Origin of the sequence: Streptomyces sp. NPDC052043 (assembly GCF_044548235.1) — a bacterium.
Lineage (GTDB): Bacteria > Actinomycetota > Actinomycetes > Streptomycetales > Streptomycetaceae > Streptomyces.
The window spans coordinates 1-455125 of sequence record NZ_JBIUBT010000004.1 but is presented as its reverse complement, the minus strand read 5'-3'; the positions used below and the strand labels follow the sequence as shown (position 1 = coordinate 455125).

The window sequence follows — 455125 nt, the reverse complement described above, 5'->3', positions numbered from 1 at the left end:
CAGCCAGTGCAGCGGCAGCATCAGCACCAGCCCGATCCCGACGCCGCCGATCGCCGCGACCAGGAACTCCAGCACCCCGCCCGCCCAGGTCGCGCCCGCGCCGACCGCGGCGGCCAGCGCCACCCGGTAGGCGGTGATCGCGGTGGCGTCGTTGAGCAGGGACTCCCCCTGGAGGATCGTGGTGATCCGCGAGGGCAGCCCGACCCGGCGGGCCACCGCCGTCGCCGCGACCGCGTCCGGCGGCGCCACCACCGCGCCCAGCACCAGGGCCGCGGTCAGCGGCAGTCCCGGCACCAGCAGGTACACGGCCCAGCCGACCACGAAGGTCGCGAACAGCACGTACCCGACGGAGAGCAGCGCCACGGGCCGCAGCTGCGCACGCAGGTCGAGGTAGGAGCTCTCGATGGCGGAGGTGTGCAGCAGGGGCGGCAGCAGCAGGGGCAGGACCACGCCGGGGTCGAGGGTGTAGGCGGGGACCCCGGGGATGTAGGAGACCGCCAGTCCGGCCGCGACCAGCAGCAGGGGCGCCGGCACGGGGGTGCGCCGGGCGGCCCCGGCGACCGCGGCGCTGCCCGCCACCAGGAACAGCAGCGGCGTCACGTCCATGGTCCTCGCCCACCCATCGTTCGTAGCCCGGCGCTTTCCGCGCGGTCACTCCCACGCCCGTCGTAATCTGGCAATCATGAAACAGTGCACGCACGCCGGCGCGCTGCCGCACCCGGAGCCCGACCCCCGGAGCGACACGTGTCCGGAGTGCCTGGCGGACGGCACGCATCCGGTGCAGTTGCGGCTGTGCCTGTCCTGTGGCCACGTCGGATGCTGCGACTCCTCGCCGGGACAGCATGCGACCAAGCACCACAAGGACACCGGGCACCCGGTGATGCGGACCTTCGAACCCGGCGAGGACTGGCGGTGGTGCTTCGTGGACCACGTCCTCGTATGACCAGGACGACCAAAATGGGGGACGGTTCGACCGTCTGACGTCTGGGTACGTCAACCCGGCGCCCGCCGTTCCCATTTGGGCCCGCAGACCTCTAGCCACGGAGCGTATCCGTAGCTCTACAATGAGTGACGGCAAGGGGTCGGGGTCCCGGGACAGAAAGGCCGGGCGCGCGGTAGCGTCACCGCTGAACCATGTAGCGCGTTGTCCCGGGGGAATGCCCCCCGGCCCTGAGAGAGCTTGTACCACCTTGGAGGTGAGGGTGTCCCAGATCGCAGGCGAGCCCGCGGCGAACCAGGACTTCGTGGAGGTCCGGCTGCCGGCTGCGGGTGCCTACCTGTCGGTGCTGCGGACGGCCACGGCCGGTCTCGCGGCCCGTTTGGACTTCACCCTCGACGAGATCGAGGACCTGCGCATCGCGGTGGACGAGGCCTGCGCGATCCTGCTCCAGCAGGCCGTGCCCGGCTCGGTGCTCAGTTGCGTCTTCCGGTTGGTCGACGACTCGCTCGAGGTCACCGTCTCGGCCCCGACGACGGACGGTCACGCGCCCTCGCGGGACACGTTCGCCTGGACCGTCCTGTCCGCTCTCGCGGGCAAGGTCTCCTCCGCCGTGGACGACGACAAGACCGTGTCGATCAGCCTCTACAAACAGCGCGGCGCGGGACCCGGGCCGACGTGAGGAACGGGGACGGGCCGGTGCGGGACGAAGAGCGCGGCACACGGGAGATTCCGGCCGAGGACGGGACTCCGGCGCGCGCGGACGGGGCCGGAGCCGCGGGCGGGGCCGCCCGGGGCGGCCCGGCCGCGGCCCGGCACGCGGCGGACGGTATCGACGGCATCCCGGAGCAGGCCAGGCCGCACCCGGAGGACGAGCCGCTGGTCGCCGGCCACGGCGGTCCTCCCCCTCACGGGGACTCCCCCCGTTCGAGCGAAGGCGAGAACCCGGGGAAGGAGGCGAGGGCTCGGGGAAGGGCGACGGGCGGGACGATGAGCGAGCACGAGCGAAACTCCGAGGTCGCGGCGCGGGCCGCGCCGGTCGTGCACACCACGCGGCACGACGCTCAGGACCGCAGTGGCGCGCGTGCGATGTTCGTCGAGCTGCGCTCCCTGCAGGAGGGCAGCCCGCAGTACGCCGAGCTGCGCAACCAGCTGGTCCGCATGCACCTGCCGCTCGTCGAGCACCTCGCGCGCCGCTTCCGCAACCGCGGCGAGCCGCTGGACGACCTCACACAGGTCGCCACCATCGGCCTGATCAAGTCGGTCGACCGCTTCGACCCGGACCGCGGCGTGGAGTTCTCGACGTACGCGACTCCGACGGTCGTCGGCGAGATCAAGCGGCACTTCCGGGACAAGGGCTGGGCGGTGCGCGTGCCGCGCCGGCTCCAGGAGCTGCGCCTGGCGCTGACCACCGCGACGGCCGAGCTGTCCCAGCTGCACGGCCGCTCCCCGACGGTGCACGAGCTCGCCGAGAAGCTCGCCATCTCCGAGGAGGAGGTCCTGGAGGGCCTGGAGTCGGCCAACGCCTACTCCACGCTGTCCCTGGACGTCCCCGACACGGACGACGAGTCCCCGGCGGTCGCGGACACCCTCGGCGCCGAGGACGAGGCGCTGGAGGGCGTGGAGTACCGGGAGTCGCTGAAGCCGCTGTTGGAGGACCTCCCGCCGCGCGAGAAGCGGATCCTGCTGCTGCGCTTCTTCGGCAACATGACCCAGTCGCAGATCGCGCAGGAGGTCGGCATCTCCCAGATGCACGTCTCCCGGCTGCTGGCCCGCACTCTGGCCCAGCTGCGGGAGAAGCTGCTGGTGGAGGAGTAACAGGAGTAAGCGGGAGTAAGAGGGGAGCAGGGTCGCGGGGACCGGGACGGCCGGGGCGGAGGCCGGCCGTTGCCGGCTACCGCTGCCCGGTCTCCCCGGCCCGGCCAGGGCCCTTGATGCCGAGGGCCGTGGTCGTCTCCGGGTTGACGAGCAGCACCAGCGCCGTGACGGCCACCACGGCGAGCGCGATGCCGGCCGGGATGGCCGTGCCGTCGGACCGCAGCAGGGTGTAGGCGACGGGCAGCGCCATGATCTGCGTGATGACCGCCGGTCCCCGGCTCCAGCCGCGGCACAGCAGCAGTCCGCGGGCGGCGAGCAGCGGCAGCAGCGCGAGCACGAGCACCGTGACACCGCCGGTGACGCCGGTCCACCGGTCGCCCTCGTGGCCGGTCAGGGCGGCGACGAGCATCCAGATCCCGCCGACCACCAGCACGAGCCCTTCCAGCGCGGCCAGGGCCGCCGCGTACGTCAGCCGCCGCGGGCGCGGACCCGGGGCGTCCGTGCCGTCCGTGGTCCTGGGGGTGTTGCGCTCACTGCTCACCCCAGCAGGGTAGCCCGCGCGGCCCGGACCGCCGTGTGGCAGGCTCACGGCCCGCTCTCTTACCCGATCCCTACCTCGGGGTGGGGCGAGTACTGCCCGGTAGGTACGCTGCACCTCATGCGTGCACTTCTCGTGGTCAATCCGGCGGCTACCACCACAAGCGCACGTACGCGCGACGTCCTGATCCACGCGCTCGCCAGCGAGATGAAGCTGGACGCGGTCACCACCGAGTACCGCGGCCACGCCCGCGACCTGGGCCGGCAGGCCGCGGACAGCGACGACATCGACATGGTGGTGGCCCTCGGCGGCGACGGCACGGTCAACGAGGTCGTCAACGGCCTGCTGCACCGCGGCCCGGATCCCGCGCGCCTGCCGCGCCTCGCGGTGGTGCCCGGCGGTTCCACCAATGTCTTCGCCCGCGCCCTGGGCCTGCCCAACGACGCCGTGGAGGCCACCGGCGCGATCCTGGACGCCCTGCGCCGGGGCAGCGAGCGCACGGTCGGACTGGGACTGGCCTCGGGCACGCCCGGCACCGACGACGCGGCGGTCCCGGAGCGCTGGTTCACCTTCAACGCCGGGCTCGGCTTCGACGCCGGCGTGGTCGGCCGGGTGGAGCAGCATCGCGAGCGCGGCAAGAAGTCCACGCACGCCCTGTACGTACGGCAGGTGGTCCGCCAGTTCCTCGGGGAGCAGAGCCGCCGGCGCGGGACGATCACCCTGGCGCGGCCCGGGGAGGACCCGCTCACCGAGCTGGTGGTGGCCATAGTCTCGAACACCTCGCCGTGGACGTATCTCGGCAATCGCCCGATGTACACGTCACCTAAGGCCTCGTTCGATACCGGGCTCGACGTGCTCGGTCTCAGCCGCCTGTCCACCGCCGCGGTTGCCCGGTATGGCACCCAGTTGCTCACTTCGTCCCCCGAGCGCGGCCCGCGGGGCAGGCACGCCGCCTCCCTGCACGATCTGAGCCGCTTCACCTTGCATTCGAAGGTCCCGCTCCCCCTCCAGATGGACGGTGACCACCTGGGGCTGCGAAAGAGCGTGACGTTCACAGGCGTTCGCCGTGCACTGCGTGTGATTGTGTGAGTAGAAGGGCCCAAAGTCCTTTCACTCGAACGTTTAGGCAAGGATCCACCCCATGGAAGTACGGCTGTGACCTAGTCGACACCGAGGAATCAAAAAAAACTTTCCGGAAGGGGTTGTATCCGCCGCCGAGGTTTGCGAGTCTCTACGTGGCGATCGGGACGGCCCACCACACAGGCCCCAGAGATCACCGGAACCCCTCTTCAAATCACAGGACCACGCCAGGGAACCTGGCAGTCGGCCCTTCCCTTGTTGAGGGATTCGTGAAAGCGTTCACATTCACAAGCAACCGCACGTCACACCAAGAGAGGTAGCAGCCATGGACTGGCGTCACAACGCCGTTTGCCGCGAGGAAGACCCCGAGCTGTTCTTCCCCATCGGCAACACCGGTCCTGCGCTGCTGCAGATCGAGGAAGCCAAGGCCGTCTGCCGTCGCTGCCCGGTTATGGAGCAGTGCCTGCAGTGGGCGCTCGAGTCCGGTCAGGACTCCGGCGTCTGGGGTGGTCTCAGCGAGGACGAGCGCCGCGCAATGAAGCGCCGTGCCGCCCGCAACCGGGCTCGTCAGGCCTCCGCCTGACCACAGCCACCCCGCTGACAGCCTGAGCTTGGCGGCGCGTACAGCGAGTACGCATCTCCCGCCCCCGAGCCGCAGCGCGCAGTACCCCCGATGCGCACACAGGACGCAACGAGCGACTGGCCTCGGACCGAGTTTCGGTCCGAGGCTCTTTGCTGTGCGGGCCGCCTGTGTCGCCGCGCGGGCTACTTGTCCGGCTGCACCGGAATGTCGAGGATCACGCGCGTGCCGCGCTCGGGAGCCGGAACCATGTCGAAGGTGCCGCCCAACTCCCCCTCGACCAGGGTCCGTACGATCTGCAGGCCGAGGTTGCCCGAGCTGTGCGGGTCGAAGTCGCCGGGCAGGCCCACGCCGTCGTCCTGGACGGTGACGAGCAGTCGGGCCTCGCGCGAGGTGCCGCCGCGGACCGCGGAGACCTCGACCGTCCCCGTCTCGCCCTCACGGAAGCCGTGTTCCAGGGCGTTCTGAAGGACCTCGGTCAGCACCATCGACAGCGGGGTGGCGACCTCGGCGTCCAGGATCCCGAAGCGGCCGCTGCGCCGGCCGGTCACCTTGCCCGGGGAGATCTCGGCGACCATCGCCAGCACCCGGTCGGCGATCTCGTCGAACTCCACCCGCTCGTCCAGGTTCTGGGACAGTGTCTCGTGCACGATGGCGATCGACCCGACCCGGCGGACCGCCTCCTCGAGCGCCTCCCGGCCGCGTTCGGACTCGATGCGCCGGGCCTGGAGCCTGAGCAGGGCCGCCACCGTCTGGAGGTTGTTCTTGACCCGGTGGTGGATCTCCCGGATCGTCGCGTCCTTGGTGATCAACTCCCGCTCGCGGCGGCGCAGTTCGGTCACGTCCCGGAGCAGCACCAGCGAACCTATGCGCGTGCCCTTGGGTTTGAGCGGGATGGCCCGGAACTGGATCACCCCGTCCTTCGCCTCGATCTCGAACTCCCGGGGCGCCCAGCCGCTCGCCAGCTTCACCAGCGCCTCGTCCACCGGGGCCCGGGAGGGGGCGAGTTCCGCGGTGGTCTGGCCCAGGTGGTGGCCGACGAGGTCGGCGGCGAGACCGAGGCGGTGGAAGGCGGAGAGCGCGTTGGGCGAGGCGTACTGAACGATGCCGTCCGCGTCCAGCCGGATCAGGCCGTCGCCCACGCGCGGCGAGGCGTCCATGTCGACCTGCTGGTCCGGGAAGGGGAAGGAGCCGGCGGCGATCATCTGCGCCAGGTCCGAGGCGCTCTGCAGATAGGTCAGCTCCAGCCGGCTCGGGGTACGCACGGTGAGCAGGTTGGTGTTGCGCGCGATGACGCCGAGGACGCGCCCCTCCCGCCGCACCGGGATGGACTCGACGCGGACCGGGACCTCCTCGCGCCACTCGGGGTCGCCCTCCCGCACGATCCGGCCCTCGTCGAGCGCGGTGTCCAGCATCGGGCGGCGGCCGCGCGGGACGAGGTGGCCGACCATGTCGTTCTGGTAGGAGGTGGGGCCGGTGTTGGGCCGCATCTGGGCGACCGAGACGTACCGGGCGCCGTCCAGGGTGGGGACCCACAGGACCAGGTCGGCGAAGGAGAGGTCGGAGAGCAGCTGCCACTCCGAGACCAGCATGTGCAGCCACTCGAGATCGGAGTCGTCGAGCGCGGTGTGCTGGCGTACGAGTTCGTTCATGGAGGGCACGTCTGCGAGCGTACCCGGGCGTTTGTGCGGTCCCGAAACACCCGGCGGCGCCGGGCCCCGAAGACACCCGCGGGCCGCGGCGCCTGAGAGGGACCCTCAGCCCTCCCGGCACCGCAGCCCGGAGCAGTATCGGCCGTGGGCGTGCGGTCCCGGTCGGCCGAAGGATGAGGAACCGGGGCAGTCAGGGCAGAGAGCTCCGGGTCCTCGGTCCGCCTTCCTGTGCGGGGAAGACGGAGGCTCGTGCGTTCACCTGTCGTGCGCGGACGGTGCCGCGCGCGTGCGCTGTTCGAGACGTCTCACAGCATTCTGGACTAGACCACTTGGCCTGTCCATGCGCGGGACGAGGTTGTTGTTTTTTCTTCCGCGATCGACGATCGGCCGGGACGGGCCGGCCGGATCTCCCGGCGCGCTGCACGCAGCCTAGCCCGCCCGGCTCGACGGTGGGGCCGAACAGGGGGAACAGGGGAAACAGAGGGAAACAGGGGTCGGGCGCGCGGGCGGACGAGCGCGGCACACAGGGGCCCGATTCTGTTAGATTGGGCTTGGATTGGTCTAAACCACATGACCCTCGTAACCGGGTCCGTCCCCTTCAGATCCTCCTCAGATCGGCAGGCCCAGCGTGGAAGTTGTCATCGTTCCGGACGCCCGAGCGGGCGGCGAACTCATCGCCGAGGCGATGGCGCAGCTGCTCCGGCGCAAGCCCGACGCCCTGCTCGGCGTGGCCACGGGCTCCACTCCCCTGCCCGTGTACGAGGCACTGGCGGCCAAGGTGCGCTCCGGTGCCGCGGACCTCTCGCGGGCGCGGATCGCCCAGCTCGACGAGTACGTGGGGCTGCCCGCCGACCACCCCGAGTCCTACCGCTCGGTGCTGCGCCGTGAGGTGCTGGAGCCCCTCGGCATCGGGATGGACGCCTTCCTCGGGCCCGACGGCACCTCCGAGGACGTCCGCTCGGCCTGCGCGGCCTACGACCGGGCGCTGGCCGAGGCCGGCGGCGTCGACCTGCAACTGCTCGGGATCGGGACCGACGGGCACATCGGGTTCAACGAGCCGTGCTCCTCGCTCGCCTCGCGCACCCGGATCAAGACCCTGACCGAGCAGACCCGCGTCGACAACGCGCGCTTCTTCGACGGCGACGTCGAGCAGGTGCCGCACCACGTCATCACGCAGGGCATCGGGACGATCCTGGAGGCGCGGCACCTGGTGCTGCTGGCCACGGGCGAGGGCAAGGCGGACGCGGTCGCGACGACCGTCGAGGGGCCGCTGGCCGCGGTCTGCCCCGCCTCGGCGCTTCAGCTCCACCCGCACGCGACGGTCGTCGTCGACGACGCCGCCGCGTCCAAGCTGAAGCTCGCCGACTACTTCCGCCACACGTACGCCAACAAGCCGGACTGGCAGGGCATCTAGGGCCTCTCGTTGGGATCATGCCGGGCTGATCCCAACGAAGGACCCCAGCCACTCGCGCGGCCCGGTCCACGGCGAAGCCGGCCACCCCGCAGGGGGCGGCCGGCTTCGCCGTGTCGAGTGCCGCAGGACTCCGCGCAAAAGGGCGGACACCGCTCCGAGCCCTGGCCCTCCGCCCTGACCCTCCGGGGGACATCCCCGGCCGGGGACTCGGCGGCGGCCGCCGTTCACTCGCCCGTGATGACCTCCGCCGCCGCCCGGCCGCAGACGCGGGCCGCGCCGTGGGTGGCGATGTGCAGGGCGCCGCGCGGGACCGCCTGGGGGACGCCCATCTCGACGACCACCGTGTCCGGCCGCGCCGCGAGCAGGGTGTCCAGGGCGGCCGCCATCCAGGGGTGGCGGTGCTCGTCGCGGACGACGGCCACCACACGCCGGGTGCCGGCCTCCTGGAGCGCCGCGCGGCCCGCGTCCTCGCCGGCGAAGCTGCCCGTCCGGGTACCCGGCAGGAGGCGGCAGAGCTCGGCGGCCACGCCCCACGGGGTCTCGTCGCCGACCGCGATGTTGGCGACGGGGGTGAGGGCGGCGACGTAGGGCGGCTCCATGAGCGGGGTGAAGCTCTCCGCGGCGGTGACGCGCAGCGCGCGCCGGGCCGCCCGCAGCCCGACCTCCGGGTCGGCGGTGCCCCGCGTACCGGCCGGGTCCGCGGCCGCGGCGGCCCAGCGGGCGAGGGCGCGGACCCGGTCGGCCGCGTCCGCCAGCCGTTCCTCGGGCAGCTCCCCGGAGCGGACCGCGGCGACCAGGGCGTCGCGCAGGCCGGTCACGGTCTCCTCGTCGGCCAGTCCGCCGCCCACGCAGATCGCGTCGGCTCCGGCGGCGACGGCCAGGACGCTGCCGCGCCGGATGCCGTAGTGGTCCGCGATGGCCCGCATCTCCATGCCGTCGGTGACGATCAGGCCCTCGTAGCCGAGTTCGCCGCGCAGGAGGTTCGTCAGCACCTGGCGGGACAACGTTGCCGGAAGGTCCGGGTCCAGGGCCGGCACCAGGATGTGGGCGCTCATCACGGCCTTGCTGCCGGCGGCGATCGCCGCGCGGAACGGGGCCAGTTCGCGCTCCTGGAGCACCTCGGCGTCCACGTCGATGCGGGGCATCGCGTGGTGGGAGTCCACGGCGGTGTCGCCGTGTCCGGGGAAGTGCTTGGTGCAGGCGGCGACACCCGCGGCCTGGAGGCCGGTGACGTAGGCGGCGGTGTGCCGGGCGGCCAGATCGGTGGCGGCGCCGAAGGACCGTACGCCGATGACCGGGTTGCCGGGGTTGGAGTTGACGTCGGCGGAGGGCGCCCAGTTGAAGTTCACCCCGCACTCGGCAAGGCGTCTGCCGAGTTCGCGCGCGACGGCCTCGGTCAGCTCCACGTCGTCCACGGCGCCCAGCGCGTGGTTGCCGGGGAAGCTGGAGCCGGTACGCACCTCCAGGCGGGTGACGTCGCCGCCCTCCTCGTCGATGGCGACCAGGACGTCCTCGCGTTCGGCGCGCAGCTGCGCGGTGAGGGCGGCCAGTTGTTCGGGCGAGGCGATGTTCCGGCCGAACAGCCCGACCGAGGACAGACCCTCACCGAGGCGCCGGAGCAGCCAGTCGGGGGCCGTGGTCCCGGTGAAGCCGGGCTGGAGAACGGTCAGCGCGTCGCGGGTGAGTGTGTCGGTACCGCTGGCGATTGTCGTCATCGGGTGGCGTTATCCCTTCACGGCGCCCGCGGTCAGGCCGCTGACGGCCTTGCGCTGGAGGTAGACGAAGAGGATCAGGATCGGGAGGGCGAAGAGGGAGGAGGCCGCCATGGTCGCGCCCCAGTCGTCGCCGAACTGGCTCTGGAAGCTGGACAGCCACAGCGGCAGCGTCTTGGCCTCGGCGTCCTTGTTCAGCACCAGGACGAGGGCGAACTCGTTCCAGGCGGTGATGAAGCCGAACAGCGAGGTGGCCATCAGGCCCGGGGCGAGCAGCGGCAGGATGACCCGGCGGAAGGCCGTCATGCGGGAGCAGCCGTCCACCAAGGCCGCCTCCTCCAGCTCCTTGGGCACGGCGGCGACGAAGCCGCGCAGCGTCAGGATGGTGAAGGGCAGGATCATCATCGTGTAGAAGAGCGTCAGCGGCACGAGGCTGTTCAGCATCGACGCGTCCCGCACGATCATGTAGATGGCGATGATCATGACTTCCCAGGGCGCCATCTGGGCCAGCATGAAGCCGATGACGAAGCCGCGCCGCCCCCTGAAGCGCATCCGCGCCAGGGCGAAGGAGCCGGCCAGCGCGATGACCAGCGAGAAGACGACGGCGAGGACGGTGACGGTCACCGAGTTGGTGACGTACGTCGAGAAGTGCTCGACCTGCGTCGCCGTCCTGAAGTGCTCGAAGGTGAAGTCGACCGGGAACCAGACCGGGTCCTCGGAGATGATGTCGCCGGTCGGCTTGAACGCCGTGGAGAACATCCAGTACACGGGGAAGACGAAGCCGATGAACAGGACGACGGCCGTGACGTTGGGCCACACGCGGCCGAAGAGCGAGCGCTTCACAGCTCGTCCTCCTCTTGCTTGAGCACGATCCTGAGGTAGTAGGCGGTCAGGCCGAGCAGGATCAGGATGGTCAGGACGGCGATCGCCGCACCCATGCCGTAGTGCTGGTTGCCGATGCCCTCGACGTAGGCGTAGACGGGCAGGATCTCGGTGAGCCGGTCCGGGCCGCCGCTGTTGATGAGAAGGACCTGTGCGAACGCCTTGAAGACCCAGATGATCTCCAGGAACGTCGTCGCGTAGAGGAAGGGCCGCAGGAACGGCAGGGTGACCGCGGTGAAGCTCCGCCAGACGCCGGCGCCGTCGAGGGAGGCCGCCTCGTACAGCTCGGCGGGGATGGTGGTGGTCGCCGCGTACAGGTTGATCGCGACGAACGGGATGGACATCCACACGATCAGCAGGGTGATGACGAAGAACGTCGACATCTGGCTGCTGGTCCAGCTGTAGTCGGCCATCGAGTGCCAGCCGAGCTTGTCCAGCACCCAGTTGACGACGCCGAAGCGCTGGGCGAACAGCCACTGGTAGACGGTGCTGGCCGCCACGATGGGCATGGCCCAGGCCAGCACCAGGCCGATCAGCAGGGTGAACCGCATGCGCTTGCCGAGGCGGGCGAGCAGCAGGCCGACCAGCGTGCCCAGGACCATGATCAGGACGACGTTGACCGCCGTGAACAGGACCGAGCGGAGGGTGACCCGCCAGAAGTCCTCGCTGGTGAGGGTCTCCTTGTAGTTGTCGATGCCGTTCCACTCGGTGACGTGCTGGATCAGCTGCGTCATGTTGAGGTTCTGGAACGACAGCAGGAAATCCTTCAGCAGCGGCCAGCCGAGCAGCAGCACGGTGGCCGCGCAGGCGGGCAGCAGCAACAGATAGGGGGCGAACCCGCCGCTGCGCGAGGCGGCTCGCGGTGTCGGACCGCCGGATGCCCGGCCGTCCGCCTCGCGGGCGTCCAGCGGGCCGGAGGGCGGCCGTTCGGTCTGCACGGTCATGCTCGCGATCTCTCTTCTCGGCCTACGTACGTCGACCCGCGTACAGGTGCCGGGGCGGGGCGGCCGCCCGTGGTACGGCCGCCCCGCCCCGGCTCACCCGGTGCTACTGCTTCTGCGCCAGGCGCTTGTTGAACTCGCCCTCGACCTGCTTGGCGGCCTCGGCCGGGGACTTTCCGTTGAGCACGGCGGTCATGTAGGCCTTGACCGGGTTCGGGTCGTTCTCCACCGCGGCCCACTCCGGGATCAGCGGCGTGGTGCCACCGCCCGCGGCGGCCGGGGCGGCGGCCTCGGCGACGGCGTTGCCCTGGAGGTTGCTCTGCAGCGCCTCCTTGTTCGGGATGACGCCGTTCTCCTTGGCCAGCTGGCCCTCGTACTGGTCGGACAGGGCGATCTTCAGGAACTCACGGGCGAGTTCCTGCTTCTTGCTGCCCGCGGCGACGGCGAGGTTGGAGCCGCCGAGGAAGACGCCCTCGGGCTTGTCGGCCGTGGCGCCCGGGATGGTGAAGTAGCCGATCTCCTTCTCGATCTTCGGGTTGGCCTTGATCGCGATACCGGCCTCCCAGCCCATGCCGATGAAGGCGCCGACCTTGCCCTTGGCGAAGACCTCGCCCTGCTGCGGGTGGGCCTCGTCCTTGTCCTTGGGCGCCTTGGACAGGGCCTGGAACTTCTTGTAGGTCTCCATGGCCGCGGCGATCTTCGGGTCGGCCAGGTTGGAGACGTACTTGTCGCCGTCCTTCTTCACCAGGTCGCCGCCCTCGCCGATCACCAGGCCGACGAAGTGGTACCAGTTCTGGCCGGGCAGGTAGATCGGCTCGGCGCCGGTCTTGTCCCCGATCTTCTTGAGGTCGGCGTAGAACTCGTCACGGGTCTTGGGGGTGTCCTTGATCCCCGCGTCGGCCCAGAGCTTCTTGTTGTAGAGGACGACGCGGTTGGCGAAGTACCACGGGGCCGCGTACTGCTTGCCCTCGTAGACGGAGGAGTTGTTGAGGGCCTCGGTCCAGTCGGCGCCGATCGAGGACTTCAGGTCCGCGAGGTCGGCGAGGCCGCCGGTCTTGGCGTAGGCCGGGGTCTGGGTGTTGCCGATCTCGAAGACGTCCGGCGGGTTCTCCTCGGACAGGGCGGTGGTCAGCCTCTGCTGGATGCCGTCCCACTGCTGGACCTCGAACTTGACCTTCGCCTTGGTCTTGGCCTCGAAGGCCGCGGTGACGTCCTTCTGCCACTGGTCGGGGGAGGAACCGTCCATCACCCACACGGTGAGCGTCTGGCCGGCGTAGCCGTCCTTGCCGCTCTTGGCCTTGCCCCCGTCGTCGTCCTTGCCGCCCCCACACGCCGCGATGGAGACCATCATGCCCGCGATACCGATCGCGGCTACCAGCTTGCGCTTCACGCCACCCTCCTCAGGGATGCCACAAACCCCCCTGCCTCCCCGCGGTTGAGCGACATCCGAGCGTCGGCGCGTAACCGCCCGTGGGGCCGGGACCTGGACCAATGGTGTAGACCAGTAGGGGGAGCTTGGCCCAGACCAATAGGGCTGTCAAGAGTGCGCCGACCCGCTCAGGTGGTCCGTTATGGGACCGCGATATGCAGGGACCTTTCATTGTTCGTCCGGCAAAATGGACGCTCGCGTTCCACTGGACCAGTGGCGACCGTACGCCACCCGGCGGCCGCGCCGGCCGGCTGGACCACCGGCCCGGGCCGCGATGATGGACTAGACCAGCCGGAGTCACGACGGTATACAGAGGAGATCACGGAGCGTACGGGTGACCGCCCGGCACGCGAAGCCGTGCCACGATGTGAGCCGGGGCCGATGGGACGTCGGCCGCTTCGGCACCGAAGCCGGGAAGGCGGAGCATGAGCACCGACGTCAGCAGTGCGGAGAACGAGGGTGGGGCGACCGTCCGTACCGCGCGCGTGCCCAAGTACTACCGCCTGAAGAAGCACCTGCTCGACATCACCCAGACCCTGCCGCCCGGCACTCCGGTCCCGCCGGAGCGCACCCTGGCCGCCGAGTTCGACACCTCGCGCACCACGGTGCGGCAGGCGCTTCAGGAACTCGTCGTCGAGGGCCGGCTCGAGCGCATCCAGGGCAAGGGCACCTTCGTCGCCAAGCCGAAGGTCTCTCAGGCGCTGCAACTGACCTCCTACACCGAGGACATGCGTGCCCAGGGCCTGGAGCCGACCTCGCAGTTGCTGGACATCGGCTACGTCACCGCCGACGACCGCCTGGCCGAACTGCTCGACATCACCGCCGGGGGGCGGGTGCTGCGCATCGAGCGGCTGCGCATGGCCAACGCCGAGCCCATGGCCATCGAGGCCACCCACCTGTCGGCCAAGCGCTTCCCGGCACTGCGGCGCAGCCTGGTGAAGTACACCTCCCTCTACACCGCCCTCGCCGAGGTCTACGACGTCCATCTGGCCGAGGCCGAGGAGACCATCGAGACCTCGCTGGCCACTCCGCGCGAGGCGGGCCTGCTGGGCACCGACGTGGGCCTGCCGATGCTGCTGCTCTCCCGGCACTCCGTGGACCGCGAGGGGCGGCCGGTGGAGTGGGTGCGGTCGGTGTACCGCGGGGACCGCTACAAGTTCGTGGCACGGCTCAAGCGCCCGCAGGACTAAGGGCGTTGGGGGAGTAAGGATCTTGTGGCGGTTCCTCGGCGTCCTACGCACGAGGGATTCCGCACCCGTGGCACCGTGACCTAGATTGCCTGCGCACCGCACGCTCGCCGGTGATCAGCTAGGGGACGGAGTCGCCACATGTCGAATGCCCCGGAAGCCACCAGAGCGGTGGTGACGCCTTTACGGGTCGCCATCGCCCTCTGCCTCGCCGCCCCCTTCGTGGCGCTGCTGTGGGTGGGGTCGTACGCGAAGACGGACCCGGTGTTCATCGGGATCCCCTTCTTCTACTGGTACCAGATGCTGTGGGTGCTCCTCTCCGCGGCCCTGACGATGACCGCGTACCGGCTGTGGCAGCGTGACCAGCGCGCCGCCCGGGCCCCGCAGGCGGCCCGGACCGCCGACCCCGCCACGGCCGAGGACGGGGGTGCGGTGAAGTGAAGGACGGTGTCAACGGCGTCGCGCTCGGCGTCTGCGTCTTCTTCTTCCTGCTCGTCACCGTCATGGGCTTCCTGGCCGCGCGCTGGCGCCGGGCCGAGAACGAGCACAGCCTGGACGAGTGGGGCCTGGGCGGCCGGTCGTTCGGCACCTGGGTGACCTGGTTCCTGCTCGGTGGCGACCTGTACACCGCCTACACCTTCGTCGCCGTGCCGGCCGCCGTCTACGCGACGGGCGCGGCGGGCTTCTTCGCGGTGCCGTACACGATCCTGGTGTACCCGCTGATCTTCACGTTCCTGCCGCGGCTGTGGTCGGTGTCCCACCGGCACGGATACGTGACCACCTCGGACTTCGTCCGCGGCCGGTTCGGCTCCAAGAGCCTGTCGCTGGCGGTGGCGCTCACCGGCATCCTCGCGACCATGCCGTACATCGCGCTCCAGCTCGTCGGCATCCAGGCCGTGCTCGACGTGATGGGCGTCGGCGGCGGAGAGAGCACCCACTGGTTCGTGAAGGACCTGCCGCTGCTGATCGCCTTCGGTGTGCTGGCGGCGTACACCTACTCGTCGGGGCTGCGCGCGCCCGCGCTGATCGCGTTCGTGAAGGACACCCTGATCTACCTCGTGATCGCGGTGGCCATCATCTACATCCCGATCAAGCTGGGCGGCTTCTCGGAGGTGTTCGCCAAGGCGGGCCAGAAGTTCACCGAGACGGGGTCGGGCTCTCTGGTGCCGGCGGCGGCCGGCCAGTGGACCTACGCCACGCTGGCCCTGGGCTCCGCGCTCGCGCTGTTCATGTACCCGCACTCGATCACCGCGACGCTGTCCTCGCGCAGCCGGGAGGTGATCCGCCGCAACACCACGATCCTGCCGCTGTACTCGCTGATGCTGGGCCTGCTCGCGCTGCTGGGCTTCATGGCGATCGCGGCGGGCGTGCAGGTGAAGAACGGCCAGCTGGCCATTCCGCAGCTGTTCGAGAACATGTTCCCGGACTGGTTCGCGGGCGTGGCGTTCGCGGCGATCGCCATCGGCGCGCTGGTGCCGGCGGCGATCATGTCGATCGCGGCCGCGAACCTGTTCACCCGCAACATCTACAAGGACTTCCTCCGCCCGCACGCGACACCGAGGGAGGAGACCCGCGTCTCCAAGATCGTGTCGCTCCTGGTGAAGGTGGGCGCGCTGGTGTTCGTGCTGACCATGGACAAGACGGTCGCCATCAACTTCCAGCTGCTCGGCGGGATCTGGATCCTTCAGACCTTCCCGGCCCTGGTCGGCGGCCTGTTCACGCGCTGGTTCCACCGCTGGGCGCTGCTGGCGGGCTGGGCGGTCGGCATGGTCTACGGCACGGTCGCCGCCTACGGGGTCGCCTCGCCGACGCAGAAGCACTTCGGCGGCTCGGCCAAGGAGATCCCGGGCCTCGGCGAGATCGGCTACATCGGTCTGACGGCGTTCGTGCTCAACGCGGCCGTCGCGGTGGTCCTGACGTTCGTGCTGAGGGCGGTCAAGGCGCCCGAGGGCGTGGACGAGACCCGGCCGGAGGACTACACGGCGGACGCCGGCGACCCGGGTGTCGAGGCGGAGCTCCCGCCGGCCACGGCGGTGGCCCCGCAGTAGCACCGGGCACCCCGTGGGCCGCCGGAGAGAAATCCGGCGGCCCACGGCCGGGCCCGTACGGCAGACTCGGGCCCATGGACTTCGCGATCCGGCCGGTGGAACCCGGCGAGTACGGCACGCTCGGTGAGATCACCGCCCAGGCCTACCTCCAGGACGGGCTGCTGGACTTCGGCGAGAGCGACGGATATCTCGTCGAGCTGCGGAACGTGGCCAAGCGGGCGGCCGCGGCCGAGGTGCTGGTGGCGGTGGCGGACGGGAAGGTGCTCGGCGGGGTGACCTTCGTCCCCGGCGCCGGTCCCATGGCCGACCTCGCCGGCCCCGGCGAGACCGAGATACGGATGCTCGCGGTCGCGCACGCGGCGCGCGGCAGAGGAGTCGGCGAGGCCCTCGTACGGGCCTGTCTGGACCGGGCACGGGCCGTGGAGGGCTGTGTCCGCGTGGTGCTGTCCAGCCAGAGCTCCATGCGTACCGCCCACCGCGTCTACGAGCGCCTGGGCTTCGTCCGCACGCCGGGGCGGGACTGGAACCCGCTCCCGGAGCTGGACGACATCACGCTGCTCACCTACGAGTTGACATTCTGACACGCTCCGGAGTCGACGCGGCACAACATATGGGGGTGCCCGACTCACTCAGCACAAGATGTATGCTCGTGCTCACTGTCGCCGCAGGGGAATCCGGTGCGAATCCGGAACTGTCCCGCAACGGTGTACTCGTGCGCATATGCCCCATGGGCCGCCACGAGCGTCAGTCCGAGGACCTGCCGACAGCGCGCCCGGCCGTCCGGTCCGGGTGCCCTGACGTCCGGGCCTCGCGGAATGGGCTGGTGGGCGCGGCGCCGCGTGCGCTCGTGTGCTGCCCCCTGCCCTGTGCGAGTCCCCGTGCCGAGCGAGGGAGAGCTCCACGTGACCATCGCGCCAGCCGACCCGGTTTCAGTCACAGCCACGGAAACCGACGGTCCAGGTGCCGTACTGCTGCGGACCCTGACCGAGCTGACCGCCGACCTCCCCGACGCCGACCCCGGCCGGGTCGCCGCCGCCGCGCTGCGCGGCCGGTCGGCGCGGGCCGACGAGGCCGAGTTGCGTGAGCTCGCCACGGAGGCGGCCGCCGGGCTCATCTCCGAGGACCCCGCCTACTCCCGGCTGGCGGCCAGGCTGCTGACCCTCACCGTCCGCGCCGAGGCCGCCTCCCAGGGCGTCGTCTCCTTCACCGACTCGGTCGCCGTGGGCCACAGTGAGGGCCTCATCGCCGACCGGACCGCGGAGTTCGTACGCGCCCACGCCGACCGCCTGGACGCGCTGATCGACCGGGCCGCCGACGACCGCTTCGGCTACTTCGGCCTGCGCACCCTGCACAGCCGGTACCTGCTGCGGCACCCGATCACCCGCAAGGTGATCGAGACGCCCCAGCACTTCATGCTGCGGGTCGCGGCCGGTCTCGCGCAGGACGACACCGCGCGGTCCGTCGACGAGGTCGCGGCGCTCTACGGGCTGATGAGCCGCCTCGACTACCTGCCCTCCTCCCCCACGCTCTTCAACTCCGGCACGCGCCACCCCCAGATGTCGTCCTGCTACCTCCTCGACTCCCCCAAGGACGAGCTGGACTCCATCTACGAGCGCTACCTCCAGGTCGCCCGGCTGTCCAAGCACGCCGGCGGCATCGGCATCGCCTACTCCCGCATCCGCTCCCGCGGTTCGCTGATCCGCGGCACCAACGGGCACTCCAACGGCATCGTGCCGTTCCTGAAGACCCTGGACGCCTCGGTGGCCGCCGTGAACCAGGGCGGCCGGCGCAAGGGCGCCGCCGCGGTCTACCTGGAGACCTGGCACTCCGACATCGAGGAGTTCCTGGAGCTGCGCGACAACACCGGTGAGGACGCCCGCCGGACGCACAACCTCAACCTCGCGCACTGGGTCCCGGACGAGTTCATGCGCCGGGTGAACGCCGACGGGCAGTGGTCGCTGTTCTCCCCCGCGGACGTGCCGGAGCTGACCGACCTGTGGGGCGAGGAGTTCGACGCCGCGTACCGCGCCGCGGAGGCCCGGGGACTGGCCCGCAAGACCATGCCGGCCCGCGAGCTGTACGGCCGTATGATGCGCACCCTCGCGCAGACCGGCCAGGGCTGGATGACCTTCAAGGACGCCGCCAACCGCACCGCCAACCAGACGGCGCAGCCCGGTCACGTCGTCCACTCCTCCAATCTCTGCACGGAGATCCTGGAGGTCACCGACGACGGTGAGACGGCGGTGTGCAACCTGGGGTCGGTCAACCTGGGCGCGTTCGTGGCCGGCGGGGACATCGACTGGGAGCGGCTGGACGCGACCATCCGCACCGCCGTCACCTTCCTGGACCGCGTGGTCGACATCAACTTCTACCCGACCGAGCAGGCGGGCCGCTCCAACGCCCGCTGGCGGCCGGTGGGCCTGGGCGCCATGGGCCTCCAGGACGTGTTCTTCAAGCTGCGGCTGCCCTTCGACTCCCCTGAGGCCAAGGCCCTGTCCACCCGTATCGCCGAGCGGATCATGCTCGCCGCGTACGAGGCGTCGGCCGACCTCGCCGAGCGCAACGGCCCGCTGCCCGCGTGGGAGAAGACCCGTACGGCCCAGGGTGTGCTGCACCCCGACCACTACGACGTCGAGCTGACCTGGCCGGAGCGCTGGGCGGCCCTGCGCGAGCGGATCGCCGCCGTCGGCATGCGCAACTCGCTGCTGCTCGCCATCGCCCCGACCGCCACCATCGCCTCGATCGCGGGCGTGTACGAGTGCATCGAGCCGCAGGTCTCCAACCTCTTCAAGCGTGAGACGCTCTCCGGGGAGTTCCTGCAGGTCAACTCGTACCTGGTGGACGACCTGAAGGCGCTCGGCGTCTGGGACGCCCGCACCCGCGAGGCACTGCGCGACGCGAACGGCTCGGTGGCCGGCTTCGCCTGGATCCCCGAGGACGTGCGGACGCTGTACCGCACGGCGTGGGAGATCCCGCAGCGCGGTCTGATCGACATGGCCGCGGCGCGCACCGCGTTCCTGGACCAGTCCCAGTCCCTGAACCTGTTCATGGAGACGCCGACCATCGGCAAGCTCTCCTCGATGTACGCCTACGCCTGGAAGCAGGGTCTGAAGACGACGTACTACCTGCGCTCCCGCCCGGCGACCCGTATCGCCCGCGCGGCTCGGGCCCAGACTCCCGCCACCGTCCCCGTCCAGCAGGCGGCGCCGGACGCCGACGCGATCGCCTGCTCCCTTGAGAACCCCGAGTCCTGCGAGGCCTGCCAGTAATGACCAGCGAGACCAAGAACCTGCTCGACCCCGGCTTCGAACTGACGCTCCGTCCGATGCGCTACCCGGACTTCTACGAGCGCTACCGGGACGCCATCAAGAACACCTGGACGGTGGAGGAGGTCGACCTCCACTCGGACGTCGCCGACCTCGCCAAGCTGAGCCCGGCCGAGCAGCACCTGATCGGACGGCTGGTGGCCTTCTTCGCCACCGGTGACTCGATCGTGGCGAACAACCTGGTGCTGACGCTGTACAAGCACATCAACTCCCCCGAGGCGCGGCTGTACCTGTCCCGCCAGCTCTTCGAGGAGGCCGTCCACGTCCAGTTCTACCTGACGCTGCTCGACACCTACCTGCCCGATCCCGAGGACCGCGCCGCCGCCTTCGCGGCGGTGGAGAACATCCCCTCGATCCGGGAGAAGGCCGAGTTCTGCTTCCGGTGGATGGACTCGGTGGAGAAGCTGGACCGGCTGGAGACGAGGGCGGACCGCCGGCGCTTCCTGCTCAACCTCATCTGCTTCGCCGCGTGCATCGAGGGCCTGTTCTTCTACGGCGCCTTCGCCTACGTCTACTGGTTCCGCAGCCGCGGCCTGCTGCACGGTCTGGCCACCGGCACCAACTGGGTGTTCCGCGACGAGACGATGCACATGTCCTTCGCCTTCGACGTGGTGGACACCGTGCGCAAGGAGGAGCCCGACCTCTTCGACGACGAGCTCCAGCAGCAGGTCACCGACATGCTGCGGGAGGCCGTCGAGGCCGAGCTCCAGTTCGCGCGCGACCTGTGCGGTGACGGCCTCCCGGGGATGAACACCGACTCGATGCGGCAGTACCTGGAGTGCGTCGCCGACCAGCGCCTGACGCGCCTCGGCTTCGCCCCGGTGTACGGCTCCGAGAACCCCTTCTCCTTCATGGAGCTCCAGGGCGTTCAGGAGCTGACCAACTTCTTCGAGCGGCGCCCGTCGGCGTACCAGGTGGCGGTGGAGGGCACCGTCGACCTCGACGAGGACTTCTGAGCCTCGTCGGGGATCTCCCCGGCCTCCCGGTCCTCCTGGGCCTGACGGATCCGGTGGTCGGCACGTCGGTCGTGGACGATGCCGACCACCGACGGCAGGACCATGAGGACCAGGAGCCCCAGGACGAAGAGCATCGAGATCAGGCCTTGCAGCTGTGTCGTGGTCATGGACACCACTGTGGCGCCGGGTACTCCTCACCGTGAGTGGCAGGACTGCCGTACACCTTCAAAATCCTGCCACCGCGGGGGCACACTGGACCCATGCTGAAGAACGTGGCCACCGTGCTGCTGGACGGAGTGCACCCCTTCGAGCTCGGCGTGGTCTGCGAGGTGTTCGGACTGGACCGCAGCGACGAGGGGCTGCCGGTGTACGACTTCGCGGTCGTCTCCGCGGAGGGCCCGGCGCTGCGCACCCATGTCCCCGGCCTCACGGTCTCGACGCCGCACGGGCTGGACCGGCTGGAGGAGGCCGACCTGATCACGGTGCCGGCCGCCGACGCCGTCACCTCCCGCGGCTACCCGCCCGAGCTGCTGGCCGCGCTGCGCCGGGCGGTGGACCGGGGCGCGCGGGTGCTCAGCGTCTGCTCGGGCGTCTTCGTGCTGGGCGCCGCCGGCCTGCTGGACGGGCGGCGCTGCGCGGCGCACTGGAGGCACGCGGACGAACTGGCCCGGCGGTTCCCGCGGGCCGTGGTCGAGCCGGACGTGCTGTACGTGGACGCGGACCCGGTGATCACCTCGGCCGGCACCGCGTCCGGCATCGACGCCTGTCTGCACATCGTGCGCAAGGAGCAGGGCCCGGAGGTCGCCAACAGGATCGCCCGGCGGATGGTGGTGCCCCCGCACCGCGACGGCGGGCAGGCCCAGTACGTCGAGCGGCCGCTGCCGAAGTCCTCCTGCGACACGGTGGGCGAGGTGCTGGTCTGGATGGAGGAACACCTGGACCAGGAGGTCACCGTCGAGCAGCTCGCCGCCCGCGCCCACATGTCGCCGCGTACCTTCGCCCGCCGCTTCCAGCAGGAGACGGGCACCACTCCCTACCGCTGGCTCCTGCGCCAACGCGTGCTGCTGGCACAGCGGTTGCTGGAGGGGACGGACGAGACCATGGACACGATCGCGGACCGTACGGGGTTCGGGACGGCGGCGGCACTGCGGCACCAGTTCGTCCGCGCGCTGGGCACCACCCCGAACGCCTACCGGCGCGCGTTCCGGGGCCCGCGGGCCGCCTGAACGCGCGCCGCGCCGCTCACGTCACCTGAGCACCGGCCGCACCAGCATCCGCTGCGGGCGCAGCGTGATGCCGACCCGGGGCGTGCCGTTCGACCCGGGAACCTCCTCGAAGCGGAACCTCGTCGCCACCGCGGCGGTGAACAGACTCAGAAGCGCCATCGAGAAAAGGTCACTTGGGCACTTGCGGTTACCCACGCCGAACGGGCTCATGGCGCATTTCGGTACGTCCTTGGCGCGTTCGGGAAGCCGGCGGTCGGGGTCGAACTCCAGATGGTCCGGATACGAGCGCCGATCACGCTGGACGGCGTACGGGCTGTAGATGATGTCCGCCCCGGCCGGAATGCGATAGCCACCGAGTTCGGTTTCGGCCACCGCCCGCCGCGTCAATACCCATACGGCGGGCCGCAAACGCATCGTCTCCACGACGACATTGTTGGTGTGCGTGAGCCCGCGGATGTCGTCGAATCCGACTGGGCGGCCGCCGGCCACGGATTCGACCTCCGCGCGTATCCGGTCGCCGTGTTCCGAGGTTGGCCGGCAGCGACAGCCGGTACGGCGGGCCGGAGATGAGGTAGTCGGGACTGAGGGAAGGCCGGCGGATCGCGGACCGGTTTCAGACCGTGGCCGAGAAGCGGCACCCCGCCCCCGGCCACCGGTGGCTCGTGCGGCCCGGGTGCGGGGCGCCGGGTTGCGGACCGCGCCGACGCGGCGGTCATTTCCCGCCCGCCCCCTCGTCGTCGAGGTACGGGGGTGTGGCCGGGTCCTCCCAGTCGTCGACCGTGTACCGGCCGGACTCGAGGTGGAACCAGTAGATGGAACTGAACCAGTTCCGCATAGTGCCGAGGCAGGTGCGCACGGCGGCACTCAGTTCCTTTCCCTGTACCGTGCCGTCCGCCAGGCCGTCGGCGAAACGTAATCCCTCCTGCTCCGCGACCAGGAATTCGGATACGCATTCCTCGAGGCGCCCGCGCATTTCTGCGACAGCCTCCTCGAGGCTCAGCCCGTCGTGCTTGACGAGACTGATCCCGAGGTTGTGCACCTCGTCGCCCGCTATTTCCTTGGACAGTGAGCACAGATCGTTGAACCAGGCGGCGAATTCCTGACTGAGCAGCGCGGGACGCCGGTACGCGGGATTCTTCCGGACCGCGTCCGGCAGTTCACGGCCGGCACACGCCTCCAGCAGATCGGTCCAGATCCAGTGCGCGAAGGTGAACCGGCGCAGCGCGAGGTATTCCTCGACCGTGGGCACGACGTTCCCGGTGCGGTTGCGGAATTCCCGGTCGTAGGCGTCGATCACCGCGTGGAAGTGCCGCGCGAAGCGGGCGTTCCACCGTGCCGACAGGAACGAGTAGAACCGCCGCACGCTGTCCGCGAACCCCGCGACCAGGGGGTCCTCGTGGTGCAGGTGGTCCTGGGGGGAGTCCAGGACCGCGTGCATCGTGCGGCACAGCCGCTCCCAGGCGGCGGGCCGACCGTGGACGACGTCACGGTCCTGGCGGTCGTCCCAGAGGAAGAACCACGCGGCGAAGTCCGCTATCGCCTGGATCACCTCGTCGGGGGCACCGATGTAGTACCCCGCCATGAGGCCGGTGTAGCACAGGCTGTCGGCGTGTTCCTCCACCATGTCCGCCGACATGAGCCGCTTTTCCAGCAGCCAGCCGCGCGTGTTCTCGTGGAGTTGGGGCCAATACCCGTGCAACTGCCTGGGGAACCCCTCCTCGATCACCGGAAGTGCGAGCGATGGTGGGACCGTGACCACCGTCGTTGTCGCTGTGGTGCTGTATGGGAAAGCTGGCACGAACAAACCCCTCTCAGCCGCCGGTGGCGCACACCTCTTCCGTTGTGCCGGGCGCACGCCGTCGCGTATCCCCGCACCTCCATTCAGCACCACAACTGACCGTTCTGGGAATGGATTTGCCGCATTCGCCACCCCGGGATGCCGAGAATCTCCCCTTGTGTGACTGAATACGAATCACCAGGAGCGCACAAGGGATCGAAGGCATGACGGACACACGTACGGCGCCCGACCGGATGTTCCGGTCGGGCGCCGTACGCACGGGCCACTCGCGCCCCAACGGGCGGCAGGGACTCAGTCGTTGGCCACCACGGGGTAGCGCGGCTCGTTCTCGGCCATCTGCCGCAGCGCGTCCTTGCGCTCCCGCTTGGAGAGCCGGTCGATGTAGAGGTAGCCGTAGAGGTGGTCCGTCTCGTGCTGGAGGCACCGCGCGAAGTAGCCGGTGCCCCGGACCTTGATCGGGTTGCCCTTCTCGTCCTGCCCGGTGACCTCGGCGTAGTCGGGGCGGGCGAGCGGCGCGTAGGCGGTGGGCACGGACAGGCAGCCCTCGTTGCTGTCGTCCAGACGGCGCCGCTCGGCGGGCAGCTCGACCAGCTTGGGGTTGCAGACGACCCCCACGTGCCGGGCGCCCTCGTCGTCCGGGCAGTCGTAGACGAAGACCTTCAGGTCCACGCCGATCTGGTTGGCGGCCAGGCCCACGCCCTCGGCGGTGCGCTGGCTGGCGAACATGTCCGCGACCAGCTGCTGGAACTCCTCGCCGAAGTCGGTGACGTCCCTGCACTCCTTGTGCAGCACGGGGTTCCCGACGACCGTGATGGGCCGGGAGGTACCGCGCTCACACCAGGCCGCCTCGCGCTCCTCGCAGTCCTCCGAGTCGACGACGTACCCCTCGTCGTCCACGGGGAGCACGCCCGCGTGCTGCTGATCGGTGTCCTGCTGCGCCATGACCGACGTACGCCTTCCTGACAAGAACGGGGAGTGAACTCTGCTACAGGGTACGGGGCCCGGAGCCCCGACCGGGCCCGGGAGTGTCCGATATGCGACCGTGCCGCGAGGACTCGGCCGGCCCGCGCCGGGCCGACGCCCTCAACACACCTCTTCCAGGTCCCGCCAGTCCCGCGAGTCCGGGCTGTCGGCCACCCACCCGTCCAGCAGCCCGCGGACCAGGGACGCCGGAGCGGCCACTCCGCACTCCCGCTCCGGCACCCACAGCTGCCCGTCGGTGCGGTGCCCGAGCGGCCCGGGGTGCCCCGGCTCGCTGTGGTCGTGCGGGTCGAGGTGCACGCCGTCGCCCTCGTCGGACGGCATCCGCGACTCCGAGCACATCCGGCACAGCAGCCGCACGGACGACGACCAGTCCTCGGCGGCGAAGCCGGCGTCGGCGGCGAGTTGCTCCAGCGCGTCCCGGTCGGCCTCGGTGGCGGCCTCGAGCAGGACCACCCAGGTGGGCACCGGAGAGGGCGCCCACAGCTCGATCTCGTCGAAGACGGGGTAGGTGTGGCCGGCCGCGGTGGTGCGCTCCCCGTGGGGCACTCCGTCGTGCAGCACGACCTCGCCCCAGCGCCGCCCCGAGGAGGGCAGCGGGATGGACAGCACCTCGATCCGGGCCGGGTCCAGGCGTCGTCCCCAGACCACCTCGGCCTCGCCCTCGGGCGACAGCCGCACGGCCGCGCTGCCCAGCTCCATGCCCGTCGGCTCCCCGGCGGCGGCCGCGCCTCCGGGCACCTTCAGGCCGTACGCCTGCCATGCCCGCCGGGCCAGCGGCCAGTCCTGGAGGGCGGTGGCGGCGATGCCGACGTTCCACCAGTCGGGCGCGCCGGTCTCCTTCTCCAGCAGGGCCACGGCCCGCAGGCCCGCCGCCCTCGCCTGCTCCCAGTCGTGCCGGAACTTGTGCAGCAGGGCGAGGTTGAACCAGGACTCGGCCAGCCAGGGCTCCAGATCGGCGGCCCGTGTCAGCAGCGCGCCCGCGTCCTCGTACCGGCCGTCGCCGATCAGGGTGAACGCCCGGTCGGTGGCCTGCCGCCAGGAGGCGGAGGGCCGGTGCCGTCCCTTGCCGAAGATCCTCACGATTCCCGCCTGCCAGTTCCGTCGAGTGGGCCGGCTTCTGCCCCGGACACCCTCTCATTCGCATCCAACCACGTACGACTGGAGGGAGGCTCATTACCCATGGGTTACCCCTCGCCGGGAAGAACCGGAAGCGCCGGGACCTCCCACGACAGCACCCGGCCCAGCGACTCCACCACCTCGGGGGCGTACACGCCGGCCCCCGCAAGACGCAGCTCCTCCAGGGCCCTGAGCGGGCCGCCGGGCCCGGCGTCGCGCGCCTTCTCCTCGTAGGCGTTGACGGCCCGCACGATCCGCGCGGGCAGCGGCTGCCGCCGGCAGGGGTCGGCCTGCCGTTCCACCACCACCGCGACCCGGGCGCCGACCCCGGTCTGCCGCACCACGGCCCCGCCGAGCAGCGCGATCCGCCGCTGCTCCTCGGCGGGCAGTCCCGCGGTGGCCCCGGTGGGCACCGGGTCGACCAGGCTGAGCTGCCCGATGTCGTGCATCAGGGCCGCGTGCTCCAGGACGGTCAACTCCGGTTCGGTCAGGCCCAGGTCCCGGCCCACGGCCCGGCTGAGCGCGGCCACCCGCCGGGCGTGCCCGGCCGGGGTGTACCCGGCGACCTCGGTGGCCCGAGCGAGGGAGGCGATGGTCTGCCAGTAGGTCCTCCGCACGGCCGCGTACCGCCTGAGGGACAGCTGGGTGAGCAGCAGCGGCAGCGAGAACACGGGCAGCGCCCACAGTCCGGCCACGGCGACGGCGAGGGCCATGACCGCGCCGGTCGCGCACACCGCCGAGCCGATCCCGAGCAGGCCCCGCAGTTCCTCCCGCAGCAGCGGGCCGAACGGCCACCGGGTGCGGCAGTGCGCCTGCGCGGCGGCGAGCACGGCGCCGCACAGCGCGGTGAGCACCAGGAGCGCGAGCAGCAGCAGGGCGTACGCCGGACCGACCCATCCCCGGAACACCCCCTTGCCGTAGAGGGGTTGGAAGCAGACGGCGGCGAAGGCGACGGTGAGGATCCGCCGCGCCAGGTGGTCGGGCGTCCACCCGCGCCCGCGCGCGATGTGCGGCACGCCGCCCAGGAGGCAGGCGGCGAGCACCACGGCGACGACCTGGCAGGCGCCGTGGTGGCTGGGCCGGCCGGCGTCCTCGCCCAGCAGCGCGTACGACAGCGCCCCGGCGGCGCCGAGCGGCGCGGCCTCCCGCGACCCGGACCCGGTCCACCGGGTGAGCTCGCCGACGAGGACCAGCATCCCGAAGGCGAGAGCGGCGCCGCGCTCCGCGAGTCCGGTCCACAGGGTGACGGTGAGGGACAGCAGGGCGACCAGGACCGCCGAGCCGCGGATGAGGAGCAGCAGGAGGCGCCGGCTCATCGACGGGTTTCCGGCCGACCGCCCGCGGACCGCCCCGGCCCGCCACCGGCACCGCGGTCCTCGGCCGCGTACGACCCCGGCGGCAGGACGGGCTCGTCTCCCCCTCCGGGCGCCGCGGCCGAAGCGACGACGGGGGTGCCCTGCGCGCCGCCGGGAGCCGCCGACGACGGGCCCGAGTCGCCCGGGACGGCGCAAAACGGCGCCGGCGGGGCGACGGGGGTGCCGTCCTGCGCCGTGACCGCCGGGTGCCAGCCGTACCGGTCCAGGGCCCGGGCCAGCGCCGTGACCATCCGCGGGTCGAACTGCGTCCCCGCGCAGCGCTCCAGCTCCGCCAGCGCGGCGACGACCGGCCGGGCCCGCCGGTAGGACCGGGTGGACGTCATCGCGTCGAAGGCGTCCGCGACGGCCACCACCCGCGCGCTCTCCGGGATCCGGCCGCCCCTCAGCCCGTACGGGTAGCCGCTCCCGTCGAGCCGCTCGTGGTGGTGCAGGATCGCCGAGCGGGCCTCGCCCAGGAAGGAGATCCCGCGCACCATCTCGTGCCCGTACTCGGGGTGCAGCTCGATCACACGCCGCTCCTCGGCGGTCAGCGGCCCGTCCTTGCGCAGCAGCCGGGTGGGGACGCCCAGCTTGCCCACGTCATGCAGGATGCCGGCGAACCGCAGCACCTCGACCCGCTCGTCGTCCATGCCCAGCTCGCGCGCGATCAACATGGACGCCTGCCCCACGCGCTCGCTGTGCCCGCGCGTGTAGCCGTCCTTGATGTCGACGGCCTGCACCAGTGCGCGGATGGTGGCCCGGTGCGCCGACCGCTCCCGGTGGTACTGGGCGTACACCCACCCGGACACGCACATCGGCAGCAGCACGAGCAGCGCGGCGACCGGCCCGTAGGGGCTGCGCCACAGCACGGCCATCATCAGTCCCGCGAGCCCGTGCACCGCGACGGGCGCCAGCGACCGGGCGAACAGCCCCTGCCACGCCCGCCGGGCCGGAACGTGCTCGACGAGCGCGAGGACCCCGCCGTCCAGCGCCGTCAGCACCAGGCAGAAGGCGAGCACGGCGGCGCCCGCGGGGAGGAGGACGGAGGGGAAGTCGCACCCGGCGACGGCATCCCGGCCGCCCAGCGCCCCGTGCACCCGGGCGGCGGCCCAGACCGCGAGGGCGAGCTGCGCGGCCCGCCAGATCCGGCGCAGCGCCTCGGGCCGCTGTCCGGCGCGGTCGAGCAGGACGCCCGGCAGCGGGACGACCGCGGCGGCGGCCGGCGGCAGCAGGAAGGCGGCCGCGAGCAGGACGGGGTGGAAGGGCCCGGCGAAGCCGTGCCGGGCGAACCGCCCGCACCCGGCGTACACCGCGGTGAGCAGGGCGACCGGCCACCAGGGGGTGTGCGTCACCGGCAGCGGCAGCAGACAGGCCAGGGCGCCGAGGACGGCACAGGCGACATACGCACGGGCCCGCGGTGGAACCGCCTCCATGCCGCCCCCCGCCCCTCCCCGGTCATGCCTGTCCGCGGTGGGAGCGTAGGGCGCACAGTGGGGAGCCCACAGGCCGAAGACCCGGGGATTAGCGCGTTCGAGTGAAGAGCGTCCGGGCCGGCGCCCGAAGCGGGTCCGACGCGTGTGCGAGCGCCGGGTGCGCGCACAGGCGGCGCGGGGAGCCCGGCGGCGCGCCGGACGGCCCGGCGCGGCGGGTCAGGACTCCTGCGGAGTCACCGGTGCCGCGGTCACGTCGTGCTCGGGGACGGCCTGGCCGGAGCGGATGAGATCGAGCCGCCCCATGACCTTGGCACGCAGGTCGGCGGGGACGTCGTCATGTCCGCAGCACCGCTTGACCAGCTTCTTCACGGCCTGTTCCAGGCCGTACTTCTCCAGGCACGGCGAGCACTCCTCGAAGTGGTGCTCGAACTTGTCACGATCGACGTCCGGCATCTCACTGTCGAGGAACTCGTAGAGGTGGTCGAGCACCTCACTGCAGTCCGTCTCGTGCGGGTCTCCGCAGCTCATGAGCCCGAGCCTTTCGCTTCGTTCGACTCCCCGGCGCCGGCCGGGACCAGTCCGCGCTCGCGGGCGTAGTCCTCGAGCATGCCGCGCAGTTGACGACGGCCCCGGTGCAGCCGAGACATCACCGTCCCGATGGGTGTCCCCATGATGTCCGCGATCTCCTTGTACGCAAAGCCTTCCACGTCCGCGAGATAGACGGCGATGCGGAATTCCTCGGGGATCGCCTGGAGCGCTTCCTTCACGTCCGAGTCGGGCAGGTGGTCGAGCGCCTGCGACTCGGCGGAGCGCAGACCGGTCGACATGTGCGACTCGGCGCGGGCGAGCTGCCAGTCCTCGATCTCCTCGGCGGCGCTGCGCTGCGGCTCGCGCTGCTTCTTGCGGTACGAGTTGATGAAGGTGTTGGTGAGGATCCGGTACAGCCACGCCTTGAGATTGGTGCCCTCACGGAACTGGTGGAAGGACGCGTACGCCTTGGCGTAGGTCTCCTGCACCAGGTCCTCGGCGTCGGCCGGGTTGCGCGTCATGCGCAGCGCCGCCGAGTACATCTGGTCGAGGAATTCCAGCGCGTCCCGCTCGAAGCGCGCGCTGCGCTGGGCGGTCGACTCCGCGGACGCCCGCGCGCCCCGGCCCTCGGGCTGCTCCGCCTGGCCGTTGTCGGCCCCTGCGTCGGTACCGGGAACCGGACCCACCTCCTCAAGCGACGTCGTGGCACCGAATGCGGTTCCACTCGAATCGGAGGATAGACGACGACCCGTGCCTGCCGCCGCTCGAACAGGAGCGGTCCGCGCCGCGTGCAGCACCGTCCAGTCCAGGTCAGTGCGGCTGCTGCGGCTCGGGCAAACAGTCGAACCCATGCGGCGGACTCCCTCTCGTGTGACGTCGGCGCCGTGAGCGGCACTTCTGACCGCCTCAACAGCGGCGGTCCGCCGGGCATTCCCACGGGTCACCCGAGTGACGCGGTCCACTGGGCGACGCCGTCGGTGATGATCTCCAGGGCCTGGTCCTGCGTGATCGGCGCCCGCTTCGGGACGACGAAGCCGTGGTCGCCGTACGGCACCTCGACGAGCCGGTGGGGACCCTTCGGGAACTCCTCGGGCCTGCCGAACGGGTCGTTGCCGCCCTGGACGACGAGCGTGGGCACCCCCGCGCCGAGCAGTTCGTCGGCGCGGGACCTCTCGGGCCTGCCCGGCGGGTGCAGCGGGAAGCTGAGGGCGAGCACGGCGTGCGCACCGAGGTCGGCCGCCGTACGGCAGGCGACGCGCGCCCCGGCGCTCCGGCCGCCCGCGACCACCGGCAGCCCCGGCCCGGTGAGGGCGGGCCACAGCCCGCGCCAGCCGGTGTCCAGCGTCCTCGGCGCGGGCGCCACCTTCTTGCCGGCCACCCGCCAGGGCTGCTCGACCAGCGCGACGGTGACCCCGTGCCCGGGGAGCACGCGGGCCAGGGCCTGGAGGTCGCGGGCCTCGACGCCGCCCCCGGCTCCGTGGCTCACGGCGAGCACCAGGCGTGCGCCGGGGGCCCGGTGCCAGGTGATCCGCGCCGTGCCGGCCTCCGTCCCGACGGTCTCGCCCACACCGCTCACGTCACTCAGGTCGCTCACGTCGCTCACGTCACTCAGGTCGCTCACATCAGAAGAGTGTGCCCTCTTCCGGCGCCGCGAGCTCCTTGAGCAGCTCCGGTCCGTTGTTGCGGACGCTGCTGACGGCCGTGGACACCGGGTAGGCGCGCATCAGGCCCGGAGGCGGCGGGGAGAGCAGCGCGCGCAGGTCGTCGGGGTCGGTGCGGGCCGGGTCCAGCCAGGCGTCCCAGCGGTCCGGGGTCAGCATCAGCGGCATCCGGGGGTGGATGTCGGCCAGCGAACGGGGGCCCTCGGCCGGGGCGACCGCCAGCGGGGTCCGCTCCGCGTCCGTGGTGATCACCGAGCAGGTCACCCACCAGGCCCGCGGGTGGTCGTCGGGCAGGGTCCGGTCCCGCCAGAACTCGTAGAGCCCGGCCATCGCGAAGACCGAGCCGTCCGCCGGGGTCACGAAGTAGGGCTGCTTGCGCGGCCGCTTGCGCCTGCCCTCGACCTCCAGCTCCCGCTCCTGGGTGCCGGTGACCCACTCGTAGTAGCCGTCGGCGGGCACGACACAGCGCCGGGCGGCGAAGGCACGCCGGTACGACGGCTTCTCGTGCACGGTCTCCGCGCGCGCGTTGATCATCCGGGCGGCACCCTCGGGGGACTTCGACCAGGACGGCACGAGCCCCCACCTCAACTTCCGCAACTGGCGAACCGGACTGCGGTCGTCGGCGTCCTTCAAGGGGCGGTCCAGGACCACGTGGACCTCCTTGGTCGGAGCCACGTTGTAGTCGGGTTCCAGGGTCTCCTCCGGGTCCCACCGCTGGATCTCGAAGACTCCTGCGAGATCCTCGGGGCCGCGACTCGCCGCATACCGTCCGCACATACGTGCAACACTGCCAGACCCCGCACACGCACAGGGAGCCACTCGGACACATGGACAGCCTCGCCGCCACCGCGCTGCCCGATCTCTGGGACCGGCTCGTCGGCACCCAGCCCGACCCCGACCTGTGGGTGGTGATCGTCACCGCGGCCGCCGCGCTCGCCGTGGTCGTGCCGCACGGCCTGTGGCGCGTCTCGCGCAACGCGATCACCATCGCGCACGAGGGCGGGCACGGGCTGGTGGCGCTGCTCACCGGACGCACGCTGACCGGCATACGCCTGCACTCCGACACCAGCGGCCTGACCGTCAGCCGCGGTAAGCCGCACGGCGTCGGCATGATCCTCACCGCGGCCGCCGGCTACACCGCTCCCCCGCTGCTGGGCCTGGGCGGCGCGGCCCTGCTCGCCACCGGCCGGATCACTCTGCTGCTGTGGGTGGCCACGGCACTGCTGGTGGCGATGCTGGTGATGATCCGCAACGCCTACGGGGCGCTGACCGTGCTCCTCACCGGCGGCACGTTCCTGCTGGTGTCCTGGCTGACCGGCCCCCAGGTGCAGGCCGCGTTCGCGTACGCGGTGGTGTGGTTCCTGCTGCTCGGCGGGGTGCGCCCGGCCTTCGAGCTCCAGGCCAAGCGGGTGCGCGGGGGCGCCGGGGACTCGGACGCGGACCAGTTGTCGCGCCTGACGCACGTCCCGGCGGCGCTGTGGCTGTTCCTGTTCCACGCGGTGTCGCTGTGCTCGCTGATCGGCGGCGGGCGGTGGCTGCTGACGGGGTGAGGCGGTTTCTCCGAGGGCGACGACGGGGGCCGAGAAGACGCGTGACCGTGTCGGTGTGCGGCTGCGTCGCGGGGCGCGACCAGCGACTACGCGGCCGTACCCGAACCACGGCCGCCCATTAAGGTGGGGAACATGGCCCCGAACCCCGCGCACACCGCCCTCTGGCCCGCCCCGCACGCGAGCGGAGCCGTCGACGCGACGGTCCACGTGCCGGGGTCGAAGTCCGTCACCAACCGTGCCCTGGTGCTCGCCGCCCTCGCCTCCGAGCCGGGCTGGCTGCGCCGCCCGCTGCGCTCCCGCGACACGCTGCTGATGGCCGGCGCCCTGCGGGCCATGGGCGTCGGTATCGACGAGGGCGTGGGGCCGGACGGCACCGGGGAGGCCTGGCGCGTGATCCCGGCGGGGCTGCACGGCCCGGCCACGGTCGACGTCGGCAACGCCGGCACGGTGATGCGCTTCCTGCCGCCGGTCGCCGCGCTGGCCGACGGCCCCATCCGCTTCGACGGCGACCCGCGGTCGTACGAGCGCCCGCTGAATGGCGTCATCGACGCGCTGCGCGTCCTCGGCGCCCGGATCGACGACGACGGCCGCGGCGCGCTGCCGATGACCGTGCACGGCAGCGGCGCGCTGGACGGCGGCCCGGTGGAGATCGACGCCTCCTCCTCGTCCCAGTTCGTCAGCGCCCTGCTGCTGTCGGGACCGCGCTTCAACCAGGGCGTGGAGGTCCGGCACACCGGCGCGTCACTGCCGTCGCTGCCGCACATCCGGATGACGGTGGACATGCTGCGGGCGGTCGGCGCCCAGGTGGCCACCCCCGAGTCGGGCGGCGAGCCGAACGTCTGGCGGGTCACCCCGGGCGCCCTGCTCGGCCGGGACCTGACCGTGGAGCCCGACCTGTCCAACGCCCAGCCCTTCCTCGCGGCGGCGCTGGTGACCGGCGGCAAGGTCGTCGTCCCCGACTGGCCGGCCCGGACGACCCAGCCGGGTGACCGGCTGCGGCAGATCTTCACCGAGATGGGTGGTTCCTGCGAACTCACCGACTGCGGCCTGGTGTTCACCGGTTCGGGTGCCGTGCACGGCATCGACGTGGACCTCGGCGAGGTCGGCGAGCTGACCCCGGGCGTCGCGGCCGTCGCCGCGCTGGCGGACTCGCCCTCCACCCTGCGGGGCGTGGCCCATCTGCGGCTGCACGAGACCGACCGCCTGGCCGCGCTGACCAAGGAGATCAACGAGCTCGGCGGTGACGTGACCGAGACGGCCGACGGCCTGCACATCCGCCCCCGCCGCCTGCACGGCGGCGTCTTCCACACCTACGAGGACCACCGCATGGCGACCGCCGGCGCGATCATCGGCCTGGCGGTCGAGGGCGTGCAGATCGAGAACGTGGCGACGACGGCGAAGACACTGCCGGAATTCCCCGACCTCTGGGCCGGGATGCTCGGGGCGTAGGGACGCGGGGACCACACCATGCGCCGCTACGGCAAGCACACCGACGAGGACGACATCCGCAGCCGCCCCAACCGCAAGGGCAACCGGCCGCGCACGCACATCCGACCCAAGCACGAGGACGCCGCCGAGGGCATGGTCCTCACCGTCGACCGGGGACGGCTGACGTGCCTCGTCGACGACCGCCCGGTCATCGCGATGAAGGCCCGCGAACTGGGCCGCAAGGCCGCCGTGGTGGGCGACCGGGTGGCCCTGGTCGGTGACCTGTCCGGGAAGAAGGACACCCTCGCGCGCATCGTCCGCATCGAGGAGCGCGCCTCGCTCCTGCGCCGCACTGCGGACGACGACGACCCCTACGAGCGCGTGGTCGTGGCGAACGCCGACCAACTGGCCATCGTCACCGCGCTCGCCGACCCCGAGCCGCGCCCGCGGCTGATCGACCGCTGCCTGGTGGCGGCGTACGACGGCGGCCTCGACCCGCTGCTGGTCATGACCAAGTCGGACCTGGCCCCGCCGGACAAGCTCCTGGAGCTGTACGGGGATCTGGACATCCCCTACGTCGTCACCAGCCGTGCGGAGCTGGACGCCGGTGCCGCCGCGGACCGGGTGCGCGAGCACCTCGACGGGAAGGTCACCGCGTTCGTCGGCCACTCCGGCGTGGGCAAGACGACCCTCGTCAACGCGCTGGTGCCGGCGGAGCGGCGGCGGGTGACGGGACATGTGAACGCGGTGACCGGCCGGGGCCGGCACACCACCACCTCCGCGCTCGCGCTGCCGCTGGCGGACGCGGCCGGCTGGGTCGTCGACACCCCGGGCGTACGGTCGTTCGGGCTCGCGCACATCGACCCGTCCCGGGTCATCCACGCCTTCCCCGACCTGGAAGCGGGCACCGAGGGCTGCCCGCGCGCGTGCAGCCACGACGAGCCGGACTGCGCGCTGGACGCGTGGGTCGCCGAGGGGCACGCGGACCCGGCCCGGCTGTACTCGCTGCGCCGGCTGCTGGCCACGCGGGAGCGCAGGGAAGGCGACTGACCTTCGCGTTGTTTGGGTGCGGTGCGGTCCGGCAAGTGCATAATCGCACGGAGCCGGATCATGACCTGCCCCAAGCACGACCAAGCGGTCACGGCACGCGGACCCACGGGAGGACAGCACATGGCGTGGCTGCTGGTCATCGTCGCCGGGTTGCTCGAGACCGGCTTCGCCGTGTGCCTGAAGCTGTCGCACGGCTTCACCCGGCTCTGGCCGACCATCGCCTTCTGCTGCTTCGCCCTGGGCAGTTTCGGTCTGCTCACCCTCTCCCTGAGGAAGCTCGACGTGGGCCCCGCGTACGCGGTGTGGACCGGCATCGGCGCGGCGGGCACCGCGATCTACGGCATGGTCTTCCTCGGCGACCTGGTCTCCACCCTGAAACTCGTCTCGATCAGCCTGGTCATCATCGGGGTGATCGGGCTCCAGCTGTCCGGTTCCGCGCACTGACGCGGCGACGCGACGGGCCGACGGGCCGACGGGCCGACGGATCAGCCCAGTTGGCGCGGAAGCGCCCCGCGTACCAGTTCGGCGACGCTGCCCCGGCCCGGCGGCGCCGCCACGCACGACAGGGCGAGACGGATCACCAGCTCGCAGGCGCGGGCCAGTTCGGCGGTGTCCGCCCTGGGTGAGCCGGAGGCCGGGAGCAGGCTCACGGCGCGGTCGCGGACGATCGCCACGAAGTCGCCGGGCGACGGCAGCGGGCCGTCGGCCCGGCGCTGCGCCGGAACCGCGCTGGAGGACGGCACCGCCGACAGCGTCGGCGAGGGCAGCCGTTCGCTCCAGCAGCCGGTGAGCATCGCCTTCACCAGCGCGTTGTCCCGGGCCGCGGCGACGGTCCACTCGGCGGCCGCGGTGAGCCGCTCGCGCGGGTCGGTGGGGGCGGTGAGGGCCCGTTCGACCCCGGCGAGATAGCCGTCCGCCTCCCGCCGGACCAGGGCCCGCGCGCACCCCTCCTTGCTGCCGAACTCGTTGTACAGCGTCTGCCGGGAGACCCCGGCCGCCGCGGCCACGTCGACCATCCGTACCGCGGGCCACGGCCGCCGGGTCAGCGCCGTGTAGGCGGCGTCCAGCAGGGATTCCCGCGCTGCAGGCATCATCGCCTCCCTGGGGCGAGCGGCTCTGCGCCCAGGTTTGACGCCCCCGAACGCACTGTCAAGGGTCCGTGACAGCATGTGCGCGCCCCCGCGGGCCCCACAGCCCCGTCACCGCAGGTCCCACACCCCCGTCATCGCAGGTCCCACACCCCCGTCACCGCGGGCACCACAGCCCCTCGGTCGCACGGGCCGCCCCCGCCCGCGCGGCACCCTCCGCACACCGGGCCACGCCGCCCCCGTGGCCCCGTGCCGCCCCGGGCGGATACGGTGCTCGCATGCCGGACTACCTCGACGACCTGCGCCTGGCCCACGTTCTCGCGGACGCCGCCGACGCCGCGACCATGGACCGCTTCAAGGCCCTCGACCTCAAGGTCGAGACCAAGCCGGACATGACCCCGGTCAGCGAAGCGGACAAGGCGGCGGAAGAACTCATCCGCGGCCAGCTGCGACGCGCCCGCCCCCGCGACGCGGTCCTCGGCGAGGAGTACGGCATCGAGGGCACCGGCCCCCGCCGCTGGGTCGTCGACCCGATCGACGGCACCAAGAACTACGTGCGCGGCGTCCCGGTCTGGGCCACGCTCATCTCCCTGATGGAGGCGGGCGAGGGGGGCTACTGGCCCGTCGTGGGTCTCGTCTCCGCCCCCGCCCTGGGCCGCCGCTGGTGGGCCGCCAAGGGCCACGGCGCCTTCACGGGCCGCAGCCTGGCGCAGGCGAGCAGGCTCCGGGTGTCCCGCGTCTCGGAACTCCCGGACGCCTCCTTCGCGTACTCCTCGCTGAGCGGCTGGGAGGAGCAGGGCCGCCTGGACGGCTTCCTCGATCTGACCCGCGCGGTCTGGCGCACCCGTGCCTACGGCGACTTCTGGCCGTACATGATGGTCGCCGAGGGCTCGGTCGACTTCTGCGCCGAGCCGGAGTTGTCCCTGTGGGACATGGCCGCGAACGCGATCATCGTGACGGAGGCCGGCGGCACCTTCACCGGCCTCGACGGCCGCCCCGGCCCGCACAGCGGCAACGCCGCCGCGTCCAACGGACTGCTGCACGACGAGATGCTGGGGTACCTCAACCGGCGCTGACGGGCGACGCGGAACGCGTGCGCACGCCCCCGGTCGGCCGCGCACGCCCCCTTGTTGACCCCCGCTTTGCCTGAGACTCTGGGAGTTCCCCTACTTGTGAACTTGTGCGGTGCTCCCGGGGCGCCCTTCGCGCCCGGCACGCACCAGCCGGATTCCCCGAGGAGGTGGCTCCCTCCCATGCTCGTCCGCGACGCCATGAGCACGGTGGTCCTCACCATCGGTCCCGCACACACCCTCCGCCAGGCGGCGGCCCTGATGTCCGCGCGCCACGTGGGCGCCGCCGTCGTCCACGACCCCGACGCGGGCGGCATCGGCATCCTCACCGAGCGCGACGTCCTCGTCTCCGTCGGCCTGGGCCAGAACCCGGACACGGAGCGCGTGCACGCGCACACCACCACCGACGTCGTGTTCGCCGCGCCGTCCTGGACGCTGGAGGAGGCGGCCCGTGCCATGACCCACGGCGGCTTCCGGCACCTCATCGTCCTGGACCACGACGAGCCGGCGGGCATCGTCTCGGTCCGCGACATCATCCGCTGCTGGGCGCCGGTACGGCAGCACGCGGCAGCCGCCGGTGCGGCCACGGCCTGAACACACTCAATGGACTTTGTCTAACTCCAGCAAGACTCCAAAGTCACACTGATTCGGGAACTGTTTCCCCTTGCTGTTAGGCTGGTCTGTATGAGTGACCTTCTGGAACGGTTGCGCGGACGCGGATGGCGGATGACCGCGCAGCGGCGCGTGGTGGCCGAGGTCCTCGACGGCGAACACGTCCACCTGACGGCCGACGAGGTCCACGCCCGGGCTGTCGCCAAGCTGCCCGAGATCTCCCGGGCGACCGTCTACAACACGCTGGGCGAGCTGGTCTCCCTCGGCGAGGTCCTGGAAGTCGCCACGGACAAGCGCGCCAAGCGGTACGACCCCAACGCGCACGAGCCGCACCACCACCTGGTCTGCGCCGGCTGCGGCGCGATCCGGGACGTCCACCCGAGCGGCAACCCGCTGGCCGACCTGCCCGACTCGGAGCGCTTCGGCTTCACGGTCTCGGACGTGGAGGTCACCTACCGCGGACTGTGCCCGAACTGCTCGGCGGCGGCCTGACAGCGCCGGCCCACAGCCCCACTCGCACAGGAAAGACCCCCGGCACCTGACGGCGCCGGGGGTCTTTCACGATCTGGCGTTCACGAGCCGCCGTTCGCGAGCCGAAACACCGAGGGCCGGAATCCTGATCGGATTCCGGCCCTCGGCCTTCAGTAGCGGGGACAGGATTTGAACCTGCGACCTCTGGGTTATGAGCCCAGCGAGCTACCGAGCTGCTCCACCCCGCGGCGATGAATGGAACACTACGTGAACGCCGGGCCGAGAAGCAAATCGTTTACGGCGGCGACGGAGCACGACGGCAGGACCCGCGTCACGCGGACAGTTCCTCGCGCAGCGCGTCACGCAGTCGCGCGGCCCGCTGGGCGACCTCCGCCGGCCCCAGCGTCACGGCACGGTCGGCCCACCCCTGCCCCTCGGCCAGCTCCCCGCGCCGGGCGTGCACCAGGGCGAGCCGCAGCGCCGCCCGCCCGTGCCCGGCGTCGGCCGCCCGCGCCCACCACGCGGCCGCCTCGGGCTCGCTGCCCTCCCGGGCGAGCAGCAGCCCCAGGTTGAACGCGCCGTTGCGGGACCCGGACTCCGCCGCCTTCCGGTACCACCGCGCCGCCTCGACCACGTCCCCGCGCGCCGCGGCCAGCATCCCGACCCGCACCTGCGCCCGCCGGTGCCCCTGCCCGGCCGCCCGCTCGTACCACTCCTCGCACTCGGTCTTTTCCTGGATCACCGACTCACCGAGCTCGTGCGCGGGGGCCGGCGGCCGCCGGGCGTCGAGCACGGTGGCCAGCCGGAACGCCGCCTCCGCGCTCCCGCCGCCGGCCGCGCACCGCAGATGCCGCTCGGCCTCCCGCTCGTCGCCCGCCCGCAGCCGGGCGATCCCCACCTGCAGCGCCGCCTCCGTGTGCCCGGCCGCCGCCGCCCGCTCGTACCACCGCAGGGCCTGGGCGTCCTGGTCCCGCCCGGCGTGGAGGATCCCCAGGTTGAACGCGGCGTCGACGCTCCCGGCCTCCGCCGCCTTGGAGAACCACGGCTCGGCCCCGCCGGTGTCCCCGCCCTGGAGCAGCAGGACGGCCAGCGCGTTCGACGCCTCGCGGTGCCCGGCGTAGGCCGCACGCCGGTACCACTGCTCGGCCTGCGCGGTACGGCCCTGCTCGGCGCAGAGCAGCCCGAGGTTGTAGGCGCCGTTGATGTCACCCGCGTCCATCGCCGCCCGGTACCACCGCTCGGCGGTCTGCGTCTCGCCGCGCTCGGCGTGCAGCGCGCCCAGCGCGTTCGCCGCGTTGCCGTCGCCGTGCTGCGCGGCTCTGAGCCACCACAGGGCGGCGCTCTCGGCGTCACCGGCGTCCCGCAGCAGGAACCCGAGCGCGCAGGCGGCCCTGGCCTCGCCGTCCTTGGCGGAGGTCAGGTACCAGCGGCCCGCCTCCTTGAGGGCGCCACGCCGCTCCAGGATGGCGCCGAGGTGCAGGGCGGCCCGCCGGTGCCCGCGCGCGGCGGCCTGGCGATACCACTGCTCGGCCTCCGCCATCAGCCCGGCACCGTCCCCGCCGGGCTGCCTCCCGGCCCGCCGGTCCAGCGCCCGCGCCAGCCGGTACTCCGCCTCCCGGTGCCCCCGCTCGGCGGCGACCCGCAGCCAGCGCTCGGCTCCGGCGTCGCCGCGGTGCTCCAGCAGGTCGGCGAGGGCGTAGGCGCCCAGGAGGTGCCCCTGCTCGGCGGACTGGCGCAGCCAGTACTCGGCGGCGGGCTCGTCGCCGCGCTCGCGGTGGTGCCGTCCGAGCGCGTGCGCGGCCGCCGCGGATCCGGCGACGGCGGCGATACGCCACCACCCGGCGGCCTCGTCGGCGTATCCGCGCTGGTGGAGCAGGACGCCCAGGTTGTTGGCCGCGGCGCGGTCGCCGCCCGCGGTGGCGGAACGCAGATGGGGTTCGGCTCCGTCGAGATCGCCGCGGCGCAGCAGCATGGCCCCGAGGACGCTCATGGCCTCCACGTCGCCCGCCTCGGCGGCGAGGCGGCGGCGCGCCAGCTCGGCGGTCTCGTCGGCGACCGCCGCCACGGACTCGCCCCGGGCCCCGCCTCCGGTCCCCTCAGAACCGGAAGCCTGCACAAATCGCCCCGTCCCGAACAGAGTTGCCTTGTCCCCCATAACGTCCATCGTCGCACCACCTGCAACCCGGGTACATCAGTAATACCCCAGCCAGTGAGGTCACTTCAGCGTTTTGTCGACATGCCCACAGAGAGACAAGTCAAACACAGATCTCCCAACTCCCGACGGCGGCACGGCGGCTGGATACGTCGGCACATGCGTTCGCACACGGCGAAGGGCCCGGATCCGCGGTGCGGATCCGGGCCCTTGGACTCGGCGGGGAGCGATCAGCCCCCGCTCGGGCTACCGCTCGGACTGCTGTCCGGTGACGGACCGGCGCTCGCACCCGGGCTCGCGCCGCCCTTGCCGTCGCCGTTCTTGCCGCCGGCGCCGGCCTTCGCCGCCTGCGCCTGCGCGTCCTCGGCCCGCTTCAGCGCGTCCTGAAGGTCCTTCTGCGCCTGGCCGTACGCCTGCCAGTCACCGTTCTTCAGGGCGGTCTGACCGTCGTCGAAGGCCTTCTGCGCGTCCTTCAACGCCTCCTTGACCGTCGGGTTGTTCGACGGCGGCGGGGTGGTCGTCCCGCCGCTGCCGGTGCCACCGCCACCGGTGTCGGAGCCGGGTGGCTCAGGGGTCGAGCCCTCCACGCCGAAGATCTTGTCGAGCGCCTTGTCGAGCGTGTCCTCGAACGCCGTGTTACCGCCGTAGGTCACGAGGACCTTGCGCAGCAGCGGGTACTTGAGGCCGCCGCCGCGCAGGTAGACCGGCTCGACGTAGAGCAGTCCCCCGTCGAGCGGCACCGTCAGCAGGTTGCCGTACTCGACCTCCGAGTCGCCGCCCTTCAGCAGCCGGATGGACTCGGCGATGGCGGGTTCGGAGTTGAACTGGCTCTGCACCCGTTTCGGACCGTCGATCGTCTTGCCCGTGGGCAGCTTCAGGATGCTGATCTTGCCGTACCCACTCGTGTTCGCGTCGGCGTTGACCGTCATGAACGCGCTCAGGTTGTCACGGCCGTTCGGCGTCATCGTCGTCGTCAGCGAGAACGTCTGGGACGACTCACCGGGCATCTTGAGGCTCAGGTAGTACGGCGGCACCGCGTCGCCCGACTTGTTGGTCGGGTCGTTGGGGATCTGCCACACCTCGCTGCCGCTGAGGAAGGTCTGCGCGTCCGTGACGTGGTAGCGCGTGAGCAGCTCGCGCTGCACCTTGAACAGGTCCTGCGGGTACCGGATGTGGGCCATCAGCTCCGGGGAGATGTCCTTCTTCGGCTCGACCGTGCCCGGGAACGCCTTCATCCAGGTCTTCAGGACCGGGTCCTTGGTGTCCCACTGGTAGAGCTTGACCTCGCCCGTGTAGGCGTCGACGGTCGCCTTGACCGAGTTGCGGATGTAGTTGACCTGGTTCTGCTGGGCCACCACCCGCTGGTTGTTGGCGGCGGTCAGCGAGTCCAGCGTCGTGTCACCGAGGGTGGTGCGCGAGGAGTACGGGTAGCCGTTGGTGGTCGTGTAGGCGTCCACGATCCACTGGACGCGCCCGTCGACCACCGCCGGGTACGAGACCCCGTCGATCGTCAGCCACGGGGCGACCGCCTCGACGCGCTGCTTGGGCGTGCGGTTGTACAGGATGCGTGAACCGTCGCCGATCGCGCCGGAGTACAGGATCTGCGGCTCGCTGAACGCCACCGCGTACGCGGCCCGGTTCAGCGGGTTGGAGAGGCTGACGCCGCTGTTCCCCTTGTAACTGGTGGTCTTCTCACCGCTGTCGTCGGAGTAGTCGATCTCCTTCTGGGGACCGCCGACGATGGAGTAGGTGCTGGTCTTCTCGCCGTAGTAGATCCGCTGCTCGTAGCGCGGGAGGTCACCCGTGGACGGCAGGTTGTACTCGGTGAACACCGGACGGCCCTCGGAGTCGGCCTCGGTGCCCTTGGCCGCGACCACGCCGTAACCGTGGGTGTAGCGGAAGTGGTCGTTGATCCAGTTGTTCTTCGGGATCCCGGCGAGGTTCAGCTCGCGCAGGCCGATGACCGTGTCCTGGACCTTTCCGTCCTTGGTCTTGTACCGGTCGACGGCCAGGTTGGACGGGAAGCCGTAGTAGTTGCGGACCTGCTGGAGCTGCTCGAACGTCGGCGAGACGATGTTCGGGTCCATCAGCCGGTAACTGGCCGCGTCGGCGGCGCCGTCCCGCAGCTGCTTCTTGTCCTGGGTGCTGCTCGTGCCCGCGTAGTCGGTGACCTTGGAGTCGTCGATGCCGTACGCCTCACGGGTCGCCTGGAGGTTCTTCTGGACGTACGGGGCTTCCTTGGCCTGCTCGTTGGGCTCGACCTGGAACTTCTGCACGATCGCCGGGTACAGGCCGCCGATGAGGATGGCCGACAGCACCATCAGGCCGAACCCGATGACCGGCAGCTGCCAGGTGCGCCGCCACAGGGTGGCGAAGAACAGCAGCGCGCAGATGACGGCGATGCAGAACAGGATCGTCTTGGCCGGCAGATAGGCGTTGGCGTCGACGTACCTCAGGCCCGTCCAGTTGCCGGTCGCCTTGAAGTCGCTCGACTTCACCGCCAGTCCGTACCGGTCGAGCCAGTAGGCCACCGCCTTCAGCGTCACGAAGACGCCCAAGAGCACCGACAGGTGCCCGGTCGCCGCGCCCGTGGCACGCGCGCCGGGGCTGGTGACGCGCAGACCGCCGTACAGGTAGTGGGTGAGCACCGCGGCGATCAGGGACAGGATCGTCGCCGCGAAGCCGAAGCCCAACAGGAAGCGGTACCAGGGCAGGTCGAAGGCGTAGAAGGAGACGTCCAGGTGGAACTGCGAGTCCTGCTTGCCGAACGGCACGCCGTTGACCCACATCAGCCAGGTCCGCCACTCGCTCGCGGCGGAGGCACCGGCGATCAGCCCGACCAGCGCCGTGATGCCGCACAGCAGCCACTTCTTGTACGGCGCGATGCCCATCCGGTAGCGGTCCAGGCTCTGCTGCTCCATCGACATGGCGCTCAGCGGCGGCCGCAGCCGGTGTGCCAGCCAGATGTTCAGCCCGACCGCGGCCGCCATCAGCAAGCCGAAGACGAAGAACAGTCCGATCTTGGTCCACAGGGTGGTGGTGAACACGGACGAGTAGTGCACCGACCGGTACCACAGCCAGTCCGTCCAGAAGCCCGCGAACATGGCAAAGACCATGCCGAGGACGGCGAGGACGCCCAGTGTCATGAGCAGGGTCCTGGCACGCCGGGACGGGCGGCCCACTCTCATCCGCGGCCCTGTCGGGCCTCCGCCGCGGTCCGGCATCTGGAAAGCCAAGGTGTGCACCTCGAAAGTCGCTGTTGGTTGTTTCGTTGCGTCAGGCCCCCGAGTCCGCGGACCGTACGGTGGGCCCCCGGAATCGTGGGCCCACACCTATGCAACTTACTCACCGTTTACTCGGTTCCCGCTTCCGCCCAGGAACGAGGCAGGATTGTGACCATGTCCAACACTCCCATGGCAGCGAACCCGCTCACCCGGGCGGTACTCGAGATCGACGAGTACGCCTCCGGCCTCGGCTGGGACCAGCCCGCTCGCCTCTTCGCCCTCGTAGACACCGCGCGGCTGCGGTCCCAGGAGCCCGCGCTCGCGGCCCAGCTCGGCCTGGAGGACGAGCAGGAGACCTCCGGTCTCACCCCGATCGAGCAGGACGAGGTCCCGGCCGACCGGCCCCTCGACGAGTTCCTCGCCACCATCGCCTGGCCGGGAGCGGTGGCCGGCTGCGCGCTGACCGTGGAGCGCCTGATGCTGCCCCCGTCCGCCGAGGCGCAGGTCCCGCAGGGACTGGACGGGGCGAGGCTGGCGAAGTGGGTGGCCGGCCACCCCGAGCGCCAGGAGGTCCGCATGACGGTCGCGGTCCTGCGTGACGGCGCCCGGGAGTCGGCCCTGCGCCTGCGCGAGAAGGACTCCGCCACGGAGGTCCTCACGGGCGCCGACCTGGTGCCGGGGCTGGCCGAGGCCCTGGCCGCGACCTTCGAGGACTAGGGCCTTCCAAGGTCCTTCGTTTGGATCAGCCCGGCCTGATCCGAACGAGAGGCCCCAGGTCCGCCCGCCGCCCTTCGGTATCCGTCAGGCACACGGCCGGGGCGCTGCCCGTCAGCCCTTGGCCGTGCACTTCGGCAGGTCGGCGGTCCTGCCGCCGCGGATGTCCTTCAGGGCGGTGAGCGCGTCGCCGATCGTGTGCACCTTGACGAGCGTGAGCCCCGAGGGGGTGTCCTTGGCGGCGGCCGCGCAGTTCTCCGCGGGGGTGAGGAAGAACCGGGCGCCCTTGCTGCGCGCGCCGACGGTCTTCATCTCGATCCCGCCGATCGGGCCGACCGTGCCGCCGTCGTCTATCGTCCCGGTGCCGGCCACGAACTTCCCGCCGGTCAGGCTGCCCGGCGTGAGCTTGTCGTAGATGCCGAGCGCGAACATCAGCCCAGCGCTCGGGCCACCGACGTCCGCGAGCTTGATGTTGATCTCGAACGGGAACGTGTGATCGGTCCCGGCGGAGATCCCCACGATGGCCCGCTTGGCCCCCGTGTCGGCGGACTGCGCGGTGGTGATGGTGACGTCCTTGGTGACGGTCGCCGCCTTGTGCTGCTTCGCGGCGGCGGCCTGCTCCTTGGCCGGCACGATCGTGAAGACCACGTCCTGCCCCGGTTCGTGCTTGGTGACCAGCTTGGCGACGTCGGAGGGCTGCTTGACCGCCGTGCCGTCGACGGCCTTGATGACGTCGCCCGCGTGCAGCCTGCCCTGCGCCGGGGTGCCCTTGACGACCGTGGCGACGATCACCCAGGACTGCACCGGGATGTGGAGCTCCTTCAGGGCGGCGACCTTGGCGCTCTCCTGGGACTGGGTGAACTCCTCGGCGTTCTCCTGGGTCGACTGCTCCTCCGTCTTGCCGTCGGGGTAGAGCGTGTCGTGCGGGACGATCTTGCTGTCGTGTGCCAGCCAGCCGTAGACGGCCTCGACGAGGTTCATGCGGTAGTCGGCGCTGGTGACCCGGACGGTGGTCATGTTGAGGTGGCCGTCCGTCGGGTAGGTCTTCCGGCCGGAGATCTGCAGCACCGGCTCGCCGCCGTGGTTGCCCAGGGTGTTGACCGTCGGCCCCGGTGACATCTCCGAGTAGGGCGCGGGGAAGAGGACTCCCGCGCACACGAGCGCGATGAACATCAGGGTGGAGGCGAGCATCGTCGCGGTGCGGCGTGGCATGACTCGACAGTACGGGACGGCTCTGTCAGCGCACCGTCAGGGCGGGACCCTCACGTACTGGAGTGGGACCTCTCCATGGCCTCGCGGAAACGGGCGTAACCGTCGAGTTCGGGACCGTCGCTGCGCGCCTTGCGGGTCCGGTTCGCCCAGCTCCCCCACAGTCCGGCGCCTATCGCAGCCATAAACGGAATCAGCAACCAGGCGAGCGCCGCCATGCCGACCTCCCAACCCCACGTGAGCGACCGCAACTGACTGATCAGCAGATTAACCATCCGCACTGACAACGCTCACGCCAGGGGTCCGGTTACGCAACCGGAATTGCGGTAACGGGGGTCGTGATCGACACGGCGGACGGCCCTAGGCGCCGACCCATTCCTCGGTGCCGTCCGAGAACCGCTGGTGCTTCCAGATCGGCACCTCGTGCTTGAGGTCGTCGATCAGCGTCCGGCAGGCCTCGAAGGCCTCGCCCCGGTGCGGACACGACACCCCGACGACGACCGCGAGGTCCCCCACCCTCAGGTCTCCCACGCGGTGCACGGCCGCCAGCGCCCGGACCGGGTACCCGGCGGCGACCTTCTCGGCGACCCTGCGCAGCTCCGCCTCCGCGCCGGGATGGCAGGAATACCCGAGCGCGTCGACATCGGCGCCCCCGTCGTGGTTCCGCACGGTGCCCACGAACAGCGCGGTCCCACCGGCGGCATCGTCCCCGAGCGCCTTGAACACCTCGTCCAGGGAGAGAGGGGTCTCCCGCACGCCGATCAGCTTGACGGGGTCCTCGGCGGCGTACTCGCCGGGATGATCGTTGGTGGCTGCCATGCGTCCATCGTGCCCCACACGTGACGGGACGGGGAACAGCGCGATCAGCCCGCACGCGCGCGTGCGGGTCCGAAGCCCCGTACGTCTCTCAGCGCCGGCGCGCCTTCCGGGCCCGCCGCACCACCGCCGCCGCGCCCAGCAGAGCCACCGTCGCCCCGGCGGCCCCCGCCGCCGTCGCGTCCTTGCGGCCCAGGCGCCGTCCGGCGACCGTGTGCCGCCCGGACACCTCCTCCAGCAGCGCGGCGAGGACCTCCTCGTTGGTCCAGCGCGGCCGCCACCCGGCGTCGTGCAGCCGGCTGCCGCTCACCACCCACGGGTACATCGTGTACGCCAGGTCCCCCGCCGGAGACGGCGTGAGCCCGATCCGGTGCAACCGGGCCGCCGCCCCCAGCGCGACCGCCGACGGCAGTTCCATCCGGCGGATCCCGCTGAGCTCCTCGACCTCCTCCTGCTCCAGCCACCCCTCGCACCCGACGGCCAGCTCGCCGTCGGCCTTCTCCAGCACGGCGTACTCCAGGGCGCTGCACAGGTCCTCCACGTGGCAGAACTGCCACGCGGGCCGCGATCCGGCCACCACCAGCAGTCGCGGCGACTCGAAGTACCTGGTCAGCGCGGTGTCCGTGCCGCCGACAAGGACCGCGGGCCGGACCACGGAGACGTTCAGCCCGGGGTGCGCCCGCGGCGCGCGCCGCGCCAGCCGCTCGATCTCCAGCAGGTCCCCGACCCCGGTCGCCTCGGCGGTCGCCCGCAGCTCCGCGTCCTCCGACAGCGGCAGCTCGTTGTCCGGCAGCGCCCCGTAGACCATCGCGGAGGTGCACAGCACCACGCGGTGCACCCCGGCCGCGGCCGCGGCGGTCAGCACGGTCTGCGTCCCCCGGACGTTGTACGCCGTCCGGGCGGCGGAATCGGTCTCCAGGTCGAGGTCGAGCGCCAGGTGCACCACGACGTCGGCGCCGCGCAGCCGCTCCGCGATCGCCGGATCCCGCACGTCGAGGATGTGCCACTGCGCCGCCGCGCACTCCCCGCGCCGTTCGTCGATGGCGATGACCTGCCGGACCTCGGCGGACTCGGCGAGCCGCTCGGTGAGCAGCGCGCCGACCCCGCGCGCGGCTCCGGTGACCGCGACGACAGGCCCGCGCACGGCGGGGGTGCTCTCGTGGTTTCGCGCTGCGCGAACCTGTGGATCTGGGGAACTCACCGGGCGTCTCCAGCGGTTGTCTTCACATACGGGCGCGAATGACGCGTACGTACCAGGTGGCATCCATCCTGCCGCAGGCGATGTGTCGGCGAAGCACCGAGGCCCGAACCGCCCATGGTGTCTACGCTGGGTGGTGTTGTCGGGCAGCCGCGCCGCCGGAGAGAACCGGTGGCCTTAACAGCCGAGGAACCCCGTGAGTGACACCCCATTCGGATTCGGCCTTCCGCCGGAGGAGCCGGACGACGGCGACGAGGGCAAGAAGAAGGACCAGCAGAGCGGCGGTGAGCAGGGACCGGCCAACCCGTTCGGTTTCGGACTGTCCGGGGCCGGAGGCTTTGGCGGGCCCGGCGCCGACAATCCGCTCGCAGCCATGTTCGGTTCGCTGAACCCCACCGACCTGGGCGCGGCGTTCCAGCAGCTCGGCCAGATGCTCTCCTACGAGGGCGGCCCGGTGAACTGGGACATGGCCAAGCAGATCGCCCGCCAGACGGTCTCCCAGGGCACCTCGGACGGCACCAAGGACGCCAGCGTCGGCCCCGCCGAGCGCACCGCGGTCCAGGACGCCGTCCGGCTGGCCGACCTGTGGCTGGACGACGTGACGTCCCTGCCGTCCGGCGCGGGCTCCGCGGTGGCGTGGTCCCGCGCGGAGTGGGTCGAGGCCACCCTGCCGGCCTGGAAGGAGCTCGTCGACCCGGTCGCCGAGCGGGTCGGCACCGCCATGGGCGACGTCCTGCCGGAGGAGATGCAGGCCATGGCCGGCCCGCTGATCGGCATGATGCGCTCCATGGGCGGCGCCATGTTCGGCACGCAGATCGGTCAGGCCGTCGGCGTGCTGGCCGGCGAGGTCGTCGGCTCGACCGACATCGGCCTGCCGCTCGGCCCGGCCGGCCGGGCCGCGCTGCTGCCGGTGAACATCGAGACGTTCGGCAAGGACCTGGGTGTGCCCAAGGAGGAGGTGCGGCTGTACCTCGCCCTGCGGGAGGCCGCCCACCAGCGCCTGTTCTCGCACGTGCCGTGGCTGCGCTCGCACCTGTTCGGCGCCGTCGACGGGTATGCGCGCGGGATCAAGGTCGACACCGCCAAGCTGGAGGACGTGGTCGGCCAGTTCGACCCGCAGAACCCCGAGCAGTTGCAGGACGCCCTCCAGCAGGGCATGTTCCAGCCGGAGGACACCCCGGAGCAGAAGGCCGCCCTGGCCCGCCTGGAGACCGCTCTGGCCCTCGTCGAGGGCTGGGTGGACGCCGTGGTGCACGCCGCGGCCAAGCCGCGCCTGTCGTCCGCCGACGCGCTGCGCGAGACGCTGCGCCGCCGCCGGGCCTCGGGCGGCCCGGCCGAGCAGACCTTCGCCACGCTGATCGGCCTGGAGCTGCGCCCGCGCCGGCTGCGGGACGCCTCCCGCCTGTGGGCCTCGCTCACCGACGCGCGCGGGGTGGAGGGCCGCGACGGCCTGTGGGCGCACCCGGACATGCTGCCCACCGCCGCCGACCTGGACGACCCGGACGGCTTCGTGCACCGCGAGCACATGGACTTCTCCGAGCTGGACAGGATGCTCGGCGAGGCGGCGGGCGGTTCCGCGCCGAAGCCGGACCTGCGCAAGAAGACCGAGCCCGACGAGAACAACGAGGACGGCAAGAGCGACAGGGGCCACAAGGGCGACGACGCCGAGTGAGTCTCCACGACGACGCGGTCCTCGTCCTGCGGGAGTACCGGGAGCACGAAGAGTCCGGGGAGTACGGGGACCAGAAGGAGTTGCGCCCGCTCTACCTGGAGCATCTGCGGACGCGCCCGGACGGCATGTGGAAGGCCTGCGCGGACGGGCACATCACGGCGAGCGCGATGGTGATCGACCCGGAGCGCGGCCGGGTGCTGCTGACCCTCCACAGGAAGCTGCGCATGTGGCTCCAGATGGGCGGCCACTGCGAGCCGGAGGACGCCACGCTGGCGGACGCGGCCCTGCGCGAGGCGACCGAGGAGTCGGGCATCGAGGGGCTGACTCTGCTGCCCGGCGGCCCCGTCCGCCTCGACCGACACCGCACCCCGTGTGCCTGGCACCTCGACGTCCAGTACGCCGCGCTCGCGCCGCGCGGGGCGGAGGCGGCCATCAGCGACGAGTCCCTGGACCTGCGCTGGTTCGCCTACGACGACGTGCCGGGGGTGGCGGACACGTCGGTCGTCCGCCTGCTGGAGGCGACGCGCGCCAGGCTCTGACCCCGCGAGGGGCGACGGCCGGTGGTGGTCGCCCCTCGCCTCCGGCCTCGGCCCAGCCCCGAACGTTCCCCTGGTTCTGTCCCCGCGCCCCCTGCTGTCCCATGCCGAACTGCGCGGCGAGGCCCTGCCCGACCACCGCGTTCTGCGGCGGCAGCAGCGGGTTCAGCGCGGCGGACACTCCGGCGGCTCGGGGGGCGCCTCCGGCGCTCCGTAGGGAGCGGGCTGACCGGGGGCCTGGCCGAACGGCGGCCGGTCACCGTAGCCGGGGAGCGGCGGGGGCTGCTGTGCCTGGTACTGGGCGGATGGCGGAAGCGGGGGCGGGGCCTGCTGTGCCTGGTACTGGGCGGATGGCGGAAGCGGGGGCGGGGTCTGTCCGTACGGTCGGCCGTAGGGCGGCTGCGCGTAGGGCGCGGGTGGCGGGGCGGGCGGCGGGACAGGGGCGCCGGGCGGGGTCAGGGGGGCGATGATGGTCGGCGCCGCGTGCACCGACGGCGTGGGACCCGGCGCCGGGGGCAGAGGCGGCGGGGTGGCTTCCGGAGGCAGCGGGGTGGCTCCTGGAGGCGGCGCGAAGCCGTACGCGACGGGCGGCGGCACCAAGGCGACCGGCTCCGGGGCGGGGGCCGGGGCGACCGGCTCCGGGACGGGGACCGGGGCGACCGGCTCCGGGACGGGAGCCGAGGCAGGCATCGGAGCGGGCGGCCCGGAGGGGACGGCGAACTCCGGGGGCGCGGTGGCCTGGGCGGGCGGGGCGAAGCCCGGAGCGGCTCCGGACTGCGGGTCGTGGCCCGCGGCGGGGTTCTCCTCCTCTTCCAGGACCTCCCCGCCGAAGTTCTTCAGCAGCGCCTCGAGGCCCCCGTCGAAGCCCTGGCCGACGGCCGCGAACCGCCACGCGTCCCTGACGTAGAAGTCGCCCAGCATCACGGCCCGTTCGGTGGAGAACTCCGAGCCGTCGAACGCGTACCGGGCCACCTCCTCGCCGCCCGCCACGATGCGCAGGTACCCGGAGTCGATCCGGGACATCTGCCCGGCACCGTCGATGGCGGCCGTGAACGACAGCTTCCGGATGTGCGACGGGATCTTCTCCAGCGTGACCCGGAAGGACTCCGTGTCGCCCGCCTGGGCGCCCAGCAGCTGGATGGCCTCCTCGGGGGACTTCGGCTGGTTGTAGAAGACGAAGTACCGGTCGTCCGACAGGCGTTCGTCGGCGTCCAGACCGAAGCAGCTGATGTCGACGGTCAGTCCGGGGGCCGTGATCTGCACGCCGACGTACAGATCCGTGCCCGCGGTCAGGTCACTGATCCTGGCCTTGTGGCCGCGCTGGAATTCCCTGGGCATGCCCAACGGACCGTCCCCCGTCCCGAGTGCGAGTGCGAGTGCGTCGCGCCAGGCTAACGGCAAACCCCGACACCGGCCGAAGTCGGTACGGACCCGGTACACAAGCACAGTCGGGTGGTGACGGACGCCCCCGGCGGCTCCGTCACCCGCCCTGTGAACCCGGCGGATGCGGCAGCCGCGCGGCCGCGGCCACCCCTTCCAGATAGCCCCGGGCCCGCTCGGTGCGCGGGTACGCCTCCAGCAGCCGCCAGAAGTCGGGGCCGTGTCCCGGGACGAGCAGATGGGCCAGCTCGTGCAGCAGTACGTAGTCGACGACGTACTCGGGCATCCCCTGAAGCCGGTGGGACAGCCGGATGCTGCCCTCCGCCGGGGTGCACGAGCCCCAGCGCGTGTTCTGGTTGGTGACCCAGCGGACCGAGGCGGGCCGGGCGCGGCCGTCGAAGAACTGGGCGGACAGCCGTTCGGCGCGTTCGGCCAGCTCCGTGTCGCCGAGCGTTCGCCGGCTCTCCTGGGCGGCGAGCTTGTCGAGCATGACGGTCACCCAGCGCCGCTCCTCCGCCTCGGACATCCGGGCGGGGATGAGCACGACGGTGCGACCGCCCTCGCGGTACGCGGAGACCGTCCGACGTCGCCGGGTACTCCTGCGGACCTCGATCTCGCTCGCCTCGGCGCCGTCCGGCGGCGGGCTCGTCTTGCCGCGCTGCGGCGTTCCGGCACGGTGCAGTGGGTCGGCGGACACGCCCCGACGTTACCGGGTGCGCGGCCGGGAAGTCCCGGGCCCGGAACGGGTTCCGTGCCGATCCCTCGCCGAGCGTCCGATTCATACGACTCATACGACTCGTATGACGAATACCCATCGCCTGTGGACAACTTTCGGCGCCCGCCGTCCGGGCCGGGCATGCTGGCATTCGTCGGCGACGGCTGGGACCGGCCTCACCGGCGTACGAGGACGTTTCGGCGCTTTCCTTCTTCGGGCTACGGGGGCTCGCATGCATCCGATGGTGAAACCCGCGCTCAGGCGCGGCTGGCGTGATCTCGGGACCGTGCAGTTCGGGATGACTCCCGCGCACGCGATGACCCTGGGCCCGCTGGACACGGCGACGGGCAGTTTCCTGGACCTGCTCAACGGCACGCGCGGACTGCCGCTGCTGCAGGAGGAGGCACGCCGCATGGATCTGCCCGACGGCCACGTCGACCGCCTGGTGGAGCGGCTGGCCCAGGCCGGGCTCCTGGACGACGCCCGGGGCGGCGGCGCGGCGGCCGACGCGCTGCGGGAGCGGAAGGAGGCCATGGACCGGCTGGCGCCCGATCTCGCCTCCCTCTCTTTGACCACGCGCGCACCGGGTGAGGCGATGGGGCGCCTCGCCGCCCGACGTGCGGCGCGGGTGCGGGTCCAGGGCGCGGGCCGGGTGGGCGCCGTCCTGGCGGCGCTGCTGTCCGGGGCGGGGGTCGGCGAGGTCGACGTGCGCGACGGCGGCTGTGTGGAGCCGGGGGACGTCGCCCCGGGCGGGCTGTCCGCCGAGACCGTCGGCGAGCGCCGGGACACCGCGGCGCGGCGGGCCGTGCGTGCCGCGGCCCCGGACCGTCCGGCCCGCCGCACCGCCCGGACACCGTCCGAGTCCGACGAGCGGGGATTCTCCCTGGTGGTCCTCGCCCCGAGGGACGACATCGCCGTGCACGCGCCCGATCCGTCCGCGGCCGCCGCCCTGATCGAGTCCGGCACCCCTCATCTGTACGCCGGGGTGGTGGAGGGCACGGGCGTCGTGGGCCCGCTCGTCCTGCCCGGCGAGACCGGCTGCGCCGGCTGTCTGCACCTCGGGCGCACGGACCGGGACGGGACCTGGCCGCGTCTGGTGGCACAGTGGCGCTCGGGCAGACCGCGTCATGTACGCCCGTGTGATCTGCCTCTCGCCGCGACCGTGGCCGCCCTGTCGGCCGCGCACGCGCTCGCCTTCCTCGACGGGGAGTCGCCCTCCAGCGCGGGCGCCCGCTGGGAGGTGTCCCTGCCCGGCCTGAGCTGGCGCCCACGCCCGGTGTGGCCGCATCCGTCCTGCTCGTGCGGCGCGGCCGGGGAAGCCGAGGGGGAGCAGGCCTCGGGGAACGACGAGGCACGCGCAACAATGGCTGGGCAACGGCCGTCATCGACGCCCTGCCGCCGGGCAGACGCGGCGCGGCTTGCTCGGACTTGGAGGGCGCATGTCTGATCTTCCCCGGAAGGCGGTCACCCGGACCGCCAAGCTCGCCGCGCTCCCGCTCGGATTCGCCGGGAGAGCGACCTGGGGACTCGGCAAACGGATCGTCGGCGAGTCCGCCGATCTCGTCGGTCGCGAGCTTCAGCAACGCACAGCCGACCAGTTGTTCAAGGTGCTCGGTGAGCTCAAGGGCGGGGCGATGAAGTTCGGGCAGGCGCTGTCCGTCTTCGAGTCGGCACTGCCCGAGGAGGTCGCCGGCCCCTACCGGGTCGCGCTGACCAAGCTCCAGGAGGCGGCGCCGCCGATGCCGACGCGCACGGTGCACTCCGTGCTGGAGGAGCGGCTGGGCGAGCACTGGCGCGAGCTGTTCGAGGAGTTCGAGGACAAGCCGTCCGCGGCGGCCTCGATCGGGCAGGTGCACCGGGCGGTGTGGCGCGACGGCCGCGAGGTCGCGGTCAAGGTGCAGTATCCCGGCGCCGGCGAGGCCCTCGTATCCGATCTGACCCAATTGAGCAGGTTCGCCCGCCTTCTGGGGCCGCTGGTTCCCGGCGTGGACATCAAGCCGCTGATCGCCGAGCTCAAGGACCGCGTCTCCGAGGAGCTGGACTACGGACTGGAGGCGCAGGCCCAGCAGGCTCACGCCGAGGAGTTCGCCGACGACCCGGACTTCGTCGTCCCGGCGGTGGTCCATCAGTGCGAGCAGGTCCTGGTCACCGAGTGGCTCGACGGTGTTCCGCTGTCCGAGGTGATCGCGGACGGCACCCAGGCCCAGCGCGACCGCGCCGGCCAGCTGCTGGCCCGCTTCCTGTTCTCGGGCCCGGCCCGCACGGGCCTGCTGCACGCCGACCCGCACCCCGGCAACTTCCGTCTCCTGCCCGGCGGACCGGACGGCGAGGACGACTGGCGCCTGGGTGTCCTGGACTTCGGCACCGTCGACCGCCTTCCCGGCGGCCTGCCGACGCCCATCGGCTCAGCGCTGCGCATGGCGCTGGACGGCAAGGCGGAGGCGGTCTACGAGATGCTGTCCACGGAGGGCTTCGTGAAGGAGTCCATCGAGCTGGACCCGGACGCCGTCTTCGACTACCTCCTGCCGATCATCGAACCGGCCCAGGTGGAGGAGTTCACCTTCACCCGCGGCTGGATGCGCAGCCAGGCGGCCCGGATCGCCGACCCCCGCTCCCCCGCCTACCAACTGGGCAAGCAGCTCAATCTGCCCCCGTCGTACCTGCTGATCCACCGGGTCACGCTCAGCACCATCGGTGTGCTGTGCCAGCTGGGCTCCACCGTGCGGCTTCGGGAGGAGTTGGAGGAGTGGCTGCCAGGTTTCGCCGCCCGTCCAGTAGGCGAGCAGCCGGGCGACGAGGAACCGGACGACGAGCAGGCGGCCGCCGAGGCCTGAGCACGCTGGGGGGCTACCACCAGGCGGAGTCCAGGCGCCCCTCGATCGAGCGGAGGTTCTCGCGGGAGCAGGCGTCGCAGAAGTGGCGCCGGGTGCCGCTCTCCACGGAGCAGGTCCAGGTGGGCGGCAGGCCCTCGGCCGGGGTGCCGCAGCGTGCGCACACCAGGCCGGGCCGCTCGGCGCTCGCACCGCCGCGGCCCGTGCCGCCGTACGCCGCGCCCGCGTGGTCCGTGCCCGCGTGGTCCTCGCCCGCACCTGCCGTGCCGGCGGGGTCCGCGCCTCCGGAAAGACTCGTCACCCCGCGACCATACCGCCGGGCCGCGGATCGTCGGGAACAACGCACCGCGGGGGCCGGTCCGTCCGAACGGACCGGCCCCCGCGGGCAGAGTTCCGGCCTCCCGGACCGGGAGGCCACCGCCTGGCGGCGTGGAACAGCGTTGTCAGTCAGTGCATCACTGCCATGGCGAGCGCGCGGCGGGCACGCAGCGAGGCGCGCTCGGCGCGACGCTGCATCCGGCGGGCGGTCGCCAGGCGTACGGCCTGGCGTTCCCTCTCCGCCTCGTGCAGCCGCTCGCGCATATGCGCACGAGCCAGCGCTTCTGGGATGAGTTGCATCTCTCGGTTCCTGTTCTGACGCGAGTCGTTCGCGCCGGTGGTGGTGACGTCTTCGGTCGCGGAGCCCTCGGGCTCGCTGGCGGACGGCTTCATCGGGGCCTGCTTCTGGGGGTCGTGCGTGTGGGGGCGGTCGATCGTTCCTGCGGTGTTCATGCCGTGACCGGGTTCTTGCGCGGGCGGCCACGCGGCCGCTTCCGGGCGACGACGACACCTTGGACGAACAGCTCGCCGCCCCAGACGCCCCAGGGCTCACGCCGCTCCTTGGCGCCGGCGAGGCAGGCCTCCATCAGCGGGCAGGTGCGGCAGAGGGACTTGGCGTACTCCACGTCCGCCGGCGACTCGGCGAAGAAGACCTCCGGGTCGTAGGAACGGCAGGGGACGGGCACGCCGAGGTTCTCGATGGCTTCGTCGAGCGCGGTGAGCGCGGTGAGCGGGGTCAAGGCGGGGTCCTCCGTGAGACCGGGCTTGGGGATCGTGTCGGAAGGCGGTACGGACGGGGCGTGCGCTTCGAGTTGCACGGTTCGTCTTCCTCGTCTGGTCGGGTCGGCCGGTCGGCCGGGTGTCGGCTGGCTACCGGGTTCTTCTCTTGTCCCGAGGCTCCTTCGCTCCGCTGTCCCCGTTCGGGGAAAACAGAAGGGCCGCGGATCCCGGTTGGGGTTCCGCGGCCCTGAAGGCGCCGGCCTGATCGGCGATCAGGCTGGATCACTCCAGGGGTCTGGCCCACGGAAGGCCCACATCAGGTGGTGCTGCTTCGTCTGCTCCCGGTTACCGGCACCGGCCGCCTCAACGGCATAGGCCTGCGCCTGCGCCGCTACTGCTTCCAGTGCCTTGGTCGGTCGCTCATCACGCTCACGGACGGGAAGACCCGCGAGGGACACGCAGGACGCCGGACGCGCGGCAGCAATGCCGGACAGACCGGTGCCCTGGGTAAAGGCGCCGAGCATGCACAGGGAGACGACCGAGCGATCGGTCATTTTGGCGGTGCTGATGGAGCTGGTCTTGATAGTGATCACTGGGCTCGCCTCCTCTCGGCGTCTGAGGGACTGGGGTGAGCCAGTCCGTACGGATATGCAAGTAGAACACGGAACCGGGGCCTCAGGAAGGCCACCGTTCCCGTGACCAAGAACCTATGGGGACGGACGGCGGGTGCGCAAACTATTTTTTCGACGAGTTCCCCTCAGTCCCCGGCCAGTCCCCGGCCAGTCCGCGGCCGGTACTCGGTCAGTCCTCGCTGCCTTCTTCCCCTGGCTCCCTGCCCTCACAGAGGGCGAGAACATCCGGCCCGTACCGGCGGAGCTTGCGCATCCCCACTCCGGGGATGCGCGCCAGTTCGCGCTCGTCGTCCGGGACGGTCTCGGCGATCGCCATCAGTGTCCTGTCGGTGAAGACGCAGAAGGCGGGCTGCCCGCTGCGCCCCGCCTGGACCGCCCGCCACTCGCGCAGCCGCTCGTACAGGCCCTCGTCCATGTCGGAGGGGCAGCCGTCGCAGCGCATCAGCTTCATCTCGCCGGCGTCGGTGAGCGTGCGGCCGCAGACCCGGCACCGGGCCGGGGTGCGCTGCGTGCGCCGCGGGGCGGGCGCTGTGCGCGTCCCCACGGCCGCGGTGAAGCCGCGCTCGACGCCTCCGGAGCCACCGGGTGCGGCGCGGCCCGCGGTACCGGCCGAGCCGGGGCGCAGCCCGTCGAGGAAGCGGCTGGGGCGGCGCCCGGGACGGCCGCCCGGCGAGCGGGACAGCGACCAGGACACGTGCAGCAGCTCACGGGCGCGGGTGACACCCACGTAGAGGAGGCGGCGCTCCTCCTCGATCTGTTCGTCTGTTCGGGCGTAGGTGATGGGGATCATGCCCTCGGCGACGCCGACCAGGAAGACGACGTCCCACTCCAGGCCCTTGGCCGAGTGCAGGGAGGCGAGGGTGACGCCCTGGACTGTCGGGGCGTGCTGGGCGTTCGCCCGCTCGTCGAGTTCCGTCACGAGGTCGGCGAGCGTCGCCCCCGGCCGGGCGGCGGCGAAGTCCTGGGCGAGGCTCACCAGGGCGGCCAGCGATTCCCAGCGCTCTCTGACCGCGCCGGAGCCGGCCGGCGGCTGCGGGGTCCAGCCCTCCCCCGACAACACGGCACGCACCTGTGAGGGCAGGTCGTCGGCGTCGTCGAGGAGGGAGTCGTTGCCGCCGAAGCGCGCCGCGGCGCGCAGCGCGACACTGGCCCTGCGCACCTCCGGCCGGTCGAAGAAGCGTTCCGCGCCGCGCAGCTGGTAGGGCACGCCGACGTCGGCGAGGGCCTGTTCGTAGGTCTCGGACTGGGCGTTCGTCCGGAACAGGACGGCGATCTCGCTCGCCGGGACGCCGGAGGCGATCAGGTCGTGGATGCGGCGGGCGGCCCCTTCCGCCTCGGCGGGCTCGTCGGTGTACTCGGTGTAGGCGGGCTCGGGCCCGGGGGCGCGCTGGGAGACCAGTTCCAGCCGGTGGTCGGCGGCACGGCCCCGGGCCTGGGCGAGCAGTCCGTTGGCCAGGTGGACGACCTGCGGGGTGGAGCGGTAGTCGCGGACCAGCTTGACGACGGTGGCGCCGGGATGGCGGGTGCGGAAGTCGAGCAGGTGGTCGGGGGTCGCTCCGGTGAAGGAGTAAATCGTCTGGCTGGCGTCGCCGACGACGCACAGGCTGTCGCGGTCGCCCAGCCACAGTTCCAGCAGGCGCTGCTGGAGCGGGGAGACGTCCTGGTACTCGTCGACCACGAAGTGCTGGTACTGGGCGCGGACCTGTTCGGCCACGTCGGCGCGGTCCTGGAGGACGGCGACGGTCAGCAGCAGGACGTCCTCGAAGTCGATGACCGAGCGCTCCCGCTTGAGGTCCTCGTACACCGAGTACAGCTGGGCGATCTCGGCCGGGTCGCGGGGGACGGCGCGGCCGTCCTTCGCGGCCGCGAGGGCGTAGTCGGCCGGGACGGTCTGGGTGACCTTGGACCACTCGATCTCGGCGGTGACGTCCCGCAGCTCGCCCCGGTCCAGGCGGATGCGGCAGGCGGCGGCCGCGTCCGCGACGAGCTGGATCTTGCGGTCGACGAGCCGGGGCAGGGCGCCACCGATCGCTTTCGGCCAGAAGTACTGCAACTGACGCAGGGCGGCGGAGTGGAAGGTGCGGGCCTGCACGCCGTGCGCGCCGAGCTGGCGCAGCCGGCCGCGCATCTCCCCCGCCGCACGGTTGGTGAAGGTGACGGCCAGCACACTGGAGGGCTGGAGGGCACCCGCGCGCACCCCGTAGGCGATGCGGTGGGTGATCGCCCGGGTCTTGCCCGTGCCGGCGCCCGCCAGGACGCACACCGGCCCGTGCAGAGAGGTGGCCACCTCACGCTGCTCGGGGTCGAGCCCGTCGAGCACCGCGTCGGCGGAGTCGGGGACCCGAGGGAAGAGCGGGGAGTGCGTTGCTGCTGTCACACAGCCATGCTGCCAGGTCGCCGTGGGACACATGAGCCGGTTGTCCACAGGCAGCCCCCGGCGGTCGTACTGGTCGTACCGGTCGCACTGGTGCTGCTGCGGCCGTGCCGACTCCGCGCGTCCCGTGCCGCGCGTCCCGCGGGCCGGATACCCCCGGTGGGAATGCCGGAGCGGTGGCGTACGTTCCTCCCCTGCGACGAATAACGTCCCCGAGCCGCCGAAGGAGCGCGAGAGACATGCCGGGCACTGTGACGATGTACAGCACCACGTGGTGCGGCTACTGCCGCCGGCTGAAGAGCCAGATGGACCGCGAGGGCATCGCGTACACCGAGATCAACATCGAGCAGGACCCGGATTCCGCGGCCTTCGTCGAAAAGGCCAACGGCGGAAACCAGACGGTTCCCACCGTGCAGGTGGTTCCCTCCAACGGTGGGGTCGAGGTCGTGATGACGAACCCGAGCCTCGCCCAGGTGAAGCAGGCACTCGGCGTCTGACCACATGCCGCACACGACCCCCGACCGGCCTGGCGCCGGATCGGGGGTCTTTGCATGCCCCGACCTGTACCGGGGTGAGTCGGTGGACCGCCCGGCACGGCGCAACGCACGTGTGTTCGGGCATCGTCGCGAGATGCCTGAGGCTCCCGAGAAGTTCAACGCCGCGATGACCACCTGGCAGGAATGGCAGGACGCCCCCTGGGGTCGTCTGCGGTACGCGATCGCCGAGGCGAACCTCGCCCGTCATCTCGACGACCTGGGCGACGGGCCGCTGCGGATACTCGACCTCGCCGGCGGTGACGGCGGCGACGCGATGCGTCTGGCCGCCCGCGGGCATCACGTCACCGTCGTCGACCACGCACCCGCCATGCTCGCCGCCGCGACCGAGCGAGCCTCGACGGCCGGCCTGACGGAGCTGATCACCTGTGTGCGCGCCGACGTGACCGCGCTGCCCGCCGATCTCGCCGCCGGAGCGTTCGACGTGGTCCTGTGCCACAACCTTCTCCAGTACGTGGACGACGTGCCCGGCATCCTCGCCACGGCCCTCGCCCCGCTGAAGCCCGGCGGGCTGTTCTCGATGATGGCGATCAACCGTCACTCGGCCGCCCTGAGCATCGCCGTTCGCGAGACCGACCCCGCCGCCGCGCTGGCCGCGCTCGGCACAGACCGGTCCCGGACCCAGACGTTCGACTCGGCGGTGACGCTCCACACGGCCGAGAGATCATCCCGGTCCTGCAAAGCCTCGGCTGCCAGGACGTACGGCACTACGGCATCCGCGGCTTCTGCGACTACATCACCGACGACGCGCGAAAACACGACCCGGCGTTCTACGCGGACCTTGAGCAACTGGAACTCGCCACGACCGCGCTGCCGCCCTACATGCACACAGCTCGGCTCTTCCAGCTGACGGCGCGCAAGCGGGACATCTGAGCTCGTGCGTCCCGCGGCAGACGTGGAAAGCGGCCTCCCCGGAACCCCGGGGAGGCCGCCTTCTCGTTGTTTCCGGGTTTCCGGGTTTCCGGGGTTCCGGGTTTCCGGGCCTCAGACGGCGCTCCTCGTCGGCAGCGGCTCGCCGTACCAGAGTTCGATGAGGCGGGCCGCGATGGAGATGCCGTAGGGCGGCAGGACCTCGCCGGACTCGAAGGCCGCGCGCAGTTCCTCGCGGGAGAACCAGCGGGCCTCGTGGATCTCCTCGCCGTCGACGGCGATCTCGGTCGAGGTGGCGTGCGCCATGAAGCCCAGCATGAGGCTGGAGGGGAACGGCCAGGGCTGACTGGCGACGTACTCGACCTCGCCGACGGCGACGCCCACCTCCTCGTGGACCTCGCGGCGCACCGACTGCTCGATGGACTCCCCCGGCTCGACGAAGCCGGCGAGCGTGGAGAAACGGCCCTCGGGCCAGTGCACCTGGCGGCCGAGCAGGATCCGGTCCGCGTCGTCGGTGACCGCCATGATCACGGCGGGGTCGGTGCGCGGGTAGTGCTCGGCGCCGCAGGCCGGGCAGCGGCGGATGTGCCCGGCCGCGGCGATCACGGTGCGCTCGCCGCAGCGGGAGCAGAAACGGTGCAGCCGCTGCCAGTTCTCCAGGGCCACCGCGTGCGCCAGCAGGCCAGCGTCCCGGGGGGACAGGAGCAGACCGGCCTCGCGCAGACCGGCCGGGCGGGCGGACTGGTCGATGCGGCCGGGCAGGGAGTCCTTCTGCAGGGCGAAGTAGCTGACGCCCTCCGCGTCCGTGCCGAGGAAGTAGCGGTGCGCCTCGGTGAGGGGGGCCTCGAAGGAGGGCGTCGTGACCAGTTCGGTGCGGCCGTCGGGGGTCTCGTCGATCAGGGCCTGACCGCCGGAGACCACGAAGCAGCGCGTCGAGGGGTGGCTCCATGCCGCGGCGAGCCAGGCCTCGTCGAGCCGGTGGTGGGCGGCCCGGTCGATGCCGCTGGGCGCGGTGAGCGAGATGGGACGGTCGGCGGTGTGGTCGGTCCAGGTGGTCACGGGTGCTTCCAACTCCCCCGGTGCAACGGTTGTTTCGGCGGCGGTTCAGCAGGACGTACGGCAGGAGGCGTCCGCGTCCGGCGGGGCCTGGGGGCGCGGGAGGGCCTCTCCAGTGTGCGCCCGGCACGACACCGCCCGGGCCGGCGGGCGCCCGTCAGGGCGCATCGTGCCAGTGCTCCGCGAGGTCGCCCCACAGGTACGCGCTGGTCTCGACGCCCTTGAGCAGCAGGTCGAGCTCGACCTTCTCGTTGGGCGCGTGCCAGCCGTCGGAGGGGACGGAGATGCCCAGGAAGAGAACGGGCGCGCCGAGCACCTCCTGGAGGTCGGCGGCCGGGCCCGAGCCGCCCTCGCGCGTGAAGCGGACGGGGGCGTCGAAGGCGCGGCCCATGGCGCGGACCACGGACTGCAGGGCCGGGTGGTCCAGCGGCGTCAGGCACGGGCGCGTGGCCGCGCCGAACACGATCTCCTGCCGTATCCCCGCGGGCACCTGCTCGGCGGCCCAGGCGCGGACGGCCTTCTCGATGTGGTCCGGGTCCTGGCCGGCGACCAGCCGGAACGACAGCTTGACCGTCGCCGCGGACGGGATGATCGTCTTGCTGCCGGGGCCCTGGTAGCCGCCGCCGATGCCGTTGACCTCGGCGGTGGGGCGGGCCCAGACGCGCTCCAGGGTGGTGTATCCGGCCTCGCCGTGGGCGGCGTACGACTTGGCGGTGCGCAGCCACTGCTCCTCGGCGAAGGGCAGCTCGGCGAAGAGGCGGCGCTCCCGGTCGGTGAGTTCCACGATGCCGTCGTAGAAGCCGGGGACGGCCACGCGCGCGTGCTCGTCGTGCAGGGCGGCGACCAGGCGGGCGGCGGCGGTCGCCGGGTTGGGCACCGCGCCGCCGAAGGAGCCGGAGTGGATGTCCTGGTCGGGTCCGTACAGGTGGATCTCGCACTCGGCGAGGCCACGCATCCCGGTGCACACCGTGGGGGTGTCCTCGGACCACATGCCCGTGTCGGAGACGATCACCGCGTCGGCGGCCAGGCGCTCCGCGTGCTGTTCGACGAGCTCCCGGAAGTGCGGGGAGCCGGACTCCTCCTCGCCCTCGATGAGCAGCTTGAGGTTGACGGCCGGGGCGGTGCGGCCGGTGGCGGCGAGGTGCGCGCGGACGCCGAGTGTGTGGAAGAACACCTGGCCCTTGTCGTCGGCCGCACCGCGCGCGTAGAGGCGTCCTTCGCGTACGACGGGCTCGAAGGGCTCGCTGTCCCAGCCGTCCTCACGGGCGGCGGGCTGGACGTCGTGGTGGCCGTAGACGAGGACGGTGGGGGCCTTCGGGTCGTCGGAACGCCACTCGGCGAAGACGGCGGGGGCACCCGCGGTGGACCAGACCTCGGTGGTGGTGAAACCGGTCTGCCGGAGTTTGCCGGCGAGCCAGTCGGCGCTGCGCCGTACGTCGGGCGCGTGGTCGGGCTGGGCCGACACGGACGGGATGCGCAGCCATTCGGCGAGGTCGTCGAGGAAGGCGGTGCGGTGCTGTTCGATGTACGTACGGACGGCGCTGTCCGGGGTCTGGCTCATGGCTCCGAGCCTATCGGCCCGCGGTGGCCTCCCGTTCGGGCGGTTCGTCACACCGGGACTCGGCCTGCGGCTCCTCCGTCAGCAGCCGTTCCAGCTCGGCGCGGCCCGGGAGGTCGTCGTGCCGTACCACCTCGCCGGTGCGCACGTAGACGAACGCGGCCGTGACACGGTCCAGGGGGATGCCGTGCAGTTCGGCCCAGGCCAGCCGGTACACCGCGAGCTGGAGCGGGTCCGCGGTGCGGGAGCGGTGCGTCTTCCAGTCCACGATCTCGTACGTCGCCCGCTCGCCGTCGCCCTCCTTGTAGACGGCGTCGATGCGGCCCCGGACCACCCGGCCGGCGAGGGCGAGCTGAACGGGCGCTTCGACGCGGTGGGGCGTGCGGTGGGCGTACGGGGTGCGCTCGAAGGCCTCCTTGAGGGTTTCGAGGTCGCGCTCGTCGGTGATCTCGGCGTCGTCGCCGGGCAGCTCCCCGGGTTCCAGCATGGGCAGCGTCAGTTCCTCGAAGCGCGCTTCCACCCAGGCGTGGAAGCGGGTGCCACGGCGTGCGGCCGGTTGCGGGGGGCGCGGCATGGGGCGCGCGAGCTCCCGTGCGAACCCGTCGGGGTCGGCGGCCAGATGCAGCAGTTGCGACGCGGTCAGGGTCGTCGGCAGGGGCACCTCGGTGACGGCCTGCCGGGCGCGACGGAGTTCCCCCGTCAGCGCTTCGAGGTCGCGGTCCCAGGAGGCGACCATGCGGGCCTCCTCCGGAGTGAGGTGGCTGGATCCGGGTCGGGGACCGGATCCGGGTTCGCGGTCCGGCTCGGGGTGCGTCGGGTACTCGTGTGCGGGCTCGGGCGGGGGCAGGGGCAGGGGCGCTGCATGGTCGTCGGGCGAAGGCGCCTGGTGCGGGACGGTCGGGCGGTCGCCGCTCCAGGAGTCCCAGTCGTCGGTCTCCCCCTCGATGGGGTCGCCGTCCTCGAAGGGGTCGCCGTCCCTGAAGGGAGCGTCCTGCTCGAAGGGGCTCTCGTCACCGAAGGGGTCGCCGTCCTCGACGGTGTCGTCCTCGCCGAAGAGTGACCCGTCGCCGTACGGAGGCGCGTCGTCGTACGAGGGCGCGTCGTCGTACGGAGGCGTCTCGTCCTGCGGTGGCGCGGGCCAGTCGGGGTCGTCGTGGGACGCGGGGTCGTGCGCGGCCTCCGGGTGGCCGTCCGCGCCGGTGGCCAGGTCCTCCAGGTGGGCCAGGACGATCGCGGCGGCCTCGCGGCGGCGGGTCAGGGCGGCCTCGTCCAGCGGCAGGGGCCACACCTGGTCGGCGGTGGCCCGGTGCAGGGCCGGGTTCTCCTCGTCCTCCCCGGGCTCGTCCGCCCACGCCTCGATCTCGCCGTGGCCGGCGGCGCAGTGCTCGTACAGGGCCTGAAGGAACGCGGACGGGCCGCGGCGCCGCTTCTGGCTCGGGCCCCACCAGTGGCCGGAGCCGAGGAGCAGGGAGCGGGGGCGGGTGAAGGTGACGTAGCCGAGGCGGAGCTCCTCGGTGTGCTGGTGGTCCTTCATGGCCTCGTGGAAGGCCTTCATGCCGCGCGCGTCCCAGCCGTCGATGTCCGGGAGGGTGTCGGCGTCGCCGCGCAGGGCGTGCGGCAGCACCTTGCCCTGGCTGGTCCACTTCTCCCGGCCCTGCCCGCTGGGGAAGGTGCCGGTGACCAGGCCGGGGACCGCCACGACGTCCCACTCCAGGCCCTTGGACCGGTGCGCGGTGAGCACCTTGACGGTGTTCTCGCCGCCGGGCAGCGCGTTGTCGAGGCCCTTCTCGTACTGGGCCGCGGTGCGCAGGAAGCCGAGGAAGGCCAGCAGGCTCGCCTCGCTCTCGTTCGCGGCGAAGGAGGCGGCGATGTCCAGGAAGTTCGCCAGGGTCTCGCGGCGCCGGGCGGCCAGGGCGTGCGGGGAGGCCGACAGCTCCACCTCGAGACCGGTGACGGCCAGCACACGGTGCAGCACGTCCATCAGCGGGTCGGACAGTGAACGCCGCAGGTCGCGCAGTTCGGCGGCGAGCCGGGCGAACCGCACGCGCGCGTCCGGGGAGAACGGCAGCCGGTCGTCGTCCCCGGCACCGTCCAGGGGCGTTTCGAGGAAGGTGTCGAGGGCGTCCGCGAGCGAGATCACCTCGGCCGGGTCGACGCCCTCCACGGCCTCGGCAAGCCGGCTGTCGGGGTCGTCGTCGGCGTCCACGCGCGCGTGGGCGACGAGCAGCCTCGCCCGGCGACCCAGGAGCGCCAGGTCGCGCGGGCCGATGCGCCAGCGTGGGCCGGTCAGCAGCCGGACCAGCGCGGCGTTGGCGCCGGGGTCCTGGAGGACCTCGCAGACGGCGACGAGGTCGGCGACCTCGGGCAGGTGCAGCAACCCGGACAGGCCGACCACCTCGACCGGGACGTCCTGGGCGACCAGGGCGCCCTGGATCTCGGCGAAGTCGGCTGCCGTACGGCACAGGACGGCGATCTCGCCGGGTGCCGTCCCGGTCCCCACGAGGTGAGCGATCGAGTCGGCGATCCAGTCGATCTCCTCGGCGTGGGTGGGCAGCAGGGCGCAGCGCACCAGGCCGTCACGTTCGGCGCCGGGGGCCGGGCGCAGGGCCTCCACGCCCGCGTGCATGGCGCGCAGGGGCTCGGCGAGGCCGTTGGCGAGGTCGAGGAGGCGGCCGCCGCTGCGGCGGTTCTCGCTCAGGGCCTGCCGGGTGGCTCGGCGGCCGTCGGCGTGCGCGAAGTGCTCGGGGAAGTCGTCGAGGTTGGCGACGGAGGCGCCGCGCCAGCCGTAGATCGCCTGGCAGGGGTCGCCGACGGCGGTGACGGGGTGGCCGGTGCCGTCGCCGAAGAGGCCGGCCAGCAGGATGCGCTGGGCGACGGAGGTGTCCTGGTACTCGTCGAGCAGGACGACCCGGAACTCCTCGCGCAGGACGCGGCCGACCTCCGGCAGACGGGCGAGCCGTGCGGCCAGGGCGATCTGGTCGCCGAAGTCGAGCAGGTCGCGCTCGCGTTTGGCGGCCCGGTAGCGGAGCACCAGTTCGGCCAGTTCCCGGCGGGCGGCGGCCGTCTCGGGGACCTTGCGCAGGTCGGCGTTGCTGAGCTTGGCGCCCTCCAGGGTGCGCAGCAGCCCGGTGTCCCAGGCGCGCAGGTCCTCCGGGCGTACGAGGTGTTCGGCGAGTTCGGCGTCGAGGGCCAGGAGGTCGCTCACCAGGTCCGGGAAGGAGCGGGCCAGCGCCGGGTAGGGGCCTGGGGCCTCGCGCAGCACGCGCGCGGCGAGCTGGTAGCGGGTGGCGTCGGCGAGCAGGCGGGTGGTGGGCTCGAGCCCGATGCGCAGTCCGTGGTCCTTCAGGAGACGGCCGGCGAAGGCGTGGTAGGTGGAGATCAGCGGCTCACCCGGCGGGTTGTCGGGGTCGATGGCCTCCGGGTCGGTGACGCCTGCCCTGATCAGTGCCTTGCGGACGCGTTCGGCGAGTTCGCCGGCGGCCTTGTTGGTGAAGGTCAGCCCGAGGACCTGCTCGGGGGCGACCTGTCCGGTGCCGACCAGCCACACCACGCGGGCCGCCATCACGGTCGTCTTGCCGGAGCCGGCGCCGGCCACGATCACCTGCGGGGCGGGCGGCGCGACGATGCAGGCCGTCTGCTCCGGGGTGAACGGAATCCCGAGGAGCTCCTTGAGCTGCTCGGGATCAGTGATACGGGCGGGCATCTCACAGAGGCTAGCGGCGGGCACTGACAATCCGTGCCAGACGCTCTCCGGGGGCCAGGAACCCGCAGGTCAGCACGAGTGGTGCCGTTCGTCACGCGGCTCACTCGACGATATGGCGCCCCTCCGGCCGCGCGCTGCACGCCGCCCGGAAGGAGCAGTGCGCGCAGTGCTGCCCGGCCGTCGGTGTGAACCGCTCGTCGAGGACCTTTCCGGCGGCGGTGGCCAGCAGCTCGCCGGCCCACTCCCCCGTCAGCGGTTCCTGGGTCTGCACCTTGGGCAGGCCGTCGCCGCCGTCCCGTTTGGCCGCGCCCTGGCGCAGCTGGACGAGCTCGGCGCCGCCCGGTTCGGGGCGCGCCCCGTCGAAGACCCCGTCGACGGCGCCCTCGCGGACGGCGAGCTGGTAGACGGCCAGCTGCGGATGGCGTGCCACCTCGGACCCGGTGGGCGCCTGCTTGCCGGTCTTGAAGTCGACGACGTAGGCGCGTCCCTCGCCGTCGGCCTCCACCCGGTCCATGGAGCCGCGGATGCGCACCTGGTAGCCGCCCGCCTCCAGGGTCACGTCGAAGTCGTGCTCGCCGGCGACCGGGGTACGGCCGGCGCGCTCCAGGACGTGCCAGTTCAGGAAGCGTTCCAGCGCCACGCGCGCGTGCTCCTTCTCCTGCGCCGACTTCCACGGCGCGTCGAAGGCGAGCGCGTTCCACACCGTGTCCAGGCGCTCCATGAGGACCGCGAGGTCGGCGGGACTGCGTCCGGAGGCGACCTCGTCGGCGAGGACGTGCACCACGTTGCCGAAGCCCTGGGCGGCGGTCGCGGGGGCGTCGGCCTTGACCTCGCGGCTGAGGAACCACTGGAGGGCGCAGGTGTTGGCGAGCTGGTCGAGGGCGCTGCCGGACAGCACCACGGGCTGCTCGCGGTCGCGCAGCGGCACCTTGCTCTCGGTCGGCTCGGCCATGCCCCACCAGCGGTAGGGGTGGGCCGCGGGCACCAGCGGACGGCCCTCGTCGTCGGCGAGCGCGGCCAGCCGGGCCAGCCGGTGCGCGGCGGCCTGCCGCAGGGTGGCGGAGGCACGCGGGTCGACGGTCGTGGCGCGCAGTTCGGCCACGAGTGCCGCCACCGACAGCGGGCGGCGCGGGCGGGAGGTGACGTCCCTGGGTTCGACACCGAGTTCGGCGAGGAAGCGGGAGGGCTGGTCGCCGTCGTCGGCGGGAGCCTTCACCGCGGTCACCACGAGGCGTTCACGCGCGCGCGTGGCGGCCACGTAGAACAGCCGCCGTTCCTCCGCGAGCAGCGCGCCCGGGGTGAGCGGGGCGGCGAGTCCGTCGCGGCCGATGCGGTCGGCCTCCAGCAGGGAGCCGCGGCGCCGCAGGTCCGGCCACAGGCCCTCCTGGACGCCCGCGACGACGACCAGGCGCCATTGCAGGCCCTTGGAGCGGTGCGCCGTCATCAGGCGTACCGCGTCGGGGCGTACGGCGCGGCGGGTGAGCGTGTCGGCGGCGATGTCCTCGGCCTCGATCTCGGCCAGGAAGTTCAGGGCGCCCAGGCCCCCGGTGCGTTCCTCCGCGCGGGCGGCGGTCGCGAACAGCGCGCACACGGCGTCCAGGTCCCGGTCCGCGTTGCGGCCCGCCGCGCCGCCGCGCCGGGCCGCCCGCTCCAGGCGGGAGGGCCACGGGGTGCCGTCCCACAGGTCCCACAGCGCCTCCTCGGCGGTGCCTCCGCCCGCCAGGCGCTCCCGTGCCTTCCTGAGCAGCGCGCCGAGGCGCTGGGCGCCACGCGCGTACGTGGGGTCGTGCGCGACCAGGCGCTCGGGTTCCGCCAGCGCCTGCGCGAGCAGCTGGTCCGAGGGCGGGGGCAGCGGGTTGCCTGCGGCGCGTTCCTCCTCGCGCAGCGCGCGGCCCAGACGGCGCAGGTCGGCGGCGTCCATGCCGGCCAGCGGTGAGGCGAGGAGGGTGAGCGCGGTCTCGGTGTCGAGCCAGCAGGCGTCCGCCTCCGGCTCCGCCCGCTCGGGGCCCGCCGGTCCCGCCGCTTCCTCCGAGCGACGCGCCGCCTCCGCGCTCGCCACCGCCCGCAGCGCCGTCAGCAGCGGCGCCACCGCCGGCTCGTGCCGCAGCGGCAGGTCGTCGCCGTCGACGTCCAGGGGCACGCCGGCTGCCGTCAGGGCACGGCGGAGACCGGGGAGGGAGCGGGCGCCGGCGCGCACCAGGACGGCCATCTCGCTCCACGGGACGCCGTCCTCCAGGTGCGCCCGGCGCAGGATGTCGGCGATGTTGTCCACCTCGGTGCCCGCCGTCGGGTACGTGTGGACCTCGACGCGCCCGCCGTCGCGCACCGGGGTGAGCTCCCGGTGGGCGCGGACCTTGTCGGCAGGCAGGCGGGTGAGCGGCATCCGCCGGGTCAGCAGCCGGGTCGCGGCCAGCAGAGCGGCGCCCGAGCGCCGGGAGGTGCGCAGGACCTGAACGGGTGCGGGTGTGCTGTCCGCGCGCGGGAACGTCTGCGGGAACTGCAGGATGCCGTTCACGTCCGCGCCCCGGAACGCGTAGATCGACTGGTCGGGGTCGCCGAAGGCGAGCAGGGGGCGGCCGTCCCCGGCCAGCGCGCGCAGCAGCCGTACCTGGGCGGGGTCGGTGTCCTGGTACTCGTCGACGTAGACCGCGTCGTACCGCGCGGCGAGCCGTTCGGCGACCTCGGGGCGGCGGGCGAGGAGCACCGCGCGGTGGACCAGTTCGGCGTAGTCGAGGACGCCCCGCAGGTCGAGGACGTCGAGGTACTCGGCGAGGAAGGCGGCCGCGGCCTGCCAGTCGGGACGACCGATGCGGCGGGCGAAGGCGGCCAGGGCGTCGGGGCCGAGGCCCAGTTCGCGGCTGCGGGCGAGGACCGCGCGGACCTCGTCGGCGAAGCCTCGGGTGGTCAGGCAGGCACGCAGCTCGTCCGGCCAGCGCACGTGCGCCAGGCCCAGCCGCTCCAGGTCGGCCTGGCCGGCCAGGAGCGAGCGGACGGCCACGTCCTGTTCGGGTCCGGACAGCAGCCGCAGCGGCTCGACGAACCGTTCACTGTCCTGGTGGGCGCGGACCAGGGCGTAGCAGAACGAATGGAAGGTGGTCGCCTGCGGGACGTGGGCCGCGCCGGTGCGCAGCGCCATGCGGTCGCGCAGGTCGACGGCGGCCCTGCGGCTGAACGTCAGCACCAGGATCCGCTCGGGGTCCTGGCCGCGGGCGATCCGCGCGGCCACGGACTCGACCAGCGTGGTCGTCTTGCCGGTGCCCGGGCCCGCGAGGACGAGCAGCGGACCGGTCCTGTGGTGAACCACGGAGCGCTGTGCGGCGTCCAGACGAGGGGGGTCCGGTCTGGTCGGCGGGGTACGCACCAGTCGGTAGGCGCCACGATTCCCCTGCCGCCCCCGGGGGTGCGGCAGGCGCCTGGTGGAGGAAGAGGAGCTCACGTGGTTCGCCGGTCCTGGTGGGTGTGCTGTGGTCGGTCACGGCCGCCGCGCAGCGCCGTCGTCGCGGGAGTGGACGGCCCGAGAGGGAGCGCGGTGGCCGCAGGGGTGAGGGGGACACGCGGAGCCGACGCTACGCCGCGGCCGGGCGCGGAAGGAGGGCTTCGCCTTCTTCTCCCGGTCCTCACCCGGCACCGCCGTCACGTGTGTCCCTCGCCCCACGAACGTACGGCATGCCACGGACGTCCCCCCATTCCCCCGTACGGGCCATGGGCTCCCCACAGCCCCCTCGAATGGCGGAAGCTGTCAGGTGTGACCCTGCGCACGTTCGCCGCCGTCCCACCGGGCCCGTCTCATGTCGAGGCGGGGCACGTGGCCGTCGGCCGCCCTGCCCGCCTGCTTCAGGGGTGTGCCCTCCGTGCGGTAGTGGGCGAGAGCGCGCAGTTCGTGACCCGGGAGCAGGGTCCCGTCGGCGCGTACGACCCGCCACCACGGGACGGCGCCGCCGTACAGGGCCATCACGCGGCCCACCTGGCGGGGTCCTCCCCGCTCCAGCCACTCGGCGACGTCGCCGTAGGTCATGACGCACCCGGGCGGGATCATCTCGGCGACTTCCAGGACCCGCTCGGCGTACTCGGGCAGCGCGTCGGGGTGCTCGGGGCGGCCGTCGTCCGGGGGGCTCACATCGCTCATCCGTCCCATCCTGCCGCACCCCACCGACAGCCGGCCGCGCCGCGTCCGGGGCGGGGCCCTCGCTCCCGGGCTGCGCCTCGGGCAGACTGTGCGGCCGCGCATATGCACCCTGATGCCCCTGTGTGTCGGTGGGACATGCCACCATCGTGCGGGCGGTGACCGGTGATACGAGACCAAGAAGAGGCCATGAAGCAGCAGGGCGTGCACCCCGACGACGCGGAGGGCACCTCTGGAGTTTCGTCGCACCCCGGCACCGGCGGCTCGGACGCTCGGAAGGCGGGGGGCACGGACGCTCCGAAGGCGGGCAGGAAACCCGCGGAGGAGGACGTCGTGACGCACGCCGACGAGCTCGAGGGCGACGAGCCGCTGCTCCCCGCGCGCGTGCACCGTCCCTCCGATCTGATGCGGCTGCTGGTGGGCGTGCTCGCCATCGCCGTACTGCTGGCGATCGCCGGGTTCGCGCACGGCACCACCTCGGGCCTCGAACAGGACATCAACAAGGGCACCGGTCAGGCCCCCGACCTGCTCATCAAGATCGCGGGGCTGGCGTCCAGCATCGCGATCCTGCTGGTCCCGGTGGCGTTCGCGATCGAGCGGCTGATCAAACGGGACGGGCTTCGGATCGCCGACGGCGTGCTCGCGGCCGTCCTCGCCCACGGGGTGACGCTCGCCACCGACCTGTGGGTCGCCAAGGTCGCCCCGCACTCGATCCAGGACGCGCTCACCCAGCCCTCCCCCAGCAACATCCACGCGCTCACCGACCCGGTGCACGGCTACCTCGCCCCGGTCATCGCCTACATGACGGCGGTCGGCATGTCCCGCCGACCGCGCTGGCGCGCGGTGCTGTGGATCGTGCTGCTGCTCGACGCCTTCTCGATGCTGGTCACCGGCTACACCACACCGTTCTCGATCATCCTGACGGTGCTGATCGGCTGGACCATCGCCTACGGCACCCTGTACGCGGTCGGCTCACCGAACGTCCGCCCCACGGGTCGGACCCTGGTGGCGGGGCTGCGGACCGTCGGCTTCCACCCGGTCAGTGCGGCCCGCGAGGACGCGGCGGACACCGCGGACACCGGCGATCGGGGCCGGCGCTACTTCGTCACCTTGGAGGACGGACCGCCGCTGGACGTCACGGTGGTCGACCGCGAGCAGCAGGCGCAGGGCTTCTTCTACCGCGTGTGGCGCAACCTCACGCTGCGCGGTTTCGCCACTCGCCGCAGTCTCCAGTCGCTGCGCCAGGCCCTGGAGCAGGAGGCGCTGCTCGCCTACGCGGCCATCGCGGCCGGAGCCAACGCGCCCAAGCTGATCGCGACCTCCGAGCTCGGCCCCGACGCCGTGATGCTGGTCTACGAGCACACCGGCGGGCGCACACTCGACGCGCTGGCGGACGAGGAGATCACCGACGATCTGCTGCACCACACCTGGCAGCAGGTGAAGGCGTTGCAGTCACGGCGCATCGCGCACCGCAGGCTGGCCGGTGACGCGATCCTGGTGGACCGTTCCGGCAGGGTGATCCTCACCGATCTGCGCGGCGGCGAGATCGCGGCCGGCGATCTGCTGCTGCGCATGGACATCGCCCAACTGCTGACGACGTTCGGCCTGCGGGTGGGCGCGGAGCGCTCCGTGGCCTCCGCGGTCGGCGTCCTGGGACCCGACGCGGTCGCCGACTGCCTGCCCATGCTCCAGCCCATCGCTCTGACGCGCTCCACGCGCGCGACGTTGCGCAGGCTGGCCCGGGAGCGGGCGCAGCGGGAACGCGAGGCCGTTCTGGAGGCGTCCCGGCAGGCCAAGCAGGCCCGCCTGGAACAGGCCGCGCAGACCGCGCAGGACACCGGCGGCACCGGCCCGGCCGGCTCGGAGGAGCCCGAGAAACCCGAGAAACTCGAGAAACCCGGAAAACCAGAAAGGCCGGAGAGGCCCGACAAGAAGGACAAGAAGGCCGAACGTGCCGAGGCACGGGCGGAGAAGCGGGCCATCGGCGAAGCCCTGGAGGGGGCCCGCGAAGAGGATCTGCTCACCCAGATCCGCCACCAGGTGCTGCGGATCAGGCCGCAGGCGCCGGTCGAACCGGCCCGGCTGGAGCGCGTCCGGCCCCGCACGCTGATCAGTTTCATCGCGGGTGCCATCGGCGGCTACTACCTGCTGACCCAGCTCACGCACATCGAGTTCGGCACGCTCGTCGCCCACGCCCAGTGGGGCTGGGTGATCGCGGCGGTGCTCTTCTCGGCGCTCAGCTATGTCGCGGCGGCCATGTCCCTGCTGGGCTTCGTACCGGAACGCGTCCCGTTCGTGCGGACGGTGGGGGCGCAGGTCGCCGGCTCGTTCGTGAAGATCGTGGCACCGGCCGCGGTCGGCGGCGTGGCCCTGAACACGCGCTTCCTGCAACGCGCGGGCGTGCGCCCCGGGCTCGCGGTGGCCAGTGTCGGCGCCTCGCAGTTGTTCGGGCTCGGCTGCCACATCCTGATGCTGCTGTCCTTCGGTTATCTGACCGGCACCGAGAAGACGCCGTCCCTGTCGCCGTCCCGGACGGTCATCGCGGGCCTGCTGACGGTCGCGGTGCTCGTGCTGGTGGTCACCTCGGTGCCGTTCCTGCGGAAGTTCGTCGTCACGCGCGTGCGTTCGCTGTTCGCGGGTGTCGTGCCGCGCATGCTGGACGTGCTCCAGCGGCCGCAGAAGCTCGTCACCGGCATCGGCGGCATGCTGCTGCTGACGTTCTGCTTCGTGATGTGCCTGGACGCCTCGATCCGGGCCTTCGGCGACCAGTCGACCTCGCTCAGCATCGCCAGCGTCGCCGTCGTCTTCCTCGCCGGCAACGCGCTCGGCTCGGCCGCGCCGACCCCGGGCGGCGTGGGCGCGGTCGAGGCGACCCTCACCGTCGGCCTGATCGCGGTGGGCCTGCCGAAGGAAGTGGCCGCGCCCGCGGTGCTGATGTTCCGGCTGCTGACGCTGTGGCTGCCGGTCCTGCCCGGCTGGCTGGCCTTCAACCACTTGTCCCGCAAGGGCGCTCTGTAGGCACGTCCCGCACGTACCCCGAACGGCCCGCGTCCCGCGCGGGAGGCCGTCGGCGGCGTGAGGATGGGTTCATGCACATGCGCCACGGGCTGCGCGCCGCCGCCCTGACCACGACCACCGTCCTGCTGAGCGCCCTGACGGCGGGCTGCGGCGGACTCTCCGTCGGCGGGGGGTCGACGGACCCGGGGCTGGACTGGAAGGCCTGCCCGGCGCCGTCCGCGTCGGAGGGCGCCGGGGCGGCACCCTCACCGCCGCCGGGCGGCGGCAAGTGGCAGTGCGCCACCCTGAAGGCGCCGCGGGACTGGAGCAAACCGCACGGTGACACGATCGACATCGCGCTGATCCGGGCGAAGGCGACCGGGCCCGGCAAGCGCATCGGGTCGCTGCTCTTCAACTTCGGCGGCCCCGGCGGCTCCGGCGTCGCCACGCTGCCCGCGATCGCCAAGGACTACACGAAACTGCGCACCCGTTACGACCTGGTGAGCTTCGACCCGCGCGGGGTGGGACGCAGCGCCGCTGTGAAGTGCAAGACCGACGCACAGCTCGACCAGTACTTCCAGCAGGACGCGGTACCTCAGACCGCCGCCCAGCGCGCCACGTTCGTGAACAAGATCAAGCAGTTCAACGCCACCTGCGAGCAGAACTCCGGGAAGATCCTGCCGTATGTGCGCACCACCGACGCCGCCCGCGACATGGACCTGATCCGCCAGGTACTCGGCGACGCCAAGCTCCACTACTTCGGGATCTCCTACGGCACCGAACTCGGCGGCGTGTACGCCCATCTGTTCCCCACGCACGTGGGCCGCGCCGTCTTCGACGGGGTCGTCGACCCCACCAAGACCCCCGAGCAGACCTCGCTCGGCCAGGCCAGGGGCTTCCAGCTCGCCCTCGACAACTTCGCGAAGGACTGCGTCTCGAAGAGCACCAAGTGCCCGATCGGCAGTAACGTCCGGGACGTCGAGGACCGCATCGCCGCTCTGCTGAAGAAGCTCGACGGCAGCCCGATCCCCGGCATCTTCCCCCGTCGGCTGACCCGGACCGCCGCGACCAACGGCATCGCCCAGGCCCTGTACTCCAAGGAGCTGTGGGCCCCGCTCACCGAAGGGCTCCAGCGGGCCTACGCCGGCAACGGCGAGATCCTGATGCTGCTGTCCGACGCGATGAACGGCCGCAGCCCCAACGGCCAGTACAGCAACCTCTCCGCCGCGAACACCGCCATCAACTGCGCCGACCAGAAGCAGCGGTACACCGCCGACTTCGTGGAGCAGAAGCTGCCCGAGTTCCGGGCCGCCTCACCGGTGTTCGGGGACTTCCTCGCCTGGAGCATGCTCAGTTGCACCCAGTGGGCGGTGCCGGGCGCGGCCGCCCACGCCGACGTGAGCGCGCACGGTTCGGCGCCGATCCTCGTGGTGGGCAACACCGGCGACCCGGCGACCCCGTACGGGGGCGCCAAGAGGATGGTGGAAGCACTGGGCAAGGGCGTCGGCGTCGAACTCACCTGGCAGGGCCAGGGACACGGCGCGTACGACAGCAAGAACCCGTGCGTGCAGAACGCGGTGAACAGCTATCTGCTCGACGGAAAGGTGCCACCGGCCGGAACGGTGTGCGCATAGTCGGCAGGGATCGTCCTCTCGTCGCCGACGACGGCCGCGTCCGCCCGCATCTCACCGGTAAAAGCACAGGTCAGATGGTTATCCACAGGCTCCCACGAGGGTGGTGGGATCCGCCTACCATGGCCTGAACGCTTCCCGCGGACGATCCGCGGAGAGCCTGTGAGGGGGGGAAGCACATGGCGCGTCCGACGCAGTGGGCGGCCTGGGTCGCCGCCGCGGTGCTGCTGACCGGGTGCGGCGGCGGGCCGGCCGGCCCCAGCGCGAACGACGGAAAGGCCGCTCCGGCACCGGCGCCACCGGCCGGCACGCAGTCCGCGCCCGCGCGGCTGCCCTCCTCGCTCACCTCGCAGCGGCTCGACTGGGGACGTTGCGGGGCCACGGCCGACTCCCCCGCGCCGGGAGACGAGTGGCGGTGCGCGACGCTCAAGGCCCCGCTGGACTGGTCCCGGCTGGACGGCGAGACCATCGGCCTCGCCCTCATCCGCGCGAAGGCCACCGGGGACCGCACCGGTTCCCTGTTGTTCAACTTCGGCGGCCCCGGTGGCTCGGGCGTGGCCGCGCTGCCGGCGTACGCCTCTCAGGTCACCGCCCTGCGGCAGCGGTACGACCTGGTGAGCTGGGATCCGCGCGGGACCGGCGAGAGTTCCGGCGTGCGCTGCCGCAGCGACCGGCGGATCGAGGCCGCCGAGGCGATCGATGTGACACCGGACACCGCGGCGGAGGAGCGGGCCTACTTCCAGGACGCGGCCGACTTCGGCCAGGGCTGCCGCAAGGCGGCCGGGAAGCTGCTCGCTCATGTCTCGACGACCGACACCGCCCGGGACATGGACCTGATGCGCCAAGTCCTCGGCGACGCCGAGCTCCACTACTTCGGCATGTCCTACGGCACCGAACTCGGCGGTGTCTACGCCCATCTGTTCCCGCGGGAGGTCGGGCGGATGGTGCTGGACGCGGTGGTGGACCCGACCGCGGACTCCGTGGGCCACGCGCGGAACCAGACCAGGGGCTTCCAGCGGGCGCTGGACGCCTACCTGAAGTCCACCGGGCAGGATCCCGGGCACGGTTCGCGGAAGATCGCCGACCTGCTGCGGCGACTCGACGCCAAGCCGCTGCCCACCTCCTCCGGACGGAAGCTGACGCAGAGTCTGGCGGTCACCGGCATCGCGCTGCCGCTCTACAGCAAACGCGGCTGGCCTGCTCTGACCAGTGCCCTCGCCGCGGCGGAACAGGGCGACGGCTCGGGGCTGCTGTCCCTCGCCGACGCCTACAACGACCGTGCCGACTCTGGCCACTACGGCACGACGACCCACGCCCAACGGGCCATATCGTGCCTGGACTCCAAGCAGCGGCCGACGCCGGAGCAGGCGAGGGAGCTGCTGCCCGAATTCGAGAGGATCTCGCCCGTGTTCGGCGCCTTCATGGCCTGGGACACGGCCGGCTGGTGCCATGACTGGCCGGTGTCCGGTCAGTACGACACTCCTCGGGTCAGCGCGCCGGGCGCGGCACCGATCCTGCTGATCGGCAACACGGGCGACCCGGCGACACCCTACGAGGGCGCCCGGAGGATGGCCGACGAACTCGGCAAGGGCGTCGGTGTGGAACTCACCTGGAAGGGCGAGGGCCACGGGGCCTACGGCAACGGAAGCGACTGCGTGGACTCGACGGTGAACGCGTATTTGCTGTACGGCACGGTACCCAGGGACGGCAAGGTCTGTTCATGACGACGGCGGGGCTTGAGGCAGCCAGGGCTGACCGCCACGTCGTCATCGCTCGCTTCGGCGCCGGCCGCCTGCACCTCCGCGATGGCCTGCAGCGCGGCGAGGCTGACGCTCGTGTCGGAGACCTGGCAGTACTCACGAACCGCGGCGAATTCGGCTTCGGCGCATGACGGGGAAGGCGGACAACCTCGCGATCGCAGCGAGCAGTAACGCGAGCGCGAGTGGGCAGGCTGTCCGGCGCCGGCCGACAACGGCAGAAGCCCACGGCACCGACCTGGTCGGTGCCGTGGGCTTCGTCAGTCCCGCTGGTCAGCGAGCCCCTTGATCAGAGGACGGTGATCAGTGGAGGGTGATCAGTAGACGGGCTTGTGCGGTTCGATCTGGTTGACCCAGCCGATCACGCCGCCGCCGACGTGTACGGCGTCCGCGAAGCCCGCGGACTTCAGCACGGCGAGGACTTCCGCACTGCGGACACCCGTCTTGCAGTTCAGGACGATCTTCTTGTCGTGCGGGAGGCTTTCCAGGGCGGAGCCCATGAGGAACTCGTTCTTCGGGATCAGCCGGGCGCCCGGGATGGAGACGATCTCGAACTCGTTCGGCTCGCGGACATCGATGAGTTCGAGGTTCTCACCGTCGTCGATCCACTCCTTGAGCTGCTTCGGAGTGATCGTCGAGTCGGCGGCCGCCGCCTGGGCCTCCTCGGACACGACGCCGCAGAAGGCCTCGTAGTCGATGAGCTCGGTGACGGTCGGGTTCGTGCCGCAGACCGCGCAGTCGGGGTCCTTGCGGACCTTGACCTGGCGGTACTGCATCTCCAGGGCGTCGTAGATCATCAGACGCCCGACCAGCGGCTCGCCGATGCCGGTCAGGAGCTTGATGGCCTCGTTGGCCTGGATGGAGCCGATGGACGCGCACAGCACACCCAGGACGCCGCCCTCGGCGCAGGAGGGGACCATGCCGGGGGGCGGCGGCTCCGGGTAGAGGCAGCGGTAGCAGGGGCCGTGCTCGGACCAGAAGACGGAGGCCTGGCCGTCGAAGCGGTAGATCGAACCCCACACGTACGGCTTGTTCAGCAGCACGCACGCGTCGTTGACCAGGTACCGGGTCGCGAAGTTGTCCGTGCCGTCGACGATCAGGTCGTACTGGCTGAAGATCTCCTTCACGTTGTCGGCCTCGAGCCGCTCCTGGTGAAGGACGACGTTCACGTACGGGTTGATGCCCTTGATGGAGTCGCGCGCGGACTCGGCCTTGGGGCGGCCGATGTCGGACTGGCTGTGGATGACCTGGCGCTGGAGGTTCGACTCGTCCACCTCGTCGAACTCCACGATGCCGAGCGTGCCGACGCCCGCCGCGGCCATGTACATCAGTCCCGGCGAACCCAGCCCGCCGGCACCCACAAAGAGCACCTTGGCGTTCTTCAGCCGCTTCTGCCCGGCCATCCCCACATCGGGGATGATCAGGTGGCGGGAGTACCTGCGGACCTCGTCTACGGTGAGCTCGGGAGCCGGCTCGACCAGGGGTGGCAGCGACACGGGGACTCCGTTGGTCGGTCAAACACTACGGTTGTTCTCCTGGTAACACTGCCACGGCCTTCTTCATTCCGAGACACCTCGTCCGACCCGCGAGACGATTTCGTCCCAGTAACCGGGCAGGTCCTCCCAGGGACCGGCGGTGCCGTCGCGGTCGGAGCGGTCGGTGAACCAGAGGGTCGCCGCCCCCTGCCAGCGGGCGACGCGCAGCGCCTCGTCGAGGTGGCCGCGCGGGAGGCCGTGCACGAAGTGGCAGAAGCGCTCGGGCGGGTAGTCGGCGGTCCACTCCGCTGCCTGCGACCAGCGGTAGTCGCTCCACGGGCCGCGGAAGGTCACCAACTGGTCGGCGTTCTCGGCGTAGCCGGGATGCGGGTGGGTGCCGTGGCCGAGGACGATGTGGGCATCGTCCTGCAGGTCCCGCAGCGCGCCGATCGTACGGCGGACCTCGGGCAGCCCGGCGCGCTCGGCGGGGCAACGGTCCAGCAGGAAGCCGTCGGCCCGATACCACTCGACGTACCGCCGCGCTTCGGAGACCAGCTCGGGGAAGGACCGGGCGCCGTATGCGGCGTCGAGGTGGCCGAGGACGCGGACGCCCGCGTTGCGCAGCCGCCCCGCCGCCTCCAGGCAGTGCGGGTCGGGTTGGACGCCGGGGCCGTCGGCGACGTTGAGGACGACCCAGTGCAGGGGGGTGCCGGGCCGGGTGAGTTCGCTCCACTCGGCGGGGGCGAGCAGGGGGTGGGCCCAGCCGGGGACGCCGAGTCCGGTCCGCAGTCCGGTGCTCGGGACGCTCACGGGGGTGCTGGTCAGATGCGGCATGCCGCCTCCATCCAGATGTCGGCGAGGGACTCTTCGAGGTTGATCCGGGGCCGCCAGCCGAGCCGGTCGCGGGCGGTACGCACATCGGCCTGCTGCCAGCTGCCACAGCCGTCGGGGTACGGGTACGCGACCGGGGCGGGATGGTCCGAGTCGGTCCGGGGGTGCCCGATGGCGGCCCTGAGGTGGCCGCCGGGCGGGCCGTCGAGTTCGTGGAGGGCGCCCCCGTATCCGGCGACGCGGGCGAGGGTCCCCGCGGCGTCGCGCAGCCGGACGGCGCGGCCCGAGCCGATGTTGATGACGCCCTGCGCGGCCGAGAGGGAGGCGGCGTGGACGGCGCGGGCCACGTCGCGCACGTCGACGAAGTCGCGCTGGACGCCGAGACCGCCGAGCTTGAGGTCGCTGTCGCCGGACTGCATGGCGCGGCGCATGGCCTCGGCGAGCCGACCGAGCGGTGAGCCGGCCGGGGTACCGGGTCCGGCGGGCGAGAAGACCCGGAGCACGACGGCGTCGAGGCCGGAGCCGAGAACCAGTTCGGTGGCGGCGAGTTTGCTGACGCCGTACGGGCCGCCGGGGCGGGGCACGGCGTCCTCGGCCGTGGAGGAGCCGGGCTGGCTGGGGCCGTACTCGGAGCTGCATCCGATCTGCACCAGGCGGGCGCCGCAGCCGCTGCGGCGCAGTGCCTCGCAGACGGTGGCGACGGCGACGGTGTTGTGCCGGGTGAGCTCGCGGGCGCCGCCGCGGGTGGCGCCCGCGCAGTTGACGACGACGCCGGGGTGGACCGCGTCCAGGAATCGGGTGAGCGCTCCGGGACTGCCGGCCGCGAGGTCGAAGCGGACGTCGGCGTCGTCGCCGCGCCCCAGCGCGGTGAGCTGGACGGCCGGGTCGGCGAGCAGGCGGTCGGCGACGAAACGGCCGAGGTATCCGTTGGCTCCGATCAGCAGAACCCTCATCGGGCGGCTCCCGGGGTGTGCGCTCCGGTGGCTCCGGATGCTCCGGACGCTCCGGATCGGGCGGTGGTCATCTGGTGTTCTCCTTCTAAGGGGTGGTGCGACGGGCTCCGGTGGTGGGTCGGGGGCACGTGGTGGGTCGAGGGCACGCGGTGGGTCGGGCGTCTGTGGTCGACGGCGGAACGCGGGCGGCGCCCGAGGCGGCGGCCTTACGGAGGCGCCCAGGAGTGACCTGGACCGGCCTGACGTCCCTCACGGCTGCCGCTCGGCTCGCGCATGGGCGGAGGCCCGGGTGAGCGTGCGGGTCGCGTGCAGGAGGAGGACCAGGGCGGCGGCTCCGCAGGCGAGGGCGGGAACGCCACCGGGGCCCCAGGCGGCCACGAGCGTGTCGACCGGGGTGGCGAGGGCACCGCAGCCGGGGAGGCGGGCGGTGAAGACGGTGGCCTGGACCGTCACTTCGGCCGCGGCCGCGGCGCCGAGGGCGACGGCCGGGGCGCGCGTGAAGCCGTGCGTGGTGAGGAGGCGCGCGAGCAGCAGCAGCGCGCCCAGGGTGAGGGCCTGGGCGTAGCCGGCGGGCTCGTCCAGGACCGCGCCGCACACGGCGAGCAGGGCGGCCAGCGCACCCAGGAACAGGCCGAACGTGCCGAGCAGCAGGGGCCGTACGGAAGCGGCGAACTCCTCGAGGCCACGGCTGGTGGTCACCTTGCGCCGGGCCCCCACGGAGAAGAGGTGCGCGGTCCAGGCCGCCGGTCCGCAGGCCAGGGCGAGCGCCAGCACGGGGGCGGTGGTCAGGGGCCAGGCCCCGGTCGCGGTGCCGTCGGGCAGTCCGTCGGGGCCGCCGCCGACGGCCGCGCCGAGCAGGCCGTCGCCGAGGAGGGCGTACCCGAGGAGCCAGCACGTCCTGGTGCGGATGCCGGGCGTGTGCGGGCCGTGGGGCGTGCGCCGCTCGGCGCGCAGCGGGCCGCGGCGGAGCACGGCGCGCAGGCCCAGGCCCACGGCGACGACGCCGAGCGCGGCCACGCCCAGCCGGGTCCGGCCCTCGGTCAGGCGCAGCCCGGCCACGGCGGCCGCACACAGAACGCCGGGCAGCAGGCCGAAGGCGACCGTGCCGGGGCCCAGCCGGGGTACGTCGGTGGTCTCGTGCCGCGGGGGTGGCTCGGCGTCTCGGCTGATCCGGGCGTACATCTCCTCGGCGAGTGAGAAGACGTCACGGTGGCGGAAGCGGGCGGCGGCGCGGTCGGTGACGCCGTGCGCCTCCAGGCGCGCGGCGATCTCCAAGGGATCGACGGCCCGCTCGCACAACTCGCGATGACGGTGCATCAGCGCCTTGACCGGGTCGGCCGCACCGCGCCGGGAGGGCAGGGAGGCGCTCTGGTCGGGGGCAGCCTCGCCGAAGCCGCCGCCCGGATCGCCCAGCCCGGTCGGGGCGTCGAGGTGGTCGCCGGTTCTCGGGCCGGTCATCGGGAAGCCTCCGTGGTGGTCGTGGGGGCCGCGCATCCCGTCGGTGAGCCGGTGGCCCAGCTGGGGCGCGAGCGTGCGGCGGCGTGGTCCACGGACCGGGTCCAGCGGCCCGGCACGTGGGCCTCGGCGGGCGCGGCGAACGGGAGGGGCTCACCGGTCTCGTCGAGCACGACGCGCTGGACCGGACAGTGCGAGACGACTTCCAGGTAGATGCCGTGGAAGGCCGCGATGTTCTGCTCGACGGTGAACAGTTCGAGCGCGCGAGCGCGGGCGGCGGCGCCCAGGCGGGCACGGCGCTCGGGGTCGCGCAGCAGGTTCACGCACACCTCGGCGAGCGCCCGCGGATTGCGCGGGGGTACGACCACCCCGGTGCCGCCGACGACCTCGACGACCGCGCCGACGTCCGTGGAGACCGTCGCACGGCCGCAGAGCATGGCCTCGATCAGGCCGAGCGGGAATCCTTCGACCACGCTCGACAGGACGACCACGGCGCCCGAGGCGTAGGCGTCGGCGAGGGTCGGCACCTCCGGGCCGCCGATCTCCTCGAAGGACACCGGGTTGTCCCCGACGGTGTGCGGGCCCTCGGCCTCGTCGGGGAAGAGCTGGGCGGCGAGCGCCCGGCAGTGGCCCAGGTAGGCGGCCCCGTCGGAGCCGGTTCCCGCGCTCACGATCCGCAGCCGTGCCTTCGGTTCCTGCTTGCGTACCTCCGCGAAGGCATGCAACAGGGACACCAGGTCCTTGGCGGGCCCGACCCGGCCGACCCACACGAGGGTGTCCGGGTCGGCGGCCTCCGGCGACTCCCCGGCCTCGGCGAAGGGGGCGGCGTCCATGCCGGGGTGGACGGTGCGCAGGGTGGCGCGGTCGGCGCCGCAGCGCTCCTGCCAGCGGCGGGCGTGCGCGTTGCCGTGGGTGACGACGGCGGCCCGCCGGTAGACCTCGGCGGCGAGACTGCCGTGGAAGGCGGCGAGCAGGGCCCGCACGGGCGGGGCGGTGCCGTCGGCGTCCACGGCGAGGTAGTGCGCGCGCAGGTGGACGCCGTACTCGGTGACCAGCAGGGGCACACCGGCGAAGTGGCGGGCGAGCAGCCCGGACAGGGCCGCCGTGCCGCCTGCCGTCGCATGGCAGAGGTCGGCGGCGCCGAGGCCGTCGTCCTCGTACCAGTCGAGCGACAGCGGGCCCAGCGCCTGCCGCAGGTGCGCGGCGACCGCGAGCAGATCGGGGACGCGGGCCTCGCGCGCCGCCCGCGGAGCACCGGGCGCGCGGCAGGCGCGTTCCAGCGCGCGGACGGCGGATTCCGAGCGCAGCGCGCCCGCCAGGCCACCCTCGTCGCGGGCGAGTTCGGCCAGGCCGTACAGCGCGCTGCTGAAACGGTCCGCCTCGGTTCCGGCGCCGCCCGTGCCCGCCGCCCTGCCGGGCTCGCGCAGATCGCCGACGCTCGCCGCGACCAGCGCCGACGCCAGTTCCCCGAAGCACTCGGCGAAGCGCCGGCGCGCACGGCGTCCGTACGCGGTCCCGTCGTCCTCCTCCGCCCACAGGGACGCGGTGCGGACCCGGCTGACCTGTGGCGGCAGGGGCGCCCAGCCCTCGTCCTCCTGCTGCCGGCTGCGACTGAGCGCGTAGAGGTCGAACTCGTGCCGTTCGAGCCCGCGCACGAGCCGTTCGCACCAGAGTCCGGCGTCACCGCTCACATACGGATAGCCACCCTCCGTCACCAGTCCGATGCGCACGCGTGCACCCCCGATCTCCCGTCTCCCGTGTCGGGAGCCGCCGTCGCACCGGCGGCTCGCAGCGGGACGAACGTATGCGGACATGACGGTGGCGCGATGGACGGTTGTCCATCGCGCCACCAAAAGGGGTGAACAGTCGTAACTTTCCCGTGCGGGCAGCGTTCCGTCGCGTAAGGAGATCAACCGGACACGAAACGTGACGCTGCGAACGGTCTCGCCCAGAACCGTCACGCCACTGGCCGTGGCGCCGCGGGCCGGTCCGGCCGGCCCGCGGTCACCTCCCCGGGTAGGGCCAGGAGTTGGGCAGGCAGTGGATTCCGTCGTGGTCCAGGAACTTCGTCTGCTGCTGCATGACGGGCGCCAGCGCGCCGTCCGTGTCGCAGGAGACGTGGCCGTAGCCGAGCCGGTGGCCGACCTCGTGGTTGATCAGCATCTGCCGGTAGGCGTACATCTCGTCGCCGTAGGTCTTGGAGCCCTGCGCCCACCGGTAGGCGTTGATCATCACGCGTTCGGTGGCGGCCGAGTCGCAGGAGACGTTGTCCACGGTGGTGTCCAGGCCGGACTTGGCGCACCACGTGGCGGTGGTACCCGGACTGGCGAGCGTGATGACGAAGTCGGGCCGGCCGGAGGAGACGCGCTCGAAGGTGCGGGCGCCGTTGTGGGCCCAGCTGCGGTCGTCGTTCAGCGTCTTCTGCACGGCCGCGGCGAAGAGCTCGCCGTCCAGGCCGAGACCCTGCTCCACGTCGACGCGGTAGGTGTACTTGCGCCCCGTGCCGGGCGCCTTGGCGAAGCCCGGGACCGCGTCGAACCGGCCGGAGCCCTCGAGGGTGGGGCTGAGCGGGTACCTCACGCCCATCTTCTGGTCGTACGTCAGTGCCGACACGTTCGGAGCGGCCGCCTTGCCGTCCGTGCCCGCACCCGCGGCACCGGCGGCGTCGGCGGTGTCAGGCTCCGCCCGGTCGGCGGCGGACCGGGAAAACACCCCGCTGTCGGGCTGGTCCTCGGCCACCTGCCCGGCGACGACCACGGCGAGCACGGTGGTGACGGCGGCGGCCGCGATGCCGGTGAACGCCTTCCCCTTGGTCGCGGTGGACGTGGCGGGCTCGCCGCTCGGTCGCGCGGCGCCGTCGTCCCCGCGCTCCGCCGCGTCCCGCCCGGCCGGCTCGTAGGGCGGGGCCACGGCCGGGTTCGCGGTGCGCACGTCACCTCGGGACCGGGGCGCGAAGACGTCGTCGTCCTCGCCGAAGGCGTCGAGGTAGTCCTGCCGCGGTCCGCCGGGCGATGTCCGCCGCTGCCGGGGAATGGAGGCGCGGGAACGCACGGAGTCGGCGGGAGCGGCGGAGCCCCCGGTCCCCGTCGAGCCGCCGGTCCTCGCCGAGCCCCCGATCCCCGTCGAGCTGCCGAGACCGGCGGTCGTCGGCCCCTGCGCTCCGTTCCTCTCCATGGCAGGCTCCCCCGGCCGCCCCCAGCCGCCACCGGCTTCCCGCTGCTCCGGGTGCCCACCACGAACCCGCGGAACCCCGCCGACCGGTGTGCCGTCGGCCAAACGCGGCGTGCCGTGAGCGGGCGTGCCGTAGGCGGGTGTCCCGTGACGACCCCTCAGGCCGCGCCTGGGCTCGGCGTCTCCCCGGTACGCGCGGCCGTCCCGGCCCTCCGGGCCGCCCCCGGGGCGTTCGCCGTCCGGGAGCTCCGGGCCGCTGCGGTCGTCCCGGCCGATGCTCGTGTTCGCGGTCGCGTCCTTGGGCGCGGGCCCGCGGCGGCTGTGGCGTCCCACGTCGGCCCTCAGCCCCCCGCACCCGCGCCGAAGGAGGCTCCACCGGCCTCCGAGCCGGACGCACCGCCGGCCGTCCCGGTACCGGGAGCACCGCCGCCTGTCTCCGCGCCGGAGGCACGACCTGCGGTCCCGGCCGCGGAAGTCCCACGCTCGGCTTCGGCACCGGCGGACTCGACGCCGGTCCGTTCACCACCGTCGTCCACGGCCCGGGCGCCCGCTGCCGGCCCCGTCATCGAGCCGGTCTCCAACTCTCCGGCGTCCAGCAGTAGTTCGCGAAACGCGGTGGCCACGGCCTCCGGGTACTCCATCATCGCCACATGGCCGGCGTCCGGCAGCGTGAGGAGGCGGGAGCCGCGGAAGGCGCGGGCCGCCCGCTGGGACATGCGGAAGCCGACGAGCTGGTCGCGGCCGCCGTAGACCAGCAGCGTGGGCGCGAGGACCCGCTCGGCCTGCCGCCACAGTCCCTGCTGACCGCCCAGCGTGTACGCGTCCACGATCCCGCGCGCGGAGCGCGACATCGCGTCCCAGAAGTACGGCAGCTGGAGCCGCCGCTCCATCTCCCGCACCGCGTTGCGGAACCCCTCGGGCGTCACCCGCCCCGGGTCGCCGTAGCACAGGGCCATGACCCCGCGGACCCGCTGCTCCGGCGTCCACTCCCGGGTGAGCCGGGTGAACAGGGTGGTCACGCCGGGCAGCGCGAGCAGTCCGGTCGGCAGGGCGGTGCGCTGCACCCGGAGCTCGGGCAGCGCGGGCGAGACGAGCGTGAGCGTCCGTACGAGGTCGGGCCGCAGCGCCGCGACGCGCGTGGAGACGGCGCCGCCCAGCGAGTTGCCCAGCAGGTGCACCGACCCGCGGCCGGAGGCGTCCAGGAGGCGGATCACCGCGCGCGCGTGCCCGGTGACGGAGTAGTCGCCGTCGTCCGGTGGCGGGGAGTCACCGAAGCCCGGCAGGTCGACCGCCTCGCCGTCGACGGTGCCGTCGAGCAGCGGCATCAGGGCGGACCAGTTCCGGGAGGAGCCACCGAGGCCGTGCACGTACAGCGCGGGCGGCAGTCCCTCCCGCGCGGGCGGCCGCGAGCGCACCGCCAGCGTGATCCCGGGCAGCTCGACCGAGCGCAGCCGTTCGCCCTCCTCGACCCCGACGGGCGCCACTCTGGGAAAAACGTTGGCGGGCGGCACGAAGGGCAGCTCGGTCGAAGACATGCGGGCAATGTTACGAGACGATCACGCTGTGACTCATGGGTTCGCCTGTGTCAGCCGTCACAGATCGTACGCACGCGGGACCGCCGATCGGACCGCGGATCGCATAGCGTCACCCCCGGGTGTCTCCTAGGCTCATACAGAGGGCACCCGCACATGACCCCCTGCGGCTTCCGGGAACACCCTCCGGGGACATCGCAGGGGCATGGGGCATCCGCAGGGACATTCCGCAGCATTCCGCAGGAAGGGAGCCCAGCATGGCATTCGACCCCACCGATCCCGAGACGTTCGAGGGCGACGACGCCGCGGAGATCGCCGTCGAGGCCCCGGAGGGCGACGCCGCCGAGCAGCACGCGGACGTCGCGCCGGACCGCGACGAACCCCTCACCGGGGACCCGGACCGCGCCAACGAGGCCGATCTCATCGAACAGGCGCGGGTCGTCTCCATCGACGAGGACGACTACCGGTGAGGGACGGGGGCGTACGAGGTGGCGCGTGAGGCGACGCCGGGGACGCCCGACGGGAAGGACCGCCGTTGAGCAGGAGCGTGGCTTTTTGCCCGTCTTGAACCCGCTTGAAACCTTCTATGCCGCTTTTGTCGCCGTCCGGTCCGTGAAATCCTGCGCTCGCACCGCGCACACCACGGTTACCGAAAAGTACGATGGCGGCGCGGCGCACACCGCATGTGGACGACTTTGGGAGGCGGCGTGACAGCCATCGAGCAGACAGAGGCGGCACGCCCGCGAGGCACGCGCCTGCCGCGCCGTGCCCGACGGAACCAGCTGCTGGGCGCCGCCCAGGAAGTCTTCGTGGCGCAGGGCTACCACGCGGCCGCCATGGACGACATCGCCGAGCGTGCCGGCGTCAGCAAGCCGGTGCTCTACCAGCACTTCCCGGGCAAGCTCGACCTCTACCTCGCGCTGCTGGACCAGCACTGCGAGTCGCTCATCCAGGCCGTGCGGGGCGCGCTCGCCTCGACCACCGACAACAAGCAGCGCGTGCGCGCCACGATGGACGCGTACTTCGCCTATGTCGAGGACGACGGCGGCGCCTTCCGGCTGGTCTTCGAGTCGGACCTCACGAACGAGCCGGCGGTGCGCGAGCGCGTCGACAAGGTCACCAACGAGTGCGCCGAGGCGATCTGCGACGTCATCGCGGAGGACACCGGCCTCTCCCGCGCGGAGTCGATGCTGCTGGCCTCGGGCCTCGGCGGACTCGCCCAGGTGGTGGCCCGCTCCTGGCTGCACAGCGACCGCAGCGTGCCGCGCGACCAGGCGGTCCAGCTGCTGGCGTCCCTGGCCTGGCGCGGCATCGCCGGTTTCCCGCTGCACGGCGCCGAGCAGCACCACTGAGCGGGCTGTTCGCTCCTGGCGTTCCCGGGTCGAGCGTGTTGGTCCCCTCACCGGGCTAATGTGTGCAGGTACGGCGCGGAAGGTCGCGCACTTCACTGACCGTCGGAGGGACATAGCCGTGGAGGTCAAGATCGGCGTGCAGCACGCGCCCCGCGAGATCGTTCTGGAGAGCGGTCAGAGTGCCGAGGAGGTCGAGCGGGCGGTGTCCGAGGCGCTGGCCGGGAAGTCGCAGCTGCTGACCCTCGTCGACGAGCACGGCCGCAAGGTGCTGGTCCCGGCCGACCGCCTCGCATACGTCGAGCTCGGCGAGCCGGCCCCGCGCAAGGTGGGCTTCGGCGCGCTGTAGCCGCCGCGTCGTCGAACGACGGGAGCTACGGGAACTGCACGGGAGGGGGTCCGGCGGCGGAGAGCCGCCGGGCCCCTTCCCGCGTTCTCCCACCTTCCCCCCCGCTTCTCCCGCTCCCCCGCGTTCTCCCGTGCTCCGCCTTCACGGATGGCGCACAATCCGCCCACAGGGAGGGTTGCCTTCCGCAGGTCAGGGGTATGACCGGCTAGGACCGCCAGGCACCGGCCGATCATGCCGATCGTGTGGGAGGGAACCGTCATGTTCTTGGAAGCGCTCGGCTCCGCGCTGATCGGTCTGCTGCTCGGCTGGACCGCGTTCCACCGCCTGTCCCACCGTCTGCCGTCCCGTCTCCTGGTGCAGTCGACCGGTGTCGCGGGGGCCCTCTTCGGCGGCTTCGTCACGCACAGCGCGCTGGGCTCCGGCAGCCTGCTGTCGACGCTGCTCGGCGCGGTGGTCGTGTCCGCCGCCTCGCTGTCCCTGCTGGTGCGCCCCGCGGGAAGACTGCGCCGGCGATCGGCGCCGGCCTGATCCGGCGCCGACGGCGGCGCACCCCCTGACAACGCCTCCCGGCAGGCCTACGCGGCCAGCCCCAGCGCGGCCATCCGCTTGGTGTGCGCCTCGGTGATCCGGGAGAACATCCGGCCGACCTCGGCGAGGTCGAAGCCGTCCGCGACGCCGCCGACGAGCATCGTGGACAGCGCGTCCCGGTCCGCCACGACCCGCTGGGACTGCGACAGGGCCTCGCCCATCAGCCGCCGCCCCCACAGTGCGAGCCGGCCGCCCACGCGCGGGTCCGCGTCGATCGCCGCGCGCACCTTCTCCACCGCGAAGCCGGCGTGCCCGGTGTCGTCCAGGACGGCCAGGACCAGCTCGCGCGTGTCGGAGTCCAGACGGACGGCGACCTCACGGTAGAAGTCGCTGGCGATCGAGTCGCCGACGTAGGCCTTGACGAGCCCTTCCAGCCAGTCCGAGGGCGCCGTCTGCCGGTGGAAGCCGTCGAGCGCGGCGACGAACGGCTCCATCGCGAGCGTCGGCTCCTCGCCGATCTCCGCGAGCCGGTCGCGCAGCCGCTCGAAGTGGTGGAACTCGGCCGACGCCATCTTCGCCAGCTCGGCCTTGTCCGCCAGGGTGGGCGCCAGCTTGGCGTCCTCCGCGAGCCGTTCGAACGCCGCGAGCTCTCCGTACGCGAGCGCGCCGAGCAGGTCCACGACCGCGGCGCGGTACTGCGGGTCGGCGGCGGCCGTCGCCCAGTCCTGGGCGGCGATGCCGGTGGGTTCGGCGGGCGCGTCGGAGACGTTGTCAGACTTGTCAGAGCTCGTCATGAAGCGCACAATAGCCCGCCCTCCGCGCCCGCGACGGACCCGACCGACCAGTGTGACGACGACTACGTGACCGAATCGGCCATCACGTGTACGTGATTCCGGGGTATGGTGGTAATGCGCCTGTTGCGTACGCCGACGCGTTGCGATGTGTGACGTATGACGTACACCGACAGGGCGCACGCATGAGGATGCCCGGTCGGTGGCCCGATCGGCTCCGACCCGACAGCCCTCCCTGACCGTACGGCACTGTGCGTACGACGATCGGAGGGACCTCCAAGCGGTTCGAGCGCTAGAGCGTCGGCTGTGGTCCCGTGCCACACGGCCCGCCCGCGTGGGCGACCGACGTCCCCAGCACGGTCAGACACGACCCCCGCGCTCGCCTCGCACCGCGCACACAGAAGAGGCAGCACCCTGACTACGACGTTCCGAGAGCTCGGGATCCTCCCCGAGACCGCCGAGGCCCTGGAAGCCGTCGGCATCACCACTCCCTTCCCCATCCAGGAGATGACCCTCCCCGTGGCCCTCACGGGCACGGACGTCATCGGCCAGGCCAAGACCGGCACCGGCAAGACGCTCGGCTTCGGCCTTCCGCTCCTCGAGCGCGTCACCGTCCCCGCCGACGTCGAGGCGGGCCGCGCGCAACCCGAGGCGCTCACCGACACCCCGCAGGCGCTCGTCGTCGTCCCCACGCGCGAGCTGTGCGTCCAGGTCACCAACGACCTGCTGACCGCGGGCAAGGTGCGCAACGTGCGCGTCACCGCGATCTACGGCGGCCGGGCGTACGAGCCCCAGGTGGAGGCCCTGAAGAAGGGCGTCGACGTGGTCGTCGGCACCCCGGGCCGCCTGCTGGACCTCGCCGGCCAGAAGAAGCTGAACCTGCAGCACGTCAAGAGCCTGGTGCTCGACGAGGCCGACGAGATGCTCGACCTGGGCTTCCTGCCCGACGTCGAGAAGATCATCAACATGCTGCCGGCCAGGCGGCAGACCATGCTGTTCTCGGCCACCATGCCGGGCGCGGTGATCGGCCTGGCCCGCCGCTACATGTCGCAGCCGACGCACATCCGCGCCACCGCGCCGGACGACGAAGGCGCGACGGTCGCGAACATCAAGCAGTTCGTGTTCCGGGCGCACTCGCTCGACAAGCCGGAGATGGTCGCCCGCATCCTCCAGGCCGACGGGCGCGGACTGGCGATGATCTTCTGCCGTACGAAGCGCACGGCCGCCGACATCGCCGAGCAGCTCCAGCGCCGCGGCTTCGCCTCCGGCTCGGTCCACGGCGACCTCGGCCAGGGCGCCCGCGAGCAGGCGCTGCGCGCCTTCCGCAACGGCAAGGTCGACGTGCTCGTCTGCACCGACGTCGCCGCGCGCGGCATCGACGTCGAGGGCGTCACACACGTCGTCAACTACCAGTCGCCCGAGGACGAGAAAACGTACCTGCACCGCATCGGCCGTACGGGTCGCGCGGGCGCGAAGGGTACGGCGATCACGCTCGTCGACTGGGACGACATCCCGCGCTGGCAGCTCATCAACAAGGCGCTGGACCTGGACTTCAACGACCCGGTCGAGACGTACTCCACCTCTCCGCACCTGTTCGCCGAGCTGGGCATCCCCGAGGGCACCAAGGGCGTCCTGCCGCGCTCGGAGCGCACCCGCGCCGGCCTTGCGGCGGAGGAGTTGGAGGACCTGGGCGAGACCGGCGGTCGCGGTGCACGCGGTCGCGGTGGCCGGGGCGGCCGGGGCGAGGCACGCCCGGCGGAGCGTGAGCGCTCCGCGGACCGTGAGCGCCCGGCGCGTACGCCGCGCCGCCGACGCCGCACCCGTGGCGGCGCGCCGCTGGACTCGGCACCGGCCACGCCGGTCGCGGACACGTCGGCCGACGTGCCGGTCGAGGCCACGGTCACGGAGGAGGCGTCCACCACGCGCACCCCGCGCCGTCGGCGTCGTCTGCGCGGCGGTGCGCCGGCGCAGCCGGTGACGGCCCACGAGCCGACGGCACCGTCCGGGCACGACGAACCCGTCGAGTCCGCCGAGGCCGCGATGACGACGGCCGAGGGCACCGCCCTCGACGTCGCCGACGCCACCGACGCGCCCGCGAAGTCGCGTCGCCGCCGTACCCGCAAGTCGGCGGAGCAGGCGGTCACGACGGCCCCGGCCGAGACCGGGGCCGAGGTCGCCCCGGAACCGGCGGCTTCGGCCGAGAGCACCGCCGAGGCGGCTCTGGACACGGCCGGGTCCACCGCGGACCAGCCGGAGGCCAAGCCGCGCCGCCGCACCCGTAAGGCGGCGACCGCGGCCGAGGCCGTGGCGGACACCGCCGAAGGCACCGCCGACGAGGCGGAAACCAAGCCGCGCCGACGGACCCGCAAGGCAACCGCCACCGCGGCGGAAGCCGCCGTGGACACCGCCGAGGGCACCGCCGACGAGGCGGAGACCAAGCCCCGTCGCCGCACCCGCAAGGCGACGGCCGCCGCGACCACCGCGGACGCGCCGGAAGCCGCCGTCGAAGCCAAGCCCCGCCGGACCCGCAAGGCCGCCGCGACGGTCGCCGCGGAGATCCCGCCGCAGCCGGCCGACGGGCCGGACAGCGCCGCCGAGGCCGCGGTCGACGCCGCCGAGGGTGCTGAGGCCAAGCCGCGCCGCCGCACCCGTAAGGCAGCGACCGCGCCCGAGGCCGTGGCGGACACCGCCGAAGGCACCACCGACGGGGCGGAGACCAAGCCGCGCCGACGGACCCGCAAGGCGGCCGAGACGGCCGACGCCCCCGTCACCGACGAGGCGACGGCGGCCAAGCCCCGCCGCACCCGCAAGGCAACCGCCACCGCGGACGCTGCGGAAGCCGCGGTGGACACCGCCGAGGCCAAGCCGCGCCGTACCCGCAAGGCGGTCGCGGCGACGGCGGAGGCGGAGGCCAAGCCCCGTCGCCGTACCCGCAAGGCCGCCGAGGCCCCGGCGGAGGCCGACGACACGGCCGGTGGCCCGGCCGCCGAGCCGAAGCCGCGCCGTACGCGCAAGACGGCCGCCGCCAAGGTAGCGGTGGACACCGCCGAGATCCCGGCGCAGACCACGGGGAAGACCGCCGCCGCGGTGGTGGAGTCCATAGAGGCCTGATCCGGCGCTCCAGACGCCCGTACGACCCGGCGGCCCGGCCCACTCCGTGTGGGACCGGGCCGCCGGCGTACGCGGCGGAACACGGCCGGTTCGCCGCCACCGCCCCACCGGTGAGGACTTCACCCGAACCGCCGTACCGACACCACCGAGGGCGCCGTGCCCGATAGCCTCGGCGCATGAGCAGGCCGCCTACGTTCGTCCCGCCGCCGGGGGCGCGCACCTACCGGCTGCGCACCGCGCGCGGCGAGTTCGCCGTGGTCGACGCGCCCGTCGCGGCCGGTGTCGCGCCGCGCGGCACCGCGCTGCTGCTGCCGGGTTTCACCGGGAGCAAGGAGGACTTCAACCCGCTGCACGAGCCCCTCGCGGCGCGCGGGTACCGCACGGTGGCCGTGGACGGCCGCGGGCAGTTCGAGTCGGACGGGCCGGCGGACGACGAGTCCACGTACGCGCAGGGGGAACTCGCCCGGGACGTCCTCGCTCAGGCGGGGGCGCTCGGCACGCCGCTGCATCTGCTGGGGCACTCGCTCGGCGGGCAGATCGCCCGCGCGGCCGTGCTCCTCGACCGCTCCCCCTTCGTCTCGCTCACCCTGATGGCCTCCGGTCCGGCGCAGATCTCCGTCTCCCAGCAGCAGCGCGTGAAACTGCTGCGGGACGCGCTCGGTGTGATGTCGATGGCGGAGGTCTGGGAGGTCATCCAGGCGATGGAACCGCCCGAGGAGACCGACACCGGCGCCGGACTCGACGCGGGCCTCGACGACCGCGCGGACCTGCGCCGCCGCTGGCTGTCCCACAAGCCCGCCCAACTGCTCGCGACCGGGCTCCAGTTGTGCACCGAGCCGGACCGCGTCGCCGAACTCGCCGCCCTGCCGCTGCCGTTCCACGTGCTCTCGGGCGCGCGGGACGACACCTGGCCGCTGCCGCTCCTGGACGACGCGGCCCGGCGGCTGGGCGCCCGGCGCACGGTCGTCGAGGGGGCCGAGCACTCCCCCAACTGCGATCAGCCGCTCGCCACCGCCCGCGCCCTCGCCGATTTCTGGGACACCGTCACCGCCCGGCCACAGGACCGGACGGCCGGCTAACCGGCTGGTGCCGCGACCGGAAGGGTCCATCCGCGACCGGAAAGGTCCAGCGGCCCGCGCCGCCCGCACGGCCCTAGAACTGCCCCTGGAGGTGGGCCCAGAAGCCGTCCCGCAGCGCACGTCGCAGGTCCGCCTGGCCGCGCAGGGAGTACTGGAGGAGGCCCTCGGCCTCGACCAGGAGGTCCTGGTCCACCGATCCCGGCAGATACGGGTGCCCGGGGAGAAGTTCCGCCAGGCTCTCGCGGCCGCGCGCCGCGAGCCACTTGGCGGCGATCTGCGCGCCCACGAAACGGACGTTCTCGCGGGTCGGGCGGGCGGCCTGGGCGGGGTCGTACGCGGGTGCGGTGCGCCGGGAGACGTACGGCTTGAAGAACTCGAGGTCGAGGGTGCGCTGGCTGTCGACCTCCCAGAGCAGCGGCTCCGCCTGGTTGCGGACGTCGGGGGCCTCGACGCCCCACAGGTGCACCCGGGCTCCGTAGCCCTGGGCGGCCTCCACCGCGGAGACCAGGTCCTCGTCGCCGCCGAGCAGCGCCGCGTCGCTGATGGCGCGGTGCCGGGCCAGTGACTCCAGGTCCGTCCGGATGAGGGAGTCCACGCCCTTCTGCTGGTTGTTGGCGTTGAGGTTGCCCAGGCGGACCTTGACGTCCGGCAGTTCCGCGATCGACTGCTGCTCGGCGGTGTGGATGCGGCGCCGGGCTCCGTCGTACCAGTAGACGCGCAGCAGCCGGCTGTCGGCGAAGACGGTGCGGGCCCGGTCGATGAGTGCGTCGATCAGCCCCTCGGCGTCCAGGTCGAAGGCGCGGCGGTCCTCCGTCCCGGCCACCAGGCGCCCCGCCGCCGCGTAGAGGTACCCGGCGTCGACGAAGATCGCATGGGTCGAGGGCGTCTTCGCCACCTCGGCGAGCATGCGTACCAGCAACTCGTTCGTGCGGTCGATGCGAGCGGACAGCGCCGCGAGGTCATCGTTCATCGCCCTCCATTGTCCCGGCGGTCACGCTGCGAACACAACCGGTCCCGGTCGGTCAATCGAAGCTGCCTTACCGGTCACTGGTTAGACAATCGAAAAATTTCTTTAGCGTAGGGAATGTTTGCATCGTGCAGATCGTTGTGACCGAGTGAAGCCAAGTAGTTCTCCTCAGGAGGATGACCAGACGAAGGGAGAGGCAATGCGCTTCGAAATCATGCGGCTCGACGAGGTCGACGGCACGCCCGTGGACTGCACCGTCGTGGACGCAGCCTCCGTCAACCGGATCGTTCAGCAGGCCGCCGCTGTCGGACAGCGGCTGTGGATCCGACCGGCCGAGACCACGGCCTCATAACAGACGCGGAGCACCGCAGAAGCTTCGAAGCCCCCGTACGGTCACCGTACGGGGGCTTCGCGCACGTACGGCGGCCGGGCACCCCGGACCGCGTACGCGCTCAGGCGCCCCGGATCACCTGCAGGACGCCGTTGATGATCTGCTGCACGGCGATCGCGGAGAGCATCATGCCCGCCAGTCGTGTCACCAGGACCACGCCGCCGTCCTTGATGACCCGGATGACCAACAGCGAGTACCGCATGACCAGCCACAGCACGACGTGGATCGCGAGTATGGCCGACCACACCGAGACCTGGCTCGCCACGCTGTCGGCCTTCTCCACGGCGAGGATGACGGACACGATCGCGCCGGGACCGGCCAGGAGCGGCATGCCGAGCGGGACCAGCGCGACGTTGACGTCCTTGGTCTGCTTGGGTTCGTCCGTCTTGCCGGTGAGCAGGTCGAGCGCGATCAGGAGCAGGAGCAGTCCACCGGCGATCATCAGCGCCGGGATGGACACGTGCAGGTAGCCCAGGATCTGGTTCCCGAGCACACCGAACACGGCGATGACCCCGCCGGCCACGCAGACGGCCTGGAAGGCCATCCGCTTCTGCATCTTGGCGGGTCGTCCGGCGGTCAGCGCGAGGAAGATGGGCGTGATCCCAGGGGGATCCATGATGACAAAAAGGGTGAGGAACAGGGAGCCGAAAACGGCAGCGTCGAACATCGGTGAGAGGCCTTGCGGAAGAGCGGAAGAACGGAAGAACGAAGGGTGAGGAAGTGAGGTGACGTGGGAGTGGGGGAGGCGGACCTCAGACCCCGCCGGCGCCCGGCACCGGGAACGCCCCGGTGGCCCGCCGCGTGATCTCCCCGTACACGTCGGGATGCGTCGTGAACTCACCGAGCGAGACGGTCTTGCGGCTGCCGTGGTAGTCGCTGGAGCCGGTCGTGAGCAGCCCCAGTTCGCCGGCCAGCCCGCGCAGCCGCGCACGGGCGTCGGCGTCGTGGTCCATGTGGTCGACCTCGAGGCCGTCCAGGCCGGCCGCGGCCAACTCGGCGATGCGGGACTCCGGCACCGTGCGCCCCCGCTTGGCCGCCGCCGGGTGGGCGAAGACGCACACTCCGCCCGCGCCCTTGACCAGCCGGATCGCCTCGAAGGGGTCCGTCTCGTGCTTCTCGACCCAGGCGCGGCCGCCGTCGGCCAGCCAGTCCTCGGTGAAGGCGTCGCTCACGGTGGGCACGACACCGAGCTCGACCAGCGCCGAGGCGATGTGCGGCCGCCCGACCGAGCCGTCGCCCGCGATCCGCGCGACCTGCTCCCAGGTGACCGGCACGCCCAGCGCGTCCAGCTTGGCGATCATGGCCTTGGCCCGGGGCACCCGGTCGTCGCGGACCAGTTCCCGCTCGGCGAGCAGGGCGGGCTCCGCGGGGTCGAAGAGGTAGGCCAGCATGTGCATGCTGATGCCGTCGACACGGCAGGACAGCTCGGCGCCGGTGACGAGGGTGAGCCCCTCGGGGAGCGCGGCGATCGCCTCGGCGTGTCCGCGGGTGGTGTCGTGGTCGGTCAGCGCGACGACGTCCAGGCCTGCCGCGGCGGCGTGGCGCACCAGCTCGGCCGGGGTGTCCGTGCCGTCGGACGCGCTGGAGTGGGTGTGCAGATCGACGCGCACGACACGGACTCCAGGCTCTGACGGGACGGAAGGGGACACCTCAGGATAACGGGCGCGCGAGGGTGCCGTGTCACACCCGCGAGAGCCGTGCGCCCCCTACGGGCGGAGCAGTCGCGGCGAGAGCGCCCCGCACGGGACCAAGTCGAGTTCGGCGCCCGCGTCCCGCAGATCGGCCAGCACCAGCTCGTCGTACATCAGCAGCCCGGACTGCTCGGGCCACACCACCGCCCACAGCCACAGCCCGAGCGCCTCGCCCGCGAAGACGGCACGGTCGTCCGGGGCGCCGGAGACATGCCACAGCGGGGTGGGGCGGCCGCCGGCCAGAACCTTGGCGTCGGGCGGCTTCTCCACGTCCAGATAGGTGCCGGGGTCCGGCCCTTCGATGCCGGCGTAGCGCGCGCCCAGGCCGACGCCGAGCTCCTCGGCGACCAGGATGAGTTCGCCCATGCCGCCGAGCGGCCCGGGTCCGGAACAGGCCACGGCCGTGGCACGGCCGCCGCTGCGGTCGTCCCCGGCGTGGACCACGCCGGTGAACAGCCAGCCGACCGGCAGGGGCCACGGCATCCACACCGGCACCTGGGTGCGCTGCACCACGACACCGAGGGCCTCGACGCTCGGCGGGACCACGGGCTGCACCGGATACACGGTCCCGTGCACGCCGCACTGCCAGGAGTCGCTGAAGAGTCCGGGAGCCCTGACCCGGCCACCGCACTTCGGGCAACTGGGTTCGCCCCTCATAGGGCCCCACGGTCCTACCCCGGCAGCGCCGCGTCAAGGACGATCACCCGTCCGGACCGGGGCCCGCCCGGGACCAACTAGGTGCATGTTGCATCAATTAGGGTGGCTAACTTATTATGTGTAAACAGCAACGATGGGAAGGAGCGGTATGCGCAGCAGTACAGGAGGTCACGCGGCGGGCGACCCGTTCGACGCGGGTGCGGGAAGCATCCTTCGACAGCCACGGGCGGTCTGGGCGACGGCCGGCGCGTCCGTCGTCGCCTTCATGGGCATCGGGCTCGTCGACCCGATCCTGCCCTCCATCGCCAAGGGCCTGAACGCCACCGCGAGCCAGGTCTCCCTGCTCTTCACCTCGTACTTCCTGATCACCGCCGTCGCGATGCTGGTGACCGGCTTCGTCTCCAGCCGCATCGGCGGCCGCAAGACCCTGCTGCTCGGCCTCGCCTTCGTGGTGGTCTTCGCCGGTCTCGCCGGCACCTCGGGCTCCGTCGCCCAGCTCGTCGGCTTCCGGGCCGGCTGGGGCCTCGGCAACGCGCTCTTCGTCTCCACCGCCCTCGCGGTCATCGTCGGCGCGGCGGCCGGCGGCAGCGCGGCGGCGATCCTGCTCTACGAGTCGGCGCTCGGCCTCGGCATGGCCTGCGGCCCGCTGCTCGGCGCGCTGCTCGGCAACGCCAGCTGGCGCTACCCGTTCTTCGGCACCGCGTTCCTGATGGCCGTCGGCTTCCTGTGCATCACGGCGTTCCTGAAGGAGCAGCCCAGGCCCGCCCGCAGGACCTCCCTGCTGGACCCGATCAAGGCGCTCGGCCACGGCGGCCTCGCCTCGGTGGCGGTCTCGGCGTTCTTCTACAACTACACGTTCTTCACCGTGCTGGCCTTCACGCCGTTCGTGCTGAACATGACCCCGTACAAGTCGGGTGCGGTGTTCTTCGCCTGGGGTGTGCTGCTCGCGCTGTTCTCGGTGGTGGTGGCGCCGCGCATGCAGGAGCGGTTCGGTTCGCTGAAGGTGCTCGGCGGCTCGCTGGTGCTGCTGGCCGCCGACGTGGTCGTGCTCGGCTTCGGCGACCACACCACGGCGGTCGTCTGCACCATCCTGTCCGGCGCCTTCATCGGCGTGAACAACACCGTCTACACCGAGCTGGCCCTCGGAGTGTCGGACGCCCCCCGTCCGGTGGCGAGCGCGGGCTACAACTTCGTGCGCTGGTTCGCCGCCGCCGCGGCGCCCTTCCTCGCGCCGAAGATCGCGGAGTGGACCGACATGCACGTCCCGTTCGTGGTCGCGGGGGCGACCGCGGCGCTGGGCGCGCTGGTGGTCGCCGTACGACGCAGGGCCCTCACGCTCGAGGCGGAGGAGCTCCAGCCGCGGCACGCCACCGAGGACAGCGTCACGGTCTTCGCCAACTGACACCGGCCGGCGGCCTGTTGGTGAGCTTGCTCACTCCAGCGGGACGGAACCGCGGGCGGGGTCCCGCAGGTCCGTCCCGCCGTTCAGCCAGCGCTCCCGCAGGGCCTGCGCACCGTGCACCCGCTTCCAGGCGGCCTCGTTCGGGGTCATCGGCAGCAAGGGCAGGAACCGTACGGGGTCCAGCGGCCCGTCCAGCTCCAGGTCCTCCACCAGGCCGCCCGGCTCGGCCACCAGGACCGAGGTGAAAGGCGCGCCGGGCCACAGCGGCTCACCCACGTCGAGCGAGGCGCCCGGCGCCACGACCACACCCTCGACCTGCGGGGACGCACCCAGCACCGCGAGCGGGCGGAGCACCTTGTCGGTGTCGGCGAGGCCGGCGCGTACGGAGAGGACCAGCTCCGCGCGCGGCCCCTCGACCGGGTCGGCCAGCAGCGCGGTGGGGTCGGCCATGGGCCTGGCGGACATCCCGAGGGTGGCGTACCGGACGACGTCCCCCTCGTGGAAGCGCAGCACCTCGATCCGGTCCGTGCCGAGGAAGGTGACCGCGGCGCGGGCGTCCGGTTCGCCCAGCGCGGAACGCAACCGGGCCTCGACCAGAGGAAGAACGTCAGCCATGCGGCGAGCATAGAACTCGTCAGCGACAGGCAAAGCGGCGCCTTGACACGCCGGGCTGCTGATACTCTTGGCCGGTCGTCCGGGGCAGCGCGCAGCTTGATGCCCCCCAGGTTCTCAGCCCTGGGGAGGTCGCGATCCGGCCCCGACGCCGATGGGACTCCCTTACGAGGGACCGGCCGGAGGAGGTGAGGCTGTCATGGATCGAAGTCGACCGTGCAGTAGCACCCGCTCTTCCCGCCGCTGATGTCGTCGTTCTGACTCCGGTCGGCCGCCACCTCTCGCGTTCGTGCCCCCGCGCACGTCATACGGAAGAGCACTTCGTTTCGTTTCGATCTGTCTGATCTGTCTGATCTGCCAGCGACGAAGCAAGCCACCGCGACGGTGCGGTGCTCCCCGCTTTGTGGACGTGCCAAACATCCCTGAGGCCACCACGTCCTCATTCCGGGCAGTTCCAACCGCTGTCGGCAGCCCCTCGTCGCTTGCTGCGAAGGAGCCCCGCCATGTCGATGATCCGCGACCTGCGTTCCGTGGTCCGCCCCTCCCGCACGGCCCCGCGCAAGGACGACGGCGCGTGCGGCGCCGCAGACGACTCGGCGACGCCGTCGGCCATCGTGGACTGCGCCGTCTACCGCGACGGCGCCCGTGTCCCGACCGACCGGCCGCTCACCCCGCAGGAGGCGATGCGCCAGGTGCGGCGCGACGGCGGCTTCGCGTGGATCGGGCTGCACGAGCCGAACGAGGCCGAGTTCGCCGGTATCGCCGCGGAGTTCGGGCTGCACCCGCTGGCCGTGGAGGACGCGGTCACGGCCCACCAGCGGCCCAAGCTGGAGCGCTACGACGACACGCTCTTCACGGTCTTCAAGACCATCCACTACGTGGACCACGACGAGCTCACCGCCAACAGCGAGATCGTGGAGACCGGCGAGGTGATGTGCTTCACCGGCCGGGACTTCTTCATCACCGTCCGGCACGGTGGCCAGGGCTCGCTGCGCGCGCTGCGGCACCGTCTCCAGGACGACCCCGAGCTGCTGGCCAAGGGCCCCTCCGCGGTGCTGCACGCCATCGCCGACCACGTCGTCGACGGGTACATCGCAGTCGCGGACGCGTTGCAGGAGGACGTCGACGAGGTCGAGACGGAGGTCTTCTCGCCGGGCCGTGGCGGCACCCCGCGCGGCACCGACGCCGGCCGGATCTACCAACTCAAGCGCGAGGTGCTGGCGTTCAAGCGGGCCGTGTCGCCGCTGCTGCGGCCCATGCAGCTGCTGAGCGAGCGCCCGATGCGGCTGATCGACCCGGACATCCAGAAGTACTTCCGGGACGTGGCCGACCACGTGGCCCGCGTGCAGGAGCAGGTCGTCGGCTTCGACGAGCTGCTCAACTCCATCCTCCAGGCCAATCTGGCGCAGGCGTCCGTCGCCCAGAACGAGGACATGCGGAAGATCACGGCCTGGGCCGCGATCATCGCCGTTCCGACGATGGTCTGCGGGGTGTACGGCATGAACTTCAAGTACATGCCCGAGCTGCACCTGAAGTACGGCTACCCGCTGACCGTGGCCATCACGGCCGCGATCTGCCTGGGCATCCACCGCACCCTCAAGCGCAACGGCTGGCTGTGAGCGGGCTCGTTACCCTTCTGCCATGAACAGCGAGCTGCTCGACCAGGCCCTCGTCGAGGAGGCCACGAAGAAGTCCGGCCTCATCTGGGTCAGGGGCCCCGGTGTCCCGGCCCGTGCCCTGTGGCACGTCTGGCACGAGGGCGCCGCGTGCGTGGTGGGTGACGGGCCCGGCGAGCAGCCGCTGCCCGGACTGGCCGACGGGGCCGCCGCCGAGGTGACGGTGCGCAGCAAGGACAAGGGCGGCCGTCTGGTCACCTGGGCCGCGCACGTGGTGGAGGTCGCGCCGGACACCCCGCGGTGGCAGGAGGTGGTGGCCGAACTGAAGGGGAAGCGGCTCAACGCGCCCGACGGCGAGGCCATGACGGCGCGCTGGGCCCGCGAGTGCCGGGTGCTGCGCCTGGAGCCCGCGGGGACGACCGCGCCGCTGCCGCAGGGCTCGCTGGCCGAGGCGCCGCTGCCGACACCGGCGACGACCCGCCGGCCGGTCCCGGACGGGCTGCCGCGGCTGCTGGTGAAGCGGCGGCGGCGGAAGTAGCGCCGCCCGTCCCACTCAGGACGTCGGCAGCTGCTTGCCGTAGTCGACCGTCTCGCTCTTCTCCGGCTGGGCCAGGGAGAAGTTCTTGCCCCAGTCCGAGAAGGTCAGCGTGCCCGCGTCGCCCGCGCGCACCAGGCGCAGCGGGTAGGGGGTGCCCACCAGGGAGACGTCCAGGATGCCGCCGGTGCCCTCGCCGCCGCTGATGCGTATCGTGCGGACGCCCGCCTGCTCGTGGTGCCCGTCGGTGGCCAGCGTGCCGTGCAGCGTCAGCAGGCCGTCCAGGAGGACGTCCTTGTGCGTGAAGCCGCTGAACCGCTGGTACGCGGGGTCGCCCTGCGGCACCTTCACGTACTTGCCGTCCAGTTTGTCGGCGGCCCCGGTGGCCTTGCCGCTGCTGTCGACCTGACCCCAGAACTCGGCGTTCGCCTTCAGGTACAGCTGCTCCCCGACCCGCAGCAGCCCGAAGGTCACCCCCTGCGAGGTGACCGAGCCGGAGCCGCCCTCGTCCTTCAGGCGCATGTCGAGCCGGTACGTACGGCCGTTGCTGACCACGTTCCCGGACAGATGCACGGTGTCCGCGGAGGCGGCCGCCGCCTTCGTCTTCGCCTGGATCGTGTCGGCCGGCAGTTTGCCGACCCCGTTGGTCCCCGCGTCCGGATCCTCTTCGGAACACCCCGTCAGGCCCGCGCCCGCGACGACCAGAGCACACAGCGCGCTCGTCAGCGCGGCCCGGCGGGTACGGCCCTGGGGAATCACGGTCACAGGGGGAGCGCCTTTCTGACGGGTGTCCTCAAGCGGCGTACGGCAGCGTACCGGTGCCGCGCACGCCCGGCGGACCCGGCTCTTCCGGATCCTCACCAGGGCGTATCCGAGGTGGACGGGCTAGCCTGAAGCGCACCTGAGCGGGCATTTGGGAAAAGAGACCCGGCACAGACGACACGCACCACACAGCCGCGCACAGCACCACACAGCACCACGCACCACACAGCCGCGCAAAGGAGGCGCAGCCATGGCAGCGGGCGCCCCCCGGATCTTCGTCTCGCACCTCTCCCAGGTCGCCGTCTTCGACCCGGCGGGCGACCAGGTGGGCCGCGTGCGCGATCTGGTCGTCATGCTGCGCGTCGGTCGGCGGCCGCCCCGCCTGCTCGGGCTGGTCGTCGAACTCGCCACCCGGCGCCGCATCTTCCTGCCCATGACCCGGGTGACCGGCATCGACTCGGGCCAGGTCATCACCACCGGCGTGCTCAACGTCCGACGCTTCGAGCAGCGGCCCACCGAACGTCTCGTCTTCGGCGAGCTGCTCGACCGGCGGGTGACCCTCACGGAGACCGGCGAGGAGGTCACGGTCCTGGACATGTCGGTGCGGCAGCTGCCCGCGCGCCGGGACTGGGAGGTCGACCGCGTCTTCGTCCGCAAGGGCGGAAAGGGCGGCGCGTTCCGTCGCAACCGGGGAGAGGCCCTGACCGTGGAGTGGTCCGCGGTCACCGGCTTCTCGCTGGAGGAGCAGGGGCAGGGCGCGGAGAGCCTGCTCGCCACCTTCGAGCAGCTGCGCCCCGCCGACCTGGCCAACGTGCTGCACCACCTGTCCGCCAAGCGGCGCGCCGAGGTCGCCGCCGCGCTGGACGACGACCGGCTCGCCGACGTCCTCGAAGAGCTCCCGGAGGACGACCAGATCGAGATCCTCGGCAAGCTGAAGGACGAGCGCGCGGCCGACGTGCTGGAGGCGATGGACCCGGACGACGCCGCCGACCTGCTCGCCGAGCTGCCCACGGAGGAGCGGGAGCGGCTGCTGGGGCTGATGCAGCCCGCCGACGCGGCCGACATGCGCCGGCTGATGTCGTACGAGGAGCACACCGCGGGGGGCCTGATGACGACCGAACCGGTCGTGCTGCGCCCGGACGCGACCGTCGCCGACGCCCTGGCCCGGGTCCGCAACCCCGACCTCTCCCCCGCGCTGGCCGCCCAGGTCTACGTCTGCCGCCCGCCCGACGAGACCCCGACCGGGAAGTACCTGGGCGCGGTGCACTTCCAGCGGCTGCTCCGCGACCCGCCCTACACCCTCGTGGGCTCGATCCTCGACGACGACCTGCAACCCCTCGCCCCCGACGCCACGCTGCCGGTCGTCGCCGGGTTCTTCGCGACCTACGACATGGTGGCCGCGCCCGTCGTCGACGAGTCAGGATCGCTGCTCGGCGCGGTCACCGTGGACGACGTCCTGGACCACATGCTGCCGGACGACTGGCGGGAGACGGAGTACGACCTGGACGAGGGGGCGGCGGCGCATGGCGGCTGAGCGAGAGGGCACCCGCGAGCGGCCGGTGGGGGCCACCGCCGCCGGGCGGCCGCGGGCCGGCCGCCTGGACCAGCCGCGCCCGCCCCGGCGCCGGCTGCTTCCGGAGTGGGACCCGGACGCCTTCGGGCGGCTGTCCGAGCGCATCGCGCGGTTCCTGGGCACCGGGCGGTTCATCGTCTGGATGACGGTGGTGATCGTCGTGTGGGTGCTGTGGAACGTGGTCGTGCCCCGGCATCTGCGGTTCGACGAGTACCCGTTCATCTTCCTGACCCTGGCCCTGTCCCTCCAGGCCTCCTACGCCGCCCCGCTGATCCTGCTGGCGCAGAACCGTCAGGACGACCGGGACCGGGTCAACCTCGAACAGGACCGCAAGCAGGACGAGCGGTCGATCGCCGACACCGAGTACCTGACCCGCGAGATCGCCGCGCTGCGCATGGGCCTGGGCGAGGTGGCGACCCGCGACTGGATGCGCTCGGAGCTCCAGGACCTGGTCAAGGAGCTGGAGGCACTGAGTGCCGACGGGCACGGCCGGCACGGGGTATTCCCGGCGGATCATCCGAGCACACGTGACATGGACGACCGGTGACGGGGTCCCTGGGCCGACAGGGGGCGCCGTACCATCGTCCTTATGGCTACGGAAGACGCGGTGCGCGCAGCTCTGGCGACGGTTGACGATCCCGAGATCCACCGGCCCATCACCGAGCTCGGCATGGTCAAATCGGTGGAGGTCGGCGCGGACGGAGCGGTCGCGGTCACCGTCTATCTGACGGTCTCCGGCTGCCCGATGCGCGAGACGATCACCCAGCGGGTGACCGACGCCGTCTCCCGCGTCGAGGGCGTCACCCGGGTCGACGTCACGCTCGACGTGATGAGCGACGAGCAGCGCCGCGAGCTGGCGACCGCGCTGCGCGGCGGCCAGACCGAGCGCGAGGTCCCGTTCGCCAAGCCCGGCAGCCTCACCCGCGTGTACGCGGTCGCCTCCGGCAAGGGCGGCGTCGGCAAGTCCTCGGTGACGGTGAACCTGGCGGCGGCGATGGCGGCCGACGGCCTGAAGGTGGGCGTGGTCGACGCCGACATCTACGGCCACAGCGTGCCGCGGATGCTGGGCGCGGACGGCCGCCCGACCCAGGTCGAGAACATGATCATGCCGCCGTCGGCGAACGGCGTGAAGGTCATCTCCATCGGCATGTTCACCCCGGGCAACGCGCCGGTCGTCTGGCGCGGCCCGATGCTGCACCGCGCGCTCCAGCAGTTCCTGGCGGACGTGTACTGGGGCGACCTGGACGTCCTCCTGCTGGACCTGCCGCCCGGCACCGGCGACATCGCGATCTCCGTGGCCCAGTTGGTGCCGAACGCCGAGATCCTGGTGGTGACGACGCCTCAGCAGGCGGCGGCCGAGGTGGCCGAGCGGGCGGGCTCCATCGCCGTCCAGACCCACCAGAAGATCGTCGGCGTGGTCGAGAACATGTCCGGCCTGCCCTGCCCGCACTGCGACGAGATGGTCGACGTCTTCGGCACGGGCGGCGGCCGCATGGTCGCCGAGGGCCTGACCCGCACCACCGGTGCCACGGTCCCGGTGCTCGGTTCCATCCCGATCGACGTCCGGCTGCGCGAGGGCGGCGACGAGGGCAAGCCGGTCGTGCTGACCGACCCGGACTCCCCCGCGGGCTCGGCCCTGCGGTCGATCGCCGACAAGCTCGCGGGCCGGCAGCGGGGCCTTGCGGGGCTGTCGCTGGGGATCACCCCGAAGAACAAGTTCTAGGGCCACTCGTTCGGATCAGGCCGGCTCAGGGGCTTACGGGGGCCGTCGCGGCCCGTGCAACGCCTGTTGCGCCCGTACGGTGGCAGGGGCGCCGTCCCGCGTGGACGGCGCCCCTGCATGCCGTGTGTGCCGCGTGGCGTCAGGCGTACGCGTTGATGTCCTTGATCATGGCGAAGCCGAGCCCGTACGCGCTCACGCCCCTGCCGTACGCCCCCACGTGGACCCCCTGGGAGGTCGAGCCGGCGAGCACCCAGCCGAACTCCGACTCCCGGTAGTAGAACGGCGTCGGGATGCCGTCCACGGGCAGGGAGAGCATGGACCACTCCGGTCCTGACAGGTCGTCGGCCAGCTCCCAGGCGGCCTCCGTCTGCTGCTCCAGCCAGTCGTCCCGCAGGGTGTGGTCCACCTGTCCGGGCCAGGTGAAGGACAGCAGGCCCACCGCGGCCAGCCAGGCCGCCGAGGAGACCGAGGTGGCCTCCAGCTGGCCCGTGCCGTCGGCGAGGCGCCGTACGGGCTGAGCGGCGACGGTGACGACGACCGTGAACCTCTCCTTGGGCTCGTCCGGCGCTCCGGACACGAACTCGTTGCGCACCGACGGCTCGTCGCCGTGCCCCGTCGCACCGTGCTCCACCGAACCGTCGGCCGAGGTGCCGACCTGCATCAGCCAGCGCGGCCCCGTGAAGGCCTCGTCGAGGCCGTACCAGGGAAAGGGCGCCAGCAGGTAGCCGTCGACCGTGCGCCGGGCGAAGGGGAACTGTGGTCCGCCCTCCGCGGGCGGCGCCTGCGCGCCTGCCCGACGTGTCGTCTCCATGTGCCGGAGGCCTCCTCGCTCTCGTCGAACCGGGGCGGCCCGCCCCCCTTCGGGCGTACTCGTCCGGTCCGCACAACAACTCGGCAGCATATCCATCCCGCTTCGGGCAGCCGGGAAACCGCCCGGCGCGTGGGTCGCGGGTCCAGCCGTTTCGTGCCGCGCACAGCCCTGCACGCGGCGTGAAACGCGTCACACGGGACGCGGCTCAGGTGGCGTCCATGTCGAACGGCGGACGCTCGTCCTGACCAGGGCTCTCGGGCTTCTTGGTCATGTCGATCCGGCCGCCGGCCGAGCCCGAGGAGCCCGTAGAACCCGAGGAGCTCGCGGAGGAGGATGCGGAGGACGCCGAGGAGTCGTACTCGTTGCCGTTCACCGCGTCCGTGACCTCGGCCATCTCCTTCTTCAGGTCGAAGCCGTTGCGGATCTCCTTCAGCCCCAGCTCGTCGTTGTCCAGCTGCTTGCGGATGAACGTCTTGGGGTTGAGGTCCTCGAACTCGAAGTCCTTGAATTCCGGGCCGAGTTCGTCGCGGATGTCCTGCTTGGCGCTCTCCGAGAACTCACGGATCTTCCGGATCGTGCGCGTCACGTCCTGGATGACCTTCGGGAGCTTTTCGGGACCGAAGACGAGCACGGCCACGATGATGATCGTCAGCAGCTCGAGCGGTCCTATGTCATTGAACACCTGAAGCTCCTTGCGATGTCCTCGGTCCTCGGCCCTCGGGTGGTCCGGTCTGTGTGGGGCTGTCCATGGTCCGGGCCGGATCCACGGTACCCGGCCCACGTGCCTGTCGGATACCGCCCCGAGGTGTCGGACTGCATGTACACGACGGATTTTCCGGCTCGTTCCACATGGTTTGTGTCAGTTGCTGTTCGAGGACCCGAGCACCAGGGAGACCTTCCGTGCCCTTCCGTCGCGTTCGACGGTCAACTCCAGACGGTCGCCGGGGCGATGGGCGCGGGTCTTGACGATCAGTTCCTCGCCCGAGTGGACGCGCTGGCCGTCCACCGCGGTGATGACGTCTCCGGCCGTGATGCCGGCCTTGGCGCCGGGACCTCCGGGGGTGACCGGGGGACCGCCGTCCGCGCCTTTCGCGCCGACCCTGACTCCGTCACCGGCGTAGTTCATGTCCAGGGTCACCCCGATCACCGGGTGGCTGGCCTTGCCGTGGTTGATCAGCTCCTCGGCGACGCGCCTGGCCTGGTTGACGGGGATGGCGAAGCCCAGGCCGATGGAACCGGCCTGGCCGGTCTGCGGGTCGGAGCCGGTGTCCGCGGAGCGGATGGCGGAGTTGATGCCGACGACCCGGCCGCGGGCGTCCAGGAGGGGGCCGCCGGAGTTGCCGGGGTTGATCGGGGCGTCGGTCTGGAGGGCGTCGACGTAGGACACGTCGCTGCCGTCGCCCTTCTCGCCGCCGGCCGTGATGGGGCGCTCCTTGGCGCTGATGATGCCGGAGGTGACGGTGTTGGCGAGGTCGAAGGGCGCGCCGATGGCGACGACCGGGTCGCCCACCTGCACGTTGTCGGAGTTGCCAAGGGGGATGGGGGTCAGGCCGCGCACGCCGCGGACCTGGACGACGGCGAGGTCGTAGCCGGTGTCCCGGCCGACGATCCTGGCCTTGGCGGTCTGGCCGCCGCTGAAGGTCACCGATATGTCGCCGCCGGAGGCGGCGTTCTCGACGACGTGGTTGTTGGTGAGGACGTGGCCGCGGTCGTCGAGCACGAACCCGGTGCCCGTGCCCTGCTCTCCGGAGCCGCTGACGTGCAGGGTTACCACGCTGGGCAGGGCCCGTGCGGCGATTCCGGCGACGCTGTCCGGGGCACGCCCGGCGGGCTCCTTCCCGGCCTGCGGCAACTCCACGGCACCCAGGCCGCCGTTGCGTTCGACGTACGCCCCGGCGAGCCCGCCGAGGGCTCCGGACACCAGCGCCAGCACCACGGCCCCGCCGACCAGGGCCCGGGTGACCCGCCTGTGCCGCTGCTCGACGCTGAGCACGCCGGCCCCGGTCTGCTGCAACGGCGCCGCGGCCCGACCGGCGCCCCAGGGGTCGTAGCGCCCCCAGGGGTCGGCGGAGGCAGCCCCGGCACCGGGGGCGGGGGCGGGCGAGCTGTACGCCGGATCGCCCCCGCCGGGCGCCCCCTGCGGCACGCCCGCCGGCCTGGCGTCCGCGGGAGGCGCCCCCTGCGGTGCGGCGGCCCGGGCCTGCGGAGGCGCGGGCGGGCCGGAGGGCGCGGGCTGCGAGGGAGCCGGGGCTCCCGGCGGCGTCGCCGGGGGTGCCGCACCGTAGGGCGGCTGGTCGTCGGCGGCGGGCGTGCCCTGGGGAGCGCCGGCCGGGGCGGTGGCAGGGGCCGGGCTGCCGGAGGGGAGCGCGGGCGTGCCGTGCACGGGCGTCACCGCCGGGTGCTGCACCGGCGGTGCGGGTGCCCAGGGGCCCGGCTCACCGTACGGAGGGGTGCTGTAGGGATCGGGGTCGTGCAACGGCCTGGGACGCCCGACGGTGGCGTCAACGGGCCGGTCGTCGCCGACCCCGGCATCGGAATCCCAGGCCGCGGGATCGGTGGTGTTCTCCGGCTCGGCGGGCGCCCGGAAGGGCTGGGCCAGTTCGAAGTCGCCCGTGCCGGGGGCGGCGCCGGAGGTCTGGCGGGGGCGGTCGAGTGCGTAGTCGCCGTCTGCGTCCGCTCGCGCGGGCACCGCGGCCTGTGGCTCGGCGCCCACGGACCCACCGGTTGCCGCACCCTCGGCCGGGTCGGCTCCTGGTGCGCCCTCCGGCCGCTCGTCCACAGGGACCGATCGGCTCCACCATCTCGGGCGGGCGGACTTGGTGGGCTTGCCCTCGTTCATGTTCTCCCCACAGCGGGTCGCGGCACGGCGTCCACTCCGCGCCCCGACCGGTGTCATGGGCGCGACCACTGTGGATTCAACCAGGTTCCCGGGCCGCGGCGCAGGGCCCGGTCAGCGCGCGGTGCGGAAGGAGGCGGTGGGGGAAGGCGCGGTGAGCAGGCCCGGGGTCGTGGCCCCCGGGTCGGCGGACCACGAGGTCAGGGAGATCGGCGGGGTCGCGGTGAGCGGGCGTATCAGCGGGGACATGACGGCCGCACCTGCGACCACCGGCGTGGTCAGCGGATGCATGGCGTCCGGTGGCTGCCCGCCGGGCGGCACCGCCCCCGGCAGCAGCGGTGCGGCCGGCGTCGTCGAGGCCGACTGCGCCGGGCCCGACGACCGCTGCCCCTGTGCCGACTGCTGCGGCGCGGCCGACTGGCGGCGCCGCGCGGTGTCGGAGGCCGGCGCCACGCCCGTACCCGCCGGAGTCACGTTGCTGCCGTTGCCGGAGCCGCCGCGCGCGTCCGCGACGGTGTCACCCGCCGAGCCGGTGGTCACCCCGCCCAGGGCGACGGCGGCCAGCGACACCGCCCCGGCGGCGACGAACGCGAAGCGCAGCCCGCGCGAGGCGGACCGCTCACTGTCCGGACGGCCCACGGGGTGGACCCGGAAGCCACGCTCCTGCGCGGGGGCGGCGGGATGCGGCCCGGCCGGCACGTAACCGAACTCGAACTGCTCGCCGCGCGGCACCCCGAACACCCCGGAGCCCGCGGACAGGCCTCCGGGAAGCCCTCCCCCGCCCAGCGGAGAGCCGCCGTCGCCACCGCCGCCCGTACCACCCCCGGGAAGGCCCTGGAGGCGGGCCAGGAAGCTCTCGGAGGGCGGGGGCGGGGCCACTTGCGCGAAGACGTTCTTCAGACGGCGCTGCGCGTCCACCTCCGTCTTGCACTTCGGACAGGTGGCCACGTGCGCCAGGACACGCTCACGCATGTCGTGACCGAGCTCGCCGTCCACGAGGGCGGCGAGCCGGTCTCCCAGGTGCTGTTCCGCGAGGCGCCCCGCGGGGTTCGGTCGTGATCCACTCACGCGGGAGCGCCCCCTCCTCCCAGCACGGGGACCGGGGCCACGAAGCCGCGGCGCTCGGCCCGGGCCTGCGGCGAGCGGTGCGCGAGGGCCTTGCGCAGCTGCGAACGCCCGCGGTGGATGCGGGAGCGCACCGTACCGAGCTTGACGCCCAGGGTGGCGGCGATCTCCTCGTACGACAGTCCTTCGATGTCGCACAGGACGACCGCGGCGCGGAACTCGGGCGCGAGGGTGTCCAGGGCCTGCTGGACGTCCGCGTCGAAGTGCGCGTCGTTGAAGAGCTGCTGCGGGGTGGGTTCCTTGCTGGCCAGCCGCTCGGCCGCGTCGTCGCCCAGCGCGTCGAAGCGGATGCGCTGCTTGCGGCGGACCATGTCCAGGAAGAGGTTCGTGGTGATGCGGTGCAGCCAGCCCTCGAACGTGCCCGGCGTGTAGGTCGACAGGGAGCGGAAGACGCGGACGAAGACCTCCTGGGTGAGGTCCTCGGCGTCGTGCTGGTTGCCGGTGAGGCGGTAGGCCAGGCGGTAGACGCGGCCGCTGTGCGTGCTGACGATCTCCTCCCAGGTGGGCGGAGTCCACGCCTGCCCGTCCGCGTCGGTCGAGAAGGTCGCGGTCTGGGCGGAATCGGCGGCGTGGCGCACGTCGGCAGCGGTGTCGGTCACGGATTTCGGCCTGCCCGCCGATCCGAGAAAGCGCCGCAGCACTCCTCCCCGATCCACAGGCGCAGCCGCACCTCCCCTGTCGGCTCTGGTGGTGTCCAGTGGAGCCCCTACCATAGCCACCTCGCCCGTTAGCTCCGGATAAGTAGTTTTACGAGAATTTGACACGTGCTGGCCCGGCTGGTGCGGCTGCGTCAGCACTTGCTCGGTGTCCCGATCCATCCCATACCCCCCGTCCGCACCACCGTCGCGTCCCACGTCTCTTCCTCACCCGTTCAAACGACCGGTCCCATCTGCGGGTTCCCGGCCCCAACGGATACAGTCACGCCCAGGCATCCATGGGGACAGGAGAGGGTCATTACCGGCAACCGGCAGACGAGCTGGGCGTTCGCCGACGCCTATGTCGCCGAGGACGACGCGCTGCACTGGGCCCGTGAGCGGGCCCGGGACGCGGGGTTGCGCTCGGTGTCGCCCGGCGCGGGCGCCGCGCTGCGGTTGCTGGCCGCCTCCGTGGACGCCAAGGCGGTCGCGGAGATCGGCACCGGCACCGGGGTCTCCGGGATCCACCTGCTGCACGGCATGCGTCCCGACGGGGTGCTGACCACCGTCGACCCCGAGCCGGAGCACCAGCAGTTCGCCCGCCAGGCGTTCCGGGCCGCGGGTTTCGCCGGCAACCGCGCCCGCTTCATCCCCGGTCGCGCCCTGGACGTACTGCCCCGGCTCGCCGACGCGGGGTACGACCTCGTGTTCTGCGACGGCGACCGGACGGAGTTCCCCGACTACCTCGCTGAATCGTTGCGCCTGCTGCGGCCGGGAGGCCTCGTCGCCTTCGAAGGCGTCTTCGCGCACGGGCGGACGGTGGACTCCGGACCGCAGCCGACGGAGGTCGTGCGGCTGCGGGAACTGCTGCGCACCGTGCGTGAGAGCCCCGACCTGACGCCGTCGCTGCTGCCGGTGGGAGACGGACTGCTGTGCGCCGTCAAGCGCTGAGCGCCCGCGTCATCCGCGTGTCGCACTTCCCCGCACAAACAGCGACCCCGACACCGCGTACGATGCCGGGGCAGCTCAAAGGGTATGGTCGCTTGCGCGTCAGCCGACGACCTTCTTGAGGGCGTCGCCGAGCGCGTCGGCCTCGTCAGGGGTCAGCTCGACGACGAGCCGCCCGCCGCCTTCGAGCGGAACGCGCATGACGATGCCCCGCCCCTCCTTGGTCACCTCGAGCGGGCCATCACCCGTCCGCGGCTTCATGGCCGCCATGCTCGTTCCCCTTCCTGAAACCCAGCTCATCGTCAAAGCCGACGGCCCACGAGGGGGCACGCGCACGACCCCTGCCCACAACGGCACAGGACACGCGACACCGGCATCGAACACATTGCTTCCAAGCCATTATCCCGCATCCCGGGACCCGATGACCAACATCGGTTGGCATCGCTTGAGCAACGCGCGCGAGCAAAACCACTCAATTCGGCGATGTGGCTGCGATACTGCGCCCCCACGCGTCCGTCCGCCGGCCGCGACGGCGCGGGATTTCTTTGACGCAGGTCACATGCCGGGTCCACGCCCCGGCCGGTGATCTCCGCCATGCTGTCCTCGGACCAGGACCGACCAGGACGTACCGAGCGGTACGTCGAGGCGACACCGGAGGGGATGCCCCATGGCCGACACCGTGCTCTACGAGGTGAGCGACGGACTCGCGACGATCACGCTGAACCGCCCCGAGGCGATGAACGCGCTGGACGTCGCCGCCAAGGTCGCCCTCCGGGAGGCGACCCGGGAGGCGGCGGACGACGGCGCCGTGCGCGCGGTGCTGCTGACCGCCGCCGGGGACCGGGCGTTCTGCGTGGGTCAGGACCTCAAGGAGCACATCGGGCTGCTGGCCGCCGACCGGGAGACCGGGTCCGGACAGACCATGAGCACCGTGCGGGAGCACTACAACCCGATCGTGCGGGCGCTGGCGGGGGCACGGAAGCCGGTGGTCGCCGCGGTGAACGGGGTCGCCGCCGGGGCGGGCTTCGGCTTCGCGCTCGCCGCGGACTACCGGATCGTGGCGGACACCGCGTCCTTCAACACCTCGTTCGCGGGGGTCGCGCTCACCGGGGACTCGGGCATCTCGTGGACCCTGCCGCGGGCCGTGGGCCCGGCCCGCGCCGCCGACCTGCTGCTCTTCCCGCGCCGCATCACCGCCCAGGAGGCTCACGACCTGGGCATCGCCAACCGGGTCGTGCCGGCCGCCGAGTTGCGCGCCGAGGCCGAGAAGGTGGCGCGGGCGCTGGCCGAGGGGCCGACGGTGGCGTACGCGGCGCTGAAGGAGGCGGTGGCCTACGGGTTGACGCACTCCCTGGAGGAGACCCTCCGCAAGGAGGAGGAGCTCCAGACCCGGGCGGGACAGTCCGAGGACCACGCGATCGCCGTACAGGCGTTCGTGAACAAGGAGAAGCCGACGTACCTGGGCCGCTGACGGCGGTGCGGGCCGGTGCGCCGCCCCCTGCCCGGCCGGGTCAGGGGCGGCGTGCCACGCAGTCCGCGAGGTGGTCGTCCACCAGGCCGCACGCCTGCATCAGGGCGTACGCCGTCGTCGGTCCGACGAAGCGCAGGCCGCGCTTCTTCAGGGCCTTCGACAGGGCCGTGGACTCGGGAGTGACAGCCGGGACGTCGGAGAGGGTTTTGGGCACCGGGCGGGCGGCGGGGTCGGGAGCGTGCGACCAGATGAGGGCGTCCAGCTCGCCCGGTGACCAGCCGGTGAGCTCGCGCGCGTTGGCCAGCGTCGCGTCGATCTTGGCGCGATTGCGGATGATGCCCGTGTCGGCGAGCAGCCGCTCGCGGTCGGCGTCGGTGAAGTCCGCGACCGCCGCGATCTTGAAGTCGGCGAAGGCGGCGCGGAAGCCGGCGCGGCGGCGCAGGATGGTGATCCAGGACAGGCCGGACTGGAACGCCTCCAGGGCGAGGCGTTCGAAGAGCGCGTCGTCGCCGTGGACCGGGCGGCCCCACTCCTCGTCGTGGTAGGCCACGTAATCCGCCGTGGACAGGGCCCACGGGCAGCGCAGGGCGCCGTCCGGACCGGCGACCGCGGCACCCGGCGTCATCGTGTCGTCCGTCACGGCCCCTCCTCCGGTTCGGGCTTGGCCAGGTCGACGTGGGCGGCGGCCCGTGCGCCGGCCAGCGCGGACTCCAGGTCGGCGATCCGCGCGTCGCGCTCGGCGAGTTCGGCGCCGAGACGGCCGAGGGCGTCGTCCACGTCCGCCATGCGGTAGCCCCGGGCGGTCAGCGGGAAGCGGAGGCTCTCCACGTCCGCGCGGTCCACCGGGCGGTCCGGTGGCAGCGCGTCCCGGAGCCGCTCGGGCGCCGCCTCGGGCAGCGGTCCGGTTCCCTCGCCGCCGCCCACCACCGCGAGGGTCACCGCGGCGACCACGACGGCGAGCGCGACGACCAGGAAGAAGAACATAACCATCGCTGGGTCCCCACGGAGTCTGTCGTAAGTGTCAGGGTCCGATCGTGCCATGCGAGGCTGACAGCTAGGGTCTTTCGTTTGGAACGGGCCGGATCAGGTGCGGTGCCAGGGCCCGCGAGCCCGGCCCGGTCCGAACGAGAGGCCCTAGGGTCGCAGACGGCCGAAGACCGGTACGCGGGCGGCCGAAGACCGGTACGAAGAGGAGAGGTCACAGGGGATGCTCAGGCTGGGCAGGCGCGTGTTCGACGCGCACGAGCCGGTGATCATGGCGATCGTCAACCGGACCCCGGACTCCTTCTACGACCAGGGGTCGACGTTCCGTGACGAGCCGGCCCTCGCGCGCGTGGAGCAGGCGGTCGCCGAGGGTGCCGCGATCATCGACATCGGCGGGGTGAAGGCCGGGCCGGGTGACGAGGTGACGGCCGAGGAGGAGGCCCGGCGGACGGTCGGCTTCGTGGCCGAGGTGCGGCGGCGGTTCCCGGACGTGGTGATCAGCGTCGACACCTGGCGGGCCGACGTCGGCGAGGCCGTGTGCGAGGCGGGTGCCGACCTGCTGAACGACGCGTGGGGCGGGGTCGACCCGCGGCTCGCCGAGGTCGCGGCGCGCTACGGGACCGGCCTGGTGTGCACGCACGCCGGAGGCGCGAAGCCCCGGACACGGCCGCACCGGGTGACGTACGACGACGTCATGGCCGACATCCTCCGGGTGACCGTGGGGCTGGCCGAGCGGGCGGTGGCGCTCGGCGTGCCCCGGGAGTCGGTGATGATCGATCCGGGGCACGACTTCGGCAAGAACACGCGGCACAGCCTGGAGGCGACGCGCCGCCTGGGCGAGATGACCGTGACCGGGTGGCCGGTGCTGGTGTCGCTGTCCAACAAGGACTTCGTGGGCGAGACGCTGGACAAGCCGGTGAAGGAGCGGCTCGTGGGCACGCTGGCGACGACCGCCGTCTCGGCGTGGCTGGGGGCCCAGGTGTACCGGGTGCACGAGGTGGCCGAGACCCGGCAGGTGCTGGACATGGTGGCGTCCATCGCGGGTCACCGGCCGCCGGCGGTGGCCCGGCGAGGGCTGGCGTAGGGCTCCCCCGCCCCGGCTGGGCGCGCGGTGCCCCGCGCCCGGCCGTGCGGGCCTGGGGTCTTTCGTTCGGATCAGGCCGGATCAGGGCCCGCGAGCCCGGCATGATCCATACGAGGGGCTCTAGCGGCCCGCCTCCTTCGACATCAGGGCCACCGCCTCCGCCACGTCGTCCGTGACGTGGAACAGGGTGAGGTCCGCCTGGGCCGCCTTGCCCTCGGCGATCAGGGTGTCCTGCAGCCAGTTGACCAGGCCGCCCCAGTACGCGCTGCCGAAGAGGACGATCGGGAAGCGGGTGACCTTCTGGGTCTGCACCAGGGTCAGGGCCTCGAAGAGCTCGTCCAGGGTGCCGAGGCCGCCGGGCAGGACGACGAAGCCCTGCGCGTACTTCACGAACATCATCTTGCGGACGAAGAAGTAGCGGAAGTTGAGGCCGATGTCGACGTAGGCGTTCAGACCCTGCTCGAAGGGCAGTTCGATACCCAGGCCCACCGAGACGCCGCCGGCCTCCAGCGCGCCCTTGTTCGCCGCCTCCATCGCGCCCGGGCCACCGCCCGTGATCACCGCGAAGCCCGCCTCGACCAGTCCCCGTCCGAGCCGCACCCCCGCGTCGTACTCCGGGGAGTCCACCGCCGTCCGTGCGGAGCCGAACACGCTGATGGCGGACGGGAGTTCGGCGAGCGTGCCGAAGCCCTCGATGAACTCCGACTGGATGCGCAGGACGCGCCAGGGATCCGTGTGGACCCAGTCCGAGGGGGCTCGCCCGTCCAGCAGCCGCTGGTCCGTGGTGCTCGCCTGGACCTGACCACGCCGCCGGAGCACCGGTCCCAGACGCTGCTCGTCCGGCGGCTGCTTCTTGCCCTCGGGATTGCCTGTCGGCATGTGCGCTCCCTCCGTGTGCGTGACGTTCCACCTCAGCGTAGATCCGCGGGGGTTACGGGAGGGGGACGTCGGTGTGTCCGCCGTGAAGCGCCGTACGGACGCCTGGCGGCGGCCGGACGCTCGCGGCGGGTCGGCTGCTCGTCGCGGCGGTCAGTCCGTCAGCCAGGCCCGCAGCCGCTCCTCGCCCGCGAGGATCTTGGCCGTCTCCACCCGCTCGTCGCGCTTGTGCGCCAAGTGAGGGTTGCCGGGGCCGTAGTTGACCGCGGGGATGCCCAGCGCCGAGAAGCGCGAGACGTCCGTCCAGCCGTACTTCGGGCGCGCGGTGCCGCCGACCGCCTCGATGAACGCCGCGGCGGCCGGGTGGTTCAGCCCCGGCAGGGCGCCGCCGCTGTGGTCGTCGATCACGAACTCCTCGACCCCGCAGTCCGCGAACACCTCGCGGACGTGGGCGACGGCCTCCTCCTCGGTGCGGTCCGGGGCGTAGCGGAAGTTGACCGTGACCACGCACTCGTCGGGGATGACGTTGCCCGCCACTCCGCCGGAGATCCCGACCGCGTTGAGGCCCTCGCGGTACTCCAGGCCGTCGATGACCGGATAGCGCGGCTGGTACTCGGCGAGCCGCCGCAGGATCGGCGCGGCGGCGTGGATGGCGTTGGAGCCCATCCAGCCGCGCGCCGAGTGGGCCCGCTCGCCGCTGGTCCTCAGCAGCACCCGCAGGGTGCCCTGGCAGCCGCCCTCGACCTCGCCGTCGGAGGGTTCGAGCAGCACGGCGAAGTCGCCCGCCAGCCATTCCGGGTACGCCTCGGCGACGTGCTTGAGGCCGTTCAGCTCGGCGGCGACCTCCTCGTTGTCGTAGAAGACGAAGGTCAGGTCGCGGTTGGGGGCGGGGACCGTGGCCGCGATGCGCAGCTGGACCGCCACGCCGGACTTCATGTCGCAGGTGCCGCAGCCCCACAGGACGCCGTCCTCGTCGAGCCGCGAGGGGACGTTTCCGGCGATCGGGACCGTGTCGATGTGGCCGGCCAGGATCACCCGCTGCGAGCGCCCCAGGTTCGTCCGGGCGACGACGTTGTTGCCGAGGCGGTCGACCGTCAGGTGCGGCAGGGCGCGCAGTGCGGCCTCGATCGCGTCGGCGAGCGGCTCCTCGGTGCCGCTCTCCGAGGGGAAGTCGACGAGTCGCGCGGTCAGGCGCGCCGCGTCCAGCGTGAGGTCAAGCGGGTTATCGGCCATGCGGTCGACCCTAACGCGGCGAACCGCCCGTACATCGCCGCGCATTGTCCACACCTGCCTCTCCCGCCACAGCAACCTCAGCTACCTTGTAGGCGTGCTGCACCGTCCCCCCTCTTCCAAGCGTCGTGGCCGCCTCCTCCGGTTCGGGGCGGCCGTCGTGGTCCTGCTCGGGCTCGCGGGCTACGTCTCGGTGCAGTACCTCACCGGAGGCACCGGAGGCCCGGGCTGCGAGGTCGTCTCCGGCAAGGGCGACGGCGCGTCGTACCGATTCACCCCGGAGCAGGCGGTGAACGCGGCGACGATCGCGGCCGTCGGCACCGGGCGCGGCATGCCCGAGCGGGCGGTGACCATCGCGCTGGCCACCGCGCTCCAGGAGTCCGCCCTGCGCAACATCGACTACGGCGACCGGGACTCCCTCGGCCTGTTCCAGCAGCGGCCCTCGCAGGGCTGGGGCTCGTCGGAGGAGATCATGGACCCGGCCTACTCGGCGGGGATCTTCTACGAGCACCTGAGCAAGGTCCCCGGCTACACGCGGCTGCCGCTGACCGTGGCCGCGCAGCGCGTGCAGCGCAGCGGCTTCCCGCAGGCGTACGCCAAGCACGAGCCGGACGCGACGCTGCTCGCCGCCGCGCTCACCGGACGCTCCGGGGCCACGCTGGCCTGCCAGGGCCGCCCGGGCCCCACCCGGCACAGCGGGCCCGACGTGGTGCGTGCCGCGCTCGTACGGGACTTCGGCCGGGACGTGGTGCAGGAGGCGGGCGCGGAGGTCGGCGGCGGCCCGTCGCCGACGCCCGTGCCGAGCGCGAAGGCGGGTGGGAGCGGGCGGACCGTGACGGTGCCCGTGCCCGACGACACGGCCGACGCCGGGCGCGGTGCGCGGCAGCGCGGCTGGCAGCTGGCGCACTGGGCGGTGGCCAACGCCTCCGCGCTGCACATCGAGCAGGTCTCCTACGGCGGCTGGCAGTGGACGGCCGGGATGACCGACACCCGGTGGCGGGAGACGCGGACGCGGGGGGCCGCCGGAGCGGAGCGGGCGGCGGGCTCGGTCCTCATCACCACGACCGGGCGTTAGGCGTCTCCACGACCTCAGGTGTCACCACGACCGCCGCAGGTGTCACCACGACCGCGCGCCAGTACGGGCCCTCACCCTGAGGGACCACCCCCGCCAACGGCGCCGAAACCCTTGGGAACACAGGGCGGCACGGCGTTTCACACCCCTCCGGACGGGTGCTCTTTGTCCGGTTTTCCGCGTACCCGATAATGCGACGCGTTACCAACTCTTTACGTTGGCCCGCCGCAACCTTCGCGGAGTTCGAGCGGTAGTCAGAGCGTCCGTTCACTCCGTCGAAGGAGCAACATGTCCCTCCCTCTGACCCGCCGGATCGCCCGTGCCGCGCTGCTCGTCGCCGCCGGAGCGGCCGCCGGGGTCGGTGCGGCCGGTGCCGCCGGCGCCGCCCCCGAGCTGCCGGCCACCCCGAACCTCGGTGGGCTGACCGCCCTGGACGGGGCGAGCGTCGGCACCACCGTGGACGGTGCCGCGCACCATGTCGCCGGGGTCGCGGGCGACTCCGGCGGCAAGGTCGTGCAGCAGGCAACGCCGGTGGCGCGGAAGGCGGCGGGCGAGGCGGCGGGGTCCGCCGGAGGGATCCTCGGCGGCGCCGCGCAGTCGGTGACGAAGGGCGGGCTGCCGGCGCAGTCCCTGCCGGTCTCCGAACTGCCCCTCGGCTGAGCGGCGCCGAAAGGACCGCTCAGCGGCGCTGAAGGGACCGACGGGGTCCGGGGAGGAATCCCGGACCCCGTCGGCGTGCCGTCGCCGCCGCGGCCGCCGTGGACTACCCGGCCAGGCGTTCCACCGCCGCGCGGACCCGCTCGTCCGTCGCCGTCAGCGCGACGCGCACGAAGTCCGCGCCCGCCGGACCGTAGAAGTCGCCCGGGGCGACCAGGATGCCCCGTTCGGCGAGGTGGGCGACCGTGGTCCAGCAGGACTCGTCGCGGGTGGCCCACAGGTAGAGGCTCGCCTCGCTGTGCTCGATGCGGAAGCCGTGGGAGAGCAGGGCCCGGCGCAGGGCCTCGCGGCGGGCGGCGTAGCGTTCGCGCTGCTCGCGGACGTGGGTGTCGTCGCCGAGGGCGGCCACGACCGCCGCCTGCGTCGGCGCCGAGGTCATCATGCCGCCGTGCTTGCGGATCTCCAGCAGGGGCCCAAGGACGGCCGGGTCGCCGGCCAGGAAGGCGGCGCGGTAGCCGGCCAGGTTGGAGCGCTTGGACAGCGAGTGGACCGCGACGATGCCCTCGTACGAGCCGCCGTTCACGTCCGGGTGCAGGACCGAGACCGGATCCGCCTCCCAGCCCAGCTCCAGGTAGCACTCGTCGGAGACGACCAGCACGCCGTGCTCGCGGGCCCAGGCGACGATCCTCCGCAGCTCCTCCTTGGGCAGCACCTGGCCCGTGGGGTTGGAGGGCGAGTTCAGCCACAGCAGCTTCAGACCCGCCGGGTCCAGCTCCGTGGGGCCCGGCACGCCGGCGCCCGGTGTCGCCGAGTAGACGACGTGGTCCGCGCCGGCCAGCCGGGCGCCGACCTCGTAGGTCGGGTAGGCCAGGCGCGGGTACGCGACCTTGTCGCCGGGGCCGAGGCCCAACTGGGTGGGGAGCCAGGCGACCAGTTCCTTGGAGCCGACGATCGGCAGGACGTGCCGGTGGGTGACGCCCCGTGCGCCGAGGCGGCGCTCGACCCACCCGGTGATCGCGTCACGCAGTTCGGGCGTGCCCCACACGGTCGGATAGCCCGGGGAGTCCGCGGCCGCGATCAGCGCCTTCTGGATCAGGTCGGGGACCGGGTCCACCGGGGTGCCGACCGACAGGTCGACGATGCCGTCCGGATGGGCCGCGGCCGTCTTCTTGTACGGCTCCAGCTTGTCCCAGGGAAAGGTGGGGAGCCGGTCGGAGAGTGCGGACACGGGGATCAGGCTCACTTTCTGGTCCGGAAAACGCCTCGGTCCCGTGCGGCGAGCGGAACGCTGGAGTGCGATCAGGCCGTACGGGACCGAGGCGGCGCGAAGACGGGCCGCTCTTACTGGTTCTGCGGCGGCAGCGCGGCGATGACGGGATGGTCGCGCTCGATCAGCCCCAGCTTGCTGGCGCCGCCGGGAGAGCCGAGTTCGTCGAAGAACTCGACGTTCGCCTTGTAGTAGTCCTTCCACTCCTCGGGAGTGTCGTCCTCGTAGAAGATCGCCTCGACCGGGCAGACCGGTTCGCAGGCTCCGCAGTCGACGCATTCGTCCGGGTGGATGTACAAGGACCGCTGGCCCTCGTAGATGCAGTCGACCGGGCACTCCTCGATGCACGCCTTGTCCTTGACGTCGACACAAGGCTGCGCGATGACGTAGGTCACGCTGTCGTTCCTCCTCGATAGGGCGCTGGCGGGCCTCCACAGGCTCCGCCGCCTGGCGCGCGGGAGCGCGGCGTCGTCGATGCCCGCCCCTAGTATCTCCGTTCCGGGGCATGATCCGAACAGGAGGGGTGAACAGACCTGTGGAAATATCGGCGACAGGACGCCTTGAGGTCCGTATCACCGCTGCTGACGTGGGCAAACGGGTCTCAGTACGGCGCTTGAGCGAACCTGGAGCGCGGGGTGAGAAGTTCACCGACACGGTCGGAGTTCTCACATCATGGGACCACGGCGTGCTCCAGATCACACGGAAGACCGGCGAGACCGTGCGGATCGCGGAGTCTTCCCTGGTCGCGGGCAAGGTCGTACCGGCCGCCCCGGCGCGGCGGCGGGGCCCGGCGGCCACGTACGAGGAGCTCGCGCGGGCGGCGGCGCGGGCCTGGCGACCAGTGGAGAGTGAGCGGCTGGGCGAGTGGGAGCTCAGGGCCGCCGCCGGGTTCACCCGGCGCGCCAACTCGGTGCTGCCGCTCGGCGATCCGGGGCTGCCCCTCGACGCGGCGCTGGCCGCCGTACGACGCTGGTACGGCGAGCGCGGCCTGCCCGCGTACGTCCAGACGGCCACCGGCGCCGAGGGCACACAGGAGCTGCTGTGCGCGGAGCTGGAGCGGCGGGGCTGGGTGCGTGAGGTGAGCGCCGAGCTGTGGATCGGGGCGCTCGCGCCGGTCGCCGACCGGGCCGAGGGCTCCGGGGTCGTGCTGTCCCGCACGGCCGACGAGGCGTGGCTTGCGCGGTACCAGCGCAAGGGGGTGAGCGAGGTGGCCCTGAAGGTGCTCGGCAGCGGGCCGTCGGTGTGGTTCGCGACGGTGCCCGGCGAGGGTGGTGTGCCCGCGGCGATCGGGCGGTGCGTCGTCGACGGCCGGTGGGCGTCCTTCTCCGCCGTCGAGGTGGATCCCGCGCTGCGGCGACGCGGGCTGGCCACCACCGTGCTCGCCGCGCTCGCCCGCCAGGCCCTCGACGAGGGCGCCTCGGCGGCCTGGCTCCAGGTGGAGACCGACAACGCCGCGGCGCGGGCCCTGTACGCCGGGGCGGGCTTCACCGCGCACCACGCGTACCACCACTACCGCGGCCCGGAGCCCGGGCCACAGGCCGCGCAGGACCTCGGCGCCCGTCCGTCGTAGGGACCGTGGTGAAGTCTGTGCAGTCCGCGAAGTCGTAGAGACCGTTGTGAAAGGGCACGAACCTGCCATGCGTCCCCTGCATCCGCCGTCTCCGGAACGGTCCGCCGCGGTGCGCCGGTGGTTCGGCGAGGAGGTGCGGTCCGAGCGGCCGGACCTCGCGGCGCTGTGCCTGCTGGTGGGCGCGGCGGCCGACGAAACGCTGGACGAGGCGGGCATGGACGCGGCGCAGCTGGAGCTGGACCGGCTCGCGGGGCTGCTGCCGTACCGGCCGGGCGGGCCGCGGGACTGGGCGCGGGCCCTGTGCGAACTGCTCGGCGAGCGGTACGGCTTCCACGGCTCGGCGGCGGACTACCAGCGGCTGGAGTCCTCCCTGCTGCACGAGGTGCTGGCGCGCCGGCGCGGACTGCCCATCCTGCTGTCGGTGGTGTGGATGGAGGTCGCGCGGCGGGCCGGGGCGCCGGTGTGCGGGGTCGCGCTGCCCGGGCACTTCGTCGTGGGGTTCGGGGCGGCCGGGGAGCAGGTGCTCGCGGACCCGTTCGACGGGGGCCGGGTGCTCACGGGGGCGGACGCCGAACTGCTGGTGGTCGGGGCGACGGGCGCGCCGCTGGATGCGTCGATGCTGGTGCCCGCGACGCCCCTGGAGGTCGTGTCGCGGATCCTGAACAACATACGGGCCTGGGCGGCCGTGCGGCCCGAGCGGTCGGAGGTGGCGCTGTGGGCAGTGGAGCTGTCGCTGCTGCTGCCGTCCCATCCGGCGCGGCTGCGGTACGAGCGGGCGCAGCTGCTGGTGCGGCGGGGGGACTTCGTGGGCGGGGCCCTGGAGCTTGAGGCGTACGCCGAGGTGCTGGGCGCGGTGGACGAGCCGGCGGCCGAGCAGGTACGGGAGCAGGCGCGCGCCGCACGGGCCCTGCTGAACTGACGCCGCCCCGCCCCCGCCAGGACCGCCCTGCGCCCCCGCGTGCCCGGTGGGCGCCGCTACAGCCAGCCCTTCTCCCGTGCGATGCGGACCGCCTCCGTTCTGTTGCGCACCGCCAGCTTCTGGATCGCGGTCGACAGGTAGTTGCGGACCGTGCCCTGGGACAGGTGGAGCGCGGCGGCCAGCTCGGCGTTGGTGGAGCCGTCGGACGCGGCGCGCAGGACCTCGCGCTCCCGGTCGGTCAGCGGGTTGGCGCCCTCGGCCAGCGCCGCCGCGGCCAGCGTGGGGTCGATGACCCGCTCGCCCTCGAGCACCTTCCGTACCGCCGCCGCGAGTTGTGCGGCCGGCGCGTCCTTGACCAGGAAGGCGTCCGCGCCCGCCTCCATGGCGCTGCGCAGATAGCCGGGGCGGCCGAAGGTGGTGAGCACGACCAGTTTCACCGCGGGCAGCTCCTTGTGGAGCCGGGCGGCCGCCTCGATGCCGGTGCAGCCGGGCATCTCGATGTCGAGCAGGGCCACGTCGACGCCGTGGGCGTGCGCCGCCGCGACGACCTCGTCCCCGCGTGGCACCTGGGCGACGACCTCGATGTCGTCCTCCAGGCCGAGCAGGGCGGCCAGTGCTTCGCGGACCATCGACTGGTCCTCGGCCAGGAGGACCTTGATCGTGCGGCTCATGCCGGGGATCCTATGTCCGCGGGGGAGCCGAGAGGCACCCGGGCGGCGAGCCGGAAGCCCCGCCCGACACGCCCCGCCTCCAGGTGCCCGCCCGCCTTCTCCAGGCGCTCGGCCAGGCCCGTCAGACCGTTGCCCGGACCCTTGCCGACACTGCCGGAGCCGCCCGAGCCGTTGTCCTCGACGCACAGTTCGAGGAACGGCCCGTCCAGGGTCTGGCGGCGGACCAGGTCGACGGTGCACCGGGTCGCGCCGCTGTGCCGTACGACGTTGGTGATCGCCTCGCGCAGCGCCCAGGCGAGCGCGGACTCGCTCTCCTCCAGGACGCCGTGCAGGTCGGGCTCGGCGGGCACGTCGGCGATGACGTCGGCGGCGGTCAGCGCCACCTGGGCGCCCGCCAGTTCGGCGTGCAGGCGGGGGCGCCGGTAGCCGGTGACGGCCTCGCGGACGTCCACCAGGGCCTGGCGGCTGACCTGTTCGATGTCGGCCACCTGCTGGGCCGCCCTGTCGGGGTGGTCGGGCAGCATCCGGCCGGCCAGCTCGCTCTTCAGCGTGATCAGGGAGAGCGAGTGGCCGAGCAGGTCGTGCAGGTCGCGGGCGAGCCGCAGCCGCTCCTCGTTGGCGGCGAGCTGAGCCACGGTGGCGCGGGCCTTGCGCAGGTCGATCGTGGTGCGCACGAGTTGCCGTACGCCGGTCATCGCGAAGCCGATCAGCGTCACCAGCAGGAACAGCGTCCACTCGCCCTGCGCGCCGGTGTGCTGGGCGACGAGCAGCATCACGGCCGTGGTCAGCGGGATCGTCCAGTAGGCGACCCGCAGCGGGTTCGTCGCGCCGCAGGCCACGGAGACGTACACGAACAGGCCGATCCACTGTGGGCCGAGGGTCAGGCACAGCACGACGGCGAGCACCCCGAGCGCGGCGACCAGCCAGCCGACGACGCGCCCGGAGAACGGCCGGCCCATGTTCCGGTAGACCAGCGCCAGATAGGTCCCGGTGAAGGCCGCGAGGCCCGCCCAGCCGGCCGCGGTGGCGGCGGCCGGGTGGACACCGGAGACCAGGTCCCGCACCGGCGAGCTGAGGAAGATCAGCCAGGGCAGGATCCACACCAGCTTGCGCAGTGCCTCGCCCCTGTTCCGGGGCGGTTCCCCCATGCGCATCAGCCGGTCCGCCCGTGCTTCGCCGGGCCGCGGGTCTTCCGTCATCACGCTCACGCCTTCAGCGTGTCCTTCCGGTACAGCCAGGCCGCGCCGCCCGCGAACAGGGCGAAGAAGACGACGAGGATGGCGAGGTCCTTCATGTGCGGGGCCTGGCTCTGCTCGATCGCACGCCCCAGTGCAGCGTACGCGTGCGTGGGAAGCCACTCGGCGATGTTCTGGAGCCACCGCGGGAAGGTGGTCGAGGGCATCCACAGACCACCGAGCAGGGACAGGCCGAAGTAGACGATCATCGTGATCGGGCGGACCGCGTCCCCGGTGGCGAGGTAGCCGATGGCCACGCCGAGCGCGGCGAAGACCAGGCTGCCGGCCCAGATCGCGCCGGTTAGGGCGAGCCACTGCCAGGCCTCCAGACGGACCTGCTTGACGGCGGCGGCGACCACGAAGACGAGGACGATCGACGGCAGGCTGACCACGGCCGCGGCGGCGGTCTTGGCGAGGACGTAGCCGCGCCCGGGCAGGGTGGTCAGCCGCAGCTGCCGTACCCAGCCGCTCTCGCGCTCCTTGGCGATGCGCTCGCTGTTGCCCATCAGGACGGCGGTGAGCGCGCCGAAGGAGGCCATGGAGGCCATCATGTACGTCGGTACGGTCAGGCCGGTGCCGTCGACCTCGGTGACGCCGTCCGCCTTGCCCGCGATGATCAGGAACAGGATCGAGGGGTAGAGCACCGAGAAGAAGAGGAACTTGCGGTTGCGCAGGGCGCGGGTGAGTTCCAGTCTGATGAGGCTGTTCACGACTGCTTGGCCTCCTCGGCCTCGGTGATGGCGACGAAGGCCTGCTCGAGCCCGAGCCCGGCGACTTCGAGGTTGCGGGGGTAGAGACCGAGCCCGTACAGGGCGTGCACGGTCGCGTCGGCGTCGGAGGACTGGATGCGGACGGTCTGACCGCTCACGGACATCGAGGTCAGGAAGGGCAGACCGCTCAGGGCGGCCTCGTCGATGGCGCCCTCCAGGTCGAAGGCGACCCGTCGGGCTCCCGCCTTCGCCTTGATCTCGGCGGCGGTGCCGTCGGCCAGCAGCCGTCCCCGGTGCAGCACCAGCACCCGGTCGGCGATGGCGTCGGCCTCCTCCAGGTAGTGCGTGGCGAACAGGACCGTGCGACCCTGGTCGGCCTGTTCGCGCATGGTGGCCCAGAAGGCTTGGCGAGCGGAGACGTCCATGCCCGTGGTCGGCTCGTCCAGGACGATCAGGTCGCTGTCGCCGGCGGTGGCCAGGGCGAAGCGGACGCGCTGGGCCTGGCCGCCGGAGAGCTTGTTCACCTTGCGGTCGGCGATCTGGGAGATGCCGGCCCGGGACAGTACGTCGGCGGTCCGGTACCGCTTGGGGTGCAGGTCGCAGGCGAGCCGTACCAGTTCGGCGACGGTGACGTCCTCCATCAGCCCGCCGCTCTGGAGCATGGCGCCCACGCGCCCGGCGACGATCGCCTCGCGCGGGCTGGTGCCGAAGACGCTGACGGTGCCGCTGTCGGCCTGTCTGAGGCCGAGCAGCAGGTCGAGGGTGGTCGACTTGCCGGCGCCGTTCGGGCCGAGCAGGGCGACGGTCTCGCCCGGATGCAGGGCGAGGGTCAGCCCGTCGACGGCCCGGACGTTCCCGTAGCTCTTGGTCACCTGGTCGAACCCCACCACCGTGGTGGTGCCGGCTCGCTCCGCTGTTGTCGTCATGTCCGACATGCTGGCCGACGGGCGGGGGTGCCGGGCAGTGTCGGCGGTCCTGACTGCCGGATGACAGATGTCATGGTCGCGAGGTGACAGGCGGCGTGAGACGACGAGAGGGCACCCGCCTTTCGGCCGGGTGCCCTCTGCGGGTCGTGCTCGGTCAGCTCGGGTTGGTCTCGATGACGGCGTCCCGCTTGCTCGTGCTCAGCAGGGCCTGCCGCAATGCCACGTACACGTCCTGGGGGGTGACGGCGGTCTTCTTCCCGGTGGCCCGGGTGATCTGCACGCCGTCGAAGGTCTGCCCGTAGAGCTCCTTGAGCGCCTTCAGGTCGGGGCTGTCGACGAGCTTGCCGTTCACGGCCTTCACCCTGAGGAACTTCCACAGGGAGTTCTGCGGGCTGAGCGGGATGCTGTGCGCCGCGTCGGTCTGAACGGTGACGTTGGCGGACATCGCGGGCTGCGCGAACTCCTTCATCATCCGGTCGACCTCGGCGTTGGAGACCGTCGGCTCCCGGGTGACGGTGGGCAACTGGACCGGCGCGGTCGTGCCCGTCTCCACCTGGGTGCGGTACGCCCGCTGGACCAGCCGGGTCGAGCCGTCGACCTCGATGCCCTTGCCCGGCTTGCCGTAGACGGCGACGGCCTTGCCGGACTCGAACTTGATGCCGCCCTCGGTCACCGACCCGGCGCCGCCCGAGATGCTCTCCAGGGCGACCTGGAGCTTCTCCTCGTCGACCGGCATCTGCGGCTCGACCACCCGGTGGTTGCCGAACAGCGAGCCGATCACCGACACGGGGTTGTAGTCGCTCGTCGCCGCCGCGCTGGCGGTGGCCTGGGTGTCGAACTGGAGCCCGGCCTGATCCGGCTTGAGCGTCACCGACTTGCCCTCGACCGACAGCTTCAGCGGCTGGTTCACCCGGCTGCCGAAGGCGTCGTCGAGCTTCTTGACGGCGTCGTCGCGGGTGCCGCCGCCGATGTCGACGCCGAGCACGGTGGTGCCCTTGGGCACGTCGGAGCGGTTCATCAGCAGCCCGGCGCCGTAGGCGACACCGGCCACGACGATCACGGCGCCGCAGAGCAGGACGAGCTTGCTGCGGCCCTTCTTCTTGCCCTTGGGCGCGTCGCTCGCCGCCGCGGCGCTCTGCGGGGCCGGCTCGGGCAGCCGCGGGGGCGTGTGCGCCTGCGGTCCGTTCCAGTCGGCCTCCGGCCGGAACGGCGAGTTGGGACCGGGCGGGATGACGGGCATGCCGCTGGTGACGGTGTGCCCGGAGACGTTGTCCGGCTGGGCGCCGTAACCGGGGGTGCCCGGCTCCGGGACATGCTGCTGCGGGGTGAGGACCGCGGTGTCGTCGCTCAGGCCACCGCCGGGTCGGGCCGTGTGCGCGCCGGGGGCGCCACCGGGGCGTCCCGCGCCCGCCGGGGGTCCCGCGGGCGCGCCGCCGCCCGCGGGCGGCCGCAGCGATCCGTCGCCGGTGACGGGGCCGCTCGTCGGGCCCGTGGGGCCCTGCGGGCCGCCCGGCAAACCGGGGACGCCCGGACCGCCGAGGCCGCCGGCGCCGCTCGGGCCGCCCTGGCGGTCGCTCCCGCCCTGCCCGTCCTCGGGGAAGTACGCCAGGTCGTCAGGGCGCGGCTCGTCGCCACCGGGGCGGGGGCCGCCGGAGAGCGGGCCCGCGGCGAGCGCCTCGGTGACGTCGAAGGATCCGGTGCCGCCGCCGTGGCCGGGGGCGACGGGGCCGCCGGTGGCCCCGGACAGCCCGGGGTTGCTGCTGGAGCCGGGACGGGAGCCGCCCGCGGCGCCGGGCATGTTCATGGCGCCGGTCACACCGCTCGGGCGGGACGAGCCCGGTCCTGAGGAGCCGGCGCCCGAGGGCCGGGGGACAGAGGTTCCCGGGCCGGAAGCGCCGGGGCCTGACCCGTTCGCCGCGGGTGCGCCCGAACCGCCCGGCAGCCCCGCGCCGTTGGTGGGGCCGCCGCCCTGACCGCCTTTGCCCGTCTGGGGCTTGCGGGGCGCGAACCAGTCGCTGGTCGGCTTCTCCCCCGCCGGTGCCGCCGGCTCGGCCGGCGGCTCCGCGGGGGCCGTGGGCGCCGGGTCGGCCGACGGCGGAGCCTCGCCGTCGGCGTCCTCGGCGCCGCTCCCGGATCCGTCCGAGGAGACGGGCGTACGCATGACGACCGGCGGGATCGGCCGGGATCCGGGGATGTTGATCCGGATCCGGGTCGTCAGCGTGGTCTCGGTCTTGCGTTCCTCGGGCTGTGTGGCCGAACGGCCCGCGTCGGCTCGGTCGTCGGAGACCGCCGGGATTCCGTACGGCGGGGTCCCCGAGGGGTAGGCGGCTCCGCCGCGCCCGTTGGGCCCGTTGGGCCCGGACGACGGAGTGTCAGTTTCACGACTCAAGGCAGGTTCTCCTGATTGGCTCCACCGCCCGTTACGACCTCAGTGCGGGCGGCTCGGCGGCGCGCGCACCACCATACTGGCCGCTTCGGGCCGTTATCCCGGGACCGCTGGGTAAACCCCCACCGGACCCGCACCGGCACCACGGGAAGAAGTGGTACGTCACTTGCCAAGTCGGGCGTCGTCGTCGTGCCGTTGCCGTCCCGGCGCCAGGGTGGCACAGATCACAGCGACGGCCATGCCGCCGAGCAGGAAGAGATAGGAGCCGCTGTCGGCCGCGAAGAAGAAGTCCCCTTCGGGGCGGCTGGTGGTGAGGAACAGCACGGTGACGATCCAGCCGACCGCGCCCGCCGCGGCCCCGCCCCGGCTGCGCGCGGCCCGCGCCCCGCCCAGGAACAGCCCGGCCGCGCCCGCGAGCGCGAGCAGCAGCCCGCCGGGGAACCAGGCGGCCTGCACCAGCGCACCCGCGACGGCGACCACCGCGCCGAGCAGGAAGAGCCCGAGATACGCGGCGGCCCGCCCGCCGGAGGGCGGCTTGAGGGGCTGCGTGAGCAGGGAGCCCCCTCCTTCTGAACTCATGACGCCCCACCTTCCCGGACGGCCCCCGCGAACAGCTCGATCCCGGCGAACAGGTCGGTCTCCCGCTCCCCCTCCCCGGCGCCGGGTTCCCCGCGCACCAGCTCGTAGAACTCGGTGCTGAAGACCGGCTGGGCGAGCTGGTTCGACAGGACGAAGTACGGCTCGGCCACCTCGATCTGGGTGGCGTGCGCGCGCATCGCCGCGGCCTTGGCGGCGGCGTACGCGCTGCCGTCGACCGCCGTGGTGACGTGCTCGTCGCCGACGACGCCGGGCACGTCGTCGATCGCCGCCGGCTCGTCGAACGGCAGCCCGGGCAGGTCCTCCTTCAGCTGTGCGAAGGCGGCCTCGGCGACCGGACGCAGGACGCGGTTCCAGTAGACCTTGGCGATCCGCCAGGGCTCGCCGAGGTCGGGGCGTACGGCGGGGTCGGCGGCCAGGTCGGCGGCGTGCATGGCGACACGGTGGGCCTGGATGTGGTCGGGGTGGCCGTAGCCGCCGTTGTCGTCGTAGGTGACGAGGACCTGCGGGCGCACCTCGCGGATCACGGCGACGAGGTGCTCGGCGGCGGTGTCGAGGCCGGCCTGCCACAGGCAGTCCGGGTCGTCGTTGTCGGTGAGCCCCATCATCCCGGAGTCCCGGTACCGACCGGCGCCGCCGAGCAGCCGGAAGTCCTCGACTCCGAGTTCCCGCATGGCCGCGGCCAGCTCCTGCCTCCGGTACGGCCCGAGCCCGGCCGTCCCCTCCAGATGCCGCAAGTCGTCCGGGATGACCTCGCCCCGCTCCCCGAGCGTGCAGGTCACCAGCGTCACGAGGGCGCCCTCGGCCGCGTAGCGCGCCATGGTCGCACCGTTGTTGATCGACTCGTCGTCCGGATGCGCGTGCACCAGCATCAGCCGCCGAGCGGCCCGTTCCGTCATGGGTCCAACCCTACGAGGCCACTGCCCCCACCCGGCCCGCTCCCCTCAGCGATCATCGGTCCCAGGACCGCGGTCAGCTGGTCATGGCTGGGAGTGGAGCGGAGTCGGGCCGGAGGCCCTAGCCTGGAAGCAGGTCATGGGACCGATGTACTCCGGACTCTGCGATGGCTCCACACCTGCCTCATCCACACGTGGCTCATTCCGATGGCTCCGAGGATCTCCTGCTCTCCCTCGGGCGGTTGGTCGACGTCGCCCTCAGCCAACTCGAGCTCCAGCGGGTCCGGGTGGAGCTGGCCGCCGCGCTCCAGCGCCATATGCTTCCGTGCGCCCTGCCTGATCAGGCTCCTGTCGGCCTGCGGTTCGCGGCCCGGTATGTCCCATCACAGGATGGCTTGAACGTCGGCGGTGACTGGTATGACATCTTCTCGCTCCCGGATGGCTCGCTCGTCTTCGCGATCGGGGACGTTCAGGGGCACGACATGGACGCGATCGCTCTCATGGGGCAGTTCCGGGTCGGCTTGCGCTCCGCCGCCGAGGCCACGACCGACCCGGGTGAGGTGCTGGCCCACACCAATGAGCTTCTCCTGGCGATGGACTGCTCCCGCTTCGCCACCTGTAGTTTCCTGCGCTTCGACCCGTTCACGGGCGAGCTCAGCGCCTCCCGCGCGGGCCACCTGCCAGTGGCCTGGGCCGACGCCGACGGCCGGTCCGGCGCCGCCTTCGACGAGTGCGGCCCGCCCCTCGGCGTCGTGGCCGATGCGAGGTATCCGGTGACCCGGCGCTGGCTGGCCGAAGAGGGGGTCCTGCTCCTGGTCACCGACGGGGTCGTGGAGGGGCCGTGTTTCCCGATCGAGCAGGGGATGAAGCGCGTGCTCGAACTGGTGCGTGCGGGCTGCCGAGGGGATCCTGACGTTCTGGCCGACCAGGTGCTCCAGGTGGCTGACCTCACCGGCCATCGCGACGACGCGGCCCTCCTGGTGATCCACCACGCCCGGCTGGCGGCCGCCGGGTAGCGCGTCGCGGGCTCGGGGTCGATGGTGCGCGTGGTCTGATGGCTGGCGTGGTGCGCAACGACAGGCGTCGCGGTCACATCGTGACGATCCTGCAGGTCCTCGGGGTCACCGCCGCCTACTGCGTGGCCGGCTGGCTCGGGCTGCGGGAGCAACTGGTCCGCGGGCAGGTCACGCCGCTGTGGCCGCCGACCGGTATCGCTGTTGCGGCCCTGCTCCTGCTGGGTGTCCGGGTATGGCCGGGGATTACTCTCGGCGCGCTCCTGGTCAACGCGCCACTGGGCGCGCCGCCCCTTGCAACCCTGGCGATCATCGTCGGGAACACCCTGTCACCGGTCTGTGCATCCCTGCTGCTGCGCCGGGTGGGGTTCCGCGGCACACTCGTCCGGCTGCGGGACGCGCTCGCCCTGGTCTTCCTCGGCGCCCTGGCCGGGATGCTGATCAGCGCGACGGTCGGCACTGCCGCGCTGGTGCTCACCGGCGCCGTGCCGGAAAGCGCGTTCTGGGAGACATGGTCCGTGTGGTGGGCCGGAGACGCGATGGGGGTGCTGGTATGCGCACCGGCGCTGTTCGCGCTTCGGTGGGCTCGGCCGCCCCGGCTCGCCCACGCATACGGGTGGGTGGAACTGGCGGTGCTGGTGGCGGTGGCGGTCATCCTCGCGTTCGTGGCGACGGCGAGTGTTCCCAACCTGCTCTTCCTGCTCTTCCCCTGCCTGATCTGGTCCGCGTTCCGCTTCGAACTGGCCGGTGCGGCACTGTGCGCGCTGGTGACGTGCATCGTCGTGGTGGTCAGGGCGACCTTCAGGGTCGGCCTGTTCGCGCACTTCAACCTCTTCAAAGAGATGGCCCTGCTCCAGGCGTTCAACGGGTCGGTGGCTCTGACCGCACTGCTGCTCGCGTCCGTCGTCGCAGAGCGCAACCGGGCCTACGAGGAGATCGAACGCGTCTGCGCCAGGCTTTCGGCGGGAATCGGCAGGGGCAGGACCGACGGCGGGAATGCCGAGCCGTGACAGGGCGGAGAGCCGGCGGTCGGTCCGGGCAGGGTCCGGGCAACTCCGAAAAGCAGTGGAGCCGGACGAACGTGGTCGAAACCGGCCGCTCCGTTTCCGGATCACGCCGTTAGGGCTCGGGCGTCCGGGATGCGCTCCAGGCGGGGAACCAGCTCGTGAACATGATCGACCCGGGTGCTCATCGCGCCCTCAAGCGAGCGCCTCTGAGACGGTATCGGTCGGAATGCTCAAGAATCGGCTGCCTGTGCGGTCTCGTCCTGGTAGCGGGGTAGACCATCCGTCGGGATCGTCCAGTCGCCGATGGTGACGTCCTCGCCGTAGACGAAGTCCTTGCGGGTCGCGTAGCGGGGGCCGTCCGGGGTGGAGTGGACGTCCGTGAAGACGGCACCTACGCCGGTGCGGGGGTCGAAGACGGCGTAGACCGAAACCCCGATCCGCGGGTAGTCGCGCAGCTTGCCCACCCAGTCGTTCTCCGGGTTGGAGCGGGAGACGACCTCGACGGCGGCGAGAAGCGTGCGGGGATCGAAGCTGCCGGGCACCTCCATGTCGGCCAGGGCGATCACCATCACGTCGGGGCGGCGCATGATCCCCTCGGACTCGTCTTCGACGTCCGGCTCACCCGTGTGCGCGACGATCTCCTCCGGCATCACCTTTTCGAGGCGTTTCCGAAGGTGCAGGGTGGTCAGCTCGTGCGGACCGACCGGCGCCATCATGTCGTGGACGATCCCCTTCTTGGTGATCTCGAACTTGCCCGGGAGGGTGTCGGTGTCGTCCATGGACCGAACGACGTCCCGCATGGCCCGGTAGATGTGAGAGGCGCCCTGGCGCGCATTGCCCGATGCGATGGTCATGGGACTCGCTCCTCGTCTGTGCCCAGGGGCAAGGATCGTCCCGTTCATGCTAGGCCGCTCCCATGGAAGAGGTTCGGCAGTCGCGACAGCGGCCGGGTTCGGGGGCGCGAAAGGCGCGGTCGCAGCCCTCGCAGGTCTGGAGCGGGTGCCGCACGGGCGGAGGGGCGGCCGGGGGGCGGAACGGGAGCGGCGGTGGGAGCTGGGCGGTGAGGCGGTGGGCCAGAACGGCAGCGGGCCGCCGCAGTCCCTCGGGTGGGAGATCGGCGGTCAGGGCGTGGCGTACGGCGGCGGGGCCCACCTCACGTTCCAGCCAGGCGGCGACTCCCGGCGCCAGGTGGGCCGTGTCGCAGCCGGAGAGCAGGAGGCGAGCATCGTGGCGGCGCAGGTCCGCGAGGAGGTCGGTAGCCGCCTTGAGGAGTGCAGAGGCGGGGTACGCGGGGCGGGGGACGGCGGGGAGCGGCTTGCGCGGCGCGCGCGTCTCGTGTGCCCCGCTCGTCTCGCGCGTCGCCTGCTTCTCGCACTTCTCCTGCTTCGGCGCTGCCGCCGCCGGGCGGTCCGGTGCCTCGGGCGCGGTGTCGGGATCAGATGGGGACGCTTCGGCGTGGTGATGGCGGCCTGCAGCCGGCTGGTTGCAGGAGATCGTGCGGGTGACGATACGGCCGCCGGGGGCGCGTTCACGGAGTCGGCGGAGGTAGCCGTAGGACTCCAACTCCCGCAGGGCGGCGGCGATACGGGTGGCCCCCTCAGGGAAGCGCGCAGTGAGGCTCTTGATGTCGACCCGGGCGCCCTTCGGCAGCGACTGGAGGTGCACGGCGAGTCCGATCGCGAGCAGGGAGAGCGCTCGGTGCTGGGCCAGGTGGTTGCCGATCACCGTGAAGCGGGTGGTGTGGCGGGTGTTGTCGTGGACGAGTCCGCCGGTGTGGTGGTCCCGGTTCGGGTGCTTGTCGCCCGCAATACGGGACTGGGCGCGCAGGGGCACGCTAGGGTTCTGGGTACCCATCGGGAAGCTCTTCTCTTCCTTGATGGTCAGGCCCTCGCACTGGGATTGCCGTCCCGGCGGGGGCCGTCGCATGTCTGCGGTTGTTGTGCTGCGTTGGGCTGAGCGTAGGGTCGTCGGGGACCACGAAATCCAGCTGAGCCGGGGATGTTCACCCGCCCGAGTGAGTGCGGGCCACGGGCGGGAGGGGTGGGGCTTGGCGGGATTCTTTCTCCCTCGTTCCTTTGCTTTCAGCTGTCGGCGACACCGGAACTCGTAGGGGCGCGTTCCGGTTGCGGCAGGCGCAGTTCGGCCCAGATGGTCTTGCATGGAAAGCGCTCCTCGGCGACACCCCAGCGGTCGGCAAGGGCGTCCACGAGCAGCAGGCCGCGGCCCGGCTCCACGGCCGTGTCCGGGACTTGGAGTTCCGGGCTGCGGTCACCACGCGTATCGGTGACTTCGATGCGGAGGGTGCCGCCGACCACGTGGAGCCCGAGGCGGAAGCTGCGGCCGGGGAGCCGGCCGTGGGTGGCCGCGTTCGCCGCCAGCTCGGCCACGACGTGGCTCGCCACCTCGGCCGGCAGCCCCCACTCGCGGAGCAGCCTGGCCGGCGGCATCGAGGTTCTGAAGTTCGAGGACGGTTCGATGGCGGGGCGTTCTCCAGCCGTTGCCAACGGTCGACCGGTCTCTGAAGCCAGACAGCTCCGTATTCTGGAACTCCGGTATGGCATCATCCGGGCGCAGGCCCTCACGCCACGTGAGTCGGCTGCGTTCATCGAGCAACTGCTGGGGGAGACATGATCCGCACCACCTCGTCGGGGGACGCCTCCGACCTGACGTGGTTCAAGAGCAGCTACAGCAGCAGCGAGGGCGACTCCTGCGTGGAGATCGCCACCGAGCCCAGTACGGTTCACGTCCGCGACTCGAAGTACGTCGGGGGCCCCGGCTCGCGATGAAGCCGGGGGCCTGGGCCCGCTTCGTTTCGTATGCCTCCGAAGGCTGACGACAGCGCTAGAACTTGAAGCTGCCGATCATCCCCGCGATATTCGTGGTGAGTTCGCTGATCGTGGGGGCGACCGTGGACGACGCCAGGTAGAAGCCCAAGAGCATGCACACGATCGCGTGACCCGCCTTGAGGCCCGACTTCTTGATCAACAAGAAGACGATGATCACCAGCAGCAGCACCGCCGAAATCGAGAGTGCCACGGCGGCTCACCTCCAAAGTTCCCGGGACGCGGGGGGTGTCGGGGGGTATCGGGGGTCGTCGGACTATGGGGGCAGATAGATCCACACAGGAGCAGCAGGTTCATACCCACTATGCGCGAACGATCATAACTATCCGCACGCGCGCATCGGTCGGCGCACGGCCGCACAAGGGGGCGCATGGCCAATATGGTCATGGCATGACGACCGAGCCTGTCTCCTTCCCCCGACGGCACGCGCGCACCCAGCGGTTCACGCTGGGCGCGCCGCGCGCGTTCACCGTGGCTCCCGACGCCTCCCGGGTCGCGTTCCTGCGCTCCGGATCGGGCACCGACCGGGCCAACTCCCTTTGGGTACTCGATCTTGACAGTGGTGCGGAGCGCGTCGCCGCCGACCCGCACGCCCTCCTCGGCGGCGCCGGTGAACACCTCTCGCCCGAGGAGCGGGCGCGCCGCGAACGCAGCCGCGAGGGTGGCGCGGGCATCGTCGGCTACGCCACCGACACCGCCGCGGAGTTGGCGTCTTTTGCCTTGTCAGGGCGGCTTTTCACGGCCGGGTTGCGGACCGGTACGGCGCGCGAACTGCCCGTCCACGGGCCGGTGATCGACCCCCGCCCGTCCCCCGACGGACGGCATGTCGCCTATGTCACCGCCGGCGCCGTGCGGGTGGTGGGTGCCGAGGGCGACGGTGACCGCGCGCTCGCCGAACCGGAGTCCGAGGGCGTCGTCTACGGCCTCGCGGAGTTCATCGCGGCCGAGGAGATGCACCGTTCCCGCGGCTTCTGGTGGGGGCCGGAGTCGGACCGGCTGCTCGTGGCGCGCGTGGACGACACACCGGTGCGGCGGTGGTGGATCTCCGATCCGGCGCATCCCGAACGGGAGCCCAGCCGCGTCCCGTACCCGGCCGCCGGTACCTCCAACGCGGACGTACAGTTGTTCGTGTTCGGCCTGGACGGGGCCCGCACGGAGGTCCTCTGGGACCGGTCCCGGTACCCGTATCTGGCCCATGTGCACTGGTCAGCGGCGGGAGCGCCCCTTCTCCTCGTGCAGGCGCGCGACCAGCGCAGCCAGCTGTACCTGGCCGTGGATCCGGAGTCCGGGGAGACCCGTATGGTGCACGCGGACGAAGATCCGGATTGGCTTGATCTTTTCCCCGGGGTGCCGTGCTGGTCCCCCTCCGGGCAACTGGTGCGGGTCGCCGACGAGGGGGGCGCGCGGGTGCTGGCGGTCGGCGAACGGCCGCTCACCGGCGCCCAGTTGCATGTGCGGGCCGTGCTGGACGTGTCGGACGACGACGTGCTGGTCTCCGCCTCCGCCGGCGAGGAGTCGGCCGCCCCGGAGACCGGGGAGGTGCACGTCTACCGGGTCAACGAACTCGGGGTGGAGCGCGTGAGCCAGGAGCCCGGTGTGCACACCGCGGTGCGTGCCGGGGGCGTGGCCGTCCTCGTCTCCGCCACGCTCGACCGGCCGGGCGCCCGGGTGCGGGTGGTGCGTGAGGGCCGGACGGTCGCCACCATCCGCTCGCACGCCGAAGATCCCGGTTTGGCCCCGCGCGTGACCCTCACCCAGGGGGGCGCACGCCAAATCCCGTGCGCCGTGCTTATGCCTGCGGACTACCCCCGTGACACTGCCGCCTCCGCTCCCCTGCCCGTCCTCCTCGACCCCTACGGCGGCCCGCACGGCTCCCGCGTGGTGGCCGCGCACAACGCGCACCTCACCTCGCAGTGGTTCGCCGACCAGGGCTTCGCGGTGGTCGTCGCCGACGGCCGCGGCACCCCGGGCCGCTCCCCGGCCTGGGAGAAGGCCGTCCACGACGACTTCACGGTCACCCTCGACGACCAGATCGAGGCCCTGCGGGACCTTGCCAAGACGTATCCGCTCGACCTCGACCGGGTGGCGATCCGCGGCTGGTCCTACGGCGGCTACCTGGCCGCCCTGGCCGTGCTGCGCCGCCCGGACGTCTTCCACGCGGGCATCGCGGGCGCCCCGGTCACCGACTGGCGCCTGTACGACACCCACTACACCGAGCGGTACCTGGGCGACCCGGGCCGGGCTCCGGAGGTGTACGCCCACAGTTCCCTGGTCACCGACGACGGGCTGTCCTCGCCCGCCGAGCCGCACCGGCCGCTGATGATCGTGCACGGCCTGGCCGACGACAACGTGGTGGTCGCGCACGCCCTGCGGCTGTCCTCCGCCCTGCTCGCCGCCGGGCGCCCGCACGAGGTGCTGCCGCTGTCCGGGGTCACCCACATGACTCCGCAGGAGCAGGTCGCCGAGAACCTGCTCCTGCTCCAGGTGGACTTCCTCAAGCGTTCCCTGGGGCTCGCCTGAGCACGGGCCGGGGCGGCACACGGCACGCCGCCCCGGCCCCCACCCCACAGTGCTCCGGTCACGGTGCTCTGGAGCCGCTGCCCTGCCCGTCGGTGTCCCGCTCCTTCGGCGGCACCACCTGGAGTTCCGCCGCGTAGTGGCACGCCGAGGGGTGCACCGCCGGCCCGGTGTCGTGCTGGAACTCCTCGGGCACCGCCAGCTCCGGCACCTCGAGCGTGCAGCGCTCCCGCGCCTTCCAGCAGCGGGTGCGGAAGCGGCAGCCGGAGGGGATGTTCGTCGGGGACGGCACGTCCCCCGAGAGGATGATCCGCTCCCGGCGCTCCCGGGCCCCGGGGTCCGGCACGGGCACGGCGGACAGCAGCGCCTGGGTGTAGGGGTGCGTCGGGTGGTCGTAGATCTGCTCGTCGGTGCCGATCTCGACGATCCGCCCGAGGTACATGACCCCCACCCGGTCGGAGATGTGCCGCACGATCGACAGGTCGTGCGCGATGAAGACGTAGGACAGGTCGAACTCGTCCTGCAGCCGCTCCATCAGGTTGATCACCTGGGCCTGCACCGAGACGTCGAGCGCGGAGACCGGCTCGTCGGCGACGATGATCTCGGGACGCAGGGCCAGCCCCCGTGCGATCCCGATGCGCTGACGCTGACCGCCGGAGAACTGGTGCGGATAGCGGTTGACGTACTCCGGGTTGAGGCCGACGACGTCCAGCAGTTCCTGGACCCTCCTCCTGCGGTCGCCCCTGGGCGCCACCTCGGGGTGGATCTCGTACGGCTCGCCGATGATGTCGCCCACCGTCATACGGGGGTTGAGCGAGGTGTACGGGTCCTGGAACACCATCTGGATGTTGCGGCGCACCGCCTTCAGCGCCCGGCCGGACAGCCGGGTGATGTCCTCGCCCCGGTAGCGGATCTCGCCCGCCGTGGGCCGCTCCAGGTTGCACAGCAGCTTGGCCACCGTGGACTTGCCGCAGCCGGACTCGCCCACGATGCCGAGCGTTTCGCCCCGGCCCAGGGTGAAGTCGACCCCGTCGACCGCCTTGACCGCCCCGACCTGCCTTCTGAACAGGACGCCCCGGGTGAGCGGGTAGTGCTTGACGAGCCCGGTGACCTCCAGGATCGGCTCGGCCGTTTGCTCAGCCGTCTGCTCTGCCATCCAGGCACTCCCTCCAGAAGTGGCAGGCGCTCGCGCGGCTTTCGGAGACCTCGTACAGGGGCGGTACGTCCGTCCGGCACACGTCCCGGGCCATGGGGCAGCGCGGGTGGAAGGCGCAACCGGGCGGGATCGCCTGGAGGTTGGGCGGCAGGCCCTTGATGGCGTAGAGCTCCCGGCCCTTGTGGCTCAGGCGCGGGATCGAGTCCAGCAGGCCCCTGGTGTACGGGTGGGCGGGCGCCTTGTAGATGTCGTGCACGGGCGCCGACTCGACGATCCGGCCCGCGTACATCACCGCGATCCGGTCGGCGACGTCGGCGACCACGCCCAGGTCGTGGGTGATCAGCACGAGCCCCATGCGGTACTCGCGCCGGAGTTCGGCGAGCAGGTCCATCACCTGGGCCTGGACGGTGACGTCGAGGGCGGTGGTCGGCTCGTCGGCGATGATGAGGGCGGGCTCCAGGGCCAGCGCCATGGCGATCATGATGCGCTGGCGCATGCCGCCGGAGAACTGGTGCGGATAGTCGCGCACGCGCTGCCGTGCGGCCGGGATGCGCACCCGGTCCATCAGCTCCACGGCCCTGGCGCGCGCGTCCTTGCGGGACATGCCCCGGTGCACCGTGAACATCTCGCCGAGCTGGTCGCCGACGGTCAGCACGGGGTTCAGCGCGGACAGCGCGTCCTGGAAGATCATCGCCATCTCGGCGCCCCGGATCCGCCGCCGATCCTCCTCCCTCAGCTTCAGCAGGTCCCGGCCGGCGAAGAGGATCTGCCCGCCGCTGATCCGGCCGGGCGGCACGTCGAGGATGCCCATGACCGCCTGCGCGGTCACGGACTTGCCGGAGCCCGACTCGCCGAGCACGGCGAGCGTCTCCCCGGCCTCCACCGCGAAGCCGACCCCGTTGACGGCGTGGACGACCCCGTCCCGGGTCCGGAACTCCACGTGCAGATCACGGACTTCGAGCAGCAAGGCGCCGTCACCTCAGCTTCGGGTCGAGGGCGTCGCGCACCGCGTCGCCGAGCATGATGAAGGCCAGGACCGTGATCGCCAGCGCCCCGGCGGGCCACAGCAGCGCATGCGGGGCGTTGCGGACGAAGGGCGAGGCGGCAGAGATGTCGATGCCCCAGGAGACGCTGGGCGGTTTCAGCCCGACGCCGAGGTAGGACAGGGTGGCCTCGAGGGCGATGTACGTGCCGAGCGCGATGGTGGCGACGACGATGACCGGGGCGACGGCGTTGGGCGCGATGTGCCGCAGCAGGATGCGGGAGTTGGAGGCGCCCAGGGCGCGGGCGGCCTGGACATAGTCGAGCTGTTTGGCGGTGATGACCGAGCCGCGCGCGATCCGGTAGATCTGCGGCCAGCCGAGCAGCACGATGAACCCGACGACCGGCCAGACGGTGCTGCTCGGCACGACGGACAGCAGGACGAGGCCGCCGAGGACGACGGGGATGGCGAAGAAGACGTCGGTGGTCCGGGACAGCACGGCGTCGCCGGCGCCGCCGAAGAACCCGGCGAGGCCGCCCAGCACCGAGCCGAAGAGCGCCACCCCGAGCGTGGCGCACACGCCGACCGTGACGGACGCGCGGGCCCCGTAGACGGTGCGGGTGTAGACGTCGCAGCCCTGCCCGTCGAAGCCGAAGGGGTGGCCGGGGGCGGGGCCGTCCTGGGCCCTGGGCAGGTCGCAGCTGAGCGGGTTGCCCGAGGCGATCAGGGACGGGCGGATCGCGATGACGACCAGGAAGCAGATCACCAGCGCGGAGAGCAGGAAGACGGGGTCGCGGCGCAGGTCGCGCCAGGCGTCGGACCACAGGGAGCGGGCCCGTCCGCCGGGCGGCCCCTCCGGCCCGCCCGGCACCCGCTCCAGCGTCGTCGCCTCGCTCGCCGCGAGGTCCATCGCGCCGCCCATGCCGGTTCCGGCGATGGCGCGCTCGGGCTCCTGCGACTGCTCAGGCATAGCGGATCCTCGGGTCGAGTACGGCGTACAGCAGGTCCACGAGCAGATTGGCGGCCAGGAAGACCAGGACGAGGACCGTCACGAAGCCGACGACGGTCTGGGTGTTCTGCCGCAGGATGCCCTGGTAGAGCTGGTAGCCGACGCCGTGGATGTTGAAGATGCGCTCGGTGACGATGGCGCCGCCCATCAGCGCGCCGATGTCGGTGCCGATGAAGGTGACCACGGGGATGAGGGAGTTGCGCAGCAGGTGCCGTACCACGACCCGGCGCCGGGGCAGTCCCTTGGCGACAGCGGTGCGCACGTAGTCCGCGCGCCGGTTCTCGGCGATGGAGGTACGGGTCAGCCGGGTGACGTAGGCGAGGGAGACGGAGGCGAGGACCAGGCCGGGCACGATCAGCTCGCCGAAGGCCGCCGCCGGGGACACCGAGGGTTTGATCCAGCCCCAGTGGACGCCGAACAGCAGTTGCAGCAGCAGGCCAGTGACGAAGGTGGGGACGGAGATGACGACGAGGGTGAGGACGAGGACCGAGGTGTCCACGGGCCGGCCGCGGCGCAGCCCGGTCAGCACGCCCAGGGTGATGCCGACGACGATCTCGAAGAGGATCGCGACGACGGTCAGCCGGATGGTGACGGGGAACGCCGACGCCATCAGCTCCGTGACGGGCTGTCCGTTGAACGCGGTGCCGAAGTCGCCGGTGAAGACGTTGCCCATGTAGGTCGCGTACTGCTGCCACAGCGGCTTGTCGAGGCCGAACTCCCGCCTGAGCTGGGCGGCGGTCGCGGTGTCGCAGGCGCGCTCCCCGCACAGTCCGGCGATGGGGTCGCCCATCACGTTCACCATCAGGAAGATCAGCAGGGTGGCCCCGAAGAACACCGGAATCATCTGGAGCAGCCGTCTGGCGACATGGCGTCCCATGCGGATCAGCCGACCCTGATCTCGTCGTACACGGGAACGCTGAACGGGTTGAGCGCCACGTCGTGCAGCCGGCCGGTGTAGCCGGCGCTGCCGTTCTGGTACCACAGCGGGATGGCGGCCATGGTGTCGCGTACGACGCCCTCGGCCTGCTGGAAGAGCCTGATCGCCCTGGGTCTGTCGGACTCGGCGTTGGCCTGGTCGACGAGGTGGTCGAACCGTTTGTCGGACCACTTGCCGTCGTTGGAGGAGGCGTTCGTGTAGTACAGCGGTTGCAGGAAGTTCTGGATCAGCGGGTAGTCCATCTGCCAGCCGGCCCGGAAGGGCCCGGTCATCCGGTGCTGCCCGATCTGGTTGCGGAAGTCGGCGAAGGTGCCGACCGGGTTGCCGACGCACGCCTTGTCGTTGCCGAGCACGTTGTTGATGGAGTTGCACACGGCGTCCACCCACTGCTTGTGCGAGCCCGAGTCCGCGTTGTACGTGATCCTCACCTGGCCACCGGGGAGTCCGCCGCCCTCCTGGATCAGCTTCCTGGCCGCCGCGGGGTCGTAGTCGCAGGCGTGGCCGCACAGGCCCGGCTTGTAGCCGCCGTCCGTGCCGAGGACCGGGGAGGTCCAGTCGGTGGCCGGGGTGCGGGTGCCCCGGAAGATGGTCTCGGTGATCTGCTTGCGGTTGACGGCCATGGACAGGCCCGTACGGACCTTCTGCGCCCCACTGGTGTTCCACTTCCTGTCGTAGAACGGGAAGGCCAGGGTCTGCAGGATGCCGGCCGGGCTGTTGATGTAGCGGCCGGCCAGGTCGGTGCGCACGTTCTTGAGCTGGCTGGCGGGGATGTCGTCGACGAGGTCGAGGTTGCCGGCCAGCACGTCGGTGTACGCGGTGTTGCTGTCGGTGTAGACCACCAGGGTCACGCCGTCGTTGCGGGCCTTGTCGGGACCGGGGTAGCCGTTCCACTTCCGCAGGGTCATCTGCGCGCCCTTGGTGTACGACTCGATGGAGTACGGGCCGTTGCCGACCGGCTTGTCCAGCCAGGCGGCGTGATGGGTGAAGAAGGCGCGGGGCAGCGGGGCGAAGGCGGCGTAGCCGAGGGTGTCGGGGAACGTGGAGAACTTCTGGTCGAGGGTGACGGTGAAGGTGCGCGGACCGGTGACCCTCAGCCCGGAGAGGGTGTCGGCGCTCTGCCGGCCGCTTACGGGGTGGACCTTGTCGTAGCCCTCGATGTAGCCGAAGAAGTACGCGTTCTTCTGGTTGTTCTTCAGGCTCGCGCCGTAGTTCCAGGCGTCGACGAAGGATCTGGCGGTGACCGGTTCGCCGTTGCTGAACCTCCAGCCGTCCTTGACCGTGATGGTGAAGTGCCGCGAGTCGGTGGTGTCGACGCTCTCGGCGAGCATGTTCTCGGCCTTGGCGGTCCTCGGGTCGTACCGCTTCAGCCCGCGGAAGATCATGTCGAGGACCTTGCCGCCCTGCACCTCGTTGGTGTTGGCCGGCTCCAGCGGGTTCTGCGGGTCGCCCCAGGACGCGGTCAGCGCGTTGGCGCCGGCACCGGCTCCCCCACCCCCGCAGGCGGCGAGCACGAGCACGGCCCCCATCGCCCCCGCGGCCCACCTGGCGCGCGCGACTCCACGCATGGGTGCCTCCTCGGGATGCGGTGACCTGAGACATATCAGCACACAAGCCGCATACCTGATGGTCGCCGCACCGATGGCGGTGTCACTCCACGCGGACGCGCCAACGCCGCCGCGCGCCCCCGTCAGCCCTCCGGCTCGACCTCGGAGGCCACCAGTTCCACCTCGAAGCCGTCGTCGTCGGCGAGGTAGCCCGCGTAGTGGTCGGGGCCGCCGGCGTGCGGGTAGCGGTCGGTGAAGAGCGGCGACCAGCCGTGTGCCGGCGCCTGGCTCATCAGCGCGTCGAGCCGCGCCGCGGGGCCCGCGTGGAAGGCGAGGTGGTTGAGGCCGGGGCGCTTCCGGTCGTGTGCGCCGTCGTCCCGCATCGCCGGTGACCGCTCGACCACCAGGTACGTGGGTCCCAGCCGCCAGCTGCGGCCGTGCTCCCACTCCTGGTAGGGGCTGTACCCGAGGCTGGTCAGCAGCCAGCCCCAGGAGCGGATCGCCCGGGGCAGGTCCGGGACCCAGAGTTCGACGTGGTGCAGCATTCGCCCGTCCTCTCATCCGTCGGGAAAAACGCCGGTTCCCGGCGCCTGGAAAGGCGCCGGGAACCGGGGATGTGCCGTGTGAGGGTCACGCCGCGCCGACGACGTCCTTCTCCTCGGCGAAGTGGCAGGCCGACTCGTGGGCCGCCAGGGAGTCCGAGCTCTTGAAGCGCTCGGGCACGGCGAGCAGCGGGACCTCCTCGGCGCACTTGTCCTGGGCCTTCCAGCAGCGAGTGCGGAAACGGCAGCCCGACGGCGGGTTGGCCGGGGACGGCACGTCGCCGGAGAGGATGATCCGCTCGCGGTGCTCGCGGGCCTCCGGGTCCGGCACCGGGACCGCCGACAGCAGCGCCTGGGTGTAGGGGTGCGTCGGGTGGTCGTAGATCTGCTCGTCGGTGCCGATCTCGGCCATCTTGCCGAGGTACATCACGCCCACGCGGTCCGAGATGTGCCGGACGATCGACAGGTCGTGCGCGATGAAGATGTAGGAGAGGTTGAACTCGTCCTGCAGCCGCTCCATCAGGTTGATGACCTGCGCCTGGACGGACACGTCCAGCGCCGAGACCGGCTCGTCGCAGATGATGACCTCGGGGTTGAGCGCGAGGCCGCGGGCGATGCCGATGCGCTGGCGCTGACCGCCGGAGAACTGGTGCGGGTAGCGGTTGATGTACTCCGGGTTGAGGCCGACGACGTCCAGCAGTTCCTGCACCTTGCGGCGCCGGTCGCCCTTGGGGGCCACCTCGGGGTGGATGTCGAAGGGCTCGCCGATGATGTCGCCCACCGTCATACGCGGGTTGAGCGAGGTGTACGGGTCCTGGAACACCATCTGGATGTTCCGGCGCACCGCCTTCAGCGCGCGCCCGGACAGCCGGGTGATGTCCTGGCCCTTGTAGAAGATCTCGCCGGCGGTCGCCTGCTCCAGGTTCATCAGCAGCTTGGCGACGGTGGACTTGCCGCAGCCGGACTCGCCCACGATGCCGAGGGTCTCGCCCTGGTACAGGTCGAAGGAGATCCCGTCGACCGCCTTGACCGCGCCGATCTTCTTCTTGAACAGGATGCCCTGGGTCAGCGGGAAGTGCTTGACCAGGTTGCGGACCTGGAGGATCGGCTCGCCGCGCTGGACGTGCGCGTCGAGTGCCGCGACCGCCTCCTCCTCGGAGGCCGCCTGGACGGTCTCCACCTCGGAGACGTTCGGCGTGGCGTCGTCCTTCGGCTCGTCGTCCTTCGCGAGCTTCGTGGGCTCAGCCATGGATCGTCTCCTTCCAGAAGTGGCACGCCGCGGCACGGCCCGCCAGTTCACCGCCGTCCTGCTCGGTGACCGGCAGCAGGTCCGGGATCTGCTCGCGGCAGATGTCCTGGGCCTTGGGGCAGCGCGGGTTGAACGCGCAACCGCTCGGAACACGCAGCAGGTTGGGCGGCAGACCCTTGATCGCGTACAGCTCCCGGCCCTTCTGGTCCAGGCGCGGGATCGAGTCCAGCAGACCCCTGGTGTACGGGTGTGCCGGGCGCTTGTACAGCTCGCCGACCGGTGCCTGCTCCACGATCCGGCCCGCGTACATCACGGCGATCTTGTCCGCGACGTCGGCGACGACGCCGAGGTCGTGGGTGATCAGGATCAGACCCATGTTGTACTCGCTCTGGAGCTCCGCGAGCAGGTCCATGACCTGGGCCTGGACCGTCACGTCGAGGGCCGTGGTCGGCTCGTCGGCGATGATCAGGTCCGGCTCCAGGGCCAGCGCCATGGCGATCATGATGCGCTGGCGCATACCGCCCGAGAACTGGTGCGGGTAGTCGTTCACGCGAGCCGCGGCGGCCGGGATCTTCACCCGGTCCATCAGCTCGATCGCCTTGGCCTTGGCGTCCTTCTTGGACAGGCCCTGGTGCACCCGGAACATCTCGCCGAGCTGGTAGCCGACGGTCAGCACCGGGTTCAGCGAGCTGAGCGCGTCCTGGAAGATCATGGCGATCCGACGGCCGCGGATCTTGCGGCGGTCCTCGGCGGACATCGCGAGCATGTCCTGGCCCCGGAAGAGGATCTCGCCCTGCGGGATCTTCGCCGGGGGCATGTCCAGGATGCCCATGATGGCCTGCGCGGTCACCGACTTGCCGGAGCCCGACTCACCGAGCACGGCGAGCGTCTCGCCCGCCGCCACGCTGTAGTTGACGCCGTTGACGGCCCGGACGACACCCTCACGGGTGTGGAACTCGACGTGCAGGTCGCGCACTTCGAGCAGTGGTGCGCCGTCCGCCCCGCCCTCGCGGGGCGAGGGCACGGCTTCTTCGATGGTGGTCACGTACGCCTCCCTCAGCGCGTCTTCGGGTCGAGGGCGTTACGGACCGCTTCACCGAGCATGATGAACGCCAACACCGTGATGATGAGCATGATCGACGGGTACAGCATGATGTGCTGCGCCACGCGGATCTGGTTTCCGCCGTCGGAGATGTCGTTGCCCCACGACACACCGTTCAGGCCGAGGCCCAGGTACGACAGGGTCGCCTCGGCGACGATGTAGATGCCGAGCGAGATGGTGGCGACGACGATCACCGGGGCCATCGTGTTCGGCAGGATGTGCCGGAACATGATGCGCGGGGTGCTCGCGCCCAGGGCCTTGGCGGCGTGCACGTAGTCGGACTGCTTGGTGGTGATCACCGCGCCGCGCATCACGCGGGCGATCTGCGTCCAGCCGAAGAAACTCAGCGCGCCGATGACGACCGAGATCGTGCGGTCCTGGAACGAGTTGAGCACGACCATCGTGCCGAGCAGGAACGGGATACCGAAGAACACGTCGGTCAGCCGGGAGATCACCGAGTCGACGAGTCCGCCGAAGTAGCCGGCGATCATGCCCATCAGGCCGCCCACGATCGTCACCACGAGGGTGGTGCCGAAGCCGACCGCCACCGAGGCCCGCGTGCCGTAGATGACACGGGCGTAGACGCTGCGGCCCTGCTGGTCGTAGCCCAGCCAGTCCGGGCCGAAGATGTGGCCCAGGTTCGGCTTCTGGAGGAAGTGCTTGGACAGGTCGCCCGTGGTCGGGTCGACACCGGTGAACAGCCCGGGGAAGAAGGTGATCGTCAGCAGCAGGACGATCAGCACCGCCGAGACGATGAAGATCCAGCTGCGGCGCAGGTCCTGCCAGGCGTCGCCCCACAGGCTGCGGGCCTTGTCCGGCTTCTGCTCGGGCGGCGTCACCGCGGCCGCGGCGCCGGTGGCGTCCGCCACACCGCGCTGGACATCGGTCTGGGTCACGTCAGGCATAGCGAATCCTCGGGTCAAGGACCGCGTAGAGCAGGTCGACGAGCAGGTTGGCAATGAGATACACGAGCACCAGAATGGTCACGAGACCGACGAGGGTGGTGCCCTCGCGGCGCACGATCGACTGGTAGATCGTGCCACCGATGCCCTGGATGTTGAACAGGCCCTCGGTGACGACGGCACCGCCCATCAGGGCACCGAGGTCGGCGCCGAGGTAGGTAACCACCGGGATCAGCGAGTTGCGCATGAGGTGGACGCCCACCACACGGCGCTTGGGCAGACCCTTGGCGATGGCCGTGCGGATGTAGTCGGCACGCAGGTTCTCGGCGATCGAGGTACGGGTGAGCCGGGTCACATAGGCGAGTGACGCGGTCGCCAGCACAATGGCCGGCATCAACAACTCGTTGATGTTGGTGTCGTCGTTGACGTTCGGCGGCAGCCAGCCCAGGTCGAACGCGAAGACGACCTTGAGGATGTAGCCGAGGACGAACACCGGCACGGAGATCAGCAGCAGCGTGACCAGCAGGATGATGGTGTCCGTGGCACGCCCGGCACGCAGGCCCGCGAGGGTGCCCAGGGCGAGGCCCAGGACCACCTCGATGGCGAAGGCCAGTCCGGCCAGGCGCAGGGTGACCGGGAACGCGTCGCCGAGCACGTCCGTGACGGGACGGCCGCTCGAGATCTGGGTGCCGAAGTCGGCGTGCAGGACCATGTCCCGCATGTAGTGCCAGTACTGCACCAGGATCGGCTGGTCCAGGCCGTACTCATGTTTCAGTGCGGCGATCACCTGGGGGCTTCCGCCCTTGTCACCGAACAGCCCTCGTACGGGGTCACCGGGCAGGGCGTAAACCATGAGGAAGATCAGCAGAGTTGTCCCGATGAACACCGGGATCATCTGGAGCAGTCGTCGTGCGACGTAGCGCCCCATCGTGCCTCCATGTCAGTCACAGCGGCAGCCGACGAGGCCCCTTCCGCACGCACCGCTGAACGGTACGTGCGGAAAGGGCCCCCCAGCCGCTGCCGTTCCCCGGGGTGCGGGCGCTCCGCACCCCGGGACGAACGGGCTGTTTGTCGTTACTTCTTGACCTGAACGCCGGTCAGGACCGGGTCGCCCTGCTGGTCGTACTCGACTCCGGACACCTTGTCCGAGTAGCCGGCGTTGACCTTGTAGTACCAGAGCGGGATGGACGGCATGTAGTTGACCAGGTCCTTCTCGAGGTCCTGGTACTTCTTCTCCGACTCCTCCAGGGAGCTCGCGCTGTCGGCAGCGGCGATCTCCTTGTCGACGGTCTTGTTGGAGAAGCCACCCTGGTTGCCGTCCGAGTGCGTACCGTACAGGTCACGCAGGAAGTTGGCGTTGAAGGGGTAGTCCAGCACCCAGCCCGAACGGTACAGCGACTTGACCTGCTTGTTGTCGCGCGCGTTCAGGTCGGCCTGGAAGTCGGGCTTGGAGTCGCCCACGCACTTCACACCGGTGGCGTTGGTGATGGAGTTGCAGACCGCCTCCACCCACTCCTTGTGGCCGCCGTCCGCGTTGTACTGGATGGAGATGGAGTTGCCCGGAACGCCACCGCCCTCCTTGATGAGCGCCTTGGCCTTGGCCGGGTCGTACTTGGTGACGTCGCCGGCGGCGTTCGGCGTGTAGCCGAGGACGCCCTTGGCGACCCAGCCGGTCGCGGGCTCACGCGTGCCCTGGAGCACGGTCTTGGTGATCGTGTCGCGGTCGATCGCCATCGACAGGCCCTGGATGACCTTGGGGTCGATGTCCTTCCACTGCTTGCTGTAGAAGGCCACGGCGATGGTCTGGATGGCCGAGTAGGCCTGGTCCACCGCGCGGTCGCCGAGGTCCTGCTTGTAGACCGGGAGGTCCTTCGGCGCGATCTGACGGAGCACGTCGACGTTGCCGGACTTCAGGTCCTCGTAGGCCGTCTCGAGGTTGCTGTAGTTCTTGAAGACCACACCGCCGTTCTTGGCGGCGTTCGGGCCCTTGTAGTCGTCGTACTTGGCAACCTCGATCTGCTTCTTGTGCTGCCAGCTGACGAACTTGTACGGGCCGTTGCCGATCGGGTGCTCGCCCGCGGCCTTCGGGTCCTTGTAGAAGGACTCCGGCAGCGGGTCGAAGACCTCGTAGCCGAGCTTGTACACGTAGTACGGGATCGGCTTGCTCAGCGTGATGGTGAAGGTGTGGTCGTCCACGATCTTCAGACCGGACATCTTGTCGGCCTTGGGCTTGCCCTTGGCCGGGGCGACGTCGTCGTAGCCCTTGATGTCGGAGAACCAGAAGCTGTTGGTCTGCTTGTTCGCCGGGTTCGCCGCCCAGTTCCAGGCGTTCACGTAGGACGCCGCGGTCACCGGGGTGCCGTCGTGGAACTTCCAGTCGGGCTTCAGCTTGACCGTGAAGGTCTTGTTGTCCTTGGAGTCGATCGACTCGGCATTGACGTAGACGGTCTTGCCGCTCTGGTCGTAGTCGACGAGCCCGGAGAAGAGCGACTTGATGACAATGCTGCCGTTGGACTCCATGGTGTTCGCCGGCTGCAGCGGGTTCTGCGGCTCACCCACCTCGACCGAGAACTTGCCGCTCGGGTCGACCGCGGCCTTGCTGTCGCTGCCCTTGTCGCTGCCACCGCCGCTGCCGCCACAGGCCGTCGCGCCCAGCGCCACAACCGCGGCTATCGCAACCCACTTGGCGCTCTTGGCACCACGCATGGGGCTCCTCCTCATGAGTCCATTGGTTCACCGCATGGAGGGACACCTGACGCATCACCGTCACCGGTGCCTGAAATCGTCGGGTGGCCCCCCGCGCTCGTGAGTCGTCGCCGGCTGCAGCGCATGACATCCGAGCTCTACGCGCCTAACTATCTGCCATCCGAACGGGAACGAACCACACCTTCAAGGTTTCGGTTCGATCACACCTGCCGCGTACTTCTCCCAAAATCCGGACAAAGGGTTTCGTGAAAGATCGCAGCGAAACGGACTTGTTACACAACTATCGGGCCCCGTTGTCCGCATAGCGGACAACGGGAGGGGGAAAACCGGTTGCGCCGACCGGCGGTTGAGCCCATGGCGAAGCCGCCGGTGCCGTCTCACGGGCCGCGCGAGGGCGGCCCGGGCCGGGTATTCCGGCCAGCACGGCAACGGCGAAGCTCCCACAGGGACGACCCCGAGGCCAGAACTGACGCCCCGTTATAGGGAAAACCCTGTACGGGCCCGCCGGTCGCCGACCGGCGGGAAGCCGGGCGCCCACCCGCGTACCGCCGGGTGGGCGCACTGGAGCCGAGGGCAGGCCGGCGAATCCCCGGCCATCACTCAGCCGTGCTTGGCGCGGCTGGCGGCGCGGGCACGCTCACGCTGGTCGAGGGCGACCTTGCGGATGCGGACCGCCTCCGGGGTCACCTCGACGCACTCGTCGTCGCGGCAGAACTCCAGGGACTGCTCCAGGGAGAGCTTGCGCGGCGGGACGATCGCCTCGAACGAGTCGGCCGACGACGACCGCATGTTGGTGAGCTTCTTCTCCTTGGTGATGTTGACGTCCATGTCGTCGGAGCGGGAGTTCTCACCGACGATCATGCCCTCGTACACCTCGGTGCCCGGATCCACGAAGAGCACGCCGCGCTCCTGCAGGTTGGTCATCGCGAAGGCGGTGACGGCGCCGGAGCGGTCGGCGACCAGGGAGCCGTTGTTACGGGTCTGGAGCGTGCCGAACCAGGGCTCGAAGCCCTCGTGGATGGAGTGGCCGATGCCCGTGCCGCGGGTCTGGGTCAGGAACTCGGTGCGGAAGCCGATCAGGCCCCGGGAGGGCACCACGAACTCCATGCGGACCCAGCCGGAGCCGTGGTTGGACATGTTGTCCATCCGGCCCTTGCGCACGCCCATGAGCTGGGTGACGGCGCCCATGTGCTCCTCGGGCACGTCGACCGTCATGCGCTCGACCGGCTCGTACGTCTTGCCGTCGATCTCCTTGGTGACGACCTGCGGCTTGCCGATGGTCAGCTCGAAGCCCTCGCGGCGCATCTGCTCGACCAGGATGGCCAGCGCCAGCTCGCCGCGGCCCTGGACCTCCCAGGCGTCGGGGCGTTCGGTGTCCAGCACGCGCAGCGACACGTTGCCGATCAGCTCACGGTCCAGGCGGTCCTTGACCTGGCGGGCGGTCACCTTGCGGTCCTTGACGGCCGTCTTCGCGTCGGCGCCCTTGCCGGTGCCGCCGCGGCCGACCAGCGGGGAGGTGTTGGTGCCGATGGTCATGGAGATCGCGGGCTCGTCGACCGTGATCAGCGGCAGCGCGACGGGGTTCTCGGGGTCGGCGAGGGTCTCGCCGATCATGATGTCCGGGATGCCTGCGACGGCGCAGATGTCACCGGGGCCGGCCTTCTCGGCGGGCTTGCGGGTGAGCGCCTCGGTCATCATCAGCTCGGAGATCCGCACGTTCTGCACGGAGCCGTCGCGCTTGATCCACGCGACCGTCTGTCCCTTGCGCAGCTCGCCCTGCTCCACGCGCAGCAGCGCGATACGGCCGAGGAAGTTGTCCGCGTCGAGGTTGGTGACGTGCGCCTGGAGCGGAGCGTCCTCCTCGTAGGTGGGGGCCGGGATGTGCTCCAGGATCGTGGAGAAGAAGGGCTCCAGGCTGGTGGAGTCGGCGGGAACCGTCCCGTCCTCGGGCTTGGTGAGCGAGGCGATGCCGTCCCGGCCGCAGGCGTAGACGATCGGGAACTCGATCTGGTCCTCGTCGGCGTCCAGGTCCAGGAACAGGTCGTAGGCCTCGTTGACGACCTCGTCGATACGGGAGTCGGGCCGGTCCGTCTTGTTGATGCAGAGGATCACGGGCAGACGGGCCTGGAGGGCCTTGCGCAGCACGAAGCGGGTCTGCGGCAGCGGGCCCTCGGAGGAGTCGACGAGCAGGACGACGCCGTCGACCATCGACAGGCCGCGCTCGACCTCGCCACCGAAGTCGGCGTGACCGGGGGTGTCGATGATGTTGATCGTGATGGGCTCCCCGCCGTCCTTGGGGTGGTACTTCACCGCCGTGTTCTTGGCGAGGATCGTGATGCCCTTCTCACGTTCCAGGTCGTTGGAGTCCATCATGCGGTCGTCGACCTGGTCGAGCTGGTGCGCGGCGAAGGCGCCGGCCTGCTTCAGCATGCCGTCGACGATGGTGGTCTTGCCGTGGTCGACGTGGGCGACGATGGCGACGTTGCGGATGTCGTGACGCGTAATAGACGCGGCCATATGAGGCGTACTCCCGAAGTGTGCGGACGACCTGCGCATACGTCGGTGTTACGCGGGCCCTGCCGGGCGGGACACGCCACGGCCTCACTCCATCGTACGGGCCCTTCGGGGGCGGCCGATAAAAAGGGGCGGCCGAGCGAGCGCGAGAACGCGGAGCGTGTCCGCGTGAACACAAGTCGGTCTTGTCGCACAAAGGGCGGCGACCCCCGGGGCGAGGGGCCCCGGGGGTCGCCCGGCCGTGGTGTGCGGCCGTGGATTCCCGTTCTCAGCCCTTCGGCGACGCGCCGCCCGCCCCTGCTCCCTTCTTCAGGAAGCCCATGTCCTGGTAGACGGGGGTCTCGAAGCCGAAGGCCCCGACGTTCGCGAGGTTCTTTCGGACGACCGTCAGCTGAGGGCGCTGGTAGAGGGGGATCGAGCCGGCCGCCGCCCAGATGCGGGCGTCGGCCTTGCGCAGCAGGTCGGTCTGCTCGTCCTCGTCCAGGGTGGCGACGGCCTGGTCGAAGAGCTGGTCGACCTGGTCGGTGCCGATGCGGGTGTAGTTCTGCTGGACGTTCAGGGAGCCGTCGGCGGCCGGCAGGGGCTTGGCGTAGATGGGGCGGGCATCGGTGGCCGGCCAGGCGGAGGCGGGCCAGGAGTACAGCGCGAGGTCGAACTGCCCGGAGGCGATGTGGTCCCGGAAGTAGCTCTCGTCGGACACCTTGGTGATCTCCGTGCCGATGCCGACCTTCTTGAGCATGGCGGTCACCCGGTCGGCCACCTTGCGCAGCGTGTCCGAGCCGGGGCCCGAGGGAACCACGAAGCGAAGTGTGAGCGGCTTGCCGTTCTTGGCCAGCGGCCCCGCGGCGGCGCCGGGTGCCGGCGCGGCGGTGCCCTTGGGGGCGTAGGCGCCGGGCGGGCCGCCCCGCGTGAAGTGGTCGTCGGCGTACCCCCGGCCGTCCGAGGCGAGCTGCCTGCCGCCGGGGCCGCCCTCCGCCAGGCCCGGCCCGCGCTGCTCCTGGTGGTCCCGGTCCTGCTCTCCGGGTCCGGGTGCCTTGTCGTCGGCCCCGTGGTCGACCTGGCCGCCGGTGTCCGTGCCGTCGCCGCCCCCGGCGGAGTTCTGCGAACCCTGGCCCTGACTGCCGGCCGCCTTCTCCCCCGTCTTGGGCTGCTCGGACTTCGCGGGCTTCTCGGCGGTCTTCTGCTCCTTGACCGGACCGGCCACCCAGCCCGCGTCCGCCAGCAGGTCGCGCGCCTGGGCGGCGTCCTGGTCGCCGAGGGCGTCGCTGTTGTCGGCGTAGGCCTCCTGCCCGGACAGGGCGACGTGGCTGCCGACCGGGACCGCGGGCAGGCCGAGTGGCTTCAGGACGATCTCGGCGAGTTCCTTGCGGTTCAGCGCGTGCGCCACCGCCCGCCGGACGCGCTCGTCGGCCAGGGGGCCCTCGGAGCCGTTCAGGGCGAGCTGGGTGTACGCGGGCTCCAGCGACTTGCGCACCTGGAAGTCGCGCAGCGACGCCTGCTGCCGCAGGTAGGTGGTGAGCGAGTCGCGCTGCTGCTCCAGCGCGAGGCGCTCGCGCTCGGCCGCCTGCTGGTCGGAGCCGTGCAGCACCGCCCAGGAGAGCAGCGCCCTGGCGGCGGTGCTGCTGCCGGACGAACCCGGGAAGGGGCTGCCGCCCCGGGCGCCGGAGGCCGTGATCCGCGGGACGTCGGCGGGGTCCACGTCGGCCACGTCCACGGACCCCTCGGTGAGGGCGGCGGCCCGCTTGTCGGGCGCCACCTCGTGCAGCACGAGCTCGGACAGCTTGGCCGGTCGGCCCCACCAGCGCGGGTTGCGGCCGAGGACGACGTCCTTGGCCTGGGTGTCGATCTTCTGCACGGCGAACGGTCCGGCGCTGACCGCCAGCTTTCTGCGGGCGCCGTCGTTGAAGGCGTTCGCGGTGCCCATGACGTCCTTGGGGTACAGCGGCGAGAACAGCGAACGCCAGTCGGCGTAGGGGCGGGCGAAGGTGACCTTGACCTCCCGGTCGTTGGCGCCGCGCTCGACCTTCTGGATCCGGTCGTACCCGGCGTTGCGGGCGGTCCAGTACGCCGAGTCCTTGCCGGACAGGGCGCGCCACTGGGCGTCGAAGTCGGCGGCGCCGATCGCGCGCCCGTTGCTCCAGACGGCCTTCTTGTTGAGCCGGTAGAGGACGACCTGCTTGGGCTCGGTCTCGGCCACCCGGGCGGACTCCAGGTAGTCGGGGTCGGCCTGCGGGTGGCCGTTCGCGTCGAGCCGGAACATGGCGGGCAGCACCGCCTGGGCGATGCGGGTGGTCCCCGCACCGGCGTCCGCCTGGAAGGTGTTGAGGGTCTGCGGCATCGCGTCCACGGCCCAGCGCAGCCTGCCTCCGTCGGCGATCTGGTTGCGGGCGGCGGGCGCGATGTCCTGGGCGGCCAGCGGCTTGCTGCCCTCGTCGTCCGAGCCGCAGCCGGCGAGCAGGGGGACCGCGAGTGCGCCCGCGGTCAGAAAGGCGGCCGAGCGCAGGACCGCGCGCGGGCCGACACCGTCGTAGGACATCTGTGCTACCTCCGTGGAGCCGCTCCCGCCGGTGGCACGGGTGGGGGTTTGATCCCATTTGGCGGTATTTTGGTGTTCATCAGATCTACGGCCCACTGAAAAGGAAAGGGGTCGTCAGCCGGAGGCGACACGGCGGCGCGGGCCCGCAAGGCCACTCGTTCGGCGCAGACAGCCTCCGGCGCACTCGGAGCGCGTGCGGGCGTGCGCGTGGGGTGTGCGTTCCGCCAATCGCGGCACATCCCTTCCCACCGGCAGGTGTGACGCGCAACACTCGCAGGCGCATGAATTTGCCGCCCAGGGCTGTACGCCCGTGGAAGCGAGGTCATGGCATGTCCGTGCACGACGACCTGACGTCGGTCCAGCGCGCCCTCGACGATCTGCTGCGGTCGGTGAGCCGGCTCGAGCAGCAACTCGGCGACGGGCTGGAGATACGCCGCGTGCGCACCGACGCCGACCACCTGCGCGAGAGCGTCGCCCTGATGCGCGAGGTCTCCCGGGACCAGGCCGCCCCGCAGCAGCCTCCGCTCGTCACCATCTCCGACGCGCCCTACGACATCTCCCTGTGGACGGACTCGGACGACGAGGGACTCGGCGTCCGCGACCGCCACGCCCCCTGAACCGGCTGAACCCGCGAGTGACCCGAAGGGGCTCGTCACCGGCTCCAGCAGCCCGGAGACGAGCCCGACAGGAAGGTGCGTCCCGCATTGGCCACAAGTACGGAACCCCCCGGCACACCACCCCATCCGCTCGGCGGCGGTGTCCGCTCCCCCGAGCGGGCCAGGATCACCGCCCGGCATCTGCGGACCGACCGCTGGTGGCTGGCGCCCGCCGCCACCGCGGCCGGGCTGCTCGCGTTCGTCGTGTACTCGACCTGGCGGGCCTTCGCGAACGCGCACTACTACGCGGCGCCGTACGTCTCGCCGTTCTACTCCCCGTGCCTGGCGCAGAACTGCCGGACCATGCACGCGGGCCCCAACGCCGACCTGTTCGGCAGCTGGTGGGCGATCTCCCCGGCGATCATCATCCTGATCTTCCCGCTGGGCTTCCGGCTGACCTGCTACTACTACCGCAAGGCCTACTACCGGGGCTTCTGGGCGTCCCCGCCGGCCTGCGCGGTCGCCGAGCCGCACCGCAAGTACACCGGCGAGACCCGCTTCCCGCTGATCCTGCAGAACATCCACCGGTACTTCTTCTACGCGGCGATCCTGGTCGCCGGCGTGCTGACCTACGACACCGTGCTGGCCTTCCGCGACCAGCACTACCGCTGGGGCCACATGGGCCTCGGCACCGTCGTCTTCCTCGTCAACATCGCGCTGATCTGGGCGTACACGGTCTCCTGCCACTCCTGCCGGCACATCGTGGGCGGAAAGCTCAAGCACTTCTCGAAGCATCCGGTGCGCTACCGCCTCTGGCAGTTCGTGAGCCGGCTGAACGCCCGCCACATGCAGCTGGCCTGGGCCTCGCTGTTCAGCGTGGCGCTCGCCGACTTCTACGTGTTCCTGGTCGCCTCCGGCGCCTTCGACGATCCGCGGTTCTTCTGATGAGTCCGACGAGTGAGGCCTTGTGATGTCCGTGGTGGACCGGCAGGAATGGGACGTCGTCGTGGTCGGGGCGGGCGGCGCCGGGCTGCGCGCCGCGATCGAGGCGCGCGAGCGCGGGGCGCGTACCGCGGTGATCTGCAAGTCGCTGTTCGGCAAGGCGCACACGGTGATGGCCGAGGGCGGCATCGCGGCGGCCATGGCCAACGCCAACGAGCACGACACCTGGCAGGTCCACTTCCGCGACACCCTGCGCGGCGGCAAGTTCCTCAACCAGTGGCGGATGGCCGAGCTGCACGCGCAGGAGGCGCCGCAGCGGGTGTGGGAGCTGGAGACCTGGGGCGCGCTGTTCGACCGTACGAAGGACGGCCGGATCTCGCAGCGCAACTTCGGCGGGCACGAGTACCCGCGCCTCGCGCACGTCGGCGACCGTACGGGGCTGGAGTTGATCCGCACGCTCCAGCAGAAGATCGTCTCGCTGCAGCAGGAGGACCACCGGGAGACCGGGGACTACGAGTCCCGGCTGAAGGTGTTCCAGGAGTGCACCGTCACCCGGGTCCTGAAGGACGGGAAGAAGGTCTCCGGGGTCTTCGCCTACGAGCGGGAGAGCGGCCGCTTCTTCGTGCTGGAGGCGCCCGCGGTCGTCATCGCGACCGGCGGCATCGGCAAGTCGTTCAAGGTGACGTCGAACTCGTGGGAGTACACCGGCGACGGGCACGCGCTCGCGCTGCTCGCCGGGGCGCCGCTGCTGAACATGGAGTTCGTGCAGTTCCATCCGACGGGCATGGTCTGGCCGCCGTCGGTGAAGGGCATCCTCGTCACCGAGTCGGTCCGCGGCGACGGCGGGGTGCTGCGCAACTCCGAGGACAAGCGGTTCATGTTCGACTACGTCCCCGATGTCTTCAAGGAGAAGTACGCGGAGTCGGAGGAGGAGGCGGACCGCTGGTACGAGGACCCGGACAACAACCGGCGCCCGCCGGAGCTGCTGCCCCGTGACGAGGTCGCCCGCGCGATCAACGCCGAGGTCAAGGCCGGCCGCGGCTCGCCGCACGGCGGGGTGTTCCTCGACGTCTCGACACGGATGCCGGCCGAGGTCGTCCGGCGCCGGCTGCCCTCGATGTACCACCAGTTCAAGGAGCTGGCCGACGTCGACATCACGGCGGAGCCGATGGAGGTCGGGCCGACCTGCCACTACGTCATGGGCGGCGTCGCGGTCGACTCCGACACGGCGGCGGCCCGCGGGGTGCCGGGGCTGTTCGCGGCCGGGGAGGTCGCGGGCGGTATGCACGGCTCCAACCGGCTCGGCGGCAACTCGCTGTCCGACCTGCTGGTGTTCGGGCGCCGGGCCGGGTGGCACGCCGCCGAGTACGCACAGCAGGCGGCGCCCGGACGCCCGGCCGTGGACGACACCCAGCTGGACGCGGCGGCCGCGGAGGCGCTGCGGCCGTTCTCGGCGGAGGGCGAGCGGGGCGGGGAACCGGCGGGCGGGCCGCCGGAGAATCCGTACACCCTGCACCAGGAGCTCCAGCAGACCATGAACGACCTGGTCGGCATCATCCGCCGCGAGGGCGAGATGGAGCAGGCGCTGAGGAAGCTCGCCGAGCTGCGGGTGCGGGCGCGGCGGGCCGGCGTCGAGGGGCACCGGCAGTTCAACCCCGGCTGGCACCTCGCACTCGACCTGCGGAACATGCTGCTGGTCAGCGAGTGCGTGGCACGGGCCGCGCTGGAGCGCACGGAGTCGCGCGGCGGGCACACCCGCGAGGACTGCCCGGCGATGGAGCGCGACTGGCGCCGGATCAACCTGCTGTGCCGGCTCAGCGACCCGACGGGCGGGCTGGCGGCGACGGACCCCGTGCGCGGCCAGATCACCCTCTCCCGGGAGACCACCGAACCCATTCGCCCCGACCTGCTCGCCCTCTTCGAGAAGGAGGAGCTGGTCAAGTACCTCGCCGAAGAGGAGCTGTACGAGTGAGCAGCTATGAGGCCCGCTTCAAGGTGTGGCGGGGTGACGCCCGGGGCGGCGGCCTGGAGGACTTCGCGGTCGAGGTCAACGACGGCGAGGTGGTCCTCGACATCATCCACCGGATCCAGGCCACCCAGGCACCGGATCTCGCCGTGCGCTGGAACTGCAAGGCGGGCAAGTGCGGTTCGTGCTCCGCGGAGATCAACGGGCGGCCCCGGCTGATGTGCATGACCCGCATGTCGGTCTTCGACCGCGAGGAGACGGTCAGCGTCACCCCACTGCGGACCTTCCCGGTCGTCCGTGACCTGGTGACCGACGTCGGCTACAACTACGCCAAGGCGCGCGAGGTTCCGGCGTTCGTCCCACCGGCCGGTCTCGGTCCCGGCGAGTACCGCATGTTCCAGGAGGACGTGGACCGGCCGCAGGAGTTCCGCAAGTGCATCGAGTGCTTCCTGTGCCAGGACGTGTGCCATGTCGTGCGCGACCACGAGGACAACAAGCGGGCGTACGCGGGCCCGCGCTTCCTGATGCGCGTCGCCGAACTCGACATGCACCCGCTGGACGCCGCCGCGGACACCGGCCTGGACCGAAGGCGCGCGGCCCAGGACGACCACGGGCTCGGCTACTGCAACATCACCAAGTGCTGCACGGAGGTCTGCCCCGAGGGCATCAAAATCACCGACAACGCGCTGATCCCCCTGAAGGAACGGGCGGTGGACCGCAAGTACGACCCGCTGGTGTGGCTGGGGTCGAAGATCGGACGGCGGTCGTCGTAGGCCCTGCTCCCGGGGCGGTTCATGACCGGTGCGCCCAGCCTTCCCGGTACGCGGTCCAGTCGTCCTCCGTGGCGGCGAAGTCGACGTACAGGGCGACACCGAAGCGCTCGCGGCCCGCGTCCGTGCGGGTCAGGCCGAGGCGGACGCCGCGGACGGCGGCGGGGACCGTCTCGGCGGCGGCGCGGTGGCCGAAGCGGTTGTCGTGGAAGAACGGCAGGCCCATCAGCAGATCGGTCGTGGGCGGGGTGACCTCCAGGGCGAGGGAGGTCTGCTGGGCGACGTAGCCGCCGTACAGGCTCGGCAGCGGCTGCATGGTGTCGTACGACATCACGGCGATCTGGTCGACGCGGCGGGCGACCTGGGCGAAGTACGCCTGCGACCACCACTTGGGGTGGTTGGTGAGCGTCCCCCACAGGGAGTGGAACGCGGGCAGCGGGTCGATCTGGTGGGCGGCGACGGACAGGGGGACGCCGTGGGCACGGGTGACGGCGCGCAGGTCGTCGAGGAGACCGAGGTAGTGGCGGTCGCCGGAGTGCAGCGGCTCCAGGTCGAAGTGGGCGCCGTCGAAACCGGCCGCCAGAATCTCGCGGGTGGAGGTGACCACGGCCACGCGCGTCCGGGCCCGTTCCAGTCGCATCCCGTCCGGGCTCTCGGTGGCCAGCTCGTCGCCGAGCCAGGCCTGCACACGGACGCCGGGCAGCGCGCGGTGCACGGCGGGTATCAGCCAACCGGCCCGGGGATACGACGACTTGGGCAGGGTGCCGTCGTGTTCGAGCGGACCCGCGTGCACATACAGGTCACGGATGCCGGTTCCGCGCAGCCGGCGGGCGAGGGCGGTGACGTCGGCGTCCTTCTTCCGGCCGTCCACCCAGGCATGGCCCAGCCAGATCGCGTCCTGGCCCCTGGTGTACGTCCCGTCGGCGAGGTCGCCCGAGTAGTTCACCCGGAGGGCGGTCTCGGCGGCGAGCAGCGGCAGCACCAACAGCAGGACGAGGCCGAGGGCGATCCGGCGGACCCAGCGCAGAGCCCGCCGGGTCCGCCGGGCCGGACTCGCGGCAGAGGACGCCACGTCCGCCGCGCGTCGCGCTCCGGCGCCCTCGTGCCCGACGTCGGCCCCGCCCCCCGCGCCACCGACACCACGCACACCAGCCGCACCCTCCGCACCCTCCGCACCGGGGGTCTCCTGCCCGCCGGCGGAGTCGTCAGCGTCGGCGGTTTCCCGCCCACCAACGGAGTCGTCCGTACCGGACGTGCTTCTCGTGCCGGTGGCAGCGGCCCGGTCGGGTGTGCTCTGCGCGGCGGGCGTGTTCTGCGGTCCGTCGGGGTCTTGTCCGGCGGGTCTGTTCTTCATGCTGGTTGTTCCCTCCCGTGGTGCCGTGTCCCGTGCGCACCACCAGTGCCGCAGCCCCGGTCGCGTGCCCGCTCGGGCGGTCATACGCTCCCGATGTGACGGCATCGGCGTTCCGGGCGGCCCGGCCGCGGTGCGCGGCCCGCCGCTGGTCGGGGCGGATGGCGCGCACCGTGCTGGGCGGCGTGGCGGGCCTCGTGTGGCTGGTGCTTCCGGGGATGACGATCAACAGCGCTACCGCGGTTGCGCTGCCCGGGACCGCTCCGGTGACCGCCACCGCCGCACCGCGGCAGGACCAGACGTCGCCGGGCTATCTCGCCCTGCCGCTCGTGGTGCTGGGCACGGCGTTGGTGCTCGCCGGGTACGCGTACGTCCGGCGGACCCGGCGGGCCAGGACCCGTACGACCCCCGGCGGCGGTCCCGCCCCGCCGTCCACGCCACGACGTTCGCCGCCACCGCCACCGTCCGATGAACTCGACGCGCGGTCCGCGGAGTTGATCGTCCTCGCGGACGACTGGGTGCGCACCAGCCGGGAGGAACTCGGCTTCGCCGAGGCGAGGTTCGGCGCGGCGGCCGTCGAGCCGTTCGCGCGGGCGGTGCGGGAGGCGGAGGCGGAGCTCGCCGCCGCCTGCCGGATGCGGGAGCGCTACGACCACGGTGTCCCCGAGGACGCGGCCGCCCGGCGGCAGGCGCTGGCCGGCGTGGTCGGGCGCTGCGAGGAGGCGGGACGGCTGCTGGACACGGAGGCCGCCGCGTTCGACGAACTGCGCGGCCTGGAGCGGGGGGTGGCCGAGGCGCTGGAGGTCGCGGAGGCGCGGTTCCGGGAGTTGGCGGGGCGTGCGGGGGCCGCCGCGTCGACCGTCGCCGGGCTGCGCGAACGGTACGGGCCGGCGGCCGTCGCCTCCGTCACGGGCCAGGTGGAGCAGGCCAAGGACCGGTTGGTGCTGGCCACCTCCCGGCTGAACCGGGCCCATCAGTCGGCCGACGCGGGGAACCCCCGGGCGGCCGCCTGTCACCTGCGCGTGGCCGAGGGCGCGATCGCCCAGACCGCGGTGTTCGTGCACGGCGTCGAGCGGCTGGCCGAGGAGCTGTCGGTCGCCGAGCGCCTCGTACCGGCGGCACTCAGCGGCGCGGAGGCGGATCTGGAGGCGATCCGGCGAGCGGCCGAGTCCGCCGCGGCGCAGCTGGCCGGCGGGCCGGACCGCACGGCCGCGCCGAGCCAGGACGCCGCCGGCCCGGCGGGCCCCCCGGGGCCTGCCGAGTCCCCCGAGCCGCCGCGGCCGGCACCCCGCGCGCAACCGGAGGCGGCCGCCGCCTCCGACACGGCACCCGTCCTCGTGCCGGGCGCGTCCTCGGTGGTCGTCCCGGTCGACGTCGCCGTCGGTGAGCTGCGCGCCCGGGTCACGCACGCCGACCTGGAGCTGGCCCGGGTACGCGCCGGGCCGGGCGCGGGACCGTACGACCCGCTGGACGCGCTGCGGCGGATCGTCCGGGCGACCGCGCCGGTCGGTACCCGGCGGGCCGGTGTCCTGTCGGCCGCCGAGGAACTCGTCGCCCGCAGCGCCGTCGCCGCCGCCGACGACTTCGCCGGCACGCACCGGGGCGCGGTCGGCGCCACGGCCCGCATCCGGCTGGCGGAAGCGCTGCGCCTCCTCCCGACCGACCCGCAGACCGCCGACACCCTGGCCCGCCGGGCCCGCGCCCTCGCCGAACAGGACGTACGCCTGCACGGCAACCCGTGTGCCGCCACCAGCGACCCGTCCGCCGGCGCCACCGCTGCGGTGCTCGGCGGCATCCTCCTGGCCGAGGACCCCGACGGGGGCCCGCCCGCCTGCTACGGCGGCCCGCGGACGCGGAGGCGCCGCCGCCCGGGACCGGCGTAGGCGGTGGCCGGGTCGGGCGGTCAGAACAGGCTCAGCAGCGCCTCCGCCGGGTCGGTCAGGACGTTCTCCCCGTCGGGCAGGGGGAGTTCGAACCAGACCGTCTTGCCGCGAGGCGTGCGGCGGGATCCCCAGGCGGCGCTGAGCAGGCCCACGAGCTGGAGGCCGCGGCCGCCCTCGTCGGTGTCGCGGGCGCGGCGGCGGCGTGGCTGGACGAGGCCGGAGTCCCACACCTCGCAGACCAGGGTGCGGTCGAGCAGGAGGCGGAGCCTGATCTCGCCCTCGCCGTAGCGCAGGGCGTTGGTGACCAGTTCGCTGACGAGGAGTTCGGTGGTGTCGACCAGCGGTTCGAGGCCCCAGGCGGTCAACTGGGCACGGGCGTACTCGCGGGCGCGGCCGACGCTGCGGGGTTCGCGCGGCAGGGCCCAGTCGCCGACGGACTCGGCGGGCAGGCCCTGCACACGCGCCATCAGCAGCGCGATGTCGTCCTCGCCGTGGTGGGAGCCGAGCGTGTTGAGGATGTGGTCGCAGACGTCCTCCAGGGGGCGGGAGGGGTCCGTGAGGGCTCCGACGAAGGCCTGGAGGCCCTCGTCCAGGGGGTGGTCGCGCGACTCGACCAGGCCGTCCGTGTAGAGCGCCAGCAGGGCGCCCTCGGGGAGTTCGACCTCCACCTCCTCGAAGGGCTCGCCGCCGACGCCGAGCGGCATGCCGGGCGGCACGTCCAGCATCAGCGCGGACTCGCCGGGTTCGACGAGCACCGGGGGCAGGTGGCCGGCGTTGGCGAAGGTGCACCGTCGGGTGACCGCGTCGTAGACGGCGTAGATGCAGGTCGCCAGGTACACCTCGGAGAGGTCGGCCTCGCGGGGGCGGCGGGCGGCCCGGGTGGCCTGCTGCACTCCGCCGGGCGCGCCGAGGCCGCGGGCGATCTCGTCCAACTGGGAGAGCACCTCGGCCGGTTCCAGGTCGAGCAGGGCCAGCGTGCGGACGGCCGTGCGCAGTTCGCCCATGGCGACGGCGGCGCGCAGCCCGCGGCCCATGACGTCGCCGACGACCAGCGCGGTGCGGTGGCCGGGGAGTTCGATGACGTCGAACCAGTCGCCGCCGACCTCGCTGGGCCGGCCGGTGGCGGCGCTGCCGGGCAGGTAGCGGCAGGCGATGTCGAGGCCGGAGGCCTCCGGGTCGTCGGGCGGCAGCAGCGACCGCTGCAGGATCAGCGCGCGTTCGTGCTCGCGCCGGTACAGGCGGGCGTTGTCGATGCAGACCGCGGCGCGCGCGGCGAGTTCGACGGCGAGGTCGCGGTCGCGTTGGCCGAACGGCTCGCTGCCCTTGGTGCGGGCGAACTGCGCGAGTCCCACCACCGTGTCGTGGGCGACCATCGGCACCGCCAGCGTGGTCTGCACGAGACCGCCGTCCTCGCCGGGCACGGTCGTGGGGCGGGCGGTGCGCAGGGCGTCCGCGCGGGGGGAGTTGAACGGGTAGTGGTGGACGGCGCCGAGTTCGACGTGTGCGCCGGTGCCGCCGAACGGCGCGCCGGAGACCGCGCTGGCGAAGGCGACGCGGCGCAGTTCGGCGCTGCCGTCGGCGAGCCCGGGCGGGGTCTCGTCACCGGCCAGCAGGCCCTGGTAGAGGTCGACGGTCGCCAGGTCGCAGAAGCCGGGGACCACGACGTCGAGGAGTTCGCGCGCGGTGGTCTCCAGGTCGAGGGAGTTGCCGATGCGGGCGCCGGCCTCGTTGAGGAGGGCGAGGTTGCGCCGCGCGGCGGCGGCCTCGCGGGCCGCGTCGCGGCGGGAGGTGATGTCGGTGCCGAGCCAGGCGACGCCGATGGGCCGGCCGCTGCCGCTGTGCACGCGGTAGAGGTTGACGGACCAGTGGCGGCGCTCGTCGGTTCCCGGTACGAAGCCGGAGACGTGCATGTCCGTGATGGACTGGCCGTTCTCCAGCACCCGGCGCAGGGTGGCGGTGACCCGCTCGGCCTCGCCGCGCGGCAGGTAGTCGTGCACACCCCTGCCACGGTGGTCGTCCGGCGTGCCGCCGAAGAGGGAGGCGAACCGCTCGTTGGCGCGGCGGACCCTGAGGTCGGTGTCGATCAGCAGGAAACCGAAGGGGGATTGACCGAAAATCGCCTGCGAGGCGGCGAGGTCGGTCTCGATGCGCCGCAGGGTGCGGACGTCGACGACGGTGCACACGGCGGCCCTGTCGCCCTCCGCCGTGGTGGTCGGCATCACGTAGACCTCGGCGAGCCCTTCCTCGCCGCGCCGGCCGTCCTCGTCGTCCGGGATCCGGAAGGGGACCACGCCGGTCCACTCCCGCCCGTCCAGGATCTCGGCCATCTTGCGCTGGCCGTGCTCGCGCAGGTCGGGGTCGACGAACGCCTCGATGGGGTCCGTCCCTACGGCGCGTTCGGCGGAGATGCCGAAGAGCCGCTCGGCGCGCAGGCTCCACTGGTCGACGTGTCCGTCGGGGCCGATCGAGAAGGAGGCCACCTTGATGTAGTCGTACATCGAGCCGGGCGGGCTGCTCTGCCACATCGCGTCGGCGGACGGCGCCCCGTCGGCGGCACCGCCGCCCGCAAAGCCCGTCCTCGCGCCGTCCGACGGGTCCTCGGACTCCGTGGCCTTCGCTGGTATCTCGCTCACGCGAACCGTCCCCTCCAGCTCACCGCGCCCGGCACCGGTCACCGGGGGCGGCTGCCCGCAGTATCCAGCACTACGGCGCCGCACAACACGGTGTTCACGATCACAGGACCATCCCGATGCTTTCCGGTCCGGCCTGCGACAACACCATCAGTCTTCTAACCAGGCGGGACCCGGTCGAACCCCGCTCGCGGCCAACCGACGCCCACCCGCTCGCCCGGTCACCCGCTCACCCGGGAACAGCCAGTTCGAACCAGACCGTCTTGCCGGCGTCGTGCGGCCGGGTGCCCCAGCGACGGGAGGAGGAGGCGACCAGTTGCAGACCGCGGCCGGACTCGTCGTCCGGGCGGGCCGGGCGTTCGCGGGGCGGTTCGGGCAGCGGGTCGGAGACCTCGACGAGGAGCACCTTGGGCAGGTCCGGGAGGCGCAGCAGCCGAACGCCGATGGGACCGGTGGCGTGCCGCAGGGAGTTGGTGAACAGTTCGCTCACCAGCAGGGCGGCGGTGTCACCCAGGGCGTCCAGGTCCCAGTTGCGCAGCGTGCCCCGGACGGCGGCGCGGGCCGAGCGCACCGCGCCGGGATCCGCGGGAAAGGTCCACTCGGCGATGTCACCATCGGTGTCGATCACACCGTTCACTTCCCTGGCACGCCGATCACTTCGCAGGCCGGTAAGGCCATCCAAGCCCGGTTTCACGGGACTAAAGGGCACATACCCGGTATCCAGGGGGCGGTACCGCGTACGACGGCGCGGTGTGGCACGAACGGCGTACCCGGAGTGCGTCCCGCGTCTGCCCTGCCCCCCGGGTCCTGGCGGAGCGCACGGTGACGCTCACGCCCCCGGGGCGTCGTCGGCCGGGCCGGTGCCGAGGTGGGTGAGGGTCTGCCGCACCGCGGGCACGTCCTGGTCGAGCCAGGGGACGCTCCAGATCGCGGCCGGGGTGAGCCAGCGCAGGTCGTCGTGGTCCTGGAGGGGCTTGGGGTCGGCGGAACCCGGGCGCAGGCGCGCGGTCCACACCCGAAGTTCGTACGGCGGTCGCAGGGGCCAACTGCCCGGCACCCGCTCGACCACCTCGGCCTCGACGCCGAGTTCCTCGCGCAGCTCGCGCACGAGGGCGGCCTCGGGACGCTCACCGGGCTCGACCTTGCCGCCGGGCAGTTCCCAGCGGCCGGCCAGCTCGGCGGGCGCGCTGCGGCGCGCGGCGAGCAGGCGGCCGCCGTCGAGCAGGGCGGCACCGACCACCACGATCCGTTCGCTCATGCGCCGGAGCCTACGGGAGCGGGCGGGCGCAGGGCGAAGGGGTCAGCCGTCGCCGCCCGCGCCCTGCCCGATCCGCTCGACCCAGTACAGCCGGGTGTCCGGGCCGTCGAGGCTTTCCGCGATCTTCTGGGCCTCGGCGCGGGTGGCGTACCTGCCCACGCTGTACCGATTGCCGTTGTCGTCCTTCCGGACGACGAGCCAGGGGAGGGTGATCGTGCCGTCGTTCATCGCGCCCCACTGCTCCTTCCCGCCCCGGTGTGTCCGGCTCCCGGCCCCCGCCGCGTCCCGCCCGTTGAGGAAACCGCACTCCGCATATGCCTGAGCCTACGCCCTACCTTCACGGAGCGAACACGGCTTTTCACAAAGAGGTGGGCAACCGGCCAGCGGGGGAATCGGCCGCCCGGGGCGCACGGAGACGAACGCGCCGTGCGAGGGCCCCTGGACATCCGCTCGGCGGCATGCGGCAAGCGCGGTGGCGACCTGCGAGAACGGCCGGAACACGGCACCCGGGCGGCGCCGCCCGGCAGACGGGCGGGCGGGGCCGGGAGCCCAGGGGGCGCGCACCACCCCCTGCGCCATCACCGCTCGCGGGCCGGCGTCCGCCCCGCCGCGTCCCCTACCGATCCGTCACGCCGCCCGCGTCTCCCACTTCACCGGTCTCCCACTTCACGGTCGCCTACTTCACGGTCGCCTACTTCACCGGCAGGTGGTACGCCACCCGGTAGCGGTCGGCGGGGATCACGACGTCCGCCGTCTCCACGGGGCGGCCGGAGGCGTAGAAGGTGCGCTGGACGACGACCACGACATGGCCGGGGACGCCGCCGAGGGCGTGCAGTTCCTCGGCGAGGCCCGGGCGGGCGCCGACCTCCTCGGTGACGTTGTCGACGATGACGTCGATGGCGCGCATCCGCTCGACCACGCCCATGCCGCCGAGCGGGCCCTCCTCGGGGAGCATGACCGGGGTGCGCCCGGTGAGCGCGAGCGGCTCCCAGGAGGTGGAGAGCATCATCGCCTCACCGGCGTCCCGGAACACGTACTTGGTGCGCATCACGCGGTCGCCCGGCTTGATGCCGAGCCGCTCGGCGATGGCGCCGCTCGCCTCGGCCTGGGTGCTGTTCGACTCCCAGGTGCCGCGCATCTCGGCGTCGGCCTGCTCCTGCCGGAACGGCGTGGCGCCGACGGCCAGGCGGAAGCCGGAACGGGCGACCCGGCGCGGCACGGGCCGCTCGCGCACATACGTCCCCGAACCTGAGCGGCCCTCGACCAGCCCCTCGGCCATCAGCACCTTGCGGGCCTCGAGCGCGACCGTGTCCGAGACGCCGTACTCCTCGCGGATTCTGGCCTGTGAGGGCAGCCGGGTGTGCGGGGGCAGCAGACCGTCGACGATCTTCTTGCGGAGATCATCCGCGACGCGCAGGTACGCCGGCTGCTCACCGAAAGTCACTGGCCGCTCCTATCAAGCTGTACAGACAGCAACAGCGTGGCAACCGCGGGTTGTACTTGCAAGCAAGGGCCAGAGAATCACTCGAAGTGATGACTTGCCGTGCGCGACGGCATGCCCAGCCGCTTTCTCCCCCCTACGGACACCGTCACACCTCCACGGGACGAAAAGCGGAGGCGACCCGGGCGGAACGGCTGGGCGGAACGCAACAGACAGGTCGAGCCGGAGTCATGACGGGGCGTCGGCGGACGTCGCCCTTAACCTGCGTACATGACACCTCTGCCGGACCGCTACTGCCCCACCGACGGCGTCCGTGTGCCCGGCGACTCCCTCGCCTGGCGCTGCCCTACCTGCCACGGCCCGCTCGATCTCGACTTCTCCCCCACCCCCGCGTCCCTGAAGTCCCTCACCGGACGGGTGAACTCGCTGTGGCGGTACGCGGAGACGCTGCCCATGGCGACGTCCGCGCTGTCCCTCGGCGAGGGCCGCACCCCTCTGGTGCCGCTGACGGACGAGGTCTCGGCGAAGCTGGACTTCCTGATGCCGACACTGTCGTTCAAGGACCGGGGCGCGGTGCTGCTGGCCGAACTGGCGCTGCGCGTGGGCCCGCGCCGGGTGGTCGCCGACAGCAGCGGCAACGCGGGCACGGCGATCGCCGCGTACTGCGCCCGGGCGCGGCTGCCGTGCACGGTGTACGTCCCGCTCGGCACGTCGGCGAAGAAGCTGGAGCAGATCGAGGCGCACGGGGCCCGGGTGGAGCTGGTCGACGGCGGCCGCGACGCGGCCGGCCAGGCGGCGCAGCGGGCGGCGGACGAGCCGGACACCTTCTACGCCTCGCACGTCTTCAACCCGTACTTCCTGCACGGCACCAAGACCTACGTCCACGAGCTGTGGGAGGACCTCGGCGGGCGCCTGCCGGACGTCCTGGTCCTGCCGGTGGGCAACGGCACCCTGCTGCTGGGCGCCGCGCTGGCGATCGCCGAGCTGTTCGGGGCTGGTCTGCTGGACCGGCGCCCCGCGCTGTGGGCGGTGCAGGCCCAGGCGGTGGCCCCGCTCGCCCGCGCCTGGGCGGAGGGCGCGGAGGAACTCACCGGCACGACCCCGCAGGCCCCCACCCACGCCGAGGGCATCGCCATCCCCCGCCCGCCCCGGGCCCGCCAGATCCTGCGCGCGGTACGGGACTCGGGCGGCACCTTCCTGACCGTGGCGGAGGACCGCATCCGCCACGCCCAGCTGGACCTGGCCTCCCGCGGCCTGTACGTCGAGTCGACGAGCGCGGTCTGCTGGGCGGCGGTCCGCGACGGCGCCCTCGGCGGGAAGTCGGCGGTGGTCCCCCTGTGCGGCGCGGGCCTGAAGTCGGGCCTGGCCAGGCCGTAGCACGCGGCCGCGACCCGCCCCGCTCGGTCAGGCCGCTCGGTCAGGCCGTTCCGGCCTTCGCGTGCTCGGCGAGGCGCTGCTGTTCCTCCTCGACGATGCGGCGGGCGAGGCCGACGTCGGAGATGTCGACGGCGTCCGGGGTGGCGTCGGCCAGGTCGCTGCGCCGGGCGAAGGCGTCGAACAGGCGCTCCTTGCGCGCCAGGATGCGCAGCAGCCGGTCGTCGACGCTGTCGGCGGCCAGGAGCCGGTGGACCCGGACGGCCCGAATCTGGCCCATGCGGTGGACGCGGGCCACCGCCTGGTGCTCCACGGTCGGCTTGACCTGCGGTTCGCAGAGGATCACCACGGAGGCGGCCTGGAGGTTGAGGCCGACGCCGCCCGCCTCGATCTGGGAGAGCAGCACGGCGTGTCCGGGCACCGCGGTGAAGTCGTCGGCCAGTTGCTGCCGACGGACCGCCGGGACGCTTCCGGAGATGGGCCCGAGCGTGCCCTCCCCCAGGGCCGCGCGGACGCTGTCGAGCACGTCCCTGAAGTAGGAGAACACCACCACCTTCAGTCCGTTCACGGCGGCCTCGGCGACCAGTTCCCGCAGCCGCTGGAGTTTCGCGGACGTCTCCGGATCCGTGTACGCGGCCCGGCGCATCGCCATGAAGTTCCCCTCGGCGACCGCCTCCTGGTAGGCGGCCCGGTCGGCGGGCCGGAGCTCCACCCACTCGTCGGTGTGCACCAGCGCGGGCAGTTCGGTGAGCACGTCCTCCTGGTTGCGGCGCAGGTAGGCCGGGGCCACCGAGCGGCGGAAGGCGTGCGGTCCCGCGGCGGCGTCGGTGTCGCTGACCACGGGCACGAGGTCGGGGCGGAGGTGGCGCAGCAGGGCGCGGAACTCCTCGACCCGGTTCTCCATCGGCGTACCGGTCAGGAACAGCACCCGCTCGCAGCGTTCGGTCCACGCGGCGACCGAGCGGGACCTGCGGGTGTCCGGGTTCTTGACGTAGTGGGCCTCGTCGACGACGAGCATGCCCGGCGGCGTGCCGTCCGGGGCGGGCAGGGTGTGCAGGACGTCGAAGGTGGTGACGGCGACGCCGCCGCGCTCGTGCCACTCCGCGTGGGCGTCGTGCCGCTCCGGGCCGTGCACGGTGAAGGCGCGCAGGGTGCTGCGGGCGCGTATCTCCCGGGCCCAGTTGATGAGGACGCTGGCCGGGCAGACCACCAGGAAGTGGGTGTGGCCCTCGGCCGCGAGGTGGGCCAGCGCCGCGATGGCCTGGACGGTCTTGCCCAGGCCCATCTCGTCGCCGAGCACCACCCGTTGCTGGACGAGCGCGAAGCGGGCGCCGAACTCCTGGTAGCCGCGCAGGGAGACCCTGCGGTAGGTGTCGTCGAGCCGCTGGGCGTGGACCCGTTCGGCCACCTCCGACGGGACGAACCCCTCGCTCGCCGCGGCGTCCGGACGCTGCTCGGAGACCTCGGTGAGCCGGCCGTAGTACTCCGCGGGGCGCAGCTCGAAGTCGACCCAGGCCTCCAGGTCGGGGACGGCCGGGCGGAGCAGGTCGGTGGAGGCCTGGGCGAGCAGCAGACGTACGTCGGTGGCGGCCGCGTCGGCGAGCAGGTCACCCAGTTCGGCGGCCGCGGCGAGGGCACGCTCGCGGCGCTCGCGGCCGGCCAGCGCGAGCCGAAGCCGTCCACCGGCGGGGCGGGCCGCGGGCAGCAGCTCGCCCAGCCGGGTGTCCAGCCGCTCGGCGGCGTCCAGGGCGCGGGACAGCTCGGGGCCGGCCTCGACGAGCCGGTGCAGGGCGACCACCAGGGCCGTGGTGCGGGGCTCGGGGTGGTCGACGTCGACGCGCACGGTGACGGTTCCGGCCACGGCCCGCGCGATCTGCCGGGCGGCGGCCAGCGCCCGGTCGGCGGTCTGCTCGCCCACCCCGGGCACCTGCCGCAGCGCGTACCGGCTCGTCTCGTACACCGCGCGCACGGAACCAAAGCCGGCCTCCTCCATGGCGCCCAGGCGCAGACGTCCGTCGGTGGCGTCCTTGAGCCGCGCCACGGGGATGGACTCCAGCTCGCGGCCGACGAGTTCGGCCTGCAGGGGCTCGTAGGCCGCGCGGACGGCCGCCACGGCGCCGACGTGGTCCGCGCGCAGGCTCCGCGCCGCCTCGTGCAGCCCCGCACCCTGCTCGCACCACTCACGAATCCCGCGCCCGGCCCGCGGCGGAACCTCCCCCTGCATGCCACCCCCGTCTCCTCCTACCGCACAGGCCTCCCCTTCGTGCGGTGCGCGACCATCGTGGCACGCGGCACGCCGCACCTCGATGCTGCGCGTCAGCACTCGATGACGTTGACGGCGAGGCCGCCGCGGGCGGTCTCCTTGTACTTGACCTTCATGTCGCGGCCGGTGTCCCGCATGGTCCTGATCGCCTTGTCCAGGCTGACCTTGTGGGTGCCGTCGCCGGCCAGGGCGAGCCGGGCCGCGTTGATGGCCTTGACGCTCGCGACGGCGTTGCGTTCGATGCAGGGGATCTGCACCAGACCGCCCACCGGGTCGCAGGTGAGGCCCAGATTGTGCTCGATGCCGACCTCGGCCGCGTTCTCCACCTGGGTCGGGCTGCCGCCGAGCACTTCGCACAGCGCCCCCGCCGCCATGGCGCAGGCCGATCCGACCTCGCCCTGGCAGCCGACCTCGGCGCCGGAGATGGAGGCGTTCTCCTTGAACAGGATGCCGATGGCGGCGGCGGTCAGCAGGAAGCGGACGACGCCGTCGTCGTCGGCGCCGGGCACGAAGCGCGCGTAGTAGTGGAGTACGGCGGGCACGATCCCGGCCGCCCCGTTGGTGGGCGCGGTCACGACACGGCCGCCCGAGGCGTTCTCCTCGTTGACGGCGAGGGCGAACAGGTTCACCCAGTCCATGCCCCGCAGCGGGTCCGTGCTGTCGTGGCCGGCGGCGCTCAGCTCGCGGTGGAGCGCCGGTGCGCGGCGGGGCACCTTCAGGCCGCCCGGCAGCACGCCCTCGCGGCGGCAGCCGCGGTCCACGCACGCCCGCATGACCGACCACAGGTCGAGCAGTCCGGCGCGCACCTCGGCCTCGGGACGCCACGCCTGCTCGTTGGCGAGCATCACCGCGCTGATCGTCAGGTTCTCGCGGGCGCAGATCGCGAGCAGTTCGGCACCTGAGCGGAACGGGAAGCGCACGGGCGTGGTGTCCGGCACGACGCGGTCGGCGCCGGTGGCGTCCTCGTCGACGACGAAGCCGCCGCCGACGGAGTAGGGGGTACGGGCGGCCAGTTCCCGGCCGTCGGCGGCCAGGGCCCGAAACGTCATGCCGTTGGGGTGGGCGGGCAGGGACCTGCGCCGGTGCAGCACCAGGTCCCTGTCGGCGTCGAAGCGGATCCGGTGCTTGCCGCCGAGCAGCAGGCTGCCGTTGGAGCGTACCCGCGCGACCCGGTCGTCGGAGCGGTCGGTGTCGACGGTGGCCGGGTCCTCGCCCTGAAGGCCGAGGACGACGGCCTTGTCGGAGCCGTGTCCCCGGCCGGTGGCGCCGAGCGAGCCGTACAGCTCCGCCCGGACGCCGGCCACGTCGTCCAGCAGCCCGTCCTGCTCCAGCAGCCCGGCGAAACGCCGGGCCGCCCGCATCGGCCCCACCGTGTGGGAGGAGGAGGGGCCGATGCCGACCGAGTACAGGTCGAAGACGCTGAGGGCCATCAGGGCACCTCAGCGCCCTGGTACTCGCTCATCGCGTCGATGAGCCAGCGGGCCAGGTAGTCGGCGAACGAGGACCGGGGGAAGAGCCGGTACGTCGTGTCGTCGGCCTGCCAGAGCACCACCGGAACCGGTCCGACCCGCGTGGCCACGGCCCGGCCCGGCCCGAAGGAACGCGGGTGCAGGTCCAGGGGGCAGCCCTTTTCCAGGACCGCGCGGGCCGAGGGGCCGCTCAGCTCCAGCGTGGTCCGGTTCGCCGAGACGTCGACGACCGCGCCCGGGTCCCCGGCGAGCGCGTCCAGCAGTTCGGCGGCGAGCGCCGGCCCGTCGCTCAGGGACAGCACCAGCCATTCGTCCGGGCCGAGCCACACCGTGGTGTGCGGGCCGGTCCGCGCGGTCGCGCCGCAGTGGTCCGGCAGCGGTGCGCCGAGCACCGAGCCGATGCGGCCGGCTGCCTCGGCAGCGGGGTCGACGCGCAGGCTCACCATGGTGAGGAAGGACCACTCGGTCAGCGACACGCCCCGGGCGCCCGTGACGGTGGCGGCGCGCAGCCGCTCCTGAAGGTGCGCGAGGGGGCTGCGGCGCAGCGCCGCCGGTCCCGCGTCGATCGGCTCAGCCATCTCGCTTGGTCCCTTCGGGGTCGTAGAGCACGGGTTCGGCCACCAGGACGGGCACCAGGTCGTCGCCGACCGGGGCGATCAGGGTCTCGCCGATCCGGTTGCGTCCGTCGGCGACGAGCGCGAGGGCGAACGGCCTGCCGAGCGCCTGGCTGTGGTAGCTGGAGGTGACGTGGCCGAGCATCGGCACCGGTCCGTCCTGCGGGGTGACCGGGGTGTCCGGCGCGACGATCTGGGCGCCCTCCGGCAGCCGGGTGCTGCCGTCGGTGGGCAGCAGGCCGACCAGGTGCTTGCGGTCGGTGCGGGCGGTGTCGGGACGGCTGAAGGAGCGCTTGCCGATGAAGTCCTTCCGCTGGGAGACCGCCCAGGCCATGCCCGCGTCGTGCGGGGTGACGGTCCCGTCGGTGTCCTGGCCGACGATCACGTAGCCCTTCTCGGCGCGCAGGACGTGCATGGTCTCGGTGCCGTAGGGGGTGATGCCGTACGGCTGGCCGGCCGCGTGCACCTGCTCCCAGACGGCGAGGCCGTACCACGCGGAGACGTTGATCTCGTAGGCGAGTTCGCCGGAGAAGGAGATCCGGCAGACGCGGGCGGGGACGCCGGAGGCCAGCACGGTCTCGCGGAACGCCATGAACGGGAACGCCTCGTTGGACAGGTCCAGGTCGGGGGCGAGCCGGGCGACCACCTCGCGGGACCCGGGTCCTACGACGGCGATGGTGGTCCACTGCTCGGTCACCGAGGTGCAGTGCACGTCGAGTTCGGGCCACTCGGTCTGCAGCCACTCCTCCAGCCAGTCCAGTACGCCGGCGGCGCCGCCGGTGGTGGTGGTCATGAAGTAGCGGTTCTCGTCCAGGCGCAGCGTCACGCCGTCGTCGAAGATCATGCCGTCGGGCTTGCACATCACGCCGTAGCGGGCGGAGCCGGGCTTGAGCTTCTTGAAGGCGTTGGTGTAGACGCGGTTGAGGAACTCCCCCGCGTCCTTGCCCCAGATCTCGATCTTGCCGAGGGTGGAGGCATCCATGAAGGCGACGCCCTCGCGGGCCGCGCGGCACTCGCGGGCCACCGCGGCGTCCATGTCCTCCCCCTCCCTGGGGTAGTACCACGGCCGCTTCCACTGCCCGACGTTCTCGAACTCCGCGCCGTGGGCGACGTGCCAGCTGTGGACGGACGTCGTGCGCTCGGGGTCGAACAGGTCTCCGCGCTCGCGTCCGGCGAGGGCGGCGAAGGCGATCGGGGTGTACGGCGCCCGGTAGGCGGTGGTGCCGATCTCGCCCGGGGAGGAGCCGTCGCCGAGAGCGGCGGCGATCACGCCGATCGCGTTGACGCCGGAGGTCTTTCCCTGGTCGCCCGCAGTGCCGAGCGAGGTGTACCGCTTGACGTGCTCGACGCTGCGCATGCCGGCGCCGGTGGACCGCCAGACGTCGGCGACCGTGACGTCGCGCTGGTGGTCGACGAAGTGGGTCTCCCAGGTGCCGGGACCGCCGCCGGAGCCGTCGGAGCCGTTGCCGGGGGCGGGCACCAGCCACAGCGCGCGCACCGGACCACCGCGGCGGGCGCCGTCGGCCGGCGCGGCGGGGACGGGCACCGGAAAGCCGGCGTCCGTGGCGGCCCGCGCACCGGCCCGCGCCCCTTCGGCGAGCGCGCCGTCGAGGTCGTAGGTCCCGCGGGCGGCTCCGGCGACGTGCTGGTCGCGGACCGTGGAGCCGGGGACGAAGGCGGCCAGGTCCTCGTCCCAGCGCAGCTTGCCCTGGCGCTGGCTGTGCAGGTGCACCACCGGGCTCCAGCCGCCCGAGACGGCGAGCAGGTCGCAGTCGAACGAGAGGGGCTCGCCGGTGAGTTCGCCGTCGTCGTCGAGGGCCTGGACCGTGACGCCGGTGAGCCGCCTCTCGCCCGCCGTGCCGGTCACCGCGCTGCCGGTCAGCACCTCGACACCGGTCGCCGCGGCCACCTCGGCCGCCCGCTGTGACAACCGGGGCCGCGCGTCGACGACGGCGGCGATCACGGCCCCGGCCGCGTGCAGGTCGGCCACCGTGTCGTAGGCGCTGTCGTGGGTGGTGCTCACGACGGTGCGCGTGCCCGGGACCACCGCGTAGCGGTTGACGTAGGTGCGCACGGCGGAGGCGAGCATCACGCCGGGGCGGTCGTTGCCGGCGAACACCAGTGGCCGTTCGTGGGCGCCGGTGGCCAGGACCACCTGGCGGGCCCGGATGTGCCACAGCCGCTGGCGCGAGACGCCCTCGGACGGGTCGGGGGCGCCGGCGCCGAGGTGGTCGGTGCGCCGCTGGAGGGCCAGGACGTAGTTGTCGTCGTAGGAGCCGAAGGCGGTGGTGCGGTGCAGTACGACGGCCTCGGGGGCGGCGTCGAGGGCCGCGCGTGTCTCGGCGACCCACTCCAGGGCACTGTGCGCGCCGACCGTCTCGGTGCGGCCGGACAGCAGCGAGCCGCCGGGTTCGGGCTGGTCGTCGACGAGGATCACCCGGGCGCCGGAGCCGGCCGCCGCGGCGGCGGCCGCGAGTCCGGCCGGGCCCGCGCCGACGACCAGGACGTCGGTGTGCACGTACTTCTTGTCGTAGCCGGCGGGGTCGGGGTTCGGGTCGAGCCGGCCCATCCCGGACAGGGTCTTGGCGTCCAGGCCGTCGTACAGTTCGACGGTCGTGGCGGGCAGCATGCCCTCCGAGCACGGTCCTTCGAGCTGGAGCAGGGCGTTGGACTCCTCCACGCCGGCGGAGACGATGCCGCGCGGGCGGCCCCGGTACACGGACGGGGCGACCTCGACCACGCCGCAGGCCAGCATCGCGGAGGCGACGGTGTCACCGGGGTGGCCGGTCAGCTCGTGTCCGTCGACGGTGAACCGCAGCACCGTGCCGCGGTCGACGCGGCCGCCGTGCGGCAGCCGGAATTCCTGGTCGGTCATCGGTTCCCTCCGGCCGGGTCGGCCACCTGGCGAAGCTCGTTCCGCCCGGGAAGTCCGGGACGTTCGGGAAGTCCGGGGATCTCGGGACGGGGCTCGTCGAGCCGGTAGACGGCGAGCACCTCGTAGGTGACGGTGTCGCGTACGACGTTGAACCAGCGGCGGCAGCCGGTGGAGTGCACCCACCGCTCGGCGAAGGGCCCCTTGGGGTTGTCCCGGTAGAAGACGTACTCGGCCCACTGCTCGTCGGTCAGCTCCCCGGGGGTCTCCGGGAAGGGGATGTGGGCCTGGCCGCCGTAGTGGTACTCGGTCTCGTCCCGTGGACCGCACCAGGGGCAGTTCAGCAGCAGCACGGTGTCCTCCTCTCAGTGGGCCACGGCCGCGGCGCCGTGCTCGTCGATCAGGGCGCCCGTGGTGAACCGGTCCAGGGCGAAGGGCCTGTTCAGCGCGTGCGGCTCACCGGTGGCGATGGTGTGGGCGAAGGTCCAGCCGGCGGCCGGGGTCGCCTTGAAACCACCGGTTCCCCAGCCGCAGTTGACGTAGAGGTTCTCCACCGGTGTGGTGCCGATGATCGGGGAGGCGTCCGGGGTGACGTCGACGATGCCGCCCCAGGTGCGCAGCACGTGCGCGCGGGCGAAGATCGGGAACAGCTCGACGGCGGCGGCCATCTGGTGCTCGATCACGTGGAACGAGCCGCGCTGGCCGTAGCCGTTGTACGCGTCGACGCCTGCGCCCATCACCAGCTCGCCCTTGTGCGCCTGCGAGACGTAGACGTGCACGTGGTTGGACATCACGACGGTGGGGTGCACCGGCTCGTGCAGTTCGGAGACCAGCGCCTGCAGCGGGTTCGACTGCACCGGCAGCCGGAACCCGGCCCGCTCGGCGAGGACACCGCTGTGCCCGGCGGCCGCGAGACCGACCCGGCCGGCCAGGATGCGGCCCCGGCTGGTCTCGACGCCGACGACCCGGTCGCCGTCCTTGACGAAGCCGGTGACCTCGCAGTTCTGGATGAGGTCGACGCCCATCTCGTCGGCGCGGCGGGCGAGCGCCCAGGCGACGTGGTCGTGCTTGGCGATGCCGGCGCGCGGCTGGTAGGTGCCGCCGAGCACCGGGTAGCGGGTGTCGGGCGAGGTGTTGAGGATCGGGCAGACCTTGGCGACCTCGTCGGTGTCGAGCCACTCGGCGTCGACCCCGTTGAGGCGGTTGGCGTGGACGCGGCGCACGCTCTCGCGGACGTCCTGCAGGGTGTGCGCGAGGTTGAGGACGCCGCGCTGGCTGAACAGGAAGTCGTAGTCGAGCTCCTCGGGCAGCCCTTCCCACAGCTTCAGGGCGTGCTCGTAGATGGCCGCGCTCTCGTCCCACAGGTAGTTGGACCGGATGATGGTGGTGTTGCGGGCCATGTTGCCGCCGGCCAGCCAGCCCTTCTCCAGGACGGCCACCTTGGTGATGCCGTGGACCTTGGCGAGGTAGTAGGCGGTGGCCAGGCCGTGGCCTCCGGCACCGACGACGACGACGTCGTAGGAGGGGCGCGGGTCGGGGGTGCGCCAGAGCCAGTCGGGGTGCTCCGGGAGGAGTGTGGCGGTCATCCGCGGGTTCCGTTCTGCTCGGCGGGTCCGGTCGGACCGGCGTCCGTGCGTGGACCCGCGTTCGCGCTCGGGCCGGCGGGGGCGGTCCGGCCGTCGGGGGCGGTCCCCTCGGCGTAGAGCGGGAACTTCTCGGCGAGGGCGGTGACCCGGCCGCGCAGCAGGGCGGCGCCCTCGTCGGTGAGGTCCTCCTCCTTCAGGGCGCGGGCGATGATGTCGGCGACCTCGCGGAACTCCTCCGCCCCGAAGCCCCGGGTGGCCAGGGCGGGGGTGCCGATCCGCAGGCCGGAGGAGACCATCGGCGGGCGGGGGTCGAACGGCACGGCGTTGCGGTTGACGGTGATGCCGACGCGGTGGAGCCGGTCCTCGGCCTGCTGTCCGTCCAGCGCGGAGTCGCGCAGGTCGACCAGGACCAGGTGGACTTCCGTGCCGCCGGTGAGGACGGAGATCCCGGCCTCGGCGACGTCGTCGGCGAGCAGCCGGCCGGCCAGGATCCGGGCGCCCTCCAGGGTGCGCCGCTGGCGCTCCTTGAACTCCTCGCTCGCGGCGACCTTGAAGGCGACCGCCTTCGCCGCGACGACGTGCTCCAGGGGCCCGCCCTGCTGGCCGGGGAAGACCGCGGAGTTGATCTTCTTCGCGAGTCCGGCCCGGCTGAGGATCACACCGCCGCGGGGGCCGCCGAGCGTCTTGTGGGTGGTGGTCGTCACGACGTCCGCGTACGGCACGGGGCTGGGGTGCAGTCCGGCCGCGACCAGTCCCGCGAAGTGCGCCATGTCGACCATGAGGTACGCGCCGACCTCGTCGGCGATGCGCCGGAAGGCGGCGAAGTCCAGTCGGCGGGGATAGGCCGACCAGCCGGCCACGATCAGCTTCGGCCGGTGCACGCGGGCCAGTGCGGCCACCTCGTCCATGTCGACGCGCAGGTCGGACTCGCGGACGTGGTAGAGCACGACGTGGTAGAGCCTGCCGGAGAAGTTGATCCGCATGCCGTGGGTGAGGTGGCCCCCGTGCGCCAGGTCGATCCCGAGGATCGTGTCCCCGGGATCGAGCAGAGCGGACATCGCGGCGGCGTTGGCCTGGGCGCCCGAGTGCGGCTGGACGTTGGCCGCCTCCGCGCCGAAGAGGGCCTTGACCCGGTCGATCGCGAGCTGTTCGACGACGTCGACGTGCTCGCAGCCGCCGTAGTAGCGGCGGCCGGGGTAGCCCTCGGCGTACTTGTTGGTCAGGACCGAGCCCTGGGCCTGCATCACGGCCGCCGGCGCGAAGTTCTCCGACGCGATCATCTCGAGTGTCGACTGCTGGCGCCTCAGCTCGTCGGAGACGGCGTCGGCGATCTCGGGGTCCAGCGCGGCCAGGGGGAGGGAGAGAAGGCCGCTGTCCTCCGTCGTCGACGGACTCGCTGCCATAGTGAGCACCACCTTAGTATGCGACTGCTCCTCAATTGATATATCAGTTGGTGCGGTAACGTAGGTCAGCCGACGGAACGGGTCAAGGGGGTAGCGCGATGAACCAGGCAGAGGCCTCACCGGCGCCCGCCGAGGAGACGCTCACCCTTGCCGAGCGCGCGTACCGCGACATCCGCGACCGGCTGATCATGCTGGAGATCCCGCCCGGCGCCCCGGTGAACGAGGACCTGCTCGCCCAGAGCGTCGGCTTCGGGCGCACCCCGGTGCGCGAGGCCCTCAAGCGGCTCCAGTACGAGCGGCTGATCGTGGCCTACCCGCGGCGCGGCACCTTCGCCACCGAGGTCAACATCACCGACCTCGCCCACATCTCCGAGGTGCGGCGCCGGCTGGAGCCGATGGCGGCGGCCTGCGCGGCCGAGCGCGCCACGGCCGCCGACCTCGAGGCGCTGGGCACGCTGCTGCGGCGACTGGAGGGCGAGGACACCTCCGGGCAGGGCGCGGACGCCCTGATGCGCCTCGACCTGCGGGTGCACCGCGCCATCTACGCCGCGACCCACAACCCGCACCTCGAGGACACCCTCATCCGCTACGACAACCTGGCCACCCGGATCTGGTGCCTGTTCGTGAACCGGCTGCCCGGCATGGCGGGGCACGTCGTGGAGCACGGACCGCTGCTGCGGGCCATCGCCGAGGGCGACCCCGACAAGGCCTCGGAGCTGGCGCGAAGCCATGTCGTGGGCTTCGAACGCGCGATCCGCGAAGCGATCTGAACGCGCGACCCGAGCGCGCCACCTCCCCCAGCCGCCAACCCCGGGTCGGCGGCTTGTTGCTTTTCACGCAACAGGGATGCACAGTCACGGAGGCTGCGAGTGAATCTCTTGCGGAATCTCAGGACTCGACCTACGTTGTGCAACACCGTTGCTGGATATGCAACTCCATGTTGGGGAGTCCGTTCCATGAACGACCAGCCAAGCGCCCCGGCGCGGCCCCAGCCGCCCGATCCACCCCCGCCGCTCGCCCCCTCCGCCCACGACGTGGCGGGCTCGCCCGCCGACAGCACCGCGGTACGCCGGCGGGTGGTGGCGGCCAGTTTCATCGGGAACTTCGTCGAGTGGTTCGACTACGCCGCCTACGGCTATCTGGCGGCGACCATCTCCACCGTCTTCTTTCCCGACACCGACCGCACGACGGCCCTGCTGGCGACCTTCAGCGTCTTCGCCGTCTCCTTCTTCGTCCGCCCCCTCGGCGGCTTCGTCTGGGGGCACATCGGCGACAAGGTCGGCCGGCGCAGCGCGCTCTCCCTGTCCATCGTGATCATGTCGGTGGCGACCTTCTGCGTCGCCCTGCTGCCCACGTACCACGCGGTCGGCCTGTTCGCCCCGCTGCTGCTTCTGGTGGTCCGGGTCGTCCAGGGGTTCTCCGCCTCCGGTGAGTACGCCGGCGCCTCCGCCTTCCTGGTCGAGTACGCGCCCGCCGGACGGCGCGGCCTGTACGCGTCCGTGGTCCCGGCCAGCACCGCCTCGGGACTGCTGCTCGGCTCCCTGCTCGCGGCCCTGCTCACCGGAGTCCTCTCCGAGGGCCAGATGCACACCTGGGGCTGGCGCCTGCCCTTCCTGCTCGCCGCCCCGATGGGCCTGATCGGCCGCTACATCCGGATGCGGCTGGAGGACACTCCCGCCTTCCGTGCCCTGGAGGAGCAGCAGGACGTCGCACGGACCCCGGCCAGGCGGATGCTGCGCGCCAACCGGCGCCCGCTGGTCCTCGCGATGGGCGCCACCGTGCTCAACGCGGTCGGCTTCTACATGCTGCTCAGCTACATGCCGACGTACCTGTCGGAGGAACTCCACTTCGGCACCACCGAGTCGTTCCTCGCCACCACCGTCTCCCTCACGGCGTACATCGCCTTCGTCTTCTTCACCGGCCTCGCCTCGGACCGGTTCGGCCGGAAGAAGATGCTGATCACCGCGTCCGTGCTGTTCACGCTGTGCACCGTGCCGGCGTTCATGCTGCTGGACGGGGGCGGGCTGGTGACCGTCATCGCGATCCAGGTGCTGCTCGGCGCCATGCTCACCCTCAACGACGGGACGCTGCCGAGCTTCCTCGCCGAGCAGTTCCCGACCCGGGTCCGCTACAGCGGCTTCGCCATCAGCTTCAACGTGGCGAACGCCCTCTTCGGCGGCACCGCGGCGTTCGTCGCCACGCTGCTCATCTCCTGGACCGGCAGCAGCCTGTCCCCCGCCTGGTACCTCGTCGCCGCCGCGCTGGTCTCGCTCTGGGCCGTCCTGGCCTCGAAGGAGACCTCACGCGAGCCGCTCCGCGAGCGCTGAGGACCGAGGACCGAGGACCACCAGGCCCACCCACCCCACCGCACCGCTCTCCTTCCCCAGCCGAAGGAGAGAAGCCGAACCGATGAGAACCGATGAGAACCGATGAGAAGGAGTACCCGTGTCCGCTGCCGACCTCGAGCGACTGAAGCTGATCCGCAACGGTGAGAAGGAGCGACTGACCTTCTCCGACGCCGAGATGGAGCGCCGGCTGTCGATGCTCCGCAAGGCGATGGCCGAAACGGGCGTCGACGTCGCCCTGTTCACCTCGTACCACAACATCAAGTACTACTCCGACTTCCTCTACACCTCCTTCGGCCGCCCCTACGCGCTGATCGTCACGGCCGACGACCAGATCACCGTCTCCGCCAACATCGACGCCGGCATGCCGTGGCGGCGCACCTTCGGCGACAACGTCGTCTACACCGACTGGCACCGCGACAACTACATCCACGTCATCAAGGAGACGCTCAGGGGGCGGGCCGTCACGCCGCGCCGGATCGGCGTCGAGCACGACAGCCTGCCGCTCGACACCCTGCGGAAGTTCGAAGCCGCTTTCTCCGGCGCGGAGTTCGCCGACATCGCGCAGGCCGCCATGCGGCAGCGGATGGTCAAGTCGGACGAGGAGATCGCCCTGATCAAGGAGGGCGCGCGGGTCGGCGACCTGGGCGGTGAGGCCATCCGCGCGGCCATCCACGAGGGTGTCCCGGAGTACGAGGTCGCGCTGGCGGGCACCGACGCCATGGTCCGCGAGATCGCCCGCGCGTACCCGCACACCGAGATCCGGGACACCTGGGTGTGGTTCCAGTCGGGCATCAACACCGACGGCGCCCACAACTGGCCCACCACGCGCAAGGTGGGCCGCGGCGACATCCTCAGCCTCAACTGCTTCCCAATGACCTCGGGTTACTACACCGCACTGGAACGGACCCTGTTCTACGGCGAGCCCGACGCCCGGTCCCTCCAACTGTGGGAGATCAACGTCGAGGTGCACCGGCGCGGTCTGGAACTGATCAGGCCCGGGATCAGCTGCGCGGAGATCGCCCACACGCTCAACGAGATCTACATCGGCCACGGCCTGCTGCCCCACCGCACCTTCGGCTACGGCCACTCGTTCGGCGTGCTGTCCCACTACTACGGCCGTGAGGCGGGGCTCGAACTGCGCGAGGACATCGACACCGTGCTCGAACCGAACATGGTGGTGTCCATGGAGCCGATGATCATGATGCCCGAGGGCGAGCCGGGCGCCGGTGGTTACCGTGAGCACGACATCCTGGTCGTGACCGAGAACGGTGCCGAGAACATCACCAAGTTCCCCTTCGGCCCGGAGCACAACATCCTGGGCGTCTGACCGGGAACCCGACGGCACGTGCCGAGCTCCCGCGGAACCGCCCGGGCGGTTCCGCGGGAGCTCGGCGTGTTCTCTTCTGCCTTGCTCTGCTCGTCAGTTCTGCGCGTTCGGCGCTACCCGTTGCCGGTGGCGAGCGAGGCGGGCGCCTCGATCCGTGCGATGTGCCGGATCTCCTCGACGGCTCCGGCCGTGTGGGCCGCGATCTCCCCCAGCGTGGTGATCCACATGCCGTCCAGGGCGCGCACGTCCTCGATCAGCCGCTCCAGCGCCGCCGCCCGGGAGGGGCGGCCGGAGATGAACGGGTGGTTGGTCAGGACGAAGCAGCCGTTCTCGGCGTGGTGCGCCTGCGCCTCCAGCAGCCACATCTCGTGCACCTTGCGCGGGCTCTCGATCACCCCGCTGCCCGTCCAGCCGGGGTAGAAGGCGTACTGCTCCCAGTCGTCCAGCCCCCAGTCGACCGGGATCTCGACCAGGTCGCCCGCCGTGTCGGTGCCGCGCAGCCGGTACGGGGTGTCGTCGTCGAGCAGACTGGAGTCGTACCGGAAACCGCGCTCGACGAGCAGGTCGGGGGTGTGCCAGTTCATCTCCCACCACGGGGCCCGGTAGCCGGCCGGGCGGACGCCGAGCCGCTCCAGCGCCTCCAGGCCGCGGTCGAGGTACGCGGCCTCCCGCGCCGCGTCGATGCCCTGCATCGGCTCGTGGAGATAGCCGTGGTGCGCCACCTCGTGCCCCTCGTCGACGATGCTCCGCACCATGTCCGGATAGGTGTCGGCGGTGAACCCCGGGACGAAGAACGTGGCCTTCACGTCCTGCCGCCGCAGCAGGCGCAGCAGCCTGGGCACGCCGACCCGCGGGCCGTAGGCCTGGTGGGTCATCAGCGACATCCGCGACGAGGCGGAGGGGTCGTGCGCGAGGACGCACGACTCGGCGTCGACGTCGAAGGTGAACGCGGCGGCGGCGCGGCGGCCGTCAGGCCAGGGGAAGTTCATCGTCGGTCCTCTCCGGGGCGAAAGGGAGTGCGGCGGACGAGGCCGGGCGTGCCGCACGCGGTCCGAGCACCGCGTAGACCGTCGCGCTGGTGACCCCGCCGGCCAGCCACGACAGGTCCACCCCGCCGAGGGCGGCGGCGACGGGCCCCTGGAAGACCGGGATCACCCCGTACATGAACAGCCAGGTGGCGAGGACGCCGGTGAAGAACGCGGTGTAGCCGGCCCAGTTGACGTCGGGCAGCCGCCTGGTGCCCACGGGGTCGAAGAGCCGCTCGACCTGGATCGAGCCGCGTTCGACGCGGTAGTAGTGGACGAGCATGATGCCGCCCCACGTGGACACCCAGGCCACCAGGCCGACCAGCCAGGTGTCGAGCACGGAGGCGAAGTCGGACTGGTAGACGAAGAAGACCACGGCGGCCATGGACAGCACGCCGACCACACTGCTCAGCGTGCGCCGCGGGATCCGGACGTCGAGGGCCTGGGTGGCGACGGTGAACGTGTAGATGTTCAGGATGTTGGTCGCGATGGGACCGTGCAGCACGAGCAGCAGCACGGGGATGGCGAGCGCCCCGAAGTTGTCGACGATGAGGCGGCCCGGGTCGACGGAGCCGTTCTTGGTGGCGAGGGTGGCGCCGAGCACCCCCAGCCACACCACGGGGACGAACTGCCCCAGGGTGCTGGCCAGATAGAGCCTGCCGCGGGGCATGTCCCTGCTGACGAAGCGCGAGTAGTCCGCGGCGTAGGTGAACCAGGTGATGCCCCAGCCGATGCCGATCGCGGTCATCACGCCGGTCATCGCGGCCAGTCGCGCCCCTCCGCTGAGCACGTGCCCGGGAGGACCCGCGTACGACCAGTCGATGTGGAGGAAGAACCACGCCACCACGGACATGGCCACCAGCACCACGATGGTGGGCGGCACCGTCCAGCGTTCGAAGGCGGAGATCGCACGGTAGCCGAGCCAGGAGATGCACACCTGGACCGCCATGACCACGGCCGCGACCACGATCTTCCACAGATGGTTGGACGCGTGCGGATCGACCAGGCCGATCTTGCCCAGCAGGGCCATGACCAGGTCCAGGATGATCCAGGTGTTGACCGAGCTCCAGCCGATCGCCAGGAGCGCCTGGATGGCGGCGGGCAGGTAGTTGCCGCGGCGGCCGAAGGCGGCGCGCCCCAGGACCATGCCGGTCACGCCGGTGCGCTGGCCCATGAGGACGAAGACGCCGAAGAAGGCCATGCCGATGAGGTTGCCGACGACCAGCACGGTGAGCGTGTCGGACAGGCCCAGACCGAGCTGGATGCCGAGCGCGCCCAGGACCCAGTTGATCGGGGCGATGTTGGCGCCGCACCAGATCCAGAACTGGCCGGAGACGCTGTGGGTCCGGGCCGACTCCGGGACGGGCTGCAACGCGGCCTCGACCTCGGGGACGGTGGACGGTGGCGGGGACGAGGGTGCGGAGGAAGCAGACATGGGTGGACCCCCAGGTTGAGGCGGCCTGTTCGCACACTGGGGCGGGCCGCTTGCCCCGCAATCCTGGTGGTCCCGGTCACACGGAACAAGAAACGATCTGTCATACAGTCGTCCCGCCGTGCTAAACAAATCGTCATGCTGATGTCGCTCTCGCGGGTCCTCGCCCATCCGAGCCTCGCACCGGCGCGGCCACGGGTCCTGGCCGGAGCACGGGGCCTGGAGCGGACCGTGCGCTGGCTCCACTCCAGCGAGGTCCTGGAGGTGGCGCCGCTGCTGCGCGGCGGTGAGCTGCTGCTGACCGGCGGCACCATGCTGGCCCGCGCGAGGGAGGACGAGCAGCGCGCGTACGTCCGGAGCCTGTCCGTGCGGGGAGTCGCGGGCGTCGCGATCGAGACCGGCGGCGAGCTGCCGGAGGTTCCGGCGCCGCTCGTCGAGGAGGCGGCCGCGCGGGACTTCCCGGTCGTCGAACTGCGGCGGGTGGTCCCGTTCGTGGAGGTCGCCGAGGTGATCAACGGCGCCCTGATCAACGACTCCGTGGCGCGGCTGCGTTCGGTGGACGCGCTCTCCCAGGAGCAGTCCGAGCTGCTCGCCGAGGGCGGTGGCGTACAGGAGGTGCTGGACGCGCTGGTGCGGCACACGTCGACGACGGCCGCCGTCTTCGACGCGAACGACCGGCTCATCACCGTCAGCGGCCCGGCCCGGGACCCCGGCGGCGGGCCCGCACGGGAGGAGCCGAGTCCCTTCGACGGCATGGGGACGCGGCTGACGATCCGCGGGGTCCCCGCGGCCACCCTCGTGCTCTACCCGGACGCCGACGCGGACGTCGAGACGCTGGAACTGGCGCAGGACCGGACGGTGGAGGCCCTGAAGCTGGCACTGCTGCGGTTCCGGCCGCCGGGCCCACGGGAGTTCGCCGCGAGTGAACTCGTCCGGCTGGCCGCGGCGGACGGCGCCCCTCCGCAGCGGATCCGCCGGCTGGGCGTGTCGATCGGTCTCAGCGCCGACGCGCCGGTCATCGGGGTGGCCGCCCGCGCCACCGGGCCGTCGGCCGAACTGCGCCGCCTGGACGACCTGCTGTCCCACTACGGCCGGACCGCGGTCGACGTGCCGTCCCCGCTCGCCGTGCACACCCTCCTGTCACTGCGGAACCGCGGCGGCGCCGCCGGCCTGCGGGCCCGGCTCGTCGCCGACCTCACCGAGTGGCGCTCGTCCGACCGGACGGCGATCGCGGTCGGCCCGCTGATGCCGGCCCTGGAGGACGCGGCCGTCTCGCTGGGCGCGGCGCTGGAGTGCCTGCGCCACCCCACGCGGGCGTTCCGGGCCGGGGTGGTCGACGCCACCGAACTGAGCACGGAGCGGCTGCTGCTCGACGACGAGCTGCGCATGCCGGCGGAGCGGCTCGTACGGGAACAGCTCGGGCTCCTGCTCACCCTGCGGCACGAGGAACGCGACCTCCTGCTCACCACCCTGGAGACGTATTTCGAGTCCGGCTTCAACAAGACCCGCACGGCGGCGGAACTGCATCTGCAACGCCAGTCCCTCTACGCGCGGTTGCAGCGCGCCTTCGACCTCCTGGGCGGCGACCCGACGGGCACGCCCCGGGCCCTGGCCCTGCACCTGGCGCTGCGCGTCCACCGCCACCTCGTCTGACCGCGGCCGTCGCCGGGGCCGGTGGGCCGACGGGCGGGTGGGCCGACGGGCCGGCGGGCAGGTTGTCAGTGCTTGCCGGCCCGCCGTGCGCCGGTTCAGTCGTCGGATCGCTGCTCGCGCCGTGGGCCCACGAGCCGTTCCGGGTCGCCGAGCAGGGCGAGCAGGGTCCCGTCGTCGAGCAGGTTCCGGGTGCGGATCTCCTCGACCACACCGGTTCCGTTGCGCAGCGCCGCCTGCGCCACCTCGGTCGCCCGGTGGTACCCCAGGTGCGGCACCAGCGCGGTCACCAGCCCGATCGACCGCTCGACATCCGCCCGCAGCCGGTCCCGGTCGGCGGTGATGCCGTGCACGCACCTGGTCGCCAGCAGGCGGCAGGCCGCGGTCAGTTCGGTCACGCCCTGGAACAGGCAGCGGGCGACGACCGGTTCGAAGGCGTTCAGCTGGAGCTGCCCCGCCTCGGCGGCCATCGACACCGTGACGTCGTTGCCCACCACGCAGAACGCGACCTGGTTCACCATCTCCGCGATCACCGGGTTCACCTTGCCCGGCATGATGCTCGACCCCGCCTGCACCGCGGGCAGCCGGATCTCGGCCAGGCCGGCCCGCGGCCCCGAGGACAGCAGCCGCAGGTCACTGGCCACCTTGGACAGGGTGACCGCCGTGCGTTTGAGCATCCCCGAGAACTGCACGAGCGCGCCCACGTCCTGCGTGGCCGCCACCAGATCCGCGGCGGAGACGAACGGCCGGCCGGTGAGCGCCGCCAGGTGCCGGGTGGCCAGCCGGGCGTAGCCGTCGGGGGCGTTCAGCCCGGTGCCGATCGCCGTGCCGCCCAGGTTGACCTCGAGGAGCAGGTCCCGGGCCTCGCGCAGCCGCTGCTGGTCCTCGGCCACCATGACGGCGAACGCGCCGAACTCCTGTCCCAGGGTCATCGGCACCGCGTCCTGCAACTGGGTCCGGCCCATCTTGAGGAAGTCCGCGAACTCCGCCGCCTTGGCCCGGAACGCGTCCTCGAGCAACGCCAGCGCGGCGAGCAGGTCGTCGGCCGCCTCGCAGAGCCCCACCCGCAGTGCCGTGGGGTAGGCGTCGTTGGTGCTCTGGCCGAGGTTGACGTGAGCGTGCGGGTCGAGGTGCCCGTAGTCGCCCCGGGGGCGGCCCAGGATCTCCAGGGCCCGGTTGGCGATCACCTCGTTGGCGTTCATGTTGGTCGAGGTGCCGGCCCCGCCCTGCACGACGTCGACCACGAACTCCTCGTGCAGGTCCCCCTTCCGGATCTGCTCGCAGGCCTCGACGACGGCCCGCGCCCGGGACGCGTCGAGGAGACCGAGGTCCCGGTTGGCGAGCGCGGCCGCCTGCTTGACCGCGGCGAGCGCGCTCACCAGGTGGGGGTACGACGAGATCGGCGTGCCCGACACCGGGAAGTTCTCCAGGGCGCGGGCGGTGTGGATGCCCCAGCGCACGCCGTCGGGCACGTCGAGGCGACCGATCAGGTCCCGCTCGGTGCGAAACGAGGTCGTCATGCCGCCCCGCCTTTCTGTTCGGTCATCGGGCGGCCTGCCTGCCGTCGAGCAGCCGTCCGCGCAGGTCGTCGAGGGTGGCCAGGTCGAGACAGGTCCAGGCCATGGCGAGGGCGCCGTCGAGGACCGCCCGGTCGGCGGCCGGCCCGGCGCAGTGCGCGGCGAACTCCTTCTGGTGGTTGACCGCCGGGAGCGAGTCGATGCCCAGGTACGGGTGGATGGCCGGCACCCGGTGCGAGACGTTGCCCATGTCCGTGGACGCCCGGTTCATCCGGGAGTCCGCGCTCGGTTCGGGGAACGCGCGGCCCAGCGCGGTGGCGTTGCCGACGTAGAGCGCGAGCAGGTCCTCGTCGTTGACGAAGTCGGCGTAGGGCGGGCTCTCCGGCTCGATCTCCAGCCGGCAGTCCGTCGCGAGGGCCCCGGCCTCGAAGCACCGGTGCACCCGGGTCTCGAGTTCCGCGAGGTCGGCCAGGTTCTCCGCGCGCACGTACCAGCGGCCCTCGGTCAGCTCGGGAATCGCGTTCGGGGCCTCCCCGCCGCGGGTGACGATGCCGTGCACCCGGGTCCCCGCGCCGAGCTGCTGACGCAGCAGCCCGATCGCCGTCTGGGCGACGGTGAACGCGTCCGCGGCGTTGCGCCCGTACTCGGGGTAGGCCGCCGCGTGGGAGGCCCGCCCGTGGTAGCGGATCCTGTGGTGCGCCACAGCGAAGGGCTCGGCCCGGGCGACGTCGAGCGGGCCGGGGTGGATCATCATGGCGGCGTGCACGCCGTCGAACCCGCCCCGGTCGAGCATCAGGATCTTCCCGCCGCCGCCCTCCTCGGCCGGGGTGCCGAGCACGGTGACGGTCAGCCCGGCCTCGTCCGCGAGGTCGGCCAGCAGCCCGGCGGCGCCCACTGCCGCGGCGGCGATGACGTTGTGCCCGCAGGCGTGTCCGAGGCCGGGCAGCGCGTCGTACTCGGCGCAGACCGCGACGTTGAGCGGGCCGCTGCCGATCCGGGCCCGGAACGCGGTCGGCAGCCCGCAGAACTCCGGCTCGACGGTGTAGCCGAGGCCCTCGAGCTCCTCGGCGACCCACCGCGCCGCACGGTGCTCCTCCCAGGCGACCTCGGGGTGGGCGTGCAGGCGGTGGGACAGGCGCAGCAGCTGGTCGGACAGACCGGGCAGCCGCGCCGCCGCCCGGTCCTTGAGCGTGCTCACAGGTCACCCGGTACGCCGTAGCTCGGCGCCTCGGTGGGGTTCAGCGCCCGGGACAGGTAGTCCCGCTTCTCCTTCGCCCACCGCCGCCACAGCTGTGCGAGCTCGCCCATCGGGTCGTCGTCCGCCCAGTCCACCCGCAGGTCGGTGACCGGCCAGCTCACCTCGTGCACGACGACGAGGCCCGCCGAGTGCTCCGGGCCCTCCTCGCCGCCGGCGTCCCGGCCGGCGAGCAGTCCGGCCAGCAGCCGCTCCTCGAACTCGGCACCGGCGGCCCGCTCGTAGGCGGCCAGCATGGCGTCCACCACGCCGGGGTCCGAGAGCAGGTTGCCGGCCGCGACCACACCGTCGCCCTCGACGGCGCGGTGGGTGCCCAGCGTGCCCTCGCCGGAGAACGCGGCGGTCCGCCCCCGCGCGTCCACCACCGCCAGTTGCCGGTAGCCGCTGTGCTCGTCCGAGGCGACGGCGGCCGCGACCGCGTGCCCGGGGTCCACGCCCTCCGCCAGCAGCCCCAGCAGCCGCGGCCCGAGCGCCGGGTTGGTGACGTTCTGCGAGGCGGCGGCTCCGACACCGCTGCGGACGTGAGCGCACCGCGCGGCGACCGCGGGGCTCGAAGAGGTGACGACGACACCGAACGCGCCGGTGGTCGCGTCACGGGCGATGAGGGAAAACGTCATGGGTGATCCTCCCTGTGCGGGCGCGCGGCGCGGTCAGCGCGACGCGTCGACCTTGTCGGACAGCTCGGCCGCCGCCTTGACCAGGTCCAGCGGGCCGTTGAAGTCGAAGTTGCGGTACACCGCGCCGAGTTGGGCGAACGGCGGGGACTGTGCGAACAGCTGGAACGTCAGCCGGTGCCCGGCGTAGTCGCTGTTGAGCAGGTCGCGGGCGAAGGCCAGCAGCCGGCGCCGGTCCTCGGCCACCCAGTTCTCGTTGACCGTGTAGTACTTCTCCAGCCACGGGGCGACCTCGGGGTCCGCGAACGTCGCCGCGTCCGGGGTGATGCAGATCTGGCCGCCGCACAGCTCGCGGGCGGTGTGCATCATGACCGGGAGCTGGGACAGCGCGACCACACGCCCGGTGTAGAGGAGGGACTGGTTCGGCATCAGCAGGCCGCCCGGGCTCGGCTCGGCCATCGCGATCGCGGCCGTCAGATGCGCGTTGACGCTCTCCCGGTAGCAGGCCAGCTGGGCCAGCTTCTCCTGCACGGCGGGCTGCTTCTCCAAACCCGTCTGCTTCACGTTCCACAAGGCGGCGCCGATCATCAGGTCCGCCAGATGCAGGGTGCGCTGCACGAACGGGAAGGCGCTGTAGCGGTGCAGCGTGGCGCGGATGAAGGAGGCGGCGCGGGTGTGCTGGTAGAACAGCACGTCCTCCCAGGGGATCTCGACGTCGTCGAAGATCACCAGCGACTCGACCTCGTCGACCCGGTTCGCCAGCGGGTAGTCGCTCGCCGGGGCGCGGCCCGCGAACCCGTTGCGGCAGACGAACTTCAGGCCCGGCGCGCCCATGTCCAGCACGAATCCGACGGCGTAGTCGGACATCGCGTCGTTGCCCCAGTTGGCGATCGTCGGCTTGGTGAAGGCCTGGTTGGCGTAGGCCGCGGCGGTCTCGTACTTGGCGCCGCGGACCACGATCCCGTTGTCGGTCTCCCGCACCACGTGCAGCAGCATGTCCGGGTCCTGGTCCTTGGGCGCCTTGGACCGGTCGCCCTTGGGGTCGGTGTTGGCCGAGACGTGGAACGGGTCGGCGGTGACGGCCCGGGCGATGTGCCGCCGGATGTTCTCGGAGAAGCGCGGGTCGACCTCGTTGAGCACGTCCTGGCCGTCGTAGAGGGACCACATCTCGCCGACGGTCTCGTCGCCGACGCGGGTGGCGACCCCGCCCGCGGCCCGCTGCACCAGTTCGACCGCGGCCCGCTTGTCGTGCCAGTCCTGCCGGGTGCGGGGCAGCTTGTTCGCGACCGCGTTGAGCTCACCGGTCTCGGCGTCCTGGTAGGTCATCCGGGCCTGGGTCGCCTCTTCGTGCGCCAGGTCGTGGATCCGGGCCCGGACGTCGACGATCGGCTTGAACATCGGGTGCCGGGTGACGTCGTCGACCTTCTCCCCGTCCACCCAGACCTGCCGGCCGTCCCTGATGGACTCGCGGTACTCGTCGCCTGTACGGATCATCGTGTCGTCCTTCGCTGCTGGTGGTGGACCGGACCGGACCCGGGAAAGTCCGGGAACGTCGACGGCGGGAAGGTCTCGGGCCGCGCGTACCGCCGGCCGCTGTAGACGAGCGGGGTGCCGCCGGCGGCGGTGACGTCGCGGATCGCCCCGACGTAGACGTGGTGGGTGCCGACGGTGAGCACGGTGTGCAGCTCGCAGTCGAAGGACGCGACGGCGTCCGCGAGCCGCGGCGCGCCCGACGCCGTCCGCTCCCACTCGCCGCAGGTGAAGTCCCACTTCTCCTTGCCCGGCCACGGGCGGCCGGCGAACGTGTCCGCGACGTGGTCGTGCTGCCGGCCCAGGACGCTGACCGCGAACGATCCGTGGGCCTGGATCGCCTCGTTCATCGGGCTTCGCTGGTTGACGCACACCAGGAGACTCGGGGGGGCCTCGGACACCGAACACATCGCGCTCACCGTCTGCGCGAACCGGCCCGACGGGCCGTCCGTGGCGACCACGGTGACGCCGGTGGCCGCGGCGCCCATGGCGGCCCGGAACCGGGCGGCCGGGACCGACGTGATCGTGGCCGTCTGCACATCTGCCTCGGGACTTGGCACGACTTCGCCTCCTTCGGGGAAAGTGCCGTGCTGACTTGCCGAGAAGTATGTGAGCGCGCTCTGCCATAGGACCAACAGAAGTTTTTGTGGACAGCCTTCGATTTCACTTATACGTTTCGGGGCGGCAGAGAGGACCGCGTGGCCATGCACGAGATCAGTTTTCGACAGCTCGAATACTTCGTCGCCGCCGCCGAGACGGGCAGCGTCACCGCCGCCGCCGCGAAGGTGCACCTGACCCAGTCGGCGGTCTCCACCTCGCTGGCCGAGCTGGAGGAGAACCTCGGCGTGCAGCTGTTCCTGCGGCACGCCCGCGGACTGAAGCTGACCACCCCGGGGCGGCAGGCGCTGGCGGACGCGCGGCGGCTGCTGTCCGGCGTGGACGAGCTGCGGGACTCGGCGCGCTCGGTGACGTCGTCCCTGTCGGGCAGCCTGGTCGTGGGCTGCTACAGCACGCTGGCGGCGGTGCTGCTGCCCCGTGTCATCGCCGACTTCGTGGCGAAGTACCCGGACGTGGACCTCAGCTTCATCGAGGGGTCCGACCAGTACCTCGTGAGCCAGCTGCGCGGCGTCAGCTGCGACATCGCCCTGATGTACGAGGCGGACGAGTTCAGGCTGGCGAAGGACCTGCGGATGACGGCGCTGTACGCCGCCGAGCCCTACGTGCTGCTGCCGGCCCGCCACCGGCTGGCCGCCCGGGACGAGGTCGGTGTGGCGGACCTGGCCACCGAACCGATGATCCTGTTCGACCTCCCGCCGGGCGCCACCTACTTCCTGTCCCTGTTCAAGAGCGAGGGCCTGATGCCGAACGTGCGCTACCGGGCGACCAACTTCGAGATGGTCCGCTCGCTGGTCGCCCACGGCCTCGGCTACTCGGTGCTGACCCAGCGCCCGGGCATCCCGATCAGCTACGACGGCCTGGAGATCGTCAGCAGGCCGCTGACCCCGCGACCGCCCGGACTGAACGTCGGCATCGTGCGCCTCGCCGATCTCGCGCCCAGCCGCCGTGCCGTCGCGTTCGTCGCGCAATGCGCCGAGACGCTGAGCGGAACCATCGATTCCTTCGATGACTGACTTCAAATAATTCTGTTTGTTCTAACTCCGCGTTTGCTGGCTGAATGACCTGCACTCCAGCTCAACCACTCAGCCGGACGGAGACGCAAGTCCATGTCGAACCGCGATCTCGACCTTCTCCTTCAGACATTGGCGATCGATTCCACCTGGGGCCGGGAGCGGGAACTCGCAGAGTTCATCGCCGACCAGCTACGGCAGTGGGGCGCGGACGAGGTGGGCCTGGTGGAGTCGATGCCGGGCCGGCCCAGCGTGGGGGCCCGGATCAAGGGAACGGGTGGCGGCAGGTCCCTGATCCTCAACGGCCACCTGGACACCTACGAGGTCTCCGGGGACTGGGACACCGACCCGTTCGCCCCCTACATCGCCGACGGAAAGATCTACGGTTCGGGGATCGCCGACATGAAGGCCGCGACCACGGCGTCGCTCGCGGTGATGCGCCGGGTCCTGGAATCGGGCACCCGCCCGCGCGGCGACCTGGTCTTCCAGGGGGTGTCCTGTCACTTCGAGGGCGGGGTCGGCACCCGTTCCCTGATCGACGCCGGCTTCACCGCCGACGCGGCCGTCTGCGGCGAACCGACGGACAACACCATCGGCGCGGTGCACCGCGGCGCGGCCTATCTGGAGGTCACGACCTACGGCAAGCAGGCGCACACCGCGGGCAAGCACCTGGGGCTCAACGCGATCGAGACGATGGAGCCGATCCTGGCCGCCCTGCGCGAGCTGGAGGGCACCCTGCCCTACGAGCCCCACCCGGAACTTCCCGGCGGCCCGATCCTCAATATCGGCACCATCCGGGGCGGCACCAAGCACAACCAGGTCCCCGACCGGTGCACGATCTCGCTGGACCTGCGGCTGCTGCCGTCCCAGGACCCCTACGCGGTCCGGCAGCAGGTCATCGCCATGATCGACAAGCTGAGCGCCGACGACCCCCGGATCAGGGCGACGGTCGAGTTCAGCCCCCACTGGCTCAGCGGTCCGCGCCTGCCGTACGAGATCGGCACCGAGGAGCCCATCGCCCGCACCGTGGCCGACGCGGTCCGCACCGCCGGCGGCGACCCGGTCTTCCGCGGCATCCAGTTCTGGACCGACATGGTCCCCCTCAAGCAGGCCGGTATCGACGCGGTCAACATCGGCCCGGGCACGCCCCCTTACAACTGGGCGAACGAATGGGTCGAGACGAGCAAGTACCTCGAGATCGTCGAGATCTACGCGGCCGCCGCCCACGCGTGGTGCGCCTGACCCGTGGTGTGCGCGACACGGGGTGCTCCTGACCGGAGCACCTCCCGGGACGGCTCCGGCTTACCCCTTCCCCTCGTCGTATCAGAAGAAGAACGAGGTCCACCGTGGCAACGACCAGTGATCGACCCGTTTCGACCGTTCTCCCCGAAGAACCCACCGCCCCCGGCGGCGGACTCAAGAGATCCCTGAAGAACCGGCATCTGACGATGATCGCGCTCGGCGGCATCATCGGCGCCGGGCTGTTCGTCGGCTCGGGTGCGGTGATCAACCAGACCGGTCCCGCGGCCGTGTTGAGCTACGCCGTCAGCGGCGTACTGATGATCTTCGTGATGCGGGCCATCGGCGAGATGGCCGTGCTGCGGCCGTCGGCGGGCTCGGTGGCCAACTTCGCCCGGCACGGGCTCGGCAACTGGGCCGGATTCACCATCGGCTGGCTCTACTGGTACTTCTGGGTCGTCGTGGCGGCCATCGAGGCCGTCGCCGGGGCCGGCATCCTGGGCGGCTATCTGCCCTCGGTGCCCACCTGGGCCCTGTGCCTGGGCCTGATGCTGGTGATGACGGCCATCAACCTGCTGTCGGTGAAGGCCTACGGCGAGTCGGAGTTCTGGCTCGCCTCCGTCAAGATCGCGGCGATCATCTTCTTCGCCTGCGTCGCGGTGGTCTTCCTGTTCGGCGGCACCAGTCGGCCCAGTCCGGGCCTGAGCCACCTGTTCGGCTCCGGCGGCTTCTTCCCGCTGGGCGTCACGGCCGCGGTGATCGGCAGCGTGACGGTGCTGTTCTCCATGGGCGGCGCGGAGATCGCCACGATCGCGGCCGCCGAGTCCGAGAAGCCCGCCGAGTACGCCGCCAAGGCGACGAAGCAGGTGATGTACCGGGTCTTCACCTTCTACGTGCTGTCGGTGCTGCTGATCGTGTGCATCGTGCCGTGGGACTTCTCGTTCTCCGGCAAGATCATCAAGAGCCCGTTCGCGGTCGCCCTGGACGCCGCGGGCATCCCCTACACCTCGGTCATGATGCAGGTGGTCGTGCTGACGGCGGTGCTCAGCTCGCTCAACTCCTGCCTGTACATCACCTCGCGCATGCTGCTCACCCTGGCCGAGCAGGGCGAGGCGCCGAAGTTCCTCGCCAGGGTCAACTCCCGCGGCGTGCCGGTCCGGGCGATCCTCGCCGGGACGTCGATGGGCTACCTCGCCGTGGTCGCCAACTACTTCTTCCCCGAACAGGTCTTCATCTTCCTCATCAACTCCTCCGGCGCCATCCAGCTCATCTACTACATCGTGCTGGTGGCGGCGCAGATCCGGCAGCGCAGGCGGATCGAGCGCGACGGCAGCGAGCCGATCCAGCTGAAGATGTGGCTCTTCCCGTACCTGTCCTACGTGACCATCGCGTGGATGGCCGGGGTGCTCGCGGTCATGGTCGTCATGCCGGAGACACGGCCGCAGGTGGGAATGAGCTTCCTCAGCCTGGCGGTGGTGCTGGCCGCCTACGGGTACCGGGTCCGTGCCCGGCGGCGGGCGGCGCAGACCGTCTGAGGCGACGGCGGTCCGCAGCCCGCCTCGACCGCGCCCGGCACTCCCCTGTCGGCCGGCCGAGGTGGGCTGCGGGGTGCGGACCGCGCACCGCGGGCTTGCGGGCTTGCGGGCTTGTTGCCCCATACAGACCGCCCTCCTTATGGGTTCCGCACACATGCCCTCCCGCCGTATGCCGCGCCTAAGGTGGGCCGCCGCAGTGGGACGGAGCCGTGCGAGCGCGCCGGAGAGGGCGGGGACATGCGGGACAGACGAAGCCGTACGGGCCGGTGGCGGGCGCTGCTCGCCCTGCTGACGGCGGTGGCGGCCGGACTGGTGGCCGGCGCCGGCACCGCGTCGGCCGCCGAGCCGCCGCCGTCCTACCTCACCCTGGAGGCGAGCTACGGGGCCGGCACCGTCACCAACGGCTGGGAGGGCGTGGAGCGCTACCTCGACACCACCCCCGGATTCCGCACCGAGGGCTACCCGTCCGACGGCCGCGGCGACCAGGACGGAAAGCGCGTCACCTACTTCGGCGGGGTCTCCCGCCCCTCCTCCAACCGCTTCCTGCTCTACTCGGCCCCCGGCTGGGACACCGGCAGCCGCACCACCCCGGTCCTGCTCGTGCACGGCGCCAACGACACCGCGGACCGCGCCTGGGCCAACCCGGGCGAGGCCGGCGGCTACGGCTGCGGCGCGCTGTCCTGCCCCTCCACCGGTCTGATGCAGTACCTGTCCGCGCGCGGCCACCGCGTCTTCGCCGTCGGCTTCGCGCACAAGCAGGGCGACAACCTCATGCAGGCGCAGATCGTCGGCGACGCCGTCGCCGTCATCAAGGCGAAGCTGGGCGTCGACAAGGTCGACCTCGTCGGCTGGAGCAAGGGCGAGATGTCGACCCGCGCGTACGTGTCGTCGCTGAAGCCGAGCTGGGGGCGGGCGTACGCCGGTGACGTGCGCAAGCTGATCACGGTCGGCGGTCCGAACGGCGGCTACGACTACCCGTACGCGCACGGCTGGGCGCACGACTTCTCCATCTGGCCCGAGTGCGGCGGCACGGTCAACGCGCCCTCCCCGCACACGCGGATGACCTGCTACGGCCTGTACACCGCGCACCCCGAGTTCTCGATGACGCCCTCCGGCGGCTACGACAACTACCCCGGCCAGCGGCAGATGCTGGCCCGCTGGGACGGCACGTACGGGGTCGACGGCGCCGCGCAGGACTGGTACACGACGTACTACGGCGGCCAGGGCTTCTACACCGCGGGCAACGGCATCCAGGCCGCCATCGACGCAGGATCGCTGATCAAGCCGCTGCACGACGCCGGCGTACCCGCCTCCGTCACCACCTACCTGCTGGCCGGCGGGTCCCCCACCGTCGTCGGCATCTTCAACGAGAACCGCGGGCCGAGCGACGGTGTCGTCTTCATCGCCAGCGCGCTCGACACCACCGGCGTCCGCACGGTCGGCGGCACCGCCACCATCGCCGGCGCCAACCACCTGGAACTGGGCTGGAACGGCTCGGCCGCCGCCCAGATCGCCAGTTGGCTCTCGTAACGGACCGAAGGACCAGATGACGATGACCACGAGCAGCTTCCGCACCCGCCGGGTACCCACCGACCGCCTGACCGTCCAGGTCACCGACCTCCGGGACGAGGGCGAACCGGTCGTCTTCGTACACGGCAACGTCTCCTCCTCCACCTTCTGGCACACCACCATGGCGCTGCTGCCGGACCGCTACCGCCCGATCGCGCTGGACCTGCGCGGCTTCGGCGGCACCGATCCGCTGCCCATCGACGCCACCCGCGGCGTGCGCGACCACGCCGACGACCTCGCCGCGCTGCTGACGGCCCTCGGCATCGACCGGGCGCACCTGGTGGGCTGGTCCATGGGCGGGGGCGTGATCATGCAGTACCTGTCCGACCACCCGGCCGCGGCGCGCTCCCTGACCCTGGTCAACCCCGTCTCCCCGTACGGCTTCGGCGGCACGCACGGGGTGGACGGGACCCTCAACTCCGAGGACGGTGCGGGCTCGGGCGGCGGCACCGCCAATGCGGAGTTCGTCGCGCTGCTGGCCAAGGGCGAGCGCGGCGAGGACTCCCCGGTCACGCCCCGCTCCGTCCTGGCGACCTGCTACGTCAAGCCGCCGTGGCGCCCCGAGGGCGAGCACGAGGACGCGTACGTGGACTCGATGCTCACCACGCGCATCGGCGACGACCACTACCCGGGCGACAGCGTGGCGTCCACGGCCTGGCCGGGCGTGGCCCCCGGCACCCGGGGTGTCCTCAACTGCCTCTCCCCGCTGTACTTCCGCCTCGACGAGCTGCCCCTGATCGACCCCAAGCCGCCGGTGCTGTGGGTCCGTGGCGAGGACGACGTGATCGTCTCGGACACCTCGATGTTCGACCTGGCGCACCTGGGCGCGATCGGCGCGGTGCCCGGCTGGGACGGGACCCCCGCCCAGCCGATGGTGGCGCAGACCCGCCACGTCCTGGACCGCTACGCGGCGCACGGCGGCACGGTCCGCGAGGTCGCCGTCCCGGACGCCGGGCACGGAGTGCACCTGGAGCGCCCGGAGGAGTTCGGCGAGGCCCTGCTGGGGATCCTCACCGCATGACCTCACGCACCACGGTATGCACGACCGAGCAGGGCGCCGTCCGCGGCGGTGTTTCCGTCGCCGCGGACGGCGGTGTGGCGTCCTTCCTGGGCGTGCCGTACGCCGCCCCGCCCTTCGGCCCGCGCCGCTTCCTGGCGCCGGGCCCGCCCGAGCCCTGGACGGGTGTACGCGACGCGACGGCGTACGGCCCGACGGCTCCGCACGCGCCCTACGCGCCGCCGTTCGACACCCTCATCCCGGAGAACGAGATCCCCGGCGAGGACTGCCTGAACCTCAACATCTGGACGCCCGCCCCGGAACCGGGGACCGGCCTGCCGGTGATGGTGTGGCTGCACGGCGGGGCGTTCACGAACGGATCGGGCTCGGCGTCGGGGTACGACGGCAGCGCGTTCGCCCGCGGCGGGGTCGTCTGCGTCACTCTCAACTACCGCCTGGGCTCGGACGGTTTCCTCCACCTGCCCGGTGTCCCGGACAACCGCGGACTGCTGGACCAGGTGGCCGCCCTGCGCTGGATCCGCGCCAACATCGCCTCCTTCGGCGGCGACCCCGACCGGGTGACGGTCTTCGGCGAGTCGGCGGGCGCGATGAGCATCGGCGCCCTGCTGTCCACCGGCCTGGCCCGCGGCCTGTTCCACCGGGCGATCCTCCAGAGCGGCGCCTGCCACCACTACCTGCGCCCGCCCTCGGCGACCCTGATCACGGCCCGCCTGGCGGAGAAGCTCGGCATCGAACCGACCGTGGAGTCCTTCGCCGAGGTCCCCCTGACCGACCTCCTCCCCACCCAGGCCGAACTCCGCGCGGAGGTGAGCGCCCGCCCGGACCCGGCCCTGTGGGGCGAGGCGGTACTCAACATCATGCCGTTCGAACCGGTGACGTCCGGCCTGTCCCTGCCCGGCCCCGACTGCGGAGTCGACCTCCTGATCGGCAGCAACCGCGAGGAGTACCGCCTGTTCCTGGCCCCCACGGGCCTCCTGGACAGGATCCCCGAAGCCGGCCTCCACGCCGCGACCACGGCATACGGCCTGGACCCGGCCAAGGCCCTCCCGGTCTACCGGGAGACCCACCCCAACGCCACCCCGGGCGAACTCCTCTCCGCGGTGGCGACCGACTGGTTCTACCGCATCCCCGCCCTCCGCCTGGCCGAATCCGTCCCGGGCTCCCACGTCTACGAATTCGCCTGGCGCTCCCCCCAGTTCGCCGGCCGCCTGGGCGCTTGCCACGCCCTGGACCTCCCCTTCGTCTTCAACCGCCTCGACGACCCGTCGTACACCCCGCTGACGGGCGCCCACCCGCCCCAACCTCTCGCGGACGCGATGCACAAGGCCTGGCTCGCCTTCGCGAAGACGGGCGACCCGGGCTGGCCGGCCTATGAGACAACCACCCGCACGACGATGGTCTTCACCGAGGACCCGACCCCGGAAAACGACCCACGCGGCCAGGAACGCCTGCTGTGGGAAGGCGTGCGCTAGTACTGTCGGCCGATGCACCGCAAAAATGGTAGGTGACCACAACAGGAATCGGCGGCCGATCCGCTCAGATCGGCCGCCGATGCGTTCCCAAAACTACGACAGAGGTGCGGTGAGATTACCGCGAGATGGGCCGGGCAATTACACCAAGCGGTATAGGGTCACCCAGACATTCCAGCGCTCACTGGGCTCTATTTCAGCTACTTGCACATTCACTGGACCTGTCGGTCGAGGTACCCGCAGCAGCCGTCCGGGGGGAACCCCCCTCCCCGGCCAGACGGCGTCGAAAACCACCAGGTCGCTTCCCGCGTCCCACGCCGTGATGGTTTCCCAGCGCAGGGCAGGAACAGCCCCGACAACGGTCTTGATCACATCCGAGACCGAGGTCTTCGCCATCCGCTGCACAAACAGATCTAGGCTCGGCACGTAGGTGAGCGGACCTTTGCCGGCTGCCAGCACCAAAGCCTGCGCCCCGGCGACGGAGTATGTGCCGACGATGCCGTCAGTCTGACCCGCCTGCCAGTAGTCGGTGGACTCCTCCGGATCATCTTCGTCGTCCTCGACACCCCCTTTCCACAACTCCCGCGCGGACTCTGGAAGGCACACGTACAGCCCTCCCAAAGAGTCGATCCACACCGTCTCGCTTGTCATTGAAGGATCACTTCCTACTACGCGCCTGGAGCCCACAGACCAGACGGCCTTTGGGACCAGCTAGGGCCAGCGTTCAAGAGCCCCCTCGGCACGACCAGCCCCGACGGCCTCTGCCTGTAGCCCGAAGGGTTCTGCCCTGTGAGAAGCTTCATGGCCAGATTACCCTGGCGCCTCATGCATTTATCGCAATGCGGGTAGAGCATCTGCGGGGTTCCCTCAAGCACCAGCGACGTAATCGGCTGATGATCTGGGGTCCAGTGGCCAGAGGCCCTTGGCGTCGTAGCACCGCATGAGTGACAACCGAGACGATTACCTATGTCTTGGATTTGAGCGGTTTCCGCCGCTGACATCTCGCCGAATTCCGAGACTTCCACGCCTTCTTTGGCATTAGGCCCTGGGAAGAGAAGCTCGCATTGTTGCGGGTTGCTGTTGTGAACGAGTACAGGTACGACCCCGGCCGCCACGTAGTACGTGTGCAGGTCGCCGACGGTGAGGTTGTGGACGGTCGCCCCGGGGCTCGTCCAGCGTTCGATCGCGGTGATCTGGACGTAGGTGCCGGCGCTGGTCTGGAGCCACTGGCCGGCGTGGAGGTCGGTGGCCTTGATCCATTCGCCGAGTTCGGGGACCCAGAAGGGGTGGCCGTCGGTCGCGGTGACCTGGGCCGTCTTCTTGCCCTTCTTGCCCTCGGTGGCGATGCTGACCTTGACCAGATGCTTCAGGCCCTGGCCCTTGATCTCGGCGGTGACCGTCTCGATCCGCTTCTCGCCGGTCTCCGGGTCGGTGGCGACGACCTTGTCGCCGGCCTTGACCTCCTCGATCGGCTTGGTGGAGCCGTCGGCCATCAGGACCCTGGTGCCGGGAACGAAGCTGTTGCACGTTCCGCCGCTCTCGGCCTTGCCCGAGCCGCCACTGCCGCTGGAGCCGCCGCTGTTGCGGGAGGATCCGCCCGAGCTGCCGCCCGGCTTGGAGCCGCTGCTCTTGCCGCCGCCTCCGCCGCCGCCGCCGGAGCTCGCCACCGACGACGACTTCGGAGCCGCCTTCGCCTGGGCCTGCTTCTGGACGCCGTTGCCTGTTTTCTTGGTTTGGGCCAACGCCTTGTCGGCGGTTCTCTTCGCTTGTTCGGCGGCCTTCTTCTTGGCCCGTTGCGCGGCTTCCTTCTTGGCCTTCTCGATGGCCAGTTTCTTCGCCCTCAGGGCGGCCGACTCGGCCGCCTTCGCGGCCTTCAGGACGAACTCGGCCGCCTTCTTCGCCGCGCGGAAGGACTCGATGGCCTTGATCGTGCGGTTGACGGCCTTCATCACCGCCGGGATCTTGCCGAGCTTGGCCCACGGGATCGCCTGGATGATCAGGCTGCCGCAGGACCACATGTCGCCGCCGAAGCAGGCGAGGGCGTCGTTGATGCCGATGAAGTCCTTCAGCGTCTCCCACGCCACGGACAGGATCACCGAGGTCAGCGACTTGCCCATGGTGGACTGCGCCTGGGCGACCTGCGCCGCCGACAGACCCGCGCCCGCCAGGGCCGCGGCCTTTTCGGAGGCGGACAGCGAGATGGCCAGACCCGTCGGGTCGGACATCGTCACCGGGTTGTTGTGCGCGTAGGAGTAGCCGTTGGACTGAAGGACGTCGTTCAGGTCGAGCACCGGGTCGGCGGACAGGAAGCGTCCGACCACCGGGTCGTACAGACGGGCACCCAGCGGCTGGTAGCCGGAGGCATCGTCACGGGTGGCACCCAGGAACCCGGTGTGGGTCTGCAGCTTGACGCCGACCGTGCCCGCCCCGCGCTGGTTGCCGAATGGGTCCTGCTTGCGGATCCGGACCGGCATGCCATCGGTCATGGCGACCTCGGCGTAGGTGCTGCCCTGATGGTCACCGGCCAGCGCGACCAGAACATCGGCACCCGTGCCGTTCGCGTAGCGCATGACCGCGCCGCCCGGAGCGGCGTAGGTGCGCTGGGTGTGGACCAGGACACCGCCCTGCTGCACGGTGACCTCGGCCTCGTCCAGGTACAGGGTGGCCTGCTTGCCCTTGATCGTCAGCAGCCGGGAGCCGTCGGGGCCGTAGATGTGACGGGTATCGTTCTGCGGCGCCCACACCTGCGCGGACTTCGTGCTGTCACACGCGGCCAGCACGATCGGGGTCGAGTTCGCCGAGTTGGCGTCCTTCACCGCCAGGCACAGACCCGAGGCGATGTGGGACAGCTGACCGGCGGTGTTCCGCTTGAGCTCCTGACCGGCCGAACCGTCGCACTTCTGCACCTGCACGGCCGACCCGGCCGTGTTGGCGGCCGGCTGCACACACCAGTCGTCGTGGACGTCCAGCCTGCCCCGGTCGCGGTCCGACTGCGCCGTCCCCGGAGTGGGGGTGAAGCGCCAGCTCTGCGCCAGCGTCGAGTTGCACGAGTACAACTGGATCGGCTGCCCGGCGGTCGCCAGACCGGAGCTCAGGTCCAGGCACTTGTCCGCCAGACCCACATACGGGGTCCTGCCGCCCGAGCCCTGACCGCTGATCCGGTCGACCTGGCCGTCGTACGTCCAGGTCAGGTCCTGCTTGTCGCCGTTCTGGACGGAGGTGACGGACTTGGTCTCGCCCGTCAGCTCGTACAGCCGCTCCGCCTCGGCCTTGACCTGCGCGCCCTGCGGCGTGGTGTAGGTCTTCGACACCCGGGTCAGCGTGTGCGGCTGGGTGCCGTCGGCCTTGCCGTAGGAGTAGGTGGTCGTGGCGTCCTTGGCGGTGTCGCCGGTGAGGTCCTTCTCGGTCAGCTTCTTGCGGTTGCCGACCAGGTCGTACTCGTACTCCTGCCAGTAGCCGGAGTTGTCCTTGCCCGCCGAAACGTTCAGCGTGCCGTCACTGTTCTTCGGCGCGGCGCACCCGGTCTGGTCCTTGGAGGTCCAGGCCGACTTCAGCTGACCCAGCGGGTCGTAGTTGAAGCACTGCCGCTCCGCGATCCCGTCCGAGTGCTCCCGGATCGAGGTGACGTTGCCCGCCGGGTCGTAGGTGTACGACCGGTTGGAGACGAGGTTCCCGCCGACCAGGGTCTTGTCGTCGGTCTTCTCGCGGTAGACCGACTGGTCCTGGAGCTCACCGCTCGACTCGTCGAACGAGTTCTGCGTCCACACCCGGTACGGCTGCGCGCCCAGGGTCGAGCGCAGCACCTGGCCGTACGGGGAGTAGACCGTCTCGGAGCCGTACCAGTCCTTGCCGGAGATCGACAGGGGCTGGCCGTCCTTGTTGTAGCGGACGACGAGCTTCTCGGCGGCGAGTTTTCCGACCGCCGGCAGCGAGGCCTCCTCCAGCATGCCCGTGTCGCTGTACGTGTAGCCGTACGTGTAGGAGGTCGCCAGACCCCACGTGGCGGCCAGCGTCGACGGCAGGGTCAGCGTGGTCGAGGTCGGCTGGTAGTCCTTGGTGTAGCCGTTGACCTTCTGGGTGTACGCCAGGCCGTCGGTGTAACGGGTGGCGGTGGCGGGCATGCCCTTGCCGCCGCTGACGGTGTCGTAGGTGTACTCGGCCAGCAGGGTGCCGCTCGAGTCCTTCAGGCGCTGCTGGGTCGGCCGCGACAGCTCGTCGTAGCCGTTCCAGACGGTGACGCCCCGGGCGTTGGTCGTGGTCAGCGGCCGGTCGAAGTGGTCGTACTTGGTCGTCGTGGTGCCCGTGTCCGGGTCGGTGGCGGTCTCCGTCCGGCCCCGGTGGTCGTAGGTCCACGTCCACGAGTGCGTCTTGTCGGCGGAGTTGGTCGCCGTCACGAGCTGGCCGTGGTGGTCGTACGCGTACCGCATCGACGTGAAGCCGTCGGGCGCGGCCGGGTTGAACGTGTCCACCCGGGAGGTGCGGCCGAGGGCGTCGGTGTAGACGCGGTAGGAGGAGGCTCCCTCCGGGTTGACGACCTTCGACCAGTCCTCGCCGTACTCGTAGCGGGTGGCCCGCGCCGCGACCGGCTGGGACGTGGCCTCCTTGGTCAGCGGGTCCATGACCTTGAGGACCGGCATCTCCTCGACCACCCGGCCGAGGCCGTCGTAGCTGTAGCGGGTGATGTTGGGGACGGCCGTGTCGGCGAGCGGGGCGAACAGCTCACCGAACTTGGCGTCGTGGGTCAGGTAGGCGTTGTTCGTCTGCCAGACCTCACCGGAGCTGTTGTAGAGCGTGTCGGTGATCAGGTGACCGCCGCCGTCCGCCTGCTCCTGCGTCTGCCGCTCACGGCCGAGGCCGTCGTAGAGGGTGACGGAGGTCTCGACGCGGTCCTCGTGTCCGCGCGTGTAGGTGGTGACGTACGGGGGCTTGCGATCCGGGTTCTCCGGGTCGTACGCCGGGATCGTGTAGACGGCCCTGAAGTCCGGCACGGACGAGGCCGACGGGGTGCGGCCCGGGGCCCAGGCTTCGTCGAGTCGGCCCAGCGGGTCGAACTTCGCCTCGCTCACCCGGCCGTTGGCGTCGGTCGTCTTGAGCGCGGTGGAACGGCCCGGCTCCAGCTCCTGCTTCTGGGAGTGGCCGAGGGAGTTGGTCTCGGTGACCTCGAAGACCTGCCCCGAGGACGGGGTGTAGGTGATCGTGGCGGACTTGCCGTCCGGGTCGGTCTGCCTGACCACGCGGCCGACGGCGTCGAAACCGGTGGTCCCGTCGGTCTGGAAGCCGGTGCCGGTGCCGTTCAGCGACCAGGACTCGGTGGCCAGGCCGCGGGTGGTGTCGGCGAGCGCGGCCCCGTAGGCCTGGCCGTCGTACGCGGTGCGGGTGGCGCCGCTCAGGGTGGTCAGGTCGGCGAAGTCGGCGTTGGCGCAGGTGGTCGGCGAGACCAGCACCTGCTTGGTCAGGCCGATGAGGTTCTTGCCGGTGTGGTGGACGTACTCCAGCTTGGTGCAGGACTCGTCCCCGGTCTTACCGGTGTCGCCGAGGGACTCGACCAGGGTGGGCAGACCGTGGGTCGCCTCGTAGGTGGTCTCGGTCCTGACGATCCGCTCGCGGCGGGTGTCGTCACCGGTGCCGGAGGACCTGGTGTACGCGATCTCCACGGGCTCCGTGACGCGCCAGGCGCGCAGCGGGCTCAGTCCGTCGTCGCGGTCGCGCCTGGCCAGCTCGGTGACGGCCGGGACGGTGACGCTGCGGGACAGCCAGTCGGTGTCCGCGTCGCTCGCCTTCGCGTAGCCGAGTTCCTCGGCGATCCGGCCGGCGAAGGCCTCGGAGTCCTTGGCGATCTCGGTGCCGGTGATGTCCTTCACCGAGACGTTGTCGCCCATGCCGCGGAAGTAGCGGGTGACGGACTTGGACTTCTTGCTGCCGATCGACGGCTCGTCCTCGCCCGTGATCACCGTGGTCTGCTCGAACCCGGCGAACTGCGAGTAGGTGCGCGTGGACTTCTTGGTGAACTCCGCCTCGGCGAGCTTCCAGCCGGCGTTCTTGTACGCGTACGCCGTCTTGGTGCTGAACGCACCGTCGACGTTGGGGAGTTCCTCGATGGAGTCCACCACGTACTTGTGGAACCAGTCGATGTCCTCGACTTCGGGGTCCGGGTGCCAGAACGACGGGTAGCACAGGCGGGAGTTGGACTTCAGCGCCGCCGTGTCCTTCTTGCCGGGCAGGTTGGTGCCGGTGGCGCAGTCACCGGCGGCCGGCTTGTAGGTGACGACGGTCTCGCCGCCGTACTCGTTGATGACACGGGCGACGCGCAGCCGGGAGAAGCCGGGACGCGGGTCCTTGGGTCGCATGACCCGGTTGGGCATGTCCTCCGCGTTGGACTCGAAGCGCACCGGGTTGAGGGTGACGCTCTTGTCCGTGCTGCCGAGGCGGGCGTATCCGGTCCGCTGGATCGACTCCAGCCACAGTGCCGTGTTCGGGCCGGTCTTCAGGACCGGGAAGCTCTGGGTGAGCGTGTACTTGTCCACCACCTGGCGCGCGGTGGTGTCGGTGCGCCGCTGCGCCGAGGTGGTGATCGAGACCAGGCGCTTGCGGGACCAGAACGACGGGCCCGCGTTCCAGCACTTCTTGCCGGAGTCGCACCGCAGGTCGGCCGGAGTGTCGTACCAGATGCGGTACTTGCCCGGGTCCTTGTCGGTGAAGTTGGCCTCGGTGCACTTCAGCGAGCCCTCGCCCAGGCAGCGCTCGTCGACCTGGAAGCCGATGCGGGCCGGGGCCTCCTTGGAGAAGACGCTGTCGGCGCGCTGCCCGTAGTCGATGTGGTCCAGGTAGCCGTCGCGGTCGTAGACCACCGGCGCCTTGAAGTTGAAGTTGCGGGCGTAGTAGTTCTTGTCGCGCTTCCACCACAGCGACATGGCGTTGCCGTGGACGTCCTCGACGTAGTCGAGCCCCCAGCGCCAGGCCTGGGTGCACCACGAACCGGCCCAGTCGCCGGCCTTGTAGCAGGGCTCGTCGGCGTGGTTTCCGTACACCGGGACGGTCAGGACCGAGTTGGTGACCGGGTCGCCGGTGTTCCACTTCGGCAGCTTGTGCATGCCGAAGTGGTAGCGGGTGCCGTCACGGGTGGTGACGACCCAGTACTCGCCGTCCTTGGCGCCGTTGCCGCTCTGCCGGTCCTTGGTGTCCTTGATCTGCTCGATCACGGAGCCGTCGCCGCTGGCGGTGAACCACTTGCCCTTGTCTTTGTCCCACACCAGCTCGGTCGTCATGCCGCCGAGCGACAGGGTGGCGTTGTTCGAGCCCCAGCACAGGTCGGCCGTACGGTGGGTGGCGTTGTTCGACCCGGACTTCTTCGAGTCCTCGCGGCAGTTGGCGTAGGTGCGGGTGATGGAACCCGGGTTGTAGTCCCAGCCGTCGCCGATCCAGGAGGCCTGGTTGTTGGTCGAGGAGGTGCGCCCGTCGACCGACTGCGAGGAATAGCTCAGCGCCACCCTGGGGTTGAGTCCGCCGGCGGTCTCCGGAACCTGCACCTGGTAGGCGTAGGTGAAGGCGCCGGAGGAGGCACCGGCCGACCACGAGCCCGAGGACAGCAGCGGCGTCGCGGTGAAGTCGCCGGAGGCCGACGCGCCGGTGTCCAGGGCGCCGACGACCTGCGGGCCGGAGGCGTCCACCGCCTGGAGGGCGGCGGTGCGCACGGAGGCGCCGGTCGTCTTCGAGGCCGCCTCGCCGCCGAGCAGGCCGGCGACCGGCACCGAACCGGTCAGGATCTTGCGGGTGGGCGCGTCCTTCGCGGCGGTGGAGTCGGTGGGCGCGTCCTTCGCCGGCACCACCTCCACGGTGCTGCGCAATTGTTCGGCCGTGCCGTCCGCCCGGCCCGACATGGTCTGCACGCCGCCCTCGGCGGCGCAGTCGCCGCTTTCGGGGGACGTCAGCACGCATTCGGGCAGCAGCACGAGGCCGAAGCGGTCGGCGGCCTGGGGACCGTAGAGGTCGGCGAAGCCGGTGGTGTCGACGGTGAGCGCGACCTGGGCGTCCGGTTCGGCGGTGGCCGGCGGGGTGACCTGCATGATCAGGCCGGAGACGCCGGCCTCCTGGGACGCGGCCGGCGCGGCCAGGTCGACCTTCCACTCGCCCGCGATGGCGGCCGGGTCGGTGTCCTCGGGCACGCCGAGCGCGACCGGCAGGCCGTTGGAGACCGGGACGGTGGTGCCGGGTTCGGCCTCGGCGGTCAGCGTCGCGGTGCCGCTGTTCTCCGTCCAGGGAGTGACGGCGGTCGGCGCGTAGGGGTCGACGGGGACCTCGGGTGCGGTCGTGAGGCTCTTCTCGGCCTCCTCGTCGCCTTCGATCGAGGTGCTCTCCGGCAGATCGGGCAGATGGACCTGCGCGATCGAATCCTCACGGCTCATGCCGGGGCCGGGTATCGCCCACGCCTCCGCGCTGAGGCTCGTCACCATCAGCGTCGAGGACAACAAGAGGACGGTCGCCACGCGGCCATGCCGGCGGCGCCGTCGTTGTGACTCCGTCATGGCCAGGCGCTTTTGCCCCAGCCATGACAGTGGACCTTGAGCACGCATACGCGTCGACTCCCACCCGGGCGATGCAGACAACTACGAGGTGCGGACACACCAAAGGGCACGCTCCCGTTGCCGGGCGCGTGCGTGCCCGCACTCTCTGTCATGGACGCCGCACACTTCAAGATCACTGCGAGACGGACAGAAAGCGCTGCCATGATCCGCGTCACAGGCGATGTCGCACGGAACCGCTCTCTCTGCCCACCAAGGGGGCGTTCACCGAAATCCCCCGCCTGATCGGAATATGACGGGGTGTCAAATACGACAGTTGCGACACCACCCCGACATCACCAAGAAACCTCCATCCCTTCGTCACAGATTTATAAAATCTTCATATGTAGACCACATGTGCAGAACGTGTGATCGTGTGCGCGCTCATGCCCCACGGCCTGCCGTCCGGGGCTTTCTGTGCTGCCCCATCCGCCCGGCCCACCTGGGAGTAGACCGCCGCCGTGTCCGCGCCGCCTCGTTATCTCAGCCCTTTCGTGCGCACGCGCACCCGGCTGACGCTCACGCTCGGCCTCGTCCTGGCCGCCCTGACCGCCGCTCTCCTGCCCTGGTGGCAGCCCGAGGAGCCCTCAGCACCGCAGGCCCGCAGCGCGACCGGCGCGAAACAGGCGTCGACCGCTCCTCATGACGAGGCCGCCGCCGTGGCCGAGGCCCGGCGCACCGGCAAGGAGGTGCTCGTCGACACGGCGACCACCGCCACCTCGCTGACCTGGGCGCGGCCGGACGGGCAGATGCGCACCCGGACCACCGCCCTGCCCCAGCGGGCGAAGAACGCCGAGGGGAGGTGGGCGCCGGTCGACAACCGGCTACGGCGGACGAAGGACGCCGGCGGCCTCGGTGTCCGCCCGGTCAACCCGCCGATGCCGGTGCGCTTCTCCAGTGGTACGCCGGGCGGGGCCGCGCGCGCCGACCGCTCCTTCGCCCGGCTGCCGCTGGCCGAGGGACCGGCCGCGAAGGAGACGGTGCTGGCCGAGGTGGACATCGACGGGCACACCGTCGCCTACACCTGGCCGGGCCCCCTGCCCGAGCCGGTGCTCGACGGCCCCCGGGCCCTCTACCCGGAGGTGCTGCCCGGCGTCGACCTGCTGCTCGTCGCCCGCGAGGACGGCGGCTTCGGGCAGCTGCTGATCGTCAAGACCCCGCAGGCCGCCCGGGACAAGGCGCTGGCGACGGTGTCGTACGGGCTGCGTTCGAAGACGGCCGTGTTCCAGCGCGACAAGGACGTCGAGCGCATCCTGATCCTGGACGAGGACGGCAAGGAGATCGGCTCCGTCCCGACTCCCTTCGCGTGGGACTCCAACGGCCGTGACCCCGAGCTCCCGAAGGACCGGTCCGCGCCCCGTACCTCGGTCGCGACGACCGCCGATGTGCTGAAGCTGTCCGGGCTGAGCGGCATCGAACCGGGGGCGCACCAGGCTCCGCTGCCGATGCGCCTGGCGGGCGACGGGACCGGGGCGGCCCGGCTCGACCTGCGGGTCGGCGAGACCGGTCTGTTCACCGACGAGGACGTCCGCTTCCCGGTGTTCGTCGACCCGACGCTCAACAGCGGCTGGCAGGCGTGGACGACGGCGTACAAGCCGTACCCGAACACCAGTTACTGGAACGGCACCAACTTCGGCTCCGGCACCGCCGACGCCCGCGTCGGCCACGAGTCCGACACCGGCGGCACCGGCCGCTCCTTCTGGCGGTTGGGCTACAGCACCGGCCTGAAGGGCGCGACGGTCAGTTCCGCGACCTTCAAGGTGCTCAACAACCACTCCTGGTCCTGCACCACTCGTGAGTTCCAGTTCTGGCTGACGGGGGCGATCTCCTCCGGCACCACGTGGAACAAGCAGCCCAGCTGGAGCAAGGAGTTGCAGCGCAAGTCGTTCGCGCACGGCTGGTCCTCCAGCTCCTGCCCCGACGCCTACGAGGCGTTCAACGTCAAGGCCGCCGCCCAGGAGGGCGCGGACAAGGGCTGGTCGAACATCACCTTCGGCATGCGTGCCACCACCGAGTCGGACACGCAGACCTGGCGCAAGTTCAAGGCGACCTCCGCGACGCTGGAGGTGGTCTACAACCGTCCGCCGAACGAGCCGACCAACGGCACCTCCACTCCCGGTGGCGCCTGCGTGCCGGCCCCCGGCAAGGTGACGATCGGCAAGACCAACATCGTGCTGTCGGCGACCGGCAAGGACCCCGACGGCAACCTGAGCAAGCTGCGCTTCCGCTTCTGGAAGACCGGCGGCACCGTCCCGGCCGGCACCCTGGTCACCCCGAACGCCAGTGGAACCGCCACGCTGACCATCCCCGCCACGTTCCCTCTGGAGGACAAGGCCACCTACTCGTGGGACGTGCGCTCCGAGGACTCGGGCGGCCTGGTCTCCACATACTTCCCGCCGGGAAGCGAGCCCTGCCGGATCGCCATCGACGCGACCGCTCCGCCGCAGCCCACCGTCGAGAGCACCGACTTCCCGCAGGCCACCTCCGACGGCCTGACCTGGGCGAAGGTCAAGTTCGGCGGGACCGGCTCGATGACGTTCACCTCGCAGGGCGCGACGAAGTTCCAGTGGGCCTTCGAGGGCCTGAGCTACAAGGACGCGGCGGCCACCAACGGCAAGGCCACGATCACCAACCTGAAGCCGCCGCACGCCGGTCCGACCTGGGTGAACGTCTATGCCCTCGACCAGTACGGCAACAAGAGCGCACGCTCGGACTACGCCTTCTACGTCCCGCCGCGTGACATCGAGGACGCGCCCGGTGACACCAACGGCGACGGCATCCCCGACCTGCTGATCGTCGACGCCGACGGCAAACTGATGAACTGCGTCGGAAACGAGGGCGGCGAGCTGTACGGATGCCTGGGCGCCTCGTACACCTCGGACAACAAGCTGCACCCGAAGAACCACTGGTACGACCCGGCCACCGGCAAGGCCGCGCTGATCACCCACTACGCGGACGCGTACCCGGGTGACGGCGTCACCGACCTGTTCGCGGTCACCCCGGACGGCAAGTTCTGGCTGTACCCCGGTGACGGCTACGGCAGCTTCAACGTCGACAAGCGGATCAGGATCCGCCTGCCGTCGAACGCCCCGGCGCCCTCGACCTGGACGCAGATCAAGGCCGTCGGCGACATCACCGGCGACAAGCTGCCCGACCTGGTGCTGCGGGCCGGTCCCGAGTTCTGGGCGCTGTCCGGGTACACCGGTGCGACCTTCCAGACGGCGACGCTGATGAACGTCGACGCCTGGGCCCGCCGCGACATCGTCAACGTCGCCGACATCAACGGGGACGGCACCCCCGACCTGCTGTGGCGCAACCTCGACAACGGCAACATGTACGTCCGCCACGGCAAGCCGGGTCCCACCAGCGGCAGCGTCGACCTCGTGTCGCTCAAGGTCGCCGCCAACTCTCTCAACGGGGACGTCTCGTACGGCACCAGCTGGCAGGAGACCAACGTCCGCATCGCGCTCGGCATCCCGGACGTCAACGGCGACAAGATCCCGGACATCTGGGCCGTCTTCGCCACCGACGGCCAGACGCGGATCTACTATCCGTCCCGGACGAACACGAACCCGCCCGCGAAGATCGTCCTGACCGTGGACTGGAAAGCGATCAAGTCCTTCGGCTGACGGCCTGATCCCGTTCCCCGGGGTGGGCCCCGGCGCCACGCGCGTCGGGGCCCACCCCTTTCCCCTCGTGTGGCCGAGTGGCCGAGTGACGGAGGTGGTGGAAGCCGACGACCGGTGACGGGCGGGAGGGCCGCAACACACTGCGCGAGGCGATCACAGCCGAGTTGGACCGCCTCGCGTCGGAGCCGGGCCCGGCGGGCGTCGGCATGACGCCGCCGTCCCGCCGGTAGTGGCGCCGAGCCGCCGCACAGCGGAGGCTTGATGTGCGCGAGGGCGCACGGGCGGCTGCGGGGGGACACCCGTGAGGGTCTTCCGAGGAGGTCCGATGAGCCTTGTCATTCCGTTCGACGAGTACGCCACCGATGAGTGGTACCCGGGGTTCACGCCGGCCTTCGGGCACTCGCCGTTCGTCGTCGAGCCGTTCCGGACGTTCTCCCAGCAGGACGAGAAGCGCTTCTGGTTCCTCGACTTCCACTGCCCGCGCGGGCTCACCCCGCTCGGGACGACCTGGCTGGAGGACAGCTACTCCTGGGGCACGCAACTCGCCGCCGAGCAGATGCCGCTGCCGCGCAGCCGTGGCATCACGCAGCGGATCGCCGGCACCCACGTCTACTCCGCGGCGATCTCGGTGGAGAGCCGGTACGAGATCGAGGCGCGGACCGTGCGGTCGCAGAGCCACCTGCCGGGGTTCCTGCGCACCTTCGACGCGCTGTGGAACCGGCGGGTGGCCGAGATCGAAGCGGGCTGGCGGCACTTCCAGCGCATCGACGTCGAGCGGTCCTCGCTGAGCGAGCTGGGCGCCATGCTCACCGAGGCACGCCGCTACGCCCAGCGGGCGTTCGAGATCCACTTCGAGATGATGTACCCGCTGCTGGCCAACCACCTCGGGTTCGCCGGGATGTGCGCGGAGCTGGGGATGGACCCCCGCGAGGTCGGCACGTTCCTGCAGGGCTACGACACCAAGATCATGGAGACCGACCGCGAGCTGGGCAGGCTCGCCGCGGCGGCCCGTGACGCGGGGCTGGAGTCGCTCTTCGCCACCACCGAGCCGGAGCGGCTGGCGGGCACGCTGGCCGCCGAGGGCGGTTCGGCGACGGCCTGGCTGAGCAGGCTCGGCGACTTCCTCGAGGTGTACGGCCACCGCATCGAGGGCATCTGCGACGTGGCGCTGCCGAGTTGGGCCGAGGAACCCGCACCCGTGCTCGGGATGGTCAGGGCCCTCCTGCGGGAGGGCGCCGGGCACGACTTCGGGGCCGCGCTGCGCCAGGCGCAGACCGAACGTGAGACCGCGATCGACGCGGCACGCTCGCGGCTGACCAGGCAGGAGCAGGAGGCGTTCGACGCCGGCCTCGCCTCGGTGCAGGCCGCGAACTTCCTCCGGTGGCAGGACGACCACAGCCACTACATCGACCTGCGGGTGTCGCTGCCGATGCGCCGGGCCGCCCTGGGCATCGCTCAGAAGGCCGGCGCCGACCGGCCCGACGACACGCTCTTCCTGTTCTGTCCGGAGCTGAGCGCCGTGGCCTCGGGTGAGCGTTCGTACGACGAGTTCCGCTCGATCGTCGAAGTGCGCCGCCAGTACTTCGCCCACTGGCACGAACGGCGCGCGAGCATGCCCAAGGTGCTCGGCACCGTCCCCGAAACCGTCGAGGACCCGATCCTGACCGAGATCTTCGGCCTCGACGAGCGCTTCCTGCGCGTGGTCACGGCCACCGGCCGGGCAGGGGCCGGGACCACGCTCACCGGCGTGCCCGCGGCGAAGGGACGGGCGACGGGCGTTGCCCGCGTGCTCACCGACCCCGACGCCCTGCACCGCCTGCGGCCGGGCGAGGTGCTGGTGTGCGAGTCGACCTCGCCCAACTGGACGCCGGCGTTCGCCGCGATCGCGGCCTGCGTCTGCGACAGCGGGGGCATGCTGTCGCACGCCGCGATCGTCGGCCGCGAGTACGGCGTGCCGACGGTCACCGCCTGCGGCCTGGCGACCGTGCTGGTCAAGGACGGCGACGAGGTCGAGGTGGACGGCGAACGGGGCACCGTCACCGTCGTCCGGGTGGGAGCGGCGGGTGGGAGCGGCAGGTGACGACTGACCTGGTCACCTGGCTGGACACGGCCGAGCCCGACGCCGTGACGGCCGCCGCGGGGCCGAAGATGGGATCCCTGGCCGAACTCGGCCGCGCCGGGTTCGGCGTGCCGCGCGGCTTCGCCGTCACCACCGCCGCCTACGCGTTGCACGTCGGTGCGTCCGGCCTGGACCTGCTGGCCGACCGGGTGCTGGCCGGCGTCCGCGATCCGCACCGGCAGGAGGCCGTGGAGGCCGCTTCGGCCCGGATCCGTGGGGCCTTCGAGGAGGTCGACGTCATCGAACCGGTCGCCGCGGCGGTCGTCGAGTGCTACGGCGAACTGTGCGACCGCTCGTCGCGCCCGCAGGTGCCGGCCGCGGTCCGCTCGTCGGCGACGGGTGAGGACTCCGCAAGCGCGAGCTTCGCCGGTGTCTTCGACACCCACCTCGGTGTGTCGGGCTCCGGGCGGGTGGTCGAGGCGGTGCGTTCCTGCTGGGCGAGCCTGTTCACCGGGCGGGCGATCCGCTACCGGCTCGAGCACGGCCTGAGCCATCGCCGGACCCCGATGGGCGTCGGCGTCGTCGAGTTGGTGAACGCACGCTCGTCCGGCGTGGCCTTCTCGGTGCACCCGGTCACCGGCAAGCGCGACCGGATGGTGATCGAAGCCAACTGGGGGTGGGGCGAAGCCGTCGTCCGGGGGCTGGTCACGCCCGACCGCGTCGAGGTGGGCAAGGACGACCGCCGTGTCCTGCGTCACGAGGTCGCGGCCAAGGAGTTCCTCTCGGTCCTCGACGGTCGGGCCGGTCGCGTCGCCGAGGTGCCGATGCCCGAGCGGCTGCGGAAGCGGGCCGTGCTGGACGAGGAGGAGATCGGGTGCGTCGTGGACGCCGTACTCGCGATCGAACGGCACTACGGCCATCCCGTCGATGTCGAATGGGTGATCGACAGGGACCGGGTTCCCGGCGGACAGGTCACCATCGTCCAGGCGCGGCCGATCACCGTCCAACCGCGGAGCGGGACCGTCGCCGCCTGGGATCCGGTCGCCTATGCGGCCAAGTACGCCTTCGGCTCAGGGGCCGGCCGACCCTGCCGATGACCCCGGAAGATGTCGCGGTCCGGCCCGTCGTCTTCTTCTCGGCCGCGCGCGGAGCAGGCCGCGCCGTACACCGGCGGCGCGGATACCCTGACGTTGATGAGCACGTTGTACGGCGTGCCGGAGCAGACGGCGAATCCGCCCCGAGGCGGACCGGACCCTCGCCGAGGGTTCTCGGCGCGTTCGGCACCATCGCCGAGCGGGCCGTGTTCGTCGACGCCATGCCCCACAACGTCTGCGGCACCCGGGCCGGGGGAACTCGCACCGCCCCTCTGGACGTCCGGGATCCGGTCGCCGGCTTCGACCGGCTCGCCCGCATCGCCGGCCCGCGCCGAGCCCCCGCCACGGCCTGCCCCCGACCGGGTGTGCCCGGTGGCACGCGTCACGGCCCGCTCCCGACCGGATGTGCCCGGTGGTACTCCCGCCATGAGCGGGGAGAATCCCTTGGGGAGCGAGATGAGCCGAGATGAGCCGAGATGACGCGACACCGCCGCGACGAGGACATCGAGTCGGCGGAACAGGGGTTCGTCCAGCTCCCCTGCGCCGCGGCGGTCTTCGACGCCGACCTGCGGGTGGTGCGCGCCAACGCAGAGATGCAGCGCGCGACCGCTCTCCCGGAGGACCGGATGCGCGGACTGCGGCTGCCCGAGGTCCTGTCGCACGCCGCCGGTGAGGAGACCGAGCAGGTCATGCGGGAGGTCCTGGAGACCGGTGTACGGCGGCGCGTGGAGAGCCACCTACGGGTCCCGGGCGAGACCCGTGAGCACGCCTGGTCGGTGTCCCTCGCCCCGCTGAGGGACCGGACCGGCCGGGTGCGCGGCGTCTGCCTCGCCGCACACGACATGACCGAGCACGACCACGCCCGGGAACGGCTCCTCCTGATCAACGAGGCCGGCGGCCGCATCGGCAGCACGCTGGACATCACGCGCACCGCTCAGGAGCTGGTCGACACGGCCGTACCCTGGTTCGCCGACTACGCGGCCGTCGATCTGCTCACCTTCATCGACCACGGCGACGAACCGCCCCCCGGCCCGCTGACCGGCTCGGTCACCCTGCGGCGAACGGCAGCGGGGTACTCCGGCGGTGCGTGGACGGGCAGCCTCCAGCCGGGTGACCTGGCCGACTATCCGGCGTCCTCACCGGCGGCCCTGCCCCTGGCGACCGGCCTGACCGGGATGTACGAGACGACCGACTCCGCCATCGACGGGTGGGCGGTCCACGACCCCGCCCGAGCGGCCCGGATCCGCCTGTCCGGAACCCACTCGGTGCTGGTGGTACCGCTGCGCGCCCGAGGCGTCACCCTCGGCGTGGCCCGCTTCGCCCGCAGCCATCGCCCGGAGCCGTTCGAACAGGACGACATCCTCCTGGCCGAGGAGATCACCTCTCGGGCAGCCGTCTGTGTCGACAACGCCCGCCGCTACACCCGCGAGCGGGTCACCGCGGAGACCCTGCAACGCACCCTGCTGCCGCTGAGGCTGCCCGACCAGACCGCGCTCGAGGTCGCCTCCCGCTACCTGCCCGCCACCAGTCGCGTCGGCGTGGGCGGCGACTGGTTCGACGTGATCCCGCTCTCCGGCGCGCGGGTGGCCCTGGTGGTCGGCGACGTCGTGGGGCACGGCGTCCAGGCCGCGGCCACCATGGGCCGGCTGCGCACGGCCATACGCGCCCTGGCCGACATCGACCTGCCGCCCGACGAACTGCTCACCCACCTCGACGACCTCGTCATCCGTACCTCCGCCGAAATCGAGGGCGCCGGGGGCACCGACGCCACGGCGGATGCCGCCGCCGAGGCCGCCGGGGGGCTCGGGGCCACCTGTCTGTACGCGGTCTACGACCCCGTCTCCCTGCGCTGCTCCCTCGCCCGGGCCGGCCATCCGCCGCCCGCGATCGTGGGGCCGGACGGCACCGCCGACCTCCTCGACCTGCCGGCCGGTCTCCCCCTGGGACTGGGTGGCCTGCCCTTCGAGGCCGCCGAGATCGAACTTCCCGAGGGCAGCCTTCTCGCCCTCTACACCAAGGGCCTGGTCGAAGCCCGCGACCGCGACGTCGACGAAGGGCTCACGAGGCTGCGCCAGGCACTCAGCCGGCCCGCCCCGTCCCTGGACGCCGTCTGCGACGCCGTGCTCACAGCGACCCGCCCGGAGGAGACCCGCCCCGACCGGACCGGCGCCGACATCGCCCTGCTCGTGGCCCGCACCCGCGCCATCGGCGAGTCCGATGTCGCCACCTGGAGCCTTCCCTTCGACCCCGAGGTCGTCGCGCAGGCCCGCTCCCAGACCACCGAACAGCTGGCGGCCTGGGGACTGGACCAGGCCACCTTCACCTCCGAGCTGGTGGTCAGCGAACTGGTCACCAACGCCATACGGTACGGTCGGCCGCCCGTCGAGCTGCGACTCATCCACGACCGCGACCTCATCTGCGAGGTCTCCGATGCCGGGAGCTCCTCGCCGCATCTGCGCCGCGCCCGGGTCTACGACGAGGGCGGGCGCGGTCTGATGCTCGTCGCTCAGCTCTCCCAGCAGTGGGGCACCCGCCACACCCCGCGGGGAAAGACCATCTGGGCCGACATCTCCCTCGCACCGGCCTGACCACCCGACCACCGGGGCCTGAACCGGCGAACGGAGGTCGGCTCCGGGGCCTGTCCGGCGGATCGTGCCGGACAGGCCCCGGCCCCTGGTCCCGAGGAGCCCTCAGCGCTTGAGCGTGAAGGTGAAGTCGCCGGAGAGCTTGCCGCCCAGCCGGACCGCCGAAACGAGGTTCCCCTCCGCGATCAGTCTCTCGACCTCGGCCCGCGAAAGACCGCACCCTTCGGCGACCAGTCGCACCGGCCGGACAGGGATCCGCGCCGCGAAGCGGACCGAGACGTCGATCACCTCGCGGTCCAGGTGATCCGATCCGCCGGTGTCGAGGCGCCAGGCGCCGTCCCAGTCGAGGGCGATGCGATTACGGCGCCGCAGGACCGGATCCTGGAGCAACTCGGCCGTCAGACCGGGGTCGTTGTCATGCAGCCGGTCCAGCAGCTCAGGTCGTACGGAGCGCACGTTCATCCGCTCCAGGACCGTGAGCTTCGCAGTCGCTCCGCAAGCGGTGCAGAGCACGAGAAGCCAGGCGTCGATGAGCTTGTGGTGGGCGTTGACGCGAAATTTTCTGCTTGCCCGGAAACGCTCGGACGCGCACGCGTGGCAACGGCGGAGAACGAGCGGCAGGCAGGTGGGCACGACCACCCAGTTTTTGAGCACAGAAGTACACCGGTTCCAGTGAGAAGTCCGCAGCAAAAAGCAGCGCGGCGCGGATGCGCGACGCGCGACAGATCAGCGCTTGGGAGGTCTCACAGGGTGTACAACGGCATGTCCTTGACCAGACGACTCGGTTCGGCAGCACGGTAACGGCGCACAGCGCCGCCGCTCCACTGGTTTTCAAGGGGGCTGGAACCGGCAACGGCAAGGGGCCCGCCCCCGGAAGGTCGGACCCCTCTTGACCTGCAAGTTCGCCAGGTCAGCGACGTGGTGGCACAGCGCCCGCTACACGTTGAAGCGGAACTCCACCACGTCCCCGTCGCGCATCACGTAGTCCTTGCCCTCCATGCGGGCCTTGCCTTTGGCGCGGGCGTCGGCGACCGAGCCGGCCTCCAGGAGGTCCTCGAAGGAGATGACCTCCGCCTTGATGAAGCCCTTCTGGAAGTCGGTGTGGATGACACCGGCGGCCTCGGGGGCGGTGGCGCCCTTCTTGATGGTCCAGGCGCGGGACTCCTTGGGGCCGGCCGTCAGGTAGGTCTGCAGGCCGAGGGTGTTGAAGCCGACGCGGGCGAGCGTGGCCAGGCCGGGCTCGTTCTGGCCGACGGACTGGAGGAGCTCCAGGGCCTCGTCCTCGTCCAGCTCGGCGAGGTCCGCCTCCAGCTTGGCGTTGAGGAAGATCGCCTCGGCGGGGGCGACCAGGGAGCGCTGCTCGTTCTTGAAGTCCTCGTCGACCAGTTCGTCCTCGTCGACGTTGAAGACGTACAGGAAGGGCTTGGTGGTGAGCAGGTGCAGGTCGTGCAGCAGCTCGGCACGCTCGCTGCCCTGGACGATGCCGTGCGCGAAGAGCGTGTCGCCCTTCTCCAGGATCTCCTTGGCCTCCTCGACGGCCTTGACCTTGGGAGCGACGTCCTTCTTGATCCGCGACTCCTTCTGGAGCCGGGGCAGGACCTTCTCGATGGTCTGGAGGTCGGCGAGGATCAGCTCGGTGTTGATCGTCTCGATGTCGTCCTTCGGCGAGACCTTGCCGTCGACGTGGACGACGTTCTCGTCCTTGAAGGCGCGGATGACCTGGCAGATCGCGTCCGACTCGCGGATGTTCGCGAGGAACTTGTTGCCCAGGCCCTCGCCCTCGCTGGCGCCGCGCACGATGCCGGCGATGTCGACGAAGTCGACGGTGGCCGGCAGGATCCGCTCCGACCCGAAGATCGAGGCGAGCTGGGCGAGACGACCGTCCGGCACCCCGACGACACCGACGTTCGGCTCGATCGTGGCGAACGGGTAGTTGGCCGCGAGCACGTCGTTCTTGGTCAGGGCGTTGAACAGGGTCGACTTGCCGACGTTCGGCAGACCGACGATTCCGATCGTGAGCGACACGTTGCGACTTCCCGTACGTGAGGAGACTGGAGGCCAGGCGGCCGATCCACCAGTCTACGGCGTGTCGCGGCCGGCCCCCTCGACGGTTCGAACGCTTGGCCAGGCGGCCGCGCACGGCGTGTCAGGTGGGCTATTCGCCACATAAGCAGACCTAGGTTGGTCCAGTGGAGCAGCACAAGACGCGACCCCAGCAGCACGGACCGCGACGAGGCAGGCCGCCGGTGCCCCCGGCGCGGCGCCCTCCCGCGGCACGCCCTCCCGCGGCACGGCGTCCTGCCGCACGCCCTCCCGCGGCACGGCGTCCCTGCGCTCCGGCGGTCGTTCCGGCGCCCGCGCCGCGGCGGCCGTCCGGTCCCCGGCTGACGGGTCTGGGCGCCGGGATGTTCTGCGCGGCCGCCATGTTCCTGCTGGGCGGTCTCGACCTGCTGCTCCTCGGCGGGGGCTCCACCGCGTACGGGGTGCTGTTCCTGCCGGTGTGCGCGCTGACCGCGCTGTGGGTGCGCAAGGGCGATCTGCTGACGGCGCCCATCGTGGTGCCGATCGGGTTCGCCGTGGGCCTGCTGCCCGTGATCAACGGGGACGTGGGGTTCCTCGGCAAGCTGATGAGCCTGGTGACCGCGCTCGCCACCGAGGCGCCCTGGCTGTACGCGGGGACGCTGATCGCGGGTGGGACGGCGCTGGCGCGGCGGGTGGCACTGGCGGCGCGGCGGCGGGCGGTGCGCAGGCGCTTGGCGGGCTGAGGCGCCGGGTGTACGTCGTCGGCGCCCCGCCCGGACCCGTCGGGCCCTACGACGGCCCCAACCGCCCCAACCGCCTCAGCCGTGCTCCGCCGCGTGCATCGCCGCACCGACGATCCCCGCGTTGTTCTGCAACCGGGCGGGAACGATCTCCGCCTTGATGTCCTCGATGAGGGGAAGAAACTTCTCCGACTTGCGGCTGACGCCGCCGCCGACGATGAACAGCTCCGGGCTGAAGAGCATCTCGACGTGGGCGAGGTACTTCCGCACCCGGCGCGCCCAGCGCTCCCAGCTGAGGTCGTGGTCGTCCTTGGCCTTGCTGGACGCCCGCTTCTCCGCCTCGTGGCCGTGCAGCTCCAGATGCCCGAGCTCGGTGTTGGGGACGAGGACGCCGTCGACGAAGACGGCGCTGCCGATGCCGGTGCCGAAGGTCAGCAGCACCACCGTGCCCCTGCGGCCGCGCCCGGCGCCGAAGTGCATCTCGGCGACGCCCGCCGCGTCCGCGTCGTTGACCACCGTCACCGGCAGACCGCCCAGGCGGGCGCCGAACAGGGCGCGCGCGTCGGTGTCGACCCAGCTCGTGTCGACGTTGGCCGCCGTACGGACCATGGCGCCGCCGGTGACGACGCCCGGGAAGGTCAGCCCGACCGGTCCTCTCCAGCCGAAGTGGTCGACCACTTCCTTGACCCCGTCGGCGACGGTGTCGGGGGTCGCCGGATGCGGGGTCAGCACCTTGCACCGCTCCTGGGTCAGCGCTCCCCCGTCCAGGTCCACAGGGGCACCCTTGATACCGGACCCGCCGATGTCCACACCGAAGATCTGCATGGCTCCACGTTACGACGTACGACGGACCGTCACTGCTGCGTCGTGCCGGACCCTCCGCGCTCGGCGACCAGCGCGGCCGCCTCGTCGCGCAGGTCCCGGCGGAGTTCCTTGGGCAGGGAGAAGATGATGGACTCCTCGGCCGCCTTGACGATCTCCACGTCCTCGAAGCCGCGCTGCGACAGCCATTCGAGCACCTGCTCGACCAGCACCTCCGGCACGGAGGCGCCCGAGGTCAGGCCGACCGTGGAGACGCCCTCCAGCCAGCTCTCGTCGATCTCGTCGGCGAAGTCCACGAGGTGCGCCCGGCCCGCGCCCGCGAGCTTGGCGACCTCCACCAGCCGCTTGGAGTTGGAGGAGTTGCGCGAGCCGACGACGATCACCAGGTCGGCTTCGGCGCCCATCTGCTTCACGGCGAGCTGACGGTTCTGCGTGGCGTAGCAGATGTCGTCGCTGGGCGGGGAGATGAGCTGCGGGAACTTGTCCTTGAGCGCGTCGACGGTCTCCATCGTCTCGTCGACCGACAGCGTGGTCTGCGACAGCCACACGACCCGGGAGGGGTCGCGGACCTCGACGTTCGCGACGTCCTCGGGCCCGTCGACGAGCTGGATGTGGTCGGGGGCCTCGCCGGTGGTCCCGATGACCTCCTCGTGGCCCTCGTGCCCGATCAGGAGGATGTCGTAGTCCTCGTTGGAGAACCGGACTGCCTCCTTGTGCACCTTGGTCACCAGGGGGCAGGTGGCGTCGATGGTGGCCAGCCGGCCCCGCTCGGCCTCCTCGTGGACGGTGGGGGCCACACCGTGCGCCGAGAACATCACGATGTTCCCCGGCGGCACCTCCTCCGTCTGCTCGACGAAGACGGCGCCCTTCTTCTCCAGGGTCTGCACGACGTACTTGTTGTGGACGATCTCGTGCCGGACATAGATCGGAGCCCCGTACTGTTCCAGGGCTTTCTCGACGGCGATCACGGCGCGGTCCACACCCGCGCAGTAGCCCCGGGGGGCGGCGAGCAGGACACGGCGGCCAGACGAAGCAGTCATGTCCCCATCGTAAGGCCGCCACCGCGGCCCGAAGATCGCCCCACGGCCGCCCGGCCGACGCGCGGAGCGGGCCGCCGGGCGAGGGGGTGGGGGTTGTCGGTGGGGGCGGTTACTCTCGCGGACATGGCTGTCTCCACGTCTCCGGAAGCTCCCCTGCCCGTCGGTGAGGTGTCGCGGCTGATCGGGGGGTGGATCGAGCGGCTCGGCGCGGTGTGGGTCGAGGGGCAGATCACGCAGTTGTCGCGGCGCCCGGGTGCGGGCGTGGTGTTCCTGACGCTGCGCGATCCGTCGTACGACATCTCCGTCAGCGTGACCTGCTACCGCCAGGTGTTCGACGCGATCGCCGACGTGGTCGCCGAGGGCGCGCGGGTCGTGGTGCACGCCAAACCGGAGTGGTACGCGCCGCGCGGGCAGCTGTCGCTGCGGGCCGCCGAGATCAGGCCGGTGGGCGTCGGTGAGCTGCTGGCGCGGCTGGAGCAGCTGAAGAAGACGCTCGCGGCGGAGGGACTGTTCGCGACCGAGCGGAAGAAGCCCCTGCCCTTCCTGCCCCAGCTCGTCGGGCTGGTCTGCGGCCGGGCGTCCGCCGCGGAGCGGGACGTGCTGGAGAACGCCCGGCACCGCTGGCCCGCGGTCCGCTTCGAGGTGCGCAACGTCGCCGTGCAGGGCGTCCACGCCGTCCCGCAGGTCGTGCAGGCCGTGAAGGAGCTGGACGAGACCGAGGACGTGGACGTGATCATCGTGGCGCGCGGCGGCGGCAGCGTGGAGGACCTGCTGCCGTTCTCCGACGAGCAGCTGGTGCGCGCGGTCGCCTCCTGCCGTACGCCCGTGGTGTCCGCGATCGGGCACGAGCCGGACACGCCGCTGCTCGACTACGTCGCGGACCTGCGCGCCTCCACCCCGACCGACGCCGCGAAGAAGGTCGTACCGGACGTCGGCGAGGAGTACGAGCGGGTACGGCAGCTGCGGGACCGGGCCCGCAGATGCGTGCGGGCGCTCGTCGAACGGGAGGAGCGAGGGCTCGCCCACGCGCTTGCCCGGCCCTGCATGGAGGACCCGCACCGCATGCTCGACGAGCGCGCGGACCAGATCGCGTCGGTCCTGGACCGCGGCCGGCGCACCCTGCGGCATCTGCTGGACCGCGCGGACTCGGAGCTGACGCACACGCACGCGCGGGTGGTGGCCCTCTCCCCCGCCGCGACCCTGCGGCGCGGGTACGCCGTGCTCCAGAAGGCGGACGGGCACGTGGTCCGCGACCCGGGAGAGGTGACGGCGGACGAGGCCCTGCGGGCCCGGGTCGCCGAGGGCGAGTTCACGGTTCGTGTCGACGCATAGGGTGGGCGGATGACAAGCAAGGCGGATGAGGCGCTCGGCTACGAGCAGGCACGGGACGAGCTGATCGAGGTCGTCCGGCGCCTGGAGGCGGGCGGTACGAGCCTGGAGGAGTCCCTCGCGCTGTGGGAGCGCGGCGAGGAACTGGCCAAGGTGTGCCGCCGATGGCTGGAGGGCGCCCGCGCACGCCTGGACGCTGCCCTCGCCGAGGAGGCACAAGAAGCCGAGCCGAAGCCCTCGGAGTAGACCGGACCCACGAGGGAGCAGACCGAACCCACGAGCCGGGCCAAGGCTTCGCCAGGGCCAGGGAGCCCGCCGGTCGGGGCCGGGGCCCGCTGTCAGAGCCGGGGAGACCGCCGGTCGGAGCCAAGGCCCCTGCCAGGGCCTCGCGGGCCGGCGGGCCGGGGGCAGGCCCGGCGTCAGGGGTGGACGTGGGGGGTCAGGAGGTCTTCAGGGCCCGGGCCATCGTCGTCAGCTGGTCGAAGGACGCCGTGCCCGCCACCACCGTCGTGGAGCCCTCGGTGCCCTCCAGCACCAGCGCGTCGTAGCGGCCGCCGGTGTAGCGCGTCCACGTGCGGCCGTCGATCTGCTCGGTGACCTTCGTCGCGTGCCCGCCCAGGCTGGTCGCGTCGATGAAGTCCTTGCGCTTCTGCGCGGACTGCTCGACCGCCACGTACTGACCGTCGGGACCCTGGAAGCCCAGGTGCCAGTGGTCCTTCTCCTGGGCCCGGAAGCGGACCGAGGTGGCCTTCCAGGTGTCGGGCAGGCCCTCGGGCGCCGCCACCGGGTACGACGCCGCCCGGCGTGCGGTGGTCAACTCGATGCGGTAGTCGACCCGCTGGACGTCGGGAGCCTTGCTGTCGTGCGGGACGAAGAGGTAGATGACCGCCGCCGCGACCCCGATGAGGCCCAGGGAGAGGATCATGTCCCGGACCGTCTTCTGCTTGCCGTTCGAACCTGCCACGCCTCCTATCGTCGCAGGTGCCCGGTCCGCTCATCCGTGGGGTCCCCTGCTCATTCTGTCCGTCCGGAGATAGAGTCGAGGCCAACACCCTCATCCGGCCGTCGCCGTATCAGAAAGGTGCGCTCCGATGACCGAGCATCATCATCTGCCCTCAGAGCTCGAGGTGCCCTCAGAGGCGCCCGACCGCAACATCGCCCTGGAACTCGTCCGGGTGACCGAGGCCGCGGCCATGGCCGCGGGCCGCTGGGTCGGGCGCGGTGACAAGAACGGCGCCGACGGCGCCGCCGTACGCGCCATGCGCTCCCTCGTCTCCACCGTGTCGATGAACGGCGTCGTCGTCATCGGCGAGGGCGAGAAGGACGAGGCCCCGATGCTCTTCAACGGCGAACGCGTCGGCGACGGCACCGGGCCGGAGGTCGACATCGCCGTCGACCCGATCGACGGCACCACCCTGACCGCCAAGGGCATGCCGAACGCGATCGCGGTCCTCGCCGCCACCGAGCGCGGCGCGATGTTCGACCCGTCCGCCGTGTTCTACATGGACAAGCTGGTCACCGGCCCGGAGGCGGCCGACTTCGTCGACATCGACGCCCCGGTGTCGGTGAACATCAAGCGCGTGGCCAAGGCCAAGCGGTCCACGCCCGAGGACGTCACGGTGGTCATCCTGGACCGGCCGCGGCACGAGGGCATCATCAGGGAGATCCGGGAGACGGGCGCCCGCATCAAGCTGATCTCCGACGGCGACGTGGCCGGCTCGATCCTGGCGCTGCGCGACGGCACCGGCATCGACCTGCTCCTCGGCATCGGCGGCACGCCCGAGGGCATCATCTCGGCCTGCGCCGTGAAGTGCCTGGGCGGCACGATCCAGGGCAAGCTGTGGCCGAAGGACGACGAGGAGCGGCAGCGGGCCCTCGACGCGGGGCACGACCTGGACCGCGTGCTGACCACGGACGACCTGGTCTCCGGTGAGAACGTATTCTTCGTCGCCACCGGCATCACCGACGGCGAGCTGCTGCGCGGTGTGCGCTACCGCGCCGAGACGGCGACGACCGACTCGATCGTGATGCGCTCCAAGTCCGGCACGGTCCGCCGGATCGACTCCGAGCACCGGCTGAGCAAGCTGCGGGCGTACAGCGCGATCGACTTCGACCGCGCGAAGTAGCCGCCGGTCCACGGGCCCGCCAGGGCGAGGCGATGGGGGCGCTCCCGGTGCGGAGGGGCGCCCCTTCCGCGTCAGAGCACCGGCGGGTGGGCCCTATCCCGCCGCCGCTATGCGTCCCGTGGTGCGGGCCGCCTTCTTCAGCTCCAGGTCGCGGCGGCGCCGCCGGGCCAGGACGACACGGCGCTCGGCGGCGGTCAGGCCGCCCCAGACGCCGTACGGCTCCGGCTGGAGCAGCGCGTGCTCGCGGCACTCGACCATGACCGGGCAGCGTGCGCAGACCCGCTTGGCCGCCGCCTCGCGGGACAGCCGCGCGGCGGTGGGTTCCTTGGAGGGTGCGAAGAACAGGCCCGCCTCGTCACGCCGGCACACCGCCTCGGTGTGCCAGGGCGCGTCCTGGTCCCTGTCACGCCCCGGCACCCGCCGGGCCGGAACGGCAGCTACCTGCAGCGACGAATGCGGCGGTTGCAGCACGGTCTTCTCCTGACGACGGCTTCGCGAGCGGGAGGGTCCAAGAGACGATGCAGCAAGGCCTACCCGCTGTGCGCGCGCCTATGCACTGAGTTCCCAACCGCCCGACCGTGACCACCGGCGTCCACGAACGACCACTGTTGTCACGTGTGCTTGCGCAGATGTCTGTCCACCTTGCGCTGAACCCGGTCGAGGATGTCCGCGACGAGCTTGCCCCGCTTCGGCCGCGCCTCGACGTTGCCCAGGACGGCCCAGCCGTCGACGTAGACGGCCGGAGCCTCGGGCTCCGGCGAGTCCAGGTGCACCACCTCGAAGTTGCCGAGGACGCCGCCGCCGGTGCCGCGCAGCGACACGTTCTCCGGGACGCGGACCTGCACGTCGCCGAAGACCGAGACGGCCTTGATCACGACCTGCTGGTACTCGAAGACCGCCTCGCTGAGGTCGATCTCCACGCTGCCGAAGATCGCGTACGCGTGCACCCGGCGCCCGGGGCGCCAGCGGCCGCGGCGGGTGGCCTGGCTGAACACCGCCACCACGTTCTCGTCGGCGACGGGGGGTATCGCGCCGGCCGCCGGCCGGTTCGACGCCGGGGCGTACGCGGCGGCCGCGCGGCCCTGGTGGGCGGCGGGCAGGTCCTGGATGAAGACCTCCAGCTCTCCGACCGTCTTGGCGTTCAGCACCCCCTCGACGCGCTCGGCGTGCTCGTCCGCGTTCAGACGGCCCTCGGCGAGGGCCTCGCGCAGGATGTCGGCGATACGGTCACGGTCGGCGTCCGAGGCGCGCAGTTCGGCGACGGGGGCGGCGGCCGTCCGCGGTTCGGTCTGCTTCTGAAGGTCCACGGCAGCAGCGTACCGAAACGCGATAGATCGCGACTAGGGGTGGGGGGTGACGGGCGCGTCGTGCGCCGCTCCCGACCGGGGCTGAGCGGGACCTCACAGGTTCGCTGTCGGCGCCAGGTTCTACGCTGGGGGTCGCCCGCCGGTGTCGGCGGGCAGCAGTCTGCCGAGTAAGGAATGGGCCAGATGCCGCACAGTTCCCCCGCCGCCCGCCCTGCGTTCGCGTACACCGATCTGCTCCCCCAGGGTGAGGACACCACCCCGTACCGGCTGGTGACGGCCGAGGGCGTCTCCACCGTCGAGGGGCCCGACGGGCGTACGTTCCTCAAGGTCGAGCCGGAGGCGCTGCGCAAGCTGGCCGAGGAGGCCGTCCACGACATCCAGCACTACCTGCGTCCGGACCACCTCGCCCAGCTGCGCCGCATCATCGACGACCCGGAGGCCTCGGCGAACGACAAGTTCGTCGCCCTGGACCTGCTCAAGAACGCGAACATCGCCGCGGCCGGCGTGCTGCCCATGTGCCAGGACACGGGCACGGCGATCGTCATGGGCAAGCGCGGCCAGAACGTGCTGACGGCGGGCGAGGACGAGAAGGCCCTCTCCCAGGGCATCTTCGACGCCTACACCAAGCTGAACCTGCGCTACTCGCAGATGGCTCCGCTCACCATGTGGGAGGAGAAGAACACCGGCTCCAACCTGCCCGCGCAGATCGAGCTGTACGCGACGGACGGCGGCGCGTACAAGTTCCTGTTCATGGCCAAGGGCGGCGGCTCGGCCAACAAGTCCTTCCTGTACCAGGAGACGAAGGCCGTCCTGAACGAGGCCTCCATGATGAAGTTCCTGGAGGAGAAGATCCGTTCGCTGGGCACGGCCGCGTGCCCGCCGTACCACCTGGCGATCGTGGTCGGCGGCACGAGCGCCGAGTACGCCCTGAAGACGGCGAAGTACGCCTCCGCGCACTACCTGGACAACCTGCCCACCGAGGGCTCGCCGCTCGGGAACGGCTTCCGGGACGAGGAGCTGGAGGAGAAGGTCTTCGAGCTGACGCAGAAGATCGGCATCGGCGCGCAGTTCGGCGGCAAGTACTTCTGCCACGACGTGCGCGTGGTCCGGCTGCCGCGGCACGGCGCGTCCTGCCCGGTGGCCATCGCCGTGTCCTGCTCGGCCGACCGCCAGGCGCTCGCGAAGATCACCCCCGAGGGCGTCTTCCTGGAGCAGCTGGAGAAGGACCCGGCGCGGTTCCTGCCGGAGACCACGGACGAGCACCTGGACGACTCGTCGGACGTGGTCCGCATCGACCTCAACCAGCCGATGGAGTCGATCCTCGCCGAGCTGACCAAGTACCCGGTCAAGACCCGCCTGTCGCTGACCGGCCCGCTGGTCGTGGCCCGGGACATCGCCCACGCGAAGATCAAGGAGCGGCTCGACGCGGGCGAGGAGATGCCGCAGTACCTCAAGGACCACCCGGTGTACTACGCGGGCCCGGCCAAGACCCCCGAGGGGTACGCGTCCGGCTCCTTCGGCCCGACCACGGCCGGTCGCATGGACTCCTACGTCGAGCAGTTCCAGGCGGCCGGCGGCTCCAAGGTGATGCTGGCCAAGGGCAACCGCAGCAAGCAGGTCACGGACGCCTGCGACAGCCACGGCGGCTTCTACCTCGGCTCGATCGGCGGTCCGGCGGCCCGCCTGGCCCAGGACTGCATCAAGAAGGTCGAGGTCCTGGAGTACGAGGAGCTCGGCATGGAGGCCGTCTGGAAGATCGAGGTCGAGGACTTCCCGGCGTTCATCGTCGTGGACGACAAGGGCAACGACTTCTTCCAGGACCCGGCGCCCCAGCCGACGTTCACGACGATCCCGGTCCGGGGCCCCGGCCAGGCCTGACGCGCTGCCCCACGGCTCTCCACGCGCCCCCGCCGGCTTCGGCCGGCGGGGGCGTCGCGCTCCCCCTGGGCCTCCGTGACGGCCCCCGGGACCAATCCGCTCCTTCACGATGCCAACGAGGCGGCAATGGCTCTACGCTGATGCCCTGTCACTCTTGAGGGAGCGCGTGTCATGGCCTCGGGCCGGTCCCCTCGACGTGGACCGGGCCACCCTGCGCCTGTGCATCGCCGTCCTGCAGGGCCACTCGCCGCAGGTGGCCGGGCTTTCCCCGCAGAGCCTGCGGCGGCTGGCCAAGTGGGAGGGCGGCGTGGAGCTTCTCGACGAGCTGGGCCGACTGGACGAACAGCTGCGAGCCCGTTGACGGGCCGCCCCGGGAACACCACGTGCCCCGGCGATGCTGATCCCCATGGAGGTGTCCCCAATGGCAGACGGCCAGCACGACGCAGTCGGTTACCGCACCGAGCACGACTCCATGGGCGAAGTCCAGGTCCCCGTCCACGCCAAGTGGCGTGCCCAGACGCAGCGGGCGGTGGAGAACTTCCCCATCTCCGGGCAGCGACTCGAACGCGCGCACATCGAGGCGCTGGCACGGATCAAGGGCGCCGCGGCCAAGGTGAACGCGCGGCTGGGGGTGCTCGACGAGGACGTCGCCGAGGCGATCCAGGAAGCGGCGGCCGAGGTCGCCGCGGGCAGGTGGGACGAGCACTTCCCGGTCGACGTGTTCCAGACGGGGTCCGGGACCTCGTCCAACATGAACACCAACGAGGTCATCGCCACCCTCGCCGGCGAGCGGCTGGGCCGGGACGTGCACCCCAACGACCACGTCAACGCGTCGCAGTCCTCCAACGACGTCTTCCCGTCGTCGATCCACATCGCCGCCACCGCCGCCGTCACCCGCGACCTGGTCCCCGCCCTGGACCACCTCGCGAGCACGCTGACCCGCAAGGCCGAGGAGTTCGCCGACGTCGTGAAGTCCGGGCGGACGCACCTGATGGACGCCACACCCGTGACCCTCGGTCAGGAGTTCGCCGGATACGCGGCGCAGGTACGGTACGGCGTCGAACGTCTGAACGCCTCCCTGCCCCGGCTGGCCGAGCTGCCTCTCGGCGGTACGGCGGTCGGCACGGGCATCAACACCCCGCCCGGATTCTCCGCGGCCGTGATCGAGGAGGTCGCCCGCGCCACCGGGCTGCCGCTCACCGAGGCCCGCGACCACTTCGAGGCGCAGGGGGCCAGGGACGGCATCGTCGAGACCAGCGGCCAGCTGCGGACCGTCGCGGTGGGGCTGACGAAGATCGCCAACGATCTGCGGTGGATGGCCTCCGGGCCCAGGACCGGGCTCGCCGAGATCTCCCTGCCCGACCTCCAGCCCGGCTCCTCGATCATGCCCGGCAAGGTCAACCCGGTCGTTCCCGAGGCCGTGCTCATGGTCTGCGCCCAGGTCGTCGGCAACGACGCCACCGTCGCCACCGCCGGCGCCTCCGGCAACTTCGAGCTCAACGTCATGCTCCCGGTCATCGCCAGGAACGTGCTGGAGTCGATCCGGCTGCTCGCCAACGTGTCCCGGCTGCTCGCCGACCGGACCGTGGACGGGATCGTCGCCCACCGCGCGCGGGCCCGCGAGTATGCCGAGTCCTCGCCGTCCGTGGTCACCCCGCTCAACAGGTACCTCGGCTACGAGGAGGCGGCGAAGGTCGCCAAGAGGGCGCTCGCCGAGCAGAAGACGATCCGTCAGGTCGTCGTCGAGGGCGGCTACGTCGAGCGCGGTCTGCTCACGGCCCAGCAGCTCGACCGGGCGCTGGACGTCCTGCGGATGACACACCCGTAACCACGTGGGAACCGGGCGTGAACCATGCCGTCCCGCGCCACGGAGGATGCCCGGGGCACCTAATATTTGCGCATGGCACACGACGGAGCGACCGCACACACGACGACGGGCGGTGTGACGGAGCCCTGGACCCCCGGCAGCCAGATCCTGTGGCGCTACCGGGAGAACGGCGGCGCGCGCTTCCACATCGTGCGGCCCGTGACCGTCGTACAGGACGACCCGGGCCTGCTCGCCGTGTGGATGGCACCCGGCACCGAGTGCGTCAGACCCGTGCTCGCCGACGGCACGCCCGTGCACCAGGAACCGCTCGCGTCGCGCTACACCAAGCCGCGCACCGTGCGGCGCGACCGCTGGTTCGGCACGGGCGTGCTGAAGCTGGCCCGGCCCGGTGCGCCCTGGTCGGTGTGGCTGTTCTGGGAGTCGGGCTGGCGGTTCAAGAACTGGTACGTCAACCTGGAGGAGCCGCTGGCCCGCTGGGCGGGCGGGGTCGACTCCGAGGATCACTTTCTGGACATCTCCGTTCACCCGGACCGCAGTTGGCGCTGGCTGGACGAGGACGAGTTCGCGCAGGCGCAGCGCGACGGGCTGGTGGACACCTCACTCGCCGAACGGATCCGAGCCGCGGGCCGGGAGGCGGTGGAGACCATCCGCGCCTGGCGGGCGCCGTTCTGCGAGTCCTGGCAGCAGTGGCGCCCCGACCCGGCCTGGGAGGTACCGTCACTGCCGGACGACTGGGACCGCGCCCCCACGCGCGTGGCCTCATGAGACCCTTGATGCGCCCCCGGGCGGGAAACGTAGGATCGTCCTCCGCAGCAGGCGAAGGGCCGGTACCAACTCCCGGATCACCCACCGGGTCTGATCGAACGTCACCGAGGGGCGGCAGGACGTGAGCGAGGGGTACGAGGGCAACACCCGTGCGGGCCGCGGTCGGTCCGCCGGCACAGCAACAGCCTCTGACCACGCCGGAAATCCGTTCCTGGGGCATGTATTCCGGGTATCGGGTCTTCGGCGGGACGAACTGCGCGCCCGGCGCGCAGCCCCGGACGGATGGATTCGACACGCGTGACGGAGCAGCCGACCTCCTTCGAACGCCCCCAGCCGGGCGCCGACCCCACGGACGCCCATGGGGCGCTTCTGCGTACCCCCGCCGCCCCGGGGGCCGCGGCGTTACCTCTGCAGTCCGGCCCGGCCGACGACGTCCCGCGTCCGGTCGGCGCGGCCGGCTCCGAGCACTCCCAGTCGGCGTCCGCCGAGCCCGACGCGCACCGTCCGCGCCCCGCCCCGGAGGGCATTCCCGCCCAGCCGGACGCGGCGGCCAGGGTCGCCGGGACCCCCGACGGCACCGAGCCGGGGCAGCAGAGCACCGAGGCGTCCCGCACCGCGAGCGCGCCCGGCGGTCAGGAGCGCCGGGCCGGGCGTGGCGCGGCTCCCGGAGGCCAGGAGCGCCGTACCGGGCAGGGCATGCCGCCCGGGCGGACGCTGCCGATGCGGCGGGACGGGGACCGGTTGCGGTTCGTGGGGGCCGCCACCCGGCGCATCGCCCGCGGCATGGACCTGGACGAGATCGTCCTGGGGCTGTGCCGGGCCACCGTGCCGACCTTCTCCGACGCCATCCTCGTGTATCTGCGCGAGCCGCTGCCGGTGGGCGACGAGCGGCCCGCGGGCCCGCTCGTGCTGCGGCTGCGCCGCACCGACCGGATACCGGCGGAGCGCGACACCGAGCTGGGGTTCATGCCCGCGCCGGTGCCGGAGCAGCCGGCCGAGCTGTCGGCGGTGACCAACGAGCTGTGCGAGGTTCGGCCCGGCTCCGCGCTGGGCGAGGTGCTGCGCGGCGTGCGTCCGGTGTTCACGGACACGGAGTCCGCCCACGCCGCGCTGGCGGAACTCCTCGGCGAGGACTCCGAGTTGGTCGTGCCCGACGGGCAGCGCACCATTCTCGCCCCGCTGCGCGGCCGGCGCCGGGTCATCGGCGCGGCGCTGTTCCTGCGCCGTCCGGAGCGCCACGCGTTCCAGCCCGACGACCTGCTCGTCGCCGCCCAGCTCGCCACGCACAGCGCGCTGGGCATCGACAAGGCGGTGCTGTACGGCCGTGAGGCGTACATCGCCGACGAGTTGCAGCGCACCATGCTGCCGGAGACGCTGCCCCGCCCCACCGGCGTACGGCTGGCCTCCCGCTATCTGCCCGCCGCGGAGACCGCGCGGGTCGGCGGGGACTGGTACGACGCGATCCCGCTGCCCGGCAGCCGGGTCGCCCTCGTCGTCGGCGACGTCATGGGCCACTCCATGACCTCGGCCGCGATCATGGGTCAGCTGCGCACCACCGCGCAGACCCTGGCCGGGCTCGACCTGCCGCCGCAGGAGGTGCTGCACCACCTCGACGAGCAGGCGCAGCGCCTGGGCTCGGACCGCATGGCGACCTGCCTGTACGCGGTCTACGACCCGGTCGCGCACCGCATCACCATCGCCAACGCCGGTCACCCGCCGCCGGTCCTGCTGCATCTGGGCGGCCACGCCGAGGTGCTGCGGGTGCCGCCGGGCGCGCCGATCGGTGTCGGCGGCGTCGACTTCGAGGCGGTCGAGCTGGACGCCCCGGCGGGCGCGACCCTGCTGCTGTACACCGACGGCCTGGTCGAGTCGCGACTGCGGGACGTGTGGACGGGCATAGAGCAGCTGCGCGAGAAGCTCTCGGTGACCGCGCAGCTCACCGGCCCCGACCATCCGCCGCCGCTGGAAGCGCTGTGCGACGAGGTGCTGGACATGCTCGGCCCGGGCGACCGGGACGACGACATCGCGCTCCTCGCCGCCCGGTTCGACGGCATCGCGCCGAGCGACGTGGCGTACTGGACCCTTGACCCGGAGGACGCCGCTCCCGGCCAGGCCCGCCGCCTGGCCCGCCGGGCGCTGTCCGGCTGGGGTCTGGAGGAGCTCACCGACTCCGTGGAGCTGCTGATCAGCGAGGTCGTCACCAACGCCGTGCGCTACGCCTCCCGCCCGGTCACCCTGCGCCTGCTGCGCACCGATGTGCTGCGCTGCGAGGTCGGTGACGACGTGCCGCAGTTGCCGCGTCTGCGGCAGGCCCGCGCCACGGACGAGGGCGGACGCGGACTGTACCTGGTCAACCGGCTGGCCAGGCGCTGGGGCGCGACCCGGCTGAGCACCGGCAAGGTGGTCTGGTTCGAGCTGAACCAGGGCTGAACCGGGGCTGAGCCGGGGCTGAGCCGGAACACGCGGACACGCGAAGGGGGCGCCCGGCCGGACCGGGCGCCCCCTTCGCACTGCTCACCGCATGCCGCTCACTGCTCGTTGGGGAGGAGCGGGCTGTCGCTGGCGCTGTCCGTGGGTTCCCTGCTCGTCGACGGGTCGCTCGGCGACTGCGACGGGGTCTCGCTCGGCGACTGTGACGGCGTCTCGCTGGGCGTGTCGCTGGGCGACTCGGACACCGGCGGCTCACTGATGGTGGGCGACTCCGACGGGGTCTCGCTCGGCGACTCGCTGACCGTGGGGCTCTCCGAGGGCTGGACCGCGGCACCCTGCTTGGTGTCCAGGTCGAACTTGCTGACCTCGCCCATCACGTTGAAGGTGTACTCGGCCCAGATCAGCGCGGGGAAGCCACCGCCGTTGACGCGCGGCACGCCGAGCGTCCCATACAGCGGGACGTGCTTGCCGTTCTTGGTCGGGTCCTCGCCGAACAGGCCGACCGAGGTGACCAGGTTCGGCGTGTAGCCGGTGAACCAGGCCGACCGGTTCTTGTCGGACGTGCCCGTCTTGCCCGCGACCTGCTGGCCGTCGCGCAGCGGGTTGTCCCGCACCGACACCTTCGCCGTACCGTCGTCGACCACGCCGGTCAGCACAGAGGTGACCGTGTCGGCGGCCTCGCGGCTGATGACCTGGTCGCCGATCGGGTCGGGCATCTTGACCGTACGGTCCTTCTGCTCGGCCGACTTGACGATGGTCGGGGTGACCTTCTGGCCGTGGTTGTCGAGGGTGGCGTAGATCCCGGCCATCTCCAGGGGGCTGGCGCCCATGGAGCCCAGCGTCTGGGCCGGTACGGCCTGCATGCCCTTGGTGTTCATGCCGAGCTTGCCGGCGACCTCCATCACCTTGTCCATGCCCACGTCGACGCCCATCTGCGCGAAGACGGAGTTGACGGACTGGTTCATGGCCCTCTGGACCGTGATGTCGCCGTAGTTCTGGTCGTCCTCGTTGGGCGGCCCGAAGCCGACCTTGGTGCCGTGGTCCAGGACCTGGCGGCCGCTGGTGCCGTCGTAGACGGTGTTCGCCGTGATCGGCCGGCCGTCCTGGGTCCTGGACTCCTCCTCCAGCGCCGCGGCCAGGATCACCGGCTTGAAGGTGGAGGCCGGCTGGAAGTCCTGCCGGGTCGCGTTGCTGTAGTAGTGCTTCAGGTAGTCCTCGCCGCCGTACAGGGCGACGACGTGTCCGGTCTTCGAGTCGACGGAGACGGCACCGGCCTGGACGTGCCCGTCCACCGTCCGCGCCTTCTTGTCCAGCTTGCTGGTGAGCTGGTCCTTGACCGCCTCCTCCAGCGCGGACTGCTTCTTCTTGTCGATGTTCAGGGTGATGTTCCAGCCCTGGCCTTCGACCGCCTGCTCCGCCTGGCCCTGGGTCAGGCCCTGGTCCTTCATCAGCTGCTGTTCGAGCTGCTGGTTGGCGAGCGCGATCAGGTAGCCCTTCTGGCCCTCCCGCCCGGGAGCGGGCCGGGGCTCCTTGGGGACGGGGAACTTCATGGCCTGCCGCTCGCCGGCGTTCAGCCAGTGCTGCTTGACCATGTTGTCCAGCACGTAGTTCCAGCGCTGCTGCGCGAGCCGTTTGCCGGTGTCGCTCGCGACGGCCCAGTCGTACTGGCTCGGGGCCTGCATCAGGGCGGCGAGGTACGCGCCCTGCTGGACGCTGAGCTTCTCGGCGTCGACGTGGTAGTAGGCCTGCGCGGCGGCCTGGATGCCGTATGCGCCCCGGCCGTAGTAGCTGGTGTTGATGTACCCGGCGAGGATGTCGTCCTTCGTCATCCGCTGGTCCACCTTCAACGAGATGACCAGTTCCTTCAGCTTGCGCGTGACGGTCTGGTCCTGGTTGAGGTAGAAGTTCTTGACGTACTGCTGGGTGATCGTCGAACCGCCCTGCGCACCCTTGCCGGACAGCGTGTTGAGCAGACCGCGGGCGGTGCCCTTCAGGTCGACACCGGAGTCGGTGTAGAAGGTCTTGTTCTCGGCGGCGACGAAGCAGTGCTGGACTTCCTTGGGCACCTTGGCCAGGTCCACCACTTCGCGGTTGACCTCGCCGGTACGGGCCAGGACCGTGCCGTCGCTGTACTTGTAGACGTTGCTCTGGAGCTGCGCGTCGGCGTTGCCCTCGGGTATGTCCACGACCAGGTACAGCACGATGAAGGCGCCCATGCCCAGCAGGCAGACGCCGAGGAAGGTGCCGAGGATCTTCTTCCAGGTGAACAGGCGGCGTATGCCGCCCTTCCCCTTGGCCGGCCGGGCGGCCCTGCGCGCCGCGGCCCTGCCGCCGCCCGCGGGTCCTATGCCCTCCGCCGGCATCCCGGACGAGCCCTGGGGCGCCGCGCGGCGGCCACCACCGCGCTGTCGCGCTCGTCTCTCTTCCGCTCGTCCCATGGGTCCGTACGCTCCGCTTCCGTCTCGGCTGTCACTCAGGTGCGTGGTCCGGGTCAGCTCAGAAAACTAACACCGCTGTCTATGACAAAGGCCCCCTGATCCGCCCCGTCACGGACGTGACAATCAGCACCCGCTCCCAGTGGAACCGACGTTCCACAAGCACCAAGGGTTGCCGTGACGCGGTAAAGTGATATCAGTTAGATAGACAGCATCCGGGTCCGCGACGCGGAAGAGAAGCGGCGGGCCCACGACGACCAGGGGGATCCGCCATGCCCACACAGCCACCGCGCGACGCCGCACACGACCTCGCACAGGACTCCGCGCCCGCCACGGAGCTGCCGGACATTCCCGAGATGCCCCAGCCGCGCGTGCGGGAGTTCCCGGCGCACAGCATCGGAGGCGGGCTCGCCCTCCTCCTCGGCCTCCTCGGAGTGCTGGTCGCCGTGGCCCTGCTCGCGGCCGGTGCGAGCGTCTCGGCCACCGGCGCCAAGGCCGCGTTGATCGTCGTCGCCGTCGTGGTCGGCGTCGGCGCACTGCTCGGGATGTGCGGGCTGAACATGGTCGCGCCGGGCGAGGCCCGGGTCGTCCAGCTCTTCGGACGCTACCGGGGCACGATCCGCGAGGACGGGCTGCGCTGGGTGAACCCCTTCACCTCGCGGACGAAGATCTCCACCCGGGTCCGCAACCACGAGACAGCCGTGCTCAAGGTCAACGACGCCTACGGCAACCCCATCGAACTCGCCGCGGTCGTGGTGTGGAAGGTGCGGGACACCGCGCAGGCCACCTTCGAGGTGGACGACTTCCTGGAGTTCGTCTCCGTCCAGACCGAGGCGGCCGTACGGCACATCGCCATCGAGTACCCCTACGACGCCCACGACGAGGACGGGCTGTCCCTGCGCGGGAACGCCGAGGAGATCACCGAGAAGCTCGCCGCCGAACTGCACGCGCGCGTGGAGCCGGCCGGAGTGCGGATCGTCGAGTCCCGCTTCACGCATCTTGCCTACGCCCCCGAGATCGCCTCGGCGATGCTCCAGCGGCAGCAGGCCGGGGCGGTCGTCGCGGCCCGCCGGGAGATCGTGGACGGCGCGGTCGGCATGGTCGAGGCCGCGCTCGCCCGGATCTCCGAGCAGGGGATCGTGGAACTGGACGAGGAGCGGAAGGCGGCGATGGTGTCGAACCTGATGGTGGTGCTGTGCGGGGACCGCGCACCGCAGCCCGTGCTGAACACCGGGACGCTCTACCAGTGACCGCCACCGAGGAAGGGTCCTCGCCCGGTCGCCGGCCGCGGCAGCGCAAGCAGGTGCTGCTGCGGCTGGACCCGTCGGTGTACGACGCGCTCGCACGCTGGGCCTCGGACGAACTCCGCTCGGCCAACGCGCAGATCGAGTTCCTCCTGCGCCGCGCGCTCGCGGAGGCGGGCCGGCTGCCGGGCGAGGCCGGCCCCCTCCCCCTCAGGGGCCGGCCTCCGCGCACCCCGCGACCGCCCGAGGAACCCCCGTAGCAGAACCGTGACAAACGGCTCCGACCTGCACGGTTATCCCTTCCGCAGCTCTCCATGACCCCGTGGGCACAGCGTGTATACATGGCGCGTATACACACTGTGTAGAGTTATCTGCATGTCCATCGGTCACACCCTCCTGGGGCTCCTGGAGTCCGGCCCGCGCCACGGCTACGACCTGAAGCGCACCTTCGACGCGAAATTCGGCCACGACCGGCCGCTGCACTACGGCCAGGTCTACTCGACGATGTCCCGACTGCTGAAGAACGGGCTCGTCGAGGTCGACGGGATAGAAGCGGGCGAAGGCCCCGAGCGCAAGCGGTACGCGATCACCGAGGCCGGCGTCACCGACGTGGAGCGGTGGCTCGCCACGCCGGAGAAGCCGGAGCTGTACCTCCAGTCGACGCTCTACACCAAGGTCGTCCTCGCGCTGCTCACCCACCGCGACGCCGCCGAGATCCTCGACACCCAGCGCGCCGAGCACCTGCGCAGCATGCGGATCCTGACCGAGCGCAAGCGCAAGGGGGACCTCGCCGACCAGCTCGTCTGCGACCACGCCCTGTTCCACCTCGAGGCCGACCTGCGCTGGCTGGAGCTGACCGCGGCCCGCCTCGACAAGCTCCGTGAGGCGGTGGCCCGATGATCCCTCCCGCCGGCTCCCTGCTGACCGCCGAGAATCTGCACAAGGCCTACGGCCCGACCACCGCCCTGGACGGCGCCGGGTTCTCCATCCACGCCGGCGAGGTCGTCGCCGTGATGGGCCCCTCCGGCTCCGGCAAGTCCACGCTGCTGCACTGCCTCGCCGGGATCGTCACCCCCGACTCGGGATCGATCACCTACGACGGCCGTGAGCTGTCGGCCATGAACGACGCCCAGCGCAGCGCGCTCAGGCGCTCGGAGTTCGGCTTCGTCTTCCAGTTCGGCCAGTTGGTGCCCGAGCTGACCTGCGTGGAGAACGTGGCCCTGCCGCTCAGGCTGAACGGCACCTCCCGCAAGGCCGCCGAGCGGACGGCGCTCTCCTGGATGGAGCGGCTGGAGGTCGACGACCTGCGCAAGAAGCGCCCCGGCGAGGTCTCCGGCGGTCAGGGCCAGCGCGTCGCGGTCGCGCGGGCGCTGGTCACCGACCCGCGCGTGCTGTTCGCCGACGAGCCGACCGGCGCACTGGACTCGCTCAACGGCGAGCGGGTGATGGAACTGCTCACGGAGGCCGCCCGGTCGTCCAACGCGGCGGTCGTCCTCGTCACCCACGAGGCACGGGTCGCCGCCTACTCCGACCGCGAGATCGTCGTACGCGACGGCAAGTCCCGGGACATGGAGCGCGTCGTATGAGCGTCGTGCGTCAGTGGGCCCGCGACCTGAGCATGGGGGCCAGGTTCGCGTTCACGGGAGGACGCGAGGGATGGCTCCGGGTCGTGCTCACGGCGGTCGGCGTCGGGCTCGGCGTGGCACTGCTGCTGCTCACGACCGCGATACCGAGCGCGCTGTCGGTACGGCACGAGCGGAGCGAGGCCCGCGAGGACTACACCTACATTCAGAACCCCCCGGCGAAGGCCGACGACACCCTGGTGATCGCGGACGTCGACACGACGTACCACGACAAGGAGGTGCGCGGACGGCTGGTGGAGCCCGAAGGGCCGCGGGCGCCGCTTCCCCCGGGAGTGGCCGCGTACCCGAAGCCGGGCGAGATGGTGGTCTCCCCCGCGCTCGGGGAACTGCTCGGCTCCGGCTCCGGAAGGCTGCTGCGGGAGCGGCTGCCGTACCGCGTGGCCGGCACGATCGCCGAGAGCGGACTCATCGGCTCCCGCGAACTGGCCTACTACGCGGGCGTGGAGAACCTGGCGCCACGCATCAACGGCTGGCAGGTGGCCCGGATCACCGAGTTCGGCAGTCCGCAGCGGACGGAGCGCTCGGACCCGGTGCTGCTGCTGCTCGTGATGGTCGTCTTCGTGGCACTGCTGATGCCGGTGGCCGTGTTCATCGCCGCGGCGGTGCGGTTCGGGGGCGAGCAGCGCGACCGCAGGCTGGCCGCGCTCCGGCTGGTCGGCTCCGACAGCCGGATGACCCGCCGCATCGCGGCCGGCGAGGCGATGGCGGGCTCGCTGCTCGGGCTGGTCTTCGGCACCGTCTTCTTCCTGATCGGCCGTCAGGCCGCCGGGTCCGTCGAGGTCGTCGGCATCAGCGTCTTCCCCAGCTACCTCAACCCCTCCCCCTGGCTGGCCGGGCTGGTCGCGGTCGCGGTGCCGGCCGCGGCGGTGCTGGTCACCCTGCTGGCGCTGCGCGGAGTGGTCATCGAGCCGCTGGGCGTGGTGCGCACGGCGAAGCCCGCGCGGCGCCGGCTGTGGTGGCGGCTGCTGCTTCCCGTCGTGGGACTGGGGATGCTCTACCCGATGTTCGGCCAGGGCCGCGGCAACGGGGACTTCAACCAGTACCTGGTGATCGGCGGCGTGACCCTGCTGCTGATCGGGGTGACCGCGCTGCTGCCGTGGACCGTGGAGACGGTCGTCGGCCGGCTCGGCGGCGGCGGAGTGGCCTGGCAACTGGCGGTACGGCGGCTCCAGTTGAGCAGCGGTACGGCGGCACGGCTGGTCAGCGGCATCGCGGTCGCGGTGGCCGGGGCGATCGCGCTCCAGATGCTCTTCGCCGGGGTGCAGGGCGACTACACCAAGGACTCCGGAAAGAACCTCTCCCGGGCCCAGATGGAGGTGACCGCGCCGCGGGGCATCTCGCTCACCGGGGTCGCCGAGAAGTTCTCCGCCACGAAGGGCGTGCGGAAGGCCACGGTGCTGTCCGAGGCATCGGTCGCCGACAAGTCCTCGAAGAGCGAGGAGGAGGAATCCCGCGTCTCGGCCACGGTGACGGTCGGCGACTGCGCCTCCCTGCGCGAGGTGGCGCGCCTGTCCTCCTGCCGCGACGGGGACGTCTTCGCCCTCAGCGGCGGCCAGTTCGACGCCGACACCGTGAAGCTGGTCAAGCCCGGCCGCGAGCTGTTCTTCGACCTGTCCTCAGGCATGGAGCAGGACGATGTCCCGTGGACCGTCCCGGCCACCGTGAAGCCCGCCCGCTCGGTCGAGGACCCCATGGGGGAAAGGCGCAGCGGCCTGCTGGTGACCCCGGCCGCGGCGCCCCCGATGACGGACACGACGTCCTGGGGACAGATCTACCTGTCGATCGACGAGTCGGTCCCGAACGCGTACGAGTACGTGCGCAACACGTCGGCGGCGGTCGACCCGATGACGGGCGCGCACGTGTGGGTCGCCGCCGAGCAGTCGAAGAAGTTCGCCTCCATCCGCACCGGCCTGTTCGTCGGCGCGACCTGCGTGCTGCTGCTGATCGGGGCGAGCCTGCTGGTGTCGCAGCTGGAGCAGCTGCGGGAACGGAAGAAGCTGCTGTCGGCGCTGGTCGCGTTCGGCACCCGGCGGCGCACGCTGAGCCTGTCGGTGCTGTGGCAGACGGCGGTCCCGGTCGCACTGGGCCTGCTGCTGGCCGCGGCGGTGGGGATGACGCTGGGCGCGGTGCTGCTCAAGATGACGGGCACGACGGTGGGCGTGCACTGGCCGAGCGTGCTGGCGATGACCGGCATGGGCGCGGGAGTCGTCCTCGCGGTCACCCTGCTCAGCCTTCCGCCGCTGCTGCGCCTGATGCGCCCCGAAGGCCTGCGTACGGAGTGATCACCCGGGAGTGATCACCCGGAACTGGTCGCCCAGGACCGGTCACCCGGGACTGGGCCCTCGCACCCGGGGGCCCAGTCCCGGCCGCCGTCGTCCAGCACCCGTACCGGCAGGGGGCGCAGGTCCGCGCGCAGGGCGGCGGCCAGTTGCCGGTACTCGGCGGCGCGGGCCGCGCCGGTACGCATGGCCAGGGCGATCCGGCGGGAGGGGGCCGGCTCGGCGAAGTAGCCGGTGAGGAGCTGATGGGTGCGGGAGGTCTCGACCCTGAGGGCGGTGCGGGGCAGCAGGGTGCAGCCGAGGCCGCCGGCGACGAGCTGGACGAGGGTGGACAGTCCCGCCGCGGTGGTCGTCACCGGCGCGTCCTCGCGCCCGGCCTCGCGGCAGATGTCGAGCGCCTGGTCGCGCAGGCAGTGCCCCTCGTCGAGCAGCAGCAGACGGAGCTCCTTCAGGGCCTCGCGGGGGATGCCCTCCCGGCCGCCGAGCCGGTGGCCGAGCGGGGTCACCAGAACGAAGTCCTCGTCGAACAGGGGGAGTTCGACGGTGCCTGGCATACCGAGGGGGACGGCGAGGAGCAGCAGGTCGAGGCGGCCGCCGGCGAGCCCGTCCAGCAGGCTGGCGGTCTGCTCCTCGTGGACCTGGAGGTCGAGGTCGGGGTAGCGGTCGTGGACGAGCCGCAGCACGGTGGGCAGCAGGTAGGGCGCGACGGTGGGGATGACACCGAGCCGCAGTACGCCGGTGAAGGGCGCCCGGACCGCCTCGGCCTCCTCCAGCAGGGCGCCGACCTCCCCCAGCACGGCCTTGGCCCGGACGGCGAGCCGCTCACCGGCGGGCGAGAGCAGCACCTTGCGCGTCGTACGCTCCAGCAGCGTGACACCGAGTGCCTCCTCCAGCGAGGAGACGGCACCGGAGAGGGCCGGCTGGCTCATCCCGATCGCCGCGGCGGCGTCCCGGAAGTGCAGATGGTCCGCGACGGCGGCGAAGGCGCGCAGCTGGGACAGGCTAGGCTGCCTGCGCCTTCCGAGATTACCGACGGTCACTGATAACCACCTCCGATCAACCGGACCGAGTGTAGCTATTTCTGTAATCAATGCACCGTGTGCCACCATCAGCATCGTCCAACCCATGGGAAACGCCAGCACGAACGGCGTTTCCTCGCTGCAAGGAGAGCGCGTGCTCACTGTCGGTGACAAGTTCCCCGAGTTCGAACTGACCGCCTGCGTCTCGCTGGAGAAGGGCAAGGAGTTCGAGACGATCGACCACAAGACCTACGAGGGCAAGTGGAAGGTCATCTTCGCCTGGCCCAAGGACTTCACCTTCGTGTGCCCGACCGAGATCGCCGCCTTCGGCAAGCTGAACGACGAGTTCGCCGACCGCGACGCCCAGGTCCTCGGCTTCTCCGGCGACTCCGAGTTCGTCCACCACGCCTGGCGCAAGGACCACGACGACCTGCGTGACCTGCCGTTCCCGATGATGGCGGACTCCAAGCACGAGCTGATGCGCGACCTCGGCATCGAGGGCGAGGACGGCTTCGCCAAGCGCGCGGTCTTCGTCGTCGACCAGAACAACGAGATCCAGTTCTCCATGGTGACGGCGGGCTCGGTCGGCCGTAACCCCAAGGAGGTCCTGCGGGTCCTGGACGCCCTCCAGACGGACGAGCTGTGCCCCTGCAACTGGACCAAGGGCGACGAGACCCTCGACCCGGTGGCCCTGCTGGCGGGTGAGTGACCCCATGTCCCTGGACTCCCTGAAGTCCGCCGTCCCGGACTACGCCAAGGACCTGAAGCTCAACCTGGGCTCGGTCATCGGCAACAGCGACCTGCCCGCGCAGCAGCTGTGGGGCACGGTGCTGGCCACGGCGATCGCCTCGCGCTCACCGATCGTCCTGCGTGAGCTGGAGCCGGAGGCGAAGGCGAACCTGTCGGCGGAGGCGTACACCGCGGCGAAGGCCGCGGCGGCCGTCATGGCCATGAACAACGTCTTCTACCGCACCCGCCACCTCCTGTCCGACCAGGAGTACGGCACCCTGCGGGCCGGTCTGCGGATGAACGTCATCGGCAACCCCGGCGTCGACAAGGTCGACTTCGAGCTGTGGTCCTTCGCCGTCTCCGCCATCAACGGCTGCGGGATGTGCCTCGACTCCCACGAGCAGGTCCTGCGCAAGGCCGGCGTGGACCGCGAGGTCGTCCAGGAGGCGTTCAAGATCGCCGCGGTGGTCCAGGCCGTCGCGACGACCCTGGACGCGGAAGCGGCCCTCGCGCAGTAACGCGCACCGTACGGCAAAACCCCGTCCACCCCTGAGGGTGGACGGGGTTTTGCCGTTTCAGCTCGATCCGGGACTTCCCGAGCCGGCACTTCCCGAGCCTGAACCTCCCGGGCCGGGACTCCCCGGGCCGGAGGACACGGTGGCCGGCTCGGGCACAGCCGTCTCGGGCACCGGCATCTGCCGTCGCTCCTGCTCGCGCGCATAGGCCCGCAGATACCCGACCGCCGTGTTCATCACCGCCACCAGCGGCACCGCCACCACCGCACCGCCGATCCCCGCGATCAGCCCGCCCGCGGCGACCGACAGGACCACCGCCAGCGGGTGCACCCGCACGGCGCGGCCCAGGATGAACGGTTGCAGCACATGGCCCTCGATCTGCTGCACCGCCAGCACCACCACCAGGACCATCACCGCGGTGAAGACTCCCTGGGTGACCAGCGCCACGACGACCGCCAGCGCGCCCGACATCACCGCACCCACCAGCGGGATGAAGGCGAACAGGAAGATGAAGACGGCCAGCGGCACCGCCATCGGCACATTGAGGAAGTAGATCCCAAGGCCGATGAAGATCGCGTCGATCAGCGCCACGATCACCGTGCCGCGCACGTACGCGGTCAGCGTGCGCCAGGCCCGCGGACCGGCACCGGCCACGCCCGGACGCGCCGCCGCCGGCACCAGCTTCAGCGTCCACTCCCAGATGCGCCGGCCGTCGTAGAGCAGGAACAGCGTGGAGAAGACCGTCAGCAGAATCCCGGTCAGCGCCTCCACGATCACCGTCACGCCCTGAAGGCCGGCCGAGGTGATCTGGTCCGTGTTGGCGCCGATCGCGTCCCGCAGGTTCTTCGCTATCTGGTTGATCTGCTTGTCGGTGACATGGAAGGGGCTGTCAAGGAGCCACTTGCGCAGCTGGTCGATGCCGTCCTGGATCTGGCTGGAGAGCGTGTCGATGTTCTCCATGACCTGCCAGGTCACGAACCACCCGATCAGCCCCATGATGACGAAGCCCAGGACCGCGGTGAGCGCGGTGGCCGGCCCGCGCGGCAGCCCGTACCGCCTCAGCCACGCCACCGTCGGCTGGAGCAGGGCCGTGATGAGCAACGCGGTCACGAACGCCAGCACCACCAGCTGGATGGCGCTGATGGCGCGCATCAGCACCCACACGGTGCCCGCGAGCACCAGCACCCGCCACCCTGCCTCGGCCGCCACCCGTACGCCCCACGGCACGGCCTGGACGGGATCGGGCCGGGCGGGTCCTGCGGTCACCTCCGGCAGGGGCGGGGCGACCACCACCTCGGGCTCCGGCCCAGCGTGGACGGTGTGGTCCTTCTCCACCTCGGCGCGACGCTCGTCCAACCGCTCACCCATTTCAGTGAGTCCGGCGCCGAGCCGGCCGAGCCACCCTGGCACTCGCGACATGATCCGTCCTCTTCCCCCGTCTTTCCCCACCACTCCCCCCTGGAGTCGTCCGGTCCGACCGTACAGGGCAACAGCCCCTCCCCCTAAGACGGGGAGGGGCTGCGCGGAGGTTGAGTGCGGCGGAGGTCCGGCTCAGTACCAGTGGTTGGCCTGCCAGAAGTTCCACGCGTCGCAGGGGCTGCCGTAGCGGCTGTCCATGTAGTTCAGGCCCCACTTGATCTGGGTGGCCGGGTTGGTCTGCCAGTCGGCACCCACGGAGGACATCTTGGAGCCGGGCAGCGCCTGGAACAGGCCGTACGCGCCGGAGGAGGGGTTGACCGCCCGGTAGTTCCAGCTGGACTCGTGGTTCACGATGTTGCTGAAGCACTGGAACTGGCCGGCGGGCACCATCGAGCGTGCCATCGCCTGGATCTGCCCGACGGTGTACGAGCTCTGCACCGCGAAGCTGGTGGCCTCGCGGGCCGCGGAACGGCTGGCCGCCGCCTCCTTCTCGGCACGCTCCTTGGCTTCCTTGGCCGCCTGCTCTGCGCGCTCGGCCTCCGCCTTCTTGGCGATCGCCGTCTGAGCGGCGGCCTTGCGCGCGGCCTGCTCGGCCTCCTTCTTGGCGCTCGCGTCCGCGGCGATGGCCTGTGCGTCGGCCTGCTGCGTCAGGGACGCGGTCTGCACCTGGGCCTGCTGACCAACGGGTATGTCCGCAAGAAGCGTCGCGTCGGCTGCCATCGCCTCGGCATCGTTGTTCTGCGCGGTGCTGCCCGTGGCAACGCCAACGACGCTTCCGACAGCGGTGACCGCGGTGGCAGAGGCCACTGCGAATCCCCGGACCGAGATCCGGCTCACACGGTTTCCTTCCAGCATCGCCCGCTTCGGTGACCCTGGCGGACGCAATCGTGCCCCTGGCACTGGCCTCCCAACTGCGGGGTCACGGGAGGCACGGGCCCGGTGGGCAACTCCCTCGAGGGAAGCGCCGCGTGGTGCTCGGGCGGCATACGACGACGCTATGGAGTTGGAGCGCTGCTCAAGTGCCGCCGTACCGCTGGCGGTACGGATGTGTCGTATGCGGGGCCTGACAGGAGTGAGACTCTGCCGTAATCCAACGCCGCAAGGCAATTCCGAGTTGCGTGTGAAAGCTCACACCCCATTCGGCCCAGCGAATTTCCCCGAACTCCCACAAACGCGGACGCCGCCCGGCTAGGCTCAGGCCCTTTGCCGGACGGCGCCAACTCCCGCACCACCCCTTCAAGGTGTGCGCATTCGATCAAATGTGCCCGTCCTCCAGCATTTCGGTCACAAGCGCCGCGATCTGGGACCTCTCGGACCGGGTCAGCGTCACGTGCGCGAAGAGCGGATGACCCTTCAGCTTCTCCACGACGGCGACGACACCGTCGTAGCGACCGACCCGCAGATTGTCCCGCTGCGCCACGTCATGGGTCAGAACCACCCGCGAGTTGGCCCCGATCCGGGACAGAACGGTCAGCAGGACGTTCCGCTCCAGCGACTGGGCCTCGTCCACGATCACGAACGCGTCGTGCAGCGACCGGCCGCGGATGTGGGTGAGCGGCAGCACCTCCAGCATCCCGCGCGCGGTGACCTCCTCGATGACCTCCCGGGACGTGACCGCCGACAGCGTGTCGAAGACCGCCTGCGCCCAGGGGTTCATCTTCTCCGCCTCGGTGCCCGGCAGATAGCCGAGCTCCTGCCCGCCGACGGCGTACAGCGGACGGAAGACCATCACCTTCTGGTGCTGACGGCGCTCCAGGACCGCCTCCAGACCCGCACACAGCGCCAGCGCCGACTTGCCGGTGCCGGCCCGGCCGCCCATCGACACGATCCCGACGTCCGGGTCGAGCAGCAGGTCCAGGGCGATCCGCTGCTCCGCGCTGCGCCCCTTGATGCCGAACGCCTCCCGGTCGCCCCGCACCAGGCGGACTCCGCCCTCGGGCGTGACACGGCCCAGGGCCCTGCCCCGCTCGGACTGGATCGTCAGTCCGGTGTGCACGGGCAGTTCGGACGCCTCCGGGACGTGGAGGTGCCCCTCCTCGAAGAGGATGTCCACCTGTTCACCCGGCAGAGTGAGTTCGGACATCCCGGTCCAGCCGGAGGAGTCGGTGATGGCGAGTTCCGCGCGGTACTCCTCGGCCAGCAGGCCGACGGAGGACGCCTTGATGCGCAGCGGCAGGTCCTTCGACACGACGGTGACGTCGTAGCCCTCCGCCTGGAGATTGCGGGCGACCGCGAGGATGCGCGAGTCGTTGTCCCCCAGGCGGTAGCCGGTGGGCAGCACGCTGGGATCCGAGTGGTTCAGCTCGACCCGGACCGTTCCGCCGAGGTCCCCGATCGGGATGGGGGCGTCGAGGCGGCCGTGCCGGACCCGGTAGTCGTCCAGCAGGCGCAGGGCCTGCCGGGCGAAGTAGCCGAGTTCGGGATGGTGCCGCTTGGCCTCCAGTTCCGTGACCACGACGATGGGGAGCACGACCTCGTGCTCGTCGAAGCGGGTCAGGGCGCTCGGGTCCGCCAGCAGGACGCTGGTGTCGAGAACGTAGGTGCGCCGGTCTGGCTTGTGGCGCTTTGTGCTGGTCACCACGGAAGGACGTACCCCCTCGGATGAGGTCGGGGAGCGACGAGATGGAGGCCGGGCTGCGCGGGCGGGAGCAAGCCGGCCGGTCGACGGCCCCCGCACACGGCGGGCCGAGAACCGGCCACCCACGTCTTCGTCCGTGCTGAGACCGCACGGTCGGGCTCGTACAAAGGGCCTCCCGGGCGGACGACCCGGGGCCGCCCGCTGAGATCCGACGCCCGTGGTTCGGGTGTCGACCTGTTTGCCTTATGCCCTCGAAGATGCGCCGCCATGCAAATAAGCGGAACGACGCACGAATGAACTCATCGTGAAGAGGTGACACCCGGGTGACGGAAGGGGTATGTGCTCAGCCGCCGAAGCGGCGGCCCCGGGCCGCGTAGTCGCGCAGCGCGCGCAGGAAGTCGACCTTGCGGAAGGCCGGCCAGAAGACGTCGCAGAAGTAGTACTCGGAGTGAGCCGTCTGCCAGATCATGAATCCGGACAGCCGCTGCTCCCCGCTGGTGCGGATGACCAGGTCCGGGTCGGGCTGGGCCTTGGTGTACAGGTGGCGGCCGATCATGTCGATGTCGACGGACTCGGCGAGGTCCTCCATGGAGGTGCCGTTGTCGTGGGCGTCGAGGAGCATGGAGCGCACGGCGTCGGCGATCTCCTGCCGGCCGCCGTAGCCGATGGCGACGTTGACGACTATTCCGTCGACGTGGGCGGTGCCCTCCTCGGCCTCCTTGAGGGTGGCCTGCATCACCGGCGGCAGCAGGTCCATGGTGCCGACGTGGTGGACGCGCCAGCGGCCGTCGGCGGCCAGGGTGCGCACGACGTCCTCGATGATGCCGAGGAGCGGGACGAGCTCCTCCTGGGGCCGGTCGAAGTTGTCCGTGGACAGCAGCCAGAGAGTGACGACCTTGACGTCCGTCTCGGTGCACCAGCCGAGGAACTCCTCGATCTTGTCCGCGCCGGCCCGGTGGCCCTGGGCGGTGGTGGAACCGGCGGCCTTCGCCCAGCGCCGGTTCCCGTCCATGATGACGCCGATGTGCTTGGGCACCTGAGCGGGGTCCAGGTGGCCCTCCACCCGGCGTGCGTACAGCCTGACCAGCAGGCCACGCAGCTTGTCGCGCAGGTTCACGTGTTCGTCAGCCCCTCCGTATGGATCGGACAGGCGCGGCCGGGGGCGTTCCCTGTCCGTGCGGCGGCCTGGCCCGTATGAGCGGTCCCCGGGGGCGAAGCCTACCCCCGGCAATCCAAGCGTCCCTCAACAGGGCGCGGTGCGCGCCCTGGTGCGCAGCGCGGCTCTCGCGGGTGTGCCAGGCACGACCCCCCATGGGTGTATCAGACGCGCCCCCCGCGGCTCCCAAAGAAAACGGGCCGGTCCGTGGGGGGGAGACGGACCGGCCCGAGGGGGGGTTTCCACCATAACCCTTCGTAAGGGCTACTGTGTGCCCAGACGCGACAAAATTACTCTCCGAAGTCACCCGGCGACGTATGGAGAGCGTAGGGGAGCGTCGGAATCCGCCATTCCGCACCTGGTCACGGCCGGATCGTGACGGAATCGGCGGCCCAGCGGACAGGGTCCGGCGGGAAGCGAAGAGGCTCGGCCCTTCAGGGGGCGCGCGGCGTGTTGCCCCCGCATCCCTCCCAGGGGCGACCGGGGCGCGAACGCCCGCTTGACGCCGGCGGCACCGCCCCGCACCAGTCCTCCGGGCCGGGCGGATACCGCCATCAGGGCCACGGCGCCGCGCAGCCCCCTCCACCACGCGGCACCGACCGCGCGGCTTTGCTCGCGCGAATTCCCTTGGTCTGAACTTTACGGGCGGGGGAAAGGGTGACGCGAGGGGCAGGCGGTAACGATGTGGGAACGGGCGGCCCCGACGCGCGTGTTCACCTCGCCCTGCGCGCCTCGAAGAGGTGGCGCGTGCTGTACGCCACGAACGGGCCGTGCGCCTCGATCCGTTCGTGCAGCGCCCGCAGCCGGGGCTCGTACGCCTCGACGGTGAACCCGGGGACCATCCAGACCACCTTGCGCAGGAAGTGCACGACGGCGGCGATGTCGTGGAACTCCATGCGCAGGCGTTCGGCGCGCAGGTCGACGACCTCCAGACCGGCCGCCCGCGCGTCCGCGCGCTCGCGGTCGGGGTGGCGGGCGGTGCGCGTCTCCTCCGGCTGCGGCCCGAGGAAGTACTCGACGAGTTCGAAGACGCTGCCGGGCCCGACGTGCTGCGCGAAGTACGTCCCGCCGGGCTCCAGAACGCGGGCGATCTGCGCCCAGTGCGGGCGTACGGGGTGCCGGCTGACGACGAGGTCGAAGGCGCCGTCGCCGAACGGCAGCGGAGCGCCCTGCGGGGAGTCGACGACCACGACGCCACGCGGGCCGAGCAGTGCGGTGGCCCTGGCCACGTTCGGCGGCCAGTCCTCGGTGGCGGCGAGCAGCGCGGGCCTGTGCGCGGCCCGGCCGAGCGCGAAGTCGAGGACCTCCCCGCCGCCGGTCTGCACGTCGAGCACGGCGCGGGCGCCGGCGAGCCGGGCGGCCATCGAGACGGCGTACCCCCAGGTGGGCCGCGCCTCGGTGGCCCGGCCCGCGAACCACGAGAAGTCCCACCCCTCGGTGGGAACGGCGGCTCCCTCGGCGACGAGGTCCTCGAAGGAGCGTGCGGAACGGCGCTGACGGTCTGCCATACGGGTGATCGTCCCTCACAACGGCCTCCCGCCGCCTCCGATATACGGGCGCACGGGCGCGCGCTCCCCGGCCGTGAAGCGGACGAAGCTCCCGGGGCCGGCCGCGTCAGCACTCGGGGTCGGCCGCTCGTCCCCGGCCGGCCGCCCGGAGGATCACCGTGTCAGCCTCGACCCCTGGGCGGGCGATCCCACGTGCAACCGCTCACGCCACCGCGAACGCCCCCAGCAGCAGGCCCGTCAGGGCCCCGGCGAGCATGAACGGCCCCAGCGCGACGGCCGACTTGCGGCCCGCCCGGCGCAGCACCACCAGACCGAGGCCGTAGCAGGCGCCGTAGAGCAGTCCGGCGAAGGCGCCGAGGACGAGCACCGGCCAGCCGTACCAGCCGAGGGCCGCGCCGAGCGCCAGGGCGAGTTTGACGTCGCCGAAGCCCATGCCGGCCGGGTTGACGAGGAACAGCACGAAGTACGCGGCGCCGAGGGCGAGTCCGCCGAGCAGCGCGGTGGGCCAGGAGCCCACGGCGGCGGGCAGTACGGCGGCGACGGCGAGCAGGGCGGCGGTCGCGGCGGCCAGCGGCAGCGTCAGCACGTCCGGGAGCCGGTGCACACGGTGGTCGACGAGCGCCAGCAGCACGCCGACCGGCGCGGCGAGCAGCCAGACCGCCGCCTCGGGGCGGGGCCCGGTGGCGGCGGCGAGCGCGGCGCAGACGAGCGCGGTCACGGCGGCCACGCCCCGGGTGCTCGGCCCGTACGGTCCGCACCCGACCGCCGCGTCCGTGCAGCGGGCCCGGCCCACCCAGCCCCCGAACGCGCCGGTGATCGGATGCCCGCCGGGGCACCGGGCGTTCCACGCCTCCCCGGCGCCGACCGAGAACCGGTGAACGGCCCGGGGCAGCAGCAGCCCGGTCCCCGCACCCCACAACACCGCCACGACGGTCACCAGTACGCGCACGCCCGGACCCTAGCCGCGGCGTGCGCGAGGGGCATGGGCCCGTGGACCCATGCGGGACCCACCGCCCCGCAGATACGGTCGGTCAGCAGGACACAGGACACAGGATGCACAGAACGCACAGGACGCGCAGAACGCACAGGATTCAACGGGAGGGCGGTTCGGCATGGGACGACGCTGGCGCGACGGGCGGGGCAGGCTGATCGTGCACGGCGCGGCGCCGGTGACGGTCCCCTTGGAACTGGCGACCTCCTACCGGGCCCGCACCAAGGGCCTGCTGGGCCGTGACGCCGTCGACGGCGCGATCCTGCTCTCCCCCGCGGGCAGCGTGCACACCTTCCGCATGCGCATCCCGATCGACGTCGCCTACCTCGACCGCGACCTGCGCGTCCTCACCGTCGTCACCATGCGCCCGAACCGCCTCGGCCTGCCCCGCCCGCGCTCCCGCCACGTACTGGAGGCGGAGGCCGGGGCGATGGCGGCGTGGGGGCTGCGGGCGGGGGTGCTGGTGACGGTGGAGGCGCAGGAGGAGGTGGAGGAGGAGGCGGAGTAGGGGGCGAGGCCCGGCGGCGGCATCACCACGGGACGCTCCTGGGACGGCGGCGTCACCACCAGCGCTTGCGCTCCACCTTCCCACCCACAGCCTCGTCCGCGGTGTTCGCGGTGTCTGCTGCCCGTGAGTTATCCACAGCCCCAGGCGAACCGTCCGAGCCTCAGGCGATAGTGCGGCATGACGATCAGCAGCGAACTCCTCCGACGTGTCCGCGCCACTGCCTCGCGGCAGGACTGGGTACTGACGAGCTCACAACTCAAGTCAGCCGGCGCCGATCGGAACACCGTGCGGCGAATGATCAGGTCGGGCCAGTGGGTTCCGCTGACCCGGGGCAGCTACTGGGTGGGGTGGGACGACCGGGGACCGTCATTGCGTTCCCGAGTACGCGGCACCCTCCTCACCTGCGGCCCACAGGTGGTGGCCGCAGGCATCACAGCCGGTCGCCTGTTGGGCATCGAGGGCCTCCCCAGGGACGACGGCACCCTGCACCTGGCCGCTCCACCGGGCCACGAGATCCGCAGCCGTCCAGGCGTCCGCGTCCACCGGAGCGCCGTTCCTCCCAGCGCCCGCATGACACTGCGCGGCATCCCTCTCACCACCCCGGCCCGCACCTGCGCCGACCTCCTGCTCCAACTCCCCCGCGTCGAGGCAGTGAGCGTGCTGGACTCGGCCCTCCATCTGCGCCTGCTGTCCAAGCCCGACCTCCTCACCATCCCAGCCCACCTCTCCGGCCGCCCCCATGCGCCCAGGGCCCGGACCTGGCTGGGCCTGGCCGACGCCCGAGCCGAGTCTCCCCTGGAAACCCGGGTACGTCTCATCTGCCTGGACGACGGCCTCCCCCCGCCCGTCCTCCAGTGGCACATCCCGGACCCGGAGCAAAACCGCTCCTACCGCATCGACCTGGGCTGGCCCACCCACCTGGTGGGCATCGAGACAGACGGCAAAGCCCCCCACAGCACCCCCCACGCCCTCTACCAGGACCGCTTCCGCCAAAACCGCCTGGTCACCCTCCTCCCCACCCTCACCCTCCTACGCTTCACATGGGCCGACACCCACGACCCCCCTTCCATCCTGCTCCCCCTCCGCCAGGCCCTCGGATGCCCCTGACCCCGACGAGTGCGACGCAGCGCCCACTTCGGGGACTTTGAGACAGCCCCAACGTCACAACAAGCGGGACACAGACTCCGGCGCGGGCATCCGGGCTTGGGCGGCGGCGGCGTAGGTGTGGGTGCCCTCCCTGGGCAGCACCGCCCATGTGCGGGTGCCGCCGCCGGGGTCGCGGGCGTCGCCGAAGCCCCAGTCGCCGCCGCATGCGCGGACCACGCAGGCGGGCAGGCGCAGCGCCGAGCGGCGGCGGGCGTCGCAGGCGGCGGCGAGGCGGGGGTGGGCGTGGCGCGGGTGCGCGTCGTAGAGCACCACGCGCAGGGCGTCGTCCCGGAAGCGGAGCCGGACGTACACCTCGAGCGAGGGGGTGAAACGGCAGGCGCAGGCGGAGAGTTCGCTCGCCACCTGGACGGCGGCCTCGGTCATGTCGGCGAGGCCGTGGGCCTGGAGGACCGTGCGGAGCGTCGCGCGGACGATCGCGGGCGTGCGCGGGTCTGCGGGGAGGGTGAGGCTGTAGGTGAGGGATTCGGGGGTGGGGGGTGCGGGTGGCGGGTCGGTGGGGGTGTAGGGCAGGCAGGCGGAGGTGGTGAGTACGGGCATGGCAACTCCCCTGGTTGGTAGATGGGTTGTCGCTCCGCGCGCACGGTGGCCTGTCACCCGGGCCTGGCGTGGCCTGAGTGATGCGCTTCCGTCCACAGCGAGCGTAGGCCGTATTCGACCTGTCACGGACGGTAAGAGCAGGGGGATCACAGTGTCCACCAGATTCGGGGGCAATTGCCCCCAACGTGTGATGGACCGTGGCGGTGCCCGCCGGGCAGACTGTGGGCGACCACAGCGCGAAAGAGGGCAGCATGGCCACGAGGCGTACGCCGACGGAACGTCAGAAGCGTCTGGGTTCCGAGCTGCGGAAGATGCGGCTCGCAGCGGGAGTCACCACCGAGTACGCGGCCGGCCTGCTCGGTATCGATCGGACTCGGCTGTCCAACATGGAGTCCGGCATCCGGCCCTTCTCGGCGGACCGCATTCGCACGCTGGCCTGCAACTACTCCTGCGCTGACAGCGATTACGTCGACGCGCTGGTCGCCATCGCCGAGGGCAAGGAGCGAGGCTGGTGGGAGCAGCACCGGGGGACCCTGCCCGCCGGGCTTCTGGACATCGCCGAGCTGGAGTGGCATGCCACGCGGGTGCGCACGGTGCAGTTCATGCACGTGCCCGGACTGCTACAGACCGAGGACTACGCCCGTGGCGTCTTCGGCGCCGTGCTGCCGCAGTTGAGTCGGCTCGAAATTGAGCTGCGCGTCGCCCATCGCAGAGAGCGCCAGCAGGTCTTCGAGCGACCCGATCCTCTGCCGTACAGCGCGTACGTCCATGAGGCCGCGTTGCGCATGCGGTTCGGCGGCGACGACGTGACGCGACGCCAACTGGACTGTCTGGCATCCCGCTCCGAGCAGGACGGCATCGACGTCAGGGTGATCCCGGCGAGCGTGAGTGGATTCCCGGGGGCGGGACATGCGCTGCTCTACGCCGACGGCGCGGTTCCTCAACTCGACACCGTGCAACTGGACTCTGCACATGGTCCGGAATTCACCGGCGCGGAAGCGCAGCTCACCAAGTACCGTGCCCACTTGGACTGGATGGACGACGCGGCGCTGCCTCCGGCGGATTCACGCGACGTCATCCGAACCGTCGCCCGCGAGCTGTGAGGATGCCACCGTGGCTGAGATCAACTGGGAAGACCCGTACTGCGGCGAGGGCAACAACTGCTTCCGGATAGGAACCGACACGGAAGGCAACGCCTACATCGCCGTCGCCGGGCAGGAGGACCGCCCCCTGACCGACAGCCGGGACGCCCTCCGCACCCTCATCCTGGAGATCAAGGCGGGGAGGGCCGATCACCTGCTGTAGGCCGGCGGCGCACGCCGTCAGTTCTGGTTGCGGGGGAACGTGACCTCCACTCGGCGGTTCTTCTTGCGGCCGTCCTCCGTGGAGTTGTCCGCGATGGGGTACTGCTCGGCGTAGCCGCGCACGTCGAAAGTGATGTTCGGGTCGTTCAGCTCCTGGGAGAGGACGTCCTGGACGGCGTTGGCGCGCTGCTTGGACAGGACCACGCCGTGCGCGTGGGTGCCGAGGTTGTCCGTGAAGCCGAAGACGCGGACCTGACTCGCCTTCTGCTTCTTGACCTCCTGCGCGATCGTGTCGATCCGGGCCTTCGCCTGGTTGCTCAGCTTCGCGCTGTCCTTGGCGAACAGCACCTCGGCCTGGAGGGCGAACGTCACGTCCGTGTTGGTGTCCTCACGGCGTTCTTCACCGCCCTGTTCCTCGACCACCGACTTGATGTCCAGCACCTTGGGGTCGGCGAGGGTGGCCCCCTCGGGCAGTTTGAGGTCGGGGTCGCTCGGGTCGACCTTCACGGGGGCGGAGGCGGAGGGCTCGGTGCCCGGAGGCACGCTGGGGCCACTGTCGGCGCGGGCGGCCACGGCACCGTAGAGGTTCGCGACGGTCATGACGCCGGCGGCGGTGAGGGCGACGGTGAGGCGGGTGTGGGTCATCGGGGCCTCACCCGGAGATCTGGATGGTGGCGCTGGAGAAGGTCGGCAGTTGCAGAGCGACTTCCGTGGTGTCTGCGGGCGGGGCCGGGAACTGCATGAAGACGGGGAAGGTCTGGCCTGACTTGATCGTCGTAAGCCCGATCGTCGTCAGTGGCCGTCCATCAGTGTCCCGCAGCACGTAATAGCGCTTCTTACCCTTCGCGTCCACGAGAGTGGCTCCACCAAGGGATTGACCATGCTTGATGATCTCTGTTTCGTCACCGCTCATTCGCGCCGGGATGACCGCTGACTTAGCACCGTCGTTTTTCAAGTTCCCGTTCACAGTGACGAATCCACCCGTGTCACGCTTGGCCTCGGTGACTTGCAAGAGGAGCCCGTCGGGTCCTGTCAGCTCAGCCATCGGCTCCCCTGACTGTCCCTCCTGGGCACTCGGCTCGGACCCACCACCCTTGGAGGTGGATGCCGACGTATCCGGCTTCTTGTCGTCCCCACCGCCGCAACCGGCCGCACCGAGGGCCAACCCGGCCGCCACGGTCAGCGCGACCAACCCCCTCCGGGCCTTTGCAGTGAACCGAATGCTCATCGCTCTGCTTCCTTCGTCACTCGTCGTTCGCTTGTCAGTCGACCAAATGGACGTCGAAGAGGTCCTCGGGTCGCGGCAGGTCCGTGAGATGGTGCGGATCGAGGTCCCAGTACCTGTTGTTCTCGCAGGTGAGTCGCGGGAGTACGTCCGTGTCCTCGGAATCGCCGAGGGGCGGGTCGAACGTGCACAGCGGCTTGATGACGGCGCTGGCATGCGCCCTGGAATGCTTGTCCTCGGTACCGGGGACGATGGACTTCCCTACCGACTTGTCGGTCTGGACGTACACCGTGTACCTCAACAACGACGGCCAGCAGCTGTCCACATGGGCTTCGTTCTGCTGCGCGAGCTGGTACGCACGCCAGCAGCCGTCCAGTTGCGCCGCCCTGCCGTCAAGGAGGTCTTGCCACTTGGTCGGATCGAGCACGCTGTCGACCCACTTGCCCGCGAGCTGGTCCCGGGTGTCCTGCGCCGCCGCCAGTGCCGCCGCGTCGGCCGCCGTCTGCGCCCCGTTCCGGTTGGCCGCCGCCTGGCCGACCGCCAGGTATGCGAACGCGAGAAAAAGCAGGCCCCCCACCACCGTGATGTAGATGGGGAAAGCCTGCCCTGAGTCGTCGTACCGACGAGCTTGCATCAGCCGCCGGTGACCTCGGAGATCTTCTGCGTGATGGCGTCGAGGATCGACTGACCGATACTCGTCCCCGTGATCGCCAGCACGATCGCCACCACCACCGCGATGATGCCCAGGTACTCGACCGCGGTCTGCCCCCTGTCGCCGGCGCGGCGCTGCATCGCTTCGACCGTCGTGTTCTTCCAGCCGTTCACGCGGGCCTTGGCCGACACCGCGGTCTTCAGCATCAGGTCGCTCATGGTGTTCCCCTCCGGATTTGGTCTCGGTGCCGCTTGCGACACCGGAAACGTATGCCGGAACAGCCCGTCCGCCGGAGGGTCCCCGGACCCAATCCCGGGCCCAAAGGGAGACCCAGCCCCGCTTCCCCCGTGCCGTCGCCATCACGGGTCACCCCAGTCCTCGTGTGGAACCCGGGGCCGTGCCCAGCCACTTGGCGGCGGCCTCGGCGCGGCTGGTGCTGTGCAGCTTGGCGAAGATGCGGTTGATGTGGTTCTTGACGGTCTTCTCGCTGATGAAGCAGGTGGCGGCGATCTGCTGGTTGGTCATGCCGGTCGCGATGAGGTCCATGATCTCCGCCTCCCTCGCGCTGAGTTGGAACCTCGACCTGTCGACGGCGGCCGGACGGCCACCCCCTGTCCATCCAGGCGAAGACTGTCCCACACTTGGTTGCAATCGCGAAAGATGTTGGGCGGAAATGGCTGGTTCAGGGGGCGTTGGGAAGGTGTGGTCGTGTGCAATCGCACCCGCCGCCGGCTGGTCCTGGCGCACCCGGGCCACCAGGGCGCCCGCCGCCGTGGGAGTGAAGTGGGCCCTGCCCTCCTTGATGTCGCGGACGGCGGTGACGAGTTCGTCGGCCGTGAACTCGCCGTGGACGAGGTAGCCGCCCGCGCCCAGGCGCAGCGCTTCCTGGACGATCTCCGACTCGCTGCTGTAGGTCAGCATCATGACCGGGGCGATCCGGACCAGGTGCGGCAGCGCGGACAGGCCGTCCACGCCGGGCATGCGGACGTCGAGCAGGACGACGTCGGGACGGTGCTGCTGGGCGGCCTCCCAGGCGGCGCGGCCGTCGGCGGCCTCGGCCACCACCGTGATGTCCGCGCGGCCGGAGAGCAGGGCCGTCAGGCCGGCGCGGACCACGGGGTTGTCGTCGGCCACGACGACGCGCAGGGGCGCGGCCGGTGCGGGCGGTGGGAAGCCCTCGAAGGGGTGGGGAGTCGTCTGGTCCGGCACGGCGGCGGCCTCCTCTCTGGGTCGTGGAGCAGGGATGGGTGGTCGTACGGTCATGCGGTCGGTGTCGTCAGGGCTCCCAGGGGCAGTTCGAGGCGGACCTCCGTTCCCTTGGGGTGGGTGCCGCGGCCGATACGGATACGGGCGCCGACCGAGGCTGCCCGCTCGACCATGCCGACCAGGCCGAAGTGGCCAGCGCGGCGCAGTTGTTCCAGGCTGGTGCCGGGCGGCAGGCCGCGGCCGTCGTCGTAGACGCTGATCCGCAGCAGGTCGCCGTGCACGCCCGCGCGCACCTCGACGCGGGTGGGTTCCGCGTGGCGGTGGGCGTTCTCCATCGCCTCCGAGGCGATGGTCAGGAGCTGGCGTGCCACGGCGGGCGGCACCGGCGGCACTCCGGGCTCGCCGGTCGGGCGGCAGGTGGCGGGCAGGCCGGTTCGGGAGGCGAAGTCGCGGGTGCGGGCGGTGAGTTCCACGAGTACGTCGGTGCCGTGTTCCGGGTCGTTCTCGCGGCGCAGGTCGGTCAGCAGTTCGCGTCCCTCGGCGGCCGCCCGGCGGGCCGAGCGGGCCACCAGTTCCGCCTGCTGCTTCACCAGGTCCGGATCCATGCGGTCGGCGCCCGCCGAGCCCGCCAGGCCGTCGGCGGCCATGGCCACGCCGTGCAGCGTCTTCGCCACCGAGTCGTGCATCTCGCGGGCCAGCCGGGCCCGTTCGGCGCCGACCGCCTCGGTGACGGCGAGGCGGGCCTGGACCGTGGTCAGGGCCTGGGTGGCAGCGCCGAAGCGGAGCAGCAGGTTGCGCAGGGTGACCCCGGCCGCTCCCGCGATGACGCACAGGCCGGGCAGGAGGGTGGCCTGGGCCAGGTCCGGGGACAGTTCCCTGGAGCTGGTGGAGGCGAGGAGCAGGATCAGCGACTGGAACGCGGCGAACAGGCCCGCCCCGCGCCAGCCGTAGACGAGGCCGGCCAGGAGGGGGGTGCAGACGCTGACGTAGGCCAGCGTGCTGTCCGGGCCCGCCGCGATCAGGAGGAGGGCGCCGAAGAGCATGTCCAGGGCGAGGAGCGTGGGGTGCCGCAGGAGCAGGGGGCCGAAGCGTTCCCAGTCCCTGAACAGGACGTAGGAGCCCATGAAGGTGACGACGACCGCGGCGCTGACCAGGCGGGTGGCCAGCCCGGGGGCGGCGTGGAGAAGGGCGACGGGGGCGGCGAGGGCGATCATCGCGAGGCGGAAGGCGAAGACGTGGCGGCACATCGCCTGCAGCGCGCTGATCTGCAGTCTCTCCGGATCGGGTGCCGGTGGCTCCGCAGGTTGCGTTGGGGGCACCCGGTCTTCGGCAGGGTCCGGATTGCCACCCGCACCGGCACCCTCCGTGCGGCCGTCGTCGCCGGGTGCGGGTGGCCCCTGTGGCGCCCGCGCGCCGTCGGCGGCCGACCGTCCGTGCGGCTGCTGCGGCACCGCCGGCGGCGGTGCCTCCCCGGGCGTCGCCGCCTCCGCCGGTTCCCACCCCGGCGGCAGCGCCGGCGTCACCGACGTCACCGGGATGTCCGGGGCGCCCGTGCGGACGTGGGCCGGCAGGACCGTGCCCGCCGGAGGGGTGGTGATCTCGGGGATCCTCGGGCGCCGGCGCAGCAGCCCGGTGCGTTCCTCCGTCGTCGCCATGGCCGTCGTCGCCCTCCCCTACTTGCCCGCGCCGGTGAGGGAGCCGAAGTCCACGCCCGAGCCGAGGATCAGGCCGGCGCCGAGGAGGATCATCGTGGCCGGGACCATGAACGTGGTGATCATCATGGTGGCCTTGGGGACCGCGCGGGCAGCCTTGCGGCGGGCGTTCTGCGCGTCGGTGCGGCGCATGTCCTTGGCGAGGGCCACGAGAGTGTCGACGATCGGGGCGCCCAGTTCCTCGCCCTGCTGGAGGGCGGTGACGAACATGGCGACCTGTTCGGAGTCGTTCCGGCGGCGCAGCTCCGCGAAGGCCTGGCGGCGGCTCATGCCGAGGTCCATCTGGCGCAGGGTGATGCGCAGTTCGTCCGCCCAGGGGCCCTCGTACTTGTCGGCGACGCGGTCCAGGGCCTGGCGGAAGCCGAGGCCCGCGCTCACCACGACCGCGAGCACGTCGAGGAAGTCCGGCAGCGTCCGCTCGATCACGTCCTTGCGGATGCGGATCGCCGACCAGATGCCGACCTCGGTCCAGAAGGCGCCGAAGGCGAGCAGGAGCAGGGCCACGAAGATCTGGCCCCGCAGGAGGAACACCAGTCCGCCGAGTCCCCCGAGGAAGCCGTAGACCGCGCGCCGGGCCGCGTACCGGTCGATCGTGAGACCGCCCGGGTTGCCCGCCAGGTCGATCTTGCGGCGGTACTTCGCCACCCTCTTGGGGCCCATCAGCCGCAGCACGGCGGGGGCGTAGCGCATGCCGAGGCGGTCGACGAGGGAGTCCACCGCGCCGGTGCGGGTGGAGCCCACCTCCAGGGCCAGGGCCAGGTCGCCGGGCAGGCGGGCGTCGGCGCGGTACATGCGGATGCCGGCGAAGACGCCCCAGACGCCGAGGCCCATCACGAGTGCGAGCAGCAGTGCCATCCCTCTTCCCTCCTTCCGGGAACCGGGCTAGACGTCGATGCGGGACATGCGGCGGATGAGGACGAAGCCGACGGCGTAGAGCGCGAACGCGACGATCACCGCGCCCTGGCCGATCGGGGAGGCGGTCATGCGGTCCAGGGCGCCGGCCTTGACGCCGTTCATGAGGAACAGCGCGCCGATGCCCAGTACGGGGACCGCGTAGGAGGTCATGTTGACCTGGGAGAGCTGGGTGCGGACCTCGCGGCGGGTCTCCTTGCGCTCCTCCAGGGTCTCGGTGAGGTTGCGCAGGGCGCTCACCACCTGGCCGCCGGCCCGGTTGGACAGGACCAGCGTGGTGACCAGGACGACCAGCTCCCGTGAGGGCAGCCGGTCCGTGAGCTCCGCGAGAGCGTCGTCCATCGACGCGCCGAGCGCCAGCTGGTGGGCCACCTTGGCCAGTTCCTCGCCCGCCGGGGCCTCCAGCTCCTCCGCCGCCATGCCGACCGCGGTGCGCAGGGCCAGGCCCGCCTGCGTGGCGTTGGCGAGGATGCGGGCGAGTTCGGGAAGCTGGTTGATGAACTTCTCGATCCGTTTCTGGCGCTGCCAGTTGAGGAACTGCAGCGCCGCCCAGATGCCGAGCAGGCCGGCCAGCGGGCCGAAGAAGGGGGCGAGCGAGGCCTGGCCGATCAGCCAGAGGGCGGCCACGGTGGCGAGCATGTAGACGAAGAACTCGCCCGGGGTGACGTCCAGACCGGTCGCGGCGAGCCTCAGCTCCAGCCTGCGGCCGAGTTTCGTACGGCGCAGGCGGCGGTCCAGGGCGGGGAAGCGGCGCCGCCGGCCGACCGGGACCTGACCGGTCTGGGAGAGCCGGTCGACGAGGGCCGCCCGCTGGGCCTTGCCCGAGGTGTAGGCGTGCAGGCCCGCGACGGCCAGGACGCAGGTCAGCAGGGTGACGCCGGTGGTGAGGGGGACGAGGGTGCTCAGATCCATGGGGTCGGTTCCTACCTGGCTTCTCGGGTGGCCAGCTGGTCTGCGGACTGGGCGACGCCGAGGGCCTGGGGGATGGGCTGGCTCGCCATGTAGAGGCGGTCGGCGGTGCGGCGCGGCAGCGGGTGGTACTCGAAGGCGCCGTAGATCCGGCCGTCGGCCGCCATGGGCTGTGCGGCGAAGCGGGCCACGGTGGCCAGCCGGTACGGCTCGCTGCCGTGGCTGTCGAGCAGGGCGATCTCGGTGACGCGGCGGGCGCCGTCGGCGAAACGGGTGAGCTGGACGATCACGTCGACGGCGCTGTTGATCTGGTCGTGCAGGGCGACGAAGGGGATCTCCACGTCGGACATGGAGGCGAGGGTCTGCAGGCGCATCAGCGCGTCCTCGGCGCTGTTGGCGTGCACGGTGGCGAGCGAGCCGTCGTGGCCGGTCGACATCGCCTGGAGCATGTCGAGCGACTCACCGCCGCGGACCTCACCGACGACGATGCGGTCGGGGCGCATGCGCAGCGAGTTGCGGACCAGGTCGCGGATGGTGACCCGGCCGCGGCCCTCCACGTTCGGCGGCCGGGACTCCAGCCGGATCACGTGCGCCTGCTGGAGCTGGAGTTCGGCGGAGTCCTCGATGGTGATGATGCGCTCGCCCTCGGGGATCAGGCCGGACAGGGCGTTGAGGAGGGTCGTCTTGCCGGTGCCGGTGGCTCCCGAGACGATGACGTTGAACCGCGCCTGCACCAGGCCCGCCAGCAGGTACAGCATGTGCTCGTCGAGCGAGCCGAAGCCGATCAGCTCCTGGAGGGTGAAGGAGCGCGGGAAGCGGCGGATGGTGAGGGTGGGGCCGGTGAGGGAGAGCGGCGGGATGATGACGTTGACGCGCTCGCCGGAGGGCAGGCGGGCGTCGACCATCGGATTCGACTCGTCCACACGGCGGTTGACCGTCGAGACGATCCGCTCGATGGTCTGCATCAACTGGTCGTCGGAGGCGAAGCGGAGGGGCAGTTGCTCGACCCGGCCGCCGCGCTCGACGAAGATCGCGTCGGGCCCGTTCACCATGATCTCGGTGATGGAGGCGTCCTCCAGGAGGGGTTCGAGGATGCCCAGGCCCAGGGCCTCGTCGACGACCCGGCGGATCAGCTGCGAGCGCTCCACGGTCGACAGGACCGGGCCCTCCCGGCTGATGATGTGCCCGAGCACCCGCTCGAGGCGCACCCGACGCTCGGCGGCGGCCAGCGAGCTCATCTCCGCGAGGTCGATCTCCTCGAGGAGCTTGGCCCGGTAGGAGGCGACGAGATGGCCGTCCTCTCCCCGGCTGCCTTTCTCCTCCGGGGAGTTGATGCGTGCGCGGAGGCTCATGGGTCCCGTGCTCCTCGCTCCTGGTCGGTGGTCGAGCGGTTTCAGTGGTCGAGCGGCATCGTGGCGGTCTTGTGGGCCCGGCCGAAGTTCCAGCCGGGGACGATCGAGGGGATGTCGACACCGGCGGTCACGGTGACCTCTTTGCCGCTGTACGAGGCCGGGCAGCTGGTGCCGCCCGCCAGCCAGTCGCTGACCGCGTTCGCGCAGGCCTGTTCCGCCCCCAGCCGGAGCGAGGCCGCGCGCGCCCCCGCGCGGGCGGCCGTGCCGGCCTGCTGGGCGGTGTAGGCGACCAGGCCGATCTGGATGACGGCCAGGGCGAGCAGCATCAGGATCGGGATGAACCCCAGGTACTCGATGGCCACTTGGCCCCGGTCGGGGCGGCGGCGGTCGCGGCGTGCGCGCGCGTACGGCATGTCAGTTCGTCGCCTCCTCGACGGCGCCGGCGTGACCCGTGACCGTGAAGGGGAAGTCGATCGTGCCGGGGAAGAGGACGGGCACCTTGAGGCCGACGTGCGCCCGTACGTAGCCGTTGCTCGTCTCGCAGCCCACCTCGGCCCCCCTTCGCCACGCTGCCGACAGCTTGTCCAGACCGGCCTGACGGCAGGCGGCGTCCCTGGCGCCGCGATCGGCCGCCGTGCCCGCCCGTACCGCTTCGTCGGCAGCATTCCCCGCAAGCGTGTACGTGTACCCCAGGAGCACGCACTGCCACAGCAGCACCAGCGTGATGAGGATCGTGGGGGTCATACCGAGCAACTCGACGGCGACCTGCCCGCTGTCCGAGCGCAGCCGCCCGGTCGGCGACTGTGAGCGCGGCCGCCGGCCCGGCGGCCTCTTCCCTGTGCCTGCCCGCACGTTCATCCCCCTGCCTCCCTGCGGCGCCGGAAACTCACCGACCCCCGGTCGCCCCGCAGCCGCCCGCCCTTGCGGTCGGCCTCGGGCGCCTTGACGAGCCCCAGTTCGCCGGCGAGCCCCCACAGCGCCTGTTTGACCGTGCCCTTGCTGTCCAGTTCGTGGACGCGGCCCGCGTCGACCGCGCCCTGGAGTTCCTTGAAGCCCGCGGGGATCGCCGTGCCCGCCACCGGAGTGCCGGTGATCTTCTGGATGAGCGGCGGCTGGATCTCGGTCGCCCGGGTGTGGCGGTTGACGACGACAGTCGTCTCCTCGGCCTTGCGGATCTGCAGCCGGTCCCACATCCGCACGGTCCGCTTGGCCGCGCGCACCGCGACCACGTCCGGGGTGGTCACCAGCAGGGCGGTGTCGGCCATCTCGACGGCCGCCGCGCTCGCCCCGCTCAGCTGGGCGCCGCAGTCCAGGACGACGATCTCGTAGCGGGAGCGCAGCGCGCTGACGATCTGCCGGGCGGCCCGGTCGGTGACCTCCTCGCCGCGTTCGCCCTCGCCGGGGGCGAGCAGCAGCGCGAGGCCGCTGTCGTGGCGGAAGACGGCATCGGCCAGGACGCGCGGCGAGATGTCGGTGATGGAGGCGAGGTCGACGACCGAGCGGCGGAACTGGACGTCCAGGAAGGAGGCGACGTCACCGGCCTGGAGGTCCATGTCGACCAGGGCCGTGCCGCGGCCGGACGCCTGGGCGGCGAGGGCGAGTTGTATCGCCGTGAGGGTGGCGCCCACGCCGCCCTTGGCGCCGCTGACCGCCACCACCCGGCCGCCGGCCCCGGTGAACACGTCGCCGCCGTGGCCCAGGTGCCGCCGTACGCCCACCGACCACTGGGCCACCGCCTGTACGCGGCTGACCAGTTCCTCGTAGCTCAGCGGGAGGGCGACCAGTCCCCGCGCGCCCGAGTCCATCGCGGCCGAGAACAGGACGGGACTGGCGTCGGAGGTGATGAGGATGACGCCGACCGCCGGGAAGCGCAGGGCCACTTCGCGGATGAGTTCCAGGGCCGGGACCGGGCCGATCCGCTCGTGCACCACCACGATCTCGGGCAGTTCGTCGACGGACTCGGCGGCCAGGCGCGCCAGGGTGTCGATGAGCTGGGTGGAGTCGACGACCGGGGCCACCGGCTCGGCGTCGGGGAGCTGGCTGAGCAGGGTGATGATGGAACGGGCCGCGTCGGCGTCGCCGACGGCCGGGAGGATCCTGGTGGTCATGCCTGCCGGCCTCTCACTTGTCGTTCGCGAGTTCGTAGGTCCGGTCCTTGGCCGGGACGCTGGTGTCGCTGCCGGGAGCGACCAGCGCGAGCCGGACCCGCTGGGCGAACGACTCGGCGTAGGTGATGCGCTGGGCGTCGATGGTGGACAGCGCGAAGGTGATGGGGACGGCGTCGGTGGGCTGCTGGGCCCTGTTGTCGGCGTTCGGCTGGAGCGCGGTGATCCGGCCGACGTCGAGGACCTTGGCGTTGGTCACGATGATCTTGGACTGGGCGGGATCGCCCTGCCGCTGTCCGCCGAAGGTGGCGTAGACGTTGACGGTGGCGCCCGGTGTGATCTTGCCGGCCACGCCGGTGGCCGCGTCGATCATGATGGCGACCTCCTGCTGGCCCGGTTGCAGGGCGGGCTGGTTCACGATCATGTCGTTCTGGAGCAGGGAGCCCTTGCGCAGTGTGGTGACCGCGATCTTGCCCTGGATCTGCGCGAGATCGGTGACGGCGTTCGGCGACAGCCATCGTTTGGGCATCGTGACCTTCTCGAACTGCCCCGTGCTCAGCGTCGTGTACGGCGCCACGTCGGTGCGCAGCTGGTAGGCGGCGACCTCGGGGCCGACCTTGGACTTGACGTCGCTGATGACGGAGAGCACGCCCGCGAACGCGCCGAGGGCGCAGATGACGGACAGGATCAGGAGTATCACGCCGCGGCGCTGACGGGAGTTCATGAACCGTGCAACCTCATTGGGATATCGGTCGGCGAAGTCGAGCGGAATCGAATGACGGTGGTGCCGGTGGTTCAGGGACTCACCCGGTGGGTGTCCGGTTCTCGGGGGAGGGGTGGGGTGGCCGAGCAGAAGACGCAGCGGTCTCCGATGACGTCGATGCCGCACCAGTGGCACACGCCCTGGCGCACGGAGGTGACCAGCTGGTAGAGCACCGACAGATCGGCCAGGTAGGTGCAGAACTCGATCAGTTTGCCGGTGCCCCACCAGGTGGCGGACTCGGCCGGCAGGTCGGCCTCGCGCAGCCCCAGCGCGTTCCACGCGGGGGCGAGGGTGGAGCCGACCCAGTCGGACTGGAGCTGGCCCTTGGCGAGCAGCATCCAGCTGCTGAAGTCCGGTCCGGACAGGGTGGCGTCGGGGCCGATCCGGACGAGCTGCGGCTCGGGGTGGGCGATCACGCCGAACTGGCTGCCCGGCACCCAGGACCTGGCGTGCGCCTTGAGACCGACGGGGACACGGTCGAGGCGGGCGACCGAGGCCAGAACGGCACCCGAGTGGATGTAGTGGGTGAGCAGCCGCCCGGCCGAGGCGAGCACGCCGGGGCTGAGGTCGCAGGAGGCGAGCTGGCGCAACTGGCGGGCGAGGACGGCGAGTCCGAGCGGCGGCAGGCCGGGCCGGAACAGGGCGATGCGGTCGCTCTCCAGCAGCGAGCGGACGGTGTGCAGCCGCCGCTCCACACCGCTGGGGACGGCGTCCGAGCACACCACCACGACATGCCCGTGGTGGTCGATCAGGTTCTTCATCGCGTCGAGCATCTGCTCCAGCGGCTGCCGGTCCAGGTCCTTCAGGACGACGGCGGGCACCGTCCGCTCGTCCTGCGCGGGCAGCGCCATGTCGGCGCTCGTCACAGCAATGGCAGTGGACACGCGCGGCTCCCCGTTAGACGCCTGTCGGCCCGCCGGCGGTCTTCCGGCACACCGAGTTGACTTCACTGCGTGACTACCTCAGCACTGTATCCACGCCTCTGGGGAGGGAGAACAGCGATTCCGTACCAGGTCGGCGAGTTTTTATCCCACAAGTTGCGGCAAACCGGGTCAGGTTGAGCATCCCGAGGCGACCCGAAAGCGTGGGCCGTGGACAACCCGTTGACGATGGGCCCGGGTTTGGGCCCGCGGACCCACGCCGCCCGGCCCCGTGCGCGCCTACGCTCGCCGACCTACGAGGCGCGTGCGCGGGGCGAGGGGGAATGCGGTATGGCTCGCGGGGGTGGCGGGCGGATACGCCGGAGGGTGGACGGACGCGACGGCGACCTGGGCGCAACCGCCACCGAGTACCTCGGGATGATCGTGGTCGTCGCCGCGCTGGTGCTCGGCATCTCCGCCACCGGCATCGGCCGGACCGTCTACGAGAAGATCTCCGCGGAGATCTGCAAGGTCACCGGTGGCGGCGACTGCGGCTCGGACAGCGGCCGGCCGGACGACCAGGCGCTGACCGACGCCGACTTCGAGCCCTCGCTGTGCCAGGTCTCGACGGTCAGCGACAAGGCGGGTTCCAAGGCGAAGATCCTGTTCTGGGAGATCGGCAAGGAGTACGGCTTCCAGGAGCAGCACATCAAGGCCCACACGGACGTCAACCACGACGGCAAGGTCGACGACCGGGACGAGCTGGTCTACCTCACCTTCACGGACGCGGCCTCGGTCGGCGTGCAGAAGGAGTTCACGCCCGGGGTGAAGGTGGGCAACCTCGGCACGGGCACGGTGGAGCTGGGCGCCGGGATCACCGTGACCAACGGCGACACCTGGGTGTTCGAGAGCCCCGAGGAGGCGCAGAGGTTCCGCGAGGACGTCGAGAAGCTGCAGATGTACCAGATGCGGCGCCAGTCTCCGGGCGGCGCGGAGGCCGGCATCGGCGACAGCCTCCTCTACCTCTTCGGCACCGGTCCGCTCAAGGACGAGGAGAACACCGAGAGGCGGGTGCGGGAGGCGCTGGGCGACAACCGGAGGATCACCTACGGCACGGTGAGCCTGGAGGCCTCCGCGGCGGCCGGCCTGAAGCTCTCGGCGGGCGACGAGGACCGGCTGAGCGCCGAGCTCGGCGGCAGCTTCAGATACTCCCCCGAGGTCACCTGGACCGACAACGCCTACGACAACACCAAGTCGTACACGTACGCGTCGTCCATCCAGTACGGCGTCACCGCGAGCGCCGAGGCCGGCCCGGTCAGCGGGAACGCCTCGGTCTCCCGGACGCAGACCGGCACCATCACCGTCACCTACGACAAGACCACCGGCAAGCTGACCGGCATCACCATGACCCGCACCGTGGAGCAGAGCGGCGGCGTGAGCGGCGGCGCGGGAGTCTCCGGGGACAACGGCCACTCGGGCGCGGACCGGCGCGGCGGCGGGGTGAGCGGGGAGGGCACCGCCGGCGGCACCGGCATCAAGGTCGTCACCAGCTCCCTGAGCTTCGATCCGGGGCCGGCCGGTGACCACGACCGGGCCATCGCCGAGGCGTGGCTGAGCAGCACCGACGAACAGCTGGTGACGCCGTTCCAGTACATGTTCGACGACCACGCGCCGACCCGGCGGCCGGGCGACGACGACCCCTTCGGACAGCTGATGTTCGACCGGGGAACGTCCAGCAGCATGACGTACACCGGCGAGGTGAACGCCGCCGAGTACGGCTTCGAGCTGAACCTCGGGCTGAGTCTCGGCCTGTCGGTCGGCACGGAGCAGAAGGCGGAGACGCTGACGGACGCCCGCTTCCTCGGCGCCCCGGACGGAGACCGCCGGTCCTACGTCCCCTACAGCTACTGTGCCGAGTGAGCGCGCCGACAGGAGGGCTGGTACGCCGATGAGGACTCGACTGCCGATCGCGGCTCTGCTCGCCGCCGCGGCCGCCCTCACGGGCTGCGGCAAGGGCGACGCGGGCTCCGCCTCCGTGCCGGACGGCTGGGGCACGCTGAACACGAAGGGTGTCTCCGTGTCGTATCCCGCGGGCCCCCGGGGATACGTCGAGCAGAGCTCGGCCGAGCGCAGCAGGTACAGCGCGGCGGCGGCCGTACGCGAGGAGTCCGGACGGACGGTCTCGATCATCACCGTGCAACTGGACTTCACCCGGGCCGACTCCGCCGAGCAGGCCGCCATCGCCGCGGAGGCCGGCCTCGGGCTGGGCGCGAAGGTGGCGGGCGAGAAGGACGTGAAGCTGGCGGGCACGGACCGGGCCAAGCGGATCGACTTCACCTTCGACTCGACCGGCGAGGACGGCAACCCGCCCAAGGGCACGCCGATCCGGGGCGTGATCCTGACCGGCCTGGACCCGGCCGGCCGGACGTTCGCGATCCGGATCGACGCGGCGCGGGGCACGCTGTCGTCCGCCGACCTGCGCGGGATCGTCGACTCGGTGCGGGTGCACCAGCGGTGATGCCGCTGGTGCGGTCCTGGGCGGTGGGCGTGGTGGTGCTCGTCGTCACCGAGTACGTCCAGATGACGCTGCTGTACGGGAATCTGGTCGGCCCGCGGGGCGTGGGCTCGTTCGGTGCGGCGCTGGCGCTGGTCCACCTGCCGAACCTGGTGTGCGTGGCGCTGGCGACCTGGGCGGCGGCACGGGCGCATCCGGCGCCGTGGCGGGAGCTGCCGACGCGGCACGCGGTGGCGGCGTGCGCGGTGCCGGTGGCGGCCCAGTTGCTGACGGTGTCGCTGCGCTGGGAGCGGGCGGGGCTGTCGTCACTGGCGCTCGGTATGTCGACGGGGGTGCTGCTGGCGGGGTGCGCGCTGGGCCTGCTCCTTGAACGGTGGCGGGAGGAGGGCCGACCGTAACAGGAGTGCGGGACAGGGGCGTTGACCCGGAGGCGACTTTGGTCTGGACCTCTTGACAAGGCAAATGGTCTGGACCAACTTGTACGACCAAGCGGTGGCCACCGTCCGTCCTGCCCTCCCTCTCCCCCCTACTCCCCCACCGGAGGCCCCAGTGGACCGCGTACCAGGCATGCCCAGACCCGGAGGACGACGACTGCGCCTGTGGTCGGGAGCCGTCACCGCCGCCCTCGCCCTCTGCCTGACCGGCACCGGGCAGGCGTCGGCGGCCGACGTCGACAACGTCAGGAACGGCGGCTTCGAGTCGGGCCTGAGCGGCTGGTCCTGCTCGGCCGGCAGCGGTACGACCGTCTCCTCCCCCGCGCACAGCGGCTCCGCCGCGCTGAAGGCCACACCGGACGGGCTGGACAACGCCGAGTGCTCCCAGACGGTGGCGGTCAGCCCGAACGCGACCTACACGCTGAGCGCCTGGGTGCAGGGCGGCTACACCTACCTGGGCGCGACCGGCACGGGCACGACGGACGTGTCGACGTGGACGCCGGACACGACGGGCTGGACGCGGCTGTCGACCACCTTCACCACCGGCTCCTCGACGAACTCGGTGACGGTGTACCTGCACGGCTGGTACGGGCAGGCGGCGTACTACGCCGACGACGTCTCGCTCCTCGGCCCCGACGGGGGCGGCGGCGGTGACCAGGGCGGCCAGACGGCCCCTGCGGCACCGGGCGGACTGGGGGTGACGGGCACCACGTCGTCGTCGGTGTCGCTGTCCTGGAACTCCGTCTCCGACGCGACGGGCTACAACGTCTACCGCGACGGCACGAAGGTCACCGGGGTGTCCGGCACCTCCGCGACGGTGACCGGCCTCGCGGCCTCCTCCTCGTACTCTTTCCAGGTGACGGCGACGAACGCGGCGGGCGAGTCGCCGAAGTCGGCGGCCGTGACGGGCACGACGACCTCGTCCGGCGGGAACGGCGGCGGAAACGGCACCGGCCTCCCCAAGCACGCGGTGACCGGCTACTGGCAGAACTTCAACAACGGCGCCGCGGTCCAGAAGATCTCGGACGTGCCGTCGCAGTACGACATCATCGCCGTCGCCTTCGCCGACGCCACGGGCACGCCGGGCGCGGTGAGCTTCACCCTCGACTCGGCCGGCCTGAACGGCTACACCGTCGACCAGTTCAAGGCCGACATCAAGGCCAAACAGGCCGCCGGCAAGAAGGTCATCATCTCGGTGGGCGGTGAGACGGGCACGGTGTCGGTGAGCGACTCGGCCTCCGCGACCAACTTCGCCGACTCGGTCTCCTCCCTGATGCAGGCGTACGGCTTCGACGGCGTCGACATCGACCTGGAGAACGGCCTGAACGCCACGTACATGACGCAGGCACTGCGCGCCCTGTCGGCCAAGGCGGGCTCGTCGCTGATCATCACCATGGCCCCGCAGACCCTCGACATGCAGTCCACGTCGAGCGGCTACTTCCAGACGGCGCTGAACGTCAAGGACATCCTCACGGTCGTCAACACCCAGTACTACAACAGCGGTTCCATGCTGGGCTGCGACGGCAAGGTCTACAGCCAGGGCACGGTGGACTTCCTCACCGCCCTCGCCTGCATCCAGCTGGAGGGGGGCCTGGCCCCGTCCCAGGTCGGCCTGGGCGTCCCCGCCTCCCCGCGCGGCGCCGGCAGCGGCTACGTCGACCCCTCCGTGGTGAACAACGCCCTGGACTGCCTGGCCAAGGCCACCAACTGCGGCTCCTTCACGCCGTCGAAGACCTACCCGGACCTGCGCGGCGCCATGACCTGGTCCACCAACTGGGACGCGACGGCGGGCAACGCCTGGTCCAACGCGGTGGGCCCGCACGTGCACGCGCTGCCGTAGGGCCAACAGGCCCTAGCCCCGCGGGATCCGCCCACGGCTGCCGCCGCGCCCTCCGGGAGGGCGCGGCGGCAGCCTTTTTGCGTTCCCGCCCGACCGCGCCGAACTCCCGTGAAACATTCCGGCGGGTCCACCGCATCAATGAGGTGGGGGGTGCCCCGGGGAACCGGGGCGCGGGCACCACGGGAGGGCACATGGGTCAGGGCCGGAGCGAGCGGGCCGAGGCGTACCACGAGTTCGCGGCGGCGCGCGCCGGGCACCTGTACCGGTCGGCCTGCCTCCTCACCGGCGGAGACACCCATCTCGCCGAGGACCTCGTCCAGGAGACCCTCGGCCGGGTGTACCTCCGCTGGGGCCGCGTCTCCCGCGTCGACAACCCGGCCGCGTACGCCCAGACCGTCCTCACCCGCGCGTTCCTCGCCCACCGGCGCCGCCACAGCAGCCACAGGGAACACGCCACCGATGTCCTGCCCGAGGTCCCCGAGCCGCGGACGGGTGGCGACACGCCGCTGCGGCTGACCCTCCTGGAAGCGCTCGGGCAGCTGTCCGCCAAGGACCGCGCGGTGGTCGTCCTGCGCTACTGGGAGGACCGCAGCATCGAGGAGACGGCCGCCGCCCTGGACGCCAGCTCGGCCGCCGTCCGGACCCGCTGCGTCCGTGCCCTCGCGCGGCTGCGCGCGCTGCTCGGAGACTCGCTCGCCGAGTACGCGAGCTCCTGACCCGCTCCCACCCACGACCGGATCAACGACTTTCGCGGAACCGGAGGTTCGCCATGCCTGATGCAGACCACGACCCCTTCGAGGAACGCCTCGCCGACGTCCTGCGGGACACCGGCACCGCGTTCGCAACCGACCAGCAGACGCTGGCCGCCCGCGGCGAGGCACACGGGAGGCGGCTGCGCGCGCGGCGGCGGGCCGCCGCCGTCGTGGGCGGTGCCGCCGCGGTGGCGCTCGTCGGGCTGGGCGGGCCCCTGCTCCTTCCCGGCGGCCAGGGCGACGGCGTACGGCAACGGTCCGCGGCCGGCAGCCCGTCGGTACGGGCCACCGCCCCCGCCACCGCCCCCGCCGCCGCGACCGTCATGTCCGGCGACGAGCTTCTCCGCATCCTCGAAAAGCTGCTTCCCGAGGGACGGATCAGCGGCAAGGACGGAGGCAGCAGGGACCACGAGTCCTACGCCAACCTCGTGTACGACGACGGTGACGGCGAGGCAGCCGTCGCCGTGTTCCTCAATCGTCTGCAGCCCGGGGGCCTGGAGACCCGCCAGACCACCGAGTGCCCGGACAGCATGTTCATCGTCTACGACTCCTGCACCTCCACCAAGCTCTCCGACGGCTCCGCCCTCATGCTCCTGAAGGGGTACGAGTATCCGAACAGCCGCAGTGGCACGAAGCGGTGGACCGCCGACCTCGTCACACCGGCGGGCGGGCACATCGGCATCCAGGAGTGGAACAGCGCCACGGAGAAGGACTCGCCCGTCACCCGGGAGCAACCACCCCTTGATCTCGCCCAGTTGAAGGCGCTCGCCACCGCACACGAGCTGCGCGCGGCCGCCGACGCCCAGCCCCTCGACGACCTCTCGGCGCCCGCGCCGGACCAGGGGCCGATCACCCCCGGCGGCTCGATCTCGGCGGTGCTCAGCCGTCTGGTGCCACAGGGGACCAAGATCGTCCGCAAGAGCGGTCCGGACGACGACGGCTTCGGGTACGTCGTCCTGGACGACGGCAGGGGCGCCTGTCTGGTGCAGGTCAACGTCCAGCTGGACACGGAAGGTGACCTCAATGACGAGCTGTTCGGTCCGGACGCCGAGGTCCTGCCCGACGGCACCAAGGTGGTCACGCGCCGGCAGTCCGGCGAGAAGGGCATCCCCGGGATCGTCTGGTGGAGCGTGGACACCATCCGGCCCGACGGCCGGCGCGTGGTGATCAGCGCCTTCAACTCCGGGGCGCAGAACACTCCGCCGACCCGCAAGGTGCCGGCGCTCACCATGAAGCAGCTCCAGGCGATCGCCACCGACCCGGCGTGGCACCCGCAGAACTGATCACCGACGCGGTGCCGGACCCGGGCTGCTGCCCGGGCCCGGCACCGTTGACGCCGGGATCGGCGGGGTGGCCCGATCGACGGGGCCGGGCGTCGGCGGGCTCAGGCGTCGGCAGCGGGCGTCTTGTCCGCAGCGTCCTTGTCCGCGGAGTCCTTGTCCGCGGAGTCCTTGTCCGCGCCGTCGGCCTCGTTCACCGCGTCCTTGTCCACGGCGTCGGCCTCGTCCGCCGCGTCCTCATCCGCGGGGCCGTCCTCGTCCGCCCTGCCGTCGTCGAAGTACGCGTCCAGGACCGCGTCCAGCCGCGTCTCCCACTCGGCGAAGCGTGCCCTGGCCGGGGCCTCGATCTCGATGGGGTACCAGCGCCGGTCGGGGGTGTGGACGGTGACGGTGAACCGCTTGCCGAAACGACGGGTCGCCGTCTCGACGGCGCCGATCTCGTCCCAGCGGAACTCGCACTCCTGGTCGTCCAGGCCGAGGCGTACGCCCTGGCGGTCGGCGACGATGCGGGCCCGGCGGTCGGTGGCCTCGAAGACGGGACCGTCGACGGCCTCTTCCTGCCCCTCCCCCGCCTGCCGCGCCGCGTCCCCGGCGGTCCCGGCGTCCCCGGCGGTCCCGGCGTCGTCCGCGACCGCCTGCTCGGGCTCCGGCGGCTGCTCGGCCGGCCGCGGCCGGGCATCCTCCGGTTCCGCCGTCGCAGGTGCGGTGAGCCCGGGGATGTGGGCCGGGTCGAACCCGGCACCCTTCACGGGCTCGGCCTTCAGGGGCTGGCTGCTCGAACCTATGCGCTGCTCCACAGCGGGCAGTATGGTCGACGATCCTGTGCGGGACACAGCCAGCCCCGACTTCGTTATACGAAGATGGCCAAGACGCGTCAGCCGAGCACGGCGAGCGCGTCGATCTCGATGAGCAGACCCGCGGGCAGCCCGACGTAGACGGTGGTGCGGGCGGCGGGCGGCTGGGTGAGGCCCTGCTCCTCGAAGTACGCGTTGTAGAGGTCGTTCATCTCGGCGAAGTGGTCCACGTCCGTGAGGTAGACGCGGATCATCATCACGTCGTCCCAGGTCGCTCCGCCCTCCTCCAGGATCGCCTTGACGTTGGCGAGGGTCTGGAGGGTCTGCTCGCGCAGGGTCGGACCGGCCGGCGTGGGGGGCACGCCCTCCTCGGCGGGCAGGAAGCCGACCTGGCCCGCCACCTGGAGGATGTTGCCCTTGCGCACCCCGTGGGAGAACTTCGCGGGCGGGGTGGTGTGGGTCGCGGGAATGAGGGCGATCTTGGCCGTCGTCTGGCTCATACGGGGTCCTTCACTGGGTTTCTGCCGGAGAACTCGTCGCTGACGGCGTCCGCGGTACGGCGCACCAGCGGGAGCAGGGCGAGGAGGTCCTCGGCGGTGACGACGACGTTCGGCGCGGAGACCGACATCGCGGCGGCCACCCGGCCGTCGGCACCGCGGATGGGCGCGGCGACGCAGTTGATGGACTCCTCGTGGCCGCCGAGGTCGGCGGCCCAGCCCTGTTCGCGCACCGTCGCCAGCTCCTTCAGGAAGGCGGCGGCGTTCGGTGTCGAACGGGCCGTGTACAGGGGGTAGTCGAGCCTCTGGGCGACCGCGCGCCGCTCGGCCTCGGGCAGGTCGGCGAGCAACAGCTTGGCCACGGCCGCGACGGTGATGGCGACGGGCTTGCCGATCCGGGAGTACATCCGCACCGGATAGCGGCTGTCCACCTTGTCGATGTAGAGCACCTCGTCGTCCTCGTGGACGGCCAGGTGCACGGTGTGCCCGCACTGCTCGTTCAGCCGCAGCAGGTGGGGATGGGCGATCTCGCGCACGTCGAGGCTCTCCATCGCCTCCTGGGCGAGGGCGAAGAGCCGGGCGCCGAGGCGGTAGCGCTGGTCGGACTGGCGGTGGACGAGTCCGTGCTGGTGCAGGGTGCGCAGCAGCCGCAGCGCGGTGGACTTGTGGACGCCGAGGCGGTCGGCGACCCGGCCGAGGTCGGCGGGGCCCTCCGCGAGCAACGGCAGGATGCTCAGCGCCCGGTCGACGGTCTGGCTCACGGCGCGCGCACCTCCTCCCTTCCGGGGGGGGCTGACATTGACCCGGCTTCGGCGGGATGCTAGACACCGGTAAGCATCCCACGCAACGGCCGTTGCACACACCGCAACGGCCTCGAAGGAGGCTCGATGAGCACGGAAGCGCTCGCCCGGCTGGCCGAGGAACGCGTCGACCACCGTTTCAAGGGTCTCCCGCCGGACGCGGACGGCCTGACCGTCGGCGAGCTGGCCGCCGAGCGCCGCAACCTCTTCACCGACGGCTTCACCACGCCCGTGCTGACCCTCTCCGCGGAGCGCCTGGAGCACAACCTGAAGCTGATGGAGACCTATGCGGCCCGCCACGGCCTGGTCTTCGCCCCGCACGGCAAGACCTCCATGGCCCCGCAGCTCTTCCACCGCCAACTGGAGCACGGCGCCTGGGGCATCACGCTGGCGGTGCCGCACCAGGTGCGCGTGGCCCGGGCGTTCGGCATCGGCCGGGTCTTCCTGGCCAACGAGCTGGTGGACCCGGCGGCCCTGCGCTGGGTCGCCGCCGAACTGGCCGCCGATCCGTCCTTCCGCTTCGTCTGCTACGTCGACTCCGTGCGCGGGGTGGAGCTGATGGACGCGGCGTTGAAGGGGTCCGATCACCCGGTCGACGTGGTGGTGGAACTGGCGGCCGGTGAGGGCGCGCGGACCGGTGTGCGCACGGAGGCCGAGTGCCTGGCGGTCGCCGAGGCGGTGGCGGGCGCGGACACGCTGCGCCTCGTCGGGGTCGCCGGTTACGAGGGCGAGGTGCCGCGGGCCGACCCCGAGCGGGTGCGGGCGTGGCTGACCCGGCTCGTCGGCCTGGCCGTGGACCTCGACAAGGCGGGGAGGTTCGCGGGTGCCCAGGAGATCGTGGTGAGCGCGGGCGGCAGCGCCTGGTTCGACACGGTGGCGGAGGTGTTCGCCGGGATCCCCGAACTGTCCCTGCCGGTGCTGAAGTTGCTGCGCTCGGGCGCGTACGTCTCGCACGACGACGGGCACTACCGCAGGATCACGCCCTTCAACCGCGTCCCCGAGGAGGGCACCCTGGAGCCCGCCTTCCGCCTCTGGGCGCAGGTGGTCTCCCGCCCCAGCCCCGACCAGGCCTTCGTCAACGCGGGCAAGCGGGACGCGGCCCACGACCTCGATCTGCCCGTCGCCCAGGTGGTGCGCCGGGACGGCGTCGAGCGTCCCGCGACGGGGGTCGAGGTCAGCCGCCTGTCCGACCAGCACGCGTGGCTGAGCACCGCCCCCGGGGCGGAGCTGGAGGTCGGTGACTGGGTCGGCCTTGGGCTCTCCCATCCGTGCACGTCCTTCGACAAGTGGCCGCTCATCCCGGTGGCCGAGGCGGACGGCACGGTGGTCGACTACGTCCGTACATTCTTCTAGAGGCTCCGGGAGGCGCCGCCATGGATCCGGTGGGGTTCGCCGATTTCGCCGATCTGGTCATCCGGGACGCGGACGTCGCCGACGGCACCGGAGCCCCCTCCTACCGCGCCGACGTGGCCGTGAAGGAGGGCAGGATCGTCGCGGTCGTCAAGGAGGCCGCGGCGGCCGGCTGCCAGCGCCCGCGGGCGCGGCGGGAGCTGGACGCGGAGGGCCTGGTGCTGGCCCCGGGCTTCATCGACATGCACGCCCACAGCGACCTCGCCCTGCTGCGTGACCCCGACCACAGCGCGAAGGCCGCGCAGGGCGTCACGCTGGAGGTCGTCGGGCAGGACGGGCTGTCGTACGCGCCGGTGGACGACCGCACCCTCGCCGAGGTGCGCCGGGCGATCAGCGGCTGGAACGGCGACGGCGACGACATCGACTTCACCTGGCGTTCGGTGGGCGAGTACCTGGACCGGCTCGACCACGGCTTCGGCGGCGAGGGCATCGCCGTCAACGCCGCCTACCTGGTTCCGCAGGGCACGGTCCGCGCGCTCGCCGTCGGCTGGGAGGACCGCCCGGCCACGCCCGAAGAGCTGGCCCGGATGCGGCAGTTGGTCGCCGAGGGCATGCGGCAGGGCGCGGTCGGCATGTCCTCCGGGCTGACCTACACCCCGGGGATGTACGCACAGGACGCCGAACTGGCCGAACTGTGCCGGGTGGTGGCGGCGCGCGGTGGCTACTACTGCCCGCACCACCGCAGTTACGGCGCCGGGGCCCTCGAGGCGTACGCGGAGATGGTCCGGCTCGCGCGTGAGGCGGACTGCCCGCTGCACCTGACGCACGCCACCTTGAACTTCGGCCCGAACCAGGGCCGTGCCGGCGAGCTGCTGGCCCTCCTCGACGAGGCGCTGGCCGCGGGCGCCGACATCACCCTGGACACCTACCCCTACACCCCCGGCTGCACCACCCTGGTGGCCCTGCTGCCGAGCTGGGCGGGCGAGGGCGGCCCGGGGGCGGTCCTCGGGCGGCTGGCCGACGAGGACACCGCGGAGCGGATCCGCCACCACCTGGAGGTGACCGGCTCGGACGGCTGCCACGGGGTCCCGGTGGAGTGGGAGACGGTCGAGATCTCCGGAGTCGGCGCCCCCGCGCTCGCCGAGTACGTCGGCCTGACGGTCCGGGAGGCGGCGGCCCGGCGCGGCGAGGAACCCTGGACCACCGCCCGGCGGCTGCTGCGGGAGGACCGGCTCGGCATCACGGTGCTCCAGCACGTCGGCCACGAGGAGAACGTCCGCGCGATCATGCGCCACCGCGTTCACACCGGCGGCTCCGACGGCATCCTGCAGGGCGCCAAGCCGCATCCGCGGGCCTACGGCACCTTCCCGCAGTACCTCGGCCGGTATGTGCGGGAGCTGGGCGTGCTGTCCCTGGAGGAGTGCGTCGCGCACCTCACCGGGCGCCCGGCTGCCCGGCTGCGACTGCCGGACCGGGGTGTGGTCCGCGAGGGGTACCGGGCCGACCTGGTCCTGTTCGACCCGGCCACGGTCGCGCCGGGCGCCACCTTCGAGCGGCCGCGCGCGCTGCCGACGGGGATTCCGTACGTCCTGATCGACGGCCGGTTCGTGATCGAGGACGGACGGCGCACCGGCGTCCTGGCGGGACGGGCGGTCCGCCGGACCTGAGCCGCGACCGACCGCCCGCCCGGCGCTCTTCCGGTCAGGGCTTGGGCAGGGTGCAGCCGCTCCTGGTCAGGTCGAGCTGGTTGCCGGCGCCGAAGCAGGCGGGGATCAGGTAGGTCTGCTCGGCGTAGTTGATGCCCTGGCGGACGGTGATGGCGCCGTTCGCGTCGACCTCGCACGGGTTGTTCACGGTGCAGCGGCCGCCGCTCTCGTTGCCGGTGTTGTTGACGGCGACGACCTTGCCGGTGGCGGTGTCGATGACGGGCGAGCCGGACGTGCCGCCGATCGTGTCACAGGCGGAGGTGTAGCGGACGGAGTCCTTCCAGGTCCAGCTGCCCTCCTTCAGGCGGTAGACGAACCCGTCGATGGCGCAGCTGTAGATCCGCTTCCAGTAACCGGAGACCACCTTGATGGCGGCGCCGGCGACCGGGTGGGTGTCGCTCAGGGTCAGCGCGTTGATGCCGTAGGAGCTCTTGATCTGCGCGTAGGTGCTGGTGAGCTGGTAGATCGTGACGTCCGTGTCGGTCATGGTCGAGTAGACGACCTTGTTCGCCCGGAGCGTCGCGACCTGGGTACCGGCCGAGTTGAGCAGGCCGAAGGTGCGGTTGGACGACTGACCCACGATCACCTGGCCGGGCGACGGGAAGCCCGTCTCCAGGCAGTGGCCGTTGCTGAGCACGAGCGCCGGGTCGCTGTCCGCGGAGCCGGGGAGACGGACGACCGATCCGGAGCAGTTGCTCAGCGCGACGGTGCCGGCGAAGTCGACGGCCGCCAGGGCGGGGGCGGCCGTCGCACGGTCCGTGCCGGTCACCCGGGCGGCGTGCGGCTCGGGTGCGGGCGCGGCGACCGCGGGTACCGCGCCCGCCCCGGCGATCACCAGGGCGAACAGCGCGGCGACGAGAGGCTTTCTCATGTGGGGTCCCCTCTTGCGACGGAGGCGGCCGGAGATTCTCCGGCCGCCGTACGTTGTCATGCGCATTGTGAGTGCGGAGGGGTGACGCAACAAGGGATCGGTACGGGGCCGAGGGCTTTCCCTGCCCTGCCGCGGCGGCGCGGGCCGACACGCGGATGTCTCACGTGGTGGATAACACGCGCCATCGGGCGATACCGGGCCGTAAGCTCCTGGGCATGCAGGTGATCCAGTCGACCAAGCTCGCCAACGTCTGTTACGAGATCCGGGGCCCGGTGCTCGAGGAGGCGATGCGCCTGGAGGCAGCCGGTCACCGCATCCTGAAGCTGAACACGGGCAACCCGGCGGCGTTCGGCTTCGAGTGCCCGCCGGAGATCCTGGAGGACATCCTCCGCAACGTCTCGACGGCCCACGGCTACGGCGACGCCAAGGGCCTGCTGGCCGCCCGGCGCGCGGTCGTCATGCACAACCAGACCCTCGGGATCGAGACGGACGTCGAGCACGTCTTCATCGGCAACGGCGTCTCCGAACTGATCGTGATGGCCATGCAGGGGCTGCTGGACGACGGCGACGAGGTCCTCGTGCCGGCGCCGGACTACCCCCTGTGGACGGCCGCCGTCTCCCTGTCCGGCGGCACCGCCGTCCACTACCGCTGCGACGAGCAGTCCGACTGGATGCCCGACCTCGCCGACGTGGAGCGCAAGGTCACCGACCGCACCAAGGCGATCGTCATCATCAACCCCAACAACCCCACCGGCGCGGTCTACGACCGGGCGGTGCTCAAGGGGCTGACCGACATCGCCCGCCGGCACAACCTGCTGGTCTGCTCCGACGAGATCTACGACAAGATCCTCTACGACGGCGCCACGCACACCCCGACCGCGTCGGTCGCGCCGGACCTGCTGACCCTGACGTTCAACGGCATGTCCAAGGCGTACCGGGTGGCCGGCTACCGGGTGGGCTGGATGTCCGTCTCCGGCCCCCGCGCGCACGCCGACTCCTACCTCGAGGGCCTGACGATCCTGGCGAACATGCGCCTGTGCGCGAACATGCCGGGTCAGCACGGTGTGGTGGCGGCGCTCAGCGGGCGGCAGAGCATCAACGACCTGATCCTGCCGGGCGGGCGCCTGAAGGAGCAGATGGACGTCGCCTACGAGCTGCTCACGCAGATCCCGGGTGTGACGTGCGTGCGGCCGAAGGGCGCGCTGTACCTCTTCCCGCGCCTGGACCCCGCCGTCTTCAAGATCAAGGACGATCGGCAGATGGTCCTGGACCTGCTGCGCCGCGAGAAGATCATGGTCGTGCACGGCACCGGCTTCAACTGGCCCGAGCCGGACCACTTCCGGGTCGTCACCCTTCCCTCGGTCGGCGACCTGCGGGAAGCGGTGGGGCGGATCGGGGCCTTCCTGGACGGCTACGGCCAGGCCTGACGCTCACGTTCGGTGCCCCTACGGACCGGTTCCGCGAACCGACTCAACTTTAGACGGATTCTAAGCTAGGATGCCTTCTGTCAGAGCACAGGAGGCCATCCCATGTACGAACCGCACCGCACCGGGCCTTCCGGCAGGTCCGTCCAGGGCCCGATGGCCGGCGCCACCTCCGACTTCCCCCATCGCTCCCGCGAGGAGGAGCTGGACATCCAGCTCACGGGCCATCTCGCGGCACTGCTCGCCGTCACGGACGAGCTGCGCGCGCTGGCCCCCTCCCCCGACCTGGACACCGCGGCCGAGCGGCTCGCCGAGCAGGTGGCCCGGCTGGGCGGAGGTCAGGCTCCGGGCCGCGTGTCGACGGCCGCCGCCCGCGAACCGTCGGCGCTGCACCAGCGGGCACACGCGCTCGCCGGCCGCGCGCTGGTCGTCGCCGCCTCCCGGGCGGACACCAGGGCGGCGATCCTGGCGGCCGAGCGGATGGACGCGCACGCGGCCGCACAGGGCGAGCCGCGGAAGCTGACCGCCGCCGGCTAGGGCCTGTTGCGCAACAGGCCCCAGCACCACCCGATCGGGGCCCCTCGACCGGCCCCGGTCCGCGCGCACCCGCAGCGACGCGCGGACCGGGCGCCATGAACGCGCACGTCGTCGCGCCGCCTTTCATGCGTACATTCGAGTGGTCTGTACGCCCCACCCGCCTGCCGAACGGCGACGCCGACAAGTCGGCCTCGTAACGTCGGCGCACATGACGGTGGTTCGGACTCCAGCCCGTCGGCACCGGTGGACCCGGTAGACCCGCGCTCCGGTTCCGGCCGCACGAGAAGAGCCGCCTCAGTCCGTCCTTCACTATTCCACGAAATGTGACAAAGTGAAACGTAGGCGATTGTTGGTGACGCTCGTCGGCGTGGGCGCAGTTGCCACCGGGGTGACCTCCTGGGCGATCGCGTCCCACCCGATGACCGCGACCGCCCCGGAATCCAAGGCCGTGCAGGGCCACCAGGCGCAGGAGGCGGCCGCGCTTCTGCAAGCCGGCAAACTTCAGGTGCAGTACCGCGACTTCGTCGGGGCGACCCGGACCTTCCGGCGCGTGCTGGCACTCGATCCGCGCAACAAGGTCGCCTGGTACGACCTCGGTGTCATCGCCCAGCAGGAAGGCAGGGCGGGCAGCGCCCACCAGGCCTTCGACGAGGCGCTGAAGATCGACCCGAAGTACGCCCCGGCCCTCTACAACAAAGCGGTCCTGGTGAAGCCGCACGACCCCGGCCAGGCCGTCGGACTCCTGCACCGCGCCATCGCCGCCACGCCCGGGGCCGCCACGGCCCATCTCCAACTCGGCCTGATCCTGGCCCAGAAGAACCACGATGACGAGGCCGAGGAGGAGTTCGGCCGGGCCGTCGCGGCGGACCCCTCGCTGCACTCCGCGGTCCCGGAGCAGTTCCGGGACAAGGTAAGCCCACCACCGACATCGAGTCAGGCAGGTGCCACCAGATGACGTCGACTGCGACACCGAGGTTCTCCGTCTTCACCCCCAGCCACCAGCCCCGTTTCCTCGATGAGTGCCTCACCGCCCTTCAGGCGCAGACCTGTTCGGACTGGGAGTGGATCGTCCTGCTCAACAACGGCGCCCGGTGGCGGCCCGAGCAGCACGACGACCGGATCCGTGTGGAGATCGCGGACGACGTGAGCGGCGTCGGGGCGGCCAAGCGCAGGGCCTGTGAGCTGGCCCGCGGAGAGATCCTCGTCGAACTCGACCACGACGACCTCATGGCGAAGGCCTGCCTGGCCGAGCTGGGCAAGGCGTTCGACGCGCACCCCGAGGCCGTCCTCGTCTACTCCAACACGGCGCAGATCACCGAGGACGGCAAGCGGGACAACTCCCGCTTCAACGAGGCGCACGGCTGGAAGTTCGAGGAGGTGCGGGTCGACGGCCGCAAGCTGCTCCAGGCCGTCTCCATGGAGCCCACGCCGCACAACGTCTCCTACATCTGGTACGCGCCGAACCACGTACGGGCGTTCCGCAAGGAGAGCTACGAGAAGGCCGGCGGGTACGACGCCTCCCGCACCGTGCTCGACGACCAGGACCTGATGTGCCGGCTGTTCCACGTCGGCGACTTCCACCACATCAACCGCTGCCTCTACCTCCAGCGGATGCACCCGGCGAACACCCAGCGCGACCCGGAGATCAACGCGCACATCCAGCGTGAGACGGTCGCCCTGTACGACAAGTACATCGAGGCCAACGCCCTGGCCTGGAGCGGACGTCGCGGCCTGCTCGCCCTGGACCTCGGCGCGGCCCACCGCAAGCCGCCGGGCTACCTGGGCGTGGACCAGTACCCGGGAGACGGCGTCGACATCGTCGCGACCCTGCCCGGGAAGCTGGACCTGCCCGACAACTCCGTCGGCCTGATGCGGGCGGTGGACTTCCTCGAGCACGTGCCCGCGAAGGTGCCGCTGATCAACGAGCTGTACCGGCTGCTGGCGCCCGGCGGCATGCTCCTCACCATGACGCCCAGCTCCGACGGCCGTGGCGCGTACCAGGACCCGACCCACGTGGCCTACTACAACGAGAACTCGTTCTGGTACTACACGGACAACCAGTACCGCACCTTCGTGCCCGAGATCCAGGCCAGGTTCCAGTCCTCGCGGCTGGTCACCTACTTCCCCAGCGAGTGGCACTCCCGGAACAACATCTCCTACGTCGTCGCCAACCTCATCGCGATGAAGGACGGCGCCGAGCGGTGCGGAGGACCGCTGCGGGTCTAGGACCCGCACGCACAGGCGCCCCGGCGGACCGTCAGGTCCCGCCGGGGCGCCTCTTCTTGTCCGCGGGCCTCCCGGGGTCCCCGGGCCCGCTCGGGCGTTCAGGTCCGAAGGCGTGCGAGGTTCTCGCGCGCCGCGGCGGCCAGGGCCGCGAACGACGGCTCGGCGAGGGCCGCGGTCAGCTGGTCGTCCCACCGCTCGAGGGGCGGCAGCCCGCAGCGGGCCCAGTTGTCGTGCCCGAGCACGCCGAACGCCGGACGGGCCGCCGGGCGTGGGAACTTGTCCGAGCCGACCGGGCGGATCCGCTGTGGATCGAGGCCGGCGAGGCGGAAGGTCTCCCGCGCCAGGTCGTACCACGTGGTGTGGCCGGCCGCCGTGCCGTGGTACGTGCCGGCCGGTGCCCGCCCGGACAGGGCCGCACGGCCGAGGACCGCGAGCCGCCGGGCGAGCACCCGGGACCAGGTGGGCTGGCCGTGCTGGTCGGCCACCACGTCCAGGGTCTCCCGCCGGGCGGCGAGTTCGAGCATGGTGGACACGAAGTTGCGGCCGTGCGCCCCGTAGAGCCAGGCGGTACGCACCACATAGCCGCCGTGCGGCAGCAGTTCGGCGACGGCTCGTTCGCCCGCCAGTTTGCCGCGCCCGTAGGCGTTGACGGGTGCCGTGGGCGCGTCCTCGGGGCAGGGGTCGCGGCGATCGCCCGGGAACACGTAGTCGGTGGAGACGTGCAGCAGCAGCGCGCCGGAATCCGCGCAGGCCCGGGCCAGGTGGCGTACGCCCGTGCCGTTGACGGCCGTTGCCGCCGCCTCGGACCGCTCGGCGCCGTCGACGTCCGTCCAGGCGGCGCAGTTGACGACCACACGGTGGCCCCGGACGGCGTCGCGCACGGCGGCCGGATCGGTGATGTCCAGCCGCTCCCGGCTCAGTCCGGTCACCTCGGCGTCCGGGTCGGTGGCGAGTTCGGCCAGCATCTCGTGTCCGAGCAGCCCGTGCGCACCGGTCACCAGCCATGTGGTGCTCATCGCAGCCCGGCCCTCTCCCTGAGCGGCTCCCACCAGGCGCGGTGTGCCCGGTACCAGGCCACCGTGGCGGCCAGGCCTTCGGCGAGGTCCGTCAGCGGGGCGTAGCCGAGCTGTTCGCGGATCTTGCCGTCGTCCAGCGAGTAGCGCAGGTCGTGGCCCTTGCGGTCGGCGACGTGCTCGACCCGGTCCCAGTCCGCGCCGACCGCGTCCAGCAGCAGGCCGGTGAGCTTGTGGTTGGTCAGCTCCGTGCCGCCGCCGATGTGGTAGACCTCCCCGGCCCTGCCGCCGTGCAGGACCAGGTCGATGCCCCGGCAGTGGTCGGAGACGTGCAACCAGTCGCGGACGTTGCGGCCGTCGCCGTACAGGGGGACCTTCCTCCCGTCGAGCAGGCGGGTGATGAAGAGCGGGACGACCTTCTCGGGGAACTGGTGGGGCCCGTAGTTGTTGGTGCACCGGGTGACGACCACGTCCAGGCCGTGGGTGCGGTGGTAGGTGAGGGCCAGCAGGTCGGAGCCCGCCTTGGAGGCGGAGTACGGGGAGTTCGGGGCGAGCGGGCTCTGCTCGGTCCACGATCCTTCGCCGATCGAGCCGTAGACCTCGTCGGTGGACACGTGCACGAAACGGCCGACGCGGTGGCGGTGGGCCGCGTCCAGGAGCACCTGGGTGCCCGTCACGTTGGTGCGAACGAAGGGGCCCGCCCCGTGGATCGAGCGGTCGACGTGCGACTCGGCGGCGAAATGGACCACCGCGTCCTGGCCCGCCATGACCTGGCCGACCATGTCCGGGTCGCAGATGTCGCCCGCGACGAAGGTGTACCCCGGATGGTCCGCCACCGACGCCAGGTTGGCCTCGACCCCGGAGTACGTGAGTGCGTCGAGGACGGTGATCCGCGCCGCCGGCTCGGAGGCCAACCGCCGCCGGACGTATTCCGAACCGATGAATCCGGCGCCGCCGGTCACAAGGATGCGCATGGTTCTCCGAGTGTGTCGCAGGCCGGCGTCCGGAAACCACGGGCCGGCCCGTCGAGGCTGATGGTGTCGAATGCGGCGTGACATGGCGGACGGTGCCCGCGAGGCAGAGGCCTCGGGGCACCGTCACTCCTTCCGTGGTGGGCGGGCGGCCGGCGAGCGCGCCGTACCGCGCCGCTCACCCACAGGTCACGGGCTGCAGATCGCGAAGGCCGTGACGTCGGTGCCGTCGTCGCTGGTGGCCTGCCACCCCGTGGCGGGAGAGCCGCCGACCGGCGCGCTCTGGCTCACTGCGGAGGTGGCGGAGGCGTCCTCGAAACCACCGCTGACGGCCGACTGGCCGGCGGGGCAGATGGCCGTCGGCTGCGGTCCGGCGGCCCCGGTCACGACGGTGGTGTCCATCGCACCCTGGGCGCCCTGGGCACCCTGCGGCCCTGTGTCGCCGATGTCGCCCTGCGCACCCGTCGGACCGGTCGCGCCCGTGGCACCCGTGGCACCGGTGTCACCCTGCGGACCCGTGTCTCCGGTCGCACCGATGACACCCGGGTCGCCCTGCGGTCCAGTGGCACCGGTCAGGCCGGTCGAACCGGTCTCGCCCTGCGGACGCTGCGGACCGGTGTCACCCGTCGCGCCAGGGGCACCCGGGTCACCCTGCGGACCGGTGACACCCGGGTCACCCGGCACACCCTGCGGGCCCGTGTCACCGGTCGCACCGATGTCACCCTGCGGACCCTGAACACCCGGCACACCCTGGTCACCCGGCACACCCTGCGGACCCGTGTCACCAGTCACACCGATGTCACCCTGCGGACCCGTGTCACCGGTCGCACCGATGTCACCCGGGTCGCCCTGCGGACCCGTGGCACCGGTCAGGCCGGTCGAACCGGTCTCGCCCTGCGGACCCATCGGACCGGTCGCGCCCGTGGAACCCGTGGCACCGGTGTCGCCCTGCGGACCCTGAACACCCGGCACACCCTGGTCACCCGGCACACCCTGCGGACCCATGTCACCGGTCACACCGAAGTCACCCTGCGGACCCTGAACGCCCGGCACTCCCTGCTCACCGGGCACGCCCTGCTCACCAGGAACACCCTGCGGACCCGTGTCACCGGGGACACCCTGGGAGCCCTGCGGTCCCCGGGGGCCGCCCGACGGACCCTGCGGACCCCGGGGACCGTGGGAACCGTGGTCACCCTTGTTGCCCTTGTCGCCCTTCGGGCCGCGCTTGCCTTCCTTGCCCTGCGGGCCCTGCGGACCCCGCTCGCCCCGCTGGCCCCGCGGACCACGGTCGTGGTGGCGTCCTCTGTCCGCCCACGGGTCGTTCGAACCGGTGGCCACCGCCGCGCTGCGATCGCTGGACCTCTCGATCGCGTTGGCGATGGCAGCCGTGCTCGGGGCAACGTTGAGCGCCATGGCCAGCGCGCCCGCCGAAACGAGCGTGGCCGACCTCAAACGTGAACTTCGGATCGTTCTACGGTTCAAGAGAACCTTCCTCAGGAACTGGGAGGGACCAAACCGCAAGCGCAGCGCACTCTCCGCGCTGCGTTCGCATGCGTGTCACGGGCCCTTGGCCACGGACGAGACATTGTTTACTCACGGTGAAGATAAATACGCGGAGTGAACACAGTGCTTGGTCGGGGAATCACCCGAGCAGCCTCAATACGCCCGGATTTCCCGGCGCGGATTCCCGGCTGTTCCCCGGCACCGGTTCTCCGCGCCGCTTTCGTGCGGGGCTGAATTCCGCCGGGCACACCGCCTCAGGAATTACTCACGAGGCCTCGGCGATAGACGGCGCAGTCCTCGAAGGAAGGCAGCAGACCCTGCTGCTCGGCCTCCTCCAGGGTGGGCGCCGCGGCGTCCTTTTCGGACAGGATCGGCGCCAGGCCGTCGGGCCAGGAAATGGCCAGTCGTGGGTCGAGCGGATTGATGCCATGTTCGCGTTGGGGCGCATACCCCTGCGAACACAGATATACGACCGTGGAGTCGTCCTCCACCGCCATGAAGGCGTGGCCGAGGCCCTCCGAGAGGTAGAGGCAGCCGTGTGTGGCGTCGTCGAGCCGGACCGCCTCCCATTCCCCGAAAGTCGGAGAGCCGGTACGGATGTCGACCACCACGTCGAGGATCGCGCCACTGACACAGGTGACGTACTTGGCCTGCCCCGGCGGAACCGAGGCGAAGTGAATGCCGCGGAGCGTTCCGCGGACGGAGCGCGAGCAGTTGGCCTGAGCGAGCCTGAGTCCCTGGCCGGTGGAATCCTGAAAGCTCTCGTCCTTGAACCACTCGTGGAATCGCCCTCTGCCGTCCGTGAACACCCGGGGCTCGTCCACCCAGGCCCCCTCGATGCGAAGCGGTCTCACGCACAACTCCTTTCCGACGGGGCCGTCACGCGGGCACGCCCGGCCCGGTGCGCAGCAGTTCCTCCCGGCGCACTCCGCCGCCCGGCTGGGGCATGACGACGGACCGGGGATCCTCCAGCAGACTCAGCAGATAGTGGCCGTATCCGCTCTTGAGCAGCGGCTGGGCCAGTGCGCGGAGTCGGGCGTCGTCGATCAGGCCGGCCCGCCAGGCCGCCTCCTCGACGCAGCCGATCTTGAAGCCCTGGCGTTCCTCGACCACCCGGACGTACTCCGAGGCCTGGACCATGGAGGCGAACGTCCCGGTGTCCAGCCATGCGGTGCCCCGGTCGAGCCGGACGACGTGCAGGCTCCCGGACCCCAGGTACGCGCGGTTGAGGTCGGTGATCTCCAACTCGCCGCGGGCGCTGGGCCGCAGGCTCCGGGCGATCTCGACGACCTGATGGTCGTAGAAGTACAGTCCGGGCACGGCGTACCGGGACCTGGGGTGGGCCGGCTTCTCCTCGATGGACAGCGCCCGGCCCAGTTCGTCGAACTCCACGACGCCGTAGGCCGAGGGGTTGGCCACCGGGTAGGCGAACACCCTGCCACCCGTCAGGTCCGCGTTGCGGGCCAGCCGGGTGCCGAGGCCGCTGCCGTGGAAGATGTTGTCGCCCAGGATCAGGCAGACCGGCCGGCCGCCGATGAAGTCGGCCCCCAGCAGGAAGGCCTGGGCGATCCCCTCCGGGCGCTCCTGCACCATGTACTCGAACCGCAGGCCGAGTTGGCTTCCGTCGCCGAGCAACCGGCGGAACTGCCGCTGGTCTTCCGGGGTGGTGATGATCAGAATCTCGCGGATTCCGGCCATCACCAGTGTGGAAAGCGGGTAATAGACCATGGGCTTGTCGAAGACCGGCAGGAGCTGCTTCGACACCGTGCGGGTCAGCGGCCACAGTCGCGAGCCGGTGCCCCCGGCCAACAGGATTCCGCGCATGGCATCACCATAGGCGAATTGCCCCTGAATGCGGCTTTTGGACGCGGCTTGCCGCAGGTACGCGGAGAGGCCGGGTGCGCACGCCGTTGTGCGCACCCGGCCTCCCGGGATCGTCGCCGCGGCCGGCCGGAGCGACGTTGCAGGTCAGGGCAGGTCGGTCAGCCGGCCGCGGAGCTCAGGGGCCGAAGCCCGATGCCGCGTCAGCCCAGGCGCTCGACGAGCCCGCGGTACTCGTCCCACAGCTCCTTGGGCGTGTGGTCGCCGAAGGTGTTCAGGTGCTCGGGGACCAGGGCGGCCTCCTCGCGCCAGACGTCCTTGTCGACCGTGAGCAGGAACTCCAGGTCGGACTCGGACAGTTCGAGGCCGTCGGTGTCCAGGGCCGCCCTGGTCGGCAGGACGCCGATCGGGGTCTCGACACCCTCGGCCCTGCCGTTCAGGCGCTCCACGATCCACTTCAGCACACGGCTGTTCTCGCCGAAGCCGGGCCAGACGAACTTGCCCTCGTCGTTCTTGCGGAACCAGTTGACGTAGTAGATCTTCGGCAGCTTGGACTGGTCGCCGTCACGCTGCTCGGCGGCCTTGCCGACCTCGATCCAGTGGCCCATGTAGTCGCCCATGTTGTAGCCGCAGAACGGCAGCATGGCGAACGGGTCGCGGCGCAGCTCGCCGACCTTGCCCTCGGCGGCGGCCGTCTTCTCGGAGGCGACGTTGGCACCGAGGAAGACGCCGTGGTTCCAGTCGAAGGACTCCGTCACCAGCGGCACCGCGGAGGCGCGGCGGCCGCCGAAGAGGATCGCCGAGATCGGCACGCCCTTCGGGTCCTCCCACTCCGGCGCGATGATCGGGCACTGCGCGGCGGGCGTGGTGAAGCGGGCGTTGGGGTGCGCGGCGGGCGTCTCGGACGCGGGGGTCCAGGAGTTGCCCTTCCAGTCGGTGAGGTGCGCCGGGGTCTCCTGCGTCATGCCCTCCCACCACACGTCGCCGTCGTCGGTGAGGGCGACGTTGGTGAAGACCGAGTTGCCCCACAGCGTCTTCATGGCGTTGGCGTTGGTGTGCTCGCCGGTGCCGGGCGCGACGCCGAAGAAGCCGGCCTCGGGGTTGATCGCGTACAGCCGGCCGTCCTCACCGAACCGCATCCACGCGATGTCGTCACCGATGGTCTCGACGGTCCAGCCGGAGATCGTCGGCTCCAGCATGGCGAGGTTGGTCTTGCCGCAGGCGCTCGGGAAGGCGGCGGCGACGTACTTGGCCTCACCGGTGGGCGGGGTGAGCTTGAGGATCAGCATGTGCTCGGCCAGCCAGCCCTCGTCGCGCGCCATGACGGAGGCGATGCGCAGGGCGTAGCACTTCTTGCCGAGCAGCGCGTTGCCGCCGTAGCCGGAGCCGTAGGACCAGATCTCGCGGGCCTCGGGGAAGTGCGAGATGTACTTGGTGGAGTTGCACGGCCAGGGGACGTCCTCCTGGCCCGGCTCCAGCGGGGCGCCCAGGGTGTGGACGGCCTTGACGAAGAAGCCGTCGTCACCGAGCTCGTCCAGCACCGGCTGTCCCATGCGGGTCATGGTGCGCATGGACACCGCGACGTAGGCGGAGTCGGTGATCTCGACGCCTATCGCGGACAGCGGCGAGCCCAGCGGGCCCATGCAGAACGGGACGACGTACATCGTCCGGCCCTTCATCGAGCCGCGGAAGACACCTCCCTTGCCGTCAGCCCCCTGGAAGATCTCCCGCATCTCGGCGGGCGCCTTCCAGTGGTTGGTCGGGCCGGCGTCCTCCTCCTTCTCGGAACAGATGAACGTCCGGTCCTCCACGCGGGCCACGTCGGAGGGGTCCGACGCCGCGTAGTAGGAGTTGGGGCGCTTGATCGGGTCGAGTTTCCGGAAGGTGCCCTTCCGGACGAGCTCCTCGCACAGTCGCTCGTACTCGGCCTCGGATCCGTCACACCAGACCACGCTGTCCGGCTGCGTCAGTTCGGCGATCTCATTGACCCACGAGACCAGTTCCTTGTGGTGGGTGGGGATGACGGGGGGAGCCGCGATGTCGCGCGCCACGATTGCTCCTAAATGAGGGGTTTCTTGTCTTGTCGCCCCGTGGGGGCTGCGACCCGGACGCTTCGTAGCCGCTCATCCGGTGCCGACCGCACTCATTTGATCATCCGACGAGAGTGCGCATCTGTCCAGGGGGCGTCACAGGTGAGCGGCGTGAGAAACGCCACGATGTCCGGGATTCTTTGCGTCCACGTTGGGTTCGACTGAAGGTCTTTTTGCGTTCGGCCCGGATATCGGCGCTCACCGTCCGGCACTGACACACGACTTACGGTGCCGTAGGTACGATGCGCGCATGACTGCGTCCGCCTCCGACGCGCCTCTGGACACGCCGGTCGCCGGCCGCGGTCCGATCGCGCCCGCCCCGCCGCACCCGATCAAGCCGAAGCTGCGCGGCTGGCTGCATCTCGGCATGTTCCCGGCCGTGCTCGTCGCGGGGCTCGCGCTCACCGCGCTGGCCGGCTCCACCCGCGGACGGATCGCCTGCGGGATCTACGTCCTCACCGCCTGCCTGCTGTTCGGCGTCAGCGCGCTGTACCACCGGGGCAACTGGGGGCCACGCATGGGCGGTGTGCTGCGCAGGCTCGACCACGCCAACATCTTCCTGATCATCGCGGGCACATACACGCCGCTCACCCTGCTGCTCCTGCCCGGCGCCAAGGGGCAGTGGCTGCTGTGGGGCATATGGGCCGCGGCCGCCGCCGGCATCGTCTTCCGCGTCTTCTGGGTCGGCGCCCCGCGCTGGCTCTACACCCCCTGCTACATCGCGATGGGCTGGGCGGCCGTCTTCTTCCTGCCGGACTTCCTGCGCACCGGCGGTATCGCCGTCCTGATCCTGGTCGTCGTCGGCGGGCTGCTCTACAGCGCGGGCGGCGTCGTCTACGGCATCAAGCGGCCGAACCCGTCACCGAGCTGGTTCGGCTTCCACGAGGTCTTCCACTCCTTCACGCTGGCCGCCTTCGTGGTGCACTACGTGGGGATCTCCCTGGTGGCGTACCAGCACGCCTAGCCCGCCCCCCTGTCCATCCGGTCCGTCTCCATCCGGTCCGCCCGGCCACGGCTCGCACGAGCCGTGGCCTTTTTTCATGCCCGAGAGCCCCTAGCGATTGACAGCATCTACATTTTGAGAGCTACTCTCATTTCATGGCTGCTCTCATCAATGCGGAAGACACGCGGCGTGACCCCCGCCGCTGGTGGGCCCTCGGGGCCATGGTCGCGAGCATGCTGGTGCTCGGCTTCGACATGACGATCCTCAACGTCGCCCTGCCGACCATGGCGTCGGACCTCGGCGCCACCACCGGCCAGCTGCAGTGGATGGTGGACGCCTACGTCGTCGTCTTCGCCGCGCTGATGCTCCCGGCCGGGCTGCTCGGCGACCGGTTCGGACGGCGCCTGATGCTGATCGCCGGGCTCGGCGTCTTCCTCGCGGGATCCGTGGTCGGCGCCCTGGCCGGCGGGGTGAACGAGGTGATCGCCGCCCGCGCGATCATGGGCGTCGGCGGGGCGCTGGTGATGCCGCTCGCGCTGTCCGTGCTGCCCTCGCTGTTCGGCCCGGAGGAGCGCGCCAAGGCCGTCGGCATCATCTCGGCCGCCTCCGCGCTCGGCCTGCCGCTCGGCCCGATCATCGGCGGCTGGCTGCTGAACCACTTCTGGTGGGGCTCGGTCTTCCTGATCAACGTGCCCATGGCCGGCATCGGCGCCGTGGCCTGCCTCTTCCTGCTCCCCGAGACCCGCGACCCCGCTTCTCCCAAGGTCGACGCGCTCTCCACGGTGCTCACCGCGACCGGCCTCGGCGCGCTCATCTACGCGATCATCGAGGCCCCCGACCGCGGCTGGGGCGACCCTGTCGTGGTCGCCGTGTTCGCGGCGGCGGCCGCCTTGCTGGCCGGGCTCGTGCTGCGCGAGCGCCGGGAGGCCCGCCCCATGCTCGACATGGCGCTGCTCGGCCGGCGCGGCTTCCTCTTCAACACGATCGCCGCGACCCTGGTGATGTTCATCCTGTCCGGCCTGATGTTCGCACTGCCGCCCTACCTCCAGGCCGTGCTCGGCCACGACGCCCTCGGCACCGGTGTGCGACTGCTGCCCATGATGGGCGGGCTGATGATTGCCGCGAAGGGCGCGCAGCCGGTCGTCGCCCGGTTCGGGCCGCGGGCGGTGGTCGCCGCGGGCCTGGTGGTGCTGGCCTTCGCCGCACTGCTCGGCAGCCGCACCACGGTGGACTCCGGCTACGGCTTCACCGCGCTCTGGCTGTCGATCGCCGGCATCGGCTTCGGCTTCTCCGTCGTCCCGGCCATGGACGGGGCGCTGGCCGCCCTGCCGGCCGACCGCGCGGGCAGCGGCTCCGGCCTGATGATGACGCTGCGCCAGGTCGGCGGCGCGGTCGGCATCGCCCTGCTCGGCAGCCTCCTGGCGAGCGCCTTCCGGCACCGGCTCGACGTCACCGGGCTGCCCGGCGAGGTCGCGCACACCGCCGGAAAGTCCGTGGTCGCCGCCCACCTCGTCGCTGAGAAGTCGGGCTCGGCACACCTGGCGGCCTCCGCGAACGGAGCGTACGTGCACGCCATGGGCCTGGTACTGCTGGTGTGCGGCGTCGCCTCGCTGGTGGCCGCGCTGCTGGCCGCGGTGTTCCTGCCGGGCGCCGGCACCGCCGCCGTACGGGACGAGCCGGAGCGGTGCCGGTCCGTGATCGCACCCGAACCGGATGCCGGACAATGAACTGCATGACGGCCGCACGTACCACGCCCCCCGCCGACCGCCCGCCGATGGGGCTGCGGGAACGCAAGAAGATCAAGACCCGCGAGGCGATCCGCACGGCGACGTACGCGCTGGTCGCGGAACAGGGCTACGACGCCACGACCATCGAGCAGATCGCCGAACGTGCCGAGGTGTCGCCGTCGACCGTCTTCCGGTACTTCCCCACCAAGGAGGACATCGTCCTCACCGACGAGTACGACCCGGTCCTGCTGGAGGAGCTGCGTGCCCGGCCCGCCGACGAACCGTGGACGGACTCCCTGCGCCACGTGATGCGCAAGGCCGTCGGCTGGGGCGTCGACGCCGACCCCGAGGCGTCGCGGCTGCGTACCCGGCTGATGGTCGAGGTGCCCGCGGTGCGCTCGCGGATGATGGAGTCCATGTCGGTCACCGGCCGCATGCTCTGCACCGTCATCGCCGAGCGCACCGGCCGCGACCCGGACGACCTGGAGGTACGGGTCTGGGCCATGTCCCTGATCGGCGGGCTGCTGGAGACCTCCCTGTACTGGGCCGAGAACGGCCACCGGGAGAACCTCGCGGACCTCATCGACCGTGCCGTCACCGTCCTGGCGGACGGCCTGCCCACGAAAAACGCCTGAGGCGCGGGCCGCCGTCCGTGCCATCCTGTCCAGGTGAACGGTCCCGAGATCCGCATCGAGTTCGACCCCGGCCTGCACCTGTTCGTCCCGCACACCCGGCGCCGAGCCGCCACCGCGGTCGTCACGGACGGCGTCTCGACGCTCGGCCACGTCGTGGAGTCCCTGGGCGTGCCGCTCACCGAGGTCGGCGCACTGGTGGTGGACGGCCGCGAGGTGCCGGTGTCGCACGTGCCGCGGGCAAACGAGACGGTCCAGGTACGTGCCGTCGCCCGCCCCCAGCAGGTCCCCGGCGCCCCGCTGCGCTTCCTCCTCGACGTGCACCTCGGCACCCTCGCCCGCCGGCTGCGCCTGCTGGGCGTCGACACGACCTACGAGTCCACGGACATCGGCGACCCCGCGCTCGCCACCCGCTCGGCCGCCGAGAAGCGGGTCCTGCTCAGCCGCGACCGGGGCCTGCTGCGCCGGCGCGAACTGTGGGCGGGCGCCTACGTCTACAGCACCCGCCCCGACGACCAACTCGAGGACGTCCTCGACCGGTTCCGCCCCGGTCTGCGCCCGTGGACCCGCTGCACCGCCTGCAACGGCCTGCTGCGGGACGCCACGAAGGACGAGGTGGCCGACCAGCTCGAACACGGCACGCACCGCACGTACGACGTCTTCGCCCGCTGCCCCGACTGCGGTCGCGCCTACTGGAAGGGCGCCCACCACGACCAGTTGGAGGCCATCGTGGAACGCGCCCTGACCGGATACACCGAACGAAGCTGACGCCCAGCCGGCTGCCGGCCGGCTCTCGGCGGACGTCCGGCCGACGTCCGGGGCTCGTCCCGTAGCCGGCGGCGGGCGCGCCGGCTCAGCCGCCCAGGGCGGTGCGCAGGCGGTCCGGGTCGGTCGTGGGGGCGTCGCAGGTGAAGTCGCGGCAGACGTAGGCGGTCGCCTCGCCGTGGGCTAGGGGGCGGTCGGCGAGCAGGGGGAACTCCCCGCTCTCCGGGGTGCCGTACGCGACGACCGCCCCGGGGGCGGTGCCGAGAAGTGCCGTACGGTGCAGGCACTTTGCCGCCGCGTCGTCGAGGGACGGGCCGACGACCGCGACCTCGCGGGGACCGTCCAGCAGGGCCTCGGCTACGGCGAGACCCCATCCGGTGAAGCGCGGGGCGCGCGGGCCGAGCGCGCTCACCACGCCCAACGCCCGCTCGGCGGCGGTGCGGTGGGTCTCGGAACCCGTGTGGGCCGCGTAGCCGAGCAGCGCGCCGGCGGCCGCCGACCAGCCGGAGGGGGTGGCGTTGTCGGTGGGGTCCTGCGGTCGGCGGATCAACCGCTCGGCGTCGACGGCCGTGTCGTACAGGGAGCCCGACTCCGGGTCGGCGAACCGGGTGAGCACATGCCCGAGGAGCAGCCCGGCGAAGTCCAGCCAGACGCCCTCACCGGTGACGGAGGCGAGGGCGAGGAAGCCCTCGGCGACGTCGGCGTAGTCCTCCAGCACCCCGGCGTTGGCTCCGGCCCGGCCGTCCTTGCTGGTGCGGCGGAGCCCGGCGTGCTCGTCCATGTGCAGCCGGACGAGGAGATCGGCGGCGCCGACCGCGGCCTCGACCAGGTCCGGGCGGTCGAAGTAGGCGCCGGTCTCGGCGAGGGCGGCGATCGCCAGCCCGTTCCAGGCGGCGACGACCTTGTCGTCCCGGCCGGGCGCCGGACGCTCGGCCCGCCTCGCCAGCAGCCGGCGCCGGACGGACTCGACCCGGTCGGCGTCGAACACGCCCTCCTGCACGGGAAGTTGCAGGACGGACGAGCCGTGCTCGAAAGTGCCCTCCTCGGTCACGCCGAAACAGCGGGCGGCGAGCTCGGCGTCCTCGTCGCCGAGCGCCTCACGCAGCTGGGCGGGGGTCCAGACGTAGTAGGCGCCCTCGACGTGCCGGCCCGTGCCGCCCTCCCGTCTCCCACCACCGCCCTTCTGAAGACGCTCCCCCAGACTCCGTCCGGGGGGACCCCCATCGCGCGGCACCTCTTCTTCACTGTCTGCGTCCAGTGCCGACGCGAACCCACCCTCGACGGTGCGCAGTTCGCGCACCATGAAGTCGGCGGTCGCCAGGGCGACCCGGCGGGCGAAGTCGGACCCGGTGGCCCGCCACAGGTGGGCGTAGACCCGGCACAGCAGGGCGTTGTCGTACAGCATCTTCTCGAAGTGGGGCACCACCCAGTCGCGGTCGACGGAGTACCGGGCGAAGCCGCCGCCGAGCTGGTCGTGGATGCCGCCGCGGGCCATCCGCTCGCAGGTGTCCGCCGCCATCTGGAGGGCGCCCTCGGAGCCGGTGCGGGCGTGGTGCCGCAGCAGGAACTCGATCACCATCGACGGCGGGAACTTCGGCGCCCCGCCGAACCCGCCGCGCCGAGCGTCGTACTCCCGGGTGAGCGCGAGCAGCGCCTGCGCCAGTTCCTCCTCGCCCGGGGGCCGAGCGGTGCCGTGGCCGATCTCCCGCTGCGCCAGGTCCCGCACGATCTTCCCGGCGACATCGGCGACTTCGTCCCGCCGGGTCTGCCAAGCCTGCCGCACCCCTTCGAGGACCTGCCCGAAGGAGGGCATGCCGTGCCGGGGCTCGGGCGGGAAGTACGTGCCGAAGTAGAACGGCTCGGCGTCGGGCGTGAGGAGCACGGTCATCGGCCACCCGCCCTGCCCGGTGGCCGCCTGCACGGCCTCCATGTACACGGCGTCGACGTCGGGGCGCTCCTCGCGGTCCACCTTGACGGACACGAAGTGCTCGTTCATGTACGCGGCGGTGTCGTCGTCCTCGAAGGACTCGTGCGCCATGACGTGACACCAGTGGCAGCTGCTGTACCCGACGCTCAGCAGCACGGGGACGTCGCGGCGCCGGGCCTCCGCGAAGGCCTCCGCCGACCACGGCCACCAGTCGACCGGGTTGTCGGCGTGCTGGAGCAGGTACGGGGACGTCTCGTCGGCCAGTCGGTTCGGCATACCCCCCATCCTGCCTCACCCCACCCCATCGGACGCGGAAGGTGATCGTCCCGCGACTGTTCGTGTGCCCCGGCCTTTCCCACCGGACGTTCGGCGCCCGCTCGGGGTCATCGGTGATCGCCGCCCCCTCGCGCTCCCGGCCGAGCCGAAGGACACTCGTAGGAAAGGGAGTTGTCGCCGGAGGGGGACGGGACATGCGGGATGGCCATCGGGCGGACGCCGAGCGGCTGCTGACTCGGGCCGTGGAGGAGGAGGTTCGCCGCTCGGGCGGCCGGGTGGACGCGGGCGTGCTGCTGTCCCGGGCGCGCGGCGCGCTGGACACCATGGCCGAGACCGCGGTGGAGGAGTACGAGGCCTACACGCGGGCGCTGGACGAGGCGGCGGCCGGGCAGCTCACGTTCGCCCAGCGCTACGCCCGCGAGAGCGGCGGAACTCCGCTGCTCGTCGCGGCGGTTGCGGGACTCGCCGCCGTCGTGGCCGACCTGGCGCTGGGTGCCGACGGCGGCACCGCCGTCGGTGCGGGCGTCACCGCCGGGGTGGTGGGCGCCGCCGCCACCGTCGTGAAGGTGACCGCCACCCATCTGCCCGCCGCCCACCGCCGGGCCGGGGCGGCCGGCCAGCCGGGCGGGCCCGAGCAGCTGAGACTTCAGTGGCTGACCGCCCTGGAGGTGCGCGGCATCCGCCCGTTCCTCGACCAGCAGCGCGTGCTGAGCGCGTCCACCGCGCCGAAGAAGGCGGCGCCCCGGCTGCGCGGCACGGACAAGAGCGCGGCGGCCCGCAGGCGCAGTGTGCTCGAGCAGTCCTTCGGCCAACTGCCGGAGCCGGTCGGCGTGTTCGCGGGGCGGCGCCAGGAGGTGGCCAGGATCCGGCAGTGGGTGCAGGCGGCCCGCGCGTCCACCCAGACCCGGCCGACCGTCGTGGTCCTGCACGGAGCGCCGGGCTCCGGCCGCAGCACGCTGGCGGTGCGCGCGGCCCACGACCTGAAGGACCAGTTCCGGGGCGCGGTCGTGGTCGACCTGCGCGGCGACAGCCAGGACGAGCCGCCGCTGCCCACCCGCGACGCCCTGCTGCACCTGCTGAACCGGCTCGGCGCGCCCCGCGAGCAGCTGCTGTTCCGCGAACGCTCCTCCCCCGAGCAGCAGCTCAAACGGCTCGGCGAGCTGTACCACCAGCATCTGACGGGCCTGCCGGTATCGATCGTGATGGACGACGCCTCGGACGCCGAGCAGGTCCGCGCCCTGGTGCCCGAGCGGTCCGACAGCCTGGTCCTGGTCACCGCCCGCGAGCCGCTGCGGCTGCCCGCCGACCTGCCGGCCTGGGTGCACCAGCTGCCCGTCCAGGCCCTGGACGCGGTGGGCGCGGAGGAACTGCTGACCGCCGCCGCGCAGGACACCTCGGGACCCTACGACGCGGAATCCACCGACCGGATCGCGCAGTTGTGCGGCGGACTGCCGCTGGCACTGCACATCGCGGGCTCCGGTCTCGGCCCGCGCTCACCCCGTCAACTGGCCACGGACCTGGGCGCGTACGGTCCGGTGGAACCGGTGGAGCGGGCGCTGTGGCTGCGCTACACCGACCAGTCGGAGCAGGCCCGCCGGCTGCTGAGACGGCTCGCCCTGGCCGGACGCGCCTCGATGGGCGGCGCGGCGGCGGCCGCTCTGCTGGCCACGGACGAGGCGGAGGCGAACCGGCATCTGGCGGCCCTCGCCCGGGCGGGCCTGGTCGACCATGTGCGGGGCAACCGCTACCGGCTGCACGACCTGGTGCGCGCCTTCGCGCACGCGCGTCTGCTGGACGAGGAGGAGCCCGCCGAGCGGACGGCCGCGCAGGAACGGCTGATCGAGAACTACGCCGAGCTGGCCGACTCGGTGCTGCGCCTGGTCGACGGGAACATGTCGACCCGCTCGGACCGCTTCAGCCCGCACGGCTTCACCTCCCTGGACGAGGCGCTGCGCTGGCTGGACGACGAGTCGAGCTTCATCACGGCGGCCCTCAGACACGCGGAGGGCGTGAACCAGGGGGCCGTACTGAACCTGCTCGGCGCCCTGTGCGACTACTGCCTGCTGCGCGGGGACCTGTACCGCCTGGGGGAGATCAGCGAGCTGACCCAGGCCGTCGACCAGGGACTCCTGGTCCGGTCGGTGCAGTGGCGCACCGGTATCGCGGCCCGCCAGCTCGGCGAGCTGGACAAGGCGCGGACCACGCTGGCCTCGGTCGTCGACCTCTACCGGGAGGCCCACCACGACGCGGGCGCCGCCCGCGCGCTCAACTCGCTCGGCATCACGCTGCACCACCAGGGCAACCTGACGGAGGCGGCGGCCCGGCTGCGGGAGGCCCTCGACCTTCAGGCGGCGCCCGAGCTGGCGACCGACCGCGCCTGGACGATGCACGCGCTGGCGGCCGTGGAGCGGGACCGGGCGCACCTGGCCGAGGCGCTGGAGCTGCTGAACCGGTCGCTGGTGCTGCACCGGGAGGGCGGTTCGGTGCACGGCGAGGCCTGGGCCCACTTCCAGCTGGGCCAGCTCGCGCTGCGCAGGGGCGACGTGGAGCGCGCCGAGGCGGATCTGCGCCAGGCGCTGGAACGCTACCGCCGCACCCGGGACGCCCGCGGCGAGGCCTGGGCCCTCACCCAGCTGGCCCGGGCCCGGCTGCTGGCCGGCGAGACCGCCGAGGCGGTGGAGGAGCTGCGGCGGGCGGCGGCGCGGCACCGGGACAACGAGGACGCGCGCGGCGAGGCGTGGACGCTGTACTACCTCGGTCAGGCGCTGGAGGAGACCGGCAGACTCGACCAGGCGGTGCGTGAGCTGGAGCGGGCCCGCACCATGTTCTCCCGGATGCGGGACGTGTACGGACTGGCGTGTGCCCGGCATCACTCGGCCCGGGTCACCCGGGACCAGCGGGCGGCGCAGACCGGCTCGCTGCGCAACTCCGGTTTCGCCCGCCAGCTCCTGGTCGACGCCCGCGCCGACTTCCAGCGCATCGGTGTCGCGCACGGCGAGGCGTGGACGTGTCTGGAGCTGGCCGTGGTGGACGCCGGCAACGCGCGCACCCAGCAGGCGCTGGCCCTGTGCGACGAGGCGCTCGCCCTGTTCGCCGCCTACGGGGACCGCCGCGGAGAGGACTGGGCGCGGTTCCTGCGCTGCACCCTGCTGCCGTACGCGGCCCCCGGCGGCACGGAGGTCGGCACGGCGGTGGCGCAGGAGGAGCTGGACCAGCTCGCCCGCGGCGGCCATCCGCTGCGGGACGGGAAGCTGAACGACTACGTCGAGGCCTACCGGCTTCTGCTGGAGCGCGGCGTGAGCCTGGAAGCGGGCTGGCAGGCCTGGCGTCTGGGCATGGTGCCGAGCCGGCACGCGCGGGAGGTGATGGGGGTGGCGGTGCCGGACGGCGGGAGCTGACGGCGGCAGCGCCGCCGGGTGTCAGCCCCGCTCGGCCTTGGCCTCGCCCGAGGCGGCGCCGGGCTGCGTCGCGCGGTCCGGGGCCTCCTTGAAGTCGACCCTGCCCATGTGGCGGTTCATGGACTTCATCAGGCCCCACACCGCGACGGCCATCACCGCGAAGACGACGAAGCCGAGGACGCCGGGGGTGACCTTGTTCTTGTCGAACTCGGCGAGAGGGACCAGGTGCGTCATTGCCAGGCTCACGCTTGCACTCATGTCAGGCATTGTCCCTCACGGCTGCCGGACGCCCGCAAAGAGGTCGTCCTCCGGGAGCGAGGTGTCGACGAGCGACTTCGCGAGCTCGTACTCCTCCGTCGGCCAGACCTCCTTCTGGATCTCCATCGGCACCCGGAACCAGCCGCCGTCGGGGTCGATCTGCGTGGCGTGGGCGATCAGCGCCTTGTCGCGGATCTCGAAGAAGTCGGCGCAGGGGATGTGCGTGGTGAGCGTGCGCTCCTTGTGGCCCGAGTTCTCCCAGCGCTTGAGCCACTCGCCGTAGGGGGACTCCAGGCCCCGGTCGAGCAGGGCCTGGTGCAGCGCCTCGGTGCGCGGGCGGTTGAAGCCCTGGTTGTAGTACAGCTTCAGCGGCTGGTGGGCCGGTCCGTACTCCTCCTCCGGGTACTTCTCGGCGTCCGCGGCGCCCTCGAAGGCCACCATCGAGATCTTGTGGGTCATGATGTGGTCGGGGTGCGGGTAGCCGCCGTTCTCGTCGTAGGTGGTGATCACCTGGGGGCGGAAGGAGCGGATCCTGCGGACCAGCTCGCCGGCCGCCTTGTCGAGGTCCTCCAGGGCGAAGCAGCCCTCGGGCAGCGGGGGCAGCGGGTCGCCCTCGGGCAGGCCGGAGTCGACGAAGCCGAGCCAGTCCTGGCTCACGCCGAGGATCTCGCGGGCCTCGTCCATCTCCTTCCGGCGCACCTCGTGGATGTTCTCCTCGATGTACGCGTCGCCCTGAAGCTTGGGGTTGAGGATGGAGCCGCGCTCTCCGCCCGTGCAGGTCACCACCAGCACGTCCACCCCCTCGGAAACGTACTTGGCCATGGTGGCCGCGCCCTTGCTCGACTCGTCGTCGGGGTGCGCGTGCACGGCCATCAGTCGCAGCTGGTCAGTCAAGGCTCAGTCCTCAGGTCAAGTCGGTGCCCGGCTCGGCGGGCAGTCAACGATGCCGTCCCGCGACAAAGATCGGCCCCGGGGTGGCGGTCGGTCGGGCAGGCGGGGGCTTCTATAGTGACCGAATCGGGGGGCGAATAATTCCGGGGCCCGGCTCCGGGAGCCCCCCGCGGGACGCCCGTCCCGCACCGGCCGAGAGGACGATCATGAGCACGGCGAGCACCCGGTTGCCCGAGGGCCGCTACGGCCGCTCCCCGGACGAGCGCGCCGACCGCAAGCTCAAGATCCTGGGCGCCGCCCTGGGTACGGCCCTGCTCGTCCTGGTCGGATACTTCGCCTACCACTACGTCGGCCAGAACAAGATCAGCGCGCAGGTCATCACCTTCGAGGCGTCGAAGGACGCGGTGCGGATCCATCTGGAGGTCCACAAGGACGCCGACGCCCGCGGCTACTGCACGCTGCGCTCGCAGGCGGCCGACGGCTCCGAGGTCGGGCGGGCGGACTTCCGCTTCGACGAGCACGCCTCGCAGATCGACAAGGTGCTCACCCTGCGGACGACGGCCCGGGGCACGACGGCCGAGCTGCTGGGCTGCAGCGCGGGGTGACGCGTCGGCGCCGACCGGAATACGCGTTCACTGACCTGCGTTGACGAAGGTCTCACGGCTTATGTCCTCCCCCTTTGAGCCCTGAATTGTTAGGCTCGTGGTTTCGCCCACCCATGAGGGAACATTCTTCTGGGTAGGGCGATGCTTTGTATTCCCAGCACCGACGAGGAGCACCTGTGACCCAGACCAGCGAGAACGTCACCTGGCTGACCCAGGAGGCGTACAACAAGCTCAAGGAGGAGCTTGCGCACCTTACTGGTCCTGCGCGCACGGAGATCGCCGCCAAGATCGCGGCCGCGCGCGAGGAGGGGGACCTGCGCGAGAACGGCGGGTACCACGCGGCCAAGGAGGAGCAGGGCAAGCAGGAGCTTCGCGTGCGCCAGCTGACCCAGCTCCTGGAGACCGCCCAGGTCGGCGAGCCGCCGGCCGCTGACGGTGCGGTCGCGCCGGGCATGGTCGTCACGATCGCCTTCGACGGCGACGAGGACGACACCCTGACCTTCCTGCTGGCCTCGCGGGAGTACGCGAGCGCCGAGATCGAGACCTACTCGCCGCAGTCCCCGCTGGGGTCCGGCGTGATCGGCCACAAGGTCGGCGAGGACGCGGAGTACGAGCTGCCGAACGGCAAGGTCGCCTCGGTGAAGATCCTCAAGGCGGAGCCGTACAGCGGCTGAGTCCCCGTACCGCTTCCGGCGAGGCCCCCGGCGCTCCGTGTGAGCCCCGGGGGCTTCGTCATGTCCGGACGGCCGCCGGTGGGCCGGCTCCGCACCCGTTGCCCGTGGTCACGCCGTGGCCGAGCGGTACTTGCGCACCGCCAGCGTGCGGAAGACGAGGATGATCAGCGCCGAGTAGATCAGCGAGGCCCAGACCGGGTGCTGCATCGGCCACGCGGTGGACGTGGACTGGCCGGGGTTGGCGAAGAGCACGCGGCAGGCCTGGACGGTGGCGCTGAACGGGTTCCACTCCGCGACATGGCGCAGCCACGGCGTCATCTTGCCGGAGTCGACGAACGCGTTGGAGACGAACGTCACCGGGAAGAGCCAGATCAGACCGCCGGAGGTGGCCGCCTCGGGTGTGCGCACCGACAGGCCGATCAGGGCGCCGATCCAGGTGAACGCGTAGCCGAGCAGGAGCAGCAGGCCGAAGGCGGCCAGCACCCGGCCCGCGTTCGTGTGGCCGAAGGACCCGACGCGCCAGCCGACGAGCAGGGCGACGGCGGCGAGGACGAACAGGGTCAGCGCCGTCTGCACCAGGTCGGCGAAGGTACGCCCGGTGAGCACCGCGCCGCGTGCCATGGGCAGTGAGCGGAACCGGTCGATGAGGCCCTTGTGCATGTCGTCGGCGATGCCGGCGCCGGAGCTGGCGGTGGCGAAGGTGACGGTCTGCGCGAAGATGCCCGCCATCAGGAAGTTCTTGTAGACGCTGGGGTCGGTGGTGCCCTGGATCTGCATTGAGCCGCCGAACACGTAGGTGAACAGCACCACGAACATGATCGGCTGGATGAGCCCGAAGATGACCATCTCGGGGATCCGGGTCATGCGGATCAGATTGCGCTTGGCGACGACCATCGAGTCGCGGACGGACTGGGTCAGGACGTTGCCGGGCGGCGCGATCCGCGCGCTGTCGGTGACGGCACTCACTTGACGGTCTCCTTCTTGTGCCGGCGGTCCTTGGTGTCGGCGCCCCGGGCGGCGCTCGTGCCGTTCTCCTCCCCGGCCTCGGCCACATGGCCGGTCAGGGACAGGAACACGTCGTCGAGGGTCGGGCGGCGCAGACCGATGTCGTCGATCTCGATGCCGCGGGTGTCCAGCTCCCGGATGATCTCGGCGAGGAGCTTCGCTCCGCCGGAGACGGGCGTGGTGATCCTGCGGGTGTGCTCCTCGACCGCGGTCTCGCCCTTGCCGAAGCCGCGCAGCACCTCGGCGGCGGTGGGGATGTGCTCGCGCTGGTGGACCACGACCTCGACGCGCTCGCCGCCGGTGCGGGCCTTGAGCTGGTCGGAGGTGCCTCGCGCGATGACCCGGCCGTGGTCGACGACCGCGATCTCGTGCGCCAGGTGATCGGCCTCCTCCAGGTACTGCGTGGTGAGCAGCAGGGTGGTGCCGCCGGAGACCAGCTGCTTGATGACCTCCCACAGCTGCTGGCGGTTGCGCGGGTCGAGGCCGGTCGTCGGCTCGTCCATGAACATCACCGGCGGGGAGACGACGAGCGCCGCCGCCAGGTCGAGCCGGCGGCGCATGCCTCCGGAGTAGGTCTTCGCCGGCCGGTCCGCGGCGTCGGCGAGGTTGAACTGCTCCAGCAGCTCCCCCGCCCTGGCCTTCGCCGCCGCGGCCCGCATCTGGTACAGCCGGCCGACCATCTCGAGGTTCTCGCGGCCGGTCAGATACTCGTCGACCGCGGCGAACTGACCGGACAGGCCGATCGAGCGCCGCACCTCGTTGGGGTGCTTGAGCACGTCGAGACCCGCGACGACGGCTTTGCCGCTGTCGGGTCGCAGCAGCGTGGTCAGACAGCGGACGGTGGTGGTCTTGCCCGCGCCGTTGGGCCCGAGCAGTCCCAGCACCGTGCCCTCGGGGACGTCGAGGTCGACGCCGTCCAGAGCCCTTACGTCGCCGAAGGTCTTCACCAGACCTTCGGCATGGATGGCGCCTGGCATGTGAGTCTCCACCTCGTCGGGGATGGTCGGAAAAGCCTGGAGAGGCAGGTGCTGTTCCGCTGGGGAATGTCGCCCGCGCCGCATCCGAGCAGGGGGTGCCCGCGGAACACGACACACCATAACGCGATGTATCGCGTCCGCTCAACGGATTACTCGAACGAGTGACGAAAGGCTGATGACCTCCGTGTCCCCCGCCCGCCGCCCGACCACCCGGCGGAGGGCGGGATCAGTCGATGACCGTGTAGCCGGCCTCGCGCAGGGCCTGGCCGACCTCGGCGCAGTGCACCGGCCCCTTCGTCTCCAGGTGCAGCTCCACCTCCGCCTCGGCGAGCCCGAGCCGGGGGTCGGTCCGGACATGGCTGACGTCGAGGACGTTGGCGTCGACCGCCGACAGCACCCCCAGCAGCGTGGCGAGCGCGCCCGGCCGGTCGGTCAGCCGCAGCCGGACCGCCAGATAGCGGCCCTGCGCGGCCATGCCGTGCCGCAGCACCCGCTGCATCAGCACCGGATCGACGTTCCCGCCGGACAGCACCGCCACCACCGGACCGGCCAGGGGGCCGGGACAACCCAGCAGCGCGGCGACCGGGCTCGCCCCGGCCGGCTCGACCACCAGCTTGGCCCGCTCCAGGCACAGCAGCAGCGCGGCGGACAACTCGTCCTCGGTGACCGTGCGCACCTCGTCCAGCAGCTCGCGGAGGATCCCGAACGGCACATCGCCCGGCCGCCCGACTCTGATGCCGTCGGCCATCGTCGCCGGGGCGCCGACCGTCACCGGGCGGCCCGCCGCCAGCGAGGGCGGGTACGCCGCCGAGCCCGCCGCCTGCACCCCGACGATCCGCACGTCCGGCCGCAGCGACTTCACCGCCACCGCGATGCCGGCCGCGAGCCCGCCGCCGCCGATACCGACGACGATCGTGCCCACCTGCGGGCACTGCTCCAGGATCTCCAGGCCCACCGTGCCCTGGCCCGCGATGACGTCGGGGTGGTCGAACGGGTGGATGAACACCGCGCCCGTCCGGGCCGCGTACTCCTGAGCGGCGGCCAGCGTCTCGTCGACCACCTGGCCGTGCAGGCGCACCTCGGCGCCGTAGTCCTGTGTGGCGCTGATCTTCGGCAGCGGGGCACCCTTCGGCATGAACACCGTGGACCGCACCCCGAGCAGCGACGACGCCAGCGCGACACCCTGCGCGTGGTTGCCGGCGCTCGCGGCCACCACCCCGGCGGCACGCTCCTCCGGCAGCAGCCCCGCGATCCGGACATAGGCGCCACGCAGCTTGAACGAACCCGTCCGCTGGAGGTTCTCGCACTTCAGGTGCACCGGCGCGCCCACCAGGTCGGACAGGTACCTGCTGCTCTCCATCGCGGTCACCCGCGCCACCCCGGACAGCATCTTCTGCGCGCCGCGCACGTCGTCCAGGGTGACGGGCCAGGAGGAGCCGGCCGTGCTGTAGCTCATGCCTCAAGTCTCGCAGTTCACGGGCCGCGGACGCCGTTGTGACCATCCTCCGAGACCGGATGGCGCAGTGCCGGTACGACTTGACCCCCGGCCGCGTAACCTGTCCCCCAACCCAGCCGCTCTCCAGAAGTGAGCCCCCGGCCATGCCCACAACACCCGACATGTCGACGGACATGACGACCGCCGGTGCCCCCGGTCTCCTCGACACCCTCCAGCACGAGGTGGCGGTCTTCGCCCGCCGGGCCGAGCAGACCCGCCTCGGCGGCGTCGGGCAGGTGCGCAACTCCATGGACCGCGCCGCGTACCTGCTGCTCAACCGCCTCGACAAAGAGGGCCCGATGGGCGTCAAGGCGCTCGCCGCGAGCATGGGCATCGACTCCTCCACCGTCACCCGTCAGGTGGCACCGCTCGTCGACACCGGCCTCGTCAAGCGCACCTCGCACCCCGAGGACGGACGGGCCGTGGTGCTCCAGCTCTCCCCGCGCGGGCTCTCCCGGCTGGAGGAGGTCCGCTCGTCCCGGCGGGAACTGATGGCCGAGCTGACCCACGACTGGGAGCCGGCGGAGCGCGAGACCTTCTGCTCACTTCTGACCCGCTTCAACCACGCACTCGCCGCCCGCCAGGGCATACCGCAAGCGGACACGCCCCCCGCTTCGTGAGGCCGCGCCCGGCGCGCGGGCAGAGGAGTGCGAGTACGCCTCTTGACCGACGGGCCGCCCCTGCCCTCATATGAGACCGGGCTCGTCGTACACGGTTCAAGCGACCGTACGAGAACGGGTCCCGCGGTCACGATCGCCCTTGGGGGGAGGCGCGGTGCGAGAACGGCAGGCGGCTCAAGGCGCTCGCCGGGCCCGGGAGTTCGAGGCGTTCGTCGCGGGCGCGGCCGGGCGGCTGCTGCATACCGCCACACTGCTCACCGCCGAGGCCCCCGGTGCCAACCCGCACGCGCGGCGCCTGCTGACCCGCGCCCTGGCGCACACGTACGCGTGCTGGGACCGGCTGCGCGGCGAGGACCCGTACAACCACGCCCGCCGGCAAGTGGCCGCCCGCTTCGCCCGTGAGGCGTGGCACCAGCGCGGTGGATCCGGCCGCGCCCGCCGGAGGCCACCCGGCGCCCTGGCCGCGCTCACCGCCCAGGAACGCCTGATCATCGTCCTCAGGCTGTACGAGGGGGTGGCCGAGGAACAGGCGGCGGCCCTGATGGGCCTGCCCACGGACCGCGTCCGCGTCATCTGCGACCGCGCGATCACCACGCTCACCCGCACGCCCGTGAACCCGGCCCCGGCGGTCGGCGACACCGAGGCGGCACCGTCATGAGCCGAGTGAGTGGTGTGAGCGACCTGAGTGGCCTGAGCGGCCTGTGCGGGCGACCGGAGGAGTGGAGGCGGCCGTGAACGGGGCCGAGCGGGAGGCGGCCGCACGGCGGATCCTCGATCAGCGTCCGCCGCAGGTGCCCACGGAACTGTACGAGGAGGCCGTGCGCCGCGGGGGCCGGATGCTGCGCCGCCGCACGGCCGCCCGCCGGCTGATGTGGCTGGTGCTGGCCGCGGCGGTCGTCGCCTTCACGGTGTGGGCGCTGACGGCCCGCCCCTGGGTGGAGCCGCCGTCGCAGACGACTCCACCCGTGTCCGGCTGGTGACTCCTCTTACACCAGCAGGACCACAGGACCAGCAGGATCAGCCGAGGGCCTGCCTCAGGTCCTCGAGCAGGTCGTCGGCGTTCTCGATGCCCACGGACAGGCGCACCAGGTCGCCGGGGACCTCCAGGGCGGAGCCCACCACGGACGCGTGCGTCATGCGCCCGGGGTGCTCGATCAGCGACTCGACCCCGCCCAGGGACTCGCCCAGGGTGAACACCTTGGCACGGTTGCAGACCTCGACGGCCGCCTCCTCGCCGCCCTCGACCCGGAAGGAGATCATGCCGCCGAACGCCTTCATCTGCTTGGCGGCCACCTCGTGACCGGGGTGCTCCGGCAGTCCCGGGTAGAGGACCTGCGTCACGCGCGCGTGCCGGGACAGCATGTCGGCGACCTTCGTCGCGTTCTCGCTGTGCCGGTCCATGCGCACCGCGAGCGTCTTGGTGCCGCGCAGCACCAGCCAGGAGTCGAAGGGGCCGGCGACGGCGCCCATCGCGTTCTGGTGGAACGCCAGCTCCTCGCCCAGCCCGGCGTCGCCGGTGATCAGCGCGCCGCCGACGACGTCCGAGTGACCACCCATGTACTTGGTCAGCGAGTGCACGACCACGTCCGCGCCGAGCGCGAGCGGCTGCTGGAGGTAGGGCGTGGCGAAGGTGTTGTCGACGACGAGCTTCGCGCCCGCGTCCCGGGCGACCTGGGCGACGGCGGCGATGTCGGTGATGCCGAGCAGCGGGTTGGAGGGGGTCTCCACCCACACGGCCTTGGTCTTCGGGGTGATGGCGGCCCGTACCGCGGCCGGGTCGGCGGTGTCCGCGACCGACCACTCCACGCCCCACCGGGCGACGACCTTGGCGAACAGCCGGAAGGTGCCGCCGTAGGCGTCGTTGGGGATGACGACGTGGTCGCCGGGGCTGAGCAGCGTACGCAACAGGCAGTCCTCGGCCGCCAGTCCGGACGCGAACGCGAGTCCGCGGCGGCCGCCCTCCAGGGCGGCGAGGTTCTCCTCCAGTGCGGTCCTGGTCGGGTTGGCGCTGCGGCTGTACTCGTAGCCGTCGCGCAGACCGCCCACGCCGTCCTGCTTGTAGGTCGAGACCTGGTAGATCGGCGGGACGACCGCCCCGGTGCGGGGGTCGGCGGTGTTGCCCGCGTGAATCGCGAGCGTCTCGAAGTGCTCACTGATGTGCCTGTCGCTCATGGGCCCGAGGGTAGTGCTCTTGTGGGGGTGGTGCGGGACGGCGGTCCCGGGCGGCGCGGGAGGAGGCGTTTTCCACAGGGGCGCCGCACAGGTTGGCCAAGTGTCGGCGCCGTCTGGTTCGCTTGTGGCATGGAGATTCTCTGGGTCCTGATGGCGATGGCCATGCTGGGTTTCGTGCTGGTCCCGTTCCTCAGGCGCAGGCGTGGCGGCATCGAGCAGGTACCGCCGGGACACCCGGACGCCGCGGACCCGGCGCACTACGGCTTCGTCCAGCAGGAGGAGCTCGACGTCCGCATGCCCGGTCCCGACCAGGACCTGCTGGACGTCCTGGAGCTGGTGCAGCGCACCCAGGACTACCGCGCCGCCTCCCAGCTCCTCGCGGGCACGGAGAAGGAGAGCGAGCTGCGCTGGCAGCGTGTGCAGGCGTTCGCCGGCGCGGCCTCGCTGGAGCTCCGGCAGCGGCCGGGCGGGGTCAGCGAGACGCCCGGCGGGCAGTGGCTGCGGGTCTGGCGTGCCGAGGCGCCCAAGGACCCGGGCGGCGCGGCGGTGCACGCCGAGTTCCTGGTGCAGCAGGCGTGGCGTACGGCGACGCCGGGCACGGACGAGTTCCGGATCATCATGGAGGAGGCCCGGGAGGCGTGCGGGCAGGCGGCGCTGCTGGCCCCGGGCGACCCGGTCCCGTGCATCGTCGAGCTGTCCGTGGCGCGCGGCCTGGCGTACTCGCGGCCGGAGTTCGAGCAGCTGTGGCTGAAGATCCTCGACCGCGCGCCGAGCCACACGGGGGCGCATCTCGCGGCCCTGCAGTACTGGTGCGAGAAGTGGCACGGCTCGCGTGAGCTGGCTTACTCCTTCGCGGAGGCCGCCGCGGCCCGTGCCCCCCGGGGCTCACTGCTGGCGGCCCTGCCGCTGTTCGCGGTCTTCGAGCACCTCCCCGAGGTCAACCTGGTCAGGGGCTTCTACCAGAGCGAGGTCGTGACCAGGGCGGTCCACGGCGCGCTCTTCGCGGTGCACGCGGCCCGCCCCGACGACCCGATGCTCGCCCACGTCCGCCATCTGCTGCTCTTCTTCCTGGTCCGCTCCGAGCGCTGGGCGGAGGCGATGAGCCAGCTGATACACGTCGACGGCCATGTGGGCGCCGTGCCGTGGACCCTGTCCGAGGACCCGGCGGCGGAGTTCGCCGTCTACCGGGCCCTGGCCGTGGCGGGCTACGAGGCCAACGGCGGCAGCCCGGCGACGCTGCACCACTGAGCGGCGGCGGAAGCCCGGGAGCCCGCCGGAATGACGGCGGCGCCCGGAACGTTGTCCTTGATGCCGTCGCCCGCTTGCGCGGGAGCGGCGGAAACGACGGGCCCGTTGTGACGGACGGGCCCGCCCCAGGCTCTCCGACGGTCGCTGGACGTGAGCGGGGATGCCGCCGCGACGTGGTCGGGGTCGTACCCCCGCTGCTTCACCGCAGCCTCGAATATCTCGGCATCGGTCGTGCGCTCCTCGCGGTGGTCGGCGGGCGCAGGGCGGGGCGGGCGGGCAAGGAATCGCTTCGAAGCCTCGCGCGTTGACGACGGTGGGCAAGGGAATGCCGGTGGTGTGCGAGCCGGGCCGCCCGAGAGACCGAGCTGACAGACATTGGAGGGGCCGTAATGGCTGCGCAGACGCAGAGGGCAGTGCTGGCCGGCGGATGCTTCTGGGGGATGGAGGAGCTGATCCGCCGGCTCCCGGGCGTGACGGCGACCCGGGTCGGATACACGGGGGGCGACGTGCCGAACGCGACGTATCGCAACCACGGTACGCACGCGGAGGCCATTGAGATCCTTTTCGATCCCGCGAAGACCGACTTCCGCGCGATCCTGGAGTTCTTCTTCCAGATCCACGACCCGAGCACGAAGAACCGCCAGGGCAACGACATCGGCCTCAGCTACCGCTCGGCGATCTACTACGTGGACGACGAGCAGAAGCGGATCGCCGAGGACACGATCGCGGATGTGGACGCCTCCGGACTGTGGCCCGGCAAGGTCGTCACCGAGGTGGAGCCGGTCGGCCCCTTCTGGGAGGCCGAGCCCGAGCACCAGGACTACCTGCAGCGTTACCCGGACGGCTACACCTGCCACTTCCCGCGCCCGGGATGGCGGCTGCCCGCCCGCGCGGAGGGCTGACCGCGCGGCGGCTCGGCGCAAGGCGGAGGACGACCGGCCGAGGCCTCGCAGCCGGGCCGGTCGGCGGAACGCCCCTGGTTCATTCGCCGGCCGGGTCCGTTCACCTACGAACGCGTCAGACTGTCGCGGAGACGGTACGCGGCCGTGTCCGCCTGTAGGCGCAGGCTCAGCGCCGTCAGATGTGGGAGAAGCCGGATTCGGCCTCGTGAGCCGGCGGAGTGGTGGTGAGGCGGTCGACCGCGTTGCCGATGGCGCCCAGGAGGGACTCCGCGAGATCACGTCCGAAGCCCTCGCGGACCACGATGCGCAGTACGGCGATGTCCTCGGCATTCGGCGGCATGGTGTAGGCGGGCACCTGCCAGCCGTGGCGGCGCAGTTCGTCGGAGACGTGGAAGACCGTGAACTTGCTCGGGTCGTTGAGCTTGAACGAGACGACGGGGATGTCGGTGCCGTCGCTGATCACGTCGAAGACACCGAGTTTCGCGATGCCGTCGGCGAGATAGTGCGCGGTGTCCCGCAGCCCGGTCATGACCTTGGTGTAGCCCTCCCGGCCGAGGCGTACGAAGTTGTAGTACTGCCCGACGACCTGGTTCCCGGGGCGGGAGAAGTTGAGGGTGAAGGTGGGCATGTCGCCGCCCAGGTAGTTCACGTGGAAGACCAGGTCCTCGGGCAGGTCCTCGGCCGAGCGCCACACGATGAAGCCTATGCCCGGGTAGGTGAGGCCGTATTTGTGCCCGGAGACGTTGATCGACTTCACCTGCGGGAGCCGGAAATCCCACTCCAGGTCGGGGTGGAGGAACGGCGCGACGAAACCGCCCGAGGCGGCGTCGACGTGGATCGCGATGTCGGTGCCGTGCTCGGCGTTGTAGGCCACGACCTTGTCGTGGATGGCCTTGATGGGCTCGAACTCGCCGGTGTGGGTGGTGCCCAGGATCGGCACGACGCCGATGGTGTTCTCGTCCACGTAGGTCATGGTCTCGTCGGGGTCGACGGTGAACCGGTCATGGGTCACGGGCACGTAGCGGGGCTCGACGTCCCAGTAGCGGCAGAACTTCTCCCACACCACCTGGACGTTGGAGCCCATCACCAGGTTCGGGCGGTCCGAGGAGAGCCCGGCCGCCTGGCGGCGCTGACGCCACTTCCACTTCATGGCGAGACCGCCGAGCATGACCGCCTCGGAGGAACCGAGGGTGGAGACGCCGACCGCGTCGCCCTCCACGGGCGCGTGGAAGAGGTCCGCGACGATGTTGACACAGCGGCGTTCGATCTCCGCGGTCTGCGGGTACTCGTCCTTGTCGATCATGTTCTTGTCGAACGTCTCGGCCATCAGCTTCTCGGCCTCTGGGTCCATCCACGTCGTCACGAACGTCGCCATGTTCAGCCGTGAACTGCCATCCAACAGCAGCTCGTCGTGGATCATCCGGTAGACCGCCTGGGGCGCCGTCTCCTGCTCGGGCAACCTGGTTTTCGGAACCCGTATGTGCCCCAGGCGCCCGGTGTACGCCGGGTCGACCTGCGATTCGCTGCTCTCGTGACGATGTACCACGGTAACTCCCACGTTGACTGGCTCACTGCAGCGACCCTGGCGGGCCAGACATGCCCGGGAGCTCTGAGCCCGGGCATGTCAATGCAGGCCAGACCACTGTCTGCCCCTACAGACGTGTATGCGGTCGGACCGGTTCACGCAGGTGGGCCAAGAGTTCGTCTCCGGCGGGATAGGGCCGCTCCTCGGGCAGCAGCCGGGCCGCGGAGTCGAGATCGCCGCTGCTGACGAGTGCGTGGATCTCTCGGGCGAGCGGCGTCACGTCGCTGAGGGAGACCGTCCACTCGTCCGCGTAGCGTCGTGCCGCCTCACCGGAGAGCCCGAGTTGCAGCGAACGGTACGGCAGGGGCCGCAGGTGCAGATCGCGCTCGGGGTCCCACTGGACACGGGTCGGTGCACGCTTCAACTGGCGTTGCCAGGTGCTGCGGTCGGGGTGCAGCCCCCGTACGTAACTGGACAGGCATGCGTTGCGCAGCGCCCACTCGAAGCCGTCGCGGGTGATCTCGACAGCCAGGACGGTCTCTTGTCCCGGCTTCGCGCCCCAGCCGCAGCGGTACATCATCCATGTGAACGACGGCTTGATCCACGTCAAGCCGTGTTCACAGACCTTTTGTGCCTGGCTGCAGGTTCTGGGGCTGGAGTGGCTCGACGAACAGTCGCTCCGTGCCCGTCCGGCAAGTCCGAGAAACGGGCCGCTGAACCCCCGAAGTGGATGGCGTCCCGCCGTGTGGTGTAGCCGACCTTTCCGGAGATCCTCACCCTCGCCCGGCTGCGCTTCCACGCGGGCGGCTACGCCGAACAGGTCGTCCACTCCGAGTTCTTCAGGCGGGACGGCAGCCGAAGGGCTGCGGATCACGGTGCCCCCGGCCGGGGCTCCTCGCCATCGTAGGCCGCCAGCGCAGCCTGGCGGCATTCCAGCAGGTCGCCCAGGTCCTCGTGGGTCACGTGCTCCCGGGCCAGTGCCACCGTGGCCCTGGCCTCGACAGAGGCCCATGCGTGCCGCGCGCGCTTGTTGGCGCGGCGTCTGGTGTCGCTGCGCAGGAAGCCGGCTCCCGCCGCAAACCCGGCAGAGGCCAGGGCGGCGAGGGCGGCGGGAACGCGCACGTCCGCCGAGGCCAGTCCTGCCGCTCCCGCCGTGCCCGCGAGTAGGGCCGCGGGGAAACCGAGGGCAATGTCCGTCTTGGTCCAGAACTCGGCCCGGCGATGGGCGAGTGTCCTCTGGCGCGTCGCCTCGTCTCTCAGTCGCTCGATCTCCGCACGCAGCTGATGCGCGGACCCGTCCGGACTCAGGCGGGTGGTTCCGTCAGCGGATGTGGCCATAGGGGAATTCCAACATGCCTGGGCCATAACGCAATTGGTGAGTCTGGACAGCCTTTGGGCGCGGCGGACGTGAGCTTCCCATCATGGAATCCCGTGACGTGGCGCAGTCATCCCGCCGATGATCTCCACCGTCGCTCGGCTGCGATGAGGCTGACTGGCGCGCTTGCACCGAAGGGCGCAAGCCGGCGTTCCGTCAGTCGGAGGGTGCGCAGACGGCGGGGTCGACACTGGACCGGCGAACGTTTCGACGGCGCCGAGTATCCGACCCGGCCGAAGACCGCGCACGAGCACAGCGAGGCTCGGCGCAGACCGCGTCACTGGTGCTGCGGGCACCATTCGAAGAGCAGGATGGTCACGTCGTCCCGCAGTTGGTTGCGCTGGTAATCGAGGATGGCGTGGATGAGCAGCCGCAGCACCTCAGCCGGGCGCTGTCCGGCGGCGGAGGAGCGGATGATGAAGTCGGTGAACCGGTCGAGACCGAACTCCGCACCGTCCGCGTCGCGAGCCTCCACGACACCGTCGGTGTAGAGCAGGACGCAATCGCCCGGTTCCAGGGTCGTCTCGTGGACCTGCCGGGCTGCCGGGGCGAGTGGGCCAGCCAGGCCGATCGGTGGCTGCGGGGGTCTGTCAAGCGCCCCGGCGAGCACCCGCTCGGCACGGATCAGCAGCGGTGGGGGGTGACCGCAATTGACCCAGCGCAGCATCCCGGTCTCGGCGTCGAGCCGACACAGCACGCCGGTGCAGAAATGGTCGGGCAGCCACTGGGCGAGCGCCTGGTCGACGGCGCCGACGACGTCGACCAGGTCGCCACCACCCCGGCGGGCGTTGCGCGCAGCCGCCATGGCAACCGACGTGGTCAGGCCGGCTGTCAAATCGTGACCCATGGCATCGAGGATCATGGTGTGCAGCACGTTCTTGACCACCGAGTGGTCGAAGGCGTCGCCGGCGATGTCGTACGCCGGTTCCACGACCGCGGTCGATACGCACCTGTTGCTGCCGATGGTGCGGGGTGGAAGGAAGGCCCTCAGCATCTCGGCGGGCAACCGCATGGTCGCGGTGCGGGTGCGGGAGGCAAGCCAGTCGCTGTAGGCACGCTTGGAGGTGATCAGCATGGCGAACAGATGGGCCAGCATCCGGCTGCGGCGCATCCGCACCCCGTCGAGCGAGGCGGTCCGCACCGCCAGAACGCCCAGACGCTCCGCACCGTCGACCAGAGGCATCCAGAGGATCAAGCCGTCGTCGGCCTCGGCCACCCGCGGGGAGACCGTGCGGTACGCCCAGCCGGCCGACGAGCCGTCCACCGGCAGCGGCTCCGAAGCCTCGTCGAGTGGGATGAGCAGCCGTTGCTGCAAGTCGACGAGGTAGATCAGCGCGGTGTCCAGGCCGAGGGACGAGGCGCACTGATTCGCCAGGGCGGGCAGTTCGACCGGCAGGGCAGTCTGCGCCTCGACAATCAGCTGTTCCAGCCGATTCTCGTCAACGGCAATGTCTGGACCGGAGGACACGTGCGGTGGGTCCGACACGGAGATCACCCCTTCCGTGCCCAGTCTCACACCGATCCCGTCCCCTCTCACGTCAGGCAAGCCCGTGACGAGGGCGGGAGCGGCGGCCAGGGCGGTCAGCTGAGCTCGACCGGGCATACCGCATGCGCAGGCAAGATCGTTTGACACCTCGTCCTCGGCGGCAAGGGCTACACGGGCGGCCGCTTGGGGGCGGTTCGACTTGGAACCGCCCCACGCAACGCTAGTTGCCCTGCTTCTTCACGTAAGCCACGGCCGTCATACAGAGCCCAAAGACCCCAGCGAAGACCGCAGCTCCACTCCCGATCGCCGACACCGGCGACATGCCAAGCGTGGCCCAGAGCAGGCCGGCCACCAGGCCCGTGACCACGGACTTCACCGGGGATGAGGGAACACCGGGTGCCACCCGTCGTCCCTCTCAGCAGTCCGAGCAGATCAGCGCGGTCTTGGACGCCAAGGATTCAGGGGCTGGGGCGGGATGAACGCAGAGGGGCACGATAGCTGGAGGCGATCAACTTGCGTCGCACAGCCGTTAGCCTTCCCGAGTGCATTCGTATGAGGAACTGAGCGCGTCGGAACGTGAGTTGTGGGACGCCTACCCCACTGGTCGTCTTGTGGACCTCCGCGCGGGTGAATCGGAGGATGACCCGGAGGCCGGAGATGGCTGGGGCGTCGACCGGACGATCCGCGCCACGGTCGTGGCCGCTCTGCTGCGTGGTGCACATCCTGGGGAACCGGGTACTGCGCCGGCTTTGCGCCTCAAGGGGGCGCGCATCAGTGGAGCTCTTGACCTCAGCCACGCTGAGATCGGGCATGGGCTGTGGTTCGAGGGGTGCTGGTTCGAGCACGGCGTGAGTTTCCACGGGGCCGCAACCCGCTCGATTTCGATGAACGGCAGCCGTGTTCCCGGATTCGACTTGACCACGGCCCGTGTCGAGGGCCGTGTCGAACTGCGAGATACCGTTGTGCACGGCAGGTTGTCACTCCTGAACGCTCGGATAGTCGGCGAGTTGGTTCTCAGCAGAGCGACCCTTACTCAGCCTGATGACTGGGCGATGTTCGCCGGCGGGCTTGTCGTGGAGGGCGGACTCTTCTGCCGACGAGCCACTGTGCACGGAGGGATGCGGCTCCTCGGCGCGCGGCTGTCCGGTGGCCTCCACATGGAGGGAGCGCGGATTCATCATCCAGGGGCCGTCGCGCTCATCGCCGACAACGCCACCGTCACGACGTTGGCGTTGTCAGAGGGATTCACTGTCCATGGGGCGATAAGCCTGCGTGGCACGCAGATATCGGACCACCTCAACCTCGACGGCGCCACCCTCGACTCCGCCGGTACCGCGCTGGACTGCACACAGATGCGTGCGGGGGTCTTCGCCTTTACCCCGGCCGAGGCGCCGTCCGGCCTGATCGATCTGCGCGGAGCCCAGGTTCTGACCGTCCGCGATCGACTGGGTGCCTGGCCGGGGACTGTGCGGCTGCAAGGGTTCACCTACGGTGCCCTGGCCGAAGAGGTTGGCTCTCAGCCGAGCTCCGCCAAAGACAGAGTGGCCTGGATATGCCGGGATCCTGGATACGCCGGGCAGCCGTACGAGCAACTGGCGGGCTGGTATCGACGAATCGGCCATGACGATGACGCTCGACGAGTGCTACTTGCCAGGCAACGCCGGCGCAGGAGGACCCTGAGTCGCCCGGCACGCATATGGGGGCACCTGCTCGACGCCACCGTCGGGTACGGGTACCGGCCGTGGCTGGCCGGCGTTTGGCTTGCCGCGCTGGCCGTGTTCGGGACCGTGGTCTTCAGCGCAAACACACCGCTACCGACTCAACAGGGTCAGACGCCTCCGTTTCACGCCTTCGTCTACACCCTTGATCTCTTGATCCCGGTCGGAGGGCTCGGCCAGCGCAGCGCTTGGTACTGGACAGGAGCGACAGCATGGCTGGCCTACGCATTCATCGCAGCCGGGTGGCTGTTGACAACCGCTGTGCTCGCCGGAGTGTCGCGAACGTTGAACAAGAACTGATCACGCGCCTCGGGCGGTGGACGGGCTCGAGGCGTCCACTGCGTCCAGCAGCGTCATCAGCGGTCCGTTGTCGAGCTGTGCACCCGGATCCCACGCCGTCGTCAGGTCGGCCAAGGCGTTCGTGTAGTACCTGATGGCGGCCGTTGTGCCGCGTCTGGTGTAAGGGGCGGGTGCCGAGCCAAGAACAGATGCCCAGGCGTCCCACTTGGTTCCGCCAAAACGGTGATGCGTCGTTCCCGCGTCCCGGTCGCGAAGCAGCATGGCGGCCGCCAGCACGTGCCTGGCGAGTTGCAGGGCCAAGTGTCCGCCGATCAGTACGTCGTCGCGTGCCGCCTTGATCGAGGCAAGGACCGCGTCGAATCTGAAGTCATTGATCAACTCATCCATAGGGCCGCCCTTGCCCGGGCCGGCCTTGTCGCGTGGGGCAGTTGCTGCATGCCCCGGGGGGACCGCGGCGGAGATGTCGATTCGGCGCAGGTCCCTCAGCACCACACGGAGGGTGTAGTGGTGCCAGTCACCGCTACGGTTGGATGCAAATTCCGGCGCACAGCGGGAACGGATCCGTTCGGCCAGGGCTTCCGCCATGCTGACCGGCTCCGGGGTGATGAGCAGGACATCGAGGTCGGACCAGCGATCGAGGCCGACACAGTTCCCTTGGGCGGACCCGTGCGGACGCAGCTCGTGGATGCGGGGCTCCTCGTCGGCAAAGGCACGCAGCAGCGGCACGAGCGTCGCCTGCCAACCGGCTGGAGGCAGCCCGTCCGAAGTACAAGTCGCGAGCACGGTAGACAGCTTGGCACTCACAGCGCCGTGCTGACCAGTGCAGTGGGCCGGGCTATGAGACCGGGCCAGATCATGACGGAGTCGGTGCACAGAGGTCTGTCAACGTGGCTTGATGACCCACGTCATCCGGTCCCGCTTCCACGCGGCGGGGAACCGGCCCTCGCGCACCGCGGGCATGCCGATCTCCGGGGAGTACGCCTGATAGACGGTGACCGTGGATGCCGTGTGGAGCGCGCGGATTCCGTGGTGCGGTTCTTCCATGGCGTACAGGATGAGGCCGACGGATCTCCGTCGGCCATTGATTTCCTGACGTCTCCTTTTGGACACGCGTGACGGACCACGACCCCGCTGGTCATCGGGCGTCGGCTGAGTCGTCAGGGCACCGCCACAGGACGCAGCACCGTCAAACGGTCTTCCTGACGGGCCACCATCGCGAAGGAGAACCGGTCCACCTCCAGACAGAGATCGACGTCGTCCCGATGCACTCCCCGGTATCCGCGTCGCAGACCGTCGGCGAGGTCGGCGGCTTGACCAGACCTGGTGAGTTCACCGCGTCAAAGCCGGGTACTGGAGCGCCGTCCTTCAGAGCAAGCCATCCCGAACGGCTTCCTTTCAAGGCCAACGCCTCATCCTCCGACGAGGCCGGCACAATCCTCTCGGCGCCCCGCGCGAACGCCCAAGCGGCCACGGTGAAGGCCCGCATCACGTCGACGACGACTGCGACACGCGGAGTGTCCGTCAACTCCGGGACACCGACGAATCGATGGTTCATCTCATGATTCTCGCCGAGGCTCACCTCGCTCATTGGCGTGCGTCGGCCGTGCCTGCATCGTTGCCTACGAGGTCTGCGTTCCGGCCCCACCGCCACGGCGCAAGCTGGAGGATGCCGAACGCCACCTCGACGCCGAAGAACAGCCACAGGAGCCGCGACGCGCCGTGGACCAGTGCGTATGCCTGCCACGTCGCGAACAGGGTCCGGGCGATGCCGTCGAGCAACCCGTGCTCCGGCAGTGGCCTGACGATGCGCAGAACGGCCCAGACGACCACCACCGAGCCCATCAGGTTGGCGAACAGGGTCTGCCACAGGTCGAGTTCCGGCAGCGCGCCAAGACCGAGAGCGCTGCCGCACGATGACAGCGCGTCGTGTACCAGCGCGTAGGTCCACGGAGTGGCGAATCCCGCCGTGACGGCCAGGTCGTACCAGGCGCTCGCGCGTACGACGCCGAGGTAGGTGGGATGCGCGGGGGTGCGAAGACGACTCACGACGAGGCTCCTGCTGGTCCGGCGGCAGCGATGCCTCACGCTAAACAGTGGAGTACGCTCCAAGGTCAAGCCCGGCATCCGTTGGAGGGGCATGCGCATCGGGGAGCTTGCCGCGCAGGCGGGCATGACCAGAGACACGATCCGGTTCTACGAGAAGGTCGGCCTCGTCGAAGGCCGGCGTCTGCCCAACGGATATCGCGACTTCCCGCCAGAAACGGTGGTCTGGCTGCAATACGTCCGCACCGCGCAGGCGCTCGGATTCTCCCTGTCGGAGATCGCACGGAACGGCGAGAAACTGCGAGAGGCACCGGACACCGCGGTGGCGCTGTCCACGCTCTTCGAGGAGAAGATCCACGTCATCGACACCCGTATCGCCGAGCTCGCCGCCCTACGGGCCGACCTGGCCGCGCGCGTCGGCACTGGATGCCCACTGCGGGCGTCCGAGAAAGGGCTGTGAGCGAGGCGGCGGGGGATCTCACGCCGCGCGGTGGCTCGCCTCGCCCAACCATCGCGTCAGGGCCTTGCGCAGCTCGTCCGGGTCGGGCTCCTCGGCCGCCCAAGCGGCGTAACCGTCGGGCCGGACCAGCAGCGTCGAGCGCAGGCCGGACGCCGGGGAGACGGTCACCACTCGCCCCGCCCAAGGCGCGGCGACCGCGGCGAGGTCCTGGCCCACCAGCACGAACTTGCCCTCACGCAGGGCCTCGTACAGCCGAGACGGCTGCCCCGCCAGACGGAGGTCCGGCACGCGGCGCCCGGTGAGCGGATGAGAGCCCCAGGGCGCGCGGTAGGTGATCGCGAGGCCGGATATGCCGCGTGCCGCACGCGCCTCCGGCACACCCAGCCGATGAGCGACCGTGGCCAGCGAGCCCCGCAACGCCCGGACCACAGGCGACTCGGTGATGATGGCCGTGAGGAGTGCGTGGCTGACACGCAGCACCCTTCGCCCCACCGGGTGGCGCTCGGTGTCATAGCTGTCCAGCAGCGCGTCGGAGGCCCAGCCGTGCACCACGGCTGCCAGTTTCCAGCCGAGGTTGGCGGCGTCCTGCATCCCGGTGTTCATCCCCATGCCGCCGGCCGGCGAGTGGACGTGTGCGGCGTCGCCCGCGAGGAAGACCCGCCCCTGCCGGTAGTGGGGTACCTGTCGTTCGTCACTGTGGAAGCGGGAGACCCAACGCGCGTCGTGCATCCCGAGGTCATCACCGACGGTGCGCCTCGTGATGTCCCGGAGTTCCTCCAGTGTGACCGGTGCGTCGTCGGGCAGCTGACGCTGCCGGTCCCAGGCGATGACCCGGTACCAGCCGTCCCCGAAGGGCGCGAAGAACGTGAAGCCGTGTTCGTTGGAGGCGAAGTGGAGAGGCTCGTCGGGCGCGCGGTCGAGCAGCACGTCGGCCAGCATCAGGGAGCTGATGGCCGACCTGCCGGGGAACGGCATGCCCAGGCTCCGCCGGACGATGCTGCGCACCCCGTCGGTACCGACCACGTAGCGGGCCCGCAGCGTGTCCGTGGCACCGTCCGTACAGGCCACGTCCACGTCGACACCGCTCGGGTCGTGCCGTATCCCTGTGACCCGGGCGCCCCGCACTATCGTGGCTCCCTCCTTCTCGGCCCGGCGCAGCAGAAGCCGCTCGACCTGCCACTGGGGGGTGATGAGCATGAAGGGAAAGCGCGTACGGAGTCCGGAGAAGTCGATGGTGACACCGCCGAACGGATGCAACGACCTGACCGGTGCGCCGGTCCTGAGCAGTTCGTCGGCCACACCTCGGGCGTCGAGCTCCTCCATGGTGCGCGCGTGAACGCTGAACGCGCGGCTCAGGTTGGATTCGTGATCGCGTCGCTCCACCACGGTGACAGCCACGTCGGACCTGGCGAGATCACCGGCGAGCAGGAGCCCGGTCGGGCCGGCTCCGACCACCAGGACATCCACCGAGGTCTCGTGCTCCTCCGAAGGACCACGAGAGGACTTATCCGTTTTGGGCATATTCCCCAGTATCAGTCCTGCCTGACGATGCCGCTCGCCGAGGCCGCGAGCCAAGCGTGTCAGGCCGGGCCGACGTGCAGGGGGCGCATCATTTCGTTGTCCTCGTGTTCCAGGAGGTGGCAGTGCCACATGTACCGGCCTGCCTGGCCGAAGCGCACCTTGACCCGGGTCGTCTCCTGCGGATAGGCGAGGACCGTGTCCTTGAAGCCGCGCTCCCACGCCTCCGGGAGGCGTCGGGTGCCGGCCGGGAGCGATTGCCGGTCGACGACCTGGAACTGCACTTCGTGGATGTGAATGGGGTGGGCGTCCTTCGTCAGGTTGTGGATCTCCCAGATCTCCGTCGACCCCACAGTGGGGTTCTCCGTGACGGGATCGGCCCATCTCAGTAGTCTCGGCTTGCCGTTCGGGCCGATGACGCCGAGCAGGACTTCGCGGGGGCTCACGCCCGGTACGCGGGCCGAGGCCTCCTCGCCGAGACTGACCTGCCGGGTGCGGTCCGCCGCGCCCAGGGGCTCGAAGGGGGGCAGCGTGAGCTGTGCGGGAGGCGTCGACGTGTCCGGCGCGACGAGCGGTTTGATCACGAACTTCATGACCTGCCCGGTGGTTTTCGGGTTCGCCGCGGGGAAGCTCGTGCCGACCGTTCCCCCCGCGAACACGGCGTCCGGTCCCTCGTTGATCAGGTACAGCTCCGTGCCGACCGGGACCGAGGAGAAGTCGACGACGACATCGGCGCGTTCGGCCGGCGCGAGCAGCAGTTGGTCGCGCCGAACGGGGGCGGGCAGGAAGCCTCCGTCGCTCCCGATCTGCCACAGGGTGAGTCGTGCCGGTACCGGCCTGCGGGCCAGCGGGTCGGCGACGATCTTCATGATCAGGGCACGTGCGTTGCAGCCGTTGAGGAACCTGAGCCGGTAGCGGCGCGGCTCGACGGGCAGCACGGGCCAGGTCCTGCCGTTGGTGAGCATCACGTTGCCGAAGTACTCCGGGTTCCAGATCGGCGGGATGTCGCTGCCGGGCACGTACGGGCCCTTGAAACCGTCGGAGAGCGCCCGGCTCGTCGGGTAGTACAGGGTCCCGTCGCTGCGGAACGAGCGGTCCTGGACGAGGACCGGGATCTCGTGGTACCGCGTGCCGGGCGGGTCGCCGAGCCTCGGCGCGGGTCCGGGCAGGACGCCTTCCCCCAGGTCCGACGGTCCGCCGCGCAGCAGGTAGAAGCCCGCCATTCCGGCGTACACGTTCAGCCGGGTGATGCCCAGGGTGTGGTCGTGGAACCACAGGGTGGCCGCCCGGTCGCGGTTGGCGTAATGGAAGACGGCCTCGCCCGGGCCCCAGGACACCCCGCCCGTCTTCGCGGACTTCTTCGCGAACTCCTCGTAGAAGGAGCCGACTCGGGCGTAGCCGCGGGGAATGTCCTTCGCGTCGGGCAGGTACCAGGCCTCGGCGTATCCGTCGCTCTCCTCCGTGTTCGCCGCGCCGTGCAGGTGGGCGACGATGGGAACCGGTCCGTCGTACGGCCCGGGTGTCGAGGTGAACATGGGGTGGGAGTCCCGCCGCTCGGTCCCGCCTGGTGGGTTCGCCCAGTGGAGCGTGGGATCGACCGGCAGCAGATGCGGCAGATATCCGCCGTTCGTGTCGACCAGTTGGTTGACCCACCTGACCTGGACCGCCCGTCCGTACCGGGCTTCGACGGTGCAGGCGGGGTAGTGGAACGTCTCGGGGTGGCCGGTCGCGCCGTATCCGAACACCGTTGTGGCCGGCATGCCCGGGGGGAGCACCTGCTGGCGGAACCGGCGGACCCCGATCGCGTAGACGTCCCGGTCGGCCCCGCTGTCCAGTGGCATGACGGGGGGTATCTCGAGTTCGGCCACGTACTTCCGTATCGCCGCCGGGTCAAGGACTTCTGCTTCCGTCGGCGAAGCCCGCGGCGTCGCCGTACCGGCGGCGGAAACGAGTGACGTTCCGCCCGCCAGAGTGGCCTGAAGGACGAGCCTCCTGCTGATCACTGGGCTTCTCACCTCGGCTCAGGTCATCGGAGCACGGCACCAGTGGCCTCCGAGCCGGGACCCTCGGCGGGCTCGGGCCCGTGCGGTCGGCTGCCGGTTCCCGGCGATCGTCGCATCGCCAGGGTGGCCGCGCATGGCGGCCGCCGGCCGCCATGGAACGCGCCGGCACCCCGCGGTCACGGCGTTGTCGGCCCACTGGTCGCGCGCCCGCGGGTAGGGGAAGCCTGTCGGAGGTTTCGACGAAACGTCCTGCTCTGGTCCATCAGGGTGATGCCGTATCCCGGCGTCCCGCCGAGCTCCCGGTGTCGCGTCCGAGCTCCCGGTCTCGCGTGATGCGTCATAAAATCTTCCGTCGGCGGTTCGCACGACCTATGGGGGGCGACCATGGAAAAACCGGACGACCGCATCGCATCCGCGCTGCGCTTCGCCTCGGAACTCGTCGCCTGGGTGGCCACCCCGTGGGCCTTGTCCAGGTACTCGTGGCTGCTCGCCGTCCTGGCCGTGGTGGTGCTGATCGGGCTGCCGGCCGTCTTCTCCACTCCGGGGGACAAGGCGCAGGTGGTCATCCCCGTCCCCGGTACGGTCACGATCCTGCTCGTGCTGCTCCAGCTCGCCGCCGCCGTGATCGCCGCATGGTCGGTATGGCCCGGCTACGCGGCCGTGCTCGTGTCCCTCCTCGTGGCCGCCACCCTCGTGACGGAACGCCACCGCTGGCGGTGGTTGCTCTCCACGGACCGGCACACCGGCCAGGACTACGACCGGGACCAGGGCTAGGGCCTGTTGCGAAAGTCCCGTCGTCCGCCCGGAGGGCGGGCCTCGCGGCGTCAGGTGCGTGCTCTGGGGGTCCCCCCTGCTCGAAGAGCTTGGGGGAGTGCCGGGCCCCGGCCCTCGTACTGGATGTACTCGGGTCAGGGCCCGGTGCGGCGAGTGGGGGTCCCCCCTGCTCGAAGAGCTTGGGGGAGCGTGCATGGCGTCGCGGGGCAGGCGGGACTTTCGCAACAGGCCCTAGAAGCGCGGACTGACGTGGATCACGTCTACTCCACCTCGATGCCGAAATCCTGGACGAGCTCTTCCAGGCCGCCCGTGTAGCCCCTGCCGCCCAGGACGAAGTCCCAGTCCCCGTTCGGCCTGCGGCGGAAGGAGCCGAGCACCAAGGCGGTCTCGTGCGGCCGGCCGTCGGAGACTTCCAGTCGTCCCAGTTCGGCCAGCCTCGGGTCGAGCAGGCGGATGCGGGCGTCTGTGAAGCCCGAGAGGTCGGCGTCCGGGTTGACCTCCGGATCGACGGCGGCCACGAGGACGAGCCGGTCGGCCTCGTCCGGCAGCGCGTCGAAGGAGACGCAGATGGCGGCTTTGTCGGGGGCGTTGCCGGGAAGGGCGCGCACGGAGCCGTCCGGGGTCCGCGGGTTGTTGAAGAAGACGAAGTGGTCGTCGCTGAGGACGCGGTTGCCGCGGCAGACCAGGGCGCACACGTCCAGGGCGACACCTCCGGCCCACGACATGCCCAGGACGTTGTGGTCGGCGGGCAGCCGGGGGTCCGCGACCGTCGGTGCCGGCTGAGCCGCGGACCGGCGGGCGCCGTCGCCGAGTCGTCCGCTCAGCCCGTGGCGGTGCAGCAGGTCGACGAGTTCGGTTCCCGGGATCAGTTCCAGCGGCTTGCCGTTGGCGAAGGTGTGTGAGCCGGGGCCGAACCTCGACGTCGTCACGAGCACGCCCTTGTTGGCGCCGACGTCCTGCACGGTCCCGTACAGGTCGCGCACCGCGGTGGGCGGCACCGTGTTGCGGTAGCGCTTGACCTGCACGACGATCTTGCCGCCGCGGATCGGTGTCGGATCCAGCGCGTCGACGTCCACCCCGCCGTCGTTCGAGCGCTGGGTGGTGACCGCCTGCATCCCCATGGCCCGGAAGAGTTCGGCGACGAGCTCCTCGAACGCGATCGGGTCCATCTCGTACAGGTCGGGTTCCTCGTCGCTGCCATGGGTGACGACACGGTTCCCCACCTCCTGCGGCCGGCGACCCGGCCGCACCGCGGTGAGCTGGTCGGGACGCGCCGAGAGCTGTCCGTGCAGCGCGTCGGCCAGGCAGCTGCCGGCGTCCACCTGCGCCAAGTGCAGGTCGCCGAAGGTCGAGCGCGGGGCCATGACGGTCACCAGGTGGATGTGGCCCGGTCGGCCCGTCGTCGGGTCGTGCCCGTCCACGAACCCGTTCAGGGTCACTGATTCCAGCGCGCCCGGCTCGTCCGCGGCGAAGAGTTCGTGCAGGACGAGCAGAGCGCACTGCGCCAGGACCTCCCGGTACAGGGCCCTTCGCTGCGTCACCGGCCGGGCGGTCTCCTTGTCCTGGTCCGTCGCGGACACGTACCGAACGGACTTGACCTCGGGGACGACGCTGTAGGCGGGCAGTTCCCAGTCCAGCACCAACTGCCCGGCCGCCGCGTCGTAGGCCGCTGCCACCTGACGTGGGAAATCCTCCGGCCACGCGGTCGACGCGTAGAGAGCGGCGGAGAAGTACTCGACCACGGCGTCGGGATCGCGGCGCCTCACTCCCTCGGTCAGCTCGACGATCCCGGCGTTGTGCCGCCGCACCTCGGCTCGTTGGGCATCGGCCCACTGCTGGTACTCCCGCTGGTACGACGCCAGCTGCTGCTGTCGCCGCGCCTCCGCCGCCTGCGCCGCGTGCCAGTCCCGCTCGAAGCGCGCCCGGGCTTCGGCCTGCGCCTGCGCTCGGCGGCCGGCGGTCCACCCGCCCTGCGCCTGGTACTGATCGGAGTTCGGCATGGGCACGGGCTGCGCCAGTGGGCCCGGAGCGAAGGGCTCGATCTCCTCACGGCGCGTGAGAGAGGAGGCCCTGAAGGCCGGAGCCCGACAGCCCGAGGCGAGAAGACCCCGCAGGGACTCGACCTGCGCGTCCAGTTCCTCGGTACGGCGTCGGGCCTCTGCCTGCCGGTACTCGCGGTGGCTCTGTGCGGCTCGCCGCTGCTGGGCCCGTGCTTGCTGGTCCTCCTGTCGCCGCCGTCGGGCTTCGGCCTCCGTCCGGCGCTGCTGCTGCCGCTGCGCCTCAGCCCAGACACCGACCAGACCGTTAGAGCGACGACTCATGTGTTGCGGGCCCTCCCCAAGGCGCTCTGGTTGTCCCCACAACCAGTTGTAACGGGACGACTCTATCCAGCGATGGCCGTCTCGCACATCCGCCCGGCAAGAGCCGCCGCTCAGCACGGCCCGGTGGCGTCGTGTCAGGCGCCCGCGTTCTCCTTGACGGTGATGCGGCCCTTGCGGATGGTCGCCACGCGTGGGGCCTTCTTCGCGATGGTGGAGTCGTGGGTGACCATGACGAACGTCAACCCGTGCTCCTTCCACATCCGTTCGAGCACGTCCATGATCTCGTCACGCATGGACTCGTCGAGGTTTCCGGTGGGTTCGTCGGCGAGCAGCACCTTCGGCTGCTTGACCAGGGCGCGGGCGATGGCGACGCGCTGCTGCTGGCCTCCGGACATCTCCGACGGCAGGTGTCCGAGCCGTTCGCCGAGCCCGACCGACTCCAGGGCCTCGGCTGCCCGTTCGCGCCGTGCGGCGGCCTTGATGCCGAGTGGGACGAGGGCGGTCTCGACGTTCTCCTGCGCGGTCAGGGTGGGGATCAGGTTGAAGGACTGGAAGACGAAGCCGATGCTCTCGCTGCGCACCCGGGTGAGCCGGGCCTCGGGCAGCCTCGCAAGGTCGGTGCCGTCGAGGACGACCTGGCCGGAGGTGGGCCGGTCCAGGCCGCCCAGCATCTGCAGCAGCGTCGACTTGCCGCCGCCGGTGGGGCCCTGGATGACCAGGCGGTCGCCGTCGCCGATGGTCAGGTCGACCTCGTCGAGGGCACGGACGACCTCCTTGCCCCGGGTGTAGTGCTTGGTGACGCCGGTGAGTTCGTACATGGGGGAAGCAGCTCCTGGGATGCGGGGAGAACGGGGGCCGGGGACCGGCCGGGTCGCGGCGGGGCGGCGCGCGCTACTCGACGCGCCGCAGGGCGTCCGCCGGACGCAGCCGGGAGGCCCGCCAGCCGCCGAACGCGCCGGCGATCAGGCCGCCGGCCACGGCGAGGCCGACCGCCAGGCCGATGGTGGTGAGGCTGACCGGCGCGGTGAGCGCGACCTCCAGGGACTTCGCGGCCTGCCGGCCGGGGCCGACGAGGCCCCCGCCGCCGGGGAAGCCCCCGCCGCCGCCGAAGGCACCCCCGCCGCCCGACCCGCCGAGCTGCGCCTGGAGCGTCGGGCTGATCGCGGTCACCGCGTACGCGCCCGCCAGGCCGAGCGCTATGCCGAAGACGCCGCCGACCAGGCCGTTGACGACGGCCTCGCCGACCACCTGCCGGGTCACCCGGCCGGACTTCCAGCCCAGCGCCTTGAGCGTGCCGAACTCGCGCACCCGCCGGGAGACGGCGGAGGAGGTGAGCAGGCCCGCGACCAGGAACGCGGCCACGAGCACCGCGATGGACAGCCACTTGCCGACGTTGGTGGCCAGGCTGGAGGCGGTGGACAGCGAGCCGGAGACGGTCTTGGCAAGGTCGGCAGAGGTGGTGACCGTGGTGCCCGAGACGTTCTTCTGGATGCCGCTCTTGACGGCGTCGATCTGCTGGGAGTCGGTCGCCTTGACGTAGATCGTGGTGACCTTGTCCTTGTTGTCGCTGAGGGTCTGCGCCTGCTTCAGCGGCATGTAGAGGTTGGCCGCCGCGTCCCCGCTGCTGGCGGTGGCGATGCCGATCACCTCGTACTTGACGCCCTTGACCGTGACGGTGCTCCCGACCTTGAGCTTCTTCTCCTTGGCGTACGCGGAGTCGGCGACGACGACCTTCGCGTCCGTCTCGGTGGTCTTGAAGGTACGACCGCCGGTGATCTCCGAGGAGGTCAGCGGGCCGAGCTCCGGCTTGGTGACGTCGGTGCCGAAGACGGTGTACTGGTTGACGTCGAAGTCGGCGCCGCCGCCCTCGACCTTGCCCTGCGGCTCGGAGCCCGACCCGCGGTGCATCTCGAAGCCCCCGCCGCCCTGCTTGAACTGACCGCGCGTGAACTGCCCGCTGACCTTCACCACGTTGAGGCTGAGCCCGCCGACCGCGGAGGAGACGCCCTGCTGGCCGGCGACCTTGTCGACCGTGGCGGCGGACAGGGTGGTGAAGCCCTGCACCATGACCCGGTCGGTGCTCTGGGTGTCCTTGGACCCGTTGTCCTTGGCGTCGAACCGGAAGCGGGGGCGCGCGGAGTCACCGGAGGGCGGTGTGGCCGCCTTGGTGACGGTCATGTCCGTGCCCAAGCCGTACAGCGACTGCAGGACCTTCTCCTGCGCCGCGCCCATGCCGTTGGACACGGAGTTGACCACGATGACCAGCGCGATGCCCAGCGCGAGGCCGGAGGCGACGACGAGGGCCGCCTTCCGGCGGCGGCGCAACTCGCGCCTCAGGTAGGTGAAGAACATGCGCCGACGGTAGAGGCGCAGCCTGATGAGGTCTTGAGGCCGTCCTGAGAGAACCATGAGAAGACCGGTGCCGCCCCGAGGGACGGCACCGGTCTTCACATCCGAGCGGTCGTCAGGAGGACGAACCGGCCTTCCACTGCGCCCAGCTCATGTTCCAGCCGTTGAGGCCGTTGTCCGGGGCGACGGTCTTGTCGCCGGTGTTCTGCACGACGACGACGTCACCGACGATCGAGTTGTTGAAGAACCACGCGCCCGGGGTGTTCGGGTCCTTCGCGCCCTTCGCGTCCTGCAGGCCCACACAGCCGTGGCTGGTGTTGACGCTGCCGAAGACGCCCGAGCCGCCCCAGTAGTTGCCGTGGATGAAGGTGCCCGAGTTGGTCAGGCGCATGGCGTGCGGCACGTCCTTGATGTCGTACTCGCCCTTGCCGTCGTCGTCGGTGAAGCCGACCGTCGCGCCGTTCATCCGCGTCTGCTGGAACTTCTCGGAGATCACCATCGCACCCTCGTACGTGGTGTGCTCCGGGGCGCCCGCGGAGATCGGGATGGTCTTGATGACCTTGCCGTCCCGCGTGACCTTCATCTGCTTGGTCTTGGCGTCGACGTAGGAGACCTGGTTGCGGCCGATGTGGAAGGTGACCGTCTTCTGCTGGACGCCGTAGACGCCCTGGGCACCCTCGACGCCGTCGAGGTCGAGCTTCAGCGTGACGGTGGAGTTCTCCTGCCAGTAGTTCTCGGGACGGCAGTCCATGCGCTGGACGCCGAACCAGTGACAGGCGACCTCCTGGCCGCTGGAGGAGGTGACCGTGATGCCCTTCTCGACGTCCGCCTTGTTGGTGATCGCCTTGTCGAAGTTGATGGACACGGGCATGCCGACGCCGACGGTGGTGCCGTCGTCCGGCGTGAAGGAGCCGATGAAGCTGTGCGCCGGGGCCACGGTGGTGAAGGAGCCGTTCTCGTGGGCGTCGCGGCCCTTGGCGTCCGTGGCGGTCGCGGCCACCTTGTAGGTGGTGGCGCGCTGGAGTTGGGCGCTGGGCTTCCAGCTCTTCTTGTCGGCCGATATCTGCCCCTCGACCGCCGTGCCGTCGGCCGTCGTCATGGTGACCTTCGTCAGTGTGCCCTTGGCCACGGTCACGGCAGCGGAGTTGTTGATCGAGGCGTTGTCGGACCCGTCCGCTGGTGTGATCTTGATCTGGGCCTCCGACGACTCCTGGGCCGCGGCCTTGTCGGCCTTGGCCTGCGAGGTGTCGCCGCCCCCGTCGGCCTTGTCGCCGTTGCCGGAACAGGCCGTGAGCACCAGTACACCGCCGAGCAGTGCGGACGCGGCCGTCAGGCGCTTGCGCCGCTTACTGTTCGTCATCACACGCTTCTCCATCGTTGGCGAGTCCCAAACCCCTCGAGTCCCCCGTCGCGAGTCCTCAACGCTACGACCGTTTCGTCCCATTTCCCACGTTGTGGAGATGTGGGACTCGCCACGACCGTCGTAACGGACGGTGCGCGGCCCGACCTGCGCGTTGCGTGAGACGACGAAACCCCGGACGCCGGTTGCGGCCGGGGTCCTCGATGTGACGCGGGCGACGTCAACCGGAGTGCCCGGCGCCGCCCGCCTCCTCGTCGTCCCCGATTTCCTCGTCTTCCTGGTCTTCCTGATCGCCATCATCCTCGCCGAACTCCCAGTCAGGCGAATCCGGGTCGTACGCGATGCGCTCGCTCGACCAGGAGGCCTGCTGGAGTTCCACCCCCGGCACCTCGCCGACCAGTACGAACGGATCGACCAGGTACGAGAGGGCCTCGGCGGTGTCTTCCGTCACAGCCCCCTCGGCGTGTGCCCGTTCCGCGGGGTCCAACTCGCCTTCCTCGGCGTGCTCGGCGATCCGGCTGCGGGCCGCCCCGACGACGACGTCGTCGTCCTCGATCTCGACGACGAGCTCGACCGTGAGGCGGACAAAACGTGAAGTTGCTGGAGTGCTCATGGTCGGAGCGTACGACTCAAACCTCCCGTGACTTTCCCGTGACCCGCGACGTTCACTAACATCGCCCCACACGGCCAATTCACCAGCGCCACAAGGGGATCGATATTCCGTGTCAACCGCTCGCCGAACGTTGCTGACCGCCACCGCCGCGGGCACCCTCCTGGGCGCCCTGTGGTTCGTCCCGTCCGCGGACGCCTCGGTGGGCACTCCGGCGAGAGGGGCGGACCCGGCGGCGCCGACAGCCCAGGTCACGGAGCAGGGACGGCCCGCCGCGGCGGCTCAGACGTCCGGCGCCCAGGAGGACGCCTCCGCCGGGAGCGGGACCGAACTCGCCGACACCGGAAGCATCGACACCACGCCCTACGTCGTCGGCGGCACCGCGCTGCTCATACTGGGCGCCGGTTTCGTGGTCTACTCCGTGCGCCGCGAACGCCTCGGCTTCTGAACCCGTCCGCCGGTCCTACGACTTGGGACCCGGCCCGCCGTCCTACAGCAGCGGTCCCGTGACGGTCTCGGCCGCCGCGAGGAGCCGGCCGTCCCGCACGAAGGCGTCCGCGGCGGCGAGGTCGGGCGCGAGGAAGCGGTCCGGACCCGGTCCCCCCACCCCCGCCTCGCGGGCGGCGTCGATGACCGCCCGGCTCGCCGGGGCCGGGGTCAGGCCCTCGCGCAGTTCCACGGCGCGGGAGGCGGCGTACAGCTCGATCGCGATGATCCGGGTCAGGTTGCCGACGACCGTCCGCAGCTTGCGCGCCGCCGACCAGCCCATGGAGACGTGGTCCTCCTGCATGGCGGAGGACGGGATCGAGTCGGCGGACGCCGGTACGGCGAGCCGCTTCATCTCGCTGACCAGCGCGGCCTGCGTGTACTGGGCGATCATCAGGCCCGAGTCGACGCCCGCGTCGTCGGCGAGGAACGGCGGCAGGCCGTGGCTGCGGTTCTTGTCGAGCAGCCGGTCGGTGCGGCGCTCGGCGATCGAGCCGAGGTCGGCGGCGGCGATGGCGAGGAAGTCCAGCACGTAGGCGACCGGGGCGCCGTGGAAGTTGCCGTTGGACTCGACCCGTCCGTCGGGCAGGACGACCGGGTTGTCGACAGCGGAGGCGAGTTCGCGCTCGGCGACCAGGCGGGCGTGCGCGAGGGTGTCCCGGCCGGCGCCGGCGACCTGCGGGGCGCAGCGCACGGAGTAGGCGTCCTGCACGCGAGGAGCGTCGTCCTGGTGATGCCCGGTGAGGCCGGAACCCTTGAGCACGGCCGCCATGTTGGCGGCGGAGGCGCCCTGTCCCGGGTGCGGGCGGACGGCATGCAGTTCGGGGGCGAGGACCTTGTCCGTGCCGAGCAGCGCCTCCAGGCTGAGGGCGGCGGTGATGTCGGCGGACTTGTACAGGGCGTCGAGGTCGGCGAGCGCCATGATCAGCATGCCGAGCATGCCGTCGGTGCCGTTGAGGAGGGCCAGGCCCTCCTTCTCGCGCAGCTCGACGGGGCGGATGCCGTGCTCGGCGAGCAGTTCGGCGGCGGGACGGACGACCCCGTCGGGGCCCTCCGCGTCGCCCTCTCCCATGAGGGTGAGGGCGCAGTGGGACAGCGGGGCGAGGTCGCCGGAGCAGCCGAGGGAGCCGTACTCGTGCACGACCGGGGTGATGCCGGCGTTGAGCACGTCGGCCATGGTCTGCGCGACCTCGGGGCGCACGCCGGTGTGCCCGGAGCACACGGTCTTCAGCCGCAGGAACATCAGCGCGCGCACGACCTCGCGCTCGACCCTCGGGCCCATGCCGGCGGCGTGCGAGCGGACGATGTTGCGCTGGAGCTGGGCGCGCAGTTCCGGGCTGATGTGCCGGGTCGCCAGGGCTCCGAAGCCGGTGCTGACGCCGTAGACGGGCTCGGGCTTGGCCGCCAGCGCGTCCACGATCTCCCGGGCCGCCGCGAGGGCCGCCACCGCCTCGTCGGAGAGCTCGACGCGGGCGCCGCCGCGCGCCACGGCGAGAACGTCGGACGCGGTGACCCCCGACGTCCCCACCACCACAGTATGCATATCCATATTCAGGAGCGTACGCAGTGAATGCGGCGATGTCACTAGTGGATGCCGGGAGTGACTCTTACAAGGCGCGGCCGCGATCCCCGGCGCCGCTCAGGGCCTGCGGCCCCGGAAGCGGCGCCGCTCCGCCGGTGCCTGAGCGGCGGGCGGGGGCGCGTCGGCGAGGTGGACGACCGGGTCCTGCGGGCCCTCCCGGCCGGCCAGCACGGGCCGATCGGCGCGCAGCGCCTTCGCCCGGTACTGGGCGGCGTCGGCGAGCCGGAACAGCCGCCTCGCCGACGGTACGGGCCCGATCGCGTTCTCGGTCGAGGCCACCCCGCAGGCGGCTCCCTGCCCCAGCTCCAGCTCGGCCGCGCGCCGGCACAGCTCGTCGGCCGCCTTGACCACCTCGTCGACCGAGGGCCCCACCGCGACCAGGCAGAACTCGTCGCCGCCGAGCCGCGCCACGAGGGCGCCCGGCACCATCGCACCGCACAGCGACAGCACGGAGCCGAACCGTTCGAGGAGCCGGTCGCCGACGGCGTGGCCGAGGGTGTCGTTGACCTGCTTGAGCCCGTTGAGGTCGCAGACGACGAGGCTGACGGCGACCCCGTCCGCGCGGTGCCGCTCGATCGCCTCGTCGAGCATCACGTCGACCGCACGGCGGTTGGCGAGCCCGGTCAGCGCGTCCGTGAACGCCAGCCTGCGGACCTCCTCCAGCCGCTCGCTCTGGGCCAGCCCGGCGGCGACCACGGCGGCCAGCACGGTGGCGAAGTCGGCGTCGGACCGGGCGAAGAGGGGGAGGCCGACCGGACGGGCCACGTAGAGCTCGCCCCAGGCGCGTCCGTGCTGCACGATCGGCGCGACCACGCAGCAGCCGCGCCCGCGCCGGCGCAGCGCCGCGACCCGCTGGTGGCGGTAGCCGGGGTGCCCCTCGGCCGCGCCCTCGGCGGTCTCCACCCAGGCGTCGGGTTCACCTCCCGAGGCCCACCGCTCGTGCAGGAACTCGGTGATCTCCGGGAACTGGTGCACCGGGTAGGCCTCGCGCTCCGGGAACTCCTCCTCTCCCGGTGCCCGGTCCCCCACGTTCACCAGGACCCGCAGCCGGCCGCGCTCGCGCTCCCACACCGAGAGCGCGGCGAAGTTCCCCTCCAGCGCCCGGCACGCGCCGAGCGCCGCCGCCCGCCACGACTCGCGCGAGGTCTGCGCCGCGGCCATCCCCTGCGCCAACGCCACGACGGCCGCCAGCCGCCTGTTCTCGCCCATCACCCCAGGCTAGGGATGTTTCGGACGAATCGAGACATTGCCCCACGAGAAAGCGCGCCGCGGCCGCCGCTACTCTCCCGGCCAGCGCGGGGCGCGCTTCTCGTTGAAGGCCGCCACTCCCTCCGCGCGGTCCGCGGAGAAGGCGACCGAGCGCCAGGCCGCGTCCTCGACCTCCAGGCCGGTCCGCAGGTCGAGGCCGTGCCCGAGGCGCAGTGCCCGCTTGGCGGCACGCAGCCCCACCGGCGAGTTCGCCGCCATCCGGGAGGCCAGCTCGAGCGCCTCCTCGCGGTCCCGGCCCTCGTCCACCAGACAGTCCACGAGGCCCAGCTCGGCCGCCTCCGGCGCCTCCAGCCGACGCGCCGTGAAGATCAGCTCGGCCGCCCGCGCGGCCCCCACCCGCCGGGGCAGCAGCTGCGTACCGCCGCCGCCGGGGATCACCCCCACGGACACCTCGGGCAGCCCCACCACGGCCGTACGGTCGGCCACGATCACGTCGCAGGACAGGGCCAGCTCGAAGCCGCCGCCGAGCGCGAACCCGTGCACCGCGGCGATCGTCGGCAGGGGCAGTTCCAGGACGCCGGTGTACGCCGCGCGCGCGACCGGGCGCTGGCGCATCAGGTCGGCGTCGCTGAAGGAGTTGCGCTCCTTCAGGTCGGCCCCGACGCAGAACGCCCGCTCGTGCGAGGAGGTCAGAACGACCACGCGCGCGTCCCGGTCGGCGGCGAGCGCCGCACACGCCGCGGCGATCGACCGGGCCATGTCCGTGGACACGGCGTTCATCGCCTTCGGCCGGTCCAGGACGAGCTCCGCGACGTACCCGTGCCGCCGCACCAGCACGAACTCGCCGAACCGCTCCTCGCTCATGACACCCTCCTGGTTAACGCGGGTTAACAAGAACCAGCCCCGATCATCGCAGCCGGGCGCGCACAGGGAAAGGGCGAATGGAACACCGACACGGCCCCGTTGTCGAGACCCGGCCCCCCGTTCGAGTGACATCCCCACCCAACTCCCGCCGAACCCGCAGGAGAACGCATAACGTGCGTCCGCCATGGCGCATCGGGGGGCGCGAGCGCATCGGGGAGGACGGCGATGACGACGCACACGGCCAGAGCCCGGCAACACGACGACCGCGGCGGGCGCGACGGGCGCGACGGGCGCGACGGGCGCGACGGGCGCGACGGGCGCGACGGGCGCGACGGGCGCGACGGGCGCGACGGCAAGGATGACCACGACGGCAAGGACGGCGATACGGGCATAGGCGCCGATGCCACGGCGGAGGAGACCGCCGGTGCACGGACGCCGCTCCGGGGCCCCGGTGCCCGCGGACGGCACCGCAGGCACCGGCCCCGCAAGGCTCTGCTGGCCGCCGGAGGGCTCGCGGTGGCGGCCGGGGTGCTCAGCCTCGTACGGCTGGCGCCCGAGTCCGGGCTGGGCGGTCCGGGCACCGTGGAGGCCGAGTCCCACGCGGCCCCGGGGCACGGCTCCGGCGGCTCCGCCGGAACCCCCGTCGACGCCTCCACCACGGCCGGGGCCCCTCCGGCGGCCGCGACGACCGCGCCCTCGGCGACCGTCGCCCTGGGCGGGGTGAGCGCCGCACCGGACCCGGACTCGGACTCAGCGCCGACGGAGTCCCCGTCGGCGGCGGCCGCCGCGGAGCCCTCGGCGCTCCCCGGGACCACGACCGTTCCCACGGCGCTCCCCGCGGACACGGACCCGCCGGAGCAGCCGGACCCGGACCCCACCGACGCGCCCCTGCCGCCCGCCCCCACGTACCCGGCGCCACGGCCCACACCGACCCCGAGCCGGAGTACGCCGCCCCCTGCCCCGCCCTCCGGCGGGGGTGGCCTGTGCCTGCCGATCATCGGGCTGTGCGTGGGCATCGAGGCCGGTCCCACCCGCTGACCCGGGCGCCGGCCCACCTGCCGGTCCCACTCGCTGACCCTCTGGTCCGGGCGCCGATCCGCCTGCCGGTCCCCCCTCTGACCCGGGCGCCGGTCCGCCCGCCCGCCGCTGATCCGGGCGCCGGCCCGGGCCGCGACCGCCGTGCCGCGGCCCCCGGTCACGCGGCCTCCGGTTACGCGGTCCCGTCGTTCCGCCGGGCGAGCAGCCAGGGTTCGACCACGCCCAGGCCGCGCACCGGGCGCTGCCACATCGGCTGGAGGGCGAACCGGTACACCGGCGGCTCCTCGCCCTCCTTCTCCGCGGCCGCGGCGGCCTCGGCCGCCTCCGCCTCGGACGCCGGGGCGTCGCCGGTGCGGATCAGCTCCTCGGCGAAGGCGCTGTCCACCAGGACCCCGTCACGCGGGGCTATCGAGGTGAGCCGGGAGGCGAGGTTGACGGTGGTGCCGAAGACATCGCCCATACGAGTGGTCACCGTGCCGAACGCCATGCCCACCCGCAGCTCCGGCATCGTCTCGTCGTGCGCCATCGTCTCGACCAGCCGCAGCGCGATGTCCGCCGCCGTACCGGCGTCGTCGGCGGCGTACAGCACCTCGTCGCCGAGCGTCTTGATGAGCCGGCCGCCGCGCGCGGCCACGAGGTCGGCCGAGGTCGTCTCGAACGCCTCGACCAGCTCGCCGAGCTCCTCCTCCTCCATCCGGCGGGTCAGCCGGGTGAACCCGACGAGGTCCGCGAAGCCCACGGCCAGCCGCCGGTCGACCATCTCCTCGTCGTCGGCGGCCTGCACGACCCGGCCGGCCGAGGCGGCGAGCTGGCGACGCCAGACGTAGACCAGGAACTCCTCCAGCTCCGGCAGCAGCAGCTCGACGATCGGGTACGTCACCTCGGTGCGGGTCATGCCGGGCTCGGGCGGCTCGGTCAGGCCCTCCAGGAAGGAGTCCATCTGCCATTCGGCCAGACGGGCGGTGGTCTGCCCGGTGGACCGGGCCACCTGTACGGCCATGGCCTCGCTGAGCAGGCCTGCCTCGACCAGACCGGCGAGCCGCCGCAGGGCCAGCACGTCGGCCTCCGTGAGCGCCTTGGCCTGCCCTATGTCGGCGAAGCCCATGGCCCGCCAGAAGCGGGACGCCAGCTCCATGGAGACACCGGCGCTGCGAGCCGCCTGGAACGGGGTGTAGCGCCGCTCCGCGCCCAGGATGAGCTGTTCGAGACGCAGCGCGAGAGGGTGTTCGCCGGAGTCGGCGGCCTCAGGGTCCTTCTGCTCGTGCGAGGACGAGAATGGCGGAGGCTCGTCCCGGCCGTCCGCGTCCGCGCCGGAGCCCGTGTCGTCGACGGTCACGCCTGCTGCCCTTCCGATCTGCCACGGTCAGGTACGACCGGCCTCAACTCTACGGCAGGTGTGCGCCAGCTCACTCCGCAAGGTTGCGCCGGGAGTGGAGCTGACCGGCGCTGTTCCGGCGCCGGCTCCGGCGCCGGCGGCACCACGACCGGCGTGCCCCGTGGCCGCGCACGATCACGCCCCGCCCCGGACGCCGGGCCCCCGGGCCCCTAGCCCCGGACAGGGACGTCGGACCCGGTCCCCCCGCGGGGAGGTTCACGCCGGGCGCAGGTGCACGATGTCGCCCGCTCCGACCGGCTCCTGCACTCCCGCCTCCGTGGCGATGACCAGACGGCCGTCGCCGTCCACCGCGACCGCCTCCCCCACCAGAGACCGGTCGCCCGGCAGTTCCGCCCGGACCGCCCGCCCGAGCGTCGCGCAGCCCGCCGCGTACGTCTCCTGGAGACCGCTCGCGGCCGCATCGCCTCCCGCCGCCCGCCATCGGCCGTACCAGTCCTCCAGGGACCGCAGGACCGCCCGCAGCAGCGGGTCGCGGTCGGTGCTCACGGCTCCGGCGAGCGCGAGGGAACCGGCCTGCGGGACGGGGAGCTCGTCCTGCCGCAGCGAGACGTTGATGCCGATGCCGACGACCACCGCGTCCTCGCCGGCCCGCTCGGCCAGGATGCCGCCGGCCTTGCGCTCCTCGCCGCCGACCGTCACCAGCAGGTCGTTCGGCCACTTCAGCGCCGTGTCGACCCCGGCGGCCCGGGACAGGCCCGTGGCCACCGCGACCCCGGTGAGCAGCGGCAGCCAGCCCCAGCGGGCCACCGGCACCTCGCTGGGCCTCAGCAGCACCGAGAAGAACAACCCGGAGCGGGGCGGGGCCGTCCACCGGCGGTCCAGGCGGCCCCGGGCTGAGGTCTGCTCCTCGGCGACCAGGACGGCCCCCTCGGCCACCCTTCCCTCGGCGGCCCGGGCCACCAGGTCCGTGTTCGTGGAGCCGGTGCTCTGCACCACGTCCACCTCGGACCACAGCCCGCCCGCCCGCACCAGGCCGCGCCGCAGGGCCCCGGCGTTCAGGGGCGGGCGGTCCAGGTCGGACCAGCGGCTGCCGTGCGGCACGGGGTCGGGGGTGTCGTCTGCTGCATCTCGGGGCGTCATGCAAGCCACCCTAGGTGTGGGAAACGCCGCACTGCCGAACGGCGAACCCCCTACTACGCTACGGATGAGTAACCGTCCCCCCTTCTGAGCAGGCAGGGAGCCGCGATCGCGATGTCCGAGCCGGAAGAGCGCCAAGAGATCGACATTCACACGACCGCGGGCAAGATCGCGGATCTTCAGCGCCGCGTCCTGGCAGCGACGCACGCCGGCTCCGAGCGCGCCGTGGAGAAGCAGCACGCCAAGGGGAAGCTGACGGCCCGCGAGCGGATCGAACTGCTGCTCGACGAGGGGTCGTTCGTGGAGCTGGACGAGTTCGCCCGGCACCGTTCCACCAACTTCGGCCTGGAGCAGAACCGCCCGTACGGGGACGGCGTCGTCACCGGCTACGGCATGGTCGACGGCCGCCCGGTCGCGGTGTTCTCGCAGGACTTCACCGTCTTCGGCGGAGCGCTCGGCGAGGTCTACGGGCAGAAGATCGTCAAGGTGATGGACTTCGCCCTGAAGACCGGCTGCCCGGTGATCGGGATCAACGACTCGGGCGGCGCCCGGATCCAGGAGGGGGTCGCCTCCCTCGGCGCGTACGGGGAGATCTTCCGCCGCAACACCCATGCCTCCGGGGTGATCCCGCAGATCAGCCTGGTCGTGGGCCCATGCGCGGGCGGCGCGGTCTACTCGCCGGCGATCACCGACTTCACGATCATGGTCGACCAGACCTCGCACATGTTCATCACCGGCCCGGACGTCATCAAGACGGTCACCGGCGAGGACGTCGGCTTCGAGGAGCTGGGCGGCGCCCGGACCCACAACACCGCCTCCGGCGTGGCCCACCACATGGCCGGGGACGAGAAGGACGCGATCGAGTACGTCAAGCAGCTGCTGTCGTACCTGCCGTCGAACAACCTCTCCGAGCCTCCGGTCTTCCCCGAGGAGGCCGACGTGGCCATCTCGGCGGAGGACCTGGAACTGGACGCGGTCGTCCCGGACAGCGCGAACCACCCGTACGACATGCACACGGTGATCGAGCACGTCCTGGACGACGCCGAGTTCCTCGAGACCCAGCCGCTGTTCGCGCCGAACATCCTCACCGGGTTCGGGCGGGTGGAGGGCCATCCGGTCGGCATCGTCGCCAACCAGCCGATGCAGTTCGCCGGCTGCCTGGACATCGACGCCTCCGAGAAGGCCGCCCGCTTCGTACGGACCTGCGACGCCTTCAACGTGCCCGTGCTCACCTTCGTGGACGTGCCCGGCTTCCTCCCGGGCGTCGACCAGGAGCACACCGGCATCATCCGCCGCGGCGCCAAGCTGATCTTCGCCTACGCCGAGGCGACGGTGCCGCTGATCACGGTGATCACCCGCAAGGCCTTCGGCGGCGCCTACGACGTCATGGGCTCCAAGCACCTGGGCGCCGACCTCAACCTGGCCTGGCCGACCGCCCAGATCGCCGTCATGGGCGCCCAGGGGGCGGTCAACATCCTGCACCGCCGCACGATCGCCGAGGCCGAGGCCGCGGGGGACGCCGAGGCGACCCGCGCCCGGCTGATCCAGGAGTACGAGGACGCCCTCCTCAACCCCTACGTCGCGGCCGAACGCGGTTACATCGACGCGGTGATCAAGCCGTCGGACACCCGTTCCCACCTGGTGCGCGGCCTGCGTCAGCTGCGCACCAAGCGGGAATCCCTGCCTCCGAAGAAGCACGGCAACATCCCCCTGTAAGGAGCCGCTGTGATCAAGGTCGTACGAGGCAATCCCACCCCGGAGGAGCTCGCCGCCGCCCTGGCGGTGGTCCGGGCGCGCGCCGCGGCGGCTGCCGACACGCCGTCCGGCGCGCACGCCCCCCGAGACTCCTGGTCCGACCCGTCCCGCCTCGCCGCCCACCGCGTCCCCCAGCCGAGCCCGACGGCCTGGGCCCGCACCTACTGGCCAGGCTGAGCCCTGGCCCGGGTGCGCCCACCCACCCGTCTCGGCACGCCAAGAGGTAACCACCCCTGGGGCTCCGCCCCAGGCACTTCACCCACCCGCCCACCCGACTCGGTAAGCCTGAAGGCAACCGTCCCCTGGGGCTCCGCCCCAGACCCCGACGGGGCTCCACCCTCGCACCCCGTGCGGGGCTCCCCCGGGCACTTCGCCGCCCGCGCCCGGCCGACCCGGTCGGGCACGGGCGGCCACCCCTGGGGCTCCGCCCCAGACCCCGGCGGGGCTCCGCCCCTGCACCCCGGCTGGGGTGCGCCCCTGAGCCTCCGGATGGGTCTGCGCCTGTGTACCCCGCCCGGGTCCCGGCGCCTCCCCTGCGTGCCCCCGCAGGCCCGACGCCGCCCGCGCACTCCCCTCAAGCCCCGGCACCTCCCCCGCACGCTCCCCCGAGGCCCGGCGCCTCCCCGCGCGCTCCGGCACAGTTCCGCCCCGGTGCTTGCCTCCGCCCGTCGGTCGTCGGTCTGTCCGGGTGGGGCCGCGGGTGGCGGACCTAAGTTGAGTACGCGTACTCAGGCGTGCGGTGTCGTCCGGGTCGCAGGATCGGGGGATGCTGTGGTCCGATCCCGAGAACGAGCCGCCGAAGGAACTGCGTGACATGCAGAACATGTTGCGGCGGCTGGGCGTTCTCATGGCCCTGGCCATGGTGCTGGCGATGTTCGTGATCGGCTTGAGGTGAGCCGGAGGAAGCGCCGCCGATACGCTGACCGTATGACAGACCAGCCGCGCCGCCGACTCGTGCTCGCCTCCCAGTCCCCCGCCCGGCTCGGGCTGCTCCGGCAGGCCGGGCTCGACCCGGAGGTCGTCGTGAGCGGCGTCGACGAGGACGCGGTCACCGCGCCCACCCCCGCCGAACTGGCGCTCGCGCTCGCCGAGGCGAAGGCCTCCGTGGTGGCGGCCCGCCCGGAGCTCCGGGGCGCGCTGGTGATCGGCTGCGACTCGGTGCTCGACCTGGACGGCCAGGCCCTGGGCAAGCCCGCCGACGCCGAGGAGGCCACCGCCCGCTGGAAGGCGATGCGCGGCCGGGCCGGCACCCTCCAGACCGGGCACTGCGTCTGGGACACGGAGAGCGGGCGGCACGCCTCGGCGACCGCCTCCACCGTGGTCCGCTTCGGCGAGCCGACGGACGAGGAGATCGCCGCCTACGTCGCCTCGGGCGAGCCCCTGTACGTGGCCGGCGCCTTCACCCTGGACGGCCGTTCGGCACCCTTCATCGACGGCATCGACGGCGACCACGGCAACGTCATCGGCATCAGCCTGCCCCTGGTCCGCCGCCTGCTGGCCGAACTCGGCGTGGGCATCACGGAGTTGTGGGCGCCGGCGGAAGGCTGATCAGGGTCTGCGGGCCTCGGCCGGAGGAGCCGGAGGAGTGAGGGGCGCCAGGGGGCCGATCGCCTCCACCCCGAGGCCGGTCCCGCCCCCGCCCCCGCCGTCGCCGTCAGGCCCGCCTTCGCTCCCGCCCCCGCCGTCGCCCCTGCCCTCGCTCCCGCCTTCGCCCCGGTGATCCGGATCGCCTGCGGACCAGGGGACCGGTTCGGTCCCGGAGCCGCCCGCGTCCCGGGGGCCGCCCGGCACGGCGCCGGCCGGCCCCTCCTCGGCGTCGTACGTCATCAGCAGCAACACGATGAGCCCGAGCACCAGCACCATGCACAGGAACGCCCGCCAGCCCACCAGCCCCCAGGCGAACGCGCCCAGCAGCCCGTGCACCACGGCCGCGCTGACCAGCAGGACGCGCCCGAACCCGGCCGGCCGGCGGCCCCGCACCGCCACCAGCAGCGCGACCAACCCGCACAGGGCGAAGTAGAGGCCGAAGACCAGACCACCGACCCTCGACGAGTTCGACATCACGTTCGGATCCAGGCCCGCCAGGGACATCCTCTGCCGGTGCACGACCTCGCCGAGGAACCAGTTCAGCGCCGCCACGCCGAACGCCTCGGCGAAGAGCACGAGCGCCACCACCCACGCCACCGGTCTGCGCACCACCGGTTCCACCCACTTCCGAGTGCTGCTCCGCTCGGGAGCTCTACTGTTACCGCGAGTACTGTCGAGACATCGCGAACGCTACTAACGGGTAAACGGGGGGACAAGGGTTCTGCCGTCGGCAAAGAATCGTTGGGCCATTCGTAGGGACTCCACAAAGAAACGAAGTGCGTCGCAGCACGCCCTCACAGAGACCTTGACCACATGAGAGGGCTAGGGTTTTCCGGAGGAGTCCTGCGTAGAGCGATGCGACAAGGGATTTCGCAGGTCGAGCGCGCCTCGAATCACGCTCCGTGTGGGCAAGCTCACCATCGGGGACGGGTCGATGCGCCGTGTCGGCAGTCCCTAAACTCGGCTTGTTTCAAGGAGGGAGCCTCAATCGTGCGCAAGGTGCTCATCGCCAACCGTGGCGAAATCGCTGTCCGCGTTGCCCGGGCCTGCCGGGACGCCGGGATCGCGAGCGTGGCCGTCTACGCCGACCCGGACCGGGACGCTCTGCATGTCCGCGCCGCGGATGAGGCGTTCGCCCTGGGCGGTGACACCCCGGCCACCAGTTACCTGGACATCGACAAGGTGCTGAAGGCCGCGAAGGAGTCCGGTGCGGACGCGATCCACCCCGGCTACGGCTTCCTCTCGGAGAACGCCGACTTCGCCCAGGCCGTGCTGGACGCCGACCTGATCTGGATCGGCCCGCCGCCGCAGGCCATCCGCGACCTCGGTGACAAGGTCGCCGCCCGGCACATCGCCCAGCGCGCCGGCGCGCCCCTGGTGGCCGGCACCCCCGACCCCGTCTCCGGCGCCGAGGAGGTCGTGGCCTTCGCCGAGGAGAACGGCCTGCCGATCGCCATCAAGGCCGCCTTCGGCGGCGGCGGACGCGGCCTGAAGGTCGCCCGCACCCTGGACGAGGTCCCCGAGCTGTACGAGTCGGCGGTGCGCGAGGCCGTGGCCGCCTTCGGCCGCGGCGAGTGCTTCGTCGAGCGCTACCTGGACCGGCCCCGGCACGTGGAGACCCAGTGCCTGGCCGACCAGCACGGCAACGTGGTCGTCGTCTCCACCCGTGACTGCTCCCTCCAGCGCCGCCACCAGAAGCTGGTCGAGGAGGCCCCGGCGCCGTTCCTGTCCGACGAGCAGGTCGCCGAGCTGTACCGCGCCTCCAAGGCGATCCTGAAGGAGGCCGGCTACGTCGGCGCCGGCACCTGCGAGTTCCTGGTCGGCCAGGACGGCACGATCTCCTTCCTGGAGGTCAACACCCGGCTCCAGGTCGAGCACCCGGTCACCGAGGAGATCACCGGCTTCGACCTGGTGCGCGAGATGTTCCGCATCGCCGACGGCGAGGAACTGGGCTACGACGACCCGCCGCTGCGCGGCCACTCCTTCGAGTTCCGGATCAACGGCGAGGACCCGGGCCGGGGCTTCCTGCCCGCCCCCGGCACGGTGACGAACTTCGCCCCGCCCACCGGACCGGGCGTCCGCCTGGACGCGGGCGTGGAGTCCGGCAGCGTCATCGGTCCGGCGTGGGACTCCCTGCTGGCCAAGCTGATCGTGACCGGCCGCACCCGCAAGGAGGCCCTCCAGCGGGCCGCCCGCGCCCTGGCGGAGTTCCAGGTCGAGGGCATGGCCACCGCGATCCCCTTCCACCGCGCGGTGGTCACCGACCCGGCGTTCGCCCCCGAACTGACCGACTCCACCGACCCGTTCACGATCCACACCCGCTGGATCGAGACCGAGTTCGTCAACGAGATCAAGCCCTTCACCGCCACCGCCGACGCCGCCGAGGCGGACGAGGAGACGGGCCGCGAGACCGTCGTCGTCGAGGTCGGCGGCAAGCGCCTCGAGGTCTCCCTGCCCACCTCGCTGGGCATGTCCCTGGCCCGCACCGGCCTTGCCGCGGGCGCCAAGCCCAAGCGCCGCGCCGCGAAGAAGTCCGGCCCCCTCGCCTCCGGCGACACCCTCGCCTCCCCGATGCAGGGCACCATCGTCAAGGTCGCCGTCGAGGAGGGCCAGGAGGTCAAGGAGGGCGACCTGGTCGTCGTCCTGGAGGCCATGAAGATGGAACAGCCCCTCAACGCCCACCGCAGCGGCACCGTCAAGGGCCTGTCGGCCGACGTCGGCGCCTCCGTCACCTCCGGCGCCGTCATCTGCGAGATCAAGGACTGATCCCTCGGAACAGCCGCGGGAGCCCGGCGAGCCGCGAGAGCGGCCCGGCCGGGCTCCTCGCATTTCCCGAGGGCGTGCGAAGGCCTTCCCTGGACGCTTTCCGAGGGCGGCGCGAAACCCTCAGCGCCTCCGGAGGTCCGCCACCCGTGCGGCCGGGCGTTCCGTGCCGTTCGGCTGGTCCCCGGCCAGGGACGCCGGCCGGAGGTTCGCGCCCGGCGGCTGGGTGCGGCGAGGGCCGGGGAGCGGGACCTCACGGCGACGGTCGCGGGGCGGGGGCTGTTCCGCCGCCGGGCTTCCCGTCGCGCCGGCCACGGCGATCTGGACGCCCTGGTCGGCGAGGGCCTGGAGTTCGGTGGCCGCGCGGTCGTCGTGGGCCGGGGGCTCGTCCGTCACCAGGCGGGTGACGAGATCGGTCGGGACGGTCTGGAACATCGTGTCCGTACCGAGCTTGGAGTGGTCGGCGAGGACCACCACCTCCGCGGCGGCCTGCACCAGGGCACGGTCGACGGACGCCGACAGCATGTTGGAGGTGGACAGGCCCCGCTCGGCCGTCAGTCCGCTCCCCGACAGGAAGGCCTTGGACACCCGCAGCCCGTGCAGCGACTGCTCCGCCCCCGACCCGACGAGCGCGTAGTTGGAGCCGCGCAGCGTGCCTCCGGTCATCACGACCTCCACGCGGTTGGCGTGGGCCAACGCCTGGGCGACCAGCAGGGAGTTGGTGACGACGGTCAGGCCGGGCACCCGGGCGAGCCGGCGGGCCAGCTCCTGGGTGGTCGTCCCCGCGCCCACGACGATCGCCTCGCCCTCTTCGACGAGACCCGCGGCGAGGTCGGCGATGGCCGTCTTCTCCGCGGTCGCCAGATGCGACTTCTGCGGGAAGCCGGACTCCCGGGTGAACCCACCCGGGAGGACCGCACCGCCGTGGCGGCGATCGAGGAGTCCTTCGGCCTCCAGCGCCCGCACGTCCCGCCGTACGGTCACTTCGGAGGTCTGGACGACACGGGCGAGCTCACGGAGCGACACGGCACCGTTCGCTCGCACCATTTCGAGGATCAGTTGGCGACGTTCAGCAGCGAACACGAAACTGACAGTAACCCCAGCGACCGTCTGCTTTCAGCAGTTTGCGCCGAATAGCAGAAGTTGTTCGCAGGCCAGGGGGAGAAGTGGTATGGAGTTTGGTCCCCGCGCCTGCTCCCCCACGCCTGTACCGCCGGCATGGTTCGCGACTCCCCGTGACAGAAGGGGAGTTCGGAGCCGGGCGCCGGGACGCGCCTACGCCTCGCCGGTCGCCTTGCGCGTGTGCAACTGCCGTGCCACCTCGGCGATCGAACCCGACAGCGAGGGGTACACGGTGAACGCGTTCGCGATCTGCTCGACCGTCAGGTTGTTGTCGACGGCGATCGAGATGGGGTGGATCAGTTCCGAGGCGCGCGGGGCCACGACCACGCCGCCGACCACGATCCCCGTGCCCGGACGGCAGAAGATCTTGACGAAGCCGTCCCGGATGCCCTGCATCTTGGCGCGCGGGTTGCGCAGCAGCGGCAGCTTCACGCAGCGGGCGTCGATCTTGCCGGCGTCCACGTCGGCCTGCGAGTAGCCGACGGTGGCGATCTCGGGGTCGGTGAAGACGTTGGAGGAGACCGTCTTCAGGTTCAGCGGGGCCACCGCGTCGCCCAGGAAGTGGTACATCGCGATGCGCCCCTGCATCGCCGCCACCGACGCCAGGGCGAAGACCCCGGTCACGTCGCCGGCCGCGTACACGCCCGGAGCCGTCGTCCGCGACACCTTGTCGGTCCAGATGTGACCGGACTCGCGCAGTTTGACGCCGGCCTCCTCCAGGCCGAGCCCGGCGCTGTTGGGGATGGCGCCGACAGCCATCAGGCAGTGGCTGCCCGTGATGACCCGGCCGTCCGCCAGCGTCACCTCCACGCGGTCCCCGACCCGCTTGGCCGCGGCGGCCCGCGAGCGCGCCATGACGTTCATGCCGCGGCGCCGGAAGACGTCCTCCAGGACGGCGGCCGCGTCCGGGTCCTCACCCGGCAGCACACGGTCGCGGGAGGACACCAGCGTGACCTTCGAGCCGAGCGCCTGGTAGGCGCCGGCGAACTCGGCACCGGTGACACCGGAGCCGACCACGATGAGTTCCTCGGGCAGCTCGTCGAGGTCGTAGACCTGGGTCCAGTTGAGGATGCGCTCGCCGTCCGGCTGGGCGTCGGGCAGCTCGCGCGGGTGGCCGCCGGTCGCGATCAGCACGGCGTCCGCGGTGAGCCTCTCCTCGCTGCCGTCGGCCGCCCTGACGACGACCGTGCGCGACCCGTCGAGCGCCTGCATGCCCTCCAGCCGGCCGCGCCCGCGCACGACCCGGGCGCCGGCCCGCGTCACGGAGGCGGTGATGTCGTGGGACTGGGCGAGTGCCAGCCGCTTCACCCGGCGGTTGACCTTCCCCAGGTCGACACCCACCACCCGGCCGGCCTGCTCCGCCGGCAGCTCCGGGGCGGGACCGCCGTCGGCGTCGGTGTCGGCGACGGTGATGCCCAGTTCCTCGTACGACGAGTCGAAGGTGGTCATCACCTCGGCCGTAGCGATAAGGGTCTTCGACGGCACGCAGTCGGTCAGCACCGACGCTCCGCCCAGACCGTCGCAGTCGACGACGGTCACCTCCGCGCCGAGCTGCGCCGCCACCAGCGCCGCTTCGTAGCCGCCGGGTCCACCACCGATGATCACGATCCGAGTCACGTACTCCATTGTCCCGCACCGTTCAAGGTGCTACGGCCCCGGGGCACGGCACGGTGGTCTCACGTTGCCCCTGGGACACCTGAGGCGGGTGCGAGGCTGCCGTACGCTCGACCCATGTCGTTCTATGCCGCATACGCCGGCAATCTCGACGCGCGGCTGATGTCCCTGCGCGCCCCGCACTCGCCACTGCGCGCCACGGGCTGGCTGAACGGCTGGCGGCTGACCTTCGGCGGGGAGCAGATGGGCTGGGAGGGCGCGCTGGCGACCCTCGTCGAGGATCCGATCTCCCAGGTCTTCGTGGCCCTGTACGACATCGCCCCGATGGACGAGGAGGCCCTCGACCGCCGGGTCGGCGTGGGCCTGGACCTCTACCGGCGCGCACGCGTGCGCGTGCACACCCTGGACGGCGAGGAACCGGCCTGGGTCTACGTCCTCAACGCCTACGAGGGCGGCCTGCCCTCCGCCCGCTACCTCGGCGAGATCGCGGACGCGGCCGAGTCGGCGGGGGCGCCCCACGACTACGTGATGGAGCTGCGGAAGCGGCCGTGCTGAGCGGCGGCGCGGGGCTCCGGAAAGCCTGACCGGGACCGGAACCGACCCCTCCGGCACCCCTCTCGTCGGAAACGACAAGACAACGATCGCATTGCCGTGACCATAGGCATCTACGCGCGTAGGCGAATTCCGGCTACGCTCATCCGCGTGAACGCATCTCTTCTTCCGGACGACATCCAGGGCGATCCCCACGCCGCCGCCGACGCCGCCGCCGCGCGCCTGCGCGAACTCACGGGTGCCGAGTCCCACGACGTCGCCCTCGTGATGGGGTCCGGCTGGGCACCGGCCGTCGACGCCCTGGGCACCCCCGACGCCGAGTTCCCGGTCACCGAGCTGCCCGGATTCCCGCCGCCCGCGGTCGAGGGCCACGGCGGCAAGATCCGCTCGTACACCATCGGGGACAGACGCGCGCTGGTCTTCCTGGGGCGCACCCACTACTACGAGGGCCGGGGCGTGGCCGCCGTGGCCCACGGCGTACGCACCGCGGTCGCGGCCGGCTGCAAGACGATCGTGCTCACCAACGGCTGCGGCGGCCTGCGCGAGGGCATGCGCCCCGGCCAGCCGGTGCTGATCAGCGACCACCTCAACCTGACGGCCACCTCGCCGATCGTCGGCGCCAACTTCGTCGACCTCACCGACCTGTACTCCCCGCGCCTGCGCGCCCTGTGCAAGGAGGTCGACCCCACCCTCGAGGAAGGCGTCTACGCCCAGTTCCCCGGCCCGCACTACGAGACGCCGGCGGAGATCCGCATGGCCCGCACCATCGGCGCGGACCTGGTCGGCATGTCCACCGTCCTGGAGGCGATCGCCGCCCGCGAGGCGGGCGCGGAGGTCCTGGGCATCTCCCTGGTGACCAACCTCGCCGCGGGCATGACCGGCGAACCCCTCAACCACGAGGAGGTCCTCCAGGCGGGCCGCGACAGCGCCGCCCGCATGGGCTCGCTCCTGACCCAGGTGCTGGGCCGCCTGTAAAGCCCGGCTCCGGCGCCCGCGCGCCACGCCCGACGTCCGGCGGCGCCCTCGACGCGGGGCGGGCCGCCGGACGGCGGAAGGGGCCGACGGGTGCGCCGGTGGCCTGCCGCACACTTGGTCCCGTCCGGCGGAGACCACCCGGCGGTCTCCGTCCGGCGCGACCTCGACGGCCCCGACCTCGGGACTCCGGGCGGTACGCCCGAGCGCGCGGCGGCCCGAGGCGCCCACGGCCCCGCTCCCCCACCGCATCCCAGAGGCCCCGGCTCCGACCCGCCGGAGGCAGACGGCCCAGGCCGACAAACTCACGAGAGGCTGATCCCACGTGCACGACGACCTCATCGCACGGGCCAAGGCGTGGCTGGCCGAGGACCCCGACGCCGAGACCCGTGACGAACTCGCCCGGCTCCTCGAAACCGCGACCACCGAAAACACCGAGAACATCGAGGAGCTGGCCGCCCGCTTCGCCGGCACGCTCCAGTTCGGTACCGCCGGCCTGCGCGGCGAACTCGGCGCCGGCCCCATGCGCATGAACCGCTCCGTCGTCATCCGCGCCGCCGCCGGCCTCGCCGCGTACCTGAAGGCGAACGGGACCGCCCACGGGGACGAGAACGCCGGACTCGTCGTCATCGGCTACGACGCCCGGCACAAGTCCGCCGACTTCGCCCGGGACACCGCCGCCGTCATGACCGGCGCCGGACTGCGTGCCGCCGTGCTCCCCCGCCCCCTGCCCACCCCGGTCCTCGCCTTCGCCATCAGGCACCTGGGCGCGGTCGCCGGCGTGGAGGTCACCGCCAGCCACAACCCGCCCCGCGACAACGGCTACAAGGTCTACCTGGGCGACGGCTCCCAGATCGTGCCGCCGGCGGACGCCGGGATCGCCGCCGAGATCGACGCGATCACCACGCTCACCGCGGTGCCGCGCCCGGACTCCGGCTGGGAGGTCCTCGACGACTCCGTCCTGGAGGCCTACCTGGCCCGTACGGACGCGGTCCTCGCCCCCGGCTCGCCCCGCACGGCCCGCACCGTCTACACGGCGATGCACGGCGTCGGCAAGGACACCCTCCTCGCCGCGTTCGCCCGGGCCGGCTTCCCGGCCCCGACCCTGGTCGCCGAACAGGCCGAGCCGGACCCGGACTTCCCGACCGTCGCCTTCCCCAACCCGGAGGAGCCCGGCGCGATGGACCTGGCGTTCGCCGCGGCCCGCGCGAGCGACCCGGACCTGGTCATCGCCAACGACCCGGACGCCGACCGCTGCGCGGTGGCCGTCAGGCAGGGCGCCGACTGGCGCATGCTGCGCGGCGACGAGGTGGGCGCCCTGCTCGCCGCCCACCTGGTCTCCCGCGGCGTGACCGGCACCTTCGCGGAGTCGATCGTCTCCTCCTCCCTCCTCGGCCGCATCGCCCGCAAGGCGGGCCTGCGCCACGAGGAGACGCTCACCGGCTTCAAGTGGATCGCCCGCGCGGAGGGGCTGCGCTACGGCTACGAGGAGGCCCTGGGGTACTGCGTCGACCCCGACGGCGTACGCGACAAGGACGGCATCACCGCCGCGCTCCTGATCACCGAGCTGGCCTCCCGGCTCAAGGAGGAGGGCCGCACCCTGCTCGACCTGCTGGACGACCTCGCCGTCGAGCACGGCCTGCACGCCACCGACCAGCTCTCGGTCCGCGTCGAGGACCTCTCGCTGATCGCCGACGCGATGCGCCGCCTGCGCGAGCAGCCCCCGACCGCGCTCGCGGGCCTGCCCGTCACCCGTTCCGAGGACCTCACCCGGGGCACGGACCGGCTGCCCCCCACGGACGGCCTGCGCTACACCCTCGACGGCGCCCGCGTCATCGTCCGCCCCAGCGGCACGGAGCCCAAGCTGAAGTGCTACCTGGAGGTCGTGATCCCGGTCGGCGACCACGTCGGCCTCCCCGCGGCCCGCGCCGAGGCCGACGCCCTCCTGGCGTCGATCAAGCGGGACCTGTCGGCCGCGGCGGGCATCTGACCCGCGGCGCGGACGGGCATCCGCCCGCAGCGAAAAGGAACGGGTGTCCCTCCGACGGAGGGACACCCGTTCCGGCCCGTGCGGCCCGGCCCACGGACGCGCCGCCCGCACCACCGGGAGACGTCCCAGCCGTACCGACGTACCGATGTATCGGCGGGGGAGGTGCCGGTGGTGGCGTACCGACGTGCCGGCGAGAGAGGTACCGCCGTAGCGGCCTACCGCCGCGTGCGTCAGCCCAGCGCGATCAGGATCGCCAGCAGCACCGCGCCGGCCAGCGCCGGACCCACGATCTCGTACGCCCAGCGGACCGTCACCTCGCCCTGGGCCGTCTCGGCGTTCTCCCGGGTGTCCCGCAGCTCGCGCAGGTCGTCCATGAACTGGTCGCCGGCCACGCGGACGGGCCCGTCGCCGCCCGCGGCCTGCCCGCGGCCCGGCCCGCCGAACCCGAAGGCACCGCCGGCGCGCCCGCCCGCCCCCGCGGCCCGCTCGCCCCTGGCGGCGGCCCGCGCCTCCTGGCGGGCGGCCCGCTTGCGCCCCCGCAGCGAGACCGGCACGGCCCACAGCTGGTACTTGGTGCCGGACCGGTCCAGCACCTCGTTCGAGTAGCCGGAGCGCAGCCCGGCGACCTGGCCCCAGGGCAGCACGATCACGCGCAAGGGGTTGCGGACGCGCAGCCGATCACGGCTGACGTACACGGCGGGCCGCAGGGTGAAGGCCACCACGAGCGGCACCGCGAGGATCATCCCGGCCAGCGCCAGCCACGGCGTGCGGCCCTCCCCGACGACCATCGCGTCGATGCCCAGCCACCCGATGATGGCGAGCAGCAGGACACCGCCCGCGATGCCTGCGGACGACCGGTGGACCCGGTCCTCGTACTCGGGGGAGGCGGGCTGCGGCGCGGGGGGTTCGTGCTCGGGCGTCGTCATGGCCCCGATTCTGCCCGACGTGCGCGGGCGCCCTCATCCGCGGTGCCGGAGCACGGGATGGTCACCGCACGGTCACCGTCAGGGTCACAAGACGAGTCCCGGGGGTGTACAGCTGCTACGCGCGTAGATATGCTCGTCTGGTGACCATGCCCACCACTGCACCCCCTCTCGCTGACGTCACCGCGTCCGACAGCACACTGCGCCGCTTCCTGCACGGGCTGCCCGGCGTCGACGCGGTCGGCCTGGAGGCGCGCGCCGCCTCTCTCGGCACCCGTTCCATCAAGACCACCGCGAAGGCGTACGCGATCGACCTCGCCATCTCGATGGTCGACCTGACGACGCTGGAAGGCGCGGACACCCCGGGCAAGGTCCGGGCGCTCGGCGCCAAGGCGGTCCTCCCCGACCCGACGGACCGTACGGCCCCCGCCACGGCCGCGGTCTGCGTGTACCCCGACATGGTGGCCACCGCGAAGGAGGCCGTGGCCGGCTCGGCCGTGAAGGTCGCCTCGGTCGCCACCGCCTTCCCGGCCGGCCGGGCGTCGCTGGGCGTCAAGCTGGCGGACGTGCGCGAGGCGGTCACCGCGGGCGCCGACGAGATCGACATGGTCATCGACCGCGGAGCGTTCCTCGCGGGCAAGTACCTGAAGGTGTACGACGAGATCGTCGCGGTCAAGGAGGCCTGCGGGACCTCCGCGCGCCTGAAGGTCATCTTCGAGACCGGCGAGCTGTCGACGTACGACAACATCCGCCGCGCGAGCTGGCTCGGCATGCTGGCGGGCGCCGACTTCATCAAGACCTCCACCGGCAAGGTCGCCGTCAACGCCACCCCGGCCAACACGCTGCTCATGCTGGAGGCCGTCCGTGACTTCCGGGCGCAGACCGGCGTGCAGGTCGGCGTGAAGCCGGCCGGCGGCATCCGCACCTCCAAGGACGCGATCAAGTTCCTCGTCCTGGTCAACGAGACCGCCGGCGGTGACTGGCTGGACAACCACTGGTTCCGCTTCGGCGCCTCCTCGCTCCTGAACGACCTGCTGATGCAGCGTCAGAAGCTGGCCACCGGCCGCTACTCCGGCCCCGACTACGTGACGGTGGACTGAGAACCCCATGGACATGGAAAACGTGCCTTCCCCCTTCGCATACGCACCGGCGCCCGAGTCCCGCTCGATCGTCGACATCGCGCCGTCCTACGGCCTGTTCATCGACGGCGAGTTCGCCGACGCGGCCGACGGCCGGGTCTTCAAGACGGTCAGCCCCTCCACCGAGGAGGTGCTCTCCGAGGTCGCCCAGGCCGGCGAGGCCGACATCGACCGCGCGGTGAAGGCCGCCCGCAAGGCCTTCGGGACGTGGTCGGCGCTGCCCGGCTCCGAGCGTGCCAAGTACCTCTTCCGCATCGCCCGCATCGTCCAGGAGCGCAGCCGTGAGCTGGCGGTCCTGGAGACGCTGGACAACGGCAAGCCGATCAGGGAGACCCGCGACGCCGACCTGCCCCTGGTCGCCGCGCACTTCTTCTACTACGCGGGCTGGGCCGACAAGCTGGACCACGCGGGCTTCGGGGCGAACCCCCGGCCGCTCGGCGTGGCCGGCCAGGTCATCCCCTGGAACTTCCCCCTGCTGATGCTGGCCTGGAAGATCGCCCCGGCGCTGGCCACCGGCAACACGGTCGTGCTCAAGCCGGCGGAGACCACTCCGCTGTCGGCGCTGTTCTTCGCGGACATCTGCCGCCAGGCGGGCCTGCCCAAGGGCGTGGTCAACATCGTCCCCGGCTACGGTGACGCGGGCGCCGCGCTGGTCGCGCACCCGGACGTGAACAAGGTCGCCTTCACCGGCTCCACGGCCGTCGGCAAGGCGATCGCCCGCACGGTCGCGGGCACCCGCAAGAAGGTCACCCTCGAACTGGGCGGCAAGGGCGCCAACATCGTCTTCGACGACGCCCCGATCGACCAGGCCGTCGAGGGCATCGTGACCGGCATCTTCTTCAACCAGGGCCAGGTCTGCTGCGCGGGCTCGCGGCTGCTGGTGCAGGAGTCGATCCAGGACGAGCTGCTGGACTCGCTCAAGCGCCGGCTGTCCACGCTCCGCCTCGGCGACCCGCTGGACAAGAACACCGACATCGGCGCGATCAACTCCGCCGAGCAGCTGGCCCGGATCACCACGCTCGCCGAGAAGGGCGAGGCCGAGGGCGCCGAGCGCTGGTCCCCGGCCTGCGAACTCCCCTCGTCCGGCTACTGGTTCGCCCCGACGCTGTTCACCGGCGTCACCCAGGCCCACACCATCGCCCGCGACGAGATCTTCGGCCCGGTGCTGTCCGTGCTGACCTTCCGCACCCCTGAGGAGGCCGTGGCCAAGGCCAACAACACGCAGTACGGCCTGTCGGCGGGCATCTGGACCGAGAAGGGCTCGCGCATCCTGGCGGTGGCGAGCAAGCTCCGCGCGGGCGTGATCTGGTCCAACACGTTCAACAAGTTCGACCCGACCTCGCCGTTCGGCGGTTACAAGGAGTCGGGCTTCGGCCGCGAGGGCGGCCGCCACGGCCTGGAGGCGTACCTCGATGTCTGAGAAGTCCGAGAAGTCTGGGGCGACGACCGAACCGCGGCTTTCGGTCCTCAAGACCTACAAGCTGTACGTGGGCGGCAAGTTCCCGCGTTCCGAGAGCGGCCGGGTGTACGAGGTGAGCGACTCCAAGGGCAACTGGCTGGCGAACGCACCGCGGTCGTCCCGCAAGGACGCCCGTGACGCGGTCGTGGCCGCGCGCAAGGCGTTCGGGGCGTGGTCCGGCGCGACCGCGTACAACCGGGGCCAGATCCTCTACCGCATCGCCGAGATGCTGGAGGGCCGCCGCGAGCAGTTCGTGCGCGAGGTCGCCGAGGCCGAGGGCCTGTCCAAGGCCAAGGCGGCCGCGCAGGTCGACGCGGCGATCGACCGCTGGGTCTGGTACGCGGGCTGGACCGACAAGATCGCCCAGGTGGTCGGCGGCGCCAACCCGGTGGCGGGCCCCTTCTTCAACCTCTCCTCCCCCGAGCCGACGGGCGTGGTCGCGGTCCTCGCCCCGCAGGAGTCGTCCTTCCTGGGCCTGGTCTCGGTGATCGCCCCCGTGATCGCGACCGGCAACACGGCCGTGGTGATCGCGAGCGAGAACGCCCCGCTTCCGGCGCTGTCGCTGGGCGAGGTGCTGGCCACCTCCGACCTGCCCGGCGGCGTCGTCAACATCCTGTCCGGCCGTACGGCGGAGATCGCCGCGCCGCTGGCCGCGCACCAGGACGTCAACGCGATCGACCTGACCGGCGCCGACGAGACGCTGGCGAAGGAACTGGAGATCGCGGCGGCGGACAACCTCAAGCGCGTCCTTCGTCCACAGCCTGTGGACTACGCCGCGACGCCGGGCATCGACCGCATGACGGCCTTCCTGGAGACCAAGACGGTCTGGCACCCCACGGGCTCCCTGGGCGCCTCCGGCTCGTCGTACTGAGCGGCCCGGGGCGCCCGACAGCGGCGCCCCACACGGACGAGAGCCGCGTCTCCCCTCCGTCCGGGGGAGGCGCGGCTCTCCGCGTGCGCTCTGGTCGGCGCGTGCGCTCCGGTCAGCGCACCGACCCGAGCAGCCCGCCGACGACCGGCACGGCGCCCACCGAGGGGGCCTGGGCCACCGGGCCGGTGAGCATCTTCGAGCTGACGGGCCGGAAGTCGGCGAGCTGGGTGCCGACGCCGTTGTCGAGCGGGTCGACGCCGGTGCCCGCGAGCGGGTTGGGCTTGAGGGCCGTGACCGTTCCGGTGGTGTGGCCGACGGTGCCCGTCAGCGCCCGCACACCCGACTGCGTGTCAGCCCGGCCGAGGGAGCTGAGCAGGTGGCCCTCACCGCCGCCCGGGAGGATCTCCGCCGACGCCGCCGACGCGCCCACGCCCAGGGCGGCCCCGGCGGTCGCGACGGCGACCAGGGCGCGCCGGGCGGTGGAGCGGGGGAGGGACGCGTGTCGTGCCATTGCTGATGCCACCTTCTGCTGCGCTGGGTAACGGGAACAGTGCACACGGTAGTTGAGACGTAAGCCACGTTCCAAAGCCGACCCGCGGGGTCAACAGGCGGGCCACCATGCGTCAAACTGGTGTTCCGTGAGCCTTCATCCCGCGTCTCCCGCCCGCGTCGTGCTGCTGTGCGGCCCCTCCGGCTCGGGCAAGTCCCTGGTCGCCGCCCGCTCCGGACTGCCCGTGCTGCGCCTCGACGACTTCTACAAGGAAGCCGGGGACCCGACCCTGCCGCTGGTGGCGGGGAGTTCGGACATCGACTGGGACCACCCCGGCTCGTGGGACGCGGACGTCGCGGTCGCGGCGATCGGCCGGCTGTGCGCGACGGGCACCACGAGCGTGCCGGTGTACGACATCTCGCTGAGCGTCCGCACCGGCGAGGACACGCTGCACATCGGCCGCACCCCGCTGTTCATCGCCGAGGGCATCTTCGCCGCCGAGATCGTGGCACGCTGCCGGGAACTCGGCGTCCTGGCCGACGCGCTGTGCCTGAACCGCGGGCCGGTCACGACCTTCCGGCGGCGCTTCGCGCGGGACCTGAAGGAAAGCCGCAAGTCGGTGCCGTTCCTGCTGCGCCGGGGCTGGCGGCTGATGCGCGCCGAGCGGTCGATCGTCGCCCGTCAGGTCGCGCTGGGCGCCCACGCCTGCGACCGGGACGAGGCCCTCGGCCGGCTGGCCGCCGCGGCGGCGGGACGGCAGGCGCAGACGCGGACGGCCGCGTAACCGGCACGGGACGGGGGCGCACGGGACGCGGGTGCATACGCACCTCGCACGCACCGTGTACGCCCCTCTCGTACCCCGTACGCCCCCGCGCACGTCGACGCGCGTGAAACACGCGAAAGCGGGACTGGACAGACCCCCCGGTCCTCCAGTCCCGCTTCCTTGGTGCTCCCCCACGCTCCCCCGTGGTGTTCCCCCGTGTCCCCCGTACTTCCCCCGTGTTCCCCCCGGTCTCCGGAGTCCCCGTTACCCCCGTGGTTCCCCGGTCTTTCCTTCCCCCGGTCCCCCGGGGTCCCCCTGCCCTTCGGTCGGTTCAGGCGACGAGCTCGCCGAAGGACTCCTCACGGTCACGGCCGAAGCTGAGGACCTCGTCATCACGCAGCCGGCGCAGGGACCGCCAGATGCTGGACTTCACCGTGCCGACACTGATGCCGAGGATGTCCGCGATCTCCGGGTCCGTACGGCCCTCGTAGTAGCGCAGGACCAGCATGGTGCGCTGGAGCTCGGGCAGCCGGGCCAGCGCCTGCCACAGGACGGTGCGCAGCTCGGTGCCGCGCATGGCGTCCGTGTCGCCGGGCGTCTCCGGCAGTTCCTCGGTCGGGTACTCGTTGAGCTTGCGGCGCCGCCAGGCGCTGATGTGCAGGTTGGTCATGGTGCGGCGGAGGTATCCGCCGACGGCTGCCTTGTCACTGATCCGGTCCCACGCCCGGTAGGTCGAGAACAGCGCGCTCTGCAGCAGGTCCTCGGCCTCGAAGCGGTCGCCGGTGAGGTGGTAGGCGGTTGCGTACAGGGAGGCGCGGCGCTCCTGGACGTAGGCGGTGAACGCCGCTTCGGCGTCCAGCGTCCCCGTCGGCGTGCGGCGCTCCCCCGAGCCCTCCCCGTACGCGGTTCCCCCGTGTATTTCCCCCGGTGCTCCCCCCGGTGTTTCCCCCGCTTCTTCCCCCGTGTTCGCGTCAACCACCGTCATGCGCGGCTGAAGACCCTGCTGCGCATACGCGGTGTGCTGACGCCCGGTGCCGCGAGCGCACCCCCGCCCGCTCACGGCACCGGACTTCTCCGGCGACCGGGCCACGTCGTGCAGACGCGTGACCACTGCGCTGTGGCTGGTGCTGTGCAGCGTGTTCATTCGCGCCCCCCGTCGTGGAGTTCCGGTCTTCCGTCCTGCTTCCTTGCCCCGTGCCGACGAGCTTGCCGTGGCCACTTCATGACCGTGTCCGCCGACTGTCACAGACCTGTCACAGAGGCGCGCGGCCCGGTACCGGGCGCTGGTCGCCGTACGGGTGTCGAAACACCGCCCCCGCATGGGCCAGAATGAAGCCCGTGCCTTCCCTGTTGCTGATCGAGGACGACGACGCCATCCGGACGGCCCTGGAGCTCTCACTGACGCGCCAGGGGCATCGGGTGGCCACCGCTGCCAGCGGCGAGGACGGTCTGAAGCTGCTGCGCGAGCAGCGGCCGGACCTGATCGTGCTGGACGTGATGCTGCCCGGCATCGACGGGTTCGAGGTGTGCCGGCGCATCCGGCGCACGGACCAGCTGCCGATCATTCTGCTCACCGCGCGCAGCGACGACATCGACGTGGTGGTCGGACTGGAGTCCGGAGCCGACGACTACGTGGTCAAACCCGTGCAGGGGCGCGTGCTGGACGCCCGGATCCGGGCCGTGCTGCGGCGCGGCGAGCGGGAGGCGAACGACGCGGCGACCTTCGGCAGCCTGGTCATCGACCGCGCGGCGATGACCGTGACGAAGAACGGCGAGGACCTCCAGCTGACCCCGACCGAGCTGAGACTGCTGCTGGAGCTGAGCCGCCGGCCCGGTCAGGCGCTGTCCCGGCAGCAGCTGCTGCGGCTGGTGTGGGAGCACGACTACCTCGGTGACTCACGGCTGGTGGACGCCTGTGTGCAGCGGCTGCGCGCCAAGGTCGAGGACGTGCCCTCGTCCCCGACACTGATCCGCACCGTGCGCGGGGTCGGCTACCGCCTGGACGCGCCTCAGTGACCGACGAGCACAGCGGGCTCCGGAGCTGGGCCTCGGGGCGCAGGGGAACGTTGTCCCGGCTGCGGTTCACCAGTCTGCGCCTGCGGCTGGTCGTCGTCTTCGCGCTGGTCGCGCTGACCGCGGCCGTGTCGGCGTCCGGGATCGCGTACTGGCTCAACCGCGAGGCGGTGCTCACCCGCGCCCAGGACGCGGCGCTGCGCGACTTCCAGCAGGAGGTGCAGAACCGCGCGGGCGCGCTGCCTGTGCACACCACGCAGGACCAGCTCCAGCACACCGCCGGGCAGATGGCCGGCAGCAGCCAGCGCTTCGTCGTGCTGCTGGTCGGCCAGGACGCGAACGGCAGAACGCTGTACGGCAACTCCGGCGGGCTGAACGGCTTCTCGCTGGAGGACGTGCCCGCCTCGCTGCGCACCGCGGTGAACAGGCAGCAGCCGCTCACCTCCGCCAACAAGGCGCCCTACCACCTGTACTGGCAGCGGATCGTCGTGCACGGCCAGCCGTACCTGGTGGCCGGCACCCGGGTGATCGGCGGCGGCCCGACCAGCTACATGCTCAAGTCGCTGGAGCCGGAGGCCAAGGACCTCAACTCGCTGGCCTGGTCCCTGGGCATCGCCACCGGCCTGGCGCTCGTCGGCGCCGCCCTGCTCGCCCAGGCCGCCGCCACGACGGTGCTGAAGCCGGTGCACCGGCTGGGAGTCGCCGCGCGCCGGCTCGGCGAGGGCAAGCTCGACACCCGGCTGCGGGTGTCCGGCACCGACGAACTCGCCGACCTGTCCCGCACGTTCAACAAGGCGGCCGAGGCGCTGGAGAAACGGGTCGCCGACATGGCCGCACGCGACGAGTCCTCCCGCCGCTTCGTCGCGGACATGAGCCATGAACTGCGTACGCCGCTGACCGCCATCACCGCCGTGACGGAGGTCCTCGAGGAGGAGCTGGAATTCGAGGGCGGCGGCATCGACCCGATGATCGAACCGGCGGTCCGGCTCGTCGTCAGCGAGACCCGGCGGCTGAACGACCTGGTCGAGAACCTGATGGAGGTCACCCGCTTCGACGCGGGCACGGCCCGGCTGGTGCTGGACGACGTCGACATCGCCGACCAGATCACCGCCTGCATCGACGCCCGCGCCTGGCTGGACGCCGTCGACCTGGACGCCGAGCGCGGCATCCACGCCCGGCTCGACCCGCGCCGCCTGGACGTCATCCTCGCCAACCTGATCGGCAACGCGCTCAAGCACGGCGGCTCGCCGGTGCGGGTTTCGGTGCGCGAGTCGGCCGAGGACGCGCAGCGGCCCGCCGAGATCGTCATCGAGGTGCGCGACCACGGGCCCGGCATCCCCGAGGACGTCCTGCCGCACGTCTTCGACCGCTTCTACAAGGCGAGCGCGTCCCGGCCGCGCTCCGAGGGCAGCGGCCTGGGACTGTCCATCGCGCTGAACAACGCGCACATCCACGGCGGCGGCATCACCGCGGCCAACTCGCCCGAGGGCGGAGCGGTGTTCACGCTGCGGCTGCCGCAGGACGCCTCGTCGCTCGCGGAGCGGACCGAGCGCGAGCAGGACGAGGACAACGGCTCGAAGGGAGTTGTCCGATGAACGCGCGCCGACTGCTGCCGGCGGCGCTGACCGCCCTGGGCCTGCTGCTCGCCGGGTGCGGCATCCGGCCCACCGAGGTGCCCACGGACTTCGGCGGCGCGCCCTCCCGCGTGCCGTGCTCGCTGTCCCAGCCCGACCTGACCGTCCAGTCCGCGCGCGGCATGCCCGTCCAGGTGTTCCTGTTGTGCGGCTCGTCGCTGGTGGCCGTCGACCGTACGGTACGGGTGCCGGACGGCACGGCGGACGCGCGGCGGCGGGTGATCGTGGCCCAGGCGCTGATCGACCAGCTCACCGAGCCGCCGTCGGCCGGTGAGAAGGAGGCCGGGTACACCACGCACGTTCCGGGCGGTCTCAGGGTCGAGGGTCCGCATCCCCGTGACCCCGCCGACACGCTCCGGCTGAGCAGCGCGCCCGCCGGCCTCGCCCTGTACGCCCTCGCGCAGATCGTGTGCACGCTGTCCGACTCGGCCGCCGCCGAGGGTGACGGCTCGGTCGTCCTGGGCGGCCCGGGCGACACGGGCCTGCGCCGCTACGAGTGCACCGCGGAACTCCGCTCCCGCCCGGGCACCACGCTCCCCCCGTCGACCCAGGTGGCCGACGGCTGAATCCGGGGGCCACGGGCGGCACGCGGGCGGCACGCGCGGGTGTGGCGCGGCACTCACCACGGAGTGTGCCGTCCCGCCGGAACCGATCGTGCCGGGGGCCGCGTCTTGGGTGGCGTGCAGCGTCAAGGCTCCAGCTGCGGCAGCGCCGCGATCCACGTCCGCGCGACAGGGGGTGTCCTCCTCGTCGCCCACCTCGCGCTCGTCGCCTGGCTCACGCTGCGTCCGCTGGACGTTCCCTGGGTGATGCCGCCCAACCTGCGTCCGCTCGCCACCGTCCGGGCCGACCTCGCGCTGGGCTGGCCCGAGGCGGCCCGGCGCATCGGCGAGGGACTGGCGCTGCTGGCGCCGCTGGGCGTCCTGCTGCCGATGACGCACGGCAGCCTCCAGGTCTCCCCGGTCGGGTCCCTGTTCCGCACGGTCGCCGCCGGCACCCTGGTCTCCCTGGGCATCGCCCTGCTTCAGACGGGCGTACCGGGCCGGGTGGTGGACGTCGACACACTCCTGCTGAACTCCGTGGGCGTGGCCCTCGCGCATCTCACGGTCGTCCCCGCGGGCCGCTCGCGCCTCCGCCGCGGGGCGGAGCGCCGGGAGCGGACCGCCCCTCGCCAGGAGGACCCGCCTCAGGGGCGCACCCCGACGATTCCCAGGGTCGGCCTCGCCCCGTGGAGCGACGCTCTGCCCCCTTCGTCTCCCTAACGTGGAAGACGGACGGGGCGGCCGACGGAGCGGCCCCGCACCGACAGCCCACCAAGGAGTCGACCATGACCGCCCTCGCCCGCCCGACCCACGGCCGCATGCTCGGCGGAGTGTGCGCTGCGCTGGCTCGGCGCTTCGGCACCTCCGCCACGACGATGCGCGTGATCTTCCTGTTGTCCTGCCTGCTGCCCGGCCCGCAGTTCCTGGTCTACCTCGCGCTGTGGATCCTGCTGCCCTCCGAGGAGACGGCCGGCAGCGGTTGGTGAACACCGCGCACCCGCAGTCCGCGACACGGGGACACGGAGACACCGGCACGGCTGGGGCGCACCTCCTGAACCAGGAGGTGCGCCCCAGCCGTGCCGGTGTCCGCGGGGGGAAGGCGGCTCAGCCCAGCGGCAGCCCGTTCAGGGGCAGGCCGTGGGTGGGCAGACCCTGCACCGGCAGTCCGCCGAGCAGACCGGCGACCGGCTTGGTCGGGCCGTTCTGGAGCAGGCCCTGGGCGGCCGGCTGCGCGGCCGCGAGACCCGACTGCATCGCGGGCTTGGCCTGGTTCAGCGCCGGGCCGGCCCCGGGCAGCGTGCGGGTGACGTTCTCCGTCGGGAGCGCCTTGCTGACGGTGCCGAGTGCCTGGCCGGCGTCCGGCAGGGCCGGCGCGGCGTTCGCGGCGCCCGCGCCGGCGGCGGCGAAGGCCGCGCCGAGGGCGGCGACACCGAGGGACTTGGCGGCAGACTGCTTCATGAAAACGCGTCCTTGGGTGGAAGACAGGGAACCGAGCGGTTCACGACCGTAAGCATGCCGAGCCGCCCGCCGCAAACATCGAAATACGTACGGAATATGCGGCCCGGATGTGTCCCCAAATCCGCCGATCAGCCGTCCGAAGCCGAGAAACCCCTGGTGGAAGCCGTCTGCTGGAACAGCCATTCGGATTTCAGCGCCGCATATCCGGGCTTGATCACGTCATTGATCATCGCCAGTCGTTCATCGAAAGGAATGAATGCTGATTTCATCGCATTGACGGAGAACCACTGGATGTCGTCGAGCGTGTATCCGAACGCCTCGACCAGCCTCTCGAACTCCCGGCTCATGCTGGTGTGGGACATGAGGCGGTTGTCCGTGTTGACCGTGGCGCGGAAGTGGAGCCGGCGCAGCAGTCCGATCGGGTGCTCGGCGTACGAGGGCGCCGCCCCGGTCTGGAGGTTGGAACTCGGGCACAGCTCCAGCGGGATGCGCTTGTCGCGGACGTAGGAGGCCAGCCGCCCCAGTTCGACCGTGCCGTCCTCGTGGACCTGGATGTCGTCGATGATGCGCACGCCGTGGCCCAGCCGGTCCGCGCCGCACCACTGGAGCGCCTGCCAGATGGACGGCAGTCCGAAGGCCTCGCCGGCGTGGATCGTGAAGTGGTTGTTCTCCCGCTTCAGGTACTCGAAGGCGTCCAGGTGCCGGGTGGGCGGGTAACCGGCCTCGGCGCCCGCGATGTCGAAGCCCACCACGCCCGAGTCCCGGTAACGGTTGGCCAGTTCGGCGATCTCCAGGGCGCGGGCCGCGTGCCGCATCGCGGTCAGCAGGACGCCGACCCGGATCCGCCGACCGTTCTCAAGGGCGGCCCGCTCACCCTCGCGGAAGCCCTCGTTGACGGCCTCGACGACCTCCTCCAGGCTCAGCCCGCCCTCCAGGTGCTGCTCGGGGGCGTAGCGCACCTCGGCGTAGACGACGCCGTCCTCGGCCAGGTCCTCGGCGCACTCACGGGCGACCCGGACGAGGGCGTCGCGGGTCTGCATCACGCCGACGGTGTGCGAGAAGGTCTCCAGATACCGTTCCAGGGAGCCGGAGTCGGCGGCCTCCCCGAACCACAGGCCGAGTTTGTCCGGGTCGGTCTCGGGGAGTGCGGAGTAGCCCGACGTGCGGGCCAGGTCGACGACGGTTCCCGGGCGGAGCCCGCCGTCGAGGTGGTCGTGGAGCAGAACCTTGGGCGCCCGGCGGATCTGGTCCGAGCTCGGGGTGTCCCCCCGGTGGGCAGTCTGGCTCGTCATTTCGGCACTCTAACTCCTTTCCGGGCTCTCACTCCTACGCGCGTAGATAATCGGGTGTACACATTCGTCGATATGTAACGGTGACCGCCCGGACGGGTGGCGTACACCGGTGCTTCTGACACTGTTCTGTCGTGACTCCACCCACGCGTGAACGCGCGGGCTCCCTGCAACGGTGGCTAGGCCACGTCGCAGAGGACCAGCCCGGCCCTGTTGAGGACGTTCGTCGCGCCGACGCGGTCAGCGTTGGCGGTGAAGCCGCACGCCGCGCACTGGAACTTCGCTTGGGTGACGCGATTCTCCTTTGCGACATGCCCACACGCCGGGCACGTGCGGGAGGTGTTGCGGGCGTCCACTCCGATCACGAGGCGACCGGCACTTTCAGCCTTGTTCGCCAGGATCGTCAGGAACTGCCCCCAGCCCGCGTCCAGGATGCTGCGGTTGAGCCCGGCCTTCGCGGCGGCGCCGTTCGACAGGAAGGCGCCAGGCGCCTCGGGGTCGGGCCTGGGCGCTGGCGCCTTCGTCATGCCAGCAGTGTTGAGCCGCTCGTGCGCAACCACATCGTGGTCGCGGATCAGCGCGTTCGCGGTCTTGTGGTGGAAGTCGACGCGCTGCCTGCGGATCTTCGCGTGGAGCTTGGCCACCTTTCGAGCGGCGGCGCGATGCTTCTTGGTGCGCCGCCGGGTGCACTTGGGGAACGTGGCGAGGTGCCGTTGGGCCTCGGCCAGGTCCTCGGCCATCGCGTTGAGGAACCTCGGGTTGGCGACGTGTACACCGTCCGAGGTGGTCAGGAAGTGCACGGTACCCATGTCGATGCCGACCACGGCACCGCTGGGCGGCAGGAGCTCAGCAGGCACGTCGTCGCAGGACAGGAGTACGTACCAGCGGTTACCCTCCCGCTTGATCGCGATCGTCTTCACACGACCCTTCACGGGCCGGTGCTGGTGCACGCGAACGTGCCCGACGCTCTGAAGGCGGACGCGGGTCTGCGGATCGTGCGGGGTGGAGTCCCAGCGGCAGCCGTCTCCGTCCTTCGGGAACACAACGGTGTCGAAGTGTCCGACACCCTTGAACCGTGGGTAGCCGGGAATCTGCCCGGCCTTCACTCGGCGGAAAAACGCGGCGAACGCCTTGTCCAGCCGCCGCAGGGTGGCCTGTTGGGAGGAGTACGACCAGCGGCCCTGACGCTCCGGGTCGAATGCCCGAATCTCCTTGAGCTGGGCGGACTGGTCGCCATACCGAACGGTGGTTTTCGAGGCGTGCCGGTAGGCGTCCCGACGCTCCTGCAGTGCGCCGTTGTACAGGGAGCAGTGGTCTCGCAACATCTCAGCCAGCGAGGCCGCCTGACGCAGGGTGGGACGCAGAAGAAACTTGTACGCGCGGATCACCCCCTGCGCCTCCGCTCAAGGCGCAGGGTTTCGGCGAGGAGAACGCACGCAGCAGCGTTGAGCGAGATGCCCGACCGGTGGGCATACTCCTCGACCTGCCGCTTCAAATCCGGGGGCACGCGAAGGTTCAGCGACTCCCGGCGGTCACCTCTAGCCACGACCAAAAAGCTACCACTTTTGACGGTTGGTCATATTCGGGATTGGATGCCACGCTGCTCTGCAGCGCAATCGCGGCCTCGATTCCCCAACCGGCCGAAGCCGGCGGTCCGCTCGAAAGGAATCTGATGGCACACCAAGCGACGCCGGTTCGCACGGCCCGGCTGGGGAGGACGCTCGGCCCGGAGCCGGGGACGGTGAGCGGAGCGGTGCTGCTGCTCCCCGGCGGCCAGGAGGTGTCCACCCGCAGGCCCTCGCCGGTGCGGGCGACCGCCTCGGTGCGCGCGTTGGGGCGCCGACTGGCCGGTGCGGGGCGCTCGGAGGGCCTGGCCGTGCACGTGGTGCACTACCGCTACCGCGGCTGGAACGGCGACGAGGCGCATCAGGCCCGCGACGCGGCGTGGGCCGTCGAGGAGGTCGTACGGCGCTACGGGGACGTGCCGGTGTGCCTGGCCGGCCTCGACATGGGCGGCCGGGCCGCGCTGCACGCCGCCGGGCACGAGACCGTCAACTCCGTGGTGGCCATAGCTCCTTGGCTGCCCGAGGCGGACGTGGCGGCCACGCCCGAACCGGTCAGGCAGCTCGCCGGGCGCCGGGTGCTGATCGTGCACGGCACGAACGACGAACGGACCGATCCCGAGCTGTCCTTCCGGTTCGCCGAGCGGGCGAAGAAGGCCAACCGGGACGTGTGCCGGTTCGAAGTGCACGCCGACGGGCACGGGTTGCGTCAGTACCGGGACGAAGTCCTCGCGCTCACTGCGGACTTCGTCATGGGCTCCCTGTTCGGGCGGGTGTTCTCGCGGCCGGTGCAGGACGCGCTGGCGGCTCCGCCGCCCCTGGGGTTGCGGATGCCGCTGGCGGCCGGGTTCGGCAGGACGCTGCGGCGGTAGCGTTCTTCGCGCTCAGGCGGGGAGCAGCGTGCCGCGCTTGGCGAGCAGGAACTTCTTGAAGGCCGCCACCGGCGGGGTGTCCGGGTGGCCCGCCAGCCATGCCACGCCGATCTCCCGGACCGCGCGCGGGGCCGTCACCGTCAGTTCGGCGACTCCGGGCCGGGGGAAGGCCGGCGGGGGCAGCAGGGCGACTCCGAGGCCCGCCGCGACCAGGCCGCGCAGGGTCTCGGCCTCCTCGCCCTCGAAGGCGACCCGCGGGGTGAAGCCCGCCTCCCGGCACAGGGCGTCGGTGATGCGCCGCAGGCCGTAACCGGGTTCCAGGGTCACGAAGGACTCCTCGGCGGCCTCGGCCAGGCGGATGCGGCGGCGGGCGGCGAGCCGGTGGTCGGCGGGGACGACCAGGCGCAGCTTCTGCTCGTCGAGGCGGCGGGCGACCAGGTCGGGGGCGTCCGGCACCGGGGACGTCAGACAGAGGTCGAGCTCCCCCGCCCGCAGTCCCTCCAGCATGGCCTCGCCGTAGTTCTGCACGAGGCTGAAGCGGACCCGGGGGTGGTCGGCGCGGAAGGCGTGGATGAGGCCGGGTACGGTCTCGGCGCCCATGGTGTGCAGGAAGCCGAAGGCGACCTTGCCGGTGGCCGGGTCGGCGTCGGCGCGCACCTCGTCGGCGGCGCGCTCGATCTCGGCGAGGGCGCGTTCCACGGAGGTGAGGAAGGTGCGGCCGGCGGGGGTCAGGGAGACCGTGCGGCCCCGGCGGGCGAAGAGGTCGACGCCGAGGTCCTGCTCCAGCCGGACCATGGCCCGCGAGAGCGTCGACTGCGGGACCCGCATCTCCTGTGCGGCCCGGGTGACGTGCTCGGTGCGGGCCACGCCGGCGAAGTGCGCGAGGCGGGGCGCCAGCAACGCGACGATGTCTTCTGTGTCACCGGTCTGTGACAGGCGGGGCTGCGACCTCGGCTGATGCACCATGGGAACGATTATGCCGAGTCCGTGCATTGGACGGATGAGTGCGGGCGTTCCTACGGTCGCTGTATGACTCCCGCCGATACCGGGGCGCTCACCACCGTGGGCGCCGTCGCCTCAGTCCCCGACTCCGACTCCCGTATGACTCCGGGCGGCCCCGGCTACCGCCGGATGAGCCTCGCCCTGTTCCTCGCGGGTGTCGCCACCTTCGCGCTGCTGTACTCCACCCAGGCCCTGCTGCCGCTGATCTCCGGCGACTTCCACGTGGCGGCGAGCGAGGCGAGCTGGACCGTGGCCGCCGCGACGGGCGGCCTGGCGCTGTTCGTGCTCCCGGCAAGCGCGCTGTCGGAGCGTTTCGGGCGGCGTACGGTCATGACGGCCTCGCTGGCGGTCGCGGTGGTCGTCGGTCTGCTGGTGCCGTTCGCGCCGTCGCTGGGCGCGCTGGTCGTGCTGCGGGGGCTCCAGGGCGCGGCCCTCGCCGGGCTGCCGGCCTCGGCGCAGGCGTATCTGGCGGAGGAGGTCCGGCCCCGGGCCCTGGTCACGGCGATCGGCATGTTCGTGGCCGGCAACAGCGTGGGGGGCATGAGCGGCCGGGTCATCACCGGCTGGGTCGCCCAGGAGTGGGGCTGGCGGGTGGCCGTCGGCGTGGTCGGGGTGATCGCGGTGGGCTGCGCGGTGGCCTTCCGCCTGCTGCTTCCGGCACCGCGGCACTTCAGGGCGGGCTCGCTGCGCCCCCGGGTCCTTGCCCGCTCGGTCCGCGACCACCTCGCCGATCCGCTGCTGCGCCGCCTGTACGTGATCGGCGCGCTGTTCATGACGGTGTTCGGCGGCGTCTACACGGTGATCGGCTACCGCCTGACCGAGGCCCCCTTCTCCCTGCCGCAGGGCATCATCGGCTCGATCTTCCTGGTGTACCTGGTGGGCACGGTGTCGGCGTCGACGGCGGGCCGGCTGGTGGGCCGCCTGGGCCGCAGGGGCGCCCTGTACCTGGCGGGTGCCACGACGGCGGCGGGTCTGCTGGTCTCCCTGCTGGACTCGGTCGCGCTGGTCCTGCTGGGCCTGGTCCTGATCACCGCGGGCTTCTTCGCCGGTCACGCGGTCGCCTCCTCGGCGGTCAGCCGGACGGCGACGCACGGCCGCGCCCAGGCCTCGGCCCTCTACCAGTCCGCCTACTACGTCGGCTCCAGCGTGGGCAGCACGGTGGGCGCCATGGCCTTCCACGCGCAGGGCTGGGCGGGAACGGTCGGGGTCGGCCTGCTGGCCGTCCTGGGCGTCGTGACGATCACGGTGCTCGGGTCGCGGGCGGCGCGGGTCGCGGCGCGGCGGACGCCGGTGCCCGCCTGAATCCCCTCACCTGCTGTTTCGCTCGCGTCGGCGGCCGCTGTCAGTGGGCCGCGGTAGCTTCCGAAGTGCTGGGCGCGACGACGCGCACCGGACGGGACGGCCACAGGGCGGGTGGACGATGGGAAACGGTACGACGGCGACGGCGGGCCTCGACGAGCGACTGGAGCGGCACCGGGTCGAGCTGACCGGCTACTGCTACCGCATGCTCGGCTCGTCCTTCGAGGCGGAGGACGCGGTCCAGGACACCCTCGTGCGCGCCTGGCGGGGCTACGAGAAGTTCGAGGGGCGCTCCAGCCTCCGCTCCTGGCTCTACCGCATCGCGACGAACGTCTGCCTGGACATGCTGGCGGCGGGCGGCAAGCGGGCCCGCCCGATGGACCTGACCGAGTCCACGCCGCTGTCCCGCGCGGCGCTGTCCCCGCGCCCCGACCACACATGGCTGGAGCCGATGCCGGACGCCCGGGTGCTGCCGGCGGTGGAGGATCCGGCGGAGGCGGCCGTCACCAAGGAGTCGGTGCGGCTCGCCTTCATGGCCGCGTTGCAGCAGCTGCCGCCCAAGCAGCGGGCCGTGCTGATTCTGCGCGAGGTGCTGGCCTGGCGTGCGAGCGAGGTCGCCGAGTTGCTGGGCACGTCGGTCGCCTCGGTCAACAGCGCCCTGCAGCGGGCCCGCGCCACGCTCGCCGAGCGGCGCGACAAGGCCGCCGAGGCGGCTGTGTCGGACCCGCTGGACGAGGCCCAGCAAAGGCTCCTGGAGCGCTATGTGAAGGCGTTCGAGGGGTACGACATGGCGGAGCTGACCGCACTGCTGCACGAGGACGCGGTGATGACGATGCCGCCGTTCGACCTGTGGCTGACGGGCCCCTTTGACATCACGGGCTTCATGACGACACTGGGCGCGGCCTGCGCGGGCTCCCGGCTGCTGCCGATACGGGCCAACGGGCTGCCGGGCTTCGCCCAGTACAAGCCGGACCCGGAGCAGGGCGGCTTCACCGCGTGGGCGGTCCAGGTCCTGGAGACGTCAGAGGGCCGGATCACCGGGTTCCACTGCTTCCTCGACACCCAGCGGTGGTTCCCGCTGTTCGGGTTGCCGCTCCGTCTCGAAGGAGAGGCCGACCAGGCCGAGAAGGGCCTCTAACGCCGGAGCGGGGTCACGCAGCCGGATCCGGCCGCCGGCCCGCCGGGCGGTGAGCTGGAGCCGCGCCAGCAGGTCGACCACGCCGAGCCCCGGTGGTCCAAGACCCCCCACGTCGCAGACCACGACTCCGCCCCGGGTGTCCTCCAGCAGGGCCCGCACGTCCGCGCACAGCCCCGCCACCTCGTCCCGGGTGACGGGGCCGGCGAGCACGAGCACGGCAGGTGTCCTGGCATCCACGGTCTGTAGACCGTGCGACCGCGCCCAACTCATCGCGAACCGGGGGCCAAAGGCCCGCCCGAAGATCACATTGACCCGCTCCCCGCCCTCCCCGGAGGGTGTCCGTATGCCCCATGGATCAGCACCGCCCTGGATACCCGACGGCCTCCTGCCCGCGAGGGAGGCCGAGTGCGGGGAGTGCTGAGCGGGTTCGCGGTGATCGCGGTGGTGATCGGCGTCGGCTACGTGATCGGGCGCCGCGGCCCCCTCGGCGACCAGGGCCGCGAGGTGCTGACCAGGCTGGCCTTCCACGTGGCCTCCCCCGCCCTGCTGTTCACGACGCTCGCGCGGGCCGACCTGTCGGTGATCTTCTCCAGCCGGCTGCTGGTGACGGCGATGAGCACGGCCGCCGCGGCGGGTGTCTTCGTGGCGTTCGGCGCGGTGCGGGGCTGGGGCGTGGGCCGCACCACGATCGGTGCCCTGTGCTCCAGCTACGTCAACTCCGGCAACCTCGGCATCCCGATCGCCGTGTACGTACTGGGGGACGCGTCCCTGGTGGCCCCGGTCCTGCTGTTCCAGCAGATCATGGTCACGCCCATCGCCCTGACGGTGCTCGACCTCTCCGGGCCGGGCGGGAAGGGCTCCCTGTGGCGACGTCTGCTCACCCCGCTGCGCAACCCGATCGCGGTGGGCTCCCTGGGCGGGGTCCTGGTCTCGGCGACCGGCCTGCGGCTGCCCGGTCCGGTCATGGACCCGATCACCCTGATCGGCAACATGTCGGTCCCGGCCGTCCTGCTGGCCTACGGCATCTCCCTGCGTGGCAGCGCGGCGCCCGGCCGGGGCAGCGACCGCCGGCTGGTGCTGCTCGCCGTCGCCCTGAAGTCGGCGGGCCAGCCCCTGGCAGCCTGGGCCCTGGCGGCGGGCGTCTTCGGCCTCAGCGGGGCACCGCTGCTGGACGTGGTGGTGACCTCGGCCCTGCCCGCCGCCCAGAACCTGTTCACCTACGCGAGCCGCTACCGCGTCGGCGAGTCACTGGCCCGCGAGTCCATCCTGCTGTCGACGGTCCTGTCGGTGCCGGTACTGGTGGTGGTCGCGGCGCTGCTGGGGTGACGGCCTGTCAGTTGCAGGGAACATGCCGGTGTCGAGAACCATGCCGAACGGGACCGGTGGAGGTCCACCGATCCCGTTCACTCAAACGAGCCGTGACGTCAGCGGCCTCCGGCCGCGGGCGCAGGTCAGGCGATACGTTCCAGCACCACCGGCGAGGCGGTGAAGCCCGTGCCGGGGGCCGCGATGTCGTACGAGCCCTCGACCGACTGGAGCGCGTACTCGAAGCGCTCGGGGGTGTCCGTGTGGAGGGTCAGCAGGGGCTGGCCCTCCGTCACCAGGTCGCCGGGCTTGGCGTGCAGCTCGACGCCCGCGGCCGCCTGGACCGGGTCCTCCTTGCGGGCGCGGCCGGCGCCCAGGCGCCAGGCGGCGACACCGACGTCGTAGGCGTCGAGGCGGGTCAGGACACCGGAGGACGGGGCCGTGATCACGTGCTGTTCCCGGGAGGTGGGCAGCGGGGCGTCGGGGTCGCCGCCCTGGGCCGCGATCATGCGGCGCCAGACATCCATCGCCGAGCCGTCGGCCAGCGCCTTCGCCGGGTCCGCGTCCTTCAGGCCGGCCGCGTCCAGCATCTCGCGCGCCAGGGCCAGGGTCAGCTCGACCACGTCCGCGGGGCCGCCGCCGGCCAGGACCTCGACCGACTCGCGGACCTCCAGCGCGTTGCCCGCCGTCAGGCCGAGCGGGGTCGACATGTCGGTCAGCAGCGCGACGGTCCGCACGCCGTGGTCGGTGCCCAGGCCGACCATCGTGGAGGCCAGCTCACGGGCGTCGTCCAGCGTCTTCATGAAGGCGCCGGTGCCGACCTTCACGTCGAGGACCAGCGAGCCGGTGCCCTCGGCGATCTTCTTGGACATGATGGAGGAGGCGATCAGCGGGATCGCCTCGACCGTGGCGGTCACGTCGCGCAGGGCGTACAGCTTCTTGTCCGCGGGCGCCAGGCCGTCGCCCGCCGCGCAGATCACCGCGCCGACGCCGTCCAGCACGGACAGCATCTCCTCGTTGGACAGCAGCGCCCGCCAGCCGGGGATCGACTCCAGCTTGTCCAGCGTGCCGCCGGTGTGGCCGAGGCCGCGGCCCGACAGCTGCGGGACGGCCGCCCCGCAGGCCGCGACCAGCGGGGCCAGCGGCAGCGTGATCTTGTCGCCGACGCCGCCCGTCGAGTGCTTGTCGGCGGTGGGTCGGGACAGGGAGGAGAAGTCCATGCGCTCGCCGGAGGCGATCATCGCCGCGGTCCAGCGGGCGATCTCCCCGCGGTTCATGCCGTTGAGGAGGATGGCCATCGCGAGCGCGGACATCTGCTCGTCGGCGACCTCCCCGCGGGTGTACGCGTCGATCACCCAGTCGATCTGCTCGCCGCTGAGTTCGCCGCGGTCCCGCTTGGTGCGGATGACGGAGATGGCGTCCATGGCCATGAGGTTCGGTTCCTTCCGGGGTGCGAAGGGGGCGGGCGGCCCTCCTGGCCCCACGGGGTTCAGGAGGGCCGCCCTGGTGTTACTTGGTGAGGTGGTCCGGCCCGAAGGCCTGCGGCAGCATCTCGGACAGCGGCAGGATCCCCGCCGGGGTCTCCAGGATCAGGTCCGGCCCGCCGAACTCGTACAGCAGCTGGCGGCAGCGCCCGCACGGGACGAGGATCTCGCCCTTGCCGTCCACGCACGTGAAGTGCGTCAGCCGGCCGCCCCCGGTGTTCGCGAGCTGCGAGACCAGGCCGCACTCGGCGCACAGGCCGAGTCCGTAGGAGGCGTTCTCGACGTTGCAGCCGGTGACGATCCGGCCGTCGTCGGCCAGCGCGGCGGCACCGACCGGGTAGTTCGAGTAGGGGACGTACGCACGGGTCATCGCCGCGCGCGCCTTCTGCCGCAGCGCCTCCCAGTCGACCGTGACGTCCGAGCTCACTTGCCCTGTCCCTTCCGGTACGGCTGACCGTCCGCCTTCGGCATCCGCAGGCGCTGTGCCGACAGCGACAGCACCAGCAGGGTGACGATGTACGGCGTGGCGGTCACGACCTGCTTGGGCACCTCGTTGGTGCCGAGGTACCAGGCGAACATCCCCGCCGAGACCACGGCGGTGATGACGGCGGGCACCAGCTTCTTCTTCCACACCAGGTATGCCGCGCCGAACACCAGCAGGATCGCAAGCAGCAGGATCAGCGCGTGCACGTTGGTCGCGCCGCCGCGCAGGTTCAGGCTGTCGGTGTAACCGAACAGGCCGGCGCCGAGGGCGAGGCCGCCCGGCATCCAGTTGCCGAAGATCATCGCGGCGAGACCGATGTAACCGCGTCCTGCGGTCTGGCCGTCGAGATAGACGTTCGAGGCCACGATGGACAGGAACGCGCCGCCCAGGCCCGCGAAGCCGCCCGAGATGATCACGGCGAGGTACTTGTACTTGTAGACGTTGACGCCGAGCGACTCGGCGGCCACCGGGTTCTCGCCGCAGGAGCGCAGGCGCAGCCCGAAGGCGGTGCGCCACAGCACCCACCAGGACAGCGGCACGAGGGCGACCGCGACGACGGTCAGCGGCGACAGGTTGGTGATCAGACCGCCGAGCAGGCCGGCGACGTCGGAGACCAGGAACCAGTGCTTGGTGTTGAGGGTGTCCAGCCAGCTCGACAGGCCCGGGATGTCGAAGGTGCCGAGCGAGTCGATCGGCGGGGACTGCTTGGAGGAGCCCTGCGGGACGCCCTCGAAGGTGAACTTCGACAGGTAGCGGGTGGTGCCGAGGGCGAGGATGTTCAGCGCCACACCGGACACGATGTGGTTGACGTTGAAGGTCACCGTGGCGATGGCGTGCAGGACGGCGCCGAGCGCGCCGCCGATGATGCCGAAGACGATGCCGACCCAGGGGCCCCACTGATAGCCGGCCCAGGCACCGAACCAGGTGCCGAGGATCATCATGCCCTCGAGGCCGATGTTGACGACGCCGGACCGCTCGGCCCACAGGCCACCGAGGCCGGCGAGGCCGATCGGGACGGCCAGGCGCAGCGCGGTGGACATCTGGCCGGTCGAGGTGATGCCGTGCGCGCCGGTGACGAGGCGGACGACGGAGGTCAGCACCAGCACGCCCGCGATGATCAGCAGGAGCACCGGGAGGGAGACACGGCGGCTGCCCTTGCCGGGCTGTTTGGCCTGCGGCTTGGCGATGGTCGCGGTGGACATCAGGCCGCCACCTCCTTCTTCTGGACGTTGTTCTGGGCGGCGGCCGCGGCGAGCTCGGCGCCGACCTGCTTCTGCTGGCGGCGCAGGCCCCACTGGCGTACGGCCTCGTAGGAGATGACGACCGCGAAGACGATCAGGCCCTGCATGATGGTGGCGATCTCCTTCTCGTACGCCACGGGGGTGGCGTAGTCGAGGGCGGGAGAGGCCTTGTCGAGGAACGCCCAGAGCAGGGCGGCCAGCGCGATGCCACCGGGGTTGTTGCGGCCGAGCAGGGCGATGCCGATGGCGGTGAAGCCGAGGCCGGCCGGGAAGCTCAGGCTGTAGGTGTGGGAGTCGCCAAGCAGCAGAGGCAGGCCGGACAGGCCCGCCACCGCGCCGGAGATCAGCATCGCAGTGAGCACCATCTTCTTGGCGTTCACGCCGGAGGCCGCGGCAGCGGACTCGGAGGCACCGGAGGCGCGCAGGTCGAAGCCGAAGCGGGTGCGGTTGAGGACGAGCCAGTACAGCACGCCGAGCAGGATGGCGAGGAAGACCAGGCCGTAGATCTCACCGACGTCGGAACCCAGGTTGATGCCCGGGACCCAGCCGGACTCCTTCATGATGCCGGTCGTCATGTTGTTGCCGACCTGCACACCCCAGACGTCCTTCAGGGTGAGGTAGCCGATGAGGCTGGTGGCGATGGAGTTGAGCATGATCGTGGCGACGACCTCGCTCACGCCCCGGGTGACCTTCAGGACGCCCGCGATGCCGGCCCAGAAGGCGCCGGTGAGCATGCCGACGAGCAGCAGCGTCGGTATCTGGAGGAACGACGGCAGGGCCAGGTGGGCGCCGACGACCGCGGTCATCATCGCGGCCAGCCGGTACTGGCCGTCGACACCGATGTTGAACAGGTTCATGCGGAAGCCGAGGGCCACGCCGAGCGCCGCGATGTAGTACAGCGACGCCTGGTTGATGATCAGCACCTGGACGTCGGAGTACGACGCCTGCTCGATCATCAGCGTGTACGGCTGGATCGGGCTCTTGCCCGAGGCGATCAGCACGACCGAGGTCAGCAGGATCGCCGCGACGAGCGCGATGACCGGGCCGGCCACCGCGAGGAGCACTCGCTCCTTGTCGAACTTCTTCATCGGGCCTCGTCCTCCGGACCGGCGTCTTCCCCGGTGGTTTCGGTGTCTTCCAGATGGCCGGTCGCGGCACCCGTCATGGCCGAGCCGAGCTGCTCGGGGGTGATGGTGGCCGGGTCGGCGTCGGCGACCAGCCGGCCGTTGTAGATCACCCGCAGGGTGTCGGACAGGCCGATCAGCTCGTCCAGGTCGGCGGAGATCAGCAGCACGGCCAGGCCCTCGCGGCGGGCGTCCCGGATGTGGTCCCAGATCGCGGCCTGCGCGCCGACGTCCACGCCGCGGGTGGGGTGGGCGGCGATGAGGAACTTGGGGCTGTGGCTCATCTCACGGCCGACGATCAGCTTCTGCTGGTTGCCGCCGGACAGGGAGGCGGCGGTGACGTCGATGCCGGGGGTGCGGACGTCGTACTCCTCGACGATCCGCCGGGTGTCCTCCTGGGCGCCCTTGGGGTCGAGCCAGAAGCCCTTGGCGTTGGGGCGCTCGGTGACGTGGCCGAGGATGCGGTTCTCCCACAGCGGGGCTTCCAGCAGGAGCCCGTGCCGGTGGCGGTCCTCGGGGATGTAGCCGACGCCGGACTCGCGGCGCTTGCGGGTGGGCCAGGAGGTGACGTCCTCGCTCCCGAGGCCGATCGTGCCGGAGTCGGCGGCCTTCAGGCCGATGAGCGCCTCGATCAGCTCGGTCTGACCGTTGCCCTCGACGCCCGCGAGGCCGAGGACCTCGCCGGCGTGGATGGTGAAGCTGATGTCGTCGAGGACGGCCCGGCCGCCCTCGGCCTCCAGGCGCAGCTTGTCGACGGTGAGAACCGGCCGGTCGGTGACCGTGGACTCGGCGGTCTCCGGGGTGGGCAGTTCGCTGCCGACCATCATCTCGGCGAGCTGGCGCGAGGTGGTCTCGGCGGGGACGGCCGTGCCCACGGTGGTGCCGCGGCGTATGACGGTGATGTCGTCCGCGACCGAGAGGACCTCGCCCAGCTTGTGGGAGATGAAGATGACCGACAGGCCCTCGGTCTTCAGCTCGCGCAGGTTGTCGAAGAGCGCGTCGACCTCCTGCGGGACGAGCACGGCGGTCGGCTCGTCGAGGATGAGGGTGCGCGCGCCGCGGTAGAGGACCTTGAGGATCTCCACGCGCTGGCGGTCGGCGACGCCGAGGTCCTCGACCAGGGCGTCCGGGCGGACGCCGAGACCGTAGCGGTCGGAGATCTCCTTGATCTTCCTGCGGGCCGCGCCGCCGATGCCGTACAGCTTCTCGCTGCCGAGGGCGACGTTCTCGAGCACGGTCAGGTTGTCGGCCAGCATGAAGTGCTGGTGGACCATGCCGATGCCGCGGGCGATGGCGTCGGCGGGGCTGCCGAAGCTCACCTGCTCGCCGTCGACCGCGATGGTGCCCTCGTCCGGCTTCTGCATACCGTAGAGGATCTTCATCAGGGTGGACTTGCCGGCACCGTTCTCGCCGACGAGGGCGTGTACGGTTCCCTTACGGACCGTCAGGTGGATGTCGTGGTTGGCCACGACCCCGGGGAAGCGCTTGGTGATGCCCGCGAGCTCTACCGCGATGGTCGACTCGGCGGTGAGCGGAGGGCTGCTGGACGCGTCGATGGCGACTCTCCTTGGGGAAAGGGGCCGCTCTACGCGCGTAGCGCCCCTGCTTTAAATAGTGCCCGGACCTGATCGACCTTGATTTGTCCTCGATCCGTTCCGAGCATTCTGCCGCGTGAACGGGGTGTGAGTCGCTGTGCGCTTCCACACCCCGTTCCGCCGCCGTGACGCTGCCGCCGCAGCGTCGTTCAGGCCGTCCCTGCGGTCGGCCCGCGGTCGTTCGGTCAGGAGTCCTTGACCTTGATCGAACCGCTCTTGATGGCTTCCTCGGCCTTCTTGATCGCCTTCTGGAGGTCGGCGTTGTTCTTGAAGACGGGGTTGGAGTCGGAGAGGCTCACACCGCCGGTGGCCAGGCTGGCGCGCACCTCGCCGGTCTCGGGCTTGCCGTCCTTGACCGACTTGGCCAGGTTGAAGACGGCGCCGGAGACGTCCTTCATGGCCGAGGTGAGGATCGAGTCCTTGTACTTGGCCAGCGCGTCCTGCTTGTACTGGTCGGAGTCGACGCCGATGGCCCAGATCTTGTGCTCGGAGGCGGCCTTGATCACGCCCTGGCCGGACAGGCCCGCGGCGGCGTAGACCACGTCGGCGCCCGCGTCGATCTGGCCGTTGGCGGCGTTCTCACCCTTGTCCGGGCTGGAGAAGCCACCCTCCTCGGCCGTCTGGGTCAGGTACTGCGACTTGACCGTGACGCCCTTCTTGGTGTCCGCGACGCCCTGCTTGAAGCCCGCCTCGAACTTGTGGATCAGGGGGACGTCCACGCCGCCGACGAAGCCGACGGTGTTCGTCTTGGTCGTCTTGGCGGCGGCGACACCGGCCAGGTAGGAGGCCTGCTCCTCGTGGAAGACCAGGTCGGCCACGTTGTCCGCGGTGATCGTGTTGTCGTCGACGATGCCGAAGGTGGTCTTCGGGAACTTGGCGGCGGCCGCCTTGACGGCGGGCGCGTAGGCGAAGCCGACGCCGATCACCGGGTTGTAGCCCTGCTTGGCGAGGGTCTCCAGGCGCTGTACCTTGTCCGCGTCCGACTCGCCGTCCTGCGGCTCGACAGCATTGCTCTTGTAGCCGAACTCCTGGTCGGCCTTCTCCATGCCGGCCGCGGCGGCGTCGTTGAAGGACTGGTCGCCCTTGCCGCCGACGTCGTAGGCGAGGGCAAGACCGAGGTTCTTGTCGCCGCCACCGGACGACGAACTGGACGAGCTGCTGCCACATGCGGAAACAGTGACGGCGAGAGCTGCGGCTGCGACACTTGCAGCCGCTATACGGGACACCCGGCGCATGGAACGAGACTCCTTCGTGCAAGCGCCCATACCAGGCGCTGGTTCCGCCGCAGCGTAACGCGCGTAGACATGTCGGAAAACCCCTCCTTGCCAGAGTGTTATCCGACCGTTTTGATCCTTCGGTGCCGCTCTGGCCGGGCGTGGGCGCCCGCCGGGACGCCCAACGGCCGGTGGCCAGGGGGATCGATGTCCCGACGCCACCGCGGGCGCGCCCGGCGCCCGCACGGCGGAAGGCTCCGGACCGTGCGGTCCGGAGCCTTCCGTCAGCGTTTCCCGCCGGACGGCGCGGTCACTGGGTGTTGACGGTGACCTTGCCGTCGATGATGTCCTGCCTGGCCTTCTCGACGGCGGCGACGACGTCCTTCATGGCCTGGTACTTCGGGTTGGAGTCGGCGAAGCCCACGCCGCCGGACTTCAGGTCGCCGCGCACCTCGCCGGACAGCGGCTTGCCGTCGACGACGGACTTGGTCAGCTCGTAGACCGCGCCGCCGACGTTCTTCAGGGCCGAGCCGAGGATCCAGTCCTTGTACTTGGCCAGGGAGCTCTGCCGGTACTGGTCGGAGTCGACGCCGATGGCCCACACCTTGTGCTCGGCCGCGGTCTGGATCACACCCTGACCGGACAGGCCGGCCGCGTGGTAGATGACGTCCACGCCGGCCTCGATCTGGCCGTTGGCCGCGTCCTTGCCCTTGTCGGGGCTGGAGAAGCCGCCCTCCTGCGCGGTCTGCGTCAGGTACTGCTTCTCGATCTTGATCTTCGGGTCGACCGACTGGGCGCCCTGGACGAAGCCCGCCTCGAACTTGTGGATCAGCGGGATGTCCACGCCGCCGACGAAGCCGATGTGCTTCTTCTTGGTCGTCTTGGCGGCGGCGACACCGGCCAGGTAGGAGGCCTGCTCCTCGTGGAAGACCAGGTCGGCCACGTTGTCCGCCGTGACCGACTCGTCGTCGACGATGCCGAAGGTCGTCTTCGGGAACTTGGCCGCGACCTCCTTGACCGCCGGGCCGTACACGAAGCCGACCCCGATGATCGGGTTGTAGCCGGCCTTGGCGAGCTGTTCGAGGCGCTGCATCTTGTCCGCGTCGGACTCGTTGTCGTTCGGGTCGACGTCCCGGCCGCCGATCTTGAACTCGTCCTCGGCCTTCTGGAAACCGGAGAACGCGGCGTCGTTGAAGGACTGGTCGCCCTTGCCGCCGATGTCGTACGCCAGACCGATGCCCTTGCCCGAGTACGCTCCCGAGCCGCCGGCCGAGCTGGTGCCGGACTTGTCGGAGCCGTCGGCCGAGTCGCTGCTGGACTTGCCGCACCCGGCGGCCGCGAGCGCGATGACCGCTACGGTCACCGCGGCTCGGGAGAATCTGGTCCTCGATGAGTTCAGACGCACAGCAAGCACCCCTTCTTGCCCCACGGCACCGTCGCCGGCCCGCTGTCCCCATGTGCCGCCTCTGGTGGCGATTCCGGCGCACATTAACGCGCGTAGAGACGGAGGGATACGGGGTTTCTCGTGGCCGTTACCGAACCGTGCCGCCTGGGGGTGCGAGAGGGGGTGGCCTTGCTCGGCGTGGCTCCGGTCGCGGGCGGGTGCCACGACCGGCGCCGGGGGCGCCCGAAACGGACGCCCCCGGCCGGGATCAGCGCGTCGGGTGCAGCAGGGCGGCGGCGGTGAACAGCTCCACACCCACCCTGATGGCGGACTCGTCGGCGTCGAAGTCCCCCTGGTGCAGGTCGCGCACGGTCCGCTCACCCGGGGTGCGCACCCCGAGCCGGGCCATCGCGCCCGGCACGTGCTCCAGGTACCAGGAGAAGTCCTCGCCGCCGAGGCTCTGCTCGGTGCCCTCCACGGAGGCGGCGCCGCGCCGGGCGGTCATGGCGTCGCGCAGGAGTTCGGTCACCACCGGTTCGTTGACGACCGGCGGCACCCCGCGCACGTAGTTGATCTCGGACTTGGCCTTATGCAGGTTGGCGACCTCGTCGATCGCGGCGACCACGATGTCGGGCGCCGTCCGCCAGGCGTGGATGTCCAGGCAGCGGACCGTCCCGGCGAGTTCGGCGTGCTGCGGGACCACGTTCGGGGCGTGCCCGGACTCGATCCGTCCCCAGGTCACGGCGAGCCCGGCGCGGGTGTCGACCCGCCGGCCGACGAGCGCGGGCACGTCGGTGACGACCCGGGCGGCGGCGGTGACGAGGTCGGTCGTCAGGTGCGGCCGCGCGGTGTGCCCGCCGGGGCCGTCCAGCAGGACCTCCAGCCGGTCGCAGGCGGAGGTGATGGGGCCCTGGCGCAGTCCGATCCGGCCGGCGTCGACCCGGGGGTCGCAGTGCACGGCGACGATCCGGCCCACTCCCTCCAGCGCGCCGCTCTTGATGGCTTCGGCGGCGCCGCCGGGCAGCACCTCCTCGGCGGGCTGGAAGATCAGCCGCACGGGCCGCGGCAGCAGCCCCTGCCGATGCAGGTCCGCGAGCACCAGACCCGCGCCCAGGACGACGGTGGTGTGCACGTCGTGCCCGCAGGCGTGGGCGCGGTCGGGCACGGTGGACCGGTACGGGCTCTCGCTCTTGGTGTCGGGAATGGGCAGGGCGTCGATGTCGGCGCGCAGGGCGAGCACTGCCGGCCCCCCGCCTCCGGGGTCGCCACCGATGTCGCAGACGAGACCGGTCCCGGCCGAAAGCACCCGCGGCGCGAGCCCGGCCTTCTCCAGCCGCTCCTTGATCGCAGCGGTGGTACGGAACTCCTGATTGCCGAGCTCGGGGTGCATGTGCAGGTCGCGCCGGAAGGCGACGAGCTCGGTGTACAGCGCCTCGGGCAGTGTGCCGGGGAGGGCGTCCGCCGTGGCATCAGCGGGGAGATCGGCCTCGGATTCTGGGGACATCAGTTGCTTCACCCTCTGAAGGGTAGGACGCCGGGGCGGTCAACTGACCCTGGATCAACAAAAGTTCAACCCTTGGGGGAAGAAAAGGTGGCCGCCCGGCGCATACGAATCGACTGGGATGGGTAAACTCGCCCGCCTTCGTCGGCCGAGCGGATCACGGAGCCCCCGGGGAGTGGCTTGCGTCACGCCCCTGGCGTCCCGCCCCATTTGTTCATTTCTCCACGCATACCACGTCGCACCCGCACCGCGCCCGGCATGTTCACCTGACGGACGACCGTCCGGACCGCTTCCAGCCTCTCCGAGCCTCCTCGGGGCGGCCTGGAGAAGGCCCCGAGGAGGCTCGGAGAGGTCCTGGAGAAGTCCTGGAGGGCCGCTCAGCCGGCCTGGGCCGTCCGGGCGAGGCGGTGCACGTCCCGGGCGGTGCCGGTCACCCCGGACAGGAAGCCCTCGGCCCGTGGGGAGGCGTGCGCCGTCAGCCAGCTCGGGTCGATGTCGCAGACGGTGACGCGCACCCCCGTGCCGGCCAGGGCGAGCGGCAGGGTGTGGACGACGGTGGAGGGGAAGCTGAGGATCGTACGGCCGATCGGGCCCCGGCGGGCGATCAGCTCCAGGGGAAGCTCGGGGCGGACGACCTGGAGGCCGGTCTCCACGGCCAGCCGGTGCAGCTTCTCGGCGCTCTCGCGCCGGTGGGCGAAGTAACGGGTCGCCCCGTGCGCCTCGGCCAGTGACCGCACGGCGTCCAGGTACCGGTCGCCGTCGACGACGCCCGTCTCCACCAGCGACGTGCCCACCAGGTCGGCGCCCGCGGTGACGCCGGGCGGCCCGAAACGGGCGCGGGTCCAGGCGAAGCGGTTCGCGGTGACGGTCACGCCCCGCGGGGTCTCGTCGATCGGCATGGACGAGAACACCTCCACCCGGCGCTCCCCGCCCGGGGTGAGGCGGCGCCGGGCGACGGCCGACACCGGGCCGAGGACGAGGTCCCGCGGGCCGCGGCGGCCCTTGCGGTGCCAGCGCACGAGCCGCTCCCCGCGGGCGAGCTGGACGACGAACTCCATCGTCGCCGTGCCGTCGTCCACGACCACGAGGTCCCGCGCCCTGGTGATCGTCAGCAGCAGCTGCACATACCGCGAGAACGGGTCGCCCATCACGACCCGCTCGGCCCGCCGGAGCGGTCCGGCCAGGCCGCCGATGGTCCTCAGCGGCGCCCCGGCCCCGCCCCGCGCCTCCTCCCACCGCACCTCGTGCCCCTCGTCCCGGGCCAGCTGGGCCATCCGCCGCAGCTGACCGCGGCTCATGGGATCGGTCGGCGACAGCACGACGAGGGTGATCCCGGACTCCGGGCGGGCGCCGGGGGCGGTCCCGCCCGGATCGGGGGCGCGGTCGGTGGTGTGGCCGCGGGCGTGAGCCCATTCCAGCACGTTCAGCAGTTGTACCGGGCTCTCGACGAAGGCGAGGGTGCGGGGGCTCATCGGCGCGGGACCGTCCGTGTTAAGGGGCTGGGGCTCACACCGCGACCGGCTCGCCCGCCGCCGCGGCGATCTCCGCCTCGGCGACGACGCCGGTGACGCGGCGCAGCTTCTTCATCGGGCCGAGCTCGGAGTCGTAGACCTTCTTCACGCCGTCGCCGAGGGAGGCCTCGATGGTGCGGATGTCACGGACCAGGCGCTGCAGGCCCTGCGGCTCCACCGAGGCGGCCTGGTCGGAGCCCCACATGGCGCGGTCCAGGGTGATGTGGCGCTCGACGAAGGTGGCGCCGAGGGCGACCGCGGCGAGCGTGGTCTGCAGGCCCGTCTCGTGGCCGGAGTAGCCGATCGGGACGTTCGGGAACTCCTGCTGCAGGGTGTTGATCACGCGCAGGTTCAGCTCCTCGGCCTTGGCCGGGTACGTCGACGTGGCGTGGCACAGCAGGATGTTCTCCGAGCCGAGCACCTCCACCGCGTGGCGGATCTGCTTGGGCGTGGACATGCCGGTGGAGAGGATGATCGTCTTGCCGGTGGCGCGCAGGGCGCGCAGCAGCTCGTCGTCCGTCAGGGAGGCGGAGGCCACCTTGTGGGCGGGCACGTCGAACTTCTCCAGGAAGGCGACGGCCTCGGTGTCCCACGGGGAGGCGAACCAGTCGATGTTCTTGCTCTTGCAGTACTCGTCGATCTGGCGGTACTCGTCCTCACCGAACTCCACGCGGTGGCGGTAGTCGATGTAGGTCATCCGGCCCCAGGGGGTGTCGCGCTCGATGTCCCACTGGTCGCGCGGGGTGCAGATCTCGGGGGTGCGCTTCTGGAACTTCACGGCGTCGCAGCCGGCCTCGGCGGCCGCGTCGATCAGCTTGAAGGCGTTCTCGAGGTCGCCGTTATGGTTGATGCCGATCTCACCGGTGACGTAGACCGGGCGGCCGGGGCCGGCCTCGCGCGAGCCGAACGTGCGGATGCGGGAGTTGGTGCTCATGGCGGGAGTTGTCCTTACTTGGTGAGGGAATCGAGAGAGGGGCCGAGGATCCAGCTGGCGATCTCTCGGATCGCGCCGTCGCCACCGGGGACGGTGGTGACCGCGCGTGCGGCGCCGCGTACGACGTCGTGGGCGCTCGCGACCGCCACGGGCCAGCCCACGAGGGAGAAGCACGGGAGGTCGTTGACGTCGTTGCCGACGTAGAGCACGCGCTCGGGCGCGATGCCCTGTTCCTCGCACCACTGCTTCAGCGCGAGATCCTTGCGGTCGATGCCGTGCAGCACCGGGAGCCTGAGCTTCCGGGCGCGGGCGGCGACGACCGGGTTCTGCTCCGTGGACAGGATCAGCATCCTCAGGCCGCTCTCGCGCAGCGCCGCGATGCCGAGGCCGTCCCCGCGGTGCACGGAGACGAACTCCCGTCCGTCGGAGTCGATCAGCACCCTGTCGTCGGTCTGGGTGCCGTCGAAGTCGAGTACGACCGCGTCCACGTCGGCGGCGGTCGGCAGCGAGCCGGGCCGGTTGGCGTCGAACAGCGGTGCCAGCGCCCGCGCCCGCGCCAGGTCGTGCGGGTCGTCGATCTCCAGCACCCGCGCGGGGTCGGTGCGCACGAGCTCCGTACGGCCGAAGAAGCGGTGCCGGTGCGCGCGGAACCCGGACGCCGTCATGGCGTAGGCGGCGCCGGTCTCCAGCAGGTCCTGGGGGCGGTCCTGGCGGCGCGGGCGGACGGACTTGTCGTGGTTGACGCCGTAACCGCCCTCGGGGGCGGCCGCGTCCGACGGCGCGCCGTCGGTCACCGGGTCGTCGGCGGCGTCCCGCCACACGAAGCCGTGGAAGGGCGCCACGGTCACCGCGGTGTCGGCGCCGTCCTCGACGACCGCGCCCGCGACCCCGTCGACGTCCTGACCGCGCAGGAACGGGCTGGTGCACTGCACGAGCAGCACCACGTCCACCGGGGCGCCGTGCAGCGCCTCGTGCGCGTCCATGGCGTGCAGCACGGCGGCCTCGGAGGTGGCGGTGTCACCGGCGATGGCGGCCGGCCGCAGCACCACCTCGGCGCCGGCCTGACGGGCGGCGGCCGCGATGGCCTGGTCGTCGGTGGAGACCACCACGTCGGTCACCAGGTGGGCCGCCCGGCACTCGCGCACGGCGCGGGCGACCAGCGGGACACCGCCGACGGGGGCGAGGTTCTTCGCGGGGACACCCTTGGAGCCGCCGCGCGCGGGTATCACCGCGAGCACGCGGCGCACCGGGGCGCCGGATCCCGCGTCCGGGTGGGCGTCGGTCATGGGCTGCACTCCTTGAGGTGGGACGCGGTCGCTCACAGCTCCCCCATCCGCCGGATCACGGGCGCCACGCGCTGCACGCCGTGGCGGTAGGCGCCGCGGGCCGCATGGCGGAAGATCCGGCGCACCGGGCCGGGCGCCCGGTCGGCGGCGGGCGCGCCAGGCAGCGGGCCGCCGTCGGGGGCGAGGTGGTGGCGGGCGAGCACGCCGGGCAGGTAGCCGGGGGCGGTGACAGGGGTGTAGTAGGGCTTCAGCGGCGGGAGTTCACCGGCGCCGAGCAGTTCGTCGACGCGGTGGCGGGCCTGGTCGAAGGCGGCCTCGTAGGTGCCTCCGGTGGCGACGCCCTGGCGGGCCACCCACCACGGGTCGGGTTCCGGCTCGTACCCGTCGTCGAGCTGGTCCCAGGAGGCCAGGCAGCCGGACCCCACGAAGTGGTGGTTGCCGAGCGCCTCCCGCACCCCGAGGTCGGTCAGGACGACGGTGGGGATGCGCCGGTGCAGGGACTCCAGGGCGGCCGTGGAACTCACCGTGACCAGCAGGTCGGTGCGGTCCAGGACCTCGCCCATGTTCCCGTACACCAGGCGGAGGTTGGCGGGCAGGTCCTTGCGCTGGGCCAGCTTCTGGTACGGCAGTTCCTCGATGTGCGTGGTGTGCTCGCCCGGCTTGGAGCGGAGCTTGAGCAGCACCTCGCGCCCGGGGTGCCGGCGGGCGTGCCCGATCAGCCGGTCCAGCAGGTAGTCGCGGTCCGCGCGGGTCTGCGGCACGGAGGGCTGCGCGGCGAAGACGACCGTGTAGGGGTCGTCCTCCGCATGGTCCGGGGTGTGCGCGGCGCCGCCGAGGAACGGCAGCGCCACCTCGGTCACCGACGAGGCGTCGGCACCCACTCCCTCGTACACGGCCCGGAAACGTTCCGCGTCCTGGCGGGAGTTGGCGAGCACGAGGTCCGCGCCGTGCCGCAGCAGCAGGCCGTCGGTGAGCTTCTCGTAGACGACGCCGACGTAGCCGGTGACGACCACAGGCCGCTCGGTGCGTCCCTGCCAGGCGTGGGCCAGTCCGTGCAGCATCGCCTGGACCCCGCCGCCGACGAGGGAGAGCACGAGGACGTCGTACGGCTCCCGCGCCATCTCGCGCAGGAACTCGGCGGCGGTGACCTCACGCAGACGGTCCGCGCGGACACCGACCTCCTCGAGCTGGCGGGCGGTGGGGGTGGCACGGCCCCGCAGCAGGTAGCCGTCGAGGCGGATGTCCGGTTCACCCGAGTCGGGGGAAACACCGGCGGAAACCAAGCGGTCCGCCGTGAGCGCTCCCCATTTCCACCGGGTGTCGGAATCCGCGAGAACAGCGACTCGCCGGGACTTCTTCGCACTGGCTGGCACGCCGAAGACCGTAGGAAGGCATTTCTAGGAACCGCCCAACCCGAACGCAACAAACGGTTAACAGCACATCGCCGAATGGCGAATCGGGCCGCCGGCGGCCCGGAAGAAGGGCGGGTTCACAGCGCCGCCACGCGTCGTTCACCCAAACTCAAGCCGGCGGTAAAGGCGGCGGCGGGGCCGCGCCCTAACGTCACCCGCGTGGTCAAGCTCTCCGTCATCGTGCCGTTCTACAACGTCCGGCCCTACGCGTCCGACACTTTGAAGAGCTTGCGTGCGAACGCCCGCGAGGACTTCGAATTCATTCTCGTCGACGACTGCTCGCACGACGGGACGGCCGACGCTCTCGCGCGCGCGGAGCGCGAGCTGCCCGGGGCGGTGTACGTCAGACACGAGAAGAACGGCGGCATCGCGACCGCGCGCAACACCGGGATCGACACGGCGCGCGGCGAGTACCTGACCTTCCTGGACGGCGACGACTGGCTGGCGCCCGGCCACTACCCGCGGCTGGTCGCCGCGATCGAGGAGCTGGGCTGCGACTTCCTGCGCACCGACCATGTGCGGTGCACCGCGCGGACGCGCACGATCCAGCGGGTCCCGCACGGCCGGCGGGGCGAGGTGATGGACCCGAGGCGGGCGATCCTGCCCGCCGAACGCACCACTTCCGTCGACTACCCCTACGCGTGGGCGGGTGTCTACCACCGCCGGCTGGCCGACCGGGGGCTGCTGCACTTCACCGACGGTCTGCGCACGGCCGAGGACCGGCCGTGGATCTGGCGACTGCACCGGGAGGCGGAGTCGTTCGCCGTGGTGGGCCTGCCGGGCGTCTTCTACCGGCGCGGGGTGGGGGATTCCCTCACGCAGATCGGCGATGTGCGCCAGCTCGACTTCATCCGCGCCTTCGACCAGGTGATCGAGGAGACCGCGGCCGACCCCGAGGCCGACCGGCTGCTGCCGAAGGCGGTGCGCACCTACTGCGCGGTCATCGCCCACCACCTGTCGGGGATCGACAGGTTCGAGCCCTCGGTGGCCAGGCAGTTGCGGACCATGAGCGCCGCGGCGATCAAGCGGCTGCCGCAGGAGCTGCTCACCGACGTGCTCGACACCATGGATCTGAACCGTTCCGCCAGGCTGCGCCGACTGCGCCGCCGGACCTTCGCAGCGAAGGCGGCCTCCTGATGCCCCGCACCACCCGGATCCTCTGCGCCTCGACGCTGCACGGCGCGGCCACCCTGGCCGCCGCGATCGAGTCCGACCGCTTCCCCGGGGAGGACCGCCGCCTGCTGCTGGTGTGCAACACCGCCGCGACGCCGGAGACCACCCCCGCCGTCGACGAGATGCCGGGCTTCGCACCGCTGCGCGACCACTTCGACGGCGTACTGTCCTGGAACGAGGCGATCCGCCCCTTCCACCCCGGGGCCTGGTCCCCGCGCCCCGACGACCTCCCGCTGTTCGAGCGCCATCTGCGGCTGCTGTGGGACCTCGGCGACGACCGTGTGTCCCTGGTGACGGAGTCGCTCCGGGCCAACCCGGCCCTGGCCGTCGCCCAGTCGTTCCCCGACGCGCCCATCGACGTCTGCGCCGACGGGCTGACGGGCTACGGCCCCACGCCCGGCAAGATCGACCCGCTGGTCGGCACGCGGGTGCGGCGGCTGCTCCACCTGGACCTGGTCCCCGGGCTGACCCCGCTGCTGCTGACCGAGTTCGACGTGCCCGCGCACGCCCTGCCGGCCGACGCGTTCACGAAGGTGCTGAGTCGGATCGGCGACGCCGTGCCGCTTCCGCCGCTGCCCGAGCACGCCGCCCTCCTGCTCGGCCGGCGCCCGTCCGCGCCGGGCATCCTCTCCGCCGAGGAGGAGAAGCTGCAGGTGCGGATGGTGCGGGGCGCGGTCGCCCGCGGGCACCGCTCGGTCGTCCTCAAGCCGCACCCGACCGCTCCGGCCCGTCACAGCCGCGCCGTCGAGGCCGAGGCCGACCGGCTCGGCGTGGACCTCACCGTCCTGGACCTGCCCGTGCCCGCCGAGGTGCTGTTCGAGAAGGCCCGGCCCGCGCTGGTGGTGGGATGCTCCTCGACCGCGCTGTTCACCGCGTCCACGTTCTACGACCTGCCGACCGCCCGCGTCGGGACCGCGGCGCTCGTGGACCGGCTGACGCCCCACCGGAACAGCGACCGGATCCCGGCCGTCCTGGCCGACGCGGTACTGCCGGACCTGGAGCACGGCACGGGCGAGGAGGCCCTTCCCGCCGACGAGCTGAACGGCCTGCTCACCGCCGTCGGTTTCACCATGCAGCCGCAGATCCACCGGTTGCTGCGCCCGGCCGCGGAGCGTTACCTCGCGCGGCACCTGGGCCCGCGCACCCAGCGCTACTTCCCGCGCAAGCGGCTCACCTCGCTGGGGCTGCCCGGCGGCATCCCGAAGCAACTGGCGTTCCTGCCCCGCAACGCCGCGGCGCGCCGGATGGTGCGGCGGGCGCGGGCGCTGAAGAAGGCCGTGCGGGGCTGAGGGCCTGCGCGCGGTCGGCTGTTCAGGGGCGACTGTTTACTCGCTGTCCATCAGGAAGCCACTCGCGGCCCGTCACGCTGGGGCACATTCGTCGTCCGATCGGAGGACGGTGGAACGCATGTCGAACCCCCTGGCGGGACTGTTCAAGACACGGCAGAAGGAGACCGCCAGGCTGGACCTGTACGCCCAGGGCATGCGCCTGTGCGGTGAGTACCTCGCGGCGTGGGGCGACCCGCCCACGCCTCGGCACACCCGCCTGGCCCGGGCGATCGGCGTCTACGCCGCCTCCCTCGACACCCCGTCGGCCGATCCCTTCGACGCCCTGCTCAAGGTCGGCGAGCGCGCGCTGGAGGCCGGCGGGGACGGCGGGCTGGGCCTCGCCCTCGGCATGGCCGAGACATCGACCCGGGTCCGGCAGCGGTCCAGGGGGGCCTGGCGGCTGCGCGGCCTGGCCCTCGACGGGCTCGGCCGCGGCGACGAGGCGCTGGAGTGCTACGAGCGCCACCTCACGCTGCTGCAGGACACCGAGCCGGGGCAGGAGGTCGTGCGCAGGGTCGACACCCTGCGGCGCCGGCGGGCGTGCCTGGAGGCTGCCGCCGCGGTCTTCCCCCAGGCCGGCCCTTCGCTGCGCGAACTGCTCGGACAGCCCACCGCGGTCGCGGCGCCGGAGTTCGCCGCCTTCGTACAAGCGCGGGTGGCCGAGCACGGCGCCGGGGACCCCGCCGTGCGGCGCCTGCTGAAGCTGTACGGCACGTACCGGCGGCTCGTCGAGCGGGCGGCGGTGTCCGACCCGCTGCTCGACGGGACCACTCCGATCGGCGTCGGCGGGCTGCGCGGTCTGATCGAGGGGCGGACGGTGTGCCTGGTCCCGGACGCGGACGACGTCGCCGGGAGCGCGCTGGGCGCCGCGATCGACCGCTACGACCTGGTGGTGCGCTGCGACGCGTTCCGCCTCCGCGCGCAGGACACCGGCGAGCGCACCGACCTGCACGCCGTCTCGTTGCGGGGCGGCGCCCCCTGGGACGGGCCCTCCTGGACCCAGCCGGCCGGCATCCGGCTGGTGTTCGGCGACCCGGCCGCACGGTGGCGCCGCGCCACTCGGCAGCGGCTCGTGCCCGGAGCGCAGGAGCACGTCGGCGACGCGTCCCTGCGCCGGCCCCTGACCGACCCGGCGCTGTTGGGCGAGGACGGCTGGGAGACCGCGACCACCACCGCCTTCACCGTCCTCAGGCTCCTGGACTTCCTGGATGTCAGCCCCCGCCTGGACCTCATCGGCTTCGGTCTGCCCGGCCGGCTGCGGCCGAGGGAAGCCGAGTGGGTCATGGACCACGCGACACACGTCGACGACAGCAAGATGAGGATCGCCCTGCGATGACCCACTCCTTGGCGGACGACCGGAGCACCATCACCGGCAGACGCCGGATCGCGTTCGCCGTCCACACCGGCACCGAGCGCCTGTCCGGTCTGTCCACGCTGCTGCGCAGCCTGGCGCTGACCAACCCGAACGTGTGCGAGGACTTCGTGGTCCTGCACCCGGGGCCGGCCGACTCCTCGTTCGACGCGCTGCGCCGCCTGCACCCGCGTGTCGTCACGCGCCGGGCGGACGAACGCGCGGACCTCTTCCGGCTTCAGGGCTACGACACCGTCGTCGTCCTGAGCCCAGACATGGTCGTGCTCGGGGACATCGGTGAGCTGCTGCGGATGCGCCACGGGGTGGGCGCCGTCCCGCAGATGCTGTGCGACGAGGACGGCGGTGAGCGGCGTGCCGTCCTGCCCGGTGGCCTGCTGGTCGTCCAGCGCTCCGACGTGGACGAGGCCGTGGCGGCCCGGCTCGCCGGCGTCGCGGGCGACGGAGGTCAGGACCCCGTGCCGGCGGACGTCCTGGTTCCGCTGGACGCGCGGTACGACTTCCTCACCCATCGGCTCCACGACGACACGCCGGTGCCCGCGCACGTCGCCGTCCTCCACTTCACCGGCCCGTCCGACGCGCCCGGGTACGGTCCGGCCGCCGAGGCGCGGCGCCGCTTCGAGATGAGCGACGAGGAGTTCCGGGCGGCCTACTGCGCCCTGCCCGGCGACAAGCACCCCGACCTCCTGGCGCACTGCGCGCCGCCCCTGCTCGAGGCGCGTCCCTCCCTCGACCTGGTCCGTACGGTGGCCGACGTGTACCGCCGGCAGGGCCGCTACGACGAGGCCGTCGACGTCCTCGCCCCGGTCGTCGCCGACCGGCTGGACGCGCCCCGCTGCCAGGAGACGCTGGGCGTCTGCCTGATGGCGCTGTCGCGCTACGACGAGGCCGAGGCGCGTCTGCTGCTGGCGACCGCGTCCCCCGATGTCGCCCCGCGCGCCTTCGCCCAGCTCGCCCGCCTGGCGTGGCTGTGCGGGCGGGAGGAGGACGCGCACGCGTACGCCCGCGAGGGCCTGGACGCCGATCCCACCGACGCCGGGTGCCACAGCTGGTACACGCGCACCCGACCGGAGGACCCGGAACCGCGGCAGCCGGCCGCCGCCGCGGACCAGCTGGCGCACGTGGCCCTGTTCGCCGAGGGCCAGGAGAACGCCGGGGACAAGGTCCTGCCCGAGGCCGTGCGGATGTGCTTCGACACCGACACCGGCCCGCGCCGCTGGTACCAGCAGCCGGTGCACCGGCTGGTCGACGAAGCGGCGCTGGAGCAGCTGAACGCGCGGCGCGGGGTGATCGTGGGTGGCGGCGGGCTGTTCCTCCCGGACACCTCCCCCAACGGCAACAGCCACTGGCAGTGGAACGTCCCGGACGGGATCCTGGCCCGGATCACCGCGCCCCTGGCGGTGTTCGCGGTCGGCTACAACGTGTTCGACGGACAGCTCTACCGCCGCGGCCGGTTCGCCGAGAGCCTGCGGGCGCTCGTCGAACGGTCGGCGTTCTTCGGGCTGCGCAACCACGGCTCGATCGAGCGGGTCCGCGAGCTGCTCCCCGGGGAGCTGCGCGACCGGGTGCGCTACCAGCCCTGCCCGACCACGGTGGCGCGCCACCTCCTGCCGGGCCGGTTCGACCCGGCGGAGCGGTCCGACACCGTCCTGCTCAACTGCGCCTACGACCGCGCGGGGCTGCGCTTCGGCCATGACTACGGCCACTTCCTCGCCCAGATGGCGACCGCGCTGCGCGAGCTGCGGGAGCGGACCGATGTGCGCTACGCGGCCCATATGCCGGCCGACGAGAAGTTCGTGCACGACCTGCGCCGGGAGCACGGCATCGGCCTGCCCGTGGAGCCGCTGTACGACATGTCGAACGACACCGTCCGCGACCTGTACGGCCGGGCGCGGCTGGTGATCGGCATGCGCGGGCACGCGGGGATGATCCCCTTCGGCTGCGGCACCCCGATCCTCAGCCTCGTCTCCCACCCGAAGCTCGCCTACTTCCTGTCCGACATCGGCCGCGAGGAGTGGGGGCTGTCCGTGCACGACCGGGAACTCGGCCCCCGGCTCACGGAGCGGGCGGCGGCGCTCCTCGACGACCACGCGGCCGCGGTGGCGGACGTGCACGACGCGCAGAAGTTCCTGTGGGAAACCACCCGGTCGAACATCGACGAGCTCCAAGAGGCCTTCGGCCGGGCGTGAGACACCAAGAATTCATCGCTGATGTGCGCGGAATTCACCTCCGCGCCTCGGGTGGCACCGCCCCCTTCGCCAGCATCGTCAGCCTGTCCCCATCCGACCTTCGAGCGTGAGAGGCCCACGTGCCGAGACTGTCCGTTGTCGTCCCCATGCACAATGTGGGAGCGTTCGCCGAGAGCACGCTGCGAAGCCTCACCAACAACGCGGATCCCGACTTCGAGTTCCTGCTCGTCGACGACTGCTCCACCGACTCCACTCCCCAGGTGATCGACCGCTGGGCGGAGAGGCATCCGGGTGCCAGGGTGATCCGGCACGAGAAGAACATGGGCATCGCCCAGGCGCGCAACAGCGGTATCGACGCGGCGCAGGGCGAGTTCATCACCTTCCTCGACGGCGACGACTGGTACGGACCGGGCCACCTCGCCGAACTGGTGCGCGCCATGGACGAGCTGGGCTGCGACTTCGCCCGCACCGACCACGTCCAGGCGACCGGCACCGAGCGCGTGGTCCGGCGCCCCCCGGCGCCGGTGCGCGACACCGTGATGGATCCGCGCGACGGAATAGCGCCGGCCGACACGGAGACGATGGTCGACTACCCCTTCGTCTGGGCGGGGATCTACCGCCGGCACCTCTTCGACGACGGCGGTATGCGCTTCGCGACCGAACTCCGCACCGCCGAGGACCGGTTGTGGATCTGGCGACTGCACCTGAAGGCCAGGACGTACGCCTCCCTCGGTGTGCACGGCGTGTTCTACCGGCGGGGCGTCGCGACCTCGCTCACCCAGATCAGGGACTCCCGTCAGCTGGACTTCATGCCGGCCTACGACACACTGCTCCAGGATCTGCTGCGGGATCCGGAGAGCGAGCGTTTCCTCCCCAAGGCGGTACGGACCTACTGCGCCATGATCGCCTTCCACATCGGCAAGGCGAACGAGTACGAGCCCGCGACGGCCCGGCTCCTGCGGAGTGAGGCGAGGGCCGCGCTGCACCGCATGCCCGGGGACACGCTCGAGGAGACCCTCACCACCATGGACAGCACTCGGAGCAGGTTGCTCAGCCGCCTGCGTGACGGGCGGAAGGCTGCCTGAACCATGCCCCGCAAGACCCAGATCTTCCAGGTCTCGACCCTCTACGGAGCGGCCACTCTCGCCGCGGCGCTCGACGCGGGCCTGTTCGGACCGCGCGACGGAGCCCGGCGCGTCCTGCTGGTCTCCAACAACGCCGCCGTGCCGGAGACGGCCCTGCGCCTCGACGAGATGCACGGCTACGAGCGCATAGCCGGCCGGTTCGACTCGGTGGTCAGCTGGAACGAGGCGATCAGCCCGTACCACCCCAGCGCCTGGGGTCCGCGGGGGAACGACACGGTGGTGTGGCAGCGGGCGTTCCGTCTGCTGTGGGGCATCGGCGAACGGGACCTGGTCGAGCTCGCCGTCGAGTCGATCCAGGTGAACCCGGCCCGCGCGCTGGCGGCGATCTTCTCCGAGAGCGCCGTCCATGTGTACGCCGACGGCCTCATGAGCTACGGCCCGACCCGGGACAAGCTGCCGCTGACCATCGCGTGCCGCATCCGGCGACTGCTCCACCTCGACCTGATCCCCGGCCTGGAACCGCTGCTGCTGTCCGAGTACGGCGTCGAGCCCGAGATCGTCCCGGACCAGGCGTTCCGCGGCGTGCTCGACGAGATCTCCCAGGACGCGGCGGACGACCCGCGGTTGGCACCCGTCCTCCAGGAGGCGCCGACGGCGGTGCTGCTCGGCCAGTACCTGGCGGCGATCAACATCCTGAGCGCCCAGGAGGAGGAGGACCTCCACGTCCGCATGCTGACCGGGGCCGTGCGCGCCGGGCACCGGTCCGTGGTCTTCAAGCCCCATCCGACGGCGCCCGCCGGCTACTCGGCGGCGCTGAGCAAGGCGGCGGCGGACGCCGGCGTCCGGCTCACCGTGCTGGACGCGCCGCTGCTGGCCGAGACGCTCTACCACCACTGCCGTCCCGAACTCGTCGTCGGCTGCTTCTCGACGGCGATGGTGACCGCCTCCGCCTACTACGACGTGCCGGTCGCGCGGGTCGGGACCGCGCAGGTGATGCGGCGTCTCAAGCCCTACCCGAACAGCAACCGCGTGCCCCTGGCCGTGGTCGACCATCTGGTGCCCGACCTGGAGCGCGAGGAGACCCCGGCTCTGATCGGCACGGCCCCCGAGACGTTGTCACCGCTGGTCCGGGCGATCGGTTTCTGCATGCAGCCCAAGGCGTACCCGAGGCTGCGGGAGTCGACGGCCGACTGGCTGCGGAGCAACCTGGCCGGCAGCCCCGGCCACTACTTCCCCGAGCTGCGGCTGGCCGAACTCGGCCTTCCCGGCAGCCGGCCGCGATCGCGCGCGAAGCTCCAGGTGAGCCGTGCGAAGCGCGTGGTGCGCAGGGCGGTACGGCGCGGCGCCCGGATGGGGTGACGCGGGCGGAGGGCCGTCTCCTTCACCCGCCCGTCCCACCGGTCCCACCGGTCCCACCCGCCCCGGACGGCCAACCGAGTCCCACCGGACGCAACGGCGCCATCCGCTCTTCAACTCCCGTACACCGGACTTCCCGAGAGTTGCGCAGTGCCCAATGACATAGCCGTACACGTGCCGCAGCAGAGAAGCGCCTCGTCCGAGCAGGCCGCCCCACCGCGGGAACACCGCTTCGACGTCGACCTGATGCGGCTGGTCTGCTCCGCCATGGTCATGCTGGGACACACGGGCGCCCAGTTCATCAAGTCCACCGGCAACAACCCGGCGGGCGGCTCCGGATCGTACTGGGCGGGACACGTGGTCGAGGGGATCCACGCCTTCGCCGTTCCCACGTACTTCGCGATCGCCGGCTGGGCCGTGCTGGTCGGCGCGCCCCCACGCGACAGCGCCCGGATGTGGAAGAGGATCGTCCGCAACACCGTTCCGCTCTTCGTGTGGACGGCGGTCTACCTGGTGTGGGCCTGGCTGCGGGACCGCAACGAGCGGCCGATGACCGAGCTGGCGGTGGACTCCCTCTTCGGCTCCGTGCGGCCCGCCTATCACCTGTGGTTCATGTACAGCTACATCCCGATCACCGCGCTGCTCGCGTTCGCGATGCTGGTCAAGGCCGGGAAGCGGCCCTGGGGGCTGGGAGCGGCGCTGCTCGGCATCGCGGTCGCGCCGAGTGTGCTGACCACGCTCTCCGAGGTCACGCATCACAGAACGCCGACGGTGACCTGGGGATTCGGCACCTATTCGCTGGTGTACGCGGTCGGGGGCGCGTTCCTGCTGGCCCTCCCGGCCGGGGTCGTACGGTGGCGCTGGCCGCTGTTCGTCCTGACGCCGCTCGCCATGGCCGGGTGCCTCTGGTACAACACGCAGGTCCATTACGTGATCCCCAACGCACACCTGTTCGTCGCTGTCCTGACCCTCTGCGTGCTGCTCCTGATCAACAGGATCCGGATCCCGGAGAAGCTGCGGCCGCTCCTGCAGAAGCTGGCCGGTGCCGCGCTCGGCGCGTACATGGTGCATGTGCTGTTCGTCGAGGAGGTCGTCGCCCCGCTGGTGTCGCCGGACCTGAGCGGACCGGTGGCGGGACTGCTCCTGGTCGGTCTGCTGGTCACGGTCATGGCCCTGTCGTTCAGCGCCAGCCTGCTGTGGGGCAGGCTGAACCTGCGGCGCCTGCTCGGCTGAACCGGCCGCCCCTGCACGCACATCGAAAGGCCCCGCCCCGCCCGGACGACCGGACTCACGGGGGCGGGGCCTTCCCGCGTCCCCAGGGCGCCCGGCTCACCGGGATCCCGCGATGGCGACGCCGCCCGCAGGCAATCCGCCGCGCTACACGCTCGACAGCGACAGCTTCACCGCGAAGCCAAGGAACAGGGCGCCCGCCGCCGACGTCGCCCCCGCCGACAGGCGCCTGCGGCGGCGGAAGGCGGCGGCGAACTTCGTGCCGCCGAAGATCAGGGCGCTGAGGTAGAGGGAGCTGGCCAGCTGGAGCAGGGCGCCGAGGAGAACGAAGGAGAGGGCCGGGTAGGCGTAGGCCGGGTCGACGAACTGCACGAAGAAGGCGATGACGAACAGGATCGCCTTGGGGTTGAACAGGCTGACGAGGAAGGCGCGCCGGAACGGCCGCTCGTCGGCGACCGCCGGGGCGGAGTCCTCGACCGCCGCCGTCTCGCGTCGCGTCCGCCACATCCCCCAGCCGGCCCGCAGCATGCCGACCGCGAGCCAGGTCAGATACCCGGCGCCGGCGTACTTCACGATCCCGAACACCACCGGGTTCGCCTTCAGCAGGGAGGCGGCCCCGGCCGCCCCCAGCGTCATGAGCACGGTGTCCCCGCACCAGACGCCCGCCGCGGCGGTGTACCCGGCGCGTATCCCGCGCCGGGCGGCGACGGAGAGCACGTACAGCGAGTTGGGGCCGGGGAGCAGGACGATGAGGACGAGCCCTGCCAGATAGGTGGGGAGGTGGATGACTCCGAACATGGCAAGGAGTGTCGCACGCGGATCCGGCGCCGCGGTGCCGGATTCCGGGGGACGAGACGGGTGGTCCGGCCGCCCCTTCGGCGCGGGGCGGCCGTCGCTCAGAACGCGTCGCTCGGCACGTAGTTGCCCCACACCTCGCGCAGCGCGTTGCACACCTCGCCGACCGTCGCCCGGGCCCGCAGCGCGTCCTTCATCGGGTACAGGACGTTGTCCTCGCCCTTGGCGGCCTTCTTCAGGGCGGACAGGGCCGTGTCCACCGCCGTCTGGTCACGCTCGGCGCGCAGCCTGGCCAGGCGTTCGGCCTGCTGGGCCTCGATGGCGGGGTCGACGCGGAGCGGCTCGTAGGGCTCCTCCTCGTCGAGTTCGAAGCGGTTGACGCCGACCACGACCCGCTCGCCGGAGTCGGTCTCCTGGGCGATGCGGTAGGCGCTGCGCTCGATCTCCTGCTTCTGGAAGCCGTGCTCGATCGCCGAGACCGCCCCGCCGAGGTCCTCGACCTTCCGCATCAGCGCGACGGTGGCCGCCTCGACGTCGTCCGTCATCTTCTCGACGACGTAGGACCCGGCGAACGGGTCCACCGTCGCGGTCACGTCCGTCTCGTACGCCAGGACCTGCTGGGTGCGCAGGGCCAGACGCGCGCTCTTGTCGGTGGGCAGCGCGATGGCCTCGTCGAAGGAGTTGGTGTGCAGCGACTGGGTGCCGCCCAGAACCGCCGCCAGGCCCTGGACGGCGACCCGGACCAGGTTCACCTCGGGCTGCTGCGCCGTCAGTTGCACGCCCGCCGTCTGCGTGTGGAAGCGCAGCATCAGCGACTTGGGGTTCTTCGCGCCGAACTCCTCCTTCATCACACGCGCCCAGATCCGGCGGGCCGCGCGGAACTTGGCGACCTCCTCCAGGATCGTCGTACGGGCGACAAAGAAGAACGACAGGCGCGGGGCGAAGTCGTCGACGTCCATGCCGGCCGCGACCGCCGTGCGGACGTACTCGATGCCGTCGGCGAGGGTGAACGCGATCTCCTGCGCGGGGGACGCGCCCGCCTCGGCCATGTGGTAGCCCGAGATCGAGATCGTGTTCCACTTGGGGATCTCGGCCCGGCAGTACTTGAAGATGTCCGCGATCAGCCGCAGGGAGGGCTTGGGCGGGAAGATGTACGTCCCGCGCGCGATGTACTCCTTCAGCACGTCGTTCTGGATCGTGCCCGTCAGCCGGTCGGCGCCGACCCCCTGCTCCTCCGCCACCAGTTGGTACAGCAGGAGCAGGAGCGCCGCGGGGGCGTTGATCGTCATCGACGTCGACACCTTGTCCAGCGGGATGCCGCCGAACAGCACCCGCATGTCGTCGATCGAGTCGATGGCCACGCCGACCTTGCCGACCTCGCCGTGCGCGATCGGCGCGTCGGAGTCGTGGCCCATCTGAGTGGGCAGGTCGAAGGCGACGGACAGGCCCATCGTGCCGTTGGCGATCAGTTGCTTGTAGCGGGCGTTGGACTCGACCGCCGTGCCGAAACCGGCGTACTGGCGCATGGTCCAGGGGCGGCCCGTGTACATGGTGGGGTACACACCGCGGGTGAACGGGTAGGTCCCCGGCTCGCCCAGCTTCTCGGCCGGGTCCCAGCCCTTCAGGGCGTCCGGTCCGTAGACCGGCTCGATGGGCAGCCCCGACTCCGACTCGCGCGCCATGGTGTGTGCCTCCGCGTTTCCTTGTTACTCGCCGGTTACCCGCCAGTACCGCCAACTCCCGCCACGGACTGTAGCGGCGGCCGTGCGTCGGGTGGAGTGCCCCCGGCTGGGAGCTATCTCACAGCCGGGAACATCGTTCTGTCTCCCCACCTTGCCCCCTGGTTCGCCACCCGTCACGTGCGGGGAGACATTCCGGTGTACCGGCGGCCGCGGGCACCGGTGAGACAACGGGGGGGCGCCATGCGGAGCAGGGGCACGAGGACAGCGGTCGCCGCCGTCGCGGCGGCCGCGGCACTGGCCGTCGTGTGCGGCTGTACGGTGCAGCCCCCGGACGCGGACGGGCGGCCGCGCTCGCCGGTGCACATCGAGATCCCGGACACCGGGTCGCCCGGCGGCCGCACCACGGCTCCCGGCGGCCGCACCACCGCCCCCGGCGACGCGGGCGAGGGCGGGACCCCGGGCCGCGCCACCGCCCAGGTCCTGTGGTCCCGCGGCGACAGCGGCCGTGACGTGCGCGAACTCCAGGCCCGGCTGCGCCAGATCGGCTGGCTGTTCGACGGGCCCACCGGGTCCTACGACGACCTGACCGAACAGGCCGTCAAGGGTTTCCAGGGCAAGCGCGGACTGCCGCGGACGGGGCGGACCGACACGGTCACCTGGCAGCGGCTGCTGGGGATGACGCACGAGCCGGGCCGCTGGGAGCTGTACCTGATGGGCGGGCAGCCGGCCGGCCCGCCCGACGCGCGCTGCCTGAACGGCCGGGTGCTGTGCATCGACAAGACCACCCGGACGCTGCGCTGGATGGTGGACGGGCGGACGCTCTCGACGATGGCGGTGCGGTTCGGAACGGAGTACACACCCACCCGCGAGGGTGTGTTCCGGGTCTACTGGAAGTCGCGGCACCATGTCTCGACGCTCTACGACTCCCCCATGCCCTACGCGCTGTTCTTCAGCGGCGGCCAGGCCGTGCACTACTCCTACGACTTCGCGGCGCGCGGCTACGCGGGCGGCTCGCACGGGTGCGTCAACGTGCGGGACGAGGCGGCGGTCTCGCGGCTGTTCGCTCAGGTGCGGGTCGGCGACAGGGTCGTCGTGCACTGGTGACCCGCGAGGCGGGGCAGGGCGGGCAGCTTGGGGAGAGTGGCGCGGGAGGAGGACTGGGGGCGCGGGCGGGACCGGGGGAACGTGTCCCGCCCGCGCCGAAATGCACGAGCCGTGGGTACGGGGGGAACCCCGGCTCTGTGCGGTGGCCGATGACCAGTCGGCTCACTCAGTACTGCGCCGGTGCCGCGGAAAACGTCACACCCCATGGGGAGAATGTTGCCGGCGGAACGAATCCGCAGGTCACAGCGGCAGCAGGCGGAGCGTCACAGAGCGCTCCCGGTGGGGTCGGGCGACGGCGTCGAGGGCGGGTCCGGCTGCTCCCGCTGCTCCGGCTGCTCCGGGACCGACCGGGCGACGCTCGGGGACCGCGTGGCGGGCGCCATGGGTGCGAGGCTCTTGCGAAGGCCGCGGTCGTCGCCGCCGCGGCCGTCTCTGTCGCCTCCTGGGTCGCCTCCCTGGTCGTCGCCCTGCTCCCCCTGGCCGTCCTGGCCCTTCCCGCCGCTCTGACCGCTCTGGCCGCTCTGGCTCTGGCCGCTCTGGCCGCCCTGGTTCTCGCCCCGGTCGCCGCCGCCCTTGCCGCCGGACCGGCCGTCGGCCGCCTTCAGGACACCCCGGCAGTACGTCCACACGCGCGCGGAACCGCCGGCCGCCCCCTCCAGGTCGCGCCGGCGGTCGGAGTCCAGGCTCCTGCCGTCGCGCAGATCGCGGCAGGACGACACCAGCCCCTTCCCGCCGTCGTCCAGGGCGCCCTGCCCGTCGCCGGAGCCGGCGGAGGCGTCGTGGCCGGGAGCGGCGCCGTCCTCGCGTGCGGTGCTCCCCGTGTCGCCGTCGGGGGCGCCGACCGTGGCGCCGCCGGGCGTCGGCGTGCCGGGGCCACCGCCCGTGTTGCCGCCGGGCGAGGGCGACACCAGCGGGCGTTCCGGCGCCGCCGGGACGGAGACGGAGATGCCGGGCGCGGGTTCGTCGCCGCCGAACGGCGTCGGCAGCACACCGGTCGTGGCCGCCGCCGCGACCCCGCCGACCGCGCCCGCGGCCAGCGCGGCCGACACCGCGAGGCGTACCGGTCGGCCCCGGTGCCGCGGCCCGGCACGCCGGGGCCGCCCTCCCGTACGGCCACGCGCGTGCGTGCCGATCCGGACGAGACCGACGTCGTCGGAGACCGCGGGAAACGGACGGGGGTCCGCGCCGGTCTCCTCGGCGGCCCGCTCGTCGGCCCGCTGGGCACGCGCCTTGCGGAAGGCGGCCAGCGCGGCGGCCTCACCGGGCAGCACGGCGTCGGCGGGGTACGCGGGGGCGGGTGAGGAGGCGCGAGACGCGGCCGGGTCCGGGAAGGCCCGGGCGGCCGGAGGAGGCGAGTACGACTCGGCGGACAGGGCGCCGAGCGCCTTGGCGAGCCGTTCGGCCTGGTGACGGACAGTGATGTCGACGGTGTCCAGTGGCTCCCCGCGCAGCAGACGCTCCGCCGTGTCGCGGTCCAGCCACCCGTGCTGCTCCTCGGCCATCACATGTCCTTCTGCGTCCGGGCCCGCGTATGCGTCACACCGGCGGACGTCACCGCGCGGCCCCGCGGTTCTCGCGGAGGCGGCAGCGCCTCGAGTTCACTGGGGGATTGCGGATCGTCACCGAGGAGTTCCGCGAGCCGTTTCAGACCGCGGTGCGCGGCGGTGCGCACGGCACCGGGACGCTTGCCGAGCGTCTGAGCCGCGGTCTTCGCGTCGAGACCCACGACCACGCGCAACACCACGGCCTCGGCCTGGTCCTGCGGGAGTCGGGCGATGAGCGAGAGGGTGCTGTCGGTGGCCAACGCCTCCATGGCCTCGCCCGCGGTGTCGGACTCCGCGGCCCGGCCGGCCAGTTCCGTCTCGTCGCCGCCGATCGCGGGGCGGCGGCCGCGCATGCGTATGTGGTCCAGGGCGCGGTTGCGGGCGATCCGGGCTGCCCAGCCGCGGAACCGGTCGGCGTCCCCGCTGAACCGCTCCAGATCGCGGGCGATCTGGAGCCAGGCCTCGGACGCCACGTCCTCGGCGTCCGGATCGCCGACCAGCGTGCGTATGTATCCGAGCAGCCGCGGGTGCACGGCACGGTACACAGTCCGGAACGCGGTCTCGTCCCCGTCCTGCGCCGCGAGCACCGCGGCGGTCAGCTCCGCGTCGTCCCCCAGCACCCGTGGTGCCCTTCCTTGCGACTGAACCGGCATCGCTGTCGCGGACCGGGCTCTGGCCGTCGTGGTTCCTCAGTTGATGGTTGCGGTGTTCGAGGCGGCAGATCGCTGCGGTGGCCATGCCCGCCACGCCTCGGCGCGAAAGGCACGTTACGGCCTCAAACCGCCTGCCGTCCATGACCGTACAACGTGCGACCAACCGGAGCCGGGGCGAGGTGTGACAGAAACCGCACCCTCGGCGCTGTAAGGAATACGGGCCGCGCGGCCCGTGCCGCGCGACGGCCGGGGCCTCTCCTGTGGGGGGTGGCGGCCCCGGCCGTTGCCTCGGTGCTCATGGCTCTCCCGCCCCGCCCGGGGCCTCCTCCTCGAGCTGCCGCGCCAGCCGTTTCAACCCCCGGTAGGCGGCGGTGCGCACGGCGCCCGGCCGTTTGCCGAGGACGCGCGCGGCGGTGGGGCCGTCGAGGCCGACGACGACCCGCAGCAGTACGGCCTCGGCCTGGTCGCGGGGCAGCCCGCGGACGAGGTCGAGGGCGCGCTCGGTGGTCACGGACTCCAGGGCCTGGTCATACGTGCTGTACGGACCGGGCAGCTCCAGGACGTCCTGTTCGAGCGCGGCGGCCCGGGGCCGCACCCGTTTGCGGCGCAGATGGTCGAGCGCCCGGTGCCGGGCGATGGTCGCCGTCCAGCCGCGAAAGCCCGCCCCGTCGCCCCGGAACCGGCCGAGGTCGCGCGCGATCTCCAGCCACGCCTCGGACGCCACGTCCTCGGCGTCGTCGCCGACGAGACCGCGCAGATACCCGAGCAGTCCCGGCTGCACGGCCCGGTACGCGACGGCGAAGGCCTCCTCGTCGCCTTCCTGGGCCCGCGCGACGGCCGCACCCAACTCCCCGTCGTACGCGTGCGCGCGGCGGGGTTCCCCTCCCTGGCCCAAGAACCGTCCTCGTCCGTAGCGAGTCCCCAGACGTGCCCACCACCCACCGGCCGTGTCCACGCCTCCACGGTCATCAGCGTCGGCTCCCACAGAAGTGTCACAGCCGGTCAGCAGGCCCGCGGCCATGGCTCAGGTCCGCCCGGTCCCCATCGCGTCCCGGCACAGCAGCCGCAGCGATCCCTGGCCCGTGAAGCACCGCCCGGCCTCCTCCATGGGGTCCCACAGCCGCCCGTCCGCGGTGCGCACCCAGTGCTCGCCGCCGCTCACCCACCACTCGGCGCCGCCGCCGTGACGGACGATCACCTCACCGGCGTACGCGCCGAATCCGCGCAGCACGCTCCGTACGGCCGCGTGCGGGGTGCCCTCGCGCCGAAGCTCTCCGATCGTCCGGTCGACGCGCCACAGGCTCTGCGCCGAGTAGTCAAGGCGCAGCCGAGCGCCCTCGCGCATCGCCGTCACGGTGTCCGCCGCCCACCGCACCGGTTTGGTGGCGGCCTGGGGCCTGCTCTGCTGCTGAGTCGTCACATGCTGGGCTGTCACATAGGGAAGAGCGCGATCCGCCCGCGGTTCGTCACCCGTGATCGCGGCCCGGGCGGCAACCGGCGCAGGACCACCGCACCGCGCCCGCAGGACGCTCACAGATCCCCGCCACGCCGCCGGCCCGCCCGGGGCCCCGGCTCACACCCGGCCGCGGGCCCGGCGGGACACCACCGCCCGCAGGACGCGGCGCCCCTCCGTGGAGACCTCCAGGGCCTGGCGGAGTCCGGCACGACCGTGCCCGGCGAGCAGTTCCAGGACGGTGATCTGGCGGCGCAGCTCTCCGGCGACCAGCGGCGACATGCCCTCGGCGGGCCCCGGAGCGGGGTTCCCGGCGGCGCGGACGGAGTCGAGCGCCTCGGGGAGGGAGTCGGCGGGGGCGCCGTCCTCGGCCGGGTCGAGGAGCCGGTGGATCTGGAGCGAGGCGACCGAGCAGGCGTCCGCCCACTGCCGCACCTCGGCCGCGGACCGGGCGGCCGGCGCGGCGGCCAGCATCCGGCGGGCCAGCAGCACGGCCTCGTCCCCGGCGCCCTCGGCATCCTCCTCGCCCAGCGGGTCCAGCGCGTCCAGGGCGCCGCGCGCCTGCTCCAGCCGCTCGGCCCAGTCGCCCCCCGGGGAGGGGGCGGAGTCCTCGGCGAGGCTCCCCCACAGCGGCCGCAGGACCTCGTCGTCGCCTCCGAGCAGAGGCACGCACCGGTCCAAACAAGCCAGTCCGCTGGCGGCCAGTCCGCGCTCGTCGGCCTGCGCGATCAGTTCCACCAGGCTCATCCACGCCTCCTCAAAGGGCGCCGACCTCAACGGAGCCCGCACTTGCCCTTACTGCGTGCGATCGGCCGGTAGTTTCACACGGGTCGCACGCGGAGTCGAGCAAGTTGGCATAAGAAAAGGTTTCGGCCAAAGACCGGGGCCGGCGGTCGAGGTCGGCGGACGGCGCGTGGAAGCGAGGTCAGACCGCGGCCGGCACCGCTCCCCGCAGCGCCTTCTCGTGCTGCATACGGGTCAGCCGGAGCACGACGAAGACGGCGAGCACGGCGGCGACGAGGTCGAGGACGTCGCTGAACATCATCTCCCCGGCGGCGGAGTGCAGGTCGTCGGCCTCGACGGCGTGGTCGTAGTCGAGGGCGGCGAGCCGGCCGGCCATCAACCCGATGACCCACACCGTCCACCAGGTGTTGACCAGCGCGTTCGACCTGGGCCCGGCCGCAGGGCTGCTGGCGTCCCAGATGTCCACGGCGATCCTGCGCGGGAACCACAGGCTGACGACCGGGGTGAACCACGCGCCGATCGCCCAGCCGCGCTTCATGCGGTGCCCGAAGGGGTCGAAGACCTCGGCGTTGACCCGCACCCGGTAGAACCAGCACAGGAAGACGGCACAACTGGCGAGCAGCGTGAGCAGCTGGGCGACACCCGCGACGGCGTAGAACAGGTCGGCGTCGTCGGCCCGCCGCGTCAGGTCCGCGCCGACCGCGCCGCTCATGAGGTCGCCCGAGACGTCGTACATCACGACGTCCGTCCAGACGGCGAACAGGTCGGCGGCGGCGGCGAGGAGGAGCATCGCGGCGGCGGCCCGGCCGAGTCCGACCGGCGAGCGCAGCCAGGCGGGCGGCACCCCCGCGTACGGCGGGGCGGGCGGCATCCCCGCGTTCGGTGGGCCGGGCGGCATCCCCGCGTTCGGTGGGCCGGGCGGTACCGGAGCGGCCGAGCAGCCGGTGCACAGGGTGCCGCCCGGTACGGCCGCGAAGTGGTGACAGCGTGCGCAGATCATGGTGGGTCCCCCCAGGGTGTCTCAGTGGAGCCGGCGGCTCCCCCCGGAGCCCCGAGCGCGGCACCCGGAACCTACGGCTCCCAACCCTCGAACGTCCACTCGATTCGGCGTCAGCCCAGTTTGTCCGCGAGCTCCTTGAACTCGGCCCAGGACATCGCCGGTTCGCCCGGGTCCCACAGCTTCTGGACGGTCGCCCGCAGCGGCATCCGGATGCCGGCCGCCACCTGGTCCTGGGTCTGGGAGTTCGCCAGGTCGCACCACACGGCGAACGAGCCGCCCAGAATCTGCGCGTCGTACCGGGCGGGCACCGCCTCGGTGCCGCGCAGCACGCGCGGGTTCCACTTCTCGTAGATGCGCCGGCCGTCCGGGTAGACGAAGGTCTGCGGCTCGCCGAGGACGTAGTAGAGGAACTCGTCGTTGTAGTTGAGCACCTTCCGCCCGGCGTCCAGGTACTCGGTCGGTTGCCGGGCGCCGTACTCCTTGCCCGTCCAGTAGGCGACCTCGATGTCCCGGTCGGGCGAGAGGGACGAACTCCGGAAGAAGCCGTCGTTCCAGGCGCGCGGGGTGCGGTCCTGTCCGCGGACGGTGGCGGCGCGGTCGTTGAGCCAGGCCGTCGTCAGGTCGGCCACGTTGCCGCCGGAGCCGTGGGCCTTCCGCGCGGCGGCGGCCAGCTGCGGGTAGGCCGCCTGGGGGTCGCGCGCGGCCAGCGCCTGGTACTCGTCGCCGCCGAGGTGCCAGAAACCGCCGGGGAAGAGGGCCGCGTACTCGTCGAGCAGGTCGTCGACGATCGCGGCGGACCGGGGCTCGGAGATGTCGACGGCGCCGCGCGTGGCCACGCCCGGCCCGTTGCGCAGCTGCGTCTCGGGGTGGGCGGCGATCACCGCGCCGAGGTGGCCGGGCGAGTCGATCTCGGGGACGACGGTGATGTGCCGGCTCGCGGCCAGGTCGACCAGCCGCTTGACCTCGGCCTTGGTCAGGTGGTCCGCGGAGACGACCTCCGGGTGCGTGTCGGACTCGATGCGGAAGCCCTGGTCGTCGGAGAAGTGCAGGCCGAGCTCGTTGAACTTCAGGTCGCCGAGTTCCCGTACGCGGTCCTCCAGCCAGGCGGCCGTGAACGGCTTGCGGGCGATGTCCACCATGAAACCGCGCCGCGGTTTGGCCGGCGCGTCCTTGACCACCCCCTCCGGGGCCGTGCCGCCGCCGTGCACCTCCTGCTTCAGGGTGCGGGTGCCGTAGAAGACGCCCGCGTCGGCCGGCCCGCTGATGGTCACCCGGCCGTCACGCACGGTCATGGTGTACGACTCGGGGTTCCGGCCCTCGCCGCCCTTGTCCAGCGCCAGCCGCAGGTCCCCCGGGCGCTCGTCGTCGCGCCGGCCGGAGTAGGCCAGTCCGAGTTCGCTCGCTATCAGCTTCCCCTCGTCGGCGAGGGAGGCGTCGCCCACCACGACCCGGGACCCGGACTGCGGGCGCCAGCCGGGACCGCGGGCCGCGGTGTGGGAGCGCACGGCGGGAATGGTCCGGGGTGCCTGCGACAGCGGGTAGGCGCGGGTGGGGCCGGGGCTCGCCGAGCCGGCGGACCGGTCCGGGCCGCCCGCCGCCGCGTCCGCCGGGGATCCGTCGCCCCCGAAGGACCACAGGGCCAGTCCGATGCCCAGGGCGACCGCGGTCGCGAACGCGCCGCCGACGACAGTCCGCGTGCCCCGCGGCTTGCGCGCCGAAGCCCGGCGTCTGTGCTTGCTCACCCGGCCAACCTAACGGCCCATGACCGCCGAACGTGTCCACCGCACGTTCTCAAACTCTCCCGTCCGGGTGAAATTCAGCCACTCGTCGAACACGTCATGAGCACACCCGATACCGTAGCGGCACATCTCTCACGGACTCCCCTGCCGACCTCCCGCCGACCTAGGACCCACGCTGCCCGCGCAGAACCTGGAGCACTTCAACACCGCCCCCGCCGCCGAGGCCCACCGGACCCTCCTGACTTGCCTGCGCAGCCCTCGCTGGGCCCGCCTCGTCGCCGCCCACCGCCCGTATCCGGACCTGTCGTCCCTCCTGGCGGCGGCGGACGAGGCGACGTACGACCTGGGCCCCGAGGGACTGGCCGGGGCCCTGGCGGAAGAACCCCCGCCGTCCCTGCCCGCCGGCACCTACGCGGCCGCCTCCACGGCCCTGAGCGCCGCCTACGCCGCCTACGAGGCCAGATTCGGCCACACCTTCGTCATCTGCCTGGACGGCACCGCCCCGGACGAGACCCTGGACCGGGTCCTGCCGGCGATCCGGTCCCGTCTGGCCCACGAGCCGGAGGACGAGCGGGCGATCGCCCGGGAAGAGCTGCGAAGGCTGGCGAACGGGCGGCTGCGGGGCCTTCTGGGCGCCGTCACTGAGCCGTCCGTGCACCTTTGAGAGCGACTTCGATCACACGGGCGGACCCCCCGTAAGGCCCCGGTCAGCACGTCGGTACGATACTGGGGGCCGGTGGACCGTACCCGGCCGGGCCCGACCGACCGTGAAGCCGGTGCGGCCCTAGTCCCCGCTCCCGGAGGGTTCTTCCGTGCCGGCTGGAACGCTGTACCGCGGCCGGGAAGGAATGTGGTCCTGGGTGGCTCACCGAGTCACCGGCGTCCTCATCTTCTTCTTCCTGTTCGTTCATGTGCTGGACACCGCACTCGTGCGTGTGTCTCCCGAGGCCTACGACAAGGTCGTGGCCACCTACAAGACGCCGATCGTCGCCGTACTCGAGTACGGGCTGGTCGCCGCCATCCTCTTCCACGCACTCAACGGCCTGCGTGTCATCGCCGTCGACTTCTGGGCCAAGGGCGCCCGGTACCAGAAGCAGATGCTGTGGACCGTGGTCGGCGTCTGGGTCCTGCTCATGATCGGGGCGATCTACCCCGTCCTCGGCCACGCCGCTCGTGCGGTATTCGGGAGCTGACGCGCATGTCCACCACTGAAACCACCGCTTCCGGCGTTGGCCCGGTCGAGGGCGGCTCCGTCTACGGCGTGGACAACCCCGCCCCCCTCATCGAGGCCCCGCGCCAGCGGACCAAGAAGACCCCGAAGTCGACCCGGGGCAACTTCGAGCTGTACGGCTGGCTGTTCATGCGGCTGTCCGGCATCGTCCTGGTCGTCCTCGTCCTCGGCCACCTGCTGATCCAGCTGGTCCTCGACGGCGGCGTCTCCAAGATCGGCTTCGCCTTCGTCGCGGGCCGCTGGGCCTCCCCCTGGTGGCAGGTCTGGGACCTCGCCATGCTGTGGCTGGCGATGCTGCACGGCTGCAACGGCCTGCGCACGGTCATCAACGACTACGCGGAGCGCGCCAACACGCGCCTGTGGCTGAAGGCACTGCTCTACACCGCCACGGTGTGGACCATCCTGCTGGGCACGCTGGTGATCTTCACCTTCGACCCGAACATCCGCTAGGCCCCGGGACCGAGGTATTTTCCTGATGAAGATCCACAAGTACGACACCGTCATCGTCGGCGCCGGCGGCGCCGGTATGCGGGCCGCCATCGAGGCGACCAAGCGCAGCCGCACCGCGGTCCTGACCAAGCTCTACCCGACCCGCTCCCACACGGGCGCCGCGCAGGGCGGCATGGCCGCCGCGCTGGCCAACGTGGAGGAGGACAACTGGGAGTGGCACACCTTCGACACGGTCAAGGGCGGTGACTACCTGGTCGACCAGGACGCCGCCGAGATCCTGGCGAAGGAGGCCATCGACTCCGTCCTCGACCTGGAGAAGATGGGCCTGCCGTTCAACCGGACGCCCGACGGGACGATCGACCAGCGCCGCTTCGGCGGGCACTCCCGCAACCACGGCGAGGCCCCGGTCCGCCGCTCCTGCTACGCGGCCGACCGCACCGGCCACATGATCCTCCAGACGCTGTACCAGAACTGCGTCAAGGAGGGCGTGGAGTTCTTCAACGAGTTCTACGTCCTGGACCAGCTGATCACCGAGGTCGACGGCGTGAAGCGGTCGGCGGGTGTGGTGGCGTACGAGCTGGCCACCGGCGAGCTCCACATCTTCCAGGCGAAGTCCGTGATCTACGCCTCCGGCGGCAACGGCAAGTTCTTCCGGGTGACGTCGAACGCGCACACGCTGACCGGTGACGGCCAGGCCGCCGTCTACCGCCGCGGTCTGCCGCTGGAGGACATGGAGTTCTTCCAGTTCCACCCGACCGGCATCTGGCGCATGGGCATCCTGCTCACCGAGGGCGCCCGCGGTGAGGGCGGCATCCTGCGCAACAAGGACGGCGAGCGCTTCATGGAGAAGTACGCGCCGGTCATGAAGGACCTCGCCTCCCGTGACGTCGTCTCCCGCTCCATCTACACGGAGATCCGTGAGGGCCGCGGCTGCGGTCCCGAGGGCGACCACGTCTACCTGGACCTGACCCACCTGCCGCCGGAGCAGCTGGACGCCAAGCTGCCGGACATCACCGAGTTCGCGCGGACCTACCTGGGCATCGAGCCGTACACGGACCCGATTCCGATCCAGCCGACCGCGCACTACGCGATGGGTGGCATCCCGACCAACGTCCAGGGCGAGGTGCTCGCGGACAACACCACGGTCGTGCCGGGCCTGTACGCGGCCGGCGAGGTCGCCTGCGTCTCCGTGCACGGCGCCAACCGTCTGGGCACCAACTCGCTGCTGGACATCAACGTGTTCGGCAAGCGGGCCGGTATCGCGGCCGCGGAGTACGCCGCGAAGGCCGAGTACGTGGAACTGCCGGAGAACCCCGAGTCGTTCGTGGTCGAGCAGCTCGAGCGGCTGCGGACCTCCACGGGCACCGAGCGGGTGGCCGTGATCCGTCGTGAGCTGCAGGAGACCATGGACGCCAACGTCATGGTGTTCCGCACCGAGCAGACGATCAAGACGGCCGTCGAGAAGATCGCCGAACTCCGCGAGCGCTACCGGAACGTGGCGATCCAGGACAAGGGCAAGCGGTTCAACACGGACCTCCTGGAGGCCGTCGAGCTGGGCAACCTGCTGGAGCTGGCCGAGGTCATGGCGGTCTCCGCCCTGGCCCGCAAGGAGTCCCGCGGCGGTCACTACCGCGAGGACTACCCCAACCGCGACGACGTCAACTTCATGCGCCACACCATGGCGTACCGCGAGGTCGGCGACGACGGGTCGGAAACCGTCCGTCTCGACTACAAGCCGGTCGTCCAGACCCGCTACCAGCCGATGGAGCGTAAGTACTGATGGCAACCCCCGTTCTGGACAAGGTGGAGGCGCAGTCCGCCGCCTCCCCCTACATCACCGTCACCTTCCGCGTCCGCCGGTTCAACCCGGAGGTCTCGGCCGAGGCGACCTGGGAAGACTTCCAGCTGGAGATCGACCCCAAGGAGCGCGTCCTCGACGGTCTGCACAAGATCAAGTGGGAGCTCGACGGCACGCTGACCTTCCGTCGCTCCTGCGCGCACGGCATCTGCGGCTCGGACGCCATGCGGATCAACGGCAAGAACCGTCTGGCCTGCAAGACGCTGATCAAGGACATCAACCCCGAGAAGCCGATCACGGTCGAGCCCATCAAGGGCCTCACGGTCCTGAAGGACCTGGTCGTGGACATGGACCCGTTCTTCCAGGCGTACCGGGACGTCATGCCGTTCCTGGTCACCAAGGAGACCAACGAGCCGACGCGGGAGCGCCTGCAGTCCGCGGAGGACCGCGCCCGCTTCGACGACACGACGAAGTGCATCCTGTGCGCGGCCTGCACCTCGTCCTGCCCCGTGTTCTGGAACGACGGGCAGTACTTCGGCCCGGCGGCCATCGTCAACGCCCACCGGTTCATCTTCGACAGCCGTGACGAGGCCGGTGAGCAGCGCCTGGAGATCCTCAACGACAAGGACGGCGTCTGGCGCTGCCGCACCACCTTCAACTGCACCGACGCCTGCCCGCGCGGCATCGAGGTGACGAAGGCGATCGCGGAGGTGAAGCGGGCGCTGATCACGCGCCGCTTCTGACGTTCCGCGGTACACGACGCCGAGGGCCCCGTTCCGTTCGGAACGGGGCCCTCGGCGTGCCGTGCCCGGCCGTCGCCGGGTGCGCGCACGGGTCAGCCGCGCAGGATGCGACCCTGCGAGTCCGTGCGGTCGTTGCTCACGAAGAAGAGGATGGCGTCGATCAGGGCCCAGAGGCCGAGACCGCCGCAGGTGAGCAGCTGGGCGATGCCCACACCCACGGAGCCGACGTAGAAACGGCCGATGCCCAGGCCTCCGAGGAAGAGCTGGAGAATGCCCGCGACGATCTTCGACTTGTCGGAGTACGGGCGGCCCATCGGGTCGTAGCCGTAGGGGGCGTCAGGGGTGGGGACGGTCATGGCTGGTGCTCCTGGGGACTGGTGACAACACCCGGAGTGGGAATCTCCGAGGCCAGGGAGCCCGACGGCCCGGTCCATACGGCATCCGTGCGCGATTCCACGCGCGCCGACCGGATGCGGCCGTCCCCCCTGCGCCTTGGGAGCATAAAGATCCGAAAGGGCGGCGCGGGAGAGGGTTCGGAGGAATGTTCCCGTTCCGTGATCACATTCGGCCACCATGGCGCATTGGGCACTGTGCCCCGACCGCTCTAGACGACGTTGCGGACCACGGTCCACGCCACGGCCACCAGCAGCACCGCCGCCTGCGCCCGAGGGCTGAGCCGGGGGTGCCAGCGGCGGCCGCGCAGCCCCTCCAGGGCCCACCTGCCGAGCAGCGCCAGCGCGAACGGCGAGGCGAGCAGCAGCATCCTGTTGTCCAGCCAGGCCTGGCCGAGGCGGCCGTGCATCAGGTCGTACACCATGCGCGTGCCGCCGCAGGCCGGGCAGAGCAGCCCGGTGACGTACCGGAAGGGGCACTGGGGCAGGACGTGGCCGGGCTCGTGCGGGTCGGTGACGTAGAGGTACCCGGCGCCCGCCACGCCGGCGCACAGCACCGCGAGCGGAGCCGCGGCCGGATGCCGCAGCAGCCGGTCGCGCACTGTGCCGGACACCGCGTCAGCCACGCAGGATCCGGCCCTGGGAGTCGGTGTTGTCGTTGCCGGTCAGCAGCATGATGCCGTCGATCAGCGCCCAGATGCCGAACCCTCCGCAGGTGAAGAGCTGGGCGATGCCGATCCCGACGTGGCCGATGTAGAAGCGGCCGATGCCCAGGCCCCCGAGGAAGAGCTGGAGGACACCGGCGACGATCTTCGACTTGTCGGAGTAGGGGCGGCCGTAGGGGTCGTAGCCGTAGGGGGCGTTGGGGTCGAACTGCATCCCCGGGGGCGGCGGATAGCCACCGGGCGGCGGGTAGCCACCGGGGGGCGGGTAACCGCCGGGCGGCGGGTAAGCGCCGGGCGGCGGCGGATACGCGCCGGGGGGCGGGTTACCACCCGGAGGCGGCGGGTAGCCGCCGGGCTGCTGGTGGGGATACCCGTATCCCGGGGCCTGGTTGGGCTGCTGCGGCTGCTCGGACACGGTGGCTCCACTCTTCGACTTCCGACGAACTGACGGTCATATTGCAGGAAGAGCGGCCGAAGCGAAACATCGGGGTACCACCCGACGTCCCGCGCCCCGCGCCCCGCGCCCCGCGCCGAACGAGTGAGCCGGCACCCGCTCCGCGCTCGGCCTCCCGGGCGGCGCGGATCCCGTACCTAATCTGACGGCATGTCAGATGACGAGTCGTACGAGCTGCTCGGGTTCGACAACGTGCTGCTGCCCGTGGGGAATCTCGGCGAGGCCCTGGGGTTCTACGAGCGGGCCGGGTTCGCGGTGGCGTTCCGCCTGGACGAGGCCGGCATCGCGCTGCTGAAGGTCGGGGGCGAGACGCCGGGGATCCTGCTGCGCCAGGAGGAGCTCGGGCACCGCTCCCCGCCGTGGCCCTCGCCCCGGGTGTGGCTGGAGGTGCCGGACGCGCGGGCGGCGGCGCACGCGTTCGCGAGGGCCGGGATCGAACTGCTCGACGAGCCCTTCGCCGTGGCGACCGGCTGGACCGTCGAGATCGCCGACCCGTGGGGCAACGTCCTGGGCTTCACCGACTACCGCAAGCGGCCGGAACTCGGGCGCAGACCCTGAGACGCCCGTCACCACGGAACTTCCCCACGCGTGTTGAACGCGTTCAAAAACAGGTCTAGAGTCTCTCACGCCAGCGTTTTGAACGCGTTCAAAAGAAGGGGTGGGGGGCATGGACCGCACGGTCATCGCCTATGTCATCTATCTGCTCGTCAGCATCGCCCTGACCGTCTGGGTGGCCCGCACGCTCAGCGGGAACGGGCGGATCTTCCTCGCCGACGTCCTGCACGGCGACGACAGGCTCGCCGACGCCGTGAACCACCTGCTGGTGGTCGGCTTCTACCTCGTGAACCTCGGCTTCGTCGCGCTGTACCTGAGCGGCGACCAGGCCATCGACGACACGCGCGGCATCTTCGAGGCCCTGTCGACGAAGCTCGGCGTGGTGCTGCTGGTGCTCGGCGTGATGCATCTGGGCAACGTGTACGTGCTGAACCGGATCCGCCGCCGCGGGGTGCTGGAGCGCGAGCAGGTGCCGCCGGTCGCCCCGCAGGACTGGGCCGCGCCCTCGGCCGGGGCGTGAGCGCGGTGCCGACCGCCGCCGGCCGCGACCGGGACGCCGCGCGCGTCCCGGTCCGCGGGCTGACCGTCCTGTACGACGCCGAGTGCGCGCTGTGCGCGTCCGTGCGCGACTGGCTCGTCAGGCAGCCGCAGCTGGTGCCCCTGGAACTCGTCCCGGCCGGCTCCGAGCAGGCCGGGCGGCGCTTCCCGGGCCTCGACCACGGCGCCACCCTGGAGGAGGTCACGGTCGTCGGCGACTCGGGCCAGGTCTACCGGGGAGCCGCCGCCTGGATCGTCGTCCTGTGGGCCCTGCGCGAACACCGGCCGCTCTCCCACCGGCTCAGCACCCCGGCGGGCGCGCGGCTCGCCAGGGGCGCGGTGCTGGCCGCCGCCAGGTGGCGCGCCGGCCGGCGGGACGGCGAGCGCTGGGGCGGGGGCGCGTACCGGCGCGGGGACGGGTGGTCCTACGACCCGCGGTACGGCTGGATCCACGAACCACCCGGCTGTGACGGCGGCGCCTGCGCCACTGGCTAGGCTCTGTCCGTGCCCGCGAAGAACGACGACGCCCCCGGTGAGGGCGTGCCCGCCAGCAAGTCCGAGCAGACCCGCGCTCTCATCCTGGAGACGGCCATGCGGCTGTTCCAGGAACGCGGATACGACAAGACGACCATGCGGGCCATCGCCAAGGAGGCAGGAGTCTCCGTCGGCAACGCGTACTACTACTTCGAGGGCAAGGAGCACCTGATCCAGGGCTTCTACGACCGGATCGCCGCCGAGCACCAGGAGGCGGTCCGGGAGGTCCTGGCCCGGGAGACCGCCCTGGAGGCGCGGCTGGCGGGCGTGCTGAGGGCGTGGCTGGACGTCGCCACGCCCTACCACGAGTTCGCGGTGCAGTTCTTCAAGAACGCCGCCGACCCGGACAGCCCGCTCAGCCCCTTCTCCCCCGAGTCGGAACACGCGCGCGTGGAGGCCATCGGCGTCCACAAGGAGGTGCTGCACGGCGCCAGGACCAAGGTCCCGGCGGAACTGCGCGAGGTGCTGCCCGAGCTGATGTGGCTCTCCCAAATGGGGCTCGTGCTGTACTGGATCTTCGACCGGACCGAGGGGCGCGAGCGCAGCTACCGGCTGGCCGAGCGCGGCGCCCGCCTCACCGCGCGGGGCGTCGCCCTGGCCCGCTTCCGCCTACTGCGGCCCCTCGTCCACGAGGTGCACGAACTGTTCACGGACTTCCTGCCGGGCATGACCCGGCTGATGCCGGACCCGGCGGGCAGGGGGCGGGGCACGGCGGCCGAGTGATCACTTCCGGGTGTCACCCTGCCCGCCGCCATCGGGGCCGAGGTCACCCTCGACGTCGGCAGAATCCCCAAGGACGGGGAGACGCCGGCTACTTGACCGCGTCGACCTCCTCCTCCGTCAGCTCCACATCGTGGACCAGGGGGCCGTCGGTCACGACGACGTGGTGGGCGCGGGAGCCGTGGGGTGAGGCCGTGGCCGCCAGCAGGTAGGTGCCCGGTCCCGGCACCGCGACGATGTACGAGCCGTCGGCCAGGGACGCCACCCGGTCCAGTTGCCGGCCGCCCTTGGACAGCAGGGTCACGGCCGCGCCATGGACCGCTTCGCCCTCCTCGGTGCGGATGAAGCCGTGGACCACCGAAGCGGGGCCGGTCGGCCGCGGCACCGGTGCCTCCTCGGGCTCCTCCGCCGGCTCCACCGCCAGATGCGGCAGGCGGCGCTCCAGCCAGGCCGGCAGCCACCAGTTGGCCCTGCCGAACAGATGCATCGCCGCCGGCACCAGCGCCGTCCGCAGCACGAACGCGTCCAGCGCGACCGCCGCCGCGAGACCGACGCCCGCCATCGCCGCGCCCTGGTTCCCGCTGAGGACGAAGGCGAGGAAGACGCAGACCATGATCAGGGCCGCCGAGTTGATGACCCGGCTGGTCTCCGCGAGACCCACCCGGACCGCACGGGCGTTGTCCCGAGTGTGCACCCACTCCTCGTGCATCCGGCTCACCAGGAAGACCTGGTAGTCCATCGACAGGCCGAACAGCAGGGACAGCATGATGATCGGCAGGAACGCCTGGATCGGCCCCTCCTTGCCGAGGCCCAGCAGCTCCAGGCCCCAGCCCCACTGGTAGATCGCCACCAGGACGCCGAAGGACGCCGCGGCGGCGACCAGGTTCATCACCGCCGCCGTCAGCGGCACCAGCAGCGAACGGAAGGCGACCAGCAGGAGCAGGAAGCCGAGGCCGACGATGGTCGCGACGAAGTACGGCAGACGGTCGCCCGTGACGGAGGCGAAGTCCTTCGAGACCGCCGTGACACCGCCGACGTGCGCCCGCGCCCCCGCCTCGGGGATCACCTCGTCGCGCAGGGTGTCGATGAGCCGGTCCGTCCGCTCGGACTGCGGCGAGGTGGTCGGGACGACCTGGATGACGGTGACACCGTGCGCGGGCGGCAGCGCGGCCACCCGGGCCACCCCGCGGGTCTCCTCGATGCCCTTGACCAGCGCGGTGGTGTCGCCGTCGGCGGAGACCACCTGGAGCGGTCCGTTGAAGCCGGGTCCGAAGCCCTCGGCCAGCAGGTCGTACGCCCTGCGGGTGGTCGTCGAGGCGTCGTCGTTGCCCTGGTCGCCGGCGCCCAGCCGCAGTGACAGCACCGGCAGCGCGAGCAGGACCATCACGACCAGCGCGAGGCCCGCGATCCAGCCGGGACGCCTCTGCACCGTTCCCGACCAGCGTGCGGCGAGCGTGCTCGCCCCCTCCTCGCCGGAGGGGCCCCCGGCCGCGAGCCGCCGCCGCTGGCGCCGGCTGAGCACCCGCGGCCCGAGGAACCCGAGCAGCGCCGGCAACAGGGTGACGGCCGCGAGCACGCTCAGCACCACGGTGAGCGAGGTGCCGATGACCACACCGTCCAGGAAGCGCAGGCCCGTCACCAGCATCCCGGCGAGCGCGATGCACACCGTGCCGCCCGCGAACAGCACGGCCCGGCCCGAGGTGTTGAGGGCGACCGCCGCCGAATCCTCCGGTTCGAGACCGCGCAGCAGGCCGCGCCGGTGCCGGGTGACGATGAACAGCGCGTAGTCGATGCCCACGCCGAGGCCGATCAGGGTGGCGAGCAGCGGGGCGATGTCGGGCACGTCCGTGACATGGCTGATCATCTGGGTCGAGAACAGGCCGATGCCGACCCCGAAGACCGCCACGGCGATCGGCAGGAGCATCGCGAAGAGCGAGCCGAAGGCGAGGAACAGCACGACCGCCGCCGCCGCGAGGCCGACCAGCTCGGACAGACCCGTGGGCGGCTGCTGGATCCGAGTGATCGCCTGACCGCCCAACTCCACCCGGAGCCCGTCGCGTTCGGCCGCCCGCGCGGTGTCGACCACATCCTGCACGAGCTGCTTGGGCACCTCGTTCGCCCGCTCGGCGAAGGTGAGCTGCGCGTACGCGATCGTGCCGTCCCGGCTGATCTGCGCCGCGCCCCGGGCGCCCGCGTACGGGCTGCTGACCGCGCCCACCCCCGGCATCCGGCCGATCTCCGCCAGGGCGGGCTCGATCCGGGCGCGCACCGACGCGTCCCGGACCGACCCCTCGTCGACCTTCCACACCACCGTGTCGGTGTCGCCGGCGGCCTTCGGGAACGCCTTCTCCATCAGGTCGTACGCGGACTTGGAGTCCGTGTCCGGCAGGGAGAAGACGTTCGCGTAGGCCGTGCCCCCGGCAGACGCCCCCACGCCCGCCCCGAGCAGCGCCACCACCCACAGCAACAGGACCAGCAGCCGGTGCCGGTAGCACCACCGCGCCAATGTCGTCACGCTCTACGCTCCTTCATCCGGGTCCCCCGGGTCCTGGGACACCAGCATCCGCAGCGGCGGGCGCGGACGGGCACGTGCCGCCCCGACTCTCAAGGAACTCCAAAGCAGCCGAGGCCCCGCCGCCGGTCCCGCCGCGGATACTGGGGACATGACCGTCAACGAGGCAGGGCACGAAGGGGCGACGGTCCTCGTCGTCGAGGACGAGGAGTCCATCGCGGACGTCCTGGCCATCGCGCTGCGCTACCACCGCTTCCAGGTGATGACCGCGGCCACGGTCCGCGAGGCGTGCGCGCTCGTCGAGCGCACCCGGCCCGACGTGGCCCTGCTGGACGTGATGCTGCCGGACGGGGACGGCCGGGCGCTCGGCCGCGAGCTGCGCAGCCGCTGCCCGGACCTGGCGCTGGTCTTCGTCACCGCGCGGGACGCGCCCGCGGAGGTCGTCGGCGCGCTCGGCTTCGGCGACGACTACATCACCAAGCCCTTCAACATCGACGAGGTCGTCGCCCGGGTACGGGCCGTGCTGCGCCGCACCCGCCCCGCCGACGTCCTCCCGCAGCGCCCGCCGCTGCGCTACGGCGATCTGGAGCTGGACGAGACGACGTACTCGGCGCACCGTGCGGGCCGTGCGGTCGAACTCACCCCCACTGAGTACGCGCTGCTGCGCTTCCTGGTGCGCAACGGCGGCCGGATCGTGCCCAAGGAGCAACTCCTCAGGCACGTCTGGCAGTACGAGCACACACCGCCCGAGTCGACCGTCGTCGAGACCTACATCAGCTATCTGCGCCGCAAACTGGACGCGCTCGGACCGCCGTTGATCACCACGCGGCGGGGCGTGGGATACGGGCTGGCATGAGGCCGGTCGGACCGCGTCCGCGGCGCCGCCGGCACGGGATCCACTCCCTGCGCGGCAAGCTGACCCTGGCGAACGTCGGGCTGCTCGCCGTGGGTGTCGTGGTGGCGACGGCCGCGAGCCTGATGGGGATGCGGCACTACCTGCTCGGCCAGATCGACACCCAGCTGATCAAGACCCGTGAGTCCGTGGTCGACTCCCGGCTGACCATGCGGCAGATCGACTCGCTGGCCGCGCTGGCCCTCATCCGGGACCACTTCGTGCAGGCCACCGTCGGCAGTCCGCGGCCCGACTCCGTCTTCACCGCCCTCGGCAGCCGCGGCGAGGCCGTGCCCATCGCCGGTTTCGCGCCGACGAAGGCCCAGCGGGCCCTGGCCGCCGCGGTCGGCGATCCGGGCGCGCTCGCCGCCGACCCGACACCGCACGAGGTGACGCTGCACGGCGCCGTCTACCGGACGACCTCCGCCCGGCTGGCCGACGGCACCTACCTCGTGTTCGCCACCTCCACCGACCCGCTGCACCAGGGCGTCGCCAAGGCCCTCAAGCTGGACCTCGGCGTCGGCACGCTGCTGCTGGCGCTGCTCGCCTGCCTGACGATGTTCAGCGTGCGGCGCCGGATGCGGCCGCTGGAGGACATGGTGGAGACCTCCTCGGCCATCGCCGAGGGCGACCTGACCCGGCGGGTGCCCTCCAGCCACCATCCCACCCAGGAGGTGGAACAGCTGCGGGTCGCCCTGAACTCCATGCTGCACCAGGTGGAGACGGCGTACCGCACGCGCGAACGCAGCGCGTCCCAGCTGCGCCGCTTCGTCGCCGACGCCTCGCACGAGCTGCGCACCCCGCTGTCGGCGATACGCGGCTACCTCCAGTTGTACGACAAGGGGATGCTGACCGAGCCGGACGAGCGCAGACGCGCCTGGGACCGGATGAACGCCGAGGTGGACCGCATGGGGCGGCTCGTCGACGAACTGCTCACCCTGGCCCGCCTGGACCAGCGGCCGCAGCTGCGGCTGCGGAACGTCGACGTCGTCCGGCTGGTGCGGGACGCCGCCGAGGACCTGCGCGCACAGCAGCCGGAGCGGCCCGTGACCGTGGGCGCCGAGGGCGTCCTCCTCGTGCACGCCGACGAGTCGGGGCTGCGGCAGGTGCTCGGCAACCTGGTGGCCAACGTGCGCGTCCACACGCCCGCCGACGTTCCGGTGCGGCTCACGGCGGAGCGCACGGACGGGGTCGTACGGCTGTGCGTGCGGGACAGGGGTCCGGGGCTGGCGGAGGAGGACGCGGCGCGCGTCTTCGACCGCTTCTTCCGCGCGGGCGGCGGCGCGGGCAGCGGCCTCGGCATGGCCATCGTCCAGGGGGTGGTCGAGGCCCACAACGGCGAAGTGACCGTCCGCACGGACCCCGGGGAGGGGCTCGCGGTGACGGTCACTCTGCCGGCGGGAGCACGGCCGTGACGCTCAGCGGGCGCAGGCCGCGACGGTCAGATCCAGCCCAGCTTCCAGAGCCGGTAGCTGCCCGTACCGTCCGTCAGGTACTGGGCGCCGCCGACGTCCTCGCTGCTGACGACGTACTCCTTGCGCTGCCACAGCGGGATCAGCGGTACGTCCTGCGCGACCTGCGCCTGCAGGGTGCGGAAGTCCGTGGCGCTGCGGCCCCGGTCGGCGAACTGCTGCGTGTCCCGGATGAGGTTGTCGACGGTCTTGCTGTTGTAGCCGGTGCTCATGGGACCGTCGGCTGCGACGACGCTGGCGAAGGTGTCCGGGTCCGGGTAGTCGGCGACCCAGCCGACCGCGTACGTGTCGAGGCTGCCGTCCGCCCAGAGCTTCTGGAACGCGCTCCACTCGTAGCCCTTGACGTCGACCTTGAACAGGCCGCTCGACTCCAGCTGCCGCTTGATCTCGGCGGCCTCGTCGGCGACGGCGCCGCCACCCTTGCCGTAGCCGTAGCTGATCCGCACCGGGAGCGACACGCCGGCCTCGGTCAGCAGCGCGCGTGCCTTCTGGTCGTCCTGCGCCGGGTAGGTGTCGAAGAACGCCGTGTTGTGGCCCGTGATGCCCGCCGGGATCACCGAGTACAGCGCGTCGACGGTCCCGTCGTACACGCTGTTGGCCAGCTCCTCGCGGTTGATCAGCCAGGCCAGGGCCTGCCGGACGCGGACGTCGTGCAGCGGTGAGGAGGCACGGGCGTTGAGGTAGAGGTTGCGGACGTCGGAGCTGTCGGACACCGACACGCGCATCTGGGGGTCGCTCGGGTTGAGTCCGGCGAGGACCTTCGGGGGCAGCGTGCGGGAGGCGACGTCGATCTGCCGGGCGCTCCAGGCCTTCTCGAGCCCGGACGCGTCGTCGTAGTAGCGCAGCTCGACCGGCTCTCCGGTGCTGCTGATGGCGCCCTTGTAGGAGCCGTTCGGCTCCAGCACCGCGCTCTTGTCCTTGGCGTACGCCTTCAGCGTGTACGGTCCGGTGCCGTCGACGGCGGTGCCCGTACGCAGCCCGTTCTTCGGGTAGCGGGTGTGGTCGACGATGGCCCCCGCGCCCGTGGCCACCTTCTGGGGGAAGGTGGCGTCCGGCGTCGACAGGTGGAAGGTGACGGTCATGCCGCCGGCCTCCACCGAGCCGAGGGTGGACAGCAGGGGAGACGGGCCGGAGTCGGAGTTGACCTTCTTCACGCGGTCGAAGGAGAACTTCACGTCCTCGGCGGTCATCTCGCGTCCGCTGGGGAACTTGATTCCGTCGCGCAGCTCGCACCGGTAGGTGCGCAGTCCGCCGCCGACGAAGCCGCAGCTCTTGGCCGCGTCCGGCACGGGTGTGACGCCACCCGGCTCGAACGTCAGCAGGGACTGGAACACGTTGCTGAACAGCGCCCAGGAGCCTGCGTCGTAGGCTCCGGCCGGGTCCAGCGACGTGACGGCGTCCGTCGTCCCGACGACGATCGTCTTGTTCTTGCTCTCCTGCGACGGCAGCAATTGCCAGCCGCCCACCCCCACGACCGCCAGCACGAGCAGCGTCGTGAGGATCCGCATGCGAACCGATCGCATCCGTATCCTCCCCAGGTCCCTTTTGGACCCTTCTGCATATGCCACACACCTGAGTGGCGCGGATACCTAATCACACGCTTTTCACGAAGGGAAAGCCGGGTCTGGGGAGAATGCGAAGAAGTTACGAAGACTTGTTGTTCGAGCGTTTGGGAGGGGCCTGCGGGGAGCTGGTCAGGCCTGGGTCGAGGCGAGTTGGACGACGGTGATGTCGGACGGGGCTCCGACCCGGGTGGGCGGGCCCCACGCGCCCGCGCCGCGGCTGACGTACAGCTGGGTGTCGCCGTAGCGCTCCAGCCCCGCGACGGTCGGATTGGCGGCGGCCGCGAGGAGGTTGCCGGGCCAGAGCTGGCCGCCGTGGGTGTGACCGGAGAGCTGGAGGTCCACACCGTGCCGGACGGCCTCGTGGATCTGCACCGGCTGGTGGGCGAGCAGTACGCACGCGCGTGCCGTGTCCCGGTCGCCGAGCGCCCGCTCGTAGTCGGGGCCCTGCCCCTCGCTCTCGCCCTGTACGTCGTTGACGCCGGCCAGGTCGAAGGAGGGCAGTTCGGTGCGCGCGTTCTCCAGGGGGCGAAGGCCCAGACGCCGCACCTCCTCGACCCACTGCTCGGCACCGGAGAAGTACTCGTGGTTGCCGGTGACGAAGTACGCCCCGTGCCGCGCCCGGAGCCCGGCCAGCGGGGCCGCCGCCGGTCCGAGGTCCTTCACGCTGCCGTCCACCAGGTCTCCGACGACGGCGATGAGGTCGGGCTGGGTGGCGTTGACCGTGTCGACGACCTTCTGCGCGAAGCCGCGCCCGAGGACGGGTCCGAGGTGGATGTCGCTGACGACGGCGATCCGGAACCCGTCCGCCGCCCGCGGCAGCTTCGCCAGCGGCACGGTGACCCGCTTCACCCGCGGCCCGCGCAGCACCCCGTAGGTCCCGTACCCCACGGTCCCCAGGGCGACCGCGGCGGCGCCGCCGCCGACCACCCGCGACACGAACAGCCTCCGGCCGGGAAGCTCACGCGGCGGCGACACGCCCTCCGCGGGCGTGCCCGGAGGGTCGGTGCCGGGTGGGGCCGCCACGGCCCCGGCAGAACCGGCGACCGCCGCCCCGGCCCCGCCCACCGCGGAACGCGCCGGCTCGTCGGCGGACCGCGGCTCGTGGGCGGGCGTCTGTGCGGCGGGGAGGGGGTCGGACGGTTCGGGGACGGCGGGTGCCTGCGGGCGGGTGGGCAGGAGGCGGCGCAGGACCGGGCGGAGGGGTTCGGTCGCCAGGGTGGCCAGCAGCAGGTACAGCGCCAGGGCGAGCCAGAGGAAGCCGGGCCAGGCCAGGGTGCGCTGGAGCCGGAAGGGGGCTCCGGCGCGCTCGGTGACGAGGGCCGCGACGGCCAGGAGCCAGCCGCCGACGATCAGGGCCGCGCCCGCCCGGCGTACCGGGCCGGGGCCGCTGGTGGTGTCGCGGAACAGGCGGCGCCACAGGTACCAGTTGGCCGCCACCACCCCGCTGAGCACGAGCAGCGCCACGAGCACGAAGACGACCACCATGCCGCCGGTTCCTTCCGCCTGTCGCCTGTACCGGCCTCCGGCCCCGCCGAAGGCCCCGTGGAACTGTCCGGAACGCTACGGCGTCCGGCGCAGTGCGCGCAGTCCGCGCAACCCGATGCCCCCGATGACCGTCCCCAATACGAAGGAGACGACGGCGAGCGTCAGATGCACCCAGAAGTAGGCCGTCGGGTGCCCGTGGTCGAACGCGAGACCGCTGCCGTCCTTGACGAGATTCTTGACGAAAGTGACCCAGATGACCCAGCTCCACACCCCGAAGGCGAGCAGGAACCAGGAGACGGGGCGGCTGAGCTTCATGCCTTCAGTATCGCCGTCCGGAACCCGGCTCCGCGGGCGGGGTGGGAGGGCGGGCGGAACGTCACTGCCCGCGCCGGGTACGTTTCCGACCGTGCCCGCACCCAATAAGATCGTCAAACGATCGCTGATGGTCGCTTCCGCCGTCCTGCTGTCCATGTCGTCCGTGTCGCTGACCGCGCCGGCCGCCCTCGCCGCGCCGGTCCCGTCGGCCACTCCCCCGGCCGGGATGTCCACCGTGGGCGGCGCCCGCCTGGGCCTGCCCGGCACACAGGTCGACCTGGCCGACGGCGCGCCCGTGCTGCCGAAGGACCTCACCGCGCGCTCCTGGATCGTGGCCGACGCCGAGTCCGGCGACGTGCTCGCCGCGCACAACGCGCACTGGCGGCTGCCTCCGGCCAGCACCCTGAAGATGCTGTTCGCCGACACCGTGCTGCCGAAGTTCCCCCGGACCCAGACGCACAAGGTCGCCCCGGCCGACCTCGCCGAGGTGGGCGCCGGCTCCAGCCTGGTCGGCATCAAGGAGAACGAGACCTACACGGTCCACGACCTGTGGCTGGGCGTCTTCCTGCGCTCCGGCAACGACGCCGTGCACGTGCTGTCCGCGATGAACGGCGGCACCGGGCCGACCGTGCAGGACATGAACGCGCACGCGCAGGAGCTCCAGGCGCTCGACACGAACGTGGTGAGCCCGGACGGCTACGACGCCAAGGGCCAGGTCTCCTCGGCGTACGACCTCACGCTGTTCGCCCGCTCGGGGATGCAGAAGAAGGACTTCCGCGAGTACTGCTCGACGGTGCGGGCGTCGTTCCCGGGCGAGACCAAGAAGAACAAGAAGGGCAAGACCACCCGTGGCTCCTTCGAGATCCAGAACACCAACCGGCTGCTGAGCGGCGACTACGACGTCCCGGTCTACCAGGGCATCGCCGGGGTGAAGAACGGCAACACCACCCACGCGGGCGCCACCTTCACCGGCGTCGCCGAGCGTGACGGCCGGGTGCTGCTCGTGACGGTGATGAACCCGGAGGACAAGCAGCACAACGAGGTCTACAAGGAGACCGTCAAGCTCTTCGACTGGGGCTTCGCCGCTCTGGACAAGGCGCGGCCGGTGGGCGACCTGGTGCCGCCCAGGAGCGCCGTCGAGGCGAAGGGGCAGCCGGGCGCCGAGCCCTCGGCCGGCCGGACCGACGGCGCCTCGTCCCCCGCCGCCGAGGCGAGCGCGTCGGCGCAGCACGGCTCCAGCGGGATGGGGACCGCCCTGGGGGTCGCCGGTGGCGCGCTGGTGCTGCTCGCGGCCGGCGCGTTCCTGGTCAACCGCCGGTGGCCGCTGCCGGACCTGATGCGCCGCCGGACCCGCCCCTGAGATCGACGGCCCGGCCGCCGTCGCCGCCCCCGTCGGGCTCGCCGTTCCCGTCGCCCGCACCGCCCTGCGTCGCCGTCCAGGCGGCGCAGTACAGGACCAGCTTGGCCGTGAAGTTCATCCACAGCAGCAGGGCGACAGGGACCCCGAAGGCGCCGTACATGCTCTTCGCCGCCACCCCCTGGATGTAGCCGCTCAGCAGCAGCTTCAGCAGCTCGAAGCCGACCGCGCCGATCAGCGCGGCGACCAGCAGCCGGTGGCGTGGCGGCTCCACGCCGGGCAGCAGGGTGAGGACGTACAGCAGCACCAGGAAGTCGGCGAGGACCGCGACCGCGAACGCGATGATCCGCAACAGGACGCTGCCCCAGCCGTGTTCGGCCAGCCCGATCTGCCGGGCGAGGTAGCCGACGGCGGCCGAGGCGACGGTGGACACGGCGAGCGTGACCAGCAGCGCACCACCGAGCCCGATCAGGACGCCCGCGTCCTTCACCCTGGCCATCAGCGGGTTCTCCTCCGGGTCGGGCAGTCGCCACACCGCGCGCAGGCAGTCCCGCATCTGGCCGACCCAGTTGACGCCGGTCAGCAGCAGGACGGCACCGGCGATGAGCCCGACCGTCCCGGCGTTCTGCACCAGGGCGCTGATGTCCAACTGCTGTCCCAGGCCCGGGAACTGCTGGACGATCTTGTCCTGGAGCGTGTGCTGCTGCTGCGGACTGAGCGTGGCGGCGCCGACCGCGGCGGCCACCGTCAGCAGCGGGAACAGCGCGATGAAGCTGATGAACGTCATGGCGGCGGCCAGTCGCGACCATTTGACCCGGTCCAGGCGCTCGTACGACCGCCACGCGTGCGTGGTCATCAGGCGGGCCACCCACGGCCCGACGACGGGAAGCTTCTTCAGCCAGTCCATGATCGGACTGTGCCCGCTCGACGGCCGCATGAACACAGCGTTTCTGCGTCAAAACACGCATACCCGAACGATACGGTCGCCTGCCGGCAGGCAGTGTGCGCCTACCGGGCGGGTAGTGTGCCGCGGTCCACAGCGCCCGCCTGCGGGGGCACCACGGCGCTGCCGCCGAAGCCGAACTCGCGCAGTTTGCGCCACACCCCGTCGGGACCCTGTTCGTGCAGGGCGAACCCGGTGCACGGCCACGCGGCCTCGTACCCGGCGAGCTCCTCGAAGGCGCGGTCCATCGCCGCGTCGTCGATGCCGTGCGCCACCGTCACATGCGGGTGGTAGGGGAACTGGAGTTCGCGCGCCACGGGCCCGGAGGCGTCACGGACCTGCTGCTGGAGCCGCGTGCACGCCTCGACGCCCTCGACGACCCGCACGTAGACCACCGGGGACAGCGGCCGGAAGGTGTCCGTGCCGGACAACCGCATGGTGAAGGGGCGCCCGACCGCGGCCACCTCCGTCAGATGGGCCTCGACGGCCGGCAGCTCCACGGCGTCGACCTCCGTCGGCGGCAGCAGGGTGACGTGCGTGGGGATGCCGTGAGCCGCGGCGTCGCCGAAGCCCGCGCGCCGCTGCTGGAGCAGGCTGCCGTGGGGCTCCGGGACCGCGATCGACACGCCGATCGTTACGGTCCCCACGTCGTCTCCTTCGTCGTGCCGGATCTGTCTTCTGGGTCTTCTGGGGCTTCTTGTTTCGTTCTCAGCCGTTTCGTCACCGCCGTCCGGCTATGACTGTACGACCACGGCGCCGCTGTGGGCAGGCACAGCCACAGTGATGTGCGGCGCTCTGCCCCGCGGCGCGCGTGTGCGGTGGTGCGTCTCAGTGCTTGGCGGGCAGGAAACCCACCCGGTCGTACGCCTGGGAGAGGGTCTCCGCGGCGACCGTGCGCGCCTTCTCCGCACCCTTGGCCAGGATCGAGTCCAGGGTCTCCGGGTCGTCCAGGTACTGCTGGGTCCGCTCCCGGAACGGCGTCACGAACTCGACCATGACCTCGGCGAGATCCGTCTTGAGCGCACCGTAGCCCTTGCCCGTGTACTTCTCCTCCAGTTCGCCGATACCCGCCCCGGTCAGCGTCGAGTAGATCGTCAGGAGGTTGCTGACGCCCGCCTTGGTCTCCGGGTCGTACCGGATGACGGTGTCGGTGTCCGTGACCGCGCTCTTGACCTTCTTGGCCGTGGCCTTCGGGTCGTCCAGCAGGTTGACCAGGCCCTTCGGCGTGGACGCCGACTTGCTCATCTTGGTCGTCGGGTCCTGGAGGTCGTAGATCTTCGCCGTTTCCTTGAGGATGTACGCGTCCGGGACGGTGAAGGTCTGGCCGAAGCGACCGTTGAAGCGCTCGGCGAGGTCGCGGGTGAGCTCGATGTGCTGGCGCTGGTCCTCGCCCACCGGCACCTCGTTGGCCTGGTAGAGCAGGATGTCGGCGACCTGGAGGATCGGGTAGGTGAACAGGCCGACGGAGGTCCGGTCGGTGCCCTGCTTGGCGGACTTGTCCTTGAACTGGGTCATGCGGCCGGCCTCGCCGAAGCCGGTGAGGCAGTTCATGACCCAGGCCAGCTGGGCGTGCTCGGAGACGTGGCTCTGCACGAACAGCGTGCAGCGGTCCGGGTCCAGCCCGGCGGCCAGCAGCTGGGCGGCCGCCACCCGCGTGTTGGCGCGCAGCTCGGCCGGGTCCTGCGTGACCGTGATCGCGTGCAGGTCGGCGAGCATGTAGAACGCGTCGTGGCTCTCCTGGAGGGCCACCCACTGGCGGACGGCGCCGAGGTAGTTGCCGAGGTGGAACGATCCGGCGGTGGGCTGGATTCCGGAGAGCACGCGGGGTCGGTCAGTCGCCATGCTCACCATTCTCTCAGGTAAGAGAGCCCGATCCGGAACCGGTCGGAAACAGATGGGAACCGGATCGTCCCGCGCGGTGTAACAAGGGTGTGAGAACGCGGGAGGGGGGCCGCATCGTCGATGAGGCCGCGGTGATCGCACGCGTACGCGCCGGGGAGCCGGAGGCGTACGCGGAGCTGGTGCGGGCCCACACGGGCATCGCGCTCAGGGCGGCCGCCGCGCTCGGGGCGGGGGCGGACGCGGAGGACGTGGTGCAGCAGGCCTTCGTCAAGGCGTACTGCGCCCTGGGCCGGTTCAGGGACGGCTCGGCCTTCAGGCCGTGGCTGCTGTCGATCGTCACCCATGAGACGAGGAACACAGTGCGCGCCGCGGCCCGGCAGCGCACGCTCGCCGGCCGGGAGGCGGCCTTCGTGGAGGCCGAGCCGCTGATACCCGAGTCGGCGGACCCCGCGGTGGCGACGCTGCGGACGGAGCGCCGCGCCGCCCTGCTGGCCGCACTGGAACAGCTGAGCGAGGAGCACCGTCTGGTCGTCACCTACCGCTATCTGCTGGAGATGGACGAGTCGGAGACCGCCCAGGCCCTGGGCTGGCCCCGGGGCACCGTGAAGTCCCGTCTCCACCGCGCCCTGCGCAAGCTGGGCCGACTGCTGCCGGACGCCCGGTCCAGGGAAGGGGGTGAGCAACGTGCGTGAACAGGAGGGGGCGGGGCGGGCGGGGCCCCCCGGGCTGCCGGATGAACTGCGGGCGCTCGGACGCTCGCTGGACGCGCCGGGACCGTCGGGTCCGGCAGATCTGGCAGATCCGTCGCGTCCGGCGGGTCCGGCGGCGGGGTCCGAGTCGATGGCGGAGCGGGTGCTTCAGCAGATACTGGCCGATCAAGTGCCGGTCCCGGTGGCCGAGCCGGCGCGTGCGGGTGAGCGGCTGCGGGCGGTGCGGCACTGGACGCGGACGCGGTGGCGTTCGCTGACGGCGGCCCTGTGCGGTCTGCTGACGGTCCTCGCGCTCACGCCCCCGGTGCGGGCGGCGGTCCTCGACTGGTTCGGCTTCGCCGGCGTCGAGGTGCGGTACGACCCGTCGGCGGTGCCCTCACCCGGCGCCGAGGTCCCCGGCTGCGGCCGGTCGCTGTCCCTGGCGCAGGCCCGGCGTCAGGCCGGCTTCGAGCCCCTGGTGCCCGACGCGCTCGGCGTGCCGGACGCGGTGACGGTGACCGGCGAGCCGCGGGGGCGGTTCCTGGTGACCCTGTGCTGGCACGAACAGGGGCGGACGATACGACTCGACGAGTACCCGCAGCAGCTGGACATCGGCTTCACCAAGAGCCTGCGGGAACCGTCGGAGTGGATTCCGCTGGGCACGGCCTCGACCGACGGCGTCTTCGACTCCGCCCTGTGGTTCCCGAGGCCGCATCTGCTCAGCTTCTGGCTGCTGGACTCCGACGGCCACCGCTTCACCCGGAACGAGCGGACCGCCGGCCCGACGCTGCTGTGGATGCACGGGACCGGCGACGACACCGTGACGCTCCGGCTGGAGGGAGTGACGTCCAAGGCGCACGCGATGCGGATCGCCCGGTCGGACGTGCTGGAGGCCGGGGCTTCCGGGCGGCCTCAGCGCCCGGAAGGTGGGAACCCCGGCGGGCCGGGCGGTGTACCAGAAGTGATGCGCGGCCCGGGGCGGGCCGCGTCGGATTCGACCGGTGGGGGTTCGGATGGGCAACTGGAGGATTCGTGAACTGACCGCGCTCCTGGGCGCGTTGACGATGATGCTCGCCGTGATGGTGTGGGGCGCGTCCTCCGCGACGGCCGGCGGGCCGACCAGTGTGCTGGTGACCTCGCCGCAGAGCGGACAGGCCCACGCGCTCTACTACTCCGAGAAGGAGTACGGGCAGTTGGAGAAGCTTCTGGGCCCGGCCGGCTCGGGCAGCCGCGACCTGCCGCCCGAGGCCGATCTGGTCCACGCACGGCAGCTCAACGTGACCTGGCTGGTGCACGACATATCACCGTGGCGGTTCGACCGGGTCTTCCCGATGACCCGTGGGAACGCCGTCTGGATCCACACGGCGGCGAACGTGCCCGAGTCCATGAACGGCTACTGGCACCGTGCCGAGCGGCCCGCCCGGCTGCGTGCCCTGCTCGCGAAGCTGGGCGTGATGGGCAAGGCCTCCCCCTCGGACCAGGGGTACGCCGGCATCTTCCCGGCGCCCTGGCAGGACGAGACGGCCGCACCGGACACCGCGGCACCGCAGACCGGACCCGACGCCGAGGGGACGCAGACGGTGCGGGTGAGCGTGCCGTCCGCTGAGGACGGCGGCACCGACTGGTGGTGGGCGATACCGGGAGCGGCGGCCGGGGCGGTGCTCGCGCTGGTACTGCGGCGCTTCGTGCCGAGGCTTCCGCTCGACCGCCTGCGGCGGGAGCGGGACCCGGGCCCCCGGCAGGAACTGCGGGACGTGTAGGACGCGTGCGCGGGACGAGAGGGGACGGCCGGGTGGAACCGCGCGGCAGGCGTACGGCGTCGCGGCTCACCGCCCTGCTGCTGACAGCGGTGGCGGCAGCGCTTCTGTCAGGGGTGCCGGTGGTCGCCGCAGCCGCCGGGGCGGACGGACAGCCGCGCACCCCCGATGTGGCGCTGCTCGTCGCGGGCGGTTCGGGGCGGACGACGGTCCTGCACTCCGGGGAGCCCGGCTTCGCCCTGCTCCAGAAGCTGCTGAGGCCGGCGTACACGGGGACGGAGCCGGTACCGGACGCCTGGGCGGAGGGCAGGTATCCGGCAGTGCGGATGACCGTGGTGTGGGGGCTGACGGGCGTCGGCGGGTGGCCGCAGACGAACAGACCGCCGGGAGGAGACGTGGCCGTCGAACGGCAGGACCAGCTGATCGTGGCGGAGGACGGCACCCCGTGGGTCCGCTCGGATCCGGCGCCGGATGTCGCGGACGACGACATCCGCTGGCACCGGGCACCGCAGGGCACCTACGACCGGCTGGCCGGCTCGGGGCTGCTGGGTCAGGCGCTGGACCCGCCGCCCGCCACGGCCGGGCATGGTCGGAGTGCTCCCTTGTGGTGGGCGGCCGGCGGGCTGGCCGCCGGGGCCGGCGGCATGTTGCTGCTGTGCCGCACGGCGGCCCGGCATGGCGCCGGACCGCCGAGGGAGGAACGACGACAGGAGCTGATCGACTTGTGAGTCCAGTGCCCCTGTGAGTCCAGTGACCCTGTCCGTCCTGTGACCGTGGGTCCCGGACGGGACGGGTCAGCCGAGGTCGATCTCCGGGTAGAGGGGGAAGCCCGCCACCAGGTCCGTGGCCCGGTGCGAGATCTCGTCCGCGATCTTCGGGTCGAGAACGTGCTGGGCCTTGGAGGGGGTGCCCTTGCCGGTGACGCCGGGCTCGGTGGCCGTCAGGACACGGTCGATCAGGCCGGCGACCTCGTCCATCTCGGCGGTGCCCAGACCACGGGTGGTCAGCGCGGGGGTGCCGATGCGGATGCCGGAGGTGTACCAGGCGCCGTTGGGGTCGGCCGGGATCGCGTTGCGGTTGGTGACGATGCCGGAGGCGAGCAGGGCGGCCTCGGCCTGACGGCCGGTGAGGCCGTAGGAGGAGGCGACGTCGATCAGGTTGAGGTGGTTGTCGGTGCCGCCGGTGACGAGGGTGGCGCCGCGGCGCGTCAGGCCCTCGGCGAGGGCGCGGGAGTTGTCGACGATGCGCTGGGCGTAGCCCTGGAAGGAGGGCTGCCGGGCCTCGGCCAGGGCGACGGCCTTGGCGGCCATGACGTGCGGGAGGGGGCCGCCGAGGACCATCGGGCAGCCCCGGTCGACCTGGTCCTTGAGGGAGTCGTCGCACAGGACCATGCCGCCGCGCGGGCCGCGCAGGGACTTGTGGGTGGTGGTGGTGACGATCTGGGCGTGCGGGACCGGGTCGAAGTCGCCGGTGAGGACCTTGCCGGCGACCAGGCCCGCGAAGTGGGCCATGTCGACCATGAGCGTGGCGCCGACCTCGTCGGCGATCTCGCGCATGATCCGGAAGTTCACCAGGCGCGGGTAGGCGGAGTAGCCGGCGACGATGATCAGCGGCTTGAACTCACGGGCAGAGGCGCGCAGGGCGTCGTAGTCGAGGAGGCCGCTGGCCGGGTCGGTGCCGTAGGAGCGCTGGTCGAACATCTTTCCGGAGATGTTCGGGCGGAAGCCGTGGGTGAGGTGCCCGCCGGCGTCCAGGGACATGCCGAGCATGCGCTGGTTGCCGAAGGCCTGGCGCAGTTCGGCCCAGTCCGCCTCGGAGAGGTCGTTGACCTGGCGGACCCCGGCCTTCTCCAGGGCGGGGGCCTCCACGCGCTGGGCGAGCACGGCCCAGAAGGCGACGAGGTTGGCGTCGATGCCGGAGTGCGGCTGGACGTAGGCGTGGCGGGCGCCGAAGAGTTCCCTGGCGTGCTCGGCGGCCAGCGACTCGACGGTGTCGACGTTGCGGCAGCCGGCGTAGAAGCGGCGGCCGATGGTGCCCTCGGCGTACTTGTCGCTGAACCAGTTGCCCATGGCCAGCAGGGTGGCCGGGGAGGCGTAGTTCTCCGAGGCGATCAGCTTGAGCATCTCGCGCTGGTCGGCGACCTCCTGGCCGATGGCGTCGGCCACGCGCGGCTCGACGGCGCGGATCACGTCGAGGGCGGCACGGAAGGCGGTGGACTCGTTGGACAGGGGCGCGGTGTTCTCAGGCATCGGGACCTCCGGACGTGGCATCGGCGTTCACGTTACGGCCCAGGCGCACGGCACACTTTCGGCTCGGGCCGCTCCCCGATGGTCGGTCCCATCCCAGCGCGCCAGTCACGGCCCGCCGTCAGCCTACCGGGCGCACCCCACGGCGCAGTTCCCCCGTCCGCCATGCGAGCGAGGATAGGAAGGAGGACAACCTCCCCTCCCCGGGAGGCGCCCCTCGTCCTCGGGAGCCGCCGTGACCGCCACGGAAGACCTCATCGCCGCCGCCGACGCCCACAGCGCACACACCTACCACCCGCTGCCCGTGGTGATCGCCACGGCGGAGGGCGCGTGGATGACGGACGTGGAGGGCCGCCGGTACCTCGATCTGCTGGCCGGTTACTCGGCGCTGAACTTCGGGCACCGCAACCGGCGGCTGATCGAGGCGGCCGAGGCGCAGATGGAGCGGGTGACACTGACCTCGCGGGCCTTCCACCACGACCGGTTCGCGGAGTTCTGCGAACGGCTGGCCCAGCTGTGCGGCATGGAGTCCGTACTGCCGATGAACACGGGCGCGGAGGCGGTGGAGACGGCCGTGAAGACGGCCCGGAAGTGGGGGTACCGGGTCAAGGGCGTGCCCGCGGAGATGGCGAAGATCGTGGTCGCGGGCAACAACTTCCACGGCCGCACGACGACGATCATCAGCTTCTCCACCGACCCGGTGACCAGGGCGGACTTCGGGCCGTACACGCCGGGCTTCGAGATCGTGCCGTACGGGGACCTGACGGCGATGCGGTCGGCGATGACGGAGAACACGGTCGCCGTGCTGCTGGAGCCGATCCAGGGCGAGGCGGGGGTCCTGGTGCCGCCGGCCGGTTATCTGCCGGCCGTGCGGGAGCTGACCCGGCAGCGGAACGTGCTGTTCGTCGCCGACGAGATCCAGTCGGGGCTCGGGCGCACCGGCCGAACCTTCGCGTGCGAGCACGAGGGGGTGGTACCGGATGTGTACGTGCTCGGGAAGGCGCTGGGCGGCGGGATCCTGCCGGTGTCGGCGGTGGTGTCCTCGCGCGAGGTGCTGGGCGTGTTCCGGCCGGGCGAGCACGGGTCGACGTTCGGCGGGAACCCGCTGGCGTGCGCGGTGGCGCTGGAGGTGATCGCGATGCTGCGCTCGGGCGAGTTCCAGGCGCGGGCCGCGGAGCTGGGCGAGCATCTGCACCGCGAGCTGGGGCAGCTGACCGGGACGGGCCGGGTGCGGGCGGTGCGCGGCCGCGGGCTGTGGGCGGGCGTGGACGTGGACCGGTCGCTGGGGACCGGGCGGGAGATCGCCCGGAAGCTGATGGACCGGGGCGTCCTGGTGAAGGACACCCACACCTCGACGATCCGGATCGCCCCGCCGCTGGTGATCGGCAGGGAGGACCTGGACTGGGGGCTGGCCCGGCTGCGGGCGGTGCTCGGCGTGTAGCGGGTGACAGTCCTCTGCCCGGAGTCCCCTAGAGTCGCCTCGTGGTCTTCGGAATGGTGTGCGCCCTCGGCGCGGCGGTGTGTTTCGGCGCGGCGACGGTGCTTCAGGCCGTCGCCGCACGCGCCGCGGCCGACAGCGGCGGGGGCGGGGAGGCGGCGCTGCTGCTGCGGGCGGTGCGGCAGTGGCGGTATCTGGCGGGCCTGGGCCTGGACGGCCTCGGGTTCCTGTTCCAGATCGCGGCCCTGCGCTCGCTGCCGATCTACGTGGTCGGCGCGGCCCTCGCCGCCAGTCTCGCGGTGACGGCGGTGACCGCGTCCCGGCTGCTGCGGGTGCGGCTGAGCACGGTGGAGTGGTCGGCGGTGGGCGTCGTCTGCGCCGGTCTGGCCCTGTTGGGGCTGGCCTCGGGCGCGGAGGGCCATGAGCGGGGCTCGACGGCGCTGAGGTGGGCGATGCTCGGGGCGGCGCTGGCGGTGCTGCTGCTCGGAGCGGTCGCCGGCCGCCTGCCCGAGCGTGTCCGTGCCCTGCTCCTCGGCCTGGGCGCGGGCTTCGGCTTCGGCGTGGTCGAGGTGGCGGTACGACTGATCGACTCGCTCGCCCCGTCGGTGCTGTTCCCCAACCCGGCAACCTACGCCCTGCTGCTCGGCGGCGGAGCCGCCTTCCTGCTGCTGACCTCGGCCCTCCAGCGCGGTTCGGTGACCACGGCCACCGCGGGCATGGTCATCGGCGAGACGATCGGCCCCGCGGCGGTCGGGGTGGTGTGGCTGGGCGACCGCACCCGCGAGGGTCTGGCCTGGCTCGCGGTGCTCGGCTTCGCGGTGGCGGTGGCGGGCGCCCTGGCGCTGGCGCGGTTCGGGGAGGCGCCGGAGGCGGAAGGGCAGGAAGGGCCGGTCCAGGAGGCGTCGGCCGCACAGGGGTGACCCCCGGCCCGGCGGGCCGTCAGGGCAGCACCCGGCACAGGGCGTCCAGGGCCGCGGCCCACGCGTGGTCCGCTGGGGTGCCGTAGCCGACGACGAGGGCGTCCAGCGGCGCCACTTCCGCCTGCTCGTGGCGGAAGCGGGACAGGCCCTGGAGGGCGAGGCCCTGCCAGGCGGCCGCCTGGACCACCGCGGATTCCGTGCCCGGCGGCAGGCGCAGCACGGCGTGCAGGCCCGCGGCGATGCCGGTGGCGCGGACGTCGGGCGCGCGGACGGCGAGGGCTTCGACCAGGGCGTCGCGGCGGCGACGGTAGCGCAGCCGGGCGGAACGCACATGACGGTCGTAGGCGCCGGAGGTGAGGAACTCCGCGAGCGTCAGCTGGTCCAGCACCCCGCAGGTGTCGGAGTTCCCCTTGGCGGCCGTGGCCTCGGCCATCAGGGACGGGGGCAGGGCCATCCAGGCCAGGCGCAGGCCGGGGGCCAGGGACTTGCTCGCCGTGCCCAGGTAGACCACGCGGTCCGGGTCCAGTCCCTGGAGCGCGCCGACGGGCTGGCGGTCGTAGCGGAACTCGCCGTCGTAGTCGTCCTCCAGGATCAGGCCGCCGGTGCGCCGGGCCCACTCGGTCACGGCCGCGCGCCGGTCGGGGTGCAGGGGCACGCCCATCGGGAACTGGTGGGCGGGGGTGAGCAGGACCGCCCCGGAGCCGGTCGGCTCGCCGGTGACCGTGCCGAGTTCGTCGAAGGGCAGCGGGCTGGTGCGCAGGCCCGCCCGGGCCAGGAGGTCCCAGTGCACGTCGAGGCCGTACGACTCGACGGCGACCGTGGTGACGCCGCGGGCCCGCAGCACCGTGCCGAGGATCCGCAGTCCGTGCGCGAAGCCCGCGCACACCAGGATGTGGTCGGGGTCGGTGCGGACGCCGCGGACCCGGGCGAGATGGCCGGCCAGGGCGGTGCGCAGTTCGGGCCGGCCGCGCGGGTCGCCGTAGCCGAGGGCTTGGTGGGGGGCGGTGGCCAGGGCGCGGCGGGCGGCCTTGAGCCACTGCGTGCGGGGGAAGGAGGCGAGGTCCGGGGTGCCGGGGACGAGGTCATGGACGGGGCGGGGACGTTCCCGAGGGTGGCGGGCCGCGCCGGTCCGCCGGACGTCCGCGCCCGGCGGCGGCCCGAACGGCGAGGCGGGTGCTCCCGTGGCCACGCGCGTGCCCGAGCCCTGGCGGGCGGTCAGCCAGCCCTCGGCGACCAGGTCGGCGTAGGCGTCGGCGACCGTGTTGCGGGCGACGCCCAGGTCGGCGGCGAAGGTGCGGGAGGAGGGCAGCCGGGTTCCGGGGGCCAGGCGGCCGGTGCGGACCGCCTCGCGCAGGGCGTCGGTGAGGCCCCGGCGCAGGCCCGGACCGGCCGGTTCCAGATGCAGGTCCAGGCCCAGAGTGGCCCATGATTCCGCCATGAAAATGGACCATACTCCTGGGCTGCTTCGCTCATAGGGTCAGGTGTATGGCTACGACGACGAACACCGGCGGACACACGGACACCCCCGAAGGGGCCCCCGCGTACGCGCCCGAGCACGAGCCCCGTATGCAGTGGGCCAAGCACGCCCCCGAGGTCTACAAGGCGATGGTCCGGCTGGACGCGGCCGCGGGCCGGGGCCTCGACCCGCGGCTGCGCGAGCTGGTCAAGATCCGCGCCTCGCAGCTCAACCACTGCGCGTTCTGCCTGGACATGCACACCAAGGACGCGCTCGCGGCCGGCGAGAGCGTGGAGCGGATCGTGCAGCTCGGCGCCTGGGAGGAGTCGCGCCACTTCTACACGGAGAAGGAGCTCGCGGCGATCGAGCTGACCGAGGCCGTCACCGTCCTCACCGACGGCTTCGTGCCGGACGAGGTGTACGAGAGGGCCGCCGCGCACTTCGACGAGGCCGAGCTGACCTGTCTGATCGCCGCGATCACGGTGATCAACGCCTGGAACCGGTTCGGTGTGACGACCCGCGCGGTCCCGGGCCACTACACGCCGGGGCAGTACAAGTAACGTCCCGCAAGGAAGCGAACCTCAGCGCGTCGCGAAGGTGCTCAGGACCGTGTCGGCGTCCTGCTGCGCCGCGGGCCAGTCCGTGGCCGGGCAGGCCGCCAGTACGGCGTACTTCTTGCCGTCGTCGGCGGTGAACGCGTACTCCACCGCCTGCCGGCGCTCCCCCAGCTTGTCGCTGTCGTACGCGTACACCAGCCGGGCCGCGTCGTCGCCGACCGCGCTGGAGGCACCGGCCGGAGCACCGACCTGGTCCACGCTGATCTCCTCGTAGGCGGGCTGCCCGGCAAGGTTCTCGGACGACGCCAGAACTGCCTCGTACGGCGTCATCCCGGCTTCCGTGATGACGAAGACCTGCAGCAGCCGGTGGTCGTCGTCCGTGGCGTAGAAGATGCCGTTCGGGCGTTCGCTGCGCTGCCAGCCGTCGGGTACGGCGATCGTGAACCCGGCAGGGTCGTCGACGACGTGGTACCCGTCGGGCGGGACGGTGGGCGCGGAGGTGGCGGTCGCCGTGTCGTCGGGTGAGGACTCGTCCGGGGCGGCGCTTCCGGTCGCCGGGGACCGGTCGGCACCCGGCACGCCGGCGGTGGGTGGCGGGCTCGCCTCCGTACGGGCGGCGTCGGATCCGTCCCCGCCGGTCAGCTTCAGGACGCCGAACGCGACGACGATCCCGACCACGGCGGCCCCCGCCGCCACCTTCCACCACAGCGCGCGCTCGGGGTTCCGGCGCTGGGGGACGGACGGCCCGAGGACCGTCGGCGGCTGCCATCCGGCGTCGGGCCCGGGCACCGCGGGCGGGCCGGCGAACTCCGCGGGTGGCGGTGGCACTGCCGAAGGCGCCGGCGGCGCATGGTCCGGCCGGGCCGGTGGCGGGGGCGTGGCCGCCCGGGCCGGACGCGCGGTGGCGTCCTCCCAGCGCTGGGTCTCCTCGTTCCAGAACCGTCCGCCCCCGTGGCTCACGCCGCTCCCCTCACCTTCCCAGCAGTCCGGTCACACCAGCGGTCCGGTCACATTCCCAGCAGTCCGGCAACGGCCCCGGCCGACGTGAACACGGACAGCACCGCCTGCGCGTCGTTCAGCAGTTCGCGCAGCCGCTGCCGTCTGCCCTCGCCGGTGGTACCGGTCCGGTTGATCTCGTCCTCGGTGTCCGCCAGTTCTCCGTCCAGTGCCCGGGTCCGGTCGTCGGCCCGGATCCGGGCAAGGTCGGCGCGCAGTTCACGCACGGCCGCGAGCAGTTCCTCGGCAGCCGGATCGCATCCGGCCGCGTGGTGGTGGCTCTCCGCGTGCGCGTGACTGCCGATGGCGAAGGTGCTCTGCGAGACGTCGCCGATGGTGACGGCCGGCTCATCCGTGGACATCGCTGCCGGATCCCTTCTGCGGCGTGGGGCCGCCGGTGGTGGCCGAGGCGGAGGCGTGCTCGCCGACGGCGAAGGTGCTGCCCTCCACCCGGCCGATGTGCACGCCGCCGTTGCTGATGTTGTTGACCTGCTGCACGAACTCGCCGGTCTGGTAGCCGGACTCGGCAAGCGCCGCCCGCACTCCGTGCGCGACGCGGTCCTGGATGCTCTTCAGATAGCGGGAGACGTCCATGTCCTGGAACTGCGAACCGGCCGGCGCCGAGCCCAGTTCCCGCACCGACAGGGCGGGGCCGTCGGGCAGCGCGTGCGCGTAGCCGCCGGTGAGCAGCCGCCACGCGTAGGCCACCCCCTTGCCGAGAGTGGCCAGCGAGGAGGCCGCCGAGCGCGGCACCTGGGGGACGGCGACGGCCGCCTTGCCGAGCCGGCTGTTGTGGTGGAAGCGGTGCGCCGTGCGGTCGGCCTCCTTGAAGTCCTCCCGCACCGGAAGCAGGACGTGCGGGGCGATCTCCAGGACCAGCATGCGGCCCTGGGTGTGGACCCGGACGAAGACCGTGACGACCAGTTCCTCGTCCCAGCCGCCGACCCGGATGCGCAGGAAGTGCCGCCGCTTCTCGCCGCCCTCCTCCACCGCGCGCGTGAGGTGCTCCTCGACGGCCTGCGGGTGATACGGCGCCTCCGCGCGCTCCAGCAGGCCCTCGGCCGGCAGGAACACGCACTCGTCGATCTCCAGGGCGCGCAGCCGGTCGCGCGCCGAGGTCCCCGCGTGCTCGGCGGGCAGCCGCAGCTGTTCGAGCCGCGGCCGGATCTTCTCCAGGACGGCGCGGTTGCTGAGCGGCTGCTGTTTCCGCAGGGCGTCCGGCTTGAGCTCGACCGCGAGGGCCCAGGTCTCGTACGCCTCACCGGCCCCGCAGAACGGACGAGCCTCGTGGTACATGATCAGCTGCCCGTGCTGTTCCACCCGGATCCGGTCGCTCAGCCGGCGAAACCGCTGCCCCTGGTCCCGCTCGGCGGGGTCGCCGCTCGCGTCCGGGAAGCGGTGCCGGGACAGCTCCTGCACCAGGGCCTTGGCGAACCAGCCCCGCCGTGCGGCCTCGCACAGCGCGATGAGCACGAGCAGCACGAGCGTGGCCCAGCCCTGCCAGGGCTTGACGCCGACGCTCGCCGCGGTCAGCAGGTCCGACAGCAGGCCGGAGGAGCCGGCGTCGTACAGACCGCCGGAGGAGTCGTACGGCGACAGGCCGTCGTCGGCGCCGCCGAAGGCCGCGCCGACCATGCCCAGCAGCGCGAAGACGAACAGGATCCGGCCCGCCCAGCGCAGAAAGAACGCGAGCACCCGCCGGTACAGCGGCGGCTGCTTCTCCCGGCCCCGGGCCCAGGCCGCGATCGCCAGGTACACACCGGCCCAGGCGAATTCGGCGAGCAGACCGCCGGTCAGGATCGCTCCGGCCACCCACACACCGAGGATCGCCCCGGCCCACTGCAGTTCCAGACGACGGGCGCGCAACGCGTGCGCGAGGACGCGTGCCGTGTCCAGCCCCAGTGAAGGCGCCACGAACCGCTGCTCGTTGAGGTGGAGTTCCTCGATGACCCGGTCCCGGTAGCCGGAATCCAGGTAGGTGCCCGCGCAGAGCAGCCGGGTGGCCTCACTGGCGTGCGGAGGCACCGACGGGAGCGAAGGCGGCACGCCGGCGTGGCTCGGCGACTGTGGCTGCGGCTGCGGCTGCGGCTGCGGCTGCGGCTGCGGTGGTACGTGGGCGGTGCTCACGCGACTCCCCCGATGCGTGATGCGTCATCTGACGGCCAGTGAGGTGACGGTGAATCAGCATAGGGGGTGGGGGCGCACCGTGAAAGCGGTATGTGCTCGCGACGGCGGCGAGAACGGCCACGGGCCCCGCGGCCGGAAGAACCGGCAGCGGGGCCCGTGCGGGGCGTGACGGAGCGGGCGGACCGCTCTCAGATCAGGCCGAGGGAGCGGACCGCGTCGCGCTCCTCCGAGAGCTCCTGGACGGAGGCGTCGATGCGGGCGCGGGAGAAGTCGTTGATCTCCAGGCCCTGGACGATCTCGTACGCGCCGTCCTTGCAGGTGACCGGGAAGGAGGAGATCAGGCCCTCGGGGACGCCGTAGGAGCCGTCCGACGGGATGCCCATGGAGACCCAGTCGCCCTCGGCGGTGCCGTTGACCCAGGTGTGCACGTGGTCGATGGCGGCGTTGGCGGCGGAGGCGGCCGACGAGGCGCCGCGTGCCTCGATGATGGCCGCGCCGCGCTTGGCGACGGTCGGGATGAAGTCCTCGGCCAGCCACTTCTCGTCGTTCACGACCTCGGCGGCGTTCTTGCCGGCGACCGTGGCGTGGAAGATGTCCGGGTACTGGGTCGCGGAGTGGTTGCCCCAGATGGTCAGGCGCTTGATGTCGGCGACCGTCGAGCCCGTCTTCTTGGCGAGCTGGGTCAGCGCCCGGTTGTGGTCGAGGCGGGTCATCGCGGTGAAGCGCTCGGCGGGCACGTCCGGCGCGGCGGCCTGGGCGATCAGCGCGTTGGTGTTCGCGGGGTTGCCGACGACCAGGACCTTCACGTCGTCCGCGGCGTGGTCGTTGATGGCCTTGCCCTGCGGCTTGAAGATGCCGCCGTTGGCCTCGAGGAGGTCACCGCGCTCCATGCCCTTGGTGCGCGGGCGGGCGCCGACGAGGAGGGCGACGTTGGTGCCGTCGAAGGCGACGTTCGGGTCGTCGCTGATGTCGATGCCCTGAAGGAGCGGGAACGCGCAGTCGTCGAGCTCCATGGCCGTGCCCTCGGCGGCCTTCAGCGCCGGCGTGATCTCCAGGAGGCGCAGCTTGACCGGCACGTCCGCGCCGAGCAGCTGGCCGGAGGCGATGCGGAAGAGCAGGGCGTAACCGATCTGGCCGGCCGCGCCGGTGACGGTGACGTTCACGGGAGTGCGGGTCATGGCGTTCTCCGTATGACAGCTGGCGGTGGGGCGTCCCTGCCCCGGGGTGCGGGATCCTGCCGCCGGCGCCGGCCGGCGGCGCCGCGACGACCGATCACCAACGGATGATCGATCTCTTGGCGTCAAGAGAGATCCAGCCGTCAGGCTATCGCCTCTCCGGGATCTCGATGGGCCGGGGCCCTGTGGCCCGGCCCACAGAACGGCCCGGTGACGTGGGAGAGGCGGCCGCCCGTCCGGGAGAGGAGGAGGGCGGCCGCCATATGGGGGTTGCCGGAAACCGGACTCCCGTGGGGGGTACTGTCCGCGTGCCCGGTTCCGCGGCTCCCACACCTGTCCCGCGCCACTTGTCGTCCGGACGGCCCCGTACCGGTGACCGCGCCCCCGTCTGTCCGAGGCGCGGCCCCCTGCTCACGGACCGGTGCACCCCGTCTGTCCGGAGGCCAGCGTCGTGCACGCCTTCGCCTGCGCCGCGTCCCGCACCGCGATCATCGGCGTGTACGCGATCGTCTCGCCGGGCGCCGTGAGGGTGCCGCGCTCCGTGCGCGTGCCGACCGTGACCCGGACCTCGTCGCCCGCGACGGCCTGGGTGATACGGGCCCAGGCGGCACCGCAGGTCTTGCTGTAGCGGACCTCGACCAGGGTCGTGCCGACGGTGACGCTCTCGGCCGTGCTCACCAGGTTGCCGCTGCACCCCATGGTCTCGGCGTCCTTGCCGGTGCAGCCGCCCGCGACGCACTCGACGCCGGGCGGCAGGCTGACGTCGGCGGAGGGGGACGGCGGCTTGGCCTCGGTCGCGGCCTTCTTGCCGTCCCCGTCGCCGGTGAGGTAGAAGACGGCACCGATCACGGCCAGCGCGCTGGCCGCACCCGCGAGGAACATCATCACCTGCCGCTTGCGCCCCCCGCCCCCGGAGGTGGCGGGCGCGGGAGACCGCGGAGGCTCACCGTGCGCGCCCGCGGAGCCCGGGGTGTACGGGGTGTGCGGACGGCCGGGGTCGTCCTGGGCGTACGGCCCGGGAGAAGCCGCGGGGTGCGGGCTCGGGAACCCGGGAGCCGACTCGGAGCCGCCGTCCGTGGGCGCCTTGGCGCCGGGGGCGCGTCCGCGCGCCCGCGACGGTCCCCGGTATCCGGCCAGCCCCCAGGAGTTGGCGCCCGTCGACGTCCCGGAACCGGTGGTTCCGGTGGCCCCGGTGGCGGAGTCGGCGCCGGCGTCGGCGTCGGAGAGGGAGTCGGAGTCCGACTCCGAGTCCGGCCCGGCACCGGGCGCGACGGCCGGGAGGGGAGTCGTCGCCGAGGCGCCCGCCGAGGCCCACGGCGCCTTCCGCGCCGTGCCCTCACGGGCGTCGGCGTCGGACGCCGTCGGCTGCACGGGCACCGCGGGGGACGCGCCCGCCGGGCCCGCGCTCTTCGGGGCCGCCGTGGCGGTGCCGTTCCTGCGGGCCGTCCTGGCTCCGCCCGCCTCGGCGCCGGACGCCACCGCGCCGAACTCCCCGAGCGCGGCGCGCGCCTGGGACACCCGGATGGCCTCCATGGTCCGGTCGTGGCGCATCTCCGCACGGCTCCAGGCCCGTTCGGCCAGCTCCCACATAGTGGTGAGGTGGACCGGATTGGTGCCGGTGACCTCGGCGAGTGCCACGACCGCGCCCTTGGGCGCCAGGAGCCGTCCGTTGAGGTAGCGCTCCCAGGACGTCTTGCTGTAGCCCGTGCGATCGGCGAGCGCGGCGATGCTCAGGCCGCCGCGGTCCACGAGCCGCCGCAACTGGCTCGCGAACTCCTTTATCTGCGGATCGAGTTCATCGGGCAAGGCCTTCCAACGAGGCATCGCTTCCCCTTCCCCCCGGTACGTGCTGGTTGTTCCCCGCGCATGACGTCCTGTGTCGAGACCCGGTTCTCGGTTCTCGCTACCCACAGGAGTGCGCCCCGCCAGGATCTCAGGTCCCGTTTCGGGGGCGCACGGGAGCACTCGGGCCGAAGCGCGCGCCGGTGCCCGCTCCCCACGCTAGCCCGGCCGGGGGTGGGAGGCCTCACCCGTGCGGCGGGCTCTGTCGACGCATCGGCACATCCCGGATCCCGGCGTGACCTCGTACACCGCAGGGGTCCCCCGGCTCACCCTGCTCCCCGGCTCACCCGGAGGCCGCGGCAGCGTCGCCGGGGCGGCCGGGTCCGGGATCCTGTGGCAGAGCGCGGACACCGTAGCGGAACGGTCACTTCCGTGCCACAGCGCGCGGACAGGCGTTGAACAGCCCCTTCACGGTGCAGGAGGGTTGGTCCCGGCGGCGGTCCGTCCTGACTCGGGGGAGAGGACGGGCCGCCGCCGCGGGCGGGCGCCTAACCGTTGCGGACCGTGAAGTGCAGCGCGTCGTCCAGGAACGGGATCTCCAGCCACGGCCTCGGCTGGACCATCAGCGCCAGCAGGACGATGGCGCAGCCCAGCAGGCCGAAGGTGACGATGTCCGTGAAGCGGGAGCGGACCGCGAGCATGCCCACCCGGGGCAGGAACCAGCGCAGCCCGGCCCCACCGAGCAGCGCGAGGCCGATCAGCAGCAGACCGACCCGGAAGGCGTCGAAGGCGGTCACCAGCAGCCCGAGCCCCACCGTGCCCAGCACGGCCAGCAGCGGCCACTGCCGGGCGGGCGCCGGAGCGCCGCCGGGAGCGGCCCGGCCGCCCCCCTCGGGTCGCGCGGTGTCCCTCGTGAACATCGGGAAGCGGCGTGTGCCACGGCGCGGCCTGCCCCCGGCGTCCTGCACGGCGACCGGGTCCCTTACCTCTGTCTCCGGTGTCTCCAGAGGCTCCGGCGCCTCCGGTGTCTCCGGCTCTGCGGGAGAGGACTCCCGCCCGGTGCCCTCCGCCTCAGCCGACACTGCGCTCCGCCGCCTCGACCACGTTCACCAGCAGCAGGGCGCGGGTCATCGGGCCGACCCCGCCCGGGTTCGGGGACAGCCAGCCGGCCACCTGGGCCACGTCCGGGTGGACGTCGCCGACGATCTTGCCCTCGGCGTTGCGGGAGACCCCGACGTCGAGGACGGCCGCGCCGGGCTTGACGTCCTCGGCGCGGATCAGGTGCGGGGAGCCGGCCGCGGCGACGACGATGTCCGCGCGGCGCAGGTGCGCGGACAGGTCGCGGGTGCCCGTGTGGCACTGGGTCACTGTGGCGTTCTCGCTGCGCCGGGTCAGCAGCAGCGGCATGGGCCGGCCGATGGTCACACCGCGGCCGACGACCACGACCTCGGCGCCCTTGATCTCCACGCCGTGGCGGCGCAGCAGCGTCAGCACGCCGTTGGGGGTGCAGGGCAGCGGCGCGGGCTCGTTGAGGACGAGCCGGCCGAGGTTCATCGGGTGCAGGCCGTCCGCGTCCTTGTCCGGGTCCATCAGCTCCAGGACACGGTTCTCGTCGATGCCCTTGGGCAGCGGCAGCTGGACGATGTAGCCGGTGCAGGCCGGGTCCTCGTTCAGTTCCCGGACGACCGCCTCGATCTCGTCCTGGGTCGCCGTGGCCGGCAGTTCCCGCTGGATGGAGGCGATGCCGACCTGGGCACAGTCGCGGTGCTTGCCGGCGACGTACTTGTGGCTGCCGGGGTCGTCCCCGACCAGGATGGTGCCGAGGCCGGGCGTGACGCCCTTCTTCTTCAGCGCCGCCACACGGGCGGTCAGCTCTGATTTGATCTCGGCTGCGGTGGCCTTGCCATCGAGAATCTGGGCGGTCATGCCCTCATCCTCGCGGATGACCGGCTCACGGTTCCAATCCGGGAGGTCCCGTCCGCTCCCCGCGGCGCCCGCCGCCCGCGACCGTCTTGATCGGTGATGTTGCACTTGCACAACACATCCGGAATGCCGCTGGACAAGTAAGCCGCCGGTAAAGAACCATGATGACCACAGTGCCGCGGGCAGCTCTTCGGGGGGACGGACCGCACTTCTGTGAACTCTCCTCCGTACGGTGCCGCGCGTCCCCGCACCTGAACGACGGAGGAAGCAACCGCCATGAGTTACGGCGACTCGAACAACCCCTACGGCGCGCCGCAGCAGCCGCCCCAGCAGCAGCCCCAGCAGCCCGGCTTCGGCTACCCGCAGGGCCAGGCCCCCGGCTACGGCTACCCGCAGGCCCCGCCCGTACAGCAGCCGTACGGCGCGTCGGTGCCGCAGACGATGCCGGGCACGGTGAAGGCGGCCCGCGTGATGCTGTTCGTGCTCGGCGGCCTCCAGGCGCTGGGCGGCGTGCTGATGATGGTGGCGAGCAAGTGGTTCGCCGACAAGATCGAGGAAACGGTCTCGTCCGACAGCAGCATCTCCGCCGCGGACGCGGACAAGGCGGCGAGCGTCGGCGCGGGCGTCATGATCGTCCTCGGCATCCTCGTGCTGGCCTTCGCGTTCTGGGCGATCTTCACTGCCGTGAAGGTCCCCACCGGGCGCGGCGGCGTGCGCGTCTCCGCGATCGTGTACAGCTCGTTCGTGCTCCTGTTCAGCCTGATCAGCCTGCTGACCGGCAACGTCTTCGCGCTGCTCAGCATCGCCATGGGCGTGCTGATCATCGTGTTCTGCGCCAACAAGGCCGGCGGCGCCTGGTTCAACCGCCCCAGCTACTGAACACTTCGCGCCATTTGCTCCCAGGGCCGTGTGGGAACCACACAAAGTGGGACACGGCCCTGGTGCGTCGCCCTAGTCTGGGTTCCGTAGCCGTCAGGCACGGGGAGACGCACCTTGTACAGCATCATCGTGGTACCTCCGCCGACCACGGGGGACGAGCGACGCAGCACGCAGTTCCGGCTCGCGCCCTGCGAGCGCCTCGCCTTCGGGCGTTCCGTCCCGGACAACGACCTGGTGATCGCGCACGACGGGGTGTCCCGCCGCGCCGGTGAGATCACCGCGCACGGGGCGTTCTGGATATTGAGCAACCTCTCCGCCCGCCACACGTACGTCGTGGAGAACCCGGAGGGCGCGGGCGAGCACATCAAGGTCGCACCGGGGCGGCTGGACGCGCCGGTCCCCTTCGAGTTCTCCCGGATCGTGCTGCCCGCGGCCGGGGACCTGCTGCCCATCGAGGTGTGGGCGCCCCGGCACGACTATCTGAGCGGCGCGGACGGAACCGACGGCGAACCCACCGCGCCCGCCTTCTCCGTGGACCGCAGCAAGCGCTACTTCGCGGTGCTCGCCGCCCTGTGCGAGCCCCGGCTGCGCGGTGATCCGCACGCCGCGGCGCCGACCGTCGACCAGGTGGTCGAGCGGTTGCGGCCCGCCTGGCCGGCCGCGTCGCGCACCTCGGTGCAGTGGAACATCGACTACCTGGCGGTGAAGCTGCGGCTGAAGCCCGGCCCGGAGACCGCCGAGACCGGCCCGCGCCTCAACGGCAAGAAGGAGTCGCTGGTCTCCCTGGCCCTGCGCTTCGACCTGGTGCGCGAGGACGACCTGACCGTCCTCGCGGGCCGGCCGAGCCGGGTGTCACGGTGCCCGAGCCGTACGCCGTGCCGGTGCCCCGCGGTTACCGGGTCGGCGTCTGGGAGGTGCGCAGGCCCATCGCCACGGGCGCCTTCGGCAGCGTGTACGAGGGCCGCCGCACCGGCGGCGACGCCACACTGCCGCGCACGGCCGCGCTGAAGTTCCTGCCCACCGGCACCGGCACCCCGCGCCAGCTGACCCATCTGCGCGAACTGGTCGAGCGCGAGGTCGCGTTGCACCGCAGGCTGCGCCGCCCGCGGCTGATCCGGATGTACGAGACCCTCACCGTCGACGACCCCGCCCGCCCCGGCCTGGACGGCGCCACCGTGCTCGTCCTGGAGAAGGCCCGGGGCTCGCTGGCCGCCCTGCTCGACGCCGGGCCCCCACCTGCCACGGGGCCCGTACTGCTCGCGCAGATCTGCGAGGGGCTCGCCCAGCTGCACCGGGCGGGCTGGGTGCACGGAGACCTGAAACCGGCCAACGTGCTGCTGATGCCGGACGGTTCGGTGCGCCTGGCCGACTTCAACATGGCCGCGGAGCTGGAGGGCACCCACGCCTACACCCCGGCCTTCTGCAGCCCCGACTACACCCCGCCCGAGCTGCTGTGGTCCGAGATCGGCGAACGCGGGCGCCGGATCCGCCCGTCCGCCGACGTGTGGGCCTTCGGGGTCCTCGCCCATCTGGTCCTCACCGGCGCCTTCCCGCTGCCCGGCGCCACCCCGACACTCCGCCGGGACGCGGCCGCCGCCTACGCCGGCGGCTCGCGGGAACTGCTCCTGTCCCCCGAACTCCCGGACACCTGGCGGGAGATCATCGGCGGCTGCCTGGCCCGTACGCACGAGGACCGCATCGGCACCGAGGCCCTGCTGCGCCGGACCGCCGCCGCGGCCGGGACGGCCCGCCCGCCCCGGATCCCGAGAGCACTCCGGATCCCGAGGACCCCCGGATCCCGAGAACCCCCCGGGTTCCGACCACCCTCCGGGTTCCGAGCACCCGCCGCCGGCGCCGCACGGCCATCCTGGGCGCGGCGCTCGCCGCGGCCGCCGCGGCCGCGCTCGCCTACGGCGTCGGCACCCGCGCGCACCGCCCGCCGGACACCAAGGGGACCGCGCCGGCGGCGACGGCCGCCGCGTCCGGTTACGGCGCCGCCGAACTCCGTACCGACCGGGGTGTCCCCGCCGCGTACCGGCGGCTGATCGTCGACTCCGCGCACGGGTGCGCCGAGCCGGACGTCACGCCCGCGCTGATCGCCGCCATGCTGAAGGCGGAGAGCGGCTTCGACCCGGACCTGTCCGACCCGGCCAAGGACGAGTACGGCATCGCCCGGTGGACACCCGAGGTGCTGCGCTGGTGGACACGGTCCGACGGGCAGCCGGCGCCCTCGGTGCCCCGGCCCCCCTTCTCCCCCGCCGTGTCCGTCCCGGCCATGGGCCGCTACCTGTGCTTCATCGGGCCGCGGCTGGAGGCCGGGCTGCCCGACGACCGGCGGGTGCTGATCGCCGCCGCCTACCGGACGTCGTACCGGAAGGTGAACGCGGCGCGCGGAGTTCCCCCGAAGTACCGCGCCTACGGCGACCGTGTCGCGCACTACCTCAAGGAGTACACGCCGCCGGGCCGGAAGTGACCCTGAGACGTCCGAGGTACCGCGGCCGCCGTGCCCACGGCACGGTGGAGCCGTCCACCCCACGGGGTGGCAGGACCTCAACCCAGGCAAGAACAAGGGGGAACCCAGTCATGACCATCATCCGCAAGGCGCTCGCCGTGGGCGCCGCGACCGTCACCGCCGGCGCCGCCCTCGCCCTCGGCATGGCCGGCACCGTCCAGGCCGCGTCGCCGTGCTGGAAGAGCGGCTCCATCTGGTACTGCGACAACGCCACCGGCGCCAAGGTCTACAAAAGCACCAACACGGGGAGCGTCGTGGGCCGCATGTACTCCAACCCGTCCTGGTTCGTCTGCAAGTTCGACGGGGGGGGCAGAACCACGGCGGCCCGCACGCCACCCGCTGGGTCTCCACGCAGGCGGACAACGGGGCCTGGGGCTGGATGAGCGACAACGACATCGCCTCGGAGACCAACCCGCTGCCCTCGTGCTGAGGTCCGCGTGAGCGCGGCCTGCGGCCCTCTCGTGGAGAGGGCCGCAGGCCGCGGCTGTCAGGGGCGTACGCCGATCAGTGGAAGAAGTGGCGGGTCCCGGTGAAGTACATCGTCACGCCCGCCTTGTTCGCGGCCTCGACGACCTGCTCGTCGCGGATCGAGCCGCCCGGCTGGACGATCGCGCGGACACCGGCGGCGATGAGGATCTCGGGGCCGTCGGGGAACGGGAAGAACGCGTCCGAGGCCGCGTACGAGCCGCGGGCCCGCTCGGCGCTGGCCCGCTCGACCGCCAGCTTGCAGGAGTCGACGCGGTTGACCTGGCCCATGCCGACGCCGACCGAGGCGCCGTCCTTGGCGAGCAGGATCGCGTTGGACTTCACCGCCCGGCAGGCCCTCCACGCGAAGGCGAGCTCGGCCAGCTCGTCGGCCGGCAACGCCTCGCCGCTGGCGAGGGTCCAGTGGGCGGGGTCGTCGCCGTCGGCCTGGAGCCGGTCGGTGGCCTGGAGCAGCACGCCGCCGTCGATGTGCTTGGCCTCCACCCGGCCGCACGGACCGTTCGGGGCCTTCAGCACCCGGATGTTCTTCTTCTTGGCGAGGGCCTCCAGCGCGCCGTCCTCGTAGTCCGGCGCGACGATGACCTCGGTGAAGATCTCCGCGACCTGCTCGGCCATCTCCTTGCTGACCGGGCGGTTGACCGCGATCACCCCGCCGAACGCGGACAGCGGGTCGCAGGCGTGCGCCTTGCGGTGCGCCTCGGCGACGTCCGCGCCGACCGCGATGCCGCACGGGTTGGCGTGCTTGATGATCGCCACGCACGGCTCGTCGTGGTCGTACGCGGCACGGCGGGCGGCATCCGTGTCCGTGTAGTTGTTGTACGACATCTCCTTGCCGTGCAGCTGCTCGGCCTCGGCGAGCCCGCCGACCGGGCCGCCGGTGTAGAGAGCGGCGGGCTGGTGCGGGTTCTCGCCGTAGCGGAGGGTGTTCTTGCGCGCGTAGGTGGCGCCGAGGAAGTCGGGGAAGGAGGACTCGTCGACGGGTGCGTAGGAGGAGGCGAACCAGGAGGCGACGGCCACGTCGTAGGCGGCCGTGTGCTGGAAGGCCTCGGCGGCCAGGCGCTTGCGGGTGGCGAGGTCGAAGCCGCCGTCCCGCGTCGCGGCGAGGACGTCGGCGTAGCGCTCCGGGCTGGTGACCACGGCCACGGACGGGTGGTTCTTGGCGGCGGCGCGGACCATCGAGGGGCCGCCGATGTCGATCTGCTCGACGCACTCGTCGGGCGAGGCGCCGGAGGCGACGGTCTCGCGGAACGGGTAGAGGTTGACCACGACGAGGTCGAAGGGCTCGACACCCAGCTCGCCCAGCTGCCGCCGGTGGTCCTCCAGACGCAGGTCGGCGAGGATGCCGGCATGCACCTTGGGGTGCAGGGTCTTGACCCGGCCGTCCAGGCACTCGGGGAAGCCGGTGAGGTCCTCGACCTTGGTGACGGGCACGCCGGCCGCGGCGATCCGGCCGGCGGTGGAACCGGTGGAGACGAGTTCGACGCCCGCCTCGTGCAGCCCGCGCGCGAGCTCCTCCAGGCCGGTCTTGTCGTAGACGCTGACGAGCGCGCGCCGGATGGGCCGCTTGTTCTCGGCGGTCACTGGATAACTACCTTTCGTCCCTCGATGCGATAGCCGTTGCGGGCGAGCCGCCCCACGACCTCGACGAGCAGCCTTCGCTCGACTTCCTTGATGCGCTCGTGCAGCGCGCTCTCGTCGTCCTCGTCCCGGACCTCGACCACGCCCTGGGCGATGATCGGGCCGGTGTCGACTCCGTCGTCGACGAAGTGGACGGTGCAGCCGGTGACCCTGGCGCCGTACGCGAGCGCGTCCCGCACACCGTGGGCCCCGGGAAAACTGGGCAGCAGGGCGGGGTGCGTGTTGACGAACCGCCCGCCGAACCGCGCGAGGAACTCCTTCCCCACGATCTTCATGAACCCGGCGGAGACGACGAGGTCGGGCTCGTGGGCGGCGACGGCCTCGGCCAGCGCCGCGTCCCACTCCTCGCGCGTGCCGTAGTCCTTGACCTTCCGCACGAAGGTCGGCAACCCGGCGCGCTCGGCGCGCGCCAGCCCCTCGATGCCGTCGCGGTCGGCGCCCACGGCGACGACCTCGGCGCCGTAGGCCTCGACCCCCACGTCGGCGATCGCGTCGAGGAGCGCCTGGAGGTTGGTGCCGGATCCGGAGACCAGCACGACGAGGCGCTTGGCCACGGGCTTGGCGGCCACGGTGGGGCCCTTTCTCGGGGAAGCTGTTTGTACGGTCGTACGAATGCTTCGCGCCCCCGGATACGGGGAAGCCTACGAAGCGGCTGACCGTCAGCAACGATACCGGCACTTCGGACGGCCCCCATGGGACGGGGGCGTGGCCGGAAGGTAGCGTCTGGGGGGAGCTGGTACGGGAACGCACCGCACGCACCGTGCGTTCATGGGGTGAGGGATCCCGGACCGTGGGCACGCAGCGCCTTCGGGGGGACACTCCGAACCGGACGATCCGTGCCGGACGGTCGTGCCAGATCAGCCGTGACTCACCAAGGGGAAGACGCTCACTTGATGCCGGACCGCAGCCTGCGACTCCTCACGCTCCCTCCGCAGCCGGTGCAGGGAGGGCGGCGCGGTGCCGTGTTGCTGAGGGAGCGCCCGTCCTCGCCCCCGGACGCGTCCTCGGACGGCCGGGACGGCGCCGGACGCGGCAGCGCCACCCCGGACGACAACCCCTTCGCGCCGCCCCCGGAGGGCGCCCCCGAGCGCCCGTGGCAGCCCCGCCCCCAGTCCGGTCGTGACGCCTCCTCCGAGGGCGGGTCCGACGGGTCCGGCGAGGGCGGCCAGGCCCCCTGGGGCAGCCAGTGGAGCGACCGCCAGCCCGGCCGCTCCCCCAGCGGCTTCGGTGAGCGCCCGCAGCGGCCCGGCGGCCCGCAGAACCCGAGCGGCGGCCCCGGTCCGCGCTGGGACCCCACCGACCCCGCCCAGCGCCGCGCGCGGTACGCCCTGCTGTGCGGCATGTGGGCCTTCTTCTTCGCCCTGTTCAGCTGGCCGTACGTGGCCCTGCTGCTGGGCGCGCTCGCCCTGCACTGGGGCATCAGCTCACTGCGCGCCAAGTCGCGCGGGCACAACCCCGACGGCCCGGCGCCCGAGGGCCGCCCCCAGATGACGGCGGCGGTCAGCGGCCTGGTCACCGCGTCGCTGGCGCTCGCCCTGGTCGCCGTGAACTTCACGGCGCAACTGGTCTACCGCGACTACTACTCGTGCGTGAACGACGCCCTCACCAACGAGGCCAAGCAGTCCTGCGACCAGCATCTGCCGGCGGAGCTGCGGGGAGTGCTCGGGGTCAGCGACTGACGGGGGCGTCCGGCGCGGGGGGTTCCTCGGCGCCGGGGTCCTGTGCGGAAGACCGCGGCGTGCGGGTTCCGTGCGGGGATCGCGGCGCGGAAGGCTCCCGCCAGGTGGGCGGGGCCGCGGGACTCGTGTGACCGGGAGCCGGAGCGGGGTCCGCGGGCGGATCCACGGGCCGCGCGGGCACGGCCTGCCCCACGGCTCCCTCCGGATTCGTGCTCTTCTCCGCCTCCATGGCCTTCCCCGGCACCTCCGTCCCCGGTGCCTCCGTCCCCGCCGCCGCTTCCCTCAGCGCGGGCCGGTGGGCCCGCAGGGCTTCGTCGTTGTCGAGCCAGGCGGAGGGGCCCGGTACCGGCGGGTCGAGGAGCAGGACGTCGTACGGCTCCAGAAGGTCGTCGTAGTGGACGGGCACCGGCGTGGGCCGCGGGGGCCGGGGCTTGGGAGCCTTCGCCCGCAGGAGCAGGCCCCATCGGCGCACTCGCCCGCGCAGGGCTTCGGCGGGCGAGGGACGCGGCACCGTGACGGTCGCACCCGGCCGGGATTCACCGGTCTTCGGCCGAGCCGCGCCGCTCACCGGCACCCGGCCCGAACGGCAGCGCCACGCCCGCAGCGCCACCGCCGTCGGCACGGCCGCCGTCGCGGTCCACACCAGCGCCGCCGCACCCACCTGCCATCCCACCGGCCCGAAGCGGGCGAGTGCGGCGTCCCCGAGCGGACCGCCGGCCAGTGCCGCGAGCACCGCGAGAGCCGCCGCGCACAGCAGGCAGGCCAGCCCGGCACCGGCCACCGTCCGCCGCCACGACCAGGCCCGCGGACGCGCGCCCGCCTCCCCGCCGTCCCGGTCCGTGCCGCCTCGCTCCTCCCGCACCGCCGCCCTGGCCACGAACCAGCCCATCGTCAGCCCGGCCGTCATCGGCACGGACGCCGCCGCCCAGTTCAGCGCGGTGCCGGGGCCCGGGTCCGGAACCGCGGCGAGCAGCGGGAAGGGCGGCAGCAGCGGGGCCGACGCGGAGGACAGCGGGCCGACGACATGACCGGCGCCGAGCACGAAGCCGGGTCCGAGGGAGTACGCCGCCGCCCACAGCACCGCGTTCGGCAGCAGCGCCAGGCACAGCAGCAGTACGGCGAACCGTCCCGACCAGCCCTCGGTCAGCTCCAGGAAGGCCTCCTGGGCCGTCCCGGCGTGCGCCGCCAGCGACACCACGAGCACCACCGCCCCGCCGCCGGCGAACACCGTGACCCCGGCCCCCGCCGCCCGCGCCGCGGCACCCAGGCGCGTCCGCGGGCCCGGTCCGAGAAGCAACCGCCGTGCACCGCCCGGCAGTCGGCGCAGTGCCCGCTCCAGGGGTGCGCGCGGGCAGCCGTACGCCTTCCACACGCCGCTGCCCGCCGCCGCCGCGGCGACCAGCGGTACGCACACCGCCGCCCACGCCCACGACGGCCGCAGCACACCGCCGGCCGCGTAGGCGGCGGCACCGGATCCGACGGCCAGGTAGCCGAGCACGACGCCCGCCCAGGCGGTGCGCGCAGGGACGAGCGGCCCGCCGTCGCCCCCGTTGGCCGCGTCCCGCGCCGACCGGTGCACCAGCAGCGCGGGCAGGGCGAGCAGCAGCAGCGGGGTCACTCCGACGGGCGCGGGGACCCCCGTGAGGGTTTCGGTGCGGACCAGTTCGCAGCCGTGCGCCAGCAGCCACAGCGCGGCGGCGACGTGCAGCGCGCCGCCGGGTCCGCTGTCCGGATACGGCGAGCTGATCCACAGGGCGATGACGAGCAGGGTGAACGAGCCGAGACCGAGCCCCGCCGCGACCGCACCGCCCAGGAAGCCGGACCCGAGGCCGGGTGAGCGGTCCCGCAGGAGGGTGCGCAGGCGCGACAGCGGTGGACGGCGGCGGGTCGTCTGGATCACGGCCTCCATGCTCCCAACGACACCGGCATTCCGGGCGCAACAGGCGAACCTCCGCTGTGTCGCTCAATATACGATCATGTGCCTATTCACACCGAGGGACGCCTCATGACGAACAGTCATGCGAACCCGCTGCCATCGCCCACGGGGGACCGACGCTCCGGCACGGCCGCCTCCCTGACTGCGGATCAACCGGTCGACGCTGCGGACACGCCCCTGACACCCGCTCAGGCCTTTGACGCCTTGTACCGGTTCTGCGCACCCGCCCTCGTACGGCAGGCCTATCTGCTCACCGGCCGGCACGAGGGGGCCCGCGAGTCCGTGGAACAGGCCTTCCAACTGGCCTGGCAGCGCTGGCCGGAGGTGGCCCGCGACCGGGACCCGGCGGGCTGGGTGCGAGCCATGGCGTACGACTGCGCGCTGTCCCCCTGGCATCGCTTCCGCCGGCGGGACCGCGCCCCCGACGCTCCGTCCGACCCCGCGGACCGCGCGCTGCAACGCGCCCTGATGCTGCTCCCGCCGTCGTACCGCCGCGCCCTGGTGCTCTACGACGGTGTCGGCCTCGGCCTGCCGGAGACGGCGGCGGAGACGGAGGCGAGCACCCCGGCCACCGCGAACCGGTTGATGCACGCGCGGCAGGCGCTCGCCGCGTGCCTGCCGGAGCTGTCCGACCCGGCGGAGCTGCGCCGGCGGCTGATCCGCCTGGCCTCGGCGGAACGTCTCGGGGCGGGAGAACCGGAGGGCGTGCGCACGGCCGGGGAACGCCTGACCCGGTTCTGGACCCGGTCCGCCGTCGCGTTGACGGCCACCGTCATCGGCGCGACGACCCTCACCCTGCGCACCGCGCCCACGCACCACCTGGCCCCGGTGTCCCCCGGACACGTGGTCCAGGAGGCACCGGCGCAGGACCAGCTCGGCCCGCTCCCACCGGAGGCACTCAGGCTGCACGCCGCCGACCGGAAAACGCCGGTGGGCCCGCCCCCGAAAGGGGCGGGCCCACCGGACCGGCTCAGCGTGCGGAACTCGGCCGACGAAGGCGGCCGTGCTCAGCTGCCGTCCGAAGGTGCCGTGCTCAGCTGCCGAGGATGGCGCGAGCCAGCTTGGCCGTCTCGGTCGGGGTCTTGCCGACCTTGACGCCCGCGGCCTCGAGGGCCTCCTTCTTGGCCTGGGCCGTGCCGGAGGAACCGGAGACGATGGCACCCG

Annotated in this window: 404 protein-coding genes, 1 tRNA gene, 9 pseudogenes and 2 riboswitches (1 of these 416 cut by a window edge); of the genes and pseudogenes, 180 read left to right on the top strand and 234 right to left on the bottom strand. The window is 71.8% G+C overall.

The window, feature by feature from the left end; translation table 11 throughout:
- On the bottom strand, nucleotides 1-606 hold the 5' end (the start) of the coding sequence (locus tag ACIHCX_RS13300) for a Na+/H+ antiporter (protein WP_400029054.1). The gene continues 990 nt to the left of window position 1, outside the view; only the first 606 of its 1596 coding nucleotides appear in the window; its start codon is at nucleotides 604-606; the stop codon falls past the left edge of the window.
- Between the two features lie 76 nt (nucleotides 607-682).
- Between ACIHCX_RS13300 and ACIHCX_RS13295 the strand changes: the two genes are divergently transcribed.
- From ACIHCX_RS13295 to ACIHCX_RS13285, 3 genes are all read left to right on the top strand, one after another.
- Entirely contained in the window at nucleotides 683-943 is a 261-nt protein-coding gene (locus ACIHCX_RS13295; RefSeq protein WP_400029053.1) for a UBP-type zinc finger domain-containing protein, read from the top strand.
- A gap of 259 nt (nucleotides 944-1202) precedes the next feature.
- Entirely contained in the window at nucleotides 1203-1619 is a 417-nt protein-coding gene (locus ACIHCX_RS13290) for an anti-sigma regulatory factor (protein ID WP_400029052.1), read from the top strand.
- Nucleotides 1616-2755 (top strand): RNA polymerase sigma factor SigF, encoded by a 1140-nt coding sequence (locus tag ACIHCX_RS13285; RefSeq protein ID WP_400029051.1) that lies wholly within the window; start codon nucleotides 1616-1618, stop codon nucleotides 2753-2755. The genes ACIHCX_RS13290 and ACIHCX_RS13285 overlap by 4 nt, the downstream gene beginning before the upstream one ends.
- Before the next feature lie 76 nt (nucleotides 2756-2831).
- Here the strand turns inward: ACIHCX_RS13285 and ACIHCX_RS13280 are convergent, their stop codons facing one another.
- Entirely contained in the window at nucleotides 2832-3296 is a 465-nt protein-coding gene (locus tag ACIHCX_RS13280; RefSeq protein ID WP_400029050.1) for a hypothetical protein, read from the bottom strand.
- A gap of 117 nt (nucleotides 3297-3413) precedes the next feature.
- On the opposite strand from ACIHCX_RS13280, the gene ACIHCX_RS13275 reads away from it, so the two are divergent.
- Nucleotides 3414-4382, top strand: coding sequence for a diacylglycerol/lipid kinase family protein (locus ACIHCX_RS13275; protein WP_400029049.1), 969 nt, complete (start codon nucleotides 3414-3416; stop codon nucleotides 4380-4382).
- A gap of 316 nt (nucleotides 4383-4698) precedes the next feature.
- Nucleotides 4699-4956 (top strand): WhiB family transcriptional regulator, encoded by a 258-nt coding sequence (locus ACIHCX_RS13270; RefSeq protein WP_016639615.1) that lies wholly within the window; start codon nucleotides 4699-4701, stop codon nucleotides 4954-4956.
- A gap of 182 nt (nucleotides 4957-5138) precedes the next feature.
- On the opposite strand, the gene ACIHCX_RS13265 is transcribed toward ACIHCX_RS13270, so the two are convergent.
- Nucleotides 5139-6605 (bottom strand): sensor histidine kinase, encoded by a 1467-nt coding sequence (locus ACIHCX_RS13265; protein WP_400029232.1) that lies wholly within the window; start codon nucleotides 6603-6605, stop codon nucleotides 5139-5141.
- A 628-nt stretch (nucleotides 6606-7233) separates the two neighbouring features.
- Here ACIHCX_RS13265 and nagB point away from each other — a divergent pair.
- Nucleotides 7234-8019: a glucosamine-6-phosphate deaminase gene (nagB, locus tag ACIHCX_RS13260; protein ID WP_400029048.1), complete on the top strand. Its 786-nt coding sequence runs from the start codon at nucleotides 7234-7236 to the stop codon at nucleotides 8017-8019.
- A 224-nt stretch (nucleotides 8020-8243) separates the two neighbouring features.
- Here nagB and ACIHCX_RS13255 read toward each other — a convergent pair whose 3' ends face one another.
- From ACIHCX_RS13255 to ACIHCX_RS13240, 4 genes are all read right to left on the bottom strand, one after another.
- Entirely contained in the window at nucleotides 8244-9734 is a 1491-nt protein-coding gene (locus ACIHCX_RS13255; protein WP_400029047.1) for a glycoside hydrolase family 3 protein, read from the bottom strand.
- A gap of 9 nt (nucleotides 9735-9743) precedes the next feature.
- Nucleotides 9744-10574: a carbohydrate ABC transporter permease gene (locus tag ACIHCX_RS13250; protein WP_400029046.1), complete on the bottom strand. Its 831-nt coding sequence runs from the start codon at nucleotides 10572-10574 to the stop codon at nucleotides 9744-9746.
- Nucleotides 10571-11557, bottom strand: coding sequence for a carbohydrate ABC transporter permease (locus tag ACIHCX_RS13245; protein WP_400029045.1), 987 nt, complete (start codon nucleotides 11555-11557; stop codon nucleotides 10571-10573). Before ACIHCX_RS13245 ends, ACIHCX_RS13250 begins: the two co-directional genes overlap by 4 nt.
- A gap of 103 nt (nucleotides 11558-11660) precedes the next feature.
- Nucleotides 11661-12944 (bottom strand): extracellular solute-binding protein, encoded by a 1284-nt coding sequence (locus ACIHCX_RS13240; RefSeq protein WP_400029044.1) that lies wholly within the window; start codon nucleotides 12942-12944, stop codon nucleotides 11661-11663.
- 464 nt (nucleotides 12945-13408) lie between these two features.
- Between ACIHCX_RS13240 and ACIHCX_RS13235 the strand changes: the two genes are divergently transcribed.
- The 6 genes from ACIHCX_RS13235 (at nucleotide 13409) to ACIHCX_RS13210 (ending at nucleotide 20500) form a co-directional block, all read left to right on the top strand.
- Complete coding sequence (locus ACIHCX_RS13235; RefSeq protein WP_400029043.1) at nucleotides 13409-14173, top strand: GntR family transcriptional regulator; 765 nt, start codon at nucleotides 13409-13411, stop codon at nucleotides 14171-14173.
- A 138-nt stretch (nucleotides 14174-14311) separates the two neighbouring features.
- Nucleotides 14312-14611 carry a DUF3311 domain-containing protein gene (locus ACIHCX_RS13230; protein WP_400029042.1) on the top strand — a complete coding sequence of 100 codons (300 nt, stop codon included), beginning with the start codon at nucleotides 14312-14314 and terminating at the stop codon, nucleotides 14609-14611.
- Entirely contained in the window at nucleotides 14608-16218 is a 1611-nt protein-coding gene (mctP, locus tag ACIHCX_RS13225; RefSeq protein ID WP_400029041.1) for a monocarboxylate uptake permease MctP, read from the top strand. Before ACIHCX_RS13230 ends, mctP begins: the two co-directional genes overlap by 4 nt.
- A 74-nt stretch (nucleotides 16219-16292) precedes the next feature.
- Nucleotides 16293-16799: a GNAT family N-acetyltransferase gene (locus tag ACIHCX_RS13220; RefSeq protein WP_400029040.1), complete on the top strand. Its 507-nt coding sequence runs from the start codon at nucleotides 16293-16295 to the stop codon at nucleotides 16797-16799.
- Between the two features lie 45 nt (nucleotides 16800-16844).
- Nucleotides 16845-16998: riboswitch (cobalamin riboswitch) on the top strand.
- 122 nt (nucleotides 16999-17120) lie between these two features.
- Nucleotides 17121-19487 (top strand): ribonucleoside-diphosphate reductase subunit alpha, encoded by a 2367-nt coding sequence (locus ACIHCX_RS13215; RefSeq protein ID WP_400029039.1) that lies wholly within the window; start codon nucleotides 17121-17123, stop codon nucleotides 19485-19487.
- On the top strand, nucleotides 19487-20500 hold the full coding sequence (locus ACIHCX_RS13210; protein ID WP_400029038.1) for a ribonucleotide-diphosphate reductase subunit beta: 1014 nt from the start codon (nucleotides 19487-19489) through the stop codon (nucleotides 20498-20500). Before ACIHCX_RS13215 ends, ACIHCX_RS13210 begins: the two co-directional genes overlap by 1 nt.
- Here the strand turns inward: ACIHCX_RS13210 and ACIHCX_RS13205 are convergent.
- Nucleotides 20413-20667 (bottom strand): hypothetical protein, encoded by a 255-nt coding sequence (locus ACIHCX_RS13205; RefSeq protein ID WP_400029037.1) that lies wholly within the window; start codon nucleotides 20665-20667, stop codon nucleotides 20413-20415. The genes ACIHCX_RS13210 and ACIHCX_RS13205 overlap by 88 nt on opposite strands.
- A 93-nt stretch (nucleotides 20668-20760) precedes the next feature.
- Between ACIHCX_RS13205 and ACIHCX_RS13200 the strand changes: the two genes are divergently transcribed.
- Nucleotides 20761-21726, top strand: coding sequence for a helix-turn-helix domain-containing protein (locus ACIHCX_RS13200; protein ID WP_400029036.1), 966 nt, complete (start codon nucleotides 20761-20763; stop codon nucleotides 21724-21726).
- A gap of 21 nt (nucleotides 21727-21747) precedes the next feature.
- Here the strand turns inward: ACIHCX_RS13200 and ACIHCX_RS13195 are convergent.
- The 10 genes and pseudogenes from ACIHCX_RS13195 to ACIHCX_RS13150 all read right to left on the bottom strand — a co-directional run.
- Nucleotides 21748-22251 (bottom strand): annotated as a pseudogene (locus ACIHCX_RS13195) (cytochrome P450); the annotation flags it as partial.
- Between the two features lie 187 nt (nucleotides 22252-22438).
- A complete protein-coding gene (locus ACIHCX_RS13190) occupies nucleotides 22439-23524 on the bottom strand; it encodes a multidrug MFS transporter (protein ID WP_400029035.1) in 1086 nt (361 codons plus the stop codon).
- A 291-nt stretch (nucleotides 23525-23815) separates the two neighbouring features.
- Entirely contained in the window at nucleotides 23816-24466 is a 651-nt protein-coding gene (def, locus tag ACIHCX_RS13185) for a peptide deformylase (protein WP_400029034.1), read from the bottom strand.
- 141 nt (nucleotides 24467-24607) lie between these two features.
- Nucleotides 24608-25588, bottom strand: a complete 981-nt coding sequence (locus ACIHCX_RS13180) for a tetratricopeptide repeat protein (protein WP_400029033.1) — start codon at nucleotides 25586-25588, stop codon at nucleotides 24608-24610.
- 104 nt (nucleotides 25589-25692) lie between these two features.
- Entirely contained in the window at nucleotides 25693-26940 is a 1248-nt protein-coding gene (locus tag ACIHCX_RS13175) for an HD-GYP domain-containing protein (protein ID WP_400029032.1), read from the bottom strand.
- Nucleotides 26937-28412 (bottom strand): HD-GYP domain-containing protein, encoded by a 1476-nt coding sequence (locus ACIHCX_RS13170; RefSeq protein ID WP_400029031.1) that lies wholly within the window; start codon nucleotides 28410-28412, stop codon nucleotides 26937-26939. Before ACIHCX_RS13170 ends, ACIHCX_RS13175 begins: the two co-directional genes overlap by 4 nt.
- A gap of 216 nt (nucleotides 28413-28628) precedes the next feature.
- A complete protein-coding gene (gene rsrA, locus ACIHCX_RS13165; RefSeq protein WP_400029030.1) occupies nucleotides 28629-28940 on the bottom strand; it encodes a mycothiol system anti-sigma-R factor in 312 nt (103 codons plus the stop codon).
- Nucleotides 28937-29626, bottom strand: coding sequence for an RNA polymerase sigma factor SigR (sigR, locus tag ACIHCX_RS13160; protein WP_400029029.1), 690 nt, complete (start codon nucleotides 29624-29626; stop codon nucleotides 28937-28939). The genes rsrA and sigR overlap by 4 nt, the downstream gene beginning before the upstream one ends.
- A gap of 254 nt (nucleotides 29627-29880) precedes the next feature.
- Complete coding sequence (locus ACIHCX_RS13155; protein WP_400029231.1) at nucleotides 29881-30552, bottom strand: alpha/beta family hydrolase; 672 nt, start codon at nucleotides 30550-30552, stop codon at nucleotides 29881-29883.
- Between the two features lie 10 nt (nucleotides 30553-30562).
- Nucleotides 30563-31378 carry an SOS response-associated peptidase gene (locus ACIHCX_RS13150; protein ID WP_400029028.1) on the bottom strand — a complete coding sequence of 272 codons (816 nt, stop codon included), beginning with the start codon at nucleotides 31376-31378 and terminating at the stop codon, nucleotides 30563-30565.
- 50 nt (nucleotides 31379-31428) lie between these two features.
- Here ACIHCX_RS13150 and ACIHCX_RS13145 point away from each other — a divergent pair, with 50 nt between their 5' ends.
- The 4 genes from ACIHCX_RS13145 (at nucleotide 31429) to ACIHCX_RS13130 (ending at nucleotide 35073) form a co-directional block, all read left to right on the top strand.
- Nucleotides 31429-32151, top strand: coding sequence for a M50 family metallopeptidase (locus tag ACIHCX_RS13145; RefSeq protein WP_400029027.1), 723 nt, complete (start codon nucleotides 31429-31431; stop codon nucleotides 32149-32151).
- A 132-nt stretch (nucleotides 32152-32283) separates the two neighbouring features.
- Nucleotides 32284-33600: a 3-phosphoshikimate 1-carboxyvinyltransferase gene (gene aroA, locus ACIHCX_RS13140; protein WP_400029026.1), complete on the top strand. Its 1317-nt coding sequence runs from the start codon at nucleotides 32284-32286 to the stop codon at nucleotides 33598-33600.
- An 18-nt stretch (nucleotides 33601-33618) separates the two neighbouring features.
- Nucleotides 33619-34629 (top strand): ribosome small subunit-dependent GTPase A, encoded by a 1011-nt coding sequence (gene rsgA, locus ACIHCX_RS13135; RefSeq protein WP_400029025.1) that lies wholly within the window; start codon nucleotides 33619-33621, stop codon nucleotides 34627-34629.
- A 120-nt stretch (nucleotides 34630-34749) separates the two neighbouring features.
- Nucleotides 34750-35073 carry a DMT family transporter gene (locus ACIHCX_RS13130; RefSeq protein ID WP_400029230.1) on the top strand — a complete coding sequence of 108 codons (324 nt, stop codon included), beginning with the start codon at nucleotides 34750-34752 and terminating at the stop codon, nucleotides 35071-35073.
- Nucleotides 35074-35114: 41 nt separating this feature from the next.
- Here ACIHCX_RS13130 and ACIHCX_RS13125 read toward each other — a convergent pair whose 3' ends face one another.
- Nucleotides 35115-35723, bottom strand: a complete 609-nt coding sequence (locus ACIHCX_RS13125) for a TetR/AcrR family transcriptional regulator (protein ID WP_400029024.1) — start codon at nucleotides 35721-35723, stop codon at nucleotides 35115-35117.
- 272 nt (nucleotides 35724-35995) lie between these two features.
- On the opposite strand from ACIHCX_RS13125, the gene hisN reads away from it, so the two are divergent.
- The 3 genes from hisN (at nucleotide 35996) to ACIHCX_RS13110 (ending at nucleotide 37891) form a co-directional block, all read left to right on the top strand.
- Nucleotides 35996-36793, top strand: coding sequence for a histidinol-phosphatase (gene hisN, locus ACIHCX_RS13120; RefSeq protein WP_400029023.1), 798 nt, complete (start codon nucleotides 35996-35998; stop codon nucleotides 36791-36793).
- Between the two features lie 177 nt (nucleotides 36794-36970).
- The gene (locus ACIHCX_RS13115) at nucleotides 36971-37381 is read left to right on the top strand and encodes a cyclic nucleotide-binding/CBS domain-containing protein (protein ID WP_400029022.1); all 411 of its coding nucleotides are present in this window, start codon (nucleotides 36971-36973) and stop codon (nucleotides 37379-37381) included.
- A gap of 90 nt (nucleotides 37382-37471) precedes the next feature.
- Nucleotides 37472-37891, top strand: a complete 420-nt coding sequence (locus ACIHCX_RS13110; protein ID WP_400029021.1) for a Fur family transcriptional regulator — start codon at nucleotides 37472-37474, stop codon at nucleotides 37889-37891.
- Nucleotides 37892-38044: 153 nt separating this feature from the next.
- On the opposite strand, the gene ACIHCX_RS13105 is transcribed toward ACIHCX_RS13110, so the two are convergent.
- From ACIHCX_RS13105 to ACIHCX_RS13095, 3 genes are all read right to left on the bottom strand, one after another.
- A tRNA-Met gene (locus tag ACIHCX_RS13105) sits at nucleotides 38045-38118 on the bottom strand.
- Nucleotides 38119-38201: 83 nt separating this feature from the next.
- Nucleotides 38202-40034: a sel1 repeat family protein gene (locus ACIHCX_RS13100; protein ID WP_400029020.1), complete on the bottom strand. Its 1833-nt coding sequence runs from the start codon at nucleotides 40032-40034 to the stop codon at nucleotides 38202-38204.
- 218 nt (nucleotides 40035-40252) lie between these two features.
- Nucleotides 40253-43246 carry a UPF0182 family protein gene (locus tag ACIHCX_RS13095; protein WP_400029229.1) on the bottom strand — a complete coding sequence of 998 codons (2994 nt, stop codon included), beginning with the start codon at nucleotides 43244-43246 and terminating at the stop codon, nucleotides 40253-40255.
- Between the two features lie 174 nt (nucleotides 43247-43420).
- Between ACIHCX_RS13095 and ACIHCX_RS13090 the strand changes: the two genes are divergently transcribed.
- On the top strand, nucleotides 43421-43963 hold the full coding sequence (locus ACIHCX_RS13090; RefSeq protein WP_400029019.1) for a PPA1309 family protein: 543 nt from the start codon (nucleotides 43421-43423) through the stop codon (nucleotides 43961-43963).
- Between the two features lie 111 nt (nucleotides 43964-44074).
- Here ACIHCX_RS13090 and ACIHCX_RS13085 read toward each other — a convergent pair whose 3' ends face one another.
- The 4 genes from ACIHCX_RS13085 to ACIHCX_RS13070 form a co-directional block, all read right to left on the bottom strand.
- Nucleotides 44075-45172: a PDZ domain-containing protein gene (locus ACIHCX_RS13085; protein ID WP_400029018.1), complete on the bottom strand. Its 1098-nt coding sequence runs from the start codon at nucleotides 45170-45172 to the stop codon at nucleotides 44075-44077.
- Between the two features lie 50 nt (nucleotides 45173-45222).
- On the bottom strand, nucleotides 45223-45354 hold the full coding sequence (locus tag ACIHCX_RS13080; RefSeq protein ID WP_400029243.1) for a hypothetical protein: 132 nt from the start codon (nucleotides 45352-45354) through the stop codon (nucleotides 45223-45225).
- Between the two features lie 175 nt (nucleotides 45355-45529).
- On the bottom strand, nucleotides 45530-45988 hold the full coding sequence (locus tag ACIHCX_RS13075) for a molybdenum cofactor biosynthesis protein MoaE (RefSeq protein WP_400029017.1): 459 nt from the start codon (nucleotides 45986-45988) through the stop codon (nucleotides 45530-45532).
- Between the two features lie 88 nt (nucleotides 45989-46076).
- Nucleotides 46077-47186 carry an SDR family oxidoreductase gene (locus ACIHCX_RS13070; protein WP_400029016.1) on the bottom strand — a complete coding sequence of 370 codons (1110 nt, stop codon included), beginning with the start codon at nucleotides 47184-47186 and terminating at the stop codon, nucleotides 46077-46079.
- A gap of 193 nt (nucleotides 47187-47379) precedes the next feature.
- On the opposite strand from ACIHCX_RS13070, the gene ACIHCX_RS13065 reads away from it, so the two are divergent.
- The gene (locus ACIHCX_RS13065) at nucleotides 47380-48855 is read left to right on the top strand and encodes a zinc-dependent metalloprotease (protein WP_400029015.1); all 1476 of its coding nucleotides are present in this window, start codon (nucleotides 47380-47382) and stop codon (nucleotides 48853-48855) included.
- Nucleotides 48852-49394, top strand: a complete 543-nt coding sequence (locus ACIHCX_RS13060; protein ID WP_400029014.1) for an NUDIX hydrolase — start codon at nucleotides 48852-48854, stop codon at nucleotides 49392-49394. The genes ACIHCX_RS13065 and ACIHCX_RS13060 overlap by 4 nt, the downstream gene beginning before the upstream one ends.
- Nucleotides 49395-49455: 61 nt before the next feature.
- Here ACIHCX_RS13060 and ACIHCX_RS13055 read toward each other — a convergent pair.
- The 3 genes and pseudogenes from ACIHCX_RS13055 to ACIHCX_RS13045 form a co-directional block, all read right to left on the bottom strand.
- Nucleotides 49456-49551 (bottom strand): annotated as a pseudogene (locus tag ACIHCX_RS13055) (AIM24 family protein); the annotation flags it as partial.
- Between the two features lie 5 nt (nucleotides 49552-49556).
- Nucleotides 49557-50729 (bottom strand): TerD family protein, encoded by a 1173-nt coding sequence (locus ACIHCX_RS13050; protein ID WP_400029013.1) that lies wholly within the window; start codon nucleotides 50727-50729, stop codon nucleotides 49557-49559.
- Nucleotides 50730-50871: 142 nt separating this feature from the next.
- Nucleotides 50872-51468 (bottom strand): M48 family metallopeptidase, encoded by a 597-nt coding sequence (locus ACIHCX_RS13045; protein ID WP_400029012.1) that lies wholly within the window; start codon nucleotides 51466-51468, stop codon nucleotides 50872-50874.
- A gap of 250 nt (nucleotides 51469-51718) precedes the next feature.
- Here ACIHCX_RS13045 and ACIHCX_RS13040 point away from each other — a divergent pair, with 250 nt between their 5' ends.
- A complete protein-coding gene (locus ACIHCX_RS13040; protein ID WP_400029011.1) occupies nucleotides 51719-52933 on the top strand; it encodes a TOMM precursor leader peptide-binding protein in 1215 nt (404 codons plus the stop codon).
- Nucleotides 52926-54320 (top strand): ABC1 kinase family protein, encoded by a 1395-nt coding sequence (locus ACIHCX_RS13035; RefSeq protein ID WP_400029010.1) that lies wholly within the window; start codon nucleotides 52926-52928, stop codon nucleotides 54318-54320. The genes ACIHCX_RS13040 and ACIHCX_RS13035 overlap by 8 nt, the downstream gene beginning before the upstream one ends.
- Before the next feature lie 13 nt (nucleotides 54321-54333).
- Here ACIHCX_RS13035 and ACIHCX_RS13030 read toward each other — a convergent pair whose 3' ends face one another.
- The 5 genes from ACIHCX_RS13030 to ACIHCX_RS13010 all read right to left on the bottom strand — a co-directional run bounded on the left by ACIHCX_RS13030 (nucleotide 54334) and on the right by ACIHCX_RS13010 (nucleotide 58364).
- Nucleotides 54334-54618, bottom strand: a complete 285-nt coding sequence (locus ACIHCX_RS13030) for a hypothetical protein (RefSeq protein WP_400029009.1) — start codon at nucleotides 54616-54618, stop codon at nucleotides 54334-54336.
- Nucleotides 54619-54764: 146 nt separating this feature from the next.
- On the bottom strand, nucleotides 54765-55088 hold the full coding sequence (locus ACIHCX_RS13025) for a hypothetical protein (RefSeq protein ID WP_400029008.1): 324 nt from the start codon (nucleotides 55086-55088) through the stop codon (nucleotides 54765-54767).
- On the bottom strand, nucleotides 55085-55453 hold the full coding sequence (locus ACIHCX_RS13020; protein WP_400029007.1) for a WhiB family transcriptional regulator: 369 nt from the start codon (nucleotides 55451-55453) through the stop codon (nucleotides 55085-55087). The genes ACIHCX_RS13025 and ACIHCX_RS13020 overlap by 4 nt, the downstream gene beginning before the upstream one ends.
- 174 nt (nucleotides 55454-55627) lie before the next feature.
- Nucleotides 55628-55948 carry a hypothetical protein gene (locus ACIHCX_RS13015; RefSeq protein ID WP_400029006.1) on the bottom strand — a complete coding sequence of 107 codons (321 nt, stop codon included), beginning with the start codon at nucleotides 55946-55948 and terminating at the stop codon, nucleotides 55628-55630.
- Between the two features lie 208 nt (nucleotides 55949-56156).
- Nucleotides 56157-58364, bottom strand: coding sequence for an ATP-dependent DNA helicase UvrD2 (locus ACIHCX_RS13010; RefSeq protein WP_400029005.1), 2208 nt, complete (start codon nucleotides 58362-58364; stop codon nucleotides 56157-56159).
- 236 nt (nucleotides 58365-58600) lie between these two features.
- On the opposite strand from ACIHCX_RS13010, the gene ACIHCX_RS13005 reads away from it, so the two are divergent.
- Both ACIHCX_RS13005 and ACIHCX_RS13000 read left to right on the top strand, forming a co-directional pair.
- Nucleotides 58601-58858 carry a mycoredoxin gene (locus tag ACIHCX_RS13005; RefSeq protein WP_400029004.1) on the top strand — a complete coding sequence of 86 codons (258 nt, stop codon included), beginning with the start codon at nucleotides 58601-58603 and terminating at the stop codon, nucleotides 58856-58858.
- 133 nt (nucleotides 58859-58991) lie between these two features.
- On the top strand, nucleotides 58992-59765 hold the full coding sequence (locus ACIHCX_RS13000) for a class I SAM-dependent methyltransferase (protein ID WP_400029003.1): 774 nt from the start codon (nucleotides 58992-58994) through the stop codon (nucleotides 59763-59765).
- Between the two features lie 134 nt (nucleotides 59766-59899).
- Here the strand turns inward: ACIHCX_RS13000 and nudC are convergent, their stop codons facing one another.
- The 5 genes from nudC to ACIHCX_RS12975 form a co-directional block, all read right to left on the bottom strand.
- Entirely contained in the window at nucleotides 59900-60844 is a 945-nt protein-coding gene (gene nudC, locus ACIHCX_RS12995; RefSeq protein ID WP_400029002.1) for an NAD(+) diphosphatase, read from the bottom strand.
- A 154-nt stretch (nucleotides 60845-60998) separates the two neighbouring features.
- Nucleotides 60999-62402, bottom strand: coding sequence for a dipeptidase (locus ACIHCX_RS12990; RefSeq protein WP_400029001.1), 1404 nt, complete (start codon nucleotides 62400-62402; stop codon nucleotides 60999-61001).
- Between the two features lie 10 nt (nucleotides 62403-62412).
- Nucleotides 62413-66102, bottom strand: a complete 3690-nt coding sequence (locus ACIHCX_RS12985) for a UvrD-helicase domain-containing protein (RefSeq protein ID WP_400029000.1) — start codon at nucleotides 66100-66102, stop codon at nucleotides 62413-62415.
- Nucleotides 66103-66202: 100 nt separating this feature from the next.
- Nucleotides 66203-69538 carry an ATP-dependent helicase gene (locus tag ACIHCX_RS12980; RefSeq protein ID WP_400028999.1) on the bottom strand — a complete coding sequence of 1112 codons (3336 nt, stop codon included), beginning with the start codon at nucleotides 69536-69538 and terminating at the stop codon, nucleotides 66203-66205.
- A gap of 303 nt (nucleotides 69539-69841) precedes the next feature.
- On the bottom strand, nucleotides 69842-70228 hold the full coding sequence (locus ACIHCX_RS12975; protein WP_400028998.1) for an MGMT family protein: 387 nt from the start codon (nucleotides 70226-70228) through the stop codon (nucleotides 69842-69844).
- A gap of 186 nt (nucleotides 70229-70414) precedes the next feature.
- On the opposite strand from ACIHCX_RS12975, the gene ACIHCX_RS12970 reads away from it, so the two are divergent.
- The 4 genes from ACIHCX_RS12970 to ACIHCX_RS12955 all read left to right on the top strand — a co-directional run bounded on the left by ACIHCX_RS12970 (nucleotide 70415) and on the right by ACIHCX_RS12955 (nucleotide 76744).
- Entirely contained in the window at nucleotides 70415-73243 is a 2829-nt protein-coding gene (locus ACIHCX_RS12970; RefSeq protein ID WP_400028997.1) for a lysylphosphatidylglycerol synthase domain-containing protein, read from the top strand.
- Between the two features lie 71 nt (nucleotides 73244-73314).
- Nucleotides 73315-74856 (top strand): alpha/beta hydrolase, encoded by a 1542-nt coding sequence (locus tag ACIHCX_RS12965; protein ID WP_400028996.1) that lies wholly within the window; start codon nucleotides 73315-73317, stop codon nucleotides 74854-74856.
- A gap of 176 nt (nucleotides 74857-75032) precedes the next feature.
- Entirely contained in the window at nucleotides 75033-76577 is a 1545-nt protein-coding gene (locus ACIHCX_RS12960) for an alpha/beta hydrolase (RefSeq protein ID WP_400028995.1), read from the top strand.
- Nucleotides 76574-76744, top strand: coding sequence for a hypothetical protein (locus ACIHCX_RS12955; protein ID WP_400028994.1), 171 nt, complete (start codon nucleotides 76574-76576; stop codon nucleotides 76742-76744). Before ACIHCX_RS12960 ends, ACIHCX_RS12955 begins: the two co-directional genes overlap by 4 nt.
- Before the next feature lie 183 nt (nucleotides 76745-76927).
- Here the strand turns inward: ACIHCX_RS12955 and moeZ are convergent, their stop codons facing one another.
- The 7 genes from moeZ to ACIHCX_RS12920 form a co-directional block, all read right to left on the bottom strand.
- On the bottom strand, nucleotides 76928-78106 hold the full coding sequence (gene moeZ, locus ACIHCX_RS12950; RefSeq protein WP_400028993.1) for an adenylyltransferase/sulfurtransferase MoeZ: 1179 nt from the start codon (nucleotides 78104-78106) through the stop codon (nucleotides 76928-76930).
- A 63-nt stretch (nucleotides 78107-78169) separates the two neighbouring features.
- Nucleotides 78170-78919 carry a spherulation-specific family 4 protein gene (locus ACIHCX_RS12945; protein WP_400028992.1) on the bottom strand — a complete coding sequence of 250 codons (750 nt, stop codon included), beginning with the start codon at nucleotides 78917-78919 and terminating at the stop codon, nucleotides 78170-78172.
- Nucleotides 78907-79869, bottom strand: coding sequence for an NAD-dependent epimerase/dehydratase family protein (locus ACIHCX_RS12940; RefSeq protein WP_400028991.1), 963 nt, complete (start codon nucleotides 79867-79869; stop codon nucleotides 78907-78909). The genes ACIHCX_RS12945 and ACIHCX_RS12940 overlap by 13 nt, the downstream gene beginning before the upstream one ends.
- Nucleotides 79870-80118: 249 nt before the next feature.
- The gene (locus ACIHCX_RS12935) at nucleotides 80119-81327 is read right to left on the bottom strand and encodes a hypothetical protein (RefSeq protein ID WP_400028990.1); all 1209 of its coding nucleotides are present in this window, start codon (nucleotides 81325-81327) and stop codon (nucleotides 80119-80121) included.
- On the bottom strand, nucleotides 81324-83054 hold the full coding sequence (locus ACIHCX_RS12930) for a DUF3492 domain-containing protein (protein ID WP_400028989.1): 1731 nt from the start codon (nucleotides 83052-83054) through the stop codon (nucleotides 81324-81326). Before ACIHCX_RS12930 ends, ACIHCX_RS12935 begins: the two co-directional genes overlap by 4 nt.
- Nucleotides 83055-83328: 274 nt before the next feature.
- Complete coding sequence (locus ACIHCX_RS12925) at nucleotides 83329-84828, bottom strand: DUF3152 domain-containing protein (RefSeq protein WP_400028988.1); 1500 nt, start codon at nucleotides 84826-84828, stop codon at nucleotides 83329-83331.
- An 8-nt stretch (nucleotides 84829-84836) separates the two neighbouring features.
- On the bottom strand, nucleotides 84837-86030 hold the full coding sequence (locus tag ACIHCX_RS12920) for an alpha/beta fold hydrolase (protein ID WP_400028987.1): 1194 nt from the start codon (nucleotides 86028-86030) through the stop codon (nucleotides 84837-84839).
- Nucleotides 86031-86284: 254 nt separating this feature from the next.
- Here ACIHCX_RS12920 and ACIHCX_RS12915 point away from each other — a divergent pair, with 254 nt between their 5' ends.
- The 4 genes from ACIHCX_RS12915 (at nucleotide 86285) to ACIHCX_RS12900 (ending at nucleotide 88253) form a co-directional block, all read left to right on the top strand.
- Nucleotides 86285-86497 (top strand): hypothetical protein, encoded by a 213-nt coding sequence (locus tag ACIHCX_RS12915; protein WP_400028986.1) that lies wholly within the window; start codon nucleotides 86285-86287, stop codon nucleotides 86495-86497.
- 237 nt (nucleotides 86498-86734) lie between these two features.
- On the top strand, nucleotides 86735-87379 hold the full coding sequence (locus ACIHCX_RS12910) for a TetR/AcrR family transcriptional regulator (RefSeq protein WP_400028985.1): 645 nt from the start codon (nucleotides 86735-86737) through the stop codon (nucleotides 87377-87379).
- A gap of 118 nt (nucleotides 87380-87497) precedes the next feature.
- Nucleotides 87498-87725 (top strand): DUF3107 domain-containing protein, encoded by a 228-nt coding sequence (locus ACIHCX_RS12905; RefSeq protein WP_062711803.1) that lies wholly within the window; start codon nucleotides 87498-87500, stop codon nucleotides 87723-87725.
- Between the two features lie 258 nt (nucleotides 87726-87983).
- A complete protein-coding gene (locus ACIHCX_RS12900; RefSeq protein ID WP_400028984.1) occupies nucleotides 87984-88253 on the top strand; it encodes a hypothetical protein in 270 nt (89 codons plus the stop codon).
- Nucleotides 88254-88300: 47 nt separating this feature from the next.
- On the opposite strand, the gene ACIHCX_RS12895 is transcribed toward ACIHCX_RS12900, so the two are convergent.
- Nucleotides 88301-89047 carry a ferritin-like domain-containing protein gene (locus ACIHCX_RS12895; RefSeq protein WP_400028983.1) on the bottom strand — a complete coding sequence of 249 codons (747 nt, stop codon included), beginning with the start codon at nucleotides 89045-89047 and terminating at the stop codon, nucleotides 88301-88303.
- A 504-nt stretch (nucleotides 89048-89551) separates the two neighbouring features.
- Here ACIHCX_RS12895 and ACIHCX_RS12890 point away from each other — a divergent pair.
- Nucleotides 89552-92155, top strand: a complete 2604-nt coding sequence (locus ACIHCX_RS12890) for a DEAD/DEAH box helicase (RefSeq protein WP_400028982.1) — start codon at nucleotides 89552-89554, stop codon at nucleotides 92153-92155.
- Between the two features lie 176 nt (nucleotides 92156-92331).
- Nucleotides 92332-93234, top strand: coding sequence for an alpha/beta fold hydrolase (locus ACIHCX_RS12885; RefSeq protein ID WP_400028981.1), 903 nt, complete (start codon nucleotides 92332-92334; stop codon nucleotides 93232-93234).
- A 73-nt stretch (nucleotides 93235-93307) separates the two neighbouring features.
- Here the strand turns inward: ACIHCX_RS12885 and ACIHCX_RS12880 are convergent, their stop codons facing one another.
- Nucleotides 93308-94204 carry an NYN domain-containing protein gene (locus ACIHCX_RS12880; protein ID WP_400028980.1) on the bottom strand — a complete coding sequence of 299 codons (897 nt, stop codon included), beginning with the start codon at nucleotides 94202-94204 and terminating at the stop codon, nucleotides 93308-93310.
- Between the two features lie 196 nt (nucleotides 94205-94400).
- On the opposite strand from ACIHCX_RS12880, the gene ACIHCX_RS12875 reads away from it, so the two are divergent.
- A complete protein-coding gene (locus ACIHCX_RS12875; RefSeq protein WP_100568199.1) occupies nucleotides 94401-94553 on the top strand; it encodes a hypothetical protein in 153 nt (50 codons plus the stop codon).
- Nucleotides 94554-94653: 100 nt separating this feature from the next.
- Here ACIHCX_RS12875 and ACIHCX_RS12870 read toward each other — a convergent pair whose 3' ends face one another.
- The 3 genes from ACIHCX_RS12870 to ACIHCX_RS12860 form a co-directional block, all read right to left on the bottom strand.
- Nucleotides 94654-95259: a MarC family protein gene (locus tag ACIHCX_RS12870; RefSeq protein WP_400028979.1), complete on the bottom strand. Its 606-nt coding sequence runs from the start codon at nucleotides 95257-95259 to the stop codon at nucleotides 94654-94656.
- An 85-nt stretch (nucleotides 95260-95344) separates the two neighbouring features.
- Complete coding sequence (locus tag ACIHCX_RS12865; RefSeq protein WP_400028978.1) at nucleotides 95345-96202, bottom strand: PHP domain-containing protein; 858 nt, start codon at nucleotides 96200-96202, stop codon at nucleotides 95345-95347.
- A 96-nt stretch (nucleotides 96203-96298) separates the two neighbouring features.
- The gene (locus ACIHCX_RS12860; RefSeq protein ID WP_400028977.1) at nucleotides 96299-96940 is read right to left on the bottom strand and encodes a DUF6758 family protein; all 642 of its coding nucleotides are present in this window, start codon (nucleotides 96938-96940) and stop codon (nucleotides 96299-96301) included.
- A gap of 148 nt (nucleotides 96941-97088) precedes the next feature.
- Here ACIHCX_RS12860 and ACIHCX_RS12855 point away from each other — a divergent pair, with 148 nt between their 5' ends.
- Nucleotides 97089-98342 (top strand): MFS transporter, encoded by a 1254-nt coding sequence (locus ACIHCX_RS12855; RefSeq protein ID WP_400028976.1) that lies wholly within the window; start codon nucleotides 97089-97091, stop codon nucleotides 98340-98342.
- A 30-nt stretch (nucleotides 98343-98372) separates the two neighbouring features.
- Here the strand turns inward: ACIHCX_RS12855 and ACIHCX_RS12850 are convergent, their stop codons facing one another.
- Entirely contained in the window at nucleotides 98373-98957 is a 585-nt protein-coding gene (locus ACIHCX_RS12850) for a suppressor of fused domain protein (RefSeq protein ID WP_400028975.1), read from the bottom strand.
- A gap of 500 nt (nucleotides 98958-99457) precedes the next feature.
- On the opposite strand from ACIHCX_RS12850, the gene ACIHCX_RS12845 reads away from it, so the two are divergent.
- Together ACIHCX_RS12845 and ACIHCX_RS12840 are read left to right on the top strand one after the other, a co-directional pair.
- Entirely contained in the window at nucleotides 99458-100573 is a 1116-nt protein-coding gene (locus ACIHCX_RS12845) for a magnesium and cobalt transport protein CorA (RefSeq protein ID WP_400028974.1), read from the top strand.
- A gap of 22 nt (nucleotides 100574-100595) precedes the next feature.
- On the top strand, nucleotides 100596-101108 hold the full coding sequence (locus ACIHCX_RS12840; protein WP_400028973.1) for a hypothetical protein: 513 nt from the start codon (nucleotides 100596-100598) through the stop codon (nucleotides 101106-101108).
- Nucleotides 101109-101123: 15 nt separating this feature from the next.
- Here the strand turns inward: ACIHCX_RS12840 and ACIHCX_RS12835 are convergent, their stop codons facing one another.
- Nucleotides 101124-101870, bottom strand: coding sequence for a hypothetical protein (locus tag ACIHCX_RS12835; RefSeq protein WP_400028972.1), 747 nt, complete (start codon nucleotides 101868-101870; stop codon nucleotides 101124-101126).
- Nucleotides 101871-102117: 247 nt separating this feature from the next.
- Between ACIHCX_RS12835 and ACIHCX_RS12830 the strand changes: the two genes are divergently transcribed.
- The 3 genes from ACIHCX_RS12830 to ACIHCX_RS12820 are packed head-to-tail and all read left to right on the top strand — an operon-like array spanning nucleotide 102118 to nucleotide 105163.
- The gene (locus tag ACIHCX_RS12830; protein ID WP_400028971.1) at nucleotides 102118-103401 is read left to right on the top strand and encodes a magnesium transporter MgtE N-terminal domain-containing protein; all 1284 of its coding nucleotides are present in this window, start codon (nucleotides 102118-102120) and stop codon (nucleotides 103399-103401) included.
- Complete coding sequence (locus ACIHCX_RS12825; protein ID WP_400028970.1) at nucleotides 103391-103987, top strand: DUF1003 domain-containing protein; 597 nt, start codon at nucleotides 103391-103393, stop codon at nucleotides 103985-103987. Before ACIHCX_RS12830 ends, ACIHCX_RS12825 begins: the two co-directional genes overlap by 11 nt.
- A 42-nt stretch (nucleotides 103988-104029) precedes the next feature.
- On the top strand, nucleotides 104030-105163 hold the full coding sequence (locus ACIHCX_RS12820; protein ID WP_400028969.1) for an Mrp/NBP35 family ATP-binding protein: 1134 nt from the start codon (nucleotides 104030-104032) through the stop codon (nucleotides 105161-105163).
- 139 nt (nucleotides 105164-105302) lie between these two features.
- Here ACIHCX_RS12820 and ACIHCX_RS12815 read toward each other — a convergent pair whose 3' ends face one another.
- The 5 genes from ACIHCX_RS12815 to sigE form a co-directional block, all read right to left on the bottom strand.
- Nucleotides 105303-105974, bottom strand: a complete 672-nt coding sequence (locus ACIHCX_RS12815) for a hypothetical protein (protein WP_400028968.1) — start codon at nucleotides 105972-105974, stop codon at nucleotides 105303-105305.
- 205 nt (nucleotides 105975-106179) lie between these two features.
- Nucleotides 106180-106656 carry a sec-independent translocase gene (locus ACIHCX_RS12810; protein WP_400028967.1) on the bottom strand — a complete coding sequence of 159 codons (477 nt, stop codon included), beginning with the start codon at nucleotides 106654-106656 and terminating at the stop codon, nucleotides 106180-106182.
- Nucleotides 106657-106833: 177 nt separating this feature from the next.
- Nucleotides 106834-108813 (bottom strand): trypsin-like peptidase domain-containing protein, encoded by a 1980-nt coding sequence (locus ACIHCX_RS12805; RefSeq protein WP_400028966.1) that lies wholly within the window; start codon nucleotides 108811-108813, stop codon nucleotides 106834-106836.
- A gap of 111 nt (nucleotides 108814-108924) precedes the next feature.
- Nucleotides 108925-109878, bottom strand: a complete 954-nt coding sequence (locus ACIHCX_RS12800) for a zf-HC2 domain-containing protein (protein WP_400028965.1) — start codon at nucleotides 109876-109878, stop codon at nucleotides 108925-108927.
- Nucleotides 109875-110576, bottom strand: a complete 702-nt coding sequence (sigE, locus tag ACIHCX_RS12795; protein WP_400029228.1) for an RNA polymerase sigma factor SigE — start codon at nucleotides 110574-110576, stop codon at nucleotides 109875-109877. Before sigE ends, ACIHCX_RS12800 begins: the two co-directional genes overlap by 4 nt.
- 246 nt (nucleotides 110577-110822) lie before the next feature.
- On the opposite strand from sigE, the gene ACIHCX_RS12790 reads away from it, so the two are divergent.
- Entirely contained in the window at nucleotides 110823-111521 is a 699-nt protein-coding gene (locus ACIHCX_RS12790; protein ID WP_400029227.1) for an O-methyltransferase, read from the top strand.
- Nucleotides 111522-111620: 99 nt separating this feature from the next.
- Here ACIHCX_RS12790 and ACIHCX_RS12785 read toward each other — a convergent pair whose 3' ends face one another.
- Nucleotides 111621-111788 (bottom strand): DUF3117 domain-containing protein, encoded by a 168-nt coding sequence (locus ACIHCX_RS12785; RefSeq protein ID WP_003966491.1) that lies wholly within the window; start codon nucleotides 111786-111788, stop codon nucleotides 111621-111623.
- A 397-nt stretch (nucleotides 111789-112185) separates the two neighbouring features.
- On the opposite strand from ACIHCX_RS12785, the gene ACIHCX_RS12780 reads away from it, so the two are divergent.
- Nucleotides 112186-112989, top strand: a complete 804-nt coding sequence (locus ACIHCX_RS12780) for an enoyl-CoA hydratase/isomerase family protein (protein WP_400028964.1) — start codon at nucleotides 112186-112188, stop codon at nucleotides 112987-112989.
- 40 nt (nucleotides 112990-113029) lie between these two features.
- Here ACIHCX_RS12780 and ACIHCX_RS12775 read toward each other — a convergent pair whose 3' ends face one another.
- Nucleotides 113030-113614 (bottom strand): DNA-3-methyladenine glycosylase I, encoded by a 585-nt coding sequence (locus tag ACIHCX_RS12775; protein WP_400029226.1) that lies wholly within the window; start codon nucleotides 113612-113614, stop codon nucleotides 113030-113032.
- Nucleotides 113615-113625: 11 nt separating this feature from the next.
- Entirely contained in the window at nucleotides 113626-113979 is a 354-nt protein-coding gene (locus ACIHCX_RS12770; protein WP_400028963.1) for a DivIVA domain-containing protein, read from the bottom strand.
- Nucleotides 113980-114196: 217 nt separating this feature from the next.
- Here ACIHCX_RS12770 and folP point away from each other — a divergent pair, with 217 nt between their 5' ends.
- The gene (gene folP / locus ACIHCX_RS12765) at nucleotides 114197-115057 is read left to right on the top strand and encodes a dihydropteroate synthase (protein ID WP_400028962.1); all 861 of its coding nucleotides are present in this window, start codon (nucleotides 114197-114199) and stop codon (nucleotides 115055-115057) included.
- 120 nt (nucleotides 115058-115177) lie between these two features.
- On the opposite strand, the gene ACIHCX_RS12760 is transcribed toward folP, so the two are convergent.
- Together ACIHCX_RS12760 and dapE are read right to left on the bottom strand one after the other, a co-directional pair.
- Nucleotides 115178-115936, bottom strand: a complete 759-nt coding sequence (locus ACIHCX_RS12760; protein WP_400028961.1) for a TIGR00730 family Rossman fold protein — start codon at nucleotides 115934-115936, stop codon at nucleotides 115178-115180.
- 150 nt (nucleotides 115937-116086) lie between these two features.
- On the bottom strand, nucleotides 116087-117166 hold the full coding sequence (dapE, locus tag ACIHCX_RS12755; protein WP_400028960.1) for a succinyl-diaminopimelate desuccinylase: 1080 nt from the start codon (nucleotides 117164-117166) through the stop codon (nucleotides 116087-116089).
- A 97-nt stretch (nucleotides 117167-117263) separates the two neighbouring features.
- On the opposite strand from dapE, the gene ACIHCX_RS12750 reads away from it, so the two are divergent.
- On the top strand, nucleotides 117264-118238 hold the full coding sequence (locus ACIHCX_RS12750) for a heavy metal transporter (protein ID WP_400029225.1): 975 nt from the start codon (nucleotides 117264-117266) through the stop codon (nucleotides 118236-118238).
- 285 nt (nucleotides 118239-118523) lie between these two features.
- Entirely contained in the window at nucleotides 118524-118895 is a 372-nt protein-coding gene (locus ACIHCX_RS12745) for an ATP-binding protein (RefSeq protein WP_400028959.1), read from the top strand.
- A 103-nt stretch (nucleotides 118896-118998) separates the two neighbouring features.
- On the opposite strand, the gene ACIHCX_RS12740 is transcribed toward ACIHCX_RS12745, so the two are convergent.
- Together ACIHCX_RS12740 and fdxA are read right to left on the bottom strand one after the other, a co-directional pair.
- Complete coding sequence (locus tag ACIHCX_RS12740) at nucleotides 118999-120120, bottom strand: bifunctional succinyldiaminopimelate transaminase/glutamate-prephenate aminotransferase (RefSeq protein WP_400028958.1); 1122 nt, start codon at nucleotides 120118-120120, stop codon at nucleotides 118999-119001.
- 113 nt (nucleotides 120121-120233) lie between these two features.
- Nucleotides 120234-120554, bottom strand: a complete 321-nt coding sequence (gene fdxA / locus ACIHCX_RS12735) for a ferredoxin (RefSeq protein ID WP_189705242.1) — start codon at nucleotides 120552-120554, stop codon at nucleotides 120234-120236.
- 140 nt (nucleotides 120555-120694) lie between these two features.
- On the opposite strand from fdxA, the gene ACIHCX_RS12730 reads away from it, so the two are divergent.
- Entirely contained in the window at nucleotides 120695-121729 is a 1035-nt protein-coding gene (locus ACIHCX_RS12730) for a GNAT family N-acetyltransferase (protein ID WP_400028957.1), read from the top strand.
- A gap of 67 nt (nucleotides 121730-121796) precedes the next feature.
- A complete protein-coding gene (locus ACIHCX_RS12725; protein WP_400028956.1) occupies nucleotides 121797-122648 on the top strand; it encodes a tetratricopeptide repeat protein in 852 nt (283 codons plus the stop codon).
- 56 nt (nucleotides 122649-122704) lie between these two features.
- Here the strand turns inward: ACIHCX_RS12725 and ACIHCX_RS12720 are convergent, their stop codons facing one another.
- The 7 genes from ACIHCX_RS12720 to mshB form a co-directional block, all read right to left on the bottom strand.
- Nucleotides 122705-123319 (bottom strand): DNA-binding response regulator, encoded by a 615-nt coding sequence (locus tag ACIHCX_RS12720; RefSeq protein WP_400028955.1) that lies wholly within the window; start codon nucleotides 123317-123319, stop codon nucleotides 122705-122707.
- A complete protein-coding gene (locus tag ACIHCX_RS12715; protein WP_400029224.1) occupies nucleotides 123316-124518 on the bottom strand; it encodes a sensor histidine kinase in 1203 nt (400 codons plus the stop codon). The genes ACIHCX_RS12720 and ACIHCX_RS12715 overlap by 4 nt, the downstream gene beginning before the upstream one ends.
- A gap of 5 nt (nucleotides 124519-124523) precedes the next feature.
- On the bottom strand, nucleotides 124524-125264 hold the full coding sequence (locus ACIHCX_RS12710) for an ABC transporter permease (RefSeq protein ID WP_400028954.1): 741 nt from the start codon (nucleotides 125262-125264) through the stop codon (nucleotides 124524-124526).
- Nucleotides 125261-126190 carry an ABC transporter ATP-binding protein gene (locus ACIHCX_RS12705; protein ID WP_400028953.1) on the bottom strand — a complete coding sequence of 310 codons (930 nt, stop codon included), beginning with the start codon at nucleotides 126188-126190 and terminating at the stop codon, nucleotides 125261-125263. Before ACIHCX_RS12705 ends, ACIHCX_RS12710 begins: the two co-directional genes overlap by 4 nt.
- 154 nt (nucleotides 126191-126344) lie before the next feature.
- On the bottom strand, nucleotides 126345-128579 hold the full coding sequence (locus ACIHCX_RS12700) for a hypothetical protein (RefSeq protein WP_400028952.1): 2235 nt from the start codon (nucleotides 128577-128579) through the stop codon (nucleotides 126345-126347).
- 159 nt (nucleotides 128580-128738) lie between these two features.
- A complete protein-coding gene (locus ACIHCX_RS12695; protein ID WP_400028951.1) occupies nucleotides 128739-129155 on the bottom strand; it encodes a DUF6113 family protein in 417 nt (138 codons plus the stop codon).
- Nucleotides 129152-130072 carry an N-acetyl-1-D-myo-inositol-2-amino-2-deoxy-alpha-D-glucopyranoside deacetylase gene (mshB, locus tag ACIHCX_RS12690; RefSeq protein WP_400028950.1) on the bottom strand — a complete coding sequence of 307 codons (921 nt, stop codon included), beginning with the start codon at nucleotides 130070-130072 and terminating at the stop codon, nucleotides 129152-129154. The genes ACIHCX_RS12695 and mshB overlap by 4 nt, the downstream gene beginning before the upstream one ends.
- A gap of 164 nt (nucleotides 130073-130236) precedes the next feature.
- Here mshB and ACIHCX_RS12685 point away from each other — a divergent pair, with 164 nt between their 5' ends.
- Nucleotides 130237-131085 carry a PP2C family protein-serine/threonine phosphatase gene (locus ACIHCX_RS12685; RefSeq protein ID WP_400028949.1) on the top strand — a complete coding sequence of 283 codons (849 nt, stop codon included), beginning with the start codon at nucleotides 130237-130239 and terminating at the stop codon, nucleotides 131083-131085.
- 80 nt (nucleotides 131086-131165) lie between these two features.
- Complete coding sequence (locus ACIHCX_RS12680; RefSeq protein WP_400028948.1) at nucleotides 131166-132092, top strand: MASE1 domain-containing protein; 927 nt, start codon at nucleotides 131166-131168, stop codon at nucleotides 132090-132092.
- Between the two features lie 227 nt (nucleotides 132093-132319).
- Here ACIHCX_RS12680 and ACIHCX_RS12675 read toward each other — a convergent pair whose 3' ends face one another.
- The 3 genes from ACIHCX_RS12675 to ACIHCX_RS12665 all read right to left on the bottom strand — a co-directional run bounded on the left by ACIHCX_RS12675 (nucleotide 132320) and on the right by ACIHCX_RS12665 (nucleotide 134536).
- Nucleotides 132320-132943, bottom strand: a complete 624-nt coding sequence (locus ACIHCX_RS12675) for a Uma2 family endonuclease (RefSeq protein ID WP_400028947.1) — start codon at nucleotides 132941-132943, stop codon at nucleotides 132320-132322.
- Nucleotides 132944-132992: 49 nt separating this feature from the next.
- Nucleotides 132993-133943, bottom strand: a complete 951-nt coding sequence (locus tag ACIHCX_RS12670; RefSeq protein ID WP_400029223.1) for a helix-turn-helix domain-containing protein — start codon at nucleotides 133941-133943, stop codon at nucleotides 132993-132995.
- Between the two features lie 227 nt (nucleotides 133944-134170).
- On the bottom strand, nucleotides 134171-134536 hold the full coding sequence (locus ACIHCX_RS12665) for an ATP-binding protein (RefSeq protein WP_400028946.1): 366 nt from the start codon (nucleotides 134534-134536) through the stop codon (nucleotides 134171-134173).
- Between ACIHCX_RS12665 and ACIHCX_RS12660 the strand changes: the two are divergent.
- A pseudogene (locus tag ACIHCX_RS12660) lies at nucleotides 134529-134720 on the top strand (transcriptional regulator); the annotation flags it as partial. The gene ACIHCX_RS12665 and the pseudogene ACIHCX_RS12660 overlap by 8 nt on opposite strands.
- A pseudogene (locus ACIHCX_RS12655) lies at nucleotides 134717-134922 on the top strand (DUF397 domain-containing protein). The pseudogenes ACIHCX_RS12660 and ACIHCX_RS12655, both read left to right, overlap by 4 nt.
- Nucleotides 134923-134930: 8 nt before the next feature.
- Here the strand turns inward: ACIHCX_RS12655 and ACIHCX_RS12650 are convergent.
- Complete coding sequence (locus ACIHCX_RS12650; RefSeq protein WP_358728925.1) at nucleotides 134931-135125, bottom strand: hypothetical protein; 195 nt, start codon at nucleotides 135123-135125, stop codon at nucleotides 134931-134933.
- Nucleotides 135126-135322: 197 nt separating this feature from the next.
- Between ACIHCX_RS12650 and ACIHCX_RS12645 the strand changes: the two genes are divergently transcribed.
- Nucleotides 135323-137452, top strand: a complete 2130-nt coding sequence (locus ACIHCX_RS12645) for an alpha/beta fold hydrolase (protein ID WP_400028945.1) — start codon at nucleotides 135323-135325, stop codon at nucleotides 137450-137452.
- A 58-nt stretch (nucleotides 137453-137510) separates the two neighbouring features.
- Here ACIHCX_RS12645 and ACIHCX_RS12640 read toward each other — a convergent pair whose 3' ends face one another.
- The 13 genes from ACIHCX_RS12640 to ACIHCX_RS12580 all read right to left on the bottom strand — a co-directional run bounded on the left by ACIHCX_RS12640 (nucleotide 137511) and on the right by ACIHCX_RS12580 (nucleotide 154628).
- The gene (locus ACIHCX_RS12640; protein WP_400028944.1) at nucleotides 137511-138605 is read right to left on the bottom strand and encodes an ABC transporter ATP-binding protein; all 1095 of its coding nucleotides are present in this window, start codon (nucleotides 138603-138605) and stop codon (nucleotides 137511-137513) included.
- Entirely contained in the window at nucleotides 138586-139572 is a 987-nt protein-coding gene (locus tag ACIHCX_RS12635) for an ABC transporter ATP-binding protein (RefSeq protein WP_400028943.1), read from the bottom strand. The genes ACIHCX_RS12640 and ACIHCX_RS12635 overlap by 20 nt, the downstream gene beginning before the upstream one ends.
- 7 nt (nucleotides 139573-139579) lie before the next feature.
- Nucleotides 139580-140557, bottom strand: coding sequence for an ABC transporter permease (locus ACIHCX_RS12630; RefSeq protein ID WP_400028942.1), 978 nt, complete (start codon nucleotides 140555-140557; stop codon nucleotides 139580-139582).
- On the bottom strand, nucleotides 140550-141473 hold the full coding sequence (locus tag ACIHCX_RS12625) for an ABC transporter permease (RefSeq protein WP_400028941.1): 924 nt from the start codon (nucleotides 141471-141473) through the stop codon (nucleotides 140550-140552). Before ACIHCX_RS12625 ends, ACIHCX_RS12630 begins: the two co-directional genes overlap by 8 nt.
- Nucleotides 141474-141478: 5 nt before the next feature.
- Nucleotides 141479-143098 carry an ABC transporter substrate-binding protein gene (locus ACIHCX_RS12620; RefSeq protein ID WP_400028940.1) on the bottom strand — a complete coding sequence of 540 codons (1620 nt, stop codon included), beginning with the start codon at nucleotides 143096-143098 and terminating at the stop codon, nucleotides 141479-141481.
- Between the two features lie 122 nt (nucleotides 143099-143220).
- Nucleotides 143221-143622 carry a VOC family protein gene (locus tag ACIHCX_RS12615; RefSeq protein WP_400028939.1) on the bottom strand — a complete coding sequence of 134 codons (402 nt, stop codon included), beginning with the start codon at nucleotides 143620-143622 and terminating at the stop codon, nucleotides 143221-143223.
- Between the two features lie 85 nt (nucleotides 143623-143707).
- On the bottom strand, nucleotides 143708-144868 hold the full coding sequence (locus ACIHCX_RS12610; protein WP_400028938.1) for an ABC transporter ATP-binding protein: 1161 nt from the start codon (nucleotides 144866-144868) through the stop codon (nucleotides 143708-143710).
- Complete coding sequence (locus ACIHCX_RS12605) at nucleotides 144861-145913, bottom strand: ABC transporter ATP-binding protein (protein WP_400028937.1); 1053 nt, start codon at nucleotides 145911-145913, stop codon at nucleotides 144861-144863. The genes ACIHCX_RS12610 and ACIHCX_RS12605 overlap by 8 nt, the downstream gene beginning before the upstream one ends.
- Before the next feature lie 11 nt (nucleotides 145914-145924).
- Nucleotides 145925-146875 (bottom strand): ABC transporter permease, encoded by a 951-nt coding sequence (locus tag ACIHCX_RS12600; protein WP_400028936.1) that lies wholly within the window; start codon nucleotides 146873-146875, stop codon nucleotides 145925-145927.
- Complete coding sequence (locus tag ACIHCX_RS12595; RefSeq protein ID WP_400028935.1) at nucleotides 146868-147800, bottom strand: ABC transporter permease; 933 nt, start codon at nucleotides 147798-147800, stop codon at nucleotides 146868-146870. Before ACIHCX_RS12595 ends, ACIHCX_RS12600 begins: the two co-directional genes overlap by 8 nt.
- 146 nt (nucleotides 147801-147946) lie before the next feature.
- Nucleotides 147947-149578: an ABC transporter substrate-binding protein gene (locus ACIHCX_RS12590; RefSeq protein ID WP_400028934.1), complete on the bottom strand. Its 1632-nt coding sequence runs from the start codon at nucleotides 149576-149578 to the stop codon at nucleotides 147947-147949.
- 600 nt (nucleotides 149579-150178) lie between these two features.
- Nucleotides 150179-152095: a translational GTPase TypA gene (gene typA, locus ACIHCX_RS12585; protein WP_400028933.1), complete on the bottom strand. Its 1917-nt coding sequence runs from the start codon at nucleotides 152093-152095 to the stop codon at nucleotides 150179-150181.
- 265 nt (nucleotides 152096-152360) lie between these two features.
- Nucleotides 152361-154628 carry an ABC transporter family substrate-binding protein gene (locus ACIHCX_RS12580; protein WP_400028932.1) on the bottom strand — a complete coding sequence of 756 codons (2268 nt, stop codon included), beginning with the start codon at nucleotides 154626-154628 and terminating at the stop codon, nucleotides 152361-152363.
- A gap of 329 nt (nucleotides 154629-154957) precedes the next feature.
- Between ACIHCX_RS12580 and ACIHCX_RS12575 the strand changes: the two genes are divergently transcribed.
- The 4 genes from ACIHCX_RS12575 to ACIHCX_RS12560 all read left to right on the top strand — a co-directional run bounded on the left by ACIHCX_RS12575 (nucleotide 154958) and on the right by ACIHCX_RS12560 (nucleotide 158905).
- Entirely contained in the window at nucleotides 154958-155245 is a 288-nt protein-coding gene (locus tag ACIHCX_RS12575; protein ID WP_400028931.1) for a hypothetical protein, read from the top strand.
- An 87-nt stretch (nucleotides 155246-155332) separates the two neighbouring features.
- A complete protein-coding gene (locus ACIHCX_RS12570) occupies nucleotides 155333-156169 on the top strand; it encodes a hypothetical protein (protein WP_400028930.1) in 837 nt (278 codons plus the stop codon).
- Nucleotides 156170-156194: 25 nt separating this feature from the next.
- A complete protein-coding gene (locus ACIHCX_RS12565; RefSeq protein ID WP_400028929.1) occupies nucleotides 156195-158138 on the top strand; it encodes a fumarate reductase/succinate dehydrogenase flavoprotein subunit in 1944 nt (647 codons plus the stop codon).
- Complete coding sequence (locus ACIHCX_RS12560) at nucleotides 158135-158905, top strand: succinate dehydrogenase/fumarate reductase iron-sulfur subunit (protein ID WP_400028928.1); 771 nt, start codon at nucleotides 158135-158137, stop codon at nucleotides 158903-158905. The genes ACIHCX_RS12565 and ACIHCX_RS12560 overlap by 4 nt, the downstream gene beginning before the upstream one ends.
- A gap of 19 nt (nucleotides 158906-158924) precedes the next feature.
- Here ACIHCX_RS12560 and ACIHCX_RS12555 read toward each other — a convergent pair whose 3' ends face one another.
- Nucleotides 158925-160256: a hypothetical protein gene (locus ACIHCX_RS12555; RefSeq protein ID WP_400028927.1), complete on the bottom strand. Its 1332-nt coding sequence runs from the start codon at nucleotides 160254-160256 to the stop codon at nucleotides 158925-158927.
- A 95-nt stretch (nucleotides 160257-160351) separates the two neighbouring features.
- On the opposite strand from ACIHCX_RS12555, the gene ACIHCX_RS12550 reads away from it, so the two are divergent.
- Nucleotides 160352-162136, top strand: a complete 1785-nt coding sequence (locus tag ACIHCX_RS12550) for a hypothetical protein (RefSeq protein ID WP_400028926.1) — start codon at nucleotides 160352-160354, stop codon at nucleotides 162134-162136.
- A 20-nt stretch (nucleotides 162137-162156) separates the two neighbouring features.
- Here the strand turns inward: ACIHCX_RS12550 and ACIHCX_RS12545 are convergent, their stop codons facing one another.
- The 5 genes from ACIHCX_RS12545 to ACIHCX_RS12525 all read right to left on the bottom strand — a co-directional run bounded on the left by ACIHCX_RS12545 (nucleotide 162157) and on the right by ACIHCX_RS12525 (nucleotide 167468).
- Entirely contained in the window at nucleotides 162157-164769 is a 2613-nt protein-coding gene (locus tag ACIHCX_RS12545; RefSeq protein WP_400028925.1) for a SpoIIE family protein phosphatase, read from the bottom strand.
- Nucleotides 164770-164995: 226 nt separating this feature from the next.
- A complete protein-coding gene (locus ACIHCX_RS12540) occupies nucleotides 164996-165403 on the bottom strand; it encodes an ATP-binding protein (protein WP_400028924.1) in 408 nt (135 codons plus the stop codon).
- Between the two features lie 192 nt (nucleotides 165404-165595).
- Entirely contained in the window at nucleotides 165596-166024 is a 429-nt protein-coding gene (locus tag ACIHCX_RS12535; protein ID WP_400028923.1) for a (deoxy)nucleoside triphosphate pyrophosphohydrolase, read from the bottom strand.
- A 42-nt stretch (nucleotides 166025-166066) separates the two neighbouring features.
- Nucleotides 166067-166252: an SPOR domain-containing protein gene (locus ACIHCX_RS12530; RefSeq protein ID WP_400028922.1), complete on the bottom strand. Its 186-nt coding sequence runs from the start codon at nucleotides 166250-166252 to the stop codon at nucleotides 166067-166069.
- Between the two features lie 463 nt (nucleotides 166253-166715).
- Nucleotides 166716-167468 carry a GntR family transcriptional regulator gene (locus ACIHCX_RS12525; RefSeq protein ID WP_400028921.1) on the bottom strand — a complete coding sequence of 251 codons (753 nt, stop codon included), beginning with the start codon at nucleotides 167466-167468 and terminating at the stop codon, nucleotides 166716-166718.
- Nucleotides 167469-167735: 267 nt separating this feature from the next.
- Here ACIHCX_RS12525 and ACIHCX_RS12520 point away from each other — a divergent pair, with 267 nt between their 5' ends.
- On the top strand, nucleotides 167736-168842 hold the full coding sequence (locus ACIHCX_RS12520; RefSeq protein WP_400028920.1) for a threonine synthase: 1107 nt from the start codon (nucleotides 167736-167738) through the stop codon (nucleotides 168840-168842).
- A 40-nt stretch (nucleotides 168843-168882) separates the two neighbouring features.
- Here ACIHCX_RS12520 and ACIHCX_RS12515 read toward each other — a convergent pair whose 3' ends face one another.
- The 7 genes from ACIHCX_RS12515 to glyA form a co-directional block, all read right to left on the bottom strand.
- Nucleotides 168883-171063 (bottom strand): DEAD/DEAH box helicase, encoded by a 2181-nt coding sequence (locus ACIHCX_RS12515; RefSeq protein WP_400028919.1) that lies wholly within the window; start codon nucleotides 171061-171063, stop codon nucleotides 168883-168885.
- Nucleotides 171064-171155: 92 nt separating this feature from the next.
- Nucleotides 171156-172532, bottom strand: coding sequence for an L-serine ammonia-lyase (locus ACIHCX_RS12510; RefSeq protein ID WP_400028918.1), 1377 nt, complete (start codon nucleotides 172530-172532; stop codon nucleotides 171156-171158).
- Nucleotides 172532-173149: a sarcosine oxidase subunit gamma gene (locus ACIHCX_RS12505; protein ID WP_400028917.1), complete on the bottom strand. Its 618-nt coding sequence runs from the start codon at nucleotides 173147-173149 to the stop codon at nucleotides 172532-172534. The genes ACIHCX_RS12510 and ACIHCX_RS12505 overlap by 1 nt, the downstream gene beginning before the upstream one ends.
- The gene (locus ACIHCX_RS12500) at nucleotides 173142-176060 is read right to left on the bottom strand and encodes a sarcosine oxidase subunit alpha family protein (RefSeq protein ID WP_400028916.1); all 2919 of its coding nucleotides are present in this window, start codon (nucleotides 176058-176060) and stop codon (nucleotides 173142-173144) included. Before ACIHCX_RS12500 ends, ACIHCX_RS12505 begins: the two co-directional genes overlap by 8 nt.
- Nucleotides 176057-176410, bottom strand: coding sequence for a sarcosine oxidase subunit delta (locus tag ACIHCX_RS12495; RefSeq protein WP_400028915.1), 354 nt, complete (start codon nucleotides 176408-176410; stop codon nucleotides 176057-176059). Before ACIHCX_RS12495 ends, ACIHCX_RS12500 begins: the two co-directional genes overlap by 4 nt.
- A gap of 12 nt (nucleotides 176411-176422) precedes the next feature.
- The gene (locus ACIHCX_RS12490) at nucleotides 176423-177643 is read right to left on the bottom strand and encodes a sarcosine oxidase subunit beta family protein (RefSeq protein ID WP_400028914.1); all 1221 of its coding nucleotides are present in this window, start codon (nucleotides 177641-177643) and stop codon (nucleotides 176423-176425) included.
- Entirely contained in the window at nucleotides 177640-179046 is a 1407-nt protein-coding gene (gene glyA, locus ACIHCX_RS12485) for a serine hydroxymethyltransferase (RefSeq protein ID WP_400028913.1), read from the bottom strand. The genes ACIHCX_RS12490 and glyA overlap by 4 nt, the downstream gene beginning before the upstream one ends.
- Before the next feature lie 98 nt (nucleotides 179047-179144).
- On the opposite strand from glyA, the gene ACIHCX_RS12480 reads away from it, so the two are divergent.
- The 3 genes from ACIHCX_RS12480 (at nucleotide 179145) to ACIHCX_RS12470 (ending at nucleotide 182721) form a co-directional block, all read left to right on the top strand.
- Nucleotides 179145-179816, top strand: coding sequence for a GntR family transcriptional regulator (locus tag ACIHCX_RS12480; RefSeq protein WP_400028912.1), 672 nt, complete (start codon nucleotides 179145-179147; stop codon nucleotides 179814-179816).
- Between the two features lie 186 nt (nucleotides 179817-180002).
- Complete coding sequence (locus tag ACIHCX_RS12475) at nucleotides 180003-181373, top strand: MFS transporter (RefSeq protein WP_400028911.1); 1371 nt, start codon at nucleotides 180003-180005, stop codon at nucleotides 181371-181373.
- 118 nt (nucleotides 181374-181491) lie between these two features.
- Nucleotides 181492-182721 carry an aminopeptidase P family protein gene (locus ACIHCX_RS12470; protein WP_400028910.1) on the top strand — a complete coding sequence of 410 codons (1230 nt, stop codon included), beginning with the start codon at nucleotides 181492-181494 and terminating at the stop codon, nucleotides 182719-182721.
- 113 nt (nucleotides 182722-182834) lie between these two features.
- Here the strand turns inward: ACIHCX_RS12470 and ACIHCX_RS12465 are convergent, their stop codons facing one another.
- On the bottom strand, nucleotides 182835-183710 hold the full coding sequence (locus ACIHCX_RS12465; protein ID WP_400028909.1) for a polysaccharide deacetylase: 876 nt from the start codon (nucleotides 183708-183710) through the stop codon (nucleotides 182835-182837).
- Nucleotides 183691-185181, bottom strand: a complete 1491-nt coding sequence (locus tag ACIHCX_RS12460) for a purine-cytosine permease family protein (protein ID WP_400028908.1) — start codon at nucleotides 185179-185181, stop codon at nucleotides 183691-183693. Before ACIHCX_RS12460 ends, ACIHCX_RS12465 begins: the two co-directional genes overlap by 20 nt.
- 135 nt (nucleotides 185182-185316) lie before the next feature.
- Here ACIHCX_RS12460 and ACIHCX_RS12455 point away from each other — a divergent pair, with 135 nt between their 5' ends.
- Entirely contained in the window at nucleotides 185317-186831 is a 1515-nt protein-coding gene (locus ACIHCX_RS12455; RefSeq protein ID WP_400028907.1) for a PucR family transcriptional regulator, read from the top strand.
- Nucleotides 186832-186926: 95 nt separating this feature from the next.
- On the opposite strand, the gene ACIHCX_RS12450 is transcribed toward ACIHCX_RS12455, so the two are convergent.
- Genes ACIHCX_RS12450 through ACIHCX_RS12430 form a run of 5 tightly spaced genes read right to left on the bottom strand, consistent with a single transcriptional unit; the run spans nucleotide 186927 to nucleotide 192304 of the window.
- Entirely contained in the window at nucleotides 186927-188348 is a 1422-nt protein-coding gene (locus ACIHCX_RS12450; RefSeq protein ID WP_400028906.1) for an aspartate ammonia-lyase, read from the bottom strand.
- A gap of 22 nt (nucleotides 188349-188370) precedes the next feature.
- Entirely contained in the window at nucleotides 188371-189543 is a 1173-nt protein-coding gene (locus tag ACIHCX_RS12445; protein WP_400028905.1) for a M20 family metallopeptidase, read from the bottom strand.
- On the bottom strand, nucleotides 189540-190217 hold the full coding sequence (locus ACIHCX_RS12440; protein ID WP_400028904.1) for a DUF1028 domain-containing protein: 678 nt from the start codon (nucleotides 190215-190217) through the stop codon (nucleotides 189540-189542). Before ACIHCX_RS12440 ends, ACIHCX_RS12445 begins: the two co-directional genes overlap by 4 nt.
- Before the next feature lie 33 nt (nucleotides 190218-190250).
- A complete protein-coding gene (locus ACIHCX_RS12435) occupies nucleotides 190251-191708 on the bottom strand; it encodes a 4-hydroxyphenylacetate 3-hydroxylase family protein (protein WP_400028903.1) in 1458 nt (485 codons plus the stop codon).
- Entirely contained in the window at nucleotides 191705-192304 is a 600-nt protein-coding gene (locus tag ACIHCX_RS12430; protein ID WP_400028902.1) for a flavin reductase family protein, read from the bottom strand. Before ACIHCX_RS12430 ends, ACIHCX_RS12435 begins: the two co-directional genes overlap by 4 nt.
- 144 nt (nucleotides 192305-192448) lie before the next feature.
- Between ACIHCX_RS12430 and ACIHCX_RS12425 the strand changes: the two genes are divergently transcribed.
- The 6 genes from ACIHCX_RS12425 (at nucleotide 192449) to ACIHCX_RS12400 (ending at nucleotide 200205) form a co-directional block, all read left to right on the top strand.
- Nucleotides 192449-193375, top strand: coding sequence for a LysR family transcriptional regulator (locus tag ACIHCX_RS12425; protein ID WP_400028901.1), 927 nt, complete (start codon nucleotides 192449-192451; stop codon nucleotides 193373-193375).
- A 93-nt stretch (nucleotides 193376-193468) separates the two neighbouring features.
- Nucleotides 193469-194614, top strand: coding sequence for a M20 family metallopeptidase (locus ACIHCX_RS12420; protein ID WP_400028900.1), 1146 nt, complete (start codon nucleotides 193469-193471; stop codon nucleotides 194612-194614).
- A gap of 104 nt (nucleotides 194615-194718) precedes the next feature.
- On the top strand, nucleotides 194719-196146 hold the full coding sequence (locus ACIHCX_RS12415) for an amino acid permease (protein WP_400028899.1): 1428 nt from the start codon (nucleotides 194719-194721) through the stop codon (nucleotides 196144-196146).
- A 237-nt stretch (nucleotides 196147-196383) separates the two neighbouring features.
- Nucleotides 196384-197676, top strand: coding sequence for an esterase/lipase family protein (locus tag ACIHCX_RS12410; protein ID WP_400028898.1), 1293 nt, complete (start codon nucleotides 196384-196386; stop codon nucleotides 197674-197676).
- Between the two features lie 22 nt (nucleotides 197677-197698).
- On the top strand, nucleotides 197699-198736 hold the full coding sequence (locus ACIHCX_RS12405) for an alpha/beta fold hydrolase (RefSeq protein WP_400028897.1): 1038 nt from the start codon (nucleotides 197699-197701) through the stop codon (nucleotides 198734-198736).
- Nucleotides 198733-200205: a carboxylesterase/lipase family protein gene (locus tag ACIHCX_RS12400; protein ID WP_400028896.1), complete on the top strand. Its 1473-nt coding sequence runs from the start codon at nucleotides 198733-198735 to the stop codon at nucleotides 200203-200205. Before ACIHCX_RS12405 ends, ACIHCX_RS12400 begins: the two co-directional genes overlap by 4 nt.
- Nucleotides 200206-200343: 138 nt before the next feature.
- Here ACIHCX_RS12400 and ACIHCX_RS12395 read toward each other — a convergent pair whose 3' ends face one another.
- Together ACIHCX_RS12395 and ACIHCX_RS12390 are read right to left on the bottom strand one after the other, a co-directional pair.
- The gene (locus tag ACIHCX_RS12395) at nucleotides 200344-200853 is read right to left on the bottom strand and encodes an Imm21 family immunity protein (RefSeq protein ID WP_400028895.1); all 510 of its coding nucleotides are present in this window, start codon (nucleotides 200851-200853) and stop codon (nucleotides 200344-200346) included.
- A 17-nt stretch (nucleotides 200854-200870) separates the two neighbouring features.
- Nucleotides 200871-208685 (bottom strand): ricin-type beta-trefoil lectin domain protein, encoded by a 7815-nt coding sequence (locus ACIHCX_RS12390; RefSeq protein WP_400028894.1) that lies wholly within the window; start codon nucleotides 208683-208685, stop codon nucleotides 200871-200873.
- Nucleotides 208686-209221: 536 nt separating this feature from the next.
- Between ACIHCX_RS12390 and ACIHCX_RS12385 the strand changes: the two genes are divergently transcribed.
- The 4 genes from ACIHCX_RS12385 to ACIHCX_RS12370 all read left to right on the top strand — a co-directional run bounded on the left by ACIHCX_RS12385 (nucleotide 209222) and on the right by ACIHCX_RS12370 (nucleotide 218130).
- Nucleotides 209222-212389, top strand: a complete 3168-nt coding sequence (locus ACIHCX_RS12385) for a DNRLRE domain-containing protein (protein ID WP_400028893.1) — start codon at nucleotides 209222-209224, stop codon at nucleotides 212387-212389.
- 325 nt (nucleotides 212390-212714) lie between these two features.
- On the top strand, nucleotides 212715-214469 hold the full coding sequence (locus ACIHCX_RS12380; protein ID WP_400028892.1) for a PEP-utilizing enzyme: 1755 nt from the start codon (nucleotides 212715-212717) through the stop codon (nucleotides 214467-214469).
- The gene (locus ACIHCX_RS12375) at nucleotides 214466-215545 is read left to right on the top strand and encodes a PEP/pyruvate-binding domain-containing protein (RefSeq protein ID WP_400028891.1); all 1080 of its coding nucleotides are present in this window, start codon (nucleotides 214466-214468) and stop codon (nucleotides 215543-215545) included. Before ACIHCX_RS12380 ends, ACIHCX_RS12375 begins: the two co-directional genes overlap by 4 nt.
- 473 nt (nucleotides 215546-216018) lie before the next feature.
- Complete coding sequence (locus tag ACIHCX_RS12370) at nucleotides 216019-218130, top strand: SpoIIE family protein phosphatase (protein WP_400028890.1); 2112 nt, start codon at nucleotides 216019-216021, stop codon at nucleotides 218128-218130.
- A 102-nt stretch (nucleotides 218131-218232) separates the two neighbouring features.
- On the opposite strand, the gene ACIHCX_RS12365 is transcribed toward ACIHCX_RS12370, so the two are convergent.
- Both ACIHCX_RS12365 and ychF read right to left on the bottom strand, forming a co-directional pair.
- Entirely contained in the window at nucleotides 218233-218781 is a 549-nt protein-coding gene (locus ACIHCX_RS12365; RefSeq protein WP_400028889.1) for a DUF1062 domain-containing protein, read from the bottom strand.
- Between the two features lie 282 nt (nucleotides 218782-219063).
- Nucleotides 219064-220152: a redox-regulated ATPase YchF gene (gene ychF, locus ACIHCX_RS12360; RefSeq protein ID WP_400028888.1), complete on the bottom strand. Its 1089-nt coding sequence runs from the start codon at nucleotides 220150-220152 to the stop codon at nucleotides 219064-219066.
- Nucleotides 220153-220532: 380 nt separating this feature from the next.
- On the opposite strand from ychF, the gene ACIHCX_RS12355 reads away from it, so the two are divergent.
- Nucleotides 220533-220892 (top strand): DUF6542 domain-containing protein, encoded by a 360-nt coding sequence (locus tag ACIHCX_RS12355; protein ID WP_400028887.1) that lies wholly within the window; start codon nucleotides 220533-220535, stop codon nucleotides 220890-220892.
- A gap of 75 nt (nucleotides 220893-220967) precedes the next feature.
- Here ACIHCX_RS12355 and ppgK read toward each other — a convergent pair whose 3' ends face one another.
- On the bottom strand, nucleotides 220968-221714 hold the full coding sequence (gene ppgK, locus ACIHCX_RS12350) for a polyphosphate--glucose phosphotransferase (RefSeq protein WP_400028886.1): 747 nt from the start codon (nucleotides 221712-221714) through the stop codon (nucleotides 220968-220970).
- A 29-nt stretch (nucleotides 221715-221743) separates the two neighbouring features.
- Nucleotides 221744-222751 carry a 4-hydroxy-3-methylbut-2-enyl diphosphate reductase gene (locus ACIHCX_RS12345; RefSeq protein WP_400028885.1) on the bottom strand — a complete coding sequence of 336 codons (1008 nt, stop codon included), beginning with the start codon at nucleotides 222749-222751 and terminating at the stop codon, nucleotides 221744-221746.
- A gap of 123 nt (nucleotides 222752-222874) precedes the next feature.
- Here ACIHCX_RS12345 and xseA point away from each other — a divergent pair, with 123 nt between their 5' ends.
- Both xseA and ACIHCX_RS12335 read left to right on the top strand, forming a co-directional pair.
- Complete coding sequence (gene xseA / locus ACIHCX_RS12340; protein ID WP_400028884.1) at nucleotides 222875-224083, top strand: exodeoxyribonuclease VII large subunit; 1209 nt, start codon at nucleotides 222875-222877, stop codon at nucleotides 224081-224083.
- 9 nt (nucleotides 224084-224092) lie between these two features.
- Nucleotides 224093-224326 carry an exodeoxyribonuclease VII small subunit gene (locus ACIHCX_RS12335; RefSeq protein ID WP_400028883.1) on the top strand — a complete coding sequence of 78 codons (234 nt, stop codon included), beginning with the start codon at nucleotides 224093-224095 and terminating at the stop codon, nucleotides 224324-224326.
- A 193-nt stretch (nucleotides 224327-224519) separates the two neighbouring features.
- On the opposite strand, the gene ACIHCX_RS12330 is transcribed toward ACIHCX_RS12335, so the two are convergent.
- Complete coding sequence (locus ACIHCX_RS12330) at nucleotides 224520-225044, bottom strand: DUF4245 domain-containing protein (RefSeq protein WP_400028882.1); 525 nt, start codon at nucleotides 225042-225044, stop codon at nucleotides 224520-224522.
- Between the two features lie 127 nt (nucleotides 225045-225171).
- Here ACIHCX_RS12330 and glpX point away from each other — a divergent pair, with 127 nt between their 5' ends.
- Nucleotides 225172-226206, top strand: a complete 1035-nt coding sequence (glpX, locus tag ACIHCX_RS12325; RefSeq protein WP_400028881.1) for a class II fructose-bisphosphatase — start codon at nucleotides 225172-225174, stop codon at nucleotides 226204-226206.
- Between the two features lie 93 nt (nucleotides 226207-226299).
- Here glpX and ACIHCX_RS12320 read toward each other — a convergent pair whose 3' ends face one another.
- Complete coding sequence (locus tag ACIHCX_RS12320; RefSeq protein ID WP_400028880.1) at nucleotides 226300-226677, bottom strand: WhiB family transcriptional regulator; 378 nt, start codon at nucleotides 226675-226677, stop codon at nucleotides 226300-226302.
- 140 nt (nucleotides 226678-226817) lie between these two features.
- The gene (locus tag ACIHCX_RS12315) at nucleotides 226818-227513 is read right to left on the bottom strand and encodes a DUF1707 domain-containing protein (protein ID WP_400028879.1); all 696 of its coding nucleotides are present in this window, start codon (nucleotides 227511-227513) and stop codon (nucleotides 226818-226820) included.
- 183 nt (nucleotides 227514-227696) lie between these two features.
- Here ACIHCX_RS12315 and ACIHCX_RS12310 point away from each other — a divergent pair, with 183 nt between their 5' ends.
- From ACIHCX_RS12310 to ACIHCX_RS12290, 5 genes are all read left to right on the top strand, one after another.
- Nucleotides 227697-229391: a fumarate hydratase gene (locus ACIHCX_RS12310; protein WP_400028878.1), complete on the top strand. Its 1695-nt coding sequence runs from the start codon at nucleotides 227697-227699 to the stop codon at nucleotides 229389-229391.
- A gap of 166 nt (nucleotides 229392-229557) precedes the next feature.
- Complete coding sequence (locus ACIHCX_RS12305; RefSeq protein ID WP_400028877.1) at nucleotides 229558-229752, top strand: hypothetical protein; 195 nt, start codon at nucleotides 229558-229560, stop codon at nucleotides 229750-229752.
- Between the two features lie 60 nt (nucleotides 229753-229812).
- The gene (locus ACIHCX_RS12300; RefSeq protein WP_400028876.1) at nucleotides 229813-231219 is read left to right on the top strand and encodes a class II fumarate hydratase; all 1407 of its coding nucleotides are present in this window, start codon (nucleotides 229813-229815) and stop codon (nucleotides 231217-231219) included.
- Nucleotides 231220-231291: 72 nt separating this feature from the next.
- Nucleotides 231292-231984 carry a DUF402 domain-containing protein gene (locus tag ACIHCX_RS12295; protein ID WP_400028875.1) on the top strand — a complete coding sequence of 231 codons (693 nt, stop codon included), beginning with the start codon at nucleotides 231292-231294 and terminating at the stop codon, nucleotides 231982-231984.
- Nucleotides 231985-232281: 297 nt separating this feature from the next.
- Nucleotides 232282-234414: a SpoIIE family protein phosphatase gene (locus tag ACIHCX_RS12290; protein ID WP_400028874.1), complete on the top strand. Its 2133-nt coding sequence runs from the start codon at nucleotides 232282-232284 to the stop codon at nucleotides 234412-234414.
- A 98-nt stretch (nucleotides 234415-234512) separates the two neighbouring features.
- Here ACIHCX_RS12290 and ACIHCX_RS12285 read toward each other — a convergent pair whose 3' ends face one another.
- Nucleotides 234513-236852, bottom strand: coding sequence for a transglycosylase domain-containing protein (locus ACIHCX_RS12285; protein ID WP_400028873.1), 2340 nt, complete (start codon nucleotides 236850-236852; stop codon nucleotides 234513-234515).
- 353 nt (nucleotides 236853-237205) lie between these two features.
- On the opposite strand from ACIHCX_RS12285, the gene ACIHCX_RS12280 reads away from it, so the two are divergent.
- From ACIHCX_RS12280 to ACIHCX_RS12260, 5 genes are all read left to right on the top strand, one after another.
- Nucleotides 237206-238099: an SPFH domain-containing protein gene (locus ACIHCX_RS12280; protein WP_400029222.1), complete on the top strand. Its 894-nt coding sequence runs from the start codon at nucleotides 237206-237208 to the stop codon at nucleotides 238097-238099.
- On the top strand, nucleotides 238096-238353 hold the full coding sequence (locus tag ACIHCX_RS12275; RefSeq protein ID WP_400028872.1) for a hypothetical protein: 258 nt from the start codon (nucleotides 238096-238098) through the stop codon (nucleotides 238351-238353). Before ACIHCX_RS12280 ends, ACIHCX_RS12275 begins: the two co-directional genes overlap by 4 nt.
- A gap of 115 nt (nucleotides 238354-238468) precedes the next feature.
- Complete coding sequence (locus ACIHCX_RS12270) at nucleotides 238469-238993, top strand: PadR family transcriptional regulator (RefSeq protein WP_400028871.1); 525 nt, start codon at nucleotides 238469-238471, stop codon at nucleotides 238991-238993.
- Nucleotides 238990-239679, top strand: coding sequence for an ABC transporter ATP-binding protein (locus tag ACIHCX_RS12265; protein ID WP_400028870.1), 690 nt, complete (start codon nucleotides 238990-238992; stop codon nucleotides 239677-239679). The genes ACIHCX_RS12270 and ACIHCX_RS12265 overlap by 4 nt, the downstream gene beginning before the upstream one ends.
- Nucleotides 239676-242018 carry an ABC transporter permease gene (locus ACIHCX_RS12260; RefSeq protein WP_400028869.1) on the top strand — a complete coding sequence of 781 codons (2343 nt, stop codon included), beginning with the start codon at nucleotides 239676-239678 and terminating at the stop codon, nucleotides 242016-242018. Before ACIHCX_RS12265 ends, ACIHCX_RS12260 begins: the two co-directional genes overlap by 4 nt.
- A 14-nt stretch (nucleotides 242019-242032) precedes the next feature.
- Here ACIHCX_RS12260 and ACIHCX_RS12255 read toward each other — a convergent pair whose 3' ends face one another.
- Nucleotides 242033-243055 (bottom strand): hydrogen peroxide-inducible genes activator, encoded by a 1023-nt coding sequence (locus ACIHCX_RS12255; RefSeq protein ID WP_400028868.1) that lies wholly within the window; start codon nucleotides 243053-243055, stop codon nucleotides 242033-242035.
- Between the two features lie 133 nt (nucleotides 243056-243188).
- Here ACIHCX_RS12255 and ACIHCX_RS12250 point away from each other — a divergent pair, with 133 nt between their 5' ends.
- Nucleotides 243189-243743, top strand: a complete 555-nt coding sequence (locus tag ACIHCX_RS12250; RefSeq protein WP_400028867.1) for a peroxiredoxin — start codon at nucleotides 243189-243191, stop codon at nucleotides 243741-243743.
- 4 nt (nucleotides 243744-243747) lie between these two features.
- The gene (locus tag ACIHCX_RS12245; protein ID WP_400028866.1) at nucleotides 243748-244281 is read left to right on the top strand and encodes an alkyl hydroperoxide reductase; all 534 of its coding nucleotides are present in this window, start codon (nucleotides 243748-243750) and stop codon (nucleotides 244279-244281) included.
- Between the two features lie 57 nt (nucleotides 244282-244338).
- Here ACIHCX_RS12245 and ACIHCX_RS12240 read toward each other — a convergent pair whose 3' ends face one another.
- From ACIHCX_RS12240 to ACIHCX_RS12215, 6 genes are all read right to left on the bottom strand, one after another.
- Entirely contained in the window at nucleotides 244339-245697 is a 1359-nt protein-coding gene (locus tag ACIHCX_RS12240) for an AI-2E family transporter (RefSeq protein WP_400028865.1), read from the bottom strand.
- 132 nt (nucleotides 245698-245829) lie between these two features.
- Nucleotides 245830-246552: a transglycosylase SLT domain-containing protein gene (locus tag ACIHCX_RS12235; RefSeq protein ID WP_400028864.1), complete on the bottom strand. Its 723-nt coding sequence runs from the start codon at nucleotides 246550-246552 to the stop codon at nucleotides 245830-245832.
- Nucleotides 246553-246952: 400 nt separating this feature from the next.
- Nucleotides 246953-248278 carry a PhoH family protein gene (locus ACIHCX_RS12230; RefSeq protein ID WP_400028863.1) on the bottom strand — a complete coding sequence of 442 codons (1326 nt, stop codon included), beginning with the start codon at nucleotides 248276-248278 and terminating at the stop codon, nucleotides 246953-246955.
- Nucleotides 248279-248618: 340 nt separating this feature from the next.
- Nucleotides 248619-249392 carry an isoprenyl transferase gene (locus ACIHCX_RS12225; protein ID WP_400028862.1) on the bottom strand — a complete coding sequence of 258 codons (774 nt, stop codon included), beginning with the start codon at nucleotides 249390-249392 and terminating at the stop codon, nucleotides 248619-248621.
- A gap of 752 nt (nucleotides 249393-250144) precedes the next feature.
- Entirely contained in the window at nucleotides 250145-250939 is a 795-nt protein-coding gene (locus ACIHCX_RS12220) for a methyltransferase domain-containing protein (protein WP_400028861.1), read from the bottom strand.
- Nucleotides 250940-251141: 202 nt separating this feature from the next.
- Nucleotides 251142-251888 (bottom strand): prepilin peptidase, encoded by a 747-nt coding sequence (locus ACIHCX_RS12215; protein ID WP_400028860.1) that lies wholly within the window; start codon nucleotides 251886-251888, stop codon nucleotides 251142-251144.
- A gap of 163 nt (nucleotides 251889-252051) precedes the next feature.
- Between ACIHCX_RS12215 and ACIHCX_RS12210 the strand changes: the two genes are divergently transcribed.
- Both ACIHCX_RS12210 and ACIHCX_RS12205 read left to right on the top strand, forming a co-directional pair.
- Nucleotides 252052-252438, top strand: coding sequence for a DUF192 domain-containing protein (locus tag ACIHCX_RS12210; RefSeq protein WP_400028859.1), 387 nt, complete (start codon nucleotides 252052-252054; stop codon nucleotides 252436-252438).
- Nucleotides 252439-252615: 177 nt separating this feature from the next.
- Nucleotides 252616-253545, top strand: a complete 930-nt coding sequence (locus ACIHCX_RS12205; protein ID WP_400028858.1) for a type IV toxin-antitoxin system AbiEi family antitoxin domain-containing protein — start codon at nucleotides 252616-252618, stop codon at nucleotides 253543-253545.
- Nucleotides 253546-253599: 54 nt separating this feature from the next.
- Here the strand turns inward: ACIHCX_RS12205 and ACIHCX_RS12200 are convergent, their stop codons facing one another.
- The gene (locus tag ACIHCX_RS12200) at nucleotides 253600-254142 is read right to left on the bottom strand and encodes an ATP-binding protein (protein ID WP_400028857.1); all 543 of its coding nucleotides are present in this window, start codon (nucleotides 254140-254142) and stop codon (nucleotides 253600-253602) included.
- Nucleotides 254143-254393: 251 nt separating this feature from the next.
- Here ACIHCX_RS12200 and ACIHCX_RS12195 point away from each other — a divergent pair, with 251 nt between their 5' ends.
- Together ACIHCX_RS12195 and ACIHCX_RS12190 are read left to right on the top strand one after the other, a co-directional pair.
- Nucleotides 254394-255245, top strand: coding sequence for a helix-turn-helix domain-containing protein (locus ACIHCX_RS12195; RefSeq protein ID WP_400029221.1), 852 nt, complete (start codon nucleotides 254394-254396; stop codon nucleotides 255243-255245).
- 10 nt (nucleotides 255246-255255) lie between these two features.
- Nucleotides 255256-255447: a hypothetical protein gene (locus tag ACIHCX_RS12190; RefSeq protein WP_400028856.1), complete on the top strand. Its 192-nt coding sequence runs from the start codon at nucleotides 255256-255258 to the stop codon at nucleotides 255445-255447.
- Nucleotides 255448-255464: 17 nt separating this feature from the next.
- On the opposite strand, the gene ACIHCX_RS12185 is transcribed toward ACIHCX_RS12190, so the two are convergent.
- The 14 genes from ACIHCX_RS12185 to ACIHCX_RS12120 form a co-directional block, all read right to left on the bottom strand.
- Nucleotides 255465-256091, bottom strand: a complete 627-nt coding sequence (locus ACIHCX_RS12185) for an OmpA family protein (RefSeq protein WP_400028855.1) — start codon at nucleotides 256089-256091, stop codon at nucleotides 255465-255467.
- Nucleotides 256092-256098: 7 nt separating this feature from the next.
- The gene (locus ACIHCX_RS12180; protein WP_400028854.1) at nucleotides 256099-256674 is read right to left on the bottom strand and encodes a hypothetical protein; all 576 of its coding nucleotides are present in this window, start codon (nucleotides 256672-256674) and stop codon (nucleotides 256099-256101) included.
- Nucleotides 256675-256708: 34 nt separating this feature from the next.
- On the bottom strand, nucleotides 256709-257305 hold the full coding sequence (locus tag ACIHCX_RS12175; RefSeq protein ID WP_400028853.1) for a pilus assembly protein TadG-related protein: 597 nt from the start codon (nucleotides 257303-257305) through the stop codon (nucleotides 256709-256711).
- Nucleotides 257305-257541, bottom strand: a complete 237-nt coding sequence (locus ACIHCX_RS12170) for a Flp family type IVb pilin (protein ID WP_400028852.1) — start codon at nucleotides 257539-257541, stop codon at nucleotides 257305-257307. Before ACIHCX_RS12170 ends, ACIHCX_RS12175 begins: the two co-directional genes overlap by 1 nt.
- Nucleotides 257542-257689: 148 nt before the next feature.
- On the bottom strand, nucleotides 257690-258532 hold the full coding sequence (locus tag ACIHCX_RS12165) for a response regulator (protein WP_400028851.1): 843 nt from the start codon (nucleotides 258530-258532) through the stop codon (nucleotides 257690-257692).
- Between the two features lie 50 nt (nucleotides 258533-258582).
- Nucleotides 258583-260184 (bottom strand): sensor histidine kinase, encoded by a 1602-nt coding sequence (locus tag ACIHCX_RS12160; RefSeq protein ID WP_400028850.1) that lies wholly within the window; start codon nucleotides 260182-260184, stop codon nucleotides 258583-258585.
- Between the two features lie 18 nt (nucleotides 260185-260202).
- Complete coding sequence (locus tag ACIHCX_RS12155) at nucleotides 260203-261096, bottom strand: DUF5936 domain-containing protein (protein WP_400028849.1); 894 nt, start codon at nucleotides 261094-261096, stop codon at nucleotides 260203-260205.
- Between the two features lie 27 nt (nucleotides 261097-261123).
- Entirely contained in the window at nucleotides 261124-262065 is a 942-nt protein-coding gene (locus tag ACIHCX_RS12150) for a type II secretion system F family protein (RefSeq protein WP_400028848.1), read from the bottom strand.
- Between the two features lie 11 nt (nucleotides 262066-262076).
- Nucleotides 262077-263414, bottom strand: a complete 1338-nt coding sequence (locus ACIHCX_RS12145; RefSeq protein ID WP_400028847.1) for a CpaF family protein — start codon at nucleotides 263412-263414, stop codon at nucleotides 262077-262079.
- Between the two features lie 41 nt (nucleotides 263415-263455).
- A complete protein-coding gene (locus ACIHCX_RS12140; RefSeq protein WP_400028846.1) occupies nucleotides 263456-263827 on the bottom strand; it encodes a TadE family protein in 372 nt (123 codons plus the stop codon).
- A 1-nt stretch (nucleotide 263828) separates the two neighbouring features.
- Nucleotides 263829-264272, bottom strand: a complete 444-nt coding sequence (locus ACIHCX_RS12135; protein ID WP_400028845.1) for a TadE family protein — start codon at nucleotides 264270-264272, stop codon at nucleotides 263829-263831.
- Complete coding sequence (locus tag ACIHCX_RS12130) at nucleotides 264269-265522, bottom strand: CpaE family protein (protein ID WP_400028844.1); 1254 nt, start codon at nucleotides 265520-265522, stop codon at nucleotides 264269-264271. The genes ACIHCX_RS12135 and ACIHCX_RS12130 overlap by 4 nt, the downstream gene beginning before the upstream one ends.
- 13 nt (nucleotides 265523-265535) lie before the next feature.
- On the bottom strand, nucleotides 265536-266243 hold the full coding sequence (gene cpaB / locus ACIHCX_RS12125) for a Flp pilus assembly protein CpaB (protein ID WP_400028843.1): 708 nt from the start codon (nucleotides 266241-266243) through the stop codon (nucleotides 265536-265538).
- A gap of 71 nt (nucleotides 266244-266314) precedes the next feature.
- Nucleotides 266315-267133 carry a hypothetical protein gene (locus ACIHCX_RS12120; protein WP_400029220.1) on the bottom strand — a complete coding sequence of 273 codons (819 nt, stop codon included), beginning with the start codon at nucleotides 267131-267133 and terminating at the stop codon, nucleotides 266315-266317.
- Between the two features lie 396 nt (nucleotides 267134-267529).
- Here ACIHCX_RS12120 and ACIHCX_RS12115 point away from each other — a divergent pair, with 396 nt between their 5' ends.
- The 6 genes from ACIHCX_RS12115 to ACIHCX_RS12090 all read left to right on the top strand — a co-directional run bounded on the left by ACIHCX_RS12115 (nucleotide 267530) and on the right by ACIHCX_RS12090 (nucleotide 273966).
- Complete coding sequence (locus ACIHCX_RS12115) at nucleotides 267530-269062, top strand: hypothetical protein (RefSeq protein WP_400028842.1); 1533 nt, start codon at nucleotides 267530-267532, stop codon at nucleotides 269060-269062.
- A gap of 28 nt (nucleotides 269063-269090) precedes the next feature.
- Nucleotides 269091-269660 (top strand): hypothetical protein, encoded by a 570-nt coding sequence (locus tag ACIHCX_RS12110; RefSeq protein ID WP_400028841.1) that lies wholly within the window; start codon nucleotides 269091-269093, stop codon nucleotides 269658-269660.
- Nucleotides 269660-270055 (top strand): hypothetical protein, encoded by a 396-nt coding sequence (locus tag ACIHCX_RS12105; protein ID WP_400028840.1) that lies wholly within the window; start codon nucleotides 269660-269662, stop codon nucleotides 270053-270055. The genes ACIHCX_RS12110 and ACIHCX_RS12105 overlap by 1 nt, the downstream gene beginning before the upstream one ends.
- A gap of 169 nt (nucleotides 270056-270224) precedes the next feature.
- A complete protein-coding gene (locus ACIHCX_RS12100; protein WP_400028839.1) occupies nucleotides 270225-271931 on the top strand; it encodes a chitinase in 1707 nt (568 codons plus the stop codon).
- 191 nt (nucleotides 271932-272122) lie between these two features.
- The gene (locus ACIHCX_RS12095) at nucleotides 272123-272647 is read left to right on the top strand and encodes a SigE family RNA polymerase sigma factor (RefSeq protein ID WP_400028838.1); all 525 of its coding nucleotides are present in this window, start codon (nucleotides 272123-272125) and stop codon (nucleotides 272645-272647) included.
- Between the two features lie 53 nt (nucleotides 272648-272700).
- A complete protein-coding gene (locus tag ACIHCX_RS12090; RefSeq protein ID WP_400028837.1) occupies nucleotides 272701-273966 on the top strand; it encodes a hypothetical protein in 1266 nt (421 codons plus the stop codon).
- 101 nt (nucleotides 273967-274067) lie between these two features.
- On the opposite strand, the gene ACIHCX_RS12085 is transcribed toward ACIHCX_RS12090, so the two are convergent.
- The 3 genes from ACIHCX_RS12085 to ACIHCX_RS12075 all read right to left on the bottom strand — a co-directional run bounded on the left by ACIHCX_RS12085 (nucleotide 274068) and on the right by ACIHCX_RS12075 (nucleotide 276015).
- Nucleotides 274068-274760: a hypothetical protein gene (locus ACIHCX_RS12085; RefSeq protein ID WP_400028836.1), complete on the bottom strand. Its 693-nt coding sequence runs from the start codon at nucleotides 274758-274760 to the stop codon at nucleotides 274068-274070.
- 77 nt (nucleotides 274761-274837) lie between these two features.
- Nucleotides 274838-275257 (bottom strand): RidA family protein, encoded by a 420-nt coding sequence (locus tag ACIHCX_RS12080; RefSeq protein ID WP_400028835.1) that lies wholly within the window; start codon nucleotides 275255-275257, stop codon nucleotides 274838-274840.
- Nucleotides 275254-276015: an IclR family transcriptional regulator gene (locus ACIHCX_RS12075; RefSeq protein ID WP_400028834.1), complete on the bottom strand. Its 762-nt coding sequence runs from the start codon at nucleotides 276013-276015 to the stop codon at nucleotides 275254-275256. The genes ACIHCX_RS12080 and ACIHCX_RS12075 overlap by 4 nt, the downstream gene beginning before the upstream one ends.
- 126 nt (nucleotides 276016-276141) lie before the next feature.
- On the opposite strand from ACIHCX_RS12075, the gene ACIHCX_RS12070 reads away from it, so the two are divergent.
- Both ACIHCX_RS12070 and ACIHCX_RS12065 read left to right on the top strand, forming a co-directional pair.
- Nucleotides 276142-277407 (top strand): amino acid deaminase, encoded by a 1266-nt coding sequence (locus tag ACIHCX_RS12070; protein ID WP_400028833.1) that lies wholly within the window; start codon nucleotides 276142-276144, stop codon nucleotides 277405-277407.
- A gap of 20 nt (nucleotides 277408-277427) precedes the next feature.
- On the top strand, nucleotides 277428-279071 hold the full coding sequence (locus ACIHCX_RS12065; RefSeq protein ID WP_400028832.1) for an amidohydrolase family protein: 1644 nt from the start codon (nucleotides 277428-277430) through the stop codon (nucleotides 279069-279071).
- 34 nt (nucleotides 279072-279105) lie between these two features.
- On the opposite strand, the gene ACIHCX_RS12060 is transcribed toward ACIHCX_RS12065, so the two are convergent.
- Entirely contained in the window at nucleotides 279106-279981 is an 876-nt protein-coding gene (locus ACIHCX_RS12060; RefSeq protein ID WP_400028831.1) for a serine protease, read from the bottom strand.
- A gap of 215 nt (nucleotides 279982-280196) precedes the next feature.
- On the opposite strand from ACIHCX_RS12060, the gene ACIHCX_RS12055 reads away from it, so the two are divergent.
- The 4 genes from ACIHCX_RS12055 (at nucleotide 280197) to ACIHCX_RS12040 (ending at nucleotide 284168) form a co-directional block, all read left to right on the top strand.
- Entirely contained in the window at nucleotides 280197-281408 is a 1212-nt protein-coding gene (locus tag ACIHCX_RS12055) for a pyridoxal phosphate-dependent aminotransferase (protein ID WP_400028830.1), read from the top strand.
- Between the two features lie 102 nt (nucleotides 281409-281510).
- Nucleotides 281511-281942 (top strand): hypothetical protein, encoded by a 432-nt coding sequence (locus ACIHCX_RS12050; protein ID WP_400028829.1) that lies wholly within the window; start codon nucleotides 281511-281513, stop codon nucleotides 281940-281942.
- Nucleotides 281943-282309: 367 nt separating this feature from the next.
- Nucleotides 282310-282897 (top strand): tetratricopeptide repeat protein, encoded by a 588-nt coding sequence (locus ACIHCX_RS12045; protein ID WP_400028828.1) that lies wholly within the window; start codon nucleotides 282310-282312, stop codon nucleotides 282895-282897.
- Complete coding sequence (locus tag ACIHCX_RS12040; RefSeq protein WP_400028827.1) at nucleotides 282894-284168, top strand: glycosyltransferase; 1275 nt, start codon at nucleotides 282894-282896, stop codon at nucleotides 284166-284168. The genes ACIHCX_RS12045 and ACIHCX_RS12040 overlap by 4 nt, the downstream gene beginning before the upstream one ends.
- A 98-nt stretch (nucleotides 284169-284266) precedes the next feature.
- On the opposite strand, the gene rfbD is transcribed toward ACIHCX_RS12040, so the two are convergent.
- From rfbD to ACIHCX_RS12010, 6 genes are all read right to left on the bottom strand, one after another.
- On the bottom strand, nucleotides 284267-285184 hold the full coding sequence (rfbD, locus tag ACIHCX_RS12035) for a dTDP-4-dehydrorhamnose reductase (RefSeq protein WP_400028826.1): 918 nt from the start codon (nucleotides 285182-285184) through the stop codon (nucleotides 284267-284269).
- On the bottom strand, nucleotides 285181-286155 hold the full coding sequence (gene rfbB / locus ACIHCX_RS12030; RefSeq protein ID WP_400028825.1) for a dTDP-glucose 4,6-dehydratase: 975 nt from the start codon (nucleotides 286153-286155) through the stop codon (nucleotides 285181-285183). Before rfbB ends, rfbD begins: the two co-directional genes overlap by 4 nt.
- Nucleotides 286156-286341: 186 nt before the next feature.
- Nucleotides 286342-287565, bottom strand: coding sequence for a collagen-like protein (locus ACIHCX_RS12025; RefSeq protein WP_400028824.1), 1224 nt, complete (start codon nucleotides 287563-287565; stop codon nucleotides 286342-286344).
- Nucleotides 287566-287909: 344 nt separating this feature from the next.
- Nucleotides 287910-288509, bottom strand: coding sequence for a dTDP-4-dehydrorhamnose 3,5-epimerase (rfbC, locus tag ACIHCX_RS12020; protein WP_400028823.1), 600 nt, complete (start codon nucleotides 288507-288509; stop codon nucleotides 287910-287912).
- 25 nt (nucleotides 288510-288534) lie between these two features.
- Nucleotides 288535-289479 (bottom strand): glucose-1-phosphate thymidylyltransferase RfbA, encoded by a 945-nt coding sequence (gene rfbA, locus ACIHCX_RS12015; protein WP_400028822.1) that lies wholly within the window; start codon nucleotides 289477-289479, stop codon nucleotides 288535-288537.
- Nucleotides 289480-289679: 200 nt separating this feature from the next.
- Nucleotides 289680-291527: a phosphoenolpyruvate carboxykinase (GTP) gene (locus tag ACIHCX_RS12010; RefSeq protein WP_400028821.1), complete on the bottom strand. Its 1848-nt coding sequence runs from the start codon at nucleotides 291525-291527 to the stop codon at nucleotides 289680-289682.
- Between the two features lie 289 nt (nucleotides 291528-291816).
- Between ACIHCX_RS12010 and ACIHCX_RS12005 the strand changes: the two genes are divergently transcribed.
- The 4 genes from ACIHCX_RS12005 (at nucleotide 291817) to ACIHCX_RS11990 (ending at nucleotide 295636) form a co-directional block, all read left to right on the top strand.
- Complete coding sequence (locus tag ACIHCX_RS12005) at nucleotides 291817-292530, top strand: hemolysin III family protein (protein WP_400028820.1); 714 nt, start codon at nucleotides 291817-291819, stop codon at nucleotides 292528-292530.
- 134 nt (nucleotides 292531-292664) lie between these two features.
- Entirely contained in the window at nucleotides 292665-294236 is a 1572-nt protein-coding gene (locus ACIHCX_RS12000) for an MFS transporter (RefSeq protein WP_400028819.1), read from the top strand.
- Entirely contained in the window at nucleotides 294233-294871 is a 639-nt protein-coding gene (locus tag ACIHCX_RS11995) for a TetR/AcrR family transcriptional regulator (protein ID WP_400028818.1), read from the top strand. The genes ACIHCX_RS12000 and ACIHCX_RS11995 overlap by 4 nt, the downstream gene beginning before the upstream one ends.
- A gap of 33 nt (nucleotides 294872-294904) precedes the next feature.
- On the top strand, nucleotides 294905-295636 hold the full coding sequence (locus tag ACIHCX_RS11990) for a Mut7-C RNAse domain-containing protein (RefSeq protein ID WP_400028817.1): 732 nt from the start codon (nucleotides 294905-294907) through the stop codon (nucleotides 295634-295636).
- A gap of 85 nt (nucleotides 295637-295721) precedes the next feature.
- Here ACIHCX_RS11990 and ACIHCX_RS11985 read toward each other — a convergent pair whose 3' ends face one another.
- Entirely contained in the window at nucleotides 295722-297836 is a 2115-nt protein-coding gene (locus tag ACIHCX_RS11985) for a thioredoxin domain-containing protein (RefSeq protein ID WP_400028816.1), read from the bottom strand.
- A 194-nt stretch (nucleotides 297837-298030) separates the two neighbouring features.
- On the opposite strand from ACIHCX_RS11985, the gene ACIHCX_RS11980 reads away from it, so the two are divergent.
- On the top strand, nucleotides 298031-301234 hold the full coding sequence (locus tag ACIHCX_RS11980; RefSeq protein WP_400028815.1) for a tetratricopeptide repeat protein: 3204 nt from the start codon (nucleotides 298031-298033) through the stop codon (nucleotides 301232-301234).
- Between the two features lie 21 nt (nucleotides 301235-301255).
- Here the strand turns inward: ACIHCX_RS11980 and ACIHCX_RS11975 are convergent, their stop codons facing one another.
- Both ACIHCX_RS11975 and mca read right to left on the bottom strand, forming a co-directional pair.
- A complete protein-coding gene (locus tag ACIHCX_RS11975; protein ID WP_400028814.1) occupies nucleotides 301256-301501 on the bottom strand; it encodes a hypothetical protein in 246 nt (81 codons plus the stop codon).
- 6 nt (nucleotides 301502-301507) lie between these two features.
- Entirely contained in the window at nucleotides 301508-302386 is an 879-nt protein-coding gene (gene mca, locus ACIHCX_RS11970; RefSeq protein ID WP_400028813.1) for a mycothiol conjugate amidase Mca, read from the bottom strand.
- A 203-nt stretch (nucleotides 302387-302589) separates the two neighbouring features.
- On the opposite strand from mca, the gene ACIHCX_RS11965 reads away from it, so the two are divergent.
- Both ACIHCX_RS11965 and greA read left to right on the top strand, forming a co-directional pair.
- Nucleotides 302590-302988: a DUF4307 domain-containing protein gene (locus ACIHCX_RS11965; protein WP_400028812.1), complete on the top strand. Its 399-nt coding sequence runs from the start codon at nucleotides 302590-302592 to the stop codon at nucleotides 302986-302988.
- Between the two features lie 176 nt (nucleotides 302989-303164).
- The gene (greA, locus tag ACIHCX_RS11960) at nucleotides 303165-303662 is read left to right on the top strand and encodes a transcription elongation factor GreA (protein WP_400028811.1); all 498 of its coding nucleotides are present in this window, start codon (nucleotides 303165-303167) and stop codon (nucleotides 303660-303662) included.
- A gap of 108 nt (nucleotides 303663-303770) precedes the next feature.
- On the opposite strand, the gene ACIHCX_RS11955 is transcribed toward greA, so the two are convergent.
- The 3 genes from ACIHCX_RS11955 to ilvA form a co-directional block, all read right to left on the bottom strand.
- Nucleotides 303771-304628 (bottom strand): ABC transporter permease, encoded by an 858-nt coding sequence (locus ACIHCX_RS11955; protein ID WP_400028810.1) that lies wholly within the window; start codon nucleotides 304626-304628, stop codon nucleotides 303771-303773.
- Nucleotides 304625-305644: an ATP-binding cassette domain-containing protein gene (locus ACIHCX_RS11950; RefSeq protein WP_400028809.1), complete on the bottom strand. Its 1020-nt coding sequence runs from the start codon at nucleotides 305642-305644 to the stop codon at nucleotides 304625-304627. The genes ACIHCX_RS11955 and ACIHCX_RS11950 overlap by 4 nt, the downstream gene beginning before the upstream one ends.
- Before the next feature lie 226 nt (nucleotides 305645-305870).
- Nucleotides 305871-307100, bottom strand: a complete 1230-nt coding sequence (ilvA, locus tag ACIHCX_RS11945) for a threonine ammonia-lyase (RefSeq protein WP_400028808.1) — start codon at nucleotides 307098-307100, stop codon at nucleotides 305871-305873.
- Between the two features lie 143 nt (nucleotides 307101-307243).
- Here ilvA and ACIHCX_RS11940 point away from each other — a divergent pair, with 143 nt between their 5' ends.
- From ACIHCX_RS11940 to ACIHCX_RS11930, 3 genes are all read left to right on the top strand, one after another.
- Nucleotides 307244-307759, top strand: coding sequence for a MarR family winged helix-turn-helix transcriptional regulator (locus ACIHCX_RS11940; protein WP_400028807.1), 516 nt, complete (start codon nucleotides 307244-307246; stop codon nucleotides 307757-307759).
- Between the two features lie 154 nt (nucleotides 307760-307913).
- Complete coding sequence (locus ACIHCX_RS11935; protein ID WP_400028806.1) at nucleotides 307914-308417, top strand: sigma factor-like helix-turn-helix DNA-binding protein; 504 nt, start codon at nucleotides 307914-307916, stop codon at nucleotides 308415-308417.
- 73 nt (nucleotides 308418-308490) lie between these two features.
- Nucleotides 308491-308739, top strand: a complete 249-nt coding sequence (locus tag ACIHCX_RS11930) for a hypothetical protein (protein WP_400028805.1) — start codon at nucleotides 308491-308493, stop codon at nucleotides 308737-308739.
- A 37-nt stretch (nucleotides 308740-308776) separates the two neighbouring features.
- Here ACIHCX_RS11930 and ACIHCX_RS11925 read toward each other — a convergent pair whose 3' ends face one another.
- Nucleotides 308777-309931, bottom strand: coding sequence for a cystathionine gamma-synthase (locus ACIHCX_RS11925; protein WP_400028804.1), 1155 nt, complete (start codon nucleotides 309929-309931; stop codon nucleotides 308777-308779).
- Between the two features lie 129 nt (nucleotides 309932-310060).
- Here ACIHCX_RS11925 and ACIHCX_RS11920 point away from each other — a divergent pair, with 129 nt between their 5' ends.
- Together ACIHCX_RS11920 and msrA are read left to right on the top strand one after the other, a co-directional pair.
- Entirely contained in the window at nucleotides 310061-311179 is a 1119-nt protein-coding gene (locus ACIHCX_RS11920; RefSeq protein ID WP_400028803.1) for a hypothetical protein, read from the top strand.
- A 389-nt stretch (nucleotides 311180-311568) separates the two neighbouring features.
- Nucleotides 311569-312081: a peptide-methionine (S)-S-oxide reductase MsrA gene (gene msrA, locus ACIHCX_RS11915; RefSeq protein ID WP_033323708.1), complete on the top strand. Its 513-nt coding sequence runs from the start codon at nucleotides 311569-311571 to the stop codon at nucleotides 312079-312081.
- 175 nt (nucleotides 312082-312256) lie between these two features.
- Here the strand turns inward: msrA and ACIHCX_RS11910 are convergent, their stop codons facing one another.
- From ACIHCX_RS11910 to ACIHCX_RS11895, 4 genes are all read right to left on the bottom strand, one after another.
- Nucleotides 312257-313627: a glutamate decarboxylase gene (locus tag ACIHCX_RS11910; RefSeq protein ID WP_400028802.1), complete on the bottom strand. Its 1371-nt coding sequence runs from the start codon at nucleotides 313625-313627 to the stop codon at nucleotides 312257-312259.
- Nucleotides 313628-313733: 106 nt separating this feature from the next.
- Nucleotides 313734-314405: a DUF4291 domain-containing protein gene (locus tag ACIHCX_RS11905; RefSeq protein ID WP_400029219.1), complete on the bottom strand. Its 672-nt coding sequence runs from the start codon at nucleotides 314403-314405 to the stop codon at nucleotides 313734-313736.
- A 71-nt stretch (nucleotides 314406-314476) separates the two neighbouring features.
- Nucleotides 314477-314944, bottom strand: a complete 468-nt coding sequence (locus ACIHCX_RS11900) for a hypothetical protein (RefSeq protein ID WP_400028801.1) — start codon at nucleotides 314942-314944, stop codon at nucleotides 314477-314479.
- A 314-nt stretch (nucleotides 314945-315258) separates the two neighbouring features.
- Nucleotides 315259-316476, bottom strand: coding sequence for a PP2C family protein-serine/threonine phosphatase (locus tag ACIHCX_RS11895; RefSeq protein WP_400029218.1), 1218 nt, complete (start codon nucleotides 316474-316476; stop codon nucleotides 315259-315261).
- Nucleotides 316477-317009: 533 nt separating this feature from the next.
- Between ACIHCX_RS11895 and ACIHCX_RS11890 the strand changes: the two genes are divergently transcribed.
- Nucleotides 317010-318485 carry an oxidoreductase gene (locus ACIHCX_RS11890; protein ID WP_400028800.1) on the top strand — a complete coding sequence of 492 codons (1476 nt, stop codon included), beginning with the start codon at nucleotides 317010-317012 and terminating at the stop codon, nucleotides 318483-318485.
- Here ACIHCX_RS11890 and ACIHCX_RS11885 read toward each other — a convergent pair whose 3' ends face one another.
- From ACIHCX_RS11885 to ACIHCX_RS11870, 4 genes and pseudogenes are all read right to left on the bottom strand, one after another.
- Entirely contained in the window at nucleotides 318486-319289 is an 804-nt protein-coding gene (locus tag ACIHCX_RS11885) for a hypothetical protein (RefSeq protein WP_400028799.1), read from the bottom strand.
- 84 nt (nucleotides 319290-319373) lie between these two features.
- Nucleotides 319374-319529: pseudogene (locus ACIHCX_RS11880) on the bottom strand (DUF4291 family protein); the annotation flags it as partial.
- A gap of 113 nt (nucleotides 319530-319642) precedes the next feature.
- Nucleotides 319643-320040: pseudogene (locus ACIHCX_RS11875) on the bottom strand (2-phosphosulfolactate phosphatase).
- A 29-nt stretch (nucleotides 320041-320069) separates the two neighbouring features.
- Entirely contained in the window at nucleotides 320070-320531 is a 462-nt protein-coding gene (locus tag ACIHCX_RS11870) for a hypothetical protein (RefSeq protein WP_400028798.1), read from the bottom strand.
- A 91-nt stretch (nucleotides 320532-320622) separates the two neighbouring features.
- Here ACIHCX_RS11870 and ACIHCX_RS11865 point away from each other — a divergent pair, with 91 nt between their 5' ends.
- A complete protein-coding gene (locus ACIHCX_RS11865) occupies nucleotides 320623-320988 on the top strand; it encodes a MerR family transcriptional regulator (RefSeq protein ID WP_400028797.1) in 366 nt (121 codons plus the stop codon).
- 18 nt (nucleotides 320989-321006) lie between these two features.
- Here ACIHCX_RS11865 and ACIHCX_RS11860 read toward each other — a convergent pair whose 3' ends face one another.
- Both ACIHCX_RS11860 and ACIHCX_RS11855 read right to left on the bottom strand, forming a co-directional pair.
- Nucleotides 321007-322509 carry an FAD-dependent monooxygenase gene (locus tag ACIHCX_RS11860; protein ID WP_400028796.1) on the bottom strand — a complete coding sequence of 501 codons (1503 nt, stop codon included), beginning with the start codon at nucleotides 322507-322509 and terminating at the stop codon, nucleotides 321007-321009.
- 59 nt (nucleotides 322510-322568) lie between these two features.
- Nucleotides 322569-324347, bottom strand: a complete 1779-nt coding sequence (locus ACIHCX_RS11855; protein ID WP_400028795.1) for a multicopper oxidase family protein — start codon at nucleotides 324345-324347, stop codon at nucleotides 322569-322571.
- Nucleotides 324348-324893: 546 nt separating this feature from the next.
- Between ACIHCX_RS11855 and ACIHCX_RS11850 the strand changes: the two genes are divergently transcribed.
- Nucleotides 324894-325283, top strand: a complete 390-nt coding sequence (locus tag ACIHCX_RS11850) for a hypothetical protein (protein ID WP_400028794.1) — start codon at nucleotides 324894-324896, stop codon at nucleotides 325281-325283.
- A 260-nt stretch (nucleotides 325284-325543) separates the two neighbouring features.
- Here ACIHCX_RS11850 and ACIHCX_RS11845 read toward each other — a convergent pair whose 3' ends face one another.
- The 5 genes from ACIHCX_RS11845 to ACIHCX_RS11825 form a co-directional block, all read right to left on the bottom strand.
- Nucleotides 325544-327604: a restriction endonuclease gene (locus ACIHCX_RS11845; RefSeq protein ID WP_400028793.1), complete on the bottom strand. Its 2061-nt coding sequence runs from the start codon at nucleotides 327602-327604 to the stop codon at nucleotides 325544-325546.
- Between the two features lie 134 nt (nucleotides 327605-327738).
- Nucleotides 327739-328422 carry an ABC transporter ATP-binding protein gene (locus ACIHCX_RS11840; protein ID WP_400028792.1) on the bottom strand — a complete coding sequence of 228 codons (684 nt, stop codon included), beginning with the start codon at nucleotides 328420-328422 and terminating at the stop codon, nucleotides 327739-327741.
- A gap of 73 nt (nucleotides 328423-328495) precedes the next feature.
- Nucleotides 328496-329956, bottom strand: a complete 1461-nt coding sequence (locus tag ACIHCX_RS11835; protein ID WP_400028791.1) for an ABC transporter permease — start codon at nucleotides 329954-329956, stop codon at nucleotides 328496-328498.
- A 112-nt stretch (nucleotides 329957-330068) separates the two neighbouring features.
- Nucleotides 330069-331313, bottom strand: coding sequence for an Ig-like domain-containing protein (locus ACIHCX_RS11830; protein ID WP_400028790.1), 1245 nt, complete (start codon nucleotides 331311-331313; stop codon nucleotides 330069-330071).
- A 220-nt stretch (nucleotides 331314-331533) separates the two neighbouring features.
- Nucleotides 331534-331926: a hypothetical protein gene (locus tag ACIHCX_RS11825; RefSeq protein ID WP_400028789.1), complete on the bottom strand. Its 393-nt coding sequence runs from the start codon at nucleotides 331924-331926 to the stop codon at nucleotides 331534-331536.
- Nucleotides 331927-332035: 109 nt separating this feature from the next.
- On the opposite strand from ACIHCX_RS11825, the gene ACIHCX_RS11820 reads away from it, so the two are divergent.
- Nucleotides 332036-332371 carry an LAETG motif-containing sortase-dependent surface protein gene (locus ACIHCX_RS11820; RefSeq protein WP_400028788.1) on the top strand — a complete coding sequence of 112 codons (336 nt, stop codon included), beginning with the start codon at nucleotides 332036-332038 and terminating at the stop codon, nucleotides 332369-332371.
- A 42-nt stretch (nucleotides 332372-332413) separates the two neighbouring features.
- On the opposite strand, the gene hutH is transcribed toward ACIHCX_RS11820, so the two are convergent.
- From hutH to ACIHCX_RS11805, 3 genes are all read right to left on the bottom strand, one after another.
- Entirely contained in the window at nucleotides 332414-333952 is a 1539-nt protein-coding gene (hutH, locus tag ACIHCX_RS11815) for a histidine ammonia-lyase (RefSeq protein ID WP_400029217.1), read from the bottom strand.
- Between the two features lie 96 nt (nucleotides 333953-334048).
- Nucleotides 334049-335200 (bottom strand): diguanylate cyclase domain-containing protein, encoded by a 1152-nt coding sequence (locus ACIHCX_RS11810; RefSeq protein WP_400028787.1) that lies wholly within the window; start codon nucleotides 335198-335200, stop codon nucleotides 334049-334051.
- 69 nt (nucleotides 335201-335269) lie between these two features.
- On the bottom strand, nucleotides 335270-336064 hold the full coding sequence (locus ACIHCX_RS11805) for an enoyl-CoA hydratase/isomerase family protein (protein ID WP_400028786.1): 795 nt from the start codon (nucleotides 336062-336064) through the stop codon (nucleotides 335270-335272).
- 225 nt (nucleotides 336065-336289) lie between these two features.
- Here ACIHCX_RS11805 and ACIHCX_RS11800 point away from each other — a divergent pair, with 225 nt between their 5' ends.
- Complete coding sequence (locus ACIHCX_RS11800; RefSeq protein ID WP_400028785.1) at nucleotides 336290-337102, top strand: hypothetical protein; 813 nt, start codon at nucleotides 336290-336292, stop codon at nucleotides 337100-337102.
- Nucleotides 337103-337274: 172 nt separating this feature from the next.
- Here the strand turns inward: ACIHCX_RS11800 and ACIHCX_RS11795 are convergent, their stop codons facing one another.
- Entirely contained in the window at nucleotides 337275-338438 is a 1164-nt protein-coding gene (locus tag ACIHCX_RS11795) for an adenylate/guanylate cyclase domain-containing protein (protein ID WP_400028784.1), read from the bottom strand.
- Between the two features lie 255 nt (nucleotides 338439-338693).
- Nucleotides 338694-339578: a biotin--[acetyl-CoA-carboxylase] ligase gene (locus ACIHCX_RS11790; RefSeq protein WP_400028783.1), complete on the bottom strand. Its 885-nt coding sequence runs from the start codon at nucleotides 339576-339578 to the stop codon at nucleotides 338694-338696.
- Between the two features lie 111 nt (nucleotides 339579-339689).
- Here ACIHCX_RS11790 and ACIHCX_RS11785 point away from each other — a divergent pair, with 111 nt between their 5' ends.
- From ACIHCX_RS11785 to ACIHCX_RS11770, 4 genes are all read left to right on the top strand, one after another.
- Complete coding sequence (locus ACIHCX_RS11785; protein ID WP_400028782.1) at nucleotides 339690-341291, top strand: acyl-CoA carboxylase subunit beta; 1602 nt, start codon at nucleotides 339690-339692, stop codon at nucleotides 341289-341291.
- 9 nt (nucleotides 341292-341300) lie between these two features.
- Nucleotides 341301-341507, top strand: a complete 207-nt coding sequence (locus tag ACIHCX_RS11780) for an acyl-CoA carboxylase epsilon subunit (RefSeq protein WP_400028781.1) — start codon at nucleotides 341301-341303, stop codon at nucleotides 341505-341507.
- 589 nt (nucleotides 341508-342096) lie between these two features.
- Nucleotides 342097-342225, top strand: coding sequence for a morphogenic membrane protein MmpB (gene mmpB / locus ACIHCX_RS11775; RefSeq protein WP_400028780.1), 129 nt, complete (start codon nucleotides 342097-342099; stop codon nucleotides 342223-342225).
- Nucleotides 342226-342257: 32 nt separating this feature from the next.
- Entirely contained in the window at nucleotides 342258-342878 is a 621-nt protein-coding gene (locus ACIHCX_RS11770) for a Maf family protein (protein ID WP_400028779.1), read from the top strand.
- On the opposite strand, the gene ACIHCX_RS11765 is transcribed toward ACIHCX_RS11770, so the two are convergent.
- On the bottom strand, nucleotides 342879-343529 hold the full coding sequence (locus ACIHCX_RS11765; RefSeq protein WP_400028778.1) for a hypothetical protein: 651 nt from the start codon (nucleotides 343527-343529) through the stop codon (nucleotides 342879-342881).
- Nucleotides 343530-343907: 378 nt separating this feature from the next.
- Here ACIHCX_RS11765 and ACIHCX_RS11760 point away from each other — a divergent pair, with 378 nt between their 5' ends.
- Nucleotides 343908-345683, top strand: a complete 1776-nt coding sequence (locus ACIHCX_RS11760) for an acetyl/propionyl/methylcrotonyl-CoA carboxylase subunit alpha (RefSeq protein WP_400028777.1) — start codon at nucleotides 343908-343910, stop codon at nucleotides 345681-345683.
- Nucleotides 345684-345803: 120 nt separating this feature from the next.
- On the opposite strand, the gene ACIHCX_RS11755 is transcribed toward ACIHCX_RS11760, so the two are convergent.
- Both ACIHCX_RS11755 and ACIHCX_RS11750 read right to left on the bottom strand, forming a co-directional pair.
- A complete protein-coding gene (locus ACIHCX_RS11755; RefSeq protein ID WP_400028776.1) occupies nucleotides 345804-346763 on the bottom strand; it encodes a DeoR/GlpR family DNA-binding transcription regulator in 960 nt (319 codons plus the stop codon).
- Between the two features lie 192 nt (nucleotides 346764-346955).
- The gene (locus ACIHCX_RS11750; protein WP_400028775.1) at nucleotides 346956-348428 is read right to left on the bottom strand and encodes an NAD(P)H-quinone dehydrogenase; all 1473 of its coding nucleotides are present in this window, start codon (nucleotides 348426-348428) and stop codon (nucleotides 346956-346958) included.
- A gap of 105 nt (nucleotides 348429-348533) precedes the next feature.
- On the opposite strand from ACIHCX_RS11750, the gene ACIHCX_RS11745 reads away from it, so the two are divergent.
- The 3 genes from ACIHCX_RS11745 (at nucleotide 348534) to ACIHCX_RS11735 (ending at nucleotide 351930) form a co-directional block, all read left to right on the top strand.
- A complete protein-coding gene (locus tag ACIHCX_RS11745; protein ID WP_400028774.1) occupies nucleotides 348534-348971 on the top strand; it encodes a gamma-glutamylcyclotransferase in 438 nt (145 codons plus the stop codon).
- A gap of 147 nt (nucleotides 348972-349118) precedes the next feature.
- On the top strand, nucleotides 349119-349943 hold the full coding sequence (locus ACIHCX_RS11740) for a purine-nucleoside phosphorylase (protein ID WP_400028773.1): 825 nt from the start codon (nucleotides 349119-349121) through the stop codon (nucleotides 349941-349943).
- A 322-nt stretch (nucleotides 349944-350265) separates the two neighbouring features.
- A complete protein-coding gene (locus ACIHCX_RS11735; RefSeq protein WP_400028772.1) occupies nucleotides 350266-351930 on the top strand; it encodes a phospho-sugar mutase in 1665 nt (554 codons plus the stop codon).
- A gap of 230 nt (nucleotides 351931-352160) precedes the next feature.
- On the opposite strand, the gene ACIHCX_RS11730 is transcribed toward ACIHCX_RS11735, so the two are convergent.
- Nucleotides 352161-352856 (bottom strand): PH domain-containing protein, encoded by a 696-nt coding sequence (locus ACIHCX_RS11730; protein ID WP_400028771.1) that lies wholly within the window; start codon nucleotides 352854-352856, stop codon nucleotides 352161-352163.
- Nucleotides 352857-353002: 146 nt separating this feature from the next.
- On the opposite strand from ACIHCX_RS11730, the gene deoC reads away from it, so the two are divergent.
- The 3 genes from deoC to ACIHCX_RS11715 are packed head-to-tail and all read left to right on the top strand — an operon-like array spanning nucleotide 353003 to nucleotide 356322.
- Nucleotides 353003-353953, top strand: a complete 951-nt coding sequence (deoC, locus tag ACIHCX_RS11725; RefSeq protein WP_400029216.1) for a deoxyribose-phosphate aldolase — start codon at nucleotides 353003-353005, stop codon at nucleotides 353951-353953.
- Nucleotides 353954-353975: 22 nt separating this feature from the next.
- Nucleotides 353976-355412 carry an aldehyde dehydrogenase family protein gene (locus ACIHCX_RS11720; RefSeq protein ID WP_400029215.1) on the top strand — a complete coding sequence of 479 codons (1437 nt, stop codon included), beginning with the start codon at nucleotides 353976-353978 and terminating at the stop codon, nucleotides 355410-355412.
- Nucleotides 355405-356322 (top strand): aldehyde dehydrogenase family protein, encoded by a 918-nt coding sequence (locus tag ACIHCX_RS11715; RefSeq protein ID WP_400028770.1) that lies wholly within the window; start codon nucleotides 355405-355407, stop codon nucleotides 356320-356322. Before ACIHCX_RS11720 ends, ACIHCX_RS11715 begins: the two co-directional genes overlap by 8 nt.
- A gap of 112 nt (nucleotides 356323-356434) precedes the next feature.
- Here the strand turns inward: ACIHCX_RS11715 and ACIHCX_RS11710 are convergent, their stop codons facing one another.
- Nucleotides 356435-356833: a hypothetical protein gene (locus tag ACIHCX_RS11710; RefSeq protein WP_400028769.1), complete on the bottom strand. Its 399-nt coding sequence runs from the start codon at nucleotides 356831-356833 to the stop codon at nucleotides 356435-356437.
- A gap of 127 nt (nucleotides 356834-356960) precedes the next feature.
- Between ACIHCX_RS11710 and ACIHCX_RS11705 the strand changes: the two genes are divergently transcribed.
- Nucleotides 356961-357596 carry a uridine kinase gene (locus ACIHCX_RS11705; protein WP_400028768.1) on the top strand — a complete coding sequence of 212 codons (636 nt, stop codon included), beginning with the start codon at nucleotides 356961-356963 and terminating at the stop codon, nucleotides 357594-357596.
- A 310-nt stretch (nucleotides 357597-357906) separates the two neighbouring features.
- Here the strand turns inward: ACIHCX_RS11705 and ACIHCX_RS11700 are convergent, their stop codons facing one another.
- Complete coding sequence (locus tag ACIHCX_RS11700) at nucleotides 357907-358719, bottom strand: SigE family RNA polymerase sigma factor (RefSeq protein WP_400028767.1); 813 nt, start codon at nucleotides 358717-358719, stop codon at nucleotides 357907-357909.
- Nucleotides 358720-358913: 194 nt separating this feature from the next.
- Here ACIHCX_RS11700 and afsQ1 point away from each other — a divergent pair, with 194 nt between their 5' ends.
- The 5 genes from afsQ1 (at nucleotide 358914) to ACIHCX_RS11675 (ending at nucleotide 362750) form a co-directional block, all read left to right on the top strand.
- Nucleotides 358914-359591 carry a two-component system response regulator AfsQ1 gene (gene afsQ1 / locus ACIHCX_RS11695; protein ID WP_100569907.1) on the top strand — a complete coding sequence of 226 codons (678 nt, stop codon included), beginning with the start codon at nucleotides 358914-358916 and terminating at the stop codon, nucleotides 359589-359591.
- The gene (locus tag ACIHCX_RS11690; protein WP_400028766.1) at nucleotides 359588-361183 is read left to right on the top strand and encodes an ATP-binding protein; all 1596 of its coding nucleotides are present in this window, start codon (nucleotides 359588-359590) and stop codon (nucleotides 361181-361183) included. The genes afsQ1 and ACIHCX_RS11690 overlap by 4 nt, the downstream gene beginning before the upstream one ends.
- Complete coding sequence (locus ACIHCX_RS11685; RefSeq protein ID WP_400028765.1) at nucleotides 361180-361788, top strand: hypothetical protein; 609 nt, start codon at nucleotides 361180-361182, stop codon at nucleotides 361786-361788. The genes ACIHCX_RS11690 and ACIHCX_RS11685 overlap by 4 nt, the downstream gene beginning before the upstream one ends.
- Before the next feature lie 114 nt (nucleotides 361789-361902).
- Nucleotides 361903-362484 carry a VanZ family protein gene (locus tag ACIHCX_RS11680; protein ID WP_400028764.1) on the top strand — a complete coding sequence of 194 codons (582 nt, stop codon included), beginning with the start codon at nucleotides 361903-361905 and terminating at the stop codon, nucleotides 362482-362484.
- A gap of 65 nt (nucleotides 362485-362549) precedes the next feature.
- Nucleotides 362550-362750, top strand: coding sequence for a PspC domain-containing protein (locus ACIHCX_RS11675; RefSeq protein WP_400028763.1), 201 nt, complete (start codon nucleotides 362550-362552; stop codon nucleotides 362748-362750).
- A gap of 118 nt (nucleotides 362751-362868) precedes the next feature.
- Here the strand turns inward: ACIHCX_RS11675 and ACIHCX_RS11670 are convergent, their stop codons facing one another.
- The 4 genes from ACIHCX_RS11670 to ACIHCX_RS11655 all read right to left on the bottom strand — a co-directional run bounded on the left by ACIHCX_RS11670 (nucleotide 362869) and on the right by ACIHCX_RS11655 (nucleotide 366057).
- The gene (locus ACIHCX_RS11670) at nucleotides 362869-363222 is read right to left on the bottom strand and encodes an ATP-binding protein (RefSeq protein WP_400028762.1); all 354 of its coding nucleotides are present in this window, start codon (nucleotides 363220-363222) and stop codon (nucleotides 362869-362871) included.
- Nucleotides 363223-363350: 128 nt separating this feature from the next.
- Nucleotides 363351-364514, bottom strand: coding sequence for an adenosine deaminase (locus ACIHCX_RS11665; RefSeq protein WP_400028761.1), 1164 nt, complete (start codon nucleotides 364512-364514; stop codon nucleotides 363351-363353).
- Between the two features lie 176 nt (nucleotides 364515-364690).
- Nucleotides 364691-365899, bottom strand: a complete 1209-nt coding sequence (locus tag ACIHCX_RS11660) for an RNA-guided endonuclease InsQ/TnpB family protein (RefSeq protein ID WP_400028760.1) — start codon at nucleotides 365897-365899, stop codon at nucleotides 364691-364693.
- Nucleotides 365896-366057, bottom strand: coding sequence for a toxin-antitoxin system HicB family antitoxin (locus tag ACIHCX_RS11655; protein ID WP_400028759.1), 162 nt, complete (start codon nucleotides 366055-366057; stop codon nucleotides 365896-365898). Before ACIHCX_RS11655 ends, ACIHCX_RS11660 begins: the two co-directional genes overlap by 4 nt.
- 126 nt (nucleotides 366058-366183) lie before the next feature.
- Between ACIHCX_RS11655 and ACIHCX_RS11650 the strand changes: the two genes are divergently transcribed.
- Nucleotides 366184-366945: an alpha/beta hydrolase family protein gene (locus ACIHCX_RS11650; RefSeq protein WP_400028758.1), complete on the top strand. Its 762-nt coding sequence runs from the start codon at nucleotides 366184-366186 to the stop codon at nucleotides 366943-366945.
- A gap of 12 nt (nucleotides 366946-366957) precedes the next feature.
- Here ACIHCX_RS11650 and ACIHCX_RS11645 read toward each other — a convergent pair whose 3' ends face one another.
- The gene (locus ACIHCX_RS11645; RefSeq protein ID WP_400028757.1) at nucleotides 366958-367911 is read right to left on the bottom strand and encodes a LysR substrate-binding domain-containing protein; all 954 of its coding nucleotides are present in this window, start codon (nucleotides 367909-367911) and stop codon (nucleotides 366958-366960) included.
- 63 nt (nucleotides 367912-367974) lie between these two features.
- On the opposite strand from ACIHCX_RS11645, the gene ACIHCX_RS11640 reads away from it, so the two are divergent.
- Together ACIHCX_RS11640 and ACIHCX_RS11635 are read left to right on the top strand one after the other, a co-directional pair.
- Nucleotides 367975-369249 (top strand): MFS transporter, encoded by a 1275-nt coding sequence (locus ACIHCX_RS11640; protein WP_400028756.1) that lies wholly within the window; start codon nucleotides 367975-367977, stop codon nucleotides 369247-369249.
- 118 nt (nucleotides 369250-369367) lie between these two features.
- Nucleotides 369368-370384 (top strand): sigma-70 family RNA polymerase sigma factor, encoded by a 1017-nt coding sequence (locus tag ACIHCX_RS11635; protein WP_400028755.1) that lies wholly within the window; start codon nucleotides 369368-369370, stop codon nucleotides 370382-370384.
- Here ACIHCX_RS11635 and ACIHCX_RS11630 read toward each other — a convergent pair.
- Nucleotides 370268-370654, bottom strand: coding sequence for an STAS domain-containing protein (locus ACIHCX_RS11630; RefSeq protein WP_400029214.1), 387 nt, complete (start codon nucleotides 370652-370654; stop codon nucleotides 370268-370270). The genes ACIHCX_RS11635 and ACIHCX_RS11630 overlap by 117 nt on opposite strands.
- Nucleotides 370655-370789: 135 nt before the next feature.
- Between ACIHCX_RS11630 and ACIHCX_RS11625 the strand changes: the two genes are divergently transcribed.
- On the top strand, nucleotides 370790-371710 hold the full coding sequence (locus ACIHCX_RS11625; protein WP_400028754.1) for an AEC family transporter: 921 nt from the start codon (nucleotides 370790-370792) through the stop codon (nucleotides 371708-371710).
- Nucleotides 371711-371835: 125 nt separating this feature from the next.
- Here ACIHCX_RS11625 and ACIHCX_RS11620 read toward each other — a convergent pair whose 3' ends face one another.
- The 12 genes from ACIHCX_RS11620 to ACIHCX_RS11565 form a co-directional block, all read right to left on the bottom strand.
- Nucleotides 371836-373119, bottom strand: coding sequence for a thymidine phosphorylase (locus ACIHCX_RS11620; protein WP_400028753.1), 1284 nt, complete (start codon nucleotides 373117-373119; stop codon nucleotides 371836-371838).
- A 79-nt stretch (nucleotides 373120-373198) separates the two neighbouring features.
- Nucleotides 373199-373600, bottom strand: a complete 402-nt coding sequence (locus tag ACIHCX_RS11615) for a cytidine deaminase (protein WP_400028752.1) — start codon at nucleotides 373598-373600, stop codon at nucleotides 373199-373201.
- Nucleotides 373597-374859, bottom strand: a complete 1263-nt coding sequence (locus ACIHCX_RS11610) for an ABC transporter permease (RefSeq protein WP_400028751.1) — start codon at nucleotides 374857-374859, stop codon at nucleotides 373597-373599. The genes ACIHCX_RS11615 and ACIHCX_RS11610 overlap by 4 nt, the downstream gene beginning before the upstream one ends.
- Nucleotides 374859-375986, bottom strand: a complete 1128-nt coding sequence (locus ACIHCX_RS11605) for an ABC transporter permease (protein WP_400028750.1) — start codon at nucleotides 375984-375986, stop codon at nucleotides 374859-374861. Before ACIHCX_RS11605 ends, ACIHCX_RS11610 begins: the two co-directional genes overlap by 1 nt.
- Nucleotides 375983-377578 carry an ABC transporter ATP-binding protein gene (locus ACIHCX_RS11600; RefSeq protein ID WP_400029213.1) on the bottom strand — a complete coding sequence of 532 codons (1596 nt, stop codon included), beginning with the start codon at nucleotides 377576-377578 and terminating at the stop codon, nucleotides 375983-375985. Before ACIHCX_RS11600 ends, ACIHCX_RS11605 begins: the two co-directional genes overlap by 4 nt.
- Nucleotides 377579-377802: 224 nt before the next feature.
- Nucleotides 377803-378852 (bottom strand): BMP family protein, encoded by a 1050-nt coding sequence (locus tag ACIHCX_RS11595; protein ID WP_400028749.1) that lies wholly within the window; start codon nucleotides 378850-378852, stop codon nucleotides 377803-377805.
- Between the two features lie 289 nt (nucleotides 378853-379141).
- Entirely contained in the window at nucleotides 379142-380194 is a 1053-nt protein-coding gene (locus ACIHCX_RS11590) for a BMP family protein (RefSeq protein WP_400028748.1), read from the bottom strand.
- Nucleotides 380195-380483: 289 nt separating this feature from the next.
- Complete coding sequence (locus ACIHCX_RS11585) at nucleotides 380484-381719, bottom strand: amidohydrolase (RefSeq protein WP_400028747.1); 1236 nt, start codon at nucleotides 381717-381719, stop codon at nucleotides 380484-380486.
- Nucleotides 381720-382093: 374 nt separating this feature from the next.
- Nucleotides 382094-383188 carry a hypothetical protein gene (locus ACIHCX_RS11580; RefSeq protein ID WP_400028746.1) on the bottom strand — a complete coding sequence of 365 codons (1095 nt, stop codon included), beginning with the start codon at nucleotides 383186-383188 and terminating at the stop codon, nucleotides 382094-382096.
- A 34-nt stretch (nucleotides 383189-383222) separates the two neighbouring features.
- Nucleotides 383223-384161 (bottom strand): N-acetylneuraminate synthase family protein, encoded by a 939-nt coding sequence (locus ACIHCX_RS11575; RefSeq protein WP_400028745.1) that lies wholly within the window; start codon nucleotides 384159-384161, stop codon nucleotides 383223-383225.
- 14 nt (nucleotides 384162-384175) lie between these two features.
- Nucleotides 384176-385447, bottom strand: coding sequence for a cytidylyltransferase domain-containing protein (locus ACIHCX_RS11570; protein ID WP_400028744.1), 1272 nt, complete (start codon nucleotides 385445-385447; stop codon nucleotides 384176-384178).
- Between the two features lie 32 nt (nucleotides 385448-385479).
- Nucleotides 385480-386820, bottom strand: coding sequence for a DUF6716 putative glycosyltransferase (locus ACIHCX_RS11565; protein ID WP_400028743.1), 1341 nt, complete (start codon nucleotides 386818-386820; stop codon nucleotides 385480-385482).
- Between the two features lie 198 nt (nucleotides 386821-387018).
- On the opposite strand from ACIHCX_RS11565, the gene ACIHCX_RS11560 reads away from it, so the two are divergent.
- The 7 genes from ACIHCX_RS11560 to ACIHCX_RS11530 all read left to right on the top strand — a co-directional run bounded on the left by ACIHCX_RS11560 (nucleotide 387019) and on the right by ACIHCX_RS11530 (nucleotide 396592).
- The gene (locus ACIHCX_RS11560; protein WP_400028742.1) at nucleotides 387019-387996 is read left to right on the top strand and encodes a glycosyltransferase family 2 protein; all 978 of its coding nucleotides are present in this window, start codon (nucleotides 387019-387021) and stop codon (nucleotides 387994-387996) included.
- Nucleotides 387996-389321 carry a polysialyltransferase family glycosyltransferase gene (locus ACIHCX_RS11555; protein WP_400028741.1) on the top strand — a complete coding sequence of 442 codons (1326 nt, stop codon included), beginning with the start codon at nucleotides 387996-387998 and terminating at the stop codon, nucleotides 389319-389321. Before ACIHCX_RS11560 ends, ACIHCX_RS11555 begins: the two co-directional genes overlap by 1 nt.
- 118 nt (nucleotides 389322-389439) lie before the next feature.
- Nucleotides 389440-390696, top strand: coding sequence for a hypothetical protein (locus ACIHCX_RS11550; RefSeq protein ID WP_400028740.1), 1257 nt, complete (start codon nucleotides 389440-389442; stop codon nucleotides 390694-390696).
- On the top strand, nucleotides 390693-392918 hold the full coding sequence (locus ACIHCX_RS11545; protein WP_400028739.1) for a polysaccharide pyruvyl transferase family protein: 2226 nt from the start codon (nucleotides 390693-390695) through the stop codon (nucleotides 392916-392918). Before ACIHCX_RS11550 ends, ACIHCX_RS11545 begins: the two co-directional genes overlap by 4 nt.
- 119 nt (nucleotides 392919-393037) lie before the next feature.
- Nucleotides 393038-394003: a glycosyltransferase family 2 protein gene (locus ACIHCX_RS11540; RefSeq protein WP_400028738.1), complete on the top strand. Its 966-nt coding sequence runs from the start codon at nucleotides 393038-393040 to the stop codon at nucleotides 394001-394003.
- 3 nt (nucleotides 394004-394006) lie between these two features.
- Nucleotides 394007-395362 carry a polysialyltransferase family glycosyltransferase gene (locus tag ACIHCX_RS11535; RefSeq protein WP_400028737.1) on the top strand — a complete coding sequence of 452 codons (1356 nt, stop codon included), beginning with the start codon at nucleotides 394007-394009 and terminating at the stop codon, nucleotides 395360-395362.
- 171 nt (nucleotides 395363-395533) lie between these two features.
- A complete protein-coding gene (locus ACIHCX_RS11530; RefSeq protein WP_400028736.1) occupies nucleotides 395534-396592 on the top strand; it encodes an acyltransferase in 1059 nt (352 codons plus the stop codon).
- 144 nt (nucleotides 396593-396736) lie between these two features.
- Here the strand turns inward: ACIHCX_RS11530 and leuE are convergent, their stop codons facing one another.
- Both leuE and ACIHCX_RS11520 read right to left on the bottom strand, forming a co-directional pair.
- A complete protein-coding gene (leuE, locus tag ACIHCX_RS11525) occupies nucleotides 396737-397387 on the bottom strand; it encodes a leucine efflux protein LeuE (protein WP_400028735.1) in 651 nt (216 codons plus the stop codon).
- 98 nt (nucleotides 397388-397485) lie between these two features.
- On the bottom strand, nucleotides 397486-399066 hold the full coding sequence (locus ACIHCX_RS11520; protein ID WP_400028734.1) for a methylmalonyl-CoA mutase: 1581 nt from the start codon (nucleotides 399064-399066) through the stop codon (nucleotides 397486-397488).
- A 240-nt stretch (nucleotides 399067-399306) separates the two neighbouring features.
- On the opposite strand from ACIHCX_RS11520, the gene ACIHCX_RS11515 reads away from it, so the two are divergent.
- A complete protein-coding gene (locus ACIHCX_RS11515; protein WP_400028733.1) occupies nucleotides 399307-400170 on the top strand; it encodes a L,D-transpeptidase family protein in 864 nt (287 codons plus the stop codon).
- Nucleotides 400171-400433: 263 nt separating this feature from the next.
- On the opposite strand, the gene ACIHCX_RS11510 is transcribed toward ACIHCX_RS11515, so the two are convergent.
- From ACIHCX_RS11510 to ACIHCX_RS11480, 7 genes are all read right to left on the bottom strand, one after another.
- Nucleotides 400434-401672, bottom strand: a complete 1239-nt coding sequence (locus tag ACIHCX_RS11510; RefSeq protein WP_400028732.1) for an extensin — start codon at nucleotides 401670-401672, stop codon at nucleotides 400434-400436.
- Complete coding sequence (locus ACIHCX_RS11505; protein ID WP_400028731.1) at nucleotides 401672-402334, bottom strand: RNA polymerase sigma factor; 663 nt, start codon at nucleotides 402332-402334, stop codon at nucleotides 401672-401674. Before ACIHCX_RS11505 ends, ACIHCX_RS11510 begins: the two co-directional genes overlap by 1 nt.
- A gap of 328 nt (nucleotides 402335-402662) precedes the next feature.
- Nucleotides 402663-403262 (bottom strand): RNA polymerase sigma factor, encoded by a 600-nt coding sequence (locus ACIHCX_RS11500; RefSeq protein ID WP_400028730.1) that lies wholly within the window; start codon nucleotides 403260-403262, stop codon nucleotides 402663-402665.
- A gap of 129 nt (nucleotides 403263-403391) precedes the next feature.
- The gene (locus ACIHCX_RS11495) at nucleotides 403392-403787 is read right to left on the bottom strand and encodes a hypothetical protein (protein ID WP_400028729.1); all 396 of its coding nucleotides are present in this window, start codon (nucleotides 403785-403787) and stop codon (nucleotides 403392-403394) included.
- A 153-nt stretch (nucleotides 403788-403940) separates the two neighbouring features.
- Nucleotides 403941-404567 (bottom strand): hypothetical protein, encoded by a 627-nt coding sequence (locus tag ACIHCX_RS11490; RefSeq protein WP_400028728.1) that lies wholly within the window; start codon nucleotides 404565-404567, stop codon nucleotides 403941-403943.
- Between the two features lie 178 nt (nucleotides 404568-404745).
- Nucleotides 404746-405564 (bottom strand): DUF4328 domain-containing protein, encoded by an 819-nt coding sequence (locus ACIHCX_RS11485; RefSeq protein WP_400028727.1) that lies wholly within the window; start codon nucleotides 405562-405564, stop codon nucleotides 404746-404748.
- A 110-nt stretch (nucleotides 405565-405674) separates the two neighbouring features.
- Nucleotides 405675-407306 (bottom strand): glycoside hydrolase family 20 protein, encoded by a 1632-nt coding sequence (locus ACIHCX_RS11480; protein WP_400028726.1) that lies wholly within the window; start codon nucleotides 407304-407306, stop codon nucleotides 405675-405677.
- A gap of 124 nt (nucleotides 407307-407430) precedes the next feature.
- Between ACIHCX_RS11480 and ACIHCX_RS11475 the strand changes: the two genes are divergently transcribed.
- From ACIHCX_RS11475 to ACIHCX_RS11455, 5 genes are all read left to right on the top strand, one after another.
- On the top strand, nucleotides 407431-407967 hold the full coding sequence (locus tag ACIHCX_RS11475; protein WP_400029212.1) for a 2-oxo-4-hydroxy-4-carboxy-5-ureidoimidazoline decarboxylase: 537 nt from the start codon (nucleotides 407431-407433) through the stop codon (nucleotides 407965-407967).
- 148 nt (nucleotides 407968-408115) lie between these two features.
- Nucleotides 408116-408496, top strand: a complete 381-nt coding sequence (gene sdhC / locus ACIHCX_RS11470) for a succinate dehydrogenase, cytochrome b556 subunit (RefSeq protein WP_388473617.1) — start codon at nucleotides 408116-408118, stop codon at nucleotides 408494-408496.
- A gap of 5 nt (nucleotides 408497-408501) precedes the next feature.
- Nucleotides 408502-408984, top strand: a complete 483-nt coding sequence (locus tag ACIHCX_RS11465; RefSeq protein WP_400028725.1) for a succinate dehydrogenase hydrophobic membrane anchor subunit — start codon at nucleotides 408502-408504, stop codon at nucleotides 408982-408984.
- Nucleotides 408985-409009: 25 nt separating this feature from the next.
- Nucleotides 409010-410764, top strand: coding sequence for a succinate dehydrogenase flavoprotein subunit (gene sdhA / locus ACIHCX_RS11460; protein WP_400028724.1), 1755 nt, complete (start codon nucleotides 409010-409012; stop codon nucleotides 410762-410764).
- On the top strand, nucleotides 410764-411525 hold the full coding sequence (locus ACIHCX_RS11455) for a succinate dehydrogenase iron-sulfur subunit (protein ID WP_400028723.1): 762 nt from the start codon (nucleotides 410764-410766) through the stop codon (nucleotides 411523-411525). Before sdhA ends, ACIHCX_RS11455 begins: the two co-directional genes overlap by 1 nt.
- Before the next feature lie 92 nt (nucleotides 411526-411617).
- Here ACIHCX_RS11455 and ACIHCX_RS11450 read toward each other — a convergent pair whose 3' ends face one another.
- The 3 genes from ACIHCX_RS11450 to ACIHCX_RS11440 form a co-directional block, all read right to left on the bottom strand.
- The gene (locus ACIHCX_RS11450) at nucleotides 411618-411881 is read right to left on the bottom strand and encodes a TM2 domain-containing protein (protein WP_400028722.1); all 264 of its coding nucleotides are present in this window, start codon (nucleotides 411879-411881) and stop codon (nucleotides 411618-411620) included.
- 248 nt (nucleotides 411882-412129) lie between these two features.
- A complete protein-coding gene (locus tag ACIHCX_RS11445; protein WP_400028721.1) occupies nucleotides 412130-412543 on the bottom strand; it encodes a DUF2752 domain-containing protein in 414 nt (137 codons plus the stop codon).
- Entirely contained in the window at nucleotides 412536-412997 is a 462-nt protein-coding gene (locus tag ACIHCX_RS11440) for a TM2 domain-containing protein (protein ID WP_400028720.1), read from the bottom strand. Before ACIHCX_RS11440 ends, ACIHCX_RS11445 begins: the two co-directional genes overlap by 8 nt.
- A 189-nt stretch (nucleotides 412998-413186) precedes the next feature.
- Between ACIHCX_RS11440 and ACIHCX_RS11435 the strand changes: the two genes are divergently transcribed.
- The 4 genes from ACIHCX_RS11435 (at nucleotide 413187) to ACIHCX_RS11420 (ending at nucleotide 415385) form a co-directional block, all read left to right on the top strand.
- Nucleotides 413187-413594, top strand: coding sequence for a VOC family protein (locus tag ACIHCX_RS11435; RefSeq protein WP_400028719.1), 408 nt, complete (start codon nucleotides 413187-413189; stop codon nucleotides 413592-413594).
- Between the two features lie 109 nt (nucleotides 413595-413703).
- Entirely contained in the window at nucleotides 413704-414111 is a 408-nt protein-coding gene (locus tag ACIHCX_RS11430; RefSeq protein WP_400028718.1) for a hypothetical protein, read from the top strand.
- The gene (locus tag ACIHCX_RS11425; protein WP_400028717.1) at nucleotides 414108-414623 is read left to right on the top strand and encodes a thiol-disulfide oxidoreductase DCC family protein; all 516 of its coding nucleotides are present in this window, start codon (nucleotides 414108-414110) and stop codon (nucleotides 414621-414623) included. Before ACIHCX_RS11430 ends, ACIHCX_RS11425 begins: the two co-directional genes overlap by 4 nt.
- A 9-nt stretch (nucleotides 414624-414632) precedes the next feature.
- Nucleotides 414633-415385 carry a TetR/AcrR family transcriptional regulator gene (locus tag ACIHCX_RS11420; RefSeq protein ID WP_400028716.1) on the top strand — a complete coding sequence of 251 codons (753 nt, stop codon included), beginning with the start codon at nucleotides 414633-414635 and terminating at the stop codon, nucleotides 415383-415385.
- Nucleotides 415386-415473: 88 nt separating this feature from the next.
- Here ACIHCX_RS11420 and ACIHCX_RS11415 read toward each other — a convergent pair whose 3' ends face one another.
- On the bottom strand, nucleotides 415474-417888 hold the full coding sequence (locus ACIHCX_RS11415; RefSeq protein ID WP_400029211.1) for an MMPL family transporter: 2415 nt from the start codon (nucleotides 417886-417888) through the stop codon (nucleotides 415474-415476).
- A 157-nt stretch (nucleotides 417889-418045) separates the two neighbouring features.
- Between ACIHCX_RS11415 and ACIHCX_RS11410 the strand changes: the two genes are divergently transcribed.
- Together ACIHCX_RS11410 and ACIHCX_RS11405 are read left to right on the top strand one after the other, a co-directional pair.
- Nucleotides 418046-418750: a response regulator transcription factor gene (locus ACIHCX_RS11410; RefSeq protein WP_400028715.1), complete on the top strand. Its 705-nt coding sequence runs from the start codon at nucleotides 418046-418048 to the stop codon at nucleotides 418748-418750.
- Entirely contained in the window at nucleotides 418747-420201 is a 1455-nt protein-coding gene (locus ACIHCX_RS11405; RefSeq protein WP_400028714.1) for an ATP-binding protein, read from the top strand. The genes ACIHCX_RS11410 and ACIHCX_RS11405 overlap by 4 nt, the downstream gene beginning before the upstream one ends.
- A gap of 26 nt (nucleotides 420202-420227) precedes the next feature.
- On the opposite strand, the gene ACIHCX_RS11400 is transcribed toward ACIHCX_RS11405, so the two are convergent.
- The 3 genes from ACIHCX_RS11400 to ACIHCX_RS11390 all read right to left on the bottom strand — a co-directional run bounded on the left by ACIHCX_RS11400 (nucleotide 420228) and on the right by ACIHCX_RS11390 (nucleotide 423623).
- A complete protein-coding gene (locus ACIHCX_RS11400; RefSeq protein WP_400028713.1) occupies nucleotides 420228-421766 on the bottom strand; it encodes an ABC transporter substrate-binding protein in 1539 nt (512 codons plus the stop codon).
- A gap of 186 nt (nucleotides 421767-421952) precedes the next feature.
- Nucleotides 421953-423308, bottom strand: a complete 1356-nt coding sequence (locus ACIHCX_RS11395; RefSeq protein WP_400028712.1) for a metallophosphoesterase — start codon at nucleotides 423306-423308, stop codon at nucleotides 421953-421955.
- Nucleotides 423309-423383: 75 nt separating this feature from the next.
- Entirely contained in the window at nucleotides 423384-423623 is a 240-nt protein-coding gene (locus ACIHCX_RS11390; RefSeq protein WP_400028711.1) for an SCO4848 family membrane protein, read from the bottom strand.
- Between the two features lie 91 nt (nucleotides 423624-423714).
- Between ACIHCX_RS11390 and ACIHCX_RS11385 the strand changes: the two genes are divergently transcribed.
- Nucleotides 423715-424983 (top strand): D-alanyl-D-alanine carboxypeptidase family protein, encoded by a 1269-nt coding sequence (locus ACIHCX_RS11385; RefSeq protein ID WP_400028710.1) that lies wholly within the window; start codon nucleotides 423715-423717, stop codon nucleotides 424981-424983.
- Here ACIHCX_RS11385 and ACIHCX_RS11380 read toward each other — a convergent pair.
- From ACIHCX_RS11380 to trpS, 3 genes are all read right to left on the bottom strand, one after another.
- Nucleotides 424931-425887 (bottom strand): YihY/virulence factor BrkB family protein, encoded by a 957-nt coding sequence (locus tag ACIHCX_RS11380; RefSeq protein WP_400028709.1) that lies wholly within the window; start codon nucleotides 425885-425887, stop codon nucleotides 424931-424933. The genes ACIHCX_RS11385 and ACIHCX_RS11380 overlap by 53 nt on opposite strands.
- Nucleotides 425888-425988: 101 nt before the next feature.
- Nucleotides 425989-426570, bottom strand: a complete 582-nt coding sequence (locus ACIHCX_RS11375; protein WP_400028708.1) for a 2'-5' RNA ligase family protein — start codon at nucleotides 426568-426570, stop codon at nucleotides 425989-425991.
- A gap of 181 nt (nucleotides 426571-426751) precedes the next feature.
- The gene (gene trpS / locus ACIHCX_RS11370; protein ID WP_400028707.1) at nucleotides 426752-427765 is read right to left on the bottom strand and encodes a tryptophan--tRNA ligase; all 1014 of its coding nucleotides are present in this window, start codon (nucleotides 427763-427765) and stop codon (nucleotides 426752-426754) included.
- Nucleotides 427766-427896: 131 nt separating this feature from the next.
- Between trpS and ACIHCX_RS11365 the strand changes: the two genes are divergently transcribed.
- The 4 genes and pseudogenes from ACIHCX_RS11365 to ACIHCX_RS11350 all read left to right on the top strand — a co-directional run bounded on the left by ACIHCX_RS11365 (nucleotide 427897) and on the right by ACIHCX_RS11350 (nucleotide 430939).
- The gene (locus tag ACIHCX_RS11365; protein ID WP_400028706.1) at nucleotides 427897-428457 is read left to right on the top strand and encodes an RNA polymerase sigma factor; all 561 of its coding nucleotides are present in this window, start codon (nucleotides 427897-427899) and stop codon (nucleotides 428455-428457) included.
- Nucleotides 428441-429352, top strand: a pseudogene (locus ACIHCX_RS11360) (hypothetical protein); the annotation flags it as partial. The gene ACIHCX_RS11365 and the pseudogene ACIHCX_RS11360, both read left to right, overlap by 17 nt.
- 115 nt (nucleotides 429353-429467) lie before the next feature.
- A complete protein-coding gene (locus tag ACIHCX_RS11355; protein ID WP_400028705.1) occupies nucleotides 429468-430214 on the top strand; it encodes a hypothetical protein in 747 nt (248 codons plus the stop codon).
- 77 nt (nucleotides 430215-430291) lie between these two features.
- The gene (locus tag ACIHCX_RS11350) at nucleotides 430292-430939 is read left to right on the top strand and encodes a hypothetical protein (RefSeq protein WP_400029210.1); all 648 of its coding nucleotides are present in this window, start codon (nucleotides 430292-430294) and stop codon (nucleotides 430937-430939) included.
- A 66-nt stretch (nucleotides 430940-431005) separates the two neighbouring features.
- Here ACIHCX_RS11350 and ACIHCX_RS11345 read toward each other — a convergent pair whose 3' ends face one another.
- Nucleotides 431006-432460 carry a glycine hydroxymethyltransferase gene (locus tag ACIHCX_RS11345; RefSeq protein WP_400028704.1) on the bottom strand — a complete coding sequence of 485 codons (1455 nt, stop codon included), beginning with the start codon at nucleotides 432458-432460 and terminating at the stop codon, nucleotides 431006-431008.
- Between the two features lie 30 nt (nucleotides 432461-432490).
- Nucleotides 432491-432579: riboswitch (ZMP/ZTP riboswitch) on the bottom strand.
- 113 nt (nucleotides 432580-432692) lie between these two features.
- Between ACIHCX_RS11345 and rocD the strand changes: the two genes are divergently transcribed.
- Together rocD and ACIHCX_RS11335 are read left to right on the top strand one after the other, a co-directional pair.
- Nucleotides 432693-433898: an ornithine--oxo-acid transaminase gene (gene rocD / locus ACIHCX_RS11340; RefSeq protein ID WP_400028703.1), complete on the top strand. Its 1206-nt coding sequence runs from the start codon at nucleotides 432693-432695 to the stop codon at nucleotides 433896-433898.
- A gap of 53 nt (nucleotides 433899-433951) precedes the next feature.
- Complete coding sequence (locus tag ACIHCX_RS11335) at nucleotides 433952-434815, top strand: hypothetical protein (RefSeq protein ID WP_400029209.1); 864 nt, start codon at nucleotides 433952-433954, stop codon at nucleotides 434813-434815.
- Nucleotides 434816-434834: 19 nt separating this feature from the next.
- Here ACIHCX_RS11335 and ACIHCX_RS11330 read toward each other — a convergent pair whose 3' ends face one another.
- Nucleotides 434835-436253: a PLP-dependent aminotransferase family protein gene (locus ACIHCX_RS11330; RefSeq protein ID WP_400028702.1), complete on the bottom strand. Its 1419-nt coding sequence runs from the start codon at nucleotides 436251-436253 to the stop codon at nucleotides 434835-434837.
- A gap of 47 nt (nucleotides 436254-436300) precedes the next feature.
- On the opposite strand from ACIHCX_RS11330, the gene ACIHCX_RS11325 reads away from it, so the two are divergent.
- Nucleotides 436301-436831 carry a carboxymuconolactone decarboxylase family protein gene (locus ACIHCX_RS11325; RefSeq protein WP_400028701.1) on the top strand — a complete coding sequence of 177 codons (531 nt, stop codon included), beginning with the start codon at nucleotides 436301-436303 and terminating at the stop codon, nucleotides 436829-436831.
- Between the two features lie 21 nt (nucleotides 436832-436852).
- On the opposite strand, the gene ACIHCX_RS11320 is transcribed toward ACIHCX_RS11325, so the two are convergent.
- The 7 genes from ACIHCX_RS11320 to ACIHCX_RS11290 all read right to left on the bottom strand — a co-directional run bounded on the left by ACIHCX_RS11320 (nucleotide 436853) and on the right by ACIHCX_RS11290 (nucleotide 444834).
- Nucleotides 436853-437788 (bottom strand): hypothetical protein, encoded by a 936-nt coding sequence (locus ACIHCX_RS11320; RefSeq protein ID WP_400028700.1) that lies wholly within the window; start codon nucleotides 437786-437788, stop codon nucleotides 436853-436855.
- Nucleotides 437789-437835: 47 nt separating this feature from the next.
- Entirely contained in the window at nucleotides 437836-438186 is a 351-nt protein-coding gene (locus tag ACIHCX_RS11315) for a hypothetical protein (protein ID WP_400028699.1), read from the bottom strand.
- Nucleotides 438173-439951, bottom strand: a complete 1779-nt coding sequence (locus tag ACIHCX_RS11310; protein WP_400028698.1) for a hypothetical protein — start codon at nucleotides 439949-439951, stop codon at nucleotides 438173-438175. The genes ACIHCX_RS11315 and ACIHCX_RS11310 overlap by 14 nt, the downstream gene beginning before the upstream one ends.
- A 188-nt stretch (nucleotides 439952-440139) precedes the next feature.
- Entirely contained in the window at nucleotides 440140-441129 is a 990-nt protein-coding gene (locus tag ACIHCX_RS11305) for a malate dehydrogenase (RefSeq protein ID WP_400028697.1), read from the bottom strand.
- A gap of 408 nt (nucleotides 441130-441537) precedes the next feature.
- The gene (locus ACIHCX_RS11300) at nucleotides 441538-442950 is read right to left on the bottom strand and encodes a helix-turn-helix domain-containing protein (protein WP_400028696.1); all 1413 of its coding nucleotides are present in this window, start codon (nucleotides 442948-442950) and stop codon (nucleotides 441538-441540) included.
- A gap of 506 nt (nucleotides 442951-443456) precedes the next feature.
- Nucleotides 443457-443915 carry a DUF3017 domain-containing protein gene (locus tag ACIHCX_RS11295; RefSeq protein ID WP_400029208.1) on the bottom strand — a complete coding sequence of 153 codons (459 nt, stop codon included), beginning with the start codon at nucleotides 443913-443915 and terminating at the stop codon, nucleotides 443457-443459.
- Nucleotides 443916-443979: 64 nt separating this feature from the next.
- On the bottom strand, nucleotides 443980-444834 hold the full coding sequence (locus tag ACIHCX_RS11290) for a bifunctional methylenetetrahydrofolate dehydrogenase/methenyltetrahydrofolate cyclohydrolase (protein ID WP_400028695.1): 855 nt from the start codon (nucleotides 444832-444834) through the stop codon (nucleotides 443980-443982).
- A 273-nt stretch (nucleotides 444835-445107) separates the two neighbouring features.
- On the opposite strand from ACIHCX_RS11290, the gene ACIHCX_RS11285 reads away from it, so the two are divergent.
- From ACIHCX_RS11285 to ACIHCX_RS11265, 5 genes and pseudogenes are all read left to right on the top strand, one after another.
- Complete coding sequence (locus ACIHCX_RS11285) at nucleotides 445108-445710, top strand: hypothetical protein (protein WP_400028694.1); 603 nt, start codon at nucleotides 445108-445110, stop codon at nucleotides 445708-445710.
- A gap of 114 nt (nucleotides 445711-445824) precedes the next feature.
- Nucleotides 445825-446568, top strand: a pseudogene (locus tag ACIHCX_RS11280) (FHA domain-containing protein); the annotation flags it as partial.
- Complete coding sequence (locus ACIHCX_RS11275) at nucleotides 446568-447755, top strand: protein kinase (protein ID WP_400028693.1); 1188 nt, start codon at nucleotides 446568-446570, stop codon at nucleotides 447753-447755. The pseudogene ACIHCX_RS11280 and the gene ACIHCX_RS11275, both read left to right, overlap by 1 nt.
- A gap of 59 nt (nucleotides 447756-447814) precedes the next feature.
- Entirely contained in the window at nucleotides 447815-448183 is a 369-nt protein-coding gene (locus tag ACIHCX_RS11270) for a hypothetical protein (RefSeq protein WP_400028692.1), read from the top strand.
- Between the two features lie 110 nt (nucleotides 448184-448293).
- A complete protein-coding gene (locus ACIHCX_RS11265) occupies nucleotides 448294-448605 on the top strand; it encodes a hypothetical protein (protein ID WP_400028691.1) in 312 nt (103 codons plus the stop codon).
- 121 nt (nucleotides 448606-448726) lie between these two features.
- Here ACIHCX_RS11265 and purH read toward each other — a convergent pair whose 3' ends face one another.
- Nucleotides 448727-450289 (bottom strand): bifunctional phosphoribosylaminoimidazolecarboxamide formyltransferase/IMP cyclohydrolase, encoded by a 1563-nt coding sequence (gene purH, locus ACIHCX_RS11260; RefSeq protein WP_400028690.1) that lies wholly within the window; start codon nucleotides 450287-450289, stop codon nucleotides 448727-448729.
- The gene (purN, locus tag ACIHCX_RS11255; RefSeq protein ID WP_400028689.1) at nucleotides 450286-450915 is read right to left on the bottom strand and encodes a phosphoribosylglycinamide formyltransferase; all 630 of its coding nucleotides are present in this window, start codon (nucleotides 450913-450915) and stop codon (nucleotides 450286-450288) included. The genes purH and purN overlap by 4 nt, the downstream gene beginning before the upstream one ends.
- 324 nt (nucleotides 450916-451239) lie before the next feature.
- On the opposite strand from purN, the gene ACIHCX_RS11250 reads away from it, so the two are divergent.
- On the top strand, nucleotides 451240-452025 hold the full coding sequence (locus ACIHCX_RS11250; protein ID WP_400028688.1) for a hypothetical protein: 786 nt from the start codon (nucleotides 451240-451242) through the stop codon (nucleotides 452023-452025).
- Here ACIHCX_RS11250 and ACIHCX_RS11245 read toward each other — a convergent pair.
- Nucleotides 452015-453934 (bottom strand): DUF6350 family protein, encoded by a 1920-nt coding sequence (locus ACIHCX_RS11245; protein WP_400028687.1) that lies wholly within the window; start codon nucleotides 453932-453934, stop codon nucleotides 452015-452017. The genes ACIHCX_RS11250 and ACIHCX_RS11245 overlap by 11 nt on opposite strands.
- A gap of 96 nt (nucleotides 453935-454030) precedes the next feature.
- On the opposite strand from ACIHCX_RS11245, the gene ACIHCX_RS11240 reads away from it, so the two are divergent.
- The gene (locus ACIHCX_RS11240; RefSeq protein WP_400028686.1) at nucleotides 454031-455056 is read left to right on the top strand and encodes an RNA polymerase sigma factor; all 1026 of its coding nucleotides are present in this window, start codon (nucleotides 454031-454033) and stop codon (nucleotides 455054-455056) included.
- Here the strand turns inward: ACIHCX_RS11240 and ACIHCX_RS11235 are convergent.
- Nucleotides 454995-455125, bottom strand: a pseudogene (locus tag ACIHCX_RS11235) (succinate--CoA ligase subunit alpha); the annotation flags it as partial. The gene ACIHCX_RS11240 and the pseudogene ACIHCX_RS11235 sit on opposite strands and share 62 nt — an antisense overlap.

Coding starts and splice junctions, on each gene's coding strand:
- ACIHCX_RS13235 (WP_400029043.1), top strand. CDS start 13,409: ATGAGCACCGACGTCAGCAGTGCGGAGAACGAGGGTGGGGCGACCGTC.
- ACIHCX_RS12060 (WP_400028831.1), bottom strand. CDS start 279,981: ATGAGAAAGCCTCTCGTCGCCGCGCTGTTCGCCCTGGTGATCGCCGGG.
- ACIHCX_RS11650 (WP_400028758.1), top strand. CDS start 366,184: ATGGCACACCAAGCGACGCCGGTTCGCACGGCCCGGCTGGGGAGGACG.
- ACIHCX_RS11635 (WP_400028755.1), top strand. CDS start 369,368: ATGGGAAACGGTACGACGGCGACGGCGGGCCTCGACGAGCGACTGGAG.
- ACIHCX_RS12335 (WP_400028883.1), top strand. CDS start 224,093: ATGACAAGCAAGGCGGATGAGGCGCTCGGCTACGAGCAGGCACGGGAC.
- ACIHCX_RS12155 (WP_400028849.1), bottom strand. CDS start 261,096: ATGGCACTGCTGCTCGCACTCGTGATGGGCCTCGGCGTCTGGGGCGTC.
- xseA (WP_400028884.1), top strand. CDS start 222,875: ATGGCTGTCTCCACGTCTCCGGAAGCTCCCCTGCCCGTCGGTGAGGTG.
- ACIHCX_RS12850 (WP_400028975.1), bottom strand. CDS start 98,957: ATGGCTGACGTTCTTCCTCTGGTCGAGGCCCGGTTGCGTTCCGCGCTG.
- ACIHCX_RS12145 (WP_400028847.1), bottom strand. CDS start 263,414: ATGAGCCTCCGCGCACGCATCAACTCCCCGGAGGAGAAAGGCAGCCGG.
- ACIHCX_RS12200 (WP_400028857.1), bottom strand. CDS start 254,142: ATGCCCGTACTCACCACCTCCGCCTGCCTGCCCTACACCCCCACCGAC.
- ACIHCX_RS12000 (WP_400028819.1), top strand. CDS start 292,665: ATGGCTGCTCTCATCAATGCGGAAGACACGCGGCGTGACCCCCGCCGC.
- ACIHCX_RS12890 (WP_400028982.1), top strand. CDS start 89,552: ATGACCCTCCCCGTGGCCCTCACGGGCACGGACGTCATCGGCCAGGCC.
- ACIHCX_RS11920 (WP_400028803.1), top strand. CDS start 310,061: ATGGAGATTCTCTGGGTCCTGATGGCGATGGCCATGCTGGGTTTCGTG.
- ACIHCX_RS13150 (WP_400029028.1), bottom strand. CDS start 31,378: ATGTGCGGACGGTATGCGGCGAGTCGCGGCCCCGAGGATCTCGCAGGA.
- ACIHCX_RS12455 (WP_400028907.1), top strand. CDS start 185,317: ATGCTGATGTCGCTCTCGCGGGTCCTCGCCCATCCGAGCCTCGCACCG.
- ACIHCX_RS12600 (WP_400028936.1), bottom strand. CDS start 146,875: ATGCCTGACGTGACCCAGACCGATGTCCAGCGCGGTGTGGCGGACGCC.
- ACIHCX_RS12630 (WP_400028942.1), bottom strand. CDS start 140,557: ATGCCTGAGCAGTCGCAGGAGCCCGAGCGCGCCATCGCCGGAACCGGC.
- leuE (WP_400028735.1), bottom strand. CDS start 397,387: ATGTTCGGAGTCATCCACCTCCCCACCTATCTGGCAGGGCTCGTCCTC.
- ACIHCX_RS11670 (WP_400028762.1), bottom strand. CDS start 363,222: ATGAAGCAGTCTGCCGCCAAGTCCCTCGGTGTCGCCGCCCTCGGCGCG.
- cpaB (WP_400028843.1), bottom strand. CDS start 266,243: ATGAACTCCCGTCAGCGCCGCGGCGTGATACTCCTGATCCTGTCCGTC.
- ACIHCX_RS12175 (WP_400028853.1), bottom strand. CDS start 257,305: ATGCAAGCTCGTCGGTACGACGACTCAGGGCAGGCTTTCCCCATCTAC.
- ACIHCX_RS12945 (WP_400028992.1), bottom strand. CDS start 78,919: ATGCCGCATCTGACCAGCACCCCCGTGAGCGTCCCGAGCACCGGACTG.
- ACIHCX_RS13245 (WP_400029045.1), bottom strand. CDS start 11,557: ATGACCGTGCAGACCGAACGGCCGCCCTCCGGCCCGCTGGACGCCCGC.
- ACIHCX_RS11830 (WP_400028790.1), bottom strand. CDS start 331,313: ATGACGAACAGTAAGCGGCGCAAGCGCCTGACGGCCGCGTCCGCACTG.
- rsgA (WP_400029025.1), top strand. CDS start 33,619: ATGCGCCGCTACGGCAAGCACACCGACGAGGACGACATCCGCAGCCGC.
- ACIHCX_RS12935 (WP_400028990.1), bottom strand. CDS start 81,327: ATGACCGGCCCGAGAACCGGCGACCACCTCGACGCCCCGACCGGGCTG.
- ACIHCX_RS12235 (WP_400028864.1), bottom strand. CDS start 246,552: ATGCTGGAAGGAAACCGTGTGAGCCGGATCTCGGTCCGGGGATTCGCA.
- ACIHCX_RS12915 (WP_400028986.1), top strand. CDS start 86,285: ATGGCATTCGACCCCACCGATCCCGAGACGTTCGAGGGCGACGACGCC.
- ACIHCX_RS12575 (WP_400028931.1), top strand. CDS start 154,958: ATGTCCGTGCACGACGACCTGACGTCGGTCCAGCGCGCCCTCGACGAT.
- ACIHCX_RS12715 (WP_400029224.1), bottom strand. CDS start 124,518: ATGACGGAAGACCCGCGGCCCGGCGAAGCACGGGCGGACCGGCTGATG.
- ACIHCX_RS12005 (WP_400028820.1), top strand. CDS start 291,817: ATGACTGCGTCCGCCTCCGACGCGCCTCTGGACACGCCGGTCGCCGGC.
- ACIHCX_RS11980 (WP_400028815.1), top strand. CDS start 298,031: ATGCGGGATGGCCATCGGGCGGACGCCGAGCGGCTGCTGACTCGGGCC.
- ACIHCX_RS12345 (WP_400028885.1), bottom strand. CDS start 222,751: ATGACTGCTTCGTCTGGCCGCCGTGTCCTGCTCGCCGCCCCCCGGGGC.
- ACIHCX_RS13005 (WP_400029004.1), top strand. CDS start 58,601: ATGCCGGGCACTGTGACGATGTACAGCACCACGTGGTGCGGCTACTGC.
- ppgK (WP_400028886.1), bottom strand. CDS start 221,714: ATGCAGATCTTCGGTGTGGACATCGGCGGGTCCGGTATCAAGGGTGCC.
- trpS (WP_400028707.1), bottom strand. CDS start 427,765: ATGGCGACTGACCGACCCCGCGTGCTCTCCGGAATCCAGCCCACCGCC.
- ACIHCX_RS12530 (WP_400028922.1), bottom strand. CDS start 166,252: ATGAACGACGGCACGATCACCCTCCCCTGGCTCGTCGTCCGGAAGGAC.
- ACIHCX_RS13090 (WP_400029019.1), top strand. CDS start 43,421: ATGTCCAACACTCCCATGGCAGCGAACCCGCTCACCCGGGCGGTACTC.
- ACIHCX_RS12435 (WP_400028903.1), bottom strand. CDS start 191,708: ATGATCCGTACAGGCGACGAGTACCGCGAGTCCATCAGGGACGGCCGG.
- ACIHCX_RS13200 (WP_400029036.1), top strand. CDS start 20,761: ATGCTGAAGAACGTGGCCACCGTGCTGCTGGACGGAGTGCACCCCTTC.
- ACIHCX_RS12100 (WP_400028839.1), top strand. CDS start 270,225: ATGCCCAGACCCGGAGGACGACGACTGCGCCTGTGGTCGGGAGCCGTC.
- ACIHCX_RS11840 (WP_400028792.1), bottom strand. CDS start 328,422: ATGTACGAACTCACCGGCGTCACCAAGCACTACACCCGGGGCAAGGAG.
- ACIHCX_RS11575 (WP_400028745.1), bottom strand. CDS start 384,161: ATGAGCACCAACTCCCGCATCCGCACGTTCGGCTCGCGCGAGGCCGGC.
- glpX (WP_400028881.1), top strand. CDS start 225,172: ATGACCGAGCATCATCATCTGCCCTCAGAGCTCGAGGTGCCCTCAGAG.
- ACIHCX_RS12595 (WP_400028935.1), bottom strand. CDS start 147,800: ATGGGGCGCTACGTCGCACGACGACTGCTCCAGATGATCCCGGTGTTC.
- ACIHCX_RS11950 (WP_400028809.1), bottom strand. CDS start 305,644: ATGCCAGGCGCCATCCATGCCGAAGGTCTGGTGAAGACCTTCGGCGAC.
- ACIHCX_RS12505 (WP_400028917.1), bottom strand. CDS start 173,149: ATGGCTGAGCCGATCGACGCGGGACCGGCGGCGCTGCGCCGCAGCCCC.
- ACIHCX_RS11285 (WP_400028694.1), top strand. CDS start 445,108: ATGAGTTACGGCGACTCGAACAACCCCTACGGCGCGCCGCAGCAGCCG.
- ACIHCX_RS12670 (WP_400029223.1), bottom strand. CDS start 133,943: ATGGGTACCCAGAACCCTAGCGTGCCCCTGCGCGCCCAGTCCCGTATT.
- ACIHCX_RS12830 (WP_400028971.1), top strand. CDS start 102,118: ATGGCAGCGGGCGCCCCCCGGATCTTCGTCTCGCACCTCTCCCAGGTC.
- ACIHCX_RS12780 (WP_400028964.1), top strand. CDS start 112,186: ATGGCCGACACCGTGCTCTACGAGGTGAGCGACGGACTCGCGACGATC.
- sdhA (WP_400028724.1), top strand. CDS start 409,010: ATGAAGATCCACAAGTACGACACCGTCATCGTCGGCGCCGGCGGCGCC.
- ACIHCX_RS11485 (WP_400028727.1), bottom strand. CDS start 405,564: ATGATCTGCGCACGCTGTCACCACTTCGCGGCCGTACCGGGCGGCACC.
- ACIHCX_RS11290 (WP_400028695.1), bottom strand. CDS start 444,834: ATGACCGCCCAGATTCTCGATGGCAAGGCCACCGCAGCCGAGATCAAA.
- ACIHCX_RS11640 (WP_400028756.1), top strand. CDS start 367,975: ATGACTCCCGCCGATACCGGGGCGCTCACCACCGTGGGCGCCGTCGCC.
- ACIHCX_RS11630 (WP_400029214.1), bottom strand. CDS start 370,654: ATGAGTTGGGCGCGGTCGCACGGTCTACAGACCGTGGATGCCAGGACA.
- dapE (WP_400028960.1), bottom strand. CDS start 117,166: ATGGCCGATAACCCGCTTGACCTCACGCTGGACGCGGCGCGCCTGACC.
- ACIHCX_RS13265 (WP_400029232.1), bottom strand. CDS start 6,605: ATGAACGAACTCGTACGCCAGCACACCGCGCTCGACGACTCCGATCTC.
- ACIHCX_RS12955 (WP_400028994.1), top strand. CDS start 76,574: ATGACGACGGCGGGGCTTGAGGCAGCCAGGGCTGACCGCCACGTCGTC.
- ACIHCX_RS13270 (WP_016639615.1), top strand. CDS start 4,699: ATGGACTGGCGTCACAACGCCGTTTGCCGCGAGGAAGACCCCGAGCTG.
- ACIHCX_RS12110 (WP_400028841.1), top strand. CDS start 269,091: ATGAGGACTCGACTGCCGATCGCGGCTCTGCTCGCCGCCGCGGCCGCC.
- ACIHCX_RS12355 (WP_400028887.1), top strand. CDS start 220,533: ATGTTCTGCGCGGCCGCCATGTTCCTGCTGGGCGGTCTCGACCTGCTG.
- ACIHCX_RS13025 (WP_400029008.1), bottom strand. CDS start 55,088: ATGAACACCGCAGGAACGATCGACCGCCCCCACACGCACGACCCCCAG.
- ACIHCX_RS11300 (WP_400028696.1), bottom strand. CDS start 442,950: ATGCCTCGTTGGAAGGCCTTGCCCGATGAACTCGATCCGCAGATAAAG.
- ACIHCX_RS13035 (WP_400029010.1), top strand. CDS start 52,926: ATGTCTGATCTTCCCCGGAAGGCGGTCACCCGGACCGCCAAGCTCGCC.
- ACIHCX_RS12875 (WP_100568199.1), top strand. CDS start 94,401: ATGCGCTTCGAAATCATGCGGCTCGACGAGGTCGACGGCACGCCCGTG.
- ACIHCX_RS12070 (WP_400028833.1), top strand. CDS start 276,142: ATGAGCACGGAAGCGCTCGCCCGGCTGGCCGAGGAACGCGTCGACCAC.
- ACIHCX_RS12555 (WP_400028927.1), bottom strand. CDS start 160,256: ATGAAGAACAGACCCGCCGGACAAGACCCCGACGGACCGCAGAACACG.
- ACIHCX_RS11845 (WP_400028793.1), bottom strand. CDS start 327,604: ATGAGTCGTCGCTCTAACGGTCTGGTCGGTGTCTGGGCTGAGGCGCAG.
- ACIHCX_RS13130 (WP_400029230.1), top strand. CDS start 34,750: ATGGCGTGGCTGCTGGTCATCGTCGCCGGGTTGCTCGAGACCGGCTTC.
- ACIHCX_RS12770 (WP_400028963.1), bottom strand. CDS start 113,979: ATGGTTATGTTCTTCTTCCTGGTCGTCGCGCTCGCCGTCGTGGTCGCC.
- ACIHCX_RS12245 (WP_400028866.1), top strand. CDS start 243,748: ATGTCCCTGGACTCCCTGAAGTCCGCCGTCCCGGACTACGCCAAGGAC.
- ACIHCX_RS12840 (WP_400028973.1), top strand. CDS start 100,596: ATGAACAGCGAGCTGCTCGACCAGGCCCTCGTCGAGGAGGCCACGAAG.
- ACIHCX_RS12205 (WP_400028858.1), top strand. CDS start 252,616: ATGACGATCAGCAGCGAACTCCTCCGACGTGTCCGCGCCACTGCCTCG.
- ACIHCX_RS12845 (WP_400028974.1), top strand. CDS start 99,458: ATGTCGATGATCCGCGACCTGCGTTCCGTGGTCCGCCCCTCCCGCACG.
- ACIHCX_RS11520 (WP_400028734.1), bottom strand. CDS start 399,066: ATGGCGCGCGAGTCGGAGTCGGGGCTGCCCATCGAGCCGGTCTACGGA.
- ACIHCX_RS11345 (WP_400028704.1), bottom strand. CDS start 432,460: ATGCCTGAGAACACCGCGCCCCTGTCCAACGAGTCCACCGCCTTCCGT.
- ACIHCX_RS12140 (WP_400028846.1), bottom strand. CDS start 263,827: ATGCCGTACGCGCGCGCACGCCGCGACCGCCGCCGCCCCGACCGGGGC.
- ACIHCX_RS11805 (WP_400028786.1), bottom strand. CDS start 336,064: ATGAGCGAGGAGCGGTTCGGCGAGTTCGTGCTGGTGCGGCGGCACGGG.
- ACIHCX_RS11790 (WP_400028783.1), bottom strand. CDS start 339,578: ATGACGCCCCGAGATGCAGCAGACGACACCCCCGACCCCGTGCCGCAC.
- ACIHCX_RS11985 (WP_400028816.1), bottom strand. CDS start 297,836: ATGCCGAACCGACTGGCCGACGAGACGTCCCCGTACCTGCTCCAGCAC.
- ACIHCX_RS11675 (WP_400028763.1), top strand. CDS start 362,550: ATGACCGCCCTCGCCCGCCCGACCCACGGCCGCATGCTCGGCGGAGTG.
- ACIHCX_RS11730 (WP_400028771.1), bottom strand. CDS start 352,856: ATGACGACGCCCGAGCACGAACCCCCCGCGCCGCAGCCCGCCTCCCCC.
- ACIHCX_RS12080 (WP_400028835.1), bottom strand. CDS start 275,257: ATGAGCCAGACGACGGCCAAGATCGCCCTCATTCCCGCGACCCACACC.
- ACIHCX_RS11245 (WP_400028687.1), bottom strand. CDS start 453,934: ATGGAGGCCGTGATCCAGACGACCCGCCGCCGTCCACCGCTGTCGCGC.
- ACIHCX_RS12135 (WP_400028845.1), bottom strand. CDS start 264,272: ATGAACGTGCGGGCAGGCACAGGGAAGAGGCCGCCGGGCCGGCGGCCG.
- ACIHCX_RS13175 (WP_400029032.1), bottom strand. CDS start 26,940: ATGAGCCGGCGCCTCCTGCTGCTCCTCATCCGCGGCTCGGCGGTCCTG.
- ACIHCX_RS11825 (WP_400028789.1), bottom strand. CDS start 331,926: ATGAGCACTCCAGCAACTTCACGTTTTGTCCGCCTCACGGTCGAGCTC.
- ACIHCX_RS11335 (WP_400029209.1), top strand. CDS start 433,952: ATGGTGTGCGCCCTCGGCGCGGCGGTGTGTTTCGGCGCGGCGACGGTG.
- ACIHCX_RS12095 (WP_400028838.1), top strand. CDS start 272,123: ATGGGTCAGGGCCGGAGCGAGCGGGCCGAGGCGTACCACGAGTTCGCG.
- ilvA (WP_400028808.1), bottom strand. CDS start 307,100: ATGAGCTACAGCACGGCCGGCTCCTCCTGGCCCGTCACCCTGGACGAC.
- ACIHCX_RS12940 (WP_400028991.1), bottom strand. CDS start 79,869: ATGAGGGTTCTGCTGATCGGAGCCAACGGATACCTCGGCCGTTTCGTC.
- glyA (WP_400028913.1), bottom strand. CDS start 179,046: ATGGCAGCGAGTCCGTCGACGACGGAGGACAGCGGCCTTCTCTCCCTC.
- ACIHCX_RS11785 (WP_400028782.1), top strand. CDS start 339,690: ATGTCCGAGCCGGAAGAGCGCCAAGAGATCGACATTCACACGACCGCG.
- rsrA (WP_400029030.1), bottom strand. CDS start 28,940: ATGAGCTGCGGAGACCCGCACGAGACGGACTGCAGTGAGGTGCTCGAC.
- ACIHCX_RS12515 (WP_400028919.1), bottom strand. CDS start 171,063: ATGCAGGGGGAGGTTCCGCCGCGGGCCGGGCGCGGGATTCGTGAGTGG.
- ACIHCX_RS12420 (WP_400028900.1), top strand. CDS start 193,469: ATGTCGAACCGCGATCTCGACCTTCTCCTTCAGACATTGGCGATCGAT.
- ACIHCX_RS12785 (WP_003966491.1), bottom strand. CDS start 111,788: ATGGCGGCCATGAAGCCGCGGACGGGTGATGGCCCGCTCGAGGTGACC.
- ACIHCX_RS11435 (WP_400028719.1), top strand. CDS start 413,187: ATGTCAGATGACGAGTCGTACGAGCTGCTCGGGTTCGACAACGTGCTG.
- ACIHCX_RS11490 (WP_400028728.1), bottom strand. CDS start 404,567: ATGAGCCTGGTGGAACTGATCGCGCAGGCCGACGAGCGCGGACTGGCC.
- ACIHCX_RS11545 (WP_400028739.1), top strand. CDS start 390,693: ATGACCCACTCCTTGGCGGACGACCGGAGCACCATCACCGGCAGACGC.
- ACIHCX_RS13210 (WP_400029038.1), top strand. CDS start 19,487: ATGACCAGCGAGACCAAGAACCTGCTCGACCCCGGCTTCGAACTGACG.
- ACIHCX_RS11710 (WP_400028769.1), bottom strand. CDS start 356,833: ATGGCACGACACGCGTCCCTCCCCCGCTCCACCGCCCGGCGCGCCCTG.
- ACIHCX_RS11750 (WP_400028775.1), bottom strand. CDS start 348,428: ATGGAGTACGTGACTCGGATCGTGATCATCGGTGGTGGACCCGGCGGC.
- ACIHCX_RS12965 (WP_400028996.1), top strand. CDS start 73,315: ATGCACATGCGCCACGGGCTGCGCGCCGCCGCCCTGACCACGACCACC.
- ACIHCX_RS12860 (WP_400028977.1), bottom strand. CDS start 96,940: ATGAGGGGCGAACCCAGTTGCCCGAAGTGCGGTGGCCGGGTCAGGGCT.
- ACIHCX_RS11865 (WP_400028797.1), top strand. CDS start 320,623: ATGCGCATCGGGGAGCTTGCCGCGCAGGCGGGCATGACCAGAGACACG.
- ACIHCX_RS12460 (WP_400028908.1), bottom strand. CDS start 185,181: ATGTCTGCTTCCTCCGCACCCTCGTCCCCGCCACCGTCCACCGTCCCC.
- ACIHCX_RS12210 (WP_400028859.1), top strand. CDS start 252,052: ATGGGACGACGCTGGCGCGACGGGCGGGGCAGGCTGATCGTGCACGGC.
- ACIHCX_RS13100 (WP_400029020.1), bottom strand. CDS start 40,034: ATGGACGTTATGGGGGACAAGGCAACTCTGTTCGGGACGGGGCGATTT.
- ACIHCX_RS11645 (WP_400028757.1), bottom strand. CDS start 367,911: ATGGTGCATCAGCCGAGGTCGCAGCCCCGCCTGTCACAGACCGGTGAC.
- ACIHCX_RS12050 (WP_400028829.1), top strand. CDS start 281,511: ATGTACGAACCGCACCGCACCGGGCCTTCCGGCAGGTCCGTCCAGGGC.
- ACIHCX_RS12180 (WP_400028854.1), bottom strand. CDS start 256,674: ATGAGCATTCGGTTCACTGCAAAGGCCCGGAGGGGGTTGGTCGCGCTG.
- ACIHCX_RS12725 (WP_400028956.1), top strand. CDS start 121,797: ATGCGTCCCCTGCATCCGCCGTCTCCGGAACGGTCCGCCGCGGTGCGC.
- ACIHCX_RS11800 (WP_400028785.1), top strand. CDS start 336,290: ATGACGACGCACACGGCCAGAGCCCGGCAACACGACGACCGCGGCGGG.
- typA (WP_400028933.1), bottom strand. CDS start 152,095: ATGGCCGCGTCTATTACGCGTCACGACATCCGCAACGTCGCCATCGTC.
- ACIHCX_RS12565 (WP_400028929.1), top strand. CDS start 156,195: ATGTCCGTGGTGGACCGGCAGGAATGGGACGTCGTCGTGGTCGGGGCG.
- ACIHCX_RS12675 (WP_400028947.1), bottom strand. CDS start 132,943: ATGACCATCGCATCGGGCAATGCGCGCCAGGGCGCCTCTCACATCTAC.
- ACIHCX_RS13275 (WP_400029049.1), top strand. CDS start 3,414: ATGCGTGCACTTCTCGTGGTCAATCCGGCGGCTACCACCACAAGCGCA.
- hutH (WP_400029217.1), bottom strand. CDS start 333,952: ATGCATACTGTGGTGGTGGGGACGTCGGGGGTCACCGCGTCCGACGTT.
- ACIHCX_RS11535 (WP_400028737.1), top strand. CDS start 394,007: ATGCCCCGCAAGACCCAGATCTTCCAGGTCTCGACCCTCTACGGAGCG.
- ACIHCX_RS11330 (WP_400028702.1), bottom strand. CDS start 436,253: ATGGCGGAATCATGGGCCACTCTGGGCCTGGACCTGCATCTGGAACCG.
- ACIHCX_RS12520 (WP_400028920.1), top strand. CDS start 167,736: ATGACACCTCTGCCGGACCGCTACTGCCCCACCGACGGCGTCCGTGTG.
- ACIHCX_RS12895 (WP_400028983.1), bottom strand. CDS start 89,047: ATGACGAGCTCTGACAAGTCTGACAACGTCTCCGACGCGCCCGCCGAA.
- ACIHCX_RS11325 (WP_400028701.1), top strand. CDS start 436,301: ATGGCTACGACGACGAACACCGGCGGACACACGGACACCCCCGAAGGG.
- ACIHCX_RS13125 (WP_400029024.1), bottom strand. CDS start 35,723: ATGATGCCTGCAGCGCGGGAATCCCTGCTGGACGCCGCCTACACGGCG.
- msrA (WP_033323708.1), top strand. CDS start 311,569: ATGGCTGCGCAGACGCAGAGGGCAGTGCTGGCCGGCGGATGCTTCTGG.
- ACIHCX_RS12465 (WP_400028909.1), bottom strand. CDS start 183,710: ATGAACTTCCCCTGGCCTGACGGCCGCCGCGCCGCCGCCGCGTTCACC.
- ACIHCX_RS13040 (WP_400029011.1), top strand. CDS start 51,719: ATGCATCCGATGGTGAAACCCGCGCTCAGGCGCGGCTGGCGTGATCTC.
- ACIHCX_RS11380 (WP_400028709.1), bottom strand. CDS start 425,887: ATGGACTGGCTGAAGAAGCTTCCCGTCGTCGGGCCGTGGGTGGCCCGC.
- ACIHCX_RS12615 (WP_400028939.1), bottom strand. CDS start 143,622: ATGCTGCACCACGTCGAACTCTGGGTCCCGGACCTGCCCCGGGCGATC.
- ACIHCX_RS12195 (WP_400029221.1), top strand. CDS start 254,394: ATGGCCACGAGGCGTACGCCGACGGAACGTCAGAAGCGTCTGGGTTCC.
- ACIHCX_RS12610 (WP_400028938.1), bottom strand. CDS start 144,868: ATGGCTGAGCCCACGAAGCTCGCGAAGGACGACGAGCCGAAGGACGAC.
- ACIHCX_RS12815 (WP_400028968.1), bottom strand. CDS start 105,974: ATGGAGACGACACGTCGGGCAGGCGCGCAGGCGCCGCCCGCGGAGGGC.
- ACIHCX_RS11455 (WP_400028723.1), top strand. CDS start 410,764: ATGGCAACCCCCGTTCTGGACAAGGTGGAGGCGCAGTCCGCCGCCTCC.
- ACIHCX_RS11395 (WP_400028712.1), bottom strand. CDS start 423,308: ATGGTGGTCGTCTTCGTGCTCGTGGCGCTGCTCGTGCTCAGCGGGGTG.
- ACIHCX_RS12090 (WP_400028837.1), top strand. CDS start 272,701: ATGCCTGATGCAGACCACGACCCCTTCGAGGAACGCCTCGCCGACGTC.
- ACIHCX_RS11745 (WP_400028774.1), top strand. CDS start 348,534: ATGTCGTTCTATGCCGCATACGCCGGCAATCTCGACGCGCGGCTGATG.
- ACIHCX_RS12920 (WP_400028987.1), bottom strand. CDS start 86,030: ATGTCTTCGACCGAGCTGCCCTTCGTGCCGCCCGCCAACGTTTTTCCC.
- ACIHCX_RS12300 (WP_400028876.1), top strand. CDS start 229,813: ATGGCAGACGGCCAGCACGACGCAGTCGGTTACCGCACCGAGCACGAC.
- ACIHCX_RS11510 (WP_400028732.1), bottom strand. CDS start 401,672: ATGGCCGAGGAGCAGCACGGGTGGCTGGACCGCGACACGGCGGAGCGT.
- ACIHCX_RS11995 (WP_400028818.1), top strand. CDS start 294,233: ATGAACTGCATGACGGCCGCACGTACCACGCCCCCCGCCGACCGCCCG.
- ACIHCX_RS11315 (WP_400028699.1), bottom strand. CDS start 438,186: ATGTCCACGGATGAGCCGGCCGTCACCATCGGCGACGTCTCGCAGAGC.
- ACIHCX_RS13205 (WP_400029037.1), bottom strand. CDS start 20,667: ATGACCACGACACAGCTGCAAGGCCTGATCTCGATGCTCTTCGTCCTG.
- ACIHCX_RS12065 (WP_400028832.1), top strand. CDS start 277,428: ATGGATCCGGTGGGGTTCGCCGATTTCGCCGATCTGGTCATCCGGGAC.
- ACIHCX_RS11555 (WP_400028741.1), top strand. CDS start 387,996: ATGCCCCGCACCACCCGGATCCTCTGCGCCTCGACGCTGCACGGCGCG.
- mmpB (WP_400028780.1), top strand. CDS start 342,097: ATGCTGTGGTCCGATCCCGAGAACGAGCCGCCGAAGGAACTGCGTGAC.
- ACIHCX_RS12185 (WP_400028855.1), bottom strand. CDS start 256,091: ATGACCCACACCCGCCTCACCGTCGCCCTCACCGCCGCCGGCGTCATG.
- ACIHCX_RS11270 (WP_400028692.1), top strand. CDS start 447,815: ATGCTGAAGGCGGAGAGCGGCTTCGACCCGGACCTGTCCGACCCGGCC.
- ACIHCX_RS12480 (WP_400028912.1), top strand. CDS start 179,145: ATGAACCAGGCAGAGGCCTCACCGGCGCCCGCCGAGGAGACGCTCACC.
- ACIHCX_RS12380 (WP_400028892.1), top strand. CDS start 212,715: ATGAGCCTTGTCATTCCGTTCGACGAGTACGCCACCGATGAGTGGTAC.
- ACIHCX_RS12295 (WP_400028875.1), top strand. CDS start 231,292: ATGGCACACGACGGAGCGACCGCACACACGACGACGGGCGGTGTGACG.
- ACIHCX_RS11585 (WP_400028747.1), bottom strand. CDS start 381,719: ATGTCCCCAGAATCCGAGGCCGATCTCCCCGCTGATGCCACGGCGGAC.
- ACIHCX_RS12825 (WP_400028970.1), top strand. CDS start 103,391: ATGGCGGCTGAGCGAGAGGGCACCCGCGAGCGGCCGGTGGGGGCCACC.
- ACIHCX_RS13220 (WP_400029040.1), top strand. CDS start 16,293: ATGGACTTCGCGATCCGGCCGGTGGAACCCGGCGAGTACGGCACGCTC.
- ACIHCX_RS11450 (WP_400028722.1), bottom strand. CDS start 411,881: ATGACCGTCCCCACCCCTGACGCCCCCTACGGCTACGACCCGATGGGC.
- ACIHCX_RS12620 (WP_400028940.1), bottom strand. CDS start 143,098: ATGCGTGGAGTCGCGCGCGCCAGGTGGGCCGCGGGGGCGATGGGGGCC.
- ACIHCX_RS13230 (WP_400029042.1), top strand. CDS start 14,312: ATGTCGAATGCCCCGGAAGCCACCAGAGCGGTGGTGACGCCTTTACGG.
- ACIHCX_RS11405 (WP_400028714.1), top strand. CDS start 418,747: ATGAGGCCGGTCGGACCGCGTCCGCGGCGCCGCCGGCACGGGATCCAC.
- ACIHCX_RS12685 (WP_400028949.1), top strand. CDS start 130,237: ATGGCTCCACACCTGCCTCATCCACACGTGGCTCATTCCGATGGCTCC.
- ACIHCX_RS12105 (WP_400028840.1), top strand. CDS start 269,660: ATGCCGCTGGTGCGGTCCTGGGCGGTGGGCGTGGTGGTGCTCGTCGTC.
- ACIHCX_RS12450 (WP_400028906.1), bottom strand. CDS start 188,348: ATGACGACCTCGTTTCGCACCGAGCGGGACCTGATCGGTCGCCTCGAC.
- ACIHCX_RS11665 (WP_400028761.1), bottom strand. CDS start 364,514: ATGACGAGCCAGACTGCCCACCGGGGGGACACCCCGAGCTCGGACCAG.
- ACIHCX_RS12265 (WP_400028870.1), top strand. CDS start 238,990: ATGATCCCTCCCGCCGGCTCCCTGCTGACCGCCGAGAATCTGCACAAG.
- ACIHCX_RS12970 (WP_400028997.1), top strand. CDS start 70,415: ATGAAGCAGCAGGGCGTGCACCCCGACGACGCGGAGGGCACCTCTGGA.
- ACIHCX_RS11860 (WP_400028796.1), bottom strand. CDS start 322,509: ATGCCCAAAACGGATAAGTCCTCTCGTGGTCCTTCGGAGGAGCACGAG.
- ACIHCX_RS13170 (WP_400029031.1), bottom strand. CDS start 28,412: ATGGAGGCGGTTCCACCGCGGGCCCGTGCGTATGTCGCCTGTGCCGTC.
- ACIHCX_RS12120 (WP_400029220.1), bottom strand. CDS start 267,133: ATGGCGCTGCCCGCGCAGGACGAGCGGACGGTGCCCGCCGTCGTCCTG.
- ACIHCX_RS12535 (WP_400028923.1), bottom strand. CDS start 166,024: ATGAGCGAACGGATCGTGGTGGTCGGTGCCGCCCTGCTCGACGGCGGC.
- ACIHCX_RS12220 (WP_400028861.1), bottom strand. CDS start 250,939: ATGGCAGACCGTCAGCGCCGTTCCGCACGCTCCTTCGAGGACCTCGTC.
- ACIHCX_RS13295 (WP_400029053.1), top strand. CDS start 683: ATGAAACAGTGCACGCACGCCGGCGCGCTGCCGCACCCGGAGCCCGAC.
- ACIHCX_RS12240 (WP_400028865.1), bottom strand. CDS start 245,697: ATGTCGCGAGTGCCAGGGTGGCTCGGCCGGCTCGGCGCCGGACTCACT.
- ACIHCX_RS13080 (WP_400029243.1), bottom strand. CDS start 45,354: ATGGCTGCGATAGGCGCCGGACTGTGGGGGAGCTGGGCGAACCGGACC.
- ACIHCX_RS12820 (WP_400028969.1), top strand. CDS start 104,030: ATGGCTACGGAAGACGCGGTGCGCGCAGCTCTGGCGACGGTTGACGAT.
- ACIHCX_RS11410 (WP_400028715.1), top strand. CDS start 418,046: ATGACCGTCAACGAGGCAGGGCACGAAGGGGCGACGGTCCTCGTCGTC.
- rfbA (WP_400028822.1), bottom strand. CDS start 289,479: ATGCGCGGAATCCTGTTGGCCGGGGGCACCGGCTCGCGACTGTGGCCG.
- ACIHCX_RS12640 (WP_400028944.1), bottom strand. CDS start 138,605: ATGGCAGAGCAGACGGCTGAGCAAACGGCCGAGCCGATCCTGGAGGTC.
- ACIHCX_RS12855 (WP_400028976.1), top strand. CDS start 97,089: ATGCGCAGCAGTACAGGAGGTCACGCGGCGGGCGACCCGTTCGACGCG.
- ACIHCX_RS12885 (WP_400028981.1), top strand. CDS start 92,332: ATGAGCAGGCCGCCTACGTTCGTCCCGCCGCCGGGGGCGCGCACCTAC.
- ACIHCX_RS12625 (WP_400028941.1), bottom strand. CDS start 141,473: ATGGGACGCCATGTCGCCAGACGGCTGCTCCAGATGATTCCGGTGTTC.
- hisN (WP_400029023.1), top strand. CDS start 35,996: ATGCCGGACTACCTCGACGACCTGCGCCTGGCCCACGTTCTCGCGGAC.
- ACIHCX_RS11605 (WP_400028750.1), bottom strand. CDS start 375,986: ATGAAGAAGTTCGACAAGGAGCGAGTGCTCCTCGCGGTGGCCGGCCCG.
- def (WP_400029034.1), bottom strand. CDS start 24,466: ATGGCGCAGCAGGACACCGATCAGCAGCACGCGGGCGTGCTCCCCGTG.
- ACIHCX_RS12310 (WP_400028878.1), top strand. CDS start 227,697: ATGCCGCACAGTTCCCCCGCCGCCCGCCCTGCGTTCGCGTACACCGAT.
- ACIHCX_RS11700 (WP_400028767.1), bottom strand. CDS start 358,719: ATGAACACGCTGCACAGCACCAGCCACAGCGCAGTGGTCACGCGTCTG.
- ACIHCX_RS11465 (WP_400028725.1), top strand. CDS start 408,502: ATGTCCACCACTGAAACCACCGCTTCCGGCGTTGGCCCGGTCGAGGGC.
- ACIHCX_RS12580 (WP_400028932.1), bottom strand. CDS start 154,628: ATGTCCTACGACGGTGTCGGCCCGCGCGCGGTCCTGCGCTCGGCCGCC.
- rfbD (WP_400028826.1), bottom strand. CDS start 285,184: ATGAGCACCACATGGCTGGTGACCGGTGCGCACGGGCTGCTCGGACAC.
- ACIHCX_RS11595 (WP_400028749.1), bottom strand. CDS start 378,852: ATGCGCCGGGTGTCCCGTATAGCGGCTGCAAGTGTCGCAGCCGCAGCT.
- ACIHCX_RS11305 (WP_400028697.1), bottom strand. CDS start 441,129: ATGACCCGCACTCCCGTGAACGTCACCGTCACCGGCGCGGCCGGCCAG.
- ACIHCX_RS12130 (WP_400028844.1), bottom strand. CDS start 265,522: ATGACCACCAGGATCCTCCCGGCCGTCGGCGACGCCGACGCGGCCCGT.
- ACIHCX_RS11430 (WP_400028718.1), top strand. CDS start 413,704: ATGGACCGCACGGTCATCGCCTATGTCATCTATCTGCTCGTCAGCATC.
- ACIHCX_RS11390 (WP_400028711.1), bottom strand. CDS start 423,623: ATGAAGCTCAGCCGCCCCGTCTCCTGGTTCCTGCTCGCCTTCGGGGTG.
- ACIHCX_RS11770 (WP_400028779.1), top strand. CDS start 342,258: ATGACAGACCAGCCGCGCCGCCGACTCGTGCTCGCCTCCCAGTCCCCC.
- ACIHCX_RS12990 (WP_400029001.1), bottom strand. CDS start 62,402: ATGAGCCAGACCCCGGACAGCGCCGTCCGTACGTACATCGAACAGCAC.
- ACIHCX_RS12880 (WP_400028980.1), bottom strand. CDS start 94,204: ATGAACGATGACCTCGCGGCGCTGTCCGCTCGCATCGACCGCACGAAC.
- ACIHCX_RS11265 (WP_400028691.1), top strand. CDS start 448,294: ATGACCATCATCCGCAAGGCGCTCGCCGTGGGCGCCGCGACCGTCACC.
- ACIHCX_RS11810 (WP_400028787.1), bottom strand. CDS start 335,200: ATGGGCGAGAACAGGCGGCTGGCGGCCGTCGTGGCGTTGGCGCAGGGG.
- ACIHCX_RS12400 (WP_400028896.1), top strand. CDS start 198,733: ATGACCTCACGCACCACGGTATGCACGACCGAGCAGGGCGCCGTCCGC.
- ACIHCX_RS11715 (WP_400028770.1), top strand. CDS start 355,405: ATGTCTGAGAAGTCCGAGAAGTCTGGGGCGACGACCGAACCGCGGCTT.
- ACIHCX_RS11355 (WP_400028705.1), top strand. CDS start 429,468: ATGGGCAACTGGAGGATTCGTGAACTGACCGCGCTCCTGGGCGCGTTG.
- ACIHCX_RS13145 (WP_400029027.1), top strand. CDS start 31,429: ATGGACAGCCTCGCCGCCACCGCGCTGCCCGATCTCTGGGACCGGCTC.
- ACIHCX_RS12760 (WP_400028961.1), bottom strand. CDS start 115,936: ATGCCGACAGGCAATCCCGAGGGCAAGAAGCAGCCGCCGGACGAGCAG.
- ACIHCX_RS11835 (WP_400028791.1), bottom strand. CDS start 329,956: ATGTTCTTCACCTACCTGAGGCGCGAGTTGCGCCGCCGCCGGAAGGCG.
- ACIHCX_RS11240 (WP_400028686.1), top strand. CDS start 454,031: ATGACGAACAGTCATGCGAACCCGCTGCCATCGCCCACGGGGGACCGA.
- ACIHCX_RS12960 (WP_400028995.1), top strand. CDS start 75,033: ATGGCGCGTCCGACGCAGTGGGCGGCCTGGGTCGCCGCCGCGGTGCTG.
- ACIHCX_RS12490 (WP_400028914.1), bottom strand. CDS start 177,643: ATGACCGCCACACTCCTCCCGGAGCACCCCGACTGGCTCTGGCGCACC.
- ACIHCX_RS13075 (WP_400029017.1), bottom strand. CDS start 45,988: ATGGCAGCCACCAACGATCATCCCGGCGAGTACGCCGCCGAGGACCCC.
- ACIHCX_RS12775 (WP_400029226.1), bottom strand. CDS start 113,614: ATGACGCCGGGTGCCGCGGTCGCCGGTCCGGACGGCGCCCTGCGCTGC.
- ACIHCX_RS12055 (WP_400028830.1), top strand. CDS start 280,197: ATGCAGGTGATCCAGTCGACCAAGCTCGCCAACGTCTGTTACGAGATC.
- ACIHCX_RS12475 (WP_400028911.1), top strand. CDS start 180,003: ATGAACGACCAGCCAAGCGCCCCGGCGCGGCCCCAGCCGCCCGATCCA.
- ACIHCX_RS11610 (WP_400028751.1), bottom strand. CDS start 374,859: ATGTCCACCGCGACCATCGCCAAGCCGCAGGCCAAACAGCCCGGCAAG.
- ACIHCX_RS12405 (WP_400028897.1), top strand. CDS start 197,699: ATGACCACGAGCAGCTTCCGCACCCGCCGGGTACCCACCGACCGCCTG.
- ACIHCX_RS12665 (WP_400028946.1), bottom strand. CDS start 134,536: ATGCCGCCGGCCAGGCTGCTCCGCGAGTGGGGGCTGCCGGCCGAGGTG.
- rfbB (WP_400028825.1), bottom strand. CDS start 286,155: ATGCGCATCCTTGTGACCGGCGGCGCCGGATTCATCGGTTCGGAATAC.
- ACIHCX_RS12975 (WP_400028998.1), bottom strand. CDS start 70,228: ATGAGCGATGTGAGCCCCCCGGACGACGGCCGCCCCGAGCACCCCGAC.
- ACIHCX_RS13115 (WP_400029022.1), top strand. CDS start 36,971: ATGCTCGTCCGCGACGCCATGAGCACGGTGGTCCTCACCATCGGTCCC.
- ACIHCX_RS12370 (WP_400028890.1), top strand. CDS start 216,019: ATGACGCGACACCGCCGCGACGAGGACATCGAGTCGGCGGAACAGGGG.
- ACIHCX_RS12440 (WP_400028904.1), bottom strand. CDS start 190,217: ATGACGTTTTCCCTCATCGCCCGTGACGCGACCACCGGCGCGTTCGGT.
- ACIHCX_RS13095 (WP_400029229.1), bottom strand. CDS start 43,246: ATGCCGGACCGCGGCGGAGGCCCGACAGGGCCGCGGATGAGAGTGGGC.
- ACIHCX_RS11685 (WP_400028765.1), top strand. CDS start 361,180: ATGAACGCGCGCCGACTGCTGCCGGCGGCGCTGACCGCCCTGGGCCTG.
- ACIHCX_RS12270 (WP_400028871.1), top strand. CDS start 238,469: ATGTCCATCGGTCACACCCTCCTGGGGCTCCTGGAGTCCGGCCCGCGC.
- ACIHCX_RS12410 (WP_400028898.1), top strand. CDS start 196,384: ATGCGGGACAGACGAAGCCGTACGGGCCGGTGGCGGGCGCTGCTCGCC.
- ACIHCX_RS12720 (WP_400028955.1), bottom strand. CDS start 123,319: ATGAGCCGCACGATCAAGGTCCTCCTGGCCGAGGACCAGTCGATGGTC.
- ACIHCX_RS12510 (WP_400028918.1), bottom strand. CDS start 172,532: ATGGCCCTCAGCGTCTTCGACCTGTACTCGGTCGGCATCGGCCCCTCC.
- ACIHCX_RS12805 (WP_400028966.1), bottom strand. CDS start 108,813: ATGAACGAGGGCAAGCCCACCAAGTCCGCCCGCCCGAGATGGTGGAGC.
- deoC (WP_400029216.1), top strand. CDS start 353,003: ATGCCCACCACTGCACCCCCTCTCGCTGACGTCACCGCGTCCGACAGC.
- ACIHCX_RS11850 (WP_400028794.1), top strand. CDS start 324,894: ATGGAAAAACCGGACGACCGCATCGCATCCGCGCTGCGCTTCGCCTCG.
- ACIHCX_RS12985 (WP_400029000.1), bottom strand. CDS start 66,102: ATGCCCGCCCGTATCACTGATCCCGAGCAGCTCAAGGAGCTCCTCGGG.
- mshB (WP_400028950.1), bottom strand. CDS start 130,072: ATGACGGAACGGGCCGCTCGGCGGCTGATGCTGGTGCACGCGCATCCG.
- aroA (WP_400029026.1), top strand. CDS start 32,284: ATGGCCCCGAACCCCGCGCACACCGCCCTCTGGCCCGCCCCGCACGCG.
- ACIHCX_RS11570 (WP_400028744.1), bottom strand. CDS start 385,447: ATGACCGACGCCCACCCGGACGCGGGATCCGGCGCCCCGGTGCGCCGC.
- ACIHCX_RS12025 (WP_400028824.1), bottom strand. CDS start 287,565: ATGGCGCTCAACGTTGCCCCGAGCACGGCTGCCATCGCCAACGCGATC.
- ACIHCX_RS13255 (WP_400029047.1), bottom strand. CDS start 9,734: ATGACGACAATCGCCAGCGGTACCGACACACTCACCCGCGACGCGCTG.
- ACIHCX_RS11900 (WP_400028801.1), bottom strand. CDS start 314,944: ATGGCCACATCCGCTGACGGAACCACCCGCCTGAGTCCGGACGGGTCC.
- ACIHCX_RS11940 (WP_400028807.1), top strand. CDS start 307,244: ATGCCCACAACACCCGACATGTCGACGGACATGACGACCGCCGGTGCC.
- ACIHCX_RS12285 (WP_400028873.1), bottom strand. CDS start 236,852: ATGGGACGAGCGGAAGAGAGACGAGCGCGACAGCGCGGTGGTGGCCGC.
- ACIHCX_RS12590 (WP_400028934.1), bottom strand. CDS start 149,578: ATGCGTGGTGCCAAGAGCGCCAAGTGGGTTGCGATAGCCGCGGTTGTG.
- ACIHCX_RS11975 (WP_400028814.1), bottom strand. CDS start 301,501: ATGCCTGACATGAGTGCAAGCGTGAGCCTGGCAATGACGCACCTGGTC.
- ACIHCX_RS12040 (WP_400028827.1), top strand. CDS start 282,894: ATGACGTCGACTGCGACACCGAGGTTCTCCGTCTTCACCCCCAGCCAC.
- ACIHCX_RS13085 (WP_400029018.1), bottom strand. CDS start 45,172: ATGCCACGCCGCACCGCGACGATGCTCGCCTCCACCCTGATGTTCATC.
- ACIHCX_RS11515 (WP_400028733.1), top strand. CDS start 399,307: ATGCGGAGCAGGGGCACGAGGACAGCGGTCGCCGCCGTCGCGGCGGCC.
- ACIHCX_RS12500 (WP_400028916.1), bottom strand. CDS start 176,060: ATGACCGACCAGGAATTCCGGCTGCCGCACGGCGGCCGCGTCGACCGC.
- ACIHCX_RS11855 (WP_400028795.1), bottom strand. CDS start 324,347: ATGCCACTGGACAGCGGGGCCGACCGGGACGTCTACGCGATCGGGGTC.
- ACIHCX_RS12160 (WP_400028850.1), bottom strand. CDS start 260,184: ATGGCGACGACGGAGGAACGCACCGGGCTGCTGCGCCGGCGCCCGAGG.
- ACIHCX_RS11925 (WP_400028804.1), bottom strand. CDS start 309,931: ATGAGCGACAGGCACATCAGTGAGCACTTCGAGACGCTCGCGATTCAC.
- ACIHCX_RS12395 (WP_400028895.1), bottom strand. CDS start 200,853: ATGACAAGCGAGACGGTGTGGATCGACTCTTTGGGAGGGCTGTACGTG.
- ACIHCX_RS12900 (WP_400028984.1), top strand. CDS start 87,984: ATGTTCTTGGAAGCGCTCGGCTCCGCGCTGATCGGTCTGCTGCTCGGC.
- ACIHCX_RS12280 (WP_400029222.1), top strand. CDS start 237,206: ATGCCCCAGCCGCGCGTGCGGGAGTTCCCGGCGCACAGCATCGGAGGC.
- ACIHCX_RS12645 (WP_400028945.1), top strand. CDS start 135,323: ATGACGACCGAGCCTGTCTCCTTCCCCCGACGGCACGCGCGCACCCAG.
- ACIHCX_RS11250 (WP_400028688.1), top strand. CDS start 451,240: ATGCCGGACCGCAGCCTGCGACTCCTCACGCTCCCTCCGCAGCCGGTG.
- ACIHCX_RS13000 (WP_400029003.1), top strand. CDS start 58,992: ATGCCTGAGGCTCCCGAGAAGTTCAACGCCGCGATGACCACCTGGCAG.
- ACIHCX_RS13050 (WP_400029013.1), bottom strand. CDS start 50,729: ATGCCCAGGGAATTCCAGCGCGGCCACAAGGCCAGGATCAGTGACCTG.
- ACIHCX_RS11400 (WP_400028713.1), bottom strand. CDS start 421,766: ATGCGGATCCTCACGACGCTGCTCGTGCTGGCGGTCGTGGGGGTGGGC.
- ACIHCX_RS12425 (WP_400028901.1), top strand. CDS start 192,449: ATGCACGAGATCAGTTTTCGACAGCTCGAATACTTCGTCGCCGCCGCC.
- ACIHCX_RS12170 (WP_400028852.1), bottom strand. CDS start 257,541: ATGAGCGACCTGATGCTGAAGACCGCGGTGTCGGCCAAGGCCCGCGTG.
- ACIHCX_RS12695 (WP_400028951.1), bottom strand. CDS start 129,155: ATGAGTTCAGAAGGAGGGGGCTCCCTGCTCACGCAGCCCCTCAAGCCG.
- ACIHCX_RS12870 (WP_400028979.1), bottom strand. CDS start 95,259: ATGTTCGACGCTGCCGTTTTCGGCTCCCTGTTCCTCACCCTTTTTGTC.
- ACIHCX_RS11550 (WP_400028740.1), top strand. CDS start 389,440: ATGTCGAACCCCCTGGCGGGACTGTTCAAGACACGGCAGAAGGAGACC.
- ACIHCX_RS12260 (WP_400028869.1), top strand. CDS start 239,676: ATGAGCGTCGTGCGTCAGTGGGCCCGCGACCTGAGCATGGGGGCCAGG.
- folP (WP_400028962.1), top strand. CDS start 114,197: ATGCTCAGGCTGGGCAGGCGCGTGTTCGACGCGCACGAGCCGGTGATC.
- ACIHCX_RS11580 (WP_400028746.1), bottom strand. CDS start 383,188: ATGAGCCCCCGCACCCTCGCCTTCGTCGAGAGCCCGGTACAACTGCTG.
- ACIHCX_RS12745 (WP_400028959.1), top strand. CDS start 118,524: ATGTCCCTCCCTCTGACCCGCCGGATCGCCCGTGCCGCGCTGCTCGTC.
- ACIHCX_RS12150 (WP_400028848.1), bottom strand. CDS start 262,065: ATGGATCTGAGCACCCTCGTCCCCCTCACCACCGGCGTCACCCTGCTG.
- ACIHCX_RS11620 (WP_400028753.1), bottom strand. CDS start 373,119: ATGGCCATGGACGCCATCTCCGTCATCCGCACCAAGCGGGACCGCGGC.
- ACIHCX_RS13110 (WP_400029021.1), top strand. CDS start 37,472: ATGAGTGACCTTCTGGAACGGTTGCGCGGACGCGGATGGCGGATGACC.
- ACIHCX_RS11965 (WP_400028812.1), top strand. CDS start 302,590: ATGAGCACGGCGAGCACCCGGTTGCCCGAGGGCCGCTACGGCCGCTCC.
- ACIHCX_RS12705 (WP_400028953.1), bottom strand. CDS start 126,190: ATGACGACAACAGCGGAGCGAGCCGGCACCACCACGGTGGTGGGGTTC.